At 57.5% G+C, this 461,373-nt stretch carries 418 protein-coding genes, 12 tRNA genes, 7 rRNA genes, 1 other RNA gene, 9 pseudogenes and 3 riboswitches (2 of these 450 running past the window's edge); of the genes and pseudogenes, 174 read left to right on the top strand and 273 right to left on the bottom strand.

All coding sequences use genetic code 11. From position 1 onward, the window contains the following. The 3 genes from ftsP to parC all read right to left on the bottom strand — a co-directional run. On the bottom strand, positions 1-1,155 hold the 5' portion of the coding sequence (gene ftsP / locus ABVR31_RS03020) for a cell division protein FtsP (protein WP_104093788.1). The gene continues 273 nt to the left of window position 1, outside the view; 1,155 of the gene's 1,428 nt are visible here — the first part of the coding sequence; its start codon is at positions 1,153-1,155; the stop codon falls past the left edge of the window. 305 nt (positions 1,156-1,460) lie between these two features. Further along, positions 1,461-2,198, bottom strand: coding sequence for a 1-acylglycerol-3-phosphate O-acyltransferase (locus ABVR31_RS03015; protein WP_372771792.1), 738 nt, complete (start codon positions 2,196-2,198; stop codon positions 1,461-1,463). Positions 2,199-2,236: 38 nt separating this feature from the next. Continuing rightward, positions 2,237-4,510 (bottom strand): DNA topoisomerase IV subunit A, encoded by a 2,274-nt coding sequence (gene parC, locus ABVR31_RS03010; RefSeq protein WP_372771791.1) that lies wholly within the window; start codon positions 4,508-4,510, stop codon positions 2,237-2,239. A 408-nt stretch (positions 4,511-4,918) separates the two neighbouring features. Between parC and ABVR31_RS03005 the strand changes: the two genes are divergently transcribed. From ABVR31_RS03005 to ABVR31_RS02980, 6 genes are all read left to right on the top strand, one after another. After that, positions 4,919-6,478: a transcription antiterminator gene (locus ABVR31_RS03005; protein ID WP_058776535.1), complete on the top strand. Its 1,560-nt coding sequence runs from the start codon at positions 4,919-4,921 to the stop codon at positions 6,476-6,478. Between the two features lie 17 nt (positions 6,479-6,495). Further along, the gene (locus ABVR31_RS03000) at positions 6,496-6,966 is read left to right on the top strand and encodes a PTS sugar transporter subunit IIA (protein ID WP_010618474.1); all 471 of its coding nucleotides are present in this window, start codon (positions 6,496-6,498) and stop codon (positions 6,964-6,966) included. A 23-nt stretch (positions 6,967-6,989) separates the two neighbouring features. Then, positions 6,990-7,304, top strand: a complete 315-nt coding sequence (locus tag ABVR31_RS02995) for a PTS fructose transporter subunit IIB (protein WP_021313325.1) — start codon at positions 6,990-6,992, stop codon at positions 7,302-7,304. 11 nt (positions 7,305-7,315) lie between these two features. Next, a complete protein-coding gene (locus tag ABVR31_RS02990; protein WP_021509598.1) occupies positions 7,316-8,407 on the top strand; it encodes a PTS fructose transporter subunit IIC in 1,092 nt (363 codons plus the stop codon). Between the two features lie 9 nt (positions 8,408-8,416). Then, positions 8,417-9,268 (top strand): class II fructose-bisphosphate aldolase, encoded by an 852-nt coding sequence (locus ABVR31_RS02985; RefSeq protein WP_325924733.1) that lies wholly within the window; start codon positions 8,417-8,419, stop codon positions 9,266-9,268. Positions 9,269-9,368: 100 nt separating this feature from the next. Next, positions 9,369-10,232 (top strand): ketose-bisphosphate aldolase, encoded by an 864-nt coding sequence (locus ABVR31_RS02980; protein WP_372771790.1) that lies wholly within the window; start codon positions 9,369-9,371, stop codon positions 10,230-10,232. A 169-nt stretch (positions 10,233-10,401) separates the two neighbouring features. Here ABVR31_RS02980 and ABVR31_RS02975 read toward each other — a convergent pair whose 3' ends face one another. Then, complete coding sequence (locus tag ABVR31_RS02975) at positions 10,402-11,166, bottom strand: transporter substrate-binding domain-containing protein (protein ID WP_372771789.1); 765 nt, start codon at positions 11,164-11,166, stop codon at positions 10,402-10,404. A gap of 162 nt (positions 11,167-11,328) precedes the next feature. Here ABVR31_RS02975 and ABVR31_RS02970 point away from each other — a divergent pair, with 162 nt between their 5' ends. Further along, the gene (locus ABVR31_RS02970; protein WP_010618479.1) at positions 11,329-11,910 is read left to right on the top strand and encodes an NAD(P)H-dependent oxidoreductase; all 582 of its coding nucleotides are present in this window, start codon (positions 11,329-11,331) and stop codon (positions 11,908-11,910) included. Between the two features lie 36 nt (positions 11,911-11,946). After that, positions 11,947-12,255 carry a putative quinol monooxygenase gene (locus ABVR31_RS02965; protein WP_058759782.1) on the top strand — a complete coding sequence of 103 codons (309 nt, stop codon included), beginning with the start codon at positions 11,947-11,949 and terminating at the stop codon, positions 12,253-12,255. A 71-nt stretch (positions 12,256-12,326) separates the two neighbouring features. Here the strand turns inward: ABVR31_RS02965 and ABVR31_RS02960 are convergent, their stop codons facing one another. From ABVR31_RS02960 to nudF, 9 genes are all read right to left on the bottom strand, one after another. Then, positions 12,327-15,452, bottom strand: a complete 3,126-nt coding sequence (locus ABVR31_RS02960; protein WP_372771788.1) for an Ig-like domain-containing protein — start codon at positions 15,450-15,452, stop codon at positions 12,327-12,329. A 205-nt stretch (positions 15,453-15,657) separates the two neighbouring features. Further along, complete coding sequence (locus tag ABVR31_RS02955; RefSeq protein WP_150059420.1) at positions 15,658-16,536, bottom strand: OmpA family protein; 879 nt, start codon at positions 16,534-16,536, stop codon at positions 15,658-15,660. Positions 16,537-16,583: 47 nt separating this feature from the next. After that, the gene (locus ABVR31_RS02950; RefSeq protein ID WP_372771787.1) at positions 16,584-18,707 is read right to left on the bottom strand and encodes an Ig-like domain-containing protein; all 2,124 of its coding nucleotides are present in this window, start codon (positions 18,705-18,707) and stop codon (positions 16,584-16,586) included. A 258-nt stretch (positions 18,708-18,965) separates the two neighbouring features. After that, positions 18,966-19,865 carry a LysR substrate-binding domain-containing protein gene (locus tag ABVR31_RS02945; protein ID WP_058759778.1) on the bottom strand — a complete coding sequence of 300 codons (900 nt, stop codon included), beginning with the start codon at positions 19,863-19,865 and terminating at the stop codon, positions 18,966-18,968. Positions 19,866-20,137: 272 nt separating this feature from the next. Further along, on the bottom strand, positions 20,138-22,033 hold the full coding sequence (parE, locus tag ABVR31_RS02940) for a DNA topoisomerase IV subunit B (protein ID WP_021509608.1): 1,896 nt from the start codon (positions 22,031-22,033) through the stop codon (positions 20,138-20,140). A 46-nt stretch (positions 22,034-22,079) separates the two neighbouring features. Beyond that, positions 22,080-22,661, bottom strand: coding sequence for an esterase YqiA (yqiA, locus tag ABVR31_RS02935; protein WP_058771368.1), 582 nt, complete (start codon positions 22,659-22,661; stop codon positions 22,080-22,082). 3 nt (positions 22,662-22,664) lie between these two features. Then, entirely contained in the window at positions 22,665-23,492 is an 828-nt protein-coding gene (gene cpdA, locus ABVR31_RS02930; protein ID WP_031280131.1) for a 3',5'-cyclic-AMP phosphodiesterase, read from the bottom strand. 64 nt (positions 23,493-23,556) lie between these two features. Next, a complete protein-coding gene (locus tag ABVR31_RS02925; protein WP_021509611.1) occupies positions 23,557-23,982 on the bottom strand; it encodes a DUF1249 family protein in 426 nt (141 codons plus the stop codon). Continuing rightward, positions 23,979-24,614 (bottom strand): ADP-ribose diphosphatase, encoded by a 636-nt coding sequence (gene nudF / locus ABVR31_RS02920; RefSeq protein WP_021509612.1) that lies wholly within the window; start codon positions 24,612-24,614, stop codon positions 23,979-23,981. Before nudF ends, ABVR31_RS02925 begins: the two co-directional genes overlap by 4 nt. Before the next feature lie 213 nt (positions 24,615-24,827). On the opposite strand from nudF, the gene tolC reads away from it, so the two are divergent. The 3 genes from tolC to ABVR31_RS02905 all read left to right on the top strand — a co-directional run bounded on the left by tolC (position 24,828) and on the right by ABVR31_RS02905 (position 28,288). Next, a complete protein-coding gene (gene tolC / locus ABVR31_RS02915) occupies positions 24,828-26,300 on the top strand; it encodes an outer membrane channel protein TolC (protein WP_021509613.1) in 1,473 nt (490 codons plus the stop codon). Positions 26,301-26,441: 141 nt separating this feature from the next. Further along, positions 26,442-27,116 (top strand): DUF1190 family protein, encoded by a 675-nt coding sequence (locus ABVR31_RS02910; protein WP_372771786.1) that lies wholly within the window; start codon positions 26,442-26,444, stop codon positions 27,114-27,116. 8 nt (positions 27,117-27,124) lie between these two features. Next, complete coding sequence (locus tag ABVR31_RS02905) at positions 27,125-28,288, top strand: glutathionylspermidine synthase family protein (protein ID WP_372771785.1); 1,164 nt, start codon at positions 27,125-27,127, stop codon at positions 28,286-28,288. Between the two features lie 35 nt (positions 28,289-28,323). Here the strand turns inward: ABVR31_RS02905 and ygiD are convergent, their stop codons facing one another. Beyond that, positions 28,324-29,103 carry a 4,5-DOPA dioxygenase extradiol gene (gene ygiD, locus ABVR31_RS02900; RefSeq protein WP_372771784.1) on the bottom strand — a complete coding sequence of 260 codons (780 nt, stop codon included), beginning with the start codon at positions 29,101-29,103 and terminating at the stop codon, positions 28,324-28,326. Between the two features lie 201 nt (positions 29,104-29,304). Here ygiD and zupT point away from each other — a divergent pair, with 201 nt between their 5' ends. Both zupT and ABVR31_RS02890 read left to right on the top strand, forming a co-directional pair. Then, positions 29,305-30,072, top strand: a complete 768-nt coding sequence (gene zupT / locus ABVR31_RS02895; protein WP_372771783.1) for a zinc transporter ZupT — start codon at positions 29,305-29,307, stop codon at positions 30,070-30,072. Positions 30,073-30,216: 144 nt separating this feature from the next. Beyond that, positions 30,217-30,600, top strand: coding sequence for a cell wall hydrolase (locus ABVR31_RS02890; RefSeq protein ID WP_021509619.1), 384 nt, complete (start codon positions 30,217-30,219; stop codon positions 30,598-30,600). A gap of 53 nt (positions 30,601-30,653) precedes the next feature. On the opposite strand, the gene ribB is transcribed toward ABVR31_RS02890, so the two are convergent. After that, positions 30,654-31,310 (bottom strand): 3,4-dihydroxy-2-butanone-4-phosphate synthase, encoded by a 657-nt coding sequence (ribB, locus tag ABVR31_RS02885; RefSeq protein WP_010618704.1) that lies wholly within the window; start codon positions 31,308-31,310, stop codon positions 30,654-30,656. Between the two features lie 109 nt (positions 31,311-31,419). Continuing rightward, positions 31,420-31,569: riboswitch (FMN riboswitch) on the bottom strand. A gap of 171 nt (positions 31,570-31,740) precedes the next feature. Here ribB and ABVR31_RS02880 point away from each other — a divergent pair. Further along, positions 31,741-32,046 carry an accessory factor UbiK family protein gene (locus ABVR31_RS02880; RefSeq protein ID WP_010618705.1) on the top strand — a complete coding sequence of 102 codons (306 nt, stop codon included), beginning with the start codon at positions 31,741-31,743 and terminating at the stop codon, positions 32,044-32,046. Positions 32,047-32,085: 39 nt separating this feature from the next. Here ABVR31_RS02880 and hldE read toward each other — a convergent pair whose 3' ends face one another. From hldE to ABVR31_RS02865, 3 genes are all read right to left on the bottom strand, one after another. Then, positions 32,086-33,510: a bifunctional D-glycero-beta-D-manno-heptose-7-phosphate kinase/D-glycero-beta-D-manno-heptose 1-phosphate adenylyltransferase HldE gene (gene hldE, locus ABVR31_RS02875; RefSeq protein ID WP_021509620.1), complete on the bottom strand. Its 1,425-nt coding sequence runs from the start codon at positions 33,508-33,510 to the stop codon at positions 32,086-32,088. Between the two features lie 67 nt (positions 33,511-33,577). Continuing rightward, on the bottom strand, positions 33,578-36,436 hold the full coding sequence (gene glnE, locus ABVR31_RS02870) for a bifunctional [glutamate--ammonia ligase]-adenylyl-L-tyrosine phosphorylase/[glutamate--ammonia-ligase] adenylyltransferase (RefSeq protein WP_141496445.1): 2,859 nt from the start codon (positions 36,434-36,436) through the stop codon (positions 33,578-33,580). Positions 36,437-36,469: 33 nt separating this feature from the next. Then, positions 36,470-37,780: an inorganic triphosphatase gene (locus tag ABVR31_RS02865; protein ID WP_372771782.1), complete on the bottom strand. Its 1,311-nt coding sequence runs from the start codon at positions 37,778-37,780 to the stop codon at positions 36,470-36,472. Positions 37,781-37,985: 205 nt separating this feature from the next. Between ABVR31_RS02865 and ABVR31_RS02860 the strand changes: the two genes are divergently transcribed. Continuing rightward, positions 37,986-38,609, top strand: coding sequence for a TIGR04211 family SH3 domain-containing protein (locus tag ABVR31_RS02860; RefSeq protein WP_010618709.1), 624 nt, complete (start codon positions 37,986-37,988; stop codon positions 38,607-38,609). 141 nt (positions 38,610-38,750) lie between these two features. Beyond that, complete coding sequence (locus ABVR31_RS02855) at positions 38,751-39,983, top strand: multifunctional CCA addition/repair protein (RefSeq protein WP_058759771.1); 1,233 nt, start codon at positions 38,751-38,753, stop codon at positions 39,981-39,983. A gap of 18 nt (positions 39,984-40,001) precedes the next feature. On the opposite strand, the gene bacA is transcribed toward ABVR31_RS02855, so the two are convergent. Both bacA and folB read right to left on the bottom strand, forming a co-directional pair. Beyond that, the gene (gene bacA, locus ABVR31_RS02850) at positions 40,002-40,820 is read right to left on the bottom strand and encodes an undecaprenyl-diphosphate phosphatase (protein WP_031280132.1); all 819 of its coding nucleotides are present in this window, start codon (positions 40,818-40,820) and stop codon (positions 40,002-40,004) included. Between the two features lie 191 nt (positions 40,821-41,011). Beyond that, positions 41,012-41,371, bottom strand: a complete 360-nt coding sequence (gene folB / locus ABVR31_RS02845; RefSeq protein WP_021509625.1) for a bifunctional dihydroneopterin aldolase/7,8-dihydroneopterin epimerase — start codon at positions 41,369-41,371, stop codon at positions 41,012-41,014. 107 nt (positions 41,372-41,478) lie between these two features. Between folB and plsY the strand changes: the two genes are divergently transcribed. After that, a complete protein-coding gene (gene plsY / locus ABVR31_RS02840; protein ID WP_021509626.1) occupies positions 41,479-42,078 on the top strand; it encodes a glycerol-3-phosphate 1-O-acyltransferase PlsY in 600 nt (199 codons plus the stop codon). Between the two features lie 30 nt (positions 42,079-42,108). Here the strand turns inward: plsY and tsaD are convergent, their stop codons facing one another. Then, the gene (gene tsaD, locus ABVR31_RS02835) at positions 42,109-43,122 is read right to left on the bottom strand and encodes a tRNA (adenosine(37)-N6)-threonylcarbamoyltransferase complex transferase subunit TsaD (protein ID WP_031280133.1); all 1,014 of its coding nucleotides are present in this window, start codon (positions 43,120-43,122) and stop codon (positions 42,109-42,111) included. 281 nt (positions 43,123-43,403) lie between these two features. Here tsaD and rpsU point away from each other — a divergent pair, with 281 nt between their 5' ends. The 3 genes from rpsU (at position 43,404) to rpoD (ending at position 47,707) form a co-directional block, all read left to right on the top strand. After that, positions 43,404-43,619 carry a 30S ribosomal protein S21 gene (rpsU, locus tag ABVR31_RS02830; RefSeq protein ID WP_001144069.1) on the top strand — a complete coding sequence of 72 codons (216 nt, stop codon included), beginning with the start codon at positions 43,404-43,406 and terminating at the stop codon, positions 43,617-43,619. A gap of 119 nt (positions 43,620-43,738) precedes the next feature. Continuing rightward, positions 43,739-45,484 carry a DNA primase gene (dnaG, locus tag ABVR31_RS02825; protein WP_021509629.1) on the top strand — a complete coding sequence of 582 codons (1,746 nt, stop codon included), beginning with the start codon at positions 43,739-43,741 and terminating at the stop codon, positions 45,482-45,484. A gap of 378 nt (positions 45,485-45,862) precedes the next feature. After that, positions 45,863-47,707: an RNA polymerase sigma factor RpoD gene (rpoD, locus tag ABVR31_RS02820; RefSeq protein WP_021509630.1), complete on the top strand. Its 1,845-nt coding sequence runs from the start codon at positions 45,863-45,865 to the stop codon at positions 47,705-47,707. Positions 47,708-47,755: 48 nt separating this feature from the next. Here rpoD and ABVR31_RS02815 read toward each other — a convergent pair whose 3' ends face one another. The 3 genes from ABVR31_RS02815 to ABVR31_RS02805 form a co-directional block, all read right to left on the bottom strand. Next, entirely contained in the window at positions 47,756-48,517 is a 762-nt protein-coding gene (locus ABVR31_RS02815) for a substrate-binding domain-containing protein (RefSeq protein ID WP_058759768.1), read from the bottom strand. Positions 48,518-48,605: 88 nt separating this feature from the next. Beyond that, a complete protein-coding gene (gene mug, locus ABVR31_RS02810; RefSeq protein WP_372771781.1) occupies positions 48,606-49,121 on the bottom strand; it encodes a G/U mismatch-specific DNA glycosylase in 516 nt (171 codons plus the stop codon). Continuing rightward, a complete protein-coding gene (locus tag ABVR31_RS02805; protein ID WP_264250501.1) occupies positions 49,118-49,705 on the bottom strand; it encodes a TetR/AcrR family transcriptional regulator in 588 nt (195 codons plus the stop codon). Before ABVR31_RS02805 ends, mug begins: the two co-directional genes overlap by 4 nt. A 136-nt stretch (positions 49,706-49,841) precedes the next feature. On the opposite strand from ABVR31_RS02805, the gene ABVR31_RS02800 reads away from it, so the two are divergent. From ABVR31_RS02800 to ABVR31_RS02790, 3 genes are all read left to right on the top strand, one after another. Next, entirely contained in the window at positions 49,842-50,624 is a 783-nt protein-coding gene (locus ABVR31_RS02800) for an SDR family NAD(P)-dependent oxidoreductase (RefSeq protein ID WP_372771780.1), read from the top strand. Between the two features lie 199 nt (positions 50,625-50,823). Continuing rightward, positions 50,824-50,899, top strand: a tRNA-Ile gene (locus ABVR31_RS02795). Between the two features lie 297 nt (positions 50,900-51,196). Further along, entirely contained in the window at positions 51,197-52,111 is a 915-nt protein-coding gene (locus tag ABVR31_RS02790; protein ID WP_372771779.1) for a hypothetical protein, read from the top strand. A gap of 111 nt (positions 52,112-52,222) precedes the next feature. Here the strand turns inward: ABVR31_RS02790 and ABVR31_RS02785 are convergent, their stop codons facing one another. From ABVR31_RS02785 to ABVR31_RS02775, 3 genes and pseudogenes are all read right to left on the bottom strand, one after another. Continuing rightward, positions 52,223-52,441 (bottom strand): ogr/Delta-like zinc finger family protein, encoded by a 219-nt coding sequence (locus ABVR31_RS02785; protein WP_013510553.1) that lies wholly within the window; start codon positions 52,439-52,441, stop codon positions 52,223-52,225. 62 nt (positions 52,442-52,503) lie between these two features. Beyond that, positions 52,504-52,866 (bottom strand): annotated as a pseudogene (locus ABVR31_RS02780) (phage late control D family protein); the annotation flags it as partial. Beyond that, the gene (locus ABVR31_RS02775; RefSeq protein ID WP_372774094.1) at positions 52,814-53,005 is read right to left on the bottom strand and encodes a hypothetical protein; all 192 of its coding nucleotides are present in this window, start codon (positions 53,003-53,005) and stop codon (positions 52,814-52,816) included. The gene ABVR31_RS02775 and the pseudogene ABVR31_RS02780, both read right to left, overlap by 53 nt. On the opposite strand from ABVR31_RS02775, the gene ABVR31_RS02770 reads away from it, so the two are divergent. After that, positions 52,995-53,879 (top strand): phage portal protein, encoded by an 885-nt coding sequence (locus tag ABVR31_RS02770; protein ID WP_372771778.1) that lies wholly within the window; start codon positions 52,995-52,997, stop codon positions 53,877-53,879. The two genes, ABVR31_RS02775 and ABVR31_RS02770, sit on opposite strands and share 11 nt — an antisense overlap. Positions 53,880-53,924: 45 nt before the next feature. On the opposite strand, the gene ABVR31_RS02765 is transcribed toward ABVR31_RS02770, so the two are convergent. The 4 genes and pseudogenes from ABVR31_RS02765 to ABVR31_RS02750 all read right to left on the bottom strand — a co-directional run bounded on the left by ABVR31_RS02765 (position 53,925) and on the right by ABVR31_RS02750 (position 55,972). Next, the gene (locus ABVR31_RS02765; RefSeq protein ID WP_372771777.1) at positions 53,925-54,905 is read right to left on the bottom strand and encodes a hypothetical protein; all 981 of its coding nucleotides are present in this window, start codon (positions 54,903-54,905) and stop codon (positions 53,925-53,927) included. Continuing rightward, complete coding sequence (locus ABVR31_RS02760) at positions 54,902-55,456, bottom strand: hypothetical protein (protein WP_372771776.1); 555 nt, start codon at positions 55,454-55,456, stop codon at positions 54,902-54,904. The genes ABVR31_RS02765 and ABVR31_RS02760 overlap by 4 nt, the downstream gene beginning before the upstream one ends. A 90-nt stretch (positions 55,457-55,546) precedes the next feature. After that, positions 55,547-55,737, bottom strand: a pseudogene (locus ABVR31_RS02755) (hypothetical protein). 47 nt (positions 55,738-55,784) lie between these two features. Next, positions 55,785-55,972 (bottom strand): annotated as a pseudogene (locus tag ABVR31_RS02750) (hypothetical protein). A 252-nt stretch (positions 55,973-56,224) separates the two neighbouring features. Here ABVR31_RS02750 and ABVR31_RS02745 point away from each other — a divergent pair. Beyond that, positions 56,225-57,230 (top strand): annotated as a pseudogene (locus ABVR31_RS02745) (tyrosine-type recombinase/integrase). A gap of 25 nt (positions 57,231-57,255) precedes the next feature. On the opposite strand, the gene ABVR31_RS02740 reads toward ABVR31_RS02745, so the two are convergent. Continuing rightward, positions 57,256-57,573: a hypothetical protein gene (locus tag ABVR31_RS02740; RefSeq protein WP_372771775.1), complete on the bottom strand. Its 318-nt coding sequence runs from the start codon at positions 57,571-57,573 to the stop codon at positions 57,256-57,258. A gap of 15 nt (positions 57,574-57,588) precedes the next feature. Then, on the bottom strand, positions 57,589-59,523 hold the full coding sequence (locus ABVR31_RS02735) for a hypothetical protein (protein ID WP_372771774.1): 1,935 nt from the start codon (positions 59,521-59,523) through the stop codon (positions 57,589-57,591). A gap of 389 nt (positions 59,524-59,912) precedes the next feature. Between ABVR31_RS02735 and ABVR31_RS02730 the strand changes: the two genes are divergently transcribed. The 7 genes and pseudogenes from ABVR31_RS02730 to ABVR31_RS02700 all read left to right on the top strand — a co-directional run bounded on the left by ABVR31_RS02730 (position 59,913) and on the right by ABVR31_RS02700 (position 64,798). After that, positions 59,913-60,015, top strand: a tRNA-Met gene (locus ABVR31_RS02730). 916 nt (positions 60,016-60,931) lie between these two features. Then, positions 60,932-61,270: pseudogene (locus ABVR31_RS02725) on the top strand (tyrosine-type recombinase/integrase); the annotation flags it as partial. Positions 61,271-61,296: 26 nt separating this feature from the next. Further along, on the top strand, positions 61,297-61,884 hold the full coding sequence (locus tag ABVR31_RS02720; protein WP_372771773.1) for a hypothetical protein: 588 nt from the start codon (positions 61,297-61,299) through the stop codon (positions 61,882-61,884). Between the two features lie 4 nt (positions 61,885-61,888). Then, positions 61,889-62,335, top strand: a complete 447-nt coding sequence (locus ABVR31_RS02715; RefSeq protein ID WP_372771772.1) for a hypothetical protein — start codon at positions 61,889-61,891, stop codon at positions 62,333-62,335. 177 nt (positions 62,336-62,512) lie between these two features. Then, positions 62,513-62,995, top strand: a complete 483-nt coding sequence (locus ABVR31_RS02710) for a HipA domain-containing protein (RefSeq protein ID WP_372771771.1) — start codon at positions 62,513-62,515, stop codon at positions 62,993-62,995. Positions 62,996-63,122: 127 nt separating this feature from the next. Further along, positions 63,123-63,656 carry a TetR/AcrR family transcriptional regulator gene (locus ABVR31_RS02705; protein ID WP_372771770.1) on the top strand — a complete coding sequence of 178 codons (534 nt, stop codon included), beginning with the start codon at positions 63,123-63,125 and terminating at the stop codon, positions 63,654-63,656. Continuing rightward, positions 63,653-64,798 (top strand): MFS transporter, encoded by a 1,146-nt coding sequence (locus ABVR31_RS02700; protein ID WP_372771769.1) that lies wholly within the window; start codon positions 63,653-63,655, stop codon positions 64,796-64,798. Before ABVR31_RS02705 ends, ABVR31_RS02700 begins: the two co-directional genes overlap by 4 nt. Here ABVR31_RS02700 and ABVR31_RS02695 read toward each other — a convergent pair. Genes ABVR31_RS02695 through ABVR31_RS02685 form a run of 3 tightly spaced genes read right to left on the bottom strand, consistent with a single transcriptional unit; the run spans position 64,795 to position 70,222 of the window. Next, positions 64,795-66,666: a TolC family protein gene (locus ABVR31_RS02695; RefSeq protein WP_372771768.1), complete on the bottom strand. Its 1,872-nt coding sequence runs from the start codon at positions 66,664-66,666 to the stop codon at positions 64,795-64,797. The genes ABVR31_RS02700 and ABVR31_RS02695 overlap by 4 nt on opposite strands. A gap of 5 nt (positions 66,667-66,671) precedes the next feature. Then, the gene (locus tag ABVR31_RS02690; protein ID WP_021509681.1) at positions 66,672-67,913 is read right to left on the bottom strand and encodes an HlyD family type I secretion periplasmic adaptor subunit; all 1,242 of its coding nucleotides are present in this window, start codon (positions 67,911-67,913) and stop codon (positions 66,672-66,674) included. Next, complete coding sequence (locus ABVR31_RS02685; RefSeq protein WP_372771767.1) at positions 67,910-70,222, bottom strand: type I secretion system permease/ATPase; 2,313 nt, start codon at positions 70,220-70,222, stop codon at positions 67,910-67,912. The genes ABVR31_RS02690 and ABVR31_RS02685 overlap by 4 nt, the downstream gene beginning before the upstream one ends. Before the next feature lie 269 nt (positions 70,223-70,491). Between ABVR31_RS02685 and ddlA the strand changes: the two genes are divergently transcribed. Then, positions 70,492-71,586: a D-alanine--D-alanine ligase gene (gene ddlA, locus ABVR31_RS02680; protein WP_150059461.1), complete on the top strand. Its 1,095-nt coding sequence runs from the start codon at positions 70,492-70,494 to the stop codon at positions 71,584-71,586. Positions 71,587-71,602: 16 nt separating this feature from the next. Here the strand turns inward: ddlA and ABVR31_RS02675 are convergent, their stop codons facing one another. From ABVR31_RS02675 to ABVR31_RS02660, 4 genes are all read right to left on the bottom strand, one after another. Continuing rightward, on the bottom strand, positions 71,603-73,027 hold the full coding sequence (locus ABVR31_RS02675) for a sensor domain-containing diguanylate cyclase (RefSeq protein ID WP_288420999.1): 1,425 nt from the start codon (positions 73,025-73,027) through the stop codon (positions 71,603-71,605). Positions 73,028-73,318: 291 nt separating this feature from the next. Beyond that, complete coding sequence (locus tag ABVR31_RS02670) at positions 73,319-74,788, bottom strand: SulP family inorganic anion transporter (RefSeq protein WP_136545726.1); 1,470 nt, start codon at positions 74,786-74,788, stop codon at positions 73,319-73,321. Between the two features lie 2 nt (positions 74,789-74,790). Beyond that, positions 74,791-75,432 (bottom strand): carbonic anhydrase, encoded by a 642-nt coding sequence (locus ABVR31_RS02665; RefSeq protein ID WP_058771348.1) that lies wholly within the window; start codon positions 75,430-75,432, stop codon positions 74,791-74,793. A gap of 580 nt (positions 75,433-76,012) precedes the next feature. Next, positions 76,013-76,822: a 5'-nucleotidase, lipoprotein e(P4) family gene (locus ABVR31_RS02660; protein WP_372773956.1), complete on the bottom strand. Its 810-nt coding sequence runs from the start codon at positions 76,820-76,822 to the stop codon at positions 76,013-76,015. 109 nt (positions 76,823-76,931) lie between these two features. Here ABVR31_RS02660 and ABVR31_RS02655 point away from each other — a divergent pair, with 109 nt between their 5' ends. Beyond that, on the top strand, positions 76,932-77,642 hold the full coding sequence (locus tag ABVR31_RS02655; protein WP_372771766.1) for a polyphenol oxidase family protein: 711 nt from the start codon (positions 76,932-76,934) through the stop codon (positions 77,640-77,642). Positions 77,643-77,673: 31 nt separating this feature from the next. On the opposite strand, the gene ABVR31_RS02650 is transcribed toward ABVR31_RS02655, so the two are convergent. From ABVR31_RS02650 to ABVR31_RS02635, 4 genes are all read right to left on the bottom strand, one after another. Beyond that, complete coding sequence (locus tag ABVR31_RS02650; protein ID WP_058771315.1) at positions 77,674-78,993, bottom strand: gluconate:H+ symporter; 1,320 nt, start codon at positions 78,991-78,993, stop codon at positions 77,674-77,676. 78 nt (positions 78,994-79,071) lie between these two features. Further along, complete coding sequence (gene idnO / locus ABVR31_RS02645; RefSeq protein ID WP_058759836.1) at positions 79,072-79,836, bottom strand: gluconate 5-dehydrogenase; 765 nt, start codon at positions 79,834-79,836, stop codon at positions 79,072-79,074. A 9-nt stretch (positions 79,837-79,845) separates the two neighbouring features. Further along, complete coding sequence (idnD, locus tag ABVR31_RS02640) at positions 79,846-80,877, bottom strand: L-idonate 5-dehydrogenase (protein WP_058759837.1); 1,032 nt, start codon at positions 80,875-80,877, stop codon at positions 79,846-79,848. A gap of 169 nt (positions 80,878-81,046) precedes the next feature. Then, complete coding sequence (locus tag ABVR31_RS02635; protein ID WP_058759838.1) at positions 81,047-81,748, bottom strand: response regulator transcription factor; 702 nt, start codon at positions 81,746-81,748, stop codon at positions 81,047-81,049. 500 nt (positions 81,749-82,248) lie between these two features. Between ABVR31_RS02635 and ABVR31_RS02630 the strand changes: the two genes are divergently transcribed. From ABVR31_RS02630 to ABVR31_RS02620, 3 genes are all read left to right on the top strand, one after another. Further along, positions 82,249-85,926 carry an ATP-binding protein gene (locus ABVR31_RS02630; RefSeq protein WP_372771765.1) on the top strand — a complete coding sequence of 1,226 codons (3,678 nt, stop codon included), beginning with the start codon at positions 82,249-82,251 and terminating at the stop codon, positions 85,924-85,926. A 99-nt stretch (positions 85,927-86,025) separates the two neighbouring features. Further along, a complete protein-coding gene (locus ABVR31_RS02625; RefSeq protein ID WP_021509694.1) occupies positions 86,026-86,649 on the top strand; it encodes a response regulator transcription factor in 624 nt (207 codons plus the stop codon). Between the two features lie 318 nt (positions 86,650-86,967). Continuing rightward, positions 86,968-88,974 (top strand): FAD-dependent oxidoreductase, encoded by a 2,007-nt coding sequence (locus tag ABVR31_RS02620; protein WP_372771764.1) that lies wholly within the window; start codon positions 86,968-86,970, stop codon positions 88,972-88,974. Here ABVR31_RS02620 and rlmG read toward each other — a convergent pair whose 3' ends face one another. Then, positions 88,975-90,093 (bottom strand): 23S rRNA (guanine(1835)-N(2))-methyltransferase RlmG, encoded by a 1,119-nt coding sequence (rlmG, locus tag ABVR31_RS02615; RefSeq protein WP_150059466.1) that lies wholly within the window; start codon positions 90,091-90,093, stop codon positions 88,975-88,977. A gap of 81 nt (positions 90,094-90,174) precedes the next feature. Between rlmG and ABVR31_RS02610 the strand changes: the two genes are divergently transcribed. Further along, positions 90,175-90,675 carry a M48 family metallopeptidase gene (locus ABVR31_RS02610; RefSeq protein ID WP_021509697.1) on the top strand — a complete coding sequence of 167 codons (501 nt, stop codon included), beginning with the start codon at positions 90,175-90,177 and terminating at the stop codon, positions 90,673-90,675. On the opposite strand, the gene ABVR31_RS02605 is transcribed toward ABVR31_RS02610, so the two are convergent. Further along, on the bottom strand, positions 90,672-92,360 hold the full coding sequence (locus ABVR31_RS02605; RefSeq protein ID WP_215481603.1) for a chloride channel protein: 1,689 nt from the start codon (positions 92,358-92,360) through the stop codon (positions 90,672-90,674). The two genes, ABVR31_RS02610 and ABVR31_RS02605, sit on opposite strands and share 4 nt — an antisense overlap. 137 nt (positions 92,361-92,497) lie before the next feature. Between ABVR31_RS02605 and ABVR31_RS02600 the strand changes: the two genes are divergently transcribed. From ABVR31_RS02600 to sstT, 3 genes are all read left to right on the top strand, one after another. Next, positions 92,498-93,484, top strand: a complete 987-nt coding sequence (locus tag ABVR31_RS02600; protein WP_372771763.1) for a Gfo/Idh/MocA family protein — start codon at positions 92,498-92,500, stop codon at positions 93,482-93,484. A 254-nt stretch (positions 93,485-93,738) separates the two neighbouring features. After that, positions 93,739-94,710 (top strand): TerC family protein, encoded by a 972-nt coding sequence (locus ABVR31_RS02595; protein WP_325924634.1) that lies wholly within the window; start codon positions 93,739-93,741, stop codon positions 94,708-94,710. Positions 94,711-94,938: 228 nt separating this feature from the next. After that, positions 94,939-96,174 carry a serine/threonine transporter SstT gene (sstT, locus tag ABVR31_RS02590; protein WP_031280144.1) on the top strand — a complete coding sequence of 412 codons (1,236 nt, stop codon included), beginning with the start codon at positions 94,939-94,941 and terminating at the stop codon, positions 96,172-96,174. Between the two features lie 46 nt (positions 96,175-96,220). On the opposite strand, the gene ABVR31_RS02585 is transcribed toward sstT, so the two are convergent. Together ABVR31_RS02585 and ABVR31_RS02580 are read right to left on the bottom strand one after the other, a co-directional pair. After that, positions 96,221-97,711, bottom strand: coding sequence for a UxaA family hydrolase (locus ABVR31_RS02585; RefSeq protein WP_152390411.1), 1,491 nt, complete (start codon positions 97,709-97,711; stop codon positions 96,221-96,223). A gap of 4 nt (positions 97,712-97,715) precedes the next feature. Next, entirely contained in the window at positions 97,716-99,164 is a 1,449-nt protein-coding gene (locus ABVR31_RS02580) for a tagaturonate reductase (protein WP_372771762.1), read from the bottom strand. A gap of 298 nt (positions 99,165-99,462) precedes the next feature. Between ABVR31_RS02580 and exuR the strand changes: the two genes are divergently transcribed. The 9 genes from exuR (at position 99,463) to ABVR31_RS02535 (ending at position 104,832) form a co-directional block, all read left to right on the top strand. Continuing rightward, positions 99,463-100,215, top strand: a complete 753-nt coding sequence (gene exuR / locus ABVR31_RS02575; protein WP_058759846.1) for a transcriptional regulator ExuR — start codon at positions 99,463-99,465, stop codon at positions 100,213-100,215. A 335-nt stretch (positions 100,216-100,550) separates the two neighbouring features. Beyond that, a complete protein-coding gene (locus ABVR31_RS02570; RefSeq protein ID WP_021509705.1) occupies positions 100,551-101,225 on the top strand; it encodes a DedA family protein in 675 nt (224 codons plus the stop codon). Next, positions 101,225-101,593 carry an EnvZ/OmpR regulon moderator MzrA gene (gene mzrA, locus ABVR31_RS02565; protein ID WP_031280145.1) on the top strand — a complete coding sequence of 123 codons (369 nt, stop codon included), beginning with the start codon at positions 101,225-101,227 and terminating at the stop codon, positions 101,591-101,593. Before ABVR31_RS02570 ends, mzrA begins: the two co-directional genes overlap by 1 nt. A gap of 173 nt (positions 101,594-101,766) precedes the next feature. Continuing rightward, the gene (locus ABVR31_RS02560) at positions 101,767-102,141 is read left to right on the top strand and encodes a DUF1090 domain-containing protein (RefSeq protein WP_031280146.1); all 375 of its coding nucleotides are present in this window, start codon (positions 101,767-101,769) and stop codon (positions 102,139-102,141) included. Between the two features lie 34 nt (positions 102,142-102,175). After that, entirely contained in the window at positions 102,176-102,481 is a 306-nt protein-coding gene (locus ABVR31_RS02555; RefSeq protein ID WP_021509708.1) for a YqjD family protein, read from the top strand. Position 102,482: 1 nt separating this feature from the next. Then, complete coding sequence (locus ABVR31_RS02550) at positions 102,483-102,878, top strand: phage holin family protein (protein WP_021312955.1); 396 nt, start codon at positions 102,483-102,485, stop codon at positions 102,876-102,878. Further along, the gene (locus ABVR31_RS02545) at positions 102,875-103,159 is read left to right on the top strand and encodes a YqjK-like family protein (RefSeq protein ID WP_010618800.1); all 285 of its coding nucleotides are present in this window, start codon (positions 102,875-102,877) and stop codon (positions 103,157-103,159) included. The genes ABVR31_RS02550 and ABVR31_RS02545 overlap by 4 nt, the downstream gene beginning before the upstream one ends. Before the next feature lie 206 nt (positions 103,160-103,365). Further along, positions 103,366-103,776, top strand: a complete 411-nt coding sequence (locus ABVR31_RS02540) for a DoxX family protein (RefSeq protein WP_141497050.1) — start codon at positions 103,366-103,368, stop codon at positions 103,774-103,776. A gap of 81 nt (positions 103,777-103,857) precedes the next feature. Beyond that, positions 103,858-104,832: a glutathione S-transferase family protein gene (locus tag ABVR31_RS02535; protein ID WP_372771761.1), complete on the top strand. Its 975-nt coding sequence runs from the start codon at positions 103,858-103,860 to the stop codon at positions 104,830-104,832. Between the two features lie 70 nt (positions 104,833-104,902). Here the strand turns inward: ABVR31_RS02535 and mdtI are convergent, their stop codons facing one another. The 4 genes from mdtI to rsmI form a co-directional block, all read right to left on the bottom strand. Continuing rightward, complete coding sequence (gene mdtI / locus ABVR31_RS02530) at positions 104,903-105,232, bottom strand: multidrug/spermidine efflux SMR transporter subunit MdtI (RefSeq protein WP_021509711.1); 330 nt, start codon at positions 105,230-105,232, stop codon at positions 104,903-104,905. Further along, complete coding sequence (gene mdtJ, locus ABVR31_RS02525) at positions 105,219-105,569, bottom strand: multidrug/spermidine efflux SMR transporter subunit MdtJ (protein ID WP_372771760.1); 351 nt, start codon at positions 105,567-105,569, stop codon at positions 105,219-105,221. The genes mdtI and mdtJ overlap by 14 nt, the downstream gene beginning before the upstream one ends. Positions 105,570-106,127: 558 nt before the next feature. Next, an RNA gene (gene rnpB, locus ABVR31_RS02520) (RNase P RNA component class A) lies at positions 106,128-106,504 on the bottom strand. 33 nt (positions 106,505-106,537) lie between these two features. Further along, on the bottom strand, positions 106,538-107,401 hold the full coding sequence (rsmI, locus tag ABVR31_RS02515; protein WP_058759850.1) for a 16S rRNA (cytidine(1402)-2'-O)-methyltransferase: 864 nt from the start codon (positions 107,399-107,401) through the stop codon (positions 106,538-106,540). Between the two features lie 62 nt (positions 107,402-107,463). Between rsmI and ABVR31_RS02510 the strand changes: the two genes are divergently transcribed. The 4 genes from ABVR31_RS02510 to dolP are packed head-to-tail and all read left to right on the top strand — an operon-like array spanning position 107,464 to position 111,051. Next, positions 107,464-109,509, top strand: coding sequence for a penicillin-binding protein activator (locus ABVR31_RS02510; protein ID WP_349844151.1), 2,046 nt, complete (start codon positions 107,464-107,466; stop codon positions 109,507-109,509). Then, the gene (locus ABVR31_RS02505) at positions 109,467-109,862 is read left to right on the top strand and encodes a YraN family protein (protein ID WP_372771759.1); all 396 of its coding nucleotides are present in this window, start codon (positions 109,467-109,469) and stop codon (positions 109,860-109,862) included. Before ABVR31_RS02510 ends, ABVR31_RS02505 begins: the two co-directional genes overlap by 43 nt. A 14-nt stretch (positions 109,863-109,876) precedes the next feature. Beyond that, complete coding sequence (diaA, locus tag ABVR31_RS02500) at positions 109,877-110,464, top strand: DnaA initiator-associating protein DiaA (RefSeq protein WP_021509716.1); 588 nt, start codon at positions 109,877-109,879, stop codon at positions 110,462-110,464. 14 nt (positions 110,465-110,478) lie between these two features. Further along, positions 110,479-111,051 (top strand): division/outer membrane stress-associated lipid-binding lipoprotein, encoded by a 573-nt coding sequence (gene dolP / locus ABVR31_RS02495; RefSeq protein WP_021509717.1) that lies wholly within the window; start codon positions 110,479-110,481, stop codon positions 111,049-111,051. Positions 111,052-111,081: 30 nt separating this feature from the next. Here dolP and ABVR31_RS02490 read toward each other — a convergent pair whose 3' ends face one another. Next, positions 111,082-111,783 carry a pirin family protein gene (locus ABVR31_RS02490; protein ID WP_031280148.1) on the bottom strand — a complete coding sequence of 234 codons (702 nt, stop codon included), beginning with the start codon at positions 111,781-111,783 and terminating at the stop codon, positions 111,082-111,084. Positions 111,784-111,912: 129 nt separating this feature from the next. Here ABVR31_RS02490 and ABVR31_RS02485 point away from each other — a divergent pair, with 129 nt between their 5' ends. After that, positions 111,913-112,812, top strand: a complete 900-nt coding sequence (locus ABVR31_RS02485) for a LysR family transcriptional regulator (protein WP_021509719.1) — start codon at positions 111,913-111,915, stop codon at positions 112,810-112,812. Between the two features lie 205 nt (positions 112,813-113,017). Here ABVR31_RS02485 and ABVR31_RS02480 read toward each other — a convergent pair whose 3' ends face one another. From ABVR31_RS02480 to pmbA, 11 genes are all read right to left on the bottom strand, one after another. Continuing rightward, entirely contained in the window at positions 113,018-114,928 is a 1,911-nt protein-coding gene (locus tag ABVR31_RS02480) for a transcription antiterminator (protein WP_021509720.1), read from the bottom strand. A 24-nt stretch (positions 114,929-114,952) separates the two neighbouring features. After that, positions 114,953-115,690 (bottom strand): KDGP aldolase family protein, encoded by a 738-nt coding sequence (locus ABVR31_RS02475; RefSeq protein ID WP_372771758.1) that lies wholly within the window; start codon positions 115,688-115,690, stop codon positions 114,953-114,955. Next, complete coding sequence (locus ABVR31_RS02470; protein ID WP_058759854.1) at positions 115,687-116,808, bottom strand: DgaE family pyridoxal phosphate-dependent ammonia lyase; 1,122 nt, start codon at positions 116,806-116,808, stop codon at positions 115,687-115,689. Before ABVR31_RS02470 ends, ABVR31_RS02475 begins: the two co-directional genes overlap by 4 nt. After that, complete coding sequence (locus tag ABVR31_RS02465) at positions 116,792-117,925, bottom strand: amidohydrolase/deacetylase family metallohydrolase (protein WP_021509723.1); 1,134 nt, start codon at positions 117,923-117,925, stop codon at positions 116,792-116,794. Before ABVR31_RS02465 ends, ABVR31_RS02470 begins: the two co-directional genes overlap by 17 nt. Before the next feature lie 92 nt (positions 117,926-118,017). Next, complete coding sequence (locus ABVR31_RS02460; RefSeq protein WP_021509724.1) at positions 118,018-118,665, bottom strand: DUF4310 family protein; 648 nt, start codon at positions 118,663-118,665, stop codon at positions 118,018-118,020. Between the two features lie 12 nt (positions 118,666-118,677). Next, the gene (locus tag ABVR31_RS02455) at positions 118,678-119,454 is read right to left on the bottom strand and encodes a DUF4311 domain-containing protein (RefSeq protein ID WP_021509725.1); all 777 of its coding nucleotides are present in this window, start codon (positions 119,452-119,454) and stop codon (positions 118,678-118,680) included. A gap of 25 nt (positions 119,455-119,479) precedes the next feature. Further along, positions 119,480-119,776 carry a DUF4312 family protein gene (locus ABVR31_RS02450; RefSeq protein WP_021509726.1) on the bottom strand — a complete coding sequence of 99 codons (297 nt, stop codon included), beginning with the start codon at positions 119,774-119,776 and terminating at the stop codon, positions 119,480-119,482. 2 nt (positions 119,777-119,778) lie between these two features. After that, positions 119,779-120,135, bottom strand: a complete 357-nt coding sequence (locus ABVR31_RS02445; protein ID WP_021509727.1) for an SFCGS family glycine-rich protein — start codon at positions 120,133-120,135, stop codon at positions 119,779-119,781. Positions 120,136-120,154: 19 nt separating this feature from the next. Continuing rightward, positions 120,155-120,493: a glycine dehydrogenase gene (locus ABVR31_RS02440; protein ID WP_010617110.1), complete on the bottom strand. Its 339-nt coding sequence runs from the start codon at positions 120,491-120,493 to the stop codon at positions 120,155-120,157. A 263-nt stretch (positions 120,494-120,756) separates the two neighbouring features. Continuing rightward, entirely contained in the window at positions 120,757-121,143 is a 387-nt protein-coding gene (cybC, locus tag ABVR31_RS02435; protein WP_021509728.1) for a cytochrome b562, read from the bottom strand. A gap of 72 nt (positions 121,144-121,215) precedes the next feature. Beyond that, positions 121,216-122,556, bottom strand: a complete 1,341-nt coding sequence (pmbA, locus tag ABVR31_RS02430; protein WP_372771757.1) for a metalloprotease PmbA — start codon at positions 122,554-122,556, stop codon at positions 121,216-121,218. 115 nt (positions 122,557-122,671) lie between these two features. Here pmbA and yjgA point away from each other — a divergent pair, with 115 nt between their 5' ends. Beyond that, a complete protein-coding gene (gene yjgA, locus ABVR31_RS02425; RefSeq protein WP_058759857.1) occupies positions 122,672-123,214 on the top strand; it encodes a ribosome biogenesis factor YjgA in 543 nt (180 codons plus the stop codon). Positions 123,215-123,462: 248 nt separating this feature from the next. On the opposite strand, the gene mpl is transcribed toward yjgA, so the two are convergent. Beyond that, positions 123,463-124,818, bottom strand: a complete 1,356-nt coding sequence (mpl, locus tag ABVR31_RS02420; RefSeq protein WP_372771756.1) for a UDP-N-acetylmuramate:L-alanyl-gamma-D-glutamyl-meso-diaminopimelate ligase — start codon at positions 124,816-124,818, stop codon at positions 123,463-123,465. 168 nt (positions 124,819-124,986) lie between these two features. On the opposite strand from mpl, the gene fbp reads away from it, so the two are divergent. Next, positions 124,987-125,994 carry a class 1 fructose-bisphosphatase gene (gene fbp, locus ABVR31_RS02415; protein ID WP_021509731.1) on the top strand — a complete coding sequence of 336 codons (1,008 nt, stop codon included), beginning with the start codon at positions 124,987-124,989 and terminating at the stop codon, positions 125,992-125,994. Between the two features lie 210 nt (positions 125,995-126,204). Here fbp and ABVR31_RS02410 read toward each other — a convergent pair whose 3' ends face one another. After that, a complete protein-coding gene (locus tag ABVR31_RS02410; RefSeq protein ID WP_372773954.1) occupies positions 126,205-127,764 on the bottom strand; it encodes a methyl-accepting chemotaxis protein in 1,560 nt (519 codons plus the stop codon). Between the two features lie 172 nt (positions 127,765-127,936). Between ABVR31_RS02410 and ABVR31_RS02405 the strand changes: the two genes are divergently transcribed. The 3 genes from ABVR31_RS02405 to ppa all read left to right on the top strand — a co-directional run bounded on the left by ABVR31_RS02405 (position 127,937) and on the right by ppa (position 129,498). Further along, entirely contained in the window at positions 127,937-128,350 is a 414-nt protein-coding gene (locus ABVR31_RS02405) for a lysozyme inhibitor LprI family protein (protein WP_021509735.1), read from the top strand. A gap of 67 nt (positions 128,351-128,417) precedes the next feature. Further along, positions 128,418-128,867: a DUF441 domain-containing protein gene (locus ABVR31_RS02400; RefSeq protein WP_021509736.1), complete on the top strand. Its 450-nt coding sequence runs from the start codon at positions 128,418-128,420 to the stop codon at positions 128,865-128,867. 100 nt (positions 128,868-128,967) lie between these two features. Next, on the top strand, positions 128,968-129,498 hold the full coding sequence (gene ppa / locus ABVR31_RS02395; RefSeq protein WP_021509737.1) for an inorganic diphosphatase: 531 nt from the start codon (positions 128,968-128,970) through the stop codon (positions 129,496-129,498). A gap of 80 nt (positions 129,499-129,578) precedes the next feature. Here ppa and ABVR31_RS02390 read toward each other — a convergent pair whose 3' ends face one another. From ABVR31_RS02390 to ABVR31_RS02380, 3 genes are read right to left on the bottom strand one after another with little or no spacing between them, the layout of a single operon-like run. Further along, complete coding sequence (locus ABVR31_RS02390) at positions 129,579-129,932, bottom strand: gamma-glutamylcyclotransferase (RefSeq protein WP_031280151.1); 354 nt, start codon at positions 129,930-129,932, stop codon at positions 129,579-129,581. Positions 129,933-129,934: 2 nt separating this feature from the next. Beyond that, positions 129,935-133,705 carry a translocation/assembly module TamB domain-containing protein gene (locus ABVR31_RS02385; RefSeq protein WP_372771755.1) on the bottom strand — a complete coding sequence of 1,257 codons (3,771 nt, stop codon included), beginning with the start codon at positions 133,703-133,705 and terminating at the stop codon, positions 129,935-129,937. After that, on the bottom strand, positions 133,702-135,441 hold the full coding sequence (locus ABVR31_RS02380) for an autotransporter assembly complex family protein (protein WP_031280152.1): 1,740 nt from the start codon (positions 135,439-135,441) through the stop codon (positions 133,702-133,704). The genes ABVR31_RS02385 and ABVR31_RS02380 overlap by 4 nt, the downstream gene beginning before the upstream one ends. A 454-nt stretch (positions 135,442-135,895) precedes the next feature. On the opposite strand from ABVR31_RS02380, the gene ABVR31_RS02375 reads away from it, so the two are divergent. Continuing rightward, the gene (locus tag ABVR31_RS02375) at positions 135,896-137,239 is read left to right on the top strand and encodes a hemolysin family protein (protein WP_021509741.1); all 1,344 of its coding nucleotides are present in this window, start codon (positions 135,896-135,898) and stop codon (positions 137,237-137,239) included. A gap of 56 nt (positions 137,240-137,295) precedes the next feature. Here ABVR31_RS02375 and ABVR31_RS02370 read toward each other — a convergent pair whose 3' ends face one another. After that, on the bottom strand, positions 137,296-137,502 hold the full coding sequence (locus ABVR31_RS02370) for a DUF1107 domain-containing protein (protein ID WP_031280153.1): 207 nt from the start codon (positions 137,500-137,502) through the stop codon (positions 137,296-137,298). A gap of 313 nt (positions 137,503-137,815) precedes the next feature. On the opposite strand from ABVR31_RS02370, the gene ABVR31_RS02365 reads away from it, so the two are divergent. After that, complete coding sequence (locus tag ABVR31_RS02365; protein WP_166712154.1) at positions 137,816-138,373, top strand: YtfJ family protein; 558 nt, start codon at positions 137,816-137,818, stop codon at positions 138,371-138,373. Positions 138,374-138,404: 31 nt separating this feature from the next. Here the strand turns inward: ABVR31_RS02365 and cysQ are convergent, their stop codons facing one another. Further along, positions 138,405-139,151, bottom strand: a complete 747-nt coding sequence (cysQ, locus tag ABVR31_RS02360) for a 3'(2'),5'-bisphosphate nucleotidase CysQ (RefSeq protein ID WP_021509744.1) — start codon at positions 139,149-139,151, stop codon at positions 138,405-138,407. A gap of 281 nt (positions 139,152-139,432) precedes the next feature. On the opposite strand from cysQ, the gene ABVR31_RS02355 reads away from it, so the two are divergent. Then, positions 139,433-141,391, top strand: coding sequence for a bifunctional 2',3'-cyclic-nucleotide 2'-phosphodiesterase/3'-nucleotidase (locus ABVR31_RS02355; protein WP_372771754.1), 1,959 nt, complete (start codon positions 139,433-139,435; stop codon positions 141,389-141,391). A gap of 34 nt (positions 141,392-141,425) precedes the next feature. Here the strand turns inward: ABVR31_RS02355 and fklB are convergent, their stop codons facing one another. After that, positions 141,426-142,046: an FKBP-type peptidyl-prolyl cis-trans isomerase gene (gene fklB, locus ABVR31_RS02350; protein WP_021509746.1), complete on the bottom strand. Its 621-nt coding sequence runs from the start codon at positions 142,044-142,046 to the stop codon at positions 141,426-141,428. A 184-nt stretch (positions 142,047-142,230) separates the two neighbouring features. Between fklB and ABVR31_RS02345 the strand changes: the two genes are divergently transcribed. Further along, positions 142,231-142,890, top strand: coding sequence for an OapA family protein (locus ABVR31_RS02345; RefSeq protein ID WP_150059483.1), 660 nt, complete (start codon positions 142,231-142,233; stop codon positions 142,888-142,890). A 55-nt stretch (positions 142,891-142,945) separates the two neighbouring features. Here ABVR31_RS02345 and rplI read toward each other — a convergent pair. From rplI to rpsF, 4 genes and pseudogenes are all read right to left on the bottom strand, one after another. Beyond that, positions 142,946-143,396: pseudogene (gene rplI / locus ABVR31_RS02340) on the bottom strand (50S ribosomal protein L9). 39 nt (positions 143,397-143,435) lie between these two features. Continuing rightward, a complete protein-coding gene (gene rpsR, locus ABVR31_RS02335; RefSeq protein WP_000135199.1) occupies positions 143,436-143,663 on the bottom strand; it encodes a 30S ribosomal protein S18 in 228 nt (75 codons plus the stop codon). A gap of 4 nt (positions 143,664-143,667) precedes the next feature. Continuing rightward, positions 143,668-143,985: a primosomal replication protein N gene (gene priB / locus ABVR31_RS02330; protein ID WP_031280155.1), complete on the bottom strand. Its 318-nt coding sequence runs from the start codon at positions 143,983-143,985 to the stop codon at positions 143,668-143,670. A 6-nt stretch (positions 143,986-143,991) separates the two neighbouring features. Further along, entirely contained in the window at positions 143,992-144,387 is a 396-nt protein-coding gene (rpsF, locus tag ABVR31_RS02325; protein ID WP_021509750.1) for a 30S ribosomal protein S6, read from the bottom strand. 386 nt (positions 144,388-144,773) lie between these two features. Between rpsF and ABVR31_RS02320 the strand changes: the two genes are divergently transcribed. Next, positions 144,774-144,980, top strand: a complete 207-nt coding sequence (locus ABVR31_RS02320) for a hypothetical protein (protein ID WP_021509751.1) — start codon at positions 144,774-144,776, stop codon at positions 144,978-144,980. A 51-nt stretch (positions 144,981-145,031) separates the two neighbouring features. On the opposite strand, the gene yjfP is transcribed toward ABVR31_RS02320, so the two are convergent. Then, entirely contained in the window at positions 145,032-145,781 is a 750-nt protein-coding gene (gene yjfP / locus ABVR31_RS02315) for an esterase (RefSeq protein WP_021509752.1), read from the bottom strand. 159 nt (positions 145,782-145,940) lie between these two features. Between yjfP and ABVR31_RS02310 the strand changes: the two genes are divergently transcribed. Both ABVR31_RS02310 and bsmA read left to right on the top strand, forming a co-directional pair. Further along, entirely contained in the window at positions 145,941-147,872 is a 1,932-nt protein-coding gene (locus ABVR31_RS02310) for a methyl-accepting chemotaxis protein (protein ID WP_104093863.1), read from the top strand. Positions 147,873-147,927: 55 nt separating this feature from the next. Further along, on the top strand, positions 147,928-148,242 hold the full coding sequence (gene bsmA, locus ABVR31_RS02305; protein ID WP_372771753.1) for a biofilm peroxide resistance protein BsmA: 315 nt from the start codon (positions 147,928-147,930) through the stop codon (positions 148,240-148,242). Here bsmA and ABVR31_RS02300 read toward each other — a convergent pair. The 15 genes from ABVR31_RS02300 to nnr all read right to left on the bottom strand — a co-directional run bounded on the left by ABVR31_RS02300 (position 148,229) and on the right by nnr (position 166,248). Further along, entirely contained in the window at positions 148,229-149,857 is a 1,629-nt protein-coding gene (locus tag ABVR31_RS02300; RefSeq protein WP_372771752.1) for an isovaleryl-CoA dehydrogenase, read from the bottom strand. The genes bsmA and ABVR31_RS02300 overlap by 14 nt on opposite strands. Before the next feature lie 95 nt (positions 149,858-149,952). Further along, a complete protein-coding gene (gene rlmB, locus ABVR31_RS02295; RefSeq protein WP_372771751.1) occupies positions 149,953-150,687 on the bottom strand; it encodes a 23S rRNA (guanosine(2251)-2'-O)-methyltransferase RlmB in 735 nt (244 codons plus the stop codon). A gap of 137 nt (positions 150,688-150,824) precedes the next feature. Then, the gene (gene rnr / locus ABVR31_RS02290) at positions 150,825-153,263 is read right to left on the bottom strand and encodes a ribonuclease R (RefSeq protein WP_372771750.1); all 2,439 of its coding nucleotides are present in this window, start codon (positions 153,261-153,263) and stop codon (positions 150,825-150,827) included. A 16-nt stretch (positions 153,264-153,279) separates the two neighbouring features. After that, complete coding sequence (gene nsrR, locus ABVR31_RS02285) at positions 153,280-153,723, bottom strand: nitric oxide-sensing transcriptional repressor NsrR (protein ID WP_372771749.1); 444 nt, start codon at positions 153,721-153,723, stop codon at positions 153,280-153,282. Between the two features lie 195 nt (positions 153,724-153,918). Beyond that, the gene (locus ABVR31_RS02280; protein ID WP_058759868.1) at positions 153,919-155,217 is read right to left on the bottom strand and encodes an adenylosuccinate synthase; all 1,299 of its coding nucleotides are present in this window, start codon (positions 155,215-155,217) and stop codon (positions 153,919-153,921) included. A 175-nt stretch (positions 155,218-155,392) separates the two neighbouring features. Continuing rightward, positions 155,393-155,593 carry a DUF2065 family protein gene (locus tag ABVR31_RS02275; protein WP_031280157.1) on the bottom strand — a complete coding sequence of 67 codons (201 nt, stop codon included), beginning with the start codon at positions 155,591-155,593 and terminating at the stop codon, positions 155,393-155,395. A 57-nt stretch (positions 155,594-155,650) separates the two neighbouring features. Then, the gene (gene hflC / locus ABVR31_RS02270) at positions 155,651-156,655 is read right to left on the bottom strand and encodes a protease modulator HflC (protein ID WP_315657814.1); all 1,005 of its coding nucleotides are present in this window, start codon (positions 156,653-156,655) and stop codon (positions 155,651-155,653) included. A 3-nt stretch (positions 156,656-156,658) separates the two neighbouring features. Next, positions 156,659-157,894, bottom strand: a complete 1,236-nt coding sequence (hflK, locus tag ABVR31_RS02265; RefSeq protein ID WP_021509762.1) for an FtsH protease activity modulator HflK — start codon at positions 157,892-157,894, stop codon at positions 156,659-156,661. Between the two features lie 79 nt (positions 157,895-157,973). Next, positions 157,974-159,254 (bottom strand): ribosome rescue GTPase HflX, encoded by a 1,281-nt coding sequence (gene hflX, locus ABVR31_RS02260; protein WP_021509763.1) that lies wholly within the window; start codon positions 159,252-159,254, stop codon positions 157,974-157,976. Between the two features lie 80 nt (positions 159,255-159,334). Next, positions 159,335-159,649 (bottom strand): RNA chaperone Hfq, encoded by a 315-nt coding sequence (hfq, locus tag ABVR31_RS02255; RefSeq protein ID WP_010618006.1) that lies wholly within the window; start codon positions 159,647-159,649, stop codon positions 159,335-159,337. A 110-nt stretch (positions 159,650-159,759) separates the two neighbouring features. Then, a complete protein-coding gene (gene miaA / locus ABVR31_RS02250) occupies positions 159,760-160,701 on the bottom strand; it encodes a tRNA (adenosine(37)-N6)-dimethylallyltransferase MiaA (protein ID WP_031280158.1) in 942 nt (313 codons plus the stop codon). After that, positions 160,694-162,553, bottom strand: coding sequence for a DNA mismatch repair endonuclease MutL (gene mutL / locus ABVR31_RS02245; RefSeq protein ID WP_372771748.1), 1,860 nt, complete (start codon positions 162,551-162,553; stop codon positions 160,694-160,696). The genes miaA and mutL overlap by 8 nt, the downstream gene beginning before the upstream one ends. 42 nt (positions 162,554-162,595) lie before the next feature. After that, complete coding sequence (gene amiB, locus ABVR31_RS02240) at positions 162,596-164,251, bottom strand: N-acetylmuramoyl-L-alanine amidase AmiB (RefSeq protein WP_371824683.1); 1,656 nt, start codon at positions 164,249-164,251, stop codon at positions 162,596-162,598. Further along, positions 164,251-164,727: a tRNA (adenosine(37)-N6)-threonylcarbamoyltransferase complex ATPase subunit type 1 TsaE gene (gene tsaE, locus ABVR31_RS02235; RefSeq protein WP_241798580.1), complete on the bottom strand. Its 477-nt coding sequence runs from the start codon at positions 164,725-164,727 to the stop codon at positions 164,251-164,253. The genes amiB and tsaE overlap by 1 nt, the downstream gene beginning before the upstream one ends. A gap of 3 nt (positions 164,728-164,730) precedes the next feature. Further along, the gene (gene nnr / locus ABVR31_RS02230; RefSeq protein WP_372771747.1) at positions 164,731-166,248 is read right to left on the bottom strand and encodes a bifunctional ADP-dependent NAD(P)H-hydrate dehydratase/NAD(P)H-hydrate epimerase; all 1,518 of its coding nucleotides are present in this window, start codon (positions 166,246-166,248) and stop codon (positions 164,731-164,733) included. Here nnr and queG point away from each other — a divergent pair. Next, a complete protein-coding gene (queG, locus tag ABVR31_RS02225; RefSeq protein WP_058759893.1) occupies positions 166,247-167,386 on the top strand; it encodes a tRNA epoxyqueuosine(34) reductase QueG in 1,140 nt (379 codons plus the stop codon). The genes nnr and queG overlap by 2 nt on opposite strands. Positions 167,387-167,817: 431 nt before the next feature. Here queG and ABVR31_RS02220 read toward each other — a convergent pair. From ABVR31_RS02220 to orn, 4 genes are all read right to left on the bottom strand, one after another. Further along, positions 167,818-167,893: transfer RNA gene (locus tag ABVR31_RS02220), tRNA-Gly, on the bottom strand. A gap of 199 nt (positions 167,894-168,092) precedes the next feature. Next, positions 168,093-168,168: transfer RNA gene (locus ABVR31_RS02215), tRNA-Gly, on the bottom strand. Between the two features lie 91 nt (positions 168,169-168,259). After that, positions 168,260-168,335, bottom strand: a tRNA-Gly gene (locus ABVR31_RS02210). Positions 168,336-168,571: 236 nt separating this feature from the next. After that, on the bottom strand, positions 168,572-169,120 hold the full coding sequence (gene orn / locus ABVR31_RS02205; protein WP_058759872.1) for an oligoribonuclease: 549 nt from the start codon (positions 169,118-169,120) through the stop codon (positions 168,572-168,574). A 102-nt stretch (positions 169,121-169,222) separates the two neighbouring features. On the opposite strand from orn, the gene rsgA reads away from it, so the two are divergent. From rsgA to mscM, 3 genes are all read left to right on the top strand, one after another. Further along, entirely contained in the window at positions 169,223-170,272 is a 1,050-nt protein-coding gene (gene rsgA, locus ABVR31_RS02200) for a small ribosomal subunit biogenesis GTPase RsgA (RefSeq protein WP_031279822.1), read from the top strand. Positions 170,273-170,365: 93 nt separating this feature from the next. Next, positions 170,366-171,262, top strand: coding sequence for an archaetidylserine decarboxylase (gene asd / locus ABVR31_RS02195; protein ID WP_021508134.1), 897 nt, complete (start codon positions 170,366-170,368; stop codon positions 171,260-171,262). Positions 171,263-171,279: 17 nt separating this feature from the next. Further along, the gene (gene mscM, locus ABVR31_RS02190; protein WP_372771746.1) at positions 171,280-174,615 is read left to right on the top strand and encodes a miniconductance mechanosensitive channel MscM; all 3,336 of its coding nucleotides are present in this window, start codon (positions 171,280-171,282) and stop codon (positions 174,613-174,615) included. 46 nt (positions 174,616-174,661) lie between these two features. On the opposite strand, the gene mdh is transcribed toward mscM, so the two are convergent. Beyond that, a complete protein-coding gene (gene mdh / locus ABVR31_RS02185; protein WP_021508136.1) occupies positions 174,662-175,597 on the bottom strand; it encodes a malate dehydrogenase in 936 nt (311 codons plus the stop codon). A 420-nt stretch (positions 175,598-176,017) separates the two neighbouring features. Between mdh and argR the strand changes: the two genes are divergently transcribed. The 4 genes from argR (at position 176,018) to yhcN (ABVR31_RS02165) (ending at position 177,971) form a co-directional block, all read left to right on the top strand. After that, positions 176,018-176,488 carry a transcriptional regulator ArgR gene (gene argR / locus ABVR31_RS02180; protein WP_058771465.1) on the top strand — a complete coding sequence of 157 codons (471 nt, stop codon included), beginning with the start codon at positions 176,018-176,020 and terminating at the stop codon, positions 176,486-176,488. A gap of 492 nt (positions 176,489-176,980) precedes the next feature. Beyond that, on the top strand, positions 176,981-177,244 hold the full coding sequence (gene yhcN, locus ABVR31_RS02175) for a peroxide/acid stress response protein YhcN (protein ID WP_372771745.1): 264 nt from the start codon (positions 176,981-176,983) through the stop codon (positions 177,242-177,244). Between the two features lie 90 nt (positions 177,245-177,334). Further along, entirely contained in the window at positions 177,335-177,601 is a 267-nt protein-coding gene (locus tag ABVR31_RS02170; protein ID WP_021508139.1) for a YdgH/BhsA/McbA-like domain containing protein, read from the top strand. Between the two features lie 103 nt (positions 177,602-177,704). Next, a complete protein-coding gene (gene yhcN / locus ABVR31_RS02165) occupies positions 177,705-177,971 on the top strand; it encodes a peroxide/acid stress response protein YhcN (protein ID WP_021508140.1) in 267 nt (88 codons plus the stop codon). Positions 177,972-178,030: 59 nt separating this feature from the next. On the opposite strand, the gene ABVR31_RS02160 is transcribed toward yhcN (ABVR31_RS02165), so the two are convergent. The 5 genes from ABVR31_RS02160 to aaeX all read right to left on the bottom strand — a co-directional run bounded on the left by ABVR31_RS02160 (position 178,031) and on the right by aaeX (position 182,987). After that, a complete protein-coding gene (locus ABVR31_RS02160; protein WP_372771744.1) occupies positions 178,031-178,300 on the bottom strand; it encodes a hypothetical protein in 270 nt (89 codons plus the stop codon). A gap of 15 nt (positions 178,301-178,315) precedes the next feature. After that, positions 178,316-179,770, bottom strand: a complete 1,455-nt coding sequence (locus ABVR31_RS02155) for an NAD-dependent succinate-semialdehyde dehydrogenase (RefSeq protein WP_125310643.1) — start codon at positions 179,768-179,770, stop codon at positions 178,316-178,318. Positions 179,771-179,881: 111 nt separating this feature from the next. Then, positions 179,882-181,834 carry a p-hydroxybenzoic acid efflux pump subunit AaeB gene (aaeB, locus tag ABVR31_RS02150; RefSeq protein WP_021508143.1) on the bottom strand — a complete coding sequence of 651 codons (1,953 nt, stop codon included), beginning with the start codon at positions 181,832-181,834 and terminating at the stop codon, positions 179,882-179,884. 11 nt (positions 181,835-181,845) lie between these two features. Further along, positions 181,846-182,775, bottom strand: coding sequence for a p-hydroxybenzoic acid efflux pump subunit AaeA (gene aaeA / locus ABVR31_RS02145; protein WP_058759877.1), 930 nt, complete (start codon positions 182,773-182,775; stop codon positions 181,846-181,848). Between the two features lie 8 nt (positions 182,776-182,783). Then, positions 182,784-182,987, bottom strand: a complete 204-nt coding sequence (gene aaeX, locus ABVR31_RS02140) for a p-hydroxybenzoic acid efflux pump operon protein AaeX (protein WP_021508145.1) — start codon at positions 182,985-182,987, stop codon at positions 182,784-182,786. 258 nt (positions 182,988-183,245) lie between these two features. Here aaeX and aaeR point away from each other — a divergent pair, with 258 nt between their 5' ends. After that, positions 183,246-184,163 (top strand): HTH-type transcriptional activator AaeR, encoded by a 918-nt coding sequence (aaeR, locus tag ABVR31_RS02135; RefSeq protein ID WP_372771743.1) that lies wholly within the window; start codon positions 183,246-183,248, stop codon positions 184,161-184,163. Between the two features lie 326 nt (positions 184,164-184,489). On the opposite strand, the gene tldD is transcribed toward aaeR, so the two are convergent. The 8 genes and pseudogenes from tldD to csrD all read right to left on the bottom strand — a co-directional run bounded on the left by tldD (position 184,490) and on the right by csrD (position 197,017). Then, entirely contained in the window at positions 184,490-185,935 is a 1,446-nt protein-coding gene (tldD, locus tag ABVR31_RS02130) for a metalloprotease TldD (RefSeq protein ID WP_372771742.1), read from the bottom strand. A 64-nt stretch (positions 185,936-185,999) separates the two neighbouring features. Further along, on the bottom strand, positions 186,000-189,818 hold the full coding sequence (yhdP, locus tag ABVR31_RS02125; RefSeq protein WP_372771741.1) for an AsmA2 domain-containing protein YhdP: 3,819 nt from the start codon (positions 189,816-189,818) through the stop codon (positions 186,000-186,002). A gap of 47 nt (positions 189,819-189,865) precedes the next feature. Then, a complete protein-coding gene (gene rng / locus ABVR31_RS02120; RefSeq protein ID WP_372771740.1) occupies positions 189,866-191,335 on the bottom strand; it encodes a ribonuclease G in 1,470 nt (489 codons plus the stop codon). After that, positions 191,325-191,918: a nucleoside triphosphate pyrophosphatase gene (locus tag ABVR31_RS02115; RefSeq protein WP_372771739.1), complete on the bottom strand. Its 594-nt coding sequence runs from the start codon at positions 191,916-191,918 to the stop codon at positions 191,325-191,327. Before ABVR31_RS02115 ends, rng begins: the two co-directional genes overlap by 11 nt. Before the next feature lie 8 nt (positions 191,919-191,926). Further along, positions 191,927-192,415 carry a rod shape-determining protein MreD gene (gene mreD, locus ABVR31_RS02110; RefSeq protein ID WP_031279826.1) on the bottom strand — a complete coding sequence of 163 codons (489 nt, stop codon included), beginning with the start codon at positions 192,413-192,415 and terminating at the stop codon, positions 191,927-191,929. After that, positions 192,412-193,447: pseudogene (mreC, locus tag ABVR31_RS02105) on the bottom strand (rod shape-determining protein MreC). Before mreC ends, mreD begins: the two are co-directional and overlap by 4 nt. A 268-nt stretch (positions 193,448-193,715) precedes the next feature. Continuing rightward, the gene (mreB, locus tag ABVR31_RS02100) at positions 193,716-194,759 is read right to left on the bottom strand and encodes a rod shape-determining protein MreB (protein WP_003855260.1); all 1,044 of its coding nucleotides are present in this window, start codon (positions 194,757-194,759) and stop codon (positions 193,716-193,718) included. A gap of 311 nt (positions 194,760-195,070) precedes the next feature. Next, on the bottom strand, positions 195,071-197,017 hold the full coding sequence (gene csrD / locus ABVR31_RS02095) for an RNase E specificity factor CsrD (protein ID WP_058759881.1): 1,947 nt from the start codon (positions 197,015-197,017) through the stop codon (positions 195,071-195,073). A 306-nt stretch (positions 197,018-197,323) separates the two neighbouring features. Here csrD and msrP point away from each other — a divergent pair, with 306 nt between their 5' ends. From msrP to ABVR31_RS02020, 15 genes are all read left to right on the top strand, one after another. Beyond that, positions 197,324-198,328: a protein-methionine-sulfoxide reductase catalytic subunit MsrP gene (gene msrP / locus ABVR31_RS02090; protein ID WP_021508154.1), complete on the top strand. Its 1,005-nt coding sequence runs from the start codon at positions 197,324-197,326 to the stop codon at positions 198,326-198,328. Further along, the gene (msrQ, locus tag ABVR31_RS02085; RefSeq protein WP_021508155.1) at positions 198,329-198,931 is read left to right on the top strand and encodes a protein-methionine-sulfoxide reductase heme-binding subunit MsrQ; all 603 of its coding nucleotides are present in this window, start codon (positions 198,329-198,331) and stop codon (positions 198,929-198,931) included. It begins immediately after the preceding gene. 232 nt (positions 198,932-199,163) lie between these two features. Beyond that, entirely contained in the window at positions 199,164-199,616 is a 453-nt protein-coding gene (gene aroQ / locus ABVR31_RS02080; RefSeq protein ID WP_021508156.1) for a type II 3-dehydroquinate dehydratase, read from the top strand. A gap of 21 nt (positions 199,617-199,637) precedes the next feature. Beyond that, positions 199,638-200,105 (top strand): acetyl-CoA carboxylase biotin carboxyl carrier protein, encoded by a 468-nt coding sequence (gene accB / locus ABVR31_RS02075; protein ID WP_058759883.1) that lies wholly within the window; start codon positions 199,638-199,640, stop codon positions 200,103-200,105. Between the two features lie 11 nt (positions 200,106-200,116). Beyond that, positions 200,117-201,466, top strand: a complete 1,350-nt coding sequence (gene accC, locus ABVR31_RS02070) for an acetyl-CoA carboxylase biotin carboxylase subunit (protein WP_021508158.1) — start codon at positions 200,117-200,119, stop codon at positions 201,464-201,466. A 71-nt stretch (positions 201,467-201,537) separates the two neighbouring features. Beyond that, positions 201,538-201,780: a YhdT family protein gene (locus ABVR31_RS02065; RefSeq protein ID WP_372773952.1), complete on the top strand. Its 243-nt coding sequence runs from the start codon at positions 201,538-201,540 to the stop codon at positions 201,778-201,780. Continuing rightward, the gene (gene panF / locus ABVR31_RS02060) at positions 201,770-203,215 is read left to right on the top strand and encodes a sodium/pantothenate symporter (RefSeq protein WP_104093876.1); all 1,446 of its coding nucleotides are present in this window, start codon (positions 201,770-201,772) and stop codon (positions 203,213-203,215) included. Before ABVR31_RS02065 ends, panF begins: the two co-directional genes overlap by 11 nt. Positions 203,216-203,227: 12 nt before the next feature. Then, on the top strand, positions 203,228-204,109 hold the full coding sequence (gene prmA, locus ABVR31_RS02055; RefSeq protein WP_372771738.1) for a 50S ribosomal protein L11 methyltransferase: 882 nt from the start codon (positions 203,228-203,230) through the stop codon (positions 204,107-204,109). Between the two features lie 195 nt (positions 204,110-204,304). Next, positions 204,305-205,033, top strand: a complete 729-nt coding sequence (locus tag ABVR31_RS02050) for a carbonic anhydrase (protein WP_031279827.1) — start codon at positions 204,305-204,307, stop codon at positions 205,031-205,033. 308 nt (positions 205,034-205,341) lie between these two features. Beyond that, entirely contained in the window at positions 205,342-206,307 is a 966-nt protein-coding gene (dusB, locus tag ABVR31_RS02045) for a tRNA dihydrouridine synthase DusB (protein WP_040679767.1), read from the top strand. A gap of 24 nt (positions 206,308-206,331) precedes the next feature. Then, positions 206,332-206,628, top strand: coding sequence for a DNA-binding transcriptional regulator Fis (gene fis / locus ABVR31_RS02040; RefSeq protein WP_003855228.1), 297 nt, complete (start codon positions 206,332-206,334; stop codon positions 206,626-206,628). 537 nt (positions 206,629-207,165) lie between these two features. After that, a complete protein-coding gene (locus ABVR31_RS02035; RefSeq protein ID WP_058759887.1) occupies positions 207,166-208,191 on the top strand; it encodes an amino acid ABC transporter substrate-binding protein in 1,026 nt (341 codons plus the stop codon). 66 nt (positions 208,192-208,257) lie between these two features. Further along, on the top strand, positions 208,258-209,436 hold the full coding sequence (locus ABVR31_RS02030) for an amino acid ABC transporter permease (RefSeq protein ID WP_021508165.1): 1,179 nt from the start codon (positions 208,258-208,260) through the stop codon (positions 209,434-209,436). Between the two features lie 15 nt (positions 209,437-209,451). Then, positions 209,452-210,552, top strand: a complete 1,101-nt coding sequence (locus tag ABVR31_RS02025) for an amino acid ABC transporter permease (RefSeq protein WP_372771737.1) — start codon at positions 209,452-209,454, stop codon at positions 210,550-210,552. Between the two features lie 8 nt (positions 210,553-210,560). Then, positions 210,561-211,322, top strand: a complete 762-nt coding sequence (locus ABVR31_RS02020; protein ID WP_058759889.1) for an amino acid ABC transporter ATP-binding protein — start codon at positions 210,561-210,563, stop codon at positions 211,320-211,322. A 151-nt stretch (positions 211,323-211,473) separates the two neighbouring features. Here ABVR31_RS02020 and rrf (ABVR31_RS02015) read toward each other — a convergent pair. The 7 genes from rrf (ABVR31_RS02015) to ABVR31_RS01985 form a co-directional block, all read right to left on the bottom strand. Next, positions 211,474-211,589: ribosomal RNA gene (rrf, locus tag ABVR31_RS02015) — 5S ribosomal RNA — on the bottom strand. A 32-nt stretch (positions 211,590-211,621) separates the two neighbouring features. Next, positions 211,622-211,697 (bottom strand) — tRNA-Thr (locus ABVR31_RS02010). Positions 211,698-211,711: 14 nt separating this feature from the next. Continuing rightward, positions 211,712-211,827 (bottom strand): 5S ribosomal RNA (rrf, locus tag ABVR31_RS02005). Positions 211,828-212,031: 204 nt separating this feature from the next. Continuing rightward, positions 212,032-214,936: ribosomal RNA gene (locus ABVR31_RS02000) — 23S ribosomal RNA — on the bottom strand. 202 nt (positions 214,937-215,138) lie between these two features. Further along, positions 215,139-215,214 (bottom strand) — tRNA-Ala (locus ABVR31_RS01995). A 116-nt stretch (positions 215,215-215,330) separates the two neighbouring features. Further along, a tRNA-Ile gene (locus tag ABVR31_RS01990) sits at positions 215,331-215,407 on the bottom strand. Between the two features lie 73 nt (positions 215,408-215,480). After that, positions 215,481-217,022: ribosomal RNA gene (locus tag ABVR31_RS01985) — 16S ribosomal RNA — on the bottom strand. The 16S, 23S and 5S rRNA genes sit together here with 3 tRNA genes alongside, the layout of an rRNA operon. 491 nt (positions 217,023-217,513) lie before the next feature. Here ABVR31_RS01985 and ABVR31_RS01980 point away from each other — a divergent pair. Next, a complete protein-coding gene (locus ABVR31_RS01980; protein WP_058759903.1) occupies positions 217,514-218,068 on the top strand; it encodes a gamma carbonic anhydrase family protein in 555 nt (184 codons plus the stop codon). Here ABVR31_RS01980 and ABVR31_RS01975 read toward each other — a convergent pair. Genes ABVR31_RS01975 through dprA form a run of 6 tightly spaced genes read right to left on the bottom strand, consistent with a single transcriptional unit; the run spans position 218,044 to position 221,830 of the window. Further along, positions 218,044-218,292, bottom strand: a complete 249-nt coding sequence (locus tag ABVR31_RS01975) for a DUF1488 domain-containing protein (protein ID WP_058759902.1) — start codon at positions 218,290-218,292, stop codon at positions 218,044-218,046. The genes ABVR31_RS01980 and ABVR31_RS01975 overlap by 25 nt on opposite strands. After that, positions 218,289-219,107: a shikimate dehydrogenase gene (gene aroE / locus ABVR31_RS01970; protein ID WP_059011755.1), complete on the bottom strand. Its 819-nt coding sequence runs from the start codon at positions 219,105-219,107 to the stop codon at positions 218,289-218,291. The genes ABVR31_RS01975 and aroE overlap by 4 nt, the downstream gene beginning before the upstream one ends. A 2-nt stretch (positions 219,108-219,109) precedes the next feature. Next, complete coding sequence (gene tsaC / locus ABVR31_RS01965; RefSeq protein ID WP_031279838.1) at positions 219,110-219,685, bottom strand: L-threonylcarbamoyladenylate synthase type 1 TsaC; 576 nt, start codon at positions 219,683-219,685, stop codon at positions 219,110-219,112. Between the two features lie 2 nt (positions 219,686-219,687). Next, positions 219,688-220,236 carry a type I DNA topoisomerase gene (locus ABVR31_RS01960; protein WP_031279837.1) on the bottom strand — a complete coding sequence of 183 codons (549 nt, stop codon included), beginning with the start codon at positions 220,234-220,236 and terminating at the stop codon, positions 219,688-219,690. Positions 220,237-220,260: 24 nt separating this feature from the next. Further along, entirely contained in the window at positions 220,261-220,734 is a 474-nt protein-coding gene (gene smg / locus ABVR31_RS01955; RefSeq protein WP_031279836.1) for a DUF494 family protein Smg, read from the bottom strand. Next, positions 220,706-221,830 carry a DNA-protecting protein DprA gene (gene dprA, locus ABVR31_RS01950; protein WP_150360729.1) on the bottom strand — a complete coding sequence of 375 codons (1,125 nt, stop codon included), beginning with the start codon at positions 221,828-221,830 and terminating at the stop codon, positions 220,706-220,708. Before dprA ends, smg begins: the two co-directional genes overlap by 29 nt. A gap of 115 nt (positions 221,831-221,945) precedes the next feature. On the opposite strand from dprA, the gene def reads away from it, so the two are divergent. The 5 genes from def to mscL all read left to right on the top strand — a co-directional run bounded on the left by def (position 221,946) and on the right by mscL (position 226,683). Next, positions 221,946-222,458: a peptide deformylase gene (gene def, locus ABVR31_RS01945; protein WP_021508231.1), complete on the top strand. Its 513-nt coding sequence runs from the start codon at positions 221,946-221,948 to the stop codon at positions 222,456-222,458. 21 nt (positions 222,459-222,479) lie between these two features. After that, positions 222,480-223,424: a methionyl-tRNA formyltransferase gene (gene fmt / locus ABVR31_RS01940; RefSeq protein WP_372771736.1), complete on the top strand. Its 945-nt coding sequence runs from the start codon at positions 222,480-222,482 to the stop codon at positions 223,422-223,424. 45 nt (positions 223,425-223,469) lie between these two features. Next, positions 223,470-224,756 carry a 16S rRNA (cytosine(967)-C(5))-methyltransferase RsmB gene (gene rsmB, locus ABVR31_RS01935; protein WP_297204134.1) on the top strand — a complete coding sequence of 429 codons (1,287 nt, stop codon included), beginning with the start codon at positions 223,470-223,472 and terminating at the stop codon, positions 224,754-224,756. Between the two features lie 31 nt (positions 224,757-224,787). After that, positions 224,788-226,164, top strand: coding sequence for a Trk system potassium transporter TrkA (gene trkA, locus ABVR31_RS01930; RefSeq protein ID WP_021508228.1), 1,377 nt, complete (start codon positions 224,788-224,790; stop codon positions 226,162-226,164). 108 nt (positions 226,165-226,272) lie between these two features. After that, entirely contained in the window at positions 226,273-226,683 is a 411-nt protein-coding gene (gene mscL, locus ABVR31_RS01925) for a large-conductance mechanosensitive channel protein MscL (protein WP_021508227.1), read from the top strand. A gap of 19 nt (positions 226,684-226,702) precedes the next feature. On the opposite strand, the gene ABVR31_RS01920 is transcribed toward mscL, so the two are convergent. The 42 genes and pseudogenes from ABVR31_RS01920 to fkpA all read right to left on the bottom strand — a co-directional run bounded on the left by ABVR31_RS01920 (position 226,703) and on the right by fkpA (position 250,118). Beyond that, positions 226,703-226,921, bottom strand: coding sequence for an alternative ribosome-rescue factor A (locus tag ABVR31_RS01920; RefSeq protein ID WP_021508226.1), 219 nt, complete (start codon positions 226,919-226,921; stop codon positions 226,703-226,705). A gap of 50 nt (positions 226,922-226,971) precedes the next feature. After that, positions 226,972-227,409 (bottom strand): Zn(2+)-responsive transcriptional regulator, encoded by a 438-nt coding sequence (gene zntR, locus ABVR31_RS01915; protein WP_021508225.1) that lies wholly within the window; start codon positions 227,407-227,409, stop codon positions 226,972-226,974. A 1-nt stretch (position 227,410) separates the two neighbouring features. Next, positions 227,411-227,782, bottom strand: coding sequence for a DUF1992 domain-containing protein (locus ABVR31_RS01910; protein WP_058759896.1), 372 nt, complete (start codon positions 227,780-227,782; stop codon positions 227,411-227,413). A 111-nt stretch (positions 227,783-227,893) separates the two neighbouring features. Further along, on the bottom strand, positions 227,894-228,280 hold the full coding sequence (gene rplQ, locus ABVR31_RS01905; protein WP_372771735.1) for a 50S ribosomal protein L17: 387 nt from the start codon (positions 228,278-228,280) through the stop codon (positions 227,894-227,896). Positions 228,281-228,320: 40 nt separating this feature from the next. Beyond that, the gene (rpoA, locus tag ABVR31_RS01900) at positions 228,321-229,310 is read right to left on the bottom strand and encodes a DNA-directed RNA polymerase subunit alpha (RefSeq protein ID WP_007891688.1); all 990 of its coding nucleotides are present in this window, start codon (positions 229,308-229,310) and stop codon (positions 228,321-228,323) included. Between the two features lie 25 nt (positions 229,311-229,335). Continuing rightward, positions 229,336-229,956: a 30S ribosomal protein S4 gene (gene rpsD / locus ABVR31_RS01895; protein ID WP_010618555.1), complete on the bottom strand. Its 621-nt coding sequence runs from the start codon at positions 229,954-229,956 to the stop codon at positions 229,336-229,338. Positions 229,957-229,989: 33 nt separating this feature from the next. Then, positions 229,990-230,379 (bottom strand): 30S ribosomal protein S11, encoded by a 390-nt coding sequence (gene rpsK, locus ABVR31_RS01890; RefSeq protein ID WP_004160563.1) that lies wholly within the window; start codon positions 230,377-230,379, stop codon positions 229,990-229,992. A 16-nt stretch (positions 230,380-230,395) separates the two neighbouring features. Then, complete coding sequence (gene rpsM / locus ABVR31_RS01885) at positions 230,396-230,752, bottom strand: 30S ribosomal protein S13 (RefSeq protein ID WP_021508223.1); 357 nt, start codon at positions 230,750-230,752, stop codon at positions 230,396-230,398. A 146-nt stretch (positions 230,753-230,898) separates the two neighbouring features. Further along, positions 230,899-231,015 carry a 50S ribosomal protein L36 gene (rpmJ, locus tag ABVR31_RS01880; protein WP_071813610.1) on the bottom strand — a complete coding sequence of 39 codons (117 nt, stop codon included), beginning with the start codon at positions 231,013-231,015 and terminating at the stop codon, positions 230,899-230,901. A 32-nt stretch (positions 231,016-231,047) separates the two neighbouring features. Continuing rightward, positions 231,048-232,379, bottom strand: coding sequence for a preprotein translocase subunit SecY (gene secY, locus ABVR31_RS01875; RefSeq protein WP_021508222.1), 1,332 nt, complete (start codon positions 232,377-232,379; stop codon positions 231,048-231,050). Positions 232,380-232,386: 7 nt separating this feature from the next. Further along, positions 232,387-232,821: a 50S ribosomal protein L15 gene (gene rplO, locus ABVR31_RS01870; protein ID WP_021508221.1), complete on the bottom strand. Its 435-nt coding sequence runs from the start codon at positions 232,819-232,821 to the stop codon at positions 232,387-232,389. 3 nt (positions 232,822-232,824) lie between these two features. Then, positions 232,825-233,004 carry a 50S ribosomal protein L30 gene (rpmD, locus tag ABVR31_RS01865; protein ID WP_013510758.1) on the bottom strand — a complete coding sequence of 60 codons (180 nt, stop codon included), beginning with the start codon at positions 233,002-233,004 and terminating at the stop codon, positions 232,825-232,827. 5 nt (positions 233,005-233,009) lie between these two features. Beyond that, positions 233,010-233,510, bottom strand: coding sequence for a 30S ribosomal protein S5 (rpsE, locus tag ABVR31_RS01860; RefSeq protein WP_010618560.1), 501 nt, complete (start codon positions 233,508-233,510; stop codon positions 233,010-233,012). Positions 233,511-233,524: 14 nt separating this feature from the next. Next, complete coding sequence (gene rplR / locus ABVR31_RS01855) at positions 233,525-233,878, bottom strand: 50S ribosomal protein L18 (RefSeq protein ID WP_013510760.1); 354 nt, start codon at positions 233,876-233,878, stop codon at positions 233,525-233,527. 9 nt (positions 233,879-233,887) lie between these two features. Then, positions 233,888-234,421, bottom strand: coding sequence for a 50S ribosomal protein L6 (rplF, locus tag ABVR31_RS01850; protein ID WP_007891676.1), 534 nt, complete (start codon positions 234,419-234,421; stop codon positions 233,888-233,890). Positions 234,422-234,433: 12 nt separating this feature from the next. Further along, on the bottom strand, positions 234,434-234,826 hold the full coding sequence (gene rpsH, locus ABVR31_RS01845; protein ID WP_021508220.1) for a 30S ribosomal protein S8: 393 nt from the start codon (positions 234,824-234,826) through the stop codon (positions 234,434-234,436). A gap of 32 nt (positions 234,827-234,858) precedes the next feature. After that, complete coding sequence (rpsN, locus tag ABVR31_RS01840) at positions 234,859-235,164, bottom strand: 30S ribosomal protein S14 (RefSeq protein WP_010618564.1); 306 nt, start codon at positions 235,162-235,164, stop codon at positions 234,859-234,861. A 14-nt stretch (positions 235,165-235,178) separates the two neighbouring features. Beyond that, entirely contained in the window at positions 235,179-235,718 is a 540-nt protein-coding gene (gene rplE / locus ABVR31_RS01835; protein ID WP_013510763.1) for a 50S ribosomal protein L5, read from the bottom strand. Between the two features lie 14 nt (positions 235,719-235,732). After that, positions 235,733-236,047: a 50S ribosomal protein L24 gene (gene rplX / locus ABVR31_RS01830; protein ID WP_021508218.1), complete on the bottom strand. Its 315-nt coding sequence runs from the start codon at positions 236,045-236,047 to the stop codon at positions 235,733-235,735. A 10-nt stretch (positions 236,048-236,057) separates the two neighbouring features. Continuing rightward, positions 236,058-236,429 carry a 50S ribosomal protein L14 gene (rplN, locus tag ABVR31_RS01825; protein WP_006120590.1) on the bottom strand — a complete coding sequence of 124 codons (372 nt, stop codon included), beginning with the start codon at positions 236,427-236,429 and terminating at the stop codon, positions 236,058-236,060. 168 nt (positions 236,430-236,597) lie between these two features. Further along, the gene (gene rpsQ, locus ABVR31_RS01820) at positions 236,598-236,852 is read right to left on the bottom strand and encodes a 30S ribosomal protein S17 (protein WP_010618568.1); all 255 of its coding nucleotides are present in this window, start codon (positions 236,850-236,852) and stop codon (positions 236,598-236,600) included. Further along, positions 236,852-237,040, bottom strand: a complete 189-nt coding sequence (gene rpmC / locus ABVR31_RS01815) for a 50S ribosomal protein L29 (RefSeq protein ID WP_021508217.1) — start codon at positions 237,038-237,040, stop codon at positions 236,852-236,854. Before rpmC ends, rpsQ begins: the two co-directional genes overlap by 1 nt. Continuing rightward, positions 237,040-237,450, bottom strand: coding sequence for a 50S ribosomal protein L16 (gene rplP, locus ABVR31_RS01810; protein ID WP_002438716.1), 411 nt, complete (start codon positions 237,448-237,450; stop codon positions 237,040-237,042). The genes rpmC and rplP overlap by 1 nt, the downstream gene beginning before the upstream one ends. Before the next feature lie 12 nt (positions 237,451-237,462). Further along, positions 237,463-238,161, bottom strand: coding sequence for a 30S ribosomal protein S3 (rpsC, locus tag ABVR31_RS01805; RefSeq protein WP_021508216.1), 699 nt, complete (start codon positions 238,159-238,161; stop codon positions 237,463-237,465). Positions 238,162-238,178: 17 nt separating this feature from the next. Then, the gene (gene rplV, locus ABVR31_RS01800; protein ID WP_007891659.1) at positions 238,179-238,511 is read right to left on the bottom strand and encodes a 50S ribosomal protein L22; all 333 of its coding nucleotides are present in this window, start codon (positions 238,509-238,511) and stop codon (positions 238,179-238,181) included. A gap of 13 nt (positions 238,512-238,524) precedes the next feature. Continuing rightward, positions 238,525-238,803, bottom strand: coding sequence for a 30S ribosomal protein S19 (gene rpsS, locus ABVR31_RS01795; RefSeq protein WP_001138115.1), 279 nt, complete (start codon positions 238,801-238,803; stop codon positions 238,525-238,527). A gap of 16 nt (positions 238,804-238,819) precedes the next feature. Continuing rightward, positions 238,820-239,641 (bottom strand): 50S ribosomal protein L2, encoded by an 822-nt coding sequence (rplB, locus tag ABVR31_RS01790; RefSeq protein ID WP_010618573.1) that lies wholly within the window; start codon positions 239,639-239,641, stop codon positions 238,820-238,822. A 17-nt stretch (positions 239,642-239,658) separates the two neighbouring features. Further along, positions 239,659-239,961, bottom strand: a complete 303-nt coding sequence (rplW, locus tag ABVR31_RS01785; RefSeq protein ID WP_010618574.1) for a 50S ribosomal protein L23 — start codon at positions 239,959-239,961, stop codon at positions 239,659-239,661. Continuing rightward, positions 239,958-240,563, bottom strand: coding sequence for a 50S ribosomal protein L4 (gene rplD / locus ABVR31_RS01780; protein ID WP_021508215.1), 606 nt, complete (start codon positions 240,561-240,563; stop codon positions 239,958-239,960). Before rplD ends, rplW begins: the two co-directional genes overlap by 4 nt. A 10-nt stretch (positions 240,564-240,573) precedes the next feature. Next, positions 240,574-241,200: a 50S ribosomal protein L3 gene (gene rplC / locus ABVR31_RS01775; protein ID WP_021508214.1), complete on the bottom strand. Its 627-nt coding sequence runs from the start codon at positions 241,198-241,200 to the stop codon at positions 240,574-240,576. 32 nt (positions 241,201-241,232) lie between these two features. Then, positions 241,233-241,545, bottom strand: a pseudogene (rpsJ, locus tag ABVR31_RS01770) (30S ribosomal protein S10). A 306-nt stretch (positions 241,546-241,851) separates the two neighbouring features. Then, positions 241,852-242,334 (bottom strand): bacterioferritin, encoded by a 483-nt coding sequence (gene bfr, locus ABVR31_RS01765; protein WP_021508213.1) that lies wholly within the window; start codon positions 242,332-242,334, stop codon positions 241,852-241,854. Positions 242,335-242,437: 103 nt separating this feature from the next. Then, the gene (gene bfd / locus ABVR31_RS01760; RefSeq protein ID WP_372771734.1) at positions 242,438-242,632 is read right to left on the bottom strand and encodes a bacterioferritin-associated ferredoxin; all 195 of its coding nucleotides are present in this window, start codon (positions 242,630-242,632) and stop codon (positions 242,438-242,440) included. 176 nt (positions 242,633-242,808) lie between these two features. Continuing rightward, positions 242,809-243,993, bottom strand: coding sequence for an elongation factor Tu (gene tuf, locus ABVR31_RS01755; RefSeq protein ID WP_136545556.1), 1,185 nt, complete (start codon positions 243,991-243,993; stop codon positions 242,809-242,811). A gap of 69 nt (positions 243,994-244,062) precedes the next feature. Beyond that, entirely contained in the window at positions 244,063-246,177 is a 2,115-nt protein-coding gene (fusA, locus tag ABVR31_RS01750; protein WP_021507461.1) for an elongation factor G, read from the bottom strand. Positions 246,178-246,270: 93 nt separating this feature from the next. Then, positions 246,271-246,741: a 30S ribosomal protein S7 gene (rpsG, locus tag ABVR31_RS01745; RefSeq protein WP_007886246.1), complete on the bottom strand. Its 471-nt coding sequence runs from the start codon at positions 246,739-246,741 to the stop codon at positions 246,271-246,273. Between the two features lie 96 nt (positions 246,742-246,837). After that, positions 246,838-247,212: a 30S ribosomal protein S12 gene (rpsL, locus tag ABVR31_RS01740; protein ID WP_010616440.1), complete on the bottom strand. Its 375-nt coding sequence runs from the start codon at positions 247,210-247,212 to the stop codon at positions 246,838-246,840. 124 nt (positions 247,213-247,336) lie between these two features. After that, positions 247,337-247,624 carry a sulfurtransferase complex subunit TusB gene (tusB, locus tag ABVR31_RS01735; RefSeq protein WP_021507460.1) on the bottom strand — a complete coding sequence of 96 codons (288 nt, stop codon included), beginning with the start codon at positions 247,622-247,624 and terminating at the stop codon, positions 247,337-247,339. A 9-nt stretch (positions 247,625-247,633) separates the two neighbouring features. After that, positions 247,634-247,993: a sulfurtransferase complex subunit TusC gene (gene tusC, locus ABVR31_RS01730; RefSeq protein WP_215480627.1), complete on the bottom strand. Its 360-nt coding sequence runs from the start codon at positions 247,991-247,993 to the stop codon at positions 247,634-247,636. Continuing rightward, on the bottom strand, positions 247,993-248,379 hold the full coding sequence (tusD, locus tag ABVR31_RS01725; protein ID WP_215480628.1) for a sulfurtransferase complex subunit TusD: 387 nt from the start codon (positions 248,377-248,379) through the stop codon (positions 247,993-247,995). Before tusD ends, tusC begins: the two co-directional genes overlap by 1 nt. Beyond that, entirely contained in the window at positions 248,379-249,101 is a 723-nt protein-coding gene (locus tag ABVR31_RS01720) for a transcriptional regulator (RefSeq protein WP_021507457.1), read from the bottom strand. The genes tusD and ABVR31_RS01720 overlap by 1 nt, the downstream gene beginning before the upstream one ends. A gap of 186 nt (positions 249,102-249,287) precedes the next feature. Next, positions 249,288-250,118: an FKBP-type peptidyl-prolyl cis-trans isomerase gene (gene fkpA / locus ABVR31_RS01715; protein ID WP_021507456.1), complete on the bottom strand. Its 831-nt coding sequence runs from the start codon at positions 250,116-250,118 to the stop codon at positions 249,288-249,290. A gap of 280 nt (positions 250,119-250,398) precedes the next feature. Here fkpA and ABVR31_RS01710 point away from each other — a divergent pair, with 280 nt between their 5' ends. Continuing rightward, positions 250,399-250,617: a SlyX family protein gene (locus tag ABVR31_RS01710; protein ID WP_010616434.1), complete on the top strand. Its 219-nt coding sequence runs from the start codon at positions 250,399-250,401 to the stop codon at positions 250,615-250,617. A 55-nt stretch (positions 250,618-250,672) separates the two neighbouring features. On the opposite strand, the gene slyD is transcribed toward ABVR31_RS01710, so the two are convergent. From slyD to kefG, 4 genes are all read right to left on the bottom strand, one after another. Then, complete coding sequence (slyD, locus tag ABVR31_RS01705) at positions 250,673-251,236, bottom strand: peptidylprolyl isomerase (RefSeq protein WP_021507454.1); 564 nt, start codon at positions 251,234-251,236, stop codon at positions 250,673-250,675. Positions 251,237-251,431: 195 nt separating this feature from the next. After that, a complete protein-coding gene (locus ABVR31_RS01700; protein ID WP_021507453.1) occupies positions 251,432-251,626 on the bottom strand; it encodes a YheV family putative zinc ribbon protein in 195 nt (64 codons plus the stop codon). Positions 251,627-251,670: 44 nt separating this feature from the next. Next, positions 251,671-253,473, bottom strand: coding sequence for a glutathione-regulated potassium-efflux system protein KefB (gene kefB / locus ABVR31_RS01695; protein WP_021507452.1), 1,803 nt, complete (start codon positions 253,471-253,473; stop codon positions 251,671-251,673). Beyond that, complete coding sequence (gene kefG, locus ABVR31_RS01690; protein WP_021507451.1) at positions 253,473-254,024, bottom strand: glutathione-regulated potassium-efflux system ancillary protein KefG; 552 nt, start codon at positions 254,022-254,024, stop codon at positions 253,473-253,475. Before kefG ends, kefB begins: the two co-directional genes overlap by 1 nt. 114 nt (positions 254,025-254,138) lie before the next feature. Between kefG and ABVR31_RS01685 the strand changes: the two genes are divergently transcribed. After that, entirely contained in the window at positions 254,139-256,043 is a 1,905-nt protein-coding gene (locus ABVR31_RS01685) for an ABC transporter ATP-binding protein (RefSeq protein WP_104189617.1), read from the top strand. Between the two features lie 189 nt (positions 256,044-256,232). Here ABVR31_RS01685 and tauD read toward each other — a convergent pair whose 3' ends face one another. Genes tauD through tauA form a run of 4 tightly spaced genes read right to left on the bottom strand, consistent with a single transcriptional unit; the run spans position 256,233 to position 259,654 of the window. Then, positions 256,233-257,072, bottom strand: coding sequence for a taurine dioxygenase (tauD, locus tag ABVR31_RS01680; protein ID WP_336701023.1), 840 nt, complete (start codon positions 257,070-257,072; stop codon positions 256,233-256,235). Continuing rightward, positions 257,069-257,899 (bottom strand): taurine ABC transporter permease TauC, encoded by an 831-nt coding sequence (gene tauC / locus ABVR31_RS01675; RefSeq protein ID WP_021507448.1) that lies wholly within the window; start codon positions 257,897-257,899, stop codon positions 257,069-257,071. The genes tauD and tauC overlap by 4 nt, the downstream gene beginning before the upstream one ends. Further along, positions 257,896-258,663 carry a taurine ABC transporter ATP-binding subunit gene (gene tauB / locus ABVR31_RS01670; protein ID WP_021507447.1) on the bottom strand — a complete coding sequence of 256 codons (768 nt, stop codon included), beginning with the start codon at positions 258,661-258,663 and terminating at the stop codon, positions 257,896-257,898. The genes tauC and tauB overlap by 4 nt, the downstream gene beginning before the upstream one ends. Before the next feature lie 10 nt (positions 258,664-258,673). Continuing rightward, positions 258,674-259,654, bottom strand: coding sequence for a taurine ABC transporter substrate-binding protein (tauA, locus tag ABVR31_RS01665; protein WP_040679688.1), 981 nt, complete (start codon positions 259,652-259,654; stop codon positions 258,674-258,676). Between the two features lie 235 nt (positions 259,655-259,889). Between tauA and ABVR31_RS01660 the strand changes: the two genes are divergently transcribed. Next, positions 259,890-260,870, top strand: coding sequence for a LacI family DNA-binding transcriptional regulator (locus ABVR31_RS01660; RefSeq protein ID WP_021507445.1), 981 nt, complete (start codon positions 259,890-259,892; stop codon positions 260,868-260,870). 1 nt (position 260,871) lies between these two features. On the opposite strand, the gene ABVR31_RS01655 is transcribed toward ABVR31_RS01660, so the two are convergent. Beyond that, positions 260,872-261,474, bottom strand: coding sequence for a LysE family translocator (locus ABVR31_RS01655; RefSeq protein ID WP_031279689.1), 603 nt, complete (start codon positions 261,472-261,474; stop codon positions 260,872-260,874). A gap of 60 nt (positions 261,475-261,534) precedes the next feature. Here ABVR31_RS01655 and ABVR31_RS01650 point away from each other — a divergent pair, with 60 nt between their 5' ends. From ABVR31_RS01650 to ABVR31_RS01640, 3 genes are all read left to right on the top strand, one after another. After that, a complete protein-coding gene (locus ABVR31_RS01650; RefSeq protein WP_058759291.1) occupies positions 261,535-262,551 on the top strand; it encodes a hydrolase in 1,017 nt (338 codons plus the stop codon). A gap of 2 nt (positions 262,552-262,553) precedes the next feature. Then, positions 262,554-262,772: a YheU family protein gene (locus ABVR31_RS01645; protein WP_021507442.1), complete on the top strand. Its 219-nt coding sequence runs from the start codon at positions 262,554-262,556 to the stop codon at positions 262,770-262,772. Between the two features lie 61 nt (positions 262,773-262,833). Next, positions 262,834-263,703 carry a phosphoribulokinase gene (locus ABVR31_RS01640; protein ID WP_021507441.1) on the top strand — a complete coding sequence of 290 codons (870 nt, stop codon included), beginning with the start codon at positions 262,834-262,836 and terminating at the stop codon, positions 263,701-263,703. A gap of 70 nt (positions 263,704-263,773) precedes the next feature. Here ABVR31_RS01640 and ABVR31_RS01635 read toward each other — a convergent pair whose 3' ends face one another. Beyond that, on the bottom strand, positions 263,774-264,178 hold the full coding sequence (locus ABVR31_RS01635; protein ID WP_021507440.1) for an OsmC family protein: 405 nt from the start codon (positions 264,176-264,178) through the stop codon (positions 263,774-263,776). Positions 264,179-264,482: 304 nt separating this feature from the next. Here ABVR31_RS01635 and crp point away from each other — a divergent pair, with 304 nt between their 5' ends. Further along, complete coding sequence (gene crp, locus ABVR31_RS01630) at positions 264,483-265,115, top strand: cAMP-activated global transcriptional regulator CRP (RefSeq protein WP_000242755.1); 633 nt, start codon at positions 264,483-264,485, stop codon at positions 265,113-265,115. Positions 265,116-265,173: 58 nt separating this feature from the next. Then, positions 265,174-267,249: a YccS/YhfK family putative transporter gene (locus ABVR31_RS01625; RefSeq protein ID WP_021507439.1), complete on the top strand. Its 2,076-nt coding sequence runs from the start codon at positions 265,174-265,176 to the stop codon at positions 267,247-267,249. Here ABVR31_RS01625 and ABVR31_RS01620 read toward each other — a convergent pair. Both ABVR31_RS01620 and ABVR31_RS01615 read right to left on the bottom strand, forming a co-directional pair. Next, positions 267,246-268,463, bottom strand: coding sequence for an aspartate aminotransferase family protein (locus ABVR31_RS01620; protein ID WP_058759292.1), 1,218 nt, complete (start codon positions 268,461-268,463; stop codon positions 267,246-267,248). The two genes, ABVR31_RS01625 and ABVR31_RS01620, sit on opposite strands and share 4 nt — an antisense overlap. A gap of 87 nt (positions 268,464-268,550) precedes the next feature. Then, positions 268,551-269,126: an aminodeoxychorismate synthase component II gene (locus tag ABVR31_RS01615; protein ID WP_222951543.1), complete on the bottom strand. Its 576-nt coding sequence runs from the start codon at positions 269,124-269,126 to the stop codon at positions 268,551-268,553. Positions 269,127-269,280: 154 nt separating this feature from the next. On the opposite strand from ABVR31_RS01615, the gene ABVR31_RS01610 reads away from it, so the two are divergent. Beyond that, positions 269,281-269,607, top strand: coding sequence for a DNA-binding transcriptional regulator (locus ABVR31_RS01610; RefSeq protein WP_222951542.1), 327 nt, complete (start codon positions 269,281-269,283; stop codon positions 269,605-269,607). On the opposite strand, the gene ABVR31_RS01605 is transcribed toward ABVR31_RS01610, so the two are convergent. The 3 genes from ABVR31_RS01605 to ppiA form a co-directional block, all read right to left on the bottom strand. Then, positions 269,599-270,201 (bottom strand): putative adenosine monophosphate-protein transferase Fic, encoded by a 603-nt coding sequence (locus tag ABVR31_RS01605; protein ID WP_222951541.1) that lies wholly within the window; start codon positions 270,199-270,201, stop codon positions 269,599-269,601. The genes ABVR31_RS01610 and ABVR31_RS01605 overlap by 9 nt on opposite strands. Further along, positions 270,191-270,361 (bottom strand): YhfG family protein, encoded by a 171-nt coding sequence (locus tag ABVR31_RS01600; RefSeq protein ID WP_021507436.1) that lies wholly within the window; start codon positions 270,359-270,361, stop codon positions 270,191-270,193. The genes ABVR31_RS01605 and ABVR31_RS01600 overlap by 11 nt, the downstream gene beginning before the upstream one ends. A 100-nt stretch (positions 270,362-270,461) precedes the next feature. Continuing rightward, on the bottom strand, positions 270,462-271,034 hold the full coding sequence (ppiA, locus tag ABVR31_RS01595; protein WP_021507435.1) for a peptidylprolyl isomerase A: 573 nt from the start codon (positions 271,032-271,034) through the stop codon (positions 270,462-270,464). Positions 271,035-271,295: 261 nt separating this feature from the next. On the opposite strand from ppiA, the gene tsgA reads away from it, so the two are divergent. Next, entirely contained in the window at positions 271,296-272,474 is a 1,179-nt protein-coding gene (tsgA, locus tag ABVR31_RS01590) for an MFS transporter TsgA (RefSeq protein WP_021507434.1), read from the top strand. 48 nt (positions 272,475-272,522) lie between these two features. Here tsgA and ABVR31_RS01585 read toward each other — a convergent pair whose 3' ends face one another. After that, positions 272,523-273,806, bottom strand: a complete 1,284-nt coding sequence (locus ABVR31_RS01585) for a cytosine deaminase (RefSeq protein WP_058759296.1) — start codon at positions 273,804-273,806, stop codon at positions 272,523-272,525. A gap of 235 nt (positions 273,807-274,041) precedes the next feature. On the opposite strand from ABVR31_RS01585, the gene nirB reads away from it, so the two are divergent. From nirB to ABVR31_RS01560, 5 genes are all read left to right on the top strand, one after another. Beyond that, positions 274,042-276,582, top strand: a complete 2,541-nt coding sequence (nirB, locus tag ABVR31_RS01580; RefSeq protein ID WP_372771733.1) for a nitrite reductase large subunit NirB — start codon at positions 274,042-274,044, stop codon at positions 276,580-276,582. After that, a complete protein-coding gene (gene nirD, locus ABVR31_RS01575; protein WP_372771732.1) occupies positions 276,579-276,905 on the top strand; it encodes a nitrite reductase small subunit NirD in 327 nt (108 codons plus the stop codon). Before nirB ends, nirD begins: the two co-directional genes overlap by 4 nt. A 30-nt stretch (positions 276,906-276,935) precedes the next feature. Beyond that, complete coding sequence (gene nirC / locus ABVR31_RS01570; RefSeq protein ID WP_058780172.1) at positions 276,936-277,739, top strand: nitrite transporter NirC; 804 nt, start codon at positions 276,936-276,938, stop codon at positions 277,737-277,739. A gap of 46 nt (positions 277,740-277,785) precedes the next feature. Next, a complete protein-coding gene (cysG, locus tag ABVR31_RS01565; RefSeq protein WP_222951539.1) occupies positions 277,786-279,150 on the top strand; it encodes a siroheme synthase CysG in 1,365 nt (454 codons plus the stop codon). Positions 279,151-279,222: 72 nt separating this feature from the next. Then, a complete protein-coding gene (locus ABVR31_RS01560) occupies positions 279,223-279,669 on the top strand; it encodes a hypothetical protein (protein WP_058759299.1) in 447 nt (148 codons plus the stop codon). Between the two features lie 40 nt (positions 279,670-279,709). Here ABVR31_RS01560 and trpS read toward each other — a convergent pair whose 3' ends face one another. From trpS to pilM, 12 genes are all read right to left on the bottom strand, one after another. Next, positions 279,710-280,714 (bottom strand): tryptophan--tRNA ligase, encoded by a 1,005-nt coding sequence (gene trpS, locus ABVR31_RS01555; RefSeq protein WP_058770971.1) that lies wholly within the window; start codon positions 280,712-280,714, stop codon positions 279,710-279,712. A gap of 15 nt (positions 280,715-280,729) precedes the next feature. Further along, on the bottom strand, positions 280,730-281,407 hold the full coding sequence (locus ABVR31_RS01550) for a phosphoglycolate phosphatase (RefSeq protein WP_021507426.1): 678 nt from the start codon (positions 281,405-281,407) through the stop codon (positions 280,730-280,732). Next, on the bottom strand, positions 281,391-282,074 hold the full coding sequence (rpe, locus tag ABVR31_RS01545; RefSeq protein WP_021507425.1) for a ribulose-phosphate 3-epimerase: 684 nt from the start codon (positions 282,072-282,074) through the stop codon (positions 281,391-281,393). Before rpe ends, ABVR31_RS01550 begins: the two co-directional genes overlap by 17 nt. Before the next feature lie 65 nt (positions 282,075-282,139). Next, on the bottom strand, positions 282,140-282,952 hold the full coding sequence (gene dam, locus ABVR31_RS01540; protein ID WP_021507424.1) for an adenine-specific DNA-methyltransferase: 813 nt from the start codon (positions 282,950-282,952) through the stop codon (positions 282,140-282,142). A 96-nt stretch (positions 282,953-283,048) separates the two neighbouring features. After that, the gene (locus ABVR31_RS01535) at positions 283,049-284,077 is read right to left on the bottom strand and encodes an SPOR domain-containing protein (RefSeq protein ID WP_371221911.1); all 1,029 of its coding nucleotides are present in this window, start codon (positions 284,075-284,077) and stop codon (positions 283,049-283,051) included. Positions 284,078-284,171: 94 nt separating this feature from the next. After that, positions 284,172-285,260, bottom strand: a complete 1,089-nt coding sequence (gene aroB, locus ABVR31_RS01530; protein ID WP_021507422.1) for a 3-dehydroquinate synthase — start codon at positions 285,258-285,260, stop codon at positions 284,172-284,174. 39 nt (positions 285,261-285,299) lie between these two features. Next, a complete protein-coding gene (gene aroK / locus ABVR31_RS01525) occupies positions 285,300-285,821 on the bottom strand; it encodes a shikimate kinase AroK (RefSeq protein WP_010617392.1) in 522 nt (173 codons plus the stop codon). A 481-nt stretch (positions 285,822-286,302) separates the two neighbouring features. After that, entirely contained in the window at positions 286,303-287,562 is a 1,260-nt protein-coding gene (gene hofQ / locus ABVR31_RS01520; protein ID WP_372771731.1) for a DNA uptake porin HofQ, read from the bottom strand. Further along, positions 287,504-287,884: a HofP DNA utilization family protein gene (locus ABVR31_RS01515; protein WP_104094151.1), complete on the bottom strand. Its 381-nt coding sequence runs from the start codon at positions 287,882-287,884 to the stop codon at positions 287,504-287,506. Before ABVR31_RS01515 ends, hofQ begins: the two co-directional genes overlap by 59 nt. Further along, on the bottom strand, positions 287,874-288,362 hold the full coding sequence (locus ABVR31_RS01510) for a hypothetical protein (protein WP_372771730.1): 489 nt from the start codon (positions 288,360-288,362) through the stop codon (positions 287,874-287,876). Before ABVR31_RS01510 ends, ABVR31_RS01515 begins: the two co-directional genes overlap by 11 nt. Continuing rightward, positions 288,355-288,897: a PilN domain-containing protein gene (locus ABVR31_RS01505; protein WP_372771729.1), complete on the bottom strand. Its 543-nt coding sequence runs from the start codon at positions 288,895-288,897 to the stop codon at positions 288,355-288,357. Before ABVR31_RS01505 ends, ABVR31_RS01510 begins: the two co-directional genes overlap by 8 nt. Next, complete coding sequence (pilM, locus tag ABVR31_RS01500; protein ID WP_058780181.1) at positions 288,897-289,706, bottom strand: type IV pilus biogenesis protein PilM; 810 nt, start codon at positions 289,704-289,706, stop codon at positions 288,897-288,899. The genes ABVR31_RS01505 and pilM overlap by 1 nt, the downstream gene beginning before the upstream one ends. A 148-nt stretch (positions 289,707-289,854) precedes the next feature. Between pilM and mrcA the strand changes: the two genes are divergently transcribed. Next, entirely contained in the window at positions 289,855-292,404 is a 2,550-nt protein-coding gene (gene mrcA, locus ABVR31_RS01495) for a peptidoglycan glycosyltransferase/peptidoglycan DD-transpeptidase MrcA (RefSeq protein WP_058759309.1), read from the top strand. Positions 292,405-292,487: 83 nt separating this feature from the next. Here mrcA and nudE read toward each other — a convergent pair whose 3' ends face one another. Further along, positions 292,488-293,054 (bottom strand): ADP compounds hydrolase NudE, encoded by a 567-nt coding sequence (gene nudE / locus ABVR31_RS01490; RefSeq protein WP_372771728.1) that lies wholly within the window; start codon positions 293,052-293,054, stop codon positions 292,488-292,490. Positions 293,055-293,452: 398 nt separating this feature from the next. Here nudE and ABVR31_RS01485 point away from each other — a divergent pair, with 398 nt between their 5' ends. The 4 genes from ABVR31_RS01485 (at position 293,453) to pckA (ending at position 299,023) form a co-directional block, all read left to right on the top strand. Continuing rightward, entirely contained in the window at positions 293,453-295,594 is a 2,142-nt protein-coding gene (locus ABVR31_RS01485) for an intracellular growth attenuator family protein (RefSeq protein ID WP_021507414.1), read from the top strand. Positions 295,595-295,833: 239 nt separating this feature from the next. Continuing rightward, on the top strand, positions 295,834-296,235 hold the full coding sequence (hslR, locus tag ABVR31_RS01480) for a ribosome-associated heat shock protein Hsp15 (RefSeq protein WP_021507413.1): 402 nt from the start codon (positions 295,834-295,836) through the stop codon (positions 296,233-296,235). A 25-nt stretch (positions 296,236-296,260) separates the two neighbouring features. Then, entirely contained in the window at positions 296,261-297,133 is an 873-nt protein-coding gene (gene hslO / locus ABVR31_RS01475) for an Hsp33 family molecular chaperone HslO (protein WP_125309867.1), read from the top strand. 270 nt (positions 297,134-297,403) lie between these two features. Continuing rightward, positions 297,404-299,023 (top strand): phosphoenolpyruvate carboxykinase (ATP), encoded by a 1,620-nt coding sequence (pckA, locus tag ABVR31_RS01470; protein WP_021507411.1) that lies wholly within the window; start codon positions 297,404-297,406, stop codon positions 299,021-299,023. Positions 299,024-299,156: 133 nt separating this feature from the next. Here the strand turns inward: pckA and envZ are convergent, their stop codons facing one another. Next, positions 299,157-300,515 carry a two-component system sensor histidine kinase EnvZ gene (gene envZ / locus ABVR31_RS01465; protein WP_031279686.1) on the bottom strand — a complete coding sequence of 453 codons (1,359 nt, stop codon included), beginning with the start codon at positions 300,513-300,515 and terminating at the stop codon, positions 299,157-299,159. Next, positions 300,512-301,231 (bottom strand): two-component system response regulator OmpR, encoded by a 720-nt coding sequence (gene ompR / locus ABVR31_RS01460; RefSeq protein ID WP_001157751.1) that lies wholly within the window; start codon positions 301,229-301,231, stop codon positions 300,512-300,514. Before ompR ends, envZ begins: the two co-directional genes overlap by 4 nt. 510 nt (positions 301,232-301,741) lie before the next feature. Here ompR and yjbE point away from each other — a divergent pair. Next, positions 301,742-301,984 carry an exopolysaccharide production protein YjbE gene (yjbE, locus tag ABVR31_RS01455; protein WP_021507409.1) on the top strand — a complete coding sequence of 81 codons (243 nt, stop codon included), beginning with the start codon at positions 301,742-301,744 and terminating at the stop codon, positions 301,982-301,984. A gap of 103 nt (positions 301,985-302,087) precedes the next feature. Here yjbE and greB read toward each other — a convergent pair whose 3' ends face one another. Both greB and ABVR31_RS01445 read right to left on the bottom strand, forming a co-directional pair. Then, positions 302,088-302,594 carry a transcription elongation factor GreB gene (gene greB, locus ABVR31_RS01450; protein ID WP_058780186.1) on the bottom strand — a complete coding sequence of 169 codons (507 nt, stop codon included), beginning with the start codon at positions 302,592-302,594 and terminating at the stop codon, positions 302,088-302,090. Positions 302,595-302,647: 53 nt separating this feature from the next. Then, positions 302,648-303,910, bottom strand: a complete 1,263-nt coding sequence (locus ABVR31_RS01445) for a hypothetical protein (RefSeq protein WP_215800575.1) — start codon at positions 303,908-303,910, stop codon at positions 302,648-302,650. 236 nt (positions 303,911-304,146) lie between these two features. Here ABVR31_RS01445 and ABVR31_RS01440 point away from each other — a divergent pair, with 236 nt between their 5' ends. Both ABVR31_RS01440 and ABVR31_RS01435 read left to right on the top strand, forming a co-directional pair. Continuing rightward, positions 304,147-306,477 (top strand): Tex family protein, encoded by a 2,331-nt coding sequence (locus ABVR31_RS01440; RefSeq protein WP_125309889.1) that lies wholly within the window; start codon positions 304,147-304,149, stop codon positions 306,475-306,477. A 96-nt stretch (positions 306,478-306,573) separates the two neighbouring features. Further along, the gene (locus tag ABVR31_RS01435; RefSeq protein WP_372771718.1) at positions 306,574-308,262 is read left to right on the top strand and encodes an alpha-amylase family glycosyl hydrolase; all 1,689 of its coding nucleotides are present in this window, start codon (positions 306,574-306,576) and stop codon (positions 308,260-308,262) included. Here the strand turns inward: ABVR31_RS01435 and bioH are convergent. Next, positions 308,243-309,016 (bottom strand): pimeloyl-ACP methyl ester esterase BioH, encoded by a 774-nt coding sequence (bioH, locus tag ABVR31_RS01430; protein ID WP_262256883.1) that lies wholly within the window; start codon positions 309,014-309,016, stop codon positions 308,243-308,245. The genes ABVR31_RS01435 and bioH overlap by 20 nt on opposite strands. Positions 309,017-309,051: 35 nt before the next feature. Here bioH and gntX point away from each other — a divergent pair, with 35 nt between their 5' ends. Further along, complete coding sequence (gene gntX, locus ABVR31_RS01425; RefSeq protein ID WP_059011196.1) at positions 309,052-309,729, top strand: DNA utilization protein GntX; 678 nt, start codon at positions 309,052-309,054, stop codon at positions 309,727-309,729. Positions 309,730-309,787: 58 nt separating this feature from the next. Beyond that, a complete protein-coding gene (gene nfuA / locus ABVR31_RS01420) occupies positions 309,788-310,363 on the top strand; it encodes a Fe-S biogenesis protein NfuA (RefSeq protein ID WP_021507402.1) in 576 nt (191 codons plus the stop codon). Positions 310,364-310,399: 36 nt separating this feature from the next. Here the strand turns inward: nfuA and malQ are convergent. The 5 genes and pseudogenes from malQ to glpE form a co-directional block, all read right to left on the bottom strand. Further along, positions 310,400-312,458, bottom strand: a pseudogene (gene malQ, locus ABVR31_RS01415) (4-alpha-glucanotransferase). A 56-nt stretch (positions 312,459-312,514) separates the two neighbouring features. Further along, a complete protein-coding gene (gene malP, locus ABVR31_RS01410) occupies positions 312,515-314,920 on the bottom strand; it encodes a maltodextrin phosphorylase (RefSeq protein ID WP_372771717.1) in 2,406 nt (801 codons plus the stop codon). A gap of 212 nt (positions 314,921-315,132) precedes the next feature. Continuing rightward, a complete protein-coding gene (locus ABVR31_RS01405) occupies positions 315,133-315,891 on the bottom strand; it encodes a DeoR/GlpR family transcriptional regulator (protein ID WP_058759319.1) in 759 nt (252 codons plus the stop codon). Between the two features lie 43 nt (positions 315,892-315,934). Beyond that, on the bottom strand, positions 315,935-316,759 hold the full coding sequence (gene glpG, locus ABVR31_RS01400; RefSeq protein WP_058759383.1) for a rhomboid family intramembrane serine protease GlpG: 825 nt from the start codon (positions 316,757-316,759) through the stop codon (positions 315,935-315,937). Positions 316,760-316,791: 32 nt separating this feature from the next. Continuing rightward, positions 316,792-317,118 (bottom strand): thiosulfate sulfurtransferase GlpE, encoded by a 327-nt coding sequence (glpE, locus tag ABVR31_RS01395; RefSeq protein WP_021313438.1) that lies wholly within the window; start codon positions 317,116-317,118, stop codon positions 316,792-316,794. A gap of 227 nt (positions 317,119-317,345) precedes the next feature. On the opposite strand from glpE, the gene glpD reads away from it, so the two are divergent. The 3 genes from glpD to ABVR31_RS01380 all read left to right on the top strand — a co-directional run bounded on the left by glpD (position 317,346) and on the right by ABVR31_RS01380 (position 320,332). Continuing rightward, positions 317,346-318,854 carry a glycerol-3-phosphate dehydrogenase gene (gene glpD, locus ABVR31_RS01390; protein ID WP_021507397.1) on the top strand — a complete coding sequence of 503 codons (1,509 nt, stop codon included), beginning with the start codon at positions 317,346-317,348 and terminating at the stop codon, positions 318,852-318,854. Between the two features lie 180 nt (positions 318,855-319,034). Further along, positions 319,035-319,874, top strand: a complete 840-nt coding sequence (locus tag ABVR31_RS01385) for a DUF3289 family protein (protein ID WP_372771716.1) — start codon at positions 319,035-319,037, stop codon at positions 319,872-319,874. Further along, positions 319,874-320,332: a DUF943 family protein gene (locus tag ABVR31_RS01380; RefSeq protein WP_372771715.1), complete on the top strand. Its 459-nt coding sequence runs from the start codon at positions 319,874-319,876 to the stop codon at positions 320,330-320,332. Before ABVR31_RS01385 ends, ABVR31_RS01380 begins: the two co-directional genes overlap by 1 nt. A 110-nt stretch (positions 320,333-320,442) precedes the next feature. Here the strand turns inward: ABVR31_RS01380 and iolE are convergent, their stop codons facing one another. The 3 genes from iolE to iolD form a co-directional block, all read right to left on the bottom strand. Continuing rightward, positions 320,443-321,339 (bottom strand): myo-inosose-2 dehydratase, encoded by an 897-nt coding sequence (gene iolE / locus ABVR31_RS01375; protein WP_058770955.1) that lies wholly within the window; start codon positions 321,337-321,339, stop codon positions 320,443-320,445. 69 nt (positions 321,340-321,408) lie between these two features. After that, positions 321,409-322,422, bottom strand: coding sequence for a Gfo/Idh/MocA family protein (locus ABVR31_RS01370; protein WP_021507394.1), 1,014 nt, complete (start codon positions 322,420-322,422; stop codon positions 321,409-321,411). Between the two features lie 63 nt (positions 322,423-322,485). Further along, the gene (gene iolD, locus ABVR31_RS01365; protein WP_021507393.1) at positions 322,486-324,420 is read right to left on the bottom strand and encodes a 3D-(3,5/4)-trihydroxycyclohexane-1,2-dione acylhydrolase (decyclizing); all 1,935 of its coding nucleotides are present in this window, start codon (positions 324,418-324,420) and stop codon (positions 322,486-322,488) included. Between the two features lie 545 nt (positions 324,421-324,965). On the opposite strand from iolD, the gene iolC reads away from it, so the two are divergent. Both iolC and ABVR31_RS01355 read left to right on the top strand, forming a co-directional pair. Next, positions 324,966-326,879: a 5-dehydro-2-deoxygluconokinase gene (iolC, locus tag ABVR31_RS01360; protein WP_372771714.1), complete on the top strand. Its 1,914-nt coding sequence runs from the start codon at positions 324,966-324,968 to the stop codon at positions 326,877-326,879. 521 nt (positions 326,880-327,400) lie between these two features. Continuing rightward, complete coding sequence (locus ABVR31_RS01355) at positions 327,401-328,243, top strand: MurR/RpiR family transcriptional regulator (RefSeq protein WP_031279682.1); 843 nt, start codon at positions 327,401-327,403, stop codon at positions 328,241-328,243. A 120-nt stretch (positions 328,244-328,363) separates the two neighbouring features. On the opposite strand, the gene iolB is transcribed toward ABVR31_RS01355, so the two are convergent. The 3 genes from iolB to ABVR31_RS01340 all read right to left on the bottom strand — a co-directional run bounded on the left by iolB (position 328,364) and on the right by ABVR31_RS01340 (position 332,485). Beyond that, entirely contained in the window at positions 328,364-329,179 is an 816-nt protein-coding gene (iolB, locus tag ABVR31_RS01350; RefSeq protein ID WP_058759327.1) for a 5-deoxy-glucuronate isomerase, read from the bottom strand. A 23-nt stretch (positions 329,180-329,202) separates the two neighbouring features. Beyond that, on the bottom strand, positions 329,203-330,708 hold the full coding sequence (locus tag ABVR31_RS01345) for a CoA-acylating methylmalonate-semialdehyde dehydrogenase (protein ID WP_372771713.1): 1,506 nt from the start codon (positions 330,706-330,708) through the stop codon (positions 329,203-329,205). A 553-nt stretch (positions 330,709-331,261) separates the two neighbouring features. Further along, positions 331,262-332,485, bottom strand: coding sequence for an MFS transporter (locus ABVR31_RS01340; RefSeq protein WP_058770953.1), 1,224 nt, complete (start codon positions 332,483-332,485; stop codon positions 331,262-331,264). A gap of 208 nt (positions 332,486-332,693) precedes the next feature. Between ABVR31_RS01340 and ABVR31_RS01335 the strand changes: the two genes are divergently transcribed. From ABVR31_RS01335 to ABVR31_RS01325, 3 genes are all read left to right on the top strand, one after another. Then, positions 332,694-333,770: an AI-2E family transporter gene (locus tag ABVR31_RS01335; protein ID WP_372771712.1), complete on the top strand. Its 1,077-nt coding sequence runs from the start codon at positions 332,694-332,696 to the stop codon at positions 333,768-333,770. 338 nt (positions 333,771-334,108) lie between these two features. Then, positions 334,109-335,713, top strand: a complete 1,605-nt coding sequence (locus tag ABVR31_RS01330) for an EAL domain-containing protein (protein WP_372771711.1) — start codon at positions 334,109-334,111, stop codon at positions 335,711-335,713. Further along, the gene (locus ABVR31_RS01325) at positions 335,688-336,647 is read left to right on the top strand and encodes a D-2-hydroxyacid dehydrogenase family protein (protein WP_288424440.1); all 960 of its coding nucleotides are present in this window, start codon (positions 335,688-335,690) and stop codon (positions 336,645-336,647) included. Before ABVR31_RS01330 ends, ABVR31_RS01325 begins: the two co-directional genes overlap by 26 nt. A 27-nt stretch (positions 336,648-336,674) precedes the next feature. Here the strand turns inward: ABVR31_RS01325 and ABVR31_RS01320 are convergent, their stop codons facing one another. Together ABVR31_RS01320 and ABVR31_RS01315 are read right to left on the bottom strand one after the other, a co-directional pair. After that, positions 336,675-337,145, bottom strand: a complete 471-nt coding sequence (locus tag ABVR31_RS01320; protein ID WP_021508122.1) for a hypothetical protein — start codon at positions 337,143-337,145, stop codon at positions 336,675-336,677. Next, positions 337,138-337,929: a hypothetical protein gene (locus ABVR31_RS01315; protein ID WP_215800563.1), complete on the bottom strand. Its 792-nt coding sequence runs from the start codon at positions 337,927-337,929 to the stop codon at positions 337,138-337,140. The genes ABVR31_RS01320 and ABVR31_RS01315 overlap by 8 nt, the downstream gene beginning before the upstream one ends. 358 nt (positions 337,930-338,287) lie before the next feature. Here ABVR31_RS01315 and proP point away from each other — a divergent pair, with 358 nt between their 5' ends. The 3 genes from proP to ABVR31_RS01300 all read left to right on the top strand — a co-directional run bounded on the left by proP (position 338,288) and on the right by ABVR31_RS01300 (position 342,206). Beyond that, positions 338,288-339,793, top strand: a complete 1,506-nt coding sequence (proP, locus tag ABVR31_RS01310) for a glycine betaine/L-proline transporter ProP (protein ID WP_058759333.1) — start codon at positions 338,288-338,290, stop codon at positions 339,791-339,793. 344 nt (positions 339,794-340,137) lie between these two features. Beyond that, complete coding sequence (gene hemB / locus ABVR31_RS01305; RefSeq protein WP_031279816.1) at positions 340,138-341,115, top strand: porphobilinogen synthase; 978 nt, start codon at positions 340,138-340,140, stop codon at positions 341,113-341,115. Between the two features lie 116 nt (positions 341,116-341,231). After that, positions 341,232-342,206, top strand: coding sequence for a diguanylate cyclase domain-containing protein (locus ABVR31_RS01300; protein WP_372771710.1), 975 nt, complete (start codon positions 341,232-341,234; stop codon positions 342,204-342,206). A gap of 7 nt (positions 342,207-342,213) precedes the next feature. On the opposite strand, the gene ABVR31_RS01295 is transcribed toward ABVR31_RS01300, so the two are convergent. Next, complete coding sequence (locus ABVR31_RS01295; RefSeq protein ID WP_370515581.1) at positions 342,214-343,182, bottom strand: alpha/beta fold hydrolase; 969 nt, start codon at positions 343,180-343,182, stop codon at positions 342,214-342,216. Between the two features lie 373 nt (positions 343,183-343,555). Here ABVR31_RS01295 and ABVR31_RS01290 point away from each other — a divergent pair, with 373 nt between their 5' ends. Further along, a complete protein-coding gene (locus tag ABVR31_RS01290; protein WP_058759336.1) occupies positions 343,556-344,050 on the top strand; it encodes a helix-turn-helix domain-containing protein in 495 nt (164 codons plus the stop codon). A 414-nt stretch (positions 344,051-344,464) separates the two neighbouring features. Here the strand turns inward: ABVR31_RS01290 and ABVR31_RS01285 are convergent, their stop codons facing one another. Beyond that, the gene (locus tag ABVR31_RS01285; RefSeq protein WP_141496757.1) at positions 344,465-344,812 is read right to left on the bottom strand and encodes a hypothetical protein; all 348 of its coding nucleotides are present in this window, start codon (positions 344,810-344,812) and stop codon (positions 344,465-344,467) included. A 178-nt stretch (positions 344,813-344,990) separates the two neighbouring features. Here ABVR31_RS01285 and ABVR31_RS01280 point away from each other — a divergent pair, with 178 nt between their 5' ends. Then, the gene (locus ABVR31_RS01280) at positions 344,991-348,653 is read left to right on the top strand and encodes a S6 family peptidase (protein ID WP_372771709.1); all 3,663 of its coding nucleotides are present in this window, start codon (positions 344,991-344,993) and stop codon (positions 348,651-348,653) included. Positions 348,654-348,801: 148 nt separating this feature from the next. After that, positions 348,802-350,208: an autotransporter outer membrane beta-barrel domain-containing protein gene (locus ABVR31_RS01275; RefSeq protein WP_372771708.1), complete on the top strand. Its 1,407-nt coding sequence runs from the start codon at positions 348,802-348,804 to the stop codon at positions 350,206-350,208. Positions 350,209-350,530: 322 nt separating this feature from the next. Here ABVR31_RS01275 and ABVR31_RS01270 read toward each other — a convergent pair whose 3' ends face one another. Then, positions 350,531-354,151, bottom strand: a complete 3,621-nt coding sequence (locus ABVR31_RS01270; RefSeq protein WP_288424418.1) for a response regulator — start codon at positions 354,149-354,151, stop codon at positions 350,531-350,533. 2 nt (positions 354,152-354,153) lie between these two features. After that, positions 354,154-354,780, bottom strand: a complete 627-nt coding sequence (locus tag ABVR31_RS01265; protein ID WP_288424415.1) for a response regulator — start codon at positions 354,778-354,780, stop codon at positions 354,154-354,156. A 248-nt stretch (positions 354,781-355,028) separates the two neighbouring features. On the opposite strand from ABVR31_RS01265, the gene ABVR31_RS01260 reads away from it, so the two are divergent. The 7 genes from ABVR31_RS01260 (at position 355,029) to ABVR31_RS01230 (ending at position 365,147) form a co-directional block, all read left to right on the top strand. After that, positions 355,029-355,631 (top strand): hypothetical protein, encoded by a 603-nt coding sequence (locus ABVR31_RS01260; protein WP_372771707.1) that lies wholly within the window; start codon positions 355,029-355,031, stop codon positions 355,629-355,631. A 1,202-nt stretch (positions 355,632-356,833) separates the two neighbouring features. Continuing rightward, complete coding sequence (locus tag ABVR31_RS01255; protein WP_288424409.1) at positions 356,834-357,526, top strand: DUF1120 domain-containing protein; 693 nt, start codon at positions 356,834-356,836, stop codon at positions 357,524-357,526. Between the two features lie 81 nt (positions 357,527-357,607). Further along, positions 357,608-358,300: a DUF1120 domain-containing protein gene (locus ABVR31_RS01250; RefSeq protein WP_288424406.1), complete on the top strand. Its 693-nt coding sequence runs from the start codon at positions 357,608-357,610 to the stop codon at positions 358,298-358,300. 65 nt (positions 358,301-358,365) lie between these two features. Then, positions 358,366-359,067, top strand: a complete 702-nt coding sequence (locus ABVR31_RS01245; RefSeq protein WP_288424403.1) for a fimbria/pilus chaperone family protein — start codon at positions 358,366-358,368, stop codon at positions 359,065-359,067. 11 nt (positions 359,068-359,078) lie between these two features. Then, positions 359,079-361,487, top strand: coding sequence for a fimbria/pilus outer membrane usher protein (locus tag ABVR31_RS01240; protein ID WP_288424400.1), 2,409 nt, complete (start codon positions 359,079-359,081; stop codon positions 361,485-361,487). Between the two features lie 14 nt (positions 361,488-361,501). Further along, positions 361,502-362,059 (top strand): hypothetical protein, encoded by a 558-nt coding sequence (locus ABVR31_RS01235; RefSeq protein ID WP_288424397.1) that lies wholly within the window; start codon positions 361,502-361,504, stop codon positions 362,057-362,059. Between the two features lie 82 nt (positions 362,060-362,141). Next, the gene (locus ABVR31_RS01230) at positions 362,142-365,147 is read left to right on the top strand and encodes an autotransporter outer membrane beta-barrel domain-containing protein (protein ID WP_288424394.1); all 3,006 of its coding nucleotides are present in this window, start codon (positions 362,142-362,144) and stop codon (positions 365,145-365,147) included. 73 nt (positions 365,148-365,220) lie between these two features. On the opposite strand, the gene ABVR31_RS01225 is transcribed toward ABVR31_RS01230, so the two are convergent. Beyond that, the gene (locus tag ABVR31_RS01225) at positions 365,221-365,586 is read right to left on the bottom strand and encodes a hypothetical protein (protein WP_372771706.1); all 366 of its coding nucleotides are present in this window, start codon (positions 365,584-365,586) and stop codon (positions 365,221-365,223) included. A 361-nt stretch (positions 365,587-365,947) separates the two neighbouring features. Further along, positions 365,948-367,132, bottom strand: coding sequence for an NAD(P)/FAD-dependent oxidoreductase (locus ABVR31_RS01220; RefSeq protein WP_141496761.1), 1,185 nt, complete (start codon positions 367,130-367,132; stop codon positions 365,948-365,950). A gap of 240 nt (positions 367,133-367,372) precedes the next feature. On the opposite strand from ABVR31_RS01220, the gene pitA reads away from it, so the two are divergent. Further along, on the top strand, positions 367,373-368,872 hold the full coding sequence (pitA, locus tag ABVR31_RS01215; RefSeq protein WP_021508108.1) for an inorganic phosphate transporter PitA: 1,500 nt from the start codon (positions 367,373-367,375) through the stop codon (positions 368,870-368,872). A 78-nt stretch (positions 368,873-368,950) separates the two neighbouring features. On the opposite strand, the gene uspB is transcribed toward pitA, so the two are convergent. Then, positions 368,951-369,286, bottom strand: coding sequence for a universal stress protein UspB (uspB, locus tag ABVR31_RS01210; protein ID WP_010618665.1), 336 nt, complete (start codon positions 369,284-369,286; stop codon positions 368,951-368,953). A 422-nt stretch (positions 369,287-369,708) separates the two neighbouring features. On the opposite strand from uspB, the gene uspA reads away from it, so the two are divergent. Beyond that, entirely contained in the window at positions 369,709-370,146 is a 438-nt protein-coding gene (uspA, locus tag ABVR31_RS01205) for a universal stress protein UspA (protein WP_021508107.1), read from the top strand. A 115-nt stretch (positions 370,147-370,261) separates the two neighbouring features. Here uspA and rsmJ read toward each other — a convergent pair whose 3' ends face one another. The 4 genes from rsmJ to ABVR31_RS01185 all read right to left on the bottom strand — a co-directional run bounded on the left by rsmJ (position 370,262) and on the right by ABVR31_RS01185 (position 375,964). Further along, a complete protein-coding gene (rsmJ, locus tag ABVR31_RS01200; protein WP_058759341.1) occupies positions 370,262-371,011 on the bottom strand; it encodes a 16S rRNA (guanine(1516)-N(2))-methyltransferase RsmJ in 750 nt (249 codons plus the stop codon). An 8-nt stretch (positions 371,012-371,019) separates the two neighbouring features. Then, positions 371,020-373,062, bottom strand: a complete 2,043-nt coding sequence (gene prlC / locus ABVR31_RS01195; protein ID WP_371221890.1) for an oligopeptidase A — start codon at positions 373,060-373,062, stop codon at positions 371,020-371,022. A gap of 216 nt (positions 373,063-373,278) precedes the next feature. Beyond that, positions 373,279-375,381, bottom strand: a complete 2,103-nt coding sequence (locus ABVR31_RS01190; RefSeq protein ID WP_371221889.1) for a hypothetical protein — start codon at positions 375,379-375,381, stop codon at positions 373,279-373,281. Positions 375,382-375,514: 133 nt separating this feature from the next. Next, the gene (locus ABVR31_RS01185; protein WP_021508101.1) at positions 375,515-375,964 is read right to left on the bottom strand and encodes a hypothetical protein; all 450 of its coding nucleotides are present in this window, start codon (positions 375,962-375,964) and stop codon (positions 375,515-375,517) included. A 336-nt stretch (positions 375,965-376,300) separates the two neighbouring features. On the opposite strand from ABVR31_RS01185, the gene ABVR31_RS01180 reads away from it, so the two are divergent. Then, positions 376,301-377,143, top strand: coding sequence for a 23S rRNA (adenine(2030)-N(6))-methyltransferase RlmJ (locus ABVR31_RS01180; protein WP_021508100.1), 843 nt, complete (start codon positions 376,301-376,303; stop codon positions 377,141-377,143). 3 nt (positions 377,144-377,146) lie between these two features. Here the strand turns inward: ABVR31_RS01180 and rnz are convergent, their stop codons facing one another. Beyond that, positions 377,147-378,058 (bottom strand): ribonuclease Z, encoded by a 912-nt coding sequence (gene rnz, locus ABVR31_RS01175; RefSeq protein WP_059012345.1) that lies wholly within the window; start codon positions 378,056-378,058, stop codon positions 377,147-377,149. Positions 378,059-378,188: 130 nt separating this feature from the next. On the opposite strand from rnz, the gene gorA reads away from it, so the two are divergent. Together gorA and ABVR31_RS01165 are read left to right on the top strand one after the other, a co-directional pair. Further along, on the top strand, positions 378,189-379,541 hold the full coding sequence (gorA, locus tag ABVR31_RS01170; RefSeq protein WP_058770933.1) for a glutathione-disulfide reductase: 1,353 nt from the start codon (positions 378,189-378,191) through the stop codon (positions 379,539-379,541). Positions 379,542-379,682: 141 nt separating this feature from the next. Next, complete coding sequence (locus ABVR31_RS01165) at positions 379,683-380,615, top strand: nucleoside recognition domain-containing protein (protein WP_166720056.1); 933 nt, start codon at positions 379,683-379,685, stop codon at positions 380,613-380,615. Between the two features lie 39 nt (positions 380,616-380,654). Here the strand turns inward: ABVR31_RS01165 and ABVR31_RS01160 are convergent, their stop codons facing one another. Continuing rightward, on the bottom strand, positions 380,655-381,476 hold the full coding sequence (locus ABVR31_RS01160) for an SDR family oxidoreductase (protein ID WP_372771705.1): 822 nt from the start codon (positions 381,474-381,476) through the stop codon (positions 380,655-380,657). A gap of 95 nt (positions 381,477-381,571) precedes the next feature. On the opposite strand from ABVR31_RS01160, the gene ABVR31_RS01155 reads away from it, so the two are divergent. Beyond that, positions 381,572-382,474 (top strand): LysR family transcriptional regulator, encoded by a 903-nt coding sequence (locus ABVR31_RS01155; RefSeq protein ID WP_125310614.1) that lies wholly within the window; start codon positions 381,572-381,574, stop codon positions 382,472-382,474. 1 nt (position 382,475) lies between these two features. Here ABVR31_RS01155 and ABVR31_RS01150 read toward each other — a convergent pair whose 3' ends face one another. Then, the gene (locus ABVR31_RS01150) at positions 382,476-383,117 is read right to left on the bottom strand and encodes a hydrolase (protein ID WP_021508093.1); all 642 of its coding nucleotides are present in this window, start codon (positions 383,115-383,117) and stop codon (positions 382,476-382,478) included. A 253-nt stretch (positions 383,118-383,370) separates the two neighbouring features. Here ABVR31_RS01150 and ABVR31_RS01145 point away from each other — a divergent pair, with 253 nt between their 5' ends. Further along, positions 383,371-384,288 carry a bestrophin family protein gene (locus ABVR31_RS01145; RefSeq protein ID WP_372771704.1) on the top strand — a complete coding sequence of 306 codons (918 nt, stop codon included), beginning with the start codon at positions 383,371-383,373 and terminating at the stop codon, positions 384,286-384,288. A gap of 494 nt (positions 384,289-384,782) precedes the next feature. Here ABVR31_RS01145 and ABVR31_RS01140 read toward each other — a convergent pair whose 3' ends face one another. The 4 genes from ABVR31_RS01140 to ABVR31_RS01125 all read right to left on the bottom strand — a co-directional run bounded on the left by ABVR31_RS01140 (position 384,783) and on the right by ABVR31_RS01125 (position 388,826). After that, positions 384,783-385,679 carry an alpha/beta hydrolase gene (locus tag ABVR31_RS01140; RefSeq protein WP_058759350.1) on the bottom strand — a complete coding sequence of 299 codons (897 nt, stop codon included), beginning with the start codon at positions 385,677-385,679 and terminating at the stop codon, positions 384,783-384,785. A 161-nt stretch (positions 385,680-385,840) separates the two neighbouring features. After that, positions 385,841-386,188 carry a hypothetical protein gene (locus ABVR31_RS01135; protein WP_021507870.1) on the bottom strand — a complete coding sequence of 116 codons (348 nt, stop codon included), beginning with the start codon at positions 386,186-386,188 and terminating at the stop codon, positions 385,841-385,843. Between the two features lie 26 nt (positions 386,189-386,214). Beyond that, the gene (locus tag ABVR31_RS01130; protein ID WP_150059621.1) at positions 386,215-387,564 is read right to left on the bottom strand and encodes a sodium:proton antiporter; all 1,350 of its coding nucleotides are present in this window, start codon (positions 387,562-387,564) and stop codon (positions 386,215-386,217) included. 53 nt (positions 387,565-387,617) lie between these two features. Continuing rightward, positions 387,618-388,826 (bottom strand): MFS transporter, encoded by a 1,209-nt coding sequence (locus ABVR31_RS01125; protein WP_031279767.1) that lies wholly within the window; start codon positions 388,824-388,826, stop codon positions 387,618-387,620. Positions 388,827-388,919: 93 nt separating this feature from the next. Between ABVR31_RS01125 and ABVR31_RS01120 the strand changes: the two genes are divergently transcribed. Next, positions 388,920-389,849: a LysR family transcriptional regulator gene (locus ABVR31_RS01120; protein ID WP_141496766.1), complete on the top strand. Its 930-nt coding sequence runs from the start codon at positions 388,920-388,922 to the stop codon at positions 389,847-389,849. 182 nt (positions 389,850-390,031) lie between these two features. Here the strand turns inward: ABVR31_RS01120 and ABVR31_RS01115 are convergent, their stop codons facing one another. From ABVR31_RS01115 to ABVR31_RS01070, 10 genes are all read right to left on the bottom strand, one after another. Beyond that, a complete protein-coding gene (locus tag ABVR31_RS01115) occupies positions 390,032-390,532 on the bottom strand; it encodes a TIGR00645 family protein (RefSeq protein ID WP_021507874.1) in 501 nt (166 codons plus the stop codon). A 54-nt stretch (positions 390,533-390,586) separates the two neighbouring features. Beyond that, positions 390,587-393,262 (bottom strand): two-component system sensor histidine kinase KdpD, encoded by a 2,676-nt coding sequence (gene kdpD, locus ABVR31_RS01110; protein WP_371221887.1) that lies wholly within the window; start codon positions 393,260-393,262, stop codon positions 390,587-390,589. Positions 393,263-393,370: 108 nt separating this feature from the next. After that, complete coding sequence (gene kdpC / locus ABVR31_RS01105; RefSeq protein WP_150059619.1) at positions 393,371-393,943, bottom strand: potassium-transporting ATPase subunit KdpC; 573 nt, start codon at positions 393,941-393,943, stop codon at positions 393,371-393,373. Between the two features lie 11 nt (positions 393,944-393,954). Continuing rightward, the gene (gene kdpB, locus ABVR31_RS01100) at positions 393,955-396,003 is read right to left on the bottom strand and encodes a potassium-transporting ATPase subunit KdpB (protein WP_058759354.1); all 2,049 of its coding nucleotides are present in this window, start codon (positions 396,001-396,003) and stop codon (positions 393,955-393,957) included. Between the two features lie 7 nt (positions 396,004-396,010). Next, positions 396,011-397,690: a potassium-transporting ATPase subunit KdpA gene (gene kdpA, locus ABVR31_RS01095; protein WP_088516523.1), complete on the bottom strand. Its 1,680-nt coding sequence runs from the start codon at positions 397,688-397,690 to the stop codon at positions 396,011-396,013. Beyond that, positions 397,690-397,779 (bottom strand): K(+)-transporting ATPase subunit F, encoded by a 90-nt coding sequence (gene kdpF, locus ABVR31_RS01090; protein WP_021507879.1) that lies wholly within the window; start codon positions 397,777-397,779, stop codon positions 397,690-397,692. Before kdpF ends, kdpA begins: the two co-directional genes overlap by 1 nt. A gap of 108 nt (positions 397,780-397,887) precedes the next feature. Then, complete coding sequence (locus ABVR31_RS01085) at positions 397,888-399,051, bottom strand: HD-GYP domain-containing protein (protein WP_288424337.1); 1,164 nt, start codon at positions 399,049-399,051, stop codon at positions 397,888-397,890. A gap of 91 nt (positions 399,052-399,142) precedes the next feature. Next, entirely contained in the window at positions 399,143-399,475 is a 333-nt protein-coding gene (locus ABVR31_RS01080) for a HigA family addiction module antitoxin (RefSeq protein ID WP_058775157.1), read from the bottom strand. 48 nt (positions 399,476-399,523) lie between these two features. Next, positions 399,524-399,823 (bottom strand): type II toxin-antitoxin system RelE/ParE family toxin, encoded by a 300-nt coding sequence (locus ABVR31_RS01075; protein WP_059013049.1) that lies wholly within the window; start codon positions 399,821-399,823, stop codon positions 399,524-399,526. A 59-nt stretch (positions 399,824-399,882) separates the two neighbouring features. Continuing rightward, complete coding sequence (locus tag ABVR31_RS01070) at positions 399,883-401,277, bottom strand: MFS transporter (RefSeq protein ID WP_058775155.1); 1,395 nt, start codon at positions 401,275-401,277, stop codon at positions 399,883-399,885. A 435-nt stretch (positions 401,278-401,712) separates the two neighbouring features. Here ABVR31_RS01070 and ABVR31_RS01065 point away from each other — a divergent pair, with 435 nt between their 5' ends. Beyond that, positions 401,713-402,627, top strand: a complete 915-nt coding sequence (locus ABVR31_RS01065; protein ID WP_021507882.1) for a sugar ABC transporter substrate-binding protein — start codon at positions 401,713-401,715, stop codon at positions 402,625-402,627. A gap of 141 nt (positions 402,628-402,768) precedes the next feature. Here ABVR31_RS01065 and ABVR31_RS01060 read toward each other — a convergent pair whose 3' ends face one another. The 3 genes from ABVR31_RS01060 to ABVR31_RS01050 all read right to left on the bottom strand — a co-directional run bounded on the left by ABVR31_RS01060 (position 402,769) and on the right by ABVR31_RS01050 (position 404,525). Further along, positions 402,769-403,092: a contact-dependent growth inhibition system immunity protein gene (locus ABVR31_RS01060; RefSeq protein ID WP_058759357.1), complete on the bottom strand. Its 324-nt coding sequence runs from the start codon at positions 403,090-403,092 to the stop codon at positions 402,769-402,771. 1 nt (position 403,093) lies between these two features. Beyond that, positions 403,094-403,924 (bottom strand): RNase A-like domain-containing protein, encoded by an 831-nt coding sequence (locus tag ABVR31_RS01055; protein ID WP_288424544.1) that lies wholly within the window; start codon positions 403,922-403,924, stop codon positions 403,094-403,096. A 106-nt stretch (positions 403,925-404,030) separates the two neighbouring features. After that, positions 404,031-404,525: a GNAT family N-acetyltransferase gene (locus ABVR31_RS01050; protein ID WP_058775154.1), complete on the bottom strand. Its 495-nt coding sequence runs from the start codon at positions 404,523-404,525 to the stop codon at positions 404,031-404,033. Positions 404,526-404,588: 63 nt separating this feature from the next. On the opposite strand from ABVR31_RS01050, the gene ABVR31_RS01045 reads away from it, so the two are divergent. Continuing rightward, positions 404,589-406,421, top strand: a complete 1,833-nt coding sequence (locus ABVR31_RS01045; RefSeq protein ID WP_288424323.1) for an ABC transporter ATP-binding protein — start codon at positions 404,589-404,591, stop codon at positions 406,419-406,421. Here ABVR31_RS01045 and ABVR31_RS01040 read toward each other — a convergent pair. After that, a complete protein-coding gene (locus ABVR31_RS01040) occupies positions 406,418-407,542 on the bottom strand; it encodes a GNAT family N-acetyltransferase (protein WP_288424320.1) in 1,125 nt (374 codons plus the stop codon). The genes ABVR31_RS01045 and ABVR31_RS01040 overlap by 4 nt on opposite strands. A 185-nt stretch (positions 407,543-407,727) precedes the next feature. Here ABVR31_RS01040 and ABVR31_RS01035 point away from each other — a divergent pair, with 185 nt between their 5' ends. The 3 genes from ABVR31_RS01035 to ABVR31_RS01025 all read left to right on the top strand — a co-directional run bounded on the left by ABVR31_RS01035 (position 407,728) and on the right by ABVR31_RS01025 (position 410,284). Beyond that, on the top strand, positions 407,728-408,627 hold the full coding sequence (locus tag ABVR31_RS01035) for a LysR family transcriptional regulator (RefSeq protein ID WP_372771703.1): 900 nt from the start codon (positions 407,728-407,730) through the stop codon (positions 408,625-408,627). A gap of 98 nt (positions 408,628-408,725) precedes the next feature. Continuing rightward, complete coding sequence (locus ABVR31_RS01030) at positions 408,726-409,667, top strand: glutathione S-transferase family protein (RefSeq protein WP_058770919.1); 942 nt, start codon at positions 408,726-408,728, stop codon at positions 409,665-409,667. 11 nt (positions 409,668-409,678) lie between these two features. After that, a complete protein-coding gene (locus ABVR31_RS01025; RefSeq protein WP_058770918.1) occupies positions 409,679-410,284 on the top strand; it encodes an alpha/beta hydrolase in 606 nt (201 codons plus the stop codon). Here ABVR31_RS01025 and ABVR31_RS01020 read toward each other — a convergent pair. Next, positions 410,281-411,078, bottom strand: coding sequence for a sugar phosphate isomerase/epimerase (locus tag ABVR31_RS01020; protein ID WP_058775150.1), 798 nt, complete (start codon positions 411,076-411,078; stop codon positions 410,281-410,283). The genes ABVR31_RS01025 and ABVR31_RS01020 overlap by 4 nt on opposite strands. Before the next feature lie 106 nt (positions 411,079-411,184). After that, complete coding sequence (crcB, locus tag ABVR31_RS01015; protein WP_021507890.1) at positions 411,185-411,562, bottom strand: fluoride efflux transporter CrcB; 378 nt, start codon at positions 411,560-411,562, stop codon at positions 411,185-411,187. Positions 411,563-411,653: 91 nt separating this feature from the next. Continuing rightward, positions 411,654-411,728, bottom strand: a riboswitch (Fluoride riboswitch). A gap of 107 nt (positions 411,729-411,835) precedes the next feature. On the opposite strand from crcB, the gene ABVR31_RS01010 reads away from it, so the two are divergent. After that, positions 411,836-412,753 (top strand): nucleoside hydrolase, encoded by a 918-nt coding sequence (locus ABVR31_RS01010; protein WP_336700912.1) that lies wholly within the window; start codon positions 411,836-411,838, stop codon positions 412,751-412,753. Positions 412,754-412,761: 8 nt separating this feature from the next. Here ABVR31_RS01010 and ABVR31_RS01005 read toward each other — a convergent pair whose 3' ends face one another. After that, positions 412,762-413,790: a zinc-binding alcohol dehydrogenase family protein gene (locus tag ABVR31_RS01005; protein WP_125310450.1), complete on the bottom strand. Its 1,029-nt coding sequence runs from the start codon at positions 413,788-413,790 to the stop codon at positions 412,762-412,764. A gap of 135 nt (positions 413,791-413,925) precedes the next feature. Between ABVR31_RS01005 and ABVR31_RS01000 the strand changes: the two genes are divergently transcribed. The 6 genes from ABVR31_RS01000 to ABVR31_RS00975 all read left to right on the top strand — a co-directional run bounded on the left by ABVR31_RS01000 (position 413,926) and on the right by ABVR31_RS00975 (position 421,654). Beyond that, entirely contained in the window at positions 413,926-414,828 is a 903-nt protein-coding gene (locus ABVR31_RS01000; RefSeq protein ID WP_371221885.1) for an FCD domain-containing protein, read from the top strand. A gap of 171 nt (positions 414,829-414,999) precedes the next feature. Next, positions 415,000-416,352, top strand: a complete 1,353-nt coding sequence (locus ABVR31_RS00995; protein WP_021507894.1) for an MFS transporter — start codon at positions 415,000-415,002, stop codon at positions 416,350-416,352. A gap of 400 nt (positions 416,353-416,752) precedes the next feature. Further along, positions 416,753-418,126: a glycosyl transferase family 2 gene (locus ABVR31_RS00990; RefSeq protein WP_222951500.1), complete on the top strand. Its 1,374-nt coding sequence runs from the start codon at positions 416,753-416,755 to the stop codon at positions 418,124-418,126. A gap of 13 nt (positions 418,127-418,139) precedes the next feature. Further along, the gene (locus tag ABVR31_RS00985; RefSeq protein WP_372771702.1) at positions 418,140-419,414 is read left to right on the top strand and encodes a glycosyltransferase family 2 protein; all 1,275 of its coding nucleotides are present in this window, start codon (positions 418,140-418,142) and stop codon (positions 419,412-419,414) included. Then, a complete protein-coding gene (locus ABVR31_RS00980) occupies positions 419,414-420,820 on the top strand; it encodes a radical SAM protein (protein ID WP_372771701.1) in 1,407 nt (468 codons plus the stop codon). Before ABVR31_RS00985 ends, ABVR31_RS00980 begins: the two co-directional genes overlap by 1 nt. A 48-nt stretch (positions 420,821-420,868) precedes the next feature. Then, complete coding sequence (locus tag ABVR31_RS00975; protein WP_021507898.1) at positions 420,869-421,654, top strand: hypothetical protein; 786 nt, start codon at positions 420,869-420,871, stop codon at positions 421,652-421,654. Between the two features lie 52 nt (positions 421,655-421,706). Here the strand turns inward: ABVR31_RS00975 and treC are convergent, their stop codons facing one another. From treC to mntP, 5 genes are all read right to left on the bottom strand, one after another. Beyond that, on the bottom strand, positions 421,707-423,371 hold the full coding sequence (gene treC / locus ABVR31_RS00970) for an alpha,alpha-phosphotrehalase (RefSeq protein ID WP_371221881.1): 1,665 nt from the start codon (positions 423,369-423,371) through the stop codon (positions 421,707-421,709). Beyond that, positions 423,355-424,797 (bottom strand): PTS trehalose transporter subunit IIBC, encoded by a 1,443-nt coding sequence (gene treB / locus ABVR31_RS00965; protein ID WP_150361662.1) that lies wholly within the window; start codon positions 424,795-424,797, stop codon positions 423,355-423,357. The genes treC and treB overlap by 17 nt, the downstream gene beginning before the upstream one ends. A gap of 270 nt (positions 424,798-425,067) precedes the next feature. Then, entirely contained in the window at positions 425,068-425,904 is an 837-nt protein-coding gene (locus tag ABVR31_RS00960) for a fumarylacetoacetate hydrolase family protein (RefSeq protein WP_088516510.1), read from the bottom strand. 190 nt (positions 425,905-426,094) lie between these two features. Beyond that, positions 426,095-426,172 carry a stress response protein AzuC gene (azuC, locus tag ABVR31_RS00955; protein ID WP_125310475.1) on the bottom strand — a complete coding sequence of 26 codons (78 nt, stop codon included), beginning with the start codon at positions 426,170-426,172 and terminating at the stop codon, positions 426,095-426,097. 105 nt (positions 426,173-426,277) lie between these two features. Continuing rightward, on the bottom strand, positions 426,278-426,850 hold the full coding sequence (mntP, locus tag ABVR31_RS00950) for a manganese efflux pump MntP (RefSeq protein WP_372771700.1): 573 nt from the start codon (positions 426,848-426,850) through the stop codon (positions 426,278-426,280). Positions 426,851-427,136: 286 nt separating this feature from the next. On the opposite strand from mntP, the gene ABVR31_RS00945 reads away from it, so the two are divergent. Next, the gene (locus ABVR31_RS00945; RefSeq protein WP_010615729.1) at positions 427,137-427,382 is read left to right on the top strand and encodes a DUF1158 domain-containing protein; all 246 of its coding nucleotides are present in this window, start codon (positions 427,137-427,139) and stop codon (positions 427,380-427,382) included. A gap of 526 nt (positions 427,383-427,908) precedes the next feature. Further along, entirely contained in the window at positions 427,909-429,519 is a 1,611-nt protein-coding gene (gene mqo, locus ABVR31_RS00940) for a malate dehydrogenase (quinone) (protein WP_021507903.1), read from the top strand. A 276-nt stretch (positions 429,520-429,795) separates the two neighbouring features. Here mqo and ABVR31_RS00935 read toward each other — a convergent pair whose 3' ends face one another. Next, positions 429,796-430,383: a LysE family translocator gene (locus ABVR31_RS00935; RefSeq protein ID WP_058759374.1), complete on the bottom strand. Its 588-nt coding sequence runs from the start codon at positions 430,381-430,383 to the stop codon at positions 429,796-429,798. A gap of 135 nt (positions 430,384-430,518) precedes the next feature. Between ABVR31_RS00935 and ABVR31_RS00930 the strand changes: the two genes are divergently transcribed. Continuing rightward, on the top strand, positions 430,519-432,009 hold the full coding sequence (locus tag ABVR31_RS00930) for a PLP-dependent aminotransferase family protein (RefSeq protein ID WP_058775178.1): 1,491 nt from the start codon (positions 430,519-430,521) through the stop codon (positions 432,007-432,009). Here ABVR31_RS00930 and ABVR31_RS00925 read toward each other — a convergent pair. Next, complete coding sequence (locus ABVR31_RS00925; protein ID WP_371221880.1) at positions 431,976-432,599, bottom strand: glutathione S-transferase family protein; 624 nt, start codon at positions 432,597-432,599, stop codon at positions 431,976-431,978. The genes ABVR31_RS00930 and ABVR31_RS00925 overlap by 34 nt on opposite strands. Before the next feature lie 114 nt (positions 432,600-432,713). Here ABVR31_RS00925 and ABVR31_RS00920 point away from each other — a divergent pair, with 114 nt between their 5' ends. Beyond that, entirely contained in the window at positions 432,714-433,562 is an 849-nt protein-coding gene (locus ABVR31_RS00920) for a PhzF family phenazine biosynthesis protein (protein ID WP_371221879.1), read from the top strand. A gap of 50 nt (positions 433,563-433,612) precedes the next feature. Here the strand turns inward: ABVR31_RS00920 and ABVR31_RS00915 are convergent, their stop codons facing one another. Further along, positions 433,613-434,371 carry an SDR family NAD(P)-dependent oxidoreductase gene (locus ABVR31_RS00915; protein WP_222951492.1) on the bottom strand — a complete coding sequence of 253 codons (759 nt, stop codon included), beginning with the start codon at positions 434,369-434,371 and terminating at the stop codon, positions 433,613-433,615. 115 nt (positions 434,372-434,486) lie between these two features. On the opposite strand from ABVR31_RS00915, the gene ABVR31_RS00910 reads away from it, so the two are divergent. The 3 genes from ABVR31_RS00910 (at position 434,487) to ABVR31_RS00900 (ending at position 438,062) form a co-directional block, all read left to right on the top strand. Then, on the top strand, positions 434,487-435,386 hold the full coding sequence (locus tag ABVR31_RS00910; RefSeq protein WP_031279769.1) for a LysR family transcriptional regulator: 900 nt from the start codon (positions 434,487-434,489) through the stop codon (positions 435,384-435,386). A 50-nt stretch (positions 435,387-435,436) separates the two neighbouring features. Continuing rightward, entirely contained in the window at positions 435,437-436,438 is a 1,002-nt protein-coding gene (yhjD, locus tag ABVR31_RS00905; protein ID WP_058759376.1) for an inner membrane protein YhjD, read from the top strand. 289 nt (positions 436,439-436,727) lie between these two features. Continuing rightward, positions 436,728-438,062 carry an MFS transporter gene (locus ABVR31_RS00900; protein WP_152390324.1) on the top strand — a complete coding sequence of 445 codons (1,335 nt, stop codon included), beginning with the start codon at positions 436,728-436,730 and terminating at the stop codon, positions 438,060-438,062. 383 nt (positions 438,063-438,445) lie between these two features. On the opposite strand, the gene ilvC is transcribed toward ABVR31_RS00900, so the two are convergent. Continuing rightward, a complete protein-coding gene (gene ilvC / locus ABVR31_RS00895; protein WP_021507912.1) occupies positions 438,446-439,921 on the bottom strand; it encodes a ketol-acid reductoisomerase in 1,476 nt (491 codons plus the stop codon). Between the two features lie 162 nt (positions 439,922-440,083). On the opposite strand from ilvC, the gene ilvY reads away from it, so the two are divergent. Continuing rightward, positions 440,084-440,965 (top strand): HTH-type transcriptional activator IlvY, encoded by an 882-nt coding sequence (ilvY, locus tag ABVR31_RS00890; RefSeq protein WP_058759908.1) that lies wholly within the window; start codon positions 440,084-440,086, stop codon positions 440,963-440,965. A gap of 1 nt (position 440,966) precedes the next feature. Here the strand turns inward: ilvY and ilvA are convergent, their stop codons facing one another. From ilvA to ilvL, 6 genes are all read right to left on the bottom strand, one after another. Continuing rightward, entirely contained in the window at positions 440,967-442,511 is a 1,545-nt protein-coding gene (gene ilvA / locus ABVR31_RS00885; RefSeq protein ID WP_058759907.1) for a threonine ammonia-lyase, biosynthetic, read from the bottom strand. Between the two features lie 6 nt (positions 442,512-442,517). Beyond that, complete coding sequence (ilvD, locus tag ABVR31_RS00880; protein WP_021507915.1) at positions 442,518-444,368, bottom strand: dihydroxy-acid dehydratase; 1,851 nt, start codon at positions 444,366-444,368, stop codon at positions 442,518-442,520. Between the two features lie 61 nt (positions 444,369-444,429). Then, positions 444,430-445,359, bottom strand: coding sequence for a branched-chain amino acid transaminase (locus tag ABVR31_RS00875; RefSeq protein ID WP_021507916.1), 930 nt, complete (start codon positions 445,357-445,359; stop codon positions 444,430-444,432). Between the two features lie 18 nt (positions 445,360-445,377). Further along, positions 445,378-445,635, bottom strand: coding sequence for an acetolactate synthase 2 small subunit (ilvM, locus tag ABVR31_RS00870; protein WP_008106624.1), 258 nt, complete (start codon positions 445,633-445,635; stop codon positions 445,378-445,380). Then, positions 445,632-447,278, bottom strand: coding sequence for an acetolactate synthase 2 catalytic subunit (ilvG, locus tag ABVR31_RS00865; RefSeq protein WP_222951490.1), 1,647 nt, complete (start codon positions 447,276-447,278; stop codon positions 445,632-445,634). Before ilvG ends, ilvM begins: the two co-directional genes overlap by 4 nt. 149 nt (positions 447,279-447,427) lie before the next feature. Beyond that, complete coding sequence (ilvL, locus tag ABVR31_RS00860) at positions 447,428-447,526, bottom strand: ilv operon leader peptide (RefSeq protein WP_071813600.1); 99 nt, start codon at positions 447,524-447,526, stop codon at positions 447,428-447,430. Positions 447,527-447,854: 328 nt separating this feature from the next. Here ilvL and ABVR31_RS00855 point away from each other — a divergent pair, with 328 nt between their 5' ends. Further along, the gene (locus tag ABVR31_RS00855; RefSeq protein WP_058759906.1) at positions 447,855-449,375 is read left to right on the top strand and encodes a YifB family Mg chelatase-like AAA ATPase; all 1,521 of its coding nucleotides are present in this window, start codon (positions 447,855-447,857) and stop codon (positions 449,373-449,375) included. A gap of 28 nt (positions 449,376-449,403) precedes the next feature. On the opposite strand, the gene ABVR31_RS00850 is transcribed toward ABVR31_RS00855, so the two are convergent. Next, complete coding sequence (locus ABVR31_RS00850; protein WP_021507919.1) at positions 449,404-449,742, bottom strand: DUF413 domain-containing protein; 339 nt, start codon at positions 449,740-449,742, stop codon at positions 449,404-449,406. Positions 449,743-449,863: 121 nt separating this feature from the next. Between ABVR31_RS00850 and hdfR the strand changes: the two genes are divergently transcribed. Beyond that, positions 449,864-450,685 carry an HTH-type transcriptional regulator HdfR gene (hdfR, locus tag ABVR31_RS00845; RefSeq protein ID WP_031279770.1) on the top strand — a complete coding sequence of 274 codons (822 nt, stop codon included), beginning with the start codon at positions 449,864-449,866 and terminating at the stop codon, positions 450,683-450,685. A 105-nt stretch (positions 450,686-450,790) separates the two neighbouring features. Here the strand turns inward: hdfR and ABVR31_RS00840 are convergent. The 9 genes from ABVR31_RS00840 to btuB all read right to left on the bottom strand — a co-directional run bounded on the left by ABVR31_RS00840 (position 450,791) and on the right by btuB (position 459,618). Beyond that, a tRNA-Trp gene (locus ABVR31_RS00840) sits at positions 450,791-450,866 on the bottom strand. 8 nt (positions 450,867-450,874) lie between these two features. Further along, positions 450,875-450,951: transfer RNA gene (locus tag ABVR31_RS00835), tRNA-Asp, on the bottom strand. A 100-nt stretch (positions 450,952-451,051) separates the two neighbouring features. Beyond that, a 5S ribosomal RNA gene (gene rrf, locus ABVR31_RS00830) occupies positions 451,052-451,167 on the bottom strand. Positions 451,168-451,390: 223 nt separating this feature from the next. Next, a 23S ribosomal RNA gene (locus ABVR31_RS00825) occupies positions 451,391-454,294 on the bottom strand. 334 nt (positions 454,295-454,628) lie between these two features. Next, positions 454,629-454,704 (bottom strand) — tRNA-Ala (locus ABVR31_RS00820). 149 nt (positions 454,705-454,853) lie between these two features. After that, a tRNA-Ile gene (locus tag ABVR31_RS00815) sits at positions 454,854-454,930 on the bottom strand. A gap of 74 nt (positions 454,931-455,004) precedes the next feature. After that, positions 455,005-456,546: ribosomal RNA gene (locus ABVR31_RS00810) — 16S ribosomal RNA — on the bottom strand. Between the two features lie 395 nt (positions 456,547-456,941). Continuing rightward, positions 456,942-457,793 (bottom strand): glutamate racemase, encoded by an 852-nt coding sequence (gene murI, locus ABVR31_RS00805; RefSeq protein WP_040679621.1) that lies wholly within the window; start codon positions 457,791-457,793, stop codon positions 456,942-456,944. Next, positions 457,738-459,618, bottom strand: coding sequence for a TonB-dependent vitamin B12 receptor BtuB (gene btuB, locus ABVR31_RS00800; RefSeq protein ID WP_136547368.1), 1,881 nt, complete (start codon positions 459,616-459,618; stop codon positions 457,738-457,740). Before btuB ends, murI begins: the two co-directional genes overlap by 56 nt. Before the next feature lie 68 nt (positions 459,619-459,686). Next, positions 459,687-459,868: riboswitch (cobalamin riboswitch) on the bottom strand. Between the two features lie 112 nt (positions 459,869-459,980). Here btuB and trmA point away from each other — a divergent pair. Next, the gene (trmA, locus tag ABVR31_RS00795; protein ID WP_058758135.1) at positions 459,981-461,084 is read left to right on the top strand and encodes a tRNA (uridine(54)-C5)-methyltransferase TrmA; all 1,104 of its coding nucleotides are present in this window, start codon (positions 459,981-459,983) and stop codon (positions 461,082-461,084) included. 34 nt (positions 461,085-461,118) lie between these two features. On the opposite strand, the gene ABVR31_RS00790 is transcribed toward trmA, so the two are convergent. Next, on the bottom strand, positions 461,119-461,373 hold the 3' portion of the coding sequence (locus ABVR31_RS00790) for a YijD family membrane protein (RefSeq protein ID WP_021506823.1). It continues 102 nt past the right edge of the window; the window shows 255 of its 357 coding nt (coding positions 103-357); its start codon lies off the right edge, out of view — the gene reads right to left on this strand; it ends in the stop codon at positions 461,119-461,121.

Genomic DNA, 461,373 nt, shown 5'->3' with positions numbered 1-461,373 from the left:
CTGCTGCACCGTCGTATCGATGCGATTCATGTCCCACAGCACACCGTTAATGCCCGGCGTGCTGTCGCCGAGGCGGAATTCACGCGTGCGCACCGCCACGCCATCAAGAATCTGATCCGCCAGCAGGCGCATCGGCAGGTTGTCGGTCACCAGCGGCAGCAGGCCGGTTGGACGCAGCGTCAGCACCAGCGTATTGGTCAGAATCGATGACGGCTCAAACAGCCCGCGCAGACGATCCATAATGCCTGCCGCCGTGCCTGCGGTGATCGACACTTCATCGCCCTGCGACATGTCCACCAGCACTTCGCGACGTTCACCCGGCGCGAGCGACAGCGTTTGCACCGCTACCGGCGCGGGCAGAAAGCCCTGATCGCTGGCAATCACCGTAAACGGCCGGTTGTCGCTAAAGCTGAGATCGAAACGGCGCGCATTGGCCGCATTCAGCAGGCGCAAACGCACCCAGCCGCGCGACACTTCGACATACGGGTTTTGCACGCCGTTAACCAGCAGCGTATCGCCGAGGAACCCGCCGTCCGACGGTGGGTTATAAACCGGCGTGGCAAAGTTATCGAGGCGCTTGTCCTGAATAATCAGCGGGAAATCATCGACGCCGTAATGCTTCGGCAGCGGCAGCGCTTTGCTGATGTCATCTTCGATCAGCCACATGCCTGCCAGGCCGTTATAGACGTGCGGCGCCATGCGATTTGGCGTGTTGGCGTGATACCACAGCGTGGCTGCGCCCTGACGAATCGGCAGCACCGGCGCCCAGTCTACGCCGGCGGACATCATGCGCGGCGCACCGCCCATCAACGCGCCCGGCACCTGCAAACCGCTGACGGTCATCGCCACCGGTTCATTGAGGCGGTTGCTGTAAATCAGTTTGACATCGTCGCCGCTGTAAACGCGCACCGTCGGGCCAAGGTACAGGCCGTTAATGCCCCATACCGGCACTTTGTTGCTGTTGCCGTTGAAGGACCAGTGGCTGCGCTGCAGCGTAAGGAACAGCGGCTGACCGCGGCGTGATTCGATCAGCGGCGGCACCGGCAAAGGCACATCGCCCAATGGCGCGGCGGCGCGGGCGGCGTAAGGCATAACGCTGGAAGCCAGCGCCATACCGGCAGAAAGCTGAATAAACTGACGTCTGCTGCAAGACATAAAACTTCAGACCTTTTGAGCGTGGCGTGAAGACGCCGTGTCCATGTTGTTATTTTTAATCGTGTTGTGAAGCGCCCGAAAGGCGCGGCTGTGTGTCCGGGTCAGGTCAGTGCGCATCCGGGACGCGGTGCGCATGAATGCGCACCCTACAAACGGCGAGACCTGCTGCATATCAATGCGCACCCTACAAATGGCGGGATCCGCAACAAATCAATGCGTACCCGACAAACGGCGGGACACGGCGCGCATCAATGCACCCGACAGCTCGAGCCATAGCGCGCTGCGGGTGAGCCATTTTTTGCCGGCTAGATTTTACCGTTTTTTTCGCGTTCGGCGACTTCAGCGTTCAACTCTTCCAGCTTAGCAGACATTAATTCACGGCAGTGGGTCGCCAGTTTGCGTACCGACGTGGTTTCAAACTGCGTGGTATCCACTGGCGGCAGCATTTCCACAATTACTAAGCCATTGTTCCAGCGATTCAGTTTGATTTTGCCGTGGGTGTTAGAGACCACCACCGGAATGATCGGCACGCCCGCCGCCACCGCCGCATGGAACGCACCGGTCTTGAACGGCAGCAGACCGCGTCCGCGGCTGCGCGTCCCTTCCGGGAACATCCAGAAGGAAATTTTCTTCTTTTTAAACTGCGCCACCAGCTCGCCGATGGTGCCGTGCGCTTTGGCGCGGTTATCGCGGTCAATCAGCAGGTTACCGGTCAGCCAGTAGAGCTGGCCGAAGAGCGGGATCCACAGCAGGCTTTTCTTGCCCACCGTGACCGTGGTCGGCTGTACGATATTGGCAGCGGTGATCATGTCGTAGTTGTTCTGATGGTTAGCGATGTAAATCGCGTTGCCGTAGCTTTCGGCATCCGCCGGTTTACGCAGTTCGACTTTGACGCCAAACACCGTCGACAGACGACCAAACATGTGACCAAAGGTCGCCACGTGGCGCGGATTACGCGGTGAAAACAGACACCAGATGCTGCCAAACACACAAACCAGAATCGAATAAATCACAACGATCAACGTGCGTAAAATTAGTAACATAGCTTCCTCAAATGTGGCAGTCCTTCGCCTTTTCAGTCTTACTCTTCGCTATTCGCGTCACTTTTTGGCCGCGCTGGCGCATTCACTTCCACGCTATCGATCCGCTGCAGTCCGCGCGATACGCTACCGCGACGGCCGCGCTCAGCACGCACTTTCTGCAGATCTTCATCACGCATGATCAGCTTACGCTTGCCGACATAGATAGTGATGGAACTGCCCGGCGGCAGAATCAGCAGCCACTGCAGCTTGTCCACGCCCGCGGCGGCGTCCGCGGACGGAATCGAGATAATCTTGTTGCCCTTGCCTTTCGACATCTGCGGCAGATCGGCCACCGGGAACATCAGCATCCGCCCCGCCTGGGTGATGGCCAGCAGCATGTCGTCGCCAGAGTGCACCGCCAGCGGCGTCATCACTTTGGCGTTTTCCGGCAGCGTCAGCAGCGCTTTACCGGCGCGGTTGCGCGACACCAGATCGGCAAAGGTACAGATGAAGCCGTAGCCGGCATCGGAGGCCATCAGCAGCTTCTGATCGTCCGCTTCCATCAGCACCTGCTCAATCACCGCGCCCGGCGGTGGCGTCAGCTTGCCGGTGAGCGGCTCGCCCTGCCCGCGCGCCGACGGCAGCGAGGTCGGATCCAGCGTATAGCTGCGGCCGGTGGAGTCAATAAACGCCACCGGCTGGTTGCTCTTGCCGCGCGCGGCGGCACGGTAGCTGTCGCCCGCTTTGTAGCTTAATCCTGCCGGATCGATATCGTGACCTTTGGCGCTGCGCACCCAGCCCATCTGCGACAGCACAATGGTGACCGGCTCAGCGCTCACCAGTTCGTTCTCGCTCAGCGCTTTCGCTTCTTCACGTTCTTGCAGCGGTGAACGGCGATCGTCGCCGTAGGTCTGGCTGTCGGCCAGCAGTTCTTTCTTCAACAGGTTACTCATTTTGCGATCAGAGGCGAGGATCGCCTGCAGCTGATCGCGCTCTTTTTCCAGCTCGGCCTGTTCACCGCGAATCTTCATCTCTTCCAGTTTGGCGAGATGGCGCAGTTTCAGTTCCAGAATCGCTTCGGCCTGGGTTTCGCTGATGTCAAAGCGCGACATCAGCACCGGCTTCGGCTCATCCTCGCTGCGGATGATGTGAATCACCTCATCAATATTAAGGAACGCCACCAGCAAACCTTCGAGGATATGCAGACGACGCAGCACGCGTTCCAGGCGATGATTGAGACGGCGTGTCACGGTATCGCGGCGGTACACCAGCCATTCCGAGAGGATCTCCAGCAGGTTTTTCACCGCCGGACGGTTATCCAGCCCGATCATGTTGAGGTTAACGCGGTAGCTCTTCTCCAGATCGGTGGTGGCAAACAGGTGGTTCATCACCTGATCGAGATCCACCCGGTTGGAGCGCGGCACAATCACCAGCCGCGTCGGGTTTTCGTGATCCGATTCATCGCGCAGATCCTCCACCATCGGCAGCTTTTTATTGCGCATCTGGCTGGCGATCTGCTCCAGCACGCGCGCGCCCGACACCTGGTGCGGCAGCGCGGTGATCACCACTTCGCCGTCCTCTTTTTTCCACACCGCACGCTGGCGGATTGAACCACGGCCGTTCTGGTAGATCTTGCGGATCTCGTCGCGCGGCGTGATGATCTCAGCTTCGGTCGGGAAGTCCGGCCCCTGCACGATCTCCAGCAGCTCATCCAGCGTGGTGTTGGGCTTGTCGATCAGGCGCACGGCGGCTTCGGCCACTTCGCGCAGGTTGTGCGGCGGAATATCGGTCGCCATACCCACGGCGATGCCAGTGGTGCCGTTGAGCAGGATGTTCGGCAGGCGCGCCGGCAGCATTTTCGGCTCCTGCAGCGTGCCGTCGAAGTTCGGGATGTAATCCACCGTGCCCTGCCCCAGTTCGCTGAGCAGCACTTCGGCATATTTCGACAGGCGCGATTCGGTGTAACGCATCGCCGCAAAGGATTTTGGATCGTCCGGCGCACCCCAGTTGCCCTGGCCATCCACCAGCGGATAACGGTAGGAGAACGGCTGCGCCATCAGCACCATGGCTTCGTAGCAGGCGCTGTCGCCGTGCGGATGGTATTTACCCAGCACGTCACCCACGGTACGCGCCGATTTCTTGAATTTTGCGCTGGCGTTAAGCCCCAGCTCGGACATGGCATAAACAATGCGGCGCTGCACCGGCTTGAGACCGTCACCGATGTACGGCAGCGCACGGTCCATGATCACGTACATGGAGTAGTTCAGGTACGCGTTTTCAGTAAACTTGTGCAGGGCAAGACGCTCTGCGCCATCCTGTGTCATTTCACTCATTAAGCTGGCATCCTCACTTCGTGGCCCGCAACGGCGGGTCATCCGGCGGTCATTTGGCGAGGATAGTACCTTATTCGCGGGATTTAGTCACAGGGAAGCCGTTGAGGACAGAAAGAATCTCCCGGCTTTAAATAACGTGACGCCGGTTGAAAAAATAAAAAGGATTGGGAGCATCATCACACTTATTTAGCGCATTATTGTGTGAGCAGACTCGCATTTAATTTCCCGTCAACGCGGTGTATTAATGCTGTCCGCCTGACGGGACAACATTTAGTATTGTTGCTGCCGCCATCCTTTTCTAAATTCATACTCCATACGACACACCTTTTTCGCGACGGCTTGCTGGCAATGAAATAAATGCCACAAGGAAAAATCCCATTAGGTTTTACCAAAATAAAGGGTGACCGAATGCAAATACTGACTTCGCGACAACACCGGTTAGTGAAATTGCTGTTGCAACAGGCGGCGCCGCAGCCGATTGGTCAGCTGGCGTTACAGCTCGGCGTCTCCGGGAAGACCATTCAGCGCGACCTGCAGTGGCTGGAGAGCTGGCTCAGCAACTGGGCGCTGACGCTGGAGAAAACCCCTGGCCGCGGCGTGCGGCTGCGGGTTGAGGATATGCAGCAGCGTTTGCAGCTGGAGCAGCAGCTGAACGGCGATGAGGCCGGCGACGCGCTCAGCCATAACAGCCGGCGGATAAAAATCGCCTCCCAGCTCCTGAGCGATGCGCCGCGCGCCACGTCAATCAGCAAGCTGTCCGAGCGCTACTTTATCAGCCACGCCTCGATTGTGAACGACCTGAAGGTGATTGAAGAGTGGTTGCAGCCGCTGGGATTAACGCTGCAGCGCGGCCCGGGCGGTACGCATATAGAGGGCCATGAGCAGGCGCTGCGTCAGGCGATGGTGTCGCTGATCAACGATGTGATGCAGCAACAGGTCGCCGGTACGCCGCTGCTGCCGCGGCTCGATCCCGGCAGCCAGCAGGCGCTGGTGCACTATTTTGGCGAAGAGGATGTGGCCTTTGTGCAGACGCTGCTGCAACAGATGGAGCAGCAGCTGAGTTATCCGCTGGGCGATGCCTGGTATCTCAATCTGTGCACGCACATCCTGATCATGATGCACCGCATGGCGCAGGGCAACGCGCTGGCGCTGGACATTCTCACCACCGCGCACGATCTGGATCAGTCGATTCTCACCATTGCCCGGCAGATGGTGGCGCGCATTGAGCAGCGCATCGGCTGTGCATTGCCGGCCGATGAAGTCGGTTTTATTTATCAATATATCGTCTCCTCCGGCATTGTGGTGGAAGAGCGTGGCGATCAGGTGACGCTGCATAATCAATTTTCCACTGCCGAGTCGGTTAAAATAACCTGCGAATTAATTGATCGTTTCTCGGCGTTTATTCAGCAGGATTTATCTCAGGACCGTTTATTATTTGACGGTTTACTGGTGCATATAAAGCCATTATTAAACCGGCTTAAATATCACATTCATATTCGCAATCCGCTGCTGGATGATATTAAACAGGAAATGAAAGAGATATTTTCTCTGACCCAGCAGGCAATGCAGCTGACCGCGCGCACCTTCGCCCTGTCGCCGGTGGCTGAGGATGAAATTGGTTATCTGTGCGTCCATTTCCAGGCGGCACTGGAGCGGCAGATCGCCCACAAACGCATCCTGGTGGTGTGCTCCAGCGGCGTGGGCACCTCGCACCTGCTGAAGAGCCGCATATTACGCGCCTTTCCGGACTGGGAAATTGCTGGCGTGGTGTCAGCCAGCAATCAGGCGGCGTTTTGTCAGCACCACGCGGTGGATTTGGTGATCACCACCATCCACCTCGACGCCGGTGCCATTCCGGCCGTGTATGTCAGCGCTTTTTTTAATGATGACGATATCCGGCGGGTCACTGACGCCATGATTGGCAGCCAGCTGCCCAACGGCACGCCCTGCGCGTTGGCCGCACACTGATTGAATGAGGAGCAACCATGGACATTTCCCGCATTCTGACGCCGCGCCGCGTTAACCTGGCGCTCAGCGCCACCAGTAAAGAAGAGGCGATCAACGAACTCACCGATCTGCTGGTGAGCGACGGCGCCATCAGCGATCGCGCCGCGTTTATTGCCGATGTCTGGCTGCGTGAAGCGGAAGGCTCGACCGGCTTCGAAAACCATATCGCGATTCCGCACGGCAAATCGTCGGCGGTTAAACAAACTACGCTCGCCATCGGCCGCACCCAGCAGGACATTCCGTGGGAAACGCTGGATGGCAGCCAGGTGCGCTGCATCATCCTGTTCGCCGTGCGGCTGGAAGATCAGAACACCACCCATATTCGCCTGTTGTCGCAGGTGGCCAGCGCGCTGGCCGATGATGAGGTGATAGCCCGACTGCTGGCGGAGAATGACCCCGGCAATATCATCCGGCTGTTTAGTCAGTACGCCGAAACCGACCTCTGTTAACACCCAACACCTTGAGGTGCCACATGAATATCGTCTGTGTAGCGGCCTGCACCGCAGGCATCGCGCATACCTACATTGCGCGCGAAAAACTGATTAAGGGGGCTCACGCGCTGGGCCACACCATCCACGTCGAAACCCAGGGCACCATCGGCACTGAAACGCCGCTGACGCGTGAGCAGATTGACGCCGCTGACGTGGTGATCCTCGCGGTTGACGTCAAGATCAACGGCGAAGAGCGCTTTCAGGGCAAACCCATCGTGCGAGTGAAAACCGAAGTGGTGATCAAGTCACCGGTGAAATTCCTCGAAAAAGTGGCGGATTCACTGGCGCGCGCCTGAGGAGATCGATCATGAGCGATCACAAACGTCAGTACGGCCAGGAGATCAAAGGCCACCTGCTTACCGGCATCTCATGGATGATCCCGCTGATCGTCGCCGCCGGCATCTGCATTGCGCTCGGCCAGGTGATTGGCGGGCCGGACGTCGGCAAGCAGACCGGCAGCATTGCGTGGATGCTGAACCAGATCGGCGGCTGGGGCATGGGGCTGATTGTGCCGCTGATCAGCGCCGCCATCGCCTACTCAATTGCCGATCGTCCCGGCTTTGCGCCTGGCCTGATCGTCGGCTTTATCTGTGGCCAGATCGGCACCGGCTTTATCGGCGGGATTCTGGGCGGTTTCCTCGTCGGCTATATCGTGCTGCTGCTACGCCGGGTGATCAGGCTGCCGCAGTCGATGCAGGGGCTAATGCCGATCATGGTACTGCCGCTGCTCAGCACCATCATCGCCGGGCTGCTGATGATGACCTTTATCGGCCAGCCGATCGTCTGGCTGCAAAAGACGCTGATTCATCTGCTGGAGTCCATGCAGGGCGGCTCCAAATTCGTGATGGGCGCCATCCTCGGCGCGATGGCCACCTTCGACTTTGGCGGGCCGATCAATAAAACCATGTCGCTGTTCGCCGACGGCATGCTGGTCGACGGCATTTACGGTCCGGAAGCGGTGAAATTTGTCGGCTCCATCATTCCGCCGTTCGGCATCACCCTCTCTTATCTGCTGACGCGCCACAAATACACCAAAGCAGAGAAAGAGGCGCTGAAAGCCGCCTTCCCGATGGGCATCTGCATGATTACCGAAGGTGTGATTCCGATTGCGGCACGCGACCTGCTGCGCGTGGTGGCCAGCTGCGTGGTGGCCTCAGCGCTGGCCGGCGGACTGATTATGGTGTGGGGCGTGGAAGCGCCGGTGCCGCACGGTGGCATGTTCGTGGTGCCGCTGTTCACCAAACCGTGGCTGTTCTGCCTGGCGCTCGGCATTGGCACCGTGGTGTGCGGCGTGATGCTGTCGGTGATGAAAAAACCGGTCACGCAGCAGGATGAAGAGTTCGATGACGTGGAAGCACCCGGCGTCCGCGATGAAGAGATCAAATTCACTCTGGAATAAGGAGCCCGCATGTTTGCCATGATGAATGACCTGATTCAGGACGCCTACCAGCACAAGTACGCGGTGCTGGCGATCAACTGCTTCAACCTCGAAACCGCCCGCGCGGCGATTCAGGCGGCGGAACAGCAGCGCGCGCCGCTGATCCTCAACTTGTATCAGGGACACAGCGCGCATTTTCCGCCGGCGGTGGCGGCGCCGCTGGTACAGGCGCTGGCCGCTCAGGCCGCAGTGCCGGTAGCGCTGGCGCTCGACCACGGCAAAGCTTTTCCGCTGATTGGTCAGGCGTTTCGCGCCGGCTTTACCGGGCTGATGATTGACGCATCGGCCGAACCGCTGGCGGACAATATTCGTCAGACCGCAGCGGTAGTAAAGATGGCGCATACCGCTGGCGTGTGCGTTGAAGGCGAGCTGGGGCATATCGCCGATGCGCCCACATATGAACTGGCCGATGCCGCCGTGAAGATGACGCGGGTAGAAGACGTGCTGCCGTTTATTGAGCAGACCGGCATCGATCTGCTGGCGATTTCGGTCGGTACCGCGCACGGACTTTATCCGCCGGGCGTAAAGCCGAAGATCGACTTCGAGCGACTGCAGCAGCTGGACGCGGTGACGACGCGGCCGCTGGCGCTGCACGGCGGCTCGGGCACCCCGGCGGAGGATATACGCCGCGTCAGCGCCTGTGGCGTCGCCAAGATCAACGTCGGCGCTGCGGTGTTCGACGCCGGTAAGCACGCGGTGCAGCAGGCGCTGCGCCAGCACCCGCAGGCTGAGCTGGCTGATGTGCTGGCGCTGATGGAGTCCGCCTGTCGCGAAGTGGTTATTGAATATCTGAGCTGGTCAGGGTCGGCAAACCGCTACTGACGCCCCGATCGCGGCGCAATTTCCAACTGTTTCTTTTTATCCCTCATCGGGTCGGCGCGTGCGCCGGCTCTGGTAAAACTCACGCTAAGGAAACATAAACATGTTGATTTCAATGAAAGAGATGCTGGCCCCGACCCGTGAACATCGCTTCGCCATCGGCGCATTTAACGTCGCTGACAGCTGCTTTATCCGGGCCGTGGTGGAAGAAGCCGAAGCCACCAATACGTCCGCCATTATTTCTATCCATCCGAGCGAACTGGAATTTGTCACCGATGAATTTTTTGGCTACGTGCGCGAACGCACCTTAAAAAGCCGCGTGCCGTTTACTATTCACCTCGATCACGGCGCTTCAATTGCGCAGGTGCTGCGCGCAATTCAGTGCGGCTTTACCTCGGTAATGATTGACGGCTCGCTGCTGCCGTACGAAGAGAACGTGGCGCTGACCAAAGAGGTGGTGAAGCTGGCGCACGCGGTGGGCGTGTCGGTGGAAGGCGAACTCGGTACCATCGGCGATACCGGCACTACGGTGGAAGGTGGCGTGAGCAAGGTGATCTACACCGAACCGGCGCAGGCGGAAGATTTTGTGCAGCGCACCGGCGTCGATACGCTGGCTGTGGCAATTGGCACCGCGCACGGCATCTATCCCAAAGATATGAAACCGGAGCTGCAGATGCACATTCTGAAGGATATCTCGCAGCGCGTAGATATTCCGCTGGTGCTGCACGGCGGTTCGGCCAATCCGGACGCGGAGATTGCCGAGGCGGTGACGCTGGGCGTAGGCAAGATCAATATCTCCAGCGACATGAAGTTCGCCTATTTCGCCCGACTGCGCGAGATCCTCGCGCGGGAGAGCTGGTGGGATCCGAATGTGATTTATCCGGACGCCATCGCCGCCGCGAAAGCGGTGATCCGCTACAAGATGAATCTGTTTGGCGGGCTGGGTAAAGCCGGGTTGTATCGTTGATTCCAAAACAGTAAATAGGGCCGCTACGGAAGTGCAGGATGACAATTGCATATACCGTAGCGGCGTGATTTATCGCGCGCATTCACCCGCCGCACTGCTGCTGATTGCGCAATAAATTGCGCCGCTACGGGACGGTAACGCCTGTCGCGATACTCTTTATCGCTAACGATTACTTCACCACGCCCAGCCACTGTCTGGCGATCTGCGCATATCCGCCGGTGGCGGTGCTGAGGTGCAGCCACTGATCGACATACAGCTTCCAGCTCATATCATCACGCGGAATCATGTAAGCCTTCTCGCCATACTGCATCGGCTGCTGCGGATTGATGGCGCACAGCGACGGATAGTGCTGCTGCTGGAACAGCGCTTCGGAAGCATCGGTAATCATTACGTCGGCTTTGTTATCCACCAGCTGCTGGAAAATGCCGGTGTTCTCCGCCAGTTGCAGGCTGGCCTGCGGCAGATGACGGTGCACAAATGCTTCGTTGGTGCCACCAGCCGGCTCGATTACCCGCACCTGCGGCTGGTTGATCTGCTCAACCGTCTGGTACTTCGCTTTATCCGCGCAGCGCACCAGCGGAATCTTGCCATCGACGCCCAGCGGCTGGGCGAACCAGGCGATCTGCTGACGTTTAAGCGTCACGGAGACGCCGCCCAGCGCGATATCACACTGTTTCGCCACAAAATCTTCGCTCAGGGTTTTCCACGTGGTTGGCACCCACTTTACTTTTGCGCCGAGGCTGGCGGCCAGCGACTGCGCCATGCTGATGTCCAGCCCTTCATACTGGCCGTCGCTGCGCAGAAAGGTGTAAGGCTTGTAATCGCCGGTGGTGCAGACCTTCAGGGTTTTGCTCTGGCGAATGTCATCAAGGTGGGATTGCGCCTGAGCCGTGCCGGCCACCAGAAGTAAGGCACTCAGTATCACAGTTTTCATGGTGTGTTCTTTTTAAGTGGATGTTGGTTAGCGTGCGGATTGTTGCATAAGTAACGGCATTATTGCTTTGAGAGCAAAAGTCTTGTGATCAATCACGCATTTTTTTGCCCCGCGCGCGCGCGTAGAGTGGGCGGCATCTATGAGAAACGGAGCGAATTATCCATGAGCAAGATTTTGATTATCGACGGCGGCAAGACCTTTGCCCATTCCAAAGGCGAACTGAACCATACCCTGACCGAAGTGGCGGCCAGCCAGCTACGCGATCTGGGCCATGAGGTTCAGGTGACCGTTGCCGATAGCGACTACAACGTGGCGGACGAAGTGCAGAAATACCTCGACAGCGACGTGGTGATTTATCAGATGCCGGGCTGGTGGATGGGCGAGCCGTGGACGGTGAAAAAGTACATCGATGAGGTGTTTACTCTGGGCCACGGCGCGCTGTACGCCAGCGATGGCCGTTCGCGCAGCGATGCCAGCAAAAAATACGGTTCCGGCGGCCTGATTCAGGGCAAAAAATACATGCTGTCGCTGACCTGGAACGCGCCGCTGGAAGCCTTTACCGATCCCGACCAGTTCTTTGAAGGCGTCGGCGTGGACGGTCTGTACCTGCACTTCCATAAAGCCAATCAGTTCCTCGGTATGGAAAGTCTGCCGACCTTTATCTGTAACGACGTGATTAAACAGCCGGACGTGCCGCGCGATATCGCACGTTATCGGACTCATCTCAGCCAGATCTTTGCTTAACTGTAAGCACACCGGGAAAAAACAGAAGGAAGCGTTATGTTAACTGTGGTTGCAGAAATTTGCGTTAAGCCGGGCCGCCGTCAGGAGGTGCTGGAGGCGATTAATAAACTGATCCCTGTCGTGCTGGAAGAAGAGGGTTGCCATCAGTACGATGCGCTGGTCGATCACCAGGCGCAGGTGCCGTGGAAGCAGAACTCGCCAGACTCGATCTTTATGCTCGAGCAGTGGGAATCGCTGCGCCATCTGGAGCAGCATCAGCAGATGCCGCACATGGATGCGCATCGCGCCACCATCAAAGATGACGTGGTAGACGTGAAAATTCTGGTGCTGGAACCGACCGCCTGATTTTTCCGCTGCATGCATAAAAAAAGCCCCGGTTTTGCGACCGGGGCTTTTGTTTAGCAGCTAATCAACGATCAGTGCTGTTCATTGTGCAGGTTCTGCACCAGCAGTTCCGCATCACCGTTGCTGTAGACGTTGTACTCGTTGCCACCGACGGTGACGGTACCGGTGGCCTGCTGCCAGGAGCTGGCATCTTCACCGGCTGGCAGGATGTCTTCCAGCGTCAGCGCCTCGCCCTGTTTAGCATTCACCACCAGCTGTGACTTGCCGTTGTCGATGAACAGAGAGTCCTGGCCCTGCGCCATGATGTCGTTGAGCGACATGCTCATCAGTCCTTCTACATCAGTGGCACCCGCAGCGAAGATCGAGTTGATCTCTGGCGGCGGCGGCGGGGTAACGTCGACGTTGGTCTTAACGGTATGGTCAATGACCAGCTCGTTACCGGCCGCATCGCGTATCGTGACGTTAAAGGCATAATCGCCTTCTGCCAGTTTGTCAGACTCATAGCGCCACACGCCGTTTTGCACCACGGTAGAGCCGATCAGATTCTCACGCGCTTCGTCGGCCCAAATCATCACGATAGAACCGTTTTCTGACCCCTTACCTTTGAAAATCAGGGTGTCATCGTTGGTGTCCGGACGCACCGGGATTTCAATGCCGGTTTTATCCGCAAACACGCCTTCGAAGTTAGCCTTAGGGCCACCTTCTACTGGCTCCGGCTTGGTAGTATCCACGTCAAAGTTGATGGCGGCTTCTTTGTCGCCTTTCACACCGGACTGGCTCACCGGCTGTACTTCAACTTTATGGTTGCCCTCGCCCAGTTCTGGCAGCTCATAGCTCCACTTGCCGTCAATAACGTCAACTACAATCGGCTCCAGATCGTCGATGTAAATGATCACCTGCGACAGATCTGGTGAGGTACCCTTCAGGGTTGGCTGTTTATCATCGGTAACCATGCCATTTTCGATGTTACCCTGAATAGGACCGACGTTATCCTCCAGTACGTATGAGCCTTCCATCGAGCCTGGCTTTTTGGTGTCGATGATCAGATCGATAGGATCGGAGGGCTGCGATTCGTTGCCAGCCGGATCGGTGATCCCGATGATAACCTGATAGTTACCGTCATCGATTGGGTTCTCCGGTTTCACTTCCCACTTGCCGTCTTCGCCGACAATGCCGGTGCCGATCACCACTTTATTACCGGTACCGTCTTCGATAATGACTTCCACTTTGTCGCCCGGGTTGCCGCCGTCGCCGCCGAAGCCAGGACGGTTGTCATCAATGGGCTGACCTGGCTCAACCGGACCGTTTTTATCACCTTCGTTATCGATGATCGTCGGTGGTTTTGGCTGATCCGGTGGCGTAATATCGATAATCACGTTGATTGGATCAGAGGTCGGTGACTCTTTGCCGGTGGCCGGATCTTTGGCGATCAGTTCAATATCGTGTGAACCCTCTGCCAGTTCTGGCAATTCAATTTCCCACTTGCCATCTTTAACGATTACGCTTGCCACCGGCTCGCCATCAACGATCACGGAAATGACGTCGCCATTGTTGCCTTCACCGCGCAGCACTGGCGTGGTGTCGTTGGTGGAATCGCCTGGCTGCAGTACGCGCTCTTCATCACCGTTGTTGGCGACCATCTCATCCACCACCGGGGCCGGCAGAATGTTGCTGTCGACAACCAGTTTGAACGGATCGGTTTTCTCAGAGACGGTGCCACCTTTGCTGATGGAGTCCACAACCAGCGAGTGCTCGCCCTCACCCAGTTCAACCTCCAGTTTCCACTCACCGCGATTGTTCGCTACAGTAGAACCGATCAGTTTGTCGCCGTCCCACACGCGCACGATTACGCCCGCATCCGCCACGCCCGACAGGGTTGGAGTTTTGTCATCGGTGATGTCACCTGACTTCAGCGGACCGGTAACGCGACCTTCGTCATCGAACACCTCATTCAGTGATGGCGCGTCCGGCACTTTGGTATCCAGCGTCAGCGCGAAGTTGTCAGAGCGCGGGCTCTCGACGCCGAAGCGATCGGTGTAGCTGGCGCTGAACACGTGGGTGCCGTCGGTGGTCAGTTCCGGCGTGAAGCTCCAGCGACCATCGGCACCGGCTTTCACGCTGCCAATCGCTTTGGAGTAAATATCGTAGATTTTAACCAGGCTGTCCGGCTGAGCAACACCGTACAGGGTTGGGGTTTTGTCATTGGTGTAGTTGCCCGGCGTCAGATAGGTATCTGCGCTGCCTTCGTTATCGATCACACGCATAATCTGCGGCGCTTCCGGTGCGGAAGTGTCGATGTTGTAGATTAGCGGAGTTGATGGTCCCCAGTTGCCCGCACGGTCCAGATAACGAATGCCCGCAACGTGTAAACCCTCTTTCAGCTCCGGCGAATCAAACTGCCATTTGCCGCTGGCATCAGCACGGGTAGTGTAAACTGTATCATCAATTACTATCTGTACTAATGCATTGGGTTCCGCGTTTGTACCGCCGATCGTAATTACTTTTGTGTTGATGGTTTTAACGGGTTTACCAGTTAACGCAGCCGCGTCCACAGAGGCTGATTCTGCTGGCGTTTCAGATACCGCTTCGTTCACTGCCTGAGTGACCACACCGTCGGCAATCGTCAGGTTGAAAGCATCAGAAATCGGGCTTTCATGGCCAACCTTATCTTTCGCCATCACGGTCAGTTTGTGCTCGCCGTCTGCCAGCTCCGGCGTGATGCTCCATGCACCCATTTTGTCTGCTACCACCGAACCGATCTCTTTACCGTTATCGTACAGGGTAACAATCGTGCCAGGCTCGGCCACACCGGACAGCGCCGGCGTTTTATCGCTGGTGGCGTCACCCGGCGTCAGGTAGCGATCTTCCGCCGCAGCGTCATCAATCACGCGCCAGATTTCCGGTTTCGCCGGAGGCGTAGTATCCATATCAAGAATGAAGATAGTCGGATTACTCGGGTTAGTCGCTTTATCAATTGATACCAGCTGAATGACATGGGTGCCGTCTAACCAGCTGGTTTTCGGGTCGAATGACCATTTGCCGTCCTCGCTGATATCAACAATGTGCGCTGTACCATCGATTGTGATCTCCAGCTTGCCGCCGTTGGCATTTTTTACTTCCTTATCGATCCATTGATAAAACTGATCTTTGGTCGAGATAACGCGGGCGTTCTCTAATTTACCTTGAATATTAGCCATGATGTGCATTCCTTTTACGTTAAATAATGTTTCGGGATTTCCAGCCGAATACAGGTTTAATTTCGCTTTTTATGTCTGCAGACAATACGAGAAACGTCTTAATTGATTAAGTTATATGAACCATTAATAACTTTATCGAGGCACAGTGCCTCACACCTCATCAATATGAGATGTGAGAATGTGCTACTAAAATAATTAAATCAGATCACTTATTTTCAACGCTGATAATAACCCGGCGCTCGCTGGCATAGCATGCTTTCTGCTCCTGCAGGTTGCCTGAACAGTTAGTATTAACCTGAGATTCCCCCATGCTTTGCGCGGTGATATTGGCCGCCTTCATTCCCTGGGCGATCAGCAGTGCTTTCACCGCCTCGGCGCGACGCTGGCCGAGCGCCATATTACTGCTGTCGCTACCAATAGGATCGGTAAAGCCGGTGACGATGATGTGGCGTTGAGCGGCATTTTCCTTTTTCAGCATGCCGGCAAAACTGCTGAGTGCTTCGCGCCCCTGTGCGGAGATGTCGTTGCTGTTGGCGCTGCCAAAGCGGAACAGCAGGTCAGATGAAAATGCATAGTTATCATAAGCTTCAGTCGTTCCTTCCTGACAGCGCTTTACCGACGAGGCGCGCGACAGCAGATGAGCCTGCCGTTTGGTGCTCAGCAATTCCTGCTGCGCCTGCTGCTGGCTGACCACCAGCGGACGACCGCTGTCATCGAGGTTAGCGCGAATGTAGTAGGTTTTACCGGCAGCCAGTTTATCACTCCACGATTGCGCGCGTTTACCCTGATAATCTGGCGCATCGTTGACATAACTGCCCAGCGAATGCGTGCCCGGCGCGACACAAAACACCGTATAGCCACCGGCCAGTAATGACGTCTGAAATTCACCGTCGACATAAATATTCGCCGGTTTTTCTCCGGTTAATGAAGCCGGACGATAATAAACCACCCGCGCCTGCTCTGCCGATACTGGCGATAAACTGCGCCATGCGGCACCAAATGAATTTTGCGCCTGGGTTGAAAAAGTCGTTAATACTGGCGCACACACCAGTGAAGCTAAAAGTAATTTTTTTGCAATTTTCATTTAAGTTTCACAGGTGCAATAAATTGCACCTGTATGCTCCAGATAAATTAGAATTGTTCGATTTCGTTCTGTAAGAACAGCGCATCTGATTGGGAATTATTTTCAGCCATTACACCACTCTGGCTTTCCTGATTATTCCAGTCATTAAACGCATCGTTATTAAGCTGCACTAATTCCGCATTAATCGGCTGCTGCTGCTCGTCGGCCTCATTGAACAGTTCATGATTGTCCAGCGAAAGCAGAGCCGAAAGATCGAGACCGGCCAGCTCAAGCGCATTAATTTCTGGCGGCGGCGGTGGAATGGTGTCGACTTCCACTTCATAAATGTCCGTTTTGCCGGTCACTTCGCCATCGCTGGAGAACACGCCGCGTAGCTGATAGATATCGTCTGCCAGATCCGTCGTCGTCAGCTCCCATTTGCCGTCAGCCCCAATCGTGGTAGTGAAGCTGTAGCTGTTCTCCAGACCGACAATGTAGATGGTAACCAGCTCGCCCGGCACGCCCTTACCGGCCACGATGATGCTCGGATCGTTCATCGCGCCGCCGTTTTCGATTGGCGTACGCACGCCGGCGTCGTTATTGTCTTTAAAGATATGCTCAATCACGCCGGAAACCGGAACGTCCGGATCGGGCAGGCCATCGACAGGTTCAGGATCGACCGGCACTTGCGTGTCGCCTTCAAACCCAATCGTGACCTTGTCAGAGGCCGGCGATTCGTTACCGGCCGGATCGCGCACTACGATCTCCAGCTCGTGCTCACCCGGTTGCAGATTGTTTTCTGGCGTGAAGGTCCACTTGCCGTCTTCCACAATCACCGAACCAATGGGCTTGCCGTTGTCGATAATCACCACGATATCGCCGTCGTTGCCGCTGCCTTCCAGCGTCGGACGCAGATCTTTTGTGGTGGAACCGTCTTCCAGCGGATTACCTTCGCTGTCTTTAATCACGCCGATGCCCGGATTTTCCGGCGCCACGGTGTCCACATCAACGATGAACGGATCGGATGGCAGTGATTTATTACCCACCTGATCGACCACCACGATGCTCAGCTCGTGTCGCCCATCCTGCAGTGCCGGAGCCGTAAAGGTCCAGTTGCCTTCGGCGTCTACCCTGGCGGTGCCCAGCTTCACGCCATCGTTCCAGATTTCTACCGTCGAGCCCGCTTCAGCTTTACCGGTCAGCGTCGGCGTATTGTCTTTCGTCACGCCACCTTTTTCGATCAGCACCGGCGGATCCTGCATATCGTCCATCACGCTGCCAATGGTGCCTTTGGCTGGCGCCGTCAGATCGATGATGAATTCCCACGGATCGCTCTCTTCACCCACCACGCCTTCGGCGTTACGCTCGGCGGTAACGATGCTGTGATTGCCTGCCGCCAGCGGTTTTTCCGGCGTAAAGGTCCAGTTACCCTCGTCATCCACCAGCACTTCACCCAGCAGCGTCTCACCATCCCATATTTCAATGGTGTTGCCCGGCGTGCCGGTGCCGTTGAAGGTGGGCATGGTGTCATCGGTGCGGCCGCCGTTCGCTACCGAACCGGTTACGTCGCCGATATCATCAATCACATCGCTGATGGTGGGCTTGCTGATATCGCCGCCGCCGCCGCCACCGCCGCCTTCACCTTTGCCGCTGTGGCTGCCGTCGTTATTGTCGTAATGGTGTTTCGCCGCGACATAGCCAAGACCCGCCGCTGCCGCGATAGCCGCCAGACCGCCGAGCGCAATCAGCGCCGGCGACCATTCAAAGCCGCTGGCCAGTGCGTAACCGGAATTATCATCAACGCTGCCTTCACCCAGCGCCAGCGCGGTAGTTTCGCCGTCGGCCAGCGCGGCCGCTTCGTGGTCGGCATTGCCGTCCGTCGCGACGTAAGCGTGCATTTCGCCGTCTTCCGCTTTACCCACTAAGGTGCCGGATTTAGCGAAGAAATCTTCGATAATCAGATCCGGTTTGCTGGCGTCTGAGCCTTCCAGCATCACCAGCAGGTTTTTCCCCACGCGTTTAACGGTGATGTTTTCAGGCGCGGTGCCGTCCTGATTCTGCGTCAGCAGATATTTACCGTTGGTAATTGCCTGAATCTTCACTACTTTTCCATCTTTACCGGCGCGCAGCACTTCCGCTTTTGTTATGGTTTTCTTATCGATAACCGCCACACTTACGGGTGAAACGTTCATGATTCTTCCTTCCGTCGATTAATTTTGACTGCGCGTTTGCAGGCAAGCGCCGCAATCTCCCTGGCTCTGCCCTTGGGTGGGCTCAAAGTTGCGACATAATCCGGAAAGAGATAAATCCGAGACATAAGAAATGTCCCGTTAGGAAAAAATTCTTAAATGGGCGACCGAAAGATAGCTAAATCATTAACCGATTGAATTAAAGCGTTTTTATCAGTGAAGGCAGAACATAACAGGAAAGGTTATTCAAACAGAACCGGACTATAACAGATGATTTTCCTGAATTTTTTCCCGTAAAAAATCCAGAAAACAGGTGATGCGGGAACTGAGCGACTGGTTGCGATAGTACACTGCGTGAATGGGCAGGCGCAGTTCGCGCGTGTCATTTTCCAGCACCTGTACCAGCCGGCCGCTGGCGCGATCCTCGCGGCTGACAAAATCCGATAGCCGCACAATGCCCTGGCCGGCCAGCGCCAGCTGGCGCAGGGTTTCGCCGCTCGACGCGCAAAGCGTGGGTTTGATGCGCAAAAACTCGCCTTCGCGCTGCCACACCGGCCAGACATTGTGCGCGTCCAGCTGGCTGAATCCCAGCAGCTGGTGCGTCAGCAGCTCTTCCACGCTCTGCGGCGCGCCGGCTTTTTCCAGATAGGCCGGACTGGCCAGCAGGCGAATCGCGCTGCTACCCAGCACGCGGGCGCGCAGCGTGGAGTCGCGCAGTTCGCCAATGCGAATAGCGATATCGGTTTGCTGCTCAAGCAGGTCGATGACAATGTCATCGGTGTTCAGCTCCAGCTGAATTTGCGGATAGCGCGCGCAAAATTCGGCAACCAGCGGCACGATAACATGCAGGGTAAACGGCGTATTGGCGTTGACGCGCAGCCGTCCGGAGGGAATGTCGCGCCGCTGCGCGATATGCTCTTCGGCCTGCTCCACCGAGGCAAGGATCTGCCGCGCGTGATCGAGAAAAATCAGCCCCTCTTCGGTCAGCGCCAGGCGACGCGTGGTGCGGTGCAGCAGCGTGGTTTGCAGTTTGCTTTCGAGGCGGCTCAGCGCCCGGCTGATGCCGGAGCTGGTTTGATCCAGCTGTTCCGCTGCAGCGGTAATCGAACCGGTGTCCACCACCGCGACCCAGGCGCGTAACTCTTCCAGTGTGATTTTCACTCTTCCTACCTCAGCGCATTGCTACTTCGAGACCGGTCTTAGCCTCGTTCTCACGGCTGCTGAGGTAGATTGCTCCACGTTCAGCAGCGGCAGGATACCACAATGCAGCAAAACGCAGGGATTATCGCTGACCCGGGTCAGCAGGCGGCATATGGGTGCCGCGCACAGGGCAGTTTTTATTCACGGGCATGCGGCGATGGGACAGATCGGGACGGGCAGCGATGACACGCCTTGCCGGCATAAAAAAGGGACGCCGCAGCGTCCCGTTTGCATCACACTTCGAGGTCGGCGAGGTCGCCTTTTTCCTGCAGCCAGTTGCGGCGGTCTTCCGAGCGTTTCTTCGCCAGCAGCATGTCCATCATCCGTAACGTCTGCTCGACGTCTTCTTCGTCGACCGTCAGTTGCACCAGACGACGGGTGTTAGGATCGAGCGTGGTTTCGCGCAGCTGCAGCGGGTTCATCTCACCCAGACCTTTAAAGCGCTGCACGTTCGGCTTGCCTTTTTTCCGCTTCAGTTGCTCCAGCACGCCCTCTTTTTCGTCTTCATCGAGCGCGTAATACACCTCTTTACCGAGGTCGATGCGGTAAAGCGGCGGCATCGCCACATAGACGTGGCCCTGCTGCACCAGCGAGCGGAAGTGCCTCACAAACAGCGCGCACAGCAGCGTGGCAATGTGCAGGCCGTCGGAGTCCGCATCGGCGAGGATACAGATTTTGCCGTAGCGCAACTGGCTGAGATCTTCACTGTCCGGATCGATACCGATCGCCACCGAAATATCATGCACTTCCTGCGACGCCAGCACTTCGTCCGACGACACTTCCCAGGTGTTGAGGATCTTGCCTTTCAGCGGCATTATCGCCTGATATTCACGGTCGCGCGCCTGCTTGGCGGAGCCGCCCGCAGAATCCCCTTCCACCAGGAACAGTTCGGTTTTATTCAGATCCTGCGCGGTACAGTCGGCCAGCTTGCCCGGCAGCGCCGGTCCGCTGGTCAGCTTTTTACGCACCACCTTTTTCGCCGCGCGCATACGGCGCTGTGCGCTGGAGATCGCCAGCTCGGCCAGCATTTCGGCGGCCTGCACGTTCTGGTTGAGCCACAGGCTGAAGGCATCTTTCACTACCGCCGAGACAAACGCCGCGCACTGGCGTGAGGAGAGACGCTCTTTAGTCTGTCCGGCAAACTGCGGATCCTGCATTTTGACCGACAGCACGTAGGCGCAGCGATCCCAGATATCCTCCGCCGACAGCTTCACGCCGCGCGGCAGAATATTGCGGTATTCACAGAATTCGCGCATCGCGTCGAGCAAGCCCTGACGCAGGCCGTTAACGTGCGTTCCGCCCTGCATGGTCGGGATCAGGTTGACGTAGCTTTCGGTCAGCAGCTCGCCGCCCTCCGGCAGCCACAGCAGCGCCCAGTCGACTGCCTCCACATCACCGGCAAAGCTGCCGACAAACGGTTTTTCCGGCAGCGTTGGCAGGCCGTTCACCGCTTCGCTCAGGTAATCCGTCAGGCCATCCTGATACAGCCAGGTTTGCTCGGTATCGTTCACCTTGTCTTTAAAGACAATTTCAACGCCCGGGCACAGCACCGCTTTGGCTTTCAGCAGATGCTTGAGGCGGGAGACCGAGAAGCGCGGGCTGTCAAAGAAGCTTTCGTCTGGCCAGAAGTGAACGCTGGTGCCGGTGTTACGTTTGCCTACCGTACCAATCACCGCCAGATCCTGCACTTTATCGCCGTTTTCGAAGGCGATCTGGTAAATCTCACCGTTGCGGCGCACCGTGACTTCCACACGCTTCGACAGGGCGTTGACCACCGAAATCCCTACGCCGTGCAGGCCGCCGGAGAACTGGTAGTTTTTGTTGGAGAATTTACCGCCGGCGTGCAGGCGACAGAGAATCAGTTCGACCGCTGGCACGCCCTCTTCCGGGTGGATATCGACGGGCATACCACGGCCATCATCGATCACTTCCAGCGACTGATCGGCGTGCAGGATGACTTCCACGCGTTTGGCGTGACCGGCCAGCGCCTCATCGACGCTGTTATCGATCACTTCCTGGCCCAGATGGTTAGGGCGTGTGGTATCGGTGTACATGCCCGGACGGCGACGTACCGGTTCGAGGCCGGTTAAAACCTCAATGGCGTCAGCATTATAGCTAGATTGGCTCATCGTAACAGTCTGATTAGCAATAGGAAAATGGGCCCATCCCGCAGCATCAGGGAGTATTCAGTCCCAGAAAATCAATCATCTGCGCAAAATGGCGTTCGAATCCGATATAGGCATGATTGCCGCCCTCTTCTACCGTCTGACGGCACGCGCTGTAGTAATCCAGCGCCTGGCGATAGTCGAGCACTTCATCGCCGGTTTGTTGCAGCAGCCAGAGTAGATCGGGCGCTTCCAGAGGGTCAATCTGCATCACTTTCAGATCGTAAATGTGGCGAGACTCTAACACATATTGCTGGCCGGTGTAGGGATTCCGGTTTTCACCCAGATAATCCACCAGCAGTTCAAACGGCCGCACCGCCGGATTCACCACCACCGCCGGCAGCATGAAACACTGCGACAGCCAGGTGGCAAAATAACCACCGAGCGATGACCCCACCAGCCCGAGCGGTTCCCCGGCATACTGCATCACCAGCTCTTCCAGCAGCGCGGCAGCCTCAGCGGGAAAAGTCGGCAGCTGCGGCACCAGCACCTCAATGTGCGGATGCTGCGCCTGACACCACTGCTGTAACTGCGTCGCTTTAGCCGACTGCGGTGAGCTGTTGAATCCGTGCAGATAAATCAGCGCCGCCATGGTTTAGTAGCCCTCGGAATCCAGATCCGGACGGAACAGATCGCTCTGCAGACGATTCACTTCGGTGTGCAGCGTGCCATCCGCCTGCAGCGTCAGCCAGCGCCAGCCGGGCGCCACGGTATCAATAGTGAAGTTGGTGCAGTGCGGTTTGAACTGGACGCAGGTCGAAGGCGACGCCAGTACGCGGCGGCCGTGCCAGTCGAGATCCAGCTCCTGATGAATGTGGCCGCACACCAGGTGGCGCGCCAGCGGGAAGTTTTGCAGCACCGCATCCAGCTGATGCGGATTGCGCAGGCTGTGCTGGTCAAGCCAGGTACAGCCAGAGGCCAGCGGATGATGGTGCAGCAGCACCAGCGTGTAGCGATCGGGGAACTGACGCAGCGTGCGGTCCAGCCACTCCAGCTGATAGTCGCTCAGCATGCCGTGCGGCACGCCAAAAACCTGGCTGTCCAGCAGCACCAGCTGCCAGTGCTCGCCGAGCAGCACATGCTTGTCCGCGGCGATGCCAGCCTGCGCCAGTGTATCCACCATCGCCGGCTGAAAATCGTGATTGCCCGGCAGCCAGACGCACGGCTTCGGCAGACGCGCAATGCCCGCAACAAAATGCTGATAAGCTTCGACGGTGTGATCCTGGGCGAGATCGCCGGTGGCGATAATCAGATCGTAATCGCGCTGTTGCGCCGCGATGGCGTCCAGCACCGCATCAAAACTCGACCAGGTATTCACTCCAAGCAGCGATTGATGTTTTCCCGCGAAAAGATGGGTATCCGTAATTTGTAAAATCCTGATATCGGACCCATTTGCCGCAGGAAGAGTTAGCAGGCTATCCAAAGCGTTTCCTTTCTCTCCACGCTATCGTTGCGTTATATACCCGTGCGGATTCAGGGTATCGCTATCAGCACACCGGCACGGCCATCGCGCCGTGCGCCAGGCAGTACCGCAACCAGTCGGCAAGGAACTGGTTAATCTGATGTTTTTCATCGCGCTGATGCAATTTTTTATTAGGATAATCATAGCGCGCTTTGAAGCGATAGATCTGCTGAGTGGAACACACTTCAGCCACCATCGCATCGTGGTAGAGCCGCACCGACATGGACGGCAGGCTCCAGTAGCTCACTGCGGGTGCCACCTGGCGGATCTCCACCAGCGTGGTGTAGCGCGTCGACTCTTCTATAGTCAGCTGATAACTGGCGCCGTTCACCTGATACATCACCGACGCACCTGCCTCGTCACTGCGCGGCAGCAGGCGGCGCAGCTGAGCGAAATTGGTTTCGCACAGACGCATCATTTCGGGGAAATCAGGGGTATAGCGCTGTTTCATGTTGGCTTCCACTCTTCTCTTAGTTTCTCATGGTGCAACGCCAGCCATTGCAGAGCGATGACGGATGCCGCGTTATCAATAATCCCCTCTTCCACCCAGCGGTAAGCCTGTTCGCGGCTTACCACATGCACAAGAATATCCTCATTCTCTTCCTCCAGCCCGTGATTTCCCTCTGCCTGGCTGGCATCCACTTCGCCCACCAGCACCGACAAACGCTCAGAGGTTCCGCCGGGGCTGGCTAAGTAATTCACTATCGGTTTGACCCGGCCAACCTTGAGGCCAGCCTCTTCGACCGCTTCGCGACGCACCACATCTTCCGGCGTTTCACCCGGTTCAATAATGCCGGCCACCATCTCCAGCAGCCAGGGCGTGGCGCTGGAGTCATAGGCCGGAATGCGGATCTGTTCGATCAGCACTACTTCGTCGCGCAGGGGATCATAGGGTAGCAGCACGGCAGCGTGTCCGCGCTCAAAAACTTCGCGCACCACTTCACCGCTCATGTCGCCATTGAAACGGCGGTGGCGGAAGCGGTAACTGACGATGGAAAAAAAACCATCGTAGCGAGTATCGCGTGCAATAATTTCTACATCGTTTTTTGTGAAAGTCACAGGGGATTTTTTTTCACCCGCCATCATCTGGTTCCTTATGCAGATTGGGATGGAGCGAAGAAAAGCCAACCCTTGTGCTCCGTCCGAGTGGTTCTTTCTGAATTATTTACGTAAATTAGGGGGAGAAGGCACGTTCAGCCAACTTATCTCTGACGCCGCCTCTGTAGAATCGGCGATTATTTTTTGGCTTACCTGCAGCACACTCTCTGTGCATTTGCTGCAACACAAGGAATGCAAATGAAAAAACTGCTCCCACTTTTTATTGGACTGAGCCTGGGCGGTTTCAGCCTTGCCAGCCAGGCAGAAAACCTGTTGCAGGTCTACCAGCAGGCGCGCCTCAGCAACCCGGATCTGCGTGCTTCAGCCGCCGATCGCGACGCTGCTTTTGAGAAAATTAACGAAGCGCGTAGCCCGTTGCTGCCGCAGCTGGGTCTGGGTGCAGATTATACCTATAACAGCGGCTATCGCGACAACAGCGGTCTCCATTCCAACACGACCAGCGCCTCGCTGCAATTAACGCAGACGATTTTCGACATGTCGAAATGGCGTGCGCTGACGCTGCAGGAAAAAACGGCCGGCATTCAGGACGTTACTTATCAGGTAGCGCAGCAGGATCTGATCCTGAACACCGCAACCGCCTATTTCAACGTGCTGAAGGCCATTGATACGCTTTCTTACACTGAAGCGCAGAAACAGTCGATCTACCGCGAACTGGATCAGACCACCCAGCGTTTTAACGTCGGTCTGGTGGCCATCACCGATGTGCAGAACGCCCGTGCTCAATACGACAGCGTGCTGGCCAACGAAGTGACCGCGCGTAACGACCTGGATAACGCGGTGGAATCGCTGCGTCAGATCACCGGCATGGATTATCTGTCGCTGGCGTCACTGAATATCGATCGTTTTAAAACGGCGCGTCCGGAAGCGGTGTCCAATTTGCTGAAACAGGCTGAGAGCCGTAACCTCAACCTGCTGTCTGCCCGTCTGAGCCAGGATCTGGCGCGTGAGCAGATTCGCTCCGCCGAGTCCGGCCACATGCCGACGCTGGATCTGACCGCTTCTACCGGTCTGTCGAACAGCAAATACGGCGGCAGCCGCGCTAATCAGAGCGCCGGTACCACTGACTCGATCACCGGCTCCAACCAGGTTGGCCTGAGCTTCTCACTGCCTCTGTACAGCGGCGGTTCAGTGACCTCGCAGGTGAAACAGGCGCAGTATAACTTCGTCGCCGCCAGCGAGCAGCTTGAAGGCGCGCACCGTAGCGCGATTCAGACCGTCCGTTCTTCGTTCAACAACGTGAACGCTTCGATCAGCAGCATCGACGCTTACAAACAGTCGGTAATCTCGGCGCAGAGCTCATTAGATGCTTCGGAAGCCGGTTATCAGGTGGGTACGCGTACCATCGTTGATGTGTTAGACGCGACCACCACGCTGTTTAACGCTAAACAGCAGCTGTCGAATGCGCGTTACAGCTACCTGATCAACCAGCTGAACATCAAATATGCGCTGGGCACGCTGAACGAGCAGGATCTGCAACAGCTGAACAGCACGCTGGGCAAAGAAGTGACGACCTCGCCAGAAGTGGTCGCGCCGGAAAACAGCCAGCAGGCCGCGCGCGTGGATAACGGCCCGAAAGCGACCTCCGCTTCCGCCGCCGCTCAGGCCCGTCCGGCCGCGGCACGTAATAGCGCCAATCCTTTCGCTAATTAAGCCTTCAAGGGGCCGCTTGCGGCCCCTTTCGCATTCAAACGTATAACAACGTAAAGATCCCCTTGCCACCCGGCTTCCCGCTTCATTTTCCACCACTCATCACCTATCCTAAGCCCCACCTTTGGGCACAGGATGAAGATAATGAAACGGACAAAAAATATTCGTCATGCCGCTTTCCGTAAAAGCTGGCAGGCACGCCATTTAACGCCGGTCGCACTGGCGGTCACCGCCGTGTTTATGCTGGCAGGCTGCGAACAGAGCGATGAAACGGTTTCGATGTACCAGAACGCCGATGATTGTGCGAAAGCCAATCCGGGCCAGAGCGCTCAGTGCACCACCGCTTACAACAACGCGCTGAAAGAGGCTGAGCGCACCGCGCCAAAATACGCCACGCGTGAAGATTGCGTCGCGGAATTCGGCGAAAACCAGTGTCAGCAAACTCCGGCACAGGCGGGCGTCGGTACCACGGCGAACAACGCTGAAGCGCAGCAGAGCGGCAGCTTCTGGATGCCTCTGATGGCCGGCTACATGATGGGTCGTCTGATGGGCGGCGGTGCCAGCTTTGCGCAGCAGCCACTGTTCTCGCCAAAAACCCCTAACAGCCCGGCTAACGGCCAGTTTGTTGATGCTTCCGGTAAGAACTACGGTGCGGCCACCTCCGGTCGGACGGTCAACGTGCCGAAAACCGCGCTGGCGCCAAAACCAGCCACTACGTCCACCATCACCCGTGGCGGCTTTGGTGAGACGGTAGCCAAACAGAACACCATGCAGCGCAGCAGTGCCACCAGCACCGGCAGCCGCTCGCTGGGAGGCTAAGCCCGCGCATGCAACGTATTGCTATCAGCGAACGTCCGAACTGGCGCGAAAAGGCGACCGAGTACGGCTTTCAGTTTCACACCATGTATGGCGAACCCTACTGGTGCGAAGACGCTTATTACCAGTTTACGCTGGCGCAAATTGAACAGCTGGAAGCGGCCACCGCTGAACTGCACCAGATGTGCCTGCAGGCGGTAGAAAAAGTGGTGAACAGCGAAGCGCTGCTCACCCGTTTCTGCATTCCGAAACACACCTGGGATTTTGTGCGCGAATCCTGGCAGCAGCGTCAGCCGTCGCTCTATTCACGCCTCGATCTGGCGTGGGATGGCACAGGCGAGATCAAGCTGCTGGAGAACAACGCCGATACGCCAACCTCGCTGTACGAAGCGGCGTTTTTCCAGTGGATCTGGCTGGAGGATCAGCTCAACGCCGGCAACCTGCTGCAGGGCAGCGATCAATTCAACAGCCTGCAGGAGCAGCTGATTGAGCGCTTCGCCACGCTGCACCAGCAGCACGGTTTTAACTGGCTGCACTTTGCCTGCTGTCGCGATACGGAAGAAGATCGCGCCACGGTACAGTATCTGCAGGATTGCGCCACTGAAGCCGGTCTGCCGAGTGAATTTCTTTACATTGATGAGATCGGGCTGGGCGAAAAAGGTCAGTTTACCGATCAGCACGATCAGGTGATCAGCAACCTGTTCAAGCTCTATCCGTGGGAATTCATGCTGCGCGAGATGTTCTCGACCAAGCTGGCCGATGCCGGCGTGCGCTGGCTGGAGCCGGCGTGGAAAAGCATTCTCTCCAACAAAGCGCTGCTACCGCTGCTGTGGGAGATGTTCCCCAACCATCCTAACCTGCTGCCCGCCTGGTTTGCCGACGATGCCAGCGCGCCGCAGATGGACAAATATGTGGTGAAACCGCTGTTTTCCCGCGAAGGTGCCAACATCACCATCGTGGAAAACGGTCAGGAAATCGCGCGTGCCGACGGCCCTTATGGCGAAGAGGGCATGATCGTCCAGCAGTTCTGGCCGCTGCCGAAATTTGGCGACAGCTACACGCTGATTGGCAGCTGGCTGATTGACGATCAGCCTGCCGGTATCGGTCTGCGGGAAGATCGTGCGCTGATCACCCAGGATCTGTCACGTTTCTATCCGCACACCTTTATTGAGTAACGCACGTGCCGCCCGGTCTGCTGTCGGCATAGGTGTCAGCCAACCTGCACCGACAGCATACTGATCGAACCCATATCCATGCCTTCCACCGGGATGCTCACCGCCTCACCTTCAGCTCGCGCGCCGAGAATATACAGCAGCGGCAGATAGTGCTCCGGCGTCGGGTTAGCCAGCTGCGCGCCTTCATGCTGCTGATAATTCACCAGCGGATGCTGCGCCGCCTCGCCTTCGTAGCCCAGATTATCGCGCACGAACTGGTTGAAGCTCTCCGCCCACGGATAAGCGCTTTCCGCACCCTGCCAGCGAATCATCCGCAGGTTATGCACCACGTTGCCGCTGGCCACTAGCATCACGCCTTCGTCACGCAGCGCCGCCAGTTTACGTCCCAGCGCAAAATGCCACGCCGCCGGCTGGGTGCCATCAATACTGAGCTGAATCAGCGGAATGTCAGCCTGTGGATACATCTTCGCCAGCACGCCCCACGAGCCGTGATCAAAGCCCCACTGCTGATCGGCCTGCACTGCTACCGGCGCCAGCAGATCGATAACGCGCTGTGCCAGCGATGGCGAACCCGGCGCCGGATAGCGCACGTCGAACAGCGCCTGCGGGAAGCCACCAAAATCATGGATGGTGCGCGGATTGCTCATCGCCGTCACCGCCGTGCCGCGCGTGTACCAGTGCGCCGAGATGGCGAGAATAGCGCGCGGACGCGGCAGGGTTTCGCCCAGCTGTTGCCATACGCGGGTATAACGGTTGTCTTCTAATACGTTCATCGGGCTGCCGTGGCCGAGAAACAGAGCGGGCATGCGGGTCATTATTCATCCTCTGGCGTCGGGATCGCGTTAATGACTGTCACGATACGCGCTTTCGCCAGGGGAAAAACGCTGATAAGCATGATGATGTTTATCAGCAAATTTGAACAAGATTTTGCCGACATAACTTTACGCTAAATAACTCGATATTTTATGGGGTTAACTATATTGTAACTGGTAATCATTATCATTAAGGAGCCCATCATGTCAGTACCTTTGCTGCTAACCATCCTGGCTGGCGGTGCCACCTTCGTCGGCGCGATTTTTGGCGTGCTCGGTCAGAAGCCGTCGAACCGCGCACTGGCCTTTGCGCTCGGCTTTGCCGCCGGCATCATGTTGCTGATTTCCCTGATGGAGATGCTGCCCGCCGCGCTGCATGCGGAAGGCATGTCACCGGTGCTTGGCTACGGCATGTTCATGCTCGGTCTGCTGGGTTATTTCGCCATGGATCGCCTGCTGCCGCACCAGCATCCGCAGGATCTGATGGCGGTCAATCGCCGCCCCACTAACCTGAAACGTACCGCGATCCTGCTGACGCTCGGTATCAGCCTGCATAACTTTCCCGAAGGCATTGCCACCTTTGTCACCGCCAGCAGCGATATGGAACTGGGGCTGGGCATCGCGCTGGCCGTCGCGATTCATAATATTCCGGAAGGGCTGGCGGTGGCCGGACCGATGTACGCCGCCACCGGCTCGAAAGCCAAAGCGCTGTTCTGGGCCTGCCTGTCCGGCATGGCGGAGATTCTTGGTGGCATCATCGCCTTTCTGCTGCTGGGGCCGGCGGTCTCACCGGTGATGATTGCGGCCATCATGGCGGCGGTGGCGGGCATTATGGTGGCGCTGTCCGTGGATGAACTGATGCCGCTGGCGCGCGAAATCGATCCGCATAACAATCCCAGCTACGGCGTTCTGTGCGGCATGACGGTGATGGGCCTGAGCCTGACGTTGCTGCAAACCAGCGGGGTAGGCTGACGCGAGATTCGTCTCATTCACCACCACTTCGGCCTTAACTCTCAACGACTTAGGCTTGTTAAGGCGTAGTCGAGACGGGTCTTGTTAACACCCGACTGCGGGCTCATTACACTCCACGCGACTCTTAGAAAGCAGTGGAGTGTTATGTTAATTCAGGGAGCCATTTTATGCCTGGCGATGAATATCTATCATGAAGCGCGCGGCGAACCGGTAAAGGGGCAGATTGCCGTCGGCACTGTCACCATGAATCGGGCTAACTGGGACGTCAAAGAGATCTGTCCGGTGGTGTACGCACCCAAACAGTTCTCCTGGACGTCTCTGCACAAACATCCCCATCGCCATCCGCCGCAGCATGACAAAAGCTGGCAGCGCGCGCAGCGCCTGGCCCAGCGGATTGTCGAGGGTAAGCTGGCGGATGTGACAAAGGGCGCGACCTTCTTTCATGCGCACAGCGCCAGACCCGCGTGGCGCCACGCCTTCCAGCGTACCGTGGTGATAGGCAATCACGTTTTTTACGCCAGCCGTTAATCATAAAAAAAGGCCGGATGCATCACATCCGGCCTTATTTATTTCACGTCGGCTTAGCTGGCCTGACGGGTTTCATGCTGGCGGCGCCAGGCCACCAGGTCTTCAATGGTCACCACCGGCATGGCGTGCTGCTTCGCAAACGCAATCACTTCCGGCGCGTGCGCCATGCTGCCGTCATCATTGGTCAGTTCGCACAGCACACCCGCAGGTTTGAAGCCCGCCAGCGTCACCAGATCGAGCGTCGCTTCGGTGTGGCCGCCGCGCGCCAGCACGCCGCCGTCGCGCGCGCGCAGCGGGAATACGTGGCCGGGACGATTCAGATCGGACGGTTTAGCGTCATCGGCAATCGCCGCGCGGATGGTGGTAATACGGTCGGAGGCCGATACGCCGGTCGTCACGCCGCTGGCCGCTTCAATAGTCACGGTAAAACCGGTGCCGTAAGAGCTGGTGTTGTTCTCAACCATCATCGGCAGATCCAGTTGCTGGCGGCGCGCTTCGTTAATGCACAGGCAGACAATGCCGCTGCCGTGACGAATGCTCAGCGCCATCTGTTCCACGGTCATGGTTTCGGCGGCGAAGATCATATCGCCTTCGTTTTCGCGATTTTCATCGTCCAGCACCATCACGCCGCGCCCGTTGCGCAGCGCATCGATGGCGCGTTCTACACGCTGTTCCGGCGTGCCAAATTCAGAAAGAAGCGTCTGATTCATGGTAAAAAAACCTTATTAATAAAATATGAGTTACCAGAACCAGGGCGAGCTTAGGAGTGCGTAGAAAACACATGGCAATAACGTGACGCGGGCGCAGCCCGGCTGATGTCGTTACCCTCTCCCATCCGGACTTTAACCGTCGGCCCCGGAATTACACCGGATCTGCTGACCTTTCACTGAACAGCGAAAGCGCTCGCGGGCTTTCAGCCGAAGCTGATTTACCGCCGGTGGGGAATTTCGCCCCGCCCTGAGAATAAGCGAAATTACTATAGCGCCAATCACCTGGTCGGGCAATCAACAAAAGTGCAAATGCTTTTGCACTTCATGCGTTGCGGATTTCGGGTTTAACCTTTTCGTTTCTGGCATTACACTTAATGTTTGATGAGTCGGAACACGCGCTGTTATCAGCCACCGTAACCAGGAAACAACCATGATCGACACGAAAAAAATTGAACAACTGGCGCGCCAGGTGCACGAAGCGATGCCAAAAGGTATTCGCGACTTTGGCGACGATGTGGAAAAGAAAATTCGTCAGGTATTGCAGGCGCAGTTAACCCGCATGGATCTGGTTAATCGTGAAGAGTTTGACGTGCAGACCCAGGTGCTGCTGCGCACGCGTGAAAAACTGGCGGCGCTGGAGCAGCGTCTGGCGAAGCTGGAGAGTGAAAGTCCGGCGGCCCCGGCTCCGGCGGTGATCACGCCAGATCCGGCAGGCAAAATCGATACGCCTCAGTAAGGTTTACGCGGCGGGAGTTCGCTCCCGCCGGCTACGTGTTTACTGATTGCGAATGGTTTTGATGATGTTGGTGGTGGAGATACCGTCTTCAAAGTTGAGCACGCGCACGTCACCGCCGTTGGCCCACACCTCTTTACTGCCCGCGATATCTTCCGGCTTATAATCACCGCCTTTCACCAGCAGATCCGGCAGCACTTCGGCAATCAGCCGCTGTGGCGTATCCTCTTCAAACAGCACCACCCAGTCTACGGCTTCCAGCGCACCCAGCACGATCATGCGGTTTTCCTGCGGGTTCACCGGGCGGGTTTCGCCCTTAAGACGTTTGGTGGAAGCATCGCTGTTGACCGCCACGATCAGGCGATCGCCCAGTTTGCGCGCGTTGGCCAGATAAGAGACATGGCCGGCGTGCAGAATGTCGAACACGCCGTTGGTCATCACCACTTTCTCACCGCGCTGGCGCGCCTGCGCCACCGCCACTTTCAGCTCGGCTTCGGTCATCACGCCAAAGCCGCTGTCCGGCCGCGCGTGAATCGCATTCTCCAGCTCCACGGTACTGACGGTTGAAGTCCCGAGCTTGCCGACCACCACGCCAGCCGCAGCGTTGGCGAGGAAGCAGGCATCTTCCAGACTTTCACCGGCAGCCAGCACTGCAGCCAGCACACCGATCACCGTATCGCCAGCACCGGTCACGTCATACACTTCCTGCGCCTGAGTGGGCAAATGCAGCGGCGCTTTGCCCGGCTGCAGCAGGGTCATTCCGTTTTCCGAACGCGTCACCAGCAGCGCGGAGAGATCGTAATCGGCGATCAGCTGCATACCGCGGCTGACAATCTCCTCTTCGCTTTTGCATTTACCCACCACCGCTTCGAACTCGGACAGATTGGGCGTCAGCAGCGTCGCGCCGCGATAACGTTCAAAATCGGTACCTTTCGGGTCGATCAGTACCGGCACCTGCGCCGCACGCGCCAGCTGAATCATGGTCTGCACGCTGCTCAGCGCGCCTTTGGCATAGTCAGACAGCACCAGCGCGCCCGCCTGTGCCAGCGACTGACGCAGGCGATCGTGAATCGGCTGCGGATCAACCTGCTCAAAGCCCTCTTCAAAGTCGAGGCGAATCAGCTGCTGGTTGCGCGACAGCACGCGCAGTTTGGTGATGGTCGGATGGCTATCGAGGGCGACGAAATCGCACTCAACTTTCACCTGCGCCAGCGTTTCGCGCAGCACGCGCGCAGCGTCATCTGCACCGGTCAGGCCGATAAGGCGCGAGTCCGCACCGAGTGCAGCGATATTCATCGCCACGTTGGCCGCGCCGCCCGGCCGCTCTTCAATGGTATCCACTTTAACCACCGGCACCGGGGCTTCCGGTGAGATCCGGCTGGTCGGGCCGTACCAGTAGCGGTCTAACATCACATCGCCGACAACCAGCACAGCGGCCTTGCCAAACGCGGGCAGTGTTACTTTCATGCAGAGACTCCAGACTTCAACGTTCAGTCAAAATAATGCGCGGATAATAGCATAGAAGCCGCCAGGCTCACTGCTCCGTGTCATCCGCGTCGCTCGCGGCCAGCCAGCGCTGCCAGCTGGCGTGCACCACGGCGCGTTCGTCAGCGAACGATGCCGGATCGACATGACCCGGCAGTTCCTGTAGCGCCAGATGGTGCAGCGCATCGCGCAGCGTGACGTAAGCGTGCGTCAGCGCCTGCGCTTCCTCATCAGCCATGATGCCGTGGCGCGCCATCAGTTCGAAAATGCGCACGTTATCCGACCAGCGCGTCAGCGCCGGCTGGCTGGCGGCGTAACCTAAGACCAGATACTGCGCGATGAATTCAATATCGGTGATACCGCCCTCATCGGTTTTAATCTCCCAGCGGCCTTTGTGCTTGTTACTGAGGTGCGCGCGCATTTTCTCACGCATCTCACGCACTTCGGTTTGCAGCTTCGCGCCTTCACGCGGCAGGCAGAGAATACCGCGCCGGATCGCATCGAAGCGCTCACACAGCGCCGGTTCGCCAAACACGATGCGCGCGCGCACCAGCGCCTGATGTTCCCACGTCCAGGCTTCATGGCGCTGATAGTCGTCAAAGGCGGCAAAGGTGCTGACCAGCATGCCGGCCGCGCCAGAGGGGCGCAGGCGCGCGTCCACCTCATACAAAATGCCGGACGAGGTGCGGGTGCTGAACAGATGCATGACGCGCTGGGCGAGACGCAGGTAAAACTGACGCCCGTCGATAACGCGTTCACCGTCGGTTTCGGCATCGTCCGGACAGTCATGCAGAAACACCAGATCGAGATCCGAGCTGTAACCCAGTTCCCAGCCGCCCAGTTTGCCGTAGCCGACCACGGCAAAGCCGCGCTCGCTGTCGCTGGTGAGATGCGAAGGGCGACCATAGCGTTGCACCATCATCTGCCACGCCTGCTGCACCACCGATTCAATGATCGCTTCCGCCAGCCACGTTAAGTGATCGCTCACTTTCATCACCGGCAGGGTTCCGGCGATGTCGGCGGCGGCGATACGCAGATGCTGTGCCTGCTTGAACTGGCGCAGCGCTTCCAGTTGCTGCTCTTCATCATCGGTGGGAATGCGCAGCAGATACTGGCGCAGTTCATCACGATAGGCATCGGTGGCAGTGGGCTGATACAACGTGGCCGGATCGAGCAGTTCATCCAGCAGCAGCGGATAGCGCGCCAGCTGGCTGGCAATCATCGGCGAAGCGCCACACAGGCGAATCAGATGACGCAGCGCGCCGTGATACTCGGTCAATAACTCGAGATAGGTGCTGCGCGTTAATACGCCAAGCAGCAGCGGTGTCAGGCGCGCCAGCACCACATCGGCATCGTCACGCGCGCACACTTCGCTTAGCAGGCGCGGCATTAATTGATCGAGCGCCAGCCGGCCGCGCGGGCCGATGGTGCGGCGACTGACATCCTGACGGAAATCATTCAGCGCCCGATACAGCGCATGGCGCTGTTCCGCCTGCAGCTGCGGTACCACCGGCAGCAAATCGCTCTCTTCCAGCGCGTCCTGCCACAGGCTGGCGAACTCCGCCAGCTGCGGCTGATCGTCGATATCCGGCGCATCATCGCCTATCAGCTCGTCGAAAATGTGGCGCACGCCGGCCATGTGCTGTTCCAGCTGTGCCAGCAGCGTCGCCCAGTCCGCCATGCCCATCGCCCAGGCCAGGCGCTGGCGATCGAGCGGATTTTCCGGCAGCGTCTGCGTCTGCTCATCGTTGATGCTCTGCAGCAGATTCTCCAGCCGGCGTAAAAACAGGTAGGCGTCACGCAGATGGTCAACCTGCTCCGGCATTAACAGTGCCAGCTCACCGATGGCCTGCAGCGTCGGCAGCAGCGAACGCAGCTGAAGTGAGCGCTCACGTCCACCTCGAATCAGCTGAAACACCTGGACAATGAATTCGGTTTCGCGAATGCCGCCGGCGCCGAGTTTGATGTTGTCCTTCAGGCCGCGCCGCCGTACTTCGCGGGCAATCATGCCTTTCATGTTACGCAGCGACTGGATCACGCTGAAATCGATGTAGCGGCGATAGACGAACGGGCGCAACATCTGCTGCAGCTCCTGGCTCCAGTGGCCGCCATCGTCGCCCATCAGGCGCGCTTTCACCATCGCGTAGCGCTCCCAGTCACGGCCCTGCTCCTGGTAGTAATCTTCCAGCGCGGCAAAGCTTAGCACCAGCGGGCCGCTGTCGCCGAACGGGCGCAGGCGCATATCCACTCGATAAACAAAGCCATCGACGGTAGGTTGATCCAGCACCTTAATCAGCCGCTGCCCCATGCGGGTAAAGAACTGCGCGTTGTCGAGCTCGCGCCGGCCGCCGTGGGTGACGCCGTTTTCCGGCCAGGCAAAGATCAGGTCAATATCGGAAGAGAAGTTGAGTTCACCGCCGCCCAGCTTGCCCATGCCCAGAATCAGCATCGGCTGGGCTTCGCCGGCGGCGTTGCACGGCGTGCCGAAATCGCGGCAGCAATCCTGCCACACCCAGTCGCGCGCGGCGGTAATCAGCACTTCCGCCAGCGTGCTGAGCTGCGTCAGGCTCTGCCCGGTGCTGGCCTGCTCCAGCGCCTGCATCCACGCGATGCGCACCAGCATATGGCGGCGGAACAGGCGCAGTTCGCGCATCAGGGAGGCTTCGTTATCTACCGGCTGCAGCGCCGCTGCCAGCCAGGTCGCATAGTGCTGCCACTCTTCGGGCTGCGGCGGTTGCTGCTGCAGCTGTTGCCACCACGCCGGATGCTGCTGCAGGTTGTCCACGATAAAGTCACTAAAGGTCAGTGCGCCAGCCTGCTGCGGTGTGATCGCCGTCAGCGGCAGGCCCAGACGTTCTGCCACGCTGGCGAGCTGCGCCTGCATCAGCGTCGGTAACGGTAACGACATCTTCCCTCCCTGATGATTGATGGTGCCGTAGCCTTAGCGTTTCGCACCGTTATTCAGCCAGAACGGCGGTTGACGGATCGCCAGATTGACCAGCTGAATCAGACCGCGCTCCTGTTTTTCACGAATGGCGTGCTGCAACTCCTGCCAGCCCGCCAGCCACTGGCTGACTTCTTCAGCCGGATACGCCCCCGCCAGCAGATGCACCGCCAGCAACTGGCGGTTCAGGCGCGTAGCTTTGTCCTGAAATTCATTGAACAGCTGCACGTCGACGAAGGTTTCACGCAGATCCGCGCCGATGCGCCCCAGCATGATGTCGCTGAAGCGTTTAAACGAGCCCTGTAGCTTGCTTTTGTTCTTCTCGTCCAGCCACGGCTGCCACTGCGACTCCACCAGCCAGTGAGTAAGTGCTAACTGAGCTTCGACCGAGGTCGGTGAGAAGCAGACGGTTTCTGCGCTGGCCTCGCTGTCCGCCAGCAGCTCTTCCAGCCGGGTCAGCTTCTGACGCAGTTCGCTATTGGCCTTGCGCGGCACCAGCGTGCCAAACAGGGAAAACGCCTGACGCAGCGTTTCCAGCGCTTCAATTACCCGTGCCCGGGCGTCTTCGTTACCGCGCAGCCAGACTTCTTCATGGTACTGCCAGTGGCCGAGCGCCGCGCTCATGGCGTGAACCATGCCCTGCTCCACCGTGGCTTTAGGGGCAATTTTCTGCAGCGGCAGCGCGCGCAATGGTCGCGGCGCGTTGCCCTGCGCCAGCTGATAACCGCGTGCCGCTTTGCTCAGGCTGCCGAGGCGCAGGCCGCCCGTGGCGATCAGCGCACTGGCGAAGGTCAGCATATCGCTGCGCGCTCCACGCTTAAGCTCCAGCTCCACTTCATACAGCGGCTCGCTCAGCTCCCCTGCGGCAACGCTGCCGCAATCGAACGCTACTTCAATTTCGCTGTCGCCAACGCTCACCAGCCAGGTTTCACGCTGGAAATGGGTGCTGAACAGCGGCTGCAAATGCGGCTGCAGCGCGGCGACATCGGTCCCCTGCGGCCAGATCTCTGCCGGCAGGCGGGCAATGTCCAGCTGCGGCTCGCTGAGGTCGACGTTGTATTCCGGACGCTGATGCAGGCCGCCCAGCGTTTTGCCGGCGGTTTTCAGCGTCATTTCATAGCGCTGATCCACGCCGCGAATCCGCAGGCCCATATCCCAGCGGCGCAGCTGGTTGTCATCGGTTTCGTAATAGATGTTGGTCAACTCACGCGCGGCGTGGTGCTGATGTGGCCAGGCGGCAAGCGTCTGCGCCAGTTTTTCGGCGGCTTGCGGGGTGGCAATGAACTTTAATTCGATTTCGATGGTCATAATTTTTTATTCAATACGCTGCTGGCACTTACGAGTTTAATCTGGCGAAGAGTAATGCACCGCAAGCCTGCTGTCTCTGCTTTCTTGTGCTTTTACGACCCTTTTCGCACCGCATTGAGACCAGGATAGTTCTCATTCAGATTTATGCGAAGCGACTCCAGACTGTGCCGGTAAATTTACGCCCATCATGAAAAAACGATATCGAATGAAAAAAATCACACTTGCCGCCCTCTCTTTGCTGGCTTTCAGCGCCATCGCACCGGCCCACGCGGCCGATGAAAAACGTTACATCTCCGACGAATTATCCACCTGGGTACGCAGCGGCCCTGGCGATCAGTATCGCCTGGTTGGCAAGCTGAATGCCGGGGAGGAAGTCACGCTGCTGCAAACCAATAATGACTCGCAGTACGCGCAAATCCGCGATGCAGAAGGCAAAACTAACTGGATCCCGCTGTCGCAGCTCAGCGCCTCTCCCAGCCTGCGCACCCGCGTGCCGCAGCTGGAGCAGCAGGTCAAAGAGCTGACCGACAAACTGGCGAACATTGATAACAGCTGGAATCAGCGTACGTCAGAGATGCAGAACAAGGTGGCCAACAGTGACGGCACCATCAACGGCCTGAAAGAAGAGAATCAGAAGCTGCGCAACGAGCTGATTGTCGCGCAGAAGAAGGTCAGCGCCGCTAACGTTCAGCTGGATGACAAACAGCGCACCATCATCATGCAGTGGTTTATGTATGGCGGCGGCGTGCTCGGCGTGGGTCTGCTGCTTGGCCTGCTGCTGCCGCACATGGTGCCGCGCCGCAAGAAAAACGATCGCTGGATGAATTAAAGCCGCCACGCCATTTGTGGTTTGCCTGAAGGGGATCGTAAGATGCCCCTTTTGGCATGCCCGCTTTTTCGCCAAAGTATGCAACAATAACGTAACAAGCGTGCGCGGCACGCAAAAGTGGATTGCCTCTGGAGTGGTTGAGTGAAGACGTTTCTGGTCGGTGGCGCAGTGCGTGATGCCTTACTGCGTTTGCCGGTAAAAGATAGAGATTGGGTGGTGGTGGGCGCAACGCCCGACAGCATGCTGGCGCAGGGCTATCAGCAGGTGGGCCGGGATTTTCCGGTTTTTTTACACCCTGATAGCCGCGAAGAGTATGCGCTGGCGCGCACCGAGCGCAAAAGCGGCAACGGTTATACCGGCTTCGTGACCCAGTTCGCGCCGGACGTGACGCTGGAGCAGGATTTACAGCGTCGCGATCTGACCATCAATGCCATCGCGCAGGCTGCTGATGGCACGCTGATCGACCCTTATCACGGCCAGCAGGATTTGCAGCAGCGCACCCTGCGTCACGTGTCGGCAGCCTTTAATGAAGATCCGCTGCGCGTGCTGCGCGTGGCGCGTTTTGCTGCCCGTTTCGCCCATCTCAATTTCCGCGTGGCACCTGAAACCCAGGCGCTGATGCGCGAGATGGCGCACAGCGGTGAACTGGCGCACCTCACCGCAGAGCGGGTGTGGAAAGAGACGGAAAAAGCGCTGCTGACGCGCAATCCACAGGTCTATTTCCAGCTGCTGCGCGACTGCGATGCATTGCAGGTGCTGTTCCCGGAAATCGACAACCTGTACGGCATTCCGGCCCCCGTTAAGTGGCATCCGGAGATCGATACCGGCGTCCACGCGCTGATGACGCTGACCATGGCCGCAGCGCTCTCCGACCAGCTTGACGTGCGTTTCGCCACGCTGTTCCACGATGTGGGTAAAGCGCTGACGCCACCAGAGAAGTGGCCGAGCCATCATGGCCACGGCCCGGCCGGTGTACCGATTGTTGAAGCGCTGTGCCAGCGGCTGCGCGTGCCGAACCAGGTGCGCGATTTGGCCCTGGTGGTGACGGAGTTTCACGATGTGGTGCACACCATTGAACGCCAGCCGGCTGACGCGCTGGTGGCGCTGTTTGACCGCATCGACGCCTGGCGCAAGCCCGATCGCGTGGAAAAGATGGCATTGACCAGCGAAGCCGATGCACGCGGGCGCACGACGCTGGAGAGCATGGCTTATCCGCAGGGCGATTATCTGCGGCGCGCGTTTGCGCTGGCGCAGGCGGTGCCCACCAAAGCGGTGGTCGAGGCCGGTTTCACAGGCGCGGCGGTGCGGGAAGAGTTGACGCGTCGGCGCGTGCTGGCGTTGCAGGAAGGGTTAATCGACGCGCGGCCAGCGTAACCGGCCGCGCCTCGCGTATTACATAAAGATGGCGTAAACCGCTGCCGCGACGATAAAGCGGTAGATGGCAAACGACACAAACGAGATACGTTTGATCAGCTCAAGGAACACTTTGATCGCCAGCAGCGCGACAATAAAGGCGGTCACGAAGCCCACGGCAAACATCGGGAAATCCTGCATCGTCAGGAAGCCCATGCTCTTGTAGAGATCGAGTCCGGTAGCACCGATCATCATCGGTACCGCGAGGATGAAGGAAAACTCGGACGCCGCATAGCGGCTGACGCCCATCAGCATACCGCCGGAGATGGTGGCGCCGGAACGCGAGAAGCCCGGCCACAGCGCCAGACACTGGAAGCAGCCAATCATAAACGCCTGGCGATAGGTGATGTCATCAATGCCCACCGCCTTCGGCTGCTTTGGCTTGAGATATTCCGCCGCCAGCAGCAGCACGCCGCCCACCACCAGCGCGTACATCACGTTGATCGGGTTAAACAGGGTTTTAATCTGGTCATGCAGCACCAGGCCAATCACCACCGCCGGCACCATACCCAGCAGAATGTGAATCAGCGTCAGTTTTCCGCTGCCGACGCCTTCGTGACGCTCCTGGCCGAAGTGAATGCCGATCAGGCCAAACAGCCGGCGCCAGAACATCACGACTACGGCGAGGATGGAGCCCAGCTGGATCACCACTTCAAAGGTTTCCGCCTTCTCACCCTCGAACCCCAGCAAATGGCCAACAATAATCATGTGGCCTGTGGATGAGACCGGCAGGAACTCCGTAAGGCCTTCCACAACCCCCAGGATTGCAGCTACCCATAGCTGATGAATGTCTGCCATCAAATTTTACCCTCTATCCGTTTTAAACAGTAAAAAGGCGGTCGCGCACCGCTACCGCCTGAAATTATGCCTGCACCTTGCTGAAGGAAACCTTAAGGATTTCGGTCACTTCCCCTTCATCAGCGCAGCGGCCTCCACTGAGACACACCATAATTTGGTTTGGTTTCATTGTGATGGCAATCACGCAGGATTTATTTAGGAATAGTCCCGCGCTCAATTCTCACGCCCACGCTCGCCGCCTGGGCGACAGCCCCCGGTTTACCTACCTTCACGCGCACGCCGGGCGTTTTGAAACGATTCATCAACAGATCGGCGATTTCTTCTGCCACCCGTTCGACCAGCGCAAAACGCTGCCCCTGCAGATGACTGAGGATCGCTTCGGTGACATCGGCGTAGCTCAGACAGTGGTTCACATCGTCGCTCACCGCCGCCTGACGGTTGTCCCACGCCATTTCGACATCGAGCACCAGCTTCTGCTGCATGCCCTGTTCCCAGTCGTAAACGCCAATAGTGGTGAACACGGTGAGTTGTTCTATAAATACGATATCCATGATGTCACTCTCTGTTTTTGGCTTAGCCGGATACCACTTCCGGCGGATTATGCGTATTATCCACGCTTATCGAGAACAAAACGACCCAAAAGGAACGGTACGAAGCTATGAGTGCTATCGCGCTTGGTATGATTATTTTCGCGTATCTTTGCGGCTCGATTTCCAGTGCGATCCTGGTTTGTAAACTCGCTGGTTTACCCGATCCCCGCAGCGCAGGCTCTGGCAATCCAGGCGCCACCAACGTGTTACGTATTGGCGGTAAAGCCGCCGCTGCCGCGGTACTGATTTTCGACGTGGCAAAGGGAATGGTGCCGGTGTGGATCGCCTGGTGGCTGCACGTCACGCCGATGTATCTTGGCCTCACGGCCATCGCCGCCTGCCTCGGCCACATCTATCCGGTGTTTTTCCGCTTTCGTGGCGGCAAAGGTGTGGCCACCGCGTTTGGGGCCATCGCGCCGATTGGCTGGGACCTGACCGGCCTGATGACCGGCACCTGGCTACTGACAGTGCTGCTCAGCGGTTACTCATCGCTGGGCGCGATCGTCAGCGCGTTAATTGCCCCGTTTTATGTCTGGTGGTTTAAGCCGCAGTTCACCTTTCCGGTGTCGATGCTGTCATGCCTGATTTTGCTGCGCCATCACGACAATATTCAGCGCCTGTGGCGCGGTCAGGAAAACCGCGTGTGGAAGCGTAAAAAGAAGAAATAAAAAAACCGGCGCGCAGCCGGTTTTTTATTATCAGATGGCCGGTAATTCCGCCAGCGGCCAGCGTGGCCGCACGCTGACACCCAGCTCACCGCGCGTGCCGCCTTTCAGCCGCACCATGCCGGCATAGGCAATCATCGCGCCGTTATCGGTGCAGAACTCCGGACGGGCATAAAATACCTCGCCGCCGCGCGCGCTCATCATAGTTGCCATGCGTTCACGCAGCGTGCGGTTGGCGCTCACGCCGCCGGCAATCACCAGTCGTTTAAAGCCGGTCTGCTCCAGCGCACGCTTGCATTTGATCATCAGCGTGTCCACTACCGCATCTTCAAAGGCGCGGGCGATATCGGCGCGCGCCTGTTCGTCACCGTCATGTTCGCGAATGGTATTCGCTGCGAAGGTTTTCAGGCCGGAGAAGCTGAAGTCCAGTCCCGGACGATCGGTCATCGGACGCGGGAACTTAAAGCGATCCGGCGTGCCTTGCTGCGCCATGCGCGACAGCATCGGGCCGCCCGGATAATCCAGCCCCAGCAGCTTGGCGGTTTTATCGAACGCTTCCCCGGCGGCATCGTCAATCGATTCGCCCAGCAGCGTATATTCACCAATGCCGGTGACGCTGATCAGCTGCGTGTGGCCGCCGGAGACCAGCAGTGCCACGAACGGGAATGCCGGTGGGTTGTCTTCCAGCATCGGCGCCAGCAGATGGCCTTCCATGTGATGCACCGGCACTGCCGGCACGTTCCAGGCGAACGCCAGCGCGCGGCCAATGGTGGCGCCAACCAGCAGCGCACCGACCAGGCCGGGACCGGCGGTGTACGCCACGGCGTCAATCTCTCCGGCCTGCAAGCCCGCCTGTTTCAGCGCGGCCTGGATCAGCGGCACGGTTTTCCGCACGTGATCGCGCGAGGCCAGTTCCGGCACCACGCCGCCGTAATCGGCATGTAATTTCACCTGGCTATATAATTGATTCGCCAGCAGACCGGACGCATCGTCATAAATCGCGATGCCGGTTTCATCGCAGGACGTTTCAATACCCAGAACTCGCATAGCTTTATCACCCTCTTCTTGCGGCGCGCAGTGTAGCACAGGCCGGCTGACGCCTGCGCCCTTCCGCACACGAAAAAGTGTTTTTCTGTCGCGCAAAGAGTGCGCTATACTCCATGGCCTGAAAAAACCGGCAGCCGCACAGGCAAACGCTCCTGTTGGTTCTAAATTGTCCATGGTGCTTTACAAGCCAGCCGCGCCTGGAGTAAAATGCTGCACCATTTTGAAAAGTGCTGGCGCCGCAGTCAGCAGCAAAAACCGAATTTTATCGAGGTGAGAGTTACATGCCGGTAATTAAAGTACGTGAAAACGAGCCATTCGACGTAGCACTGCGTCGCTTCAAGCGTTCCTGCGAGAAAGCAGGCGTTCTGGCTGAAGTTCGTCGTCGTGAGTTCTATGAAAAACCAACGACTGAACGTAAGCGCGCTAAAGCGTCTGCTGTTAAGCGTCACGCCAAGAAACTGGCTCGCGAAAACGCACGCCGCACTCGTCTGTACTAATTTCTTTTCGGAAGTTCGCTTCCGCCGCGTGTTAAACGCAGACAGAGTCAAGTAAGAGGCCGTGCTTTCCGAAAGGAAGCGCGGCTTGTTGCCGTTTATGAGCTGAAAAACCGGGGCTTATGGCTGGACGAATTCCACGCGTATTTATCAATGATTTACTTGCCCGCACGGACATCGTGGATCTTATCGATGCCCGCGTTAAGCTGAAAAAGCAGGGTAAGAACTATCACGCGTGCTGTCCTTTCCATAACGAAAAAACCCCCTCTTTCACCGTAAGTGGTGAGAAGCAGTTCTACTACTGCTTTGGCTGTGGTGCCAAAGGCAACGCCATCGACTTCCTGATGAATCACGATCGTCTGGATTTCGTCGAGAGCGTAGAGGAACTTGCCACGCAGCACGGCTTAGAAGTGCCGTACGAAGCGGGCAACGGTCCGAGCCCGATGGAGCGCCATCAGCGCCAGAGCCTGTATCAGCTGCTGGAAGGTTTAGACAGCTTTTATCAGCAGAGCCTGCGCAATCCGCAGGCGAAATCAGCACAACAGTATCTTGCCACACGCGGGCTGAGCCAGCAGGTGATCGATCACTTTGCCATTGGTTATGCGCCAGCCGGCTGGGACAACGTACTGAAGCGTTTCGGTCAGCAGAAAGAAGATCGTGAATCGCTGATGGAAGCGGGCATGCTGGTCAGTAATGACAGCGGCCGCACCTACGATCGTTTCCGCGATCGCGTGATGTTTCCGATTCGCGACAAACGCGGACGCGTGATTGGTTTTGGTGGCCGCGTGCTGGGCAACGATACGCCCAAGTACCTTAACTCACCGGAAACACCAATTTTCCATAAAGGCCGCCAGCTGTACGGCCTGTATGAAGCGCAAAAAAATCATCCGCAACCGGCGCGTCTGCTGGTGGTGGAAGGCTATATGGACGTGGTTGCGCTGGCGCAGTTCGGCATTGATTATGCTGTCGCCTCGCTGGGCACCTCGACCACAGCGGAACATATCCAGCTTTTGTTCCGCTCGACCGATAACGTGATCTGCTGCTACGACGGCGACCGCGCCGGTCGTGAAGCTGCATGGCGTGCGCTGGAAACCGCATTGCCTTACATGAATGACGGTCGTCAGCTACGCTTTATGTTTTTGCCCGACGGCGAAGACCCGGATACCCTGGTGCGTAAAGAGGGCAAAGCAGCGTTCGAAGCGCGGATGGAGCAGGCTATGCCGCTCTCCACGTTTCTGTTCGACAGCCTGATGCCGCAGGTGGATTTGAGTACGCGCGACGGCCGTACCAAGCTGGCGACGCTGGCGCTGCCGCTGATTAGCCAGATTCCGGGCGAAACGCTGCGGATTTATATGCGTCAGACGCTGGGTAATAAACTCGGCATTCTGGACGATAACCAGTTAGACAAGCTGATGCCGAAGCAGGCGGAAAGCGGTACCGCGCCGGTGGCGCCACCGATGAAACGCACCACCATGCGCGTGCTGATTGCGTTGCTGGTGCAGAATCCGCAATTTGCCGCCATCGTGCCTGCGCTGGACGGGCTGGAGCAGTCTAAATTAGCGGGATTGCCACTGTTTGTGGAGTTAGTCCGCCGTTGTACTGAGAATCCTGGCCTGACCACCGGACAGCTACTAGAGTTATATCGCGGGACAGAATTTAGCCAGCCCCTTGAAACACTGGCCACCTGGAACCACATGATCGTAGATGACGAAGCGGAAGAAGTGTTCCAGGACTCGCTGGCAAGCATCTATGATGCTGCGCTGGAGCAGCGCCTCGAAGCACTGATTGCGCGCGACCGGACGGAAGGCCTGAGCGCCGCCGAACGCCGTGAATTCTGGGCATTAAGCCAGGCATTAGCCAAAAAATAAGATTTTACCGGGTCAGAATGATGAAGGCTGATAACGCCGCCGTTCTTGCCTGATGTTTCTGGTTTATGGACGCTGTAAGCGAAGCCGGAAGCAATGCATACATACCATAGGCGTTAACGTCGCTGTCAGTTTCAAGGCTGCCAGCGCGCAGCAACCGGAGCGTACTGGCGTACGTGAGGATTGGAAGCACTGCCAGCATTGAAAATGGCAAGTGAGTTAGCGCCGGACAGAATATTAAGCGGCTTAAGTGCCGATTTACGATGGGCCAAAGCCCTGGCCGCGTTGAAGGCAGCGGCAAAAATACAACGCCTTCACTGTTATAGTTGGCTCGCTGCCGACCGACACCAATCTAATTAACAGAAGTGTGGATACCGTCTTATGGAGCAAAACCCGCAGTCACAGCTTAAGCTGCTTGTCACCCGTGGTAAGGAGCAGGGCTATCTGACCTATGCTGAGGTCAATGACCATCTGCCGGAAGATATCGTCGACTCCGATCAGATCGAAGACATCATCCAAATGATCAACGATATGGGTATTCAGGTGGTGGAAGAAGCCCCGGATGCCGATGATCTGATGCTGAATGAAAACAGCACCGATACTGACGAAGATGCCGCGGAAGCTGCCGCTCAGGTATTATCCAGCGTTGAATCTGAAATTGGCCGTACCACCGACCCGGTACGCATGTACATGCGTGAAATGGGTACCGTTGAGCTGCTGACGCGTGAAGGCGAAATCGACATCGCCAAGCGTATCGAAGACGGTATCAACCAGGTGCAATGCTCTGTCGCCGAATACCCGGAAGCAATCACCTACCTGCTCGATCAGTACGATCGCGTTGAAGCGGGCGAGTCACGCCTGTCTGACCTGATCACCGGTTTCGTCGATCCGAACGCCGAGGAAGATCTGGCACCGACCGCAACCCACGTTGGTTCTGAGCTGTCAGAAGAAGACCGCGACGACGACGAAGAGGAAGACGAAGAGAGCGACGACGACAGCTCCGACGACGATAACTCTATCGATCCGGAACTGGCGCGCGAGAAGTTTAACGACCTGCGCACGCAGTACGAAACCACGCGCACCGTGATCAAAGCCAAAGGCCGCAGCCATGCGGACGCCGTGGCCGAGATTAATAATCTCTCTGAAGTGTTTAAACAGTTCCGCCTGGTACCGAAGCAGTTCGACTACCTGGTGAACAACATGCGTGAAATGATGGAGCGCGTGCGCACGCAAGAGCGCCTGATCATGAAGCTGTGTGTTGAACTGTGCAAAATGCCGAAGAAAAACTTCATCACCCTGTTTACCGGTAATGAAACCAGTGAGAGCTGGTTCAAAGCGGCACTGGCCATGAACAAACCGTGGTCGGAAAAACTGCAGGAAGTGGAAGAAGACGTCATGCGTTCGCTGCAGAAACTGCTGCAGATCGAAGAAGAGACCGGCCTGACCATTGAGCAGGTGAAAGACATCAACCGTCGTATGTCGATCGGCGAAGCCAAAGCGCGTCGTGCGAAGAAAGAGATGGTTGAGGCTAACCTGCGTCTGGTGATCTCCATCGCCAAGAAGTACACCAACCGTGGCCTGCAGTTCCTCGATCTGATTCAGGAAGGCAACATCGGTCTGATGAAAGCGGTGGATAAGTTTGAATATCGCCGTGGCTATAAGTTCTCAACTTACGCCACCTGGTGGATCCGTCAGGCTATCACCCGTTCCATCGCCGACCAGGCGCGTACCATCCGTATTCCGGTGCATATGATTGAGACCATTAACAAACTCAACCGTATTTCGCGCCAGATGCTGCAGGAGATGGGCCGCGAGCCAACGCCGGAAGAGCTGGCTGAGCGCATGCTGATGCCGGAAGATAAAATCCGTAAGGTGCTGAAAATCGCTAAAGAGCCGATCTCCATGGAGACGCCGATTGGTGATGATGAAGATTCGCATCTGGGCGACTTTATCGAAGACACCACGCTGGAGCTGCCGCTGGATTCCGCGACCTCGGAAAGCCTGCGTTCTGCCACCCACGACGTGCTGGCTGGCCTGACCGCGCGTGAAGCCAAAGTCCTGCGTATGCGTTTCGGTATCGATATGAATACCGACCACACGCTGGAAGAGGTGGGCAAACAGTTTGACGTAACGCGTGAGCGTATCCGTCAGATTGAAGCCAAAGCGCTGCGTAAACTGCGCCACCCGAGCCGCTCGGAAGTGCTGCGTAGCTTCCTCGACGATTAATCGTCCTGGTCAGTAAAAACCCCGGCTAGCCGGGGTTTTTTATTGTCTTCAGTATGGCGTCAGCCCTTTCTCCTGCATCACGCTGCGCGCCTTGTCGCTCTGCAGGTATTTCACGAACTTCGCCGCGGCCTGCTGCTGCTGGCTGCTGCGCGTGATGACCGCACCGTACAGCGTATCCTGCTGTGCCGCCGGCGGAATCAGTCCCACGATAGTAATGCCTTTCACCGCCTTCAGCTCGCTGTTCTGCTGGAAGCCCAGCTCGGCTTTGCCCTGCGCGACCGCCTCCCCCACCGGCGTGGCCGGAATCACAGTAATCTTCGCCGCCGTTTTCGGGCCCAGCTGCAGCTTATCCAGCATCTTGCTCTGAATATATTTGCCGCTGGCGCTGTCAGACACGGCGATACTTGAGGCGGAGGTCAGCACCTGTTTGAACTTCGCGACGGTACTGATATCCGGCGGCGTGGTGCCCTGCTTCACCGCCATGGCAATGTACGAGTGCGCCAGCACCTGATGGCTGGCGCTATCCACCCATTTGGCCTGCTCCAGCGGCTTGATGGCGTAATCCACCATCACCAGCACGTCGGCGCTTTCATGGCGTTTGAGGCGATTCGGAATCGCCTGCGGCGTGTCACCCATCGACGGCGCCGCTTCCAGCTCAATGCTGTCACCGCTCTGCTGCTGATAATCCTGCTTCAGGCTTTCAATCACCGGGTACATACCGCCGGAACTGAATACCTTCAGCGTTGCGGCCTGGACGCCCGGTTGCGCCGCCAGCAGCAGTGCCGCCAGAACCATGGTGCGTTGCTTCATCTCCCTGCTCCTTTTTTTGCGTGGAGCATTCGGTGTAGCCAGAAACAAAACGATGAACAACGTTATTACCTGATGAAACAGAGCCAGCTCACGCCTTATTCTGTAACCAATCATGAAGCTGGCGATAAGCGGCGACCATCTCCTCCAGCGAAGCGCGGTTTAATCCGCTGGGATTGGGCAGCACCCATAAATGGGTTTCGCCCAGCAACTGCGGCTGCTCGCCCCATGCCACGTTGCGCTGACGAAACGCCTTCTGAAACGCATCCTTACCCAGCACCGCCAGCGCGCGCGGCTGAAAGCGCAGCACCTTTTCCTGCAGACGCGCGCCGCCGTCACGCAGCTCCGCGCCCGCCAGCTCGCTGGCCTGAATGGTGGGGCGCTCTACCAGCATGGTGATGCCGCAGCCGGTCTCCAGCAGCCGCTGTTCCTGCTCCGGCAGCAGCTGTTCGCGGGTAAATCCGGCCTGATGGATGACCTTCCAGAAGCGGTTGCCGGGATGCGCAAAGTGAAAGCCGGTATGCGCCGAGGATTTGCCCGGATTGATGCCGCAAAACAGCACCTGCAAATCGGGCGCGATAATGTCGCGGATGTCGTGATCGCTCATGCTGTCACCAGCCCGGCGCGCAGTTTGACTGCCTGACGCGTCACCTCCAGCATCCGGCGCGCTTCCGCCTCGTCAGTGCAGGCGCGCGCCAGCGCCAGCGCACCGACCATTTCGGCCTGCATGCTGCTGGCGATGCTCTCCGCCTGCGCATGCCCCAGCTGCTGCAGCGCCTGCACCAGCTGGCGCCGCACCGCTTCGCGCTTCGTTGAAAACAGCGCCCGCGCATCCGGCGGTAAATGCGCCACTTCGCTGACCAGCGCCGGTATCGGACAGCCCTCGCCCGGCGCGCCACAGTGCTGGTCCGACAGATAGCGGTCGATCCACTGGTTCAGCCGTTCAGCCGGATCCTCAATCGCCAGCACGGCGGCAAAACGCTGCGCCGAGTCGGCAAACATCTCGCTAATCACCGCTTCGACCAGCGCTTCACGCGAGGCAAAGTGTGCATAAAACCCACCGTGCGTCAGGCCAACGCGCTTCATCAGCGCTGCCACGCCAATGCCTTCGGTGCCGCATTCGCGCATCACCACCGCCGCTTCTTCCAGAATGCGCTGCCGCGTGCGCGCCTTATGGCTTAGCTTTTCCATCGGTTGTTACCCTGCTCATCGTTAATGGCAATCAGTGTAATTATTACGATCGTCATATTCCAGCTTGACGATACATATGATGGTCGTCATATTATCAGCACACAAATATGACGACCATCATAAAGAGGGCTTTTCCATGTCACACCAACTGGCTTTAATCACCGGCGCTTCCAGCGGTATCGGCGCAACTTACGCTAAACAGCTGGCCGCACGCGGCAACGACCTGATTCTGGTGGCGCGCGATGCTGCACGTCTGAGTGCACTGGCGCAGTCGCTGCGTGAGGCGCACGGCGTGGAAGTCAGCGTGCTGGCCGCGGACCTGACGCGCCATGAGGATCTGGTGCGTATTGATAGCGAGCTGCGGAACAATACGCGTATTACCACGCTGATCAACAATGCGGGCATGACGGTGGAAGGCGAGTTTATCGACGCCAGCATCGACCAGACGCAAACCATGCTGGCACTGAACGTGGTGGCGCTGACGCAGCTCTCTCACACGGCCGCGCAGGTTTTCCGCAGCCGCAATGCGGGCACCATCGTGAACGTGGCGTCGGTACTGGCGCTGGTCAACGAGCAGGCAAACGGGGCTTACAATGCGACGAAAGCTTTTGTGCTCTCGCTGACGCGTAACATGCAGCGTGAGCTGGCGGGCCACAACGTACGCGTGCAGGCGCTGCTGCCGGGCCTGACGCGCACCGAGATTTTCCAGCGCACCGGGCGCTCGGTGGATGACCTGCCGGCAGAGATGGTGATGGAGGTCGATGACTTAGTCGCCGCTGCGCTGCGCGGTCTGGATGACGGCGAAGCGATCACTATCCCTTCGGTGGAAGATATGGGCCTGTGGCACAGCTTTGAGCAGGCGCGCGGCGCCATCCTGCCGTTTATCTCGCTGAATAAGCCCGCCACGCGCTATCGCTGAACCTGGGCATCCTGAGACAAGGCAGCAGCAAGCCTTGTCTCAAAAATGCGACAACGCTGGGCGCTTATTGCGCGCTTCTGCCGGGGATCGGGAATTTTTTGCTGTGAGATCAAGGACTCAGTGATTGCGGGAATTTTCACCAACCGATTGAGCAACGCTGGATCGTCCCACCGAGATACTTTATAATCCCCGCTCCGCTGGCCCCTTAGCTCAGTGGTTAGAGCAGGCGACTCATAATCGCTTGGTCGCTGGTTCAAACCCAGCAGGGGCCACCAAATTTAGTGATTAAAATCATGCAGTTAAGCCACCTTTCATGGTGGCTTTTTTGTATCTGCTTTCTTACAATGGCAGCAAAGTGGCAGCAGATTATCAACTACCTTCTTTTATGATTCGCATTTATGAAGCATAAAGGGCCCACTCAGCTAGTTTAAAAACAAGCATGTTAAAGGAATGCATCATCGCCAATCGGCAGAATGATAATAAATCGACAAAAGAATATCTGTTATTTACATTCTTATTCACCCAGATAAAATGCATGTTCAATGGGAAGCTCTAGCCTTGGAGAATATATAATGGCATTTAATAATTTTAGTCATGAAGACTTTGAAGGATTTGCTTATTTAGACTACAACAATCTTGCTGTATCATGGAATATAGCAAGAGGATCTTTTCTTTCCCCATCAGAATTACCATCAAGTGAATATAATCAAAGTTTCCTATCCGTAGCTATGGCTGGAATGCTATCTAACACCACCCCTGAAAGACTCTATAGCGAATTAGCCATAGATAAAGTTAGAGAGACTTTTTTTCCTAAGTGCGTATCGAGATTAAGAGGTTTTTTCGTATTTGATGAAATAGAGTCCATTTCTAGATTTTGGAACTGTAATACGTGGGGAGGACATTTTTCGGATAATTATTTATCTGATGTGGGAGTAGCAGCAACTAGATCTACTAGGGTTGACTCCAATTGGATATCACAGATAGTTGACATAGATGGTAGATTAAAACATGATTGGTTCGAAAATACTCTTAAATATTGGAAAGGTGATGAATTTCCAAGTTCAGACCCTATATGGGAAAGAATCGTTGAAGGTTATCTTACCGTCTGGAGTCCTGATATAAGAAAAAATGCGGTACTAGAGATAAATGCTGTATGGCCACAATCAATGAAATTATTGGCATATTCTTGTTTGTGCGCTGCTTATGGCTCTCCCGATGGGATGATTTTTCCATATTTGATGCGAGATAATAACAACAACCCTCAATTAACCTATATCTCTAGAATGGTTCAAGCTAATGACAAGAGCTTTATTGAGGCAATCATCGAAAACGCAAAAAAAATGCCATTCCTTGAAGTGAATTTAAAAGGTGCAATGGTTGACGATGAAGATGTTCGAACGCCTGATTTAACGTTCCTGAATGTCTCGCTAACATCTGAAGATAAACATGCCTTTGCAGATTTTGTAAATAGCATAAAAAAACAATAATTAAATTTCACAAATAATTTATTTCGCCCAAGATGAAAAATATTGAAGTTATCTAAAGTGAACTTTTGATATAAAACCTGCAAAGCGCGGGCGATTTTCACAAAATAGTGGTCACAACCACAACGGTTGCTGCTGATTTCTTCCCGGATGCGGCGGCACAGGTTTAACGCTACCCGGTTTCATAATGATCTCAGAAACCGTTTCATGAGATTTGAAGGTACAGCTGCAATTGATGTTCTGGCACTGGTTATAACGTTCTTTAGTTGTTGCTGATACCTGAAAGCTGCTGCGGGTATGTGCGGCGTTCCCGCACAAAGGGCAATTCATCATAATGTTGTCTCCAAAACCCAATTGAGATAAATACTACTCAATTTAACCATTTTGAGATAGCGTTATTCCATTTCAAGTGAATTTATTTTCACTTCAAGCTCAATGCTGGTCGTATAACCGTTGTCAGCGCTCAGGCTATGCGCCAGCGTCGTGATAATCCATTCCCCCGCATCAATCTGCTGTTTGAACCCGCTCACCTTCACAGGCATTTCGGTGTATAGATCCGCACGGCCACGCGCCAGCTGGATTGAGAACGTCACCACCCCGCGCTGTAGCCGCTCCCATTGCATTTTGGCAGCGCGCTCGACGTTGGCCCGATTGGCATAGGTGTGGCTCAGCACCAGCACGTTTTCATCTGTGCCAATCAGGTAATCACCCTGCTTTGCTTACGGCTCCCTCTTCTTCGCGGCAGTCTTGCGGCGTTTGCCAGACGGCGCTCACTTTGCTGCTGACGCTGTCCCATAATGTCGCCAGTTTTGGCCCCAGCGTTTCCCAGTTCTGCCAAATGTAGAGGGCTCCTGCCGCTATCAGGCCAATCACCGCCAGAATCGGGTTGGCCATCATCAATCGCCCCAGCCACAGCACACCGTTAGCGCGCACGTTCCGTGCCGCCGTGCATCACAGCTCGCCGATCAACGTGAAGCGCAACATCCTGACCAGCACCTTCATTCCTCATCCGCTGCTGAGCCAGCAGGCGTTTAGTCGTTTTGTGCAGGACTATCTGGTGTTCGGCAACGCCTATCTGGAGAAGCGCACCAACAGGCTCGGCGGTGTGCTGGCGCTTGAGCCGGCACTGGCAAAATTCACCCGACGCGGTACCGATTTGGACACCTACTGGTTTGTGCAGTACGGCATGAACACGCAGCCCTATGAGTTCACCAAAGGCAGTGTGTTTCACCTGATGAAGCCGGATTTAAATCAGGAGGTTTACGGCCTGCCGGAATACCTTTCGGCGATCCCGTCCCCCCTGCTAAACGAGTCAGCAACGCTGTTCCGTCGCAAATACTACCTGAACGGCAGCCACGCCAGTTTCATCATGTATATGACCGACGCGGCGCAGAATCAGGGAGACGTTAACAATATCCGCCAGGCAATGAAAAGCGCCAAGGGGCCGGGCAACTTCCGCAAGCTGTTTATGTACTCACCGAACGGGAAGAAAGACGGGAGTCAGATCATCCCGCTTTCTGAGGTCGCAGCTAAATATGAGTTTCTGAATATCAAGAACGTGAGCCGTGACGACATGCTTGCCGCGCACCGTGTGCCCCCGCAGATGATGGGGATCATGCCGAATAATGTTGGGGGGTTTAGGGATGTGGAGAAGGCAAGCAGGGTATTTGTGCGAAATGAGCTTATACCTTTGCAGAAACAATTTGAAGAGCTGAATAAATGGGCAGGGGAAGAAATAATTAGATTCAATCCTTACTCATTTGAAGAATAGATAATCATGTTCAAGGGCTATTTCTATAGCCCTTTAAAAAAAGAATCATTTTAGGAACTTATCATCAAGAGTGAAGATGATATTTCCATGAACATCGTTAGGATTGACTTGCTGCTCAAAAATTTCAACCAAATAATCTTTGAACTCAGACGCTGAATTTATACCGCTAATTATCGCTATTCTTACCGCAGCAAGTGACCTTGACACACCGTACATCATTATATGTTGGAATAACTCCATATCAGCATTATCAAACTCACTCAACCTAAAGCCATGATGAACTGAGTTATTTCTAAAAATCCTCATATCTTCGAAAATATCTTTCAACCTCCTATTCCAATACAGATATCGTTCATTGCAATTAATCTTTGACATAATGATAGACGATACATACTGGCTCTCTTTACCGTTTGGAAACCCCATAAACCATCTAATGAATCCGCCAATATTATCACCCTCTCTCTCTTTAAATAAAGCTTCGGCGGCAAAGTAATCAAAAAGAATGCTTAGTTGTGTATTAGTCTCATTTTTACTGTTACGCCGCCAGTGTAGTGCTCGCAGATACCTTTCAGATAATTCATTATCATTATTTAAAATGTGGTTGTTTTCATCATATTTTTGCAGTCTCCCATGATGCATAAAAAATGACGTACTGAATTTATACTTATCATTAATTATTGCTGATAATGTTCCATTTCCTAAATCTTTAGTAAATCCCACATCGGACAATGTAAAGCTAGACAATGGTACATCAGCAGAAAGTAAATCAAGAACAATAGCAAACTCTCCGTCTGCACTGACTATCGCTTGCTCCCGACTATTAGATTTAACTGTTGTTGCAATACGTGGACAAATTTTGAAATGTTCAAAATCAACATTAGCTTTTTTTGCTGAAGATGCAAGAACATCCAGCTCTTTAGTTGTATCAGAAACAGGAGGTCGTAACTCAACACCTCCATAATATAGAGCATGCGGGAAATAAGCTCCCTGAGCATTTAATAATCTAACGACCAGGTAATCTTTCATTTATTCACCAAGCGCAATGTATCAACAAAACTTTCAATCATCATTGATTTACATTTTAAGTTTAATTGTTCACTAGGAGTCAACTTCATTCTTTTCAGATATGAATACAAAGATGGAATCACCTTCTTAGCATTCAGAGAAATGGTACATTCGACTAAAGAGTTCAACTCATCAACATTTAAACGATAATCTTTTAGCAGAGAACATGCAACGCCAGCAAAGTCATTTAAGTTACTTGTAATGTAATAATAATCGAGCCTTAAGAGAAAAATAATCTTAGGGTCACATTTTGTACTAACCAAGTAATTATCAAATTTCTGCATAGCACGATAATCGAACTTTCTGATAGCTAAACTATATCCTAACACTACAGTTTCTTTATTATCCTTTTTCATTTCATAAAGAACATCATAATAATATGAAGCCTCTGAAATTCGGCCTCGCTCCATTAATGACCTAATATACTTACTTATTCTTTTTATAAATTTTCCATGTTTCTTATCAGTTTTAAAAAAATCGTTTTCAATTACCTCATGATCATTAATCATCATAAAATCCCTTTACTTTAAAGTTTGACATCACATTCAGCGGTGTAAACATTTAATTTATCTCAATGCACTCTAAGTAAATATATCACAGAGCTAATATAGCCTCACACTTGGAGATTTAGAATGACTTCTGAGTTGATACAATATCCTACCGCGCGCTCGTACCCCCGCCACGCCTGCCCGCTTTGCGCAGTGGTTTTCATGCACTGCATAACATAAGCAAAAGCCCGCCAGAACAGGCGGGCCGAGAGGAATGTGATCCTTTTTGGATCATGCGAATTCATGCAGCATAGACATGCACGCTCGCAATGGCTATCAGGACCACGAATTCCTACTCTAATTGATGCATTGACCGACTGTATTCGTGATTACGTAACCGCGCCATAAGCTCATCAGTTAGTTCTGCGATCCACTCAATTGCCACGCTCTTTTCCAACTCTGTGCAGTCACTCACAGCAACAAGTTTCAAAACAAATCAATGCGCTGGAGCTTCACCGACGCCAAAAGAAAATCCTGCATGTTGCCTCCCATTCAACAATTAACTGTATATAAATACAGTATATAAAACTCACATTGATGTGAAACTCTTTTTTATCTTTCAATGGGATTGCTCCAGATTGTCATCGGTCCAATTCAGCCTCCTGAAGCCTTCCGTTCTGATAAAAAAGCCGTCGCCTCGCCCCCGCATTTAGGCTGCATCCTCTGGAAAGGAGGCTAATTTCTTCCTCGTGCCCCTCAAAACCACGGGCTTTTAGTTCCAGCTATAACCGTTTGCGCTCCGGCCCCTTACAGTTATTGACAGAATTCCCAAACGGCCGTGACGGCAACAAGGATTCGCCGCCAGTTTGCGACGAAGGGCGAAGCACAATCCTGTGAGAAGTTCGTAAAAGAACAGGCTCAAGATAAGCCCTGGCTGGGAGAGAAAGCAGATAAGCGGCGGGTAATTGAGCTAATTGAATTATGGTTCAACACGCATGGCATTACGTTGGCGGATGGTGAAAAGCGGCGAACCACAATGGCTTTCGCCTGCGAGGCGATGGGAAACCCACTCGCAATCGAGTTTAACGCGAAAATTTTTGCGTCTTATCGCGAGCAGCGGTTAAACGGAAAGCTCACACGCTCCACTCGAGTGAAGACAGTTACGCCTCGCACGGTAAATTTAGAGCTGGCGTATTTCAGGGCGATGTTTAATGAGTTACGCCGGTTAGATGAATGGACCGCACCGAATCCGTTAGAAAACGTGCGCGAGTTTAAAATCAGTGAGTTTGAGATGGCGTATCTCACCATTAAGGAAATTAGAACCCTCCTCGCCGAGTGTGAGAACAGCCGATCTAAAGATCTGACGACTATTGTGAAAATCTGCCTGGCAACTGGCGCACGGTGGAGTGAAGCCGAAGGCTTGAAGGGCAACCAAATCCGCGCCGGTCAGATCATCTACGTGGAAACTAAAGGCAAGAAAAACCGAGCGGTGCCGATAACTGAAAAATTACAGGCTGTTCTGCCATCCAGCAGGAAAGCGGAGGTGCTCTTTAAACCATGCTATTCAGCCTTCAGAAAAGCCATGCAACGCGCCGGTATCGAAACACCTGCTGGGCAACTTACGCATGTTTTGCGCCACACCTTCGCGTCTCACTTCATGATGAACGGGGGTAATATTCTTGTACTTCAGCGGATATTGGGGCACACAGATATCAAGGTGACTATGCGTTATGCTCACTTTGCACCGGACCACTTGGCCGAAGCTATGTTACTAAATCCACTTAATTTGCTGGATTAAGAATTAGCAAAGTACTTTGACTCTTTTAAGGGATTGTAGAAACGATTAACCAATCCCCTAGTTCAGCATCGGTGTCATTTAATGTTGAATAATTTCCTTTTAATCCCTCAACTGCTGTTGGAAAGTAAAAACCTTTTAATATTATAAGGCTCTTACCTGAATCTGAATTAATGTTGACGAAATTAGTGCCATTTACTGACATCCATCCGCCTGAGGTAGCATTAAGCCAACCACCTTGTGGAGATTCCCATCTGTGATTTTCGAAAATAATTATAGATTCTGATTCCCCACTGTCATTCCTTACTAATTTCAAAACTCTGTTACTGATACTTTTAATCAACATTATATTCACCTTTATTTAAATAGGAGGCGGCCTTCTTGGTGGTCGTTCAATTGGCGGCCGAGAAGGCCTTCTTTTTTCCGTCGATACAGAGACAGGACTCTTGATGTAAGAAAAACCACTAGCTGAAGTCATATACATATTATTCAAATCAGGTAAAAAGTATGCTAACTCAACTGCATTAGCACAAAAAGGATGTTGGAGAGATATATCACAAAATGATTTTGAAAATGGTGCAAGAACAATATTCAAAACCCACTCCCTTACTACATTCTTTGCCTTTTCACGTTCAGAATCAATACTCAATATATTTTCAAAATCAAAATCACATTCGGCATTTGCATGGATGCTTTTGCAATATGCTTTTGCAAGATCCAATGTATCACCATTGGATAACTTCTCATTCCCATCTATAAAAACTGTGTTTCTCAGCAATGGTGACCGCGCCAACATTTTATAATATATAGCGAAAGGACTGATCAACATAGTTGATCTTTTTAATTTCTCACCCTCTTTATCCTCAGAATTGTAATCGCTAAATTTTAGCTTTCGTTCTTCGTTAACATTCGAAGGTTTTCGAGGTACAGAAATCATAGCTGTATCATATTCCTTAAGTTCTTTAGATAAATCCTCATTTTTCGATTTTTTATTCAGAAGTGCTTCATGGAAATCCTTCATTACATTTTCACTTAAAAAAACATTTGAATTTAGCACTAATGAGACTGATGCATCTTTGTAATAATTTTTATTCTCAGAGTAAGGATCAGATAATTCACAATTTTCCCTTACCAAATTAACAAAACTAGCATCATCAATAGTTCCCGGGCATAATTTATTGTTAACACTACAATTATCAAGGATCACTTTCATACAAAACGTTGCTCTTTTTAGCAGCAACATATCATCTATCAATCGAGTCTTTTGGGTGACAGTTTGTGCCGTAACATTATTCTCTCCAGGGTCTTGCTCCTGTTTTTTTGTTGATACTTCGTTATCTGGTTGAAATGGAGTGTAGTACTTTGAAGGTATCAACAATGCATCATTATAAACATTATAAAGTTGAATTAATCTTTGATATGCAACTTCATAGCTGGATATGACCTTCCTTTTTTCAAGCCTCTGGTAAAAAAGTTTACTGTATGGAGTAATTATAATCTGATAAGGCACTGCTTTCTCGATTGGCAAATTTGGGAAATTTTTTATTTTTTCTTTGACCTGTGCAACATCAAGAGGTATGGACTGATCCCCCGCCTGTTGAATATTAGTTACAGTAGTTTTCTCATTAGTTATTTTATTAAACATACTTTCATTAAATGAAAGGTTTAAACTAGCACCATAGCCTGATGCGCCTGCATTGATTTGTAAAACCTTAGAGATATCCTGAAGATTACTGTTAACTTCAAAAATTACAGAAAGATTCCCCCCTTTTTTTATTGCGGAAACATATCCATCACCGCAGTCTTCAACTCTCGATTTACTGAGAGTTGTAGATAACTTTGTCTCCGAATCCCCAACCAAGAACTCACCTCCTTTGTCAGATAATATTTGAGAAAAAATATATGTTCTTGAGCGATCATTGAAGTTCTTATCAGACAATGCAGTATTTAAATAGGCTGAATATCCAAATCCACCGTATGATGCGCTTGCTGAAATATTCCTCTCATATCTAACTTGTTCAGCATCAAAGACAAGTTTATAAATTGAGTAGGATGAATCAGATTTTATCGTGGAATGTTTACCAACAACACAAACATTATTTGTTTTAACACCATGAACAATATCCCATCCTTGCCCTAACTCAACACCATCTTCGGGGTATGAGGTAATAACATTTCTATAATTAACTGATTCTAATTGAATAGAATTATCAGTTTTAGGTGTAACTGCTGATGCAGAGGCAGCAGAAAACAATAGAGCTAAAGAAAACATTCTAAATATAAATGAAAAAATCATATGCTGCCCCCAAATTCATAGGAACAAGAGATAGCTACGTGTTGAAGAGCGTTGATTTATTACTCTATATTAATTTAGTTTGACTTACTGTAAACTTCAAGTAGCATTAAAAAAATAAATTAATCGTTAGCATGCAAAGGAATCAATCTAGAAATTAACATTTTGAATATATTAAATTAAATACAAGCACACACAATATTGTGTGATGCAGATCAAACTATCTTCAGAAAATATAAACTGACATTTTCAGATTATCTTCAATATGAGAAACATTTACCTTAGTACAAAAATAAGGTTTTATTTCTTGTTAGGCAGAAACAACCTCACATATTAATGGCAGCAAAGTGGCAGCAGAGCTCAACGCTATGTGCCACTTTTCATCACTATTCGGCCTAAAGAAAAGATAAAAATCAGTAAGTTACTGATTTCACTCACTTCAAGTTGGGACTCATAATCGCTTGGTCGCTGGTTCAAACCCAGCAGGGGCCACCAAATCTTCATAAAATTATGTATTTAAATCACTTTTCTGGTGATTTTTCCGTCCTCATTCTGGATGGTGCCGCTTTAAATATTTGTCACTGCAAAACCTGACCAGACTAATCGCTTTAAATGATTGAATGGTGATTGGTAAGCTTATGAAAGGACTTAACAAAAGGAATCGTTATGTCTTACAGCTGCTATCTGTTATTGAACCGCCGTAAACATCCTACAGGACCACTCGGTCTGCGTTAGGATTGTATTACTCTTACTCATCCTATCCAGTTTCTGTGTATGTGCGATATGTTCCTGCGCGCTGGTCCCACTCTTAATATTCCAGGTGGTCAATTGAAAGTCTATGAAACGTTATAGGTGTACTGATAATACGTATTATTTTACTCTTTTTTACATTTATCATCTGTTGCGTGGCAATCTCTAAAGCCATCGCGTTATTAGTTCCTGCATCAATATTTTATTCAATTGCCAATGCACTGCAGATCTATGGTGATGAATCGGTTATTGATTTTATATTAATAGTCAATATTTCTATATCGATTCTGCTTTCTTTAATACTGGCAGTCCTTCTAAAGCATGAAAAATGAAGATAAGAAGATTAACAGCCAATTTTCATCAACTGAGAGCCGGTTTAATACCTTTGTAAAGGTGCTATCTTTGCTATAATTAATGACTGTGTAACTGCGATTAACCCAGCTGTATGAAATATAATCTCGTTGAGATTTCTTTCATTAACTTAGTCGTAAAGAACTAATTTTTTGTGATTTTTAAGCACCTCAACGAAAGCTCGATATTACTTTTATAAATAATTCTCTTGAGGTCACATGCCTATTTTTTGGCGAAGATTATATTTTTTTCGAGATAACTTTTGAATTCTAGATGCCTATTCGAACATAAACGGGGTTTTATGTTGATTGAGATCCGATCGGGTCAGGTTTTCTGCACAAAAACTGAGCTAAAGGTAAGCCAGACGGTGCCGATAACTGTAAAATTACAGGCTTAACTGCCAACCAGTAGGAAAGCGCAGGTGCTCTTTAAACCTTGTTACTCTGCCTTTAGAAAGGCCATGCAACGTGCCGGTATCGAAACACCTGCTGGGCAGGTTACACATGTTTTGCGCCACATCTTTGCATCTTACTTCATGATGAACGGCGTCAATCTTCTTGTGATTCAGCGGATATTGAGGCAAGCAGATAGTAAGGTAACGGTGCAACATGCATACTATGCACCAGATAATTTGTCTAAAGCGATGTAGTTAAACACTTTGAATATAAGGGAGTTATGATGGAAATGGATATCCGAAATGATGAACTGAGCTTAAAAGAGCTGCTGTGCCTAAAAGTGTTCAGTGAGACAATTGAAGTAATTCGCCTGGATGATTTCACTAAAGCAATAACAGATTGGGCAGAAAGAGAGATTTTAGCAGGAGAAGAATCAGACACGCTTCTTATTCTGGCATCATTGAATCTTGAACCTATACCAGACCGCTATGATGTAGAAAAATACCTGCGCATTTATCAACGTGAGAAAAACATTCAGAACCCAACCCCTAATTACAGTGCATTAGTTTGGCTCAGGATAAAGATAGGATATTTAATAACAGCCTCATCATCGAACGAGATTAATAAAAGGCTGGCATTTTTTACTCATTACTTCATGTATTATTCTCCAAGAGCCTTCGCCAGAATAGCGAGACTACTATCAAATTTATATTGGGTTCTTTATGATGAGGACATACCTATATTCAATTCACGAGCTTCAGGCATGAGTGATGATGAATTAACCATGTATGTACAGCAATGGTGCGAACCTTACTATCGAATACTCATTAACGAAGACTGGCTATCTATATTAGCTAAGGGGGAATAAAAATATGGGCGTAGAGTTTCATATCACGCGAGCAGATTATTGGGCTGAAAACAATGATAATATAATTAGTTCAGATGAATGGTTAGAAATCATCAATAACGATTCCGAACTTAGTCTTTACACAAAGCATGGCGATTTTCATGCTGTATGGAACGGCGAAGGGGCAGAAGAAGGCGATTGGCTTGAATGGTCTGCCGGAAACATCGAAACCAAATGGCCCAGTACCGCTCTGTATAGAAAAATGCTCCAGATATCTGAGAAACTAAAAGCTAAGGTTATGGATGATGAAGGCACGCTATATGAAACTTTAGATGCCTGGCAGTACGATCCAAAAAGCAAAGTTTACCCGATCTCAAACAGCAATACAGTTGACAGAAAAGTGGCAGAAGAACACAACGCCATTCAACGTTTACTATTCCGACTTGGTATAAAAAAACATAAAAACGAGTAAGTTAATTGTTTGAATATACTCGAAATGAGGCCTTTGAATATGTAATTCAGCCTTTTAGAAAGGCCATATAACGCTTCAGTATCGGAACACCTGCTGAGCAGCTTACCCATGCTCTGCGCCATACCCCTGCTTCCTGCCTCTTACAAACACCCACACCTGTAAGATCAGGTGGGCAAAATGGGCCGTATCGGCGTGTTTTCGCTGCGGGCACTTGATGCGGAGTTCGTCGGCAATGCCAGTGCAAGCTGGCCGGTCCTCGTCAACCAGCTTGTGGCGGAAAAGTGTGTTCAGCCGGAGGCCGCCAGCAGCACGGCCCGGCTTTGGGCATTCGGCATGCTGATCGGCAATACCGACATGCACGCCGGCAACCTGTCATTCATCAGTCGCCATGGCCGTCCTTATCACCTCGCGCCGGCTTATGACATTCTGCCGATGGGCTTCGCGCCCAGAGCGGGCGGCGCCATCGTGAATACGCTGCGGCCTGCGTCACTGCCAGAAGTGGTTAGCAGCGATATATGGCGGGAAGCGCTGGCTCTGGCGGAGGAATTTTTGTCTATGACGAACAGTTGCGATGGCTTCTCAGATCGTTTTGCGCCCTGCCTCGCCGCGTTACAACAGCATCTGGATGAGGCCCGAGCGCGCATCGCCCGACTCGGCTAAGCGCCTTTCCTGATTGATAATTCCTTCAAAGCTGCGTCCTCGAAACAGGCGGTGATTAACCGCCTCGCACCCGATTTTTACCTTTGCAACTTTGCAAAAGTAAAACGATCGGTTTACTTTTTAAGGTATGCGTAAAAAACAACACATCCTGAACGCTGCCGAGCGGCTGTTCTACAGTAACGGTTTTCATGCCACCAGCACCGATTACATTTGCCGTGAGGCGAAGGTCTCCACGCGTACGCTCTATCAGCACTTTCCGTCGCGCGAGCGGTTAACTGCCGCGGTGATGACCGCGCGCCGGCAGCGCTTTGCCGATTTATTGTCACAGCCAGACGATCCGGCAGCCATCAGCCAGCTGTTTTCAGTGCTGGAACAGTGGATGCGGGCGGAAGGATCGCTGGGCTGCTTTTTTGCCAAAGCGTACGGTGAGTATGCGGAGCAGGATGCTGAGCTGGCGGCGCAGGCGCTGGATTATCGCTACTGGCAGCGCGGCTATATCCGTGCCTGCCTGGCGCACTCGCACAAAAATTCGCCGTCAGCGCTGGCCGATGCCATCTGGATACTGTTTGAAGGGGCGATTATGGCCGGCTTGATTGACGGTCCGCAGGCCGCGGTCAGTGCGCGTCTGGCGGCTGAGCAACTGATGGCGAATACGCCATGAAAGCCTCACTCCGCCTGACGCTGAGCGGCTTTATGCTGATCGCCGTGACCTACGGACTGGCGCGTTTTGCGTGGGGAATGATGATGCCGCAGGTGGCGCAGCAGATCAGCTTCAGCCCGCGCGCATCGGGCATGCTGGCCGCCTGCGGCTATCTGGCTTACTGCCTGGCCACGCCCGGCGCCACGCTGCTGCTGGCGCGCTGGGGCGTGCGCAGCACCGCCATGCTGGCAGCGCTGACGGCCATGCTCGGCTTACTGCTGCTGGCCGCTGCCAGCAGCACACGGCTGATTGCCGGTGGGCTGTTTATCGCTGGTCTCGGTGCCGGACTGGCTTCCCCGGCGCTCGCCAGTGCTGTGAGCCAGCAACTTGACGCGTCGCGGCAAACCGCCGCTAACACGCTCATTAACGCTGGCACCGGCGCGGGCATCATTGTGTCAGTGCCCATTTTTATGCTGATGCCCGGCGGCTGGCGCGCGGCCTGCTGCTGTTTTGCCGCGCTGGCGTTGATCAGCCTGCTGCTGGCACGCTATTGCCTGCCCGCCGGTCGTGCCGATCTACCGGGATCGCCGGTTGGCTGGCGCGATCGGTTGCACAATCGCGCGCTGCAGCGGGTGATCATCATCGCTTTTCTTAGCGGTGTCGCCAGCGCGGCGTGGTGGTGTTTTGGACCGGATGTGTTACGCCAGCACAGCCACCTGAACGAAGGCCAGGCCAGTATGCTGTGGCTGGTCAGCGGCGCGGCCGGCATTCTCGGCGCGCTGACCGGCCCGCTGGCACGCTGCATCGGTATACGTCAGGTGTACTGGCTGGCGCAGCTGTCGATGGCCGCACCACTGCTGTTGCTGGCGGCGCTCACCCACTTTAGCTACTGGCTGGTACCGGCGGCGGCACTGTGCGGCGCGGGATACGTCACGCTGTCGGGTATTCTGCTGGTCGCGGGTGCCGCTGCCACGCCACAGAATGCGGCCTCCGGCGTGGCGGCGGCGTTTCTGACGCTGGCGATTGGGCAAATTGGCGGGGCGATACTCTTTGCGCAGATCTACAGCAGCAGCGCCGCCACAGCCCTGCTGCTGTTCGCTGCCATCCCGGTTGCGCTGCTGTTTCTGGTACCGGCTAACCCGCCGCAGCGGGCTGACGCTTAACGTCCGGTGGTGAGCCAGCGGCTGAGGATGCCGGCGCTGGAGTAGCCGCGAATGATCGCCGCGTAGCTGTCAAAGCGATTGCTCACTTCGCTCACCTGGTTGTTATACAGATCGCTCTCGGCGCTCAGGACATCCAGCAGCGAGCGGCGTCCGAGGTGATACCACTGATCGAAAAAGTCTTTGCGGATGCGGTCAGACTCGACAATCAGACTCTTATACAGCGCGGCGCGATCGGCCATGGAGTGCGCATCCTGGCTGGCGGCGCGCACGCGATTCTCCAGATCGCGCCGCTGCTCCTGCACCTGCTGACGACTGGCTTCGGCGCGTTTAATCGCCGCAATCTCCTGCGCGTTGGTTGAACCACCGCGGAACAAGCCCCAGCTAACGTTGATGCCGGTTTGCCACGCCTGCTGGCGACCGAGCTGATCCTCACGCGTACTTTTGCTTACCGTCCAGTTGAGCTTTGGCAGGCCGGAAGCTTTGATCGCCTCCGCTTCTTTAAACGCCGCTCGCGTTTCCGCATTGGCGCGCAGGATCAGTGGATGATAATCCAGGCTGGCCAGCTGACGATTGAGATCGCCAAAATTCATCGCCCAGCGATCGCTGGCTGGCAGCGTCACGCGACTATTGCCCATCAGGCGGTTCAGCGTGATTTCGACATCGCGCGCGCGCGACTCGGCATTCTCCAGATAACTCTGCGCCTGCAGCAATCGGCCTTTGGCCTGCGTCAGCTCGCTGCGACGGCCGGTATCCGACTGCACAATGCCGCTCAGCATGGTGGTCAGTTCGGTCATGCGCGCCACGTACTGCTGGCTGATGGCAATGATCCGCTGCTGCTTGTTCCACTCAATCAGCGCGTTGCTGACCTGCATCGCCAGCTCTTCACGCTGCGCCTGCGCCGCCTGCTGCGCCGAGGTCACGCGCTCTTCGCGGCTCTCGATGGTGCGGCTGGTCTGACCGAAATCAATCAGGTTGGTCGCCATCGACACGCCGAGCGCCGGCACGTTGCTCTGACTACCGTCGCTTTTTACCCCGCCACCAAACTCTTTGGTCGCCGAGCTGGCGCTGACATCCAGCTGCGGCCAGCGCTGCCCTTTCGCCTCATCCACGCTGGCGGCGGCGGCATCGGTCTGCGCCACGGACGATTTCAGCGCCGGGCTGATGCGCCAGGTGATACGTGCGGCCGAGAGGAATTTCTGCCGCAGCTCGGATTCAGCCACGGTTTCATCCACCGCGCCGCTCAGGCTGACCGGTGAACGCGCCACGGCGGCATCGGCGGCGGTGGTTCTGGTTTCCGCTACCGGCGGGCTGACAAAGCTGAACTCGCTCTGCGCTTTTACTTCTGCTTCATTCACCGGCACCGGCGCAGGCTGCTGCGGGTTGAAAGTGCGTACCGATTTCAGCAGCGGATTCGTCTGCTTTGGTTCCGGCTGGCGCTGCTCCTCCGTCAGAAAACCGCCGCCCTGTACCGGCTGCACCGGCGGCGGGGCAATCGGCGCTGCTGGCGCTGGCGCTGGTGCCGGTGAAGGTGCCGGTGAAGGTGCCGGTGCTGGTGCCGGCTGAGCGCGTGGCGTGGCCACCGGTGGCGCAACCGGCACGGCCTGAGGTTGCGTAAACATCGGTTGCGGTGCCGGCGCGGTTGCAAAGCGCTGGGCTGGCGCAACGGGCACGCGCTGCACCGGCGCGCTGCGTACCGGTGCCGCAGCGGGGGCGGCCGGGCGATGTCCGCTCATCTCGGCAAACATCATCAGTTCACTGGTCGAATCGGCCATTACGCTGATGGCCGGAGCCATCATGACCGTAATGCAACCGGCAAGCAAAGAGAGGCGCCGCGCCGCTGCGCGACGGTGCATATTATTATTTTTCATGGTTATTAACGCTCGCGGAAGGCTTCTTTCGCCTTAAGTACCGGCTTCAGCAGGTAATCAAGGATGGTTTTCTCGCCGGTGCGGATTTCCACCGTGGCCACCATGCCGGGAATGATCGGCAGATCTTTGTTGCCTGCGTGCAGCGTGCTTTTATCGGTGAGGATCAACACGCGGTAATAGGTGTCATCCGGGCGGCCGGAAGCGGCTTTCTGATCGTCTTTCAGCGTATCCGGACTGATGTATTCCACATGGCCATCCAGTCCGCCGTAGATGGCGAAGTCGTAGGCGGTGATTTTCACTTTGGCCGGCAGCCCCGGACGCAGGAAGGCGACATCAGAAGGACGGATTTTGCCCTCCACCAGCAGTTGCTCTTCCAGCGGCACGATTTCCAGGATGTGCTCACCGGGCTGAATCACGCCGCCGATGGTGTTGACGCGCACGTTTTTCACCGTGCCGCGCACCGGTGCGGTAATGGTGGTGCGCTCGACCACGTCCGCGCGGCCAATCAGATTTTCGCTTACCTGGCTGAGTTCCAGCTCCAGTCGTGCCAGTTCGGTGTTGGCATCAGACTGGTAACGGTTACGCCGCTCGACAATCTGCGCCTGGATGTCGTTCGCCTGGCGCTGCATGCGCAGCAGCTCGACCTCAGACAGCAATCCTTTCGCCGCCAGCGGCTCCGCCAGACGAATTTCACGCATCGACAGGGCATAGCTGCGCTGCAGTGAGTTAATGCTGTCATTCAGCGCGCGCTTGCGTGATTCATAGGCCTTGGTCTCCTGCGCAACCACGGCGGGATCGCTCTGCACCTGCTCGTCAAACGTCAATGGCTGCGCGTAGGCTTCGGCACGCAGACGCGCAATGCTGCCCTTCAGGCCAATCACCTTGCTCAGCGCCTCACGATAGCTTGATTGCGCACGCGTCGGATCGATTTTCAGCAGGACGTCGCCCCGGTTGACCACCGTGCCTTCACGCACATTCATTTCGGCGAGAATGCCGCCTTCCAGACTCTGAATCACCTGCTCGCGGCTGCGGGAAATCACTTTTCCGTCGCCTTTGGTGATCTCCTCCACCCGCGCATAGTTTGCCCAGGTGAGACCGATGCCAATCACTGCGATGATGATCCACATCACCAGTTTCGATCCCGGCGTGGTTTGCGACAGCAGTGACGCCTGCACGTCATTCATGAATTCGGCATCCGCAGCGGAGAGATTTTTGCTGCGGCTGCGCCATGGCATTAACTTGATCATACTGCGGCCTCCTCTGCCGCGGCGACGGCGGGCTCTGACGTTGCCGAAGCATCGTTAGCCGGCGCAGGTGCGCGCACCGCCTGCTCTACCGCCTGACGCGGCGGCTGGCGGGTTTTACCTTTACCTTCCAGCGCGGCCAGCACCTGCTCTTTCGGGCCATCCGCGACAATTTTTCCTTCCTCAACCACGATGATGCGGTCGACCAGCGCCAGAATTGACGGACGATGCGTCACGACGATCAGCGTGTGGCCTTCACTGGCGCGACGCAGATGGGCGAGGAACTGGCTTTCGGTCATGCTGTCCATGGCGCTGGTCGGTTCATCCATCAGCAGCACTTTGGGCCGCGTCAGCAGAGTTCGCGCCAGCGACACTAACTGACGCTGACCGCCCGACAGCCCTTCACCGCCCTCGCCGACCGACAGGTTGATGCCGCTCGGATGGCGCGCCGCCACGTGATCGAGACCGGTCAAATTCAGCACACGCAGCAGTTCATTCGCGGTGGCATCCGGCCGGCCAATCATCACGTTCTCGCGCAGCGTGCCGTAGAACAGGCGCGCATCCTGGCTGACGAAGCCCACTGCTTTGCGCCAGTCGGCCGGATCGATCTGGTTAACATCGAGTCCGTCAGCGGAGATCTGGCCTTTCACCGGCTGATACAGACGCGCCATCACGCGTAACAGCGTTGATTTACCGCTGCCGATGCGGCCAAGAATCGCCACGCGCTCACCGGCCTTGATAGTCAGCGAGATGTCTTTGAGAATTTCCGGATTGGGCTTCATCGGCGGTGCCGGATAAGAGAAGCTGACGTTGCTCAGCGAGATCTCGCCGGTCAGCGGCGGATCGGTCAGGTAGGTTTTACTGCTGTCGCGATCGACCGGCATCTCCATCAGCTTATTCAGCGAGGTCAGCGCCGCTTTGGCCTGCTGATAACGCACCGCCAGACCAATCACCTGACCCAGCGGGCCGGTGGCGCGGCTGGCCAGCATCACGGTGGCGATCATCGCACCCATGGTGAAGGTGCCGGCGTTGATCAGATAAACCCCGGCCACCACCAGCATCACGGTCTGAAACTGCTGCAGAAAGGTCACCACGCCGGTTGCCAGCGTCGAATAGCGTTTTGACTTCATTGAGTTAGCCGACTGCAGCGCGCTGAAGTTCTCCCAGCGGCGCTGCATATGCGCTTCACCGCCCACGGCTTTCAGCGTTTCCATGCCTTCAACCGACTCAATCAGCACGCCCTGTTTCAGCGACGCATCGCGCAGGTTCTCCTTCATGATACGCGCCAGCGGCCACTGGATCGCGGCGCTGACGATGATGATCAGCGGGATCATCATCAACGGGATAATGGCCAGCGGACCGCTGATAAAGAAGATCACGCCGACGAACATCAGGATAAACGGCAGATCCGAAATCGCCGCCAGCGTCGCCGAAGCAACAAAATCGCGCACCGATTCATATTCACGGATCTGGTTGGCGAAAGTACCTGATGAGGCCGGCTTGTGCTCCATCTGGATTGACAACGCCTGACGGAACAGCATGCTGCCCAGCACCAGGTCGGCCTTTTTGCCCGCCATGTCCAGCAGATGCGCCCGCACAAAGCGGGTAATGGCTTCGAAGATCATGGCGATGGTGACGCCAATCGCCAGCGACCACAGCGTAACAAAGGCCTGATTCGGCACCACGCGATCGTAGACGTTCATGGTGAAGAAGATGCTGGAGAGTGCCAGCACGTTGATCAGCACGGCGGCAATGGCGGCGCTGCGGTAGTAACGCCGGTAGCGCCACAGGGTGCTGAACAGCCAGTGACCTTTGACCTCCGGCAGCATTTCACTGGCGCGCTCATCCAGTACCGCCGCCGGTTTCGCCATCACCGCAAAGCCGGCGTAAATCTCGTTGAGCTCCGCCAGGCTCATCTCCACCGCTTTATCACTCACCTCCGGCATGATCAGCTGGAAACGCAGCTCGCGTTGATTCTCCTCATTGGTGTGAATGCGCCGCGACAGCACAATGCAGCCGCCGCCGTTCTGCCGCAGCAGTATCATCGGCATCAGCTGCTCCGGCAGATCCTGCAGGCGGCGTTCAACCATGCCGCCGGTAATGCCAGCGTTCTCCAGAGCGGTCATCGCCTGCGACGGCGACAGCAGCGTCGCTTTTGGCAGGCCGGCGACCAGCGCCTCTTCACTCTTCTCGCGTTTATAGTGTTTGCAAATCCACGCCACGCTTTTTAACAGCGTGTCATCCACGGTGGTTTCGATACGAGCAACAGAACGCGCATCCTGCTCCACGGCATTCTGCTTCTGGTCCATCATTTCCCGACTCCTGTAAACCTGACAAAAAACGGTGGACGCATCGTCCACCGCAGACTTTTCTTTGAATTGGGAAAATTCTGACAGAAGGCAGCTTTCAGGCCGTCCAGGACTTGTCTCAAACGGTGGAGAATATTTGTGAATAAAGCGGAGAAAGCCCGATTGAATGCGGTCTGGCGACCGATCAACTGCAGAATAATCGCGGCGCTGTTGAGCGCTGTCCTGGGCGTGTTATCTTAGCTGCTCGCTTTACTGCAACCGGACAAAGAGCAATGGCAAAACAGCGGGTAGGTATCGTATTTGGCGGCAAGTCGGCCGAACATGAAGTGTCGTTACAGTCGGCCAAAAATATTCTTGAGGCGATCGATAAAAACAAATACGACGTGGTTCTGCTGGGGATCGACAAACAGGGCGAGTGGCATCTCAATGACGCTTCAGGCTTTCTGCTCAACGCCGACAATCCGGCGCTGATTGCCCTGAACCGCTCCGGTGAAAACGTGGCGCTGGTGCCCGGCAGCCGCGCGGAGCAGCTGATTACGCGGCAGCAGGCGCAGCCGCTGTCGCAGCTGGATGTCATCTTCCCGATTGTACACGGCACGCTGGGCGAAGATGGCTCGCTGCAGGGACTGCTGCGCATGGCCAATCTGCCGTTTGTCGGGTCGGATGTGCTGGGTTCCGCGGTCAGCATGGACAAAGATTTCACCAAACGCCTGCTGCGCGATGCCGGCCTGAAAGTGGCGCCGTGGCTAAGCGTCACCCAGACGCAGCGCGCGGCGCTGGATGTGCAGGCGGTGATCGCGCGCTTTGGCCTGCCGCTGTTTATCAAGCCAGCCAATCAGGGATCATCCGTTGGGGTGAGCAAAGTGACGCAGCCGGACGAATTCGACGCGGCGCTGGATCTGGCGTTCCGCTTTGACCGCAAGGTGCTGATTGAACAGGGCATCAGCGGCCGTGAGATTGAGTGTGCGGTGCTGGGTAACGAGGCGCCAGAAGCCAGCCCGTGCGGTGAAATTGTGGTGCACGACGCCTTCTACTCGTATGACACCAAATATATCAGCGAGAGCGGCGCGCAGGTGGTGGTACCGGCTGACATCAGTGCGGAAGCCAGCGAGGCCATTCGGGCTGTAGCTCTTAACGCGTTTCAGGCGCTGGAGTGCTTTGGCATGGCGCGCGTCGATGTGTTCCTCACCGAAACGGGCGACATTATTGTCAACGAAGTGAATACTTTACCCGGCTTCACCAACATCAGCATGTATCCCAAACTGTGGCAGGCGGCCGGCCTGAGCTACAGCGATCTGATTACCCGCCTGATTGAGCTGGCGCAGCAGCGTCATCAGCAATCCAGCCAGCTGAAAAGCAGCGTGTAACCTGCGATGGCGTGGCTCAGGCCACGTCATGCGCCATGCTGCGCGGCGCGATTGCCGGTGAGGTCTGATTGCGGCCGTTGCGCTTGGCAACGTAAAGGTGTTTATCCGCCGCTGACACCAGCCGGTTGATTACCCCCGGCCATTCACGTTCGTTAACCGCACCGCCGCGCGCCAGGCCGAGGCTGACCGTCACGGTCACGGTGTTGCCCTGAATCCAGAACTTCTCTTTCACCATTGCCTGACGAATCACTTCGGCCAGCTGAAACAGCTGGCTGTGGGTGTAATCAAATACCACCACCACGAACTCTTCGCCGCCAAAGCGGCACACCAGGCCGCGACTGCCGACCACGTGCTGAATACGGCGCGCAATTTCCTCCAGCACGCCATCGCCGGCATCATGGCCGAAATTGTCATTAATGGCTTTGAAGTAGTCGACATCCAGCATAATCACGCCGGCTTCACGCTGCAGGGAAAACGGCTGCTGGCGCAGGTTTTCATACAGGCCGGAGCGCGACAGTAGCTGGGTAAGGAAATCGTAATTGGCGCGCAATGCCAGGCGATGGTTAAGCTGGCGAATGGCGTCCATGCTCACCGCCACTAGCAGCGGGCTGAGCGCCACGGTGGCCACGCCGAGCCGTGCAGATGTGAGATGGCTGATGGGCAGCAGCGAATCATCGCCCTGAATATTCATCACGCCGTGCGAGACCAGCACGATCTCGGTGATGCCGGTGAACAGAATCACCAGGCTGGTGATCGGAATCGGCAGAACAATGGCACACCAGATCAGCGCCGGCACCGGGAAGGTCAGACTGCCCGCGCCACCAATCAGCGCCCCCACCGTGAGCGACAGCGCCACGGCGAGCAGCGGCAGCAGCCTGGCCGGATGAATCAGCGTCCGCAGCGGCACGCTGCGCAACGGACGCGTCAGCATCACCGGCAGCAGCATCAGCGAGGTGGAGAACTGCTCGCTGAACCAGTCGGCCCACGCCACCACAAAGCGCGCGTTGAAATCGATATCCTGCGCCCATGCGCCCCAGGTGGCGCAGGCTGCTGCGCCGAGCAGGCACGCCGGAAAAATGCGCATGGCGTTGAACACCTGGCTGTTTGCGGTTGGCGATTGCAGATGCTTAATCAGCATGCTGACTGACACCAGAATAAACAGGATATTGGCAAAATTAATCGTCACCGCTGGCAGTGCCCAGCCGGAAAAAACCGTATCGTTGAAAATCATGGCGGCAAAACACACCAGATAACTGGAGGTGGTGTGTAAAAACGGGTTGCGCACCATCAAACCGGCGATGAGGGCATTCACCGGCCAGAACAGGGAAAACTCTTCGGGAATACGCAGGTGGCTGCCAACAAAGCAGAAGAACAGCGTAATAAGACACAGCGAAAGAGCATTCTTTTTAACATTATTCTCTTCAAACAGCTTAACGCGCATACGTCTGAACCCTGTAACCTGAAATCGCTGCCATCCGTCGCTGGCATCAGCAATCATTTAACCTGAAAAATCCGTGCGATAATTCGCTAATTAACCCGGTATTCGTCGCCCTGCTCTGCGACTGAGCGGCGCTCACTCTGCCATGAAAGCCAGAGACGAGCTACCAGCCCCGCCGACAGCATGTGAAACAGGCAGGCGCAGTGAGCGGCAATTATGCCGTATAAATAAAAAAATCGGATATCCGGGATATCCGATTCTGGCGAAAAAACTGCATGACTGTGCGCGGGAACGTTATTTCACCGCCACCGGCCACTGGCTCAGCCGGATGCCGCGCTCACCGGCGCTATCCCCGAAATCCTGCAGCACCGCTTTCACGTCCGGATCCATATACTCGGCGTTATCGTGATCGACAATCACCACGCTATTTTCCGGGATCTCCGCCAGCAGCCCCTGCAACTTCGGGTTGTGCATAAAGGTCAGGTTTTGCTGAAAGCGCAGCACGTAATGGTCGTCATAGCGGGTAAGCTGCAGCGCGTTGCGGTGGCTTTGGTAGATGCTGCACAGAATCTGCGTCGCGATACCGATACCAATCCCGGCCAGCATGCCAAACACAATGATGCCGCCGATGGTGGCAAGAAACGGCACGTACTGCTGCGCGCCCATGCGAATCTGTTCGACGAACAGGCGCGGCGTTGCCAGCTTATAGCCGGTATACAGCAGCACCGCCGCCAGGCTGGCGAGCGGAATCGCGTTAAGCAGGGCGCTGAACCACAAGCCACAAATCAGCAGCAGCACGCCGTGCAGCAGAATCGACAGTTTGGTTTGGGCACCAACGCTGACGTTGACCGAGCTGCGCACAATCACCGCGGTAATGGGCATCGCACCGAGCAAGCCGGCAGTCAGGTTACCGATGCCCTGCGCGAACATCTCTTTATTCGGTGACGGCGCCGGATGCTGCGGACGCAGTTTTTTCAGCGCCTCCTGGCTGAGCAGCGTTTCAAGGCTGGCCACCAGCGCCAGCGTAATCGCTACCACCCACACCGACGGATTCTGCCACGCCAGCCAGTCAGGGGTTTCCAGCTCCGCCACCAGCGCCGACATACTGTCGAACGCCGGCAGTACGATACGCGGCAGGCCTTCGCCGAGGCTGGGAAACAGGCGATCGCCCAACACCGTGGCGAGGCAGCCAAACAGCACCGCCACCAGCGGGCCGGGGATCCAGCTCAGCGCTTTAACCGCTTTGATCGCGGGCGTGGTCCACAGCCACAGAATCAGCAGCCCGCTACCGGCCACCAGCATCGCGCTGAGCGAAAACGAAAACTCACCGCTGACCAGCGACTGCAGACCGGCATCGCTCGCTGCGCCCAGCGCCACCGGAATCTGCTGCATAATCAACAGCAGGCCAATGGCCGCCAGCATCCCTTTGATGACGCTGCCCGGCACCAGCGAGATAAAACGGCCGGCGCGCAGCAGGCCGAGCATGCACTGCAGTACGCCAGCCAGAATCAGCGCGGTGAGAAAAGCGGAAAAGCTGCCGAGCGTCTGGATTGACGCCACAACAATAGTCACCAGCCCCGCCGCCGGGCCGCTCACGGCAAAGCGCGAGGGACTGAGCGCGGTAACCAGCAGACCGCCGATCACCCCGGTGAGCAGACCGGCAAAGGGCGGCAGACCGCTGGCCTGCGCGATGCCCAGACACAGTGGCAGCGCCACCAGAAACACCACCAGACCAGCAGGAATATCCTGACGAAGCGTTTGCAGATTCATGATGAGGGTTCCTCTGACGATTGCTGGATTAACTCTTTCAGATGGCCGGACTGCAGGTCATACACGCAGCCAAATACATCCAGCTGCTGTCCGGCCTGCCAGGCCTGTTGCACCGGCTCGCAGCGCACCAGCTGGCTAAACTGGGCGATAACATTGGCTTCAACCAGCCGGTTAAGCTTGCTGCTCTCCTCTTCCTGCGCGGGACTGGCGTGATACGCCACTAATCCCTGCTGCAACGCGCGGCGCAGCGCGGCAATGCGCCTGGCGAGCGCCGAATCCTCCTGTGCTAACGGGCTGGCAGGCAGACCCAGCGCCGCCTGCACGCCGCCGCAGCCGTAGTGACCGCACAGCACAATGCGCTCGACGCCGAGATAAAAAATCGCGTACTGCAGCACGCTGAGAAAGTTGTCATCATCGGGTAGTACCATATTGGCGATATTGCGGTGCACGAATAGCTCGCCCGGATGTGAGCCGGTCAGCACTTCTGCCGGTACGCGACTGTCGGAACAGCCGATCCACAGGGAGTGGGGTTTCTGCTGATGCAGATATTGTTCAAAGTAATCTGGATTACGCTCGCGGCGCTGGAGTGCCCAACTGCGATTTTTCGCTAATAAGGGTTTAAGGGTCGTCACAATTATCTTCTCTCTGTATCCGCAAATAGCGCTTCCGGGCAAATAAATGCATGGCGCAGCACGGTTTTAGCGTTCTGAGGCAGGTGAATACGGCGCTTTCTCACAGAAATTGGTTATAGACGCTTATGAATTGATTTGCACCAGGAATATTTCAACCAGGCAGAAGAAGCGACCTTATGTAAAATAAGTGTCAGCAAATGTCATGGCAAAGTAAGTTAATGCAAGTGACGCAAAAAGAGAGCCCCTTATTAAAAACCAATATAATCAGCTTATTAAAATTAGTTTTTAAACCGCCTTTCGGATGCGCTGACAAATATATACACGTAAAACTTTTGCGCCTTTACGCTGGTATGGTGGATTACGCTCTGCTCGCTGAGAAAAATCCTAATTACTAAATTTATGAATAGTGTTATCAGCTGGTTTTAACGTTATTTGCGGTGATATTTCACTGAAGGCGGCGGAAAGATTAAGTAAGAGATCGGGAAAATGATAAGCAGAATAATAATTACAAAGAAACGTAAATATCACTGGCGCTGACTGCCTGCGATAAGCGCCCGCCAGGGCAGGCGCTATTTCGCTTGACGAATTATTTACCGTTCCAGGCTTTCATGCGGGATTCACGCACCTGCAGCTGCTGTTCCGGGGTTAACTTATTGTAGTTTTCAGCCATGCCGCTCTCCCAGTCGCCGTACAGTGGATTTGGCAGCACAATGAACTGGGTGCCAAAACGCTGATGGTTGAGCGTGACAAACTGCTGGCGCTGCGCGTTGCCCTGATGCCAGGTGGCACCGCCGAAGTCATTCAGGTTATCGCCAATATACAGCACCACGTTGTAGCCGGCATTTTTAATTGCGTCGAAACGCGCCTGTTTATTGGAGTTACCGGTGCTGAGACGCACGGTTTTGTCGCTTACGCCGCTGAAGCCCAGCTTGTTGAGATTATCGACCGTAGCCGCGTAGTCTTTCTGATCGCGGTTCGAGACGTAGAACATGGTGCCGCCGTGGCTATTCACGTAGTTGGCAAATTCGACGGCACCGGGCACTGCGGTCGCCTGGCGCGCCTGCGTCCACGCTGACCAGGTTTTCCCGGAGAACGGCTGGCCATTTTTTGCCTGCCACGCGCTGTAGGCGCTGTTATCGATCATGGTTTCATCCAGATCAACAATCACCGCTTTGGGTTTGCCGGTGAGCGAAGGAGCGTTATCAAACGCCATGCGTGCCGTGTTGAACGCCTGCCAGCTCAGCGCCTGATACTCGCCAGACTGCTGGAACCAGTTGACTGCCAGCACCGACTGCTGACCAAGTTGCTGCTGAGCCAGCTGTTTTTGCGGTTGGGCACAGCCGGTGAGCGTCAGGGCAATCAGGCCCGCCGCGGCCAGCCAGGAGGTGTTTTTCATCATGTCGTCCTTAAGTGATTATGGTCAGTTTTTGTAAAGCTTTAAAAATGTAGCAGTTAACGTAAGCTGTGGGCAGAGGAAAACCGGGGTCAGGTCACAGGAGACACTTATGGATAATCGCGGGCCGCGCTCGGCGCTGCTGGAGAGTCAACGCTGGCTGGAGTATGCCTTTCAGCCTGCCGGTCAGCCGGCACCGGCCGCTGCGGCGTACGGACAGCAGCGGCACAGCGCAAAAGTGGTGCTGGCCGGGCAGAACCGGCCGCCGAAAAGTTGTGAATCCGATGGGGTGATCAGTGACGATCATCAGCCGGTTGCGGTTTACACCGCTGACTGTCTGCCGGTGCTGTTTGCCGATGTGAAAACGCATCAGGTGGCGGCGGTGCATGCCGGCTTGCAGGGTACGCTCGGCGGCGTGCTGAGCAGTGCCCTCGATCGGCTGCTGGCGGGTGGCGCGACGCCGGCATCCCTGCTGGTGGCGATCGGTCCGGCGATCGGCCCGTGCTGCTACGAGCTGGGCGTTGATCGCATCGCACAGATGCAGCAGCGCCCGGACCTGCCGGCGCTACGCTGGTCACAGCAACAGCCGCATAATCCGCAGGCGATCCGACCTCAGGCACAGGCGCATCATCAGGGAGTATGGTTTGATTTGCCTCAGCTGGCGCAGAGCCTGCTGTTACAGCGCGGCATCCCGGCGGCGCAGATTGATCGCGTGGCGGTGTGTACTTATTGCATGGCGGAGGCGGGTTCGAGCTATCGCTATAACACCCATTTTGACAGCGGCTATCAGTCACGTTTCTCGTGGATTCGCCGCCGCGCGTAAGCACGCTTCACCTCCCTGTGAAGCGCAGGCCTTAGTGAATGATGGCGTTAAGCGCCAGCACACCGGCGAGGCCGAGGATGGAGATCAGCGTTTCCATTACCGTCCAGGTTTTCAGGGTTTCAACCACGCTCAGGTTGAAATAGCCTTTGAACAGCCAGAAACCCGGATCGTTCACGTGCGAAGCGATCACGCTGCCTGAACCAACCGCCAGCACCATCAGCGCCGGATCGGTATGGGTAGCGGCAATGATCGGCGTCACGATGCCGGCGGTGGTGATCGCCGCGACCGTGGCCGATCCCAGCGCGATGCGCAGCATTGCCGCCACCGTCCAGCACATCAGCAGCGGTGACAGCGACGATCCTTTCATCAGATCGGCGATGTAATTACCGACACCGCTATCCACCAGCACCTGCTTAAAGGCGCCGCCGCCGGCAATGATAAAGACGATCATGGCGATGGCGGCAATCGAATCGCCACACATATCCATCACCTGCTCCATTTTGCGCCCGTTACGCAGACCGAGGGTGAACACTGCAATTACCACGGCGATAAACAGCGCCACCGCCGGGTTGCCGATAAATTCAAAGAACTGGCGCAGCGCATTCTCTTTCGGCATCGTCAGTTCGCAGACTGCCGCAATCGCCATCAGCACCACCGGAATCACCGCGGCAAAGATGCTGATAAAGAAGCCCGGCATCTCCTCTTCAGTGAAGATTTTAGGGTTATACAGCCCTTCCGGCGGCGACTTTTCGAAGCTTTTGAGAAATTTTGAAAAAATCGGGCCAGCAATGATCACCGTCGGGATGGTAATGATCAAGCCGTACAGCAGCGTGGTGCCGAGATTGGCACCAAAGATGGTGGCAATGGCGGTTGGGCCGGGATGCGGCGGCAGGAAGCAGTGCGTCACCGACAGAGCTGCCACCATTGGCACGCCGACGTACAGCAGCGGCAGTCCGGCTGCCGCAACGATGGTGAACACCAGCGGGAGCAACAGTACAAAACCGACTTCATAGAACATCGCCAGACCGACGATCAGTCCGGTGACCACCAGCGCCCACTGCAGCCGCTGTTTACCGAACGCGGCAATCAGCGTGGTGGCCACCCGCTGGGCAGCGCCGGTATCGGACACCAGCCGCCCGAGCATGGCACCAAAGCCGAGGATCATCGCCAGGCCGCCGAGCGTGGAACCAATGCCTTTCTGAATCGAGGCCATCACATTGAGCGGCGTCATGCCTTCGGCGATACCTACCACCGCCGAGACAAACACCAACGCAATGAAGCCGTTGACCTTGAAGACAATCATCAGAACCAGCAGCAGTATCACACCCAGCACAATTATGGTTATTGGCATTTTTTATTATCCTTAGGAAGACAGAGGGGTGTTTAAGGTTTAGGCGCGCGCCGGCAATTACGCCAGCCGCGCACGGCATTACACGGCGACGCGCATACCGCCATCAACAAACAGCAGATGGCCATTGACGAAATCAGATGCGCCCGATGCCAGGAACACCGCCGCGCCAATCAGCTCTTCCGGCTTGCCCCAGCGCGCAGCCGGCGTACGTTTGGTCAGCCAGCCGGTGAAGGCCGGATCGTCAGCCAGCGTCTGGGTCATCTCGGTGACGAAATAGCCCGGCGCAATGGCGTTAACCTGAATATTGTGGCGCGCCAGCTCCACGCACATGCCGCGCGTCAGCATGGTGACCGCGCCCTTGGAGGCGGCATACGGCGTGATGGTGTCGCGGCCCAGTTCGCTCTGCATCGAGCCGATGTTGATGATTTTTCCGCGCTGACGCTGCACCATTCTTTTCGCCACGGTTTGTGACACCAGAAACACCGCTGTCTGGTTGACGGCAATCACGTCGTTCCAGTCCTGCTCAGGAAACTCGAGAAACGGCCGGCGGCGCTGAATGCCGGCATTGTTCACCAGGATATCAATCGCGCCCCACTGACTTTCAATCTCCTCCACCGCCTGCTGAACCTGCGCCGACTGCGTGACGTCAAAGGCCTTCGCCCGTGCGTGATAACCCAGCTCGCGCAGCTTCGCCGCGCCCTGCTCTGCGCCGCCCTCGGTAGTGGCGTTGATGATCACTTCCGCACCCGCCTCCGCCAGACCGCGCGCCAGCAGAAAACCGATGCCGCGCGCCGAACCGGTGAGCAGCACACGCTTGCCCGCCAGGGAAAATAGCTGACTCATACTGACTCCTTAAAACGTTAACTGGACTTTCGCCGCCCGGGTTTTATCTCCGGCAAACTGCAGCGCCGCGTCGATATCCTGTAAGTCATATTCTCCGCTGAACAGCGGCAGCGGATTGACCACGCCGCGTGCCAGCCAGTCAACCGCCGTGTTGAATTCGTGGGTGAAACGGAAAGAACCGACCAGATTGATCTCTTTGGCGATCAGCGTCATCAGCGGGAAATCCGGAATCGTGCCGCCCATGCCAACCTGTACCAGCGTGCCTTTGGCGCATACCACGTCGAGACAGCGCTGCAGCGAAGACGGATGGCCGGAAGCCTCGAAAGCGACATCGAAGAAGCCTTTATCTGCAAGGTAAGGCGTGAAATCACCGTCAGCAGCGTGGATCACCCCGGTCGCGCCCATCTGCTGCGCCAGGCTGAGCGAGCGTTCGCTGATATCGCTGCAAATAATCTCCGCGGCTCCGCGGGCTTTGGCAGCGGCGGCAATCAGACAGCCAATCGGCCCGACGCCGGAAATGAACACGGTTTTGCCGCTCAGATCGCCCGCCTGCTGCGTGGCGTGGATGCACACAGCCAGCGGTTCAGCAAACACCATTACGCTGTCATCGGCCTCCTGCGGAAACGGCACGCACTGCGCGCTATCGACCACCTTGTATTGCGTGAAGCCGCCATCCACGTGCGGCAGATACATGGCGCTGCCGAAAAAGCGCATTGAGGTGCACTGATTTTGCTGCTCGCGCAGGCAGTATTTACAGCTGCCGCACGGCTTTGAGGGATTGACCGCCACTTTTTGATTGGGCTGGAGCTGCGGATCGTCGCTCTCCACCACGTAGCCGATCACTTCATGACCGAGGATCATCGGCATCTTCACTTCGAAGCTGCCGACTTTACCTTCCTGATAGTAATGCAGATCGGACCCGCAGATGCCGCCGCGCGTGATGCGCACCAGCGTGCCGGTGCCGTCCCACTGCACCTGCTGCTGTGCGACGCTGACCTGTTTTTTGCCGGTAATGACGCAGGATTGCGTTTCAATGTTCATCGTAGCCCCTTCAGTGCTGTAGCAATGGGGGCTATCACAGCGGGATACGGCCGGCGAAACTGTGACGAACATCACTCAAAGCGATGTTACAAAACGGCTGTTACCGGGAACGTGATGCAGAGAGTCGGAAAAGCAGACGGCGGCCATCCCTGACCGCCTTAAACAGGGATTAGCTGCCCGACATCAGGTCGTGGCTGTATTTGAACAATTCCGAATCTGAGCGCAGGCCGAGCTTTTTCAGCGCCGACTGCTTTTGTCCGCTGACGGTTTTGCGGCTGCGTTTAAACTTCACGGCAATTTGCGACACGCTGAGCCCATCCAGAAAACAGCGCACCACTTCTACTTCGCGCGGGCTGAGGGTTTTGACCTTCTCATACATATTGCCTTTGCTGGAGAGATCGAGGTTTTCGTTGATGGCGTCTTCATTCATCACGTAGAGGTTTTCCACCTCGTACGCCACTTCCTGCGACAGGAATAGCCGCCCCTGCGCCACCTGACGAATTGCCTGGACGATCTCCTGCATATTGTGGCTCTTTCCAATAAAGCCTTTAACGCCGGCGCTCAGCACCATTTTGACAATCGCCGGACTCTCCATGGACGATGAGATCAAAATCTTTTGCTGCGGATAGTGATTTCGCAGCTGTTTCACCAGGGCCAGGCCATCCAGTTCACGCTCGCCCAGCAAAAAGTCCAGCACCAGCACATCCACCGTGGTGCTGCGCAGCTGACTAAACAGTTCATTACTTGAAGACCAGGTCCCGACCAGATGAATATCGGGTTCGTGTTTCAGGCATAACTCGAAAACGGTACGAACCATCGGGTGATCATCAAGGACAGCGACACGCACCTGTTTATTATGTGCATATACCATTCTTTTATTCCTTTATTACAGTCTCAATTTTGTCCAGTACTGATAACCACACCAGTGAAAATGACCTGAAAGTATGCGCTGACCGCTGCCGGGAAAATCGCCTGCAACGGTTTAAACCAAACGTCACCAGGTTAACAAAAATTAGAATTTTGCTTACGCGTTTAACTTATTACCGCTAATTAAAAGGTAGTTTTACCGGATGAATGGACAGCAGCGGTTAGCGGCCCCGGAAAAACTGCGAAAATTCTGACGTAACTCTGCGAATGGACCACATAAGAATTGTCTTGAAAGGTCATTTTATGGATAAACCGTTGAAATTTTTGAAATCAAAGTAAAAGCAATATCTAAAAAAAACCGAGAATGTTAATAATAAGTTAAACATTCGAGAATGGTCGCAAAATATCCTTAATGCGGCATTAGATCAGGCAGGCGGGAAAAATCTCTTTATACTCCTTTTCCCTTATCGGCATTAATGACTTTATTTTCTTCAGGAACGCACGGTGTTTAATCCTGTTAATTTCATCCGTCTGGCGGGCGTGGTCCTGTTTATTTTTTTTTGCGGCGCGCTGCAGGCGCAGGTCAAACCTTTGCAGCTTTTAGCGCGTTACGATACCGCACAGCCCGCTCTGCAGCTGGCTGAGCCCATCTCTTCTGCCTTTCGAAATAAAGTGATTAAAGTCGCAGTGGCCGGTAAATCACAGCCACCGATATATATGGATACCGATACGCGCCGCTTCGAAGGCCTGAGCGCCGACTACCTGTCGCTGATTCAAAGCATGCTGGAGACCAGCATTGAGCTTTATCACTTCCCCAGTCATAGCGCCGCGCAGCAGGCGGTACTGCAAGGCGAAATGCATATGCTGGCGATTTACGTCGCCCAGCCGTCGTCACAGTCGCAGCCGCTGCTGGCCAGCGCCCCGTGGATGCTGGATTACAGCGTGATGGGACTAAAGACCGACAGCGACCTTTTTCTCAATAACGGCATGCCCGAGCAAATCGCCTGGTCAGGCACGCCGCTGCAGCGCCAGTATCTGGAAGAGACATACGAAAACGCGCAGCTGGTGCGTTTCCCGGGCTACTATGATGCCGTCGCCGCCACCGTTTATGGTCAGACGGCGCGCGTCTGGGGAAATGCGGCGACGCTGACGCACCTCAACCGCTATCTGTTTGCCAACGCGCTCACTATTCTGGCCGATGAGCATACGATTCCGCTCAACGTCGGTTTCGGCATCAGTCCGCTGTATCCTGCGCTGGCCGACGCCATCAACCAGGCGCTGCCGCAGATTCCGCTTTCTATCCGCATGCAGATTGCCAAACGCTGGCAACTCGATCCCCATCATGTACTGCAACGTAATCCGCTGGCGCTGACCGCCGACGAAGAGCAGTGGCTGCAAAACAACATTCACATCGAGACCACCTTGCCGCTGGCACAGGCACCGCTCAGCAGCCGGACGCCAGCAGAACAGTTTCGCGGTATGGCGCCGGACGTGCTGGAGCTGATCACCAGCCAGACCGGCCTGAATTTTGTAGCGCACGCCAGCCATGAACACCCCGGCGGACGTCCTTTGCCAAAGCTGTTTCCGCTGGAAATTCTGGAGCCACAGTTCGAAGCACAACCGGCTCTGATTACGCGTCCGTGGCTGGTATCGCATTGGGTGATCATTCGCAATCAGCAGCCGGGAAACATTATGGCGCGCGACACCTTTCCGTTTGGTTCGGCGCTGATGCTAAAAAATTCGCTAATGAAAAGCTGGCTGCAGGAGCACTATCCGCACCTGTCGGTCAGCGATACCGATCGTCCGCTGGATGCGCTGCGCCAGCTGCTGGCGCGCAAGGTCGATGCGGTGATCGTGCCGAAAATTTTTGCCGACTACCATCTGCGCAACCATTTTGGCAGCGGGCTGATCGTCGAGGGTACACTGGGCGCCGATCCCGCGCGCTTTGTGATGCGCGTTGAGCCCGGCAATGAGACGCTGATCAGTATTCTCGATAAAGCGCTGCTGGCCATCCCACCGGAAACCCTGTTTAAGCTGATGGCGCAGTGGCGTCAGGCGGAACCGCCGTTTCTCAGCGGCTCGTGGCAGAACTATAAGCAAACGATTCTGCTGATTGTTTCGGTATCGCTGGGATTGATTCTGCTGATCCTGCTGTGGAACCACCATCTGCGCAAAGTGATTCAGCAGCGTATGCAGGCTGAGAATGCGCTGAAAAATCAGCTCAATTTTACCCACACGCTGTTTAATGACTCGCCGGTGGCGATGTACATTCGCGATAAGCAAACGCGGCTGGTGGATTGTAATAATGCCTATCTGCGCTTTTTGCACATCAAACGCGACGAGGTAATTGGCAAACGACTGTCGGACGTGTTCAACACCAATAACGCCAGCATTCACACTATCGAAGATGGTTACCAGCAGACGCTGCTGGATGGTGAAGCGGTAATGCGCGACGTCCAGCTGATGTTTGGCCAGCAGGCCTTCCATCTGTACCACTGGACGCTGCCGTTTCGCGATCGGCTGGGGGAAGTTGCCGGGGTGATCGGCGGCTGGGTCGATGTTACCGAGCGTAACGCGCTGCTGCAGGAGCTGCAGCTGGCCAAGGACACCGCAGACAAAGCCAACCGCTCCAAAAGTGAGTTTCTCGCCAGCATGAGTCATGAGATCCGCACGCCGCTGCACGCCATCATTGGTCTGCTGGAGCTGGAAACCCGCTCGCAGCCGTGTGAGACGCTGTCCGAAAATATTCGCGTCGCCTACAGCTCGGCGCGCGCGCTGCTGTCGCTGATCGGCGATATCCTCGATCTGTCGAAGATCGAATCTGGCCAGTATCAACCCACGCCGGAAACCGTTTACCTGCCGGATGTGATCGATCAGGCGGTGACGCTGTTTCGCAACAAGGCCGAAAGCAAAGGGATCGATCTGCGCGTAGAGATGGACATCGCGGCCTACTGGGTACAGACCGATCCGCTGATGATCAACCAGATCCTGTCTAACCTGTTGAGTAACGCCATTAAATTTACCGATCGCGGCAGCGTAACCGTGGTGCTGATGCAGGGGATTGGCCAGGAAGAGGAAGGTTGTGAGTTCGTCATTGAAGTGAGCGATGACGGCTGCGGCATGACCGAGGAGCAGCAGCAGGCGATCTTTGAGCCATTTGTCCAGGTCGGTGAACGTCAGCAGCAGCAGATTGGCACCGGTCTTGGCCTGAGCATCTGCCGCAATCTGGCAGAGCTGCTGGATGGCGAACTGATTGTGGAGAGTACGCCAGGTGAAGGATCGGTGTTCTCCTTCTACTTCCGCGCGCCGGCCGGCGAACCGCGCGATCAAACCCAACCGCATCTGTCACAGCCGCTGGTCACCGACAAGCTGTCGGTGCTGGTGATTGATGATCATGCGCCTAATCGCCTGCTGCTGGGTAAACAGCTGGAGCTGGCGGGCCATCAGGTGGTGGTGAGCGAAAGCGCCGTCGAAGCGCTGAAGCTGTGGCAGCAGGATCCGCTGCGTTTTGACCTGATCATTACCGACTGCAATATGCCCGGCATGAACGGATTTGAATTTGCCCAGGCGCTGCGCCAGCATGAACGCCACCATCATCTGCCGCCGATCACGCTATACGGCCTGACCGCCTCCGCCGAGCAGCACATCATGCAGCGCTGCCTGCAGGCTGGCATGAACGACTGTCTGTTTAAGCCGCTGAATCTGGATACGCTGCTGGCACAAATCACCCACTGTCCGCGCCGCACGCCAAACGCGCCTGACAGCGAGGCTGCCGCCGGCGTGACCGGGCAACCTGCTGCTGACATCCCCGCTGCCGCGCTGCCGGCCCCTGTGGCGGTTCCGACTTTTGCGCCGCTGCTGATGCAACTGGCTGAGCGCGATCCTGCCAGCTGCATCACCCTGCTGGAAAGTATTCGCACCAGCCACGATGAATTGCTGGCGGCGCTGCAGCAAACCACTGATGCTCACGCGCTGTCACAGCTTGGCCATAAGCTGAAAGGCGGTGCCAGCATTCTTAATGCCAGCGCGCTGATGGAGCTGGGGCGCAAGCTGGAGAAACACCAGCAGGAAGGGCACGATGTCGCGCGACTGATTGCCGCCATCGCGTGCGAGATAAATACCGTCAATGAAACATTAATTATCTTTGAACAATATCGGCTGAAAAATCAGCAGGTTTTATAAAAACATAATCTTATCAAGACATTTCTCGGTTCGCCGGGATAAGCCGCCAGACATAATGTCCGCCAGCGCCATCATATCGGTGTCGTAAAAGGGAGATCTATGTTTAATGCAAAAATTCTCATCGTTGATGAGCATCGCCTTGTTGCGGCTGGGGTGCAGGCTTTATTATTAATGAATGGCTTTAATTGTGTCACTACAGCAAACACAATTAATGATGGTATTGACGATGTTATTCATCAGCACATCGACATCCTGATTTTAGATCCTGATTTCAAAGAAAAAAATGGCATCGCCTTTTTACGCGATATCGTAAAATCTAAAACCTGGATGAAAGTCATTCTGCTCAGTCAGAGCAGTAACAATCACCTGCTTATACAATCGCTTAGTCAGGGCGCTAACGGTTTCGTGTCGAAATACGATCCGATTCAGACGCTGATCGCCGCCATTGGCTGCGTATTTAACAATGTAAATTATCTGCCCGGCGATATTCTTGACCGGCGCCAGCGCTATGTTAATGAACAGGATATGCTGTCGCGCCTGACCGAGCGGGAAACGCTTATTTTACGTCAGCTGGCGCAGGGAAAATCCAATAAAATCATTGCCTGTGAATTAGGATTAAATAACAAAACCATCAGTACTTATAAAACTAAAATTTTTCAAAAGCTCGAATCAAAGAATCTGGTCGATATTATCGAACTGGCACGGCGAAACGGTGCCTGCTGAAGCCAAAATCAAGACCAGTCTTGCGGATTAATTCGACTGAGGCATGGCATCATCACCTCGTCCTCACCCGGGATTGTTATAGAGATTGAGTCATACAGGAATTTATAACCACAGAGCTAATTTATTAGCCCAATCTTCATGCCATTACAGGGCGCGCAGGTTTCTTCCCGTGCCTGGCGAAAGTGGTCCGATACTTTCGTCTGCGACTTGCCGCCCTGCTTTTTTTTGATGTTTCTCACAGGCTGAGCGCCGCAAATTTCCAGCCCGCACTTTTCCCGCTAGAGTTCACTCATCCGACCACTCACTGAGTAAGTGATCATGACTGAGCGTTATCCGCATCTGTTTGCCCCGCTGGATCTGGGCTTTACGCAACTGAAAAACCGTTTCCTGATGGGCTCAATGCACACCGGTCTGGAAGAGCATGCCGATGGCGCTCAGCGCCTCGCTGCCTTCTACGCCGAGCGCGCCCGGGAAGGCGTTGCGCTGATTGTGACCGGCGGCATCGCGCCCAATGCGCAGGGTGTGGTGGCGCAGGGCGGAGCCATGCTCACAGACGAAACCCAGTGCGGCTGGCACCGCCAGATAACCGATGCGGTACATGCTCAGGGGGGCAAAATTGCGCTGCAGATCCTGCACGCCGGACGTTACAGCTATCAGCGCGATCTGGTGGCGCCCTCGGCGTTACAGGCGCCCATCAACCCGTTTACACCGCAGGCACTGAGCGAAGCGCAGATTGAACAAATCATCGCGGATTTCGCGCGCTGCGCCCGGCTGGCGCAGCTGGCCGGTTACGACGGCGTCGAAATCATGGGTTCGGAAGGCTACCTGATTAATCAGTTCCTGGTCGCCCATACCAATCAGCGCGACGACGGCTGGGGCGGTGATGTGGCGCGGCGGCAGCGCTTTGCACTGGAAGTGACGCAGGCGGTGCGCGCCGCCGTCGGTGATGCCTTTATTATTATTTTTCGCCTGTCGATGCTCGACCTGGTGAATAACGGCAGCTCGCTGCAGGAGACGCTGCAGCTTGCCACGGCGCTGGAGCAGCGCGGCGTGACGCTGTTCAACAGCGGCATTGGCTGGCATGAAGCACGCATTCCCACCATTGCCACCTGCGTGCCGCGTGCCGGTTTCGCCTGGGTCACGCAGCATCTGCGCCAGCACGTCAGCGTACCGGTTATCGCCACCAACCGTATCAATCATCCTCAGGTAGCGGAGGAGATTGTGCGCGACGGTATTGCCGACATGGTGTCGATGGCGCGGCCATTTCTTGCCGATGCCGCGTTTGTCAGCAAAGCGCAGGCGGGCCAGCCCGACGCCATCAATACCTGCATCGCCTGTAATCAGGCCTGTCTCGATCAAATCTTTGCCGGCAAGGTCACTTCCTGCCTGGTCAATCCGCGCGCCTGTCATGAAACGCTGATGCCGGTCATCGCCGCCGCGCAGCCAAAACGGCTGGCGGTGGTGGGTGCCGGTCCGGCCGGTATGGCGTTCGCGCTGCAGGCGGCGCAGCGCGGCCATCGCGTCACCCTGTACGAAGCCGATGCGCAGATAGGCGGCCAGTTCAATATTGCCCGCCAGATCCCCGGCAAGGCGGAGTTCAGCGAAACGCTGCGCTATTTCCGTCATCAGCTGGCAGCCGCAGGCGTTGAGCTGTGCCTGAATCATCGCGTCAGCGCCGACGAACTGGAACAGGCGGATGAAGTTATCATCGCGACAGGCATCACACCGCGCCAGCTGGCGATTCCGGGCATCGATCACCCCAGCGTGCTGAGCTATCTCGAGGTGATACGCGACAAAAAACCGGTTGGCCAGCGCGTGGCGATTATCGGTGCCGGCGGCATTGGTTTTGACACCGCGGAGTTTCTGCTGCAGCACGCCGCTCGCGAGGAAGACTTCTATCAAAGCTGGGGCATCGATCGCAGCCTGCAGGCGCGCGGCGGTTTAGTGCGTCCACAGCCGGCTCCTGCCGACCGCCAGATCTGGCTGCTGCAGCGTAAATCCGGCAAACCGGGCGCCGGACTGGCGAAAACCACCGGCTGGATCCATCGCGCCAGCCTGCAGGCGCACGGCGTGCAGATGTGGGGCGATGTGGAGTATCTGAAGATTGATGATGACGGGCTGCACCTGCGCCATCAGGGGGAAGCGCTGACGCTGGCGGTAGATAACATCGTGGTTTGCGCCGGTCAGGAACCGCTGCGTACGCTGGCGCAGGCGCTGGCCGCACGCGGCAAAGCCGTGCGGCTGATCGGCGGTGCCGACGTCGCGCAGGAGCTGGATGCACGGCGCGCCATTGCTCAGGCCACTGAGCTGGCGCTCAGCCTGTGATTAACGCAGCTTGACCGAACGCAGCACCACAAATTTGGCGTTAGAGGCCACCAGCTCGCAGTTGCCAAACAGCTTCTTCATTTTCTGATGATAGCCAAGGTGGCGGTTGCCGACGATGCGCAGCTCGCCGCCATACTGCAGGCAGCGTTTGGCGTCACGTAGCATCTGCCATGCCAGGTGGTCGGTCACCGCGTGCTGCTGATGGAACGGCGGATTGCACAGCACCGCATGCAGCCGGTCCGACGGAAAACCGCTCAGCACGTTGTTAACCCGAAACTGGCAGCGTGCCAGATCCTGTGGCCGGTTCAGCTCAACGTTAAGCTGGCTGGAAGCCACCGCCATGTAAGATTCATCGACGAACAGCACCTCGGCCTGCGGATTCTGTTCCAGCGCCTGCAGGCCGATCACGCCGTTTCCGCAGCCGAGATCGACGATTTCGCCTTCAATATTGTGCGGCAGATGTTGCAGAAAGAAGCGCGCGCCAATATCCAGCGCCGCGCGGGCGAACACATTGGCGTGATTGTGGATGTGATACGGCGTCTCGTCGAGCGGCCACACGGTGGTCGCCGGCACGTCCGCCAGTGCCGGAGCGCTGAAATGGCTGTAAATCAGACGCGCTTTTTTCCACGCCAGCGAGGTTTTGCTCTCACCGAGAATGCGTTCAAACAGCTGCAGCGTGGAATTATGGATATCTTTGGCTTTGCCGGCCGCCAGAATCAGGGTATCCGGCGTGACGACCGTCCGCAGCGCGCGCAGCTGGTGCTCAAGCAGCGCCAGCGCTTTAGGCAGCTTAATCAGTACCGCCGCCGGGGCAGCCGGCAACGGTGCCAGGCTATCAAGAAAGTGTACCGATGCTTCATCCAGACCGTTGAGACGCAGATTCTGCCGGGCGGCCTGCTGGCTGAGCCACGAGTCGCTGACGTGCCAGATTTCCCGATCGTTCAGCCCGCAGGTCAGCGCGCCAAAGCTGTCATTGAATACCAGCACCGGGCCTGCCGGCAGCGCCTGCTGCAGCAAATATTCATCTGCGGCGTCCCACGCCTGTAGCGGGCTCTCTTCGCGCATCGGCGGGAAGCGCTGAAGCGTCAGCGTGCGATCGGTCAGTTCAAGTTGGCTCATGGAATCTCCGGCGTGGTACACTTTGCGCGATTTTCGCCCTGAAAAGGGGGCGCAGTATACTGTCTTTCGTCGGGAATCCCAATGTCATTAATCTATCTGCAGGGTTACCCTGAAAACATCCTCGAACAGGTGCAAGTGCTGATTGATAATCAGCGATTAGCCGCCTTTTTGCAGCAGCGTTATCCCGATACGCACGACGTCGTCAGCGACCGCGCGCTTTATGACTACACGCAGGCGCTGAAAAACCGCTATATGCGCAGCGCGCCGCCGGTCAGCAAGGTCATCTGGGATAATAAAATCAAAGTGATGAAGCATGCACTTGGCCTGCATACCGCCATTTCCCGCGTACAGGGCGGTAACCTGAAAGCCAAGGCCGAAATTCGCATCTCGACCTTTTTCCGCCTCGCGCCGGAACCCTTTCTGCGCATGATCGTGGTGCACGAACTGGCGCACCTGAAAGAGAAAGATCACAGCAAAGCCTTTTATCAGCTGTGCTGCCACATGGAACCGGACTACCACCAGCTGGAGTTCGACGCGCGCCTGTGGATGACCGAACAGGCGCTGCGCGGCAACGCGGCCTAAAGAAACTCCTGCGCTTTCTGAATCAGACTGGTTTTGGTCAATGCGCCGAGGAAGCGACGCTCCTGCGCATTATTCAGCACCGGTAAACGCTCCAGCGTCACGCGCGCGAACGCCTCCCAGCCTTCACGCATGCTCTGGTGCTGGTAAATGCAGGGGAAATTATCATCCATCACGCTGCTGACCGGCGAATCCAGCGTGATCTCCTGTGCCAGCACTTTGCGCGAAATGTCATGAATTGATACTACGCCGAGAAACTGCCCGGCCTGATTAATGACGTAGACGTAGCGCTCGCGCTTGAGTGAACTCACCGCCAGCGCCTGCCCGACCGATTCCGCCGGCTGCAGCGCCGCGCCGGGGATGATCAGTTGATCAACCCGCATATTATCAAAATCATATTTCGCTTCTGAACGATTAAGGTGATGGCTTACCACCGGATAGGTGCTGGCGGACTGCAGCCGGTAGACCAGCATTGACGCCAGCACCGAGGCGATCATCAGTGGGAACAGCAGGCTGCTGTTGAGCGTCATCTCCAGTACCATCAGCATCGCCATCAGCGGCGCCTGACTGACCGCCGCCAGCACCGCCGCCATGCCCACCGCCGCATACAGCAGCGTATTGCCCACCGGCAGATGCAGCAGCACGCCAGTCTGCGCCAGCGCCACGCCGAGCAGCGCACCAATCAATAATGAGGGCGTGAACAGGCCGCCTACCGCGTTGGAGCCGACCGAGAGCGTGGTCGCCAGCATTTTCAGCACCAGCAGGCCGAGCAGACCGGCCAGCAGATAATTTCCTTCAATGATTTTCACGATCACTTCATAGCCGTTACCGAGGATATCGGTGGAGATCAGCGCCAGTAAGCCAACCGCAAAGCCGCCTGCGCCCAGCCTGAGCGGCAGCGAGCGCACGTGGCTAAACAACGCTTTGCTGCGCGCAATCAGCTTGATTAACAGCCAGCCCGCCACGCCCGCAGCAAACCCAATGATTACCGTCATCAGCAGGCTGGTGAGATCCATTTGAAACAGCGTGTCGGAGAGCGGATAGAGTGCGCTGCGAAAGCCCAGTGACCACATGGTCATTACCGCCACAGCCGAGGCGATAATCAGCGGAATCAGCCGCTGTAGCGCAGAGATACCAAACGCAATTTCCGCGACAAAAATCGCCGACGCCAGCGGGGCGTGATACACCGACGACAGACCGGCGGCGGCCGCCATCGCGACGATGTCACTGTTGCGCATATTGAGGGACGCTGGCAGCCAGCGCCCCAGCAGGCTGCCGCTCAGTGCCGACAGCTGCACCATCGGCCCCTCTTTACCAATCGACGCCCCGCTGCCGATACTGGCAATCGACGACAGCGCGCGAAACAGCGAGGTTTTGGTGGGCACCGCATCCAGCCGCGCGTTAATCACTTCAAGGTAATCGGTTTTCACCGTCTCCTGCTGCTCAATCGCCACCGCGTAGCGCAGGAACCAGCCGGCCAGCAGCCCGCCCGCCCCCACCAGCAGCGGCCAGAAGATCCACGGCCAGACGTGCATCGCGACCGTGATTTCGCTGTCGCTATGAAACAGCAGATGATTGATGAGATCGATGATGCCGCGAAACGCCAGCGTGACCAGCGAGGCCACCAGGCCCACCGGAATGGCGATCAGCAGTGTGGTCCAGTTCAGTGCGTGTTTGCTTCCGCTCACCCGGCGTCCCCGCATGTCGGTTAAAAAAGGGTTTGGCATCATCATATTGGAATGCGGATCGCAGGATCAAATTTCGCCTGCCTGCGCCGCCAGGGAACATGCTACTCTGCCGCTTTCAGAGTGCAGGAGAGCCAGCCGTGATACATTTTGCCATTGTGGGAACCAACTGGATCACCCGCCAGTTTATCGACGCCGCGCATGAGAGCGGCAAAATGAAACTGAGCGCCGTCTATTCACGCAGCCAGCAGCAGGCCGACGCCTTTGTCGCGGATTATCCCTGTCCGCTGACCTTTACCTCACTGGAGGCGCTGGCGGCAAGTCCGGAAATCGACGCGGTGTATATCGCCAGCCCCAATGCGCTGCACTGTGAGCAGGCGCTGCTGTTCATGTCGCACGGCAAACACGTCATCTGCGAAAAACCGCTGGCCTCTAACCTGCGTGAAGCTGAGGCGATGATTGCCTGTGCGCGTCAGCATCAGGTGGTGCTGTTTGAGGCGTTCAAAACCGCCAGTCTGCCGACGTTCCTGCGCCTGCAACAGGCATTGCCGCAGTTGGGCACGCTGCGCAAAGCGCTGTTCAACTACTGTCAGTACTCGTCACGCTATCAGCGCTATCTCGACGGTGAGAACCCGAATACCTTTAACCCGCGCTGGTCCAACGGTTCGATCATGGATATTGGCTACTACTGCCTCGCGGCTGCCGTTACCCTGTGGGGTGCGCCGCAGCAGGTGAAAGCTGAGGCCTCGCTGCTGGCAAGTGGCGTCGATGCGCACGGCGTGGTAGTGCTGGACTACGGCGATTTCGACGTCACGCTGCTGCACTCAAAAGTCAGTGATTCCCTGATTCCCAGCGAAATCCAGGGCGAAGCCGGCTCGCTGGTGATAGAGAAAATTTCCGAGTGCCAGCAGCTGCGCCTGATTCCGCGCGGCGGCGAGAGCCAGAACCTGACGCAGCCACAGCACATCAATACTATGCTGTATGAAGCAGAGACCTTTGCCCGGCTGGTGGAAACACGTCAGGTGGAGCACCCTGCGCTGGAGGTGTCACGCATTACCGCCCGGTTGCTGACAGAGATTCGTCGCCAGACCGGCGTGGTGTTTCCGGCGGATCGGAAAGAAGTGTAAATATTGCAAAATATTACAGCTCCCCCATTGAATCTGCTCGCGCTTGCACGTATGTTGGCGGCAGCAAAGGGGAGTAACTTGTAAGCTGACCGATCGTCATTACGATGCGTAGCGCATCCGGTCGTCAGGCAACCCGGAATTGATTCTGTGTTGTAAGTGAGACCTTGCCGGAAGGCGAGGTTTGCTTGCAGCTCTATAAAGCGGCTGACGTCTTCTGACTCAGCCGTTTTTCATTTTCAGGACAGGATACGACTATGCACTCTGTAGGCACACCGTTACTCTGGGGCAGCTTCGCTGTCGTCGTGCTCATCATGCTGGCGATCGATCTCTTCTTACAGGGACGACGCGGCGCACAAACCATGTCATTCAAACAGGCTGCCGTCTGGTCGCTGGTGTGGATCTCCGTTTCTCTGCTGTTTGCCGCCGCGTTCTGGTGGTATCTCGACGGCAGCGCCGGGCGCGAAGTCGCAACCGCGCAAACCCTGGCTTTCCTGACGGGTTACGTACTGGAAAAAGCGCTGGCGGTCGATAACGTCTTCGTCTGGCTGATGCTGTTCAGCTACTTCGCCATTCCGTCTAATCTTCAGCGCCGCGTGCTGATTTACGGCGTGCTGGGCGCGATTGTGCTGCGTACCATCATGATCTTTGCCGGCAGCTGGCTGGTCACACAGTTCAGCTGGATCCTCTACATCTTCGGCGCTTTTCTGCTGTTTACCGGCATCAAAATGGCCTTCGCTAAAGAGGGCGATGATGCTGCCGTCGGCGATAAGCCGGTGGTGCGCTGGCTGCGTAAGCATCTGCGCATGACCGATGAACTGCATGGCGAAAAGTTCTTCATCCGCAAAAACGGCGTGCTGTTTGCCACACCGCTGCTGCTGGTGCTGATTATGGTGGAGCTGAGCGATGTTATTTTCGCTGTCGACAGTATTCCGGCTATTTTTGCCGTCACTACCGACCCGTTCATCGTGCTGACCTCTAACCTGTTCGCCATCCTTGGCCTGCGCGCTATGTATTTCCTGCTGGCCAACGTGGCAGAGCGCTTCTCGATGCTGAAGTACGGTCTGGCGATCGTACTGGTGTTTATCGGTATCAAGATGCTGATCGTCGAGTTCTACCACATTCCGGTGGCGATCTCGCTGACGGTGGTCGGCGTGATTCTCGGCGGTACGCTGCTGATTAACGCCTGGGTAAACCACAGAAACGACCAGAAAGGCATCTCACGATAATCTTCTGCAGGGGCGCTAATCGCCCCTGCTTTGTTTCGCCAGCGCCAACCTTCGCGTTTCATATCTCTGTCACACTTCCTGTCATCAGCAGATCAAAAAACCGATCTGGCGCGCACCGGCAGAATTATCTCTTTTCTCGTCAGCTCTTTTCCTTATACTCCGCCGGGCAAACCGTTTGGCGCGGAGCAACCGCGCACAACACTCATACCGCGATAAAAAGACCGTAATATGCTAAATAATCTTCTTCGACCGCTGGGTGCGCTGTTCTCAGGAAGCCTGGTAAAACAAATCATGATCGGCCTGATTGCCGGCGTGGCGCTGGCGTGGCTTTCACGCGATGCCGCGCTGGCCGTCGGCCTGCTGGGTGAACTGTTCGTGCGCGCGCTGAAAGCCGTGGCACCGCTGCTGGTACTGGTGCTGGTGATCTCCTCGATTGCCAACCATCAGCAGGGGCAAAAAACCAATATTCGCCCGATCATTATGCTGTACCTGCTCAGTACCTTCTTCGCGGCGGTGGTCGCGGTGATTTTCAGCCATTTGTTCCCGCAGACGCTGTCGATGGACGTCGGCGCGACCGAAATTACCCCGCCGTCCGGCATCACCGAAGTGCTGCACGGCCTGCTGATGAGCATGGTCGCTAATCCGATTGAAGCGCTGATGAACGCCAATTACATTGGCATTCTGGTGTGGGCGATTGGTCTTGGCCTGGCGTTTCGTCATGCCAGCCCGAGCAGCAAAGCCTTCCTGAATGACGCGTCGAATGCTGCGACCTGGGTGGTGCGCTGTGTGATTCGCTGCGCGCCGCTGGGCATTTTTGGCCTGGTGGCATCGATTCTGGCCTCCACCGGCTTCGGTGCGCTGTGGCAATATGCCCACCTGCTGACGTTGCTGATTGGCTGCATGCTGATTATGGCGCTGGTGGTCAACCCGATGCTGGTGTTTCAGAAAATCCGCCGCAATCCTTATCCGCTGGTGTTTACCTGCCTGCGCGAAAGCGGCGTAACGGCGTTCTTTACCCGCAGCTCGGCGGCGAATATTCCGGTCAACATGGCGCTGGCCAAACGCCTGAATCTGGATGAAGATACTTATTCGGTCTCGATTCCGCTGGGCGCGACCATCAGCATGGCGGGCGCGTCAATCACCATTACCGTACTGACGCTGGCCGCGGTGCACACGCTGGGCATTGCCGTGGACGTGCCCACCGCTATTCTGCTGAGCCTTGTCGCCTCGCTGTGTGCCTGTGGCGCGTCCGGTGTGGCGGGCGGTTCGCTGCTGCTGATTCCGGTTGCCTGCAACATGTTTGGCATTCCTAACGATCTGGCGATGCAGGTGGTTGCGGTCGGTTTTATCATCGGCGTACTGCAGGATTCCGCCGAGACCGCACTCAACTCCTCAACCGACATTCTGTTTACCGCCGCCGTATGTCAGGCAGAAGCGGAACGTCAGCCGCGTACCGCCGGTTAACCCGTGTCGCGGCACCCACCGGTGCCGCGCTTTAACCGCTGCCGCTTTAAAGCGTCACGCCACTCTTGAAGATCGCCAGCTCGCGGAAATCATTGACTTCATTGCGCACCGGCTGGCCGTTCGCAATCGCCACAATAGTCTCAACAAACTCCGCCAGCAGCGTCTCCATGCTGGTGCCCTCCAGCAGTCGTCCGGCATTGAAATCAATCCAGTGCGGCTTTTTCTCCGCCAGCGGCGTGTTGGTGGCGATTTTCACGGTGGGCACGAAGCCGCCGTACGGCGTGCCGCGTCCGGTGGTAAACAGCACCATATGGCAGCCGGCTCCGGCCAGCGCGCTGGTGGCGACCGCATCGTTACCGGGCGCGCTGAGTAAATTGAGCCCCGGCGTGCGCAGCCGCTCACCGTATTTCAGCACATCCACCACCTGACTCTGCCCGGCTTTTTGCGTACAGCCCAGCGACTTCTCCTCCAGCGTGGTAATGCCGCCCGCCTTGTTGCCCGGCGATGGATTTTCATAAATCGGCTGCTGATGATCGATAAAGTAGCGCTTGAAGTCGTTAATCATCGCCACCGTTTTGTCGAAAATCGCCGCATCACGGCAGCGGCTCATCAGGATGCGCTCGGCACCAAACATCTCCGGCACTTCGGTCAGCACCGTGGTGCCGCCGTTGGCGATCATCTGGTCAGAGAAACAGCCGAGCAGCGGATTGGCGGTGATGCCGGAAAAGCCGTCCGAGCCACCGCATTCGAGACCAAACTTCAGCTCGCTCAGTTTGCCCGGCTGGCGGCGGTCGTGACGCATCACGTTGTAAAGCGCATGCAACCGCTGCAGGCCCGCTTCCACTTCATCATCCTGCTGCTGACACTCCATAAACTGCACACGTTCGCTGTCGAAGCCGCCCAGCGTGTCGCGAAAGATATCGACCTGATTGTTTTCGCAGCCGAGTCCAATCACCAGCACCGCGCCGGCATTGGGATGACGCACCATATTTTGCAGCATGGTGCGGGTATTTTCGTGATCCTGCCCCAGCTGTGAACAGCCGAAAGGATGGCTGAACAGGTGCACGCCGTCGATACCGGCCGCGTCGTCACTCTCCCGGAGAAAGCGTGACACAATCTGCCGGGCGATGCCGTTTACGCAGCCGACGGTCGGCAAAATCCACAGCTCGTTACGAATGCCAACCTCACCCGTGGCGCGACGATAGATCTGTACCTCACGATCCGCCGCCTGCGGTGGCAGCGTGAGGTGTTCCGGCTGGTATACGTACTCGTCGACATCGCTCAGATTGGTGCGCGCGTTGCTGGAGTGAATCAGCTCGCCGACGGCGATCGGCTGAGTGGCATGGGCAATCGGCAACCCATATTTAATCACCTGCTCGCCACTGTTGAGCGGTTGCAGCGCAAACTTGTGGCCGCGCCCGATATCCTGCTGCAGCGTAATCCGCTGTTCTGCGACGATAAGCTGGGTGCCGGCCGCCAGATCCTGCAGCGCGACGGCGACGTTGTCGCGTGAATGTATTTTGATTGCCTGTTGCATCGCGTTATCTCAGTTGGCTAAGGGCCGTCCGCATGCCGTGGACGAGAATGTTGTGCAGCTGCTGGCTGACCGCCGTAACCAGACCGGGCCGCTGGGTTAAATCTTCGCCCCAGTGCTGCGCGTCGCTCAGTACGTCGCTCACCAGCTGCTGCGGGGTGAGTTGATCGGTGAGGACCGCCGGCCACAGCCGGGCAAAACGCTGCAGCCAGTGCGCGTCATCCTGCAGCGGCCACTGCCGGTCATCCTGCTGGCCGCGATAAAACGCCAGCAGCGCGGCAAAGGCAAAGATGAGGCGCGGCGGCCAGTCGCCACCCTGCTGCTGCGCCTGCAACAGCGCCGGCAGCAGGCGCGTGCGGAATTTGGTCATGCCGTTGAGCGCAATCGCCAGCAGCGCATGGTGAATAAACGGATTGCGAAAGCGGCGCTGCACCGCATCGGCAAAGGCGTGCAGCTCGGCGCGCGGCAAATCCAGCGTCGGAATCACCTCTTCGCGCAGTAGCGCATCGACAAAAGCGGCCAGCTGCGCATCGTTCATGGCCTCACCCACGCTCGCCAGCCCGGCCTGAAACGCCACCGGCACCAGCGCAGTGTGCGCCCCGTTAAGGATCGCCACCTTCTGCGCTTTGTACGGCGTGATGTCATCCACCCGCCTGACGGCAGGCGCCAGCGCCGTCAGCTGCAGCTCATGCATCAGCGCATCCGGTCCCTGAAGCACCAGCTGGTAATAGCGCTCCCCGGCCACCAGATAGCGGTCGTCATAGCCCAGTTGGGCTGCAATCTGTGCGCCATCCGGCGGATAGCCGCTGACAATGCGATCCACCAGCGTGTTGTAAAAGGCGCAGTGCTGCGTCACCCACTGCGCAAAGGCCGCTGGCAGCTGCCACTGCTGGCAGTAACGCAGCACTAACGCGCGCAGCGTGTTGCCGTTATGGTCGATCAGCTCACACGGCACGATCAGCCAGCCTTTATCGGCGGCACCGGCAAAGTGCTGATAACGCGCCCACAAAAGCTGCGTCAGTTTGCCGGGAAACGACGACGCAGGTTGATCCTCCAGCCGATCCTGTTCGGCAAACACGATGCCGGCCTCGGTAGTATTGGAGAACACAAAACGCATCTGCGGTGCGTGTGCCAGAGCCAGGAATTCTTCGAACTGCTGATAAGGCTGGATTTCACGATTAAGGCTGCGGATCAGCCGGGTTTCACTGAGCGGTTGCCCCGCTTCATTCAGGCCGCGCAGCAGCGTGGTGTAGAGGCCATCCTGCTGATTGAGCGTCTCCGTCTGCATCCGGTTGCGCGGTCGCACCACCACCACGCCGGCATCGGTGCCCTGATGTTCATTGAGCCAGTCGAGCTGCCAGTCGATAAAGGCACGCAAAAAGTTGCCTTCGCCGAACTGGATCACGCGTTCGCTATAGCGTGCGCCGGGGAAATCGCGGCGGTTGAGTCGCAACATGTCGCTTCCTTGAAGATGAAATCGGTCAGCTAATGCGCAAAAGTTATCATACCAATTTCAGCGGCAGGGAGATTTGTTTGCCAACTGCGTCACATTATCCATCATTGCCATACGGCGAAAGCCGGCGTGCCGCTTATTTCCATCAACTTAAATATAAGTATATTCTATTAATTAAAGATAAAACCTGAGCAGGCGCGCAGGTTCTTAACTTACCAGATGGTATAACAGCTTCAGCGCTTTGCGACATCGCAGGGTAAGTGGTATAACAACTTACCGTCTTTCACAGAACCGAAAAATCATGGACCTGAACGAATCCCGCCGCCTCTACCAGCAACTCGCCAGCGAACTCAAGCAGCGCATCGAAGCGGGCAGTTATGCCGTGGGGGCAAAGTTACCGGCAGAGCGGATGATTGCGGAGGCGCACCAGGTGAGCCGCACCGTGGTGCGGGAAGCGATCATCATGCTGGAGGTGGAAGGCTACGTCGAGGTGCGCAAAGGGTCGGGCATTCATGTGATCAGCGACCAGCCACAACCGCGCGACAGCGCCGCCGATCAGCTGGAGTTTGCCAGCTATGGCCCCTTTGAACTGCTGCAGGCGCGCCAGCTGATTGAGAGCAATGTCGCCGAATTTGCCGCCACGCAGATCCGTCCACAGGACATCGTGGCGCTACTGGCAATTCAGGAAAAAGCCCGGCAGGAAGATCATGCGCGCGATTCGACATGGGATATGGAGTTTCACGTGCGCATTGCCCAGGCCACCCAAAACAGCGCGCTGGCTGCTATCGTAGAGAAAATGTGGCGGCACCGGCTGCATAATCCTTACTGGCTCAAGCTGCACGAGCACATTGACGCACGCCATATCACCAGCTGGTGCGACGATCACGATCAGATCTTAAAAGCGCTGATGCGCAAAGATCCCGCCGCCAGCAAACTGGCGATGTGGCAGCATCTGGAAAATACTAAACAGATGCTGTTCGACGCCACCGCCGATGATTTCGAGTTCAACGTTGACCGCTACATGTTTGCAGAAAATCCGGTGATCCTGCCCTGAAGCCGCAATGGCAGAAACGCTGCATTTTCAGGCTAAAAAGTCAGTTAATCTGCAATAGTGTCAGCTCGTGTAAAGCTCCTTTTGACCATCTGCGTCAAAAGGTAAAACTCCTGTGCGACCGCGACTTTAGACTGTCTGAATCCCGCGATTTTTGTTACAGTTATCGCCCTTTTCTTACCCTTTGCGACAGGGCTATAAAAAGTCGCTGATTTAACAATCAATTCTGGATGGATCCGGAAATCCTGCTCAGGTGGCATACCTAAAATGTATAACTTAACCCGCCTGCGCCTAAGCCCCTCACGGGCACGTTTAACAATGATGTTCAGGAATGATTGATGGATATTTTGCAAGCATTGCTGCATGCCCTGTGGCAGCAGGATTACGAAATGCTCTCCGACCCCACGCTGGTGTGGGCGATTTATGGCGTGTTGTTCATGATTCTGTTTCTCGAAAATGGCCTGCTGCCCGCCGCGTTTCTGCCTGGTGATAGTCTGCTGATTCTGGTCGGCGTGCTGATCGCGAAAGGCACCATGAGCTTCCCGCTGACCCTGCTGGTGCTGACCACCGGTGCCAGCCTCGGCTGCTGGGTCAGTTACATTCAGGGCCGCTGGCTTGGCAATACGCCGACGGTGCAGAAATGGCTCTCCCATCTGCCCGCGCAGTATCATCAGCGCGCCCACAGTCTGTTCCATCGCCACGGCTTGTCTGCGCTGCTGATTGGCCGCTTTATCGCCTTTGTCCGTACCCTGCTGCCGACCATTGCCGGCCTCTCTGGCCTGAGCAATGCCCGCTTCCAGTTCTTTAACTGGATGAGCGGCTTCCTGTGGGTGCTGATTCTTACCGTGCTCGGCTTTGCGCTGGGGAAAACCCCCATTTTCCGCCGCTATGAAGATGAGCTGATGTTCTGCCTGATGCTGCTGCCGCTGGTGCTGCTGGTCATCGGTCTGGTGGGTTCACTGGTAGTGCTATGGCGTAAACGTCAGGCGGGTCAGAACGGGAAGTCACAGTAATGACAGGGTTGCGTAATTTCCCCAGGCGTTTACTCCCCTGGCTGTGCGCTGGCGTGCTGGCGCTGCTGGCTATCGGCATTGTGCCCAAACTGATGCAGCATGAAACGGTGGTGAAGATCCGCGTGGCACACAGTGGCACCAATCTGCCGGACGGCTTTTATCTCTACCAGCAGCTTTCGGCGCAGGGCGTGCGGATTAAAAGTATTACCTCAGCAGGCGATGCGCTGGTCATTCATTTTGAGAATGAAGAGCAGAGCCTGGCCGCGCAGAAAGTACTGCGCCGCCTGCTGCCACAGGGCTTTGTCGTGGCGGCGGGTCCGCAGGCGTCACAGCAGGTGGTGGACGCTAATCGCCCCACCTATAGCTGATCCCCGCCGTCGGGTTCACCGCCCGGCGGCACCTCAATCCTCGCTATCCCCGCGTGTTTTTTGAATTTTTTCGTCTGCTGTCTATTCTTAAGTAAGCGCGAGCAGACGACAAGCTGGGATGCCCCTCCTGTCCGGTTTGCGACAGGTCGTCAACAATGGAAGGTAAAAACCTGATGAAACAACAACTACTGCTGGGTGCGATTCTTTTCTCTCTCTCGGGTTCACTGCTGGCAGCGGAATCGCTGTGTCAGCAAAAACAGCAGGATATTCAGCGCGAAATTGAGATGGCGAAACAGCACGACAACCAGCGCCGGGTCACCGGACTGGAACGCGCGCTGACTGAAGTCCGCGCTAACTGCACTGACGAGAAACTGAAATCCGCCCACGCTGAACGCATTGAAGCCCAGCAGCATAAAGTGGCTGAGCGCGAGCACGAACTGCAGCAGGATCGCCAGGAAGGCAAAGACCAGGAGAAGATTGGTAAGCGCGAACGGAAGCTGGAAGAGGCACGCCAGGAGCTGAAAAAGCTGCAGGCCGAGCCTTATTAATCGGACTTAAATAAATGATGTAATGGAGAACACCATGGCTAAAGACACCACATCTGAACATCTGCGTGCGGAACTGAAAAACCTTGCCGACACCCTGGAAGAAGTGCTGAGCAGCTCGGCTGATAAGTCGAAAAGCGAGCTGGATAAACTGCGTCATAAAGCACGCGGTGCCATTGAGAGTTCACGCGAGCGGCTGGGCGAATCCGGCGAACGCATCGCGCAGACCACGCGTGAAGCGGCGGAGAAAGCGGACGTCTACGTGCGTGAAAATCCGTGGCACGGCGTGGGTATCGGCGCAGCAGTCGGCGTGCTGATCGGCATCCTGATTTCACGCCGTTGATATGAGCGAGAATCAGAGCCACGGCCCAGGCAAAGGGGTCTTCAATGTAGGTCAGCGCGTGGTGACAACGCTGGTTGGCATGGTCGAGACACGCGTGCGGCTGGCCGTTGCCGAGCTGGAAGAGGAAAAGGCCAATCTGATCCAGATGCTGATCATGATAGGCCTGACCATGCTGTTTACCGCTTTCGGATTGATGAGCCTGATGGTGCTGATTATCTGGGCGGTGGATGCGCAGTACCGGCTGATGGCGATTGCCATCACCACCGGCGTGCTATTCGCGCTGGCGCTGATTTTTGGTTTATGGACGTTGCGTAAATCCCGGCAGTCCACGCTGTTGCGCCATACGCGCAAAGAGCTGGACACCGATCGCACCTTACTCGAGGAGCATCGCTCATGAGTCAGCGTGAACGTGAAGCACGCATTCATGAATTGCTTAATCAGGTACAGCAGCAGCGGCTGGATCTCAGCGCTGCCCGCCGCGACTGGCTGGAAAGCACCGCGCAGTACGATCGCGGCTGGCTGACGTTTCTCAGCCTGCGCCGCTATCTGGCGATTGGCAGCAGCGCGCTCGCCATCTGGTCGATCCGCAGCCCCAACCGCATCATGCGCTGGGCCAAACGCGGACTCGGTCTGTGGAGCACCTGGCGCATGATCAAATCGGCGATGCCGCCACGCTAACTTCCCCACCTTAAACCGGATCGAAAAGGTTCGGTTTTCCTCCTTCAGAATTCCTGAATAACATCGACAGTTTATCTCGCTTACAACTATTGCTGCGCGCGACTATCATCTCCCTCCATCAGCCCGACGAACTGTTTAACGCGGTTTAGCGGGAAAATAACCCGGCAGGCCAACAACCTGCGCCAAAAACCTTGTTGGAGTAAATGATGAAAAAATTCGAAGACTCAGGCCTGCTGCTGGCACGCGTATTAATGACCATCCTGTTTATTACTGCCGGCTGGGGCAAAATCACCGCCTATGCGGGCACCGCACAGTACATGCAGGCGATGGGCGTGCCCGGCTTCCTGCTGCCGCTGGTGATTCTGCTGGAACTGGGCGGCGGCCTGGCGATTCTGTTCGGTTTCCTGACGCGCTTCACCGCGCTGTTCACCGCCGGCTTCACGCTGCTGACCGCGTTCCTGTTCCACAGTAACTTTGCGGAAGGCGTTAACCAGCTGATGTTCATGAAAAACCTGTCCATCGCCGGTGGTTTCCTGGTGCTGGGTCTGGTGGGTCCGGGCGCCTACAGCGTTGACCGCCTGATTCGTCAGCGCTTTATGCCAGCAACAGCACGCTAAGCACACAAGCCGTGCAACAGCACATATACTGAATAGCAGGGGCGGGGATTTTCCTCGCCCCGTTTTTTTTATGGAGGGCTTATGGGACAACTGATTGACGGTGTCTGGCATGACACCTGGTACGATACGAAGTCAACCGGTGGCCGCTTCAAACGCACAGAAGCAGACTGGCGTAACTGGATCACGGCAGACGGCAGCGCCGGGCCAACCGGGAAAGCCGGCTTTGCCGCCGAGCGCGATCGTTATCATTTATACGTTTCGCTGGCCTGCCCGTGGGCGCATCGCACCCTGCTGATGCGTCAGCTGAAGGGGTTAGAAGAGATGATTTCGGTGTCAGTGGTGCACCCGCTGATGCTGGAGAACGGCTGGACCTTCGACGATGACTTCCCCGCCGCGACCGGCGATTCGCTGTATCAGAACGAATTCCTCTATCAGCTCTATCTGCATGCCGATCCGCAGTACAGCGGGCGCGTGACCGTGCCAGTGTTGTGGGATAAAAAGCAGCACACTATCGTCAGTAATGAATCCGCCGATATCATCCGTATGTTCAACAGCGCCTTCGACGCGCAGGGCGCGCGCGCCGGCGATTACTACCCGCCCGAGCTGCGTGACAAGATCGACGAACTCAACGGCTGGATTTATGACACCGTCAATAACGGCGTCTACAAAAGCGGATTTGCCACGTCACAGTCGGCCTATGATGAAGCCGTAACCGCGCTGTTCCATTCGCTGGCACGGCTGGAGCAGATTCTCGGTCAGCATCGCTATCTGACCGGCGATCGCCTCACCGAAGCCGATCTGCGCCTGTGGACCACGCTGGTGCGCTTTGACCCGGTCTACGTGACCCACTTTAAGTGCGATCGTCATCGCATCAGTGATTACCGTAACCTGAACGGCTTCCTGCGCGATATTTATCAGATGCCGGGCATTGCCGATACGGTAAACCTGCCGCACATCCGCCATCACTACTACTGCAGCCACAAGACCATCAATCCGAACGGCGTTATTTCGCTGGGACCGGCTTTTGACTGGGATGAGCCGCACGGCCGCGGTTAACGACTGGCTTACGCATGCCTGCCCTTCTCTCCCGCCATTGGAAAAGGAAGGCAGGCAGTATCGCGCTGCCTCAGGCAAATTTGATCAACACCATCCCGGCCAGCAGCAGTGCCACGCCCAGCCAGCCGCGGGTGTTCAGGCGTTGTCCAAACAGGATCCAGCCTGCCGCTACGGTCGCCACCAGACCGAAACCGCCCCACAAGGCATAGGCCACCGAGAGATCGATCCCCTTCACTGCCTGCGACAGGGCACTGAATGCCGCCAGGACAGCCACCAGCGATACCACGCCATACAGCGGACGGCGGAAGCCGTTGGCGTATTTCAGCGCGATGTTCGCCACAATTTCCAGCACGATGGCCAGCGCCAGCCAGGCAAGATGCACGACGTTAAGCGTGGTCATGACGCAGCTCCTTACGGCTGAATGTCCCCGCTTTGATCAGCGCGATACCCGCGATCAGCGTGATCAAAACCGCCGCCTTCATCACCGACAGCGCCTCGTCAAACAGCATCACGCTGAACAGGGTGATAAACAGAATACCCACGCCTTCCCACATGGCATAAGCCACGCCAAGGGCAATACGTTTAACGGCAAAAGTGAGGAAGATGTATGACAGGGCGATCATCAACAGCATAAAAATATAGCCGGCGCTGCCGCCATTAACGCTGGCCCATTTCATTGACACGGTGCCCGTAATTTCGGCAGCAATCGCTAACGCTAGTAAAATCCAGTACAGCATGATTTCTCTCCTGTGAGAAATAAACGCCATCCACGCGCAAACCGCAGCGTGATAGCTGAAAAAGATAAAAAGTTAAGAAGGAGAGAAAAAACTACAGCGCGAAGCGCCAGTGCCGATCGCTTAGTGAGCAGGAGAAAACGCAGGTGGGTGAAGAGGTTAATACGTAAAGTGTAACGAAATGGTTATCCATAATTTTACAACTTATCCACGTTGTTGCTTTTCCCGGTGTGGATGAAAAATTGTCCTCAGTAGTTGAACACGCGCCTATTCTGGCACAGGGAAAAGAATATTTTTGCGGATTTGCGTTTCTTTACGCAGGGAAATGGGAGTTTTGTGTGGTTTTCTGGCTTCGTGCGGTTTTCTGCCCTCACCCTAACCCTCTCCCGCGGGGAGAGGGAATAGTTAAGTGCGGTCTGGCAGGGCGAGTACTCAACTCGCCACACGCACAATCGGTCCCTTCTCCCGCCTGCGGGAGAAGGTTAGGATGAGGGACAGCACGCACCACACCCCCAAAAACAAAACGCCCGCAGATTTTCACCTGCGGGCGCTCATTAAAAAAGTCGAAACTGACCGATAAGCCGGGTTCTGTCGTGGACAGTCATTCATCTAGGCCAGCAATCGCTCACTGGCTCAAGCAGCCTACCCGGGTTCAGTACGGGCCGTACCATGTGAACCCCTATTTGGCCTTGCTCCGGGTGGAGTTTACCGTGCCACGGACTGTTGCCAGCCGCGCGGTGCGCTCTTACCGCACCCTTTCACCCTTACCTGATCCCATTACTGGGCCATCGGCGGTTTGCTCTCTGTTGCACTGGTCGTAGGCTTGCGCCCCCCAGGCGTTACCTGGCACCCTGCCCTATGGAGCCCGGACTTTCCTCCCCTCTGCCCGTCTCCCCCGAAAGGGACGACGACAAAGCGGCGACTGTCTGGTCAGCTTCGGCGCGGGATAATAGGCGATCCGCCCGCGTTTGTCACGCCTCTTGCTGCTCCAGCGCATACTTGTACAGGGCGTTTTTCTTAACTCCATGAATTTCCGCCGTCAGCGCCGCCGCCTTTTTCAGCGGCAGCTCAGCCTGCAGCAGCGCCAGCGTGCGCAGCGCCTCTGCCGGCAGCGTCTCTTCATCCGCTTTATGGCCCTCGACAATCAGCACCATCTCGCCCTTGCGACGATTCTCATCCGCCTGCACCCACGCCAGCAATTCCCCCACCGGCGCACCGTACAATGACTCCCAGGTTTTGGTCAGCTCTCGTGCCAGCACCACGTAGCGCGCCGCGCCCCATACGCTGACCATATCCTGTAGCGTATCCAGCACGCGATGGGTCGATTCGTAGAAAATCAGCGTGCGCGGCTCGTCACTCAGTGCACGCAGCGCATCGCAACGTCCTTTACTTTTGGCCGGCAGAAACCCTTCGTAACAGAAACGATCGGACGGTAATCCCGCCGCGCTCAATGCTGTGATCGCCGCACAGGCACCGGGCAACGGCACCACGCGCACCCCGGCTTCGCGGCAACGACGCACCAGATGGTAGCCCGGATCGTTGATTAACGGCGTGCCCGCATCGGAAACCAGCGCAATGCTCTGGCCCTCCTGCAGCTTCGCTAACAGCACGTCGGCTTTCTGCTGTTCGTTATGGTCGTGAAGTGCGAACAGTCGCGCATTGATGGCGAAATGTTGTAGCAACAGCCCGGTATGACGTGTATCTTCCGCAGCGACCAGATCGACGCTCGCAAGCACCGTCAGCGCACGCTGCGTGATATCACCCAGGTTACCGATCGGGGTAGGAACGATATAGAGCGTGCTGGCAGAAATCTCTGCCCGATCGAGTTGTTTCATTGTTTCATCCGAATTGCCGATTTAATATTGAGCATCTTGAAAAAAACATCACTGGATACAGTATGCTTCCTTCGAAAGTCGTACGTCATAAAGCAGGACGCCTGGTCCCTGTTTTGCTCGCGGGCCTGATTCTGGCCGCCTGTAGCGGCCAGGGACCGCAGCAAACCTCAAGCGTAAACGTGCAGGGTCCTGCCACGGGCCGCTCTGACTATTATCTGCAGCAGGTGCAGCAAAGCAGCGATGATAGCAAGACCGACTGGCAATTACTTGCCATCCGTGCCCTGCTGAAGGAAGGAAAGTATCCGCAGGCGCAAAATCAGCTCGGTCAGCTGCCACAGCAGCTCTCTGATGTACAACAGCAGGAACTGCTGCTGCTGCGCGCCCAGCTGCAAATTGCCCAGCAGGATTTCAACGGTGCTCAGCAGCTGCTGGGACAGATAAAAGCCGCTGACCTGTCGCAGGATCAGCAGGTGCGCTACTACGCGCTGCAGATTGCCGCTGCGCAAAATCGTCCGTCGCTCGCGCTGCTGCGCGCCTATATTGCTCAGGAACCGCTGCTGAAAGGCGCCGATCACCAGAGCAATATTGACGCCACCTGGCAGGCGCTGACCCAGCTTACCCAGGATCAGCTCAACAGCGTGGTGATCAATGCCGACGAAAATACGCTGCAGGGCTGGCTCGACCTGCTGAATACCTGGCATGCCAACAGTCAGGATGCCCAGATGCTGAAAGCCGCCATTAGCGACTGGCAGACGCGCTATCCGCAAAACCCCGGCGCGAAAACCCTGCCGACCCAGCTCAGCCAGGTGCAGAACTTTACTAAAGCCTCGACCAGCACAATCGCGCTGCTGCTGCCGCTTAATGGTCAGGCGCAGGTGTTCGCCAGTGCCATCCAGAAAGGCTTTAACGATGCGAAAAACGGTGTGCTGACTGCGCCGGCGGCACCTGCCGCACCGGCCAGCAGCGATGCCAGCGCCTCCACGCAGCAGCCCGCCAGCACGGCAACGCCTGCCAATGGCGATGCCAACGCGGTAGTCAGTCCGGCGGCCGCGGCCATCACGCCGTCAGACAGCGCACAGCCGCAGCAGCCCGCCGCACAGCCAGCCGTCGCGCAGCCTGCCAGCAGCGCCCAGGTGAAAGTGTATGACACCAGCAGCCAGCCGATTGCTCAGGTGATGCAGCAGGCGCAGCAGGATGGTGCCACCCTGGTGGTCGGTCCGCTGCTGAAAAATAACGTGGAACAGGTCGCCAACAGCCAGACACCGCTGAACGTGCTGGCGCTCAACGAGCCAGAGCAGATCCAGAACCATCCGAATATTTGCTATTTTGCGCTTTCTCCTGAAGACGAAGCGCGCGATGCCGCGCACCATATCTGGGATCAGGGCAAACGCCAGCCGTTGCTGCTGATGCCGCGCAGCAGCTATGGAGACCGCGTGGGCAAAGCGTTTGCGCAGGAGTGGCAGAAGCTGGGCGGCGCAACCGTGTTGCAGCAGCGTTTCGGCGGCGTGGGCGAGCTGAAACAGGGCATCAACAGCGGCGCCGGTATTGCACTGAGCGGCACGCCGCTGACGGTACAGCCGGACCAGCCGCAGGGCGTGGCGGTCGCCGGTCTGACGATTCCGGCACCGCAGACCAGCGCTCCGGCACCTGAGAGCGCCAGCAGCAGCGGCAGCGTTGATGCGGTTTACATTATTGCCACTCAGGACGAACTGCAGCTGATCAAGCCGATGATTGCCATGCGCACCAGCAGCCGCAATAACATCGCCCTGTATGCCAGCTCGCGCAGTGCGCAGGCCGGTGCCGGTCCGGACTTCCGGCTGGAGATGGATGGCCTGCAGTTCAGCGATATTCCGCTGCTGTCCGGTGCCAATCCAGGCCTGATGCAGCAGGCGGCGCGCAGTTTCAACAACGACTATTCGCTGGTACGCCTCTATGCGATGGGCATTGATGCCTGGACGCTGGCGAACCAGTTTAACCAGATGCGCCAGGTGCCGGGCTTCGCCATTGATGGCAACACCGGCAAGCTGAGCGCCGACACGGATTGCGTGATCAACAGGAAGTTGGCATGGAACCAGTATCGTCAGGGACAAATCGTTCCGGTGCAGTAAACCGCCAGCGCCTCGGCGCTGAGCAGGAGCAGCAGGCGCGTCGCTACCTTGAGCGCGCCGGACTGCAGTGGGAAGCCAGCAATGTGCGCTGCCGCAGCGGGGAAATCGACCTGATTATGCGCGACGCGGATTGCTGGGTGTTTGTTGAAGTGCGCTATCGGCGCGATGCACGTTTTGGCGGCGCGGCTGCCAGCGTGACGCGCCAGAAACAACGAAAGCTGCTGCGTACCGCTGCGCTGTGGTTGCTGGCACGCGGCGGCAGTTTTGATACGGTGAATTGCCGTTTTGACATCATCGCCATCACCGGACGCGAACTGGTGTGGCTGGCCGATGCCTTTCGTGCGGATGGATAGAACCAGGTGGTCTTGTGCAGGACAGAATTAAAGCGTGTTTTACCGAAAGTATTCAGACGCAAATCGCCGCAGCCGAAGCGCTGCCAGATGCGATTTCCCGCGCCGCGATGACGCTGGTGCAGTCACTGCTGAACGGCAACAAAATCCTCAGCTGCGGTAACGGCGCCTCGGCGGCTAACGCCCAGCATTTTGCCGCCAGCATGATTAACCGTTTTGAGACTGAGCGTCCCAGCCTGCCGGCGCTGGCGCTGAGTGCGGACAATGTGATGCTGACGGCAATCGGTAACGACCGTCTGCACGACGAAATTTATGCCAAGCAGGTTCGTGCGCTTGGACAGGCCGGCGATGTTCTGCTGGCCATCTCCACCCGTGGCAACACCCGCGATATTGTTAAAGCGGTGGAAGCTGCGGTTACCCGCGATATGACTATCGTCGCGCTGACCGGCCATGACGGCGGTGAGCTGGCGGGCCTGCTCGGTCCGCACGATGTGGAAATTCGCATTCCGTCACATCGCAGCGCACGCATTCAGGAGATGCATATGCTGACGCTGAACTGCCTGTGCGATTTGATTGATAACACCTTGTTCCCACACCAGGAATGACTGAAGGAGCTCAAATGAAAGCATTGAACGCTATCGCCATTCTGTTAACCGCCATGCTGCTGCAGGGCTGCGTGGCGGTTGTCGCCGGCGGCGCTGCGGTCGCCACCAAAACCGCCACCGACCCGCGTACCGTGGGCACGCAGGTTGATGACGGCACGCTGGAGCTGCGCGTCACTAACGCGCTGGCAAAAGATGAGCAGATCAAAAATCAGGCGCGCGTGGTCGTGACCGCGTATCAGGGCAAAGTACTGCTGACCGGTCAGGCACCGTCAGCCGATCTCGCCAGCCGGGCGAAACAGATCGCCATGGGCGTTGATGGCGCGACTGAGGTGTATAACGAGATTCGCACCGGGCAGAAAGTGAGCCTCGGCACGTCTTCATCAGATACGTGGATCACCACCAAAATCCGCTCGCAGCTGCTGGGCAGCGATCAGGTGAAATCGTCCAACGTGAAAGTCACCACTGAGAACGGGGAAGTGTTCCTGCTGGGTCTGGTAACGCAGGAAGAAGCGAAGGCAGCAGCGGATATCGCCAGCCGTGTCAGCGGTGTGAAGCACGTCACCACCGCCTTTACCATTCTGAAATAATGCCACAGGCGGCCAGCAGGGCCGCCTTTTTTACACCGGAATATCAATCACCAGCGCACGCAGCGGCGTTTCCGCCTGCAGCGTAATCTGCGCCTCTTCACTGACAAACGCCCCATCGCCACAGCGCAGCTGCTCCTGATGCGCACTGCTGGCCCGTACCTCAAGCGCACCGTGAATCGACTGCAAATAGGCGCGCGGTCCATGCAGCGCCAGACTGTACTGCTCGCCCGGTGCCAGCGTGACCTGATGTACCCACACCTGCTGGCGCAGCTGCAAACTGCCGTCCGCGCCATCCGGTGACGCAATCAGCACATGGGTTTGCTGCGGCAGCGCGCGTTTTTGCAGCAGCGGATTTTCCCGTTCCGGACAGGCGGCCAGCCATAGCTGCATGCGCGTCAGTGGGCGATCCTTGCTGATATTGTGTTCGCTGTAATTGACGCCCTGGCGGGCCGACAGCAGCATCGCTTCGCCCTCGCGCGCCACCAGGTGATTGCCTTCGCTGTCGCGGTATTCGGCTTCACCCTGCAGCACCAGGTTGAGCACATCCACCTGCGGATAGGTGCGCGGCTGAAATGCCGCACCGGGTGCCAGCACTTCCTGATTCAGCACGCGCAGCGAGGCGTAGCCCATCAGCTGGGGATCAAAATAGTGGCCAAATGAGAAGCTATAGCGCGCCTGCAACCAACCGAAATCGGCCTGGCCACATGCGGACGCGCAGCGGGTTGTCATCATGCTTTACCTCCGACGCACTGCGGTGAGAATCCACCACAGGCTTTATACGTCAATGGTAAAAGGCTGGACGCCGGATTGTTAGCCAGTTAATCTGCCTGGCATATTCAAATTTACTGACAGAGAGTCGGCATGGCTAAAGAGCGCGCGTTAACCCTGGAAGCTTTACGTGTGATGGATGCTATTGACCGTCGCGGCAGCTTCGCCGCGGCGGCCGACGAGCTGGGACGCGTGCCATCGGCGCTGAGCTACACCATGCAGAAGCTGGAAGAGGAGCTGGATGTGGTGCTGTTTGACCGCTCCGGCCATCGCACCAAATTCACCAACGTCGGGCGAATGCTGCTGGAACGCGGCCGCGTGCTGCTGGAAGCCGCCGATAAACTCACCACCGATGCCGAAGCGCTGGCGCGCGGCTGGGAAACCCATCTGACCATCGTGGCCGAAGCGCTGATCCCGACCGAGCTGCTGTTCCCGCTGGTAGAGAAGCTGGCCGAGAAAGCCAATACGCAGATTTCGCTGGTCACTGAAGTGCTGGCGGGCGCGTGGGAGCGACTGGAGCAGGGCCGCGCCGACATCGTGATCGCGCCGGATTTGCATTTTCGCGCCTCCACCGAAATCAACACGCGCAAGCTGTACAGCATTATGAGCGTGTATGTTGCCAGTCCGGATCACCCGATTCATCAGGAAGCGGAGCCGCTGTCCGAGGTCACGCGCGTTAAGTATCGCGGCATCGCTGTGGCGGACACCGCGCGCGAACGTCCGGTATTGACGGTGCAGCTGCTGGACAAACAGCAGCGCCTGACGGTAAGCAGCATGGATGATAAACGCCGCGCGCTGCTGGCCGGTCTGGGCGTAGCGACCATGCCCTATCCGATGGTAGAGAAAGATATCGCCGAAGGCCGCCTGCGCGTCGTCAGCGCCGAGTACACCCGTGAGGTGGATATTATTATGGCGTGGCGCCGCGATAGCATGGGTGAAGCCAAAGCCTGGTGCCTGCGTGAGATTCCGAAACTGCTGGCGAAACGCGGCTGATTTCGGGGCTGGCGGCCTTTCGCCCTCACCCCAGCCCTCTCCCGCACGCGGGAGAGGGAGCCGTCCGGCATGGTTTGAGGGCCAGAATTCAGTCAATCCACCGGGCGCTGAGGATCAGCGCCTGAACTTACTCACCGCTGGATCGGTCCCCTCGCCCGCTTGCGGGAGAGGGTTAGGGTGAGGGACAAACCGCACCCATCCCCCATCACAACCGGCTCAGACAATCCATCGCCACCGCTTTAAAGCTGACGAAATCAGCGCAGTCGCGCAGTCTTGTCACCGCTCTTTCGCGCAGGAAGGTGACAAACAGATCGTAAATCGCCATCGCCTCCTCGTATTCACTCTTACTGATCGCCAGCAGAAAAATTACCGAAGCCGTCTCATCGCCCCAGCTCACGCCGTGCGGTGCCAGCACGGTATAAACCACGGTTTTTTTAGCCAGTAATCCCAGCGAGTGTGGCAGCGCAATCCCTTCGCCCAGCATGGTACTGACAATCGCTTCACGCTCTTCAACCGAAGGATAAAAATCAGCATCGACATAGCCCTCCGCCTCAAGCCGATCGCACAGCAGGCGGAACAGCGCCGACTGGCTCATTGGCCGGTCGAGCACCATGAAATGCTGCGCGTCGAAGTACTTCTCCAGCATGTAAGGCCGGGTGCGGTCCACCAGCACCAGCTTGCCGAGCTGTTCCAGCTGAAACTCCGTAGGGAACGGCGACATCATCACTACCGGCTTGTTCTTCTCGCTGAGCCGCGCGGTTGAAATAACAAAATCTTCATCAATGTGTGCACGCACTTCGTAATCGCGCTGCGACAGCCGCGCCGTCACCACCAGCTGCGGGTATTTGCGCAGCAGCAGCGCCTCGATCATGCGCAGCGTGGAGTTGCCGCTGTCGCAAACCAGCAACACCTGCGGGTGTCGCTGATAGCCGACATCGTAATGTCGCTCCAGCCCGACGCCGATGTGCAGCACCAGAAAGCCAATCTCGTTTTCGCTGATGGTATACGGCGTGTATTTGCCCCAGCTGGTGACGGCCGCCAGCGTTACATCGTAGGCCATCGGATAGTGCTGCTTGATGTTACTCAGCAGCGGATTGGGGATGTGGATCTGATAGCGCACGCGGGTGATCATGGTTTTGATGTGCGTGAGCAGATCGGCGCGCAGCTGCTCATCCTGCTGCAGCCGGTAGTTGTAATGGGTGTTGATGTAGTTAAGCAGGTAATCCACCAGCGCATCCGCGTCATCGGCGTTGATGGTGCTGGGGGCCAGCGCCTGAATCTGCCGCGCCGCAATATTAACGCGCAGCCAGTTCTCTTCGGCCTGCGAGATGCCTTTGCCCACCAGCGGACGCATCAGATTAACCAGATCGTGCGCCGCCTCGCGTATCTCCTCGCCGACATCCTCCGCGCCGGGATCGCTGAGCGGGAAGCCTTCGCTGATGCGACGCACCGCCACCGCGCAGTAAATCAGCAGATAGCGCTCGCCTTCATCGCTCAGCCGGATGGCATGCTGCGTGAAACACTGCGCCAGCAGCGGCTGCAGCTGCGCCAGCATGCCGCTGTGCAGCGCCTCGACCGTCAGCAGCGGGCTGTCCGGCGTCTGCTGGTCGATTTGCCACAGCAGATCGGTCAGGCAGGTGCGAATCGCCGCCTCGCTGCCAAACAGTTTCATACCGTAGCGCGGCTTGGTTTCGATGTTGAGATGATAGCGGCCCAGCCACTCGCGCACTTCCGCCATGTCGCTCTGCAGCGTGGCGCGGCTGACGAACCACTCTTCCGACAGATCTTCCAGCTTGAGCGAATACGCGGCGGTGAGAAAGCGGCTCAGCAAATAGCGCACCCGATCCTGCGAGGTGCGCGGCACCCGCAGCGGTGCCGCACTCTCCTGCTGCAGGCGGCCGAAGCGCACCGCGTCGTCGATTTTTAGCTGATAGCCCGCGCCGCGCGCCAGCACGAACTGAGCGCCGTGCTGTTCCAGCAGCGCATTGAGCGCGGTGATGTCGGTGCGCACCGTGCGCGTTGAAACGGAAAAACGCCGCGCCAGCTCATCCTGTGGCAGCGTTTCGCTTTGCAGCGCCGCGAAGAGTTGAGCTAAACGCTGATTGGGAAATCTCACGGAGCCTCACCTGTTACTCATTTGTTACAGCAGTTTCTTGCACGTTGCCAGAAGCTGACGCACATCGTCAATGCGCGTGTCGCCGCTGGCGCTATCAATAATCGAGCTGTAAACGTGCGGGATGACTTTACTGACCCCGGCCTCCAGAGCAATCCGCACAATCTCTTCGAAATTACTGAGATCGATACCGCCGGTCGGCTCCAGCCAGAAATCATGGCGCGCACAGGCGTCCGCCACCGCGCGATACTCCTCCACCGCTTTCAGGCCGCCCATCGGGAAATACTTCACCGAACTGCCGCCCATATCCTGCAGCATGGCAATCGCCGTGGCGATCGGCACAATACCGTCCGCCGCCTGCGAACTGCGCGGACCGGTGGAGATTTTCACCTTGCCCGGCGTGCCGGTTGGTGAAACCAGACCGTTCACGATAGTGTGTGACTGTCCGAGCAGCGCGCGGCTGGTGGCCACGCCGGTAAAGACCTGATTAACGTGCTGCGGCTGCAGTTCTGCCGAGATTTCACTGACCATCGCCGACTGATTCGGGTCGCCCGCGCCCAGCCCGACCGACAGCGCATTATCAATCAGCGCCGCGTACTCGCGCATATCGGCAATCGCGGCCTCATTCGAGGCGTAGTTTTTCGACAAAACGCCGACCAGCACATGCCCTTCTGCCGCCTGCCAGATCGCCTGCGCATTCTGCTTTGAACCGGCCAGCACGTTGAGGCACAGACGGTCCTGATAGAAATTGGGGTTGAGATTCATGCGCGTTTTCCTCCGCTGAGCAGCGCCTGGATGCGGCTAAAGATGATGTGCAGCTGTTCCGCGCTGACGCTGCGCACATCCGCTTCGATAATGCCTTCGTTGGCTTTATAGCCGCGGAAATAGATGGCGATGTCGCCGTTTTTCAGCGCCTGCACCAGCTCGCCGGTCGGCCAGCCCGTCACCGCTTCATCAAATTTGATCTCAGCGCGGGCGATATCACGACCAGCGGCATCCCACACCACGCGCGCGCTGACGCCGTTCAGCGTGTTGAGGTTATCGATAAAGGGCGTCATCTTCGCCACCATGTCAGCGCCGCTGGTTTTGCTCTGCAGCAGGTAGTTTTCAATCGCCTGAGTCAGACCGAGAATGCCCTCTTTGCCGACTTTCATCGCGCGGCCAATGCCGTTGCTCTGGCGTTTCACCCACTCGACGTACTGGCTGCGGCCAATCACCAGGCCGCTGGTTGGCCCTTCGATGGCTTTGGCACCGCTGTAGATCACCAGGTCGGCCCCCATCTGGTAATAGCACTGCAAATCCTCTTCGGCCGCCGCATCGACAATCAGCGGAATACCGTGTTTGCGCGCGACCACCGCCGCCTGTTCGACGCTGAGATGGCTTTTCTGCACACAGTGATGCGACTTGACGTACAGCAGCGCCGCGGTGGTCGGCGTGATGGCCGCCGCCAGCTGTTCTGGCGAGCACTCATTACTGTAGCCGGCCTCAATCAGGCGTCCGCCGCCCAGCGCCACCATGCTGCCCACTGGCGCGCCGTAGTTCACGTTATGGCCTTTCGGCACCACGATGTCGTGCGGCACGCTGAGCGGCGCGGCGTGCAGGTTATCCAGCAGCCAGTCGTTATCTTTGACGATCACCGCCGCTACGCACTGGGCAATACCGGCCGAGGCGCAGGACACCACCACCGCGTTTTCGACTTCCAGCAGGCGCGCGATGTAAGCACCGGTTTTGTTGACCAGATCTTTGATCTCAAAGTAGTGATTGAGGCCGTAGCTGACGGTATCCACCACGTCGGCGGACGGCGTCGACACGCCGAGAATGGTCATACGGCCGGAGGCGTTGATCACCTGTTTCAGGTCATATTTCTCATAAATCGAAGACATGATGCGCTTTCCCTTCCTCAGTCAGATGCCACTGGCCCGCGATCACCACGGCCAGCGGCAGCAAATGTTGCTCACCCGTGACCCGTTCGCCTTCAGCATCGACGAACGGGCGGGCTTCCTCTTTGACGGTAAAAATGGTCAGATCGGCGTCATAACCGGCGGTCAGATGACCTTTACCGGCCAGACGCAGACCCGCTGCGGCATTAACGGTGACGCAGGCGATCACCTGCGGCAGCGTCATGCCGATGGAGAAAAATTTCGACATCACGTGCGCCAGGCTGTGCACCGGGCCGTTGATGCGGTTGCGACAATAGATATCGGAGCTGATGGTGTCCGGCAGAATGCCCTGGGCAATCGCCTCGCGCGCCACCGCAAAACTGAAGCTGGCGCTGCCGTGGCCGATATCCAGCTTCACGCCGCGCGCGATCGCCTGCTTAACCGCCGCTTTCAGCTCGCCCTGCGGTGACAGAATGCGGTTCGGCTTGCCGTTGAAGCAGTGAGTGATAATGTCGCCGGAAGTGAGCAGCGCGGCGATCTCTTCCAGCACCGGCGGGTTGTTACCGATGTGCACCATCAGCGGCAGATTGCCCGCCGCCTGCTGAATGGCTTTGGCGCGCACCAGCGGCTGAATGCCGTTGTCGCCGACCACGCTGCTGCTCATGCGTGCCTTCAGGCCGACAATAAAGTCCGGGCGACGCTGTACCGCCTGCACCACCGCTTCGCCGTCGATCTGCGCCATATCGGCCAGTTCGTTCTGCGTGACGATGCCGGTGCGCGAGATGTTGATCAGCGCGCGCACTTCGGTCTTCGCGCTGCGCGTCAGCTGATAAAAGTCGTCGATGTGATCGGCACCGGTGCTGCCCGCATCCACCACGGTGGTGACCCCCTGCGCCACGCCAATCGCGTCGGCTTCGTCGTGGTAAATCGGTGATTTGGGATAGCAGTGTACGTGGCTGTCAATCCAGCCCGCGCTGACGTAGTAGCGGCCGCCGAGATCGCGCTCCTGTTGCGCTGCGCCGTCCACCTTACCGACCGCCGCGATTTTGCCGGCGCGAATCGCGATATCCACCAGCTGTTCATCACACAGACGCGCGCGGCGCAGAATCAGATCAAACATAAAACCCCCATTTACAGAGCGCACATGCCGTAGCGGCGCAATTTATTGCGCGATAAATCGCGCCGCTACGGGATTGTGCAGCCATTTAGCGCTTACAGCGAAACCGGGAAGATAGCGCCAAGCACCATGGCACCGAGAATGGCGCCGCCGGTAATCGGCTTGTTCCACAGGTAAAACAGCAGCGCACCGACCAGCGAACCGAGGCCGATCGGAATCGACGCCGCCATGGCAGACAGAATAATCAGTGGACCAAGGAAGCGACCCGAGGCATTACCGGCTCCCATCATTACGTCCGCGCCGTAGGTGGAATCGCTCTGGTTGATGGTGAATTTGCGCGCGAGGATAATCACGTAGCCAATCGCCACGCCAATCACCAGCCCGGTTGCCAGCGAGGCGGCAAAGTTCGCCACCGGAAACACGATACCGGCTCCCAGCAGCAGCGCTGGCACACCGAGGCCGACGCCGGTCTGAATCGCGCCGCCGATATCCAGAATCCCTACCAGCGAGCCTTCAATGATGCGCGCAAACAGGAAGCTGGCACCAAACGCCGCCACCGCGCCGTACACGCCGGTTTCCATGCCGGAGCGCAGCATCGAAACGAATGCCACTTCGTTAAAAGCACCGATGCCGTACAGGTAGTACATGTGCGTCCCGGCGAATACGCCGGAGGAGAGCAGGCCGACAAACAGCGGGAAAGACCAGTCGGCGTACCAGAACCCTTTGTTTTCGTTCTCGTTCATGCTGAAGGCTCCTTATTTGCCGCTCAGGCTGTTGTGGATCATGTCGAGCCAGCCAGGGATGCCGAGCTGGAAGGATTGCAGCAGTTTCACATCGAAGCCACGGAAGAAGCCGCTCAGCACAAACAGCAGGACAATCGCAGCCATCATCACTTTGGTGACTTTGTTCCAGCCGCTCTCTTCCACGCCTTTACCGATCAGAATGCCCAGCACCAGACCCGGCACGGCGTTACCCATGATCAACTGCGCCAGACCACCAAAAATGGTTGCCCAGAAGCCCGATTTCTTACCGGCATCTATCGCCGCCAGCCAGAAGATCACCGGCATCACCGTGTTCACCAGCAGATTCGCCGCCGGCACCAGCACTTTTACCGCAGTCACCTGCAGCGCAGCCGGTACGGCAGAAGCGGTACTGTTCAGGAAGGCCACCACGATCATGCCGATGATGCCGCAGGCAATCGCCATGCGTTTCGGGTTATGCAGCGTTTCCGCGACGTTGCGGTTCTTTACCATCAGTGCGGCCGCGCCCCAGTTCGGCAGAATGCGGTGATCCACATCCTGCGTGAAGGAGCCCGCGGCAACGGAGGATGCCCAGGCGTTAAAGAAGAAGCCGAGACCAAAGGAGAAGTGCGAAGCCGGATCGCCCTCGCAGGAGTTGAGCTCGCCCAGCGTACGGAAGGCACCCATGCCCTGCGTGACAGGCGCGTGGAACATGCGCGCCGCGCCCGCTCCAACGCCCACGCCGACTAATCCACCTATGATCAACGACTTAAACAAAATGATTAAAAACATAATGTTACCCTTGTTGTCGTTATTCTTACGTTGCTGTGAAGGTCACGCTCTCGGTGTCGATCACAGTGACGCTGACGGTAATTTCCAGCTCCACGCTGTAATTCCGCCGTTCACGCGCGAGGAAGAAGAACAGAAATTTCTCCTTCCGCACGCTCTCCTGCGCGCGCAGCACCCGCACATCGAGCGGTTCAATGCGCAACAGAATTTTCTGGCTGGTGCGCAGCACCTGCTGCTGCACCTTGCTGAGCGCATCGGCGAAGGCTTTTGCTTTGCTGTCGCCTTTGCCCTGCACCGTGACCTGCGTCTCATACTGTTGTTTCATGCTTAGCTGCCGTGTTTTTTATTCCAGGCCTGAACCAGACGCTCACCCAGCTCTTCTTTATCCATGAAGCCAAAACCGAGCACGGTGGCGCCTTCGTTGATGGCGGTTACCCCTTCGTCAACCGAACGCATGCCGTGTTTGGCTTTGTAGCCGTACTTGTTCTGCGCGGTGATGGCACCGGCGCCGCCGCTGCCGCAGAAGGAGATGCCGAAATCAGCGTTTTCCGCTTTCATCACGTCGCCCAGTTTCATATCCGCCGCCACGCCCGGCACCACTACTGCCCGGCCGCCGGCTTTTTCCACGCCAGCTGCCACTTTCTGCCCTTTACCCAGACGATCGCCAATCACTACCGTTACCATATTCCGTTCCTCTCTCAATTCATGCTTCGTTCGATTTCGCCACTTCGATATGCACCGACAGCAGCCAGGCTTCTTCGACAGGCAAATTGCCAAACAGATCCACCACCTGCTGCGCCAGCGCCATGGTCTCAGGCGAGATGTCCTCAAACAGTTCGGCTTCGACGTCCGGTAGCGCCTCTCCGGTGAGAGAGCGAGCCGCCATGGCGCGGACATGTGAGGCCAGCATTTGCTGTTGCACCGCATTGGCTGCAATGTGGTGCGCGGCATACAGCGCCGCGATTTGATTCATCACCTTATCCGCCAGCGCCTGGATTGCCTCCGGCGTGCTCGGTTTCAGCGGGACAGCATCACTCCTCACCTTGTTACTCCTGTTTACAGCGGACAATGTCAGATAATTCGCGTTGAGAAGAAATTACGCTGTCCGCCTGGCGGTGTGGAGACGCAACATTTCCACCTCAAAGTGGAAATCCCACGGGCGACTGTGCGCCAGATCGCACGATGCACGAACTATGCGAGATTGCTCACGAAATGCGTGAAATGAGGTAAAAAGCGGGATAAAAACGGTGGAATGACGCGAAGCCGCGGCAGGAATAAGGCCAGCCTGCAGGCTGGCCCGGTTTATCAGCGGAATTTCTTATGGTTGGCGTTACGGATATCTTCCAGTTTCTTCGCTTCGGTTTTCGCCTCGTCCAGCTTGTTGGCCTGCGCCAGCTGGTCGACAACGTCGATCTGGGCAATCAGTGAGTCCAGACCGGCGTGGTAATCCTTAATCTGTGCGCTGTCAGCGCCCTGACCTTCCAGTTTTTCCGGCGTGGATTTTTTTGCATCCTGCGCAGCGGCACGCATCTTGCCCAGTGCAGCGTGCATTTCCTGCGCGTCAGAGGTTTTCTTAACGACACTCAGCCCGTCTTTCAGGGTATCCATATCCTGCTCCAGGTCAGCCGCGAACAGGCTGGCTGAAGAGAACAGCAACGACAAAGACAACATAGCAATCACATGCTTACGCATAACGTTTTCCTTTAATTATTATCAGGCGAAAAAAAAGCAGCCGCTGTGGGCTGCTTTCATCAAGCGATGTCTTTATTGTCCGGCGATTTTCATCTCCGGCAGCAGCACCGATCCGCATTGTATATTGCTGCGCGTTTCAATGTCGTTACCGACCGTTACCATATTGAGCCACATATCTTTGAGGTTACCCGCAATTGTGATCTCGCTCACAGGGTATTGAATTTCACCGTTTTCAACCCAGAAGCCAGCCGCACCGCGTGAGTAGTCGCCGGTCATGGCGCTGACGCTGGAACCCATCATCTCGGTAACGATCAAACCGCGCCCCATCTGCTTCACCAGATCGTCAAAGCTGTGGCCCTGACCGGCGATGCGCCAGTTATGAATGCCGCCCGCGTGGCCGGTGCTTTGCAGGCCAAGCTTACGCGCCGAATAGCTGGTCAGCAGCCAGTTCTGCAGCACGCCATCTTTCACGATTTCGCGCGCTTCGGTGCGTACGCCTTCGCTGTCGAACGGCGTCGACGCCAGCCCTTTCAGCAGGTGCGGCTTCTCTTCAATCGTCAGCCACGACGGCAGAATCTGCTGGCCCAGCGCGTCGAGCAGGAAGGTGGATTTACGGTAAACGCTGCTGCCGCTGATCATGCCCACCAGATGGCCGAACAGGCCGGTGGCCACTTCCGGCGCAAACAGCACCGGCGCTTTCATGGTCGGCAGCTTACGTGGCGAAAGACGTGCCAGCACGCGGCGCGCGCACTCCGCGCCCACCCAGTCGGCGCTTTGCAGATCGCCCATCGCGCGGCCAATGGTGTAGGCGTAGTCGCGCTCCATGTCACCATTGTGCTCGGCAATGACGCAGCTCGACAGCGAATGCCGGCTCGAGCAGTAGCTCTGCAGCATGCCGTGGCTGTTACCAAAGACTTTGATGCCGACGTGGCTGTTAAAGCTGCCACCCTCGGTATTGGTGATGCGTTTATCAGCCTGCAGCGCGGCCTGCTCGGCCTGCGCGGCCAGCTCAATGGCGCGATCGGCGTCGATCTCCCACGGGTGATAGAGATCGAGATCCGGCGCCTCAAACGCCAGCAGATCGCGCTCGGCCGGCGCAGCACAGGGATCGGGCGAGGTGTAGCGCGCGATATCGATCGCCGCCTGCACGGTGCGTTTAATCGCTTCCGGGCTGAGATCGGTCGAGGAAGCACTGCCTTTGCGGTTTTGGTGATAGACGGTGATGCCAAGCGCGCCATCGCTGTTGAATTCGACGTTTTCCACTTCGCCGTAGCGGGTACTGACACCGATTCCGGTGGTTTTGGTGACCGCCACTTCTGCTCCGTCGGTGCTGGCTTGCGCCAGTTCCAGCGCCTGCGCGACAGCCTGTTCCAACACTTTACGTTGTTCTGCAACCTGAGTAGATACGTTCATCGACCTGCCGTCTAATCTTAAGTATGAATTTATTGAGTCTATCAGACTCAGAGAACAATTTCGCAGTCGCCCGATAAACTGGTAGGATTAGCCTCTTTTTTTAGGGAGCCAACAGATGACGAAGCAGCCCGAAGACTGGCTCGACGATGTGCCGGATAATCAGGAAGAAGAAGACGAAGAGATTATCTGGGTCAGTAAAAGTGAAATTAAACGCGACGCCGAGGAGCTGAAACGCCTGGGCGCCGAGTTAGTGGATTTAGGGAAAAACTCCCTGGATAAGATCCCGCTTGATGAACAGCTGCGTGACGCCATTGAACTGGCGCAGCGCATTAAGAAGGAAGGCCGCCGCCGCCAGCTGCAGCTGATTGGTAAAATGCTGCGTCAGCGCGACGAAGAACCAATCCGCCTGGCACTGGATAAGCTGAAGAACCGCCACAACCAGCAGGTTGCACTTTTCCATAAGCTGGAGCAGCTGCGCGATCGGCTGATCGAGCAGGGTGATGACGCGGTGGCGGAAGTGCTGAATCTCTATCCGCACGCTGACCGTCAGCAGCTGCGCAGTATGATCCGCAACGCGCAGAAAGAGAAAGCCGCCAGTAAGCCGCCAAAAGCCGCCCGCCAGATTTTCCAGTACCTGCGCGAGCTGGCTGAAGCGTAAGTCCACTGCGGACGGTTGCCCCGCCCTCACCCTAACCCTCTCCCGCAAGCGGGAGAGGGGATATAAAGCGCAGTGCTGAGGTAGTTGAAGCGCAGTGTTGGGGTAGCTAAAGCATTGTGCTGAGGTAGCGGAGGACGAGCGCTGAATGTGACGTCCGAACCGGACGGCCCCTTCTCCCGCTTGCGGGAGAAGGCTGGGATGAGGGCAGATCGCCTCTCGGACCAGGGCCGGCCTGAACCGGCCACGCATTACTTACCTAACCGCTCCAGCAGTTTCTGATGAATCCCGCCAAAGCCGCCGTTGCTCATCACCAGAATCGAATCACCCGGCTGCGCCGCTTTAGCCACCATCTCCACCAGCGTATCAATGTCCGCGCTCCAGTGCGCCGGCTGAATGCAGGCTTCCGCAACGTCGGCGACCTGCCACGGAATGTGGTGCGGCTGGAACAGGAATACCTCATCGGCACGCCCTAACGAAGGGGCCAGTTCGTTCTTGCTCACGCCCATCTTCATGGTATTAGAGCGCGGCTCAAGCACCGCCAGAATGCGTGCGGTGCCGCCGACTTTACTGCGCAGCGCCGCCAGCGTAGCGAGAATCGCCGTTGGGTGATGGGCAAAATCGTCATACACCTTAATCGCGTTCACTTCGCCGCGTAGCTCAAGGCGACGACGCGCGTTAATGAAGCTGTTCAGCGCCTCACCGGCATCGCACGGCTTCACGCCAACATGACGTGCGGCGGCAATCGCCATCAGGCCGTTGTGCATGTTGTGTTCGCCGACCAGCGCCCAGTTCACTTCCGCCACTCTCTCACCGTCGAGCCACGCTTCCCAGCGCGAGGCATCCGGCACCAGCTTCTTCGCCTGCCAGCGACCGTTATCGCCCACGCTCTCCTGCTCGCTCCAGCAGCCCATCGCCATCACCTGCTTAATGTTGTGATCGTGTTCCGGCAGCAGGATCTTGCCCTGACCCGGCACGATGCGCACCAGATGGTGGAACTGCTTCTGGATCGCCCGCAGATCGTCGAAGATGTCGGCATGATCGAACTCAAGATTGTTGAGGATCAGGGTGCGCGGGCAGTAATGTACAAACTTGGAACGCTTGTCGAAAAACGCGCAGTCGTACTCATCCGCCTCAATGACGAAGAATGGACTTTTTCCTAATTTTGCCGATACGTCGAAGTTACCCGGCACCCCACCAATAATAAAGCCCGGTTCCAGGCCGCAGGCCTCGAGAATCCACGCTGCCATGCCGGCTGTAGTGGTTTTGCCATGGGTACCGGCCACCGCCAGCACCCAGCGATCGCGCAGCACGAACTCGTGCAGCCATTGCGGTCCGGAGAGGTAAGGAATGTTGCGTTCCAGCACCGCTTCCACACACGGGTTGCCGCGCGTCATGGCGTTGCCGATGATCACCAGGTCCGGTGCCGGGTCCAGCTGCGAGGCGTCGTAACCTTCTGTTAATTCAATGCCTTGCTGTTGCAGCAGCGTGCTCATCGGCGGATAGACATTGGCATCTGAACCGGTCACTTCGTGTCCGAGCGAGCGGGCCAGCATCGCCAGTCCGCCCATAAAAGTGCCACAAATCCCAAGGATGTGAATGCGCATAAAAAGATCCATTACTCAAAAGTTCGGCGCACAGTGTAACGCCGAGTCCGGAGGGAAGAAACGGATTAGGACTATGGTTTTTGAAGTTCAATCGGCTAAACTGCGTACGCATACGTTGGTAGCTTGTTACAGCTGCTGCCACTCCATCGTAGATTCAGGGAATGTGTTATGAAAACGTTAGGCGAATTCATCGTCGAGAAGCAACACGACTTTCCTCACGCCACAGGTGAACTGACGGCGCTGATTTCCTCCATCAAGCTGGGCGCAAAAATCATCCACCGCGACATCAACAAAGCGGGTCTGGTGGATATTCTTGGTGCCAGCGGCGTAGAGAACGTGCAGGGTGAGCAGCAGATGAAGCTGGATCTGTTCGCTAACGAAAAGCTGAAAGCGGCACTGAAGGCGCGCGGTGTGGTCGCGGGGATTGCTTCCGAAGAAGAAGATGAGTTTGTCATCTTTGAAGGTTCGGAGAACGGTAAGTACGTAGTATTGATGGACCCGCTGGATGGTTCCTCGAACATCGACGTTAACGTTTCCGTCGGCACCATTTTCTCGATTTATCATCGTATTAGTGAGCCAGGCACGCCAATCACTGAAGCCGATTTCATGCAACCGGGCCACAAGCAGGTTGCCGCAGGTTACGTGGTGTACGGTTCCTCAACCATGATGGTGTACACCACCGGCGTGGGCGTTCATGCCTTCACTTACGATCCGTCGCTCGGTGTGTTCTGCCTGAGCCACGAACGCATGACCTTCCCGGAAAAAGGCTACACCTACTCAATCAACGAAGGGAACTACATCCGCTTCCCGCAGGGCGTGAAAAAGTATCTGAAGTTCTGCCAGGAAGAAGATGTTTCAACGAAGCGCCCTTACACCTCGCGCTACATCGGTTCGCTGGTGGCGGATTTCCACCGTAACCTGCTGAAAGGCGGCATTTATCTCTATCCCAGCACCGCCAGCCACCCGAAAGGCAAGCTGCGCCTGCTGTATGAGTGCAACCCGATGGCCTTCCTCGCCGAACAGGCAGGCGGTAAAGCCAGCGACGGTAAAAACCGTATCCTCGATATTCAGCCGGAAACGCTGCACCAGCGCTGCCCGTTCTTCTGCGGTAATGATGCGATGGTCGACGACGTTGAACGCTTTATGCGTGAGTTCCCGGACGAACATCAGGCGTAAGTAAGCGGGCATTTAAAATGCCTGCATGTGATGCCTGCCAGTAAATGATTTTCGGTCGCCATTAATGGCGACCCTACAGGTTGATGGCACGGTTTATGTTGGGTGCGCATTTATGCGCACCGCGTAAATTACCGCGTTATCTTCTCCCGCGTCGCCATCCATCAGGGCGAACGCAGGCAACGTTACCGGTCATCCCTGACCCCGCCCTGATTATGCTGTCGCCACGCGGAACTGTGCCATAGATGCCTGCAACTGCTGCGACTGCGCTTCCAGCGACTGCGTAGCGGCACTGGCCTGCTCCACCAGCGCGGCGTTTTGCTGCGCGGCTTCATCCATCTGCGTCACCGCCTGATTGACCTGCTCAATGCCGCGGCTCTGCTCTTCCGAGGCGATGGAGATCTCTTTCATTAGCGCGGTCACCCGCATCACTTCACTGGAGATCTCATCCATGGTTTCGCCGGCGCGCGTGGCCATGTCGCTGCCCTCTTTGACCCGCGTCTGTGATTCGCTGATCAACTCACGAATCTCTTTGGCGGCGCTGGCGCTGCGCCCGGCCAGGGTGCGCACTTCGTTGGCAACCACGGCAAAACCGCGCCCCTGCTCACCGGCACGCGCCGCTTCCACCGAGGCGTTGAGCGCCAGGATGTTGGTCTGGAACGCAATGCCGTCGATCACGCTGAGAATATCGGCGATTCGATCGGAACTGTGGGTGATCTCACGCATCTTCTCCATCACGTAGCACACCACTTCCGCGCCGCGGTCGGCGGTATCGGACACGCTACTGGCCAGCTGATTGGCCTGCTGCGCGTTACTGGCGTTAAGCCGGACGGTAGCCGTGAGCTGCTCCATGCTGGCGGCAGTCTGCTCCAGCGAGGCCGCCGACTCTTCCGTGCGCTGCGACAGATGCACCGTGCCCGCGGACAGCTCGCGGCTGCCGACGTCAATCTGCAGGCTGGCTTCACGCACCTGGCTGACCGAGTTGCGCAGCGCCAGCTGCATTCCCGTCAGCGCCTGGTTCAGACGGCCGATTTCGTTATTGGCCGCTGCCGGCAGCGGCTGCGACAGATCGCCGGCTGCAATCTGCTCCAGATGCTGGATCGCCCCGTCCAGCGGACGCAATAGCGCGCGGCGCAGCAGCAGCCAGGCCAGTGCAATCAGCAACAGAGTCAGCGCGACGGCGACGCCAATCATGATCTTCATCTGCAGTTCATTTTGCGCCGCTGCCGCCAGACGTGCGGCAGAGACCTCGTCGGCATACAGGCTGAAGTCGTTCACTGCCTTGGAATAGTTAGCCGCCAGCTGCGACAGGTTGCCCTCCAGCACCTGGTAATACTCATCGGTATACTGCTTTTGCAGCGCATCCATCATGGGTGCCATGGCACCTTTCTGATACGCGCTGAACGCGGCCGCGACCGCATCAGCGAGGCTTTTGCCCTGCGCGGTGACGGTACCGGCATCAATAAACGCGGCCAGATGGCGTTGCGAGCTGGCGACATCCGCCTGCGCCTGTTTGGTAACGGTCGCGCCCTCGTCCAGCAGGCCGATTTCGATTTTGCGTACCGCCAGCGCGGCGCTGGCGCGGGCACGCATCAGATCGGCGTTGCTCTGATACAGGCTGTTAAGTTCAATGCCCTGAATACGGTTGATGGCGTCAAGTGACTGGTTGCCGGAATTGATGGCGTAGATGCCCATACCGCTCACTGCCAGCAGCAGCAGCGTCATAAAGGCCAGAAGAGAGAGTAAAGCCGTGCGTATAGATAGCTGTGTGATCATGATAATTCCCGTGCGCTTTAAAAAAGGGAGAATCCAGTAGCCCTAAAACGGAGAGATTATCGGCAGTGACCGGGGGAAACTTTATCCTTCATTGATGGTCAACCTGATTACGATCATCTACGCTTCAGATTTCCTGAAGTTCGTAGCGCTAAAAGCAAGGAATGTAACGATGAAAAAATGGCTTCCGCTCGCCTGTCTGTTCGCGTCCAGCGTAGCAATGGCACAGCAAAACCCTATCGATCAGCAGCTCAATCAATGCCTGAATAAAGAGTCCAGCACCGCCGGCATGTCGCAGTGCTACAGCACGGCCAATAAGGCGTGGGACAAAGAGATGAATGCGCAATATAGCCAGCTGATGAAGAAATTAACCGGTGAGCCCAAAGACAAACTGCGCAATGCGCAGCGCGCCTGGCTGGCCTACCGTGATAGCTGGACCGATGCCAGCCGTAGCTATTTCCTCAGCAGTCAGGGCTCCATGGCGGCGCTGTCAGTGGGCGCGCAGGGCGTCAGTCTGGTGCGCAACCAGGCGCTGATGCTGCAATCAATCAACAAAGGCAGTTGCGCCAATCCCGATGATTGTTGATAAATGGGGGCGTTAAACACGCTTAGCGCTGGCCACGGTCAGCGCGCCCATTATTCACGGAGAAACCATGGCTGCCTACGCCTCGACCCTCATTCTTATCTGCCTCGCCATCCTGAGCTACTTCGTCCACAACAGCGCCGTTACCATTTCGATTCTCATCCTGCTGGTGATTAAGCTCACGCCGCTGGCACAGTTCTTTCCCTACGTCGAAAAGCAAGGCATCCAGATTGGTATCATTATTCTCACCGTGGCCGTCATGGCACCGCTGGCAAGCGGCACGCTGCCGGCCTCGTCGCTGCTGAAATCCTTTGCTAACTGGCAATCCATTGTGGCGATTATCGTTGGCGTGTTTGTTGCCTGGCTCGGCGGTCGCGGCGTCAGTTTAATGAGCGTGCAGCCGTCGGTGATTGGCGGGTTGCTGATTGGCACGGTGATTGGTGTGGCGTTCTTTCGCGGCGTGCCGGTCGGGCCGCTAATCGCCGCAGGGATTGTGTCGCTGTTTGTCACCACGAAGTAGCCTGCTGGACCATTCCGAAACGCCAAAAAGGGGGCATACTTTCAGAGTCAGTTGGCTATAATAGCCGTCACTCAACTTACGACTAATGAAGGAAAGCCAGATGAGTTTGAACCAGGTGCCTGCAGGTAAAGATCTGCCAGAAGATATCTATGTCGTCATCGAGATCCCGGCCAACGCCGATCCGATCAAATATGAAGTGGACAAAGAGTCTGGCGCCCTGTTTGTAGACCGTTTCATGTCTACCGCCATGTTCTATCCGTGCAACTACGGTTACATCAACCACACGCTGTCTCTGGATGGTGACCCGGTTGACGTGCTGGTGCCAACCCCGTATCCGCTGCAGCCAGGTTCAGTGATCCGCTGCCGTCCGGTGGGCGTGCTGAAGATGACCGACGAATCAGGTGAAGATGCCAAACTGGTAGCGGTTCCGCACACCAAGCTGAGCAAAGAGTACGATCACATTAAAGATGTGAACGACCTGCCAGAACTGCTGAAAGCGCAGATCACCCACTTCTTCGAGCACTACAAAGATCTGGAAAAAGGCAAATGGGTGAAGGTTGACGGCTGGGACAACGCGGAAGCGGCTAAAGCTGAAATCATCTCCTCTTTCGAGCGCGCACAGAAGAAATAAGTTTTCTGTCAGCGCTGCCGCATCGCTATATACGGCGATCGGCAGATAAAAAAACACCGCCCACTGGGCGGTGTTTTTATTTACGCTTCTGCGGCGTCATCGCGCCGTAACCAGTCGCCACTCGCGATGCGGGTGCGACCGGCAATCGAACGCTGATACACGTACAGCCAGGCGCTGCCGTAGGGCGTCTGGATCAGCTGGCGCTTATACTCGCCGTTCTTGCTGCGCAAGGCATCCAGCTCGCCGAGGGTACTGGCGTCGATGCGATACACTTCGCAGTACACCGTGCCGTCCCCCTCAACCACGCCCGGATAGTGACCGAGATTGTAGAGCGCAAACCCTTCAATCTGATGGTCGCCGAGCCATTGCGCATTGGTCATCCAATGACTATTTCCCTGTTTGCGCCGTAAACTGCCGTAGACAATTATTCGCATTGCTAAAACTCAAACTGATAGAGCAAATCCAGTGCCTGATCGAGACCCGACACGGCTTCCAAATAGAGTTTGGGCATCAGGCGATAACGCAAAGTGAGCGTCGCCAGTGAATCAAATATGCCAACACCGTATTTTACCTGCAGACCCGGCAGCACATAACCACTCACCTGCACCTGCTGGCTGTCGCCGACACCGGTGGTATCAAGCGCAAGGTTACTGACGCCGAAGGTCTCGCCGATTTTACCCATAACCTGACCACTTTGTGCAACCCCCAGTCCAACCAGCGCCGAGGTTAAGGCATTGCTGTCGCCATCACTGCTGAGTCCCTGACCGCGTAACAGGTAAGACAGCGCCTCCTGCTGCGACATTGCCGGGTCGGAGAAGACCTCCACCTTCGGCTCGTCGGCCAGTCCGGTGACGCGCAGACCGGCTGTCACATCATCCTCGGTGGCTTCCGGGTTACGAATCGCCTCCAGGTTGACGTACGGCTGATCCGGCGGACCGGCGAACTGCAGCTCGCCTTTACGCACAATCAGATCCTGACCATACGCGTGGAAACGGCCGGAAGGAATATTGATTTGTCCGTTTAAGCCCAGGCCGGTTTTATCCTGCACCAGTTTGAGATCGCCGTTGAGTCGCGCTTTCAGGCCAAAGGCCGAGAGGCGCACATCGTTGCCGACGTGGATCACCAGATTGCTGTTGATCGGGATCGCGGCGGTTTTCGGCTGAATCGGCTTGAGGTTCTCATCCAGCATCACCTCATCCGACGACACGCCGGTAGCGCTCTCCGGCACTTCCTGCACCGTGATGCGCGCCCACGGAATATCAACCTTGCCGTCAAGGTTGAACGCCGCCGGTGTGGCTTCAAACGCCAGGTCCGGCGAAACGTCCATCCGCACCATCGGCGGAACGGTAACGCGAATACGGCTGCCCTGCGCAGTAACGCGCGCGCGCCAGTTATCCAGCTGGCTCCAGTCCGCGTTGCCGCCCAGATTGAGGTTACCCTGCTGCGTCTGGATCAGGCCGTTGAGCGTGGAACTCATGCCGTTAAACACCAGGTTGAGATTAGCCGAGGTGAGATCGACCGGCATAAAGCTGCCATCCACATCAACATCACTCAGCCCCAGCTGACCAAAGATCTGCGGCTGCTGCAGCGTGCCGCCGAGACGCAGATTGCTGTTGAGGTTGCCTTTAATCTTCTCGCCCTGCATCAGCGCCGGGTTGAGCATCGCCAGCGAAATGTTGCTGATGCCGATGTTGCCTGACAGCTGGCGGCGATTCTCCGGATCGGCGATTTGCACGTTGCCGCTCAGCTGACCGTTATTCACGATGTGAATCAGCCAGTCGAGCTGCGCGCGTCCATTACGCAGCGCCGCATTCAGGTTGAGCGTGTCGAAGGCGATCGGCAGGTTATTCCCCTGCACATCCTGCACCACTTTTACGCCGTTTCCTTTAAGCGACACCGTGCCGGTCGGCAGCGCGCCGTCGGCGGTCCAGTTCACGCGCGCATCACCGCTGAACACGCCGTTCAGCTGGGTGGCATCGGTGAGGAACGGCTTAACCATCGCCAGATCGAAGCGGTTCAGCACCACGTGCGCATGGCCGCTGGCTCCGGCCTCGATCGGCTCCGGCACGCACAGCTGCGCGTTGGGGTTTTGCCAGCAGTGCGGCCCGATGGTGGCGCTCTGTTTGCTCTTCAGGTAGTCAATCGTCATCGCGCGCGTCAGGCGCCATTCGCCCACCGGCGTGTCAAAACGCGTATTGTTGAGATTACCCTGCCAGCGCTGCGTCTGGCGGTCAAAGCTGCCGTTGAGCGCCAGCTGGCCGGAGACCGGCTCGCCCTGCACGTTGAGTTTCAGCTGATGCTGCTTCTCGTTACCGTCGGCGTTGAGCGTTAGCAGGCCGATCTTAAGCGCGTCCTGCTGTAGCTGCTCCACGCGCAGCTGCAGTTTACCGGCGACCTGATCGCTGGATTTCACATCGCTCTGCAGCGTGACACGGCGGATCTGCAACTGCTGCCAGCGCAGGCCGCTGGCGGTTAGATCGGCCAGCAGCTGGGGCGCCTGCAGCGTACCGCGCGCCTTGATGGTGCCTTTGGCTACGCCGCCGAGGCCCGGCAGCGCGTTATCCAGATGCGGTGCATCGACACTGGCATCCAGATTTAGCGCGTCGCCCAGTTCGCCCTTCACGTCGAGATGGTTGCGCCCCAGCGCGATGTCAATGCCGGGGATTTTCCACTGATTGTAACTGTTGCCGGTCAGCGAGCCTTCGGCGCTCACCGCGTTCTGTTTCACATTGCCCTTCAGCGCCAGCTGCGGCACGCTGAGCTGCCAGCTACCGCCGTACAGGCTACCTCGCGTGGTGATTTTACCGTCGAGCTTCGCCGGCCAGTCAGGATACTGTTTAGCGGTATTGATGCCCGCCAGCGTCAGTTCGCTGCGCCAGCTGATGGCTTTGCTCCAGTCCACCAGCGCGCTAAGGTCAATGTTGCCCTGCAGCGCCGCCACACGCAGTTTATCCAGACTGAACTGCTGCACGTTGCCTTTACCGTCCAGCGTAATGGTGGCCGGCGGCACCGCTTCGCCCTTCACCGCAGTGCGCAGCGACATCACGTAGTCGGTGGCTTTGCCGCTGAACTGGTAGTCGAGATTATCCGCCTGATACTGCACCGGACCGGTCAGCGGCCAGCGCAGCTGCGGGCTGGTGAGTTTGAGCGACAGCGGCAGACCGGCGACCGCCGGCTGTGCGGCGGCGTCCAGCTGGGCACGCACCGGCCCCGAGAGATTCAGGCCCAGCTTCAGCTCGTCGCGCATTGCCCCGGCGAGGTTCAGTTTGATCTTCTCGCCTTTAATCGGATCGAGATTCAGCGAGCCGTTGAGCACAAAATTGACCGGCCAGTTATCCGCCAGCCGGGCATCGCCGCTGGCGTTGATCTGTCCCTGCGGCGAGTCGACGTTAAAGGTCTCCAGCTGCACATGCCGGTCGGTAGTTTTGGCCTTCAGCAGCAGACGCGTAATCGCCACATCCGTATCGCCGGTGATGCGCAACTGCTCACCCAACAGCTGCTGCACGTTGATGTCGAGCGGCAGCTGGAAATCCGGCAGTGCCGGCAGCAGCGGCTCGGCAAACATCGCCTGCAGCGTTTCGCCCAGCGGTTTTTCATCCGGCTGCGGCTGCTGTACTTTAGGCTGCACCACCTGTTCGTCCGCCACTTTCGCCGCCTTCGGCAGCGCGATTAGCAGGCTCTGGATATGGGTGGGATTGAGCGTCAGCGCGCGATCCTGCCACTGCAGGCCGCTGGTGAAATCGAGCAGCGAAATGGCGGTGTCATCGACTTTAACGTTGATGTTATGCAGGCTGACCCGGCTCAGGGTAATCGGGTATGGCGTGCTGAGATTGCTGCTGCCGCTCTCCTCTTCCGGCGGCGGCGCACTGGCGGGCGTCATTTTTTTGCTGTCGACCACCACGCTGACATCCTGCAGCGCGATATCGTTCACGCACACCGAGGAGTGCAGCAGGCAGTTGAGGTTGAGCGCCAGATGGAAGCGCCCGGCATCCACGCTGACGCCCGGCATCTGGTACTTCACGCCGCTCAGCGTCAGATCGCGCCAGCCGCCTTCCACCTTGTTAATCGACAGGCCCGGCACCCAGCGATCGGCACCTTTAAACAACAGATGCAATCCGGGCGTGGTGCCCACCAGAAACGCCACGCTGGCCAACAGCACCAGCAGGAAAATACCAATACCGATCAGGACCTTTTTCCACAGCTTCATAGTTCAGGCCCCAGTCCTACATAAAATTGCAATCCATGCTCCTTGTCGTCACCAATCGGGCGCGCGATATCAAACTTGATCGGCCCTACCGGAGAAGACCAGCGCACGCCGAAGCCTGCACCGGTTTTAACGTTACTCTGCTTGATGTCGTTGACCGCTTCACCGGAGTCGACGAATACCGCACCCCACCATTTGCCGGAGACGTTGTACTGATACTCAAGCGAGCCGGTGGCCAGCTTTGAGGCACCGGTGAGTTTGCCTTCGTCGTCGCGCGGCGAGATATCTTTGTATTTGTAACCGCGAATGCTGCGGTCACCGCCGGCGAAGAAGCGCAGATCGGGCGGCACTTTTTCAAAGTCGTTGGTTTCAATCCAGCCAAGGTTACCGCGCGCCACAAAGCGATGCTTCTCGCCCAGCGTGCGGATCCACACGTTCTGCGCCTGCAGGATCAGGAAGTCGACGTCCGAGCCCCAGGTGGTGTCCGACACGTCTACCGAGTAGCGCTGTGAATCGCCCCAGGTCGGCATCAGGCCGCCGCGCGAACGGGTGCGGTTCAGGCTGACGCCCGGATAGAGCAGCATGGTGGTGTTGGTGACGCTGCCCTGAGTAAAGTGGTCGAGACTCCAGCGCAGGTTAACCGCGCGCTGCCAGCCGGAGCTGCTGTCCCAGTTACGCGACATCGCCAGCGTGGTGGTGTCCGATTTGGTGTCGTTGAGATCGGTGCGTTTCAGGCCGCCGGAGAAGGTGTAGTACTGCTCCAGCGGACTTTTCAGCAGCGGCACTTTATAGCTAAGATCAAGCTGCTGCTCCGGCGCGGAGATATAGGCGCTGGAGGTCAGGCTGTGGCCGCTGTCATTGATCCACGGCTTTTTCCACGTGCCTTTCAGCCGCGGTCCGACGTCCGTCGAGTAACCGACACCGGCTTCGATGGTGTTCTCCACGCGCGGCGACACGGCGGCGCTGAGCGGCAGCACTTTGGTCTGGCGCCCTTTATCGAACTCCGGTGCCACGACGACAGAATTAAACCAGCCGGTGGCGGAGAGGCGCCGATTGAGTTCGGCCAAATCGCGTGAGCTATAGGGATCGCCCTTTTTGAACGGCACCAGGTTGCGCAGATAGGCTTCATTGATTTGCGAGCCTTCAAAGCTGACATCGCCGAAGCGATAGCGCGGGCCGCTGTCGTAGTCGATATCCCAGAACGCTAAGCGCCGTTCTACCGAGACACCAAGCTGGCTCTGCTTAAAGTCACCGTCGAAGTAACCATTACGCAGCGCCAGGCTGGAGAAGCCGTTTTTGAATTTATCGTAGTCGCCGTGATTGAGCTGGCTGCCGACTTTCGGCCTGCCCTGCTTCACCCACGCCTGATAGTCAGGATCGTCTTTTGCGGCACCTTCCACCACAATGGTGCTGCCGCCAATCTTCACCGGCTCACCGGCGGTGACGCGGGCAATCAGCACTGGACGGCCACCCTGCGGCGGTGCCGGGCGTGATTCAAAGTCGATCTGCGGCTCGTAATAGCCCAGCGCACGCAAACCTTCTTTGATCGCGGCAGCCACGCGCGCCTGGAAACGGCCATCGTTCGACACCTCGTCACTGCCGATAGTGGACAAGCGCGCCCTGACGTTTTTCTGTAACTCCCCGGTCAGGCCTTCCAGCTGCAGTCGCACTTTGGCTGCCTCAACAGCAGGTGCGGCAAGCAGCAGGCTGGCCAAGCAATAAGCATGAAATCGCGGCACGCGTACTCCTGTTAATAATGCCTGCCCCTATTCCGCAGGGGCGTTAACTCTGGTGGAAAGGGTATCACCACACCTTGCATACCCATCAGCATAGCCGCTCTTTTTTGCGAGCGGCTGCGTAAAAACGGCCGCTAAGCCAAATCGACTGCTATTGTCGGTAAATGTGTGGACCGATACAACAACGAAGCCGCGCTTCTGCGCACCGCCAGCCGCCACTCGGATTAATCCGAGCCGGCCAATCACGCCGCTGGCGGCAGCAATAGCGCTGCTGCTATAATCAGCGACCAGCAGGCCTCGCCTGCACGCATTTCTGCCCCGACGTTAACGTGACTTTGTCGAACTGGCGCAGACATTTTTGGCACGGATAGCCCTGTTTGACGGGTAAGTACCGGATGTACGCCTCTTCGCGCTGCCCAGGCCAAAAATGACAAGTGATTAACCCAACGGATCTTTTATGCTTGATAGCCTGCTTGTCATTCTTTTACTGATCGTAATCAGTTCATTTTTTTCTCTGTCGGAGATCTCGCTGGCGGCTGCCCGCAAGATCAAACTGAAACTGCTGGCCGATGAAGGCAACATCAACGCGCAGCGCGTGCTGAAGATGCAGGAACAGCCTGGCATGTTCTTCACCGTGGTACAGATTGGCCTCAACGCCGTCGCGATTCTCGGCGGTATCGTCGGCGATGCGGCGTTTTCGCCCGCCTTCAGCAGCCTGTTCAACCGCTTTATGGAGCCGGAACTGGCGGATCAGCTCAGCTTTATCTGCTCCTTCACCATCGTCACCAGCCTGTTTATTCTGTTTGCCGACCTGACGCCAAAACGTGTCGGCATGATCGCGCCGGAAGCCATCGCGCTGCGCATCATCAATCCGATGCGCTTCTGCCTGCTGGTTTTCCGCCCGCTGGTATGGCTGTTCAATGGCCTGGCCAACGTGTTCTTTCGCATCTTTAAGCTGCCGATGGTGCGTAAAGATGACATCACCTCGGATGACATTTACGCGGTGGTAGAAGCGGGCGCGCTGGCCGGCGTGCTGCGCAAGCAGGAGCACGAGCTGATCGAGAACGTGTTTGAGCTGGAATCACGCACCGTGCCTTCGTCCATGACCTCGCGTGAAAACATCGTGTGGTTCGATCTGCACGAAGACGAAACCAGCCTGAAAACCAAAATCGCGCAACACCCGCATTCGAAGTTTCTGGTGTGCGACGGCGATATCGACCATATCGTTGGTTACGTTGATTCCAAAGAGCTGCTGCTGCGCGTGCTGGGCAACCAGAGCATGACGCTCAACAGCGGCGTGCAGATTCGTTCGGCGCTGATTGTGCCGGATACGCTGACGCTGTCAGAGGCGCTGGAGAGCTTTAAAACCGCCGGCGAAGACTTCGCGGTGATCATGAACGAATATGCGCTGGTGGTCGGGATTATCACGCTTAACGACGTGATGACCACGCTGATGGGCGATCTGGTCGGTCAGGGGCTGGAAGAGCAGATTGTGGCGCGTGATGAGAATTCCTGGCTGGTGGAAGGCGGTACGCCGATTGATGACGTGATGCGCGTGCTGGATATCGACGAGTTCCCGCAGTCCGGCAACTACGAGACCATCGGCGGCTTCATGATGTATATGCTGCGTAAGATCCCCAAACGCACCGATTTCGTCAAATTCTCCGGCTACAAATTTGAGGTGGTGGATATCGACAGCTACCGCATCGACCAGCTGCTGGTGACGCGCATTGACGATCGCCCGCCGGTGCTGAATGTGTCGAAGAGTACGCTGGATGAGTCTGAAGGGCCTGCCGCGTAGCAGTGATTGTGCGGTTACAGAAAGATTCAGGGCGCCAGCGGCGCCCTTTCTTTTGCTTAGTTGTACTCGGCTTGCAGCCGCAGCACCTGGCGGTTGATTTCTGACATCACGCTAAGGTGCTGTTTATCCTTGACGCGCGGCAACATGACTTTGCCTTTGTCGAACTCAAACGCGCCAACATCCTTGATGTACAACCTTCCTTTAAATAGCGTCTTTACATATTTCGCAATTTGCAGCGGATTATAGCGCTGGAAGATCTTCATGCTGTTTAACTCCTGAACAGATGTAATACGCTTCGCCGTTGCCAAATTCGGTACGAGCCCTTGAAGCGCAAATGAGGCATAACTATAGAACATGATTCCTTGCCGATGTTCCGAAAAAATGGATTTTTTACTGAATTGACACATCATTACAGAGAACTCTGTCATAACGATCACAAAATCCAGTATAAACCTTCATTGGTTAAGGAATTGTGGCATGGGTTACAAAGCTGCTATCTCATCGCGACAGGCGCATCATCCACGCCTAATATTGCAAAAACATGAATAACTGGTCGGATCACTAAGGAGCATTACCATGCGTTTGGCACATTCCATGATAGCCCTGGCGCTGCTGCTGCCCAGCCTTGCCTCAGCCCACGCGTTTAAGGTTGGCGAGCGCGTACCGGCAGTCGGCGTTAACGACAAAGGAGAACTGCTGTATCAGCAGGAGAAGTTTCGCTACCAGCCATGGAATAGCGCCCAGCTGAGTGGCAAAGTGCGGGTCATCCTGCACATTGCCGGACGCTCGTCAGCCAAAGAACAGAACGCCGCGCTGATTGAAGCCATCAAAGCCGCCCAGCTGCCGCACGACCGCTATCAAACCACCACGGTGGTTAATACCGATGATGCCATTCCCGGCACCGGGATGTTTGTGCGCAGCAGCATTGAGAGCAATAAACAGCAGTATCCGTGGTCGCAGTTTATTGTCGACAGCAACGGCAACGCGCGCAAGGCGTGGCAGCTGGAGAAAGGCGGTTCGGCAATTGTGATTCTGGATAAGACCGGCCATGTGCGTTACGCCAAAGACGGTCCGCTGACGCAGGATGAAGTGCAGCAGGCGATGAAACTGATCCATCAGCTGCTGCAGGCGTGATCGCGCCACAGCGGGTGGCGCGCATAGCGTATCAGAACAGCGAGACGCGGAAGCCCGGATTCAGGAACGACTCGCGCGGCGCGTAGTCGAGGGTTTTGCCCTGCCAGTCATGCACGTGTGCGCCAGCGGCAATCGCCACCGCATGGCCGGCACCGGTATCCCATATATTGGTCGGCCCGAAGCGCGGATAGAGCTGCGCCTTGCCCTCTGCCACCAGGCAGAACTTGAGCGAGGAGCCGATAGCGGTGGTCTGGTGCTCGCCCAGCTGGGTCAGATACTCTTTCAGCTCTTCGTCTTTATCGGCGTGCGAACGGCTCACCACCACCAGCAGCGGTCGCGCTTCACGTACGTGGATCTGCGTGGTGTGGCCGCCCTCTTCTTTCCACGCTTTGCCTTCGGCCGCAGAATACATCACCCCCAGCGCCGGCGCGTACACCACGCCCAGCACCGGTTTGCCGTGCTCAATCAGCGCGATATTGACCGTGAACTCGCCGTTACGCTTGATGAACTCTTTGGTGCCGTCGAGCGGATCGACCAGCCAGTATTGCTGCCAGTGCTGACGCACATCCCAGCCGGGTGGATCCTCTTCCGACAGCACCGGCACGTCAGGCGTCAGCGCTGCTAAGCCCTGCACGATAACCTGATGTGCCGCCAGATCGGCCGCCGTGACCGGTGAATCATCCGATTTACGCGTCACGTCCAGCGGTTGTGCGCCATCGTAGACCTGCATAATGGCATCGCCTGCGCTGCGCGCCAGCTGGCAAATTTTATCTAACATTGTTCACCTCATTTCGGCTGATGCTGCCGCTGAAACCCCGGCAGCCCGTCTCCAGATATTTTAGCAGCTGCGCTGTGACAGCCGCAGCTAAGCGTATTCGCTTTTATTATCAATATCATAGTTCGGTCGTGGCGGCTATGGCGCAATGCTGAAGGGCAGGCACTCCGTCAGCTTGCGCAGGAAAGAGGCAAAATCCCGAGCCCCATCACAAATTGAAATGATAATTCGTCATGGTTTTACATTATTTTGAGAGGCCCATTAAAGCGAACAAGGAGCAAGCCATGTTCAAAGCGAGCATGTCGTTACTGGCACTGTGCGTTGCAGCCGCCACGGTGCAGGCTGCCACGGTGGATTTACGCATTCTGGAAACCACCGATCTGCACAGCAACATGATGGATTTCGATTATTACAAAGATACGCCGACCGAAAAGTTTGGTCTGGTACGCACCTCTACGCTCATCCAGCAGGCGCGCGGCGAAGTAGCAAACAGCGTGCTGGTGGATAACGGCGACATTATTCAGGGCAGCCCGCTGGGTGATTACATGGCGGCCAAAGGCCTGCAGCCGGGAGAAATCCATCCGGTGTATAAAGCCCTTAATACGCTGGATTACGCGGTGGGCAATCTGGGTAACCACGAATTTAACTACGGCCTGCCCTATCTGCAGCAGGCAATTGCCGGGGCACGTTTTCCCTACATCAACGCCAACGTTATCGATGAAACCAGTGGCAAACCGCTGTTTACCCCCTATTTAATTAAAGAAACCATGGTACAAGACCGCGACGGCAAGCCGCACACGCTGAAAATCGGCTATATCGGCTTCGTACCACCGCAGATTATGGTGTGGGATCGCAACAATCTGCAGGGTAAAGTGCGCGTTGATGACATCACCGAGACAGCGAAGCGCTATGTGCCGGAAATGCGCGCAAAAGGTGCTGAAATAATCATCGCTATTCCGCACTCCGGTCTGAGCAGTGAGCCCTACCATGCCATGGCGGAAAACTCGGTGTATTACCTCAGTCAGGTGCCAGGTATCAATGCCATCATGTTCGGCCATGCGCACGCGGTGTTTCCCGGCAAAGAGTTTGCGGCGATTAAAGGCGCGGATATCGCTCAGGGCACGCTTAACGGCGTACCGGCGGTGATGCCCGGCATGTGGGGCGATCATCTCGGCGTGGTTGACCTGGTGCTGAAAAATGACGGCGGCGGCTGGCAGGTGACCCAGGGTAAAGCCGAAGCGCGGCCAGTTTACGATGCGGTGGCGAAAAAATCGCTGGCGGCGGAAGATGCCGATCTGGTGAAAGTGCTGGCCGACGATCATCGCGCCACGCGTGAATTTGTAGCAAAACCGATCGGCAAGTCGGCGGATGTGATGTACAGCTACCTGTCGCTGGTGCAGGACGATCCCACCGTGCAGATCGTCAATAATGCGCAGCGTGCTTACGTCGAACGCTTCATTCAGGGTGATCCCGATCTGGGCCGCTTACCGGTGCTCTCGGCAGCGGCACCGTTTAAAGCCGGCGGCCGTAAGAACGATCCGGCCAGCTACGTTGAAGTGGAAAAAGGCGATCTCACCTTCCGTAATGCCGCCGATCTCTATCTCTACCCGAATACGCTGGTGGTGATGAAAGTCAGCGGCGCGCAGGTGAAAGAGTGGCTGGAGTGCTCGGCAGCGCAGTTTAATCAGATCGACGTGCATCGTCGTCAGCCGCAGTCGCTGATCAACTGGGATTTCCGCACCTACAATTTTGATGTGATCGACGGCGTGCAGTATCAGATCGATGTGACGCAACCGGCGCGCTACGACGCCGAGTGCCAGCTGATTAACCCGGCGGCATCACGTATTCGGGATCTGCGCTGGCAGGGCAAACCGATCGACCCCAAAGCGACCTTCCTCGTTGCCACCAATAATTACCGTGCCTGGGGTGGCAAATTTGCCGGTACCGGCGAGCAGTATGTCGCGTTTGCTTCGCCGGATGAGAACCGCTCGGTGGTGGCCGCCTACATCAGCAGCGAAACCCGCACCCACGGCGCGGTGCAGCCACAGGCCGATCACAACTGGCGGCTGGCACCGATCACCAGCGCAACGCCACTGGATATTCGCTTTGAGACCGCGCCGGGCGCAAAAGCCACGCAGTTTATTGAGAAGTATGCTGATTATCCGATGAAAGCCGTCGGCAGTGATGAAACGGGCTTTGCAATCTGGCAGGTGGATTTACAGAAGCAGGCAGAGAAGAAGTAGTGACAGGGGCGCCAGACACGGCGCCCGCTGTTTATTACAGGATTTCCAGCAGCTCGACTTCGAAAATCAGGGTGCTGAATGGTGGGATAGAGGCACCCGCGCCGCGCTCGCCGTAAGCGAGATTGTGCGGAATGGCCAGCTCCCACTTCGAGCCTACCGGCATCAGGGTCAGCGCTTCAATCCAGCCAGCAATCACGCCGCTGACCGGGAATTCAGCCGGTTCGCCACGGGCAACGGAGCTATCAAACACGGTGCCGTCAATCAGCTTACCGGTGTAGTGCACGCGTACGCGATCCTGACGTGATGGGATCGGACCATCGCCCTGGGTGATGACGCTAAACTGCAGGCCAGATTCGGTGCTGCTCACGCCTTCACGCTGTGCATTCTGCTCGAGGAACTGCTGACCTTCGGCCGCCATGGCTTCGACGCGCTCACGACGTACGCCTTCGGCACGCTCGTGGACTTCACGCAGCGCACGGTGTACCACGTCAACCGGAACTGCCGGTGAGTTCCCTTCCAGCGCGTCGCGCAGGCCCGCAAGCAGCGCTTCTGGCTGCAGACCCTGCAGTCCAGACTCTTGCAGCTGCTGACCAACCTGTAAACCGATACCGTAACTTGCTTGTGATTCGACGCTGTCAAATGAAGGGGTCGTCATCTTGTTTCCTTAATCCCGGAGAAAATAGAACCGGCAGCATAACAGCGCAGGCGGCTGGCGTAAAATCTCGCGCGCCGCGGATGACATTTCCCGGGGAAAGAGAAACAATATGCAGGTCAAATTTTTCAATGCTGGCAGGCACTTCGCGCCCGCTTTGCCCATACTATAGAACAAGAGAGCATCCATGGGCCAAATCGCCCCACGACGTCGCAGGACGCGCGCACCGCGTACCTTATTTTCCCGGTTGCAACGCTGGCTGCCTGACAGGCGCGTCACGACCGCCAGCGAGGAGGAGGAAAGAATGGCTTCTGAAACCCCGTCGCGTATACCCGCTGTGCTGCAGCGCATCTGGCATCTGCTGGATAACGTACGCTGGATGGATCCGCTGCCGCCGCTGCACCGACGCGGTATCGTTATTGCCCTGCTGGTGATGCTGCTGGCGTTTCTCTGGCCTGCCAGTACGCCGCAGTATCCGGTGGAACGTCCGGCAGAGAGCAGTGGCAAAGAGGTGCCGATGCAGGCGGAAATCTACGATAACAATACGCAGCCGCCGCAGAATACGACGCCAAAGAGTGATGCCCAGGGCGAATGGCACAGCTATACCGTGGCCTCGGGCCAGACGCTGGCACAGCTGTTCCGTGACAACAATCTGCCAGTCAATGATGTGTTTGCCATGGCGCGGGTGGAAGGCGATGGGCAGCCGCTGAGCGCGCTGCAGAGTGGTCAGCAGGTGAAGATTCGTCAGAACGCGCAGGGCGTGGTGACCGGCTTAACGGTCGAGAGCAGTAACGGTCCGGTGTTGTTTACCCGCCAGCCGGACGGCAGCTTTATCCGCGCACAGTAAGCGACAGAAACAAAAACGCCGGCACAAGGCCGGCGCTTTCAAACTAAGTAAAAAATTACTCAGCTACTACATTCACAACCAGTTTCGCGAATACTTCGCTGTGAACCTGGAAGTCAACTTCGTGCTCACCGGTGGTGCGCAGAACGCCGTTTGGCAGGCGAACTTCGCTCTTCGCCACTTCAACGCCAGCTGCAGTAACTGCATCAGCGATGTCGCGGGTACCGATGGAACCGAACAGTTTACCTTCGTCGCCTGCTTTAGACGCGAGAGTAACGGTGCCCAGTGCATTGATTTTCTCTGCACGTGCGTTAGCAGCAGCCAGAAGCGTCAGCCAGTTTGGCTTCCAGTTCAGCGCGACGCGCTTCGAAGAACTCAACGTTTTTCTTGGTAGCAGGAACAGCTTTACCCTGTGGAACCAGGAAGTTACGAGCGTAGCCCGCTTTAACGTTAACCTGATCACCCAGGCTGCCCAGGTTTGCTACTTTATCAAGCAGAATAACTTGCATTACCTTATCCTCTTAAAGTCGTTAATGGACAGTTGCCGATTACTGATGACGATCAGTGTACGGCAGCAGAGACAGGTAACGCGCGCGCTTGATAGCACGAGCCAGCTGACGCTGGTATTTTGCACGAGTACCGGTGATACGGCTTGGAACAATCTTGCCGCTTTCAGTGATGTAGTTTTTCAGCGTTGCGATATCTTTATAATCGATCTCTTGAACGCCTTCCGCGGTGAAACGGCAGAACTTGCGACGACGGAAATAACGTGCCATTTGGCTAGTCTCCAGAATCTATCAATTCAATCTGCTCGGCATGTAACACAAGTTTGCTCTGGCCATTGCGTGCCTGATGGCAGCTAATAAAACCTTCGAGTGTGAGTTGCGTGCCGACCGTTATATGTTGAGTAATCGCCTGATGGGCGCTGCCGCTGATAATCACCGGCATCTGACACCAGGCTTGCCGGTGAAACCCGGCTTCCTCCTGCACAGAACGATGCTCAAGCACGAACTGGCAGTGAGGAATCCCTGACGGACTGACTTTTCGAACTGGCGTCTTGCACACGGTGCCAGACAGGCGCAGCCGATTGGCCGTCATCGTGGATTACTCTTCAGAATCCCCAGCATCTGAGTCTTCTGCCGATTCGTTAGCGAAGTCTTCGCGGCGCTCACGACGCTCGTCTTTCGCTTTAACCATCGGAGAAGCTTCAGTTACCGCGTGCTTAACGCGCATAACCATGCTGCGGATAACGGCGTCGTTGAAGCGGAAGTTAGTTTCCAGCTCGTCGATCACTTCCTGCGGTGCTTCTACGTTCAGCAGAACGTAGTGTGCTTTGTGCAGTTTGTTGATCGGGTAAGCCAGCTGACGGCGACCCCAGTCTTCCAGACGGTGGATCGTGCCCTGTGCACCAGTGATAGCACCAGTGTAACGCTCGATCATGCCCGGAACCTGCTCGCTCTGGTCAGGATGGACCATAAATACGATTTCGTAATGACGCATCGATAGCTCCTTACGGATTATTCAGCCTCCTGTCAGGGTCAGCTGCGGCCCACGGAAGCAAGGAACGTTATAGGTTGCGAATCACCCAAAAGATGAAACACACCTCTGAATGCAGCTGAAAAATTGACGCGTAATCATACTGACCTCGCCGGGGAAACTCAAGCGCACAATTCATCAAATTGTCGCTGTCGTGCCAGGCGGGGACACCTTTTGTGCTAAGGATTGAGATTCAGCAGGTTAGTCAGAGATTGTTCAAAATCCCTGAACGAGGCGTTCAGCACGACGATCTGGCGTCGTACTGGTGAAGAACTAAACTTTCTACAGGCGCAACGGTTTGGCTTAATCAGCGCGCCTGAGAGTGAAATCCCTGGAGTGAGGAGTCGATTATGAAAGCTGTCATTATCGCCACTTTACTGGGTCTCTTCCTGTCTACCCCCGCTCTTGCCAGCTCCGCTGACCAGGCGCTGCAGATGAGAAGTAACAGCAGCAAAGCGGCTTCAGGCTATGTCTACGTTAACCGGCTGGATGCGCCAGGCGGTAACCCGGTCAGCGCGAACACCAGCGCCGCCGACCGCTTGTCGTCACAACTGTAGTCCGGCCTGTTATCCCGGGCTGGCGTGCTTCGCGCCGCCAGCCCGTTCCGTTTACAAATGATGTTTAAAGAAACTGACCAGCGCGGTGAGCGCTGGCGGCGTGATTTTGTGCCCGATCTGCTTTTCAGCCAGAAAGGTGAGCCGGCTGTCGAGCTGCGCCTCGCGCAACGCCTTTTCCAGCCGTACCGTTTCGGCAAACGGTACGACTTCATCCGCTTCACCGTGCCATAACAGCAGCGGACGGTTAGCCAGCTGCGCCAGCTGCTGACAGGGATCGTAGGCCGCCAGCGGGGCCAGCCGCGCCTGTAACGCCGCTTTTTGCTCTGGCGTGTGCGCTACCAGCGGCGGGAACAGCGTCTGACTGAGCTGCATGAAGTAGCCGGAGCCCATCAGACAGGCAACGCTGTGCAGATGTGGATAGCGCGCCATCGCGCCCAGCGCGGTCATGCCGCCCATTGAGGCGCCGGCAATGGCGAAACGCTCATCTGCCACCCAATCGTTGTCGCGCAGCGCCGCTTCCAGCAGCGGCACTTCATCGATGTTCTGGCGCAAAATCTCCCAGAAGTGCGTCATGCGCGCGTCGGTATCACCGTTGTAGCGTGCGCCGTGCATCTCTGCATCCGGCATCACCACACGGAAACCGGCCTGCGCCAGCGCCACGGCAAAGTAGCTGTACACCTCTTTCGACGAGGTAAATCCGTGATAAAACAGGATGGTGGGTAAGCGCGCCAGCCGCTGTCCGGCCGGTGCCGCGTGAATACACTCAATGCCCGCCAGGTTCTCCGTTGCCAACTCAATCATACCGTCTCCGTTGAGAATGATTATCACTGGTCTCAGTGTACGTGCTGCCGGCCAAAACGCGAGCCACATCACATTTATTTCGATTAATTTCTGCCCTAAACATTTACCGCATTTTGCCGTTGATCCTGTACCCCTCCAGTTATTTATTAAAGGTACTTTATGAAGCGTCTCTCTCTCAGCGCCATGAGTCTCGGAATTAAGCTGTCTGTATTGACGTCTTTCAGTGTGGCAATCGTGCTGTTTGCCCTGACGTTAACGCTCAGCCATAACGCCGCGCGCCAGCTGGAGCAGTTGGCTGTCGACGATATGCAAAACCAGGTGCTCGGCATTAATGAAATGGCCACGATGTTTAACGCGACCTTATCGGAAGAAGTGGCGAACTATACCCGGCTGTTTCAGAGCTTTTTACCTAAGCGATTCAGCCGTGACGACAGCTCACGCATTCAGGTGGGATCGTTCAGCACGCCGACGCTGCGTGCCGGGCTGAAAACCCTCAACCTCGATCAGATCGCCGTGGACGATTTTCTCGATCGTACCGGTGCAGTCTCCACCATTTTTGTGCGCGACGGCGAGGATTACATTCGCATCGCGACCTCACTGAAGAAAGAGGATGGCAGCCGCGCGGTGGGCACCCAGCTTGATCGCAGCAGCGCGGCGTGGCGCAGCGTGAATAAGGGCGAAGTGTATCGCGGCCTGGCGACGCTGTTCGGCCATCGCTATATCACCCAATACCAGCCGGTGCAGGACGACAGCGGCGCAGTCATCGCCATTCTGTTTGTTGGCGTGCAGATTGATAAACAGTACGCGCTGATGCGGGACAAAGTGCTGGCGCGACGTCTCGGCGACAGCGGCAGCTTCTTCGTGCTGAACGGCACGCCGGGCAGCGCACAGGGCCAGTATCTGTTTGCCCGTCAGTCAGAAGGCAAGCTGCCGGACTGGGATCGCAGCGTACAGCAGCAGATCCTGACGCAGCCGCACGGCCTGCTGGAGATCGCGCATCAGGGCGAAACCCGCCTGCTGGCGTGGCAGCAACTGCCGGGCTGGAACTGGATTATCGCCGGTGAAGTCAGCCGTGCCAGCCTGCTGGCACCGATCACTCACAGCCGCAATCTGTTCATGCTGATTGGCCTGGCGCTGGTGCTCGCCTTTGCCATTGGCTTTGTGCTGTATAGCCGGCGCGCCATTACCCGGCCGCTGCAGCAGGTGATCCATCTGGCCGAGCAATATGCGGCGGGTAATCTGCAGGCGCACCTCGACTCAGCGCGCCGCGACGAGATCGGCCAGCTGGTGAGCGCGATTAACGGCATTGGCGACGGCCTGGAGAAAGTGGTAGGCCAGGTACGCGCCGCCGCGCGTGAGATCAGCGACGGCACCGACACCATTGCGGCCAGCAGTTCCAGCATCAGCGAGCAGATTGGCCGCCAGGCGAGCAGCGTCGAAGAGACCTCGGCCAGCATGGAGCAGTTTGGCGCAACCGTGGCGCAAACCGCCGCTAACGTGCGTCAGGCGATGGCGCTGGTCGGTGAAGCCGCCAGCACCGTCAGCCAGGGCGGCAGCACCGTGGCGCGCTCGGTAGAGACCATGGCGGAGATTCGCATTGCCTCACAGAGCATCGCCGACATTACCCACGTGATCGAGTCGATTGCCTTCCAGACCAATATTCTGGCGCTCAACGCTGCGGTTGAGGCGGCGCGCGCCGGTGAACACGGCAAAGGCTTCGCGGTCGTCGCTGCGGAAGTGCGTGCACTGGCGCAGCGCAGCGCCAATGCGGCGAAGGAGATCGACGGGCTGATTGCCAGTTCGATCGACAAAGTGGCCGCCGGCCATGCGCTCTCGGAACAAACGCGTGACGCCATGAGCCATATTGTCAGCCATATCGAACAGGTGAAAACCCTGATGGGGGAAATCAATATCGCTGCCCAGGAGCAGGCTGCTGGCATTGGTCAGGTCAATCTGGCGATGAACCACATCAGCCATGCGACCCATCAGAGCAGCGACATGATTAACCAGTCCGAGCACACGGCGCAGCACCTGAGTCAGAAAGGCCATCATCTGACCCAGCTGGTGAGTATTTTCCGCCTCAACGACTGATGAGCCGGGGCAGATGGCTTACACTTGAGTCATCTGCCTGTTTTCCGGAGCCACCATGCGTACGCTTATTCTGCTGCTGGGCCTGCTGCTGAGCGGCTGTGCCGCACTGCACACCACGCCACAACCCCCGCCAGCGCCCACCACTCAGGCGCAGGAGATCACCCGCGCGCAAAGCTATGGCCTGCCGAAGCTTGGCACCGTCAGCGCCCATTCACGCGGCTCGCCGGATGATGTGCAGCGTGCGATCGCTGCACGCGCCAATCAGAGCGGTGCGGTTTACTATCAGATCCTGATGGTCGATGAGACCACCATGCCTGGCTTCTGGTATGCCACCGCCATTCTGTACGGTGCCGCCCTCAGGCGGCAGTAGCACGCTGCAGTAAGCGTGCGTTCAGATCATCACTCAGCGCCTGCGCCGGGCGCGATGAGAGATAACGCGCGCACCAGCTGTCTGCCAGCGGCGGTTCTGCCGCTTTTAACAGCACCGCGGCACTCGCCAGCCGGATCAGCATGTCGCTGACCTGCCGTCCCTGCTCTTCGCGCAGATTGCCGAGCTGTAGCCGCAGTTGACGCCAGCAGCGATCGAAGTGGCGATTGCTGCCCTTTACCGCATCAAACTCATCCTGCAGCATACTAAGCACCTCCGCATGCCGTCCCAATACACGCAGCACATCCAGGCACATCACGTTACCCGAGCCCTCCCAGATGCTGTTCACCGGCATCTCGCGATACAGGCGCGGCAGTTCACTCTCTTCGCAGTAGCCAATGCCGCCCAGCACCTCCATGGCTTCAGCCACAAATGGCATGCCGGCTTTGCAGATCACGAACTTGGCCGCCGGGGTGAACAGGCGTGCATACAGCCGTTCATGCGCGCTGGCCGGCGTTGACCAGGCGCGCGCCAGACGCAGCAGCAGCGCGGTTTGTCCCTCCAGCTGCAGTGCCTGTTGCGCCAGCACCGCGCGCATCAGCGGCTGATCGCTGAGGTTTTTGCCCATCACCTGGCGCTGACCGGCGTGATGCAGCGCAATCGCCAGCGCGCGTCGCATCTGGCCATGGCTGCCGAGCGCGCAGTCAAAGCGCGTCATACCGCCCATTTTCAGGATCAGCCGCACGCCATCGCCCTCCTCACCCAGCAACCAGCCGAAGGCATCCTGAAACTCCACTTCGGCACTGGCATTGGCGCGGTTGCCCAGCTTGTCTTTCAGGCGTTCAAGGCGAATGGCGTTGCGCGTGCCGTCCGGCAGCAGGCGCGGCAGAAAGAAGCAGCTCAGCCCGGCGGCGGTCTGCGCCAGAATCAGGTGCGCGTCGCTTTGCGGCACCGAGAAGAACCACTTGTGACCGGTGATGCGCCAGGGTTCGCCCGGCGCACGCGTGCCAGGCGGTTCGGCGCGTGTGGTGTTGCTCAGCACATCGGTGCCGCCCTGCTTCTCCGTCATGCCCATGCCAATCAGCAGGCCGCGCTTCTGGCTGCCGGGCAGATGATGCGCATCATACCGGTCGCTCAGCAGTCGATCGTGCCAGTCGGCGTAGGGAGCGGGCAGATGAGTTTGCAACAGCGGGATCGCGGCGTGAGTCATGGTTACCGGGCAGAGCGAACCGGCTTCCACCTGCGCATGCAGAATGAAACGCGCCGCGCGCGCCACCATGGCGCTGCCCTGCACGTCGGGCTGCCAGCTCAGGTTATGTAACCGGCTGGCGCACACGCCCTGCATCAGCAGATGCCAGGCAGGATGAAAGCGCACCTCGTCGAGCCGCTCACCGCGCGCGTCGTAACGCAGCAGCTCCGGCGGCTGTGCATTGGCCAGGCGACCTAATTCCAGTGACTCCGCGCTGCCGAGCTGCAGGCCGACGGACGCCAGCCATTCGCGGTCCCAACCGGCCCCTTCACGCACCACCGCCTCGCACAGCGCGCTATCGCCGGTGAAGAGATTGCTGTTGCTGAGCGGAGATGGTTGATTGAATACGCTGTGAGTGGTCCAGGCCATGGCACTCTCCTCTCCTGTTGCCCGTACTGATGTGGCTATAAGTATGGAGAGGATGTGCAGTTATGCCTGGTACAGCTGAGGTTTTGCGGCGGCGATCACGCCTGGCGCTGACGCACCGCTTCGAACAGACAAACGCCGGTGGCCACCGAAACGTTGAGGGAAGAGACGCTGCCGGCCATCGGGATGCTGATCAGCTCATCGCAGTGTTCGCGCGTCAGGCGGCGCATGCCTTCTCCTTCCGCACCCATCACCAGCGCCATCGCGCCGGTCATTTTGCTCTGATACAGCGTGTGGTCTGCTTCACCGGCCGTGCCGACGATCCAGACGTTGTACTCCTGCAGCAGACGCATGGTGCGCGCCAGATTGGTGACGCGAATCAGCGGCACGTTTTCCGCCGCCCCGCTGGCGACTTTTTTCGCCGTGGCGTTGAGCGGTGCCGAACGGTCTTTCGGCACGATCACCGCATGCACACCGGCCGCATCGGCGCTGCGCAGGCAGGCGCCCAGGTTATGCGGATCGGTGACGCCATCCAGAATCAGCAGGAACGGCTTATCCAGTGAAGCCAGCAGATCCGGCAGATCGCCTTCCTGATAGTTTTTACCCGGCTTAACGCGCGCCACGATACCCTGGTGCACGCCGCCTTCGACCTGGCCGTCGAGCCACTGGCGGTTGGCCAGCTGAATCACAATTCCCTGAGCTTCCAGTGCGGCGATCAGCGGCTGCAGGCGGCGGTCATCGCGGCCTTTAAGGATAAAGACTTCCTGAAAACGCTGGGGATCACGCTCCAGCAGCGCCTGCACGGCGTGAATGCCAAAAATTATTTCACTCATTACTTTGCTCAAGGTTGGATGTATATCGTTGAATACAGAACATTAATCAGGCTGCGCGTTGGGGCGCAGCCTGCGAAACAGGTTGAGCAAGGTGCGTCAGCGCTGACGCACCTGGCCGCTGGCGGGTGAAGAGGCCATCAGGCTTCGCTGGCCTTCTTCTTCACTGCGCGCTTCGCCTTGGTTGCGGCGGCGATTTTACGGGTTTTTTCGGAGACTTTTTTGCTTTTTTTCTCGCTTTTATTCGCCGTAGGCGGCTGCTTCTCACCGCGGAAAGCGGCGTCCGGCTCAAAGTTGCCCTTGCGACCCGCGTCGCGACGCCGCTTCGCCGGTGGCTTGCCGCCACGCTTCTCACGCTCGCGCGCGGTTTTCCCTTCACCGCGCGGTACGCGTTTGCTGGAGATCAGCGCGAAATCGATCTTGCGCTCATCCATGTGCACCGCGTCAACGCGCACTTCCACCGCATCACCCAGACGGTAAGTGCGACCGCCGGATTCGCCAATCAGACGCTGGCCCACCGGATCGAAGCGGTAGTAATCATTGTCCAGCGTGGAGACGTGCACCAGACCATCAATGAACAGATCGTTGAGGCGAACAAAGAAGCCAAAGCCGGTCACGCTGGAGATCACGCCGTTGAATACGTTACCCACCTGATCCTGCATAAAGTCACACTTCAGCCAGTCGGCCACATCGCGCGTCGCTTCGTCGGCACGGCGTTCGGTCATCGAACAGTGCTGACCCAGCTGCAGCATCTGCTGCATATCGTAGTGATAACCACCAGTTGGCGTGGTGTTGCCTTTTACCGTGCCCTGCTCTTTGGCCAGCAGATACTTGATGGCACGGTGCAGCAGCAGATCCGGATAGCGACGGATCGGCGAGGTAAAGTGCGCATACGACGCCAGCGCCAGGCCAAAGTGACCGCGGTTTTCCGGATCGTACACCGCCTGCTTCATCGAACGCAGCAGCATGGTTTGCAGCATTTCAGCATCCGGACGGTCGGCAATCTGCGTCAGCAGATCGGCATAATCGATCGGCTGCGGTTTCGACCCACCCGGCAGGCTGAGACCCAGCTCGCCCAGCACGGTACGGAAGCTGGTGATGCTGTCTTCGCTCGGGCGATCGTGATCGCGGAACAGCGCCGGCTCCTGATGTTTCTCAACGAAACGCGCGGAGGCGATGTTGGCCAGAATCATGCACTCTTCAATCAGCTTGTGCGCATCGTTACGTACGGTGCGCTCCACGCGCTCAATGCGACGCTCAGCGTTGAAGATGAATTTGGCTTCGTCGGTTTCAAACGAGATGCCACCGCGCTGTTCACGGGCGGTTTCCAGCACCTCATACATGCGGTGCAGCTCTTCGAGGTGCTTCACCTGCGCCGCATACTGTTCACGCAGCTCCGGGTTGCCCTGCAGAATGCTCCACACTTTGTTGTAGGTCAGACGCGCATGTGAGTTCATCACCGCTTCGTAATGTTTGAAGCCGGTAAGTTTACCGCTGGCCGAGATGGTCATCTCGCACACCATGCACAGGCGATCCACCTGCGGATTGAGCGAGCACAGGCCGTTCGAGAGGGTCTCCGGCAGCATCGGTATCACCTGCGACGGGAAGTAGACCGAGGTGCCGCGCTGCTGCGCTTCGTTATCCAGCGCGGTGCCGGGACGCACGTAATAGCTGACGTCGGCAATTGCCACCCACAGGCGCCAGCCGCCGCCGCGTTTTTTCTCGCAGTAAACGGCGTCATCGAAGTCACGCGCGTCTTCACCGTCGATGGTCACCAGCGGCAGTTCACGCAGGTCGACGCGGCCTTTTTTCGCCGATTCCGGTACCTGCTCTTTCAGTCTGGAAATCTCTTTCTCGACTTCTTCCGGCCATGAGTGGGGAATTTCATGGGTGCGCAGCGCCATATCCACGGCCAGACCAGTGCCCATGTTGTCGCCGAGAATTTCTGTAATTTTGCCAATGGCTTTGCTGCGGCGCGTCGCGCGCTGCACGATTTCCACCACAACCACCGATCCCATACGCGCATTCAGCGTCTCTTCCGCCGGGATCAGAATGTCAAAACTCAGACGGCTGTCGTCCGGTACCACGAAGCCGGTGCCGGCATCGGTGAAGTAGCGGCCAACAATCTGGCTGTTGCGCGGTTCCAGCACGCGGACCACGCGCGCTTCACGCCGCCCTTTGCGGTCGGAGCCGCCCGGCTGGGCGAGGATAACATCACCGTGCAGGCAGAACTTCATCTGCTCCGCCGAGAGGTAGAAGTCATCTTTCTGACCATCAACGCGCAGGAAGCCGTAGCCATCGCGATGGCCAATCACTTTGCCGCGCAGTAAATCCAGACGCTCCGGCAGGGCGTAGCACTGGCGACGGGTGAACACCAGCTGACCGTCACGCTCCATGGCGCGCAGGCGGCGACGCAGCGCTTCAAGCTGATCTTCGCTGGTGATGTTTAACTCTTCGGCGATCTCTTCGCGACTCGCCGGCTTTTCACGCTTTTCTAATAGCGCGAGGATAAATTCCCGACTGGGAATAGGATTTTCGTACTTTTCAGCTTCTCTATCCTGAAAGGGATCTTTTGACATTACGGTTCCTCCGATGTCATTTATGTGGAATTGCCACCGGCGGTTCGGACAATAAGATGTGGTAAAGCGAATCGTTGTTTTGCACCAGGTCGGCGAGCGTATATTTATCCAGTTCCTGCAGGAACAGCTGGACCGCATTATTCAGCGCGCTACGCAGGCGACAGGCGGGATTTATCGCACACTCTTTACAGTTTACCAGCTGCAAAGGCTCCATTTTTCTCACGACATCGCCAATGACGATTTTTTCCGGGTCCATGCCTAAACGAATTCCGCCGTTTTTACCGCGTGTCGCGGTAACAAAGCCGGCCCGGCTCAGTTGATTGATGATTTTAACCATATGGTTACGCGATACCCCGTAGGTATCGGTGACTTCGGTAATGTTGGTCTGCTGACCTTGCGGCAATGTCGCCATGTAAATCAGGGCGCGCAGACCGAAATCGGTAAAACTTGTTAGCTGCACATGTACCTCAGTGAATCATCGATATTGTTGTTATAACGCCCGTGAGCGCTTCGATTAACATTGATGATAAACCAGTGTGGAAAACCCGGAGCGCTTTTTTCCTGCAACTCCCGAAACCAGCAGGAAAAAATGAAGTGAGCGGAGTCAAAGAGCAGATAAACGAAGGCCGGACAGTGTCCGGCCTGCAAAACGTGATTAAGCGTCGAACGGATCGCGCAGAATCATGGTCTCACTACGGTCGGGACCGGTTGAAATAATATCAATCGGCACGCCAGTCACTTCTTCAACACGTTTGATGTAATCACGTGCTGCCTGCGGCAGGCCTTCCAGTGTTTTAACACCAAAGGTGTTTTCACTCCAGCCCGGCAGAGTTTCATAAATCGGCTCGATGCCTTCCCAGCCTTCAGCGGCCAGCGGCGTGGTGGTCATCTCGCGGCCATCCGGCATACGGTAACCGACGCAGATTTTCACCTCTTTCAGGCCATCCAGCACGTCCAGTTTGGTCATGCAGAAGCCGGACAGGGAGTTGATCTGCACCGCACGGCGCACTGCAACCGCATCCAGCCAGCCGGTACGACGACGACGGCCGGTGGTGGCACCGAACTCATTACCTTTCTCACACAGGAACTCGCCAGTTTCATCAAACAGTTCGGTCGGGAATGGACCGGCACCAACGCGGGTGGAGTAAGCTTTGACGATGCCCAGCACGTAATCCACGTAGCGTGGACCGATACCTGAACCGGTCGCCACGCCACCGGCAGTGGTGTTGGACGAAGTCACGTACGGATACGTACCGTGGTCGATATCCAGCAGCGTACCCTGTGCGCCTTCGAACATGATCAGGTCGCCACGCTTACGCGCGCCGTCCAGCAGTTCAGACACGTCGACGACCATGCCGGTCAGGATGTCGGCCACCGCCAGTACATCGCTCAGCACTTTATCGTAGTCTACTGCATCTTCTTTGTAGTAGTTCACCAGCTGGAAGTTGTAGAAATCAACGATCTCTTTCAGCTTCACGGCGAAGGTTTCTTTGTTGAACAGGTCGCTGACGCGCAGACCGCGACGGGCAACTTTATCTTCATAGGCTGGGCCGATACCACGACCGGTGGTACCGATAGCTTTGGCACCGCGCGCTTTTTCACGCGCCAGGTCCATCGCCACATGGTATTGCAGAATCAGCGGACAAGCTTCAGAGATCAGCAGACGTTCACGTACCGGCACACCGCGCGCTTCCAGACCGTTCATCTCTTTCATCAGGGCTTCAGGCGACAGCACAACACCATTACCAATGATGCTGGTGACGTTTTCACGCAGGATGCCAGAGGGAATTAAGTGGAGGACGGTTTTCTCACCGTTGATGACAAGTGTATGGCCTGCATTGTGGCCACCCTGGTAACGCACAACATATTTCGCGCGTTCAGTCAGAAGGTCTACGATCTTACCTTTACCTTCATCACCCCATTGGGTGCCCAGTACGACGACGTTCTTACCCATTTTCTAAAATCACCGATTGCTTAAAAATGGATTCTACCATCGGATTTTCACTCTTTCAGCACTTTTAGCATACGATTGCGCTGTTTTTTGCCTGAGTTTTGATCACTACAACATGTTGGGGGCAATGCTCTGCAGCAGACACAATTTAGCCGGGCGGCAGCGCGCAGATTTTTGCTCAGCCATTCGCGTGCGTGCTCAGCATGGCGTAAATCACCACGCCCGCCACCACCAGCCCGCCGCCAAAACGGTGCAGTATACGGTCCGGTAACTGCGTCATCGCCAGAATCATGCGACGCCACAGGCGCGGCAACAGCATCGGTCCTAATCCCTCCAGCACCAGCACCAAAGCCAGCGCCATCCAGACGGTTGTGTTCATTCTGTTTTCCCAAAAAAAAGGCCGACATCAGTGTCGGCCTCAAGGTTATAACAGTTATTAACGCGAGACGTTAGTTGGCGCCTTCATATAGCGGAAGAAATCGCTATCCGGGCTCAGCACCATCACGTCCTGGTTGTCCGAGAAGCTGTTCTCATAGGCACGCAGGCTGCGGATAAAGGCATAGAAATCAGGATCCTGGCTGAAGGCGTCGGCGAACAGCTTGGCAGCTTCACCATCCCCTTCACCACGGCTGATCAGCGCCTGACGCTGCGCTTCTGCCAGCGTACGGGTTACCTGATAATCGGCCTGGGCGCGCAGTTTTTCTGCCTCTTCCTGACCCTGTGAACGCTGGCTACGTGCTACTGCTTCACGCTCGGCGCGCATACGATTGTAGATCGCGTCCGACACTTCGGTCGGCAGGTTGATCTGCTTGATGCGCACGTCGACCACCTGAATACCCAGCGCCGCCATACTGTTCGGGTTTGGCGCCGGCTCATTGCTGTTGGTCTCGCGCTCAACGCGGGCAGCCGCGCTGGCAATCGCATCGTCAGCGGCTGGCGTCTGCACTTCGTCGTCATTGCCGGCACTGCCGGTGTTCAGCGCATCGCGCACGTCGGTGGTCAGACGGCCACGCGAGTCGGTGACGATGTCTTTCACATCAAGACGGCCCATTTCTGAACGCAGACGGTCGCTGAACTTACGTTTCAGCAGCACTTCCGCCTGAGACACATCGCCACCGCCGGTCGCGAGGTAGTAACGGCTGAAATCGCTGATGCGCCACTTGATGTAAGAGTCAACAATCAGGTCTTTCTTCTCTTTGGTGACGAAACGATCGGCCTGGTTATCCATGGTCTGGATGCGCGCATCCAGCGACTTCACGGTTTCGATAAACGGAATCTTGAAGTGCAGACCCGGTGCGTACACCTGCGGCTTGTTCTCATCATCACGCAGTACTTTACCAAAGCGCAGCACGATACCGCGCTGGCCTTCCTGCACCACGAACAGTGAGGCGTACAGCACCACCAGAACAACAATAATTACGGCGATGATTGGCTTACGCATCGATTACTCCCTCCCTTCGCGCTGGGTATCGTTACGCAGCGCATTGGCGCGACGCTGATCCATGATGCTGTCCGGACTGTAGGATGAAGTGTCGCCACGGCCGGCATTGCTGCCCGGTGACGACGGTAACTTCATCAGATTGGCATTGTTCTGACCGCTCTGGCCGCCTGCCTGGCCGCCGCGCATCAGCTGATCCAGCGGCAGCACCATCAGGCTGTTGCCACGGTCGTTAACCAGCACTTTGCGGGTATGGCTGAGCACGCGCTCCATGCTTTCAATGTAGAGACGTTCTTTGGTGATCTGCGGTGCGGCTTTGTACTCCGGCAGCAGACGCGCGAACCGCGCCACTTCACCCTGCGCTTCCAGCACAGTACGCTCTTTGTAGGCTCGCGCCTCTTCAAGAATACGCTGCGCCTGGCCGTTAGCACGCGGCTGCACTTCGTTGGCGTACGCTTCAGCTTCACGCACGTACTGCTCGCGGTTTTCGCGGGCGGCAATCGCATCGTCAAACGCGGCTTTGACCTCTTCCGGTGGACGCGCCGCCTGGAAGTTGACGTCAAGCAGCGTAATACCCATGTTGTAAGGACGAATGGTTTCGTCGATTTCACGCTGGGTATCGCTACGCACGACGGTACGGCCTTCGGTGAGGATACGGTCCATGGTCGAGCGGCCAATCACGCCGCGCAGCGCGCTGTCAGTGGCCTGACGCAGGCTGTCATCGGCACTGGTCACCGCATACAGGTAGCGCTCCGGATCGGTCACGCGGTACTGCACGTTCATCTCCACGCGCACCACGTTCTCGTCCGAAGTCAGCATCACGCCAGACGCTGCCAGCTCACGCACCGCTTCGACGTTGACGGCCCGCACCTGATCGATAAAGGTCGGTTTCCAGTTGAGGCCAGGCTCAACCAGATGGCTGAATTTGCCGAAACGCGTCACGACGCCGCGCTCCGCTTCTTTGATGGTGTAGAAACCACTGGCTGCCCAGATGACCACTGCCGCCACGGCGACAATGCCAACCAGTTTGCCACCGCTGCCGCCGCTGCGCTGGCCGTTATCGCTCTGTTTGCCACCGCCCAGTCCGCCGAGTTTTTTACTCAGCTTACGGAAGATATCATCCAGATCAGGAGGTCCCTGATCGCGACCTCCTTTATTTCCCCCAGAGTTGCCGCCTTGGTTATTGCTGCTTCCCCACGGGTCGCGGTCCTGTCCGTTATTTCCGGGCTGATTCCACGCCATGTCTCTACTCCATTTATTGTATATAAGTTTACCCTGCCACGTGCCGGGCACGTCTTGGGGTAAATGAGTTGGGCAACGGTCAAACAATATAACTGGCGAGCTGCGGTTCCTGCTTGCACAAGCGGCGCCAGTCAACAATCGGCATTCGCACCTGCAAACCTACGCAGCCATCTTCTTCATTCCACTCTTTTTCAATCGCCTGCAGCTGATAGAAGCGGCTGCGCAGGCGGCCCGCTTCCGGCGGCAGACGTAAATCATACTGCGCCACTTCACCGGCTAAGCGCTCGGACAGCGCCTGCCACAGCAGCGGCAAACCGGCACCGCTCTGCGCCGACAGCCATACGCGCGTCGGCCGGTTCTCTTCGTCGCGATCGATACGCGGCTCAAAGCCATCCAGCATATCGATCTTGTTCATCACCAGCAGCACCGGAATCTCATCGGCTTCAATCTCTGCCAGCACTTCGTTTACGGCGTCGATGTTGTCATTGACGCGCAAATCCGCGGCGTCAATCACGTGCAGCAGCAGCGACGCCTGACGGGTTTCCTGCAGGGTGGCTTTAAACGCCGCCACTAAGTCATGCGGCAGGTGACGGATAAAGCCTACCGTATCCGCCAGCACCACTTCGCCGACATCGGCCACATTCAGGCGGCGCAGCGTCGGGTCCAGCGTGGCGAACAGCTGGTCGGCAGCATATACGTTGGCTGAAGTGATGGCGTTGAACAGGGTGGATTTGCCGGCGTTGGTGTAGCCCACCAGGGAGACGGTCGGCACATCGGCTTTCGCACGCGCCTGACGTCCCTGCTCACGCTGTTTTTCCACGCGTTCAAGGCGGGACAGAATCTGGCTGATGCGGCCGCGCAGTAAGCGACGGTCGGTTTCCAGCTGGGTTTCACCCGGTCCACGCAGGCCGATACCGCCTTTCTGCCGCTCAAGGTGAGTCCATCCGCGCACCAGACGGGTGGCAAGATGGCGTAACTGTGCCAGCTCGACCTGCAATTTCCCTTCATGGGTGCGGGCGCGCTGGGCAAAAATATCGAGAATTAAGCCGGTGCGATCGATTACGCGACATTCGCACAGCCGCTCAAGATTACGTTCCTGAGCAGGGGATAAGGCATGATCGAATAAAACGACCGATGCTCCACTCGCTTTCACCGCATCGGCAATTTCAACTGCCTTTCCTTCACCGACAAAATATTTGGGATGTGGCGCTTTACGGCTGCCGGTAATCACTTGCAGCGCATCGACGCCCGCAGAAGAGACAAGAGTTTCAAACTCCTGCAAATCTTCCAGCTCTTTGTCTTGGGAGAACCAGATGTGTACCAGTACGGCCTGCTCACCGGCATCATAACGGTCAAACAAGCTATAACCTCGCTAAAATAAAATAACCAGGACGGGAAAACGCACTCGCTCCCCAGCCCTGGCTTTACGGCCGTGCAGAATTACTCTGCGTTATCGCCGTCTTGTTGTGGCTGCGACTGAGCGCCCTGGTTGCTTCCGCCATGGTGGTAGTTACTGCCACCGCTGCCGCCCGCGTTGTTGCTATGGTGCGAAACCGGACGAGAAGGAACCACTGTAGAGATGGCGTGCTTATACACCATCTGGCTTACCGTGTTTTTCAACAGAATGACGAACTGATCAAAGGATTCAATTTGTCCCTGCAGCTTAATACCATTCACCAAATAGATCGAAACCGGTACACGTTCACGACGCAATGCGTTCAAAAACGGGTCTTGTAATGATTGCCCCTTAGCCATTCTATCTTTTCCTTATATGCTTGTTGTTTGTTACTTTGTGAACCGTGGTTCAGAAAAACTGCGTAAAAATTTGCGCACGATAACGGACCAATTGTACACAATCATCCCTGCTACGCACTAACAACCTGAAGCACCGCATTACGCGCTAATTCTGGCGCGTCACTGTCTAACCAGTGGACGTCGGGCCAGCCACGTAACCAGGTCATCTGGCGTTTAGCGAGCTGCCGGGTGGCGCAAATTCCCCGATAAACCATTTCGTCGTAATCGATTTCGCCAGACAGATAAGACCACATCTGACGGTAACCAACACAGCGAATGGAAGGCATGTCCGTATGCAAATCACCTCGTGCAAACAGTGCCCGAGCCTCCGCTTCAAAACCTGACGCTAACATCTGGTCGTAACGCAACGCGATGCGCTGGTGTAACAGTTCGCGGCTCGCCGGAGCGATAGCAAACTGGTACACATCGTAGGGTAACGCTTCACCGGCCGTTTTTGTCAGTTCCGTTAAAGTTTTACCCGAAATAAAAAAAACTTCCAGTGCTCGCGAAAGTCTCTGCGGATCATTCGGATGAATACGACTACCGGCGACCGGATCGATTTCACACAGCTGGCGGTGCAGGGCTTCCCAGCCTTTTTCCGCCGCCATTTGCTCTATTCGCTGACGCACTTCCGGATCCGCCGAGGGCAGCGGCGACAATCCTTCCAGCAACGCTTTGAAGTAAAGCATGGTTCCACCAACAAGCAGCGGAATCTTACCTTTTTGGGTAATCTCCGCCATTTCTGCCAGCGCATCGCGACGAAACTCAGCAGCGGAATAGCTCTCCGCCGGGTCGCGAATGTCCAGCAAGCGATGGGGTGCCTGCGCCAACTCCTGTGCCGACGGTTTCGCCGTGCCAATATCCATCCCGCGATAGATTAAGGCAGAGTCAACGCTAATAAGTTCCACCGGAAGTTGCTGACGCAGCGCAATGGCTAATGCCGTCTTACCGGAGGCGGTCGGCCCCATCAAAAAAATTGCCTTTGGCCGGCTAGCCTGGTTCAGTTCACTCATGCTTCAACGCGTTTAGCGCGCTCTCAATCTCAAGGGTCTGTAACAGACCTGAAGGCGGCGATTTCAGCAGATGCGGACAGAGCCGTTCGAGCTCTGCCAGCAGCGTGATCGCCTGCGAGTGATTCCAGTGAGGTTCTGCCGCATCGTCGCGTCGCGCCAGCCACTGGGCCAGTGCGGAAGCAGAAACCTCTTGCTGCCGGGCGAGATAGCCTAACAGGTCTGGAATCAAGATTTGTAAATTTTGTGTTCGTAACGGTAAAGGGACAGCGCGCAGCGTCACATGCTGTCCTTCCCGTTGTAAATCAATGCCCATCTGGCTTAACAGCGCCGCCTGGGCATCAATCACGCTTAACTCTTCGTGAGCGATTTTCAGCCGTACCGGGATCAGCAGCGGCTGCGGTTTGAGCCCCTCATCGCCGGGTTGCAGCTGGGCCTGTTTGAGCCAGCGCGCCGCCACGCTTAATGACAGCAGCTGCAACGTCTCCCCGCGCTCCAGCAGCGCATAGCGCTCGCGCACCACGCTGAGCACCCGGCCAAAACTTTGCGTATGGGCGGCCAGCGGCGCTTCACGCGCGGGTGCCGGTCGTGGCGCGGGCGCGGGTTCAGCGGCCGGTGCGCGTGGCGTCTCCGCCGCCGGTGTTTTTATCAGCTGCTGATAAACCGCCCCTTCACGCGTGCGATAGCCCGGCTCTTTGTGCTGCCACTGGCCGCCCGTGCCGCCGGATGCCGCACTGCCACCGCTGCGCGCGCCGGTTGCCGGCTGGGCAAAGTGATTCGCTCCGGCGGCCTGGCGGTTCTCAGGCTGCCACTGCGGCGGTGGCTCTTCGGCATGGGCCAGCGGCAATTCGGCGCTGCGACTGGCCTGCAGCACGCTCATCACGCCCTGCCAGATAAAGTCATGCACCAGACGCGACTGATGAAAACGCACCTCATGCTTCGCGGGATGCACGTTGACATCCACCTGGTGCGGGTCAATCTCCAGATACAGCACGTAGGCTGGCTGCTGATCTTCACCGAGCTGGGTTTGATAGGCCTGGCGGATGGCGTGATTAATCAGCTTATCGCGCATCATGCGACCGTTAACGTAGCAGTACTGCAGGTCGGTAACCTGACGCGACCCCGCCGGATCGGCCACCCAGCCGCGCAGCGCCAGATCGTCGTGCTGCCAGTCAATGCGCAGCGCATGCTGCATGAAAGGTGTCCCGCAGATGGCGCCCAGACGCCGCTCGCGCTGCGCCTCCTGCGTCACGCCGCGATACTGACGCACCAGCTTGCCGTTGTGCGTCAGCGAAATGGCAACGTCGAAACGCGCCAGCGCAATGCGGCGAATCACCTCATCAATATGGGTGAACTCGGTCTTTTCGGTGCGCATGAATTTACGGCGGGCAGGCGTGTTGTAGAACAGATCGAGCACTTCCAGCGAGGTTCCCACCGGGTGGGCGGCGGGTTTGACCGTCACCGCCATATCGCGCCCTTCGGCATAGGCCTGCCAGGCTTCCTGCTGATCGGCGGTGCGCGACGTCAGCGTCAGGCGCGACACCGAGCTGATACTCGCCAGCGCTTCGCCGCGAAAGCCGAGGCTGACAATCGCCTCCAGATCATCCAGCGAGGCGATCTTGCTGGTGGCGTGGCGGGCCAGCGCCATCGCCAGTTCATCTCTGGCGATGCCGCAGCCGTTGTCGCGGATGCGGATCAGCTTTGCACCGCCTTTCTCAATATCAACCTCAATGCGCGTCGCTCCGGCATCAAGGCTGTTTTCCACCAGCTCTTTTACGACCGAGGCCGGGCGCTCAACCACTTCGCCAGCGGCAATCTGGTTCGCCAGCTGAGGCGGTAAAATCTGTATTGGCATGGTGGTGATCCTTATCAGGTATGGGCTGCGCGCAGCCCCTCATCAGGATTGTGGAATCTTTAAATTTTGCCCCAGCATCACGTTGCTCGACTTCATGTTATTCGCCTGCATGATGGCTTTCGGGCTGACGCCGTACTTCGCGGCAATCGCCGTCAGCGAATCACCGCGCACCACTTTGTGCCGCGCCGGACGGCTGGCCGCGCTGCTGACGCCGGAACCGGCCGGCACTTTCAGCCGCTGGCCGACCCAAACCACATCGCGCTTCAGGTTATTCAGCTCGCGCAGCGTCGCCATGCTGACCCCGTATCGCGCGGCAATGCCGGACAGCGTCTCGCCGCGCGTCACGGTATGGCGCTGGGTAGCACCGGTGTATTGCACGGTGCCGGTGGCCGGGTTGCTGGCGACGCTAACCGCTGGTGCGCGATCCAGCGGCCGGTTTTCCTCCTTTGGGACCGATTGCAGCGGATGCGCGAGGAAATAGTTACGCAGTCCTTTGTAAATCGACTGGGCAATCTTTTCCTGATACGCGCTGCTGCCTAGCAGCCGCTCCTCCCCGGCGTTACTGATAAAGCCGGTTTCAACCAGTAAAGAAGGGATGTCCGGCGAACGCAGCACGCCGAGGCTGGCATGTTCCGGCAGACGCTTGTGCAACGGCGTTACGCCGCGCAGCTGCTGCAGCACTTTGACCGCCACGTCATAGCCGACGCGCTGTGAATGGCCAAACTGCAGATCCAGCACCGCCTGGCTCAGGTAGGGATCGGCCTGGCTGTTCGCCAGCAGATCGCCCGCACCGCCCAGCAGCTCAGACTGTTTCTCTTTCTGCTCCAGCCAGTTAGCCATTTCGCTGTTGGCGCGACGGTTGGACAGCACCCAAACCGAAGCCCCGGTGGCAGAGTGATTCGGTGCGGCGTCGGCGTGAATCGATACCAGCAGGTTAGCGTTCTCTTTACGCGCCACCTCGGAACGGCCCATCACCGAAATAAAGTAGTCGCCGTTACGCGTCAGCACCGGTTTAAACATCGGGTCCTGATCCATCAGCGCTTTGAGCTTCCGCGCGATGGCGATGGTGACATTCTTTTCATGTAAGCCGTGCTGGCCCGACGCGCCAGGATCCTGACCGCCGTGTCCGGCATCAATCGCCACGATCACCGCATCATTACGGCTGACAGCACCGCCCGGACGCACCGTGGTGTTGCTGCTGGTCACCGCCGTCACCGGATTGGCGTTGAACGGATTACCCTGGCTGGTCGTAGCGCTGTCGCTCTGGCGCGCACGCGTCACCGGTGCCGCCGCGGTGCTGCGTCTGGCCGGCTGGGTGCCGCTGATGGTGAAGACCACGCGGTACTGATTGCCGTCGCGCTGCGTACTGGCGCGCGTTTTTGCCGCCTGAGTCAGCTCAAACACCAGCCGGATGCTCTGCTTATCCTTCGGCTGGCTATTACGAATCCGTTTAACGATGTTTTCGCCGCTAAAGTTGAGCGGCAGCCCCTGAATATTGCCGCTCTGGCGAATATCCAGCACCACCCGGTTCGGGTTGTGTAGCGGAAAGAAGCCATACACCGGCTGGCCGTTGAAGCTCAGGGTCACCGTCGCCTGGCTGTCGCCGTTATCGACTTTGATATCCGATAGTGTCGCGGCCAGCGCCGACGAGGAGAACAGACACAGCAGGGCGAGCATCATCCCGGTAACGCGTGACATCATGCCGGTTCCCTGCCCTGCTGAAACTGCTGCAGCAGCGTGTTGCCGAGCGGCGAATGCGCGCGGATTTCCGCTGCGCGCGCGCTGGCGACGTAGCTTAGCGTCAGTGCCAGATCCGGCTCTGGCAGCACACCCGCGCCCTGCTGCGGCCACTCAACCAGGCACAGCGCGTCGCCGCTGAAGTAGTCACGGATGCCCATAAACTCCAGCTCTTCCGGGTCGGCGAGGCGATAGAGATCGAAATGGTACAGGCTGCGGTCGCCCAGCTGATAGGGCTCAACCAGCGTATAGGTTGGACTTTTGACGTTGCCCTGGTGGCCAAGCGCCTGCAAAAAGCCGCGGCTGAAGGTGGTTTTACCGGCACCCAGATCGCCATACAGATAGATCACCACCGCGCTGCTGCAAACGCGGGCCAGTTGCGCACCCAGATTCAGGGTTGCCGCCTCATCGGGCAAAGGAATAACACAGGTCTTCATGCTTTATTGTTGGATCATCTCTGGATTAACAAACTGCCACAGCAGTGCGAACAAATCAGTGGCTAACATGCCGCGCGTCCCGCGCTGTCGCGCTACCGCATCCGCCGCGGCACCGTGCGCGACACAGCCCGCACAGGCGGCGTCAAACAGGGTGGCCTGCTGGCCCAGCAGGGCGGCGATCATACCGCTCAGCACATCGCCCATACCGCCGGACGCCATGCCCGCATTGCCGACATCCGCAATCGCCATGTCGCCCGTCGCGCTGGCAATTACCGTACCGGCACCTTTCAGCACCACCACGCCGCCGTAGCGGTTTGCCAGGGTCTGCGCGGCGTGTAAGCGGTCACTCTCAATCTCAGCGGTTTTCACCCCGAGCAGGCGTGCTGCCTCGCCGGGATGCGGCGTAATGATGCGATTCTGACGGTTATCTGCATTGATTGCCAGCAGGTTAAGCGCATCAGCATCCCAAAGCATCGGCTTTTCACTCAGTGCCACCTTTTTCAGTGCCTTCTGAGCCCATTCACGCTGGCCAAGACCGGGGCCGATGGCGATGACATCCGCCCACGCCAGCGCGTCGTCCAGCCGCGCGTCGCTCAGGGCATCCACCATCAGCTCCGGTCGTGCGCTGAGAATCGGACCAATATTATCTTCATGCGTTAACACCCGCACAAGCCCGGCACCGCTGCGCAGCGCCGCTTCGCCGGTCATGCGGATCGCGCCGGCCGTGCCGCTGTCGCCACCGACCACCAGCAAACGGCCGTGATCGCCCTTATGCGAGGTGGCTTTGCGCGGCTTCAGCCAGCGCGGTAAATCCGCTGCAGCGTAGCGATGAATCGGTGCCTGCTCGCCAGCCAGAAACGCGTCCAGGCCAAGCGTCGCGCAATGCAGCACGCCGACGTGGTCACGCGCTTTGCAGGTGAGCTGACCAGGCTTCAGCGCAATCATACTTAACGTGCAGTCCGCCACGACCGCCGCCCCTGGCGTGGTGCCGGTCGCGGCCACCAGCCCGGAAGGGATATCGACGGCAAACACCGGCGCGGCGTGCGCATTGATCTGTTCGATCAGCGACTGATAAGGCGCGGCAGGCGCGCGATTCAGCCCGGTGCCCAGCAGCGCATCAACAATCACGTCGATGTGTTCCGGCCAGGCAGCGTCGGCGGCATGAATCACGCCGCCCGCCGCCAGCCAGCCGTCGCGCGCCTGCTGTGCTTCTTCCGGCAGCGGACGTTGGCTGTCACAGGCCAGCAGCGTCACGCTCAGCCCGGCGGCCTGCGCCAGCCGCGCCACCACGTAGCCATCGCCGCCGTTATTACCGTGGCCGCATAAAATCAGCCAGTGCTGCGCCTGCGGCCACTGCTGGCGAATCCGTTCATAGCTGGCCTGCCCGGCGCGCTGCATCAGTTCATACAGCGTCAGGCCCAGGCTATCGGCGGCGTCGCACTCCAGTTGCGGCATGGCCTGCGCAGGCCAGACAGAGTGTGGTAAACTGCGTGCGTTTGCTTCAATTGCCTGGTCTCTCATGTCATACCCTCTCGATCTTCAACAGCTCGCTCAACAGATTAAACAGTGGGGGCGCGAACTCGGCTTTCAGCAGGTGGGTATTTGCGATACCGACCTGAGCGCCGAAGAGCCGAAACTGCAGCAGTGGCTGGAGAAACAGTATCACGGCGAGATGGACTGGATGGCGCGTCACGGCATGATGCGCGCCCGCCCGCATGAACTGCTGCCCGGCACGCTGCGCGTGATCAGCGTGCGCATGAACTATCTTCCGGCCAAAGCCGCGTTTGCCAGCACGCTAAAAAACCCGCAGCTGGGTTATGTCAGCCGCTACGCGCTGGGCCGCGATTACCACAAAGTATTGCGCAATCGACTGAAAAAGCTCGGAGAAAAAATCCAGGCCCACTGCGGCGAACTCAATTTTCGTCCGTTTGTCGACTCCGCGCCAATTCTGGAGCGGCCGATTGCCGTCAAAGCCGGACTCGGCTGGACCGGCAAACATTCGCTGGTGCTGAATCGCGAAGCCGGTTCGTGGTTTTTCCTCGGCGAGCTGCTGATTGATCTACCGCTGCCGGTGGATGAGCCGCAGCAAGAGCAGTGCGGCCGCTGCGTCGCCTGTATGACCATCTGCCCGACCGGCGCCATCGTCGAACCTTATGTCGTCGATGCGCGCCGCTGCATCTCCTATCTCACCATTGAACTGGAAGGCGCCATTCCCGAAGCGCTGCGTCCGCTGATCGGCAACCGCATTTACGGCTGTGACGACTGCCAGCTGATCTGTCCGTGGAACCGCTATGGTCAGCTGACCGATGAGGAGGATTTTTCGCCGCGCGCGGTGCTGCACGCGCCGCAGCTGGTCGAACTGTTCGGCTGGGATGAAGCCCGTTTTCTGCGCGTCACGGAAGGCTCTGCCATTCGCCGCATCGGCCATCTGCGCTGGCTGCGTAACGTAGCGGTGGCGCTGGGTAATGCGCCCTGGGCACCCGAGAATCTTACGGTATTAGAACAGCGGCGCGGTGAACATCCGCTGCTGGATGAGCACATTGACTGGGCGATAGCGCAGCAGCGGCAAAAGCGCGCGGCGCAGGCGATAGAGGTGCAATCGGCACAGCAGCAGCGGCTGGTGCGCGCCGTCGAGAAAGGGTTACCGCGTGATGCATGATTGAGCAATCGCGCAGGATATTATGCTTTTCCACATGCTGTGAATAAAATTATTTCCCCGAATAGTGACGTGGATCGTTATTTCGTCTAAAAGGGGCATTCACAGTCTGAAATATCATTTACCCAATAAAAAACATATAGTTAGATAATTACTGTAAACATTTACGTCGGGTTTTGCGCGCAGGGGCTTGTCCAGAGCTTGTGGATAACTCTGTTCAAAACGGTTTTGCAGATAGGGTAAAACGCCGTCAGCACGTTGCGGGCGCATTGTGGATAACCTGTAAGATTACTGCAACAGACGCAGACATCTTCGGCACTCACGCAGCGTGCAAAATTTCCAGATAACAAACGGAACCGCACAGGTAAAACGACTGCAGCAGTTGTATGTCTGATTGCGCCCGGGGGCAAATAACTTTAGTGAATATGAAAATCTGGAGCGGGAAACGAGACTCGAACTCGCGACCCCGACCTTGGCAAGGTCGTGCTCTACCAACTGAGCTATTCCCGCATAATCTTCGTATTTTAGTCTGCCACGGCGTTGGCTGCCTTCACTCACCCAGGTCACTTACTCGTGTAAGCTCCCAGGGATTCGCTCAGTTGCCGCCTTGTTGCAAACTCAAATACTCGATTATGTACCGGCATTCTTAAGTCACAACAACCGCAAAAAGACTAAATCCGTGATTTGGATGGCGTACTGCAACAGAGACTGGAGCGGGAAACGAGACTCGAACTCGCGACCCCGACCTTGGCAAGGTCGTGCTCTACCAACTGAGCTATTCCCGCATAATCGTCGTCTTTCATTGCGCTGCGGCGTTAACGGCCTGGACGCAGTTGAAATCCTTGATTCTGATGCATTACTTTTTACTGCATGTTCTGGAGCGGGAAACGAGACTCGAACTCGCGACCCCGACCTTGGCAAGGTCGTGCTCTACCAACTGAGCTATTCCCGCATCATTGTCTTTCAATCTGCTGCGGCGTTGACCGCCTTAGCGCAACTGAACTACCTGATTCAGAACATTTGTTACTTTTACTGCTCCGTACCTGTTGTAAATTCTTCACCGGTACGGGGTGCGCATTATACGAGAAATCCTTCCCGCCGCAAGCGTTGCAAAGCAAAATTTTGCGCTTTGCGCGCGTTTGCTGTTTTAATCGGCAAACTGCTGCTTTCCTGCGCACCCGCGTTGATTTACAGCTGCAGGAAGTGCTCGCGGTAGTAGGCCAGCTCGGCAATGGACTCACGAATGTCGTCCAGCGCCTGATGCGTACCGGCCTTTTTAAAGCCTGGCAGAATCTCTGGCTTCCAGCGGCGCGCCAGCTCTTTCAGCGTGCTGACATCCAGATAGCGGTAGTGGAAATAGGCTTCCAGCGCCGGCATGTACTTAAACAGGAAGCGGCGATCCTGGCCAATGCTGTTGCCGCAAATCGGCGAGGTGTTGGCCGGAACCCACTGTTGCAGAAACGCAATCGTCGCCTGCTCCGCTGCGCGATCGTCATGCTGGCTGGCCTTTACGCGCGCAACCAGCCCGCTATTGGTGTGGGTGCGCACGTTCCAGTCATCCATCAGCGCCAGCTGCGCATCGGACTGATGCACCGCCAGCACCGGCCCTTCGGCCAGAATGTTGAGGTTGGCGTCCGTTACAATGGTGGCGATCTCAATAATGCGATCGCGCTCCGGATCCAGTCCGGTCATTTCCAGGTCGATCCAAATCAGATTGTTTTCATTTCCCGCTGTCATGCATTTCCCGCCTGTTGCCAAAGTCGTCATTAGCCTGAATTAAGGTGTATCATAGACGTTTTGCCCAGCGGGGCGAAGCCTGGCGAAAGCGTGAGAGGATGCGTGAGCAAAAATAAATTGTCGAAGGGTCAACAACGTCGCGTCAGCGCCAACCATCAGCGTCGTCTGCAGCAACGGAACGAAAAGCCGGAACCGGACGATAGCCTGTTTGGTGAAGCCTCTGAGGGCGTAGTGATCAGCCGCTTTGGCATGCACGCGGATGTGGAAGACAGCGCCGGCGAGGTGCATCGCTGTAATATTCGCCGCACCATTCGCTCGCTGGTCACCGGTGACCGCGTGGTGTGGCGCGCCGCCGGCGAAAACGGCGGCAAAGGTATTGTTGAAGCCGTACACCCGCGCCAGACGGTGCTGACGCGCCCGGACTTCTATGACGGCGTAAAACCGATCGCCGCTAACATTGATCAGATCATTATTGTGTCGGCGATCCTGCCGGAGCTGTCGCTGAACATTATCGATCGCTATCTGGTGGCCAGCGAAACGCTCGGCGTGGAGCCGCTGCTGGTATTGAATAAAACCGATCTGCTGGATGACGACGCGCGGGCGTTTGTCGATGAGCAGATGGATATCTATCGCCACATTGGCTATCGCGTACTGATGGTGTCGAGCCGCGCCAAAGATGGACTGAAGGATCTGGAAGCGGCGCTCACCGGCCGGGTCAGCATTTTTGCCGGTCAGTCGGGCGTGGGTAAATCCAGCCTGCTGAACAACCTGCTCGGCCTCGACCTGGCAGGCGATGAGATCCTGACCAATGATGTGTCGGATGTGTCCGGCCTCGGCCAGCACACCACCACCGCCTCACGGCTGTATCACTTCCCGCACGGCGGCGATGTCATCGATTCGCCTGGCGTGCGCGAGTTCGGTTTGTGGCATCTGGAGCCGGAACAAATTACCCAGGGATTTGTCGAATTCCGTGAATTTCTAGGCGGTTGCAAGTTCCGTGACTGCAAGCACGACAACGACCCTGGCTGCGCCATCCGCGAAGCGGTGGAGAACGGGATCATCGACATTTCTCGCTTCGATAATTACCACCGTATTCTGGAGAGCATGGCGCAGGTAAAAACGCGTAAAAACTTTTCCGCCAGCGAAGATTAACGGGTACAACGGCACATTCGCCAACTGACCGGGGCGCTGCTACAATCCGCCCCCTTTTGTGTAAACCAAACGTTATTAAGCCAGGAGGCAACGGTGTTTGATCGTTTTAAACTCGGCCTGAATCACATTCTGCCTAAAAAAGCGCTGACCGAACTCGCCGGTTGGGGCGCCAGCCGCCGCGCTGGCTGGCTGACCAAAGCGGTCATCGACATTTTTGTCTGGTTCTACAAAGTGGATATGGCGGAAGCCAGTAAGCCGCACACCGGCAGCTACCGCACCTTTAATGACTTCTTTGTACGCCCGTTAAAAGAGGGTGCGCGCCCTATCGATCCGGACGCTTCGCTGCTGGCCTTGCCAGCCGATGGCGCCATCAGCCAGCTGGGCCGTATTGCTGGCGATCAGATCTTCCAGGCCAAAGGCCACACCTACTCGCTGCAGGCGCTGCTGGCCGGCAATGACGATCTGGCGGAAAAATTTGTCGACGGTGAGTTCGTTACCACTTACCTTGCGCCGCGCGACTACCACCGCGTGCACATGCCGTGTAACGGCATCCTGCGCGAAATGATCTACGTGCCGGGCGATCTCTACTCGGTTAACCCGCTGACCGCGCGCAACATCCCGAACCTGTTTGCCCGTAACGAACGCGTGATCTGCGTATTCGATACCGATCATGGCCCGATGGTGCAGATCCTCGTGGGCGCCACCATTGTCGGCAGCATCGAAACCGTCTGGGCCGGCACCGTGACGCCGCCGCGCGAAGGGGTGATCAAACGCTGGCGCTACCCATCGGCCGATCATGATGGCGCGGTCGTGCTGCTGAAAGGTCAGGAGATGGGCCGCTTTAAGCTGGGCTCGACGGTGATCAACCTGTTTGCGCCGAACCGCGTTAAGCTGGCTGAAAGCCTTGAAGCCGAAAGCAAAACCCGCCTGGGTCAGCCGCTGGCTATCGCCCTGCCGCAGCCCGGCGACAGCGCTCCGCTCATCGACTAATTCCGGGAAACACCGCCGTGCGCGCCTCTCTTTTTCTGCTGCTGAGCCTGGTGCTCAGCAGCACCGTCTTTGCCGCCACCGTTCCACCCGCCAGCCAGCTCAAACAGGATCTGGAAACGGCGAAATCCGCGAAAAGCTCGCCCAGCCAGGCCGAACAGGTGCAGGCGCTGGAAGCAGCAATTAACTTCCTGTCCGAACGCGACGACTCGCTGGAACGGGCGAAACAGTATCAGCAGGTAATCGATGATTTCCCGCGGCTGGCCCGCGAGCTGCGTCAGCAAATCGCCACGCTGACCGACAGCAGCAAGCCAGTGCGCAGCAACATGAGCAATGCCGAGCTGGATCAGGAGATCCTGCAGGTTAGCAGCCAGCTGCTGGAAGAGAGCCGCCAGGCGCAGCAAGAGCAGGATCGCGCCCGCGAAATCAGCGATTCTCTGTCGCAGCTGCCGCAGCAGCAGACCGATGCGCGGCGCGCCATGACCGAAAGCGAACGGCGCGCACAGGGCGTGGCGGCTGCCGCTAGCCCGCTGGCACAGGCGCAGATTTATGCGCGTCAGACCGAGAGCGCTGCCAGTAAAGCGCGGGTAGATGAGCTGGAGCTGGCGCAGCTGTCCGCCAATAACCGTCAGGAGCTGGCGCGTATGCGCGCGGAAGTGCATCAGCGCAAAGCCACCCAGCTGGATAACTATCTGCAGGCGCTGCGCAATCAGCTCAACAACCAGCGTCAGCGCGAAGCCGAACTGGCGCTGGAGCGCACCGAACAGCTGGCGGAAAACAGCGGCGATCTGCCGGCCTCCATCAGCGATCAGTTCCGCGTTAACCGCGAGCTCTCCGCCGATCTGAATCAGCAGGCGCAGCGTATGGATCTGGTGGCCTCGCAGCAGCGTCTCGCCACCAATCAGACATTGCAGGTGCGCCAGGCGCTGAGCACGCTGCGCGAGCAGTCACAGTGGCTGGGCGTGTCGAATCTGTTGGGTGAAGCGCTGCGCGCGCAGGTGGCGCGCCTGCCGGAGATGCCGAAATCCCAGCAGATCGACAGTGAAATGGGCCAGCTGCGCGTGCAGCGGCTGCATTATGAAGACCTGCTGGAGCGCCAGCAGGCGCTGCGCAAAGAGAAACAGGCGGACGGCACGCCGTTCACCAGTGAACAGACGCGCATTCTGGATGCCCAGCTGAAAACCCAGCGTGAACTGCTGAACTCACTGATTTCCGGCTGCGACACGCTGATTCTGGAAATCACCAAGCTGAAGGTTTCCAATACGCAGCTGCAGGACGCGCTGAGTGAAGTCAAAGAGGCGACGCACCGCTATCTGTTCTGGACCGCCGACGTCAGCCCGGTTGGCCTGAAATATCCGCTGGACGTGGCCACCGATCTGACGCGCCTGCTGTCGCTGGACACGCTGGGCCAGTTGGGCAAAGCGCTGGCGATGATGTTCACTAACCGCGAAACGGTGCTGCCGATCATCGGCGCCATTCTGCTGGTGGGCTTTAGCATCAGCACGCGTCGTCACTACAACGCCTTTATGGCGCGCGCGGCCAGCCGCGTGGGGAAAGTAACGCAGGACCGCTTCAGCCTGACGCTGCGCACCGTCTTCTGGTCGATTCTGGTCGCGGTGCCGCTGCCGGTACTGTGGGCCGCGCTCGGCTTTGGCCTGCAGCACGCCTGGCCTTACCCGTTTGCCGTAGCGATTGGCGATGGCATCACTGCCACCCTGCCGCTGCTGTGGGCGTTCATGATCAGCGCGGCGTTTGCCCGTCCTGACGGCCTGTTTGTCGTGCACTTCCGCTGGCCGCAGGCGCGGGTCGCGCGCGCCATGCGTTATTACTCGCTGACGGTCGGCCTGATCGTACCGCTGATTATGCTGCTGATTGCTTTCGCCAACCTCGACGATCCGCAGTTCTCCGCCACGCTGGGGCGCCTGTGCTTTATTCTGATCTGCGGGGCGCTGAGCATTGTCACCGTCAGTCTGAAACGCGCCGGTATCCCGCTCTATTTGGATAAAGAGGGCAACGGCGACAACTTCGTTAACCGGATTCTGTGGAACCTGATGATCGCCATTCCGCTGGTGGCGGCGCTGGCCTCCTGCATTGGCTATCTGGCCACCGCGCAGGCGCTGCTGGCGCGTCTGGAAACCTCGGTCGGCATCTGGTTCTTCCTGCTGGTGATTTACCACATCATTCGCCGCTGGATGCTGATTCAGCGCCGCCGCATCGCCTTTGACCGCGCGCGCCAGCGTCGTGCCGATATGCTGGCCAACCGCGCGCGCAGCGAAGAGGAAAAAGAGCAGCAGTCTGCCGTCAGCACCGATACCGTGGAAGTCGAAGAGCCGATTATCGATCTGGATGCGATCAGCGCGCAGTCGCTGCGGCTGGTCCGCTCGATTCTGACGCTGATTGCGCTGGTGTCGGTGATTGTGCTGTGGTCTGAGATTCACTCCGCGTTCAGCTTCCTCGACAACATTCCGCTGTGGGATGCCAGCACCACGGTGCAGGGCGTCGAGAGCGTACAGCCCATTACGCTGGGTGCCGTGCTGATCGCCATCCTGATCTTTATCATTACCACCCAGCTGGTGCGCAATATGCCGGCGCTGCTGGAGCTGGCGCTGCTGCAACACCTCAGCCTGTCGCCCGGCACCGGTTACGCCATTACCACCCTGACCAAATACGCGCTGATGCTGGTCGGCGGTCTGATTGGCTTTTCGATTATTGGCGTGGAGTGGTCAAAACTGCAGTGGCTGGTAGCGGCGCTGGGTCTGGGGCTGGGCTTCGGGATGCAGGAGATCTTTGCCAACTTTATCTCCGGTCTGATCATCCTGTTTGAGAAACCCATTCGTATCGGCGATACCGTGACCATTCGCGATTTGACCGGCAGCATCACCCGCATCAATACGCGCGCCACCACCATTACCGACTGGGACCGCAAAGAGATTATTGTGCCGAACAAGGCCTTTATCACCGAGCAGTTCGTCAACTGGTCGCTGTCGGATTCGGTGACGCGCGTGGTGCTGACCATTCCGGCACCGGCCCACGTTAACAGCGAAGAGGTGACGACCATCCTGAAGCAGGCGGCCGATCGCTGCACCTACGTGCTGGATATGCCGGCGCCGGATGTGTTCCTGGTGGACTTGCAGCAGGGCATTCAGCTGTTTGAGCTGCGCGTGCACGCGGCGGAGATGGGCCATCGTATGCCGCTGCGTCATGAGCTGCATCAGCTTATTCTGCGCGGCTTTGAAGAGCATGGCATTGAGATGCCGTTCCCGCCGTTCCAGGTACGGATGGAAACGCTGGGGCGCAAAACGCCGGCCAGCAACGGTTCGGCTGCCAGCCGGACTTTCAAATCCGGTGGCCTGTAAAACAAAACGCCCGGCATGCGCCGGGCGTTTTTTCTTTACGCGCGGGTTACTTCACAAACTCTTCGCCCTGCGCGATATCTTTTTTCAGCGTCTCCAGCATGCCGTTGAGCGCCTGCTGTTCGAAATCACTGAGCGGCCCGAGCGGACGGCGTTCGGCGATACCGTTTTTGCCCAGCAGCAGCGGCTGCGAGAAGAAGCGCGCGTACTCGCCGTCGCCTTCCACATAGGCGCACTCTACGACATTGGCTTCGCCCTGCAGTGCACGAATCAGCGACAGACCAAAGCGCGCAGCCGCCTGGCCCATCGACAGCGTCGCCGAGCCGCCACCGGCTTTGGCTTCCACCACTTCGGTACCGGCATTCTGAATACGTTTCGTCAGGTCGGCGATCTCCTGCTCGCTGAAGCTGACGCCTTTAACCTGCGACAGCAACGGCAGAATGGTCACGCCTGAATGCCCGCCGACCACCGGCACTTCAATCTCCGTAGGCTGTTTGCCCTTCAGGGCAGCGACAAAGGTGTTGGCGCGAATCACATCCAGCGTTGAGACGCCAAACAGCCGGTTTTTATCGTACACCCCGGCTTTTTTCAGCACTTCGGCGGCAATCGCCACCGTGGTATTTACCGGGTTAGTGATGACGCCAATCAGCGCTTTTGGCGCGGTGGTCGCCACCTGTTCAATCAGGTTACGCACGATACCGGCGTTGACGTTAAACAGATCGGCGCGGTCCATGCCAGGTTTGCGTGCCACACCGGCCGAGATCAGCACCACATCGGCGCCGTGCAGAGCCGGCGTGGCATCTTCGCCACTGAACCCTTCGACTTTCACGGCAGTAGGAATGTGGCTGAGATCAACCGCGACGCCTGGTGTCACCGGGGCAATGTCATACAGTGAGAGGGCTGAACCTGCGGGTAATTGGGTCTTGAGCAGCAGAGCGAGTGCCTGGCCAATACCACCAGCTGCACCGAGAACGGCAACTTTCATCCTGAACTCCTTATTAAGGTGGGGCAGAGATATGCCGGAAATCCATCAGGTTACGAGTTTAATCAACTTCTCAGGCGATAGCGACACACCTGTCGCGCAATAACATTACGCCGCAATCGGCTCCCGAGACATCTCCACTTCAGAAGTCGCCTGAATGATCCAGTCGCAGCCAGAAGACTATGGACGGCAATGATCATCGTTTTGTTGTTACCACTTCAATAATATAACAACTTTGCAACCTTCGCTTTGCGCGCCAGCGCGCGATTTTGGTGCAGGATAAAACTCTGTTATCATGCCCGCCCCACACGCGCATGCCGTGAATTCACGCATCCGCTTATTGCATAAAAATTCATCTAAATGCATAATAATTTATCTGCGACGGGCCTGTTGCCTGCTGCAACCCTCTTTTATTGGTAGCTTATGCGAAACCCATCTAAACAAGACGATCTGATAAAGGCGTTTAAAGCCTTACTGAAAGAAGAAAAGTTCAGCTCTCAGGGCGAAATTGTCCAGGCGCTGCAGGAAGACGGCTTCGGCAACATCAACCAGTCAAAAGTTTCTCGTATGCTGACCAAGTTTGGTGCGGTGCGCACGCGTAACGCCAAAATGGAGATGGTGTACTGCCTGCCAGCCGAACTGGGCGTGCCCACCACCACCAGTCCGCTGAAGAATCTGGTGCTGGATATTGACTATAACGATGCGCTGGTAGTGATTCATACCAGCCCGGGCGCGGCCCAGCTGATCGCCCGCCTGCTCGACTCCCTCGGCAAAGCCGAAGGCATTCTCGGCACCATCGCCGGTGACGACACCATCTTTATTACGCCAGCGCGTGCCTTTACGGTGAAACAGCTGCATGACGCCGTGCTGGTGTTATTCGAACAGGAACTATAAAACCCTGTCTGTTACCGGCGGTTCACCTGCCGGTAACCTTGCCTGCCCGCCCGCGTTTCTCCCGCTGTTTAAGCGCCAACACCTTACAAAATAACCGCTTAACCATATTCCGCCGGGTTCTCAATGCGGGGAACTATTGGTACGACCTTTTCGCCTGCTTAACCCTTTGCGCTATTTTACGCTGCTTTACAATTAGTGCTTAGCGGTTATCTCTTGCTTTTAGCGCACAGCCAGCTTGATCAACCACATTGTTTCGCACAAAAAGATAATTTGATGCAGATCATTGTTTTTGCATGGAAATACACCCTCCTGGTTAAGATCCAGGCGGTTTTAATAACTTTGCGTTATAAAAATGTGCCATAAGGATAAAGAATTACAACCAATCATTATTAGCGGGATATTAATTTCATGGGTGATTAGATCTATACTTCTTTTCGTGATGCAAATCACACGAAATCAAAAAGAGAAAAACAGAAGACGAGGAAAAATACCATGAACGTTAAAACTACTATCGCCACCCTGAGTGTTCTATCTGCCCTGTCATTTGGTGTTTTCGCCGCAGATTCTATCAACGCCGAACAGGCAGCGAACCTGCAGCCGGTCGGCACCATTAGCGTCAGCGGCATTGGCGGCTCCCCGATGGATATCCATCAGCAGCTGAACGCCAAAGCTGAAGCGCAAGGTGCTAAAGCCTATCGCGTTGTTGAGGCTTATAACGACAACAGCTACCACGCAACCGCGGAACTTTATAAATAAGTTTGCCGGAACAAGATGCAGTGTGAACGGCGACCCGTTTGAGAGGCGTTTGCCTCTCAGGTTGCCCACCCCATTTCAGGAGAGTGAATCATGAAAACCAAATTATCTATTGCTGTACTGAGTCTGGCTTCCGTTCTGTCTTTTGGCGCCAGTGCTGCCACCCTGGTAACCAACACCCAGGCTGAAAATCTGCAGCCGCTGAATCAGACCATTAGCGTGAGCGGCGTCGACGGCGACCAGACCAATATCCGTCAGGAACTGTCCCAGAAAGCCGATGCTCAGGGTGCCAGCCATTACCGCATCATTGAGAACAATCAGGACAACACCTTCCACGTGACGGCTGAACTGTACAAATAAACTTTAACTATCGATCCGGCGTTATGCAGTCGCCGGGAGAAGATCGACGACCCGCTTACCCTCTTCGTGCCGCAGGTTGTTGATTCTAATGAGGAGACGAATTATGAAAATCAAAACAACCATCGCAACCGCTACGCTGCTTTCTCTGTTTGCTTTTGGCGCTTCGGCTGCCCAACTGGTAACGGATGAATCCGCGCAGAATCTGCAATCTACCGGCCAGACCATTACCGTTAGCGGAACAGGCGGCTCACCTATGGATTACCGCGCTCAGCTTTCTCAGAAAGCCGATGAGCAGGGTGCCAGCGCGTATAAAGTGATTGAAGCGCGCACCGGTGACAGCTATCACCTGACTGCAGAGCTGTACAAATAATTCCTCGTCAATTCTGACGAACCCTTTGGCCCCGCCTGCCGGGGCCCTTTTTGGTTGTGCTACTGAACATTAAAGCGGAGCTGGCCTTCCAGCTCCTCTTCTGCCTCATCGAATAGCAATATCAGCGCACCATAGCGGCGTTTCTGCCCTTTCCCCAGATTGATGAACGCAATTTCCAGCGGCAACGGGATCTGCTCGCCGAGGATCATGTCCCACAGATCGTCCAGATCGTGAATGGTGCGATCCGCCAGCGCGAAACGTTCGCAAAACTGACGGTAGAAATGAGCCTGATCGACGATTTCATTGAAGTCGAAACGCTCGGTTCTCATGGTGACATCCTCTCGCTACGCCAGACCGCCGAGGTGCAGCGCTTTGACTTCCAGATACTCTTCCATGCCCAGCACCGATCCTTCGCGTCCCAGCCCGGACTCTTTCACGCCGCCAAACGGCGCCAGCTCGGTCGAGACCGCGCACTCGTTGATCCCAATCATGCCGGCTTCCAGCGCCGCCGAAACGCGAAACACGCGCTGCAGATTCTGCGTATAGAAGTAAGCCGCCAGACCGTATTCGGTGTTGTTGGCGCGCGCGATTACCTCAGCTTCATCGTCAAAGCGGAAGCAGGCGGCCACCGGACCGAAGGTCTCTTCCTGCGCCAGCTGCATCTCTTCATGCGCATCGGCAATCACCGTCGGCTGCCAGAAGTTGCCGCCCAGCGGATGGCGCTCGCCGCCCACCAGCAGTTTCCCGCCTTTGCTCAGCGCATCTTTGACATGCTCCGCCACTTTCTCCACCGCAGACGGCTCAATCAGCGGCCCGACCACCACGCCCGGCTCCACGCCATTGCCCACTTTTAGTTTGCCCACCGCCTCAGCCAACTGATGCACAAAGCGGTCGTATATTGCGTTGTGGATATAGAAGCGGTTAACGCTGACGCACACCTGGCCGGCGTTGCGGAATTTGTTGGCGATAGCCCCCTGCACCGCCGCGTCGATATCGGCATCGTCAAATACGATATAGGGCGCGTTGCCGCCCAGCTCCATCGAGACTTTCTTCATGGTTTCGGCCGCGTTCCGCATCAGCGTTTTCCCCACTGCGGTGGAACCGGTAAAAGAGATTTTACGCACCGCGCGGGAAGCCATAATGGCGTCGCTGATGGCGTGCGTGTCGCCAGCTACCGCGTTCAGCACGCCGTCCGGCACGCCCGCTTTTTGTGCCAGCGCCACCAGCGCAAAGGCGCTGAGCGGGGTGTTATTGGCCGGCTTGATGATGCCGGTGCAGCCGGCCGCCAGCGCCGGGCCGAGTTTGCGCGTCAGCATCGCCATCGGGAAATTCCACGGCGTGATGGCAGCGACGACGCCAATCGGCTCGCGCGTCGCCAGAATGCGTGAACCGGCTTTGGCCGGCGGGATAATTTCGCCGTTGGCGCGCTTCGCCTGCTCGGCAAACCATTGAATAAAGCTGGCGGCGTACTCTACTTCACCCTCGGCTTCCTGCAGCGGTTTGCCCTGCTCGGCGGTCATCAGCTGGCCCAGCCAGCTTTTGTGTTCAATGATCAGCTGGTACCAGCGATAAAGGATTTCGCTGCGCTGTTTGGCGGTTTTGTCGCGCCACGCCGGAAAGGCGCGCTGCGCGGCGGCAATCGCCTGTTCGGTTTCAGCCTTGCCGGCTTTCGCCACCTGCGCCAGTACCTCGCCGGTGGCCGGATTGGTGACATCAAAGGTGCTGCTGGCGGTGTGCCACTGGCCGTCAGCGAAGTAGCCAGTGTTGAACAGTTCGTGTTGTTGCAGGGAAGTGGACATCGTTATTCTCCTGTCAGTGAGCATCCTGTCAGGAAAGTATAGATGGCAATAATCGGGCAATGAGGGTCAGCGTGGCATCAGGCCAGCCGCTGCGCCAGGCAGCGGCCAGTTTCAGATTTGGATGAGGGTGTTCTGGTACTTATCCAGCATCATCGACAGCCGTTTCACCGGTTCCGTCACGCTGGCCGGGGCGGCATAGTGCTGCAGCTTCTGCTGATAAACGTCCAGCTCCTGCAGCAGGCGCTCAAAGTAGTAGCGCCGTTTATCATCGCTGCTGGCCGCAATAATGCGGTCGGCGGTGGCGCGCAGCTGGCGGTGATACGCCGACAGGTCGGCATTGACCGGCACCTCTGCGTTGCGCAGGCGCTGATGACCAATAATCAGCGTGAGCGCAATCCGGTATTTGTCGATATCGCCCGGGAACAGGTTAAGCAGCAGGAACAGCTGCTGATAAAGCGCCGGTAAATGGTTTTCCCGCCGGCGCGCCTGATTGGTGGTCAGCGCGGCCACCGCAGCATACATAAAGCGATTCAGCAGCTTGCGTCCGGTGCGGGCTTTGGATTTGTCACGAATCAGCAAAATCACCATCATCGCCACAAAGCTGCCAATCCACTGGCCGAGCGCGTTGTCGAGAAACACGTTGAATTCAAACTTCATCGGGTTATCCAGCACCAGCACGTTGATGGTGCCGATCAGCGCGCCCAGCGTACCAATCTGCCGCCGCTGTACAAAGATGCCGCCGATAAAGCCAAGTGCGCCAATCGCGATACACAACAGCAAGGCACTTTGCTGAGTGCCCGGCAATACCCAGATGAAGTAGAGCATGCCCAGCGGCACCGCAAAGGCCATGCCGTAGAAGAAATCTTTCGCCATCATCAGCGGATTCGGCATACGCATCGCCAGCGCGGTAATCACCGCCAGCATCACCATGCAGCCGCTGCCGGAAGTCCAGCCGGTATACAGCCAGAACAGCGAACCGAGCGCGGTGGCGACAAAGGTGCGCACGCCATTGATCATCGCATGATGCGTCTCCGCTGAACGCGCCTGGATCACCACTTCACGCTGCAGAATGCTCTCCTCCAGCGTGGTGATACGGCTGTTACTTTTGACGCCATTGATCAGCAGCAGATATTCGGTCGCCGCGCCGACCCAGCTGGCCAGGGTAAACGGCACGCTTTTACTGCTGACGCCAATAACGCGGCGCATCAGCTTCATGCGCTTATGCACGTCGCTGACGCTGGTTACCTCTTTTTCAATCAGCAGGCGATACTGCGGCGGGATGTAATCCGGGCGCGAATTCTGAATCAGGAAGGTCTCAGCGGCCTGAGTAATCAGCGTCAGCGATAGCGTGTTGAGCATTTGCAGCCGGCGGCTGGTGTTGCTCCAGCGCGACGACTCCATCAGCAGCTGGCTACGCATGCCGTTGAGCGCGGTCGTGCGGCGCACCAGCGCGCTCCAGGCTTTGTCGACTTCCTCTTTATCCTCGTGCGCCACGCACAGCTGCAGCAGGCGGTAGTGCGCTACCAGCAGCGCATCCACTTCCGCATCAATCACTTTCTTGATCGAGCGCGGAGAGAACAGCATGTCGGCGAGAATGGCGCACAGAATACCGAGCACAATTTCGCTGCAGCGCTCCACGGCGAACTGCGGCGCCAGCGTCAGGCCGCCGCTGGCATCCGCGGTCACCACGATGATCAGCGCGGTGTAGCCGGCGAGGCCCAGCGCGTAGGAGTTTTCGACTTTAATCAGCGATGAGAGCCAGACGCACATGCCGGCCCACAGGCAGCACAGCAGCAGCATCACCACCGGCGCGCGCACCGTCGCAATCATGATGGTGAGTGCAGCGATACAGCCGATAAAGGTGCCGATAATACGCAGAACGCCACGGTAGCGCAGCGCGCCAGAGTAGGGATCGCCGCCCGCGGCAAAGGCGGTGCCGCCAGCCACGATGCCGGCGGTCATCACCGCCCAGCGCGGCGTTTCCAGATTGAAGTGAAAGCCAATCATCAGCGCCGCCACCAACGCGAAGGTCAGCTTTACCGGGAAACGCAAAAACTCAATCATAACGCCCCCGCTTAACCAAACTCACGCAGGCGGTTGAACAGCTGCGCCATCGGCGACACTTTGGTCTGGCGGTCTTTATCACCGGTGATCACCACGGTGGCGGTGGTCCCCGCCGGGAAGCGGTTGCCGGGTTGATCGTCAAGGCGAATACGCACCGGTACGCGCTGCGCCAGACGCACCCACTCGAGGTTGGAGTCCACGGTGGCCATGCCTTTACTGTCAACGCTGCTGCTGCTGTTGGTCACGCCAGCCGCGATGCTGTCAACCGTGCCGCGCAGCACCGTGTTGCTGCCCAGCGGAGTAATTTCCGCGCGGAAGCCGGGACGCACGCCATCCAGCTTGGTCTCTTCCATGTAGGCCAGCACGTAGAACGAGTGCTGCTGCACCAGCGCCACGGCCACCGAGCCGCGCGTGATGAATTCACCCTGATAGACGTTGAGGTTGGTGACCCAGCCGTCGGACGGCGCTTTGATGGTGGTGCGATCGAGGTCGATCACCGCCAGATCGCGCGTCGCCACCGCTTTGGCCAGCTGATGTTCACTGGTCTGCAGGTCGCTATTCGACTGCTCAATGGCTTCACGCGACATCGCGCTGGTACCGAGCTGGTTACGGCGCGCCGCTTCACGGCGTTTTTCACTAACCAGCGCCTGGTAATATTCGACATCCGCCTGCGCCTCATCCAGCGCTTTCTGGTAGCGCGGACGGTCGACGATAAACAGCGTATCGCCTTTTTTCACCAGCTGGTTGTCGTGTACCGGGACGTCGGTGATCAGTCCGGTCACGTCCGGGGAGATCGCCACCACGTCGGCGGAGAATTTGGCGTCACGCGTCCACGGCGACTCGGTATAGAACACCCAGGCGCGGAAGATGATAACAACAGCGATGATAACCAGCAGGAGCGTAATGGCGTAACGCGCGATTTTTCTTATAAGCGCTTTCACTTAAAACCTCAGACGAATAGACGGGATACAAGGTAAAACACACAGCAATACAGCGCTGTGTTAAAAAGTGCCGGATGCCACACCAGATCGTAAATCCCGCTGGGCGTCAGCACGCGTTTCACCAGCCAGAACAGCGCCAGCGAAACCAGTAGTTCAATGAAGATGGGCGGAAAAGACAGCCCGAATACGACAAATACCGGAAGCACACTCATTTCGGTTCCTTAGTTCGACCTTGCCGGATTGCACCGATACCTGCCCTCATGCCCTCTGGCACGTCGGGTTGATGATAGTGGGATGACGGATAATCTGATGACAACATTCAGGCCGCGTTGAGCTAATCATAGCGTATCATCGGGTAAACACTGCCGTGTTCAGGTGCGGTGAAGAGACCCAGCGTGCGTATAGTAACGCGCTTGACTATACGTTTTCTACATATTGTGAGCTAAATCACTTTTTAGCCAGAGTAAACAATGGAACGACTCAAAGGCATGTCCATTTTCGCCAAAGTGGTTGAATTGGGCTCATTTACCGCCGCCGCACGCCAGCTGCAGCTTAGCGTCTCGTCCATCAGCCAGATTGTTGCCAGACTGGAAGATGAGCTGCAGGTGAAACTGCTTAACCGCAGCACCCGCAGTCTGGGCCTGACCGAAGCCGGTAAGATTTATTATCAGGGCTGCCGCCGCATGCTGGCTGAGGCCTCGCAGGTGCACGAACAGCTGTACGCCTTCAACAACACGCCGATCGGGATTTTACGCATCGGCTGCTCAACCACCATGGCGCAAAATGTCCTCTCCGCCATGACCAGCGAGATGCTGCACGAATACCCGGGACTGAGCGTCAACCTGATGACCGGCATACCGGCGCCGGACCTGATTGCTAACGGGCTGGATGTGGTGATACGCGTCGGTGAGCTGCAGGATTCCAACCTGTTCTCGCGCCGGCTGGGTGCCATGCCGATGGTGGTATGCGCGGCGAAGAGCTACCTGGCCCAGCACGGCACGCCGGAAAAGCCGGCTGAAATCGACAACTTTTCCTGGCTGGAGTACAGCGTGCGCCCGGATAACACCTTCGAGCTGGTGGCGCCAGAAGGCCAGGTGACGCGCCTGACGCCGCAGGGACGTTTTGTCACCAATGATTCTCAGACGCTGATTCGCTGGCTGAAAGCGGGCTGCGGTATCGCCTATGTGCCGCTGATGTGGGTGATTGATGAGATTAACGCCGGTGAGATCGATATTTTGTTCCCGCAGTATCACTCGGAGCCGCGCCCGGTGTATGCCGTCTATACCGAGAAGGATAAGCTGCCGCTCAAGGTGCAGGTGTGTATCAATTATCTGACCGAGTATTTCAGGCAGGTGTCAAGGCAGTATCAGCAGCACCGCAAAAGTTAGCCGCCGTCTGGCGCTGGTGTGGCCGGCCTGAAGGGCGCACACGGGAAAATGCGGGGCAGTTATGCATGCCAGGTCACCCTGAAAGGTGACCTGGCAAAACAATTGCGTAATGCCGATCAGTTAAGTACCAAATTCAATTACCGCAGATTTCGTAGCGGCGCGATTAATCGCGCGTACTACTAGCAGCACCGTTCCCATCCATGCTTCGCGCAATAAATTGCGCCGCTACCAAAGTGTGCGTGCTGTTTACTCATAACTGACAAGCATTGTACAAACCCATTGCGCGGTTTTGACAGGGTGCGCACTGATGCGCACCAGCATGAACCTTAAGCCGTTCCGCCCACGGTAATTTTATCCAGCTTCAGCGTGGGCTGACCTACGCCGACCGGCACGCTCTGGCCCTCTTTACCGCACACGCCGACGCCCTTATCCAGCGCCAGATCGTTACCGACCATGGAAATCTGCTGCATCGCCTCAATGCCGGAGCCGATCAGCGTCGCGCCTTTCACCGGTTTAGTGACTTTGCCGTTCTCGATCAGATAAGCCTCGGAGGTCGAGAACACAAACTTGCCGGAGGTGATATCGACCTGGCCGCCGCCAAAGTTAGGGGCATACAGACCATACTCCACACTCTCAATGATCTCCTGCGGCGTCGATTTGCCCGCCAGCATATAGGTGTTGGTCATGCGCGGCATCGGCAGGTGCGCATAGGATTCACGACGACCGTTACCGGTAGGCGGCACGCCCATCAGACGCGCATTGAGCTTGTCCTGCATATAGCCTTTCAGCACGCCGTTCTCGATCAGCACGTTGTACTGTCCCGGCACGCCTTCATCATCCACCGCCAGCGAACCACGCAGCCCCTGCAGGGTACCGTCGTCAACCACGGTGCAGAGTTCGGACGCCACCAGCTGGCCCATCTTACCGCTGAAGACGGAAGTCTCGCGGCGGTTGAAATCCCCTTCCAGACCGTGGCCCACCGCTTCGTGCAGCAGCACGCCTGGCCAGCCCGCCCCCAGCACCACCGAAAGCGTACCGGCTGGCGCCGCGACGGCGGACAGGTTAACCAGCGCCATGCGCACCGCTTCGCGCGCCCAGACATCGGCCCGTACGTCGCCGCTCTCATCGGCGAGGAAAAATTCGTAGCCGGTACGCGCACCGCCGCCGCTGGCGCCGCGCTCGCGTTTACCCTGATCTTCCACCTGAACGCTAATGGACAGGCGCACCAGCGGACGAATATCCGCCGCCAGCGTACCGTCAGTGGCGGCGACCAGCACCTGCTCGTAGACGCCGCTCAGGCTGGCATTCACTTCCTGCACGCGCGGATCGGCGGCGCGTGCCACTTTATCAACCCGGTGCAGCAGCGCGATTTTGTCTTCGCGCGTCAGGCTGTCCAGCGGATTGACCGGCGCGTACAGCGAACGGTTAAGCACCGCGGAGAGCGCGTGCGCTTTGCCATTGCCCTGCTCGCGCACGATACTGCGCGCCGCTTCGGACGACTGGCGCAGGGCATTGAGGCTGATTTGATCGGCATAGGCAAAACCGGTTTTCTCCCCGCTTACCGCGCGGACGCCCACGCCCTGGTCGATATGATAAGAGCCATCTTTAATGATTTTGTCTTCCAGCACCCAGGATTCATGGAAGCTGGACTGAAAATAGAGATCGGCATAGTCCAGACGACGTTCTGAAAGCTGCCCTAACAGGGAAAAAAGGTCCTGCTGATTAATGCTGTTCGCAGCTAGTAACTGCTCACTTACCAGATTCAGAGTCATCGTTTCTCACTCATTATGTGCTCGGATAGTCATAGCCTGCGGCAATTCCCCGACGGCGTCAAATTCACTTCTTATCGGCTTCGCGCGGTTTGCGCAGCACTTCATTGATCTCCGGCTTATCCAGCGGTCCGCTGATGTGATAGCGCAGCAGCGAAATCTTATTCCACAACGGTGCCAGCACCTTGCTGGCGGCAAAAACCGCCGCGCCGACCACCGGGTTAATTACAAACGCGGTGGCCACGCCAACCGAGGCGCCGATCTCCGGTGCCACCACCGCTTCCATGTCGATTTGCCGCTGCACCAGATCTACTTTGCCCTGCATGGCGATATCCGCTTCGAGGCCATCCACCAGCAGGTTATCGGTGCGCATCACGCCGTTTTCAATCCACGCCGTGCCGTTGATCGAATCAAACCAGAAACCTTCATTAAAGGTATCGCTAAAATCGAAGCGCAGCTTACGCAGCAGGGCATCGAAGCTCACCAGCCGCAACAACTGTCCGGCACGACCGGTGTTCACATCCGCAATCTGCCCTTTGCCGAAATGGGTTTTCAGCGTGCCGCTCAGCGTCTTTTCTGAAGGCTGCCACGGTGCGGAGCGCCAGTGCAGGTCATAATCAATTTTAAACGGCGCATCGCGCAGCGGCGTGTTCATGCCAAACCAGTTGGTGGCATCATTGATATTTTTGCCGCTCAGGCTGCCTTTTAGCGAGGTGCGCTGCTCGCCCGCTTTGTTCACCCATTCACCCGCGACATTGAGCTTCGAGCTGCCGGTGTCGACGCTGCCGTTAGTGAGTGCTAACGTCTCTCCCTGCGGCTGGAGCCTGGCCTGAATGTGGCCGAACTTCTGGCCGCGCAGCCAGCACTCAGCGCAGTTGAGCTGCAGCGCTGGCCAGCTGCGGAAATCAATGCCACTGTCCCCGCTGAACGGCGAGGAGGCCTTGCCCGCTTCACCGTCACTCCATTGCGGATTGTAATAAAGATAGCTCAGGTCGATTTGCCACGGCGCGCGTTGTGCGGTTCGCAGGCTGCCGCGCGCTTCGCGGCTCTCCAGCTGCAGCTGCGTGCTGCCGCCCGCGCCCTGGGTCACCGTGGCATTAACATCGTGCCACTGCTGGCCGCCGAGCGTCAGGGCCGGGGTACGCAACGTCACATCGCCCGGCAGCAGTGCGCCGCCGATGTCCGTTTCGCCCTGCGCATTGCGTGAACCCGTCGTGCCGGTCATCAGCCCCAGCCAGGCTTCGCCGTCCAGCGCCGGCAGATTAAGCACCATCCCGCGCCGCTCCGGTAGCGCCGGCGTGCTTTTGGCATCATTCAGCCAGATACCGCGATCGACGCGCAGCTGCGGCTCCAGCAGCCAGCGGCTGTTAAAGCGATGGTGCTCACGCACGCTGCCGCTGAGGTTAAAACTGTGCAAATCGCCGCTGGCATTAATGGCGATAGGCAGTGCCTCACCGGCCTCTTTATCCAGTGGTGGGGGTAAGTGACTGCTCACTGTCTTGCCGTCACCGTTGATATCAACCTTGTAGCGCGCCCCACCCTGATGTGGCAGCGTGATGTCGACATTGCCCTGCCACGCCAGACTGCCGCCCAGCTTACTGCTTACGCTGGCAGGCAGCATGGCCAGTTTTGCCGGCTGCCAGTCACCCAGCAGTTTGACGTTAACGCCAAAATCATCGGGATTTTCCGTGGTGCTGAAACGCACGCCGGTGGGCTGACCGAACCAGTTGGCCTGCAGCTCTTCACTCTTCAGGTTCCCGTTGTTGTAGCGGAAACGTCCGGTCAGGTTTTTCAGCGTGGTGTTAAGCGGCTTAATGTGCAGGCTGTTGTTATTCAGCACCACGTTACCGCTGGCGTGCACCAGTTCCCCATCCAGCGGGATATCCAGGTTGAGCGAACCACGCACGTTGCCGCCAATCTGCAGCTGCTCCAGCGCTGCACCCAGCGTGGATTTGAGTGGCGTGCGGGCGAAATAGTCGGCGATATCTTTACCTTCGCCGCTCAAATCACCGTCAATGATCAGCTTCTCTTTCAGGTAATCCGGGATTACCGCACTGACGTTGCGCGCGTCCACCGCGCCCAGCCGGGTTTGCGCCGCCTTCATCCACAGACCATCGTTGATAAAATCGAGGTCGATATCGAGGTTTTGCAGCGCCGGCCAGCCTGGCTGGAACTGGAAGGTAGCATTGCGCACCGGCACGGCCACTTCAAACATGCCGTCGTGGTGTTTGAACGGGAACAGACGCGGATCGCCGGCAAACAGCAGCGTGGCATTCTCCACCTGGCCGCCTTTGACCGCTTCGCTGAGATACTGCGTCAGATCGTGGCCCATCAGCGGCTCAGGGAAGTAGCGCCAGGCATCACCGGCGTCGGTGACGCGAATCCCGGCAAGAATGTCGAGGCGCGACGCTTTACCGACATTTTGCTGATAGCGGAAATCGCCGCGCGCCCATAGCGAACGTGCCTGCACGTCCAGCTGCTGGCCATCCAGCGTCAGGCCGTTGCCATCGCGCAGCCAGTTAATCCTGCCGGTGACCTGCTGAATCTGTAACGGCGCCTGGAACATATCGCCGTACGGCACTTCCGCCTGGCCCATCTGCACATCCAGCTGGCCGTGGTTCAGACTGCCGCTGGCGCTGCCGCTCAGATTGCTGATGCCCGGCAAAAGCTGCCAGTGCTGCCACGCCAGATCGCGCCAGCGCGCCTGCAAACGCGTCTGCTCCGGCTGCGCCAGCGGAATATCCAGCGCCAGCGCGTCGATATAGCCGCGCGGCTGCAGCGCCCGCCAGTTGTCCAGCAGCGTAGGCGAGAGCGGCGCAAACAGCGGCACCAGCGGTGCCAGACGCTGCAGATCGAGCCGGGTGGCGCGCACCCGCACTTCCGCTGCACTGTTCGCGCCGATCATCTGTTTATCTTCCGGCTTCCACAGCAGGGCGATATGGCCGGCATCCCAGGCCACGCCGTCAGTCATCAGCCGGGTTTGCGGCACCGTCAGGCTCCAGCCATTCTGGTAGCGCGCCAGATGCGCGGTCAGGCCATCCACCTGCAGCTGGTGATCACCCTGCTCGCCGCGCCAGCGTGCGCCGCCTTTGCTCAGCAGCAGATCGCCTGCGTACACCTCACCGTCGCGCAGGTTGACCCACGCAGCCAGGCTGAAACGCGCGCTTTGCAGGCTGGTATTATCTCGCAGCCAGCGGCCAATCCACGGGCGCACGTCCACGTCATCGGCCTGCATCCAGATGCGGCCGTCGTTAAGTAACCCATTGGTATCGTTAAGATCGAGCCGTACCTGCACCACGCCGTGCTGGCCGGTGAAGCTGGACAGGCTCACTTCGCCTTCGGCGCGATGGCGGTTGTCCTCGTTCAGCCAGGTAAGGCGGGGAATCGCCAGTTCGGCATGCTGGCCGGAAGGCGTGAGAAAACGGATGCTGCTGTCGCGCAGATCGAAATGGTCAAACTGGCGTAAGAACAGATCGTTGATTTGGGCCGGTTTGAAGCTGTTTTTTTGCTCGTCGCTGGTGAGCAACGGACGGTTGGTTGCCAGCCGCAGCTGCCAGAAGGTGAGATCGCGAAACTGCCAGCGCCAGTGCAGCAGCGACTGCCACACATTGAGCGCCAGCGTAACGCGGCCAATCTGCAGCTCGCCATCTTTATCCATGTCGATACGCAGATCGCGCACCTGCAGGGTCGGGCCAAAATTCTCCCATTTTCCCTGAATTTCACTGGCATCGATGGTGACGCCGCTGACGCGCGAAAGGGTGTGCAGCACCTCGCCGCGATAGCTGTTGAGATGCGGCATCACAAGGCGCAGCCCGCTGACCAGCAGCGCCACAATGACGATGATTGCGGCGAGCAGCAGTAACAAAATCCCCGGCAACCGCCTCACACACCTCTCCTTGCTTTCCGTTGGGTTACGGCGTTCAACCTCACGACTTACATCATGACGACGTCAAACTGCTCCTGCGTGTAGAGCGGTTCAACCTGTACTTTGACCTGCTTGCCGACAAAAATTTCCACTTCGGCCAGCGCGTGCGACTCATCGCTTTTCAGCGCTTCACCCACTGCGGGCGACACGTACACCAGGAAGCTGTCGGAGTCGTAAGCGTGATGGACGCGGACGATTTCACGCATGATTTCATAGCACACGGTTTCTACCGTCTTCAGCGAACCGCGTCCCTGGCACACCGGGCAATCGGCACACAGCACATGCTCAATGCTTTCGCGCGTGCGTTTGCGCGTCATCTCGACCAGCCCCAGCGCGGAGAAGCCGTTGATGCTGGTTTTAACGCGATCTTTGCTCAGCGCGCTCTCCAGCGAGTGCAGCACGCGCCGGCGATGATCGTCATTATTCATGTCGATAAAGTCGATGATGATAATGCCGCCGAGATTACGCAGCCGCAGCTGGCGCGCAATCGCCTGCGTGGCTTCGATATTAGTATTAAAAATGGTTTCGTCGAGGTTACGGTGGCCGACAAACGCACCGGTGTTAATGTCCACCGTGGTCATCGCTTCGGTCTGGTCGATAATCAGGTAACCGCCAGATTTCAGTTCAACCTTGCGCTCGAGCGAGCGCTGAATCTCGTTCTCCACATCATAGAGATCGAAAATCGGCTGCTTGCCGTTGTACAGCTCCAGCTTGCTGGCCATCTCCGGAATATATTCGCTGGTAAATTCCACCAGCAGATCGTAGGTCAGGCGCGAATCGACACGAATGCGATCCAGCGCTGCGCCGGCGAAATCGCGCAGCACGCGCTGCGCCAGCGCCAGCTCGCCGTAAAGCAGGCAGCGCGTCTGGTTGCGCTTCTTACGCTCGCTGACTTTGGTCCACAGGCGCTTTAAAAATGCCGCGTCCTGCGCCAGCTCTTCTGCGCCAATGCCTTCTGCGGCGGTACGAATAATAAAGCCGCCGAGATCGTCACAGTAAGCGGCAACCACCGCTTTCAGCCGCTCACGTTCGGCTTCGCTTTCAATGCGCTGTGAGACGCCCACGTGCGAAGCCCCCGGCATAAAGACCAGGTAGCGCGACGGCAGCGTAATATCGGTGGTGAGGCGGGCGCCTTTGGTGCCGAGCGGATCTTTCACCACCTGCACCATTAAATCCTGTCCCTGACGCACCAGCTCGGCGATATCGCGCACGATAAAGTTCTTCTTCTCATCACCCGCCACGCATTCGGTGTGCGGCATGATGTCCGAGGCGTGCAGAAAGGCCGCTTTGTCCATCCCAATATCGACAAATGCCGCCTGCATGCCCGGCAGTACCCGGCTGACGCGCCCTTTGTAGATATTGCCGACAATACCGCGCCGCGCTTCGCGCTCAATATGGATTTCCTGCAGAATGCCGCCGTCAATATAGGCAACACGGGTTTCAGAAGGTGTCACATTTACCAGCAGTTCAGCCGTCATCTTGTCCCCTTAACGCACGCAGCGACTGAAAATGGCTCAGCAGTTCGCTGGTTTCCACCAGCGGCAATCCCACTACGGCGTGATAACTTCCATTGATGCGGCGCACAAAGTTGCCGCCCAGGCCCTGAATACCGTACGCGCCGGCTTTATCCATCGGCTCGCCGCTGGCGATATAGTGCGAAATTTCCTCTGCCGTGATAGTGCGGAATGTCACGTCTGTGGTCACCAGGCAATCCAGCTCGCCCTGCGCATCGGCCAGCGCCACGGCCGTCATGACCTGATGGGTTTGCCCGGCCAGTTTACCCAGCATCTGCGCGGCATGCGCCGTATCGCGCGGTTTCTCCAGCACTTCGCCATTCAGCACCACGATGGTGTCAGCGCCCAGCACCGGCAGATCCTGTGGTGCTATCCGCACGCCGGCTCGCGCCTTATCGCTGGCCAGACGCCGCACATAAGACTCCGCCGCTTCGCCCGGCTGACGCTGTTCTTCAACATCGGTAATCAGGCGCTCAAACTGCAGGCCAAGCTGCGTTAACAGCTCGCGCCGACGCGGTGAGCCGGAAGCCAGGTAGAGGGTTATCATTGTATTCCTTATTGCACAGCAAACTGACGGCGAATCTTTCTCATCAGTAAGAATAGCCAGGGCCACAGGATACCGTCGACCACGCTACTCCAGAAGATTTCCGGGCGGAAGGAGACGTTGATGACCAGAAATTCTGCCCAGAAAACAATCACATCAACCGCCAGCGACAGCACCATAACCATTAATGCCTGCTGCCACAACGCCAGATTGCGGAATAGCTGAAATTTAAAGGCCACCAGATAGGCGATAATGCTGAACGCCAGCGCACGCACGCCCAGCGTTGAGCCGGCGACCAAATCCATAATGGCGCCAAGGAAAAAGCCGGTGCCCACGTTGACCCGGTGCGGCAGCGCCAGCACCCAGTAGATCAGGATCAGCAACAGCCACGATGGCCGGAACATGTAAATCTGATCCGGCCACGGCATAATTTGCAGGATAAGCGCAACAAGGAAGGACAGCCAGATCACCCAACGCCCCTGGCTGCGATATCGACTCAAGGCTGGCCTCCGCGCGAGTTCGCCGGATTACCCTGCGAACGGCTGCTGGCGGCGGGCTGTGGCGGCCCCATCTGCTGATTTTGCTGCATCATGGCGGGTGCCGGCGGCCCCATTTCGCCCGCGGGCGGCAGCACCTGCGGCATCATCTGCATCAGGCGTTCGTTGGCCACGCGATGTACTTCGTCCGGTGCCATCGGCATGTCGCCCGTTCTTATCCGCACCCCACAGCAGCAGCAGGTAGCGCAGACGCTGCAGACCGGCGGTCGGACGCGCCTGAATCACGGTATAGGCACGCTGCGTATCCACTTTCACTGACGACACCACGCCGACCGGATACCCTTCCGGGAAGCGTCCGCCCAGGCCTGACGTCACCAGCACATCACCGACGCGAATATCCGTATTGCCCGGCAGATGCTCCAGTTGCAGATCTTCGCTGCAGCCGTTACCGGCGGCGATGACGCGAATATCGTTACGCAGCACCTGAATCGGCAGGGCGTGCGAGGCATCGCAGATCAGCAGCACGCGGCTGGTCATCTGCCCTACCGCCACCACCTGGCCGACCACGCCTTTATCGCTGATCACCGGCTGGCCTTCATACACGCCGTTGACGCTGCCTTTATCGATGATCACCTGATCGGTGTAAGGATCGGTGCCGGTGGAGATCACCTGGGTCACCATTTTGTGCTCATCCTGACGCAGCGGCGAGCCGAGCAGCTCGCGCAGACGCGCGTTTTCCTGCTTGTATTGCCCCAGCATCAGCAGGTCACTGTTTTTCAGGAAGAGCTCACGGCGCAGCGCTTTGTTTTCCAGCTCCAGCTGCTGGCGCGAGGCCAGCGTTTCGGAAACGCCGTCAAGAAGCTGTCGTGGCCCGTTGGCCAGGAAGTAAAATGGACTGACCGACGTGTCCAGGTAGTTGCGGATCTGGGAGAACGTGCTGATCCGGCTATCGGCGACAATAATCGCGATAGCCACAATCACGGCCAGAAACAGGCGCAACTGCAGGGAAGGTCCCCTGCTAAAAATCGGCTTCATAAATTCTGCGAATTCCTCGACATCAGGGAAGAAGCGTGAGTGTCAGCACTCACGCCTCCAGGGCTGGACGCTATACGCCGTCGTGCGCAGCGTCGCCAGTTACCCCGCATCCTGCAAACCGCAGTGACGACGTTGTGCCGCTGCTGCCCGGTGCCTGCTGCTGAGGCTGCCGTGCGGCATGCGATGGCCATCGTCCTGCCGTTGTGCTGATTTTGGGTATCGTCGCTATTCCCTGCGCAATTTGACCACGGTCTCAGCCGGAGAGGAATTACTCCTCGCTGAACAAATCGCCGCCATGCATGTCGATCATTTCCAGTGCTTTACCGCCGCCGCGCGCTACGCAGGTCAGCGGATCTTCTGCGACTACCACCGGAATACCGGTCTCTTCCATCAGCAGACGATCAAGGTTACGCAGCAGCGCGCCGCCACCGGTCAGCACCATACCGCGCTCGGAGATGTCAGACGCCAGCTCCGGCGGGCACTGCTCCAGCGCGACCATCACGGCACTGACGATACCGGTCAGTGGCTCCTGCAGCGCTTCCAGGATTTCATTCGAGTTCAGCGTAAAGCCACGCGGCACGCCCTCAGCCAGGTTACGGCCGCGCACTTCGATCTCGCGCACTTCGTCACCCGGATAAGCAGAACCGATCTCATGCTTGATACGCTCTGCGGTGGCTTCACCAATCAGCGAGCCGTAATTACGGCGCACGTAGTTAATGATAGCTTCATCGAAGCGATCGCCACCAATACGCACAGAAGAAGAGTAAACCACGCCGTTCAGGGAGATAACCGCGACTTCGGTCGTACCGCCACCGATATCCACCACCATCGAGCCGGTCGCTTCTGACACTGGCAGACCCGCGCCGATCGCCGCGGCCATGGGTTCTTCAATCAGGAACACTTCACGGGCACCGGCGCCCTGCGCCGATTCGCGGATGGCACGGCGCTCAACCTGGGTCGCACCGACCGGCACGCACACCAGCACGCGTGGGCTGGGGCGCATAAAGCTGTTGCTGTGCACTTGCTTGATGAAGTGCTGGAGCATTTTTTCAGTCACGAAGAAGTCGGCGATAACGCCATCTTTCATCGGACGGATAGCTGCGATGTTACCCGGCGTACGGCCAAGCATCTGCTTTGCATCATGACCAACAGCCGCTACGCTCTTTGGGGAGCCGGCGCGATCCTGACGAATGGCAACCACAGAAGGCTCGTTCAGCACGATGCCTTGTCCTTTTACGTAAATCAGGGTATTCGCGGTACCCAGGTCAATGGACAAGTCATTGGAAAACATGCCACGAAATTTTTTAAACATACTAAGGGATAATCCTGCAAGCTGGGGGCGGAAAATAAAATCCGCCTACTTTACCAACCACGCGAAGCCGCTACAAGGCGCAAAAACGTTCTGCTTCGGTGAAAAACCAGGCTGAATAATTTTTCGCGGCGGTGCTGCCGTCCGACACCGGCGTTAAACGGCGCTAAGCAGCCGCTCTAAACGCAAATTCACCCGCCGGTCGCGGGTGAATTCCGACATAAAATCTAACATTTCCCGCCGCCGATCGCGCTGGCTGCGCACGGCATAAAGGCGAAAAATAGCCGCCTGCTGCCGTATCTGTGGCTGACGCGCTAAATCCGGTAACGTTGCGAGTGTTTCTTCACGTTACTGTTCACCGGCAGCGAAGGGGCAAAAAAGTCGCCCTGGCCGCCCGCGACGCCCAGCCCGGCCAGCGTTTGCCACTCCGCGCGCGTGCGTACACCGGCGGCAAAGACTTTGGTGGGCGTGGATTTACACACTTCCAGCAAACTTTGCACGAACAGCTGATTTTCTGTACGGCGCTCAATGTTGCGAATCAGGCCCGGGTCGAGCTTAATCAGCTCAATCGGGAACTGCTTGATGTAAGCGCTACTCACCACCGTTAATCCGGCCTGATCTACCGCAATCCGACAGCCAAACGCGGTCAGCATACGGAAAACCGGCACTAAACGATTGATGTGTTGACAAACATCCGCCTCAGCAAGTTCAAATAAAAATCGTTTTCTTTGCGATTTACTGCACTGCAGCAGCAATTTTTGCAGCCAGCGCTGGAACGGCCGTTGCAGCAGTGAATCGATATTCACCGGCAGCGCCAGCGTTTCATCCGGCCAGACCTCCGACAGCGCCGCAATACGCATGACCAGTTGGCGATCCCAGCTGTCGGCCATGCCGAGCTGCAGCACCAGCGGCATGAACTCTGCCGACACCACCTCTTTATCGCCGTCGAACACGCGCGCCAGCATTTCACGGTGATGCACTTTGCCGTCCAGCAGCACCGCAGGTTTCTGGTACAGACGCGGGCCGCCGCGGTTTACGGTGTTTTCCAGCAGGGTGCGCCAGCGCACGCTGCCGCGCCCCATCTCCAGCGTATTGCCCTCGCCCACCGACCAGTTGTTGCCGCCCTGCAGCGCCGCCCGGCGCGTGGCCAGTTCGACGTTCTCCATCACCTGCGACACCGACTCGCCGCTGCGCCAGGCGCTGATGCCAATGTGGATCAGATCATCACGATCCACCATGCGCATCGGCGGCAGCGAATCCACTGCATTTATCAGCTGGTCAGCAATGCTGTTGGCCTCTTTCAAAGTGCGGTGCGGCAGCAGTACGGCAAAGTCGCTGCGGAAATAGCGCGCCAGCAGCGCACCCGGATAGCGCAGCACGAAGGTGGAGAGCATATTCACCAGGTCGAACAGGTATTCATCGACCAGCGTCGGCCCGAGGGTTTCATGTAGCGTGTCGAGGTCCGGCAGCCGCACCATCATCACCACACCGTGCGTACCAACGTCTTCCTGGTCTTCCAGCAACGTGGCCAGTTGGTTATCGAAAAACAGGCGATTATTCAGGCCGGTACGCGAATCCTGCGCGGCAAAAGTGCGGATTAAGGTGTCGATACGCAGACGCTGCTCGCCGGCTTCCTGTAAATCCCCCAGCAGCAGATCAATAGCGCGGCTGGCTTTCGGCGGCCATTCGGCGATGGTATCGCTGCGCGGCGCGCGCTCGCCAGCCAGAATACGCTCCGCGCGCGCCTCCAGCCGCTCCATATGCTGCCAGCGGCGGTTAAGCCAGCGGTGCGTCATCACCAGCAGTGCCGACATGATCGCCACCACCGTCAGCAGGATAATCAGCGTGTAGGCACCGGTGAACGAGCGGAACCAGGTTTTGGCGGGATCGAGCACCACCACGCGCAGCGCCATGCCCGGCGCGTGCACCAGCGGCACATCCAGTTGAATGAAACGATTGGGCTCGTCTTCCAGCATCGGATTTTCATGGCGCGCGAGGCGGAACAGCACGGTATCATCGTGATGCAGTTCCAGCTGTTCGGCATTGATGACGGGCATCAGGCGCGTCAGCCACTGCGTCAGTTCCTGCGGTGACTGGCTGGCCAGCGCTTTATCGACTTCCGTCGCCAGCGTCTGCACACGGTTCTCTACGCGCTGCTGCGACAGCCAGATAAAACTAAAAGCGCAGCCTACCAGCATCAGTAACATCGCCAGTAAGCTTAATAAGGTAATAAACGCAGAAAACTTGGTTGTTAATCGCATCCCTGTGCCTGTATCACTGCGGTTTATGAACGCCAGCCCACGGTTCGCGCCAGCCGCGCTGGTGCAAACCTGAGCAAATTATCACAATTACCGATCCAAATCAGCGCCCGCCCGGCGGCGGGTTTCGCCACCCTGCGGCGCGAGTATAACGTCAAAGTGTGCAGCGCTGCCTTCCGGGGCGGCTTTTTCGGCCTATTCTCAACAGAACGCACCGGCCAGGAAATTTCACATTTTGCCAGCGAAAGTGGCGCGCCGGGCAGCGTTTGATCATGCTAGCTGCAGTTAATCGATTTGCCGGAGAAAGCCATGAAGCGCACGCACATCCTTACCGAAGCCGATGTTACGCCGGAAAGCATTTTTAATCTGCGCCGCCGCCAGGTGCTGAAAGCGCTGGGGCTAGGCGCTGCCGCGGCCAGTCTGCCCGGCGGCGCACAGGCCGATGTGCTGAGCTGGTTTAAGGGCAATGACAGGCCGCCGGCGCCTGCCGGACGCGATCTGCAGTTCAGTAAACCCGCCCAGTGGCAGGCGGACCTGCCGCTGACGCCGTTTGATAAAGTCGCTGGCTACAACAACTTCTACGAATTTGGTCTCGACAAAGCCGATCCTGCCGCCAATGCCGGCACGCTGAAAACCGACCCGTGGCAATTGCGCATTGAGGGCGAAGTGGCGAAGCCGATGACGCTGGATATGGACGACATCTTCAAACGTTTCGCCATGGAGCAGCGTATCTATCGCATGCGCTGCGTTGAGGCCTGGTCGATGGTGATTCCCTGGGTAGGCTTCGAACTCAACAAGCTGCTGAAGCTGGCTGAACCCACCAGCAATGCCCGCTATGTCGCTTTCCAGACGTTATACGCGCCCGATCAGATGCCGGGACAAAAGGACCGCTTTATCGGCGGCGGGCTGGATTATCCCTATGTTGAAGGCTTGCGGCTGGACGAAGCGATGCATCCGCTGACGCTGCTCAGCACCGGCGTTTACGGCAAAGCGCTGCCGCCGCAAAACGGCGCGCCGATTCGCCTGACGGTGCCGTGGAAATATGGCTTTAAAGGGATTAAGTCGATCGTCAAAATTACCCTGACGCACGATCGTCCGCCTACCACCTGGAGCCAGATCGCCGCTAACGAGTATGGCTTCTACGCTAACGTGAATCCGCACGTCAACCACCCGCGCTGGTCGCAGGCCACTGAGCGCTTTATCGGTGCGGGCGGCATTCTCAAGGTGGAACGCCAGCCGACGCTGCTGTTCAACGGTTATGCTAAAGAGGTGGCCTCGCTGTATCGCGGTCTCGATTTACGGGAGAACTACTGAGTGCGCCTGACATTACGCCACGTTACGCTGCTGAAAGTGGTGCTGCATCTGGCGGCGTTTCTGCCGCTGGTGTACCTGTTTCTGGCGGCAAATCAGGGCTGGCTGAGCGCCGATCCGGCGAAAGATATCCAGCATTTTACCGGCCGCATGGCGCTGAAGCTGCTGCTGGCGACGCTGCTGGTAAGCCCGCTGACGCGTTATCTGAAGCAGCCGCTGCTGATTCGTACCCGCCGGCTGCTCGGCCTGTGGTGCTTTGCCTGGGCCTGTCTGCATCTCACCAGCTACTATCTGCTGGAACTGGGTTACGATCATCTGCGATTACTCGGCAGTGAGATTGTCTCGCGCCCCTATTTGTTACTGGGCATGATCAGCTGGATTATTCTGTTTGCTCTCGCCATCACCTCTTTTCAGCGCGCCCAGCGCAAACTGGGACGCCGCTGGCAAACGCTGCACAACGGCATCTATCTGGTCGCGATCCTCGCGCCTGTCCACTATCTTTGGTCAGTGAAAGTGCTGTCACCGCAGCCGTGGATTTATGCACTACTGGCGCTGGCGCTGTTAGGCTGGCGTTACAATAAGTTGCGTAAACTTCTGCGCCGATAATCCCCGCAAGGTTGTTTTCCTGCTGCGAGATCTGTTAAAAGGTGTGGCCTTCGGGCCTCGCCGGATCAACTTCGCAGATAAGACCAGTATTTTGCTGCGAATTGCCTCGAAACGGATATAATGCCCGGCTTTATTGCAAGCGAAGTCTTCTTTTTCACTCTGAAGAGTGACAAATGAAGGATGTCGCGGTATTTTACGCGATGCCTCACTGATTGCAGGAGATAGCCGCAAGATGGCGCATAAATTTCACATACTGCTGTTAAACGGACCCAACCTGAACCTGTTGGGAACGCGCGAGCCTGACAAGTATGGTCACACGACGCTGGCGCAGATTGTCAGCGATCTGACGCAACAGGCCGACCAGCACCATGTGAAATTGAGTCATCTGCAATCGAATGCGGAATACCAGCTGATTGATCGTATTCACGAAGCCCGCGGCAACGTCGATTACATCATCATTAACCCGGCTGCGTTTACGCACACCAGCGTTGCCCTGCGCGATGCGCTGTTGGCGGTTAGCATTCCTTTTATTGAGGTGCATCTCTCTAATGTGCATGCACGCGAACCGTTCCGACACCACTCCTATCTTTCCGATGTATCTGCCGGCGTCATCTGTGGACTGGGCGCCGATGGCTACTCGTGGGCTTTACAAACGGCCGTAAAACGCCTGTCACATTCCAATTAAACAGAGTACGGAACCACACTCATGGATATTCGTAAAATTAAGAAACTGATCGAACTGGTTGAAGAGTCCGGCATCGCTGAGCTGGAAATCTCTGAAGGCGAAGAGTCAGTTCGCATCAGCCGTTCACCTGCCAATGTCGGTTACCCTATGATGCAGCAGGCTTATGCTGTTCCGGCTCCACAGCCTGCGCTGGCTGCTGCGGTTGCACCTGCTGCTGCGCCTGTCGCTGCAGAAGCGGCTAAACCTGAAGTCAGCGGCCACATCGTGCGTTCGCCGATGGTCGGTACCTTCTATCGCACCCCAAGCCCGGACGCCAAAGCGTTTGTGGAAGTGGGTCAGAAAGTGAACGCTGGCGACACCCTGTGCATCGTTGAAGCGATGAAAATGATGAACCAGATCGAAGCCGATAAATCCGGCGTTGTGAAGGCGATCCTGGTGGAAAGCGGCCAGCCGGTTGAATTCGACGAGCCGCTGGTCGTCATCGAATAACGAGGCGAAGCATGCTGGATAAAATTGTCATTGCTAACCGTGGTGAGATTGCGCTGCGCATTCTGCGTGCCTGTAAAGAACTGGGCATCAAGACTGTGGCGGTTCACTCCACGGCAGACCGCGATCTGAAGCACGTGCTGCTGGCGGACGAAACCGTCTGCATCGGCCCGGCGCAGTCGGTCAAAAGTTATCTTAATATCCCGGCGCTGATCTCCGCCGCCGAAATCACCGGCGCGGTTGCGATCCACCCGGGCTACGGCTTCCTTTCTGAGAACGCCGATTTCGCCGAGCAGGTTGAGCGCTCTGGCTTTATCTTCATCGGTCCGAAAGCCGACACCATTCGCCTGATGGGCGACAAAGTGTCAGCAATCAACGCGATGAAAAAAGCCGGCGTACCGACCGTACCAGGCTCTGACGGTTCGCTGACCGACGACATGGAGAAAAACCGTGCCATCGCTAAGCGCATCGGCTATCCGGTGATCATCAAAGCCTCTGGCGGCGGCGGCGGTCGCGGTATGCGCGTTGTGCGCAGCGACAAGGATCTTGAGCAGTCCATCAACATGACGAAAGCGGAAGCCAAAGCGGCTTTCAACAACGACATGGTGTACATGGAGAAATTCCTCGAGAATCCACGCCACATCGAGATTCAGGTTCTGGCCGATGGTCAGGGCAACGCCATCTATCTGGCCGAGCGTGACTGCTCCATGCAGCGTCGCCACCAGAAAGTGGTCGAAGAAGCACCAGCACCGGGCATCACGCCGGAACTGCGTCGCTACATCGGCGAGCGCTGCTCTAACGCCTGTGTGGAAATCGGCTATCGCGGTGCCGGTACGTTCGAGTTCCTGTATGAAAACGGTGAGTTCTACTTCATCGAGATGAACACCCGTATTCAGGTGGAACATCCGGTCACCGAGATGATCACCGGCGTCGACCTGATCAAAGAGCAGCTGCGTATTGCTGCCGGTCAGCCGCTGTCAATCAAACAGGAAGATGTGGTGGTGCGCGGTCATGCGGTCGAGTGCCGTATCAACGCCGAAGACCCGAACACCTTCCTGCCGAGCCCGGGCAAGATCACCCGTTTCCACGCGCCAGGCGGTTTTGGCGTGCGCTGGGAATCGCACATCTATGCCGGCTACAGCGTGCCGCCGTATTACGACTCAATGATTGGTAAGCTGATCACCTACGGCGAAAACCGTGACGTGGCTATCGCGCGCATGAAAAATGCGCTGGCGGAACTGATCATCGACGGCATCAAGACTAACGTCGATCTGCAGATGCGCATCATGACCGACGAAAACTTCCAGCAGGGTGGTACTAACATCCACTATCTGGAGAAGAAACTCGGCCTGCACGAGAAGTAAGCGCAGCGCAGAGCAATGCAGAGGCCGGTTAAACCGGCCTTTTTCATTTTTGTTGCCTTTGAGGTTGCATGATGGATGGGCGTTTTTTGCAAGCTAATAAAGAGGCGCGCTGGTCGCTGTACCTGACGCTGGCGTACCTCGCCCTCTGGGGCGTGTCCGCGTGGCTCGGCGGCACACAAAGCGGTTTCACCGGTTTACCGCGCTGGTTTGAGCTCTCCTGCGTGTTCGCGCCCGTGCTGTTCATTGGCCTGTGCTGGCTGATGGTGCGCGTGGTGTTCCGCGATATGTCTCTGGAGGACCACGATGGAAACTGAAATCATTCTGCCACTGCTGGCCTATCTGGTGCTGATTGCCGGGCTGTCGGTGTTTGCCATGCGCAAACAGCGCCACGGCAACTTCCTGAGTGAGTATTTCCTCGGCAGTCGCTCGATGGGCGGTTTTGTGCTGGCGATGACCATCACCACTACTTACATCAGCGCCAGCTCATTTATTGGCGGGCCAGGCGCGGCGTATAAATACGGGCTGGGCTGGGTACTGCTGGCGATGATCCAGGTGCCGGCGGTCTGGCTGTCACTCGGCGTGCTGGGCAAAAAATTCGCGATTCTGGCACGACGCTACAACGCGGTGACGCTCAATGACATGCTGTACGGTCGCTACCGCAGCCCGCTGCTCATCTGGCTGGCCAGTATCAGCCTGCTGGTGGCGTTTATTGGTGCCATGACGGTACAGTTCATCGGCGGCGCGCGCCTGCTGGAGACGGCCGCCGGTATTCCTTATGACACCGGACTGCTGATTTTTGGCGGCACCATCGCGCTGTATACCGCGTTCGGCGGCTTTCGCGCCAGCGTGCTCAACGATGCCATGCAAGGGCTGGTGATGCTGATTGGCACCTTCCTGCTGCTGTTTGCCGTCATCCACCAGGCGGGCGGTCTGGCAACGGCGGTCACCAAACTGCGTAGCATCGATCCGCAGCTGGTGTCACCGGAAGGCGTCGGCAACGTCATCAATCCAACCTTCCTCAGTTCGTTTGCCGTACTGGTGTGCTTTGGCGTGATTGGGCTGCCGCATACCGCCGTGCGCTGCATCTCCTACAAAGACAGCAAAGCGATGCATCGCGGTATCATCCTCGGCACCATCGTGGTGGTGATACTGATGCTCGGTATGCATCTGGCCGGCGCACTCGGTCGCGCGGTACTGCCGGATCTGGCGATTCCGGATCGCGTGATCCCGACGCTGATGATCACCGTGCTGCCACCGATGGCGGCTGGCGTGTTCCTCGCGGCGCCAATGGCGGCGATCATGTCGACGATTAACGCGCAGCTGCTGCAATCGTCCGCTACGCTGATCAAAGATCTTTACCTGCGCATTGCGCCGCAGCACAGCGAGAACGAGGCGCGTTTGCGGCTGCTCTCCGGCACCATCACCTTTGTGCTCGGCCTGCTGCTGCTGCTGGCGGCCTGGAATCCGCCAGATATGATTATCTGGCTCAACCTGCTGGCGTTCGGTGGCCTTGAAGCGGTCTTTCTGTGGCCGCTGGTGCTGGGACTGTACTGGGAGCGCGCCAATGCGGCGGGCGCCATCAGTGGCATGGTGGTGGGAGCCGGATGCTATACGCTGCTTGCCAGCCTGAAAATCGAACTGTGGGGCTTTCACCCTATCGTGCCATCGTTGACATTAAGCCTGCTGGCCTTCCTGGTGGGTAATCTGTTCGGCAGCGCGCCTGACGCACGCGATGCTGCCCTGGAATAAAAGAGAAACGCTATGCCATGGATTCAAATCAAAATTAACAGCACCGGCGAGCACGCCGAAACCCTCAGCGACGTGCTGATGGACGCCGGTGCGGTGTCGGTCACCTTTCAGGACACGCACGACAACCCGGTGTATGAGCCGCTGCCAGGTGAAACCCGGCTGTGGGGCGATACCGATGTGACTGGCCTGTTCGACGCGGAAACCGCCATGGACGATGTGGTGGCCGAACTGAGCCAGCATCCGCTGCTGGGATCGGGTTTCCGCCATAAGATCGAACAGATCGAGGATAAAGACTGGGAGCGCGAATGGATGGATAACTTCCATCCCATGCGTTTCGGTGAACGCCTGTGGATCTGCCCCAGCTGGCGCGACGTGCCGGATCCGGATGCAGTCAACGTGATGCTTGATCCCGGTCTGGCCTTTGGTACCGGCACCCATCCCACCACGTCGCTGTGCCTGAGCTGGCTGGATGGTCTCGATCTGCAGGGCAAAACGGTGATCGATTTCGGCTGTGGCTCCGGCATTCTGGCCATCGCCGCGCTGAAACTCGGTGCAGACCGGGCGATCGGCATTGATATCGATCCGCAGGCGATCCAGGCCAGCCGCGATAACGCCGAGCGCAACGGCGTTGCCGACCGCCTGTCGCTGTATCTGCCGCACCAGCAGCCGGAAAACCTGCAGGCGGATGTGGTGGTCGCCAATATCCTCGCCGGTCCGCTGCGCGAACTGGCGCCGCTGATTAGCGTGCTGCCGAAAGCCGGCGGCCATCTTGGTCTGTCCGGCGTGCTGGCCAGCCAGGCGGAAAGCGTGTGTGAAGCCTATGCGGAGCGTTTTGCACTGGACGCCGTGGCGGAAAAAGAGGAGTGGTGCCGCATCACTGGCGTGCGCCGCTAACCGACGCATGGGCCAGCGACTGCTGGCCCGATTTCCCCCGCCTGAGACCTGTCTCAAATCCCCGCCAGCCCCGTTTTCCTGCCGTTTCTTTACATTGAAATCAGTAGACTGCTGCACCAGGCGATAGCGCTATCCCTGTTAACCGTGCCGTGCGCGGCACATAACATTGATATATCGCTTAGTGAATAAATGATGATGAAAAGCAAACACACATTGATCGCTCTGCTGCTGGCAGCAGCGCCTTTTGCTCACGTTCAGGCTGCCGCCTGGGATTATGCTCAGCCACAGCAGTGGGGCGACCTGTCCCCTGATTTTCACGTCTGCAAGCAGGGCGTGAATCAGTCGCCGATTGATATTCGCCAGGCGCTGCATGCCAGTCTGCCGGCGCTGACGCTGGAACTGCAGGCGCGCCAGGCCGCCATTGTTAACAACGGCCACACCGTGCAGATCAACCTGCAGCAGGGTGATACGCTGACGCTGGACGGCGAGACCTTCACACTGAAGCAGTTTCACTTCCATACCCCGAGCGAAAACCTGATCGACGGCAAACGCTATCCGCTTGAGGGCCACTTTGTATTCAGTGACGAGCAGCAGCAGCTGGCGGTGATCGGGGTGATGTTCGAAGCCGGTGCGGCAAATCCGGTACTGACGACGCTGCTGGATACGCTGCCGGCGCAGGTCAATCAGCCAGCTACGCTGCAGCAGGATGTCGATATTACGCCACTGCTGCCCGCCGATCGCCGTTACTACCGCTTCAGCGGTTCACTCACCACGCCTCCGTGCAGTGAAGGCGTGCGCTGGCTGGTGATGAAGCAACCGGTAACGGCTTCCGCACAGCAGCTGCAGGCCTTCAGCGCGGTGCTGGGTGAACACGGTAACAGCCGCCCGGTGCAGCCGCTCAATGGCCGGCTGGTGGTTGAGTAACGAAATACTCACTAAACGTAAATAAAGCGTTCACTTTTCAATCAAATCACCGCCATTTCTCTTGCCGATTCGCGGAAGTGGCGGTTTTTATGTTGTGATTCAGCGCATATTTTTGGAAAAACTTTTGCTCACAATTTCAGCGTATTTTTGTAATGCACTGAATTTAAACAAGTAATGATGAATACCCCGCTGCTAAGCCCCATTTCCCTGATCTTAAACGGCGAATTGTTCAAAGTTTGGCCTTTCATCTTTCGGAAAAAATGCGTAATATACGCCGCCTTGCGAACAGTTAGGGTCACTTCTTTTTCATGCGCATTGGACATCACCAGCTACGTAATCGACTCATCGCTGCGCCTATGGCCGGAGTATCCGACAAGCCATTTCGCACCCTGTGTTATGACAACGGCGCCGGTATGACTGTCTCCGAGATGCTGTCATCGAACCCGGAAGTCTGGGCCAGTGACAAATCGCGTTTGCGTATGGTGCATAGTGACGAGCCCGGTATTCGCGCCGTGCAAATTGCGGGTTGCGATCCCGATGAGATGGCCGCCGCCGCGCGCATTAATGTTGCGTCCGGTGCACAGGTTATCGACATCAACATGGGCTGCCCGGCTAAAAAAGTGAATCGTAAGATGGCAGGTTCAGCGCTGCTGCAGCATCCGCAGCTGGTGGAGTCAATCCTCCGTGCGGTGGTGAACGCAGTCGATGTACCGGTTACGCTGAAGATTCGCACCGGCTGGGACAAAGAAAATCGTAATTGTGTAGAGATTGCCCAATTGGCTGAACGCTGTGGTATTCAGGCCCTGACCATTCATGGCCGCACGCGCGCCTGTTTGTTTGAAGGGCAAGCTGAATACGACAGCATTCGGACAGTTAAGCAGAGCGTCGCTATTCCGATTATCGCGAATGGTGACATTACTGACCCGCACAAAGCCAGGGCAGTGCTCGACTACACCGGAGCCGATGCTCTGATGGTGGGACGCGCTGCTCAGGGAAGACCGTGGATCTTCCGGGAAATCCAGCATTATCTGGACACAGGGGAGCTGCTGGCACCGAAGCCGCTGGCTGAAGTGAAGCATATGCTGATTGGACACATACGGGAGCTGCACGACTTTTACGGTCAGCGCAAGGGATACCGTATTGCCCGAAAACACGTTTCCTGGTATTTGCAGGAAAGTGCCCCTGACGACCAGTTTCGGCGCACATTCAACGCCATAGAGGATGCCAGCGAACAGCTGGAGGCGTTGGAGGCATACTTCGAAAATCTTGCGTAAACGAAATAAAGAGCTGAAAGAACTATGTTCGAACAACGCGTAAATTCTGACGTACTGACCGTTTCTACCGTTAACTCACAGGATCAGGTGACGCAAAAGCCTCTGCGTGATTCGGTTAAACAGGCACTGAAGAACTATTTTGCTCAACTGAACGGTCAGGATGTAAGTGACCTGTATGAGCTGGTACTGGCTGAAGTCGAGCAGCCTCTGTTGGACATGGTGATGCAGTATACCCGTGGCAACCAGACCCGCGCTGCCCTGATGATGGGCATCAACCGCGGTACGCTGCGTAAGAAGCTGAAAAAATACGGCATGAACTAAGCGTTCTGGTTCCTTGCTGCGATAACGCCAGCCTTTGGGCTGGCGTTTTTGTTTGTATTTCCCGCCTGTTAACACCGCGTGAAACGATTATCGTCAAAATGGTAACGATAGTTGCAATCGCCGGCGTGATAGCTCATCTCTCTCAGGGCCGTTGCCCTGCCCTGTTTTTGCGCAGGAAAAGTCCTCCTGATCGCCCCTCAGCCCGCTTTGTTTGTGATCCTGAACCGCTTCAGCGGTAATTCCACTTTGCCGTACACCTGTTCATGAGCGTTAGCTCACACTGCTTCCATATAGTGAAACTTTTTGCACTATTTGTGATCGTGGCGACTCGTCATGCTGCCTTTTGGTGCGCGATAGTAGCGACAACTTTCCGGATACGTCCGTTTATTAAAAGATCTTTCCAGTGAATTCAGGATTCTGCAAACCTGGCATCAGCTTTGCAGTGTCGTGGATGGCTGAACGCCACAGAAAGAAATAAGCGCACAGTAAAGTGCGCGCAAACATAACAACACACGATCTCGCCACACAGGATGCTTTATGAAAAAGATGATGCTTTCCACCCTGATTGCTGCCGCCTCGCTGTTCGCCGTGACCCAGCAGGCGCACGCAGGCACCACGCTGGACGCCATTAAGAAGAAAGGGTTTATACAGTGCGGTATCAGCGATGGTCTGCCAGGGTTCTCTTACGCTGACGCCAGCGGCAAATTCACCGGTATCGATGTTGACGTGTGCCGCGCCGCTGCTGCTGCGGTCTTTGGCGATGCCAGCAAAGTAAAATACACCCCGCTGACCGCCAAAGAGCGCTTCACCGCGCTGCAGTCAGGCGAGGTGGATATCCTGTCGCGTAACACCACCTGGACCTCATCACGCGATGGCGGCATGGGCTTCCTGTTCGCCGGCGTAAACTACTATGACGGCATCGGCTTCCTGACCCATAAGAAAGCCGGTCTGAAAAGCGCCAAAGAGCTGGATGGTGCCACCGTGTGTATCCAGGCCGGGACCGATACCGAGCTGAACGTGGCCGACTACTTTAAAGCCAACAAAATGCAGTACACGCCGGTCACCTTCGACCGCTCTGATGAGTCCGCTAAAGCGCTGGATAGCGGCCGCTGCGATACCCTCTCTTCTGACCAGTCACAGCTGTATGCGCTGCGCATCAAGCTGGGCAAGCCGGATGACTTTATCGTACTGCCAGAAGTGATTTCGAAAGAGCCGCTGGGCCCGGTCGTGCGTCGCGGTGATGATGACTGGTTCACCATCGTGAAATGGTCGCTGTTCGCCATGCTGAATGCGGAAGAGATGGGCATTAGCTCGAAGAACGTTGATGAGATGGCGGCGAAGCCAACCACGCCAGATATGGCACACCTGCTGGGCGCAGAGGGTGATTTCGGTAAAGACCTGAAGCTCGACAACAAGTGGGCGTACAACATCATCAAGCAGGTTGGCAACTATCAGGAAGTGTTCGATCGTAACGTTGGTAAAGACAGCGCGCTGAAAATTGCACGTGGCCAGAATGCGCTCTGGAACCAGGGCGGCATCCAGTACGCTCCACCAGTGCGTTAATTGTCTCCTGCCAGTCGGGCACCGCATCCTGCGGTGCCCACGCGTATTCTTCACTGAGGTTTTAACATGTCGCAACGCCCAACCGTGAAAAGGGATTTTTCGTTCGGTAATCCTACGGTTCGCGCCTGGCTTTACCAGATTGTCGCGATTGTGGCGGTGTTTGCTGTGGTGGGTTATCTGATCCACAACACGGTGATCAACCTTGCCAATCGCGGTATTACCTCCGGCTTTGGCTTTCTTGAGCGCAACGCCGGTTTCGGCATCGTCCAGCATCTGATCGATTACAGCGAAGGCGATACCTACGCGCGTGTGTTTATGGTCGGGTTAACCAACACCCTGCTGGTCTCCGCGCTCTGTATTGTCTTCGCCTCGATCCTCGGCTTCGCCATCGGTCTGGCGCGCCTGTCGGATAACTGGCTGCTGCGCAAGCTGTCGACCATTTATATCGAGACGTTCCGTAATATCCCGCCGCTGCTGCAAATCTTCTTCTGGTACTTTGCCGTGCTGCGCAATCTGCCGGGCCCGCGTCAGGCGCTGAACGCGTTCGATCTGGCTTTTGTCAGCAACCGCGGTTTGTATATACCGTGGCCGGAGTATGCACCCGGCACCTGGCCATTCCTGATCGCGCTGGCGATTGCCATCGCCGCCAGCGCCGCGCTGTTCCGCTTTAACCGCAAGCATCAGCTGAAAACCGGTCAGCTGCGCCGCACCTGGCCCGCTGCGGCCGGTTTAATTGTGCTGCTGCCGCTGATCGCCCATACGCTGTTTGGTGCCGCCACGCACTGGGATGTGCCCGAGCTGCGCGGCTTCAACTTCCGCGGTGGCTTTGCCATGATTCCGGAACTGGCAGCGCTGACGCTGGCACTGTCGATCTACACCTCTTCCTTTATTGCTGAGGTGATTCGCGCCGGGATTCAGTCAGTACCGCATGGCCAGAGCGAAGCGGCACGTTCGCTCGGGCTGCCCAACCCGGTTACGCTGCGTCAGGTGATCATTCCGCAGGCGATGCGCGTGATTATCCCGCCGCTCACCAGCCAGTACCTTAACATCGTAAAAAACTCCTCGCTGGCGGCCGCGATCGGCTATCCGGATATGGTGTCGCTGTTTGCCGGCACCGTACTGAATCAGACAGGCCAGGCAATTGAAACCATTGCCATCACCATGGCGGTTTATCTGATTATCAGTCTGCTCATTTCGCTGCTGATGAACCTCTATAACCGCAAAATTGCGCTGGTTGAGCGTTAAGAGAACGGAACCATTATGTCTGTGACCACACACGAAACGCCGCCGGTGTCGGGCAATCCACTGGGTAAAGCCTGGCTCTGGGCGCGTAAAAACCTGTTCTCCAGCTGGCTGAATACGCTGCTCACGTTACTCAGCCTGTGGATTATCTGGAGCGTTATCCCGCCGGCGCTGAACTGGTTGATCTTCCAGGCTAACTGGATTGGCGAAACCCGTGCGGACTGTACGAAAGCGGGCGCCTGCTGGGTCTTTATCCACGCGCGCTTTGGCCAGTTCATGTACGGGCTCTATCCGCATGAGCTGCGCTGGCGCATCAATCTGACGCTGGTGATTGGCCTGCTGTCGATTGTGCCGATGTTTATCAAATCCATGCCGCGCCGCGGCCGCTATATCGCCTGCTGGGCGGTGATCTATCCGGTCGTCGTCTGGCTGCTGCTGTATGGCGGCTATTTCGGGCTGGATCGCGTGGAAACGCGCCAGTGGGGCGGCCTGACGCTGACGCTGATTATCGCATCTGTCGGCATTGCCGGGGCGCTGCCGCTCGGCATTCTGCTGGCGCTGGGCCGTCGCTCTAAAATGCCGGTGGTGCGCACCCTGTCAGTGATTTTCATTGAGTTCTGGCGTGGCGTACCGCTGATTACCGTGCTGTTCATGTCTTCAGTGATGCTGCCGCTGTTTATGGCGGAAGGCACCACGATAGACAAACTGGTGCGTGCGCTGGTTGGCGTGATCCTGTTCCAGTCGGCGTATGTCGCCGAAGTGGTACGTGGCGGGCTGCAGGCCCTGCCTAAAGGCCAGTACGAAGCGGCAGAGTCGCTGGCGCTCGGCTACTGGAAAACCCAGGCGCTGGTGATTTTACCGCAGGCGCTCAAGCTGACCATTCCCGGTCTGGTGAACACCATCATCGCGCTGTTTAAAGATACCAGCCTGGTGATCATTATCGGCCTGTTCGATCTGTTCAGTAGCGTGCAGCAGGCAACCGTCGACCCTACATGGCTGGGTATGTCGACCGAAGGCTATGTCTTCGCTGCACTGGTTTACTGGATTTTCTGTTTTAGCATGTCGCGCTATAGCCAGTATCTGGAAAAGCGCTTCCACACCGGGCGTAAATCGCACTGAGGTTTTACATGACACAAACAATGACAACGGCGGCTAACGCCATGATGATTACGCTCGAAAACGTGAACAAATGGTACGGGCAATTCCACGTGCTGAAAGATATCAACCTGCAGGTGAAACCGCGCGAGCGTATCGTGCTGTGCGGTCCTTCGGGTTCCGGTAAATCCACCACCATTCGCTGCATCAACCATCTGGAAGAGCATCAGCAGGGACGGATTGTCGTAGACGGCATCCACCTGAATGATGATGTACGCAATATTGAACGCGTGCGCACCGAAGTCGGCATGGTATTTCAGCACTTCAATCTTTTCCCGCATCTGACCGTTCTGCAGAACTGCACGCTGGCACCGATGTGGGTACGCAAGATGCCAAAGAAAGAGGCCGAAGAACTGGCGATGCACTATCTGCAGCGCGTGCGCATTGCTGAGCATGCCCATAAGTTTCCCGGGCAGCTCTCTGGCGGACAGCAGCAGCGCGTGGCCATCGCCCGTTCGCTGTGTATGAAGCCGAAGATTATGTTATTCGATGAACCCACCTCCGCGCTCGATCCTGAGATGGTTAAAGAGGTGCTGGATACCATGATCGGCCTGGCGGAAGACGGGATGACGATGCTGTGTGTGACGCATGAGATGGGCTTTGCGCGTACGGTTGCCGATCGGGTGATCTTTATGGATCGCGGTGAAATCGTGGAGATGGCGCCGCCGGAAGAGTTCTTTGCGAATCCGAAATCCGAGCGGACCCGGGCGTTTCTGTCGCAGGTTATCCACTAAACGAACCCGATTCGCCGCATCATTCAGCCCTTGCCAGCATGGCAGGGGCTTTTTTATGTCTGTGGATTTTATTGAGGGTTTTTATTGCGATAAAGGTCACCACGAAAAACAAAAAAGCCCTGAACAGATGTTCAGGGCTTTCGTGTTTGATGCCTGGCAGTTCCCTACTCTCGCATGGGGAGGCCCCACACTACCATCGGCGCTACGGCGTTTCACTTCTGAGTTCGGCATGGGGTCAGGTGGGACCACCGCGCTGTTGCCGCCAGGCAAATTCTTTTAAACCGAACTCATGCCATAACTGGTGCTGATACCCAGAGTCGAACTGGGGACCTCACCCTTACCAAGGGTGCGCTCTACCAACTGAGCCATATCAGCACACTAAATTTGATGCCTGGCAGTTCCCTACTCTCGCATGGGGAGGCCCCACACTACCATCGGCGCTACGGCGTTTCACTTCTGAGTTCGGCATGGGGTCAGGTGGGACCACCGCGCTGTTGCCGCCAGGCAAATTCTTTGTGCACGAAACGAATCTTTTTCACTGATGCCGCGTTGCCCGTCCTCGCGCTACTCAGTCACATACTTCTGTATGCTCCCTCGTACCGTCTCGTCCGGCGCCTCGCCTCAGCGCAAAATCTTTCGTTTCCGCTAATTTTTCCGTCACAAGCTGAAAATTCTCCGGTCTCTCAGACCAAAACGCCTCTGGCGTTGTAAGGTTAAGCCTCACGGGTCATTAGTACCGGTTAGCTCAACGCATCGCTGCGCTTACACACCCGGCCTATCAACGTCGTCGTCTTCAACGTCCCTTCAGGACCCTTAAAGGGTCAGGGAGAACTCATCTCGGGGCAAGTTTCGTGCTTAGATGCTTTCAGCACTTATCTCTTCCGCACTTAGCTACCGGGCAGTGCCATTGGCATGACAACCCGAACACCAGCGGTGCGTTCACTCCGGTCCTCTCGTACTAGGAGCAACCCCCCTCAATTCTCCAGCGCCCACGGCAGATAGGGACCGAACTGTCTCACGACGTTCTAAACCCAGCTCGCGTACCACTTTAAACGGCGAACAGCCGTACCCTTGGGACCTACTTCAGCCCCAGGATGTGATGAGCCGACATCGAGGTGCCAAACACCGCCGTCGATATGAACTCTTGGGCGGTATCAGCCTGTTATCCCCGGAGTACCTTTTATCCGTTGAGCGATGGCCCTTCCATTCAGAACCACCGGATCACTATGACCTGCTTTCGCACCTGCTCGAGCCGTCACTCTCGCAGTCAAGCTGGCTTATGCCATTGCACTAACCTCCTGATGTCCGACCAGGATTAGCCAACCTTCGTGCTCCTCCGTTACGCTTTGGGAGGAGACCGCCCCAGTCAAACTACCCACCAGACACTGTCCGCAGCCCGGATTACGGGCCTACGTTAGAACATCAAACATTAAAGGGTGGTATTTCAAGGTTGGCTCCACGCAGACTGGCGTCCACGCTTCAAAGCCTCCCACCTATCCTACACATCAAGGCTCAATGTTCAGTGTCAAGCTATAGTAAAGGTTCACGGGGTCTTTCCGTCTTGCCGCGGGTACACTGCATCTTCACAGCGATTTCAATTTCACTGAGTCTCGGGTGGAGACAGCCTGGCCATCATTACGCCATTCGTGCAGGTCGGAACTTACCCGACAAGGAATTTCGCTACCTTAGGACCGTTATAGTTACGGCCGCCGTTTACCGGGGCTTCGATCAAGAGCTTCTCCTTGCGGATAACCCCATCAATTAACCTTCCGGCACCGGGCAGGCGTCACACCGTATACGTCCACTTTCGTGTTTGCACAGTGCTGTGTTTTTAATAAACAGTTGCAGCCAGCTGGTATCTTCGACTGGCCTCGGCTCCGGGAGCAAGTCCCTTCACCTACGCGCCAGCGTGCCTTCTCCCGAAGTTACGGCACCATTTTGCCTAGTTCCTTCACCCGAGTTCTCTCAAGCGCCTTGGTATTCTCTACCTGACCACCTGTGTCGGTTTGGGGTACGATTTCGTGTTACCTGGAGCTTAGAGGCTTTTCCTGGAAGCAGGGCATCAGTTACTTCACCGCCGTAGCGGCTCGTCATCACGCCTCAGTGTTAAAGAAGACCGGATTTGCCTGGTCTTCACACCTGCACGCTTAAACCGGGACAACCGTCGCCCGGATAACCTAGCCTTCTCCGTCCCCCCTTCGCAGTAACACCAAGTACAGGAATATTAACCTGTTTCCCATCGACTACGCTTTTCAGCCTCGCCTTAGGGGTCGACTCACCCTGCCCCGATTAACGTTGGACAGGAACCCTTGGTCTTCCGGCGAGCGGGCTTTTCACCCGCTTTATCGTTACTTATGTCAGCATTCGCACTTCTGATACCTCCAGCGTGCCTCACAGCACACCTTCAGCGGCTTACAGAACGCTCCCCTACCCAACAACACATAGTGTCGCTGCCGCAGCTTCGGTGCATGGTTTAGCCCCGTTACATCTTCCGCGCAGGCCGACTCGACCAGTGAGCTATTACGCTTTCTTTAAATGATGGCTGCTTCTAAGCCAACATCCTGGCTGTCTGTGCCTTCCCACATCGTTTCCCACTTAACCATGACTTTGGGACCTTAGCTGGCGGTCTGGGTTGTTTCCCTCTTCACGACGGACGTTAGCACCCGCCGTGTGTCTCCCGTGATAACATTCTCCGGTATTCGCAGTTTGCATCGGGTTGGTAAGCCGGGATGGCCCCCTAGCCGAAACAGTGCTCTACCCCCGGAGATGAATTCACGAGGCGCTACCTAAATAGCTTTCGGGGAGAACCAGCTATCTCCCGGTTTGATTGGCCTTTCACCCCCAGCCACAAGTCATCCGCTAATTTTTCAACATTAGTCGGTTCGGTCCTCCAGTTAGTGTTACCCAACCTTCAACCTGCCCATGGCTAGATCACCGGGTTTCGGGTCTATACCCTGCAACTTAACGCCCAATTAAGACTCGGTTTCCCTTCGGCTCCCCTATGCGGTTAACCTTGCTACAGAATATAAGTCGCTGACCCATTATACAAAAGGTACGCAGTCACCTAACAAGTAGGCTCCCACTGCTTGTACGTACACGGTTTCAGGTTCTGTTTCACTCCCCTCGCCGGGGTTCTTTTCGCCTTTCCCTCACGGTACTGGTTCACTATCGGTCAGTCAGGAGTATTTAGCCTTGGAGGATGGTCCCCCCATATTCAGACAGGATACCACGTGTCCCGCCCTACTCGTCGGACTCACAACTCATGCATCTTCGTGTACGGGGCTGTCACCCGGTATCGCGCGACTTTCCAGACGCTTCCACTGATGCACAAGCTGATTCAGGTCCTGGGCTGCTCCCCGTTCGCTCGCCGCTACTGGGGGAATCTCGGTTGATTTCTTTTCCTCGGGGTACTTAGATGTTTCAGTTCCCCCGGTTCGCCTCGTTAACCTATGTATTCAGTTAACGATGATGCACAGAGTGCACCGGGTTTCCCCATTCGGACATCGACGGCTGTAGCGGTTCATATCACCTTACCGTCGCTTTTCGCAGATTAGCACGTCCTTCATCGCCTCTGACTGCCAGGGCATCCACCGTGTACGCTTAGTCGCTTAACCTCACAACCCACAGGCGTTTTGCAACGCTGCAGACTGCAAGCATTTGAGAGACCCGAACACATCGTAAATTTCATTCTTATTACGGAGAATGAACACGACGTGTCGTTTCAATTTTCAGCTTGTTCCGGATTGTTAAAGAGCAATAACTTCGCAATGCATTCAGTAAATGCATTCTGAAGTTGTATCAACGCGGGTTCGTTGATGGTGGAGCTAAGCGGGATCGAACCGCTGACCTCCTGCGTGCAAGGCAGGCGCTCTCCCAGCTGAGCTATAGCCCCGATGAGTGTTGTAAAACGCATGAGTACCAAGGAGAATCATTTTTCAGGCAAGGCGCAGTGTCGCGACGCATAGTCTTCTATGCGAGCGGCGCTGTAACGCAGCATGAGAAATGATTTGGTAGGCCTGAGTGGACTTGAACCACCGACCTCACCCTTATCAGGGGTGCGCTCTAACCACCTGAGCTACAAGCCTGCAGGCGTTTTACGCTCTTCTCTAAGTTCATCAGACAATCTGTGTGAGCACTTCGCGGGAAGGTATCTTCAGGTAAGGAGGTGATCCAACCGCAGGTTCCCCTACGGTTACCTTGTTACGACTTCACCCCAGTCATGAATCACAAAGTGGTAAGCGCCCTCCCGAAGGTTAAGCTACCTACTTCTTTTGCAACCCACTCCCATGGTGTGACGGGCGGTGTGTACAAGGCCCGGGAACGTATTCACCGTAGCATTCTGATCTACGATTACTAGCGATTCCGACTTCATGGAGTCGAGTTGCAGACTCCAATCCGGACTACGACGCACTTTATGAGGTCCGCTTGCTCTCGCGAGGTCGCTTCTCTTTGTATGCGCCATTGTAGCACGTGTGTAGCCCTGGCCGTAAGGGCCATGATGACTTGACGTCATCCCCACCTTCCTCCGGTTTATCACCGGCAGTCTCCTTTGAGTTCCCGGCCGAACCGCTGGCAACAAAGGATAAGGGTTGCGCTCGTTGCGGGACTTAACCCAACATTTCACAACACGAGCTGACGACAGCCATGCAGCACCTGTCTCAGAGTTCCCGAAGGCACCAAAGCATCTCTGCTAAGTTCTCTGGATGTCAAGGCCAGGTAAGGTTCTTCGCGTTGCATCGAATTAAACCACATGCTCCACCGCTTGTGCGGGCCCCCGTCAATTCATTTGAGTTTTAACCTTGCGGCCGTACTCCCCAGGCGGTCGACTTAACGCGTTAGCTCCGGAAGCCACGCCTCAAGGGCACAACCTCCAAGTCGACATCGTTTACGGCGTGGACTACCAGGGTATCTAATCCTGTTTGCTCCCCACGCTTTCGCACCTGAGCGTCAGTCTTCGTCCAGGGGGCCGCCTTCGCCACCGGTATTCCTCCAGATCTCTACGCATTTCACCGCTACACCTGGAATTCTACCCCCCTCTACGAGACTCAAGCCTGCCAGTTTCAAATGCAGTTCCCAGGTTAAGCCCGGGGATTTCACATCTGACTTAACAGACCGCCTGCGTGCGCTTTACGCCCAGTAATTCCGATTAACGCTTGCACCCTCCGTATTACCGCGGCTGCTGGCACGGAGTTAGCCGGTGCTTCTTCTGCGGGTAACGTCAATCGGCAAGGTTATTAACCTCACCGCCTTCCTCCCCGCTGAAAGTACTTTACAACCCGAAGGCCTTCTTCATACACGCGGCATGGCTGCATCAGGCTTGCGCCCATTGTGCAATATTCCCCACTGCTGCCTCCCGTAGGAGTCTGGACCGTGTCTCAGTTCCAGTGTGGCTGGTCATCCTCTCAGACCAGCTAGGGATCGTCGCCTAGGTGAGCCATTACCCCACCTACTAGCTAATCCCATCTGGGCACATCCGATGGTGTGAGGCCCGAAGGTCCCCCACTTTGGTCTTGCGACGTTATGCGGTATTAGCTACCGTTTCCAGTAGTTATCCCCCTCCATCGGGCAGTTTCCCAGACATTACTCACCCGTCCGCCACTCGCCACCCAAAGAGCAAGCTCTTCTGTGCTGCCGTTCGACTTGCATGTGTTAGGCCTGCCGCCAGCGTTCAATCTGAGCCATGATCAAACTCTTCAATTTAAGTTTGATTTGCTGCAACGAGTGCAGCGATGCTCTGTGAATTAAACTTCGTAATGAATTACGTGTTCACTCAGCAAAGACTTGATATTTTTTACGTCCGGAGACGCTGATATCAATCCTGCGAGTGCCCACACAGATTGTCTGATAAATTGTTAAAGAGCGGTGCGACGCGGCGTTCGGCCTGCTGTCGCGAGGTGGCGTATATTACGCTTTCCTCCTTCAGAGTCAAACACTTTTTTCAGCGTTTTTCTCCGGCGGGGTGAATCGCTTCACGCCCTGCTGAGCCGCCTGCGTTGCCGCTTTGCCGTCTCAGTGGTGGCGCATTATAGGGATCCGGATTTTTTGCACAACCCCTTTTTTCGATCTTTTTTATCGACTGGCGAGTTTTCACTCTTTTCGCTGCGATCGCGAGCGATCCGCGCAAAAATCAGCTTGTTTACCCGCACCGGAAGCCGCAGGCTAGCGGGAAACATCAGAAAAGGAGAAATAGAATGTCTGTAGCCCTGCGCCCTTATAAGCAACATATTCCCCACACCGGTGAGCGCGTGATGGTGGATAGCAGCAGCGTGGTCGTTGGCGAAGTCGAGCTGGCTGATGATGTCAGCATCTGGCCACTGGTAGCAATTCGCGGTGACGTGAATAAAGTGGTGATTGGTAAACGCAGCAATATCCAGGATGGCAGCGTGCTGCACGTTACGCATAAATCCAGCAGTAATCCCGATGGCTTTCCATTGATCATCGGTGAAGACGTAACGGTGGGCCATAAAGCAATGCTGCATGGCTGCACCATTGGCAACCGCGTACTGGTGGGTATGGGCTCGATCCTGCTGGATGGTGCGATCGTCGAAGATGAGGTGATGATTGGCGCCGGCAGCCTGGTGCCACCCGGTAAACGCCTGCAAAGCGGCTATCTCTATTTAGGCAGCCCGGTGAAGCAGATCAGACCACTAAGCGAAGCGGAAATAGCCGGACTGCTTTACTCCGCCAGCAATTATGTCGGCTGGAAAGATGAATATCTGGCTCAGGGCAGCCACAGCCAGCCCTGATCGTCGGCCTGTTCCGCCCGGAGCAACTGCTCGGCCTCTTCCTCCAGATCCCAGCGATGCGCGCTAAACAGCGCCATCGCCTCTCCGGCACCAAAACGCTGCTGCAGCGCCGGCAGCGATATTGCGCAGGTCAGTCCCATACCATTCACTAATACCGGGAACAGCACCGCCTGCCGGACTGCGTCCCAGCTTTCCCGATCGGGAAACTGGATAGCCTGGTTCATGCCTGCATCGCCTGTTTAAGTTGATCGATGACCGGCGCGATCTCCGGCATAACACCATGCCACAGCTGAAACGCATGCGCCGCCTGGCCCACCAGCATGCCAAGTCCATCCGCCAGCTGCTGTGTGCCGTGCTGCTGGCACCACGCCAGAAATGGCGTCAGCCCCTGCTGATAAAACATGTCGTAACAGCGCACCTGCGCATCAATCAGCGTAACCGGCAGCGGCGGCACGTCGCCCGCTACGCCGCTGGAGGTGGCATTGATGATCAGATCAAAACGTTCGCCGGCCAGTTGATCAAAACTCATCGCCTGGATCGCCCCACTGTGCTGGAAAAGCTCAGCCAGCTGTTGCGCGCGTTCTGCCGTGCGGTTAACTACCACCAGCGCGCAGCCCGTCGAGAGCAGCGGCAGGATCACCCCACGCGCCGCTCCGCCCGCACCCACCAGCAGAATGCGATCGCCCGGCCGGATCAGCAGCAGCCGTTGCAGATCGCTCAGCAGGCCGATGCCGTCCGTGTTATCACCCAGAATCGAACCATCGGCTCTCTTCTTTAAGGTATTTACCGCGCCGGATAATGCCGCGCGCTCGCTGAGCTCATCCGCGAATTCCCATGCCTGCTGTTTAAACGGCAGCGTAACATTGGCGCCTTTGCCACCGGCCGCAAAAAACGCCTCTATCGCCTGCGGGAACCCTTCCAGCGGTGCGCAGATGCGTCCGTAAGGATGTTCAATACCGGTCTGCTCAGCAAAAGCGGCGTGAATAAACGGAGATTTGCTGTGGGCGATGGGATGACCAAAAACGGCAAACTTTTCCATAATCAGCCCTGACGAATGAGTTCACCGCTGATGGCATCGCGGATTTCAGAAGGATTCAGGCGACCGCCGGTGGCCGCCTGCAATACCGGAAACTGCGAGCCAAACTGCTCTGCCACTTCGGCGGCGCTGCGGCACGGCGGCTGACCGGTTAAATTCGCGCTGGTCGAGACCAGCGGCTTGCCAAATCCGCGACACAGCGCCTGAACCTGCGGATGATCGCTGACGCGAATCGCCAGCGAATCAAAGCGGCCGGTTAACCAGCGCGGCGTATGCGGCGAAGCAGGCACCACATAGGTGACCGGACCCGGCCAGCTGGCAAACATACGTTCGCGCTGCAGCACGGTGAGTTCGCGATCGGCAATATAAGGCTCGAGCTGCGCATAATCAGCGGCGATCAGGATCAGACCCTTTTCTACCGGGCGCTGTTTCAGTGCCAGCAGGGCCATCACCGCGCTTTCGCTGTCCGGATCGCAGCCAAGGCCGAATACGGCTTCGGTAGGGTAAGCAATCACTTGCTGTTGCTGAAGTTGTTCGATGCAGAAGTCGAGGCTTCCGGGTGCATGCTGGCTCTGGTTCATGATCACTCTTCATCCTGGGCGATGGGCTTGCCGCAGCGTTTGCTGGCGCAGAAGCGCTTCATGCCCTGTGCGGTTTTCTTTTCTATTAATAACGGGAACTGGCAATGGGGGCAGACACCTTCCAGCGGCGTGGCGTTGATCGCGAACTGGCAGTCGGGATAACGATCGCAGGCATGGAAGGTTTTGCCATAGCGTGAACGGCGCTGCACCAGCTTGCCGCTGGCGCACTGCGGGCAGGCAATTGCGGTTTCGTCCGGCTTATCGATGGTTTCCGTGTAATCACACTCCGGATAGTGGCTACAGCCGACAAACATGCCGAATCGCCCCTGGCGCAGCACTTTGTCCGCACCACACTGCGGGCAGGCATGGCCTTCCAGCACTTTGACAATATGGCCATCACCCTGACTTTTCAGCGGGCGGATATAGTCGCAGGTTGGATAATTCACACAGCCGAGAAAAGGCCCGTGTTTGCCGGCACGTATCACTAATTCTGCCCCGCAGGCGGGGCAGGGATCGTGTTTACGCACGGTAAATAGTGCTGGTTTACTCATATTACCGAATGCATTAATCGCAAATTAATGCAGCATACCTTCATTGACGTCGAATAACAGTTCTTCCATCTGCTGATAGGCATTTTCACAGCCGGGGATGTTAAATAGCACCATCAGCACCACCCATTTGAGATCTTCCAGATCGAATTCCAGCGTATCAAGCGCCATAACCCGTTCGATGACCATTTCGCGCGTTTCCATATTCAGCACCTGGATTTGCTCCAGGAACAGAATAAAACCACGACACTCGGCATCTAAACGCTGGCTCTCTTCTTCCGTGTAGATTCGCATGGAGAGCGGATCGTTAGCCAGCAACACTGGCGCGACCAGGCCATCCTGATAATCCGCTAACCGCTCAAGCCAATTCAACGCATTATAGATATCTTCGCGATGAAAACCGGCATCGGTTAAGTCATCGGTCAATTTATCCTGGTCAACGCGCATTTCAGCCTCGTTGTGGATATACGTCTCAAACAAGTACATAAGTACGTCGAACATGGCATGCCCTCCTCAATCGGACATAGCCGCCGGGTACAGCTGCGATCCATCCTGCTAACTCCAGCTCCAGCAATTGCGCTGCGATAACTGGCACAGGTTGGCCGGCACGTTCAGCGACGACGTCAACAGGTGTAACCTCATCACCTACGTTAGCCAACACGCTGGGAAATGGCAATGGCACATCATCACTGAGTTGTGAATATATTGTTTCTGAGATGCTGGCCGGCAACCATTGCAGGGCAGAATGCAAATCCTCAAGGATATTGTTGGGATGCGCCACCAGCAGCGCCCCCTGCTGAATCAGCCAGTGCGTGCCTTCACAGCCAGGGTTACCCAGTGCGCCAGGCAGCGCATACACGTTACGGTTTTGTTCCAGCGCATAGCGCGCCGTTACCAGCGAGCCACTCTTCAGCGACGCTTCAACCACCAGCACGCCATGACTCAGGCCGCTGATAATACGATTACGCCGCGGGAAATTTACCGCATGGGGCGCCATCGACAGCGGCAATTCTGAAACCAGCGCGCCGCCGCTGGCGATGATCTCCTGTGCCAGCGGCTGATGGCTTTTCGGATAGAGATGATTCAGCCCGCTGCCCAGCACGGCCAGAGTTTTGCCCTGCACTTCCAGCGCGGCACGATGCGCCACGCCATCAATACCGCGCGCCAGCCCGCTGGTGATGGTCAAACCGCTTAGCGCCAGCTGCTGGGTAAACCAGCTGCCCCATTCTCTGCCATACGGCGAACAGTGACGACTGCCGACCACCGCCAGTTGCGGTGTCGCGAGTGCAGAGAGGTCACCCGCTATATAAAGGGCAGCCGGATAGCGGCTGATTTCCCGCAAACGGGCGGGATAATGTGCATCGGTGCAGGCAATCAGATGATGTTGCGCCTGTTGCAGCCAGCGCTGCGTTTTTTCCAGCTGGCGTGGACAGAGGGCGAGAAACTGCTGCCGCTGCGTGTCGTCCAGCCCGTGCTGCTGCAGCCACGCGTCGTCAATGTGGCTGGCGGCCAGAAGCGCCATGATGAACTGACGGGCGCGCTCACCGCTTAAACCCCAGACGTAAGTCAGCCTGATAATCCTTTCACTGCGTTCCATGCTGCGCTCCCTGTCAGCCGTGCTCTGATGCGGCACAATGCTGTCAATCAGGCCCCAAAAAGTCTACAATATGAGGCAGTAATCTTTTCTTTAACGCATACAGATCTGGATATTTATGTCAGTTTTGCAGGTATTACATTTCCCTGACGATCGCCTTCGCAAAATTGCTGCACCCGTTGCGGCTGTGAATGCTGACGTTCAGCGTATTGTCGACGATATGTTTGAGACCATGTACGCCGAAGAAGGCATTGGTCTGGCGGCGACGCAGGTGGATATTCACCAGCGCATCATCGTGATTGATGTTTCTGAAAGCCGCGAAGAGCGCCTGGTGCTGATTAACCCGGAGCTGCTGGAAAAAAGCGGCGAAACCGGTATCGAAGAGGGTTGCCTGTCGATCCCGGAACAGCGGGCGTTTGTGCCGCGTGCCGAGCGGGTCAAAGTGCGCGCGCTGGATCGCGACGGTAACAGCTTCGAGCTGGAAACCGACGGTCTGCTGGCGATCTGCATTCAGCATGAGATCGACCATCTCGACGGTAAACTGTTTATTGATTATCTGTCGCCGCTGAAGCGTCAGCGTATTAAACAGAAACTGGAAAAACTGGCCCGCCAGAATGCGCGCGCATCCTGATAGCGAACAGAAGGTTGAACTGTGTCTGCACCGTTAAAAATCATCTTTGCCGGTACTCCTGACTTCGCAGCGCGTCATCTCGACGCGCTGCTTGCTTCTGAGCATCAGGTGGTTGGCGTCTTTACTCAGCCCGACCGCCCTGCCGGACGTGGCAATAAACTCACGCCGGGCCCGGTAAAAGTGCTGGCTCAGGCGCATGATATCCCCGTGTTTCAGCCAAAGTCCCTGAAGCCGGAAGAGAATCAGCAGCTGGTTGCCGGACTGCAGGCTGATGTGATGGTGGTCGTCGCTTATGGTCTGATCCTGCCTCAGGCGGTGCTGACGATGCCGCGCCTTGGCTGCATCAACGTACACGGCTCGCTGCTGCCGCGCTGGCGCGGTGCGGCGCCGATTCAGCGCTCACTGTGGGCCGGCGATAACGAAACCGGTGTGACCATCATGCAGATGGACGTGGGTCTGGATACCGGCGATATGCTGCACAAAATAACCTGCCCGATTAATGCCGACGATACCAGCGCATCGCTGTACGACAAGCTGGCGCAGCTGGGCCCGCAGGGGATGCTGACCACGCTCAGTCTGCTGGCCGCCGGCAGCGCGCAGTCCGAAGTGCAGGATGAGACCCTGGTAACTTACGCGGAAAAGCTCAGCAAAGAAGAGGCACGTCTTGACTGGTCGCTCTCCGCTGTTCAGCTGGAACGGTGCATTCGCGCCTTCAATCCGTGGCCGGTGAGTTATTTCCTCATTGACGATCAGCCGGTCAAAGTCTGGCAGGCCAGCGTATTACCGCACCGCACCGCCCAGCCGGGAGAAATCCTGCAGGCTGACAAACACGGCATCCAGATTGCTACCGTCGACGGCGTGCTGAATCTGCTCTCACTGCAGCCTGCCGGCAAAAAAGCCATGGCGGCGCAGGATCTGCTCAATTCGCGTCGTGAATGGTTTACACCCGGCACCGTTCTGGCCTGATTCTCCAGCCCGGTCTCCGCCGGGCTTTTTGTTTGATGAATGAATATGAAAAAAGCGACCAACCTGCGCAGCTTTGCCGCGCAACTAATTGAACGCGTGGTGGATAAAGGGGAATCGCTGAGCGCGATTCTGCCCGCTGCGCAAAAAACGCTGGCAAACAACGATGGCGCGCTGCTGCAGGAGTTGTGTTTTGGCGTGACGCGCACGCTGCCGCAGCTGGAAGCGTTGATTAATAAGCTGATGGCGCGGCCGTTAACCGGCAAACAGCGCGTGCTGCACTATCTGATCATGGTGGGCCTGTATCAGCTGCTGTATACCCGCGTTCCGCCGCACGCCGCGCTGGCCGAAACCGTAGCCGGGGCTGAAGCACTGAAGCGGGCAAATCTGAAAGGCTTGCTTAACGGCGTGCTGCGTCAGTTCCAGCGCCAGCAGGACGCACTGCTGGCGGAGGTCAATCAGGGCCCGCAGCGCTACTGGCATCCGGGCTGGCTGCTGAAACGGCTGCAGACCGCGTGGCCGGAGCAGTGGCAGCAGATTGTGGAAGCCAACAATCAGCGACCGCCAATGTGGCTGCGCGTGAATCGTCAGCATCACAGCCGTGACGCCTGGCTGGCGCTATTAACCCAGCAGAATCAAAATGCGTTTAGTGCTGACGCGCCGGATGCGCTGCGTCTTGAAGCACCGGCTCCGGTCAGTCAGCTGCCAGGCTTTGAGCAGGGCTGGGTGACGGTGCAGGATCTCTCTGCTCAGCGTTGTGCCCTGCTGCTGGCGCCGGAAAACGGCGAAACCATTCTCGACCTGTGCGCTGCGCCCGGCGGCAAAACCACCCATATTCTCGAAATTGCGCCGCAGGCCCGCGTGATGGCGGTGGATATCGATGCGCAGCGCCTGTCGCGCGTGACGGAAAACCTGCAGCGTCTGGGGATGCAGGCTGACGTGCGTCAGGGCGATGGCCGCACGCCAGCGGCCTGGTGCGGCGAGCAGCAATTCGACCGCATCCTGCTGGATGCGCCCTGCTCGGCCACCGGCGTTATTCGACGCCATCCGGATATCAAATGGCTACGCCGCGATCGCGATATCGACGAACTCGCCGCGCTACAGCGTGAGATTCTGGCGGCCATCTGGCCACGCCTGAAATCGGGCGGTACGCTGCTTTATGCCACCTGCTCAGTGCTGCCGCAGGAGAACCAGCAGCAGATCGATGCTTTCCTCGCGACGCATGACGATGCGGTGCCGCAGGCACTGCCACAGGGGCAACTTAACGGCTGGCAGGTTTTCCCTGCCATCGATGGCGGCGACGGTTTCTTCTACGCTAAGCTGATGAAAAAATAGTGCAGCGCACAGTGACAAGAGCAACGTATCCATGAAAATTATTATCCTCGGCGCCGGCCAGGTGGGCGGCACGCTCGCCGAAAACCTGGTGGGCGAAAACAATGACATCACCGTGGTTGATAGCGATCCCTCACGCTTACGCGTGCTGCAGGATAAGTTTGACCTGCGCGTGGTGCAGGGCCATGGTTCGCACCCGCGCGTGTTGCGTGAAGCCGGCGCCGAAGATGCGGATATGCTGGTGGCGGTCACCAGTTCTGACGAAACCAACATGATTGCCTGTCAGATTGCTTACTCGCTGTTTAACACGCCAAACCGCATTGCCCGTATCCGCGCCGCCGATTATCTGCGCGATGCGGAAAAGCTGTTTGTGCCGGAAGCGGTGCCCATCGACCATTTGATCTCGCCCGAGCAGCTGGTGATCGACAACATCTATCGGCTGATTCAGTACCCTGGCGCGCTGCAGGTGGTGAATTTTGCCGAGGGCAAAGTCAGCCTGGCAGTGGTCAAAGCCTATTACGGTGGACCGCTGGTGGGCAATCCACTGTCGATCCTGCGTGAACACATGCCGCATATCGATACCCGCGTAGCCGCCATTTTCCGTCAGGATCGCCCGATCCGCCCGCAGGGATCGACGATCGTCGAAGCTGGCGATGAAGTGTTTTTTATTGCCGCCAGTCAGCATATTCGTGCGGTGATGAGCGAGATGCAGCGGCTCGAAAAGCCCTATAAACGCATTATGCTGGTCGGCGGCGGTAATATCGGCTTTGGCCTGGCGCAGCGGCTTGAGAAGCAGTACAGCGTTAAACTGATTGAACGTAATCAGCAGCGCGCAGCTGAACTGGCTGAACATCTGCAGGATACCATCGTGTTCTATGGCGATGCCTCGGATCAGGAATTGCTGGCAGAAGAGCATGTCGATCAGGTCGATCTGTTTATCGCCGTCACCAACGACGATGAAGCCAATATCATGTCAGCGATGCTGGCCAAAAAGATGGGCGCGAAAAAGGTAATGGTGCTGATCCAGCGTCGCGCCTATGTCGATCTGGTGCAGGGCAGCGTGATCGATATTGCTATCTCACCGCAGCAGGCCACGATTTCTGCGCTGCTTGGCCACGTGCGCAAAGCCGATATTGTCGGCGTCTCTTCACTGCGCCGCGGTATTGCAGAAGCCATCGAGGCCATTGCCCACGGTGATGAAACCACTTCGCGCGTGGTCGGCCGCCTGATTGAAGATATTAAACTGCCGCCGGGCACCATTATCGGCGCGGTGGTGCGTGGTGATGACGTGATCATCGCCAATGATAATGTGCGTATTGAGCAAGGCGACCACGTGATCATGTTCCTCACCGACAAAAAGTTTGTGCCGGACGTTGAGCGTCTGTTCCAGCCGAGCCCGTTCTTCCTGTAACGCGTTGTGATTGGGCTGCAGTGAGAGTGGTGTTTAATCCATTGTTATAATGGCAATTACACGAAGGTTTGTTAGACTTTAGCCATTGGCCAAGGCAAGGAGATAACAATGAGTTTATTCAAAGAGTTTCGTGATTTTGCGATGCGTGGCAACGTGGTGGACCTGGCGGTCGGTGTGATCATCGGTGCTGCGTTCGGTAAGATCGTATCGTCACTGGTTGCGAACATCATTATGCCACCGCTCGGTTTACTGATTGGCGGCGTCGACTTTAAGCAGTTTAAATGGGTACTCAAGCCAGCAGAAGGCGATATCCCCGCGGTGGTGATGGAATACGGTAACTTTATTCAGACGGTATTTGATTTCATCATCGTGGCGTTTGCTATCTTCATTGCCATCAAAGTAATGAATAAACTGTATAAAAAGAAAGAAGTGGAAAAACCAGCGCCTAAACCGACCAATGAAGAAGTGCTGCTGACCGAGATTCGCGACCTGCTTAAGCAACAAAATAATAAAGTGTGATAAATAAAAGCCGCCCGTTTCAGGCGGCTTTTTTGTCACTAAAGCAGAAGGCCAGAGGTAAACACTGTTGCTTACCGCTGGCCTCCTGATTCGCTCCCTTCGCGTGTTTATCTTTACGCCGGTAGCTGCCTTTCCCCTTCTGATTGCGCTCAACTCGCTGGCGATACAGCGGATCGTGTAACAGGGCTTCCAGGGCGTTATCGTTAATTTTGCCTTTTCGATGCTGATAGTGACTCATATCGTCCTCCGGTTAGTGATGGCGCAACTATAGTCCCTGTGCGCCAGAATTCAATCCTTGCTACAACAAATTTCAGGATGCGGATCTTCACCGGTTTCCAGTGCCTCGAGGATCGAACAGCAGGCGCTACTGTGGCGGTCGCCACAGCAGGTTTCCGCCAGCCGTTGCAGTGAGCGCTGAATGGTTTGCAGTTCGCCAATCATACTGTTCACCTCATCCAGCCGTTTCGCCACGATCGCTTTTGACTCTTCACAGGTATGATGCTCTGGATCGATGCGGATCGACAGCAGGTCGCGGATCGATTCCAGGCTGAAACCAAGCTGCCGGCCGTAACGGATAAAACGCAGGCGCTGCAGATCGTTATCGCTGTACAGGCGGAAGCCGCCCTCGGTGCGTACCTCATGATCCATCATCTGCTGCTTTTCATAAAAGCGGATGGTGTCCGGCGTCACGTCCGCCAGTTTTGCCAGCTGGCCAATGCGATACATACTATTTCTCCTGCTGTAGCCGCTGACCGATCGCCGGGCGGTATTCGCCACGCAGAAAATCGGTGCTCATGCCAGCCTGCTGCAGCTTCATCTCCAGCAGCGTCAGGCGTTTGGCCAGTTCGCGCGCCTCGCAGTCATCAGGATCGAGTTCGCGAAGCAGATCGCTCAGTGCCAGCGCGTCACGGCGCATCTCCAGTTCCGGAGGGAGATAGCCGGCGTTTTTCAGCAGTCGCCAGGCACTGCGCAATTCCGCCGGCACACCACTGTCATCGTCCAGCGTGAGCGGCGCACCTTCACCAGGCAGATTGCTCAGCTCGCCCTTTTCCTGAGCGGCGCGGATGTGTTGCTCAGCCAGCTGATCGATAAGCCACATAGAAACCTCCTGCAGGCATGTCTGCCAACAGCATAGCGAATGGAGGGGAAATGGGAAGAAATGACAGGCAATAAAAAACCCGCCGAAGCGGGTTTTTTACGTTACTGCAAATTACTCTGCAGCAGCTTCTGCTTGAGCTTCTGGACGATCAACCAGCTCGATGTATGCCATCGGAGCGTTGTCACCAGCACGGAAGCCACACTTCAGAATGCGAGTGTAACCACCGGCACGGCTCGCGAAACGCGGGCCCAGCTCGTTAAACAGTTTTGCCACGATCTCGTTATCACGAGTACGGGCGAATGCCAGACGACGATTAGCTACGCTGTCGGTCTTGGCAAGAGTAATCAGCGGCTCAACTACGCGACGCAGCTCTTTGGCTTTCGGCAGAGTCGTCTTAATGATCTCATGACGAACCAGAGAATCAGCCATGTTGCGGAACATAGCCTGACGATGGCTGCTGTTGCGGTTCAGTTGACGACCACTCTTACGATGGCGCATGACCTTATCCTTCTCAGTGAAACCTTAACCTGCGATCCGGTTATTCATCAGCAATGCTTGCCGGTGGCCAGTTTTCCAGGCGCATGCCCAGAGACAGACCACGTGATGCGAGCACGTCTTTAATCTCGGTAAGAGATTTTTTACCCAGGTTAGGCGTTTTAAGCAGCTCAACCTCGGTACGCTGTACCAGATCACCGATGTAGTGGATAGCTTCTGCCTTGAGGCAGTTAGCAGAGCGGACAGTCAATTCCAGATCGTCAACAGGGCGCAGCAGGATCGGATCGAATTCTGGTTTCTCTTCTTTGACTTCCGGCTGACGTACATCACGTAAGTCAACGAAAGCTTCCAGTTGTTCTGCCAGGATGGTAGCCGCACGACGAATCGCCTCTTCAGGATCGATTGTGCCGTTGGTTTCCATTTCGATGACCAGCTTGTCCAGGTCGGTGCGCTGTTCTACACGCGCTGCTTCAACATTGTAGGCGATACGGTCTACAGGGCTGTAGCAAGCGTCAACCAACAGACGGCCGATTGGGCGCTCATCTTCTTCCGAATGAATTCGGGCAGAAGCCGGCACATAACCACGACCACGCTGAACTTTGATACGCATGCTAATAGACGCGTTCTCATCGGTCAGATGGCAGATCACATGCTGCGGCTTGACGATTTCGACATCACCGTCGTGGGTAATGTCGGCTGCAGTCACAGGGCCAATGCCAGATTTATTCAGAGTGAGGATGACTTCATCTTTACCCTGAACTCTTACCGCCAGCCCTTTCAGATTGAGCAGGATTTCCAGGATATCTTCCTGTACGCCCTCTTTGGTGGAGTACTCGTGCAGCACGCCATCAATCTCAACCTCGGTCACCGCGCAACCCGGCATGGAAGAAAGCAGAATACGGCGCAGTGCGTTACCAAGAGTATGGCCAAAGCCACGCTCTAACGGCTCAAGGGTCACCTTGGCGTGCGTCGAACTCACTTGCTCGATATCTACCAGGCGCGGTTTTAGAAACTCTGTCACAGAACCCTGCATTGTGTCCTCTCTTTGGTACTAAGCTTTACTTAGAGTAAAGCTCGACGATCAGGTGTTCGTTAATGTCCGCAGACAGATCGGTACGCTCAGGAATACGCTTGAACACACCTTCCATCTTAGTCGCATCAACTTCCAGCCAGGTTGGCTTTTCACGCTGCTCAGCCAGCTCCAGAGCGGCCTTCACGCGAGATTGCTTTTTGGCTTTCTCACGGATGCTTACGACATCATTCGGAGATACCTGATAAGAAGCGATGTTAACAACGCGACCGTTTACCATTACAGATTTGTGGCTAACCAGCTGACGTGCTTCTGCACGAGTGGCACCAAAGCCCATACGGTAAACTACGTTATCCAGACGACCTTCCAGCAGAGCTAACAGGTTTTCACCGGTGTTGCCTTTCAGACGCGCTGCTTCTTTATAGTAGTTACGGAACTGACGCTCCAGCACGCCGTAGATACGACGAACTTTTTGCTTTTCACGTAACTGGCCGCCGTAATCAGACAGACGCGGTTTACGCGCACCATGCTGACCAGGGGCTTGTTCAATTTTGCACTTGGAATCAATCGCGCGAACGCCAGACTTAAGGAATAAGTCGGTGCCCTCACGACGGCTCAGCTTGAGCTTAGGACCCAAATATCTTGCCATTTTCTTTCTCCAACTAACCTAAAAAACGGAACGTTAAACGCGACGTTTTTTCGGCGGACGACAACCGTTGTGAGGGATCGGAGTCACATCAGTAATATTAGTGATGCGGAAACCAGCGGCGTTCAGAGCACGAATAGTAGATTCGCGGCCTGGACCCGGACCCTTAACCATAACTTCCAGGTTCTTAATACCGTAATCTTTCACGGCTTCTGCACAGCGCTCTGCAGCGACCTGAGCAGCAAACGGAGTAGATTTACGTGAACCGCGGAAACCGGAACCACCGGCGGTTGCCCAACCCAGTGCGTTACCCTGACGATCAGTAATAGTAACGATGGTGTTGTTAAAAGACGCATGGACATGAGCCACGCCATCTGAGACTTGTTTTCTTACACGCTTACGTGCACGAACTGGTGCCTTTGCCATTATTTACTCACCCCGATTATTTCTTGATCGGTTTACGCGGACCCTTACGGGTACGTGCGTTGGTCTTAGTACGCTGACCGCGCACCGGCAGACCACGACGATGACGTAAACCACGGTAGCAACCAAGGTCCATCAGACGCTTGATGCTCAGGGTGATTTCACGGCGCAGATCACCTTCAACAACGAATTTACCAACTGCTTCACGCAGCTGATCAATTTGTTCTTCAGACAGCTCACTGATCTTAACATTTTCAGCGATGCCCGTTTCAGCACAGATGGCTTTAGAACGGGTTTTGCCGATACCGAAGATCGAAGTTAATGCGATAACGGTATGTTTTTGATCAGGAATGTTAATGCCTGCTATACGGGCCACTATGCACTCCTATAATTAAATAAATGCGTACCATGCTGAAAAGCCCGTTTTCAGGATACTCAAATGGAAACGCATCGACATACAAAAGATTGGCTGGCTAATCTAGCCAGCTCAACCCGACTTTGCAAGAAAAATATGTGACTTAATCAGCCCTGGCGCTGTTTATGCTTAGGCTCGGAGCTGCAGATCACACGTACGACACCGTCGCGACGAATGATTTTGCAGTTACGACATAATTTCTTGACGGAAGCACGAACTTTCATTTTTACTCTCCGTAACTTCTCAAGCTACTGAATTAACGGCCATAGCCTTTCAGGTTAGCTTTCTTCAATGCAGACTCGTACTGACTGGACATCATCAGAGTTTGCACTTGAGCCATAAAGTCCATGATGACAACCACTACAATCAGCAGCGAGGTGCCGCCAAAGTAGAAGGGAACCTTCATGGCATCACGCATGAACTCCGGGATCAGGCAGATAAAAGTAATATACAGTGCGCCGATTAAGGTCAGACGTGTCATTACTTTATCGATGTACTTCGCCGTTTGCTCTCCCGGACGAATTCCCGGTACGAATGCACCAGACTTCTTCAGGTTATCTGCTGTTTCACGCGGGTTGAAAACCAACGCCGTGTAGAAGAAACAGAAGAAGATGATTGCAGTCGCATAGAGTAGCACATAAAGCGGCTGTCCTGGCTGCAAATACAGCGAAATTGTTGTCAGCCAGTTCCAACCGGTACCGCCCCCGAACCAGGATGCTATCGTCGCCGGGAACAGGATAATGCTGGAAGCAAAGATGGCTGGGATTACGCCCGCCATGTTCACTTTCAACGGTAAATGTGTGCTCTGTGCAGCATATACACGACGACCTTGCTGACGTTTAGCGTAGTTGACCACAATGCGGCGCTGGCCACGCTCAACGAAAATAACAAAGAACGTCACTGCAAATACAAGAACTGCAACCAACAGCAACAGAAGGAAGTGCAGGTCGCCTTGCCGCGCTTGCTCGATGGTATGGCCAATGGCCGGCGGTAAACCCGCAACAATACCCGCGAAGATAATGATTGAAATACCGTTACCGATACCTCGTTCAGTAATCTGTTCGCCCAGCCACATCAGGAACATGGTTCCGGTGACCAGACTTACAACAGCGGTAAAGTAGAAAGCAAAGCCTGGATTTAATACCAGGCCCTGCATTCCAGGCATATTCGGCAGACCGGTAGCAATACCGATCGACTGGAATATAGCCAGAACCAGTGTGCCGTAGCGAGTGTACTGGCTGATCTTACGACGACCAGCTTCACCCTCTTTCTTAATCTCGGCCAACGCGGGATGAACCACCGTCAGCAGCTGGATAATAATAGAGGCCGAAATATACGGCATAATACCCAGCGCGAAGATTGAGGCACGACTGAGAGCACCACCAGAGAACATGTTAAACATTTCAATGATGGTGCCACGCTGTTGCTCAAGCAGTTTGGCAAGTACAGTGGCATCGATACCGGGGATTGGAATAAAAGAGCCAATACGGAAGACAATCAGTGCACCGATTACAAACAACAGTCTGCGCTTCAGTTCACCAAAGCCACCTTTGGCACTTTGAAAATCTAATCCCGGTTGCTTTGCCATCTGCTACTTATTCCTCGATTTTACCGCCAGCAGCTTCGATTGCAGCACGAGCACCTTTGGTGACACGCAGACCACGAATCGTAACAGGTGCAGATACTTCACCAGACAGGATCACTTTCGCGAACTCAATCTGTACACCGATGATGTTAGCTGCTTTCAGCGTGTTCAGGTCGACGATACCGCCTTCCACTTTCGCCAGATCAGACAGACGCACTTCTGCAGTCACGAATGATTTGCGCGAGGTGAAGCCGAACTTCGGCAGACGACGGTACAGAGGCATCTGACCACCCTCGAAACCACGACGTACGCCACCGCCAGAACGAGACTTCTGACCTTTGTGACCACGACCGCCGGTTTTACCGAGGCCAGAACCGATACCACGGCCCAGACGCTTGGAAGCGTGTTTAGACCCTTCGGCCGGAGACAGAGTGTTTAAACGCATCTCTTACTCCTCCACTTTCAGCATGTAAGAAATCGCGTTGATCATACCGCGTACAGCTGGCGTGTCTTCACGCTCAACGGTGTGACCAATACGACGCAGACCCAGACCAACCAGAGTGGCTTTGTGCTTAGGCAGGCGGCCGATTGAGCTACGGGTTTGTGTAATTTTGATTGTCTTAGCCATCGTGATTACCCCAGAATTTCTTCAACGGATTTACCACGCTTGGCAGCAACCATATCCGGAGACTTCATATTGCCCAGGCCGTCGATAGTTGCACGAACCACGTTGATCGGGTTGGTGGAACCATAGGCTTTAGCCAGAACGTTATGAACTCCAGCGACTTCCAGAACGGCGCGCATTGCACCGCCGGCGATGATACCGGTACCTTCAGAAGCCGGCTGCATGAACACACGAGAACCCGTGTGCGCACCTTTAACCGGGTGCTGCAGGGTGCCGTGAGTCAGCGCGACATTAACCATATTGCGACGAGCTTTTTCCATCGCTTTCTGGATCGCTGCTGGAACTTCACGCGCTTTACCGTAACCAAAACCAACGCGGCCGTTACCATCACCCACTACAGTCAGAGCGGTGAAGGAGAAAATACGACCACCTTTCACAGTTTTAGAGACACGGTTTACCGCGATCAGTTTTTCCTGCAGGTCGCCAGCTTGTTTCTCGATGTGTGCCATCTTAGACCTCTACCTTAGAACTGAAGGCCAGCTTCACGAGCAGCATCTGCAAGTGCCTGGACGCGACCATGATATTGGAAACCGGAACGGTCGAAAGAAACATCTTTGATGCCTTTTTCGATAGCGCGCTCAGCCAGAGCTTTACCTACAGCTGCAGCGGCGTCTTTGTTACCGGTATACTTCAGTTGTTCAGCGATAGCTTTTTCTACAGTAGAAGCAGCAACCAGAACTTCGGAACCGTTCGGGGCGATTACCTGTGCGTAAATGTGACGCGGGGTACGATGTACCACCAGGCGAGTAGCACCCAGCTCTTTGAGCTTGCGACGTGCACGGGTCGCACGACGGATACGAGCAGATTTCTTATCCATAGTGTTACCTTACTTCTTCTTAGCCTCTTTGGTACGCACGACTTCGTCGGCGTAACGAACACCCTTGCCTTTGTAAGGCTCAGGACGACGGTAGGCGCGCAGATCAGCTGCAACCTGACCAATCAGCTGTTTATCAGCGCCTTTCAGCACGATCTCAGTCTGAGTTGGACATTCAGCAGTGATGCCGGCCGGCAGTGCATGGTCAACCGGGTGAGAGAAGCCCAGGGCCAGACTCACAGAGTTGCCTTTAACAGCTGCACGATAACCAACACCAACCAGTTGCAGCTTCTTGGTGAAGCCTTCGGTAACACCGATAACCATGCCGTTCAGCAGCGCACGGGCAGTACCTGCCTGTGCCCAACCATCCGCATAACCTTCGCGTGGAGCGAAAGTCAGGGCGTTGTCTGCATGCTTAACTTCTACAGCACTGTTGATAGTACGAGTCAGCTCGCCGTTTTTGCCTTTGATCGAAACTTCCTGACCGTTGAGTTTTACCTCTACGCCGGCAGGAACAACGACAGGTGCTTTTGCAACACGAGACATTTTATCCTCCGATTACGCTACGTAGCAGATAATTTCGCCACCAAGACCAGCCTGGCGCGCTGCACGATCAGTCATGACACCTTTAGAGGTAGAAATTACAGCAATGCCCAGACCGGCCATAACTTTTGGCAGCTCATCTTTTTTCTTATAGATGCGCAGACCTGGACGGCTAACACGCTGAATGCTTTCTACAACAGCTTTACCCTGGAAGTACTTAAGAGTCAGTTCCAGTTCCGGCTTGATGTCGCCTTCGATTTTAAAATCTTGAATATAGCCTTCTTCCTTCAGCACGTTGGCAATTGCCACTTTCAGCTTGGAGGAAGGCATAGAGACCGCAACTTTGTTCGCGGCCTGACCGTTACGGATACGGGTCAGCATATCCGCGATCGGATCTTGCATGCTCATCTGTGTTACTCCCGTGATTCAAATGGTGACAATTACCAGCTAGCCTTTTTCAGACCCGGGATTTCACCGCGCATAGCGGCTTCACGGACCTTGATACGGCTCAACCCAAACTTCCGCAGGAAACCGTGCGGACGACCTGTCTGACGGCAGCGGTTACGCTGACGTGAAGGGCTGGAATCACGCGGCAGACTCTGCAGCTTGAGAACGGCGTTCCAACGGTCTTCGTCGGATGCGTTCACATCAGAAATGATCGCTTTCAGTTCAGCGCGTTTTGCGAAGAACTTGTCTGCTAATTTCACACGCTTAACTTCGCGTGCTTTCATAGATTGCTTAGCCATTAAGTAACCCTACCTTACTTGCGGAACGGGAAGTCAAAGGCAGCCAGCAGAGCACGGCCTTCATCATCAGATTTCGCAGTAGTGGTAATGGTGATATCCAAACCACGAACGCGATCGACTTTGTCGTAGTCGATTTCTGGGAAGATGATCTGCTCACGAACGCCCATGCTGTAGTTACCACGACCGTCGAAAGACTTCGCGGACAGACCACGGAAGTCACGGATACGCGGTACAGCAATAGTGATCAGACGCTCAAAGAACTCCCACATGCGCTCGCCACGCAGAGTTACTTTACAGCCGATCGGATAGCCCTGACGGATTTTGAAGCCTGCAACTGATTTGCGTGCTTTGGTGATCAGCGGTTTTTGACCGGAGATTGCTGCCAGGTCAGCTGCTGCGTTATCCAGCAGTTTCTTGTCAGCGATCGCTTCACCAACACCCATGTTCAGGGTGATCTTCTCGACCCGAGGGACTTGCATGACAGAATTGTAGCCAAACTCTGTCATGAGTTTCTGGACTACTTCGTCTTTGTAGTAATCATGCAGTTTCGCCATCGTACTACTCCAAATTACTTGATAGTTTCGCTGTTAGACTTGAAGAAACGGACTTTTTTACCGTCTTCGAATCTAAAGCCTACACGGTCAGCCTTGCCGGTTGCCGCATTGAAGATTGCAACGTTAGAAACCTGAATAGCAGCTTCTTTTTCAACGATGCCGCCTGGTTGGTTCAGAGCCGGAACCGGCTTCTGGTGTTTCTTAACCAGGTTGATACCTTCAACGATGACCTTACCAGAAGTCAGGACATTCTTTACTTTACCGCGTTTACCTTTGTCTTTACCGGTAAGCACGATAACTTCGTCGTTACGACGGATTTTCGCTGCCATTGTTCGCTCCTTAGAGTACTTCTGGTGCCAGAGAGATAATTTTCATGAACTTTTCAGTACGAAGTTCACGAGTTACCGGCCCAAAAATACGCGTTCCGATAGGCTGCTCGCTGTTATTGTTCAGAATAACGCATGCATTACCATCGAAGCGAATGACAGAACCGTCCGGGCGACGAACACCCTTCCTGGTGCGCACCACTACCGCTTTCAGGACATCACCTTTTTTCACCTTGCCACGCGGAATTGCTTCCTTGATGGTCACTTTGATGATATCGCCGACGCCTGCGTAGCGACGGTGCGAGCCACCCAGAACCTTGATACACATTACGCGACGTGCACCGGAGTTGTCGGCGACGTTCAGCATAGTCTGTTCTTGGATCATTTTAGTGCTCCGCTAATGTCAACTACTACTTCGGGACCCAAACCTCAGGTCGTTAAAAAGCCCCATAATTGAGGGCGCGGCATTATAACACCGGTTCTCGCAGATGGGTAGAAAAAATGAACGGCTCCATAGAGCCGTTCATTTTGTTTTTAGAGGAAGCGGATTCTATTACAGAATCGCTTTCTCTACAACGCGAACCAGAGTCCAGGACTTAGTCTTGGACAGTGGACGGGTTTCGCGGATTTCAACCACGTCACCAATTCCACACTCGTTGTTCTCGTCATGGATGTGCAGCTTAGTCGTACGCTTAATGAATTTACCGTAGATCGGGTGCTTCACGAAACGCTCGATAGCAACAACAGCAGATTTCTGCATTTTGTCACTAACAACACGACCCTGCAGAGTACGGATTTTATCGGTCATTACGCCGCCTTCTCAGTCAGTAAAGTCTTAACGCGTGCAACATCACGGCGAACTTGCTTCAGCAGATGGGTCTGCTGCAGCTGGCCAGATGCTGCCTGCATGCGCAGGTTAAACTGCTCGCGCAGGAGGTTAAGCAGCTCAGTGTTCAGCTCTTCAACGCTTTTTTCACGCAGCTCAGTTGCTTTCATTACATCACCGTCTTAGTTACAAAGGTGGTTTTGATAGGCAGTTTTGCTGCTGCCAGCTTGAATGCTTCACGGGCCAGCTCTTCCGGTACACCGTCCATTTCATACAGGACTTTACCAGGCTGGATCAGGGCAACCCAATACTCCACGTTACCCTTACCTTTACCCATACGCACTTCCAGCGGCTTCTCGGTGATTGGTTTGTCCGGGAATACACGGATCCAAATCTTACCTTGACGCTTAACTGCACGGGTCATAGCACGACGTGCTGCTTCGATCTGACGAGCAGTCAGACGACCACGGCCAACAGCTTTCAGACCGAAAGTACCGAAGCTAACATCCGTACCCTGCGCCAGACCGCGGTTACGGCCTTTGTGCACTTTACGGAATTTCGTACGCTTTGGTTGTAACATCAGCGACTCTCCTTACTTACGGCCTTTACGCTGCTGCTTTTTAGGTTGAGCAGCCGGTTCCGGTTGTTCAACAGCAGCCATACCACCCAGGATCTCACCTTTGAAGATCCATACCTTAACGCCGATTACACCATAAGTGGTGTGCGCTTCAGAGGTGTTGTAGTCAATGTCAGCACGCAGAGTGTGCAGCGGTACACGACCTTCACGGTACCATTCGGTACGTGCGATCTCAGCACCGCCCAGACGGCCGCTAACTTCAACTTTGATACCTTTAGCGCCCAGACGCATTGCGTTCTGTACAGCACGCTTCATCGCACGACGGAACATCACACGACGCTCCAGCTGTGAAGTGATGCTGTCAGCAACCAGTTTTGCGTCCAGTTCCGGTTTACGGACTTCGGCGATATTGATCTGTGCAGGAACGCCAGCGATGTTCGCTACGACCGTGCGCAGTTTTTCAACGTCTTCACCTTTTTTACCGATAACGATACCCGGGCGAGCGGTGTGAATGGTCACACGGATGCTCTTAGCCGGACGCTCGATAACGATGCGAGATACAGACGCTTTTGCCAGTTCTTTGTTCAGGAACTGACGTACTTTAAAGTCGCTGTCCAGGTTGTCAGCGAATTCTTTGGTGTTCGCAAACCAGGTAGAGTTCCATGGTTTTACAATACCCAGGCGAATACCATTAGGATGTACTTTCTGACCCATTGCTAGTCTCCAGAGTCTCAGCGATCGGACACAACCACAGTAATGTGGCTGGTGCGCTTCAGGATGCGATCTGCACGACCTTTAGCACGCGGCATAATGCGCTTCATGCTAGGGCCTTCATCTACGAAAATTTTCGCAACTTTCAGATCGTCGATATCAGCGCCATCGTTGTGTTCGGCGTTAGCAATGGCAGATTCCAGGACTTTCTTAACCAGTACAGCCGCTTTCTTGTTGGTGTAAGTCAGAATATCCAGAGCCTGCGACACTTTCTTACCGCGAATCAGGTCAGCAACAAGGCGAACCTTCTGAGCAGAAGAACGAGCATGGCGATGTTGAGCAATAGTTTCCATCTCTTCCTCCTACTTATTTCTTCTTGGCTTTCTTATCAGCAGCGTGGCCGCGATAAGTACGTGTCGGTGCAAATTCACCCAGCTTGTGGCCGACCATTTCGTCGGAAACAAAGACAGGAACGTGCTGACGACCATTATGGACAGCGATGGTCAAACCGATCATGTTAGGGAAGATCGTTGAACGACGGGACCAAGTGCGCAGGGGCTTCTTGTCACCGCTTTCCACCGCTTTCTCTACCTTCTTCAGCAAGTGCAGGTCAATAAAAGGACCTTTCTTGAGAGAACGTGGCATGGCTTATCCTCTAAAATTATTTGCTACGGCGACGTACGATAAATTTATCAGTACGCTTGTTGCTACGGGTCTTCTTACCTTTGGTCTGAACGCCCCACGGAGTTACCGGGTGCTTACCAAAGTTACGACCTTCACCACCACCGTGCGGGTGATCGACTGGGTTCATCGCAGTACCGCGAACGGTAGGACGAACACCACGCCAACGGGTTGCACCGGCTTTACCCAGAACGCGCAGCATGTGCTCAGCGTTACCGACTTCGCCCAGGGTTGCGCGGCAGTCAGCTTCGACTTTACGCATTTCGCCTGAACGCAGACGCAGGGTAACGTAGGAACCTTCACGCGCAACGATCTGCACGTAAGCACCAGCAGAACGGGCAATCTGACCGCCTTTACCTGGTTTCATTTCTACGTTGTGCACGGTTGAACCAACCGGGATGTTACGCATCGGCAGGGTGTTACCTGCTTTGATCGCAGCATCAACGCCAGACTGAATCTGGTCGCCAGCTTTCAGGCCTTTAGGGGCCAGGATGTAACGGCGCTCGCCATCTTTGTACAGAACCAGTGCGATGTTCGCAGAACGGTTCGGATCGTACTCAAGACGCTCAACAACTGCCGGGATACCATCTTTGTTGCGTTTGAAGTCAACAATACGGTAAGCCTGCTTGTGACCACCACCGATATGACGGGTAGTGATACGACCATTGTTGTTACGACCACCGGATTTGCTGTTTTTTTCAACCAGCGCGGCAAAAGGCTTGCCTTTGTGCAGCTCAGGGTTCACCACTTTAACAACGTGACGACGACCCGGAGATGTCGGTTTACATTTAACAACTGCCATTGTCTTTCTCCTCCGACTTACTCAGCGCCGCCGACGAAGTCCAGGTTCTGGCCTTCTTTCAGGGTGACGTAAGCTTTTTTCCAGTCGCTACGACGACCGATACGCTGTCCGTGACGCTTAACTTTACCCTTAACAACCAGGGTGTTTACGTCTTTCACTTCTACTTCGAACAGTTTCTCAACAGCAGCAACGATCTCTGCTTTGGTCGCGTCTTTGGCAACTTTGAGAACGATGGTATTGGTTTTTTCCATCGCGGTTGATGCTTTTTCAGATACGTGCGGCGCGCGCAGTACTTTCAGCAGACGTTCTTCACGGATCATGCCAGCATCTCCTCAACTTGCTTAACTGCTTCTGCAGTCATAACGACTTTGTCGAAGGCGATCAGGCTAACTGGGTCGATACCCGCTGCATCACGCACGTCAACCTTGTACAGGTTACGCGCAGCCAGGAACAGATTCTCATCCAGTTCACCGGTGATGATCAGCACGTCTTCCAGCGCCATGTCTTTCAGTTTCTGTACCAGCAGCTTAGTTTTAGGCGCTTCAACAGAGAACGACTCGACAACGATCAGACGGTCCTGACGTACCAGCTCGGACAGGATGCTTTTCAGCGCGCCGCGGTACATCTTTTTGTTAACTTTTTGACTGTGGTCCTGTGGACGCGCAGCGAAGGTCACGCCACCTGAACGCCAGATCGGGCTCTTGATAGAACCTGAACGCGCACGGCCGGTGCCTTTCTGACGCCATGGCTTTTTGCCTGAACCAGTTACTTCAGCACGAGTTTTCTGCGCGCGAGTACCCTGACGAGCACCTGCAGCGTAAGCAACAACAACCTGGTGAACCAGCGCTTCGTTGAAATCACGACCGAAGGTAGTTTCGGAAACAGTCAGCGCGCTCTGCGCGTCTTTCAGTACTAATTCCATTGCTATCCCCTTACGCCTTCACAGCTGGTTTAACAATCAGGTCGCTGCCGGTTGCACCCGGGACAGCACCTTTGACCAGCAGCAGGTTGCGCTCAGCGTCAACACGTACTACTTCCAGGCTCTGAACGGTTACGCGCTCATTACCCAGCTGACCAGCCATTTTCTTGCCTTTGAACACTTTGCCCGGAGTCTGGTTCTGACCGATTGAACCCGGAACGCGGTGAGACAAGGAGTTACCGTGTGTAGCGTCCTGGGTACGGAAGTTCCAGCGCTTAACGGTACCAGCGAAACCTTTACCTTTAGAGGTACCGGTAACGTCTACTTTTTTAACGTCAGCGAAAATTTCAACACTGATGCTCTGGCCAACAGAGTATTCTTCACCTTCGGTGCGGAATTCCCACAGACCACGGCCAGCTTCAACGCCAGCTTTAGCAAAATGACCTGCTTCCGGCTTACCAACACGGTTTGCTTTTTTCGCACCGGTGGTAACCTGGATCGCCTGGTAACCATCGTTTTCCAGACCTTTGACCTGGGTAACGCGGTTTGCTTCAACTTCGATTACGGTTACTGGGATTGAAACGCCTTCTTCAGTGAAGATGCGCGTCATGCCCACTTTTTTACCGACTAAACCAATCATTGTATCAACCTCTCAATCGCTCGATGACCTGATTAACCCAGGCTGATCTGCACGTCAACACCGGCAGCCAGATCCAGACGCATCAGAGCATCAACGGTTTTTTCAGTTGGCTCAACGATGTCTACCAGACGCTTGTGAGTGCGGATTTCGTACTGATCACGCGCATCTTTGTTAACGTGCGGAGAGATCAGAACGGGTGAAGCGCTCTTTGCGAGTCGGCAGCGGGATCGGACCACGTACCTGCGCACCAGTGCGCTTGGCAGTCTCGACGATTTCCGCGGTTGATTGATCGATCAGGCGATGATCAAACGCTTTAAGACGGATACGGATTCTTTGGTTCGACATGAGACCAAGGCTCCAAACATTTTATAAACGAAAAAAATTACTACCCGCACCCATTACGATTGATGGGGGAGTGTAATCGTTCAGCATATAACTCCCCAATCGGGAGTATTGTCAGGCGATACACTAATCGCTATCGCCTGCGATTCTGCTCGAATCGCGCCACACCAATATCGGCAGGCCCGCGCATTATACGCAAATCTGTTCAGGAAGCAACCCATGCTGCGTTTTTAACCGCAAAAGCGCGCACCAGTAAAAAAGCCCGCACGGGGCGGGCTGCAATCAACAGGTGGAACGGCACGGCAAACGCTACTTATCGCCCTCTTCTTTCAGCTGGGCCTGCAGATAGTTTTGCAGACCCAATTTCTGAATCAGGTCGAGCTCAGTTTCCAGCCAGTCGATATGGTGCTCTTCATCTGCCAGAATCTCGATCATCATGTCGCGGCTGACGTAATCATGAACTTTATCGGCGTACGCAATCGCCTCGCGTAAGTCTTTCGCCCCTTCCAGTTCGAGCGTCAGGTCCGACTGCAGCATTTCCGGTACGTCTTCACCAATGCGCAGCCGGCCGAGATCCTGCAGATTAGGAATGCCTTCGAGAAACAAAATGCGCTCGATGTACTTATCCGCATGTTTCATTTCATCAATGGATTCATGGTATTCGACATCGTTGAGGCGTATCAGGCCCCAGTTTTTGAACATGCGCGCATGTAGAAAGTACTGATTGATTGCAACCAGTTCATTTCCCAGCAATTTATTGAGGTGAGTAATGATTTTGCCGTCGCCCTTCATTTTGCTTCCTCCGCTTGCAGATAAATAGAGCGTAGATGCGGATAAAAAGAAGTCAAAAAAACGCGACAGTTTTTGGGGTTATTCAGGCGAAGCGGATGCGTAGTTACGCTATCTCTTTGTAAAGCGGCACGTTTTGCATTTCATCATTCATAATCTCGCGCGCCACGCGAATACACTTGCCGCACTGCTTGCCGACAGGCACCAGCTGGCGCAGTTGCTGAATCGATTTGGGTTGATAACGGCGGACAACTTCACGCAGGGTTCGATCGCTTACGGCATTACACAGACAGACGTACATTTACAGCCCACTCCAGTACAATTTCTGATCAAAGTGTAAATGAGAATGGTTTTTATTTCAACGTAGCTTTTGTGTGGGATTAGGCGTGCCGGTCAATGCAAAGCAAAAAAAAGAGCACCGAAGTGCTCTTTTTCATGCTGCGGTGGCAACCGGAGTTACCACCGTTATTAACGCAATTAAGCGAGAACTTCAGCAACAACGCCCGCGCCAACGGTACGGCCGCCTTCGCGGATTGCGAAACGCAGACCCTGGTCCATCGCGATTGGGTGGATCAGCTCAACGGTCATTTTAATGTTGTCGCCTGGCATTACCATCTCAACGCCTTCTGGCAGTTCGATATTGCCGGTCACATCAGTAGTACGGAAGTAGAACTGTGGACGGTAGCCTTTGAAGAACGGAGTATGACGGCCGCCTTCGTCTTTAGACAGTACGTACACTTCTGATACGAACTTGGTGTGTGGCTTGATGGTGCCTGGCTTAGCCAGAACCTGACCACGCTGGATCTCTTCACGCTTGATACCGCGCAGCAGAACACCACAGTTCTCGCCTGCCTGACCCTGGTCCAGCAGTTTGCGGAACATTTCAACACCGGTACAGGTAGACTTGGCAGTCGCTTTGATACCAACGATTTCTACTTCGTCGCCCACTTTCACGATGCCGCGCTCAACACGACCGGTAACAACGGTACCACGGCCAGAGATTGAGAATACGTCTTCGATTGGCAGCAGGAACGGCAGATCGATAGCACGTACTGGATCTGGAATGTAAGTATCCAGGTGACCAGCCAGCTCAACGACTTTCGCTTCCCACTCAGCGTCGCCTTCCAGCGCTTTCAGCGCAGAACCGCGTACGATTGGGGTATCGTCGCCTGGGAAGTCGTACTGAGACAGCAGATCGCGAACTTCCATCTCAACCAGTTCCAGCAGCTCTTCGTCATCAACCATGTCACACTTGTTCAGGAACACGATGATGTAAGGAACGCCAACCTGACGGCCCAGCAGGATGTGCTCACGGGTCTGAGGCATTGGGCCATCAGTCGCAGCAACAACCAGGATCGCGCCGTCCATCTGCGCAGCACCGGTGATCATGTTTTTCACATAGTCGGCGTGGCCTGGGCAGTCAACGTGTGCGTAGTGACGGGACGGGGTTTCATATTCAACGTGAGAGGTGTTGATGGTGATACCACGAGCCTTCTCTTCTGGCGCGTTATCGATCTGATCGAATGCACGAGCCTGGCCGCCGTAGGTTTTAGCCAGAACGGTGGTGATGGCTGCAGTCAGGGTGGTTTTACCGTGGTCAACGTGACCGATGGTGCCCACGTTTACGTGCAGTTTGTTACGTTGAAATTGCTCTTTCGCCATGGCGATAATCCTTACGTTATGCCTTCATCAGTGATGAAGGCATCAGTTCACAATTTTTAAACCGTAGCCTTATTTGCTACGAGCTTCAATAACGGCCTGAGCGACGTTGTTCGGCGCATCATCGTACTTCAGGAACTCCATGGAGTAAGAAGCACGGCCTTTGGTCAGAGAACGCAACTGAGTCGCGTATCCGAACATTTCAGACAGCGGAACTTCAGCGTGAATCTGAACGCCAGTCGCGTTAGATTCCTGACCTTTCAGCATACCACGACGGCGGCTCAGGTCACCGATAACGTCACCGGTGTTCTCTTCTGGTGTTTCTACTTCAACCTTCATGATTGGCTCAAGCAGAACCGGCTGTGCTTTCTTAAAGCCATCTTTGAAGGCGATAGAAGCGGCCAGTTTAAACGCCAGCTCAGAGGAGTCAACGTCATGGTAAGAACCGAAGTGCAGTCGCACGCCCAGGTCAACTACCGGGTAACCGGCCAGTGGACCAGACTTCAGCTGCTCCTGGATACCTTTATCAACCGCAGGGATGTATTCACCAGGAATCACACCACCTTTGATATCGTTGACAAATTCGTAGCCTTTCGGATTCGAACCCGGCTCCAGTGGGTACATGTCGATAACAACATGACCGTACTGACCACGACCACCAGACTGCTTGGCGTGTTTACCTTCGATATCGGTAACTTTAGAGCGAATCGCTTCGCGGTAAGCAACCTGAGGTTTACCGACGTTCGCTTCAACGTTGAATTCACGCTTCATGCGGTCAACGATGATGTCGAGGTGCAGCTCACCCATACCAGCGATGATGGTCTGGTTAGACTCTTCGTCAGTCCATACGCGGAATGACGGGTCTTCTTTCGCCAGACGACCCAGAGCCAGACCCATTTTTTCCTGGTCAGCTTTGGTTTTCGGCTCAACGGCGATAGAAATTACCGGCTCAGGGAATTCCATACGCTCCAGAATGATCGGGTTAGATGGATCACACAGGGTATCACCGGTGATCACGTCTTTCAGACCGATTGCTGCAGCGATGTCACCTGCGCGAACTTCGCTGATCTCTTCACGTTTGTTGGCGTGCATCTGAACGATACGACCGAAACGCTCACGTGCAGATTTCACGGAGTTCAGTACGGTATCGCCCGAGTTAACCACACCCGAGTAAACGCGGAAGAAGGTCAGGTTACCTACGAACGGGTCGTTGGCAATTTTGAACGCCAGCGCAGAGAACGGCTCGTCGTCAGTTGCGTGACGCTCAGCCGGGGTATCTTTACCGTCGTCCAGGATACCGTTGATCGCCGGAACGTCAGTTGGTGCTGGCAGATATTCAACCACTGCATCCAGCATCGCCTGAACACCTTTGTTCTTAAATGCAGAACCACAGGTCACGAGGATGATCTCGTTGTTCAGTACGCGCTTACGCAGAGCAGATTTGATCTCTTCTTCAGACAGTTCTTCACCGCTAAAGAATTTCTCCATCAGCTCTTCAGAAGCTTCAGCAGCTGCTTCAATCAGCTTGCCACGCCACTCTTCAGCCAGTTCCTGCAACTCAGCACGGATATCTTCGTAAACGAAGGTAGTACCCTGATCGGCGTCGTTCCAGTTGATCTCTTTCATCTTGATCAGGTCAACAACACCGGTGAAGTTCTCTTCTGCGCCGATAGCCAGCTGCAGTGGAACCGGAGTCGCGCCCAGACGTGATTCGATCTGACCAACAACTTTCAGGAAGTTCGCACCCATACGGTCCATTTTGTTAACGAACGCGATACGTGGAACTTTATATTTGTTTGCCTGACGCCATACGGTTTCAGACTGCGGCTGCACGCCACCTACTGCACAGTAAACCATTACTGCGCCGTCGAGCACACGCATAGAACGTTCTACTTCGATGGTGAAGTCAACGTGTCCCGGGGTGTCGATGATGTTGATGCGGTGCGGCTCAAACTGCTTCGCCATACCTGACCAGAACGCAGTGGTCGCTGCAGAGGTGATGGTAATACCACGCTCCTGCTCCTGCGCCATCCAGTCCATGGTTGCAGCGCCATCGTGCACTTCACCGATTTTGTGGTTAACACCGGTGTAGAACAGGATACGCTCGGTGGTAGTGGTTTTACCGGCGTCAATGTGTGCGCTGATACCGATGTTACGGTAGCGCGCAATGGGTGTTGTACGAGCCATTTGATTCCTCTGATTCTCGGACGTTCAATGTAAGTCGACCCCAGCGGGTTGGCTGAATGAGCGCCCGCTGGTTTAACAACAACTACGTGGCGATTACCAGCGGTAGTGTGCGAACGCCTTGTTGGCTTCAGCCATACGGTGAACGTCTTCACGTTTCTTCACTGCAGTACCTTTGTTTTCTGCAGCGTCAGAAAGTTCGTTCGCCAGGCGGAGAGCCATCGATTTATCACCGCGTTTACGAGCAGCTTCTACGATCCAACGCATTGCCAGGGCATTACGACGAACCGGACGGACTTCAACTGGAACCTGGTAGGTTGAACCACCAACGCGACGTGACTTAACTTCGACAGTCGGACGTACGTTTTCGAGTGCAACTTCGAAAGCTTCCAGACCATCTTTACCAGCACGTTGAGCCAGGGTATCAAGTGCGGTATAGACGATTGATTCAGCAGTAGATTTTTTACCATCTACCATCAGGATATTTACAAATTTAGCCAGCAGCTCTGATCCGAACTTAGGATCCGGCAGAATTTTACGCTGACCAATGACGCGACGACGTGGCATGGAAATACTCCGTTGTTAATTCAGGATTGTCCAAAACTCTACGAGTTTATTTTGACATTAAAGTTAAAACGTTTGGCCTTACTTAACGGAGAACCATTAAGCCTTTGGCTTCTTCACGCCGTACTTGGAGCGAGCCTGCTTACGGTCTTTAACACCTGAGCAGTCCAGCGCGCCACGAACGGTGTGGTAACGCACACCTGGCAGGTCTTTTACACGACCGCCACGGATCAGGATCACGGAGTGCTCCTGCAGGTTATGACCTTCACCGCCGATGTAGGAGGTGACTTCAAAACCGTTAGTCAAACGCACACGGCAGACTTTACGCAGTGCGGAGTTTGGTTTTTTCGGGGTAGTGGTGTAAACACGAGTACAAACACCACGTTTTTGCGGGCAAGCTTCCAGCGCCGGCACGTTGCTTTTAGCAACCTGACGAACGCGTGGTTTGCGAACCAGCTGGTTAACTGTTGCCATTAAATAGCTCCTGGATTTAGCTTTTGCTTCGTAAACACGTAATAAATCGCCTCGTATTACTACGAGGAGGCAGAATTTTAGGGCTGTGCCCATAGGGTGTCAAGAAATAACCAGGTTTTACCCTTCACCAGGCCACTTGTTGTGGGTGCTTCGTCGTCAGCGTAACGAAACCAGTATAGTTCAGACGCGACACATTGGTCGAAATTTGCGCAGTCAGCCCGCGCGCCATCACGTCTTCTTCTAATACCCACAGCGTGGCGGGCGACGCCAGCAGCTGCTGCAGCTTCTGACTGCCTGCCAGCGCGGCCGTCACACCATCCTGTAACAGCAGCACGTCATCGCCCTCCTGCAACAGCAGCAGCAGGCTATCGAAATCGCATTGCCAGGGAGAGTGCAGCAGGGTGTAGAGCATGGTCAGTTCTCAGAAACGGAGGATACGGTCATAAGTTGCCAGCGTCTGGCGCAGCGCGGCAGGTTCCAGCAGCTGCGCATCCAGCACGCGCGCTGCCGTGAGACTCTGGCCACGTGCCAGCAGAGACGCCTGACAGATATAGCAGCGATCGATGTCGTATAGCGCCAGCACGCCAAAGGTCGCAATATAGTCACGCGCCAGAATCAGCGCCGGCTGCTGATCGCGGTTGAGCTGCAGCACGCCGTCGCCAATAAAGAACAGGCCGATGTCCTCGCTCAGCGCGCCGGTCGCCAGCACGGCATCCAGCCCTTCCCGGCCAGCACTGCTGCCGTGCGGAGCCTGCGTAAACAGAAACGCCACGCGGTTCATCAGAACTGCACCAGGCGATCGCAGCTCAGCGCGGCTTCCGCCAGCGCGCCCAGGCCGCTAAGAGTAAATCCGGGCTGCAGATTGCTGCCCGCCAGCTGCAGGCGTGCCGCCTCCTGCGCATCGGTCACGCCGCGCCGCAACGCGGCTGCCACACAGATATTCAGCGCCGCGCCACTGTTGTCGCGCAGCTGCTGCCAGGCGCGCACCATGTCCACTTCATCGCTGGCCGGCGCGCTGAGCTGGTTAGCATTCAGCACGCCTTCGCGGTAAAAGAACACGCTTTCCAGCTGATGTCCCTGCGCCAGCAGCGCACGGGCAAACAGCAGCGCGCTACTGGCGTGCTGTGTGCCGTAAGCCGGCCCGGTCACCAGCAGCGTGTAGCGCATTAGCGATCCTGCCCCTGCAGATCGCCACTCTTAAACTGGCGGATATACAGATACACGGTGTGCTTAGAAATATTGAGGCGATCGGCCACCTGGTTAATGGCGTCCTTGATATCGAAAATGCCCTTCTCGTACAGATTGAGGACGATCTGGCGATTCTTGGCGTTATTCGACACGTTGCGATCGGCGCTCACCTCTTCAATAGTGAACTCCAGCGTCTGGGTGACCAGATCCTCTACCGAGCTGGCAAAGTTGACGTTGGAATCCACCTGCTGCGTCTCCGGCGGCATGAACGTCGACATAATCTGCGAAAACGGTACGTCCAGGTTCATATTGATGCACAGCAGGCCAATCACCCGCTGCTGCCGGTTACGAATCGCAATGGTTACCGACTTCATCAGCACGCCACTTTTGGCCCGCGTGAAGTAGGCGCGCGACACATTGCTCTCCGCGCCGTGCATATCATGCAGCATGCGCAGCGCCAGATCGGTAATCGGGGAACCCACTTTGCGGCCGGTATGTTCGCCGTTGGCGATACGCACGGCGGAGCATTTAAGATCTTCCAGAGAGTGCAGCACGATTTCGCAGTGCGAGCCAATCAGCATCGCCAGACCGTCGACCACCGCTTCGTAGGATTTAAGAATATCGTAGTCTGCTTGTTCGAACGGACGCTGCTCCAGTAAATCGAAGTCAGTCAGTTCGCCGGGATTGAATGGATTAGACATCGAAGACATTACCCTAAATGGCTGGAGCCTGTCTCGACAGCATTGGGGCAGACTCATCTTATGATCATTGTGCAGGCGCTAGTCTGGCAAATGTCGCCGTTTTTAGCCAGAGCTTTACTCATCGCGCCGCAAATTCAGGATGAGCGAAAACAAAACCGCCGCCCGAAGGCGGCGGTGCAAGTCAGCTTACTGCGCTTTCTTGTCAGCGGCGGCCGGAGCCTGCGCTTTCTCATCGGCTTTCGGCGCCGGCTTGATGTCGAGCAGCTCAACATCGAACACCAGCGTGGAGTTGGCCGGAATACCCGGCACGCCGTTTTTGCCGTAAGCCAGGTTCGGTGGGATCACCAGCTTGATCTTACCGCCTTTCTTCACGTGCTTCAGACCTTCGGTCCAGCCCGGGATTACGCCGTCCAGACGGAACGACAGCGGCTCGCCGCGCGTGTAAGAGTTGTCGAACTCGGTGCCGTCAATCAGCGTACCTTTGTAGTTAACCACTACGGTATCGCTGTCTTTCGGGGTCTCACCGCTGCCCTCTTTCTCTACCTGATACAGCAGGCCAGATTCGGTTTTCTTCACGCCCTTCTCTTTGGCGAACTTGTCCGCGTAAGCGGTGCCTTTGTCGGCATTCTCTTTCGCGTCTTTTTCCATCTTCGCCTGAGCGGCCCCTTTCACGCGGCCTTCAAACGCCTGCAGCGTCTGCTCAATTTCTTCGTCAGACAGCTTGCTCTTGCCGCCAAACGCATCCTGAACACCGGCAATCAGCTGGTCTTTGTCCAGTTTGATACCCAGTTTCTCCTGCTCCTTCAGAGAGTTGTCCATGTAGCGACCCAGGGAGGCGCCCAGCGCATAGGCTGACTGCTGGTCTTCGTTTTTGAAGGCAGCATTTTTCGGCGCCTGTGGCGCAGCCTGCGCTGCGTCAGCCGGTGCCGCAGTGGTTTCTGCTGCCATTGCCAGCGGTGCATTCAGCGCGACGGCCATGGTGGTAGCTAACAATGTGACTTTAAACAGTGATTTCATCCTTTCTCCAAAACCGAAGCTTCAAAACCTCGGGAATCATTGCGGACAGTGGCCCACACTATAACTTTACGTGGCAGTGGCGAACACTCCCACAGTGTAATTACCCGGTCAACCTCCGACCTTTTTTGCTTCAGGAAGTTTCATCAGAGATATAGGCGCAACGCGGGAATTCAATGCATACGCCAGACCGAAGGTGAAATATCAGGTGATTCTGACACGAAAGACCGTAGAATCACGCCCGACAAGATCAACGCGCAGCACCGTGACAGGAGGAGTGATGATGCAACAACCAGAATGGGATCAACGCCTTGAGGCGCTGGAGAGCAAACTGGCTTTCCAGGAACATACCATTGAGCAGCTCAATCAGACGGTGGTTCAGCACGAGCTGGAAATGAGTAAACTGCGTGAGCAGGTGCGTCTGCTGGTGGATAAAGTGAAGGCCGCCGCCCCGTCCATGGTCGCTTCGCAAGCGGAAGAGACCCCGCCGCCGCACTATTAACATCGCGTGCTTTGCTGCCCAATAAAAAGGCCACCCGCAGGTGGCCTTTTTACGCTTAGTGGTTGCAGCCACAACCACCGTGGCCGCCGCAGCCGCCGTGACCGTGCTCATGATCGTGACCATGGTCGTGGTCATGATCGTGATGATGGCCGTCAGCGCCATGAACGTGGCCGTGAGCGATCTCTTCTTCCGTGGCTTCACGGATAGCAACCACTTCTACATTGAAGTTCAGGTTCTGACCCGCCAGCATGTGGTTACCGTCAACCACCACGTGCTCATCTTCCACTTCGGTGATCTCGACCGGCACCGGGCCCTGGTCGGTTTCTGCCAGGAAGCGCATGCCAACCTGCAGCTCGTCAACGCCCATGAACACGTCTTTCGGTACACGCTGCACCAGGTTGTCATCGTACTGGCCGTACGCATCGTTTGCCGGGATATGCACGTCAAACTTGTCGCCGACCGCGTGATTTTCCAGCGCTTTTTCCAGACCAGAAATCAGGGAACCATGACCGTGCAGATAATCCAACGGCGCACTCACCGGTGACTCGTCAACCAACACACCGTCTTCGGTACGAACCTGATACGCCAGGCTCACCACCAGGTCTTTTGCTACTTTCATGATATCTCCTAACCGTTGAGAACAAAGAATCCCGTCTCATTGGTCTATTCTCGCGTGCAATAACCAACCAGAAAGGTTCAGTACTGAGGATGCCAACAGTGCTGTTGGACCATACTGCTCAGCGTTAATGGCGCCGATTGTAGCGGAATTCAATACCGCTGTAAGGCTAAGCTTAAAAAAAGCTGCGCCATCGCGCTACTCCGGATGAAAAATGCCAATCACTTGCTCAGTGCTGCGAACCTGATCGCGCGCCTGCTTGTCCGCCTCACGCATCTGGTGGCCGCACTTCACGCACTCCACCACATCGACATTGTTTTCACGCCACATCGCCAGCGTGTCTTTCTCCTGACAGTGCGGACAAACCGCACCGGCAATAAAACGTTTACGCATAGTCTTTCCTGCCCGTTATCAGAACGGATACGTTAAGTGTAGCCTTACTCATCATCCCAGCCGTCAAACTGCCGTTTTTCATGCTGCATTTCACGCTGGAAAATGTCCTCCAGCTCGCGTCGCGCCTCACGCACGCGTGAAACCTGCACGCTGTCGTCGTGGCTCGGCACCAGCTCACGCAGCATGCGCATATCCAGCCGGCGGAAGTGCTGCTGCGCGCGCTGCGCCTGATGCGGATGCATACCCAGCGATATCAGCGCTTTGCGGCCTAACTCCAGCGCACTGGAGAAGGTTTCACGCGAGAACAGCGTGACGCCCGCCTGCAGCAGCTCATGCGCCTCGACACGACCGCGCGCCCGCGCCAGAATCTCCAGCTGCGGGAAGTGCTGCTGGCACAAGTGCACGATGGTCATCGAATCTTCCGGATCGTTACAGGTAATGACAATCGACTGCGCATTCTCCGCGCCGGCGGCACGCAGCAGCTCGAGCTCGGTGGCATCGCCATAGTAAACCTTGTAGCCATATTTGCGCATCAGGCTGACCGCCGAGATATCGCGCTCCAGCACGGTGATGCGCTTGTTGTTGGCCATCAGCAAACGCCCGACCACCTGACCAAAACGGCCAAAGCCCACCACAATCACCTGGGGCTGATCGTCCTCGACAAACGGCTTTTCGCCGTCCTCTTCCGGTTCGTTGAAGCGGCGCGCCAGAATCTTATCCACGCCCTGCATCAGCAGCGGCGTGGTCATCATCGACAGCGTCACCGTGACCAGCAGCAGCGGCAGCTGATCGCCGCTGAACAGTTTTGCCGACGACGCCGCCGAAAACAGCACGAAGGCGAATTCACCGCCCTGACTCAGCACGCCGGCAAACTGCAGACGCTCCGAACTGCGCAGACCATAAATGCGCGCCAGCACATAGAGCACCAGCGTTTTCACCGCCACCAGCAGTACCACGCCGATCAGAATTTCGAGGATGTGGGTATAAAGCACGCCGAGGTTGAGCGCCATGCCCACCGAAATAAAGAACAGCCCGAGCAGCAACCCTTTAAACGGTTCAATGGCCACTTCCAGTTCGTGGCGATACTCACTCTCTGCCAGCAGAATACCGGCGATGAACGTCCCCAGCGCCATCGACAGGCCCAGCGCATCCATAAACAGCGCGGAACCGAGCACCAGCAGCAGCGAGGCGGCGGTAAACACTTCCCGCACGCCGGACGCGGCAATGAAACGGAAAATCGGCCGCAGCAAATAGCGTCCGCCCACCAGCATACCGGCGAACGCCAGCACCTTCATGCCCACCTTGAGCCAGTCAACGTGGCCACTGTCGCTGCCGGCCAGCAGCGGCACCAGCGCCAGCGCCGGAATCACCGCCAGGTCCTGGAACAGCAGCACTGAGAAGCCCAGCTGCCCCGCTTCGCTGCGGTTCATGCCTTTGTCGCGCATCAGCTGCAGCGCCATGGCGGTCGAGGACATCGCCAGGCCAATACCGCCAATCACCGCGGCCTGCCAGCTGAAGTCGGTCAGCCACAGCAGCACGCCGAGAATCGCTGCCGAAACCAGCACCTGCGCGGCACCGACGCCAAAAATAGAGCGCCGCAGCGCCCACAGCTTGGCCGGGTTCAGCTCCAGCCCGATGATGAACATCAGGAACACCACGCCAAGCTCCGAGAAGTGCAGAATCTCGTCCACATCGCTGATGAAGCCCAGTCCCCACGGACCGATGGCGATACCGGCCAGCAGATAGCCCAGCACCGCACCAATGCCGAGCCGGGCGGCAATCGGCACCACCAGCACCGCCGCCACCAGATAAATCACGCCGGCGGTGAGTAACGTTTCGCCTTGCATCACACTCCTCCGTTCGGCAGCGGTGACGCCAGCCAGTCGCCATAGGCGCGCGCAAAGTTGCGCAGCACCTCGGGTGTCTGACGACGCGCCCAGTAAATTACCATCGGCGTCAGCCAGTGCATGCGACACATCTGCGCCGTCAGCTCAAACGGTCGCATAATGTCGCTCATCGGGTAGCGATTGAGGCCGCTGTGGTGATACGCCGTCTCCGGCTCACCGGTGGTCACCACGCTGCGCCAGTATTTGCCTTCCAGCGCATTACCGTCCTGCCCACTGGCAAAGCCGCGCGACAGCACGCGATCCAGCCACTCTTTCAGCAGTGCCGGACAGCTATAGGTATAAAGTGGATGCTGAAACACCACGATTTGATGGTCGCGCAGCAGTTGCTGCTCGTAATGAATATCAATAAAGAAATCCGGATAGTGGGCGTATAAATCGTGCACCGTGACGTGGTCCAGTTCCATAGCCGACTGCAGCAAAACCCGATTAGCAATCGAATCCTGTGATTCCGGATGGGCATAAAGCAGCAATATTTTGGGCGGCTGCGACATCGTTCCCCTCCAAAGCGTCGTCACCGCGGCGGAATTCCGCTACCATGCTCGACGCAACAAACATTATCGAATTATGTTGCCGATAAATTAACATATTCTGACGATACGGCGCTTATGATTGTCTTTTCCGCATTACAAATCCGTCGCGGCACTAATGTGCTGCTGGATAACGCAACGGCCACCATTAACCCGGGGCAAAAAGTCGGCCTGGTGGGTAAAAACGGCTGCGGTAAATCCACGCTGCTGTCACTGCTGAAGGGTGAAATCAGCAGCGATGCCGGCAACGTCACCTTTCCCGGCAACTGGGCGCTGGCGTGGGTGAATCAGGAAACCCCGGCGCTGAGTAAAGCCGCGCTGGAATATGTTATCGACGGCGACCGCGAATATCGTCAGCTCGAATCCGAATTAGCGGCAGCCAATGCGCGCGACGATGGCAACGCCATTGCGCTGCTGCACGGCAAGCTGGACGCTATACAGGCGTGGAGCATACACGCACGCGCCGCCAGTCTGCTGCACGGATTGGGCTTCAGCCAGGAACAATTAATGCGGCCGGTGAGCGATTTCTCCGGCGGCTGGCGTATGCGTCTCAACCTTGCTCAGGCGCTGGTATGCCGTTCCGACCTGCTGCTGCTCGATGAACCGACTAACCACCTCGATCTCGACGCGGTGATCTGGCTGGAGCGCTGGCTGAAGAGCTATACCGGCACGCTGATCCTGATCTCGCACGACCGCGACTTCCTCGACCCGGTGGTGGACAAAATCATCCATATCGAACAGCAGACGATGTTCGAATACACCGGCAACTACAGCTCGTTCGAGCGTCAGCGCGTAGCCAAACTGGCGCAGCAGCAGGCGCTGTACCAGAGCCAGCAGGAAAAAGTCACCCACCTGCAAAAGTACATCGATCGCTTCCGCGCGCAGGCCACCAAAGCCAAACAGGCGCAGAGCCGCATCAAGATGCTGGAGCGCATGGAGCTGATTGCCCCAGCGCACGTCGATAACCCGTTCAGCTTCAGCTTCCGCGCGCCGGAGAGTCTGCCTAACCCAATCCTGAAAATGGAGCAGGTTTCGGCGGGGTACGGTGAGCGGGTGATTCTGGATGCCATCAAACTCAACCTGGTGCCGGGCTCACGCATCGGCCTGCTGGGGCGTAACGGCGCCGGTAAGTCCACGCTGATCAAACTGCTGGCGGGCGAGCTGGAGCCGCTGGCGGGCAAGGTGGGTCTGGCGAAAGGGATCAAGCTGGGTTACTTCGCGCAGCATCAGCTTGAGTATCTGCGCGCCGATGAGTCGCCGCTGCAGCATCTGGCGCGCATCGCCCCGAAAACGCTGGAGCAGCAGCTGCGTGACTACCTGGGCGGCTTTGGTTTCCAGGGCGATAAAGTCAGCGAAGCCACCGAGCGTTTTTCCGGTGGCGAGAAAGCGCGGCTGGTGCTGGCGCTGATCGTCTGGCAGCGGCCGAATCTGCTGCTGCTCGACGAACCGACCAACCACCTCGATTTGGATATGCGCCAGGCGCTGACCGAAGCGCTGATCGACTTTGAAGGCGCACTGGTGGTGGTGTCGCACGATCGTCATCTTCTGCGTTCGACCACCGACGATCTTTACCTGGTGCACGACCGCAAAGTGGACGTGTTCGAGGGCGATCTGGACGATTATCAGCAGTGGCTGAGCGACCTGCAGAAGCAGGAAACGCAGCAGGATGCCGCGCCGAAGCAGGACAACGCCAACAGCGCGCAGTCCCGCAAAGATCAGAAGCGCCGCGACGCCGAGCTGCGCGCGCAGACGCAGCCGCTGCGCAAAGAGATCGAAAAGCTGGAGAAGCAGATGGCCAAATGGCAGACACAGCTCAGCGAAGCCGAAGCACAGCTGGCCGACAGCGCCATTTACGAGCAGAGCCGTAAGGCCGATTTAACCGCCGCCCTGCAGCGCCAGGCGGAGAGCAAATCGGCGCTGGAAGAGGTCGAAATGGCGTGGCTGGAGGCGCAGGAGCAGCTGGAGCAGATGCTCGCGGGGTAAGGTGCGCGATGATGCCCTCACCCTGACCCTCTCCCATAGGGAGAGGGAATAAACCTTACTCCCGCGCTGGAACAGCCTCCTCCCCCGGGAGAGGGAACAAACCTTAATCCGCCTTACCGGCTACGCATGGTCGGCCCCCTCTCCCGCTGGCGGGAGAGGGTTGGGGTGAGGGCAATCCACGCTCCGAAATCACACCGGCATATCCCCTAACACCGTCGCGCGATGCATCACGCGCCGCGCCGGATAATAATCCGCGTTGGCATAATGCTGCGTCACGCGGTTATCCCAGATTGCCACGTCGTTCGGCTGCCAGCGCCAGCGCACCTGAAACTCCGGTTTGGTGGCGTGCGCAAACAGATAGCCCAGCAGCGCCTCACTCTCCTTCTCGCTTACGCCCAGCAGCCTGGTGGTAAAACCTTCATTAACAAACAGCGCCTTGCGTCCGCTCACCGGATGGGTGCGGATCACCGGATGCTGCACCGGCGGATGCTTCGCCACGGCCTGCTGCCAGCGCTGATGCTCCTCTTCCGTCTTACGGTACTTATACTCCTGGAACGATTTCTTAAAGTCGTGCTCCGCCTGCAGGCCACTCAGCAGCTGTTTGAACGGCTCTGACAGCGCCTCGTAAGCGGCAATCCCGCTGGTCCACAGCGTATCGCCACCGCTCTCCGGCAGCAGCTTTGAGGCCAGAATAGCGATCGCCGGCGGCGTCTGAATAAAGGTGACGTCGGTATGCCAGTTATCATTGTCCGGCGGATTATCCTGATGCGTATCCAGCACGATAATCTCTTCAACGCCTTCGGCATGCGGATAAACCGGATGAATGTGCAGATCGCCGAAGCGGATCGCCAGCGCGCGCTGCTGCTCCGGCGTAATGCGCTGATCGCGCAGAAACAGCACCTGATGACGCAGCAGACCGTGGTAAAGCTGCTCAAACTGCGCGTCACTCAGCGGACGGCTGAGATCGACATCGCTGACCTGCGCCCCGATATACGGACCCAGCGCGGTAAAATTCACTCGTTCGTTCATTGCTGTTCTCCATTCCAGGGGGTCAGTCGGCGCTGTAGCGCACGTAAACCCAGTTCTAAACTAAAGGCAATCAGGGCGATCACCGCGATGCCCGCCAGCACCACATCGGTGGCGAGAAACTCCCCAGCCGACTGCACCATAAAGCCCAGTCCGCGCGTCGCGGCAATCAGTTCAGCCGCCACCAGCGTGGACCAGCCCACACCAAGACCGATGCGCAGACCGGTGAGAATCTCCGGCAACGCTCCGGGCAGAATGACAAAACGCAGCAGCTGCCCGCGCGTCGCCCCCAGCGCCTGAGCCGCACGGATCCGCACCTGCTGCGTATTCTTCACGCCGGCCAGGGTAGACAAAGTCACCGGCGCGAAAATTGCCAGATAAATCAGTAAAATCTTTGAAGTTTCGCCAATGCCAAACCAAATCACCATCAGCGGCAAATAGGCCAGCGGCGGCACCGGTCGATAGAGTTCAATAAGCGGATCGAGCAGCCCGCGCACCGCCGGGCTAAGCCCCATAGCAATGCCCACCGGAATGCCGATCAGTGCGGCAAAGAACAGCGCCACCAGCATGCGCGTCAGGCTGGCACCAAGGTGCTGCCATAGCGTGGCATCCATAAAACCCTGCGGACCAGCAATAACCAGCAGCTTATGCAGCACCTGCTGCGGCGGCGGCAGAAACAAGGGCGCAATCAGCCCCAGCGCGGTCACCCCCCACCACAGCAGCAGCAGCACGGCCACGCTCAGCAGGCTCAGCGACAGCTGGCGGGAAAAGGGCCAGCGCAGGCGACGAACGCGGGACGTCCGGCGCTTGTCATCAATAACGGCACTCATACAAACGCCTCCCGCTGCGCGAACACCTGGTTCAGGACATACTCACGTCGTTCGATAAATGCCGGATCGGATTTGATGCTGCGGCACGGCTCGCCTGCGGCGAAGCGCTGGCCAAAGTCGAGCTTCAGGCGTTCCACTACGCGACCCGGACCCGGCGACAGCAGCACCAGTTCGCTGGCGAGAAAGACGGCTTCTTCGATGTCATGGGTGATCAGCAGAATCTGCTTGCCGGTATCGCGCCATAACGTCAGCAGCAGCGTCTGCATCTGCTCGCGCGTGAAGGCATCCAGCGCACCGAACGGCTCATCTAACAGCAGCAGCTGCGGATCAGCGGCCAGCGCACGGGCAATCCCCACGCGCTGACGCTGACCCCCAGAGAGCTGCCAGATAAAACGCTTCTCTGCGCCCTCGAGCCCGACCTTACGGATCAGACGGCGGGCGATCGCGTGCCGTTCAGCTTTTGCCATGCCCGCCAGCTGCAGGCCGAACGCCACGTTATCGATAACGTTACGCCACGGCAGTAGCCCTTCGTTCTGAAAGACCACGCCGCGCTCTGCGCCCGGTCCGCGTACCGGCTTGCCATCCAGCGTGATACTGCCGGACTCCAGCGGCAGAAAGCCGGCGATCAAGTTCAGCAGCGTGGTTTTGCCACAGCCGGACGGCCCCAGCACCACCAGCAATTCGCGGCTGGCCAGCTGCAGATTGATATCCTGCAGCGCCGGTTGTCCGGCGTAACGTGCGTTGAGATGGGTGATGCTGAGCATAAGGCCTCCGTTATTTGGCTAAGGGGGCAACAAAGCGCGTGGTGACAAAGCTGCTGTAGTCACTGGCGGCATCCGGCACTTTGCCCTGCTCTTTCAGAAACTGTGCGGTATCGACAATCGCCTTGTTGACCGGTTTGCCCAGCTGTTCCACCTGCTGCTGCGCCGTCAGGTAGGTATTGCCTTTCACCAGTCCGGGGACGTCACTTTCCGGCACGCCGCTCAGGCGCGACAGCTTACTGAGGTTATCCGGTTGCTGCAGCCACTGTTCCGGGTTGGCGATATAAGCCTGCTGCGCGGCAATCGCGCTACGGGCGAAAGCGGTGACTACTTCAGGATGCTGCCGGGCAAAATCCTTGCGCACCACCCAGACGTCGAGCGTCGGTGAGCCCCACTGCCCGACCTGCGACGAGTCGGTCAGCACCTTGCCGTCTTTCTCCAGTTCATTGACGGCGGGCGCCCAGACATAGGCGCCGTCGATATCACCGCGCTGCCAGGCAGCAATGATCGCCGGCGGCTGCAGATTAACCAGTTGCACCTGGGTCGGTTTGATGCCCCAGTGTTTCAGCGCGGCCAGCAGGCTGTAATGGGTGGTGGAGATGAAGGGAACGGCAATGCGTTTGCCGATCAAATCTTTGGGCGAGCTGATGCCTTTTTTCACCACCAGCGCTTCAGAATTGCCCAGCTGTGAAGCCAGCAGGAAAGCTTCAATCGGCAGCTGCTGCGTGGCGGCCACCGCCAGCGGGCTGGAACCAATGTTGCCAATTTGCACATCGCCCGAGGCTAACGCACGCAGGACGCTGGCGCCGCTGTCGAATTTGCGCCAGTCAACCGTGGCACCGCTCTCTTTGGCAAAGGTATTGTCAGCCTGCGCCACTTTGGCCGGTTCCGCCGACGTCTGATAAGCCACGGTCACATTGACCGCCTGCGCCTGAAAAGTCATCAGCGCTAACGCGGCTGCTACCGCGCTTATTGTTTTGGTTACTGCCATCATCATGCACCCCAATGTTGAGTCGTGACGGCAGTGTCGCCAGCAGCAATGATTTCATAAAGGAATTAAAAATTATCCCTAATAAAAATCGGTTCTTAGATCAACATCGGGTAACGCTATGCAAAAAGTGCAAATACAAAACCGCTGGTGTGGAAGAAATATGTCAGGCGCTCACATGCCGACTGTGGTATTGATCTCGTCTTGATTTTTTCCCCCTTTTACAGCGGTACTGGCCTCCATGTCGATTGAGAAAGTTGCGCGCCTCGCGGGCGTGTCGAAAGCCACGGTTTCACGGGTGTTAAACCAGCATCCTGGCGTCCGGCCAGATACGCGTAAACGGGTGCTGGCCGCCATTAATGTGTGCGAATACCAGCCCAACCTGCTGGCGCGCCAGCTGCGTACCGCGCAAAGCAACATGTTGCTGGTGCTGATTTCCGATATCACCAATCCGTTCTGTTCACGGGTGGTGCAGGGCATCGAGGCGGAGGCCGAAGCGCACGGCTATCACATCCTGTTATGTAATTCCGCCTCACAGCTGCGGCGGGAAACCGCCTATCTGGCGCTGCTGGCCGGCAAAGTGGTGGATGGGGTGATCACCATGGACGCCGCGGCCTGCTTGCAGGGACTGAAAGAGTTAATTGGTGATGCGCCGTGGGTGCAGTGTGCGGAGTACGATCCCTCGGTGAACGCCTCCAGCGTCACCATCGATAACCGTCAGGCGGCCTATGACACGGTGCATTATCTGGCTGGCAAAGGGCGTCAGCGCATTGCGCTGGTCAACTGTGATATGCGCTATCTCTATTCGCACCAGCGAGAAAGCGGCTATCGCGATGCCATCACGCAGCTGGGGCTTGACTGGCACGGCGTCGCTTACGCCAGCGACATCTCCTGCGAAGCGGGCAGCGCGGCGCTGCGCGAACTGCTAACACAGCCAGAGCGGCCGGACGCGGTGTTTGCGGTATCAGACGTGCTGGCGGTTGGCGTGATTCACGCTGCTCTGGAGGCCGGACTGCGCGTGCCAGAGGATCTGGCGGTGGTCGGCTTTGACGGCATTCCGTTCACCAGTAGCATCAACCCGCCGCTGACCACCATTGCCCAGCCGATGAACCAGATGGGTGCGCGCAGCGTGCAGCTGCTGCTGGCGCGCATCCGTCAGCGCCAGGCGGCAGTGGTGCATGAAGTGCTGCCGTGGACGCGCATTGAGCGCGCCTCCAGCTGACTCAATGCCAGATCAACAGCACGCAGGCTGCGGTCAGCGCACCCATGGCGAGGTTGAAGATTTTCCACGCGCGCGGGCTGCGCAGCAGGCGGCCAATCAGCGAGCCAAAACCCATCCAGATCACGCCGGAAACCACGTTCACCAGCGCCATGCCGATGCTGATCGCCACCACGGAATGCAGATAGGCGCTGCCGGCAAGGCTGAAGCTGGCGACCGCACCCAGCGCCATCAGCCAGGCTTTCGGGTTGATCAGTTGCAGTAACCCGCCCTGCCAGAAAGGCATCTGCTTCACGCTGGCATCGTCGGTTTCCAGCGTTTCGTATTCGGCGGTGGCAATTTTCCACGCCAGCCACAGCAGATAGAGGCTACCGGCCACTTTCAGTACCAGATGCAGTGAGGGATAGAGCAGAATCAGGCTGCCGATGCCAAACGCCACCATCAGCAACATCACCTGCATGCCAATCATGATACCAATCAGCAGTGGAAAGGTGCGCAGGAAGCCAAAATTAGCACCTGAGGCGGTAAGTAACATATTATTGGGCCCTGGCGTGATGGCCGCGACCCAGAGAAAGCCCAGCATTGATAAAAAAAGACTCAGTTCCATGTATATTCGGGTGCTCCTCACCCAGAAAAGCGAACAACCCATCGAAGCTATCAGCGAGTTATGCATCAGACAAGTACTATCCCAGGCTATTTTGATCGCCCGAGCGGCGAGCGCTTTACCCCGCTGCGCGGCTTCGGCAATGCGCATCTGCAAACGCTGCTGCCGCGCCTGCTGCGCCGGCGCGTCACGCTGCGCCCGCACTGGCAGCGCCTCGATCTGCCGGACGGCGACTTCGTCGATCTGGCGTGGAGCGAAGATCCGGCACAGGCACGTCACAAGCCGCGCATGGTGCTGTTCCACGGGCTGGAAGGCAGTTTCCGCAGCCCGTATGCCCATGGGCTGATGCAGGCGTGTCAGGCGCGCGGCTGGCTGGCGGTGATCATGCACTTCCGCGGCTGCAGCGGCGAGCCTAACCGTCTGCAGCGCATCTATCACTCCGGTGAAACTGAAGATGCGACCTATTTTCTGCACTGGCTGCAGCGCGAATGGGGCACGGTGCCGACGGCGGCGGTCGGCGTTTCGCTTGGCGGCAATATGCTGGCCTGTCTGCTGGGGCTGCAGGGTACGTCGGCCCCGCTGGATGCCGCGGTCGCCATCTCCGCGCCGCTGGCGCTGGAGCCATGCAGCCAGAAGCTGGACGTGGGCTTTTCACGCTTTTATCAACACTACCTGCTGACCCAGCTGAAGAAAAACGCCACGCGCAAACTGCGCGCCTGGCCGGGCACGCTGCCGGTCGATCTGACGCAGCTGCGCGCCTTCCGCCGGCTGCGTGAGTTTGATGATGCGATTACCGCCCGCGCCCACGGTTTTATTGATGCGCGCGACTATTATCAGCGCGCCAGCGCCATGCCATTGCTGACCGGCGTGCGCAAGCCGCTGCTGATCATCCATGCCAAAGACGATCCCTTCATGACCGATGCGGTGATCCCGCAGCCGCAGCAGTTGTCTGCCACAATTGAGTATCAGCTGACGCAGCAAGGCGGTCACGTCGGCTTCGTGGGCGGCAGCCTGCTGCGACCCAAAATGTGGCTGGAGCAGCGCGTGCCGGACTGGCTCTCAACTTATCTGGATATGTAATTGTGATTATTCCCTGGCAAGAACTCGACCCGACAACGCTGGAAAACCTGATAGAAAGTTTTGTGCTGCGTGAAGGCACCGATTATGGCGAGCAGGAGCGCAGCCTGACGCAGAAAGTGGCCGACGTGCGCCGCCAGCTCGAGCAGGGCGAGGTGGTACTGGTGTGGTCAGAATTGCATGAATCGGTCAATATTATGCCGCGGCGTGAATTTCGCGGCTAATGCGTCAGGCGACAATTCGTGGTAACAATGCTCATCGCCGGACTTCACAGGGAGCGCTGTTATGTCAGCCAGGCATCCAGTCATAGCCGTTACCGGTTCCAGCGGCGCCGGAACCACCACCACCAGTCTCGCCTTCCGTAAAATTTTCCAGCAGCTGGATCTGCACGCGGCGGAAGTAGAAGGCGACAGTTTCCATCGCTATACCCGTCCGGAAATGGACATGGCGATTCGTAAGGCGCGCGACCTCGGGCGTCACATCAGCTACTTTGGTCCGGAAGCCAACGACTTCGGCCTGCTGGAGCAGACTTTCCGCGACTATGGTCAGAGCGGACTCGGCCAGTCGCGCAAATATCTGCACACCTACGATGAAGCGGTGCCGTGGAATCAGGTGCCGGGCACCTTTACGCCCTGGCAGCCTCTGCCGGAAAACACCGATGTGCTGTTCTATGAAGGCCTGCACGGCGGCGTGGTGACGCAGCAGCATAACGTGGCGGAACATGTCGATCTGCTGGTTGGCGTGGTACCGATTGTTAATCTGGAGTGGATTCAGAAACTGGTGCGCGACACCAGCGAGCGCGGCCATTCGCGCGAAGCGGTGATGGATTCGGTGGTGCGTTCGATGGAAGACTACATCAACTACATCACGCCGCAGTTTTCCCGCACGCACCTCAACTTCCAGCGCGTGCCGACCGTGGATACCTCGAACCCGTTTGCCGCGCGTGAGATCCCGTCGCTGGATGAGAGCTTTGTGGTGATCCATTTTCGCGGCCTGGAGGGCATCGCTTTTCCTTATTTACTGGCGATGATCCAGGGCTCGTTTATTTCCCACATGAATACGCTGGTGGTGCCGGGCGGCAAGATGGGACTGGCGATGGAGTTGATCATGACGCCGCTGGTGCAGCGGTTGATTGAAGGAAAACGCATTGAATAGCGCAGGCTAACGCGCCAGTGTCGGCGGGAGGAGCTGAGATCGGGAGCGCAGGCCCGCGCTCCCGGCTGGATTACAGCTCCACCACTTCGTAGCTGTGCGTTATCTCGACGCCCTTGCCCAGCATGATCGCCACCGAACAGTACTTCTCCGCGGACAGATCCACCGCGCGCGCCACCGCTTTATCGCTCAGCGCTTTGCCGCTGACAATAAAATGCAGATTGATATGCGTAAAAATGCGTGGCGCTTCTTCGCGGCGTTCCGAGGTCAGTTTGACTTCACAATCGGCGACATCGTTGCGCCCCTTTTGCAGAATCGACACCACGTCAATCGCGCTGCAGCCGCCCGCAGCCATCAACACCATCTCCATCGGGCTGGGCGCTTTATCACCGGAATTGCCGTCCATTAATACCTGATGACCGGATGAGGATTCTCCGAGAAAGGTCAGCCCTTCCACCCATTTCACTCGTGCCTGCATTATTCTTTCTCCTGAAGCGGCGGTTTTGCCGCCAGAGTACGCTTTCACCTGACAAACAGCAATGCAGACGCATCCCCCACCTGCTGAAGCGAGACAACAGGAGACAGGTTGCAAAAGCTATGCTACAAACAGTGCTGAAAATATTTTCGTCACGAAAGACGAAAGCGGGACGAATCAAAAGCATCGCTTACGAATCCACCCCCGAATAACTGTCCCTCACGGGAAACGCTGGACGATTTCACCGCCTGACAGGGAAAACTGCCCCCTGTATTTTGGGCACGATTACAACAGAGGATAATAGCGAATGGTTCTCGGCAAACCGCAAACAGACCCTACACTCGAATGGTTCCTGTCCCATTGCCATATTCACAAATATCCATCCAAAAGCACCCTCATCCATCAGGGTGAGAAAGCGGAAACGCTGTACTACATCGTGAAAGGTTCCGTCGCGGTACTGATTAAAGATGAAGAAGGCAAAGAGATGATTCTCTCCTACCTCAATCAGGGGGATTTCATCGGTGAGCTCGGCCTGTTTGAAGAGGGCCAGGAGCGTAGCGCCTGGGTACGTGCGAAAACCGCCTGCGAAGTGGCTGAAATTTCCTACAAAAAATTCCGTCAGCTGATTCAGGTCAATCCGGATATTTTAATGCGCCTGTCGGCGCAGATGGCGCGTCGCCTGCAGGTAACATCTGAAAAAGTCGGCAACCTTGCCTTCCTCGATGTGACCGGCCGTATCGCGCAAACGCTGCTCAACCTGGCGAAACAGCCTGATGCCATGACCCACCCGGACGGTATGCAGATTAAAATCACCCGTCAGGAGATTGGTCAGATCGTGGGCTGCTCACGCGAAACCGTGGGTCGTATCCTGAAAATGCTGGAAGATCAGAACCTGATCTCCGCACACGGCAAAACCATCGTCGTTTACGGCACCCGCTGATTTCTTCTCACCCACGGCGTGATGGCAACATCGCGCCGTTTCTGTTTACGATGAGCTGATGTGGCGTCGAATCATCTATCATCCGGAAGTTAACTATGCGCTGCGGCAAACGCTGGTGCTGTGCCTGCCTGTGGCGCTCGGCTGGCTGTTTGGCGATCTGCAAAAAGGGCTGCTGTTCTCCCTGGTGCCGGCCTGCTGCAACATCGCCGGTCTGGATACGCCACACAAGCGGTTCTTCAAACGGCTGATTGTCGGCGGCGCACTGTTCGCCAGCGGCAGTTTTCTGATTCAGTACCTCACGGCTTACGCTGTGCCGCTGCCGCTGATTCTGCTGGTGTTGCCGCTGCTGGTGGGCGTGACCGGTGAAATCAGCCCGCTGCATGGTCGTTTACTGCCCGGCACGCTGATCGCCGCCATCTTTACCTTAAGCCTCGTCGGCCGTATGCCAATGTGGGTCCCGCCGCTGCTGTATATCGGCGGGACGCTGTGGTACGGGCTGTTTAACTGGTTCTGGTTCTGGCTGTGGAAAGAGCAGCCGATGCGCGAGACCCTCAGCCTGCTGTACCGCGAGCTGGCCGATTACTGCGACGCCAAATACACCTTGCTGACGCAGCTGACCGATCCGGAAAAAGCGCTGCCACCATTACTGGCGCGTCAGCAGAAAGCGGTCGATCTGATCACCACCTGTTATCAGCAGATGCATATGCTGTCCGCCAGCCGTGATAACAGTCATAAACGACTGACGCGCGCTTTCCAGGTCGCGCTCGATCTGCAGGAGCATATCTCGGTCAGCCTGCACCAGCCGGAAGAGGTGCAAAAGCTGGTGGAGCAAAGCCATGCCGAGGCGGTGATCCGCTGGAACGCGAAAATCATTTCGGCACGGCTGCGCGTGCTGGCCGATGCCATTCTCTATCACCAGCTGCCGGAACGCTTCCACATGGAGAAGCCGCTCGGCGCGCTGGAGAAAATTGCCCGGCAGCACCCGGATAATCCGGTCGGTAATTTCTGCCTCTACCATTTCAGCCGCATTGCGCGCGTGCTGCGCACGCAGAAGCCGCTGTATACCCGCGACCTGATGGCCGATCGCCAGCGCCGCCTGCCGCTGTTGCCGGCGCTGCGCAGCTACCTGTCGCTAAAATCTGCCGCGCTGCGGACGGCGGCGCGCTTCGCCGTGATGCTGATGTTCGGCAGCGCGCTGGCGCTGTTCTTCAATATTCCCAAGCCCTACTGGATTCTGATGACCATCATGTTTGTCAGCCAGAACGGCTACAGCGCCACGCGCGTGCGCATTCAGCACCGCGCGCTCGGCACCTTCGCCGGCTTGCTGATCGCCGCGGCGTCGCTGCGCTTTGCTGTTCCGGAGTCGATTGCCCTGCTGACCATGCTGGTCATCACGCTCGCCAGCTATCTGATCACGCGTAAATATTATGGCTGGTCGATGATTGGCTTTACCGTAACGGCGGTGTATTCGCTGCAGCTGCTGTCGCTGAACGGCGCGCAGTTTCTGCTGCCGCGCATGATGGATACGCTGATGGGCTGCCTGATTGCCTTCGCCGGCATGATCTGGCTATGGCCGCAATGGCAGAGCGGGCTGCTGCGCAATAACGCGCACGACGCGCTGGAAGCGTATCAGGAGGCGCTGCGCCTGCTGCTCGGTCCGGAGCAGGCGCCGGAGAAGCTGGCGTATCAGCGCGTCAAGGTTAACCAGGCGCACAACGCGCTGTTTAACTCGCTCAACCAGGCGTCCACCGAGCCGGGCTTTAACTTCCAGTATCTGAAAGATATGCGCCTGTGGGTGACTCACAGCCAGTTTATCGTCGAGCACATCAACGCCATGACCATTCTGGCGCGCGAGCACACCATGCTGACGCCAAAGCTGGCGGAGCGCTATTTGCAGTCCTGTGAAATCGCGCTGCAGCGCTGTCAGCAGCGGCTGGCTTACGACGGGCCGGGCAACGACAGCAATATTCTGGAAGCGCCGGAGAATCTGAATGAGGGGCCGGTGACGATTGTCGAACAGCATGTGAAGCGCATTCTGCAGCACCTCAATGTGATGCACACCATTTCTTCACTGGCGTGGAGCCAGCGCCCGCATCACGGCCGCTGGCTCAGCGTGCTGAAGCCGAAAGGTTAGTTCAGGACTTTCGCGATCGCCCGGGCGAAGCGCGCCATGCCTTCTGCGATATCGGTTGGCTCAATCACCAGCGACGGCACAAAGCGAATCACATCGCTGCCGGCGGTCAGTACCATCAGACCTTCAGCGGCGGAAGCGTTGAGGATATCGCGCGCTTTGCTGGCGTGCTGCGCGTTGAGTACGGCACCCAGCAGCAGCCCTTTGCCCCGAATTTCACTGAAGATATCGAACTGCTGATTGATCTTCTGCAGCGCCGAGACAAACTGCTCACGACGCGCGTCGACACCATTCAGTACCTCGGGCGTATTGATGATATCCAGCGCGGTTTCGGCAATCGCACAGGCCAGCGGGTTGCCGCCGTAGGTGGTGCCGTGCACGCCCGGCGCCATCACCGAGGCGATTTCATGAGTGGTCAGCATCGCGCTCACCGGGAAACCGCCGCCCAGCGCTTTAGCGGTGGTGATGATATCTGGCTTGATACCATAGTGTTCGTAAGCAAACAGCTTACCGCTGCGGCCCATGCCGCTCTGCACTTCATCCAGCACCAGCAGCGCGTTGTGCTGATCGCACAGCGCACGCAATCCCTGCATGAATTCCGGCGTTGCCGGCATCACGCCGCCTTCCCCCTGAATCGGCTCCACCACAATCGCGCAGGTGTGGTCGTCAATTACCGCCTTCACCGCGGCCAGATCGTTAAACGGCACATGGACGATATCCGCCGGCTTCGGGCCAAAGCCATCGGAGTATTTTGGCTGACCGCCCACCGAGACGGTGAACAGCGTGCGGCCGTGGAAGGCGTTGTGGAAAGCGATAATTTTGCTTTTGAACGGGCTGTGCTTTTTGCAGGCGTAGTAGCGCGCCAGTTTGAACGCCGCTTCGTTCGCTTCGGCACCGGAGTTACCGAAGAATACCCGCTCGGCGAAGGTCGCCGCGATCAGTTTACTGGCGAGGCGCAGCGCCGGCTCATTGGTGAACACGTTACTGGTGTGCCACAGGGTTTCGCCCTGGCTTTTCAGCGTTTCCACCAGCGCCGGATGACAATGGCCAAGCGCAGTGACCGCGATACCACCGGAGAAGTCGATATACTCTTTGCCCTGCTGATCCCATACGCGGCTGCCTTTGCCTTTGACCGGCACAAACTGCGCAGGTGCATAAACAGGCAAAATAACGTTATCGAACGTTTCCCGGCTTACCGCTAGATTTTCCGCTGCCATTGATGACCTCATCGGGTTATTTGTTGAGCTGATGTGAAATTATAATCACAAAATATGCATAAAAAATCATGCAATGGCAAACGGAAGTTACGTATTGAGGAAATTCGCCAGCAGCTGATGCCCCTGCTCGCTGAGAATGCTCTCCGGATGGAACTGCACGCCCTCGAGCGGCAGCGTACGATGGCGGAAGCCCATGATCTCATCGGCAACGCCGTCGCGCAGGCTCCAGGCGGTGACTTCAAACTCAGGCGGCAGCGTGTCGCGCGCCACAATCAGCGAGTGATAGCGCGTGACGGTTAGCGGATTATTCAGGTTGCGGAACACGCCCTGGCCGGTGTGCTGCACCGCAGAGGTTTTGCCATGCATCACCTTGCGCGCGCGCACCACCTGCGCACCGTAGGCCTGGGCGATGGCCTGATGGCCCAGGCATACCCCGAGAACCGGCAACCGTCCGGCAAAGTGGCGAATGGCTTCGAGCGAAATGCCGGACTGATCCGGCGTGCAGGGGCCCGGCGAGATCACCAGATGACTCAGCGGCAGCGCCGTCATCTCTTCCAGCGTCATCGCATCGTTGCGCACCACGCGCACCTGCGCGCCCAGTTCACAGAAGTACTGGTAGATATTCCAGGTAAAGGAGTCGTAGTTATCAATTAGCAGCAGCATACATTACAGATGAATTGAGTGGGTGCTGTCGGTGGGCGACAAGCAAGAAAGGTCGCAAAAAAGCAATGTTACCACCTTCGACCTCAATCCCCGCTAGCTGTCAAAAAAGAATCTGATTACTCTCGCACCAGGTGCTAGATCTAACGGAGCTGTGATGACAATACACATGCAAAAAATAAAAAGCCCAGCCCTGGAGGCAATTCACAGTGCAGCAACAGGCCTGTTTGAAGCCGGAGCCCTGAATAAACAGAGCATGCGGGATTTTGACCAATGCTGTCTGGAAGAGGTTAAAGCGCTGGAGGCCGGAGATATCAAAGCGCTGCGCGAAAACCTTAACGTGAGTCAGCCCGTTTTTGCCCGCTACCTCAACACCAGCGTTTCCACGGTGCAGAAATGGGAGAGCGGAGTAAAACGCCCGGGCGGCATTTCACTCAAATTGCTCCACATCGTGCAAAAGCACGGGCTGGAAATATTACTTTAGCGGTGAGGCCGGCCTCACCACTTTCGCAAACTGCGCATTGAGCGGCGCGAGATCGCCGCCGACGCCGGCGACGATGGCCTGGTGCCAGCTTTCAGGCTCCAGCGTATCCCAGTTCAGCAGATAGCCCGCGTGCAGCGCCAGCTGTTCGAAAAAGATGCGCTGTGCCCGCCCGTTACCGGCACGGAACGGATGCAGGACGTAGATTTCACAGTAGTAATGCGCGATGCGTGCCACGAAGGTCTGCGGGTCGAGGTCGCACAGTCCCTCTTCCTCCTCCAGTGCGCTCATCAGCGCATTGCCCTCGTTCTCGATGTACTCACAGTGGCAATAGGGCGTGTCGTCGCGCCAGATGTCGATGGTACGCAGTTCACCGGCCCAGCTGTAGATATCCTGAAACAGCGTGCGGTGAATATGACGCAGGTGCGGCAGGCCAGGCGTGGCCGGTCCGAGCGCCAGCGTGGCCAGCCGCGCCGCGCTGAATGCCAGCTCGGCTTTACGCAATTGCGCCACGTCGTGAATTTCCAGCAGGTTTTTCAGCACGTCATCGTTGTGCCACAAATAGGGATCGCGCACCGCCAGGCTGTTATCCGCCATATTGCCTCCTCAGCGATGCCAGACGATCATCCGCCTGGGCGCTCTCGACGGCAGGTTCATTCAGCGTGTAACCGGCCAGTTTGCAGCTGGCCTGATAATTGGCCGCACGGGTTTGCTGCCACAACGTGATTTTCTGTTTTTCGGTGAGTTTGCTGCTCATAGCGCCTCCGGCAAGCAGGATGTGCCCTAAGTATAAGAGCAAATTTCAGCTTTGCCGGAGCGCGGCAGACGGCGCCACCCAGAGGTGGCGCGCAGAGGGATTACGGCAGGACTTTCGCGGAAGTGATAACAATCGGTTTTGACGGCACATTCTGGTATGGCCCGACATCTTTGGTCGGCACCTGGGCGATCTTGTCGATCACATCCATGCCTTTCACCACTTTACCAAACACCGCATAGCCGAAGTCGCGCTGGCCATGGTCAAGAAAAGCGTTGTCCGCCACGTTCAGGAAGAACTGGCTGGTCGCACTGTCTTTCTCAGCGGTACGCGCCATGGAAATGGTGCCACGCAGGTTGCGCAGGCCGTTATCCGCTTCGTTTTTGATCGGCGCGTTGGTCTGCTTCTGCTGCATATCCGCCGTGAAGCCGCCGCCCTGAATCATGAAACCCGGGATCACACGATGGAAAATGGTGTTGTTGTAGAAGCCGTTATTCACGTAATCCACAAAGTTTTTTACTGAAACCGGGGCTTTCTGATTATCCAGTTCAAGTTCGATATTGCCCGCAGAGGTGGTGAGCAGCACGTGCGTATCCCCTTTCGCCGCCAGAGCCGAAGCAGATACAGAAGAGAGCGCTAACAGGGCAACCGCCGCTGTCAAAGTACGTTTAAGCATGAAAGATTCCTTACCTTGGAGAGCAAGCTCAAAAACGAGATTGATTGTAAAGAGCATGTAATACAAGAGCCAGCGTTTTACCTATATTTACGCTGATGTTGCTATCGTCATACTTTTCCCATCGCGCAATCATTTGCGTGACGAAAATCACACTATTAATGAAATATTTCTCGCACGTTTCACTGCTTGTTTATTACGATCACAGATCCATTTACAATTCATGACACTTTTTGCCACGTCGGCGCATCACAGGTTCAGAACATGACAAACCGTAATCGCATTGGCCTTACCTGGATCAGCTTTTTCTCCTATGCGCTCACCGGCGCACTGGTGATCGTTACCGGTATGGTGCTGGATAATATTGCCCAGTATTTCCAGCTGCCCATCTCCGAGATGAGCAACACCTTCACTTTCCTTAACGCTGGTATTCTGGCGGCGGTGTTCCTGAACGCCTGGCTGATGGTGATTGTGCCACTCAAGCGCCAGCTGATCTTTGGCTTTGTGCTGATGATCCTCGCCGTGGCCGGGCTGATGACCAGCCATAACCTCACGGTGTTCTCGCTGTGCATGTTCGTGCTCGGCGTGGTCAGCGGTATCACCATGTCGATCGGCACCTTCCTGATTACCCATCTGTACGATGGTCGCCAGCGCGGTTCCCGTCTGCTATTTACCGACTCGTTCTTTAGCATGGCGGGCACCATCTTCCCGATTATCGCGGGCATTCTGCTGGCGCGCGCGCTGCCGTGGTACTGGGTTTACGCCTGCATTGGCGTGATCTACGTGGCGATCTTCATCCTGACGCTGATGGTCGAGTTCCCGGTACTGAAGAGCGAAGCCGCGGTGCAGGGCGGCGAAAAAGAGAAGTGGGGCATCGGCGTGCTGTTCCTGTCGATCGCGGCACTGTGCTACATCCTCGGCCAGCTCGGCTTCATCTCCTGGGTGCCGGAATACGCCACCAAATCAATGGGCATGGATATCGCCGCCGCCGGTCAGCTGGTCGGTAACTTCTGGACCGCCTATATGGTCGGCATGTGGGCGTTCAGCTTCCTGCTGCGCTTCTTCGACCTGCAACGCATTCTGGTGGTGCTGGCGCTGCTGGCCACCGGCCTGATGTTCTGGTTCGTGAAAACCACCGATGCCAGCATGCTGCACTGGATCATTATGTCGCTTGGCTTCTTCTCCAGCGCCATTTACACCACCATCATCACGCTGGGCTCGCTGCAGACCAAAGCGTCATCGCCGAAGCTGGTGAACTTCATCCTCACCTGCGGCACCGTCGGCACCATGCTGACCTTCGTGGTCACCGGCCCGATCGTGGCGAAAGGCGGTGCCCACGCGGCGCTGTCCACCGCGAACGCGCTGTACGCGGTGGTGTTCGTGATGTGTGTGCTGCTCGGCTTTGTCACCAAACATCGCCAGCACGCTCACCAGACCGCCTGATCCCCGAGCGGCGCGAAGCCTCGCGCCGCTATTCCCCTTCCCGCTCCCTTAACGCCGGAACGTCACCGCTTCGGTAGCGCCGAGATAAATTTCACTGCTTGCCGGCTGTGTGGCCGCCACCAGCACGCCCTTACGCAGCGAATAGCGCACCGGCACCTGACGGCGCAGCGCATCGAACCCGTTATCAGCAGGCAAAATAATCAGGCTGGCCGCGTTGCCCACCTGCACGCCATAATCCGCCAGCTGCATGGTTTTGGCACTGTTGTGCGTGATGAGTTGCAGACCGCTGTCGATCTGCTCATAGCCCATCAACTGACAGACGTGCAGCCCCATGTGCAGCACCTGCAGCATGCTGGCGGTGCCGAGCGGATACCAGGGATCGAACACATCATCATGGCCGAAGCAGACGTTGATACCCGCCTCCAGCAGCTCTTTCACCCGCGTCACGCCGCGCCGTTTCGGGTAGCTGTCAAAGCGTCCCTGCAGATGAATATTCACCAGCGGATTGGCGACAAAGTTAATCTGCGACAGCTTCAGCAGGCGGAACAGCCGCGAGGTATAGGCGTTATTGTACGAATGCATCGCCGTGGTGTGGCTGGCGGTGACGCGCGCGCCCATGCCCTCGCGGTGCGCCAGCGCCGCCACGGTTTCGACAAAGCGTGACTGCTCATCATCAATCTCGTCACAGTGCACGTCCACCAGCCGGTCATAGCGCTGCGCCAGCGCAAACGCCTTGTGCAGCGATTCGACGCCATATTCGCGGGTAAATTCATAATGCGGGATCGCGCCCACCACGTCAGCACCGAGGCGCAGCGCCTCTTCCAGCAGCGCTTCGCCGTTGGGATAAGAGAGAATGCCCTCCTGCGGAAAGGCCACGATCTGGATATCGATCCACGGCGCCATCTCCGCTTTCACCTCCAGCATCGCGGTTAAGGCGGTCAGCGTGGGATCGGACACATCCACGTGGGTACGCACGTGCTGAATGCCGTTGGCAATTTGCCACTTCAGCGTCTGCCGCGCGCGCTGCTTCACATCCTCATGGCTGAGCAGTGCCTTGCGTTCAGCCCAGCGCTCAATGCCTTCAAACAGCGTGCCGGACTGATTCCACGCCGGTTCGCCAGCGGTTTGCGTGGTGTCGAGATGAATATGCGGCTCGATAAACGGCGCGCTCGCCAGGCCACCGGCGGCATCCAGCGCATCCGGCTGGGCGGCCGCGTGCGGCGGCTGCGGAATAATGGCGCTGATGTTGCCGTGGCGAATTTCGATCTGCCATAAACCCGGTTGGCCTGCCAGGCGCAGGTTGTTTATCCACTTAAACGCTTGCTGGGTCATATCCTTCTCCGCTGAAAACGCAACATCTTAAGCTAGCACGAAAAACGGCCGCGCCGCTGGCAACTTTTCTGCCGCCATTGGGTAATTTTCAACCAAATAAAAGACTTAGATAAAAACGCGTAAAATCAGCAACATACCTCTAAATGGGTATATAAAGCCGCAGTTGATGTACGTCAATAAGCGCCAGAAACAGCGCGCTAAGGTAGGCGCAGATCCCGCAAATTTTGAGGCAAGCATGAGCAAGCACAGTGTCGTTATTATTGGCAACGGCATGGTTGGCCACCGCTTTATCGAAGAACTGATCGACAAAGCCGCCCCTGAGCAGTTCGCGATAACCGTTTTCTGTGAAGAGCCCCGCGTCGCCTATGACCGCGTCCATCTCTCCGCCTATTTTTCCCACCACACCGCCGAAGAACTCTCACTGGTGCGCGAAGGCTACTACGAAAAGCATCAGGTCAATCTGCTGCTCGGCGAGCGCGCCATTACCCTCAACCGTGAGGAAAAGCTGATTCACTCCAACACCGGTCGTGCGGTGCATTACGACACGCTGATTCTGGCCACCGGTTCTTATCCGTGGATCCCGCCGATCGCCGGCGCGGAGGGCAGCGACTGCTTTGTCTATCGCACCATCGAAGATCTCAACGCCATTGAAGCCTGCGCGCGCCGCAGCAAACGCGGTGCGGTGATTGGCGGCGGTCTGCTCGGACTGGAAGCGGCGGGCGCGCTGAAAAATCTCGGCATTGAAACGCACGTGATTGAATATGCGCCGGTGCTGATGGCGGAACAGCTGGATACACAGGGCGGCGAACAGCTGCGGCGTAAGATCGAACAGATGGGCGTGCAGGTCCATACCGGCAAAAATACCCGGCAGATTGTGCATCACGCTAAAGGCGGTAAAACGCTGGCGTTCGCCGATGGCAGCGCGCTCGACGTCGACTTTATCGTGTTCTCCACCGGCATTCGCCCGCAGGATAAGCTGGCGCAACAGTGCGGCCTGGCGCTCGGCCAGCGCGGTGGCGTTGCCATCAACGATCGCTGCCAGACCAGCGATGCGGCGATCTACGCGATTGGGGAATGCGCCGCCTGGCAGGATCGGATTTACGGTCTGGTGGCGCCGGGCTACAAAATGGCGCAGGTCGCCAGCGATGCGCTGGTCGGGCGTGACAGCGTCTTTGCCGGAGCCGATATGAGCGCCAAACTCAAGCTGCTGGGCGTGGATGTCGGCGGCATTGGCGATGCACATGGCCGCACGCCGGGCGCGCGCAGTTACATCTGGCTCGATGAACAGCAGCACGTGTATAAGCGCCTGATCGTCAGCGAAGACAACAAAACTCTGCTCGGCGCGGTGCTGGTGGGCGACACCAGCGACTACGGCAATCTGCTGCAGCTGGCGCTCAATCACATCGCCTTACCGGAAAACCCGGCGCTGCTGATTCTGCCGGCGGGCAGCGGCGAAAAACCGGCGCTGGGCGTCGATTCGCTGCCGGACAGCGCGCAGATCTGCTCCTGCTTTGACGTCAGCAAAGGCGATATCGTTAACGCGGTGCAGGCGGGTTGCCACACCGTGGCGGCGCTGAAAGCCGAAACCCGCGCCGGTACCGGCTGCGGCGGCTGTATCCCGTTGATTACGCAAGTGCTGAACGCTGAGCTGAGCCGTCAGGGCATCGAAGTCAATCATCACCTGTGCGAGCATTTCGCCTATTCGCGCCAGGAGCTGTATCACCTGATCCGCGTGGAGGAGATCAAGTCGTTTGACGCGCTGCTGGCGAAGTATGGCCAGGGTTACGGCTGTGAAGTGTGTAAACCGACCGTCGGATCGCTGCTGGCCTCCTGCTGGAACGAATACATCCTCAAGCCGCAGCATACGCCGCTGCAAGACAGCAACGATCTCTATCTCGGCAACATCCAGAAAGATGGCACCTACTCGGTGATTCCGCGCACCGCCGGCGGTGAAATCACGCCGCAGGGGCTGATGACGCTGGGCGAAGTGGCGCGGCAATACAATCTTTACACCAAAATCACCGGCTCACAGCGCATCGGCCTGTTCGGGGCGCAGCGCGACGACCTGCCGGCGATCTGGTCACAGCTGATTGCCGCCGGCTTTGAAACCGGACAGGCTTATGCCAAAGCGCTGCGCATGGCGAAAACCTGCGTCGGCAGCAGCTGGTGCCGCTATGGCGTTGGCGACAGCCTCGGCTTCGGCATTGAGCTGGAAAATCGCTACAAAGGCATCCGCACGCCGCACAAGATGAAGTTTGGCGTCTCTGGCTGTACCCGTGAATGCGCCGAAGCGCAGGGCAAAGATGTCGGCGTCATCGCCACCGAAAAAGGCTGGAACCTGTACGTGTGCGGCAACGGCGGCATGAAACCGCGCCACGCCGATCTGCTGGCGGCTGACCTCGACCGCGACACGCTGCTGCAGTATCTCGACCGCTTCATGATGTTTTACATCCGCACCGGCGACCGCCTGCAGCGCACTTCGCTGTGGCTGGAGAGCATGGACGGCGGCATCGACTATCTGCGCAGCGTGATTATCGACGATCGGCTCGGCCTTAACGCGCAGCTGGAGCAGGAGCTGACGCGTCTGCGCGCTGACGTCCGCTGTGAATGGACCGCCACGGTTAACGACCCGCAGCAGCAGGCGCACTTCGCCACGTTTATTAACAGCCCGCAGCGCGACCCGCTGGTGCAGCACGTCAGTGAACGCGAGCAGCATCGCCCGGCGCGTCCGGCGGAGCGCATCGCGATTACCCTGATCGAGGAGGCTGACGCATGAGCCAGTGGTACACCGTATGTGAACTCACACAAATCCTGCCCGCTACCGGCGTGTGCGCGCTGGTTAACGGCCAGCAGATCGCCATCTTTCGCCTGCGCGACGATGCGCAGCTGTACGCCCTGAGCAACATCGACCCGTTTGCTGAGGCCAGCGTGTTATCGCGCGGCCTGATCGCCGAACACCAGCACACGCTGTGGGTCGCCAGCCCGCTGAAAAAACAGCGTTTTCGCCTGAGCGATGGCGTTTGTCTGGAAGATGAAAGCCGCTCGGTGGCGAGCTATGCGGTGCGCGTCAGCAACGGCCAGGTCGAAGTCTGCGCCTGACAGAATTCCTACACTTTATGAGACGTCACTATGTTTTCTGACACCCTGAACACCTGCGCCGCCAATGCGGCGCGCATTGTACGCACCGCGCAGCACAGCCCGCTGGCCTTCTGGATCGGATCGGCGATGGCCGGCGCTTACGTTGGCCTGGCGATCATCCTGATCTTCACCCTCGGTAACCTGGCGGACCCGGCATATCGTCCACTGCTGATGGGCGCCACCTTCGGTATTGCCCTGACGCTGGTGATCATCGCCGGTTCCGAGCTGTTTACCGGTCATACCATGTTCCTCACCGTGGGCGTCAAAGCCGGCACCATCAGCCACGGCCAGATGTGGTGCGTGCTGCCGCAAACCTGGCTGGGTAACCTGATCGGCTCAGTGTTTGTCGCCCTGCTCTACTACTACGCCGCTGGTGCGCTGCTGCCGAACGCCGGCTCGCTGATCCACAGCGTAGCGCTGGCAAAAACCACGCAGACGGCGATGGCGCTGTTCTTTAAAGGCGCGCTGTGCAACTGGCTGGTGTGTCTGGCGATCTGGATGGCGGTGCGCAGCGAAGGGGCCGCGAAGTTCATCGCTATCTGGTGGTGCCTGCTGGCGTTTATCGCCTCCGGTTACGAGCACTCCATCGCCAACATGACGGTATTTGCGCTGTCGTGGTTTGGTCAGCACAGCGCCGACCTGACGCTGAGCGGCATCGGCCACAACCTGCTGTGGGTGACGCTCGGCAATATGTTCTCCGGCATGGTGCTGATGGGCCTGGGCTACTGGTATGCCACGCCGCAGGCGCAGCGCCCGCAGACGCAAGCCCAGGCTTCGCCGCTGAAATCGGTATAATCCCTTCCACAGCCCGCACCGTGCGGGCTTTTTTTCAGGATTCGCTATGGATTACTTTCCGCTGTTTTGTCGGCTGCAAGGCAAGCGTTGTTTACTGGTTGGCGCAGGCGATGTGGCTGAACGTAAAGCGCGTTTGCTGCTGGAGGCCGGCGCAGAGCTGTACGTCGGCGCGCGGGATTTTTCCCCGGCGTTTCAGCTGTGGGCTCAACAGGGAAAAGTGACGTTACTGCACGGCGCATTCACCGATGACTGGCTGAATGAATGCTGGCTGGCGATTGCGGCCACCAGCGATGATGCCGTCAATCAGCAGGTGGCTGACGCCGCCGAACAGCGCCGCCTCTTCTGTAACCTGGTGGATGCGCCGCAGCAGGCCAGCGCCATTATGCCGTCGATCGTCGACCGCTCGCCGCTGATGATCGCCGTCTCTTCCGGTGGTCGCGCGCCGGTGCTGGCGCGTCTGCTGCGCGAGAAGCTGGAGGCGATGCTGCCCCAGCATCTCGGCGAACTGGCTGCGCTGGCGGGCTCACTGCGCGAGCGCGTGAAGCAGCATTTTAGCGCCATGGCGCCACGCCGCGCCTTCTGGGAGCGCTTCTTTACCAGCGATCGGCTGGCCCAAACGCTGGCCAACGGCGATCGGGCACGCGCGGCCGCACAGGTCGATGCCTTGTTTGCGGCGCCGCTGACGCAGCAGGGCGAAGTCGTGCTGGTGGGTGCCGGGCCGGGTGATGCCGGTCTGCTGACGCTGAAAGGGTTGCAGGCTATCCAGCAGGCTGATGTGGTGGTGTATGACCGGCTGGTATCGGAGCCGATTCTTAATCTGGTGCGGCGCGATGCCGAACGCCTCTTCGTGGGTAAACAGGCGGGCCATCACTGCGTGCCGCAGGAACAAATCAACCAGCTGCTGCTGGAGCAGGCGCAGCGCGGCAAGCGTGTGGTGCGCCTCAAAGGCGGCGATCCCTTTATTTTTGGCCGCGGCGGCGAAGAGCTGGAGGTGCTGGCGCAGCATAACATCCCATTCAGCGTGGTGCCGGGCATCACCGCCGCCTCCGGCTGTGCCGCCTACAGCGGTATTCCCCTCACCCACCGCGACCATGCCCAGAGCGTGCGCTTCGTCACCGGCCATCTGCAGCAGCACGGCGAAATGGAGTGGGGCAAACTGGCGGCGGAACAGCAGACGCTGGTGTTTTATATGGGCCTCAGCCAGGCGGCCGACATTCAGCAGCAGCTGTTACGGCACGGGATGGACGCAGCGATGCCGGTGGCTATCGTGCAGCACGGCACCACGCCGCAGCAGCGCGTCGCCTGCGCCACGCTGCAGGAGCTGGCGACGCTGGCACAGCAGTTTGCCAGTCCGGCGCTGATCATTGTGGGCCGCGTGGTCAGCCTGCGCACGCAGCTGCGCTGGTTCTGATGCGGTAAAACACTGTACAGCGCTGCGCTTTGCCGCCAGACTGAGCAGCCAAATCAATCACAAGGAGTTTCCATGCGCATTATTTCTCTGGCCGCGGCGCTGCTGATGCCGCTGAGCGTGGCGGTGAGTGCCGCCCCGGTGACGTGGTCAACGGTCACGGGCGAATGGCAGGTGGTTGCCGTGACGCCGAAAAAGGAGAACGGCCAGATTTACATCAAAAACGATCCGCAGTTTATGGGCGCGCGCGTGGCGTTTAAACCCAATGCGATTAGCTGGACGCGCGGTACTGCCGAACGCGGCATCAATCCGGCGACCGACAATTGCCAGGGCAAACCGCGCCTGAGTGCCGCCAGCGGGGCCGGACAGGATCGTGATTTCAGCTTTCGCTATGGCTTCAACGTGCACTGTGGCAATCAGGCGTGGGGACCGGCACCGGGCGCGGTACTGAGCGTGCTGGCCGACGGCAACGCGCGGCTATTCTGGGATGGCGCAGAGCTGACGCTGCATCGGGTGAAGTAAAGCCTGCGGGGCGCGTTGTGCTGCGCCCCGGCAAACCGGCTTATGGCTGCGCCACGAAGCCTACGGCGTCATACACTTTCTTCAGCGTTTCCTGGGCATGCGCACGGGCTTTCGCTGCGCCATCGCGCATTACCTGGTTGAGGAACGCTTCGTCATTGCGGAAACGATGATAACGCTCCTGCAGCTCAGTCAGCATCTCAGACACAGCATCTGCCACCGCGCCTTTCAGGTGACCATACATTTTGCCTTCGAACTCCTGCTCCAGCTGCGCAATCGACTTACCGGTCACGCCTGACAGGATATCCAGCAGGTTAGACACGCCCGCTTTCTCTTTGATGTCGTAACGCACCACCGGCGGCTCTTCCGAGTCGGTCACTGCACGCTTAATCTTCTTCACCACCGATTTGGTGTCTTCCAGCAGACCAATCACGTTGTTGCGGTTGTCATCGGATTTCGACATCTTCTTCGTCGGCTCCAGCAGTGACATCACGCGCGCGCCGGACTTCGGAATAAACGGTTCAGGAATTTTAAACACGTCGCCATACAGCGCATTGAAGCGCGCGGCGATATCGCGGCTCAGCTCAAGGTGCTGCTTCTGGTCTTCGCCGACCGGCACCTGGTTAGTCTGATACAGCAGAATATCGGCCGCCATCAGCACCGGATAATCGAACAGGCCGGCGTTGATGTTCTCTTCGTAACGTGCCGATTTGTCCTTGAACTGCGTCATGCGGCTCAGCTCGCCGAAGTAGGCGTAGCAGTTCAGCACCCAGCTCAGCTGGGCGTGCTCCGGTACGTGCGACTGCACGAAGATGGTGCTTTTTTCCGGATCGATACCGCAGGCAAGGTACAGCGCCAGCGTATCCAGCGTGGCTTTGCGCAGCGCGGCCGGGTCCTGACGAACGGTGATGGCGTGCAGATCGACGATGCAGTAAATGCAGTGGAAATCATCCTGCATCTGCACCCACTGACGCAGCGCACCCATGTAGTTGCCAATGGTCAGTTCACCGGAAGGCTGGGCGCCGCTGAAAACGATGGGTTTGCTCATGTTATGTCCTGATAATCACAGCCCGAGAACGGGCAAAAGTTCGCTAAAAGTATCGAGTGTTAAATCGGGCTGGCTGGTGGCAATCGGCTCACCGTAGTTGTAGCCGAAGGTCATCGCAACGTTTGGCACGCCCGCCGCCTGGGCAGCGAGAATATCATTGCGCGAATCACCGACAAACAGCAATTGTCCTGGAAGCACGCCGAAACGGCCGAGAACGAGGAAAATCGCCGCCGGATGTGGTTTTTTCACCACAACATCGTCGCCGCCGATGATCAGAGAAAAGTAGTCGGCAATGCCGAGCGACTGCAGCAGCGGAGCAACAAACGGTGTGGGTTTGTTGGTGACGATGGCCAGCGGCAGACCGCTGGCATGCAGCGCAGCCAGCGTCTCCTGCACCTGTGGAAACAGCGTACTGCCGGCTTCCACCGTTGCGGCGTAATGCTTGTCGAACAGCGCACGCGCGTCGCGCTGCTCGTCGGCCTGCGGCTCACGGCCCAGCGCCCAGCTGAGCGCCCGCGCCATCATGATGTCCGCACCGTTGCCAATCCAGGTTGAGACGCGCTCAACGCCCGCGGGCGGCAGCTGCAAATCGGCCAGCGCCAGATCGATCGCCTGTGCCAGGCCTGGCGCGCTGTGCACCAGCGTGCCATCGAGATCGAACGCCAGCGCGCGGATATCAGTGAAATGAGCCATTAACTTTCTCCAGTTCGCTGCGCATCTCATCGATCACCTTCTTGTAATCCGGATGACCGAAGATCGCCGAGCCGGCAACAAACATATCGGCACCGGCCGCCGCGATCTGACCGATGTTATCGATCTTCACGCCGCCATCCACTTCCAGACGGATTTGATAACCGCTCTGGTCAATGCGACGACGCGCTTCGCGCAGTTTATCCAGCGTGCCCGGAATAAAGGACTGGCCGCCGAAACCTGGGTTGACCGACATCAGCAGAATGATGTCGAGCTTATCCATCACGTAATCGAGATAGCTGAGCGGCGTTGCCGGATTGAACACCAGACCGGCTTTACAGCCGTGCTCTTTGATCAGCTGCAGCGTACGGTCAACGTGCTCGCTGGCTTCGGGATGGAAAGTAATGAAGCTGGCACCCGCTTTGGCGAATTCCGGGATCAGCGCATCGACCGGTTTGACCATCAGATGCACATCGATGGGCGCGGTGATGCCGTAATCGCGCAGCGCTTTCAGCACCATTGGCCCCATGGTCAGATTGGGAACATAGTGGTTATCCATCACATCGAAATGCACCACGTCGCCACCGGCTTCCAGCGCTTTAGCGGTATCTTCGCCCAGGCGGGCAAAATCAGCGGCAAGGATTGATGGGGCCAGTAAAAATTGTTTCATCCGAATCTCCCAATTTTGTGCGCCAGCCGGAGCTGGCGTGATGCGTTGGTCGCGGACGAAACAGGCTAGCGGAAAAGCGCCAGCAGTTCGTCAACCTGAGTGCGACCACTTATGCTTCGGCTGATGGAACGCCGGGCTTTAACTACGTGTAAATCCGCATGCTGATACCACTCGCGCGTCAGCAGGGTATCGTGGTTTGAAATCAGTACCGGGATGCGGCTCTCCTGCGCCAGCTTACTGGCCAGTTCCGCCAGATGCTGCTGCTCGCGCAGGCTAAAGCTGTTGGTGTGGTAAGCGGTAAAATTAGCCGTCGCCGACAGCGGCGCGTACGGCGGATCGCAATAAACCACTGAGCCTGCAGGGGCGTTGCCCAGAGTAACATCGTACGATTCACAGACAAAGGTGGCTTTTTGCGCGCGCTCGGCGAACCATAACAGTTCGGCTTCCGGGAAGTACGGCTTACGATAGCGACCAAAGGGCACATTAAATTCACCGCGCAGATTGTAACGGCACAGGCCGTTGTAACCGTGGCGGTTAAGATAAAGAAACAGCACGGCGCGCTGATAGGTATCCGTGCTGGCGTTGAACGCCGTACGCTGGGCGTAATAGGTTTCCGCCGTATTGCCGCTGGCGCTGAACAGCTGGCGCGCGTCTTCAATAAACGAGGCGGTGCGCGTTTTGACGATATTGTAGAGATTGATCAGATCACCGTTGATGTCCGCCAGGTGATAACGGTCATAATCGGTGTTGAGGAATACGGAACCGGCGCCGACAAAAGGTTCGATTAAACAATCACCTTGTGGCAGATGACGACGGATATCGTCAAGCAGCGGGTATTTCCCTCCGGCCCATTTCAGGAAAGCGCGATTTTTCTTCATGCTGTCGTGGCTATTACATCTTAATTATTGGCTGTGGCGAAACCGACAGCAGATCTGCGCTTAGAACGGGGCCGCAGCAACGCGACCCCACATCACTTACTGGCTCTCTTTCTTCACCTGGCTGAGCGGTTTAACCCACGGGTTCGCCGCACGCACTTCCGCCGGCAGTGAAGCTACCGCACGTTTGGCTTCGGCAGGTGTGGCATAAGTGCCGCTCACCAGCACGTACCACGGCTGGCCGTTACGCGTGGTTTTATACACGTGATAACCGCTCAGATTCTGTTTCTTCGCCCAGGCGTTCAGGCTCGCTTCTTTCGACGCCCCGCTCAGCTGCAGCGTGTAGTTGCCGCCCGATGGCAGCGACTTGCTGGCACCGCCACTGCTGGCCGGTGCGCTGTTGTGCGCGGTGGTGGTGTGCGTTTTGTTCTCTTTCACTGCGGCCGGTTTGCTGGCAGCCGGGGTTTTGTGGCTGCTGCCGCTGCTGGCACCAGGGCTGCGCGGTGGCGTCTCAGCGCGTACCGCCGGCGGCGTGACCGCTTTGCCGGCGCTGCCGCTGACCGTTGCCGGTGCGGTAGGCAGCGAACTGTTGCCCTGTGCGCCCTGCGCCGCGGCATCAACGGAACCCTGCTGATTATTCAGCGCGGTATTGAGATCGCCCGGCAGCGTTACGCGCTGCTGGTTGGCCGGTGTGTCAACCGGTGCTGCCTGAGTCGGCGTGGAGGAGACAGACGGCATGGAGATTGACTGACCGTCACTGCTGGCGGGTGCGGCGTTACCAGCGGTATTCTGCGGCGCACTGCCCTCAGCCGACGGCGTGGCATTCTGCTGGCCGCTCATGGCGGTTGAACCTGACAGGTCGATATTCTTTTCACTGCCGCCGCCAGCCGGTGCCGCGCTACCGGTGCTGGCGCTGTTGCTGGCCGGTTTTTTCTCGTCCGGGCCGGTCAGCGCGGAGCCAATGCCCAGCACCAGAATCAGCAGCACCAGAATGCCGATGCCCATCATCATATGCTGACGGGAAACCGGTACTTTCGCTTTCGGCGCAGAAGACGATTTGCGAGGCCGCGTGGGACGGCGGTCACTGGCGTCAGGTTTTAACTCGTCTTCCGGTTTGAACTCATCCATTTAGCCTCCTCCGTAAAACGGCACGCTTCCCACGTGCCGCATCACTGCTCACTGTTCCCCCGCCGGACAGCAGCCCGACGTAGTCCGGGGATAATCAAGATACTTTGCAATCGTTAATCGCAGCCAGCACCATATCATGCGCCACGCCGCCACGCACTTCGGAGCGGCCAATAGCGAGAGGCAGCACCAGACGCAGCTCGCCGCCGAGCACTTTTTTATCGCGCATCATGTGCGGCAGATAAGCTTCTGCCGTCATGCTGGCCGGGCCGTTAACCGGCAGGCCAGCACGCTGCAGCAGCGCAATAATGCGGTCAGTATCGGCAGCGCTGAACTGACCCAGACGCTCAGCAGTGCGCGCCGCCATTACCATGCCCGCCGCAACCGCTTCACCGTGCAACCAGTTGCCGTAACCCATATGCGCTTCAATCGCATGGCCAAAAGTATGACCGAGATTGAGCAGCGCACGCAGGCCGGTTTCACGCTCATCGGCCGCCACCACGTCGGCTTTCAGCTCGCAGCAGCGGCGAATGCAGTAAGCCATGGCGGTGTTATCCAGCGCCAGCAGCGCATCAAGATTCTGCTCCAGCCACTGGAAAAATTCACCGTCGAGAATGATGCCGTATTTGATCACTTCCGCCAGACCGGAGGCCAGCTCGCGCGGCGGCAGCGTAGTGAGGCAGTCGGTATCCACGATCACCGAAGCCGGCTGGTAGAAAGCACCGATCATGTTTTTACCGAGGGGATGGTTCACCGCGGTTTTGCCCCCGACCGAGGAGTCAACCTGCGACAGCAAGGTGGTCGGCACCTGAATAAAGCGTACGCCGCGCTGGTAGCTGGCGGCAGCAAAACCGGTCAGATCGCCAATCACGCCACCGCCCAGCGCAATCAGCGTGGTGTCACGGCCGTGCGGCTTCTGCAGTAGCGCGGTGAAAACCTCGTCCATCACCGCCAGCGTTTTGTACTGCTCACCGTCGGGCAGAATCACCTGATCCACTTTCACCCCGGCGTTGCTCAGCAGCGTCGCGAGTTTGTCCAGATAGATCGGTGCCAGCGTCTGATTCGTCACCAGCATGGCATTGTCGCCGGCTTTCAGCGGCCAAAAAGAAGCCGGATCGTTAAACAGTCCGGCAGCGATGGTGATGGGGTAACTGCGATCCCCCAGTGAGACAGTGATCTTCTCCATGATGACCGATACCTATTGCTGAGCCCTCAGGGTGCTGGATTAATTTTTTTCCAGCATGTTGATGATCTGATTGGCGACAACTTTTGCACTTTGATCGTCAGTGCGAATGGTGACGTCAGCGATCTCTTCATAAAGCGGATTACGTTCGCCAGCCAGCGCTTCCAGTACTTCGCGCGGCGGTTCGTCAACCTGCAGCAGCGGACGCTTTTTATCACGCTGAGTGCGGGCAAGTTGCTTTTCGATGGTGGTTTCGAGGTAGACGACCACACCGCGGGCGGAGAGACGATTACGGGTTTCACGGGATTTGACGGAGCCGCCACCGGTCGCCAGGACAATGCCCTGTTTCTCGGTCAGCTCGTTGATGATTTTCTCTTCACGATCGCGAAAACCGGCTTCGCCTTCCACATCAAATACCCAGCCTACATCCGCTCCGGTACGTCGCTCAATTTCCTGATCGGAATCGAAAAATTCCATATTGAGTTGCTGAGCTAACTGACGACCAATAGTGCTTTTGCCGGCACCCATCGGCCCAACCAGAAAGATATTGCGTTTCTCTGCCATTTTGTCGGTATTACTAAGAATTCGTTGATGATACCCCGCGTTCAGCACATTGCTGGCGGGACAGGAACTGAGACCTCATGAGCGTTAGCAAGAGTCAGACGGAAAATTATCTCAACACTCATGGCCGTTTGGCAACCGAATAAATTGCCCCCGGCGACCTTCAAACAGGACCGGTCTGTGGTTCGCGAGACGGTAACGCTCTTCCTTTTTTGCCATCCTTGTGCGCGCTACAGGTGCGCTGGCTGGGCCTGTCGCTCCCGACAGCTTACCTGCGTAAACTGTGGAATAGGTGCCGTTGCTGACGTCCTGTACCACCCAAAATTCGGGCATATTTCTTTCGATGTCAGTATCGCTTGTCACTGACACCCGCCGGAAGGTTATCCTGCCGCGTTCCGTTACACCGTTTTAAAATCGCTAAACCTTGTATGCTAATTCCTGCCCTGCGTCAACGCAGTTGGTCATATGGAGCGAATTTTCCGCTTTATCCGGCGGTAAGCGCTGCTTCCCTGACCAGTCGCGGCGTGATGAAGATCACCAGCTCACGTTTTTTGCGCTCGTCGGTCTGCTGACGAAACAGACTGCCGAGCAGCGGCACCTCGCCCAGCCACGGCACGCGCTTTTCGCCCTGAGTGCGCTGCTGCTGGAAAATACCGCCCAGCGCCAGCGTTTCACCGTCGCGCAGCGTCACCTGAGTGGCGATTTCCTGCTTATCGATGCTCAGCACCTGACTTTCCCCCATCGTCAGGCTGCGACCCGGCATATTCTGGCTCAGCCGCAGCGTGAGCTGAATGCGCCCGTTGCCCAATACTACTGGCGTCACCTCCATGCCCAGCACCGCCTCTTTGAACTCAATCGCCGTCGCACCGCTGTTACCGGATTTCACCTCGTAGGGAATTTCGGTGCCCTGCTTGATGGTGGCGGTCTGCTGGTGTGAGGTAAACAGTCGCGGGCTGGCGATGATTTCGATCTGGTTCTCCTGCTCCAGCGCACTCAGCTCCAGATTAAGCAGTTCGCCGTTCATCGGTCCGAGCGTGACGCCGGCGCGTATCGCCGGATTGCTCACCGCCAGCGGCACCAGCAGCTGCGGATTGCGCAGCGCCCCGGTGACGACATCGCCGGGTGCGGTGCTCCAGCTGACGCCGAGCTCGCGCAGATGCTCTTCATTGATGGTAACAATGTGCGCTGACAGCTCCACCTGCTCCAGCGGCAGATCCAGCGCCTGCAGCCAGCGCTCGGTATCGCGCAGCGCCTGCGCGCTGTCCCGCAGCAACAGGCTGTTGGTACGGCTATCCACCGTCACGCTGCCGCGCGGCGTCATCAGCGAGCGTTCCGCCTGCAGGCTGCGGTAGACATCGCTGGCGCTGGCGTAGTGCAGCGTGACGGTGCGCTGCTCAAGCGGCGCCTGCAGCTGCTTCTCTTCACGCTCCGCCTGTGCCTGCTGTGCCTGTCGCTGCTGCCAGCTCTCCGGATAGACCAGCAGCACGCCCTCCTCCTGGATCACGGTGAGTTTCGCCAGCCGCGTGACCAGCGCCAGTGCGCGCTCCCAGCCGACGTCATCGAGTCGCAGCGACAGCCGCCCCTCCACGCCCGGCGCGATCAGCAGATTAGTTTGCTGATAGTCAGCCAGCGCCTGCAGAATGCGCTCGACCGGCGCATCATCAAATACCAGGCTCAGGGGCTGATCAGCGGCGTGCAGCGGACTGCTCAGCGCCAGCCACAGCAGCAGCGTCATCCTTTTCATAAAATCCTCCTTTTATTACCCATGTGATGTGCTGCGGCGGACAGCTCTGCGTGGCGCTCAGTACCAGCGTATGTGCACTGAGCTGGGTCACCTGCCACGGTGCCACCGGAAAAGCAGCCGGTGCGCTCAGCCGCTGACGTTTGCCCTGCGGTGAAACCAGCCAGGCCACAAAGTGCGGCGCGCGACCAATGATGCCCTGTAATCGCCAGCCGTGCGGTACGGCAGCGGGCGCCTGACACTGGCTGGCAGCCAGCGGCTGGAACGGATCGCGCGCCAGCGCCCAGCTGCTGCACAGCAGTAATACCAGTGCGCTACTCCGCATCGTCACTCTCCAGCCAGAACTCGCTGTGTAACACGCCCTGCTCCGCCTGCAGCTGAAAACGCTGTGGCACCGCTAACGCCGTCGCAGCCAGCCCGCTGAACAGCGGCAGAAACTGCGGCCAGCTCAGACGCAGCGCCAGCTGCTGTGGCTGGCTGTCCGGATGCCAGGCCTCGAGCTGATTGCCGCGCGCCGCCACCAGTTGCTCTAACGATACGGACGCCGCCGTTGCCGCTGGCTGCAGCGTTGCGATCTCCGCCTGGAGCTGTCCGATGGCCGGTCGCGCGTCCAGCTGCTGCTGACGTTGCTGGTGCTGCTGCGCCAGTTGTGACAGCTGCTGTTGCAGCGTGATGAATTGCTGCTGTTGCGGACGCAGCAGCAGTAGCCACGCCAGCCCGAGTAACAGCAGCGCCAGCAGTTGCAGGCTGGCTATTCGCCACGTCAGTGCCAGCTGCAGCCAGCGCTGGATGAGCTCATTCATCGGTCGCCTCCTGCAGCCAGGCACGCAGCGCGAAGCGGTAATCTCCCTGCGCCTGACGCTGTACGCTGCCCTGCTTCACCGCCGCAAATAGCGGTTGCGTCTGCAGTTGATGGCGGAACGCACTGACATCAGCCAGGCTTTGCGCCAGGCCGTCCAGCACCAGTTGCCCCTGTCGCCGCTCCACGCGACTCAGCCACAGCGTCTCCGGCATCAGCGCGGGCAGTTGCTGCCAGAACTGCTGCCAGCGTTGATGCTGCAGCAGCCGCTGTTGCTGCGCCTGCTGCCTGCGTAACAGATCATCCCGCTGCGCCATCAGCGTTTGCTGTTGCGTCAGCCGCTGCTGTATCTGCTGGAGCTGCATGGTCATATCGGTGTGCTGCCGGGCTGCCTGCTGGAGCCGCTGTTCAGCGCGCCACCACAGCAGCAGCGTGAGTAACAGCGTTACCAGCAGCACGACAACCAGCAACGCCACACTGTGCTGGCGGCGTAGCAGCAACTGCTGTGCCCGCCACGGGAGCAAATTGACCGCCAGCATCAGTAATCCTCCGGACGCAGTGCCAGGCCAAGCGCAATCGCCAGCGCGCCCGCCTCTGCCGGTAGCGGCGGTTGCAGATAGTGCAGCAGCGCCAGCGGCTTGCAGCGCTGCACTTCCGCCTCCGGCAACGCCTGCGGTGAGGTGCAGAACACCGTTTGTGCCTGGGGAAAGGTGTCACGCAGATGAGCGAGCGTCAGGGGTTCGGTCGCCGCGCCGCAGGCGCTATTTTCGCCGGCCAGCGTCCACAGCCAGTGGTCGCAGAGCGGATGGATCAGCAGCTGATGCGGGCGCAGCGGAACGCGCATGGCGATCTGCGTCAGCGCCAGACTGCTCAGCTCAAACACGTCGGGGCGCAGTCCGGCCTGCTGCAGCGGCGCCAGCCACTGGGCGATGACGTCGCGGCGCGCGGCGGTGACGTGCAGCTGGCTGGCGCTGCCACCCAGCCGGTAATCCAGCGACAGCGAGGCGGCTTCGACCGGGAACAGGCGTGATGCGGACGCGTTAACGTAGCGGCTGAGCGCCGGCTCGCGTAATGAGGTCTCTGGCAACGGCAGCGTACGCTGCAGCACCAGCTGCGGCGGCAGGCCAACGCGCAGTGAGTAGCGCCTGGGTAAATGACGCTGCCAGCGCACCAACATCTCCTGTAACACTGGCGAGGTTTGCAACACGCCGTTGCGTAACGTATCGTGCGGCAGCGGCTGCTGCCACCAGTGTCGCAGCTGCCATCCGTGACGGCGTCGTTCAATGCCAAGGGCGCAGAGTTGCCCGTTCTGGATGTCCAGTCCAATTTGCCAGCGCTGAAAAGCCATGCGCGCGATCTCCTTATCGTTACAGGAAAAAGGATGATTACCCGCATTGCATGAAGAATGACGGGTATATCAAAGCGTCAGGCTTGCCTTTATACTACCGCGCGATTGTTTATAAACTGCCCAAACGCCAACAGATGGGAATTCTCAGGTGAAGTTCGTAAAGTATTTATTGATCCTTGCAGTGTGTTGCATTTTGCTGGGAGCCGGCACGGTTTATGGTTTGTACAAATACATAGAGCCGCAGCTGCCTGATGTGAACACATTGAAAGATGTGCGCCTGCAAACCCCGATGCAGGTTTACAGCGCGGATGGCGAGCTGATCGCCCAGTACGGTGAAAAGCGCCGTATCCCGCTCACCCTGCAACAGATGCCGCCTGAGCTAATCAAAGCGTTTATCGCCACCGAAGACAGCCGCTTTTATGAGCATCACGGCGTCGACCCGGTGGGGATTTTCCGCGCCGCCAGCATCGCGCTGGTCTCCGGCCACGCCTCGCAGGGCGCCAGTACCATTACGCAGCAGCTGGCGCGTAACTTCTTCCTCAGCCCTGAACGCACGCTGATGCGTAAAATCAAGGAAGCCTTCCTGGCGATTCGCATCGAGCAGTTGCTGAGTAAGGATGAAATCCTTGAGCTGTATCTGAATAAAATCTATCTCGGCTATCGCGCTTACGGCGTCGGTGCGGCGGCGCAGGTGTACTTCGGTAAACCGGTCGATCAGCTGTCGCTGAGTGAGATGGCGATGATCGCCGGCCTGCCGAAAGCGCCGTCGACCTTTAACCCGCTCTATTCACACGCCCGTGCGCTGGCGCGCCGTAATGTGGTGCTGGCTCGCATGCTGGATCAGAACTACATCACGCAGCAGCAGTATAATGACGCGCGCAACACGCCGCTGACCGCCAGCTACCACGGCCCGGAAATTGCCTTCTCTGCACCGTATCTCACCGAGCTCGTGCGTCAGGAGATGGTGAAACGCTACGGCGACAGCGCCTATGACGATGGCTACAAGGTGTATACCACCGTGACCCGCCATCTGCAGGAAGCCGCACAGCAGGCGGTGCGTAACAACGTGATGGCGTACGATATGCGTCACGGCTATCGCGGTCCGACCAACGTGCTGTGGAAAGTGGGCGAAGCCAGCTGGGATCACACCCGCATCGTCAACGCGCTGAAAGATCTGCCGGTCTACGGTCCGCTGAATGCCGCCGTGGTCACCAGCGCCAGCGCCGACGAAGCCACCGCCATGCTGAAAGATGGCAGCAGCGTTTCGCTGACCTTAGCCGGCGTGCGCTGGGCGCGTCCGTATAAATCCGACACCCTGCAGGGCCCGACGCCGCGCAGCGTCACTCAGGTGCTGCAGGCTGGCCAGCAGATTTGGGTACGTAAAGTCGGGGATGCATGGTGGCTGGGACAGGTGCCGCTGGTGAACTCGGCGCTGGTGTCGCTTAATCCGGAAGACGGTGCGGTACGCGCGCTGGTCGGTGGTTTTGACTTCAACCAGAGTATGTTCAACCGCGCCACCCAGGCGCTGCGTCAGGTCGGCTCGAACATCAAGCCGTTCCTGTATACCGCCGCCATGGACCGCGGCCTGACGCTGGCCTCCATCCTCAACGACGTGCCGATTTCACGCTGGGATGCCGGCGCCGGCGCAGACTGGCGACCCAAGAACTCGCCGCCGACTTATGCGGGTCCGATTCGTTTACGCCAGGGGCTGGGTGAGTCGAAAAACGTGGTGATGGTGCGCGCGATGCGTGCCATGGGCGTTGATTACGCCGCTGAGTATCTGCAGCGCTTTGGCTTCCCGGCGCAGAACATTATCCATACCGAGTCGCTGGCACTGGGCGCCGCATCCTTCACGCCAATGCAGGTGGCGCGCGGCTATGCGGTGATGGCTAACGGTGGCTTCCTGGTCGATCCTTACTTCATCGCCAAGATTGAGAATGAACAGGGCGGCGTGATTTTCCAGGCGCAGCCGAAGATCGCCTGCCCGCAGTGCAATCTGCCGGTGATCTATGGCGACACCAAAAAGTCGGTGGCGCTGAATGAAGAGAGCGTGGAAAACGTCGCCACCTCGAATCAGCAGCAGAATCAGACCGTGCCGCAGCCCGAGCTCGAACAGGTACCGGCGCAGCCGCAGCCGGCCGGCGATCAGCAGTACGCGCCGCACGTGATCAACACGCCGCTGGCGTTCCTGATTAAGAGCGCGCTGAACTCCAACATCTTCGGTGAACCGGGCTGGATGGGAACCGGCTGGCGTGCCGGTCGCGATCTGAAGCGTAACGATATCGGCGGCAAAACCGGTACCACCAACAGTTCCAAAGACGCCTGGTTCTCCGGTTATGGTCCGGGCGTGGTGACGTCGGTGTGGATTGGCTTCGATGATTCGCGCGCGCTGGGTCGCACCACGGTATCGGGTGCAATTCCGGATCAGATCTCCGGCTACGAAGGCGGCGCGAAGAGTGCGCAGCCGGCATGGGATGATTACATGAAAGTGGCGCTGGATGGTGTGCCGGTGCAGCCGCTGACACCGCCGGACGGCGTGGTGACGGTGACCATTGACCGCAGCACCGGCAAGCTGGCCAACGGTGGCGGCAACACCCGTCAGGAGTACTTCATCAACGGCACCCAGCCGACCGAATATTCGGTGCATGATGTGGGCACCACCATCATGGACAACGGTGAAAGCCACGAACTGTTTTGATCAAAAAAGCCGGGGGAAATCCCCGGCTTATTGTTTTTGCCCCGTGCGACTGTCCGCGCCTTTTATTGCGCCGCCAGGTGTCCTCAATAACTCAACCGCCCCTGCTTCACCAGCCACTCACGCACCATAAAAAGCGCGCTGACGTTACGCGCCTCGCGAAAATCCGGCTCTTCCAGCAGCGCCAGCAGATTGCTGAGCGGCCAGCGGCGTACAATCAGCGGCTCCGGCTCATCCCCTTCCAGCTTCTCTTCGTACAACCCTTCAGCTACCACGATATTCATCTTGCTGGAGAAATAGGATGGCGCCATGGTGAGTTTGCCCAGCGCTTCCAGCAGGTGCGCGCCAAAGCCCACTTCTTCTTTCAGCTCACGGTTGGCGGCTTCAAAAACGCTTTCACCCGGATCGATTAAACCTTTCGGGAAGCCCAGCTCATAGGTTTCCAGTCCGACGGCGTACTCCTGGATCAGGATCACGTCATCGCCAATGATCGGCACAATCATCACCGCTTCACGATCGGAGGGCTTCATGCGCTCATAGACGCGACGCGCACCGTTGCTGAAGGCGAGATCAACCGCTTCGATGGTAAACAGGCGGGAGCGGGCCACCGCTTCCACGTTGAGGATGTCAGGTTTTTTCAGGGGAGTGGTCATATCAGCCTCAAACTTAGCACAGCCTTGTGAAACGCGATGACGTCAGCATACCGAAGCCCGCGGCATTGTGCGACACGCAGCGCGGGTCAATCATGGTGACATACATTTGTCCGCTGCCGCTAACAACTTCTTGTTATCTGCACAGTAAGATTTTCACAATAAGTCAACGGGGTAGCAGCAAATTCGGATAATACCGATGTTTAATTGAGGGGCTTGTGAGTACCATCCCGTTAAGGAATAATCTAACAAATTTATAATACAATGATTTTGCGCGGTATTTTGTTTCATTTGCCTCTTGTCAGAATGACTTCTGCTCGCCAAAATTGACTCGTATTGCAGGTTTTACCGGGAGCACATCGTAAACGTGACGGCAGTTTTTTGGCTGGATTGAGCAAAGCATGAGCACTCTTATCGTCATTCTGGCTGTCATGCTGGCCTGTTCGTTAGTGGCCGGAATCGGCTACTGGTACGCTATGCGGCATCGTCCGCCGTTGGCGAAACCACTGCCGTTTATCAGTCCGCCCTGCCGTAAACTCACCGATGAAGAACGCGCTGCCGTTGAGAAGTATATTGCGTCGCTGGGTAAAGCGCGTCAGCACAGCAGCGGGCGATCGACCCGATCGTCACGGGAACCCGAAGCGCTGGCGCTGACCGCACAGAGCAATAATGTTTATCCCGTTACCCGCTCCATCACCCGTTACGGCCTTTCCACTGACGATCCCCACAAATGGCGCTACTACCTGGATGAAGTCGAGGTGCATCTGCCGCCGCTGTGGGAGCAGTACATCGCTGAAGAAAACTACGTCGAGCTGATCCGCACCCAGACCCTGCCGCTGGTGATCTCGCTCAACGGCCACTCGCTGGTGAACTATGCGGTAGAACAACCGGCGCTACCGCCGCTGGTGCGGCCGATGTCGACCAACGCTTCGATTCGTAAAGAGGAGAGCGAAAACGTTGAGCTGCTGCAGGTGCGCAAAGAGTCGCCGGAAGAGTATCAGCTGTCGCGCGCCGACGGCACGCGTGAAGCCAGCGCTATTTGCTGCGCCTTCCTGCTGTTTTTCCTCAGCCTGGTGCTGCCCGGCAGCCTGATGCTGTGGATTGCGCTGCCCGCCGGCGCGATCGTCGCTGTCAGCCTGTGGTTTATGTACCGATTCCCCGGTGAAAAAGGGCTGCGCGATGTGCACTGTCTGCGCGGCGCACCGAAGCGCTGGGGCCTGTTTGGCGAATCCAATCAGGAGCAGAGCAACATTTCGCTCGGCATCATCGACTTAATCTATCCGGCACACTGGCAGCCTTATGTGGCACACGACCTGGGCCAGGTGACAGATGTGGATATCTACCTGAATCGTCAGGTGGTACGCCAGGGGCGCTTCCTGTCGCTGCAGGATGAAGTCCGCAACTTCCCGGTACAGCGCTGGCGTAAAAACCTGGTGCTGGCGTGCGGTTCGCTGCTGGTGCTGGTGATGCTGGTGAGCTGGATTCCGCTCAGCATGCCGATCAAACTCAGCCTCGCCTGGCTGAAAGGCACCGAAAGTGTGGAAGTGAACAGCGTCGATAAACTCACTGCCCTGCCGCTGCACATTGGCGATAGCCTGAAAGTGAGCGGCACCGGCATGTGCTCGGTTCCGGGCAATTACCAGAGCAACCGCAGCTACGGCTACATGCCGTTCGACTGCTCGGCGATTTACTGGAACAACGCTGCGCCGCTGCCGCTGCCGCAGTCCGACATCATCGACAAAGCCGCCGCGCTGCTGGAGACCACCACGCAGCAGCTGCATCCGGAAACCAACACCGACCCGAAACTGAACCCGCAGCTGGCGTCCGCGATTCAGAAATCAGGCATGATTCTGCTGGATGATTTCTCCGATCTGGTGCTGAAAACCCAGCAGCTGTGCAGCCAGCAGCAGGACTGCGTGCGCCTGAAAAATGCGCTGGTCAACCTCGGTAACGCCAAAGACTGGGATACGCTGATTCACCGTGCGGATTCCGGCAAGCTCAACGGCATGAATGTGCTGCTGCGCCCGGTAAGCGCCGAAGCGCTGGAGAATCTGGTGAACACCGCCACCTCAACCTTCTTCTCGCGGGAGACGCGTCGCGCGGCGGAAACCCTGAACAGCCCGCCGCCGGGCGGATTCCTGATCATTAGCGACGAAGGCCGGCAGATGGTGAACCAGCCGCAGCCGTCGGTGGCGCTGTTCGATCTCGACGCCCCTTCACAATGGCACGAACTGCAGCGCCTGTCCGGCATGCTGCTGCACACGCCGTTTGCCGCCAGCGGTATCATTACCAGCATTACCACCGATGCCAACGGCACGCGCCATATCGCCCTGCACAACGAGCCCGATGCCATGGCGCAGTGGCGCTATCTGGGCACCGCGCTGCTGATGCTGGTGCTGATTGTCAGCGCCGTCAGCAACGGCCTGCTGGCGCTGCGCCGTATCCACCGCAACCGCCTGCGTATGGCGCAGATTCAGCAGTATTACGACAAGTGCTTTAACCACAACCTCAGCACTATGCAGAGCGTGCGCTCGCTGTTCTGACCCTCCGCCTTCTGTGCTACCCTGTCGCCCTGTTTTTCAGGGCGGAAAACAAAATGCCGATTACGCTTAAGGGATTGGCGATGGATCGGCAGCCCGCAACGGCACCTCGCCCTTGATTTATCACGTTGTACCCATACCTTTGGGTATCCGGCACCGGCCCGGTCCATCTTTCCGGCGTCATGCGACCATGTGCGACCGATCGCCACACGGCGCGACGCAGCGTAACAGCAGGAGCCGCAATGAAAGAGAAAACCAGTGAAGGCGTCCGCCTTGATAAATGGCTGTGGGCCGCGCGCTTCTATAAAACCCGCGCGCTGGCTCGCGACATGATTGAAGGCGGCAAAGTGCATTACAACGGTCAGCGCAGCAAACCGGGCAAAGTGGTCGAACTGCAGGCCGAGCTGACGCTGCGTCAGGGCAACGATGAGCGCACGGTGATCATCACCGCCATCGGCGACCAGCGGCGTCCGGCCAGCGAAGCGCAGCAGATGTACGCGGAGACGGCCGCCAGCATCGAAAAGCGCGAAAAGAACGCGCTGGCGCGCAAAATGAATGCCCTGACCATGCCGCATCCCGATCGCCGCCCGGATAAAAAGGAGCGCCGCGATCTGCTGAAATTTAAATTGTCGGGCGATGAATAACTCGCGCCCCAACGAGAGAAACCTTATGTCTGTTCAAGATCAACTGCATCGTTACCTGTTTGAAAACGTCGCCGTGCGCGGCGAGCTGGTCAACGCATCTCAAACCTGGCGCGACATCGTGCAGAACCACGACTACGCCGAGCCGGTCAAAACGCTGCTGGGCGAACTGCTGGTTGCCACCAGCCTGCTCACCGCTACGCTGAAATTTGACGGCGACATCACCGTGCAGCTGCAGGGCGATGGCCCGCTGAGCATGGCGGTGATCAACGGGAATAATCGCCAGGAGCTGCGCGGCGTGGCGCGGCTGAAAGAGGATGCGGAGATCGCCGCCGGCAGCAGCCTGAAGCAGATGGTGGGTAACGGTTATCTGGTGATCACCATTTCGCCTGAGAAAGGCGAGCGCTATCAGGGCGTGGTTGGCCTGGAAGCCGATACGCTGGCGGGCTGTCTGGAAGATTACTTCATGCGTTCCGAGCAGCTGCCAACCCGCCTGTTCATTCGCACCAGCGAGAAAGGCGCAGCCGGTATTCTGCTGCAGGTGCTGCCCGCGCAGGAGCCCAACCTGGATGACTTCAACCATCTGGCCACGTTAACCGAAACCGTGAAGAGCGAAGAGCTGATTGAGCTGCCCGCGACTGACGTACTGTGGCGTCTCTATCATCAGGAAGAAGCCACGGTTTACGATCCGGCGCCGGTCAGCTTCAAATGCACCTGCTCGCGCGAACGCTGCGGTGAAGTGCTGAAAACGCTGCCGCCAGAGGAAGTGGATGAGATTCTGGCCGAAGACGGCAAAATCGATATGCACTGCGACTACTGCGGCACACACTACGTGTACGACGCCGTGGATATTGCTGCTATCCGTAACGCTCCCTCCGGCAATAGCGATCAACTGCATTAATCAGCAAACGGGCGGTGACGCCGCCCGTATTTTCCGCCGGCGTAGCGCTATGATTTTTCACGGAAATTAACTAATTTACGCTAACTTTAGTTTCATAAGTGGCAGATTTCTCTACTTGTCACGTTCCAGCTCGCATTTTTAACTCTCTTCACTTTTCCACCTCGCTCAGACGTGTACACTGCGCGCGATCTGCCCTGTGCGGCTATGCGCAGCAGGACGCAGAAACCCTCATAAAAAATGCCATGAAGTACCGATTTAAGGAGCAGTCACATGCGCGTTAACGGCCTGACATCGCAAGACCTCGAAACGCTCGGAATTAGCGGCACCACCGAGGTGGTGTACAACCCTGATTACGCCACGTTATTTCAGGAAGAAACCCGCCCGGAGCTGGAAGGTTACGCGCGCGGCACCCTGACGCAGAGCGGTGCCATTGCCGTGGATACCGGCATCTTCACCGGACGTTCGCCGAAAGATAAATACATCGTGCGGGATGACACCACGCGTGACACGCTGTGGTGGAACGATGTTGGCAACGGCAAGAACGACAACCAGCCGCTGTCACAGGAAACCTGGCAGGCGCTCAAAGATCGCTGCACGCAACAGCTTTCCGGCAAGCGTCTGTTTGTGATTGACGCCTTCTGCGGCGCCAACCCGGACACCCGCCTCAGCGTGCGTTTCGTGATGGAAGTGGCGTGGCAGGCGCATTTCGTCAAAAACATGTTTATCCGTCCGACTGAGGCCGAACTGGCTGAGTTTACGCCGGATTTCGTGGTGATGAACGCAGCGCAGTGCACCAATCCGGACTGGCAGGCGCAGGGACTACATTCCGAGAATTTTGTCGCCTTTAACCTGACCGAACGCATGCAGCTGATCGGCGGTACCTGGTACGGCGGCGAGATGAAAAAAGGCCTGTTCGCCATCATGAACTATCTGCTGCCGCTGAAGGGTATCGCCTCAATGCACTGCTCGGCCAACGTCGGCAAAGCGGGCGACGTGGCGGTGTTCTTTGGCCTGTCCGGTACCGGTAAAACCACGCTCTCTACCGATCCGGATCGTCAGCTGATCGGCGATGATGAGCACGGCTGGGACGACGACGGCGTCTTTAACTTCGAAGGCGGCTGCTACGCCAAAACCATCAATCTGTCAGAGCAGGCCGAGCCGGAGATTTACCGCGCGATTCGCCGCGATGCGCTGCTGGAGAACGTGGTGGTGCGCGCCGACGGCACGGTCGATTACGCCGACGCCAGCAAGACGGAAAACACCCGCGTGTCTTACCCGATCGAGCACATCGAAAACATCGTGCAGCCGGTGTCGAAAGCGGGCCACGCGAAGAAGGTCATCTTCCTGACCGCCGATGCCTTTGGCGTACTGCCACCGGTTTCGCGTCTGACGCCAGAGCAAACCCAGTACCACTTCCTGTCCGGCTTTACCGCCAAGCTGGCCGGCACCGAGCGCGGTGTGACGCAGCCCACCCCAACCTTCTCCGCCTGTTTTGGCGCGGCGTTCCTGACGCTGCATCCAACGCAGTACTCGGATGTGCTGGTGAAACGTATGCAGGCGTCCGGCGCGCAGGCCTATCTGGTGAATACCGGCTGGAACGGCAGCGGCAAGCGCATTTCGCTGAAAGACACGCGCGCTATCATCAACGCGATTCTGGCCGGTGAGCTGGATGAAGCGGAGACCGTGACGCTGCCGGTGTTTAATCTGCAGGTGCCAACCACGCTGGCACAGGTAGACGATGCCATTCTCGATCCGCGCCGCAGCTGGCCTGACGCCGCCGCCTGGCAGCAGGCTGCCGAAGCGCTGGCGCAGCGCTTTATCACCAATTTCGAGAAGTACACCGACAACGATGCCGGCAAAGCGCTGGTGCAGGCCGGCCCGCAGCTGTGAAGTAGCCCAGCCGCCACAACGGCGGCTTAGCTAAGGCACATTTCGTCGCGGCGCGATTTATCGCGCATGCCTGCAGCGGCAATATCGCTGATGGATGCGCAATAGATTGCGCCGCGACGGTTGGTGCGGAAATTTAACTAACGTTACTGCTAACTGCCGTCGTGGCGCTGTTTTCCGGAATCGGTAACCACGCACGGATACGTAATCCGCCGCGTTCACTGTCGCCAATCTCCAGCGATCCGTCATGCGCATCGATAATACGCTGCACAATCGCCAGGCCCAGACCGGTGCCGCTAGTGCTGCGCGCGCTATCGCCACGCACAAACGGCTGGAACAGATGCTGTAACTGATCCGGCTTAATACCCGGACCATCATCCTCCACCTGGAACCACGCGCGATTCAATTCCTGACCGCTGCTGACCTTGATCCAGCCGTTCCCGTAGCGCGCCGCGTTAACTACCAGATTCGCTACCGCGCGTTTAATCGACAGCGGATTAATATCCAGCATCAGCTCCGCGTCCATCACCGCATTCTCAATCTCGCGCTCGTAGCCGCTCTCCGCCGCCACCACTTCGCCCAGCACGCTATTCAGATCGGCGCGCTCGGTTTGCATCTCCTGCCCGGTGCGCAGGTAATCGATGAACTGCTCGATGATGGCGTTACACTCTTCGATGTCTTTGTTGATCGACTCGGCCAGGTAGCCATCTTCCTCGCCCATCATCTCGGTGGCGAGACGGATGCGCGTCAGAGGCGTGCGTAGATCATGGCTGACGCCGGCCATCAGCAGCGTACGGTCATCGGCCAGTTGCTTCACGCCCGCCGCCATCTGGTTGAAAGCACGCGTCACCGAACGCACTTCCGAAGCACCGTATTCGCGCAGCGGTGGCGGAATAATGCCTTTCCCCACCTGCAACGCAGCGTGTTCAAGATCGACTAAGGGTCGGTTTTGTATACGGATAAACAGCCAGGCGCCGCCAATCGCCAGCAGCATAATCGCCAGGGTATAGCGGAACAGCGGCGAGAAGTCGCCCTGATGGATTTCGGTCAGCGGTACGCGCACCCAGATATCCGGCGACAGCCAGGTTTTCAGCCAGACCACCGGCGAGTTTTTGTTAACCTCAACCCGCACGTCGGTCGGCCCGCCCAGCTGCTGCGCCATCTGTTCACTGAGGAATTCATAATGCTGCGCCCAGCGCAGCCCGCTCTCTTCCGCCGCCGCGTTGGTGTACAACGAGATGCCCAGCTCACGATAAATTTCGCGCCGGAAGGCCGGCGGCACTTCCAGCTGCGTACCATCCTCCAGCTGCAGCCGATCGGTCATCAGCATACGCACTTCGTAGGCGAGGACTTTGTTGAACTGCTGCAGGCTGGGAAGAATGGCGAAATTGAGCACCACCAGGTAGGTCGTTACCAGGCTGACGAACAGCAAGGTAACGATCAACAACAGGGTGCGGGCAAACGAACTGCGGGGTGAGAAGCGCAATCGCCTCATGCTTTACTGCCGTCCGGAACGAACACGTAGCCAAGGCCCCAGACGGTCTGGATGTAGCGCGGATGCGCCGGATCTTCTTCGACCATGCGGCGCAGACGAGAGATCTGCACGTCGATAGAACGCTCCATCGCACTGTACTCACGCCCGCGCGCCAGGTTCATCAGCTTATCGCGCGACAGCGGCTCACGCGGATGGCTCACCAGCGCTTTCAGCACGGCGAACTCTCCGCTGGTCAGCGGCATCGGCTCATCTTCACGGAACATTTCACGCGTGCCGAGGTTCAGTTTGAACTTACCGAAGGCGATGACCGCTTCTTCCTGCGACGGCGCGCCCGGCAGCTCATTGGCCTGACGACGCAGCACAGCACGAATTCGCGCCAGCAGCTCACGCGGGTTGAACGGTTTTGGAATGTAGTCATCGGCGCCGATTTCCAGCCCCACGATACGATCGACCTCTTCACCTTTCGCGGTGACCATAATGATCGGCATCGGGTTACTCTGGCTACGCAGACGACGGCAAATTGACAGGCCATCTTCGCCCGGCAGCATTAAATCGAGCACCATTAAATGGAATGATTCGCGGGTCAGCAGACGATCCATCTGTTCGGCGTTGGCGACGCTGCGCACCTGAAAGCCCTGTTCGGTGAGATAGCGTTCGAGCAGTGCGCGCAGACGCATATCATCATCGACGACCAGAATTTTGTAGTTCTCTTGCATGTTCAACTCCCAAAGGCGCCATTGCCTGAGCCGATATTGTGTAAAAAAGATGCCTGTCTGTGACAGTCATTAATGGTTTATATTCTAGCCGAAATTGTTACAAAGCATATTAAACAGCAGCTTATCTTTAATTTTAACCGCGAACTGCGGCTCCGCTCGCGCTTTTCTGACTGATTTTGACGCCGTTTAGCGCTTGTCTGAAAATCAGCGGCGTTTTCTGCCGGCGAGTGGTCCAGCCAGGCCGTCCCGCTTCCGCCGTCAGGCGGGGCGCGCCATTTGGCTTAAGTTTCGCCTGCAGGATAAGCCAGCGGCCACGCTCAGCAGCATAAAATATCGCGTTTTCGCCGCTGACTGCGTATCCGCGCTCGGAACAGTGCCAGTGCGCGCGCAAAATAAGGCCAGCGTTAAATAAAGTGATTTAAATCAGTCAGTAAACTCCCCTTTCCTCTGCGCAAATGATCTCCGACACTGCATCGGTACCTGCTTACTGAGTTCATGTGGAGAAGAAAGATGAAAAAAACCGTTGTTCTGCTGAGCGCTCTGGTACTCACCAGCCTCACACAGGTTCAGGCCGCTACGCCAGCGGGCGAAGCCGCCGGCGCTCAGGCGTCGACCACGGCCAAAGGTAATTCCGATGCTATCGGCATCGGTGCGGTGGGTGCCCTGCTCGGCGTCGCGCTGGCCACCATGGGCGGCGGCGATCACGGCGGCAGCAGTACCTCAACGACCACGGCGACCACGCCGGGCAAATAACGCTTATCTGGCGCGGCAAGGCTGCGGCGCTTCCCCCCTCTTATACTGCCAGCCCTTTCGCCAGCGGAGAATAAGTTGCGCCCCGGCTTGTTTCACCAGGCCATTACTCTCCGCCTCTTTTTTCCTCACTTTCCGTGACGTACTCAATGCGGTTCACAAACCACACCTTCTGTCCTTCCGGCGTGTTTACCGTCACCTCGTCATCCACCTCTTTTTTGATCAGCGCGCGCGCCATCGGCGAGTCGATGGAGATGTAATCTTTCACCGTATCGCCATAGATCTCGTCCGGTCCGACGATGCGAAAACGCTTCACGTCGCCCTGCTCATTCTCTACTTCCACCCAGGCACCGAAGAACACTTTGCCCTCCTGCTGCGGCGCATAATCAACAATTTTCAGCTCGGCGAGGCATTTACGCAGATAGCGCACGCGGCGATCAATCTGGCGCAGCAGGCGCTTGTTATAGGTGTAATCGGCGTTTTCAGAGCGATCGCCCAGGCTGGCGGCCCAGGAGACAATGCGGGTGATTTCCGGCCGCTTCTCATTCCACAGATGGTCGTGCTCAGCACGCAGCTTGTTATAGCCTTCGCGGGTAATCAGTTGGGTTTTCATCGCTTCACTCGTGGTTACAGCCCTGTTCACTGCACAGAGGCTATCACAAAGCCTTACCTGCCCGGACAGGCACCCAGCGTCTTTTTCATCAGGCGCACATAATCGGCGACCAGGCCGGGCGTCCAGGTCATGATTTCTGCCCGTTCGCGCAGCACGCAGGCGCCCCAGAATGCCGGCTGCAACAGCAGCGCAAACACCTGCTGCAGCCGCTGGCCGTAATAGCCTTCAAACGCCACGTCCAGCGCATCCACCACGGTGGTCGAACAGTTTTTTGCCGTCAGATTATACAGGCTGTCACCACGGTTGGCCTGCCAGTAGCTGGCGAGCGCCTGCCCGTTGTAGTGCTGAAAACTGAAGGTTAAATCCGGGCTGCGCCAGTCGGCAATCTCTGCCGCCAGCGAGGGGAGAAACCGGCCGGGGCGATCGTTAATCTGTCCGGCCAGCAGCAGACGCGGCAGCTCGTGCGGTTGCGGATCGATCTCCTGCTGCGGATAAAGGCTGATGTAGCCGCGCTCGCCAAAGCTCAGTGCCGCGTGGCCGGTACAAAAGTGCCCTTCACCGTTAATCACGCCGATGTAACGGTCAATCACATAGCGCTTCGGCTGTTGACTGGCTTCAGACTGCGCCTGCCAGACGTGGACACAGAGAGGAAATGCCGCAGCGTCCGGCGGAAAGCGGGCCTGCTGCCACGGCCGGAGCCGCGCGATATGACGATGGCCGCGACAAAACCACGGCAGCAGCGTAACGGACTGACCCGCCGGCAGGCGCTGCCACTGGCGCCAGACGCGCCATACCGTCAGGCTGAACGACAGCAGCAACAGTACCAGCCAGCTGCCCAGCAACACGCAGGTATGCAGGTTGTCATTGAAAAACAGCACCACGCTCAGCACCATCTCGCCGCAGCCCAGCATAAAATGTCGCACCCAGCGCTGACGCTGAATCAGCGCCGCGCTCAGGCAGCGAAACAGGCCGTTAAACAACAGGCAGATTTCCATCACCGTCAGCAGCAGTTTCTTCAGCTGCCTTTCGTCCCCGTGCCACAGCGCGCCGGCCAGCAGCGTGCCGACAAAAATCAGGGAAAACAGCAGATTGAGCCAGCGCTGCAGCGACACCTCGCCGCTCAGCAGGTTAAACAGCAGCGACAGCGACAGTAAGAGCGCCAGCACCTGTAGCGACAGATTGATATGCCCATCGACCAGCACGTCCGCCACGATCATGCCGGCCAGCAGCACGCCGCACAGCGCCAGGCCATAAATCAGCAGACGATAACGCACCAGCAGCTCGCGTCCGGCCAGCAGCAGCAGTAATTTGATCATTGCTTCACCCTCCTTCCGTGGTTTGCCGCGGATTATAGGGCAGAGGCGGGGCGAGCCTGGCAGCAACCGGCACGCCATTGCGCTGGGGTTTAACACATAGGTGGCTAAGTTTCTCTGAGTTGCGCGCTGCATTCAGAAAAAGACGGATTCACCGGTCAGCGGCTGGCAATTTGCGGCCTCAGTCCGTATAACTGTCCCCTATTTCTAACCCTGTGTAAGCAAGACCGTTACTGATGATGAAAGATTCGCTGAGCCAGATTATCGCAGGTGAGCTGAAGGCACGCGCCGACCAGGTTGACGCCGCCATTCGCTTGCTGGATGAAGGGAACACAGTGCCGTTTATCGCACGTTACCGTAAGGAAGTGACCGGCGGGCTGGATGATACCCAGCTGCGTACGCTGGAGAGCCGTCTCGGCTATCTGCGTGAGCTGGAGGAACGCCGCCAGTCGATTCTGAAATCCATTGATGACCAGGGCAAACTGACACCGGAATTAGCCACTGCCATCAACGGCACGCTGAACAAAACCGAGCTGGAAGATCTCTATCTGCCTTATAAGCAGAAGCGCCGCACGCGCGGGCAGATCGCTATCGAAGCCGGGCTGGAACCGCTGGCTGAGACGCTGTGGAACGATGCGTCTCAGGACCCCGAGCAGCTGGCAGCGCGTTATGTCGACGCGGACAAAGGCGTCGCCGATGTGCGTGCCGCGCTGGATGGCGCACGCTATATCCTGATGGAGCGCTTCGCCGAAGACGCCACGCTGCTGGCGAAAGTGCGTGATTACCTGTGGAAGAACGCCCATCTGGTTGCGCGCGTGGTGGAAGGCAAAGAGGAAGAAGGCGCTAAATTCCGCGACTACTTCGATCATCACGAAGCGCTGAGCAGCGTGCCGTCGCACCGCGCGCTGGCCATGTTCCGTGGCCGTAACGAAGGCATTTTACAGCTGTCGCTCAACGCCGATCCGCAGTTTGATGAAGCGCCGCGCGAAAGCTACGGTGAAACGCTGATCGCCGACCACCTTGGTCTGCGCCTGAACAACGCACCGGCCGACAGCTGGCGCAAAGCCGTGGTCAGCTGGACCTGGCGCATCAAGGTCCTGCTGCACCTCGAAACCGAACTGATGGGCACCATCCGCGAACGGGCGGAAGACGAAGCGATCAACGTGTTTGCCCGTAATCTGCACGATCTGCTGATGGCGGCCCCGGCCGGCATGCGCGCCACCATGGGCCTCGATCCTGGCCTGCGCACCGGGGTCAAAGTGGCGGTGGTCGATGCCACCGGCAAGCTGGTCGCGACCGATACCATCTATCCGCATACCGGCCAGGCGGCCAAAGCCGCGACCTCGGTGGCGGCACTGTGCGCGAAACATCAGGTTGAACTGGTGGCGATCGGCAACGGCACCGCTTCACGTGAAACCGAGCGTTTCTTCCTCGACGTACAGAAGCAGTTCCCGCAAATCAAAGCGCAAAAAGTGATTGTCAGTGAGGCCGGAGCATCGGTCTATTCCGCTTCCGAACTGGCGGCGCAGGAGTTCCCCGATCTCGACGTTTCGCTGCGCGGTGCGGTGTCTATCGCCCGTCGTCTGCAGGATCCGCTGGCAGAGCTGGTCAAAATTGACCCGAAATCGATTGGCGTTGGCCAGTATCAGCACGATGTCAGCCAGAGCCAGCTGGCGAAAAAACTCGATGCGGTGGTGGAAGATTGTGTGAACGCCGTGGGCGTCGATCTGAATACCGCTTCGGTGGCGCTGCTGACGCGCGTCGCCGGCCTGACGCGCATGATGGCGCAGAACATTGTCAGCTGGCGTGACGAAAACGGCCGTTTCCAGAACCGCCAGCAGTTGCTGAAGGTGAGCCGCCTTGGGCCGAAAGCCTTTGAACAGTGCGCCGGCTTCCTGCGCATCAACCACGGCGATAATCCGCTGGATGCCTCAACGGTGCATCCGGAAGCCTATCCGCTGGTGGAGCGCATTCTCGCCGCTACGGAACAGGCGCTGAATGAACTGATGGGCAATCCGGGTAGCCTGCGCGACCTGAATGCGCGCGACTTCACCGATGAGCGTTTCGGGCTGCCGACCGTCACCGATATCATCAAAGAGCTGGAGAAACCGGGCCGCGATCCGCGTCCGGAGTTCAAAACCGCGCAGTTTGCCGAAGGCGTGGAGACGCTCAACGACCTGCTGCCGGGCATGGTGCTGGAAGGTGCGGTGACCAACGTGACCAACTTCGGCGCGTTTGTCGATATCGGCGTGCATCAGGACGGCCTGGTGCACATCTCTTCGCTGTCGGACAAATTCGTAGACGATCCGCATCAGGTGGTGAAAGCCGGCGATATCGTCAAAGTGAAGGTGATGGAAGTCGATCTGCAGCGTAAGCGTATCGCGCTGACCATGCGTCTGGATGAGCAGCCGGGTGAGAGCAACGCGCGCAGCGGCGGCAACCGTGGCGCAGGCAAAGAGGCCGCGCGGCCAGCCGCCGGTGCCAAAGGCCGCGGCAAACCTGCCAGCGCCAGCGTCGGTAACAGTGCGATGGGCGATGCGCTGGCGGCCGCGTTTGGGAAGAAACGCTAAGCAGCGCACGAGTACAGGAGGTTGATAAATTGTCCTGGCGGACTACGCTGAAAAAACCGTGTGAAAAAATGGCCTTCCGCGTAATCCGGCGATCCGATGGACATTATCAACTTCCTGCTCGATGAGATTTATGAAGGTAGCTTCCCCGTCGCGGCGCGCGAGCGCCTGCTTTCGCACATCCGCGCGGCGCGCGACACGGTAAAGCTGCCGCGTAAAGCGCACTGGGATGAAAAAGACGTGGTGCTGATCAGTTACGCCGACCAGTTCCGCGAACCCGAGCAGCCCACGCTCGCCAGCTTTACGCGCTTTTATCAGCAGCATCTGCAGTCCACCTTCAGCCTGGTGCATCTGCTGCCATTTTTCCCCTACTCGTCCGACGATGGCTTCTCGGTTATCGATTACCACAAAGTGAACCCGATCTGCGGTGACTGGCAGCACATTACGGCGCTGCACAGCGAAACCCGGCTGATGTTCGATTTCGTCTGTAACCACATGTCGGCGCACAGCGCGTGGTTTCGCCACTTTCTGGCGCAGGATGCCGGCTGGGACGACTTCTTTATCAGCATGCCGCCTGCCACCGATCTCAGTGCCGTGACGCGCCCGCGCACCTCACCGCTGCTGACGCCGTTTACCCTCGCTAACGGCGACACGCGCTTTATCTGGACCACCTTCAGCGCCGACCAAATCGATCTCAACTTCGCCAATCCGCAGGTGCTGATCCGCATGGTGGGCGTGCTGCTGGATTATCTCAACAAAGGCGCGGATTACGTGCGGCTGGACGCGGTGGGCTACATGTGGAAAACGCCGGGCACACGCTGTATCCATCTGACCAAAACCCATCAGCTGGTGAAGCTGTTTCGCGCCATCGCCAACGAAGTCGCGCCAGGTACGGTGATCGTGACCGAAACCAACGTGCCGCATCAGGATAACATCAGCTATTTCGGCAACGGCCACGACGAAGCGCAGATGGTCTACCAGTTTTCGCTGCCGCCGCTGGTGCTGCACGCCATTCACTCCGGCTCGGCGCGCGCGCTGCGCCAGTGGGCCAGCACGCTTGAGCCCGGGAATGGCGGCACCACCTTCTTTAATTTTCTCGCCTCGCACGACGGCATTGGCCTCAATCCGGCACGCGGCATTTTGTCGGAAGTGGAGATTGTGGCGCTGGTGCGTGAACTGGCGCTGGAGGGCGCGCTGGTGTCCTATAAAAACAACCCGGACGGCAGCACCAGCCCGTATGAAATCAACGTAACGTATCTGGATGCGCTCAATCACCAGACCGACGATGACGACACGCGCCTGCGTCGCTTCCTGCTGGCGCACGCGATTCTGCTGGCCTTTCCCGGCGTGCCCGCCATCTATATTCAAAGTATTCTCGGCTCGCGCAATGACAACGAGGGCGTGCGCGCTGCCGGACACAACCGCGCCATCAACCGTGAGAAGTACAGCCTGCGCGATATCGAACAGCAAATCAGCGGCGGCAACCCGCTGCGTCAGCAGGTGTTTGAGCGGCTTAGCGCGCTGATTCAGCTGCGCACCCGGCAGCCGGCGTTCCATCCGGACAATCGGATGACGCTACTGGAGAGCGACAACGCGGTGCTGCTGCTGCGCCGTCACGCGGCGGACAGCGACGAAGGGTTACTGTGCGTGTTCAATCTCAGCAGCCGCGAAATCAGCACCACGCTGCCGCAGGCGCGCCCTTTTCAGGATGTGATCAGCGGGCAGCGCGTGGATGGCAGCCAGCCGCTGGTGCTGGCCGCCTGGCAGTTTATGTGGCTGCGTGGATGAACTGCTGCACCTGCTGGCAGAACGCCTCCGGGTGCGAAATAAACGGCGCGTGCGCGGCCTTCGCGATGACAACCGACTGCGAATGCGGCCAGCGCGCATCCAGCTGCGGCGCAATGCGGCGCGGCACCAGGCCATCCAGCGCGCCATAGATACGCAGGAACGGCAGCGTCAGCCCATCCAGTGCGCTGCGCAAATCATCGTGGCGCAGAATGTTCAATCCCCCTTCCAGTACCGCTACCGACGGCATCGGCTGCGACAGCACTACCTCTTTCAGCTGGCGCGCATCCTGACGCGCATTTTCCGTCCCCATAGTTTGCAGCGCGAGAAAACGCTCCACGGTGCGCTGGAAATCGCTGCTCAATTGCTGCTGGAACGTCGCCAGCGTCTCAGGCTGGATGCCCGGCCATTCATCCCGGGCGGTAAAGCACGGCGACGACGCCACGCTAATCAATGCCGCCACGCGATCGGACTGGCTCAGCGCCAGCTGGCTGGCCACTAAGCCGCCCAGCGACCAGCCGAGCAGCACGGCGCGCGCTGGCAACTGCGGTAATAGCTGCTGCGCCATCTGCGCCAGGCTCAGCGGCCCAAATCCCTGGCTGCGGCCAAATCCCGGCAGGTCCACCAGGTGCAGACGAAAATGCGGGCTGAGTCGCGGAACAATGTGTTGCCACACTTCGGCGTTCAATCCCCAGCCGTGCAGCAGCACAAGATCGCGATCGCCTGTGCCTGTGGTGTGCCAGTAAAGCGAACTCATCGGTTACACTCCCGAAAAGTGAAAAGGAGGTCGCTATGCTAGCAATCCCGGCCCTGTGTTGGCTATGCCGTCTGCCGCTGCGTATCGCCCGGCACGGCCTGTGCAGCGTATGCCTGCGTCAGCTACCGGCACTGCCGGCGCTCTGTCCCTGCTGCGGACTGCCGGCCAGCGGCGATCAGCCGTGCGGACGCTGTCTGCGCCGGCCGCCGCCGTGGCACGCTCTCACTTGCGTGAGTGATTATGTGCCGCCGCTGAGCGAATGGGTGCAGCAGCTCAAATTCTCGCGCGCAACCGCACTCAGGGTGATGCTGGCGCGGCTGCTTTTGTTAAAATTATTAACAAAGCGCCGCCAGCAGCCGTTGCCGCGTATCGATTTGGTGCTGAGCGTGCCGCTGCATCGCCGCCGCGCGTGGCAGCGCGGTTATAATCAGGCCGCGCTGCTGGCTAAACCGCTGGCGCGCTGGCTCGGCTGTGAATACCGCGAAGGGCTGCGCCGGGTGCGTCACGGTGCGGTGCAGCATGCGCTCAGCGCCCGCGCCCGGAAAAGCAACCTGCGTGGCGCGTTTCGCCTTGAAATGGCGGTGCGCGGACGCCACATCCTGCTTATCGATGATGTGGTGACCACCGGCAGCACGGTGGGGGAAATCAGCCGCTTATTACTGGCGCAGGGCGCGGCCAGCGTACACATAGGATGCCTGTGCCGTACCTTGTAGAGCGTCGGCGTTGGGCGTATTATAACCAGGTATTTTAGTCAACTATTGAGCAATCGCCATGATCCGTATTACTGATACTGCGCAAGAGCACTTCGCAAAACTGCTGTCAAAACAGGAAGATGGCACCCAGATTCGCGTATTCGTTATTAACCCGGGTACGCCAACCGCCGAGTGCGGCGTCTCCTACTGCCCGCCGGACGCGGTCGAAGCCACCGATACCGAACTGAAGTTCGACAAGCTGTCTGCGTATGTCGATGAGCTGAGCGCGCCGTACCTCGAAGATGCGGAGATCGACTTCGTGACTGATAACCTCGGTTCACAGCTGACGCTGAAAGCGCCGAACGCCAAGATGCGTAAAGTGTCGGACGATGCACCGATGGTTGAGCGCGTGGAGTATCTGCTGCAGGCGCAGATCAACCCGCAGCTGGCCAGCCACGGCGGGCGCGTCTCGCTGATGGAGATCACCGACGAGGGCTATGCCATTCTGCAGTTCGGCGGCGGCTGTAACGGTTGCTCGATGATTGACGTGACGCTGAAAGACGGCATCGAGAAAGAGCTGCTGGCCGCCTTCCCGGAACTGAAAGGCGTGCGCGATCTCACCGAGCATCAGCGCGGCGAGCACTCCTACTACTGATAGAAGATGCGGCAGCCACCCCGGCTGCCGCGTGTTTTACTGCTTCTTACGCCCTTCATTGACGATCGCCAGCAGCCGCTGCACTTTCCGGTAACTAAACAACTTCTCCAATGGTACGCGCAGTTTGCGCCGCCAGTTGGGGTATTCGGCTACCGTGCCCGGCACGTTGACCGGCGTCTCCATTCCCAGCCAGTCCTCCGGCTGCAGCCCCAGCAGGGCGCTGTCGGTAAATGCCAGAAAGCGGTGCACGCCCTGATTCAGCGCGGGCGTCAGCCGCTGACCCGCACTGTTTTTGCTGCGTGCGTCAATCGCCTGCGCCTCGCTCATCGCCTTCAGCAGCGCTTTTCTCTGCCCATCGCGTTCGGCGATGGCCGCGTTCAGCATGCTGCGTCTGGCGAACAATCCCAGCTGATTGCGCAATTGCAGATCGGCGGCATGCCAGAATCCGCTCAGCGTCGGTAAATCATGGGTACTGGCACTGGCAATCGACTGGCGCGGATAGGCTGCCGGTGGCCGGAACTGCCCCTCCTCCCCGCATTCGAACATCAGCACCTTCCACGAAAAAATGCCGCGGTCGCGCAGCAGGCTGACGATCTCCTGCGGTACGGTACCGAGATCTTCACCGATCACCATACATCGCTGGCGCTGACTCTCCAGCGCAAGGATCGCCAGCAGGTCGTGCACCGGATAGGCAACATACGCGCCTTTGTCGGCACCTTCGCCATAGGGAATCCACCACAAACGCAGTAGCGCCATAACGTGATCGATGCGCAGCGCCCCGCAATCGCGCATATTGGCGCGCAGCAGATCGATAAACGGCTGATAGCCCCGCGCGCGCAGCACATGTGGATCGAGCGGCGGCAGCGCCCAGTTCTGCCCGAGCGGGCCAAGCGGATCCGGCGGTGCCCCCACCGATGCGCCCAGCTTATACAGCTGCGGATCCTGCCAGGTTTCCGCGCTGTGCTGTGCCACGCCAACCGCCAAATCGCGATATAAACCGACCGCCATCCCCAGCTGCTGGCTACGCTGCCAGCAGGCGGCAAACTGCTGCTGCGCCAGCCACTGCAGCCAGCTCCAGAACAGGATGTCGTCCTCATGCTGCGCGCACCACTGCTGCACCTCCGGCTGCTGCGCCTGCTGCCAGCCTGACGGCCACTTTTCCCAGCCCCACTCATCGGGATGCTGCTGGCTGCGCGCCGCTACGATGGCGTCAAACGCCGCCTGATAGCGCAGCGCATCGCCGCCTTCAGCCAGAAACTGCTGAAACGCCGGCTGCCGGGTCAGCTGCGGCTGTGCGTGCTGCCAGACAAAACGCAGCGCAGTCAGCTTGAGCGTCGTCACCGCGCGATAATCGACAAACGCTGCGCTGCGCGCCTGTTTTAGCGCTTTGCGCGTTGGCGCGCTGTGCCACCAGCGCTGGGCGGCGTCACTGTGGGTGAATTCGTCGATTTGATTGATGTCGATGTACAGCACGTTGAGCCAGCGGCGCGAACTCGGGCTGTACGGGCTGACGTGCTCCGGCTGCGCCGGATAGAGCGCATGCAGCGGGTTGAGACCGATGAAATCGCCGCCGTGAGCGGCGACCTGCTCCAGCATCTGCATCAGATCGCCAAAGTCGCCGATGCCCCAGTTACGCGCCGAGCGCAGCGTGTAGAGCTGCACCAGCGCGCCCCAGCGCTTCTCCCCCTGCGCCAGCGCTGGCGGCAGATAACAGCGCGCCGGTGCGATGATAATGCGCGTCTGCCACTGCTGGCGTGAAGTGCTCAGCGTGAGCTGATGGTAGCCCTCGGGCAGATTCTGCCGGCAGCGCCAGGCTTTCTCCCGCGCTCAGCGTGCCGTCGTAGTGCTGCCCCTGCTCGCTCACCAGCTGCCAGCGGTAGTCGTCGCTGCCCTGCGGCGTCAGTTCAGGCTGCCCGGGCGGCGTGAACACCAGCACCGACGGCAGCGGTGGCGCGTTGCCCGTCGGGGCGTCCATCAGCGCCAGCAGCGCGCGTTTGGTGTCGTCGCTGATGGTCTGTGACTCACCTTTATTGTTGATAAAACTCAGTGCGATACCGGCATCCCGTGCAGCCTGATCCAGTTTCTTCATGGCCATGTTGTCTCCTTCGTTGCCGTGCGCACATTACGCATGCAGCGTCATTTTCCGGCGGCTCAGCGCGCCGCCTGCCAGATACGCTGTTGATAATCGCGAATCGAACGATCGGCACTGAAGCGGCCGGTATGCGCCGTGTTGAGAATCGCCGCTTTGGTCCACGCTTCCGGATCGCGCCACAGCGCTTCGACGCGCTGCTGTGCCGCGATGTAAGCGGCGAAATCGGCCAGTACCAGCCACGGATCGCCCTGTTTGCTCAGGCTCTCCAGCAGCGGCGCAAATACCTGCCGGTCGCCGTCGCTGAATTTGCCCTTTTCCAGCTCCTTCAGCAAACCGTCGAGATAGCGATCGTGCTTACGCAGTTTCTTCGGACTGTAACCGTCGGCCTTCAGTGCTTTCACCTCATCCACCGTGTTGCCAAAGATAAAGATATTTTTCTCACCGACTGCCTCGGCAATCTCCACGTTAGCCCCGTCCAGCGTGCCAATCGTCAGCGCGCCGTTGAGCGCCAGCTTCATGTTGCCGGTACCGGAGGCTTCGTAACCGGCCGTGGAGATCTGCTCCGAGAGATCGGCTGCCGGAATCATCAGCTCGGCGGCGGTAATCCGGTAATCCGGCACAAACACCACCTTCAGGCGATCGCCCACCAGCGGGTCGTTGTTGATCACCTCCGCGACTTTATTGATGGCACAGATAATGTTTTTTGCCAGCAAATAGCCGGGCGCCGCCTTGGCGCCAAACAGAAAGACGCGCGGCACGAAGTCGGGATTGTCCGGGTTATCGCGCAGCTGGCGATAGCAGTGCAGGATGTGCAGCAGACTGAGATGCTGGCGTTTGTATTCGTGCAGGCGCTTGATCTGCACATCAAATAGCGCGTCCGGATTGATATCGATGCCGGTCACGCGTTTGATGTACACCGTCAGCCGCAGTTTGTTTTGCTGCTTGATGGTGCGGAACTGCTGGCGAAAGCTTTTCTTCTTCGCCAGCGGCGCCAGCCATTCCAGCGCGTCGAGATCGTTGGCCCACTCCACCTGCAGGCTGTCGTCAATCAGTGCGGACAGCAGGGGGTTGCACTGCTTCAGCCAGCGGCGCGGCGTAATGCCGTTGGTGACGTTATGAAACTTGTGTGGCCACAGCTGGTGATATTCCGGGAACAGATCGTTAACCACCAGCTGCGAGTGCAGCGCTGCCACACCGTTGACGGCGAAACAGCTCACCACGCACAGATTGGCCATGCGCACTTCGCCTTCGCTCACCACCGCCAGCTTGTGCCAGAGGGCACTGTCGTTCGGCCAGCGCTGTTTGACCTGCTGCTTCAGCTGGCGATTGATCTGTTTGATGATTTGCAGATGGCGCGGCAGCAGTTCGCGCAGCAGGCTCGCCGGCCAGCGCTCCAGCGCCTCCGGCATCAGCGTATGGTTGGTATACGCAAAGGTGCGGCTGGTAATGTGCCAGGCGTCGTCCCAGCTCAGGCCATGCTCATCCAGCAGCAGACGCAGCAGCTCCGGAATAGCGATGGTGGGATGGGTATCGTTGAGCTGAATCACTTCGAAATCCGGCAGCGTATGCAGCGCACGGCCCGCCAGCCGGTGACGACGCAGTATGTCGCTCACCGCGCAGGCGCACTGGAAATACTGCTGCATCAGCCGGAGACGTTTACCTGGCGCATGGTTGTCATTGGGATAGAGCACTTTGGTCAGCTTGTCGGCTTCAATGCCCGGCTGCTCCGCCTGCAGGAATTTCCCGGCGTTAAACAGCGTCAGGTCAAACGGCTGCGCACTGGTGGCTTGCCACAGGCGCAGCGGCAGCGTGATGTCGTTGCGATAGCCGATTACCGGCAGATCCCAGGCCTGGCCGATCAGCTGCTGTGCCGGACGCCACTCGACGCTGCCGTCGTCGCGCTTTTTGACCTTACCGCCCAGCCCCACCGGCACATCCAGCGCCGCGTTGTGGCGGAACCACGGATAGCGATCGCGCTGCCAGTCATCCGGCGCTTCGTGCTGCTGTCCGGCCACGAACGACTGACGAAACAGGCCGTACTGATAGTTGAGGCCGTGCCCCATCGCCGGCTGGCCGACCGTCGCCATCGCATCCATGTAGCAGGCCGCGAGCCGTCCCAGTCCGCCGTTGCCCAGCGCCGGATCGACCTCCTCCTCCAGCAGTTCATTCAGCTCAACCTCGTGCTCTGCCAGCGCGGCAGCCACCTCGTTATACCAGCCGAGATTGAGCAGGTTATTGCCGGTCAGCCGGCCGGGCAGAAACTCCATCGAGAGATAATTAACGTGGCGCTGAGCGCTTTTCGGCGGCACGGGTGGCTGTGCGGCGAGCAGTTCCATCAGCGCCCGGCTGAGCGCCTGCCACCATTGATGCGGCGTCATCTGCCGGGCGGAAGTCAGTCCGAGCTGCTGCCACTGGCGGGTCAGCGCGGCGTCAAAGCGGGTTTTATTGAATTTTAGCGGCGACATAGTGCATCCCTTTGCATCCGAAACGGTAAACACGGGCAAGCGCAAATCTGAAAGAGTAAGTTAAGCCGGGGACGCTGAAAAAAGCGACAGGGAAATGAAGATGCAGTGAAAAAAGGCGTGCCGCTGCGGCCTGGTCGCCATCAATGGCGACCCTACAATAAGCGCGATGACCTGGTGCCTCACAGGGTGCGCATTGATGCGCACCTGGGAAATCAGCACAGCTCCAGATGCACTTCGTGCTGTTCAATCACCTTCAGTACGCTTAACGGCGGGGTTTGATCGGTATACAGGTAATCAATCAGGCTCATGTTGCCAAGGTTAACCATGGCGTTACGGCCAAACTTCGAGTGATCCACCACCAGCATCACGCAGCGCGAGTTCTCGATAATGGCGCGTTTGGTGCGCACTTCGTGATAGTCGAACTCCAGCAGCGAACCGTCCATATCAATACCGCTGATGCCGAGAATGCCGTAATCGAGCCGGAACTGAGAGATAAAATCGAGCGTGGCTTCCCCCATGATACCGCCGTCGCGCGTGCGCACTTCACCGCCGGCAATAATCACGCGGAAATCCGGCTTGCCCATCAGCAAAATCGCCACGTTGAGGTTGTTGGTGACGATACGCAGATTGTTGTGGTTGAGCAGCGCATGCGCCACCGCTTCCGGCGTGGTGCCGATATCAATAAACAGCGTTGCGCCGTCCGGGATCTGGCTCGCCACGCGCTCGGCGATGCGTGCCTTTTCCGCCGACCACATCATTTTGCGATCCTGCCACGCGGTGTTTTCCGAGCTGGAAGGCAGCGCTGCGCCGCCGTGATGACGCTGAATTTTGTTTTGATCGGCCAGATCGTTCAGATCGCGCCGGATAGTCTGCGGGCTGACCTCAAAGTGATCCACCAGCTCTTCCGTACTGACATACCCCTGACGCCGGACCAGATCGATAATGGCGTCATGACGTTGCGTCTGCTTCACATCTCTCTCCTCGGCTCAAGGCCGTGTTCTTTTTATCCTGCTGCTAGCGACGTGCGCGTTTGCGCGTATCAACGAACGCCATTGCCAGCCCCACCAGCAAACCGGTGACGTGCGCAGCGTTCGCGATCGACAGGCCAAAGGCGCCGTACCAGCCAATCACCAGCCATACAATAGCGAAGCCAATCAGGCCGCGCTCGAGATAAATGCCACTTTCGGGATCGCGCTCGCCGCGCAGCCAGCAGTAGCCCATCAGCGCATAGACCACGCCGGACAGCCCGCCAAACAGCACGCCGCTGAATTTCGCCTGCATCCAGCCGCTCAGCAGCGCTGAAATCAGCATGATAACGAACAGCTTGCCGCTGCCGAGACGCTTCTCTACCGCACCGCCGAGATACCACCACCACATCAGGTTGAACAGAATGTGCAGCAGCGAGAAGTGCAGCAGCGCGTGGCTGAACCAGCGCCACACCTGAAAATACTGGGAGGAATCCGCCGGCCAGGCCAGCCAGCCGAGTACCACATCGTCGCCGACAATCTGCATCAGGATAAACACCGCCACGCAGGCGATCATGATGGTCAGTGTGAGCGGACCTGCGCGTTCGCGAATGTTTGCCCAGATATTGCCACGCTCATAACGCAGACCGCTGTCGGTGGTACCGCTGTGCCAGCTCGCCGCCTGATAGCGTGGATGGTTGGGATCGCGCACGAACTGCGCGAGTTCGTTTTCGACCATCTCCAGCTTGCTGTCGTCATCCAGCACAATGACACAGTGACTTTCGCGCTCAATGCGCAGCGTGACGCCACGCGTCGCCATGTAATCCACAAACGCCTGCGCCATGCGCGGCTGGTTAAACTGGGTGATGCGCATCATGCGGTGCTCTCCTTCCTTTAATCGGTCAATCAGAGGCTGCCGGTGGCGACCTGCGTCGGAAACGCCGCGCGCCAGGCATCAAAACCGCCGTCGATGCTGTAGACGTCGCTAAAGCCCTGGCTTAACAGGAACTGCGCCGCGCCTTTACTGCTGTTACCGTGATAGCACATCACCAGCACCGGCTGGTCGTGCCGGGCGCCGGCGATAAACGTCGCCAGGTTGTCATTGGTCAGATGTTGGGCACCGGTGGCATGGCCCATGGCGAAGCTTTGCGGATCGCGGATATCTACCAGTTGCGCTCCCTGTGCCAGATGCTCGTTAGCCTGCAGGACGTTAATACACTCGAAGGTTTCCATGGGTCTCTCATTACCTCGTCATCAATTGGCGTTAGTTTACCCTGATAAGCCGCCGCCATAACCTGACAAATCCTGTGGATATGTGATTTTTTTCCTGCCGAAATGTTAGCTATATCACGCAAGAATGTTTTTATTGAGTTAAGCGCTGGCGTCAATGTTGGTTTCCGATTATTATTACGCTCGAAAACGAACATTTTAGAACTATTCCGAACATCGGAGGAGATGACGTGGAAACCAAAGACCTGATCGTGATCGGCGGCGGCATCAACGGTGCCGGCATTGCAGTGGATGCTGCAGGACGCGGCCTGTCAGTGCTAATGCTGGAGGCGCGGGATTTGGCCTGTGCAACCTCCTCTGCCAGTTCCAAGCTGATTCACGGTGGCCTGCGCTATCTGGAACATTACGAATTCCGTTTGGTGGGCGAAGCGCTGGCCGAACGTGAAGTGCTGCTGAAAATGGCGCCGCACATCGCCTTCCCGATGCGTTTCCGTCTGCCACACCGCCCGCATCTGCGTCCGGCGTGGATGATCCGCATGGGCCTGTTTATGTACGATCGCCTCGGTAAGCGCACTACGCTGCCAGGCAGTAAAGGTCTGCGTTTTGGCGCGGAATCGGCCCTGAAGCCTGAAATTACGCGCGGTTTCGAATATTCCGACTGCTGGGTAGACGATGCGCGCATGGTGGTGCTTAACGCGCAGGAAGTGGTGAAACAGGGCGGCGAAGTACGCACCCGCACCCGCGTTACCCGCGCCTGGCGTGAAGCCGGCCTGTGGATGGTGGAAGCGGAAGACGTCGATACCGGCAAAACCTACACCTGGCGCGCCAAAGGGCTGGTTAACGCCGCCGGTCCGTGGGTGAAACAGTTCTTTGACGATGGCCTGAAGCTGAAATCGCCGTACGGTATTCGCCTGATCAAAGGCAGCCATATCGTGGTGCCGCGCGTGCACACCGAAAAGCAGGCTTACATTCTGCAGAACGAAGATAACCGTATCGTGTTTGTGATTCCGTGGATGGATGAGTTTTCAATCATCGGTACCACCGACGTCGAATACCAAGGCGATCCGAAAAATGTCAAAATCGATGACAATGAAATCAGCTACCTGCTGAAGGTGTATAACGCGCACTTTAAAAAGCAACTGACCAGTGACGACATCGTCTGGACCTACTCCGGCGTGCGTCCGCTGTGCGATGATGAATCCGATTCACCGCAGGCGATCACCCGTGATTACACGCTGGACGTGCACGACGACAATGGCCAGGCACCGCTGCTTTCCGTGTTCGGCGGCAAGCTGACCACCTATCGCAAGCTGGCGGAGCATGCGCTGGAGAAACTGGCGAAATACTACCCTGATGCCGGTCCGGCGTGGACCAAAAACGCCGTGCTGCCAGGCGGTGATTTCTCCGGTACGCGTGAAGATTACGCTGCCAGCCTGCGCCGTCGCTATCCGTTCATCAGCGAAGGCATGGCGCGTCACTTTGCCCGCACCTACGGCAGCCGTACTGAAGTGCTGCTGGAAGGCGCGAAGAGCCGTGAAGATCTGGGTGAAAACTTTGGCCACGAATTCTATGAAGCCGAACTGCGTTACCTGGTGAAACACGAGTGGGTGCGCGAGCTGGACGACGCCATCTGGCGCCGTACCAAGCAGGGTATGTGGCTGAGCGAAGCCGAACAGGCGCGCATCCGCGACTGGCTGGCGGAAAACGGCCAGAAACCGGCGCTGTCGCTGGCTTCGTAATCGCCTTAAGCATTGTCCTCAACCCCGCCACCGCGCGGGGTTTTTATTTTTTCTCTTTTTGTGTCGGCGAGAGGTTATTCACACAAGGCACTGCACCAGATCAATTCTAACCGCTCCGCTTACTGACTAAATAATCCGCGACTGGATTAACGGACTCGTCAGTGACAGGGAGTATCACGCATGGATTTAGCCACTTTTCCGCTCAATATCTTCACCACACAGCGCATGTTTAATGACTATGGCGCTGACGATATGCGCTACGGCGATATCTGTGAACGCCGGATGAAAAACGAATTCGGCCTCACCCACATTTCCAATGTGATCGACCCGTGGAACATGACGCGGCTGCATCCCTTCCATAATCCCCAGTCGCGCTTTGCTGGTGCTTATGCGAAACCTGGCGAAAAGCTTTCACCGCTGGAGTGCGCCAGGCTGCTGTTTGCTGAGATGCAAACCACGTCATTACCTTTCGCGCTTGTTGGCCCGCAACGTTTCCTGATAAATAAGATGCTGGAGCATTTTATGCGCTCCAGCGGCCTGCCGTTTCGGGATTTGTCGCTGGATATGGCATATCGGGACAAAATTATGAACGACAGAAGCATAAACAGCACACACAAAGCCATAATCGACACCCTCAATGTTAATATTGATTTTGGTATCAAAGGCCTGCCATTGAAAAATATAGGTGATATTAATTCTGCCATTAATAACTCAATCCTGCCTAAGTTCGATTCATTAATCATGGATAAAATAAATGGTTTAGGCATTACTGTTCATGATGTTTATGCTACCAAAATTGACATATTGAGTCTTGACGTTAATGGTGCGCGCTGGAGGGCAAAAATGCGCTTCAGCGGACAGGATCATTTCGGTCTGGATACGCATGATATTCACAAGCATAAATTCAGACAGTTTCAGTTTTTTAAGATATGGTTCACCTTACAACGTTATGATAAATTTGGCTTTCGTCCTTTTCTGACGAACATGGATGCTGTGATAGATATTGAAGGCGGCCGTTAATGAACAGGAAGACATGGGCAGGATTAATTCTGCTTGTTGCATTAGCCAGTGGCATATATTGCTACCTGAACTTCAGGGAAGTTAACGTCATTGACGTTCACCAGGATTACTATTCTGCATCAATTATCGTCGATCACCTGCCTTACTCTGACGATAAAAAAATAAGGTGGTGGTTGAGTCACCAGCAGCAAATAACATTAAAATACAATATTAAAGCCTTTAATCAAAATGGCCCCATCACCTACTATTTTTATGCATCAGGTGTAGGATATCAGCCATTGGAAAAAGAAGACCGTATTTGTTTTAAGCAAATGCAGCCTCCTGCTAATTGTCTGGATAAAAATTTACTGATGAAAATTCAGCGGACGCAGGATGGTGGCGTGATGTTCTCACTGGATTCAGGAGATTACACAGTGAATAAAGAAAATGAAATGAGTCGATTGCAGAAGAGCAATTGATACATAGCGCGATAAATCGCGCCGCTACAGTGTGTGCGGTCGATAATGACGAAAGTCACTGCCGAATTTACCGTAGCGGCGCAATTCATTGCGCTAATTAACACGCAAACTTACAGCCCGGCATTGTCACGAATATATTTACGGGCTTTCACTGCATATTCGAATGGGTTAGCGATGGCCGGATCCTGCTCCGCTTCGACGACCATCCAGCCTTTGTAGCCGTAATCATCGAGGATTTTGAATACCGGTTTGAAATCGATCACGCCATCGCCTGGTACGGTGAAGGTGCCTTTCTTCACTCCGTCGAGGAACGACAGCGAGTTTGCGCGCACCTCTGCCACCACGCTGTCACGCACATCCTTCAGATGCACGTGGAAAATACGCGGCAGATGCTGGGTCAGCACATCCAGCATCACCTGCTGTGATCCTTCGGAGTAGTAAATGTGGCCGGTGTCGTACAGCAGACCGACGTTATCGTTGGTCATTGCCATAAAACGGTCGATCTCGGCTGGCGTCTGAATGCCGGTGCCCATGTGATGATGCAGCGTCACGCGCATCCCTTTCTGCGCTGCGATCGCCGCCAGTTCGTTGTAACCTTCTGCCGTCAGGCGCCACTCTTCGTCCGTGAAAACCGGCTTCTGCTCCAGCACCGGCAGCGACGTGCCCTGAATGCTTTTGCTCTGTTCCGAGCAGCCAATCACGCGCGCGCCCATGGCGTGCAGGAAATTCATGTGATTGATGAACTGATCGATGGTTTTCGCTTTGTCACCGTTGGCAAAAAAGGTACTAAACCAGGCGTTACAAATCTGCATACCGCGGATATCCAGCATCGGCTTCAGCACCGCCGGATCGCGCGGATACTTGCTGCCCACTTCGCTACCGGTGAAACCCGCCAGCGCCATCTCGCTGACCGTTTGCTGGAAAGTATTTTCGCTGCCGAGTTCCGGCATGTCGTCGTTGGTCCAGCCAATCGGCGCAATCGCCAGTTTGACGTTCTCTTGGTTCATTTTCAGCTCCCTGATACAGAGAGGCAGCGGTAATCCGCTGCCGTGGATAGGTTTAGCGCACGCGCCTGATTATTTCTGGTAAAACGCCGGACGCGGCGGCATGGCAACGGGCTCAATCGCGCCGCTTGTTTGCGCCTTCAGGCAGGCATCGGCAGCCACCGAGGCGGCAAAGCCATCCCAGGCGGAAGGCCCGCTCAGCTGGCCTGCTTTCACATCATTGATAAACGCCTGCAGCTCAACGTCGTAGGCGTCGATAAAGCGATCTTTCCAGTCGGTCAGCAGCGCGTTGCCAAGGCGGGCATCTTTGCGCATCTGAATGGCCGATGGCTCCGGCAGTCTGGCGATGCCCTCTTCGCCCACCACTTCACACTGAATGTCATAGCCGTACGCGCAGTTCACAAAGATCTCCACATCGATGCGGATGCCCTTCTGCGTTTCAAACAGCACGATCTGCGGATCTTTCAGCTTCGCGTGTGACTTTGAGGTCGTGCGCGGGAACACCACCTGCACGCTCTTGTAATCGTCCTCGGTCAGCCAGCGCAGGACATCCAGCTCGTGAATCAGGGTGTTGGTGATGGCCATGTCGGTGGTGTAATTCTCGCCGACGCTCTGATTACGGTGCGCGCAGTGCAGCATCAGCGGCTCGCCGATGTCACCGTCGGTGATCACCTTTTTCAGCGCGCGATAGCCGGCATCATACGGGCGCATAAACCCTACCTGCACCAGACGTTTGCCGTGCGCGATCTCGGCGTCGACAATGCGACGGCAGCCCTCCGCGCTCAGCGCCAGCGGCTTCTCGCAGAACACCGGTTTCCCGGCGGCAATCGCGGCCAGCGTGAACTCTTCATGCGTCGGGTCCCACGAGGTCACCAGCACGGCATCCACTTCCGGCGAGTTAATCACCTGATGACCATCCTGATACACTTCGGCCTGGATATTCAGCCGCTGCAGCGCCGCGCGTGCACCTTCCACATTGATGTCTGAAACCGCCACCACTTTTGCGCCCTGCAGCACGTTGTTGCAGCGACGAATATGTTCCTGACCAATTGCGCCGGTACCGATTACACCGAGTTTGAGCGTCATAATTACACCTGTAGAGTCGGATAAGTAGGGTAAAACGGCCGGGCAGCGCCGGCCTGAAAAGGGTTAGTACTTACGCGCCTGTTGAATATGCTGATTGAGCTTGTCGGCCACCTGCTGCGTCCGCTCTGAGGTGGAAGCCTGCGCCACGCCGACGTGCCACCAGCTGAAGTATTTGTGCACCATGGTTTTTGGCAGCACTTTGATGTCAATCAGGGTCGAAACCGTCTGCTGCTGCGCATCTTCCAGCGCCGCCTTCAGCTGCTCCAGCGTGGTGACACGGTAGGTTTTACAGCCGTAGCCGGCGGCTATCGCCGCGAAATCAACCGGCACGAAGCCGCCATCCAGCTTGCCGCCCTGCGGATTACGGAAGCGGAACTCGGTGTTGAAACTGTCCATGCCGTGTTCCATCTGCAGGTTGTTGATGCAGCCATTGGTCATGTTATCCAGCAGGATGACGTTGATTTTCGCCCCTTCCTGAATCGAGGTGACCAGCTCGGAGTGCAGCATCATGAACGAGCCGTCACCCACCATGGCGTAGACTTCGCGCTGCGGCTGTGCCAGCTTCACGCCCAGCGCGGCATTCACTTCGTAACCCATGCACGAGTAGCCGTACTCAACGTGATACGCGTTGTAATCTTTGGTGCGCCATACGCGCTGCAGGTCACCCGGCAGACTGCCGGCGGCGGCGACAATAACCGCATCCTTTGGCAGCTGTTCGTTTAAGGTGCCCAGCACGCTGCTCTGCGTCAGCACCGACTTTGTCAAACGCTCAAACTCGGCGAACAGCGCGGTGCGATCGATGTGGTCAGCGATTTCCGGAATAAAGTCGTCGGTGTTGAAAGTGGCGGCGTACACGCGCTGCGTCTCTTTCAGCAGCTTGCTCTGCGCCTGTTCAATCTGACCACCCCAGTGATTCTCAAAGCCGTTCAGTCCGGCTTCCAGCGCGGTTAATCCTTCGCGTGCATCCGCCAGCAGCTGCACGCCATCCAGCTTGTAGCTGTCGAAGTTGTTGACGTTAATGTTGAGGTAGCTGATTTCCGGATGCTGGAAGATCCATTTTGAAGCCGTAGTGAAATCGGTATAGCGCGTACCAATACCGATCACTAGATCGGCCTCTTTAGCCAGCAGGTTCGCCGCCAGACAGCCGGTTTCACCCACGCCGCCCACGTTCAGCGGATGGTCGGAAACGATGGTGCCTTTGCCGGCCTGCGTTTCGGCAAATGGAATATTGAAACGCTCGGCAAAGCTCAGCAGCGCCTGACCGGCATCGGAGTATTTCACGCCGCCACCCACTACAATCAGCGGCTTGTGCTTACGCGCAATCAATGCCAGCGCCGCGTCCAGCTGGGCCGCCGTCGGCAGACGCCGGTCAAGCAAATGCACGCGTTTCTGGAAGAAGTATTCCGGGAAATCCCAGGCTTCGCCCTGCACATCCTGCGGCAGCGCCAGCGTTACCGCCCCGGTTTCCGCCGGATCGGTCAGCACGCGCAGCGCATTGATACAGGCGGTCATCAGCTGTTCCGGACGGCTCACGCGGTCCCAGTATTTACTCACTGCGCGGAAGGCATCGTTGGTGCTGATGCTGAGATCGTGACTCTGCTCGATCTGCTGCAGCACCGGGTCCGGCTGGCGCGTGGCGAACACATCGCCCGGCAGCAGCAGCAGTGGAATCCGGTTGGCTGTTGCCGTGGCTGCCGCGGTAATCATGTTGGCGGCACCCGGTCCGACGGAAGAGGTACAGGCAATGATTTGACGGCGCAGCGACTGCCGGGCAAAACCGATGGCAGCGTGCGCCATACCCTGCTCGTTACGGCCCTGATACACCTGTAAATCGCCGCTGTCCTGCTCCAGCGCCTGGCCGAGGCCGAGCACATTGCCGTGGCCGAAAATAGCAAAGATGCCGTGCACGAATTTGGTTTCAACGCCGTCAACGTTCAGGTACTGGTTATCCAGAAATTTCACCAGCGCCTGTGCGGTAGTCAGTCTGATAGTGCCCATATGCTTCTTCCTTTACATGTGGTACCCGCTCAGGGGGTACGACGCAGTTCGGGTCGGCGGTGAAAACGCGCCCGACGCTAAGTGAAACGTGTGGCGATTATAAACAAATGTTTTTTCCATTAAACCTGATTACAGAAGAAACATTTCATTTTGCGATGAAGATCAAATTCGGCGCTGAAACGCGGGCGATGACGGGACGGGATGACAGCAAAGTGAAACAGCCTGCTGTGCCTCAGCCATCATAACGAAATTTCATTTCACGTCAGCAGCTTCCTCTCATCCGTCATCATTTCCTGCGAGCTGGCTCACAAGCCAGAGCAACCGCGAGACGGGCAAGCCGTAAAGGGCGGGAAAGGTAGCGACACAAGAGTTTTACCTGGCTCACAAAATCGCGATGGATGTTTCATTTCATATTGTTTTTGGAATTTTTATTCCTCATACTGCCCACATAGCCAGTCAGGCACCCTGAGACCCCGGAAGCATTGCGCTTGATAGTGGGCGGCAGCGCCCGCCGTGTCTGCTTATCACAGAAGGAAACCATCAGTATGAGTACACAACAGAAGCGGCTTGATGTGATTTGTATTGGACGCATCGCCGTCGATCTTTACGGCCAGCAAATTGGCTCGCGCCTGGAAGATATGAACAGCTTTAACAAATACCTCGGCGGCTCTTCCGGCAACGTAGCCTATGGCACCGCGATTCAGGGGCTGAAGTCGGCGATGCTGGCACGCGTCGGTGACGAACATAATGGCCGCTTCCTGCGTGAAGAGCTGCAGCGCGTGGGCTGCAATACTGACGGGCTGATCACCGATAAGCAGCGCCTGACCGGGCTGGTGATTCTCGGCATCAAAGACGAAGAGACCTTTCCGCTGATTTTCTATCGCGACAACTGTGCGGATATGGGGCTGGTTCCCGAGGACATTCGCGAAGAGTTCATTACCTCGTCCCGCGCCGTGGCGGTAACCGGCACCCACCTGTCGCATCCGGACACGCGGGCGGCGGTGCTGAAAGCGCTGGATATCGCCCGGCGCAACGGCCTGCGCACCGCGCTGGATATCGATTATCGCCCGGTGCTATGGGGTCTTACGTCACTGGGTGACGGTGAAACGCGTTTCATCGAATCCGGCCAGGTGACGCAGCAGCTGCAGGAAGTAGTGCACTATTTCGATCTGATCGTCGGAACGGAAGAAGAGTTCCATATCGCCGGTGGCAGTACCGATACGCTGACCGCGCTGAAAAATGTACGTAAGGCCAGCAGCGCCACGCTGGTCTGCAAACGCGGGCCGCTGGGTTGTGTGGTGTTTGAGGGCGAGATTCCCGATAGCTGGGAACAGACGCGCCTGCACAGCGGCGTGCGCGTTGAGGTGCTCAACGTGCTGGGCGCCGGCGATGCGTTTATGTCGGGCCTGCTGCGCGGCTGGCTCAACGATGAGAGCTGGGAGCAGGCGTGCCGCTACGCCAACGCCTGTGGCGCGCTGGTGGTATCCCGTCACGGCTGTGCGCCGGCGATGCCAACGAAAGAAGAGCTGGACGATTTCCTCAGCCGCGATAACGCGGTGAAACGCCCGGATCTGGACGCGCGCCTCAATCATCTGCATCGCGTTACCACGCGTAAGCAGCAGTGGCCGGAGCTGAATGTGTTCGCCTTTGACCACCGTAAACAGCTGGCCGATATGGCGCGCGAAGCGGGTGTCAGCGAGGAGCGCATTCCGCAACTGAAACTGCTGCTGCTGCAGGCGGCACAGGAGGCGGCTAACGAAGCCGGTCTCAATGAGAAGAGTGGCATCCTGGCGGATACCACGTACGGCCAGAAAGCGCTCAACGCCATCACCGGCAAGCACTGGTGGATTGGGCGGCCCATCGAGCTGCCGAGCTCACGACCACTGCGTCTTGAGCACGGCAATATTGGCTCTCAGCTGGTGGACTGGCCGGCCGAACACGTCGTCAAGTGCCTGGTGTTTTATCATCCCCATGACAGTGCTGAACTGCGTAAAGAGCAGGACGAGCTGGTTCTTGACGTGTGGCGCAGCTGTAACAAAAGCGGGCACGAGCTGCTGCTGGAAGTGATTCTGCCGGAGAGCAACCCGGACCGTAACGAGTCCTACTATTACGACATGCTGAGCCACTTCTATAGCCTGGGCGTGCAGCCGGACTGGTGGAAGCTACCACCGCTGACGGCGGAGAGCTGGCAGGCGATCGGCGAGCTGATTGAGCAGCAGGATCCGCACTGTCGCGGCATTCTGTTACTCGGCCTTGATGCGCCGGAAGAGAAGCTGAAAGCCGGCTTCGCCGCCGCCGCGCAGGCGACGTGGGTGAAAGGTTTTGCCGTGGGTCGCACCATTTTTGGCCAGCCGTCACGCCAGTGGCTGAACGGTGAGCTGGATGATAAGGGGCTGATTGAGACCGTGAAAGGCAATTATCTGCGCCTGATTGGCTACTGGCGCGCCGCGCGCGGCTGACGGATTTGAAGAGGATGTACTGAGAAGCGGCCTGACGGGCCGCTTTTTAGTGTGTTGCGAGCGGATGCCCTCACCCCCGCCCTCTCCCACCGGGAGAGGGAGCCGTTCAGGCAGGTCGTTAAGCATTGTGCCAGTCCTGTCAGACCGGTCAGACCGCTCCGGACTGTCCCCTCTCTCACTGAATGAAGAAGCAAAACCTTGCGACCTGTCTCATAAACCGCTCCGGACTGTTCCCTCTCCCGCCTGCGGGAGAGGGTTAGGGTGAGGGAGCCGTTCAGGCAGGTCGTTAAGCATTGTACCAGCCCTGTCAGACCGATCAGACCGCTCCGGACTGTCCCCTCTCCCGCCTGCGGGAGAGGGTTAGGGTGAGGGAAAGCCCTCAACCCCCTGAGTTTTGTGAGGCAATTCATAAACCGATGAAATAGCCTTCACGATAGCGTCAAACAAATGAAATTTTCCATCCATCTGGTACTATAGCGCTCATTATCCAGCCATATTTCCTTTTCTGACGGGCCGAAGTAATGACCAATAACCCAACGCAATTAACCTTGTTACAGGACGATATCCGTCGTCGCTACGAGACGCTGAGTAAACGCCTGAAGCAGGTGGCTCGTTATATCCTTGATAACAGCAACAGCATCGCGTTTGATACCGTCGCCTCTATCGCCCAGCAGGCGGATGTTCCGCCCTCCACGCTGATCCGCTTCGCCAACGCATTCGGCTTTAGCGGCTTCAACGAAATGAAACAGGTCTTTCGTCAGCACCTGATGGAAGAGACCGTGAACTATACCGAACGGGCGCGCCTGTTCCGCCAGACGGCCACCGACGACAGCGCCAGCTCACCGGAGAGCCCGGTGGAGATCCTCAACGTCTTTACTATGGTCAATAGCCAGGCGCTGCAGCAGCTGGCGATGCAGGTGAATCCCGACCAGCTGAATAAAGCGGTGAAAATGCTCAACGAGGCGGAGAACATCTACATCATCGGTCTGCGCCGCTCGTTCAGCGTGGCCTCGTATCTGGTGTATGCGCTGCGCCATCTGGAGCGTCGCGCTTTTCTGATTGATGGCCTGGGCGGCATGTTCACTGAACAGCTCAGCATGGTGAATCCGAAAGACGTGGTCATCGCTATCAGCTACTCGCCGTATGCGCGTGAAGCGGTGGAACTGGTGGAGCTGGGCGCTAAACGTGGCGCGCATCAGATCGCCATCACCGACAGCCAGGTGAGTCCGCTGGCGGCGTTCAGCGATGTCTGTTTTGTAGTGCGCGAAGCGCAGGTGGATGGCTTCCGCTCGCAGGTGGCCTCGCTGTGCCTGGCGCAAACCCTGGCGGTGTCGCTGGCACTGAATAACAGCAGCAGCGAATAAACCCCGGGTACCGAATGGAACAAAGGCAGCCATCTGGCTGCCTTTTTTATCTGTGCGCATCAGTGATTGCGTGCGCCGTTTAACCTGGTGCGCATTTCCGGCGACCGCGCGGAGACCCGATTAACGGCGTGGATACTGCTCGCTGTTCACCCAGGCGTGATCCTTCTCCCAGGTAAATTTCCACAGCCGCACCGGCCCGGCCATCACGTTCAGATAATAGTTATCGTAACCGGCCAGCGTCGCCACCGGATGATACCCGCGCGGCACCGTCACCACATCGCGGTTATACGGGGCCATACACTCGTCGAGCGAACGGTCGTCGGTATAGACGCGCTGCATGGCGAAACCGGGCTCGGGATCGAAACGGTGATAATAGGTCTCTTCCAGATAGGTTTCGTCCGGGCTGTCCTTCTCATCATGCTTGTGGCTGGGATACGAACTGGTCGCGCCCTCGTCGGTATACACCTCGACCACCAGCAGGCTGTCGGCCGGTTGATTATCCGGCAGAATGTTATGCACCAGGCGCTGGTTGCGCCCTTTGCCACGGTGCTCCACGCCAACATCCTGCGGTGCAATCAGCCGCGCCGGCAGGTTGCCACTGCCCGGCGCACTGCATACCGCCAGCTCCAGATCGCTGTCGGCAGTGACTTCAACCTCATCATGATGCGGCACGTAAACCGAGTAAGGCGGCGTGCGCTCAAACGGCGACAGGCGCTTACCGATGCCAGGGAATTCTGCGTCGCGGGTTTTCACCGACGCCAGACCGGCCACCAGCACCAGGCACAGCTCTCTCTCGCCGCTGCTTAACCGCAGCGTCTGGCCCTTTTTCAGCAGATAAGCGTCAAAGCCCACATATTCCCAGCCGGCGCTCTCGGGCGTCACGTGCTGGATACGCCCGTGGCTGTCCGGCTGCTGCACTTTTGAAATCAGTGACATCCTGTTTCTCCTGTTGCGCGACATTAACCCAGCGTTGGCATGCTGAATTCAGAAACGGTCTGCTGACCGCTCGGCCAGCGCACGGTTGCCGTTTTCATGCGGGTGTAGAAACGCACTCCGTCCGGACCGTGCACGTTGAGCGCACCAAACACCGAACGCTTCCAGCCGCCAAAGCTGTGGAACGCCATCGGCACGGGCACCGGCACATTGACGCCCACCATGCCCGCTTCCACGTTATGCACAAACTCACGGGCGGTGTGGCCGTTGCTGGTAAAGATGGCGCTGCCGTTACCAAATTCGTGGCTATTTACCAGCTGCAGCGCGCTGTCGAAGTCGCTGGCGCGCATGATGCTCAGCACCGGTCCGAAAATCTCTTCGCGCCAAATCACCATCTTCGGCGTGACGTTATCGAACAACGTACCGCCAACGTAGTAGCCCTCTTCATGGCCCGCGACTTTCACGCCGCGTCCGTCAACCACCAGCGTCGCGCCTTCCTGCTCACCTTTGTCGATGTAGCCCAGCACTTTCTTCTGGTGCGCAGCGGATACCACTGGCCCCATTTCATTCTCTTCGGCACCCTGCTGCATGCCCGGCCCCACGCGCAGCGCTTTGATCAGCGGCGTCAGGCGCGAAATCAGTTTATCGGCTGTATCGTCGCCAACCGCCACCACCACCGGCAGCGCCATGCAGCGTTCCCCGGCAGAACCGAAAGCACCGCCCATGATGGCGTTCACAGTGGCATCCAGATCGGCATCCGGCATCACAATGGCGTGGTTTTTCGCGGCGCCGAAGGCCTGCACGCGTTTGCCATGCGCGCTGGCGGTTTTGTAGATGTGCTCGGCCACGCCGGACGAACCAACGAAGCTGACCGCCGCGATGCGCGGATCTTTATACAGCTGCTCGGCGTCTTCGTTTGAGGAGTGCACCACGTTGAACACACCATCCGGCAGCCCCGCTTCTTTCAGCAGTTCAGCCATGCGTACCGAGGCAGAAGGATCGAGCGCCGGCGGCTTCAGCACAAAGGTATTACCGCACGCCAGCGCGATGGGGAACATCCACAGCGGCACCATCGCCGGGAAGTTGAACGGCGTAATGCCCGCGACCACGCCCACCGGCTGCATCAGCGAATAGCTGTCAACGCCGGAACCGACGTTCGGTGAGTTTTCCCCTTTGATCAGGTGCGGAATGCCGCAGGCAAATTCGATCACTTCGATGCCGCGCGTCAGCTCACCCAGCGCATCGGACCAGACTTTACCGTGCTCAGAAACAATCAGCGCCGCCAGTTCATCGCGATGTTTTTCCATCAGCGCTTTGAAGTTGAACATGACGCGGGCACGACGCAGCGGCGCCGTTTTCGACCATTCCGGAAACGCCGCATGGGCGACCTCAATGGCCTGCGCCACTTCTGCCGCCGTGCTTTGCGTCAGTTCGCGGATCACTTTGCCGGTCGCCGGATCGTAGACCGGAATGGTTTCGTTGCTGGCGCTGTGCGTGATTTTGCCGCCGATAAAGTTTCCTACGATAGTCATGTCGTTGCCTCTTTGATGTGTAAGGTCCCTGCAGGCCGCGGGTCAGTCTGGGTCGCGCCCGATCAGGCAATACGGAAAGCGTGCTATGAAGCTATTACAGTGAAATAAATTTTTCAAATAGTTCTTTTTGGAAAATTTACTTTTAGCGGCCTGGATCGCATTTTTCCGCCAGCGTTAGCGGACTGGCGCAAAGTGCGGGCCTGATGACAATACCGATGCGGCCTGCGCCCGTAATCAGCAGCAGGGAGATTAGCAGGACGATCCGTCAGCGAGAGGGTCAGCGCCGGAGCGTGGCTGGATGAAACGAAATATGAAATTTTTGCGAGGCAGATCCAATATCCATTATTTCATAATTCAATTAAAACGAAATAAATGTTTTCTTTGCAGCATCTGCAGACAATGCGATGTGAAACGAACCCTTATCTGTGTCTTAGCGACACGCTTTTGTTAGTGTTGGCCTCGGTCGGAGGCCTTTTTTTCACCTGTTACCCACCCCATGCGTGATTACCCGGTGCGCATCAATGCGCGCTCTGTCATGCTGTAGGGGCGCCATTTATGGCGACCTGGACGCAGCATCCTCGGCTGGCATCCCAGCCTGACGCTTGATCATCCGCAGGGTACAAAGCAGCGCAAATCCCACCAGCAGCGCAGTCAGCAGGTAGACCAGCTGTACACCGGCGAAGCTCATGATAAAGCCCGCGATCGGACCGGTGATGCCGAGCGACAGATCCATAAACGCGGTGTAGGTGGCCAGCGCGCTGCCCTGGTTCTGCTGCGGCACCACTTTAACTGCGACCACGCCAATCGCCGGGAACACCAGCGAGAAACCGGCGCCAGTGAGAAAAGCGCCGAACTTCGCCATCCACGGATCGAACGCGCCCGCCACCAGCAGCAGGCCAATCGCCTCGACGGCAAAACACAGGCTGGCGACGCGCAGTCCGCCGAGCTTATTAATGGCGTTGGGAAACAGCAGGCGCATGCCAACGAACGCAGCGCTGAACAGCGTCAGCGCGAAGGCGGCACCGTCCCAGCCCTGCTCCTGATAAAACAGGGTGATAAAGGTGGCGATCACGCCAAAGCCCGCCGAGCCCATCGCCAGCAGCAGGCCAAAACCGTACACCTTACCGAGCACCGCACGGAACGGCAGCGGTTTGGCCTTGCTACCTTTCACCGGCGCACGGGGCAGCGCCAGCACTATCGCCAGCACGCTGATGGCGATAATCACGCTGGAGAGCAGCAGCAGGCCGCCGCTGCGAAAGATCATCACCCCAAGCGGTGCGCCAATCGCCATTGCGCCATAGGTGACAATGCCGTTCCAGGAGATCACCCGACCAATATGCAGCGAGCCGACTTTCGCCACGCCCCACAGCGAGGTGCCGGTGCCGCAGAAACTCTGCCCGACGCCCAGCAGCACGCGCCCGAGGCACAGCAGCGCGAGGCTGAGCACCTCCTGCTCCTCTATCAGCGCCGACAGCAAAATACACAGCCCGCTCACCAGGCTGCCAAACAGCCCAAGCACCACCACCTTTTTGGGTCCCCAGCTGTCGGCATAGCGACCGGCATGCGGCCGGCTCAGCAGCGTGGCGACATATTGCAGGCTGATCACCACGCCGGCCCAGAAGGCGCTGTAGCCCAGGCCGTCATGGACAAAGCCCGGCAGCACCGCCAGCGGCAAGCCAATGGTGAGATAGGTGGCGAAGTTGAACTTCACGATGGAGAGAATCTGTAAATTCAGACGAAAGCGGCTGTATTCGGCCGCGGCGGGCTGGTCAGGCATGAGTGATTGCGCTCGTGTTTGACGGAATTTTTATAGCTGAAGCTTCACTATACGCCTTTTCTCGCCGTGCGCACCGTCGATTCGCGGCGGGCCGATGGCGGTATCTCCGGCGGTGCTTATCGGGTTCGCTTCGCTTACTCCTAAACAAACAATTACTTACTGGCGTTCAACTACACTTTCCACAGCGAACCACCATTCAGGAGAGGGAATGAACGAAAAGCCACAGGAGAAAATTGGCCAGAACATCCTGGTCAAGCTGGCGATGTTAGTGATTATTCTGGCGGGCATTCGTGCCGCGTCGGATATTCTGGTGCCCTTCTTACTCGCCAGTTTCCTGGCGATTGTGCTTAATCCGCTGGTGACCCTGCTGATGCGCCGGGGTCTGCGGCGCGGCGTGGCGATCTCGCTGGTTATCACGGTGATCTTCATTGTGATGCTGCTGCTGGTCGGGGTGCTGGCCAGTTCGGTAAGTGAGTTCAGCGATACCTATCCGCAAATCCGCAGCCTGCTGGAACAGAAGCTGACGGTGCTGCAGCATTTCGCCGCACAGTTTCATATCAATATCTCCACCAGCGCACTGGCAGCACGGCTCGATCCCAATGTGATTATGAACATGGCCACCACGCTGCTGGCGCAGTTCTCCGGTGCCATGACCAATGTGGTGCTGTTGATTCTGACCGTGGTGTTCATGCTGTTTGAGGTGCACCATCTGCCGTACAAATTGCGCAATGCGATGATGAATCCGCAGATCCGCATCGCCGGATTGCACAAGGCGCTGAAGGGCGTCACGCACTATCTGGCACTGAAAACGCTGGTCAGCCTGATTACCGGGCTGGCGGTGTGGCTGGTGCTGATGCTGCTGGACGTCAAATTTGCGCTGTTCTGGGGTGTTGTCGCCTTTATCCTCAATTTTATCCCCAATATCGGCCCGATTATCGCCGGTGTGCCGCCGTTTATTCAGGCGCTGGTGCTGAATGATGTGTATGACGCCGTGCTGGTGGCGGTGCTGTTCAGTGCCATTCACATGGTGTTTGGCAATATGCTGGAACCGCGCCTGATGGGACGTGGGCTGGGACTGTCAACGCTGGTGGTGTTTCTGTCGCTGATTTTCTGGGGCTGGCTGCTCGGTCCGGTCGGGATGCTGCTGTCGGTGCCGCTGACCAGCGTTACCAAAATCCTGATGGAAACCACGCCGGGCGGCAGCCGGCTGGCGATAATGCTGGGTAATGGCCGCCCCAAACCGCGCCTGCGCGTCAAAAATAACCGGCCCGCGCCGCGCCCGTAACGTCTTACCACGCCACGATGCCAGACGATGCGTATTTGCCGATCGTCTGGCAACTTCCCTGCGCAGTGACGCTGCCGCCGTATGGCGTCAGCGCGCATCGCCATACCTGATGAGTCTGGCGCAACACTCTTACTCATCTCGTGCCACAGGCTTTTCCTGCCGGGAAATGCCAGTAACGGCAAAACATTGTCAATAAACGCAAAGCGCAAACCATAATTGACTTGTATCAGATTGGTGGAAAATCAAAACGCTAACATGCACGGCCGCGGGAAAGTGTTATGCTGCTGACGCCGTAACGCGCTTCCTGAATGCTGCTTAAACCGACCGAGGAAAGTCTGGTGCCTCTGCAAAAACGACAACGCGATTTTGGCTGGCTGTTGATTGTCTGTGCCGGGTTATTACCGCTGGTGCTGGGCATATTTTGCACAGCCATTGAGGCGCGCCATACGGTCAGCCAGCAGCAAATTGCCACCGCCAATGCCCTGCTGACGCAGGCAGAAAAGATGAGCGACAGCGCCTGGGATATGGTGACCCGCCTGCGTCAGTACCAGAATCGTCGCTGCGCCGATATTGATGAAGATTTGCAGCGCGCCGGCACCCTTAATGCCTATTTCCGCTCGATTGGCACCCTGCAGGGCAGCGAAATCACCTGCTCGTCGGCTTACGGGCTGCAGCACGACACGCTGGCCGGGATGATGATGCAGTCACCGCCGGTGACCGGCAAAGCCTGGTGGAGCCTGTCGATTCGCGGCACCTCCGGCGTACCGGATCGCCCGGCGGTGATTTTCGTGCGTCACCTGCCGGACAGCAGCGGTTTCTGGGCGGTGATTGATGGCCAGTATCTGATGGACTTCATGCGCGCCATCGGTGAGTCGAACCGTTATCAGATGAGCCTGCGCTTCAACGGCGGCAGCCCCATCGCCAGCGGTCCGGACGACCAGCCAGAGCTGCTGTACCTCAGCAGCGCCAACTATCAGGCGGAGTCCAGCCGCTATCCGATCAGCGTCAGCGTGACGGTACCCGCTGCCGAGCTGATCAAAGCCTGGCGTCAGGCGCTGCTTATTTTCCTGCCGATGGCCGCCATCTTTTCGATATTGCTGATGGTGCTGACCGCCAACTGGCTGCGCCGCCGCCTCTCATGGGCGGATGAAATTCGCCGGGCGATACGCAACCGTGAGTTCACGGTGCACTATCAGCCGGTGTACAGCACCGGGATTCAGCGCTGCACCGGTGCGGAAGCGCTGATGCGCTGGCAGCGGCCCAACGGCGAAATGATCCGCCCGGATATCTTCATCAGCCATGCCGAAGCGGAAGGCATGATCGTGCCGCTGACCCAGCATTTGCTGGCGATGATGGCGGAAGATATCAAGAGCTGGCAGGTTGAACCGGGCTTCCACATTGGCTTTAACCTCGCGGCTGAGCATCTGCAACACCCCGATTTTGTGCAGGACATGATGCGTTTTGCCCGCAACATTCGTGACAAACAGATGCTGATCACGCTGGAGCTTACCGAGCGCAGCCTGATCGAGGACGGCGACGCGGTGTCGCGCAAGCTGCGCTATTTGCAGTCGCACGGCATGAAGGTGGCGATTGACGACTTCGGCACCGGCCACTGCGCGCTCTCCTATCTGATGACCTTCCCGCTCGATTACCTGAAGATTGACCGCGGCTTTATCAACGCCATTGAAGGACTGGAGATCGAAACCCCGGTGCTGGATGCCATCATCAATCTGTGCCACAAGCTGCAGCTCGAGGTACTGGGTGAAGGGGTAGAAACCGCGTTACAATTTCAGTATCTGCAGCAGCGTGGCGTGGTGTTTATTCAGGGCTATTATTACGCCCGTCCGATGGACAATAACCAGCTTCGCGCCTGGCTTAATCAGCAGGGGCGCCAACCGCTTCCCGTTGAGGACCACCATGAGCCTGAACTGCATCATTCTTGATGATTATCAAAATGTTGCCCTGTCGCTGGCCGACTGGGCATCGCTGCAACCGCAGGTACAAACTACCGCGCTGCACCGCCACTACGCCAACGAAGATGAACTGGTCGCTCACATCGCGCACGCCGACATTCTGGTGGTGATGCGCGAACGCACGCCGCTCAGCGCCCGGCTGATAGGCCGCCTGCCCAATCTGAAGCTGATTGTCACCTCCGGTATGCGCAATGCCTCAATTGATCTGCACGCCTGTGCCGAACGGCTGATTGCGGTGTGCGGCACCGCCAGTAGCAGCGCGGCGCCGCTGGAACTGAGCTGGGGGCTGCTGCTCGGTCTGGCACGCCACATCCCGGCGGAGAGCCAGGCGTTGCGCAGCAACGGTGCGTGGCAGCATACGCTGGGCATGGCGCTGCACGGCAAAACCCTCGGCCTGCTTGGGCTGGGCAAGATTGGCGGTGAGATGGCTAACGTGGCGCGCGCTTTTGGCATGCGCGTGTGCGCCTGGAGCCAGAACCTGAGCGAAGCACGCGCAGCGGCGTGCGGCGCAGAGAAGATGGCTTCGCTGCCGGCGCTGCTCGGGGCGAGCGATGTGGTATCGATTCATCTGGTGCTGAGTGAGCGCACCCGTCATCTGCTGGACGGCGCGGCACTGGCGCACATGAAGCCAGGCGCGCTGCTGATTAACACCTCGCGCGCCGGGATTGTCGATCAGCAGGCAATGATCAGCGCACTGCAGTCTGGTCAGCTGGCGGGCGCCGGGCTGGATGTCTTTGAACAGGAGCCGCTCCCTGCCGATCATCCGCTGCGTCAGCTGCCGAACGTGCTGGCGACGCCGCATCTGGGCTATGTCGCCGACACCAATTACCGCACCTACTTCAGCGAGGCGGTGGAAGATATTGCTGGCTGGCTGCACGGCGCGCCGCTGCGCTCGCTGCTTTAAGCCCCCGGCGCGTCGACAGCACCGGGGTTAGCTGTGGCAGTACAGGCGCGGCAGCCCGGCATAATTAATCATCTGGTCGCCATTGGGCAGCTGGTACATCTGGTAATAATCGTTATTGCCCTCGCGCGCTGGCGAAAACACGATCTGCGCCGCCAGTGCGGGCGGTACGGTGTCGTCTGCCAGGATACGTACGTTGCGCGTGGTGCTAAGCATGAAATCGCCCTGGCGGCGCCAGGTGGTATCGGATACGCGATGCAGGCGATAGTGGCGATCGCGTACCGTGACGGTGCCGGTCAGCGTTGAGCTGCCGCTGCCGTCCGCCTTAAAGCGCGTGCGAATGGTGGCATCAATCGCGCCAGCCGGCGCGCCTTCATGATCAATACGATACGGTACTTCACACCACTCCGGCACCGGTTCTGCCGGCCGCAGCAGCAGCGCCAGCGCCCACGGCAGCACAAAGGCCAGCACCACTGCCGTGGTGATTATCGCTTTACGCATCGGGTATCTCCTGCGCTGACACCATCCATGAAATACATTCGTTGTCCTTCTGCGCGATCGGTTTGGCGCACAGAAAGGTGCTGGAAAAGAGTCGGGTGCGCACCGGGTTGATGTACACCATCGGCGGCGCAGAGCCATCCGGCAGGCGCGGCTGCCACTGCCGATAACGCCGCAGCGCGTCCTGCACCACCCACGAATCGGCTTTCAGGTGGCTGGGGATAAACACCTGGCTGTTATGAATGCGCAGCAGCGGTCGGAAATCCAGCGCATCGTGCTGCACCGGCGCAAACATCTGACGTGCCAGCAGCGCCAGCGCGACATTCACCAGCAGCAGCGCAACGATCGCCCAGCGCAGCACAGGCCGCTTCTTCTTTACGCTGGCCGGCGCGGGCGCGGGTAGCGGACTGACCACCGCTGCCGCTGGCGCAGCCACCGGCTCATCGCTCAGCGGCGCCACATCGACCTGATCGGCCAGCACGCAGCCAATCAGCGGCACCTGATGCACCAGCGGCCCCGGCGCGTGTGCCAGCTGCGCCTGCTGATTGATGGCGGCAATGGTGGCCGTCAGACGTTCGGCGAACGGTGTGTCGCTGGGGACGCGCTGGAACAGCGCATGCAGGGTCTGGTTGCGCACCAGTTTGCCATCCGCATCAATCACGCGCCGCAGAATGGCGGTTTGCAGCGGCGTCAGTGCCACGCGGTGCGCGGGCGACTGCACCGGAAAGAGGACCTGCTGGTCAACGTCAAAACAGAGACTTTTTGCAAATAAAACAAAGCGTGCCATGCGGCGCCCGATCTCCGGCAGAGAAACTGGCGCAAGTATAGATATTTTCGCTCGCCCGCGCATCTGCGCTGCGGCCTGCGTCGCGATTCAGACAATTTTTTTGCCGCGATTGCGGACCAAAACGGCCATAGTTTTAGCCAAAAAATAGCCAGTTATTGGCGGAAACATGACAAATATCACATTTAAACGGTATACTCTGTCGCGGGATGCAATAATTACCTGAGTAATAATTGCTTTGGCAGGCCAGGGAAAAAACCACTTTCACGGCTATGCTTTAATTTTCTCAACGCCGCGGACTGAACGCTCCACCGAGTCCGCAGCGTTGAGGACTTTTTGAATTCCAATACAGGGTAACCTCATGAAATTACGTAGGAAGCGTGTAAAACCTATTGGGCTGGATGACGTCACGATTATCGATGACGCTCGTTTACGTAAGGCCATTACCGCCGCGTCACTCGGTAACGCGATGGAATGGTTCGATTTCGGTGTTTATGGCTTTGTGGCCTACGCGCTGGGTAAAGTGTTCTTCCCGGACGCCTCGCCTGGCGTGCAGATGATTGCCGCACTCGGGACCTTCTCGGTACCGTTCCTGATCCGTCCGCTGGGCGGCCTGTTCTTCGGCATGCTGGGCGATAAATACGGTCGCCAGAAAATCCTGTCGATCACCATTGTCATCATGTCGATCAGTACCTTCTGTATCGGCCTGATACCGTCTTACGCCTCGATTGGCATCTGGGCACCGATACTGCTGCTGCTGGCGAAAATGGCGCAGGGCTTCTCGGTGGGCGGGGAATATACCGGTGCGTCAATCTTCGTCGCCGAATATTCGCCGGACCGTAAGCGCGGCTTCATGGGAAGCTGGCTGGACTTCGGTTCGATTGCCGGCTTCGTGCTGGGCGCGGGCGTAGTGGTGCTGATCTCAACGGTGATTGGCGAGCAGAAATTCCTCGACTGGGGCTGGCGTATTCCGTTCTTCCTCGCGCTGCCGCTGGGCATTATCGGCCTGTATCTGCGTCACGCACTGGAAGAGACGCCAGCGTTCCAGCAGCATGTCGATAAGCTGGAGCAAGGCGACCGCGAAGGTCTGCGCGACGGCCCGAAAGTGTCGTTTAAAGAGATTGCCAGCAAACACTGGAAAAGCCTGCTGGCCTGTATCGGTCTGGTACTTGCCACCAACGTGACCTATTACATGCTGCTGACCTACATGCCGAGCTATCTGTCGCATAACCTGCACTACTCGGAAGATCACGGCGTGCTGATTATCATCGCCATCATGATGGGGATGCTGTTTGTGCAGCCAGTGATGGGCATGCTGAGCGACCGCTTCGGCCGCCGTCCGTTCGTGATCGTCGGCAGTATCGCCCTGTTCTTCTGTGCGATTCCGGCCTTTATGCTGATCAACAGTAACGTGCTGGGGCTGATTTTTGCCGGTCTGCTGCTGCTGGCGGTGATCCTCAACGCCTTCACCGGCGTGATGGCCTCGTCGCTGCCGGCGATGTTCCCGACGCACATTCGTTACAGTGCGCTGGCCAGCGCCTTTAACATCTCGATTCTGATTGCCGGTCTGACGCCAACCGTGACCGCCTGGGCGGTGGAGGCCAGCAACAATCTGTATATGCCGGCTTACTACCTGATGGTGGTGGCGGTGGTCGGTCTGGTGACCGGTCTGTACATGAAAGAGACCGCCAACAAACCGCTGCGCGGCGCGACACCGGCGGCATCGGACCTCGAAGAAGCGCGCGAGATCCTGCAGGAGCATCACGACAATATCGAGCAGAAGATTGAAGATATTGATGAAGAGATCGCCCGCCTTGAGGCGAAGCGCAAAAACCTGGTGCAGCAGCACCCGGACATCAACGAGTAGTCTGCCCTTTCACTCCCGCCACCTGGCGGGAGTTTTGTTTCTGCGGTTGCCTGGTGCGTGAGAATGTGTGTGCTACGGTGATGCTTCCAGGTGCGCATGAATGCGCACCCTACGAGTGTGCTGCGGGTTGTGATTCTGCGGTTGCCTGGTGCGCATCAATGCGCACCCTGCGGGTAACGGCGGGTTGGGATTCGGCGGTTGCCGGGTGCGCTGTAGGGTCGGCATTCGACCGGCAACAACGCCCGGCAACAACGCCCGGCCCGCACCGCACACAATCCTTCATGCTACCCGGCGAAAAGGGGTAAACTGTCGCCACTTTTTTCACCAGCATAAGTTAACCGAGCATGTCTGATTTCAATCTCATTCAGCGCCCAAGAAGACTGCGCAAAAGCGCGTCGATGCGCGAACTGTTCCAGGAATCCCACCTCAGCCTGAACGATCTGGCCCTGCCGATCTTCGTTGAAGAAGGCGTGGATGATTACGTGCCAATCAACGCCATGCCGGGCGTGATGCGCATTCCGGAAAAACGTCTGGCGTACGAAATCGAACGCATCGCCAAAGCCGGTATCCGTTCGGTCATGACCTTTGGTATCTCGCACCACACCGATGCCACCGGCAGCGATGCGTGGAACGAAAACGGCCTCGTGGCGCGCATGTCGCGCATCTGCAAAGACACGGTGCCGGAAATGATTGTCATGTCCGATACCTGCTTCTGTGAATACACCAGCCACGGCCACTGCGGCGTGCTGTGCGATCACGGCGTCGACAACGACCAGACGCTGATTAACCTCGGCAAACAGGCGGTGGTTGCTGCGCAGGCCGGTGCCGACTTCATCGCGCCGTCAGCAGCAATGGATGGCCAGGTGAAAGCGATTCGCCAGGCGCTGGACGCGGCCGGTTTTACCGATACCGCTATCATGTCCTACTCCACCAAATTCGCCTCGTCGTTCTACGGTCCGTTCCGTGAAGCGGCGGGCACCGCGCTGAAAGGTGACCGCAAAACCTATCAGATGAACCCGATGAACCGTCGTGAAGCGATTCGCGAGTCGCTGATTGATGAAGCGGAAGGTGCAGATTCGCTGATGGTCAAACCGGCAGGCGCTTACCTCGATATCCTGCGTGATATCCGCGAGCGCACCACGCTGCCGCTGGCGGCTTACCAGGTGAGCGGTGAGTACGCGATGATCAAATTTGCCGCCCAGGCGGGTGCCATTGATGAACGCAACGTAGTGCTGGAGAGTTTAGGTGCCATAAAACGTGCCGGTGCCGATCTCATTTTCAGCTATTTCGCCCTTGATCTTGCCGAGCAAAAAGTGCTCTGATCCTCTCGTTACGCTAAACAATCGCGGATTGCCGCGGTTGTTTAGTGCTCTCTGCCCTTGCGCGGGCACGACATCCGGTTTGCTGTAACACATCCATCATTAACAAGAGTTACGCGATGAAAGCACCTGCACTGCCTGAGGACGAATCACAGCGTCTGACCCAGTTACGTGCGCTCAACATTCTGCATACACCCACAGAAGAGCGTTTTGATCGTTTAACCCGCCTTGCCCGACGTCTGTTTGACGTTCCGGTCGCGATGGTCAGTCTGCTGGAGAATGACTATCAATGGTTTAAATCCAGCGACGGTTTTGATCGGCCAACCACCGCGCGTAACATCTCTTTTTGCGGTCATACCATCCTGCAGGATGAGGTGATGGTGGTTGAGGACGCGCTGGCCGACACGCGCTTCAGCGATAATCCGCTGGTTACCGATGCAGACAATCCGGTGCGTTTCTACGCGGGCTATCCGCTGCGCACGCCGTCCGGCGCCAAAGTCGGTACGCTGTGCATCATCGATAATCATGCGCGCCAGTTCAACGCGGAGGATCTGCACGCGCTGCGCGATCTGGCGGCCATGGCCGAAGCCGAGCTGGTAGCGTTTCAGACCGCGACGTCCGATGAGCTGACGCAAATCACCAACCGGCGCGGCTTTATGACGCTGGGACAGATGGCGCTGAATGAGTGCCAGCTAAAACAGCTGCCCGCCAGCCTGACGTTTCTCGATCTCGACGGCTTCAAGGCCATCAACGACCGGCATGGCCACCGCGAGGGCGACCGCGCGCTGATGGACTTTGCCGATGCCATGAAGGTGAGTTTTCGCCATGCCGATATCTTTGCCCGGCTCGGCGGCGATGAGTTTGTGGTGCTGCTGAACGGCATTTGTCAGGACGAAGCGGAAGCGACGCTGGCGCGCTTCGCCCACTATCTGCATAAACAGATGCAGGATCTGGAGCGGCGCTACACGCTGCAGTTTTCATCGGGCATTGTGGAATTCGATCCGCAGCAGCCGCAATCGCTGGAGCAGCTGCTGGAAAGCAGCGACGCACGCATGTACGCCGCCAAGTACCAGAAAAGGCAGCCGCGCAGATAGCCGCTCCTTAATGCGCCAGATCGTCAATCAGCGTCTGATTAAACTTCGCTGGCGCTTCCATCTGCGGCGCGTGCCCCATGCCGGGGAACTCAATCAGTCGCGCGCCGGGAATCAGCTGTGCCACTTGTTTGCCCAGCACATTGTAATGGCCGAGCTGCGCTTTCACCGCCGGTGAAGCGATATCGCTGCCAATCGCTGTGGTATCGGCCGTGCCGATCATCAGCGTGGTCGGCACCTTCAGGTCTTTAAACTCGTAATAGACCGGCTGGGTGAAAATCATGTCGTAGATCAGCGCCGAGTTCCACGCCACTTTCTCATGCCCCGGTCCTTTATTCAGCCCGGCCAGCATCTGCACCCATTTGTCATATTCCGGCTTCCACTGGCCGCTGTAATAGGTGTGCTGCTCATATTTCTTAATGCCCGCCGCGTCGAGCTTCAGCTCGCGCTGATACCACTGATCCACCGAGCGCCACGGCGCGCCCTTCGCCTTCCAGTCCTCAAGGCCAATCGGATTGACCAGCACCAGCTTCTGCGTCTGCTGCGGATACATTAGTGCGTAACGCGTCGCCAGCATACCGCCGGTCGAATGACCAACGATCACCGCTTTCTCAACGCCGAGCTGCGCTAACAGCTGATGGGTGTTTTGCGCCAGCTGCTGGAAGCTGTACTGATAGCGGGCGGGTTTGGTGGAGGTGCAGAAACCAATCTGATCCGGCGCAATCACGCGATAGCCCTGCTGGCTCAGCGCGTTGATGGTGTCTTCCCAGGTGGCAGCGCAGAAGTTTTTACCGTGCATCAGCACCACTGTCTGACCATTGGCCTGCTGCGCCGGCTTCACGTCCATATAGCCCATGCTGAGCGACTGCTGCTGGGAGGAGAAGGCAAAATGCTGCAGCGGATGCGGATAGTGAAATCCCTCCAGCTGCTCGCCATACACGGCCTCAGCGGCCTGCGCACTGAGCGTGCCGCACAGCATCGCTGACGCCAGCGCTACGCTCAGTAACGGTTTTAATCGAAAACGAAACGTCATGTGACCTCTTCTGTACAGGGGAAAAACCCTCAGTCTGGCACGAAAACCGCCGGTGGATATTGATGCGCCGTGCCGCCGCCCGTCACACCTTTGACTGTTAAGCCGCGCAAAGCGATAACCCATTTGCGTTAATAATAACGGCCGTAATTACGGTAACTATTCAACATCATCACAACATGTCGGTGATTAATTTCACGATAAACAAGACCAGTCTTGATGACAATTAATAAAAAAGCCATTTCCTGATAAAACTTTACGTTACGACAGTGCTTAAAAAGTTTAATTTAATTACACTGTGTCGAGTTATTGGAGGACCATAATGATGCAGCAAAAATACAACCAAGGGGTGATTGATTCGGTGACCGAATGGATTATGGCCAACCTGGATCAACGTTTGAGCATTGATGATATTGCACTGAAATCTGGCTATTCCAAATGGTATTTACAGAAACTGTTTGCCCGTTACCATAACGAAACGCTGGCGCGTTATATTCGCAAAAAGAAACTGATTTGTTGCGTGAATGAGCTGAAATTCAGCCGCACACCGATTATTAGTCTGGCGGTTAAATACCATTTCGAAAGTCAGCAATCCTTTACCCGCTCGTTTAAACAGGTGATGGGCTGCACGCCGCTGTTCTGCCGCAAACGCCAGCTGAGCGATGCTGCTGAAGCCCTGTTGCGCAGCAGTGACGATCCCTGCGCGCTGTGTCGCAAAGTCGGGTTTAATCGCAGCGAGCAGGAAAAACAGGTTGTTAATCCGGTAAGCGAAAATAATGGGAAGTTTCCAGCGCGTATTAGCTGCGCGGTGCGTTAATCACGTCTGATATGTCGGGAAAATATTTATAACCGCGTGAGTAGAAGCGGCGCGATTTATTGCGCTGATGTTCAGGTGCACCGCGCCCATCCGGGCGGTGCGCATAAATGCGCACCCTACAAAACCGTGCAATTACCTTTTTACGGTGCGCATAAATTCGCACCCTACAAACAGTGCAATTATCCTGGCGCGGTGCGGATAAATGCGCACCCGACAACCGTGCAATTATCCTGTCGCGGTGCGGATAAATGCGCACCCTACAAACCGTGCAATTATCCTGTCGCGGTGCGGATAAATGCGCACCCGACAAAACCGTGCAACGATCTTGTAGGGTCGCCATTTATGGCGACCTTTCGGCATTGCAAACAGAAACACCCGCCGATTATTTGCCGGCCGGTGAAACCCTGTTATTTCTCAGCGCACCGGCTGGCCCGGCAGCAGCTTATCTGACATCAACTGGCGACAAACAAACGCGTCCTGCCGTGCCTGCTGCTGCTGTTGCGGCGACAAATCCTGCCACACCGTCTGCAGATGCTCTGCCAGCCCGGACTGGAAATGAATCTTCTGCAGCGCGTAATCCGAATTACCGCCTTCAATAATCTGCTGCATCGCCTGCGCGCTGTTATCACGCCCGTCATGGGTCAGCGTACAAAAGGTCGCGATGTAATAAGCCTTGTCCTCATCGCTGTAATGCGGCATCAGCCACCAGACCAGCGCACTGACAACCAGCAACAGCGGCAGCAGGAATTTGATTTTTAACATGGGTTTATTGACCAGCTGAAAAAGAAAACGCCGCGATCTTAACAGATTCGCCGCGCCATGCCGCACGCCATTTTCAGGCTTTTCTCCGGCAGATTGAGACGAGGCTTAACCGTGAATAACGCCGATGCGCTTATAAAGTAGCCCACTTCATTTGCTTCATTATTCAGGGAAGAAAATCATGAGAAAAAGCCAGCTGGCACTGCTGATGGGTGCCTTGTGCCTTAGCAGTTCGCCTTATGCCGGGATCCTGCGCTATGACATTGACGTGCAGGAATACCGCGATTTTGCCGAGAACCGGGGTAAATATGCTGTCGGCGCCACCGACATTCCCATCTACCGCAAAGATGGCACCTTTGAAGGCTATTTAATGAATGTCCCCATGCCGGACTTCAGTATGGTCAGTGATAAGGGTTTCAGCTCATTTATCTCGCCCTCGTTTGTCACAGGCGTCAAACATATGCAGTCCCACAGATTGGTGAACTTAGGGAATAAGGCAAAATTTTCGCCAACTTACCGTAGTATTGCCATAAATAATGATCCCTCGCGCGATTTTAACTTACCGCGCATGCACAAGGTGATTGTCGAAAGCGCGCCTACGCCTTACATCGGCGGTGAAGAGTTTAATGCTAACCCCAGTCGCTATACTGCATTTGCCCGCGTGGGGGCGGGTTATCAGCAAATTGACGATCCCGAAAGCGGTAAATTGATACCCATCGAGGGTGCCTATGTCTATAACACAGGTGGGACATTCAAGCCCGAAGCTATCACGAATATATTTTCTAAATTCATAAAATGGAGAATTTTTGCTCCTAATCATCCGGCATTCTCTCTGTTAAGCATTGGCACTCGTGGAGGTGATAGCGCTAGTCCGCTCTTCGCCTGGGATAATATCGAGAAACGCTGGGTACAGTTCGCAGTTCACTCTGGCGGCTATGGCGGCGGCACCACCTACAACTATCACTTTGCCAGTGAATTAATTAATGGAACATATGTTCAGGAGATGCTGGATTCCGCCAGGGATGCCGATGTTGAGGACAGTGGCGCCGGCACCCTCGAATGGCGCGGTGATAGCATTATGCAGGATGGCAAAAGCTGGCAATGGCACGGGCTTAATCAGGCTCAGTCTGAAACCGCACCCGCCAAAGCCAGCAACGAACAGCTCAATGCCACCAAAGATCTGCGCTTTAACGGCGACGGCGGCATCATCGAGCTGGCGCAGTCGGTCAACCTCGGCGCGGGCTTGCTGCGTTTCTCGAACGACTACACCCTGCGCGCCGCAGGCGACGGCAACTTCAGCTGGGTCGGCGGCGGCGTCGAGGTCGATCAAGACAAAACTGTGCTGTGGCAGGTTAACGGCCTGCAGGACGATGCGTTGCACAAAATCGGCGCCGGCACGCTGCACGTTAACGCCAGCGGCATCAATCCCGGCGCGCTTAACGTCGGCGACGGCACGGTAATCCTCGACCAGCAGGCCGACGTGCAGGGACGCAAACAGGCGTTCTCCACCGTCACCCTGTTCAGCGGCCGCCCGACCGTGGTGCTCAACAGCGCCGATCAGTTAAGCACCGACAACATCCGCTTCGGCTACCGCGGCGGTACGCTGGACGTTAACGGCCACGATTTGACCTTCGACAATATCCTGCACAACGACAGCGGCGCGCGCATCGTTAACCGTAGCCAGACGCTGGCGCATCTCGATCTCACCGGCGATAACCGCCTGTTCCTCGGCGAGCTGGGCGAAGCGGACTCACGCGATAACCTCAACGTGACCACCCATCAGCGCTGGCAGCTGGCCGGCGGCGCGCAGCTTAATCAGCTGGCGGTGGCCGACGGTGTACTGACGCTGAGCGGCGAACAGGTTGAGCATGCCGGGAAAGTGTTCTTTGCCAATGACTGGCAGGACAAAACGTATCATATCAATCAGTTGCAGGTGGCGCCGGACGCCGCGCTAACCGTTGCTGAGCACGCCCACGTTACCGGCGATATCACGTTGGCCGACGAGGCCACGCTTAACGTACTGGGCCGATCCACGCTGGCCGGCGACATCAACCTGAGCGGCACCGCTTCCAGCCTGATTGCCGATATCGCGCAGTACGTCAGCACGCTGGGCGAGCTGGCTTCCACCATCAGCGCCAATATCAGTGGCCAGGGCAGCGTGATTAAAAGCGGTGACGGGCGGCTGACGCTGAGCGGTGACGTCAGCAACCAGCAAGGCGTTGAGGTGCAGCAGGGCGAGCTGGAAGTGAGCGGCCGGCTGCACACGCCGCTGAACATGGCCGCCGGCACGCTGCTCTCCGGCGGCGGTGTCATCAATCACGCCAGCCTCGCCGACAACGTCACGCTGGCACCGGGCTGGAACAATGCGCCGGACAGCTGGTCAGTCATGCGCCTTGGCGATCTGCGCCACGGGCGTGATACGGCGCTGGTGCTGAACTCCGCGTTCCGCCACGACGCCAGCGATCGCCTGCTGATCGATGGCGATCTGCAACAGCCGGACGATGCGCCGCTGTGGCTGACGGTAAAACCCCAGGCCAGCTGGATCGATAGCGATCGCAACCACAACGGCGCAGCGGATAACAATGAAGGTGTGTCGCTGGTGCAGGTCGGCGGCCAGGCGCACGCCGACAGCGTTCAGCTGGCTGGCAGCTATGTGGCGCGCGGCGCCTGGGCTTACGGTCTGTACGCCTTCGCACCGGGCCGCGCCAGTGGCGATGAGCGTCTGGTGGCGGGCGAAGGGGACCAGTTCTGGGATTACCGCCTGCAAAACATTCTGCTGGCGGAAGGGGATAACCGCGAACCTTATCTGCCGGAGCCGGAGCCGGAGCCTGAACCGCAACCCGATCCAGAACCACAGCCGGAACCGGAAAATCCGCAGGTGCCGCAGCCAGAGCCAAAACCGGAGCCGGGCAAGGTGCGCGCGGCGGTGATTCCGCAGGTGCCGGCCTACATCTCGCTGCCTGCAGCCTTCCACAGCGTGACGCATAACCTGCAAGCACTGTTCAGCAGCAGCGCGCAGCAGGCGGGCGCAGAGGGGCGTCCGGATCTGTTTGTGTCCGGCTACACCGGCGACGACCGCTATCACAGCGCGGGCGGCTTTATGGATTACGGCTACGATTTCCACAGCCGTTATCAGGGCTGGATGATTGGCAGCCGCTTCCCGCTGCAGTCCGCGCTGGCGCTGAGCGTCGGCGTCAATAAAGGCAACCTGAGCATCACGCCGGAAGCGCGCGACGGCAACAGTCACGCCCGCATTGATACGCTGGGCGCCAGTGCGCTACTGAGCTGGCAGCCGGATCAGGGCCTGCAGCTGGCCGTGCCAGCAGGCGTGATGCAGTATCGCGGCAGCGTCAGCACTGACCTGCGCGGTAACGTGACGCAGCTGAAAGCGCGCGGCGCGAACCTCGGGCTCGACAGCGGCTGGCGCTGGCAGTCCGGCGCGCATGCGCTAACGCCGGTGGCCGGCGTGAATGCGCAGTGGCTCGATATCAATGATTTCACCGACAGCGATGGCGCACAGGTCAGCTACCGGAATCCGCTGCAGTGGCAGCTCTCCGGCGGCGTAAAATACGACTTCCGCCTCAACGAGAAGCTGAAGCTGGGCGCGGAAACGCGCTACGTGCAGCGCATCAGCCAGCGCGATCGGGTAGCGATTGGTGACGGCCAGCAGGCGGCGTACTTTGCTACCGGACGCGGCGGCAACAGCCTGCAGTACAGCGGTTACGCCGGCTGGCAGGTGCTGGATAATCTGGAGCTCAACACCCAGCTTCAGGGCCAGCAGCGCCTGACGCAGGAAGGCATCAGCGACTGGAATCTGCAGGCCGGTGTGAAAATCAGTTTTTAATCACGGCTCTCATCACGCATCAGCCCGGGACATGTCTTACCGGGCTTTTTTATGCTTTTCTGAAAAAAAACCAGACAAAACTTAATTGCCACGTTAGTCGGTCGCTTTAGGTTTGCGATTCTCGCTATTTTCATCCATGGAAGAGAATATGAAACTTACCCCGCTGACGCTGGTGATCAGTACGTTCTGTTATAGCCTTCCTGCATTCGCTGATGAGCGCTACCCTGCATTTTCACCATTACAAAAAAATAACGTTAACGCTGCGAATATTCCGTTTCTGCCAGAGCCTTCGTCTGGCCAGACAACCCAGGAAATCCCTGAGCTGCCGCTGCTTGCCCAGGTCAGCCGCCAGACTGGCGAAGGGATTAAACAGCTTGGGAAAATGATCGCCCGCGGCTCATGGTTTGATGAGATCAATCCGGCAACCTCAGGCCTGGTGCGATCCAATGTGCTGGCCGGCAATAACAGCCATCATTTGTGGTATTACCGGTTACAGACCATGGTCCTGACCGGGGAGAAAGATGAAGGATTGCCGAATATTAATAATCCTGGCATCGTGGCTCCGATACCCGACCCCGGTAAAGGCGAAGCTGTCATATTGCCGCCGCCACCCCCGCCTGAGCCGGAACCGCCACAGCTCACACCTGCGCCACAAATCCCGACCTACCTCGCCCTGCCCAACATGCTGTATGCCCTCAACGACGCCATGCAAACCCGCTTCCACTTCGCTGCCCAACAGATGAGCATGGATGATCATCACAACCTGTTTGTGTATGGCTATAGCGGCGGCGAGCGTTATCGCAGTGCGCAGGGCGATAGCGATGCCACCAGCCGCTATCAGGGCTGGATGCTGGGTGCGCGCTGGACGCCTGAAGCGGAACAGAGCCCGCTGGCCTTCAGTGCGGGCGTGCACAAAGGCGTAGCGACTATGCTGTCGAATACGGCGGCCGGGCGCAGCCAGCTGCGTATGCAAACCCAGGGTATTAATGCGCTGATCGGCATTCAGCCGCCTGAGGGTTGGCAGCTGGAGATACCGCTGGGGCTGACGCATTATCGCGGCACCTTACGCCATGAAACCCAGGGTGAAGTGGCGCGGATCAGTGCCGTTAGCGGCAATATCGGCGCAGAAGCGGGCTGGCGCTGGCTGCAGGATGCGCATAGCCTGATGCCGCTGGCCGCAGCCGGTGTGCAGTGGCTGCATGTTGCGGATTTCACCGAGCAGCAGGGTGCGCAGGTGAACTATCAGCTGGCGCCGCAGTTCAGCCTGGCTGGCGGGGTTAAGTATGATTATCAGCCGCTGTCGTCAGTGAAGATTGGGCTGGAGGCGCGTTATGTCTGGCACAGCGGCAGGCAGAATACGCTGGATGCCGGCGATATGCGCGGCTTGCCGATTGAGCGCGCCCGCCACAGCGCCCAGCTGGGCGGTTACGTCCGCTGGCAGCTGCATGAGAAGCGTCGAGATCGGCACGCAGTTGCAGGTGCAGCAGCGGCTGGATCGCCCCGGCGTGAGCGACTGGAATGTGCTGAGCGGAGTGAAAGTGGCGTTTTAAATTAATAATAAGGGAAGCGGTGGTGAATGGCTGGCGATGGATGGTTTGGTCGCCATAAATGGCGCCCCTACAACGATGCGGGACAGGTTTTGTCGTCAGGCGCATTCATGCGCATCTGTGGCAAGGTTGCACAGCATCGTAGGGTGCGCATTCATGCGCACCGGCATGAAAATGTTTTCTTAGATAAACGTCATTGCGCAATAAATTGCGCCGCTACCATCCGTGCGGTTATCAGCGGCAACACATGGAAGGGATATCTGCATTATCCAGTCGCACAAACCGTAGCGGCGCGATTTATCGTGCAATTTCAATTACCGCACCGCGCCATTACGACGCCTGCAAATAATGCACTACCGACTGGTTCAGCGTATCCAGCTTCTCTTCCAGCAGGAGAAGCCCTTCGCGGATGACCTCCTGATCTTCAGCGCTTTGGCAGGCGCGCTCGATCTGCCCGCACAGATCATCGATCTCGCCGGCATAAATGATCTGCGCCGATCCGCCCAGCCGATGCAGCGATGAGGCCAGCGCCGGCCAGTCCTGCGCATCAAAATAACGCCAGCACTGCTGCATATCGTTGCGGCTCTCCTCGCCGACCTTCTCCAGCATCTTCGCCACCATCGCATCGTCGTGATACACCATGGCGCGCAGCGATTCGAGCGACAGCAGCGCATCCAGCGCCGGCACTTCGGCGGCCGGCTCGTTGCTGCTCAGCAGCTCAGCCAGCTTGTCAATTTTCAGCGGCTTAAACAGGCAGGCGTTCATGCCCGCTTCAAGACAGCGCACGCGCACGTCCGACTGCGCATTCGCCGTCAGGCCAAAAATTTTCACCGCGTTGCCGCTGCGGCGCAGGGTCTGCGTCAGTTCGATGCCGCTCATGCCCGGCATATTGCAGTCGGTAATAATCAGATCGAACGCCTGATGCGCCAGCAGCGCCAGCGCCTCTTCGCCGCTGCTGGCTTCGCTGATCTGCTGGCCCAGCTCGCTGAGCTGGCTTCGCAGCAGCAGGCGGTTGGCCGGATGATCGTCGACCACCAGAATATTCAGCTGTGGCAGCGCACGGCTGCGCGCCACGCGGGTTTTCTCCAGCAGCTTGCGCGCCCGGCGTGCCGGCATCATTACATTAAGCTGAATCAGCGTGCCGCGTCCCGGCTGGCTGTTGAGGTTCATGGTGCCCTGCATCTTCTCCAGCAGCTGGGCGCTGATCACCAGGCCAAGGCCGGTGCCGGTCTGCTTGCGTCCCTCTTCGGTCTGGGCAAACGGCTGAAACAGTTTGGCCTGATCGGCAGCGCTGATGCCCACGCCGCTGTCTTCGATCTCAATTTCCAGCTCCAGCGAACCGTCTTCCCACTCATGGCCGATCACCCGCACTTCCACGCCGCCTTCGTGGGTAAACTTGATGGCGTTATTGATGTAATTGGCGATCACCTGGCGGAAGCGCGCGGCATCAATAAACACTTCCAGCCCCGGCGGCGTGTCGCTGTGATAGTGCAGCGTCAGATTTTTGCCGCTGGCCATGCCGTCAAATAACCGCACCACCGGCAGCACCAGCTGCTCGGTGCTGACCCACTCCGGCATCAGCTCCAGCTGACCGCTCTCAATCTTGGCCATGTCGAGGATATCGCCAATCAGCCCCAGCAGCGTGTTGGCCGACTCGTAGGCGATTTGAATGGCTTCGTTATCGCGCTGTTTGCGACCTTCCAGCTCCAGCAGCCCGATGATGGCGCTGATCGGCGTGCGGATCTCGTGGCTCATGGTGGCGAGAAACGAACTCTTGGCGCGGTTGGCTTCATCCGCCACCTTTTTCTCCGCCTGCAGCGCCAGCATCAGCAGTTCGTAGGCGGTAACATCCTGCCAGCCGCAGATCAGCCCGGTGATATTGCCCTGCGCATCGCGCTGCTCCTGCGCCCAGTGGTGCACCATGCGCGCTTCGCTGCCGTTCTCGATCTCAATTTCCAGATCCTGGGCGGTATCGCCCCACAGACTGTTGTGCGCCAGCGCCACCAGTTCCGGATCGTTGACCGCTTCCGGGCTCATCAGCGGATAGAGTTTGCTGATGAGCGGCGACAGCGGATGACGCTGATCGTAAAGCGAAAAGCTCAGGCGCTGCGCGTCGACGCCGGCAAAAAAGCGCTGAAACGCACCGTTAGCACTGACCACGTTCCAGTTGCGATCCAGCACATAGACCGGTGTTGGCAGGCCATTCAGCAGCGCATCGCGAAAGCGCAGTTCGGCCTGCAGGTCAGCTTCTGCGCGACGGCGATGCTTCACCTCTTTGCCGCGATAGTAAACCCACGCCAGACAGGCGATTAGCAGCAGCGCGGTCAGCAGAGTGATGGCGTAAAACTGCGCGCGGTACAGCTGCCAGGTGGTGCGCGTGGTCTGTGGTGTGCCCTGCCAGCGGCTGGCAATCAGCGAGATTTCGCTCGGCTGAATGTCGGCCAGCGCCTTATCAATAATGCTCAGCAGCTCCGGCTGATCGCGGCTGACGGCAAAGCTCAGCTCCACCGGCGGCAGCGACAGGCGCGACACGATCTTCAGCGGCTGCTGCGCGTAGCGCGCCAGTAACGTGTTCACGCTCAGCTGGTTATCGATCAGCCCGGCAACCTTGCCCTCCTGCAACAGTTGCAGCGCCAGGCTGGCGTTATCCACTTCAGACAGCTGCAGCGTGGGGAAGCGATCCAGCAGCGCCCGACGCGCCGGATTGCCTTTGACGATACTGAGCTTCATGCCGGGATAGAGCGCCTGCGGCGCATCGGGCTGGTCCGGCACCAGCAGCACCAGCGGCACCTTCAGGTAAGGTCGGGTAAAGCGCACCGCCTCCTGATGGCCGCCATCCTGCGCCACCGCCGCCAGCATCGCTACCTGATGTTGCTCCAGCTGCTGTAGGCCGTCATGCCACGAATACGCCGGCACCGGGGTGAAAAACAGCCCGGTGCGCAGCTGGATCAGATGCAGCAGATCGGCGCTGATCCCCTGAAATTCACCCTGCTCATCCAGCAGCGCCAGCGGTGCGGAGAACGGATTGAACGCCACCTTCACCTGCGCATGCTGCAGCCACTGCTGCTCGCGCGGCGTCAGACTGAGCGGATCCTGCAGTCGCCAGACGTCCGGCCGCTGCGACCACTGTCGCGAAATCAGCCGATGCTGTTCGCCGGGAATGGCGGCGATGGCGGCATTCAGCGCTTGCAACAGCGGCTGATTATCGGCTTTCACCACCAGACGGCTGCCGTATAGTGCGTCTTCCGGCAAAATCGCGGCCAGCGCCAGCTGATTGACATAGCTGCGCTCAATCAAAAACGTCGCCGCCTGCAGGCTGCCGAGCGCATAGTCCGCTTCACCACTCGCTACCGCCGCCAGCGCCGCCTGGCTGGAGGGATAACGCACGATGGTGGCGTCAGGGAAATGCTGTTTGATTTGAGCATCGGTAAGAAAGCCTTCACGCATGGCGAGGCGCAGCGGCGCATCGTACGGCACCGGCTGTGAGGCCTGCTTCTCCGCGGCGATCACCACCGGACGGTTGATGAGAAAACTGTCTGTTGCCCTGAAGGCCGCCGCATCGTGCAGTTCGCGGCCCGGCGAGCTAAACAGCGCATCCGCCGCGCCGCTTTTTACCGCCGCCTGCGCCGCCGCCTGGCTGGGATAACGCACCATCACCGCCTGCACGCCAAGATTACGCGCCAGCAGTTGCAGATAATCGGTGTAGATGCCTTCCACGCTGTTGCCGCTGCCCGCAGCTTCCTGATAGATCAGGTAAGGCGGCAGCTCCGGTGTCCACACCGCGATGCGCAGCTCATGTTTAATGCGCAGCCAGCGCCACTCATCACCGCTCAACTCAATATGCAGGGGTGCCAGCTTTTCACGGCTGAACAACTGAAATATCTCGGGCTGCGGCTGGGCGGCCAGCAGCGGGCTCAACAGCAGCAGAAGCAGAGTGACCAGGCGCAGCATCGCTACTCCATATGATTACGATTGGCGAAGGCAAAGAGATCGCGCAGGCTTTTGCACTGCAATTTCTCCAGCAGACGGCCTTTGTAAGTTGAAACGGTTTTATTGCTGAGATTCATGCGGTTAGCAATGCGCATGTTATCCAGCCCCTTCAACAGATAAGTGAAGACCTGAAATTCCTGCGGCGACAGCGATTCCAGCAGCTGCTTGTCAGAGTGGATGTGATTCTCTTCCGCCGGCACATTAATACCGGCCAGCGGGAAGTAGCCATAGCCACTTTGCGCTGCACGGATTGCGGTGATGATTTCCGGCAAATTGTCTTTTTTACTGATAAAACCATTCGCTCCGCAGCGCACACTCTGTACCGCATAAAAGTTCTGATTCTTACCTGAGACGATAATAATAATACCCGGAAAACTCTTAGCACGCAGCGCTTTAACCACTTCGATGCCGTTCAGCGAGTGAATATCAATATCCATCACCACGATATCCGGATAATGCTGATCGATAAGCTGCAGCGCTTCATAACCATCATCGGTTTCGGCGACCATACTATGCCCTTCTTTTTCAAGAAGAAAGCTTACCGCCATGCGGGCCATAGGATGATCGTCGACGACAATAAATTTCGCCATGTTTTATTTCCTGACGTGACCTTAAAGAGAAAAGTTAATTACCTGACTATTAGACTAATAAATTCAACCCTGAATCAACCACAATCAAATAACAAAACGTAGGTCGCGTCCTACACGTCACCGATGAACATTCCCATATCCCTGTGCGGAATTTAATCGTAAGATCTCACTATCGCGAATTAATTACTCTGCGAACAATATGAGTTGTATTTAAATGTAAGGGCGTAAATATGGGAAAGGAGATTCCAGTGAAAGCAGGCAGTGATAATAAGCCGAAGAGAATCATTATTGCGCTCAGCTGCCATTTTGCACTGACCGGTTTACGTGCGTTGTGCCAGCCGCTGAAGGATTGCAGCGTACAAACGCTGCAGATTGCGCCGGAAACGGTAGCGGAAGAGCTGATGTTCAACCACGCCGATTTACTGATTACCGAACTGCCGCGTGACGCCGCCGGCCTGGCCGAGCTGCTGCTGATTCCCGAGTGGTTTAAAGGCCATACGCTGATTCTGCTGGATGAAGAGACCGAGCCGATGCGTCAGACGCTGGTGGCCGCCGGGTTCTCTGCGGTGATGAGCAAAAACGATCGGGCTGAGGTACTGCAGCGCAGCATTGGCCAGCAGCTGCAGCGTAAACCGTCGCGCTACGATTACGCCGCACCGGGCCGCAATGCGCTGGCACGCGAAAAACGCGTAATGTGCGCCCTGCTGCGCGGCATGAAGCCAGCACGCATTGCGCGTGAAATGGGCCTGCACCCGCGTGAGATTAGCCGCAGCAAGGTCAACAGCCTGGCGCGCAGCGGGTTTCCCTCGCTGAGCGCGATGCTGGCCTGTACCGGCCGCCGCCCGATTTAATTGTGGGAAAGCGCACGTCGCAAAAGCGTATATAAATCCTTAGGGTGCGCATTCATGCGCACCTGGATAGCGCAGTAATAAAACCGTGCACCAACCGTAGCGGCGTAATTTATTGCGCAATCTACTGCGGTGCGGCTGGCGGACTCGCGCGATAAATCGCGCCGCTACGGCACCTGCGGTCTGGAAACCGGGCAGCTGAATGGCGCAGCCATAACACCGCTACAACCGCTGCGACTGAACAATCTGCCATCCGGACGGTGCAGCAATAACTCTTTGCACCAACCGTAGCGGCGCAACTCATTGCGCAATCTACCGCGGTGCGGCTGGCGGATTCGCGCGATAAATCGCGCCGCTACGACACCTGCGGTCTGTAAACCAGGCACCTGAATGGCGCAGCCATATCATCGCTGCAACCGGTGCGACTGAACACTCTGCCACCCGGACGGCACAGCAATAACAACACGCACCAACCGTAGCGGCGCAATTTATTGCGCAATCTACCGCGTTGCGGCTGGCGGACTCGCGCGATAAATCGCGCCGCTACGACACCTGCGGTCTGGAAACCGGGCACATGAATGGCGCAGCCATAAACCGCTGCAACCGGCGCGACTGCACACTCTGCCACCCGGACGGCACAGCAATAACAACACGCACCAACCGTAGCGGCGCAATTTATTGCGCAATTGACAGCGGTGCGACAGCCAGATTCACGCAATAAACCGCACGTCGCAAAGCGGTTATAAATCCGTAGGGTGCGCATTCATGCGCACCTGGACAGCGCAGTAATAACACCGCGCACCAAACAGCGCGGCAAAATAATTACACAATCATTAATTCGCAGGATAATAAAAATTACAGACCGGTCTTAATTGACACGTAACCTTTAAAATATTAACCACTGTCTCAGACATTTTTTAATTTAATTCTTAAGACAGGGACTACAGAACACCGATGAACATTCGCATAGTGACACAGGAACTTTCGCTCTATTATAACTTCATCGCTTAGCAGCAACACCGCTAAAAGATAATAAAGCAATAATCTGATTACCTGCGCTGTTATCACTAATAGCCTGTAAGAGAAGACAGCCACATTATTTTTAAAGGACATTAACCCAGCACACTATCGGGATAATGCCCATCGCCTTCTCCGTTTTATTTATCAGGGAAGAAGGTTATTAAACACAACGAAGGAAATAAACCATGATGAACAAAATGATGAAAACCGCCTGCGCCCTCGCTGTGCTGGCGGCCTCGGCCAACGTAATGGCTGAAAGCATAGAGCTGAAAGTAATCGGAACGATTACTCCGCCAGCGTGTAAGCCGATGCTTGCCGGTAGCGGTACGGTTGATTTTGGTACTATCGCGCCAGCGTCTCTCAGTAAAGACAATTATACCGTCCTAGCGGATAAAGAGACCACGCTGAATATCGTGTGTGATGCACCTGCAAAAGTGGCGATTAAAGCGGTTAGCGGACGTAAAAATACCACTTTATCAGATGGTGCCGAAGGCACTAACGGCGCAGCGAAACCGCTGGTGAATCTGGGTCAGTCAGCCGACTTCGGCGTGGCCGGTTTGGGCATGGACGGCGAGAAAAAAATTGGTGCCTACGGCGTGGTAGTGAGCGATGTAGTAGTAGACGGTGTCAACGGTCGGCCAATTAAATCCGAAGATAAGCAGACCTGGTCCGACAGCAATGCAAACGGCCTTTATCAGGCTAGTGGCAATGACAATTTCATCACATGGAGTAACGGTACTGACGTCGCGCCACTTTCTTTTGAAAATATGAATGCCAAGCTGACGGTGAAAACTTATCTGAATAAGTCTTCAGAGCTCGATCTTACCAAACCAGTAAATCTTGATGGTTTGACGACAATCGAACTGGTTTACCTGTAACTTTATAAGTTATCAGCTAGCTGCATTAAGAAACAACAACTCAAATAATCACAATCAAAATAATCAATAAGGAAATAAACCATGAAAAAGATGATAAAAAATGCCTGCGCAGTAGCAGTTATGGCTGCCTCATTCGCGACTATGGCGGAAAGTACCGACATGCGTGTTATTGGTGCAATATCTCCTGCAGCGTGTACACCTAACTTAAGCGGCAATGGAACGGTAGACTATGGCACAATCGCTGCCAATGGCTTATCTGCTGATAATTATAATGCTCTGCCAGCTAAAGAAATTAGCCTAACGATTGCATGTACTGCACCAGCAAAAGTTGCCTTGAGCGCAATCAGTGGCCGCAAGGGTTCAGCATTAGTATATTATAATGCAGAGGGCGCAGCGGGCTCAGGCAATGGTTTTATCAAGCCTGGATCTCCTTCTTATGCTGGTTTTGTAGGATTCGGTCTCGACGGTGAAAAACGTATCGGTGCTTATGCTTTAACTTATAGTAACGTTACACTAGATGGTGTAGTTGCTAATGTATCTTCAAGTTTTGATAAAACAGCATGGTCTAAAAGCACTAACAATTCAATTTATGATAACCAAGGAAGAATTAAATTTGATACCTGGTACACCGGTGAAGAAGCGATCCCATCTTCATTTGAAACCATGAGTGCAACTATTAATGTATATTCATATTTAAACAAATCCTCTGAACTTGATATTTCCAAACCAATCAAGCTGGATGGATTAACCACTCTGGAAATGGTTTACCTCTAAAAGTAAAGGCCGGAAAACCTCCGGCCATTTTTAATGTTTTATTCATTTTTAGCCGGGAGAAAATTATGTCTAACTCAACTTTACGTTATTGGCTGCTCATTGCTGCTTTACTAATCCCATACTCTTCCACATTTGCCACCGGTATGGTGCCAGATAGCTCAGTAGTAATTGTTGAACAAAGCGATGGTGAAGGGGCGATTAATATTAAAAATACGGATGCTACCCCCGTTTTGCTACTGACCACGCTGCAGGACACGCCAGACGATAAAGAACCGCTGCTGACCGTGACGCCGCCGGCGGCGCGCGTCGAGCCGGGCAAATCGCAGCGCGTACGTTTTATTCTTACCACCAAAGAGCCGCTGAAAACCGAACGCCTGAAGCGCGTGGTGGTGGAAGGCGTGCCGCCGCAGAAAAAAGACTCCAGCGAAGTGCGCATGACGGTGCGGCAGAACCTGCCGGTGATCATCCGTCCGGCCGGTCTGGCCAAAGAGATGGCACCGTGGAAACGCCTGAACTGGAAAATGCAGGGCGACCAGCTGACCGTCAGCAATGACTCACCGTACGTGGTGCGCCTGAACCAGGCGGTGCAGACGCTGCCCAACCGCAACGTCTACATGCTGCCGAACAGCTACGTGCTGCCGGGCCAGACATTTACCCTGACGGCGCAGGACGGCAAAAAAGCCGGAAATGCACAACAGGTACGCATCTCTCCGGCCACCACCTGGGGTTACAGCGTCGACACCTACGACGCGCCGCTCGCGCGCTAATGGAGTGAGCCGTGCCTGGAATTAACACGACACGACGTCTGCTGCCGCGCCCGCGCCTGCTGTGCGCGGTACTGTTCCCGGCGCTCTGCTGCTTCTCCGCTTACGGTGCTGAGGAGCTGGAGTTTGATAGCGCCGCGCTGGCCGCGCGCGGTATCGACCCGAAACTTGCGGCGCTGTTTAAAAATGCGCCGCGCTTCCTGCCCGGCGCGACCACGGTGGCACTGCGCGTCAACGGCGCTGAACGCGGTCGGGTGCGAGTCACCTTCGATGAGCAGGGCGAGCCTTGTATCGATCGCACCTTCCTGAAAGCCGCCGGCCTGCTGGTGCCGCGCGGCGTCAGCGACGACGGCTGTTTTGATCTGAAAAGCGCCTGGCAGCAGGCGGAAATCAGCGCTGATCCTGGCGAAGAGCGGCTGTCGCTGCTGGTGCCACAACAGGCGCTGGCCGCGCCGGATCAGCATGATAGCTGGCAGCACGGCGGTGCCGCCGGCATGCTGAGCTACGACGCGCAATACCTCGATTCGATTGGCAAAAACGCCGGGCTCAACTTCATGCAGGTTGGGCTGGAAGGCGGATTTAACGTCAGCGACTGGATTGTGCGCAGCCGTCAGACGGTATCGCGCTTCAACGGTGAAGTCTCACTCAACCATCAGGGTGCCTATGCCCAGCGTAGTTTTACCCAGACTAAACAGGTGCTGCAGGTGGGCCAGATCAACCTGCAAAACTCGCTGTTCGGCACCGGCCAGGTGCTGGGGGTGCAGCTTTTTCCTGAGCTCGGTCTGGAGAAGCGCGGCGGCGCCGGGCTGGTGGAAGGCATCGCGAACAGCGCGTCGGTGGTCGAAGTACGCCAGGCGGGCGTGCTGGTGTACAGCACCAGCGTGCCGGCCGGTCCGTTCAAACTGCAGGGTTTCTCCCTGCTCAATACCCGCAACGATTTGCAGGTAACGCTCACGGATACCCAAGGCAATAAGCAGGAGTTCGTGGTGCCGGCTGCGTCGCTGCCAATGAGCAGCGGCAGCGCACCGGGCCTGTCGATTGGCGTGGGTAAAATGACGCAGCTGGCGAGCAACGCCGGTTCGCCGTGGGTGGCCACGCTGTCGCGCGGCTGGGAACTGAACGCGCGCAATATTTTCACCGCCGGTCTGATGACCACCGCGCAGTGGCGCGCCGCCGCCATCAGCCTCAACAGCCAGCCGTTCAACCGTACGCAAACCCAGCTGCAAATCACCGCCAGCCAGGATGCGCGCCACGGCGATCGCGGCGTGTCGGTGTATAGCGCAGTGAGCCAGAAAGTCAGCGAGCGCATCAGCCTGAGTCTCAACGCCGCCACCCAAAGCAAGGGTTACAGCGATATGGGCGATGCGCAGCAGAATGAGCGTCGTCAGCGTGATTACAGCAGCCGCGACCAGATTGGCGCTGGCATCAGCTGGGCCGGTGGCGATGTCGGTACTTTCTCACTCGGCTGGGCACGCAGCCGCACGTTTAACGGCGACAGCATCTCGTATCTGCGCGGCGGCTGGAGCAAATCGTTTGACCGCGCTTACCTCAGCCTCAACGTCGAACGCAGCGGTGGTGGACGCAACAACACGCCAGAGCAGCGCGTTTATATGGCGCTCAATGTGCCATTTGGTGATTCAAAAACCGTCAGCAGCTACCTCAACCACAGCGATAAAAATGGTGCCCGTGCCGGTGCGCGTTACAACGACCGGCTGTCGCAGGATCGCAGCTGGAGCCTGTCGGCCGAGCGCGACTTCCGCCAGCAGCGCGACAGCCTGAGCGCCGGTATGGATATGGTGACGCCGGTCAGCCAGCTGAGCGGCAGCCTGAGCCGTTACGCGGAAGACAGCACCAGCTGGTCGCTGCGTGCCAGCGGTGGCGCAGTGGTGCACGGCGGTGGCGTCACGCTGTCGCCGTATCGCATCGGCGATACCTTCGGCATTGCCAAAGTTGGCGACGAGCGCGGCGTGCGGCTGGATACGCCAGGCGGCCCAACCTGGACGGACGGACGCGGCTATGCGGTCATTCCATCACTCAGTAGCTATCGCCGTTCTCAGGTGCAGATTGATGCACGCAGCCTGAAGAAGAACGTTGATATCGCCAACGGCGTACAGGAAACCAGCGCCGCACGCGGGTCAGTGAGTTATCTGGCGTTCGATATCGTACGCAGCCGCCGCGTACTGGTCGACGTGAAGGATAACGTCGGCAAAGTCCTGCCGTATGGCGCCAGCGTGTTCGACGCCAAAGATAACTTCGTGACGGCAGTGGGCAGCGACGGCAGCATCTTTATTTCCGATGCCGGTGACGGTGGCCGCATGGAAGTGCAGCTGGGCGGCAAAACTATTTGCAGCTTCGATCTGAAGTTGCCCGCAAAGCCGCAGGACGCCGGACTGTTTGAAAACGCCAGCGCGCAGTGCAGCTAACAGGAGAGAAGAAGATGAAGCATCTGTTTTACCCGCTCGGGCTGACACTGCTGCTGTGCCAGAACGCACTGGCCAGCCTGCCTACACTGCCCCAGGTGGCGCAGGATACGCCCTGCTCGCTGTCGCTCGGCACGCAGGAAGTAAACTATGGTCGCCAGACGCGCTATCAGCTGACGGACGCTGGCGGCGGTCAGCTTTCGCCCGGCAAACGCGAGCTGCTGCTCGGCGTGGTGTGTCCGTATAGCCAGCCGATGAAACTGGCACTGCGTGGCGATCGCGCGCTGGATGGCGCACTGCGCTGGGGTGAGCACGGCAGCGTGCGGCTGCGGCTGTACGACGCGCGGCTCGACGGCCAGCCGGTCGCGCTGCTTCAGGAGCAAAGTGGCCAGAGCAGCGAAAGCCTGCTGCTGCGTCCCGGCGAGCCGTTCAGCGCGGTGCAGAACGGCAATGTGGTGGAAGGGAAAGCCTTTACCGCGCAGCTGGAAATTGTGCCACTGCTGCCGGAGAGCGCATCACGCGTGGCGCTGCAAACCGACAACGAAGCACGACTGACCCTGGAGCTGCTGCGCTAACTCCGCGCTGCACCGCTCCGCCATTCCCGCAACGGGCGCACTGATGCGCCCGTTTTTTTACGCCATAAAAAGGAGAACAGACATGGCACACTTCCGACTTTCCCCTCTCTCTTACAGCTGCGCGCTGGCGCTGCTGGTTGCCAGCGGTGCGCAGGCGGCCTCGGCGTGGCAGGCGCTCGACGGTGCCAAAGTCGCGGCGACCAGCGGCTACGAATCACGCAGCGCGCGTGACTATCCGCTGCTGGCCAGCGGCGCCAGCAGTCTGCTCACCACCGCCGTGCCCGGCCTGAACTTCGTCACCACCGGTAGCCTGCTGTATGCGGCGCAGGCACTGAACGGCGGACGCATCGAACTGGATGGTGCCCATCTCGCCACTGACGGCGTGATGGCGCACGGCGCGAACCTCAGCGACGGACAATTAGTGATGCGCGGCGGCAGCATCAGCACGCTGGGCGACAGCAGCGCCGGCGTGATGGCCAGCGGCGACAGCGAGGTCACCCTGACGGATGTCACGCTCAGCAGCCGCGGGCGCGATGCCACCGGCGTTACCCTCAGCCAGGGCCAGCTGACGCTGCGCGACAGCCGCATCAGCGCCAGCGGTGAAAATGGCGGCGGATTAGCGCTGGGCGGGGGCGGACGCGGCAATGCGCGCGCGGCGCTCAGCGATGTGACCATTGAACTGAGCGGTGCCGGCACGCGTGCGGCAATCGAGCTGGGCAACGGTACGCTGAACGGCAGTCAGGTAGCGATCAACGTCAGTGACCGTCATCGCGGCATTGAGATCTATAACCCGCAGGGCAGCAGCGGACGCGGCAGCGTGACGCTGAGTGACAGCCAGATCGTGACTGACGCCGGTGACGGCGTTTACACGCTGGGCGGCGATGTGCTGCTCAATAACGTTACGGTCGACACGCAAAGCGGTATGGCGGTCAACGTCAACAATCGCTCGACCGCCACGCTACTCGGCGGCAGCTTTAACACGCACGCCGATAACGCGCACACGCTGTGGATCGCCTCGGAGAGCGCCTCCGCCCACGCGCAGGACAGTCGCTTTAGCAGCGAGGGCAACAACGCACACGCATTTCACGCGCAGTTTGGCAACGCCACGCTGGAAAATGTCGCGCTCAGCACGCAGGGAGCTGGCAGCTATGGTCTGTACAGCGAAGCGCAGGTTGATGCGCTGCATCTGACGGTGGAAACCCACGGCTCCGGCGCCATCGGCGTGTTTGCCGCGCGCGGCGGCAACATCAATCTGGCCAATACTCAGGTGCGCACCGCCGGTGATTCCGCCACCGGCCTGCTGGCCTATCCGGGCTCGGCGATCAGCGGTAAGCAGGTGGATGTCAAAACAGAAGGCGCTGGCGCGCACGGCGCCTGGGTGCGCTCTGGCAGTATGCAGCTGCAGCACAGCACGTTCAGCACCGCAGGCCAGCAGGCAGCGGGTTTGCTGGTGAACGCCAACAGCAACGGCGACAGCAGCACGGTAACGCTCGACAGTACGCACATCGTCAGCCAGCAGGGTGCGGCCATCAAAGTGACCAACAGCAGCGCTGACATTACGCTGACCAACGGCAGCCAGCTGCAGGGCGGCGACGCGCTGCTGGACGTGGCGAGCGGCACGCTGCCGTCAGAAGTCATGCTGAACGCGGATAACCATGTACGGCTGCAAGGCGACGTGCGCGCCGACGCCGCCAGCCGGGTGGCGCTGGCGCTAAGCAACGCCTCACAGCTGAGCGGCAGCGTTCAGGGTGCCGATAGTCTGACGCTCGACGCCAGCAGCCAGTGGCAGCTCAGCGCCAGCTCAACGCTTAATACGCTGCACAGCGACGGTAACGTGAGCTTTGCCCCGCAGGCCAGCGGCTTCAGCACGCTGGATGTGCAAACGCTGAGCGGCAACGGCAGCTATCACCTGAACACCGATCTGGCAGCATTGCAGGGCGATCTGATTCGTGTTGTGGGCGCTGCCAGCGGCGATCATCGGCTGGGGATTAGTAACAGCGGGCGCGAACCGCAGCAGAGCGACGCGGCGCTGACGGTGGTGACTACCGGCGGCGGCGATGCCCACTTTGCGCTGGAGCACGGCGTGGTGGATGCCGGCGCGTGGCAGTATCAGCTGGAGCAGCGCGGCCAGGACTGGGTGCTGGCGCAGAAGCACGATGAGGACAAGCAGCCGTTACCAACGCCTTCCGCCGCCACAGTCACCGCACTGTTTAACGCCGCGCCGATCGCCTGGTACAGCGAGCTAACTAATCTGCGTACCCGTCTTGGCGAAGTGCGCAACAGCGCAGCGCAGGGCGGCGCCTGGACGCGCGTCATCGGCAATGACTGGCGTATCAATGCGCGCAGCGGCGTGGCGTGGCGCCAGCAGATGCAGGGCGTAGCGATGGGCGTCGATAGCGCCAAAACCACCGGTTATGGCCAGCGCCTGCTCGGCGTGTTCAGCGGCATCAGCAAAAGCCGGCTGGCCCTCAGCGGCGGCAGCCAGGGCACCATCAACAGTTTCTATATTGGTGGCTATCACACCTGGCTGTTGAATGACGGCTGGTTCGCCGATGCGGTAGTGAAAGCCAACAACTTCAGCAACCGCGCCGACGCGCGTATGTCCGATGGCAGCAAGGCCAGCGGCAGCTATCAGACCGCCGGATTTGGCGCCTCGCTGGAGCTGGGCCGCAAGTTTAACTATCAGAACGGCTGGTTCGCCGAGCCATCACTGCAGTTCTCCTCGCTGAGGGTGCAGGGCAAAGCATATCGCCTGAGTAACGATCTGGCGGCGAAGGCGGCGTCTGGCGGATCGCGTCTGGCAACGCTGAACCTGACCGGTGGACGCGAGCTGGCGCTGGAGAACGGCGGCAAAGTGCAGCCGTGGCTGCGTGCCGCGCTGGCGCAGGAGCTGGTGCGCGATAATGCCGTCAGCGTTAACGATCAACGCATGAACAGCAATCTGGCGGGCCAACGACTGGAGCTGGGCGCGGGCGTTAACGTCTCACTGACGCGCGATGTTGCGCTGTATGCGGACGCCAGCTGGAGCCACGGCGATAAGCTGACATCACCGTGGAGCGGCAGCGCGGGCCTGCGCTGGCAGTTCTGATCCTCATCTGGCACGCATTCAGCGTGCCTTTTGCTGCGGCACCACTGTCTGGCTGACAGGGTGCCGCAGCGCGTTAAGCGACACGCCCTACGCGTCCACCGCCCTGCGGCTGAAACAGAAAGAACAGCCCGGCGCCGGGACTGATCACCAGCAGACGTCCTCCCTTTTGCGGCTGCAGTTCCGCCAGCGCCAGCGTGCGCGCGTCATTGAAATCCGTCACCAGCGCCGGAAAATGCGCCATGCCGTTAATCTGCGCGCGATACTCGCGCATCATGCCGCGTCGCAGGTGCTGCACATCGTTATTGAGCCAGCGCGGCAGGCTGTTCGCCAGCTGATGCGCGGCCACCGGCCCGCCGGTATAAGCCAGCAAACGCACGCGCGCCTGGCGCGGCGGCTGAATAAAGTGGTGAATAAACCAATCCATGTATGCGTCTTTCATCCCTGCGCTTCCCCTGTGCTGACCGGCTGGCCTCAGGCTATTTTAAGGACTGGCAGGTTTAAGGTTAATGAGACCAGGCCTACGCGCCGGTCAGTGCAGTCTGACAAATGGGGGAGATTCTTAGTCGTTTGGGTTTGGGTTTGCCCTCACCCCGGCCCTCTCCCGCAAGCGGGCGAGGGAGTTGTCCGCTGCGGGTGGGGAATGCAGTGCATCACATGAGTTAACCAGGAAGGCGCAGCGGGTGGAAAGTGTGAAAGGTATGCACCGCCCAGCTCCCTTTCCTCAACCGGCACTGGCCAGTTCCCTCTCCCGCTTGCGGGAGAGGGTTAGGGTGAGGGAAAAACCACTCGACTATAAAAAATTAAACCGCCTGCGCGCACGCCCACGCCGAGCTCCACGCCCACTGGAAATTGTAGCCGCCGAGCCAGCCCGTCACGTCCACCACTTCGCCAATGAAATAGAGCCCCGGCACATCACGTGCTTCCATGGTCTTAGACGACAGCTGCGTGGTATCCACGCCGCCCAGCGTCACTTCGGCGGTACGATAGCCTTCGGTGCCGTTTGGCTGCACGCGCCACTGGTGCAGCGTAGTCACCAGCTCGCTCTGCTGCTTGCTGTTAAGCTGCTTCAGCGTTACGTCCGGAATCTGCTGCAGCTCCTGCAGCACTTCCACCAGCCGCTTCGGCAGGATCTTCGCCAGGCTGTTTTTCAGGCTGAGGTTGGGATGCGCCGCGCGCTGCACGTCGATAAAATCGTCCAGCGGCGTCTCCGGCGACAGGTTGACGGTGACAAACTCGCCCGGCTGCCAGTAGCTGGAGATCTGCAGCACCGCCGGACCGGACAGGCCGCGGTGGGTAAACAGCATCGCCTCTTTAAACAGCGTGCCGTCCTGAGCGGTGATGGTGGTCGGCAGCGCCACGCCGGAAAGTGTGTTCAGCTGCTCCAGCAGCGGCTTATGCAGCGTAAATGGCACCAGCGCGGCGCGCGTCGGATGGACGCGCAGGCCAAACTGTTCCGCCACCTTATATCCGAACGGCGTTGCCCCCAGTCCCGGCATTGACAGACCACCGCTGGCGATCACCAACTTTTTCGCCTGCACCGCCGAGCCATTCAGCTGCAGCGTGTAACCGTCGTCGTCGCGCGCCACGCTCAGCACTTCGCTGCGCAGTCGCAGCGTCACCTGGCCGGCTTCACACTCCTTCAGCAGCAGATCAACAATCTGCTGCGCCGAATCATCGCAGAACAGCTGGCCGAGAGTTTTCTCGTGCCAGGCGATGCCGTGACGATTAACCAGATCGATAAAATCCCACTGGGTGTAGCGCGCCAGCGCCGATTTGCAGAAGTGCGGATTATGCGACAGATACGCCGCCGGTTCGGTGTACAGATTAGTGAAGTTGCAGCGGCCGCCGCCGGACATCAGAATTTTGCGCCCTGCCTTCTTGCCGTTATCCAGCAGCAGCACGCGACGGCCTAATTGCCCGGCCTGCGCCGCGCAGAACATGCCGGCCGCGCCTGCACCAATAATGATAACGTCAAACTTTTCCACTGCCTTAACCCACCTGATTGAAAGGCGCTGATTGTAGAGATCTGCGGCTTTTCGCGCCAGCGACAAAAAATTGCCGTAAATGTGTCATATTGTAACTTGCTCATTTTGCGGTCTTTTTGCCATTAATTACCTGCCGGATGACAAATTTAAGACAAAAAAGAGCTATATTTTTCTTTCCCATAGCGCACGTTGTCGCAGATAATGCGCCGCGTTCATGTCCTCCAAAATGGCGTAACGTTTATGCTACATCTGTTTGCTGGTCTTGACCTAAGCACCGGCCTGTTATTGGTTCTTGCTCTGCTGTTTGTGTTGTTTTACGAAGCAATCAACGGCTTTCACGACACTGCCAACGCGGTCGCTACAGTCATTTACACCCGTGCGATGCGGGCGCAACTGGCGGTTGTGATGGCCGGTGTGTTCAACTTCTTAGGTGTGCTACTCGGCGGTTTGAGCGTGGCCTATGCCATCGTGCATATGCTGCCAACCGATTTGCTGTTGAATGTCGGTTCGGCGCATGGGCTCGCCATGGTGTTCTCCATGCTGCTGGCGGCGATTATCTGGAACCTCGGTACCTGGTATCTCGGCTTACCGGCGTCCAGTTCGCACACGCTGATCGGCGCCATCATCGGTATTGGTCTCACCAATGCGCTGATGACCGGCACATCGGTGGTGGATGCGCTGAATCTGCCGAAAGTCATCAATATTTTCCTCTCCCTGATTCTGTCGCCGATTGTTGGTCTGATCATTGCGGGTGGCCTGATTTTCCTGCTGCGTCGCTACTGGAGCAGCACCAAAAAACGGGCTCGCATCCACATGACGCCTGCTGACCGCGAGAAGATCGACGGCAAGAAAAAGCCGCCGTTCTGGACGCGTATCGCGCTGATTGTCTCCGCCATTGGCGTGAGCTATTCGCACGGTGCCAACGACGGTCAGAAAGGCATCGGCCTGATCATGCTGGTGCTGATTGGCGTCGCGCCGGCGGGCTTTGTGGTGAATATGAATGCCTCCGGTTATGACATCACCCGTACGCGCGATGCGGTGAATCATCTTGAGCAGTATTACCAGCAGCACGGCCAGTCGCTGACGCACATCGTGCAGATGGCACCACCGGCGGTGCCGACGCCGGAAGAGTCGCTCGGCGGCCCGCAGGAGTTCCATTGTGATAGCTCCCGTGCGCTCGATGCGATTAACCGTGCGCAGGGTCTGCTGGGTAATCTGCAGAGCTACAGCGATCTCACGCCTGACCAGCGCGGTCAGATGCGTCGTCTGCTGCTGTGCATCTCCGACACCGCGGACAAAGCCGCTAAGCTGCCGGAGACCAGCGCGGACGATAAGCGCTTCCTCAATAAGCTGAAAGGTGATCTGCTCGGCACCATCGAGTATGCGCCGGTATGGATTATCGTGGCGGTCGCGCTGGCGCTCGGCATCGGTACCATGATTGGCTGGCGCCGCGTGGCGACCACCATCGGCGAGAAGATCGGTAAAAAAGGCATGACGTATGCGCAGGGCATGTCGGCCCAGGTAACGGCTGCGGTGTCGATTGGTATCGCCAGCTACACCGGGATGCCGGTTTCGACCACGCACATTCTGTCATCGTCGGTTGCCGGTACCATGCTGGTGGATGGCGGCGGTCTGCAAAGCCGCACCATCAAAAATATCGCAATGGCCTGGGTATTCACCCTGCCAGTGTGTATTTTGCTGTCTGGCTCGCTGTACTGGATTGCGCTGAAGCTGATTTAACGCTTCAGCGTTGCAGGGTTCTGTAGTGGTGCGTTGCGAATACAACACAGCGCGCCGCGACAGAACCCGCTCCCCCTCTCAGTGCCAAATCGCTAAAGCGATCAGGCTCACCACCACCAGAAAACACAGCCCGCTGGTCAGAACAAACTGACCGCGCACCCGCTCGCAGCGACGAATGAATTCATCGTCGTGATGATCGCGATAGCGTTTCTCCCAGATATAGCGCACCAGCCGCACCTGCTTGCTCGGCTGACCGTGGGATGTAAAGAAACCGGCACCATCAACATACTGATACAGCAACGGATCGCACCCGCGCAGCACCGCCAGCAGTGAGCGCAACGATGAGAAGTAACGCGCCATATTCACCAGACAAACCACACACAGAGCCCAAAAAAGCGCGATAGTGCTGATCATGTTCCCCTCCCGGCTGGAGCCGCAATGACGTTACCTGCAGCGGGGAAAAGCTGCAGACGCCCCACGGGAAATAAGCCAGCCACAGATGAATCGAATTGCATTGTTGTTATGCGGACCTGAGCGCGCTACCCGGACGGGAGTGGCCCTCATTTTCAGTGTAGGAGATCTGTTTAAATTTTTTCCAGCGATGATTTTCGTTCAGCGCGAGCGAAAAAAGCGATAACCCATGATCTGACTCACAGCCGGGCTTCGGTTTGCAGCATTTGCTACCCACTCTGGCTATACTCGGGATATAACAATTATTCGCCTGCGTGGCTGACATTGTGGTTGGTGGCGCTTCATCGCCGTTACGCGCAAAGGATTACGCCAGCCGAACGGCAGAAATTCGGGTTGCCCCAGAATCTTGAGAAAGGAGTTTTATCATGGCTTATAAACACATCCTGATTGCAGTAGACCTTTCCCCGGAAAGCCAGTTACTGGTTGATAAAGCGGTATCACTGGCCCGTCCTTATGATGCAAAAATCTCGCTGATTCACGTTGATGTGAACTATTCAGATCTCTACACCGGGCTGATTGACGTCAACCTCGGCGATATGCAGAAGCGTATTTCGGAAGAGACACACACCGCGCTGCGCGAGCTTTCCACCAACGCCGGTTATCCGATTAGCGAAACCCTGAGCGGCAGCGGCGATCTCGGCCAGGTGCTGGTGGACGCGATTAAAAAATACGATGTCGATTTGGTGGTGTGCGGCCATCATCAGGATTTCTGGAGCAAGCTGATGTCGTCAGCGCGCCAGCTGATCAATACCGTGCATATCGATATGCTGATTGTGCCGCTGCGCGACGAGGAAGAGGAATAATCACGAGGCGTGGGGTCGCCGGGACCGGATTCGGTCGCCCTCAATGGCGCCCCTGCAATGAACATAAACGCTGTAGGGTCGGCATTGATGCCGACCTGTTTTATTGCCGCACCGCCTAAACCAACGGCGGATAAATATCGAAACGGTGGCTTTTGGTCACCACCGCCGATTGGGTGGCGACGCCGGCCAGCGGCGGTGCGTAATCCGGGCGCTTCACCACGATGCGCTTCTTCGCCAGACGGCGCGCCGGTTCGAGCAACGCATCGGCATCCTCGTCCGGCCCCACCAGCGACTGAAACACCCGCATCTCCTTCTTCACCAGCGCGCTTTTCTGCCGGTGCGGATACATCGGATCGAGATACACTACGTCCGGTGCCGGCGTGATATCACTCAGCGCCTGCTGACTGACCACATGCAGCAGCGTCAGGCGCTCGCGCAGCCAGCCGCCGATCTCCGCATCTTCATAGCCACGCCGCAAACCATCTTCCAGCAGCGCCGCGACCACCGGATGGCGCTCCAGCATGCGCACGCGACAGCCCAGCGCGGCCAGCACAAAGGCATCACGCCCCAGTCCTGCCGTTGCATCCACCACGTCGGGCAGGTAATCCCCTTTGATGCCCACCGCTTTCGCCACCGCTTCGCCGCGTCCGCCGCCAAATTTGCGCCGGTGCGCCATCGCGCCGGAAACGAAATCGACAAAGATGCCGCCAAGCTTTGGCTCGTCCACTTTACGCAGCTCCAGATGCTGCGCTGTCAGCACCAGCGCCAGCGTGGCGCTGTCGTCCTGCTCCAGCCCCCAGCGCTGCGCCAAATGTAATAAGGCGCCGTCTCCGGCGCCTGTTTCATCCACTAAACCGATCTTCACAAGCAGGCTTATCCCTGAATTCCGTAGTGTTCCAGCATCGCATCCAGCTGCGGTTCACGGCCGCGGAAGCGTTTGAACAGCTCCATCGGCTCTTCAGAACCGCCGCGCGTCAGGATGTTGTCGAGGAACGACTGACCGGTCTGACGGTTGAAGATGCCCTCTTCTTCGAAGCGCGAATAGGCATCGGCAGCCAGCACGTCGGCCCACAGATAGCTGTAGTAACCCGCCGCGTAGCCACCGGCAAACACGTGGCTGAAGGCGTGCGGGAAGCGGCCCCACTCCGGACTCGGCACCACGGCAACCTGTTTTTTCACTTCGCGCAGGGTTTCGAGGATTTGCGCGCCCTGCGCCGGATCAAACTCGGTATGCAGACGGAAATCGAACAGGCCGAACTCCAGCTGACGCAGAATGAACAGCGCCGCCTGATAGTTCTTCGCCGCCAGCATTTTATCCAGCAGCGCTTTCGGCAGCGGCTCACCGGTTTCGTAATGGCCAGAGATAAACGCCAGCGCTTCCGGCTCCCAGCACCAGTTTTCCATAAACTGGCTCGGCAACTCGACCGCATCCCACGGCACGCCGTTGATGCCGGACACGCCCGGCGCTTCGATGCGCGTCAGCATGTGGTGCAGACCGTGGCCGAACTCATGGAACAGCGTGGTCACTTCATCGTGAGTGAACAGCGCCGGTTTGCCCTGGACCGGACGGTTGAAGTTACAGGTCAGGTACGCCACCGGCTTCTGCAGGCTGCCGTCGGCTTTACGCATCTGCCCGACGCAGTCATCCATCCACGCGCCGCCGCGCTTGTGCTCGCGCGCGTAAAGGTCGAGGTAGAAGCTGCCACGCAGCTCGCCGCTTTCGTCGAACAGGTCGAAGAAACGCACGTCCGGATGGTAAACATCCACATCGGTACGCTCTTTGGCGGTGATGCCATAAATACGCTTCACCACTTCAAACAGACCGTTCACCGCGCGTGATTCCGGGAAGTACGGACGCAGCTGTTCGTCGCTGATGGTGTACAGATGCTGCTTCTGCTTCTCGCCGTAATAGGTGAGATCCCACGGATTCATGTCATCCACGCCAAACTCTTTTTTGGCAAAGGCACGCAGCTGCGCCAGCTCTTTTTCACCCTGCGGACGCGCGCGTTTAGCGAGATCGTTCAGGAAGTCGATCACCTGAGACGGGCTTTCCGCCATTTTGGTCGCCAGCGATTTGTCGGCGAACGAGTCAAAGCCCAGCAGCTCGGCCAGCTCGTGGCGCAGTGCCAGCTCTTCCGCCATGATTGGGCCATTGTCCCATTTACCGGCGTTCGGGCCCTGATCGGAGGCACGGGTGGAATAGGCGCGATACATCTCTTCACGCAGCGCGGCGTTGTCACAGTAGGTCATCACCGGCAGATAGCTCGGGATATCCAGCGTCAGCAGCCAGCCTTCCTGCTGTTTGGCTTCCGCCTGCGCTTTGGCTGCGGCCAGTGCGCTCTCCGGCATGCCCGCCAGCTCGGCTTCGTCGGTGATCAGTTTGCTCCAGCCCATGGTGGCGTCCAGCACGTTGTTGCTGTAAGCCGATCCCAGTTCGGAGAGGCGCGCGGCGATGTCGCCATAGCGTTTCTGTTTCTGTTTATCGAGGCCGATACCGGACAGCTCAAAGTCGCGCAGGCTGTTATCCACCGCTTTCTTCTGCGCGGTATCCAGCTGTGCGTAGCTCTCGCCCTCACGCAGGTTGCGATACGCCTGATACAGGCCTTCGTGCTGGCCCACCCAGGTGCTGTATTCGGACAGCAGCGGCAGCGTCTGCTCATAGGCTTCGCGCAGTTCCGGGCTGTTTTTTACCGAGTTGAGGTGGCTGACCGGCGAGAAGATGCGGCCCAGGCGATCGTCCACTTCTGCCAGCGGCTGGACTAAATTTTCCCAGGTGTAAGGCGCGCCCTGCGCCACTACGCGCTCCACCGCCGCGCGACAGTCGTTCAGCGCTTCAGTTACAGCGGGAACCACGTGCTCAGGTTTGATGGCGGAAAAAGGCGGTAGCGTAAAAGGCGTGAGTAACGGATTGGTCATAAGCGCAGTCCTTTCATCATGGAGTGGGGCCGCGCGCAGGGGCGCGACGCAATTTTACTAACATGCGGCCAGACGAGGGGAAAATCAATGCCACCCGCAAGGGCAGAGAGAAAAACGCGCGATGAATCGCGCCGCTACAATAAGTGCACGTATCGGTAGCGGCGCGATTTATTGCGCAATGTTGAAAAAAAAGCCCGCCAGACGGCGGGCCAGAGGTTATTTGATGGTCAGCTGATAATGGATCACATCATACGGCGCGACCCACGGTGGCAGCGGCTCGCGCTCGTAAATATCTTTCGCCAGCGCCCAGCCTTCCACTGCGCCGCCTTTACCGGTCAGCGACATGCCTTCCTGCAACAGTGGCGGCAGGCTGTCGTTGAACGGCACCTGATCGTGCGAAAAATCATTGATTACCTTGCCGCTCAGGGTGGTGACGCGGACGCTGACCGCCGCCTGCTGGTCCGGCAGCAGTTTGCCTTTCACGCTTTTCACCGCAAACCACTGCATGCCGAGATCTTTCTTCAGCGCTTTACGCTTCGCCACTTTCTTGTCCAGCTGCGCGTAACCTTTTTCAATCAGTGCGTTCAGTCCTTTGCCAATGGAGGCCTGCATGGTGGCGTAACGGCGCGCCATCTCTTCGCCATCAAGCAGCGAATCACCGCTTTGCAGCTGGGTGGTTAAGCCGGCAATCAGCTGATCCATACTGATGCTGAGGCCGATGTCTTTGACCATCTGCAACTGCACCACCGCATTGCTGGCGATGAACTGACCCAGCGTGTAACCATCGCGTTCAGCATCGCTTTTCGGGGCAGAAAGTTTTGGTGCGGCGGCCGGTTGCTGCTTCGCCGCCTCCAGTTCCCGCGTCAGCTGCGCCAGGTTGTGCGCCTGCTGCTGTTTTTCGCTATCCAGCGCGGCGAGTTGTTTTTCACGCTCGGCCTGCTGCGTCTGCAGCGCGGTGAGCTTCTTCTCGCTTTCCGTCTGCTGAGACTGTAACGCTTTCAGCTGTTTGTCGCTTGCAGTCTGCTGCGCGGCCAGTTTTTGGGCGCTCTCAGCCTGCTGTGCGCTGAGCTGCTGTTTGCTTTCAGCCTGTAATGCCGCCAGTTTTTTATCGCTTTCCGCCTGCTGAGCACTGAGCTGCTTTTTACTCTCAGACTGCAGCGCCGCCAGCGCCTTGTCGTTTTCTGCCTGTAAGGCCGCCAGCTTTTTGTCACTTGCCGCCTGCTGGGCGCTGAGCTGCTTTTTGCTCTCAGCCTGCAACGCCGCCAGCGCCTTGTCGTTTTCCGTTTTCAGCGTCTTCAGCGCATCGGCGCTCTGGGTGGCCGCCGCGCGCGCGTCGCTGAGCTGTTTCGTCAGCTGGGCGCTGCCGGTGCTTTGCTGCTGCTGAGCCTCTTTCAGCGCCTGCTGCAGCGTGGCAATGTTTTTCTCCTGCTGCTGCTTCTCCGCGCTGAGCGCTGCCAGCTTTTTGTCGTTCCCGGCCTGCTGGGCGCTGAGCTGCTTTTTGCTCTCTGCCTGCAGCGCCGCCAGTGCCTTGTCGTTTTCCGCTTTCAGCGCTTTCAGCGCGTCGGCGCTCTGGGTGGCGGCCGTGCGCGCGTCACTGAGCTGTTTCGTCAGCTGGGCGCTGCCGGAGCTTTGCTGCTGCTGTGCCTCTTTCAGCGCCTGCTGCAGCGTGGCGATGTTTTTCTCCTGCTGCTGCTTCTCCGCGCTGAGCGCCGCCAGCTTTTTGTCGCTTGCCGCCTGCTGGGCGCTGAGCTGCTTTTTGCTCTCTGCCTGCAGCGCCGCCAGCGCCTTGTCGTTTTCCGCTTTCAGCGCCTTCAGCGCGTCGGCGCTCTGGGTGGCCGCCGCGCGCGCGTCGTTGAGCTGCTTCATCAGTTGGGCGCTGCCGGTGCTTTGCTGCTGCTGTGCCTCTTTCAGCGCCTGCTGCAGCGTGGCAATGTTTTTCTCCTGCAGCTGCTTCTCCGCGCTGAGCGCTGCCAGTTTTTTGTCGCTGGCGGCCAGCTGCGCCTTTAACACATCATCCGCTTTCACCGCAGGTGCCGCAGACAGCTTTTCGAGTTCCGCCACGCGGGCGCGCAGACGCGTCAGTTCCGCACTGTGATCGGGCGCTGTTGCGGCTTTTTTCTCTGCCTTGCTGACGGTTTTCGCCGCCGGTTTAGCGGCCGGTTTTGCAGGTGGCTGTGGTTTTGCTGCCGGTGCCGGCGGCAGGGTGCGCGCTGCTTCGCTAAACGCGCGCAGCATGTCATCATCAGCCGCTGACGCGGCCTGTCCGGGTAGCAGTAAGGCCGCACTAATCAGCACCGCCAGCAGATGACGCTGTGTCATCAAAACCTCCAGTCGCGGCTCCTTGCCGCTAAGAAAACAAAAGGCCTCATCTCAATATGTTAATTGAGATGAAGCCATCCACCGCGCGAGGTTGTCGCGCTGTTAAAAAAGGGGTCGGCTTACGCCGTTATTGTTAACCGGCCTGGCGAATAATCAGCTGTGACAGACGGGTTTTAATGCGGAAGCACAGTTCACGGATCTGGAACTGATAGCGCGGCATGACTAAATCGTTAATATCCGCGCCGATCGAATCTTTAATCTGCAGATATTTGTTGGTCTGCGCGCCAATTTTCTGGAATTCCGCCTGGTAGCTGTCGTAAGACGCCTGGCTGTAGAGACGCATCGCATCCAGCTCTTTACGGCACTGCTGAATGTTGCTGGCGCGATCGTCAGCGAACGAGGCAGCGGCCGGCTGGGCTGGCGCTTCGGTTACAAACGGCTGGCCGTCAGGCCGTGCAGCGGATTCAGCCATCGGCTGAGCGTCGGCGGCGGGCGGCGTTACCAGGCTATGAACAGGCTGTTGTTTCGCGCAGCCGGCCAGTGCCAGCAGGCTTGCCACCGCGATACCAGTCATTTTTTTCATTATTGTCACCAGGAGTTATTAAGGATGCTTGAAGCAAAAAATTATACGGCCATGGCCGAAAAGTTTCCTTGCCAGAGACGCATTCCTGGCATTTCGCTCGCGACCGCTTCGTTTTCGGCTACTAACTTACTTAATCTGCGGTAAAATTTCGAGAGTCGAATTATCCCTAAGTGAAATTAGTTCTCTACCAGACCGGTCGCATTCCGCTAAAGCGACCCGGGCGCTGAAAACTTAAGCGGATGGTAAAACGTCAGCAATTTTTATGCGGCGCGGCTATAATCGCGCCACACACGATCTATTCGACTTCATTGATCCAACCGCGGACCCCTCTTTTTTATGCTGAGTTATCGCCACAGTTTTCATGCCGGCAACCACGCCGACGTGCTGAAACACACCGTTGAAAGCCTGATCCTCACCGCCCTGATGGAGAAGGAGAAACCTTTCCTCTATCTGGACACCCACGCCGGTGCCGGACGTTACCAGCTGAGCGGTGAGCACGCCGAACGTACCGGCGAATATCTGGAAGGCATTGCGCGTATCTGGCAACAGCCGGACGCACCGGCGCTGCTGAAGCCCTATCTGGCGGCGATTCGCAACCTCAACCCAACCGGTACGCTGCGCTATTACCCTGGCTCGCCGCTGATCGCCCGCCATCTGCTGCGCGACGAGGATAAGCTGCAGCTCACCGAACTGCATCCGACCGATTACCCGCTGCTGCGCAGTGAGTTCAGTAAAGATGCGCGCGCCCGCGTTGAACGCGCGGATGGTTATCAGCAGCTGAAGGCCAAACTGCCGCCACCGACCCGTCGCGGCCTGATCCTTATCGACCCGCCGTACGAAATGAAAAGCGATTATCAGGATGTGGTGAAAGGCATTCAGGAAGGTCACAAACGTTTCGCCACCGGTGTCTATGCGCTGTGGTATCCGGTGGTGTTGCGCCAGCAGATCAAGCACATGCTGAAGGATCTGGAAGCCACCGGCATCCGCAATATTCTGCAGATCGAGCTGGCAGTACGTCCGGACAGCGATCAGCGCGGCATGACCGCGTCCGGGATGATTGTCATCAACCCGCCGTGGAAGCTGAAAGCGCAGATGGAAGAGCTGCTGCCGTGGCTGCACCAGAAGCTGGTGCCCGCCGGCACCGGTCACTACAGCGTGACGCAAATCGTGCCGGAATAAGCGCTACACCTCAAATATCGCAAAATCATGGGCCAGTTCGGTGGCCGGAAACACCGACTGGCACTCAGCCAGCAGCCTTTCCCGATCCTGTGACAAATAGCGCGAGCTAAAGTGCGTAGCGATCATGCGTTTTGCGCCAGCGCGCTGTGCCACGCTGGCCGCCTGCACTGTCGTGGAGTGGCCGCGCCCGTTGGCTTTTTCCGCCATCGCCGCTTCCAGCGTGGTTTCATGCACCATCACATCGGCGTTCGCCGCCAGCTGCAACGCCACCTCGGTAGGGCCGGTATCGCCGAAGATCGCCAGCACTTTGCCTTTGGTGGCCGGGCCAAGATAGTCGGCGCCGTTGATCTCGCGGCCATCTTCCAGCGTGATGCGTTTGCCCTGTTTCAGATCCTGATACCACGGGCCGCGCGGCACGCCTTCCGCCTTCAGGCGCGGTGCGTCAAGGAAGCCTGGCTTATCATGCTGTTCGATGCGGTAGCCATAGCACTCGACCACGTGGTTCAGCGCATAAGCAGTGACGCGAAACTCACCGTTATCCAGCACCGGACCGGCTTCGATCTCGACAATCTCCAGTGGATAGCCGGTATAAGAGCCACTCAGGCTGAGCGCGGTGTCGACAAACTGGCGCAATCCTTTCGGACCGTACAGCGTCATCGGCTCGGTCAGGCCCGCCATCGAACGGCTGGTGAGCAGACCCGGCAGGCCAAAGATGTGATCGCCATGCAAATGGGTAATAAAGATTTTTTCCAGCTTGCCGGGCTTAAGCGCCGATCGCATAAACTGATGCTGCGTCGCTTCGCCACAGTCGAACAGCCAGGTCTCACCGCGTTTCGACAGCGTCAGCGCAATGGCGGTGACGTTGCGCTGCAGGCTGGGCGCGCCCGCGCCGGTACCAAGAAATGTCAGGTGCATGATAAGTTCCTTTAAGCCAACCCCTTGCCGGCATTCAACCCTATTACATACATAGGTGCAAACTTTGCGCCGGTAACTGAAGCGGCGTTACACTCTATGCCAGTTTTCCTCCAACAGATGGACACAACGGATGACCAGACATTTTGATTACCTCGCCATTGGCGGCGGCAGCGGCGGTATCGCCTCCATTAACCGTGCGGCGATGTATGGCCAGAAGTGCGCGCTGATCGAAGCGAAAGAGCTGGGCGGCACCTGCGTCAACGTCGGCTGTGTACCGAAGAAAGTGATGTGGCATGCGGCGCAAATCGCCGAAGCAATTCACCTGTACGGTCCGGATTACGGCTTTGATACCACCGTTAATCGCTTTGACTGGTCAACGCTGGTGAAAAATCGCAGCGCCTACATCGACCGTATCCACACCTCGTACGACAACGTGCTGGGTAAAAACCAGGTGGAAGTGATCAAAGGGTTCGCGCGCTTTGTCGATGCCCACACGGTGGAAGTGAACGGCGAGACCATTACCGCCGACCATATCCTGATCGCCACCGGCGGGCGTCCCAGCCATCCACAGGTGCCGGGCGCAGAGTACGGCATCGATTCCGACGGCTTCTTTGAGCTGGAGGCGCTGCCAAAACGCGTTGCGGTAGTCGGCGCAGGCTACATTGCGGTAGAGCTGGCCGGCGTGGTGAATGCGCTGGGCGCAGAAACTCACCTGTTTGTGCGTCAGCATGCGCCGCTGCGCAGCTTCGACCCGCTGATTGTTGAGACACTGGTAGAAGTGATGCAGGCGGAAGGTCCGACGCTGCACACCGAATCGATCCCGAAAGCGGTGATCAGGAATGCTGACGGCAGCCTGACGCTGCAGCTGGAAAACGGCCAGCAGCAGACGGTGGATTGCCTGGTATGGGCAATTGGCCGCGAGCCCGCTACCGATAATCTCAACCTGGCGGTGACCGGTGTGGCGCTGAATGACAAAGGCTACATTCAGGTCGACAAGTTCCAGAACACTAACGTCAAAGGCATCTATGCGGTAGGTGATAACACCGGTGCGGTCGAGCTGACGCCGGTGGCCGTGGCGGCAGGCCGTCGCCTGTCCGAACGCCTGTTTAATAACAAGCCGGACGAGCATCTCGACTACAGCAACGTTCCCACCGTGGTGTTCAGCCATCCGCCGATTGGCACCGTCGGTCTGACCGAGCCGCAGGCGCGTGAGCAGTATGGCGACGATCAGGTGAAAGTGTACAAATCGTCGTTCACCGCCATGTATACCGCCGTGACCCAGCACCGTCAGCCGTGCCGCATGAAGCTGGTATGCGTGGGGCCGGAAGAGAAGATTGTGGGTATTCACGGTATCGGCAACGGCATGGATGAGATGCTGCAGGGCTTTGCGGTGGCGCTGAAGATGGGCGCCACCAAAAAAGACTTCGACAACACCGTGGCGATTCATCCGACGGCGGCAGAAGAGTTCGTCACCATGCGCTAACACCGCTTCAGCGCCATCATCGCAGCCCCCGCCTGGGGGCTTTTTTGTTTGCTGACTACTCAACAGCGCGCATACCCGCTATGATTTTTGCTTTGCTGGCCCGACGGCCAGCGTTTTGCGGTAACGGGACGACGTCAGCACGTGAATATCATCAGCATAATTATGGAGTCGGGCAAAGCCGCGGTCGACGTCGCGCTTTACACCCTGATTCCCATCATGGTGGTGATGCTATTCATCATGAAATACCTCGAAGTGAAAGGCGTGCTGGATTTTGTCGTACGCCACGCCACGCCGTTATTGAAGCCGCTGGGGATTACCGGCCTGGCACTGTTCGCACTCATCCAGTTAAATTTTGTCAGCTTTGCCGCACCGCTCGCCGCGCTGGCGATCATGGAGAAGCGCGGCACGTCAGACCGCCACATGGCAGCCACGCTGGCGATGCTGTTTGCGATGGGCCAGGCCAACGCCTTTTATCCGCTGATTCCTGACGGGCTCAACTGGAGCGCCGCGCTGCTGTTCTCCATCAGCGGCGGCGTGCTGGCGGCCGCCTCAACCTATCATTTTTTTGCCCGCAAACTTTCCGACGTCGCGCTGCGCGATGAAGACCAGGGAGTGGAGAACAGCGACACGAAGCCGGGGCTGATCGCCATCATCAACACCTCGGGTGCCGACGCCATTCGCCTCGCGCTCGGTTCGCTGCCGATGCTGATCCTTTCGCTGTCGGTGGTGGGCATCCTGAAGAGTGCCGGCGCCATTGAGCTGCTGACGCAGCTGCTGGCACCGCTGTTAAACAAACTGCATATCGCCGAGGTGTATGTGCTGCCCGCGCTGACCAAATGCCTGGCCGGCGGCACCGCCTATTACGGCGTGGTTGCCGGTCTGGTCGAACAGGGGCAGTACAGTGCGCACAACATCAACGCCTCCGCAGGCCTGCTGATTCAGACCTTCGACCTGCCCGGCATCGGCATTTTCCTCGGTCTCTCCAGCCGTTTTCCGCGCCTGTTCCGCTTCGCCGTGCCCGGCATTTTGCTCGGCATTGCGTTGCGCGCCACGGCGCACAGCCTGCTGTTCTGATGCCGGTTTACCGGTCAGGATTTTGCCGCAGCAACAGACTTACGCATCCGCGCCAAACGCCAGCGCTTTCTGCGCGCGCAGCTCTGCCAGCCGGGCTTCCAGCGCGGCTTCGATGTGCTGATAGGCCGTGCTGCCCAGCGCCAGCCGCAGCGGCATCGTTTCCTGATCCAGCGTCGCCAGCGTGGCCGCCACGCATTTTCCGGCATCACCCAATATAGCAAAGTCACCCGCTTCAATCGCCCGACGCAACTGACCGGATGCGTTGTCACGATAGGCATCGAGCGGCGCGGCGATATCCAGCCCGCTGGCGAAGTTGGTGACGGTCGGGCCCGGCTCCACCAGCAGCAGCTCAATACCAAAGCTGGCCACTTCCTGGCGCACCGCTTCGACAAAACCTTCAATGCCCCATTTGCTGGCGTGATACAGGCTGAAATTGGGATACGCCACCTGACCGCCCTCGGACGAGATCTGCGCAATGCGGCCCCCGCCCTGCTGGCGCAAATGCGGGATGACGGCGCGAATCAGCTGGATCGATCCGGTGAGATTGGTGGCGATCTGGCGTGCAATCTGCGCATCGCTGAGCTCTTCCGCCGCGCCAAACAGACCGTAAGCGGCGTTGCTTACCACCACATCAATACGCCCGACGCGGGCAAAGGCGGTGGCGATGGCCGGTGCGATACTGGCCGTTTCGGCCAGATCCAGCCGCATCACCAGCAGCCGATCGCTATATTGCTGCTGCAAATCGGCCAGCGCCTGCTCGCGGCGCACCGTTGCCACCACGCGATCGCCGCGCTCAAGTAAACGTTCACTCATCAGTCGGCCCAGTCCGCTGCTGGCACCGGTAATTAACCAGGTTTTCATTTTGCGCTCCTCATGTTGAAAACCTGATGATAGATCGCTTTACTGGTGGTCATAATCTCCCCAATCGCACATGACCTGGTGAGGAAATACCACCAATGAAACGCCCTTCCTGGCACGAACTGCAGGCGATCAAAACGCTGGGCGAGCAGCGCAGCTTCCGGCGCGCCGCCGAGCTGCTTGGCCTGAAGCGCTCTTCGCTCAGCCACCTGGTGAAAACGCTGGAGCACAACCTCGGCGTGCAGCTGTTTCAGCGCACCACACGCAGCGTGTCGCTGACCGACGCTGGTGAGCAGCTATTACAGCGCCTCGCGCCGCTGCTCAATCAGATGGATGAGGTGCTGCACGACGTCAGCCTGAGCCGCCAGCAGCAGTACGGTACGCTGCGCATCAGCGCCAGCGATGTGGTGATTGGCCTGCTGCTGGATCAGGTGGTGCCCGAGTTCAGCGCGCGCTATCCCGGTATTCAGCTTGATTTCTCCGCCCAGGGCGCGCTGGTGGATATCACCGCCGCCGGGTTTGATGCCGGCATCCGGCTGATTGAAGATGTGCCGCAGGATATGGTGGCGATTGCGCTCGGCGGCCCGCTGACCTTCGTTACCGTGGCCTCGCCCGACTATCTGGCGGCGCACGCGCCGGTGCGTCAGCCGCAGGATTTACTGCAGCAGCAGTGTATTCGTCATCGCCTGCCCGGGGGCAAACGCTATCGCTGGGAGTATCAGCGAGCGGAAGAAAGCCTGGAGATTGACGTGCCGGGTACGCTGACGTTAGACAATAACGCGCTGATGGCGCGCGCGGCCATCAACGGTTCAGGGATTGCGTTCGTGCCTTCGCTGTACGTTAGCGAGGCACTGCAGCAGGGGAAATTAGTGGAGCTGCTGGCCGACTGGCGCATTCAGTCGGCGGGAATCGCGCTGTGGTTCCCGCCGAACCGGCATCAGTCGATGGCGCTGCGGCTGTTTATCGACGCATTGAAAGCCCGCCTGCCGCACCACCGCTGAATCAGCCCTGACGCTGCGGCGCTTTGTGCACCATGGTGTAGGCGTAGTCGACGCCCATGCCGTAGGCACCGCTGTGCTCACGCACCAGATCCATCACCGCATCGTAGGTCTCTTTGCGTGACCAGTCGCGCTGGTACTCCAGCAGCACCTGCTGCCAGGTCACCGGCACCGCACCCGCCTGCACCATGCGCTGCACGGAACGTTCGTGCGCATCAACACTGGTGCCGCCGGAGGTATCGGTCACCACATACACTTCATAACCGGCTTTCAGCGCCATCAGGGCCGGGAAAGTCAGGCACACTTCGGTCCACAGCGCCGAGATGATCAGTTTTTTACGACCGGTTTTCTCTACCGCCTCGACAAATTTCGCGTCTTCCCAGGAGTTCATGGAGGTACGCTCAATCGGCTTCGATTCCGGGTGCACCGCCAGCAGTTCTGGCCAGATGTAGCCGCTGAAGCTTTCCGTTTCTACCGAGGTGTAAATCACCGGCACGTCGAAAATTTTCCCCGCTTTCGCCAGGGCGACGGTGTTATTTTTGAGCTGCTGGCGGTCAATATTGGCGACACCAAACGCCATCTGTGGCTGATGGTCGATGAAGATCAGGGTTGAGTTCTGTGGGTCAAGCAGGTCGAGTTTAGACATGATAGTTTCCTCTAAAGTGGTTTTAAATTTGTGTGTTGTGCTGCTGGAATAAACTTTAGAGAAAGCGCGGACAAAGAGATAACGCAAAGAATTTTACAACTTGTTCAAAGCGTTTTTAGAAGATTGATTTAAATAGATTAATTAGCCAAAGCGCAGCGTTTTTGATGGTAAAACAGCGGCTCACCGGCGTTGATTCTGCGCCTGCGACGGGCGTAATCTGTGGCGACAAAATCATAAAAAACACCATCGCAAAATGATCGTACGTCCTCATCAACACTGGTTTCTCCGGTTGTTTGACTGGCACGGCTCAGTGCTGTCTCGCATTGCGTTCCGCCTGTCGCTTAACCTGCTGATGTCAGTGATCGCCATTCTGGGTTATCCCTGGTATTCCACGCTCGGCATTCACCTGACCACCGCACCGTTCAGCCTGATTGGCGTGTCGATCGCCATCTTTCTTGGCTTTCGCAATAACGCCAGCTACGCGCGCTTTATCGAGGCGCGCACGCTGTGGGGCAATATGCACATCACTCAGCGCTCGCTGCTGCGCCTGGTGAAAACGCTGCGCGGACTGCGTGCGGAACAGGTGCAGGAGTTTATCGGGCTGCAGCTGGCGTTTAGCTGGAGCCTGAAACACCGGCTGCGTAAAACCGATGCCCAGGCCGATCTGCAGCGGCTGCTGCCGCCCGCGTGGCACGCCGCGGTGCTCGGCCATCCGATGCCGACCTCACAAATCATGTTATGCATGGGCGAATGGCTGGCGCAGCGGCGTGATGAGGGATTAGTGACGGATATCGTCTGGCAGAGTATTGATGACAACCTCAACCATCTGTCGGCGTATCTGGGTGGCTGCGACCGGCTGGCCAGCACACCGATTCCCTTCGCCTACAGCCTGATTCTGCACCGCACGGTGTATCTGTTCTGCACCCTGCTACCGTTCGCGCTGGTGGCGGATTTGCACCTGATGACGCCGCTGGTGTCGGTGTTTATTTCGTATACCTTTTTGTCGCTGGAGTCGCTGGCGGAGGAGCTGGAAGATCCGTTCGGCACCGCGCCCAATCATCTGCCGCTGGACGCGCTGTGCGTGAATATCGAACGCAATCTGAAAGCGATGAACAACGATTTCCCGCTGCCGGCAGCGAGCCAGCCGGACCGGTATTTTAATCTGACGTGACGGCACGGGCTGATTCAATCGCCATGCTCGCTAAGCGCACCACATCGTAGCGGCGCGATTTATCGCGCTAATCCGACCGCTGCACTGCTGTTTTTTGCGCAATAAATTGCGCCGCTACGGTTTGTGCGGAAGGTTATTGCAGCGCCATTGCAAGCGCTCCTCGATTGGGACCGGTATTTTAATCTGACGTGGCAGCACGAACTGATTCAATCGCCATGCCCGCTGAGCGCACCGCATTGTAGCGGCGCGATTTATCGCGCTAATCCGACCGCTGCACTGCTGTTTTTTGCGCAATAAATTGCGCCGCTACGATTCGTGCGGCATTTTATTTCTGCACCATCATCCTGCACACATTGTAGCGGCGCGATTTATCGCGCTAATTCGACCGCTGCGCCGCTGTTTTTTTGCGCAATAAATTGCGCCGCTACGGTTCGTGCGGAGGGTTACTGCAGCGCCGTTGCAAGCACTCCTGGATTGATGCGCCAGTAAAGAAGTTAACCCAGCTTATCCAGCCAGCGGACATACGCCTGGTCCCACAGCGCGGCGGGGGTGCCGGCTTTACCGAGGCCAAAGCCGTGGCCGCCGCTGCTCAGTTCAATCAGCTCAACCGGCACGCGCATACGGCGGCAGGCGTCGCGCATCAGCTCGGTGTTGTGGGGGTTGGACGTATGATCGTCCTCCGCCTGCGCCAGGAAGGTTGGCGGATAGGCGCGGGTAACGTAATTTTGCACTGACCAGTTGGCTTCCTGGGTCGGCGTGGCGTCATTGCCCACGATCATCTGGTGAGTACGGGTGTGCTGATACGGCGCTTCAAGGGTGATAACCGGGTAAATCAGCCCGACGCTGTCTGCGGTTGGCCGGATGTCATCCAGCGAATCCTGCGGTGAATAGGTGACGAAGTCAGGCCGCGCTGCCGCCATGCCGAGCAGATGGCCGCCAGCCGAAAAGCCCAGCAGGTGCACCTTGTTTTCCATCGCGCGCACCATGCGGATCGCGCGCTGCGCATCCTGCAGCGGCGCCAGTCTGCCGGCCTGCCACTTTTCACCCGGCAGTCGGTAGCTCAGTACATAGGCGGTATACCCGTTGGCATTAAGCCAGCGCGCGACCGGCCAGGCTTCGCGCCCCATGCCGATAAAACGGTAGCCACCACCAGCCGCAACGATCACCGCTTCGCCGTTGGGATTCTCCGGACGAAAGCGCTGAATGGCTGGAGAAACGATATTGGTCCATGAACCGTTAGCGCTGACTTTCAGCAAGCCAGACGGACCGCCGCCACCCGGTGGGTCGTCCGGCCAGAGCGGAATAATGTCATCCCGGGCAAACAGTTTGCCCGCCGTCATGGAGAGTACGGTTGCTCCGCTAGCCAACAGAAAACGACGCCGTGTAATCATCTTGCCCAGTAGCCGGTATGGAAAATGCGCCAGCCCGGAGGCGGCGTCTCATTATGTGATGCAGGTCCTGTTTCAATCTGGCGATAATGTACGCATTTCGTACAAAAAAGCCATAAAAAAACGCGCCAGAAAAGGCGCGTATTCACGAAGAGAAGGGAAAATTAATCCTGCTGCTGGAATTGAGTCATCACCGTCTGCTCACACTGCTGCTGATCGTGACGCAGCTTCGCCCGCTCTTCTTCGCCCAGCTCCAGCCAGCCGTTGACCACTTCCTGCGCGGTTTCCTCGTTAAAGGAGGGTTTGTTCATGGCCGACGGTGACTGGCTGGCCGCCAGCTGTGACTTCATTTTCTCAGTGTAACTCTGCATGTCACCGGTTTTCTGCTCCCCGCTAACAATGTGGCACAGCTGGCTGGCGTAGATATTCTCCTGCGCGTCGGCATCCGTATCATCCGCCAGCGCGCTGGCAGACAGCGACAGCCCTACCAGGGCGATAAGCAATGCTTTCATAATAAGCTCCCGTTATTTCCAGAAAATCACGTTTCGTCTTGCTGCGCGCGTGCCGCCTGCCGGGCAGCACGCCAGTTCAGTAGCGGCGTCACCGTGATGCCGTGCAGCACAATGCTGCACACCACCAGCGTCAGCGCCATGTCCATCATCTGTTCCGCCTGCGGGCCCTGCAGGCCGTGCACCCAGGCATAAGCAATATAATTGATACTGCCGATGCCGCGAATCCCCAGCCAGCCAATCAGCATCCGCCGCATAAACGGCATCTCGCAGCGCCAGGTGGTCAGCCATACCGCCAGCGGTCGCACCACCACAAACAGCAGCAGCGCCAGGCCGATGCCGGTGAGATTCCAGTGATGCGCCAGCGTGATGCCCAGCACCACCATCATCGCTGCCGCCAGCAGGCGTTCGATAGTATCACCAAACGACAGCGCATCGCCGACCACCAGGCCGACCGATTTTACCGGGCTGCCGCCCCCCTGTTTCAGGCGCTGGTTAGGATTGACCAGCACCTCTGCCGGCAGGTAGCGCTTCTCTTCCGGTAAATCTTCCAGTGGAAAGCGTTTAGTCACGCGCAGCTCGGCGCGGCGTAAGCCGACGCCTGCCGCAAAGGTGGCTAGGAAGCCAGACGCATCCACCGACTGCGCCGCCGCGTAGCTCAGGGCGATCAGCGCCAGCGCGAGGAAATCATTGGGCGCCACGTCGTGATGCGCGCTGCGCAGATGGGTCGCCAGCTGGCCGATCAGCCGTCCGAGCAGGTAACCAATCGCCAGCCCGCCGCCAATCGCCCACACCACATCGCGCGCCGCCCAGCCGCCCAGCAGCTGCAGACTGAAGGCGCCCGGATGCATCAGCAGCAGCGCCAGCATCAGCAGCGGCAGCGCTGAACCGTCGTTCATGCCGGCCTCGCTGGAGAGCGCCACGCGCAGCGCATCGTCATCGCGCGCATCGTTAACGGAGATCAGGCTGGCAAGCACCGGGTCGGTCGGGGCAACAATGGCACCAAACGCCAGCGACAGCGGCCAGCCAAAGCCGGTAATCCAGTGAATCAGGCAGGCCATGCCGCCGACGGTCAGCAGCATCGCCGGAAAAGCCAGCCGCAGCCCGACGCGCCACGCGTGCGCGCTCATCGGCAGACGCAGCTTGAGCCCGGTGATAAACAGCGAGGCGGCCATGGTGATTTCGGTGATATGGGCGGCGAGCTCGGCGTGGCCGATAATGTCGATTTGCAGCAGATTAAGCATCCACGGGCCGCACAGAATGCCCGCGATCAGGTAGAGACCAAACGACGTCACCGGCCCCCGGTGAATCCAGCCGGAAGCCAGTGACATCAAAAGTAGCAGACCGCCAGTAAGGGCGGTCCAGGCCAGGAAGTTCATAACGCTCCGTTTTTAAATAACATTCTCCTTTAAGCCTGGCACAGGATCGTGAATTAGTTTTGCAGATGGCGACTGGCGAGACGAATCAGCAGCGCAAGCACAGCGGCAGCCGTCGCAAGGCTGACCACGCCATTCCAGCCGAAATGGGCCAGCGCCAGGCTGCCGAGCGCCGCGCCGGTCGCCATACCGATAAACACCACGGTGAACATCAGCGCATTGAGGCGGCTGCGCGCTTCCGGCGCCAGGCTGTAGACCAGCGTCTGATGCGCCACCAGCGTGGCCTGCACGCCAAGGTCAAAGCCGATGGTGCTGAGGATAATCAGGCCGAGCTGCGCCGGCACCGGCAGTACCGGCAGCAGGAACATCAGGGCAAACGACACCATCACCAGCGTGGCGCCATACTGGGTGACACGCGCCGGGCCGATGCGGTCGGCAAAACTGCCCGCCAGTGGCGCGGCCAGCGCACCGGCGGCACCGGCCAGACCGAAGGCCCCTGCCACGGCGCTGTCGAGATGGAAGCGATCGCTCAGCATCAGCGCCAGGGTAGACCAGAAGGCGCTGAAACTTACCGACAGCAGGCCCTGCGCCAGCGCCGCACGGCGCAGCGTCTGGTGATGCTGCCACAGATGCGCCAGCGACAGCAGCAGACGCGGATAGCTCACCGTGGTGCCCGGCGTAAAGCGTGGCAGCGCGCGCCACAGCGCCAGACTGCTCAGCAGCACCGCCGCCGCCGCCATCATGTACATGGTGCGCCAGCCCAGATACTCCGCCACCACGCCGCTCACCACGCGCGACAGCAGAATGCCGACCAGCAGCCCGGTCATCACCGTGCCGACGGTTTTGCCACGGCTGCGCTCCGGTGCCAGCGCCGCCGACGCTGGCACAATGTCCTGCGCCACGGTAGCGGTTAATCCGGTAACAAAGCTGGCGATCAGCAACGCATTGATGCCGCCGGAAAAGCCGCACAGCAGCAGCGCGGCGACCAGCAGCAAGCCTTTAACCAGAATGATGGTGCGGCGATCGTGGCGGTCACCGAGCGGGGCCAGCAGCAGAATCCCCAGCGCGTAACCGGCCTGGGTCAGCATCGGTACCATACCAACGCTGCCAATGCCCACATTGAACTGTTTACTGATGATATCCAGCATCGGCTGGCTGTAGTAAATCGATGCCACGCTGAGACCGGCACCGGCCGCCAGCGTAAACACCAACGGTGCCGGCAGCTTTTCAGCAGGCATGGCAGAAGATTGAGACATGGCAGACATAGTGGTTTTCCCCCGTGATAATGCGCTTATTAAAGCGCGTTGCGGCCATACGCGGTAGACTGCTATGACACAGAACTGTTATGCATGGTACGTATGAGCACACTCACCAGCGTTGACCGCATCGAACTGATGCAGACGTTTATCCGCATTGTTGAAAGCGGTTCGCTGTCGGCGGCCGCGGCGCAGCTCGGCACCACCCAACCCACCGTGAGTCGCCGTCTGCAGGCGCTGGAGCAGCGGCTCGGCCTGAAACTGATTTTACGCACCACCCATGCGCTGAAACTCACCGACGACGGAGAGCGCTGCTATGCCCAGGCACGGCAGCTGGTGGCCACCTGGCACGCGCTGGAAGATGAGTTAACCGGCGCGAATGACGACCCGATCGGCACCCTGCGTGTGCGTGCGCCGCATGCGTTTGGTCAGGATCAGTTGATTGCGCCGCTGATGGATTATCTGCAGCGCTATCCGCGCCTGGCAGTGGAGTGGATGCTCAACGACCGCACGCCGGACTTTGTCAGTGAAAACGTTGACTGCGCCATTCAGGTCGGCGCGCCCACCGATCCGTCGGTGGTGGCGGTGCTGCTGGCAGAAGTGCCGCGCTTTGTCGTCGCGGCACCGGCGCTGCTGGCAGCTCATGCGCCGGTGCAAGAGGTTACCCAACTGACGCAGTTGCCGTGGCTGGCGCTGACCAGTTTTTATCGTAATGAAATTGCGCTGCAGCGTCTCAGCGACGGCCAGCCAATCAACCTGGCGATTGCCCCGCGCCTCGCCAGCGATAGCCTGTACGCGGTGCGCAAAGCCGCGCTGGCGGGCATGGGCGCCGCGATTGTGTCGTCATGGGTGGTGCAGGAGGATTTAGCCAGCGGCGCGCTGGTACAGCTGGTGCCCGACTGGCAGGCGCCGCCGCTGCCGGTGTGGCTGACCTACCCGTGGGCCAGTTATTATCCGGCCCGCCTGCAGCATTTTTTCGCGATGATCAGGGACGTGATGCCGCAGCTGACCGGCACGCAGCCGGTGCGGTGATGGGCCAAGTCGCCATGAATGGCGACCCTACGGGACACTGCGGTTTTTTACAGGGTGCGCATTCATGTGCACAGGGTACGACTGGCCAGGTCGCCATGAATGGCGACCCTACGGGCATTGCGGTTTTTACAGGGTGCGCATTGATGCGCACCTGATGTAATCGGTCAGCTCGTGCGTAAAGGTCACGATTTCTTTTCAACCTTCGACATATTATCCAGCCAGCCCATCACAAAGGCCGACAGCACGAAGGTCAGGTGGATGATCACGTACCACATCAGCTTTTCGTTGGCGACGTTACGCGCGTCCATAAAAATACGCAGCAGGTGAATCGATGAGATCGCCACAATCGAAGCTGCCACTTTGTTTTTCAGCGAGCCGGAATCCATCTTGCCGAGCCAGCTCAGCTTCTCTTTGCTTTCATCGATATCCAGCTTGGAGACAAAGTTCTCATAGCCGGACAGCATCACCATGACCAGCAGGCCACCGACCAGCGTCATGTCCACCAGCGACAGCAGCAGCAGAATCAGATCGTTTTCCGCGATGCTGAGAATGTTGGGCAACAGGTGAAAAATTTCCTGAAAAAATTTAACCGTCAGCGCCAGCAGCCCCAGCGAAAGTCCAATGTAAACCGGTGCCAGCAGCCAGCGCGATGCATACATCAGGTTTTCGGTAAAACGTTCCATAAGTTCCCATTTATCAACAGACAAGCCATCGAGTATAACCGAACTTATGTGAAGTTATTTCAGTGCTTCTTCAGAAATTTCAGGCGCGGCCGGCAGCGGCAGCGACAGGCGAAACACCGCCCCGCCCTGCGGCCGGTTTTCCGCCCAGATGCGTCCGCGATGCGACTCAATAATGGTTTTGCTGATGGCCAGCCCCAGCCCGACGCCCGGCACGGCCGACTCCTTGTCGCCGCGGGCAAACTTGTCAAAAATGCGCGTCAGATTCTCTGGCGCAATGCCCGGTCCGTTATCCCAGACGGCGATCTCCAGCCGCGCTTTATCGCGCCAGGCGCGAATGCCGTGCTGCGCGGCATTGCCGGCATACTTCAGGCTGTTTTCGATCAGGTTAGTAAACACCCGCTCCAGCATCGCGCTGTCGCCTTTGATCAGCACCAGCTCCGGCGGTAAATCCAGCGTAAAGTCGTGCCCTTTCAGCGACGGTCCCATGCTGCTTAGCGCGCCGCCAATCACCTCGTCCAGCGCCACCCACTCTTCGCGCAGGTTGAGCCCGCCGGACTGAATGCGCGCCATATCCAGCATGTTACTCACCAGCCGGATGGTGCTCAGCGTCTGTTCGCGGATCTGATTGGCCTGGCCGACGTATTTCGACTGCTCGCTGGCGAGGTCCAGCATCAGCATCTCTGCCTGGCCAAACAGCACCGTCAGCGGCGTGCGCAGATCGTGGGACAGCGCCGACAGCAGCGCATTACGCAGCTGCTCGCGCTCGGCGGCCAGCCGTGACGCGGCTTCGCTGTGCGACAGCGCCATGCGTTCCAGCGCGTTGGCAATCAGCACCGTAAAGGTCTCCACCAGCCGCTGCTGTTCGGGAATCATCAGCTGGCGCAGGTTGTCCGGCTCAACCACCAGCAGGCCGCGGCAGTGCGCCCCGCTTTTCAGTGGCAGAATCTGGTACGGCACCGCCGGTAACGTATCGGTGCCGGCACCGGCAGGTTGCCCTTTGCTGTAGCTCCATTTAGCAATGCCGAGGTCGGGCGGCGTCCCGATGGTGCTTTCACCCGCCGACTGCAGCTCACCCTGTTCGTCGGGCAGCAGCAGCTGGCTGCGCGCCTGCAGCGTCACCTCAATAACGCGCTGGCTGGTAGCAGCGATATCCTGCGGCGTCAGCGCGCTGCCGAGCGATTTCGCCATCTCATACAGATGACGCGCGCGCTGTTCACGGTAGCGCGCCACCCGCGCCTGATAGCGCACGCCGGCGGTGAGATTGCCGACAATTACCCCGACCGCCAGCATCACCGCAAAGGTCACCAGATATTGCAGATCCGATACCGCCACCGTGCCGGTAGGAGCCACAAACACCAGATCGAAGGCCAGAATATTGATTACCGTGGCGAACACCGACGGCCAGCGGCCAAAGCGCAGCGCCACCAGCACCACCGCCAGCAGATAGATCATCACCGCGTTGGCGGTATCAAACTCCACCAGCCACCAGCGACCAATCAGCGTCACCAGCACGCACAGCGCGATCGCCATCAGACACCCGCGCAGGTGCAGCCGCCATTTCTCGCCGCTGGCACGCTGGCCGCTCAGGGCCGCTGGCACATCGCGCACCGGCTCATCCAGCGCCACCACCAGCAGGTCGAGGTCCGGCCCCAGCTCGCCGAGACGCTGGGCAAAGCTGTCGCGTCGCCAGCGCCGCTGCGGCTGCCGGCCGGTAACAATTTTGCCGAGATTGTGCTCGCGCGCATAGCGCAGCACTGCGCGCGCCTCGTCCGGATCGGACAGCGTGGCGGTCTCCGCGCCCAGCTCCTGCGCCAGCTGCAGCGTGCGCAGAATGGCGCGCCTCTGCGCTTCCGGCAGTCGGTTGAGGCGCGGCGTTTCCACATACACCGCATGCCACTCGCTGCCGAGCCGGGCAGCAAGACGGGCGGCGGTGCGTACCAGCTTTTCACTGCCGGTGTCGTCACCGATGCACAGCAGAATCGCGTCGCGCGTGTGCCACACTTTGTCGCGCCCCTGCTGATCGCGCCAGGCGCGCATCTGATCGTCTACCCGGTCGGCCGTGCGACGCAGCGCCAGTTCACGCAGCGCGAACAGGTTGCCTTTGCGGAAGAAATTTTCGATGGCGCGCTCGGCGCGGTCGCCGACGTACACTTTGCCCTCTTTCAGCCGCTGACGCAGATCGTCCGGCGGCAGATCCACCAGCACCACTTCGTCGGCGCTGTCGAAAAAGGGATCGGGTACGGTTTCGCGCACCTGAATGCCGGTGACGCCGCCCACCACGTCATTCAGGCTCTCCAGATGCTGCACGTTGACGGTGGTAATCACGTCGATACCGGCATCCAGCAGCTCTTCAATGTCCTGCCAGCGCTTGGGATGGCGCGAGCCCTGTACGTTGGTGTGCGCCAGTTCATCCATCAGGATCACCGCCGGATGGCGCGCCAGCGCGGCGTCGAGGTCGAATTCCGCATGGCGCGACCGACCAGTGGCGCGCCGCGCCAGCACCGCCAGTCCCTGCAGCAGCGCGGCGGTCTCTTCACGGCCGTGGGTTTCGACCACGCCAGCCAGCACGTCCAGCCCCTGCGCACGCAGGCGCTGCGCCTCCTGCAGCATGGCGTAGGTTTTCCCTACGCCCGCGCAGGCGCCGAAGTAGATTTTCAGTTTACCGCGATGGCTGTCGCTGTGATTGAGCAGCAGGGCATCGGGATCGGGGCGCGGTAATTCGTCGTTCATGCGAGGTCCATTTTTATCGCGTGCACCAATGTGGCATTGCGCAATAAATTGCGCCGCTACGGTATGTGCACATTTTTGTAGCGGCACGATTCTTCGCGCGGTTTGAAACTATCCCTGCAAATCATCCAGCGCCATATTCAGCCGCAGCACGTTCACCGTTTCTTCGCCGATAAACGGCAGCAGCGGGCGCTCGGTGTTGCGCGCAATCAGCGCCTCAACGTCTTTCAGCGTCATGTTGCGCGCTGCCGCAACGCGCGGTGCCTGCCACAGCGCCGCTTCAGGGGAGATATCCGGATCCAGGCCGCTGCCTGAAGCGGTTACCAGCTCCACCGGCACCGCTGCCGGCGCCTGCGGGTTGGCAGCGCGCAGCGCAGCGACCCGCTCCGCCACCGCTTTATCCAGCGCCGGATTACTGGCGGCAAGGTTGCTGCCGCCTGACGCCTGCGCGTTGTACGGCACGTCGCTGGTGGCCGATGGACGGCCCCAGAAGTGCCCCGGCTGGCTGAACGCCTGACCGATCTGCTCTGAGCCGCGCACCGCGCCGTCGCGCTCAATCAGCGAACCGTTGGCCTGCGACGGAAACCACCACTGCGCCAGGCCGGTGGTCAGCAGCGGATAGACCGCGCCGGTCAGCAGGGTAAGCAGGATTAACAATACTATAGCCGGACGTAACTGACTCATTTCTCTTCTCCTTACACCAGGCCCGACAGCGTCAGCAGCAGGTCGATCGCTTTAATGCCAATAAACGGCACCACTAAACCGCCTGCGCCATAAATCCACAGATTGCGGCGCAGCAGCGCTGCCGCGCTCATCGGCCGATAGCTCACGCCTTTCAGCGCCAGCGGAATCAAAAACACAATTACCAGCGCGTTAAAGATCACCGCCGACAGAATCGCCGAGGCCGGTGAATGCAACGCCATCACGTTCAGCATATTGAGCTGCGGATAGGTCACGGCAAACGCCGCCGGGATGATGGCGAAGTATTTCGCCACATCGTTGGCGATACTGAAGGTGGTAAGCGAACCGCGCGTCATCAGCATCTGTTTGCCGATGTGCACCACTTCCAGCAGTTTGGTCGGGTTGGAGTCAAGATCGACCATGTTGCCCGCCTCTTTCGCCGCCTGGGTGCCGGAGTTCATCGCCACCGCCACGTCAGCCTGCGCCAGTGCGGGCGCATCGTTGGTGCCGTCGCCGGTCATCGCCACCAGGCGCCCTTCCGCCTGATACTGGCGAATCAGCGCCAGCTTGGCTTCCGGCGTCGCTTCCGACAGGAAGTCATCGACACCGGCTTCCGCCGCAATCGCCGCGGCGGTTAACGGGTTATCACCGGTGATCATCACCGTTTTGATGCCCATCTTGCGCAGCTCGGCGAAACGCTCCTTAATGCCGCCTTTAACGATGTCCTTTAACGCCACCACGCCCAGCACCTGCGCGCCTTCAGCCACCACCAGCGGCGTACCGCCGGCGCGCGCCACCTCTTCCACCCGGGCATTGACCTCAGCCGGGAAGCTGCCGTGGCTGGCTTCGATATGACGGCGTACCGCATCCACCGCGCCTTTGCGGATCAGGCGATCCTGCACGTTGACGCCGCTCATGCGCGTCTGCGCGGAGAACGGGATAAAGCTGGCGCCCATGCTGCTGAGATCGCGTTCGCGCAGGTTAAATTTCTGCTTCGCCAGTACCACGATGCTGCGCCCTTCCGGCGTTTCATCGGCCAGCGATGCCAGCTGCGCCGCATCGGCCAGCTGCTGCTCGCTGACGCCCGGCGCAGGCAGGAACTGCGTTGCCTGGCGGTTACCGAGCGTGATGGTGCCGGTTTTGTCCAGCATCAGCACATCCACGTCACCGGCGGCCTCCACGGCGCGCCCGCTGGTGGCAATCACGTTGGCTCCCAGCATGCGGCTCATGCCCGCCACGCCAATCGCCGACAGCAGTCCGCCGATGGTGGTGGGAATCAGGCACACCAGCAGCGCCACCAGCACCGTCACGCTAACCGGCGTGCCGCCCCAGGCGGAAAACGGCCACAGCGTGGCGGTCGCCAGCAGGAACACAATGGTCAGCGACACCAGCAGGATGGTCAGGGCGATTTCGTTGGGCGTTTTGCGGCGTTTCGCGCCTTCCACCATGGCGATCATGCGGTCGAGAAAGGTTTCGCCCGGATTGACGCTGCACTGAATCACCAGCCAGTCCGACAGGATGCGCGTCCCGCCGGTTACCGAGGCAAAATCCCCGCCGGATTCACGAATCACCGGTGCCGATTCGCCGGTAATGGCGCTCTCATCGACCGATGCGCCGCCCTCCAGCACTTCACCGTCGCACGGGATGATGTCCCCGGCTTCCACCAGCACCACATCGCCTTTGCGCAGCGTATCGGCCGCCACCGGCCGCCACTGCGCACCGTGAAACGGTTCCGCCAGTTTCTTCGCATCGCTGTGCTTGTTCACCCCTTTCAGGCTGTTGGCCTGCGCCTTGCTGCGCCCTTCCGCCAGTGCTTCGGCGAAGTTAGCGAACAGCACGGTAAACCACAGCCAGATAGCGACCGCCGCGGTAAAGCCGGCGCTGCCGTTCAGCTGCCCCGCCGCCATACCGATGGCCAGCAGTGAGGTGAGCACGCTGCCGATCCACACCAGAAACATCACCGGGTTGCGAAACTGTACGCGCGGATCGAGTTTTTTCACCGCATCCAGCATCGCGGTGCGCGTCAGCGCCGCATCAAACAGCGCCAGTTGTTGACGACTCATGATTCCGTTATCCCTGAATAAGTTGCAGATGTTCCGCCACCGGGCCAAGCGCCAGCGCGGGAACGAAGGTCAGCGCACCCACCAGCAGCACGGTGCCCACCAGCAGTGCGATAAACAGCGGGCCGTGAGTCGGCAGCGTGCCGTTGCCGACCGGCTGAATTTTCTTCGCCGCCAGCGAACCGGCAATGGCCAGCACCGGAATGATGATGCCGAAGCGGCCGACCAGCATGCAGAAGCCCAGCAGCAGGTTCCAGAACGGGGTGTTGGCGCTGAGACCGGCGAAGGCGCTACCGTTGTTGTTGGCCGCCGACGACACCGCATACAGCACCTCACTGAAGCCGTGAATGCCAGGGTTAGCCATACCGGCGCGTCCGGCTTCGGTCATCATCGCCAGCGCAGTACCCAGCAGCACCAGCGTCGGCGTCACCAGAATCGCCAGCGCGGTCATTTTCATCTCCCACACGTCGATCTTTTTGCCCATGTACTCCGGCGTACGGCCAATCATCAGACCGGCGATAAACACCCCGAGCAGCACGAACAGCAGCATGCCGTACAAGCCGGCACCGACGCCGCCAAACACCACTTCGCCCAGCTGCATCAGCCACATCGGCACCATGCCGCCCAGCGCAGTGAAGGAGTCATGCATGGCATTTACCGCGCCGCACGACGCCGCAGTGGTGATCACCGCAAACAGGCTGGAGTTGAGAATGCCGAAGCGTGTCTCCTTGCCTTCCATGTTGATCGCGCTATCGGCGCCCAGGGTCAGAAAGTGCGGATTGCCGCGCAGCTCAGCCCACATCACCGCGACCACCGCCAGCACAAACATGATGCTCATGGCCCACAGCAGCATATGGCCCTGACGGCGATCGCCCAGCTGCTGACCAAAGGCAAAACACAGCGCGGCCGGGATCAGGAAGATGCTCAGCATCTGCACAAAGTTGGTCAGTGCCGTCGGGTTTTCAAACGGATGCGCCGAGTTGGCGTTGAAGAAACCGCCGCCGTTGGTGCCGAGCATTTTGATCGCTTCCTGCGAAGCCACCGGCCCGAGCGGCAGCGTTTGCTGCGCGCCTTCCAGCGTGGTGAAGGCATGATAGGGTTCAAAGTTCTGAATGCTGCCCTGGCTGACAAAAAACAGTGCCATCAGCAGGCTAATCGGCAGCAGCACGTAGACGGTGATGCGCGTCAGGTCGCGCCAGGCATTGCCGAGCGTTTCCAGCGAACGGTTGGCAAAACCGCGCATCAGTGCAAACGCCACCGCAATACCGGTTGCCGCCGAAAGGAAGTTTTGCACCGTTAAGCCCGCCATCTGGCTGAAGTAACTCAGCGTGCTCTCGCCCGCGTACGCCTGCCAGTTGGTGTTGGTGACAAAGCTGATCGCCGTATTGAGCGCCAGATCCCAGCTCAGGCCAGGCAGATGCTGAGGATTGAGCGGCAGCGCGCCTTGCCCCATCAGCATCGCCAGCAGCAGCACAAAGCCGAGCGCGTTAAACAGCAGGATGGCCAGCAGATAGTGCGGCCAGCGCATCGCCGCGCCGTCAACGCCGGCCAGACGCCACAGCACGCGTTCGCTGCGCGCCAGCAGGGGTTTATCCGCCACCATCAGCGCCAGCAAGCGGCCCAGCGGCTGCGCCAGCACCATCAACACCAGCAGATAGCACGCAATCAGTAAAAACGCATTCGCCGCCATCAGAATGCCTCCGCATTAAGCAGGGCATAAATCAGGTAGCCCAGTAATAAAAATACCAGCACGATGCCGGCTATCACGCCCACACTCACAGCAACCTCCAGAGGATTTGGTAGTGCAGCAAGCATGCGCGGCGCGGCATAAAGAAGGGGTAAAAAGGCGCAGAGCGGGCGTAAAGAAAGTATAAAAACGCGGGCAGATCAGGCGCTTTCCAGCGCCCAGATGCGATTCAGGTCAACGTTGTGCCACAAGCCGCTGTCCTCAGCGCCGGTGATGGTATCGGTGCAGAAGCTGTCGCCGAGGTCCAGCGCTTCCGGTTTGACCTCGCGCTGCGAATGCAGCGACCAGAACACATGCACTTTGGGTTTCAGCAGCGATTTTTCCCCGGCCTGCACCACCAGCGCCACGCGCCCGGAGGCCAGTCGCACCAGCGAGCCCACCGGATAAATACCGATGGTACGCACAAACGTGTGCAGCAGCGCACTGTCAAAGTGGCCGCGCCAGCTCAGCATATTGTGCATCGCCTCCGACGGCGTCCAGCCTTTGCGATACGGGCGATCGGAGGTCACCGCGTCGTAAACGTCACACACCGCCGCCATGCGTGCGTAGAGCGAGATCTCTTCGCCCTGCAGCCGATGCGGATAGCCGCTGCCATCGAATTTTTCATGGTGATGCAGCGCAATATCCAGCAAATCTTCATCCGCATGGGCTTCCATCAGCATTTGCGCACCGACGATTGGATGCTGGCGCATAATCGTAAACTCTTCGTCGGTGAGCTTATCCGGCTTGTTGAGGATGGTCAGCGGCACCGCGGCTTTACCGACGTCATGCAGCAATCCGCCCATGCCCACGCGCCGCAGCTGCTGCTCATCCAGCCCCATTTTCTTGCCCAGCGAAATCATCAGACCGCACACCGCCATGGAGTGCAGGTAAGTGTAATCGTCATGATTTTTCAGCCGCGCCACGCTGAGCAGCGCGGTTGGCTCGCGGGTAATCGATCCGGCAATTTCATCGACCAGCTCAAGGGTAAAGGCAAGATCGAGGCCCTGCCCCATGCGCGCTTCGTTGAACATCGCCAGCACCTGCGGCTTGCCCTGGTTGAAGATGCACTGCGCCTGATCCATCTCGCGGAAAAACGGCGTCTGCGGAATGTCTTTTTTCGGCTGCGGCGTGGCAGGCGCGCGCACCGACCGCTCGGGATCGATCCATACCTGCTGGATCCCCTCGTTACGGATCAGGGCGATCTGACGCTTATCGGTGATCAGCATCTGGTTGCGAATGCGTTTGTCCTTGATCCACCAGACCTCAAGCTTGTGGATAAACATGCCTGGCCGCAGCTCGTCAACGGTAATCAGCTTTATCACGATATCGCTCCTTAATATCAGTGGATGGTAAGGAGTGATATCGGCAGCTGAGCAAAAAATCTTCAGGGCGGCGTGACTGGTCGGGACAGGTTCAGGCAACCTGCGTGCCGCGCTGGGCTAAAAAGGCACTCAGCGTCATGACACGGCTTAACTCCTCCTGCGTTCTGGCGTCATTTTCCACTTCCCACTGATCGAGATGACGCTGCAGGTTAAGCCAGAATTCAATCGAGGTGGCGAAAACCCGTGCCAGCCGGTAGGCCATCTCAGTGCTGAGTTTACGGTTGTTATTCACCAGCGCGCTGACGGTGTTGCGATGCACATTCAGCATCTCCGCCAGATCATTCACTTTGAGGTTGAGCGGTTCGAGAAATTCATACTGCAGGACGTCCCCCACGCTGGTGGGTTTGCGCATTGCTTGTTTCATAAGGTGCTCTCTTTGGTACGGGTAGCGGGCCAGAAGGGATCGTTAGCGCTATTTTTTGTAGCGGTGCGGATCCAGATACAGATCCCAGGCTTCGCCTTTTGCCCACTGGAAAATTAGCCGATACTGCGCGTTAACCCGAATCGAATAATAACCCAGCAGCGGCGGCTTTAACGCTTCAAAACGGTTACCCGGCGGCGAACGCAAATCCTGATGCGAAGTGGCGGCATGAATGATATCCAGCTTACGCGCCAGCGCTGATTCAATCGCACGCGGAATCTGCGCATGCGGTGTCCCATGGGTATAAAATTGTGCCAGCCAGGCCTGACGAAACGCCCTGATTGAACCCATCCTGCTTCCCTGCCTGTCTTACGAACCAGCAGGTAAAATAGTGCACTTACGCACAGTGCTCAAGTGCACTTTTTAACATCATAGTTTATTTCCGATCGGGATTCCAGATCGGCAACCTCAGACCGATCGCCTACGCGCTCAATCGGGCCCATCACCAGCAGGAACAGCAGTGCCGCGACGACACAGTGCGCACCGACGAACACCAGGCCAATGCTGTAGCTGCCGGTCAGGCCAACGATCACGCCAAACAACAGCGGCGTGATAAAACCCGCCATGTTACCGATGCCGTTGAAGATCGCGCCGGCGAGGCCAACCGCCTCTTTGGGTGCCGTATCGCTAACCACGGTCCAGGTGCCTGCGCCCGCCGCCACGCCTTTGCCGAAGAAGGCAAACGACATGATGGCGATAATGCCGGCGTTGGAAGGGATCACCGCCGCCAGAATCAGCGAGGCGGCCATCAGCATGCCAACGATGTACGGCGTTTTGCGCGCCCACGACAGGCTCCAGCCGCGCGCCAGCAGCTTATCTGAGATGTAGCCACCGCTGATGCCGCCCAGAAAGCCAAACAGCGCCGGTGCAATGGTGGCGAAACCGGCATCCAGAATGTTCATGCCGCGCGCCTGCACCAGATAGATCGGGAACCAGGTAATGAAGAAGTAGCTAAGCGCGATGGTGCAATACTGGCCGAGGTAGGCGCACCACAGCATGCGGTTGGTAAGCAATGTTTTGAACATCGCTTTGCTGACCGGTGGCCGTGCGCGCAGCGTTTGCGCAGCGTCGATATCCACCAGCGCGCCCCCCTGTTCAATGTAATGCAACTCGCTGGCGGAAACGTGCGGATGCTGACGCGGGCTGCGCATATAGCCCGCCCAGACAAACACCGCCAGCACGCCGATGCCGCCAAGCACAAAGAATGGCCATTCCCAGCCATAACGCGACACCAGCCAGCCGGAGAGCGGTGAGAATATCGCCACGGCAAAGTATTGTGCCGAGGCAAACAGCGACGATGCGCGTCCGCGCTCTGCGCCCGGGAACCACATAATGACTGCGCGCGCGTTGGCGGGAAAGCTCGGCGCCTCAATCAGGCCCAGCGCGAAGCGCAGCGCAAACATCAGCGTCAGCGCCATGGTCATGCCACTGGAAAACTCACCGACAAATCCCATCAGCAGGGTCGAAACCGACCACAGCGCCAGCGTCACGCCGTAGACCTTTTTGGTGCCGAAGCGATCGAGAATCAATCCGCCGGGGATCTGACCGATAACATACGCCCAGCTGAAGGCCGAAAGGATCAGGCCGAGCTGGATCGCCGACAGGCCAAACTCCTGTTTGATCGCTGAGCCGGAGATCGACAGGATCGAGCGATCGGCATAAGCGACCACTGACAGGAACAGAATCAGGCAAAGGATCCAGATACGCACATGGCTGTTCTGGCTGCGGTTTTTGCGTTGCAACATAGGCTGAATTCCTTGATGGAGGAGCATCCTGCCCCGAAGCGATGATGGTCAGGAATACCGCGCAGATTTCCCTGTTCAGCAACTATAGGAAGCCAGTGTTGCTCTGGTCATTGTGCGAATGAAGGAATCCGCGCGGCGAAACGGCGCGGGTTTTGGTCGCTGACACAAAGCCGGGTGCGGTAGCGCACAAAATCTTTAATCCGTGCTGGCTTTCGCCGCGGAATGTGCGCCAGCGCTGAGAAAAGAGTTTGCGCGATCACTATGAGCAGGCAAAGCATCCATGCGCGTCGGGCAAATTGTGCGCTGCACAGCAAATTACCACGCAGCAGATTGCCAGCTCTGCTGCCGGCTCGTAGGCTGAAAATGATTTCATTGAGCCATTTTCAACACCAATGAAAAATTTATTCTAATAAACAGCTTACTCTGGAGTCTGCGATGAAAACCCTCAAGGCGATACTGTTACTTGGCCTGCTGACCAGTTCGGCCTCCGCGCTGGCGGAGAAGATCGGCGTGTCGATGGCCTATTTTGACCAGAACTTCCTTACCATTATTCGTCATGCCATTGATAAAGAAGCTAAAGCGCGCGGGCTGGATGCCCAGTTTGAAGATGCGCGCGGCGACGTCGGCCGCCAGACCGACCAGGTGCAGAGTTTTATCAGCGCCGGCGTGGATGCCATCATCGTCGATCCAGTGGATTCCGCCAGCACACCGCAGCTGACCAGACTGGCGCAGCAGGCGAAAATTCCGCTGGTGTACGTCAACCGCACGCCAGGCGATAAAACCCTGCCACCCGGCGTAGTGTTTGTCGGTTCGGACGAACGCGAATCCGGCACGCTGCAAATGGAGGCGCTGGCTAAGCTGGCGAATTATAAAGGTAACGTGGCGATCATGATCGGCAACCTGACCGATGCCGGCGCGCTGCAGCGCACCAAAGATGTCGAGCAGGTGGTGGCGAAATACCCGGGCATGAAAGTGGTACAGAAGCAGCCAGCAAACTATGCGCGCAACGAAGGCATGGACCTGATGCTCAACTGGATTGGCAACGGTGAAGCGATCGATATCGTCGCGGCCAATAACGATGAGATGGCGATTGGTGCGGCAATGGCGCTGGCAAAGAGCAATAAAAAGATTCTGGTGGGCGGCATCGACGCCACGCCGGACGGCCTGAAGGCTCTGGCGCAGGATAAGATGCAGGTGACGGTGTTTCAGGACGCCATCGGTCAGGGCAAAACCTCGGTAGACGTGGCGCAGAAGCTGATTAAAGGCGAAAAAGTGGCTTCACACGTGTGGATCCCGTTCGAGCTGGTGACCAAAGAGAATATGCAAAAGTACGTCGAGCGCAGCCAGTAGCCGACAGACTCTGCCGGGGCGCGATTGTGGCGAGCTGAGTTGCCTGGTGCGCATCAATGCGCACCCTACGGGCTACCTGTAGGGTCGCCATTTATGGCGACCTTATTCGTAGTTCAGATGGTGGGGCCACTTCCAGCAGTCTTAGCTGAGCTGATCGGATTGTTCAGCCAGCGCTTTGCGTAGGTTTGTGCGTACCCTATGCAGAAAATCGACAGCAGTGGTGCCCCATAAATGAGGATCAAACTCGTCCTGAAAATACGCTTCGAATGTCGTTTCTGGATCCGAACTTTCACTCAAAAAAAGATCAATATCCGCCGCTAGCCCCTGCCAACTGGCGGGATGCTCGTTGCGTAAAAACGCATCAATTTTTGGCTCGATTTCATCACTATCATCTATAAGGTCATAGTCCTGACCAAAATATATCGTAATGAAACAGCCTAGCTCATTGAAATTTGAACGGTTCATGTCAGGCCTTAGGAAACGCAGTAAGAATAAAATAGGGTTTTCCATGCCACTGCTCAAAACGAAGCACCAGCCGAACCCTATAGCAGCGAATAACGTCCGGGGAACCACGACGAATCATGATACCTGTCTGAGTGGCAAAAATTCTCTCCAGCTCCATTTTGGCATTCATTCCGGGAGGGAGATGTTTTACCCACATTTCTATCTGGTGGCTATTGTCCCTGATTACCTGACTAATTAGCTGCTCCGCCTCATTCACTGTCCTGAAGCTACTGGTCGCGTAAAGAGAGGGCCTGCGTTCCAGCCTGGCAACTAACTCTTCAGCTGTTTTACCAATATGGCGTTCAAGCGTGTGTCCGCCAGTGCTGCCCGCTAGCGCTTCATGAACCGCCAGGTTGATGCGACCAGAGCGAACAGCAGCAACGCGCACGGCTCCTGCCGCAAACGCGAAACTCATGGGAATCGCAACATCCACCGTCATGCCTACATGTAGGGCGGTTTGGCTATCCGCCCCTAAGGTTTCTGCGAGCTTCACGGCTGAATGATACGTATCAGTGCTGACATTGCGACCTGTCCAGACCTGTCGTAATGAGGCCTGTATGGTATCAAGTCCATGTGTACCGACAACAATACAACCAGCTTTGGTCAACATCGTGGGTTCTGGAACCACGCACATAGCACCAGCACCGAACATTTCTGCCACACCACCGATAAGTCCCAGTCCACCAAAAAGACGATTGCTGAGTGTTTCTCCTTCGCTGATATTTTTGTCTGATAGCACAGCCGCCATGTGCACAGGCGATACAGCAATTTTCAATCCATCATTTTCATCCATAAAACGCATCTCCGTTTGAAAAAATTCCATTTTGGCCAATCAGTAGTGCGACAGCATCACGATGTTTACTCTTTGATTCATTACAGTGGGTTTACGACCGCAACCATCACTCGCGCAGTATCGCCATGACGATAATGTCGTGGTACTCGCCCTCGCGCAGGCAGGCTTTGCGCTTCACGCCTTCCTGCTCAAAGCCCAGGCGCTGATACAGACGCAGCGCGCGCTGGTTGTCGTGAAACACTTCCAGCTCAACGCGTATTACGCCCAGCCAGTTAAAGGCATAGTCGATACCGGTGCGGATCAGCCGCTCACCGATGCCGCGACCGCTAAACGCCGGATCGACGCCAATACCAAAGCTGATGCTGTGGCGCGTACGCGGCCGCTGTTCGGTAAACAGCGTCAGCTCGCCCACCATCTGCCCGTCGATTTCCGCCACAAAGCCGATATGGCCTTCGCTGTTCATCGGCTCGAATTTTTTCTGCCAGGTGGCGACGCTGGGAAACGGCAGCTGCGTGGTCCAGCGATACACCTCGGGATGACTGTATAAACGTTGATAGGCGGCGGCATCGCCCGGTTCACGTCCGCGAATCTGCAAATCCATGTCGATAATCCCTGTTCAGTTGCACTAAGCTGTTAACTCTCACCGATCGGAAAGAGTGGCCTTATGTTGTATCGTCGTTTTGAACGTTTTATCAATATTTTTCAGGATGCCCCCACCGATTCCCCACCCGCCAGCGTGTGGCCGTTTTACCTCTATTATCTGCGTCAGGTGTGGCCAGGTTTTGTCGCGCTGCTGATTGTCGGACTGGCGCAGGCGCTGATCGAAGTGGCGCTGTTTAGCTATCTCAGCCGTATTATCGATCTGGTCAATCACACCACGCCCGCCACGCTGTTCAGCGATAACTGGCCGATTCTGCTGTGGATGGCGGCAGTGGCACTGATTCTGCGGCCGGTAGTAATCGCGCTGCACGATATGCTGGTACATCAAAGCATTAACCCCAGCATGACCAGCATGATTCGCTGGCAGCATCACAACTATGTGCTGCGGCAGAGCCTCAATTTCTTCCAGAACGATTTTGCCGGCCGTATCGCCCAGCGCATCATGCAAACCGGTAACTCGCTGCGTGACTCGGCGGTTCAGCTGGTGGATGCCATCTGGCACGTGGTGATTTACGCCGTGACCTCACTGGTGCTGTTCGCGGAAGCCGACTGGCGCCTGATGATTCCGCTGATCATCTGGATTGTGGCGTACAGTTTGTCGCTGCGCTTCTTTGTGCCGCGCGTCAAGCAGCGCTCGGTGGTGTCATCCGAGGCGCGCTCGAAGCTGATGGGCACTATCGTTGACGGTTACACCAACATCGCTACCCTGAAACTGTTTGCCCATAACGATCTGGAAAAACGCTACGCGCGCGACGCCATTCAGGAACAGACCGACAAAACCCAGCACGCCAGCCGCATGGTGACCAGCATGGATATCACGCTGTCGACACTCAATGGCCTGCTGATTGTCAGCACCTCCGGCCTCGCGCTGTGGCTGTGGAGCCAGTCGCTGATCAGCGTAGGTGCCATCGCGCTGGCCACCGGGCTGGTGATTCGCCTGGTGAACATGTCCGGCTGGATCATGTGGGTGGTGAACGGCATCTTCGAAAACATCGGCATGGTGCAGGATGGCCTGAACACCATTGCACAACCGCTCAGCGTGCAGGATGCGCCGCAGGCGAAAAAGCTGCAGGTGACGCGCGGCCAGATCCGCTTTGAGGATGTGCGTTTTGACTACGGCGGCGGCCGCCAGGTGATTAACCGCCTGAATCTCAATATCAAGCCTGGCGAGAAAATCGGTCTGATTGGCCCCTCCGGCGCCGGTAAATCGACCCTCGTGAACCTGCTGCTGCGGCTGTATGACATCAACGGCGGGCGCATCCTGATTGACGATCAGGACATCGCGCAGGTCACGCAGGCGAGCCTGCGCAGTCAGATTGGCATGATCACCCAGGATACGTCGCTGCTGCACCGCTCGATTCGCGAAAACCTGCTGTACGGTCGCCCGGATGCCAGCGAAGCCGAACTGCAGGCGGCGATTGTGCGCGCCCGCGCCGACGAGTTTATCCCGCTGCTCTCCGATCCGCAGGGCCGTACCGGGCTGGATGCGCACGTCGGCGAGCGCGGCGTCAAACTCTCTGGCGGCCAGCGCCAGCGTATTGCCATCGCCCGCGTGCTGCTGAAAGATGCGCCGGTTCTGATCATGGATGAAGCCACGTCGGCGCTCGACTCGGAAGTGGAAGCGGCGATTCAGGAGAGCCTGGAGACGCTGATGCAGGGCAAAACGGTGATCGCCATCGCCCATCGCCTGTCGACCATCGCGAAAATGGACCGGCTGGTGGTGCTGGAGAACGGCGGCATTGTTGAGATGGGTAACCATCGCGAACTGCTGGCGCACGGCGGGCTGTACGCGCGCCTGTGGCAGCATCAGACCGGCGGATTTGTCGGCGTCGATTAATCGCCGCGCCGGTAAGGCAGGGCGTCGCGCGCTTCCTGTGCCCAGGCGCGTACCCCTGCCCGCTCCTGCTGCAGAAAATCCCCGACCGCATCACGCAGCCCCGGATGGCACAGATAGTGCCAGGAATGGGTGAGTTGCGGTTCAAAGCCGCGCACCAGCTTGTGCTCGCCCTGCGCACCGGCATCAAAGCGCTGCAGCCCTTCGGCGATGGCGAAATCCATGCCCTGGTAGAAACAGGTCTCGAAGTGCAGCCGGTCAAACTCTGCCAGACAGCCCCAGTAGCGGCCATACAGCGTGTCGTCATCCACCAGACAGAAGGCCATGGCCGCGGGCTGCTGCTGTAGCGTGGCGATCACCACGCGAATCGCCTGCGGCATCCGCTCCGCCAGCAGGCTGAAGAAGGAGCGCGTCAGATAGGGATGCTGGCCGCGCACCGCGTAGGTGTTGGCGTAGCAGGTATACACAAAATCCCACTGATCTTCACGCAGCTCATCGCCGCGATACCAGTTAAACGCAAAGCCGCTGCTGGCCACCTGTTCGCGCTCTTTGCGCAGCTGCTTGCGTTTGCGCGACATCAGCGTGTCGAGAAAGTCGTGAAAATCGCGGTAGCCGCGATTGTGCCAGTGATACTGCACGCCGAGGCGCGCCAGCCAGTCCGGCTGGGTTGCCAGCAGCGCGTTGGCGTGCGGCGTGGTGAAATTGATATGTGCCCCACTTAAGCCGTGCCGCTGCAACGCATCGGGCAGCGCTTCCAGCATCGGAATAATGGCCGTCTCGTCACCCAGCAGCCGCGCACCGGTCACCGGGCTGAACGGAATGGCGCCGAGCCATTTGGGGTAATAAGGAATACCAGCACGCTGGCAGGCATCGGCCCACGCGTGATCGAACACATATTCGCCCCACGAGTTGCGTTTACGGTAGCCCGGCAGCGCTGCCCGCAGCCTGCCGTCTTGGCGCCACAGCAGATGATCCGGCTGCCAGCCGTTTTCCGCGCGCACGCTGCCACTCTCTTCCAGCGCGAGCAGGAAGGCGTGACGCAAAAAAGGTTGATTGTCAGGTAACAGCGCATCCCATTCGGCAGCGGTGATCTCCGCCAGCGATGACAGGTGAAGCAAAGGCATTGGTGGCTCCCGGCCAGCTTAAGGCGAACGCCTAGTTCAGCAGGTTTTGCCGCCGTGCGAAAGGTGCGGCGCACTGAATGTAAAGCGGATCGTTGCGCCATGCTGCGCACATTGCTGCCGCGGCCCGTGCCACGATTTTTCACTTCGCCTGTGTATACTCACCCTTTTCCCTTGCAGGAAATGCCATGGATCGTCTTGATTGTGATCGCATGTTTGTCGCCGTACTCGAAGTCGGCAGCTTTGCCGGTGCCGCTGCCCGGCTGGGCACCAGCAGCGGCCAGGCATCAAAGCTGGTGTCGCGTCTGGAGCAGCAGCTTGGCGTGCAGCTGTTCAAGCGCAGCACACGGGCGCTGTCGCCCACCGAGATCGGCCGCGCCTATTACGAGCGGGTGAAAACCCTGCTGGAGGCGTTCGACGCGCTGGATGCCACGGTGCAGGAAAATGCCCGCTCACCCACCGGTCGCCTGAAGATCAGCGCACCCGGCACCTTCGGCACCGCGGTGCTGGCCAGCGTGCTGGTGGCGTTCGCGCGTCACTATCCGCTGATTGAGCTGGACGTCAACTTCTCCGACCGCACCGTGAATATCGTCGATGAAGGCTTCGATGTGGCGATCCGCATCGGCAAGCTGGACGACAGCAGCCTGATTGCGCGCCGTCTGGGCGAGGTGCCGATTCGCCTCGCCGCCGCGCCCGGCTATCTGCTGCAGCACGGCACGCCGCAGCACTGGCGCGATCTGGCGACGCATCAGTGCATCAGCGACACCAACTTTCGCGATCCGTGGCACTGGCCGTTCGTCACGCCGTGCGGCGACAGCGTCAGCATGCCGATTCGCGGCCGCCTGTGCTTCTCCAATACCGAAGCCTGCCTGCAGGCGGCGCTGGCCGGCCTCGGCATTGCGCGTCTGCCCGGTTTTATCGCTGCACCGGCGCTGCAGCAGGGCGAAATCGTCACGCTGCTGGAGGACTTTGCGCCGCCAGCCATGGGCCTGTTTGCCCTGTATCCGCCCGCGCGCCATCTGGCGCAGAAAACCCGCCTGCTGATCGACTTTCTGGCCGAGCACTTCCGCCTGCATCCGCCCGGCTGATTCCTTCCATTATGGAAACAATCAAAGCCGTTTTGCCCGGATTATCAGCATAACGGCAGCACGGTAAGCTGCTGACATCACTTCAGAGGAGCAGAGCGATGTTGGTAAACGGTAAGTGGAGCGCAGAGTGGCATCCGGTTCAGGCCACCGATAAACAGGGCGGCTTTGTACGCCAGACTTCCAGCTTTCGTCACTGGATTAGCGCCGATGGCAGCAGCGAATTTGCCGCCGAGCCGGATCGCTATCATCTGTACGTCGCGCTGATCTGCCCGTGGGCCTCGCGCACGCTCATTGCACGCAGCCTGAAAGGGCTGGAGCAGATTGTCAGCGTGTCGGTGGTTGAGCCGCAGCTTGGCGCGCAGGGCTGGCGCTTCGGCGATTATCCCGGTGCCGATCGCGACCCGCTGAACAACGCTGAGTATCTCCACCAGCTGTATACCCGCGCCGACGCCGACTTCACCGGGCGCGCCACCGTGCCGGTGCTGTGGGATAAAAAAACCCAGACCATCGTTAACAATGAGTCGGCGGATATTCTGCGCATGTTCAACAGCGGCTTTGGCGATCTGGCAGACAACCGGCTCGATCTCTACCCTGAGGATCTGCGCCAGGAGATCGACGCGCTGAACGCAACGATCTATCCGCGTCTCAATAACGGCGTTTATCGCACCGGTTTCGCCACCACCCAGGTGAGCTATCAGCAGGCGTTTAATGAGGTGTTTGAGCAGCTGGATGAGCTGGAGCAACGGCTGAAAGATGGCCGCACTTTTCTGCTGGGTGAACGACTGACCGAAGCCGATATCCGCCTGTTCGTGACCCTGATACGCTTTGACGTCGCCTATCACGGCCTGTTCAAATGCAACCTGCGCCGCCTGCGCGATTACCCGCTGCTCGATCGTTATCTGAAGAGTGTGCTGGCGGTCTCCGGCGTGCGGCAAACGGTGAACATCGACCACATCAAACAGGGCTATTATTCGATTAAAGCGCTGAATCCCAACGGCATCGTGCCAGCGGGACCGGATATGGCGGACTACGGTTTTTAAGGAGCAGGGCAATGGCAAAAGCGTTAGTGGTGTTTTTACATGGCGTCGGCAGTAATGGCGCGGATTTGGCGGTGCTGGGGCAACACTGGTCAGCGCTGCTGCCCGACGTGGCATTTGCCGCGCCCGATGCGCCCTTTCCCTTTGAACACGCCATGGGCTATCAGTGGTTCAGCCTGACCGGCATCACGCCGGAAAACCGTCCGGCACGCGTACGGGCTGCGCGCGACGCCTTTGACGCCACGCTGCAGCAGCTGATGGCGCAGCACGCGATGGCCGGCGCGTGGCAAAAGGTGATTCTGGTGGGATTCTCGCAGGGCTCGATCATGGCGCTGGATGCGCTGGCCTCCGGACGCTATCCGCTGGCTGGTGTGGTGGCCTTCTCCGGTCGCCTGGCCTTTGACGAGGCGCTCACGCCGCCGCCGCATGCCTCCGCGCTGCTAATTCACGGTAAAGCCGATGAGGTGATTCCGTTCAGCGAAACTGTCTCCGCCGCGCAGCGCCTGCAGAGCGCGGGCGTCGCGGTCACCGCACAGTATGAACCCGCCACCGGTCACACCATTTCCAGCCACGGCGCGATGCAGGCAGCGGCCTACATCGCCCAGTGCCTGCAGGATTAAGGCCAGTAGCGCTGCAGCGCCTGCCACGCCTGACGCGCGGCCGCTTCCGGCGGCTGTGCTTTGAGGCGATCATTAAACACTTCGATGCCCACCGGACCGCGATAGCCTGCACTTTTCAGCTTATCGACAAAGCGTTCCACTTCAATGATGCCGTCGCCGGGCAGTAAGCGCTGATGGCGCGCATAGTCGCTCAGCGCCTGCTTTTCCTGCGGTGGCATCTGCGCCATATCGCACAGCTGCACTTCATAAATGCGGTCGGCCGGAATGCCGTCGAGCTGAGAGGCATCGCCACCGCGTGCGCAGATGTGGAACAGATCGACCACCAGCCCGATATTGGGCTGATCCAGCCGCTGCAAACGCTGCCACGCCAGCGGCAGCGTATTGTCGACGCTGCACCACGCCATCGGTTCATACATGATGCGCATGTTATAGCGCGCGGCTTCCGAGGCCAGCCAGCGCAGATCTTCATCAATGCGCTCCGCAACGCAGTCTTCGCGCGTGGTCGCCGGCGCCTGAATGGTATCGCAGCCCAGCGATTGCGCGACGCGAATGAAATCACGCAGTTCGGCGCGCTTTTGCAGCCGTTCGCTGTCCGGCGCGCCGGTAAAGTCACGCAGCACCTGCAGATTGGTAAAGCCCAGGTTTAGCTGCGCGGCCAGCGCCGCCGTGTGCTCAGTAACCTCTTCCCGCCACATTTCAACCTGATCGAACCCGGCGGCACGCGCCGCCTGCAGCTTATGCGCCGATTCACCGTTTAACAGCACCAGGTTAAGGAATTTCGGGTTTGCAGACATCAACAGCTCCTTAATCGTCCGGATAAAGCGGTGACAGAGGCTGTGCGCCACCCGCACAGCATCCTGATCAGTATCCCCCTCTTAAGGGTGATTTCAAGCGTGTCGTTTAGCCCAGCAGGTTCACCACGGCAAAACCGGCAAAGGTCATCAGCAATGAACCGATGACATGCACCATCACGCTCGACATTGCCCACAGGTATTTTCCTGATTGTAGCAACACCACGATCTCGGCCGAGAAGGTCGAAAACGTCGTCAGCCCGCCGCACAGGCCGGTGACGATCAGCAGTTTCCATACGGGATCGATGTGCGGATTGCGCACAAACCACGCCATCGCCGCGCCAATAATAAAGCCACCGACCAGATTAACGATCAGCGTCCCTGGCGGCAGGTTGGGGAATAACGTATTGAAACGTAAAGAGATAAGCCAGCGCAGCGTGCAACCGATGGCACCACCGATCATGACCGCGAACAGCGACTTCAGCATAGTCTGGAGCTCCTGAATTGAGATACGCGCAGGGCCGCGGCAGGACAGAAACTACACCTGACACACCGCCGTCTCCCGCGCAGGGATAAGCAAGTTGTCAGGCGTCATCAGCCGTCTGTAACCAGAGGGCGGTTGGGTAAGGTGGCACGCCATCACCTTAGAGGCACGATAATACGCTGGCGCGGCGGAGGTGACAATATTCACCTGCCGTCAGCGTATCGTCGGGGACGATTATGTTTTACCGTGGCAGACATCATCAGCAAGGAGATTCCGATGCGTACCCTGATTTTTGATACTGATATCGGCGTGGATGACGCCTTTGCGCTGGCGTATGCGGCGCGCACGCAGCGGCTGCTGGGCATCACCACGGTGTTTGGCAATGTCGCGGTTGGCCAGGCGGTAAAAAACGCCCGGCTGTTCTGTGCAAAGATGAACATCAGCGCGCCGGTGTATCGCGGCTGTTCGCGTCCGCTGGCGCTGGCCCCTTCCGCACCGGCCACCCTGCACGGCGCAGACGGTCTCGGCGATGCCTTCGATAACCCGTATAGCGATGCCGCCGACAGCGCGGTGCAGTTCATCATTGATAGCGTACGCGCGCAGCCGCACGCGATTACCCTGGTAGCAATCGGGCCGCTGACCAACATCGCCTGCGCCATCAACCAGGCGCCAGACATCATTCCGCTGGTGAAAGAGCTGGTGATCATGGGCGGTGCGTTTGGCACCGACGGCCACGCCGGCAACGTGACGCCGTTCGCCGAGTTCAATATCTGGAAAGATCCGCATGCCGCCGATCAGGTACTGGCCTCGGCGCTGCCGGTGGTGATGCTGCCGCTGGATGTGACGCACAAGGTGCTGATCAGTGGAGAGGAAGTGCGCCAGCTGAATCAGCCGGTGTTGAGTGCCATCTGCCGGCCTTATCTGGCTTATAGCCTGCAAAAAGAAGGATTTGATGGCATGGCGCTGCACGATACCCTGACGCTGTCGTGGCTGGCGCTGCCGCAGGCGTTCAGCGTGACGACAGCGCCGGTGCGCGTGGTGACCGAAGGCATCAGCCGCGGCCAGACGCTGCAGCGCGTGAGCACTCTCGCCTCGCGCGACGATCCGTTCGCCGGCCTGCGCGCCCAGCGGTTGTGTCTGGGCGTCGACGCCGAGGCGGTACGGCAACATTTTTTTGCCACGCTGCGCGCCTGACACGCTCTCTAGCGGGCGAAATGGATGACGCCTTTGATCAGCTCAGGGTTGTTGATCACCCCGGGCTCAAAAGTCTCGGCCAGCGTCGAGAAGTCGTAATGGCGGTTGAGCATCATATCGGCCCGCAGCTGACCGCTGGCCATCAGGGCGCGCACCTTGTCGAAGTCTTCCCGCGTGGCGTTGCGGCTGCCCAGCAGCGTGGTCTCCTTTTTGTGAAACTCGGTGTCGGGGATCACCAGATCGCCTTTGTGCAGGCCAACAAACACGATGGTGCCGCCGTGACGAATCAGCTGCACGGCGCTGTTCATCGCCGCCGGACTGCCGGTGGCGTCAATCACTTTCGCGGCCAGCCGCCCGCCAAACTCTGCACGCAGCGCGGCGATAAAATCATCGGCCAGCGGATCGATCGTCGCCAGCTGCAACTGCTGCGCAACGTGCGCGCGCCGCTGAGCGCTGGTATCGGCCACCACCACCTGTGCACCGGCTGCGGCGGCAATCGCCGCGACGCCCAGGCCAATCGGTCCGGCTCCGACCACCAGCACCTGCTCATCGGCGACCAGCGCCGCGCGTCGCACCGCATGGGCGCTGATGGCAAAGGGCTCGATCAGCGCCGCTGCTTCGGGCGCCACATCGTCAACCGCCAGCAAATTAGTGTCCGGCACGCTGAGAAACTCGCAAAAACCCCCGTCCTGATGCACGCCAATCACTGAAATCTGTTCACAGCAGTTGGTTTTGCCGCTTAAGCAGGCGTCGCAACGCTGACAGGCCACGTAAGGAATCAGCGCCACGCGCTGCCCTGGCTGAAATCCCTGCGCCGCCGCGCCCAGCGCCACCACTTCACCGCACAGCTCATGGCCGAGTACGCGCGGATAGGAGAAAAACGGCTGATTGCCGGCCCAGGCGTGAATATCGGTGCCGCAAATGCCGGCGGCAATTGGTTTAATCAGGACTTCGTGCGCGGCAGGCGTCGGTACGCTGCGCTGCTGCCACACCATGCTGCGCGGTTCGGCGACCACCAGCGTTTTCATGTTCGTCATCGTTTCCTCCTGGGCTGTTCACGCAGTTATGGCGAAAATCGACCGCGGCGGGAGGTTGCGCTGTACGAAGTGTGAGTCAGCGCGATTTTTTTGGGCTTTGTGTGGTTTTTAATGCATAAAAAACCGGAGGGCCGTATGAGCCGAAGCCAGAATCTGCGCCAGAACGTCATCAATCAAATGCTGGAAGCCATTACCCGCCGCCATGTGCGCTCGCCGCTGCCCCCGCAGGCAGCGCTGGCCGAGATGTTTAATATCAGCCGCACCACGGTGCGGCACACGCTGCAGCATCTGCATCAGCGCGGCGTGCTGGAAAAAGTGGCTGAGACCTACGTGATCGTGCGCGATCCCTGCGAGGAGGATGGGTTTAGCGTACTCAGCCCACCGATCGACCAACAGGCGGTGCACTTTGAGCAGGCGTTTTTTAACCTGATTAACCAGCGCTTGCTGATGCCAGGCGACAGTTTCACCGAGCTGCAGCTGGCGCAGCAGGTGCGGGTCAGCCCGGTGGTGGTGCGCGAGTTCCTGCTGCGCTTTATGCGCTATAACCTGCTGGAACCGGTTAAACGCGGCCACTGGCGAATGAAGAAATTCGATCAGGAGTACGCCGAAAAGCTGTTTGAACTGCGCGAAATGCTGGAGACGCACGCGCTGACCCGCTTTCTTAACCTCGCCGCCGGTGATGAACGCTGGGTGCAGGCGCGCGATCTGCTGGATCGTCATCGCGCGCTGCGCGACACCATCGCCAGCAACTACCGCCAGTTTGCCGCGCTGGATAAAGAGATGCATACGCTGATTCTCTCCGCCGCCAACAACCCGTTTTTCAATCAGTCACTGGAAATTATCTCTGTGATTTTTCACTCGCATTATCAATGGGATGAAAGCGACCTGAAACAACGCAACATTGTCGCGCTGGAGGAGCATATGGCGATTCTTACCGCGCTCATCAGCCGCCAGGATGTGGACGCGCTGTGTGCGCTGCATGCGCATCTCAGAACCGCCAAACACTCAATGATCCGCTCTATCCGGCAGTACAATTAAAAACCGATTAAAAACCACAAAGCATAAGCGCCCGCACGAATCAGAAACATGTTTGCAACATCTCCCGCGGTTTACTTCTAGTCTCGAAGGCAGCCCCTTAGGGCAGCCCGTTTCGCTGCCGCAGGAACCCCAAGACTGATAACGATAAGTACCCGAACCTGGGAGGTTGCAATGGAAAATACATCAACGCGCGGCGGCACCACCGCGCCAGCACCCGAGCACGCCGGGCAGGATTATGTGCCAGCGCGCGCCGATGTGGTGCGCTCTCCGCGCATCCGTAAGATTCAAATCACCGCCATGCTGTTGCTGCTGTTCGCCGCCATCATCAACTACCTTGACCGCAGCTCGCTGTCGGTGGCCAACATGACCATCCGCGAGGAGCTGGGCTTATCGGCCACCGAGATTGGCGTGCTGCTGTCGGCGTTTTCGCTGGCCTACGGTTTAGCCCAGCTGCCGTGCGGCGCGCTGCTCGATCGCAAAGGCCCGCGCATTATGCTGGCCATCGGCATGTTTTTCTGGTCACTGTTCCAGGCGGCGGCCGGGCTGGTGCATAACTTCACGCAGTTTGTGCTGGTGCGCATCGGGCTGGGCATTGGCGAAGCGCCGATGAACCCGTGCGGCGTGAAGGTAATCAACGACTGGTTCAACATCAAAGATCGCGGTATGCCGATGGGGATGTTTAACGCGGCGTCGATGATTGGTCTCTCGGTGGCACCGCCGATTCTGGCGGCGATGATGCTGGTGATGGGCTGGCGCGGCATGTTTGTCACCATCGGCGTGCTGGGTATGTTTCTCGCCATTGGCTGGTATCTCACCTATCGCGACCGGGATAACAACAAACTGAGCGGCGAAGAGATTCACTATCTGCAGGCGGGCAGCGTGGCATCACGCAAAGAGCCGCTGAGTTTCGCCGAGTGGCGTGGGCTGTTTAAGCAGCGCACCATGTGGGGCATGATGATTGGCTTCAGCGGCATCAACTATACCGCGTGGCTGTACATCGCCTGGCTGCCGGGCTATCTGCAGTCGACCTATCATCTGGACCTGAAAAGCACCGGCCTGCTGGCCGCCATTCCTTTCCTGTTCGGCGCGGCGGGCATGCTGCTCAACGGTTACGTGGTGGATGCGCTGGTGCGTCGCGGTTTCGACGCGGTGAAAGTACGTAAAGTGTCGATTGTCAGCGGCATGCTGCTCTCTGCGGCCTTTACCACCTTTGTGACGCGCGCCACCGACACCACCAGCGCGGTAACGCTGATTGGTATGGCGCTGTTCTGCATTCACTTTGCCGGTACCTCATGCTGGGGCCTGATCCATGCTAACGTCACGGCGCGCATGACGGCGTCAGTGGGCAGTATCCAGAACTTTGCCAGCTTCGTTTTCGCCTCTTTTGCGCCAGTAATTACCGGCTGGGTGCTGGATACCACCAAATCGTTCAGCCTCGCGCTGATGATATGTGCGGGCGTCACGGTGGTCGGCGCGCTGGCTTACCTGCTGCTGGTCAGAAAACCGATCACCGATGGGGTGTAACACCAGGGTTTCTGCTTAATTCTCTTCTCCGGGTGCGCAGGTTATGCGCACCCTTGCTTCATCCGCCCGCCACACCTATTCCAGCCGCCGCGTTATCGCCTGAGTCCGGGTCTGATCAGATAAATTAAACTGCATGATGGCAATCACTATCCAGCACTATTAAGCCCGAAATAAGGAAAATATACCGCTAAACACGTCGGTAATAGTTATTATTTTAAGACAAAACTCAAAGACGAATATTATGTATCACCATCCTCAGTGCATTATTATCCATTAATGCATTAACGAAGGTGAATTAATTAGCTACAGTAAACTTTTGTGGATTGGATCAAAGTTTGACCGGATAATTTAACTTACCGTTCAGTCACTATTAATGTTCAGGTATGAGCGTGGTGACCAAATGGATTTACAACGCAAGGCCCTTTTTATCTCTTTTGATGCCGTGGCATTATCGGGTATTACAGTAGAAGCCACTAAAATTGCCGTTCGTTTACGCGAGCAGGGAATCACCTCCTTTCTTGATATCGGCTACGACATAAAAATTGATAAGGGAAACTTCGGACGTCCCTATTCCGAAAATGAGATTAATTCGCTGAAGCATCATTTTACATTAGTCCGGCACGATGAAATTCGTCAGGTGGAAGGTTATAACCCGGCCTTTCTGCAATATATTCATGACGTACTGATTAATCATAGCCAGACGCTGGATGCCGCCGCAGAGAAAATCCTGGTGCAGCAGACGGAAAAGATGGCACAGGCGGTGGCAAACGCGCTGTGCGCAAAATGGCAGGCGCTGGATATCAATTATTTAATCATTGAGAACGGGACGCTGCCGGATAATATTATTTTTACCCGCGCGCTCTATCTGGCGATAGCGCAATACGGAGCCGCAAAACAGCTCGGCCGGTTTGTGTTGTGGCGCGACCATGACCTGATGTGGAACAGCGAATCCACTTCATCGCGTTACGGCAGCGCGCCCTGGCCACATGCCGTCAGGCCGCAGCCCTCGCCGCATATTACCTACGTCACGCTGAACCAGGCGCTAGCCTCACAGCTGGCGGCCTGGTGCGAACATCAGGTCGAAATTGAGGTGATGCGTAATACCTATCCTTTTGACCCGAGCCATCCGCGCAAAGATTTACGCCGCCAGTTTGGGTTGCTGGCGCAGGACAAGGTGATTGCCCGCACCACGCGAATTATTCCGGCTAAGCGACTCGATCGGGATATTCACCTGTTGCATGCGCTGAACAGTGAACTTATCGCACAGCATCAGCCACAGCGCGTTTATTTAATGGTCGCCGGCGATCCGCTGGAAGACAGCGTGCATTATCACGCATTAAAGCAATTAATTAGCCGGTTCCAGCTGGAGCGTTACGTCATCTTTTTTGGCGCGTTAAATCACGACTTTATGGAGCGTAATCCACAGGCCACCACCATTCAGGATCTTTATCACGCCTGCGATGTGGTGTCGTTTTTAACCGCATGGGATTACGACAGCTACGGTAATCCGATTGGCGAGGCGATCAGCCATCAGCGCTGTTATATCGCCACCCGCTATGAATATTATCACGAGGTGTATGGCCAGTACGGTTTTGAAGGCGAACTGATGGCGATTTCCGCCAGCCATGATGGCCTGCCGGATGCCGATTTTATTCAGCGCGTCAGTGCTTTATTACGGGATGACGCGCGCCGTGACGCCATCGCCACGCGCAATTATCAGAAAGGAAAATCCCTGCTGTCGGATCACATCTTCCGGCAGATATTTAATGTGTAGTTAAGGAGTGACTATGGATAACCGTTGTTTTATTTCTGTCGTGCTGCCGGTTTATAACGAGGCAGCACGTATTAACGCGGTGCTGGAATCAATATTGCAGCAGCGTTCACCCGGCGGATTGTTTAATTTTGATAATCTGGAAGTGATCATGGTGGATAATAATTCCACAGATAACTCGGTCGCGCTGATTGAAGCCTTTGCCGCGCAGCATCCGCAGCTGACAATTCATCAGCTGCAGGAGACGGTGCAGGGCGTCTCTTCGGCGCGGAAAAAAGGCATGGATTTCGCCTCACAGCGCGCCGGTCTGCGCGACGAGGCCAGCGGCTTTCAGCGCAAGCACTACATCCTTTCGGCCGATGCGGACTGCACCGTTGATGCACTGTGGATCGACGAACTGGTCGGCACCATGATTGCGCAAAACGGCGATCTGGGCACCTGTAACTACTACTACGAAACCGCGGATTTCCACGAGCGCCCGCGGCTGTATGCGGAGATTGATAAAACGCTGCGCTGCCGCCACGCTTCCTTCTCCCTGTTTGGCGGCTTTCCGGACGGCAAAGGCTTTGGCGTCGAAAAGCAGCTGTACGACGAAGTGGGCGGCATCGAGATTTTTTACCAGCTGAAAAACGGTGAGTTTGTTGAACATCTGTCAGACGACTGGGATTTTGGCATCAAGGTGATCGCCGCTGGCGGCAAACCGGTGTATGCGCCCAATTCCCGCGTGCAGATCAACAGCCGCCGGGTGGATAACCTGCTGCACGAAGTGATTGAAGGCGTGGCCTACGGCCATAACGGCACCATCATCATGAAGGATGTGCGACCCACGCTCACCGCGCTGACGCCGTTCACCGATGTCAGCGCAGAGCAGGCGCAGCAGGCGTGGCACTACTCGATTAAAGATTACGTGCCAAAAAATCTGGTGCTGCCGGTGTTGCTGAATCCGTCGCTGCTGCGCGACGATGCCGCGGTGATTGATTTCTTCACGCCAGAGGTGGCTGAACGCCTGTTCGACCGCATTCACAGCATAATGCTGGAGATGAGCGTGACCGATTTCCTGCCGATTCACAGCTACAAAACCCCGGCGTTTCGCCTCTATTTTGAATTCTGCCATGAGCTGTTTGCCGCGCTGCGTCGTGCCGTCGGCGCAGAGATTGGCGAGCCACCGCCGCTGCCGGCCTGCTTTGCCCGGGTGACGGAAAATGATTTCGCCCGCTTTGTCTGGTATTACTGCGAAGATCGCGAATCCGGTGAGGCGCATAACTACTTTGCAAACGGCGGGGTGTTCTGATGCGTGCTGCCTGGCTGCAATCCCTGCAGGATATCGATCGTCACTATCCTCGCCCGGCCATATGCGAGGTGCTTAGCCGGCCGGAAAACGCCGATTTGCTGGAATACGTGGTGCATGATCCTTTTGGCTGCCATGTGTTTCCCGGTGATATCGACGATTTTCCGCTGCCGAATTTTTTCCGCGCCATGCAGCACAGCCTGAGCCATGCGCCGCAAATTCATCTGTGGGCGTATATCCCTACCTGCCGCTACAAGTGCCATTTCTGCCAGTTTCCTACGGTGATTGTAAATCCGCAGTCGCCGCGCGCGCCTGAGCTGTTCCGCGATATCGTCGATCGCAACATTCAGGAGGCGAAACTGTGGCTGGCGCAGCTGCCGGCACTGGGTGAAGTGCCGGTGGGTGAGTTCAACCTGTTCGGCGGCACGCCATCGCTGCTGCCACCGGATGAGCTGCGGCGCTTAATGGATTTTTACCGCAACCATTTCAACTTCCGCGAGGCCACGCTGCGCTTCGAAGGTGAGCCCGGCACGCTGACGCGCGAATTCCTCGCGCAGCTGCGCGAACTGGGCTTCAGCAAACTGTCGTTTGGCGCGCAGTCATTCTCGGACCGCCTGATCAAAGGCTGTGGTCGCCTGCACAGCGCGGATGCCTGCTACAAGGTGATTCGTGATGCGCGCGAGCTGGGCTTCGCCCTGGTCAGCGTCGACCTGATGTATGGCCTGCTGGGACAAACGGTGGACGACGTGCGTGACGATCTGCAGCAGGCGCGCGCGCTTGACCTGTCGCATCTGGTGTTCACCAAGCTGCACATGAAGCCGTTCGCCGAGAGCCGCACCGGCGTGTCGGCGGAGGGAGAAAATGCCTGGCAGCGTAAGAATGCGGCGATGCCCAGTCTGGGTCAGCAGTATCAGATGCGCGCGCTGGCCGAGCAGTGGCTGGATGGCGATTACCTTGAACATCCCACCATGTATTTCCACCATCGCAACGCACCGCCGGAGAAGTGGAAAGCGATCATTACCGATCTCGACCAGCAGGCGCCGGAAGTAGCGATTGGCCTTGGCGGCAGCTCCAAATGTGCCGGCGCGGAGCTGATTAACCTGACCGACTACGCCGATTATCAGCGCGCACTGGATAACGGTGAGCTGCCGATTGCCTCGGTGCGCGGTATGTCGCCGGATCAGCAGGCCATCAACGGCTGCAAGATGGCGCTGTCAACGCTGATTCCGCTCGACGATGTGCTGTTTCAGCAGAAGTTTGGCGTCAGCCTGTTTGCCCAGCCGACCATCGCCCGTGCGCTGCGTGAGTTGCAGCAGCGCGAGTTAGTACACAGCGATGGCCGCTACGTCACGCTAACCCCCACCGGCCGCGTGCTGGTAGAAGCCATCATCAACACCCAGTTCGACTAAACCGCCCTTACCTCTCAACGGCACGCGACGGCGTGCCTGGAGCCTGTTATGTCCCAGTCTGTTTATAGCTTTTTTTATATCGCCATCGACACCGAAGCGGGCGTCACCGCTGAACAGTTTGAAACCTTCGTGCGCGAAAAAGGCGTGCATCTCCCCTGCTATCCCGGCTGGCGCTGGACGCTGTTTCGCGGTCTGCGCGGCGAGCGCGTCGATCAATACCTTATGCTGTTTGAAATGAAAGATGCGGCACAGCGCGCGCGCTTTATGCAGGATGACGGTGAACTTACCGCCGAGGCAGAGCACTTCTGGCATCTGCATCCCGACGCGGACGCGCTGCTCAGCGAGTGGCGCCAGCTGGCAACCTTCGCGCGGCGCCCGACAATTTTCACCCATTTCGATCTGCTGGCAGAGAATCCTCACAGTACGCTGCCGGGTGGCCCGCGCTTTGATGCCCGCAGCGGCACCGCGCGCATTCTCGGTACTCACTATCTGGCGCTGCGACCGGGCGTGCAGCCGCAGGAATTTGAGCAATTCATCGCGCAGAATGCCGCGCGTATCGTTGATTATCCCGGCTGGAAGTTTCATCTGCTGAAAGGCCACAGCGGCAACCGGCTGGACGGCTATGTGGTGATGATGGAGATTGAGAGTGAAGCGGCGCTGAATGTGTTTTATCCGCAGCCTGATATCGCCACCGCCAGCGCGGCTGACTTTGCGCGCACGCACCGGGATACCAAACAGATGTATGAAGAGTGGAAGCAGCTGGCGTCCTTTTCCGGTTCGCCGCAGCTGTATACCGATTATCTCGCCGTGGCGGAATGTGGCATGCTGAAGTGAGTGCTGGCGGCGCGTTCTGCTTACGGCTGTAACGCGCCGCCGGTTTTCTCCGTTACGACTGGTAGTAATACACCGCTTCAAAAGGCCGCAGGTGCGTCAATGCCCCAGGCGGCGATGCCTCACTGTAATTACTCATCAGCACCTGCCAGTTGCCTTCAACTTCCGGCAGCAGCAGTGGCTGCGCGCTGTGACTCAGGTTCGCCACCACCAGCAGGCTTTCACGCGACGAATTGCGACGATAACACCAGATGTGTGACGCTTCCGGTGCCAGATCCTGATAATCGCCCTCGGTGAAGATAGCGTAACGCTTACGCAGCCGAATCAGCGTTTGGTAGCCATAGAACACCGAGTTGCTGTCGAGCAGCGCATTAGCCGCGTTGATCAGCGTAGAGTTATCCGCCACGCCTATCCACGGCTCACCCCGCGTGAAGCCGGCATTGGCGCTGCTGTCCCACAGCATCGGCGAGCGGCTGTTATCGCGCGATTTACTGGCCAGAATCGCCAGGATTGCCGCCTCCGGCTTGCCCTGCGCCAGCCATGCAGTGTGGATGTTATGGCTCTCGATGTCCTGATACTGCTCAATGCGAGTGAAATGGGGGTTGGTCATTCCCAGCTCTTCGCCCTGATAGATATAGGGCGTGCCCTGCATGCCGTGCAGCAACATCGCAAAGCATTTTGCCGAGGCGATGCGCAGCGCGCCTTCATCACCGAAGCGCGTGACGATACGCGGCTGATCGTGGTTACACCAGAACAGCGCATTCCACGCCACGTCGTGCATCCCGCGCTGCCACTCCGCAAAAATTGCCTTGAGCTGAACGAAGTCCGGTGCCGCCAGCGTCCATTTGTCGCCCTGGGGATAATCCACCTTGAGATGGTGGAAGTTAAAGGTCATCGACAGCTCGTTTTGCGCCAGCGAAGCATAGCGCTGGCAGTTGGCCAGCGTGGTCGAGGACATTTCCCCCACCGTCATCAGCCCGCGCGGTGTGAACACATCGCGGTTGAACTCCTGCAGGTAGTCATGGATGCGCGGGCCATCGGTGTAGAAGCGCCGCCCGTCATGGCCGGGTAGATCGTCGCTAAAATCCTGGTGCTTCGACACCAGGTTGATCACATCAAGCCGCAATCCATCGACGCCTCGATCCGCCCAGAAGTGGCACACCTGCTTTAACGCCTCGCGCACCGCCGGATTTTCCCAGTTGAGATCGGCCTGCTCCGGCGCGTACAGGTGCAGATAGTATTGCTGACGCCGTTCGTTCCACGCCCAGGCGCTGCCGCCAAACTTAGACTGCCAGTTGTTGGGTGGCGTACCGGGCACCCCGTCGCGCCAGATATAGAAATCGACGTACGGCTGTTCACCGGCTTCGGCACGCTTAAACCAGTCGTGCTCGGTCGAGGTGTGGTTAAACACCATATCCAGCACCATGCACATACCGCGCCGGTGCGTCTCCGCCAGCAGGTGGTCAAAGTCGGCCATGGTGCCATAGGCGGGATCGATGGCGGTGTAATCCGCCACGTCGTAACCGTTATCGATCTGCGGCGACACATAGATCGGCGTCAGCCACAGCGCATCGACGCCCAGCTGCTGCAGATAATCCAGCCGCTGAATCACACCGTTGAGATCGCCGGTGCCGCGCGCCCCGCTGTCCTGAAAACTTTTGGGATAGATTTGGTAGATCACCGCCTGGCGCCACCAGGGATATTCAGCGTGCCTGTTCATGTTGCACCTCTGCCTGGCTGATGATGGCGGTTGCCGCTTTACGTTTGGTGATGATGATGGTCAGCAGCAGCGGAACCAGAATCGCCACCAGAATCGCCAGCGAGTAAACCGTCCAGTACTGTGGCTGAATCGAGAGGATGCCCGGCAAGCCACCTACGCCGATGCCGTTGGCCATCACGCCGTTGAGGCCGCACAGCAGCGCCGCCAGTGCAGAGCCAATCATGGCGCACAGCATGGGGTAGCGGTACTTGAGGTTGACGCCGTACATCGCCGGCTCCGTTACGCCGAGCCACGCTGAAATGGCGGCCGGCACGGTGAGGTCGCGTTCAGCACGATCTTTGTTAGCGATAATGATGCCGACCACCGCAGCACCCTGTGCAATATTGGACAGCGCAATCAGCGGCCACACCGGCGTGCCGCCCATGCTCTGAATCATCTGCAGATCAACCGCCAGCGTGGTCTGATGCACGCCGGTGATCACCATCGGCGCATACAGGAAGCCAAACAGCGCGGCACCAATCGGCGCGAAGCTGCCGGTCATCAGGTGACGCACCGCAAAAGCGATGCCGTCGCCAATCAGACGGCCAAACGGGCCAATCAGACTGTGGGCGAGGAAAACCGACAGCAGCAGCGCACACACCGGCACCACCACCAGCGTCAGATAGGCGGGCACGATACGTTTTAGCGCCAGTTCGATTTTCGCCAGCGCCAGCCCGGCCAGCAACGCCGGGATCACCTGCGCCTGATAGCCGACCCGATCAATACTGAACCAGCCGAAGTTCCACACTTCCGGCACCTGGCTGCCAATCAGATACGCATTCATCAGCTGCGGTGAAACCAGCGTAATGCCCAGCACAATCCCCAGGATTGGCGTACCACCCAGCTTGCGCACCACCGACCAGCAAATCCCCACCGGCAAATAGAAGAAGATCGCTTCGCCAATCAGCCAGAGGAAATCGTACAGCCCTTTCACACCGGGATAGAGCTGCACCAGGGTTTTATCATCCGCCACGGCAATATCGCCGAGCACGTTACGGAAACCGAGAATTAAACCGCCGCTAATTAACGCCGGTAATAACGGGAAAAATATCTCAGCAAAATGGGATAATAATGCCTCGTGCCATTTCATCTGGCTGCGCGCCGCAGATTTAATCTGCTCCTTAGAGGTCTCACTAATATTTAGTGCTTCAACTAACGCTTTATAATAAGTGTCAACTTCGGTTCCAATAATTACCTGAAACTGTCCGGCAGCGTTAAAGCATCCTTTAACGCCGGGCGTGGCGCGGATGGCCGCCGGATCGGCTTTGTCGACATCCTGCAGCACAAAGCGCAGGCGGGTAATACAGTGCGAAAGTGACAGAATATTTTCCCGACCGCCCACGCGGTCAATGAGATCGTTAATGATCTCGCGACTGATGGTTTTCATTATCATCCCTTATTTCCATGCCGGAATCGGCAGTGGACGATAATACGCCGCTACTTTTAATTTTAACCATAGCAAAACGAGGGAATTAGTTGGCGATCACAAAAATATTTACGCAATACATCGCAGGAAAATTAACTTAACAATAATTATTTAACCTGATAACTAAATTTGCGCCATTTAAATATAAATTCGGGACATTTCGTATTGTTGAATATTTATTTAAACGGTAGCGCGGTGGCAGTGCAAATTTCGCCACCGCGCAATAATGCGTCAGACGATGCGGTGGCGCAGACGACCAATCTTCTCAATTTCCACTTCGATCTCATCGCCAGGGAACATAAACAGCGGTGGCGTACGCTTTTTCCCCACGCCGCCTGGTGAGCCGGTGATGATGACATCGCCCGGTGACAGCGGACTAAACGCCGAGATGTATTCAATGATCTTCGCCACCGGATGCACCATGCTGGCCGTGGTATCGTTCTGCACTTCGCGCTGATTCAGCCAGGTTTTGATCGCCAGCTGCTGCGGGTCCGGGATGTCGTCGGCGGTGGTCATCCACGGGCCAAAGCCGCCGGTTTGCTGCCAGTTTTTGCCTGCGGTAAACCAGGTGAACTGCATGTCGCGCACCGTGGCATCCATAAAGCAGCTGTAGCCCGCTACATGCTGTAGCGCATCGGCGGCTTTTACCTGATAAGCCGCCTTGCCGATGATCACCGCCAGCTCGCCTTCGTAATCAAATTCAGCCGTGGTCGCCGGTTTCAGCAGGGGCTGCTCGTGTGCTGCCAGCGAATCGGCAAAGCGCACGAACAGCGTCGGCGCGTCGAGCGTGGCGGCAAACTCCTGACGCTTGTCGGCATAGTTCATGCCAACGCAGAAGACTTTGCCTGGGTTTTCCACCACCGGCAGGAAGCGAATCGCGCTGAAGGCATAGTCCACCGGCTCGCTCAGGTACCCCTGCAGGTCACTCAGGCCACCGCGCTGCAGCAGGGTTTTCAAATCCGGACAGCTGTCGCCCAGCCGCGTACCGAGATCGATCACGCCGTCGGGTTGCACGATGCCATAACTTTTTCTTGCCTGGTCAATAAGAGAAAAACTGCACAGCTGCATGATGGCCTCAATGTTATAGAGAATTTGCGCGCAGGTTATCAAAAGCCAGACGGAAAAGCGGTATGACCTGAGGGTAAAGTAATTAATGTTTGTGAGTTTTGGTGACAGAGGTGCGCAGAGGGGAACGGCGCCGGGTGATAACCACAGGTCGATCCCTGACCGCGATTATCGAGGGTTTCTGGCGGAGCGCTTAGTTTAAGGCGCCCGGCGGTACGTGTTTGAAGGTCTCAACATAAGAGCGAAACACGGAGCGGAAAAAACGTTTCATGGTGCACCTGATACAAAAATTGTTGAAGAATTACGCGAAAATTATAACGCCCGCGCATTTTTCACGCAATTATTTTTGAACCAGATCACAAAATCGTGCCAGACGTTAACGGAACAGCCCTAAGTGCTCAATCAGGATGGTGCAGCCAATGCTGATCAGTACCACGCCGCCCAGCACTTCCGCCCATTTGCCCATTACCGGACCGATAAAGCGGCCGACCAGCACACCGGTGGTCGCCATGATGGTGGTAGCCGCACCAATGATGAGCGCGGTGAGCACAATGTTAACCTGCAGGAACGCGAGGCCAACGCCCACCGCCAGCGCATCAAGGCTGGTCGCTACCGCCGTCAGCGCCAGTACCATAAAGCCGTGGCGCTGCGGCGCTTCGCACGGCTCGTCGGCCGTCTGACGGAAACCTTCCATGATCATCCGCCCGCCAAGAATGCCCAGCAGACCAAATGCCACCCAGTGATCCCACGCCATAATGTAGTGGCTGGCAGCCAACCCGATGGCCCACCCCACCAGCGGCGTCAGCATTTCAATGACGCCAAAAATCAGCCCTGTGCGTAATGCTTCTTTGAAGCCCGGACGATACAGCGACGCGCCTTTGCCCAGTGCTGCAGCGAAAGCGTCCATCGACATACCAAAGGCCAGAATCAGGGTTGCGATAAATGTCATGGTTTTCAGTCAATGCGGTGAAATAAGACGATTAAGCCTGCACTTTGTCCGCATATCGGGTTCAGTAATGAAAAAGTGCGCGCAGTCTAGCACGCCAATCCGCCAAAAAAAAGACAACAAAATCATGGGTTTAAGTATAGCAAAGGCTATAACTCTTAACTGCCGCTATTTCTGCAGCTAAGTAGATGGAATAGAAGAAATTTCTTAGCGTACGCTGCTGCGGGGATTGCACCGCGCCGCGGTTTTATGCGCTAATGCCCGCGCTAACTGATTTTGGAATGATGCGATGAAAAACCCATTTGAAACGCTGATCATCCCGGGCGGCATTCTGCTGCTGGGCTTTCTTTCGGCGCTACTGCTGCCCGCCCCTTCGTTTGGCGTGGCGCTGGCAAAACAGCTGCAGCAGGCTCTGCATCTGCAGGATGTGAATCAGCTGTACACCATGGTGTTCTGCGTCTGGTTTTTGCTGCTGGGTACCGTTGAGTTTTTCATTATCCGCTTCGTCTGGCGCCGCTGGTTCCAGCTGCGCTGAACGGTGTACGTGATGCATTTTTCTTCTGACGGGCGCCTGACACGGTGCCCAAATTAAAAGTCACACAAATGTAACATTATTTTTACACGATCTGGCGAAACATCAGGCAACATAAAATCCGCATAAAAAATCAATTTCGCTAAAACCTATTGTTTTCAATGCGTTAATTTGTGATCCAGCTCACCGTGTGAAATCAACCCTCTCCATTTCCCTCACACTGCCGCAACAACTACGTTACTATAACTGCCTGATTAGGGGATAAAAATCCCTTATGACAGCGCCGTCGGGCTGATTAATTCTTATGCTGAATCATTTCTGCATTTAAAAAATAAACAAACGTTTAATTCCGATACGAGAATGTTATATTCGAATGCATATGCATAACGTGCAGTTAACCGTTATCACACCTATGGCTTAAACCTGAGTCTTAACCTTTGAGAAATAGCGCAACGCGCTTGCAAAAAGCGTGGCTGTTTCGCCTGCGAACCTGTTGAGCTTCAGGGCAACAGAGAGGAGATGTCGCCTCATGAGCAACACTGCGGTAAATCTGGCGCTAGCCGCCGCTGGCATGGAAAGCACACACCTTCAGGAACGAAAAGACGTAGATGTCCTGCTGATCGGCGCAGGCGTGATGAGTGCTACCTTAGGCACCTGGCTGCAGGATCTCGAGCCAGACTGGTCGATTGAGATGGTCGAGCGGCTGGATGATGTCGCGGTCGAATCCTCTAACGGCTGGAACAATGCCGGCACCGGCCACGCGGCGCTGGCCGAGCTGAACTATACGCCCGAAAGAGCGGATGGCAGCATCGACATTGCCAAAGCGGTGGCGATTAACGAATCCTTCCAGATTTCCCGCCAGTTCTGGGCGTATCACGTACAGAAAGGCAACCTGAGTAATCCACAAAGCTTTATTCACAGCACGCCGCACATGAGTTTTGTCTGGGGCGAGGCCAACGTCGCTTTCCTGCGTAAGCGCTTCCAGGCGCTGCAGAAAAGCACCCTGTTCCGCGGCATGAACTATTCCGAAGATCGTGACCAAATCGCTGAGTGGATTCCGCTGGTGATGAATGGACGCGACCGCAAGCAGAAAGTGGCGGCCACCTGGACCGACATGGGCACCGACGTTAACTTCGGTGAAGTGACGCGCCAGCTGATTGCCGCGCTGGAGAAGAAAGAGAATTTCCGCCTGCGTCTGCGTCAGGAAGTGCGCGATATCAAGCGCCTGAGCGATGGGCGCTGGCAGGTAAGCCTGCACAACCTCGCCAGCGGTGAGTCGCGGGTGCTGACTGCGCGCCAGCTGTTTATCGGTGCCGGCGGTGCCGCGCTGCCGCTGCTGCAAAAAACCGGCATCCCGGAAGTAAAAGGCTACGCCGGTTTCCCGGTGGGCGGCTCGTTCCTCGTCACGGAAAACCCGGACGTGGTGGCGCAGCACATGGCGAAGGTGTACGGCAAAGCCAGCGTGGGCGCACCACCGATGTCGGTACCGCACGTTGATACCCGCGTGCTGGATGGCAAGCAGGTGCTGCTGTTTGGCCCGTTTGCGACCTTCTCCACCAAATTCCTCAAGCAGGGCTCGCTGCTGGATATGTTCGGCGCGATGAACAGCAGTAACCTGCTGCCGATGATGCAGGTTGGGCTGAAAAGCTTCGATCTGGTGAAATATCTGGTCGATCAGGTGCTGCAGAGCGATGACGATCGTATGGAGGCGCTACGCGCTTATGTGCCGCAGGCAAAACAGGAAGACTGGAAGCTGGTCACGGCCGGTCAGCGCGTGCAAATCATCAAAAATGATGAGAAAGAGGGCGGCGTGCTGCGTCTCGGTACCGAAGTGGTCACCTCGGCCGACGGCTCGATCTCTGCGCTGCTGGGCGCGTCACCGGGCGCCTCCACCGCAGCACCGATTATGCTGGAGCTGATGGCGAAAGTGTTTCCGGAGCAGATGCGCTCGCCAGAGTGGCAAACCAAAATCCGCGCGGTAATCCCGTCGTGGGGCCGCAAGCTGAACGGCGACGTGGCGCTGACCGAGAAGGTGCTGGCCGAAACCAGTCGCGTGCTGCAGCTGGATTACGCACCGGTCATCACGCCGGAAGCTGCCAACGACGAAGGCCGTGAAACCGCCCATGTGGTGGGCAAGTAAGCGGCGACGCCTGTCCCTTCACCGGCAAATACAGACCTGACTGAGGCCGCAATCGCGGCCTCTTTTTTTGATTACGGTGTCGCCCTTTGGATGACGCAATCTCTGACGGTTCAGCCTGGGATTTATTCACCAGGAAGCGCGCGTTTGTTAGCGGCACAATACATTGCACATTGCGCGATAAATCGCGCCGCTACATCAGGGTGCGTCGTACGGCTTCGTTAACTGACCAGCCCCCATATTGTGCCCCTGCTTACCGCGCCATCCAACGTCATGGCATCAGCTCAATAGCAGCGCGTCATACAGCATCCAGCCGGTGGTCGCCACCAGCGACAGCGCCATTAGCGTGTTGAACGCCTGACGTTTCCACGCAATCTGCAGGTGATGGCGCAGCCGGTCGCCCAGCGCTGCCCAGATTAAAATACACGGCAGGTTGAGGGCGGCAAAGCCGAGCAGCACCGCCAGCACACCGTTACTGTTGGCGTACATCAGCGCCACGTTGGTGACCATCAGCCAGGCTTTGGGATTCACCGCCTGGAAACACACGCCGCCCAGCAGGGTCATCGGACGCGGACGCTCGCGCAGCTGCGGCGCACCGGCGCGGAAGATTTTCCACGACAGCCACAGCAGATAGCTGCATCCCACCACCGTCAGCGGCAACCGCACCGACGCCATCCAGTGCAATAGCAGCTCCAGCGCCACGCTCGCCAGCAGCATCTGTAACGCACAGCCGAGCAGGATGCCAAACAGCATCGGCAGCGTGCGCCGGAAGCCAAAATTAACGCCGGACGTTGCCAGTAACAAGTTGTTCGGACCCGGTGTAATCGACATCACCGTAACGTAGCTAAAGAAGGATGGATCGAGCATGGTGCGTTTCCCTGAGAATCAACGAAGCACCATGCTAATGCGCAAATTACAATGGCAACAGAGACACAAAATCACTATTGTGATGGATACAGTTAAGGCAATTTTAAATTGTACCTATTACGCGCGGAGGCTTTTGTGTCCCTTCCTCTCTCATCCGGCCAGACGCTGTACCAGCAGCTGGCGGACAGTTTTGCCGAATCTATCCATCAGGGCACGCTGAAGCCGGGTAAGCGCCTGCCGGCCATCCGGCGCGTGGCACAGTCGCACCAGGTCAGCATCAATACGGTGCTAAGTGCCTGGCATATTCTTGAAGATCGCGGCCTGATAGAAGCCCGTCCGCAGTCGGGCTACTACGTGCGTGGCGTGCTGCCCGCGGTAACGCGACCGCTCAGGCCGATGAGCGCCAGCGTCAATGACCCCAGCACGCAAAAACTGGAACTGATCGAGCAGGTGTTCGCCGCGCAGAATCACCCCGACTACACCAATATTTCGCTGGCCTGCCCGCAGGATAGCGAACTGTTTCCGGCGGCGAAACTGGGACGCATTACCGCCTCCCTTATTCGCCGCGATAACGACATCATTGGTCGTTATGCGCTTCCGCCGGGTAGTGAGCGCTTACGGGAGGAGATTGCGCGCCGTAGCCTGCACACCGGCCTGAATCTCACTGTCGCGGACATCACCCTGACCCACGGCTGCATGGAAGCGCTGCAGCTGGCGCTGCGTGCGGTGACGAAGCCGGGCGACTGCGTCGGGCTGGAATCGCCGACCTACTTCTTTTTGTTCCCGCTGCTGGCCTCACTCGGGCTGAAGGCGCTGGAAATCCCCACCGATCCGCAAAACGGCCTGTCGCTGGACGCCCTAGAGATGCTGCTGCAGGAGCAGCGCATTCAGGCGCTGATCGCCATGCCGGGCGCGCAGAATCCGCTGGGCTACGTGATGCCGCTGGAGAATAAAAAGCGTCTCGCGAAGTTAGTGAATACTTACCACGTTCCGCTGCTGGAAGATGGGCTGTATGACGAATTGCAGTTTGACTGGCCGCTGTCGCCACCGGTCAAAGCCTTTGACCGCGACGGCTGGGTGATTTACTGCACCAGCTTCACCAAAACCGTCGCGCCCGATTTTCGCGTGGGCTGGACGGCTGCTGGCCGCTTCCACCCGGCGATTGCGCGGCTGAAAGCGGTATCGTCGATGACCGAATCAAAACTGCTGAGCGAAACGCTGGCCGAATTCCTTGCCAGCGGCGGTTATGATCACCATCTGCGTTCGCTGCGGCGTCGCTATGCCGCCAATCTGGATGCGGCGCGCGGCATCATTGCCCGTCACTTCCCGCAGGGCACGCGCGCTACCCTGCCGCGCGGCGGCTTTGTGTTTTGGGTCGAGCTGCCGGGCAAAGTTGACACGGTGGAGATGTTCCATCGCCTGTTGCAGGAGCAGATTTGCGTCACGCCGGGCGCGCTCTATTCGCTGAGCGATCGCTATCGCCATGCGCTGCGTCTCTCCTGCTGCTATCCGTTTGATGAGCGTTACACCTGGGCACTGAAACGCACCGGCGCGCTGGCCTGTGAAATCACCGGTATCGCGCCGGGTCAGGATCAGGGCTTACCGTTGCGGCCCCAGGTAGTGTAACCCTCGCGTTCGGTCAGCCGCTCATAATAGGTTTGCACGGCAGGAAAGTCCGGATGGTCGAGCGGGGTTTCAAACCAGCGGTTCACCGCCAGGCCAACCGGAATATCGGCCAGGGTAAAGTTACGGCCCGCGACGTAGCGCCCTGTTTTTTCCAGCTGCTGATTAAGAATACCCATGGTGTGGCTCCAGCCTTTGATGGCGGCAGCCAGCAGGCGCGGATCCTGATGGGCTGGCGAATTGCGCACCAGCGACATAAAAGCATAGCGCCATGAGGTGTTGAGCTCGGTGGCCTGCCAGTCCATCCACTGATCGACCGGCGCACGCGCGCGCGGATTATCCGGGTAGAGCCATTCACCGCCGTTGCTGTTGGCGAGATAGCGCAGAATCGCGTTGGACTCCCACATCACGAAGTCATCTTCGATGATCACCGGCACCATAGCGTTGGGATTGAGCGCCATAAACTGCGATGAGTGCAACGACTGCGGGTCTTCGCCCCACGGCTCGTGCTCCCAGGCAATATCCAGCTCTGAACAGAGCCACAGCACTTTACGAACGTTGATTGACGAGTTACGGCCCAGAATTTTTAACATAGCGGACTCCGCTGGCAGAATTGTTAATCTATTCATAGTCCTGTTAGACGCCTTAAGCAATCAGCAGGATGTAAATCCGGATTTCAGACAACCTCAATGAGGAAAGGAGCGAACATGCAGGTGGCGTTTAAACAAGTGGATGTGTTCTCCACAGGCGCGTTCAGCGGCAATCCGCTGGCGGTGATCATGGATGCCCGGGGTCTGAGTGACGCACAGCTGGCGGCCATCGCACGCTGGACCAATCTGTCGGAAACCACCTTCGTGCTGCCACCACAGGATGCCACAGCCGACTATCGTGTGCGCATTTTTACGCCCGGCGGCGAGCTGCCGTTTGCCGGACATCCCACGCTTGGCACCGCGCATGCCTTGCTGGAAGCTGGCTGGCCCCTGAAAACAGCGGGTAAGATTGTGCAGGAGTGCGGCGTGGGCCTGGTTGAGGTACAGATTGGCGCTGACGGTACGCTGGCCTTTGCCGCGCCGGACGCCAGCCTGACGCCGTTCAGTGATGCACTCATGAGCAGCGCACTGCACAGTGACGCGTTCGATCTCAGCCAGACGCCAGCCGTGGCGGATATGGGGATTCGCTGGCTGTTAATTCCGATGAGCAGCGCGCAGGCGGTGCTGGAGGTGGTCACCCAGGCGGACGATTTACTGCGGCTGCAGCAGCATGCGGGCGTGAACGGCATCGCCCTGTTTGGCCCGCTGCCGCAGGATGCAGAGGCGCAGTACGAGGTGCGCGCGCTGCTGGTCGAGAACGGTAGCCTGGCCGAAGATCCGGTCACCGGCAGCGCCAACGCCTGTCTGGCACGCTATCTGGCGGCGCAGGGCCAGCGGCAGGATTACTGCGCGCGTCAAGGCAGCGCCATCCAGCGTGCCGGTCGCATTGTGGTGCGTTTTGCCGGTGAGACAATCTGGATCGGCGGGCAAACCGTCACCCTGATTGATGGCACGATTGAGGTGTAAAACGGGCGCTGCTCCGTTCGTTTACACGATCCGGTCGCAGCGCGATGTTTTTACAGTGCCTGACCGCCGGAGGCCTCGATACGCTGGGCGGTAATCCAGCCGGTTTCGTCGCTCAGGATCGCGCTAATGGCATCACCGATATCATCCGGCAGACCAACGCGGCCCAGCGCGGTCACTGAAGCGATATGCGCGTTCAGATCTTTCGTGTCGCGCACGCGACCGCCGCCAAAGTCGGTTTCAATCGCCCCCGGCGCCAGAATGTTGACGCGAATGCGGCGCTCGCCCAGCTCTTTCGCCTGATAGCGCGTCAGCACTTCCATCGCCCCTTTCATGGCGGCGTAAGTACCTGAACCCGGCAGCGTCATGCGCGTCAGACCGCTGGAAATGTTCAGGATGCGTCCACCATCGGCGATCAGCGGCAGCAGTTTCTGCGTCAGGAAATACGGCCCTTTAAAATGCACATTCACCAGCGCATCAAACTCATCTTCACTGGTTTCGGCCAGCAGCTTGTAATGACCGTGGCCAGCGTTGTTCACTAAATAATCAAAGCTGTCGCGCTGCCAGGTCTCGTTCAGCGTTGCTTTGACCCGCGCCGCAAAGTCATCGAACTGCTTACTGTCGCCCACATCCAGCTGCAGCGCCACCGCACGCGCGCCCAGCGCCTCTATCTCCTTTACTACCGCCTGCGCTTCTTCAGCATGACCGCGCCAGGTAAACAGAATATCGACGCCCTTAGCGGCCAGTTTTAGCGCGCCATTCTTGCCCAGACCGCGGTTACCGCCGGTAATCAATGCAATTTTATGAGACATGTTTCGCTCCGGTTGGAAAATTGAACACGGATTAAGGATATTCGCGAATAATTGATCTATAAACGCAGGGGAATACACAGCACTGTTTCACTAACAACAACAATCGGTGAACAACATGGATAAAATTCACGCTATGCAGGTGTTTGTGCGGGTGGCAGAAATGGGCAGTTTTACCCGCGCGGCTGAGAGTCTGGGTTTACCCAAGGGCAGCGTGTCCCGCCAGCTGCAGGCGCTGGAAAACCAGATGGGCACACGTTTGCTGCACCGTACCACGCGCCGTGTGCATCTCACCCAGGATGGGCTGGTGTATTACGATCGCTGCCTGGATTTGCTGTCGATGCTGGATGATATGGACAGCCTGTTCCAGCACGATCCTGCCACGCTGAGCGGCAAGCTGCGCGTCGATATGTCGGTGGCAATGGCGACCGGTTTTATCCTGCCGCGCCTGCCGGAGTTTTTGCAGCACTATCCGGGCGTGGAGATTGAACTGAGCAGCAGCGATCGCCAGGTTGATGTGATTCGCGAGGGCTTTGACTGCGTGTTGCGCGTTGGCGAACTGAAAGATTCCGGCCTGATTGCGCGAAAAATTGGCTCGCACGCCTTGATCAACTGCGCCAGCCCTGGCTACCTTTCCCGCTTCGGCATGCCGGTGCGGCTGGACGATCTCGGCCAGCACGCCATGGTGCACTATACCCAACAGCTGGGGCAGCCCTCGCCGGGCTTTGAGTACTTTGATGGCAAACAGTGCCACTACGTGCAGACCGGCGGCGTGGTGACGGTAAACAGCACCGAAACCTATCGCGCCGCCTGTATCGCCGGGCTGGGCATTATTCAGGTACCGGCGATTGGCGTGCAGCCGCTGCTGGAATCCGGCCAGCTGGTCGAAGTGCTGCACCACTTCCCGGCCAAACCGATGCCGATTTCCCTGCTCTATCCTCACCGTCGCAACGTGGCGCGCCGCGTGCGGGTGTTTATGGAGTGGCTGAGTCAGGTGCTGCAGGAATACGTGACCTGAACGGGCAGGCTATAATTTTATTTTCGCTGTGAACAGGATGCAGAAGGTCTATGACGGACAAAACCACAAAAGCCTCAGCGGCTGAAGCTAAGCCGCTGATTGATATCAAAACCGGGAACAAAACGGTGGATGGCTCGATCAGGCGCGTCTCACGCTTTGCCGCCTGGTTTCAGGCGATCCCGGCAGTGGCGCACTTTTTGCGCGCGCTGGAGCGCTTTAACGATCGCCTCGGCAGCCAGTTTGGTGCGGCGATCACCTATTTTTCATTTCTTTCGCTGATACCGATTTTGATGGTCTCCTTTGCGGCGGTCGGCTTTGTGCTGGCGTCCAATCAGGACCTGCTTTCTGAGTTGATCAACAAAATCGTTAACAGCATCAGCGACCCGACGCTGGCCACCACGCTGAAAAATACCGTGAATACCGCGATTCAGCAGCGCGCGACCGTGGGCCTGACCGGTTTGCTGCTGGCGCTCTACTCCGGCATTAACTGGATGGGTAACCTGCGCGAAGCGGTGCGCGCCCAGTCGCGTGACGTATGGGAGCGCACGCCCGATGACCAGGAAAAGTGGTGGAAGAAGTATCTGCGCGACCTGGTTTCGCTGCTGGGTCTGATGCTGGCGCTGGTGATTACGCTGTCGCTGACCTCGATTGCCGGCGCAGCGCAGGCGGCGATCGTGAATGCGCTGGGGCTGGGCGATATTGAGTGGCTGCGGCCGGCGATGACCATCATCGCGCTGTCGATCTCCATCTTCGCCAACTATCTGCTGTTCCTGTGGATTTTCTGGATCCTGCCGCGCCATAAGCCGCGCAAAAAAGCGCTGCTGCGCGGAACGCTGCTGGCGGCGATTGGGTTTGAGGTGATCAAGTTTGTTATGACGCTGACGCTGCCGAAGCTGGCGACGTCGCCCTCCGGTGCCGCCTTTGGATCGGTGCTGGGGCTGATGGCCTTCTTCTACTTTTTCGCGCGTCTGACGCTGTTCTGCGCCGCGTGGATCGCCACCGCAAAATACAAGGATGATCCCGAGATGTCGCAGCCGCATCACTCTGCCTAACGCGACAATTCAGTTACATTTGCCGCAACAGCAAAAAATGTTTCCTGCTGGCTACTAAAGCAGCAAAAACCAGCAGGAAACGCTAAAGGGTCACTTTTATTTGGCCCTTTTGCAGAGAATCACGCCAGAAAAGCCGCGCTTCCCCTTCCCATCCGCCGCCGATTGCCGTAACTCAGAAATTATCCTCTTTTTCGCCGCCAAAGCCCGGTGTGACGCGGTTTTTCGTCATTGAATGCGGCAAAACAGGTGCGTAAGATTCTTTGTTTACATTTACAATTAAGAAACAGTTATGCAAGCCTCCATCTCCGAAACACCCGACCAACCACACGACGGCACACCGGTTAACTCACGCAGTAAAGTGGTAGTTGCCTCGCTGGTCGGCACTGCGATCGAATTCTTCGATTTCTATATCTATGCCACCGCCGCGGTAATTGTTTTTCCGCATATCTTCTTCCCGCAGGGTGACGCTACGGTTGCCACACTGCAGTCGCTGGCCACCTTCGCTATCGCCTTTGTTGCGCGCCCTATTGGCTCCGCGCTGTTTGGTCACTTTGGTGACCGCGTGGGCCGTAAAGCGACGCTGGTTGCCTCGCTGCTGACCATGGGCGTCTCTACCGTACTGATCGGCCTGCTGCCGGGTTATCAGACCATTGGCGTGGCGGCACCGCTGCTGCTGGCGCTGGCGCGTTTTGGTCAGGGCCTGGGACTGGGTGGCGAATGGGGCGGCGCGGCGCTGCTGGCCACCGAGAACGCCCCGGCGAAGAAACGCGCGCTGTACGGCTCGTTCCCGCAGCTGGGCGCACCGATTGGCTTCTTCTTTGCCAACGGCACGTTCCTGCTGCTCTCGTGGCTGCTGACCGATGAGCAGTTCATGAACTGGGGCTGGCGCGTACCGTTTGTGCTTTCTGCGGTACTGGTGATTATCGGCCTGTATGTGCGCGTATCGCTGCATGAGAGCCCGGTGTTTGCCAAAGTGCAGAAAGAGAAGAAACAGGTGCGGATCCCTATCGGTACGCTGCTGAGCAAGCATATGACGGCGACCATCCTCGGCACGTTTATCATGCTGGCGACCTATACGCTGTTCTACATTATGACGGTGTATTCGATGAGCTACGGCACCGCGCCGGCGCCTGTTGGTCTCGGCTATTCGCGTAACAGCTTCCTGTGGATGCTGATGGTGGCGGTCATCGGTTTTGGCGTGATGGTGCCGATTGCCGGCCTGCTGGCGGACCGTTTTGGCCGTCGCAAAACGATGATCACCATTACGCTGATGATCATCGCCTTTGCGCTGATGTTCCCGCTGCTGCTCGGCTCCGGCTCGCAGATTCTGGTGATGGGCTTCCTGCTGATCGGCCTGAGTATTATGGGTCTGACATTCGGCCCGATGGGCGCGCTGCTGCCAGAACTGTTCCCGACCGAAGTTCGTTATACCGGTGCGTCGTTCTCTTACAACCTGTCGTCAATACTTGGTGCCTCGGTAGCGCCTTATATTGCGACCTGGCTGAATGCGAACTACGGCTTGCAGGCGGTGGGCTTCTATCTGGCCTCCATGGCAGTGCTGACGCTGATCGCGCTGATCGCCTGTAAAGAGACACGCCATCAGACGCTGTATGAAGCGGTGTGATTGATTGCGTGTTGACAGAACCCGGCTCCGGCCGGGTTTTTTATTGGCGGTGTGGGGATGGTACGGTGTTTCCCTCACCCTGGCCCTCACCCCGGCCCTCTCCCGTAAACGGGAGAGGGAGCGTCCGCGCGATGTTGATAGATAAGTGTAGAAACATCAGCCCGCACCAAACGGTTCCCTCTCCCGTTTACGGGAGAGGGAGTATCCGCGCGGTGTTGATGAATAAGTGCAGAAACATCAGCCCGCACCAAACGGTTCCCTCTCCCGCCAGCGGGAGAGGGCCAGGGTGAGGGTGAGAAAAACCCTTCTGCCCCAGACACAAGACATAAAAAAACCCCGGCAAGCCGGGGTTTGATTGGGCTGAAAACTGTGTCTCGCGTGCCTTAGCCCGCGACGGCGATGCGTTTCATGTCGGTCATATAGCCACGCAGTTTGCGGCCAACGGCTTCGATTGGATGCTGGCGGATCGCTTCGTTCACGTCGCGCAGCTGCGCGTTATCCACCTGCGTGCCTTCCACCGCTTTGCCCAGGTCGCCAGGCTGCAGCGTGGTCATGAACTCTTTCAGCAGCGGAACGGCTGCGAAGGAGAACAGGTAGTTACCGTATTCTGCGGTATCGGAAATTACCACGTTCATTTCATACAGACGCTTACGGGCGATGGTGTTGGCAATCAGCGGCAGCTCGTGCAGCGATTCATAGTAAGCCGACTCTTCGATGATGCCCGCGTCAACCATGGTTTCAAATGCCAGCTCAACGCCCGCTTTCACCATCGCGACCATGACCACGCCTTTGTCGTAGTACTCCTGCTCGTCGATTTTGCCTTCGAACTGCGGGGCATTTTCGAACGCGGTTTTACCGGTCTCTTCACGCCAGGTCAGCAGGTTTTTGTCGTCGTTCGCCCAGTCAGCCATCATACCGGAAGAGAATTCACCCGAGATGATGTCATCCATGTGCTTCTGGAACAGCGGGGCCATGATGGTTTTCAGCTGCTCAGACAGCGCGTAAGCGCGGATTTTTGCCGGATTAGACAGACGATCCATCATCAGCGTGATGCCGCCAAACTTCAGCGATTCGGTGATGGTTTCCCAGCCGAACTGAATCAGTTTTTCGGTGTAAGCCGCGTCGTGACCTTCAGCCACCAGCTTGTCGAAGCACAGCAGTGAACCGGCCTGCAGCATACCGCACAGAATGGTCTGCTCGCCCATCAGGTCTGATTTGACTTCTGCCACGAAGGACGATTCCAGCACGCCTGCACGGTCGCCGCCGGTGGCTGCAGCCCAGGCTTTGGCAATCGCCATGCCTTCGCCTTTTGGATCGTTTTCCGGGTGAACAGCGATCAGCGTTGGAACGCCGAAGCCACGTTTGTACTCTTCACGCACTTCGGTACCCGGGCACTTCGGTGCCACCATCACCACGGTGATGTCTTTACGGATGGTCTCGCCCACTTCGACGATGTTGAAACCGTGAGAGTAACCCAGCGCGGCACCGTCTTTCATCAGCGGCTGAACGGCCTGCACAACGGCAGAGTGCTGCTTGTCCGGCGTCAGGTTAACTACCAGATCCGCCTGCGGGATCAGCTCTTCGTAAGTACCCACTTTAAAACCGTTTTCGGTGGCTTTACGGAACGACGCACGCTTCTCAGCGATGGCTTCAGCGCGCAGTGCGTAAGACACATCAAGGCCAGAGTCACGCATGTTCAGACCCTGGTTCAGGCCCTGCGCGCCGCAGCCGACGATGACCACTTTCTTACCTTTCAGGAAGCTAGCGCCATCCGCGAATTCATCGCGCGACATGAAGCGACATTTGCCTAACTGCGCTAACTGATTGCGCAGATTCAATGTGTTGAAGTAGTTAGCCATGGGTACTCCGCTCAGATGTTGTGTTTGCTTTTGTTCAGTAACGGCGCCGGATTTAGCGCCGCGAATGACCCCATCATATGACAGGAAATCTGTTGCTTAAATTGATATATTAACAACGTCACATTGCAGAATTTGCAACATCACGCTGAGGGCAAAACGCGCATGGATTTACGAGACCTGAAACTGTTTCTTCACCTGGCGGAAAGCTGCCACTTTGGCCGCACCGCGCGCGCCATGCACGTCAGCCCGTCGACATTATCACGCCAGATTCAGCGGCTGGAAGAGGATGTCGGACACGCGCTGTTCCTGCGCGACAACCGCACCGTGACGCTGACCGAAGCCGGCGAGCGGCTGCGTCAGTTCGCCCAGCAGACCCTGCTGCAGTATCAGCAGCTGCGCCATGTCATGGACCTGAACGGTCCGTCGCTGAGCGGCGAGCTGCGCCTGTTCTGCTCGGTAACCGCCGCCTACAGCCATCTGCCGCCGATTCTCGACCGCTTTCGCGCGGAGCATCCGCAGGTGGAAATTAAACTCACCACCGGCGACGCCGCCGATGCCATTGAAATGGTGCAGTCCGGTGAAGCGGATCTGGCCATCGCCGGCCGGCCGGAGTCGCTGCCCGCCAGTATCGATTTTACACCGCTGGGTTTGATCCCGCTGGTGCTGATCGCCCCGGCGCTGCCCTGCCCGGTGCGCAGCCAGGCAACGCAGGAACAGCCGGACTGGTCGCAGATTCCCTTTATCCTGCCGGATCAGGGGCCGGCGCGGCGCGGTATTGATGTATGGTTTCGCCGCCATCGCATTGCCAACCCGCAGATTTACGCCACGGTGTCAGGCCATGAGGCGATTGTGTCGATGGTGGCGCTCGGCTGCGGCATCGCGCTGCTGCCGGATGTGGTGCTGGAAAACAGTCCGGAACCGGTGCGCAATCGCGTGCTGACGCTGGAGAATGTCGAGTCGGTGGCGCCGCTGGAGCTCGGCGTATGCGTACAAAAAAAGCGGCTCGGGGAGCCGCTGATTAATGCTTTCTGGCACCTGCTGTAATTCAGCCGGCGAGGAAGAAGCGAAACGCCGGATTGCTGGCCTCGTCGTGCCACTCATAGCCGAGCGCGTTGAGGTGAGTGTCGAAATCCGGCTCTTTGTCGTTGATCTCGAACGCCGCCAGCACGCGACCAAAATCGGTGCCGTGGCTGCGATAGTGGAACAGCGAAATGTTCCAGTGCGCGCCCAGCGTCTGCAGGAACTTCAGCAGCGCGCCCGGCGCTTCCGGGAATTCGAAGCTGAACAGCCGCTCGCGCAGCGGTTTTGACGGGCGTCCGCCCACCATGTAGCGCACGTGCAGCTTCGCCATCTCATCGTCCGACAAATCCACCACCTGATAGCCGCCTTCAGCCAGCTGGCTGATGATTTCGCTGCGCTCCTCAAGGCCGCGCGTTAAACGCACGCCAACAAAGATGCAGGCGTTGTCGGCATCGGCATAACGGTAGTTGAACTCGGTTACCGCGCGGCCGCCCAGCGTCTGGCAGAAACGCAGGAAGCTGCCCTGCTGCTCAGGAATGGTCACCGCCAGCAGCGCTTCACGCTGCTCACCCAGTTCACAGCGCTCGGAGACATAGCGCAGACCGTGGAAGTTAACGTTGGCGCCCGACAGCACGTGCGCCAGCCGCTCGCCTTTGATGTCGTGCTGCTGGATGTACTTCTTCATGCCCGCCAGCGCCAGCGCGCCGGAAGGCTCCGCCACCGCACGCACATCCTCGAACAGATCCTTCATCGCTGCGCAGATGGCATCGCTGTCCACGGTGATGATGTCGTCGAGGTATTCTTTGCACAGGCGGAAGGTTTCGCTGCCGATACGCTTGACCGCCACGCCTTCGGCAAACAGCCCGACGCGCGGCAAATCCACCGGCTCGCCGGCATCAAGCGCCGCCTTCAGGCAGGCAGAGTCCTGCGACTCGACCGCGATAACCTTGATTTGCGGCATCAGCTGTTTAATCAGTACCGCCACACCCGCCGCTAAGCCGCCGCCGCCTACCGGCACAAACACGCGATCGAGATGCGCATCCTGCTGCAACAGCTCCATCGCCAGCGTGCCCTGTCCGGCAATCACCGCCGGATGATCAAACGGCGGCACGAAGGTGTAACCCTGCTGCTCCGCCAGTTCAATCGCTTTGGCTTTTGCCTCGTCAAAATTGGCGCCAAACAGGTAAGCCTCACCGCCAAACGCGCGCACTGCATCAACCTTGATGTCCGCCGTCGCCACTGGCATCACAATCAGTGACTTGATGCCGAGCGTGCTGGCCGAGAGCGCCACGCCCTGCGCGTGGTTGCCCGCCGAAGCAGTAACCACGCCGCGCGCTTTCTGCTCTTCCGTCAGGCCGGCGATCATGGCGTAAGCACCGCGCAGCTTGAAGCTGTGCACCGGCTGGCGATCTTCGCGCTTCACCAGAATGGTGTTGCCAAGACGCGACGAAATTTTTTCCATTTTTTGCAGCGGCGTCACCTGGGCAATTTCGTACACAGGCGCACGCAGCACCGCGCGCAGATACTCCGCGCCATTGGGCGACGCGGAAAGCGGTTGAGACTCAGCCATCAGAGATTAGCCTCCCAGCTTAGACTTATCGCGCACCGCGCCCTTGTCAGCGCTGGTGGCGAGCGATGCATAAGCACGCAGTGCGAAGGAGACCTGACGCACACGACCGTGCGGCGTATAAGCCGCTTCGCCACGCGCTTCCTCTTCTTCACGGCGGGCATGCAGTTCGTTATCCGGTACCGCCAGCTTAATGCCGCGATTCGGGATATCGATTTCAATGATGTCGCCATCTTTGACCAGCGCGATGGTGCCGCCGTTCGCCGCTTCCGGCGATGCGTGGCCAATGGAGAGACCCGAGGTGCCACCCGAGAAGCGTCCGTCAGTGATCAGCGCACAGCTTTTGCCAAGGCCCATCGATTTCAGATAAGTGGTCGGATAGAGCATTTCCTGCATGCCCGGACCGCCTTTCGGCCCTTCGTAGCGGATCACCACCACGTCACCGGCGACCACTTTGCCGCCGAGAATCGCTTCCACCGCATCGTCCTGGCTTTCATACACTTTTGCCGGACCTTTAAAGGTGAGGATCTCTTTGTCGACGCCGGCGGTTTTCACGATGCAGCCATCTTCCGCCATGTTGCCGTACAGCACTGCCAGACCGCCATCCTGAGAGAACGCGTGTTCGCGCGTACGGATACAGCCCTCCTGGCGATCGTCATCCAGCGTGTCCCAGCGGCAATCCTGTGAGAACGCCTGGGTAGTACGGATGCCCGCCGGGCCGGCGCGGAACATCTTCTTCACCGCTTCGTCTTTGGTCAGCATGATGTCGTACTGATCGAGGGTTTCGCGCAGATTGAGACCCAGCACGTTGCGTACGTCGGTGTGCAGCAGGCCGGCACGATCCAGCTCGCCAAGAATACCGATTACCCCGCCCGCGCGGTGCACATCTTCCATATGATATTTCTGTGTGCTCGGCGCCACTTTGCACAGGTGCGGCACTTTACGTGACAGGCGATCGATGTCGGAAATGTTGAAATCGATCTCGCCTTCCTGCGCGGCGGCCAGCAGGTGCAGCACGGTATTGGTGGAACCGCCCATGGCGATATCCAGTGTCATGGCGTTTTCGAACGCAGCTTTGCTGGCGATGTTACGCGGCAGCACGCGCGCATCATCCTGCTCGTAGTACTGTTTGGTCAGGTTAACGATGCGCTTGCCGGCGTTGATGAACAGGTCTTTACGATCGGCGTGGGTTGCCAGCAGCGAGCCGTTGCCCGGCTGCGACAGGCCCAGCGCTTCGGTCAGACAGTTCATGGAGTTGGCGGTGAACATGCCAGAGCACGAGCCGCAGGTCGGGCAGGCGGAACGTTCAATCTGTTCGCTGTCGGCATCGCTGACGTTCGGGTTCGCCCCCTGAATCATCGCGTCCACCAGATCCAGCTTGATGATTTTGTCTGACAGCTTGGTTTTACCGGCTTCCATCGGACCGCCGGAGACAAAGATCACCGGAATGTTGAGGCGCAGCGAGGCCATCAGCATGCCGGGGGTGATTTTGTCGCAGTTGGAGATACACACCATGGCGTCGGCGCAGTGGGCGTTCACCATATATTCCACGGAGTCGGCAATCAGCTCGCGTGAAGGCAGTGAATACAGCATGCCGCCATGACCCATGGCGATACCGTCATCCACCGCGATGGTGTTGAACTCTTTGGCTACACCACCCGCGGCTTCGATTTGCTCAGCGACCAGTTTGCCAAGATCGCGCAGGTGCACGTGGCCCGGTACGAATTGGGTGAAGGAGTTAACCACGGCGATAATCGGCTTACCGAAATCGTCGTCGGTCATTCCGGTGGCGCGCCACAGGGCACGGGCACCCGCCATGTTACGACCATGGGTGGTGGTGGCGGAACGGTACTTAGGCATGCTCTATTTACTCCAGTCTGAAAAATGACGCGGGCGCTGCTGCACCCGCGTTACTGTCTTGTTATGGATTCACCTGATCCAGCCAGCCGTACTTATCTTCGGTTTCGCCGGTGAACAGGCCAAAGAACGCCTGCTGGATTTTGGTGGTCACCGGGCCACGTTTGCCCTCACCCACCTGGATGCCGTCCACGCTGCGTACCGGCGTGATCTCTGCGGCAGTACCGGACATGAACACTTCATCCGCCAGGTACAGTGATTCGCGAGACAGCACCTGCTCGCGCACTTCGATACCGAGATCCTTCGCCAGCTTGATGATGGCGTCGCGGGTGATGCCCGGCAGCGCTGAAGAGGTGAACGGCGGGGTGAACAGGATGCCGTCTTTCACTTCAAACAGGTTTTCGCCAGCACCTTCGGAGATATAACCCTGGGTATCCAGCGCGATACCTTCCTGATAACCGTGGCGGCGCGCTTCGCTGCCAACCAGCAGGGAAGAGAGATAGTTACCGCCTGCTTTCGCCGCGGTTGGCAGGGTATTTGGCGCCACGCGATTCCAGGAAGAAACCATGGCGTTGATGCCCTGCTCCAGCGCTTCGGCACCCAGATAAGCCCCCCACGGGAACGCAGCGATGATCACATCGGTGGTGAAGCCGTCTGGCGGGTTAACGCCGAGACCCACGTCGCCGACAAAGGCCAGCGGACGAATGTAGGCACTCTTCAGTTTATTGACGCGGATGACTTCGCGGCACGCTTCCATCAACTCATCCACGCTGGCTTTGATCGGGAAACGGTAAATTTTGGCGGAGTCGTGCAGACGCTGCATGTGTTCACGGTGACGGAACACCACCGGACCTTTGTGTGAGTCGTAGCAGCGAACGCCTTCGAACACAGAGGTGCCGTAATGCAGTGCGTGAGACATAACGCTAACCTTAGCGTCTTCCCACTTAACCATCTCTCCATTGAACCAGATAAAGTCTGCTTTCTTCGTACTCATTGTTATTTCCTTTGGCGACTAGGCGCGGATTTGTTGTGTTGTCTGTTGCTGGATCTCGACACAGGCGACATCCATAAGTTTGCTTAACTGCGAAGACAGTAAATCGACAGAGCGCTGGCTGGCAACGGTCATTTCGATATTAATGTTCTCCGCATTGACGGCGGACGCCATATTCATCGCGCAGACCTGGAAGCCACGGTGACGCACGACGCGCAAAATGCGCTCCAATATTTCAGGGCGAAAGCGGGCTTCGATAGACAATTGATGCTGGTTCATACGGTTTTCTCCATCATGTTTGCGTTGCTGGCACCCGGCGGTACCAGTGGCCAGACGTTTTCATGCTCATCAATCGCAACATGCAGGAAGTAAGGACCTTCACTGTTCAGCAGAGCATCAATCGCGGCGTCGACCTGATCTTTACGGCTAATGCGCTGGCCCGGAATATCAAAGGCGCTGGCCAGCGTGAGGAAATCGGGGTTATCGGTGAGGATGGTTTCGCTGTAGCGACCATCAAAGAACAGCTGCTGCCACTGGCGAACCATGCCAAGACGCTGGTTATCCAGCAGCAGGATTTTTACCGGCAGCTGCTTACGCTTGATGGTGCCCAGCTCCTGAATATTCATCATGATTGAGCCGTCACCGGACACGCAGATAACGGTGTCATCCGGACGGGCAACCTGCGCGCCTACCGCAGCCGGCAGCCCAAAGCCCATGGTGCCCAGACCGCTGGAGGTGATGAAGTTTTCCGGCGCGCTGAAGCGCATGTGCTGCGCCGCCCACATCTGGTGCTGGCCAACGTCGGTGGTTACCACCGCGCTGTCAGGTTTACGATCTGACAATTGCTTCAGCAGCAGCGGCGCGTAGATCGCCTCGCCGGGATGGTCGTAACGCCACGCGAACTCCGCGTTCATCGCTTTAACTTCAGTACGCCAGCCGTCGATCTGCAGCGGCATGCTCAGCGCCGGCAACACCTGGTTGAGATCGCCCTGCAGCGAAACGTGAGCGCGACGCAGTTTGTTCAATTCCGCCGGATCGATATCGATATGAATGACGCTGGCGTGCGGCGCGAAGGTATCCAGCTTACCGGTGACGCGGTCGTCGAAGCGCGCGCCGACGGCAATCAGCAAATCACAGGATTGCACCGCCAGGTTGGCCGCTTTGGTGCCATGCATGCCGAGCATACCGAGATAGAGATCGCTGCTGGCTTCGGCGCTGCCCAGCCCTTTCAGGGTAGAAACCATCGGGATGCCGGTCTCCTGCGCCATAGCCCGCAGCGCCGGGACGGCCTGCGCCATGCCGACACCGCCGCCGATATACAGCATCGGTTTTTGCGCCTGCGCCATCAGCGCGCGCGCTTCGGCAATGTGGTGCGGTGAGTGGCTCAGTGCCTCTTCAACCGGCAGCAGGTGCGGCGTCAGGTCACCGCTGGCAATCTGAATATCTTTGGGAATGTCGACCAGCACGGGTCCCGGACGGCCGGACTGCGCGATGGCGAAAGCTTCCGCCATCACCGAGGGTAAATCATCCAGCGATTCAACGAGGAAGCTGTGTTTAGTACAGGCTAATGACAGGCCAAGAACGTCGATTTCCTGAAAGGCGTCGGTACCGATAAACGCTGAAGAGACCTGTCCGGTGATGGCGACAACCGGAACGGAATCCATCATCGCATCGGCCAGCCCGGTGATCAGGTTGGTGGCGCCCGGTCCGGAAGTCGCAATGCAAACCCCGGTTTTGCCGGTCGCACGCGCATAACCGATCGCTGCCATCACTGCACCTTGTTCATGACGACACAGTAGATGTTCCACGCCGCCATCGTAGAGCGCATCGTACACTGGCATGATTGCTCCGCCAGGATAACCAAACACTGTGTCGACACCCTGCGCGCGTAAAGCCTGAACTACCCACTGTGCACCTGTCATGGTTATTCTCCTGTATTCCTGCTGGAACAACAGAATTTTATGCTACTGCTCATAATCTGTTCCTCGCTGATTCGCTGATATTTCGTCTGGTCGAAAAAAAACCCCCGGACCTTACGGTGCGGGGGTTTTTCGAATTCCAGGCTTGATTTTTAAGCCTTTCTTTCTCCAAGCGTAGCCCCGCACGGTGGGTTAATAATCACCACCACGCTAATCACAACTAGGCTAATCACTTGTAGAAGGGCTTTCATGTGTCGTCTGTTTTTTCGTTAGTTCGAAGTAATACCTACAGAGTTACCATAGTTAGCAGGGGATTTACAATAATTTTCATCGGAAAATTTTATGACGCGCGCAGCTGACGGGCGTTATCGCTTTGTAAGTAAAAGGTTATTCGCATTTGTGATAATTATTCATTACGCCCGCGACGCAACCGTTATTTTGCTTTTGCGATCTGGCTGCGAAAATTAATGAACAGGATGAAAAGCGCAGCGATTTTCATGAATACCGCTTCAGGATGATAGTTTCAGCGGTCGCCGTGTGGATTTTTTTTAGCAAGGATAAAGGCAACAAGGAGCGGTTATGTCTTTATCGAAAGTATTAACACGCGCGGCGCTCGGAGTGCAGGCTCCACTGGTGACGATTGAAGTGCATATCAGCAACGGTCTGCCAGCATTGACGCTGGTAGGTCTGCCGGAAACCACCGTCAAAGAAGCCCGCGAACGCGTGCGCAGCGCCATTATCAATAGCGGTTTCACCTTTCCGGCGAAGCGCGTCACCATTAACCTCGCGCCAGCTGATTTACCTAAAGAGGGTGGGCGCTACGACCTGCCGATCGCTATCGCCATTCTCGCGGCCTCAGAGCAGCTGCCAGGCGATAAGCTGGCCCATTATGAGTTCCTGGGTGAGCTGGCGCTAAACGGCGCGCTGTGTGGCGTTCAGGCCGCGATTCCTGCTGCCATGGCGGCGCTGCAGGCCGGACGTCAGATGGTCTTAGCGGAGCAGAATCAACAGGATGTCGGCCTGATACAACAGGGCGAAACGCTGGTGGGCAAGCATCTGGTGGAGATCTGCGCTTTCCTGCATAACCAGACGGCGCTGACGGTCGCCCACTACCAGCCTGAAACGGTGCCGCACGAGCAGCAGGACCTGAGCGATATTATTGGCCAGCAGCAGGGACGGCGCGCGCTGGAAATTACCGCCGCCGGTGGCCATAACCTGTTGCTGCTGGGCCCGCCCGGCACCGGTAAGACCATGCTGGCAACCCGATTGCCCGGCATTATGCCGCCGCTGGACGACCAGGAAGCGCTGGAGTGCGCCGCAATTGCCAGCCTGGTCAGCAGCGGTACGCTACATCATCAGTGGCGTAAACGGCCGTTCAGAGCGCCTCATCACAGCGCATCGTTGTATGCGCTGGTCGGCGGAGGATCACTACCGCGGCCGGGCGAAATTTCGCTGGCGCACAACGGGGTGCTGTTTCTTGATGAACTGCCCGAGTTTGAGCGCAAAGCACTGGATGCGTTACGCGAGCCGATTGAGTCCGGAGAAATCGCCATTTCCCGTTCCCGCGCCAAAGTCACTTTCCCTGCACGCTTTCAGCTGATTGGTGCAATGAATCCCAGCCCGACGGGCCATTATCAGGGGAATCATAATCGCTGCACGCCGCAGCAGGTGCTGCGCTATCTCAGCCGGCTGTCTGGCCCGTTTCTGGATCGCTTCGATCTGTCGCTGGAGATTCCGCTGCTACCGGGCGGCTCGCTCAGCCAGAAGCAGCAGCACAGCGAAACCAGCGCGCAGGTGCGCGCCCGCGTACTGGCCGCCCGGGCGATACAGATGGCACGCGCGGGCAAAGTGAATGCGCAGTTGTCGAATCCGGAGATCGCGCGTGATTGTGTGTTACAGCAGCAGGATGCGGAATGGCTGGAGGAGATCCTGAATGCACTGGGATTATCGGTGCGTGCGTGGCAGCGCATCTTAAAGGTGGCGAGAACCATCGCAGATTTAGCGGGTGAACGGCAGGTTACGCGTCAGCATCTGCAGGAGGCGGTGGGATATCGCAGTATCGATCGTTTACTGATTTACCTGCATAAAAGCCTGGAATGACAACGGGGCTGAAATCAGCCCCGTCATGTTAATCGTCGCTATCGCTGAAGTCTTCCACCGTGTCCATCTGCGGTTTACCGCCGGACAAGGTATGAAAACGTTTCGGACGCTTGATACGTGCAGTGTATTTTGACCAGACACGTTCAGCCTCAGTCTGCGGCTCACGCAGACCACGACAGACTTCAATAAACAGACGCTCTTCTTCGGTCTCCGGATCGCGCTTAGCGAGATCCAGTTCGTTGAAAGCGTATCCGTGGCGTTCCAGAAGCTGAGCTTCTTTAATGGTGAAGTCACCATGACGCGAAAAACCACGAGGGTAATGTTTGTTATCAAAGAAACGATTAGTTGTTGCGAAGCTGTCCGCCATCTTACACGCTCCTGATTCTCATATGGCCGTGCTATTTATGGCGCGGAGTATTAGATAGGCTTGACAGAGTGTAAAACAAAACATTTAAATCAGTACGACAAACATTTTTTGGGAGAATGCTGTGGATACGGAATTACTGAAAACTTTCCTCGAAGTGAGCAGAACGCGTCATTTCGGGCGTGCTGCTGAAGCGCTTTACCTCACGCAATCTGCCGTTAGTTTTCGCATCCGTCAGCTGGAAAATCAGCTGGGCGTTAATCTTTTTACCCGTCACCGCAATAATATCCGGCTGACTTCAGCAGGCGAGCGCTTATTGCCCTACGCTGAGAGCCTGATGAGTACCTGGCTGATGGCAAAGAAGGAGGTTTCGCATACCCAGCAGCACCATGAGCTATCAATCGGTGCCAGTGCATCGCTCTGGGAAGCGTATCTTACGCCCTGGCTGCAGACGCTATACGAGAACCGGGAGAGCCTGCATCTGGAAGCACGTATTGCTCAGCGCCATTTGCTGGTCAAGCAGTTACATGAGCGTCAGCTCGATTTGCTGATCACCACCGAAGCGCCAAAAATGGATGAACTCACCAGTCAGCAGATCGGTCATATTTCACTCGCGCTCTTTCGCGCACGCAAAACTGAAAAGCGTGAAAAATATGATTACATCAAACTCGAGTGGGGCGCGGATTTCCATCAGCATGAAAGTTATCTTTCCAGTGATGACGTACCGGTATTAACTACCACTTCTGCACATGTGACCCGCGAATTGCTGCATACCACGGGAGCCTGCGCTTTTTTACCTGATTTCTGGCATGGCATTTACAGTGATTTGATGGTTATTCCAGACACACCTGTCGCAGTGCGACCGTTATATGCGGTATGGCTGCAGAATAGCGATCAACAGGCACACATTCGTCAGCTGCTTAAATATCCGGTCCTGACTCACTGAAGCAATAATTGAGGGAGTTTGAGTGGAAGAAATGAAACTCAGGCTCTTGCCTGTGCCGAATTTCAGGCAAAAAAAAATCCTTTGCCGAAGCAAAGGATTATTTTCTGGCAGGGGCGGAGGGACTCGAACCCCCAACACCCGGTTTTGGAGACCGGTGCTCTACCAATTGAACTACGCCCCTAATTAGGGTGGCGGAACGGACGGGGCTCGAACCCGCGACCCCCTGCGTGACAGGCAGGTATTCTAACCAACTGAACTACCGCTCCACCGATTCTGTACTGATATCAGACCGTCGCTGATTTCAGGTGTTTCGCCCTTTCCGCGTCACCGGGAAGGTCACGACCCGATTAGGGGTCTTAAATTGATGCCTGGCAGTTCCCTACTCTCGCATGGGGAGGCCCCACACTACCATCGGCGCTACGGCGTTTCACTTCTGAGTTCGGCATGGGGTCAGGTGGGACCACCGCGCTGTTGCCGCCAGGCAAATTCTTTGTGCCCTGTCCTGCGTCTTTCGCGCTGATGCCGCGTTGGCCGCGCTCGCAAAGTCAGTCACATACTCGTGTATGCTCCTTCCTTTCCTTCGCTTGCCGCCTCGCCTCAGCGCAAAATCCTCCGGACTCGCGTCCGCAGAACAAAGCTGATTCTTTATCCGTCACAAGCTGAAAATTCTTTCTGTCTCTCAGACCAAAACGCCTCTGGCGTTGTAAGGTTAAGCCTCACGGGTCATTAGTACCGGTTAGCTCAACGCATCGCTGCGCTTACACACCCGGCCTATCAACGTCGTCGTCTTCAACGTCCCTTCAGGACCCTTAAAGGGTCAGGGAGAACTCATCTCGGGGCAAGTTTCGTGCTTAGATGCTTTCAGCACTTATCTCTTCCGCACTTAGCTACCGGGCAGTGCCATTGGCATGACAACCCGAACACCAGCGGTGCGTTCACTCCGGTCCTCTCGTACTAGGAGCAACCCCCCTCAATTCTCCAGCGCCCACGGCAGATAGGGACCGAACTGTCTCACGACGTTCTAAACCCAGCTCGCGTACCACTTTAAACGGCGAACAGCCGTACCCTTGGGACCTACTTCAGCCCCAGGATGTGATGAGCCGACATCGAGGTGCCAAACACCGCCGTCGATATGAACTCTTGGGCGGTATCAGCCTGTTATCCCCGGAGTACCTTTTATCCGTTGAGCGATGGCCCTTCCATTCAGAACCACCGGATCACTATGACCTGCTTTCGCACCTGCTCGAGCCGTCACTCTCGCAGTCAAGCTGGCTTATGCCATTGCACTAACCTCCTGATGTCCGACCAGGATTAGCCAACCTTCGTGCTCCTCCGTTACGCTTTGGGAGGAGACCGCCCCAGTCAAACTACCCACCAGACACTGTCCGCAGCCCGGATTACGGGCCTACGTTAGAACATCAAACATTAAAGGGTGGTATTTCAAGGTTGGCTCCACGCAGACTGGCGTCCACGCTTCAAAGCCTCCCACCTATCCTACACATCAAGGCTCAATGTTCAGTGTCAAGCTATAGTAAAGGTTCACGGGGTCTTTCCGTCTTGCCGCGGGTACACTGCATCTTCACAGCGATTTCAATTTCACTGAGTCTCGGGTGGAGACAGCCTGGCCATCATTACGCCATTCGTGCAGGTCGGAACTTACCCGACAAGGAATTTCGCTACCTTAGGACCGTTATAGTTACGGCCGCCGTTTACCGGGGCTTCGATCAAGAGCTTCTCCTTGCGGATAACCCCATCAATTAACCTTCCGGCACCGGGCAGGCGTCACACCGTATACGTCCACTTTCGTGTTTGCACAGTGCTGTGTTTTTAATAAACAGTTGCAGCCAGCTGGTATCTTCGACTGGCCTCGGCTCCGGGAGCAAGTCCCTTCACCTACGCGCCAGCGTGCCTTCTCCCGAAGTTACGGCACCATTTTGCCTAGTTCCTTCACCCGAGTTCTCTCAAGCGCCTTGGTATTCTCTACCTGACCACCTGTGTCGGTTTGGGGTACGATTTCGTGTTACCTGGAGCTTAGAGGCTTTTCCTGGAAGCAGGGCATCAGTTACTTCACCGCCGTAGCGGCTCGTCATCACGCCTCAGTGTTAAAGAAGACCGGATTTGCCTGGTCTTCACACCTGCACGCTTAAACCGGGACAACCGTCGCCCGGATAACCTAGCCTTCTCCGTCCCCCCTTCGCAGTAACACCAAGTACAGGAATATTAACCTGTTTCCCATCGACTACGCTTTTCAGCCTCGCCTTAGGGGTCGACTCACCCTGCCCCGATTAACGTTGGACAGGAACCCTTGGTCTTCCGGCGAGCGGGCTTTTCACCCGCTTTATCGTTACTTATGTCAGCATTCGCACTTCTGATACCTCCAGCATGCCTCACAGCACACCTTCAGCGGCTTACAGAACGCTCCCCTACCCAACAACACATAGTGTCGCTGCCGCAGCTTCGGTGCATGGTTTAGCCCCGTTACATCTTCCGCGCAGGCCGACTCGACCAGTGAGCTATTACGCTTTCTTTAAATGATGGCTGCTTCTAAGCCAACATCCTGGCTGTCTGTGCCTTCCCACATCGTTTCCCACTTAACCATGACTTTGGGACCTTAGCTGGCGGTCTGGGTTGTTTCCCTCTTCACGACGGACGTTAGCACCCGCCGTGTGTCTCCCGTGATAACATTCTCCGGTATTCGCAGTTTGCATCGGGTTGGTAAGCCGGGATGGCCCCCTAGCCGAAACAGTGCTCTACCCCCGGAGATGAGTTCACGAGGCGCTACCTAAATAGCTTTCGGGGAGAACCAGCTATCTCCCGGTTTGATTGGCCTTTCACCCCCAGCCACAAGTCATCCGCTAATTTTTCAACATTAGTCGGTTCGGTCCTCCAGTTAGTGTTACCCAACCTTCAACCTGCCCATGGCTAGATCACCGGGTTTCGGGTCTATACCCTGCAACTTAACGCCCAATTAAGACTCGGTTTCCCTTCGGCTCCCCTATGCGGTTAACCTTGCTACAGAATATAAGTCGCTGACCCATTATACAAAAGGTACGCAGTCACCTAACAAGTAGGCTCCCACTGCTTGTACGTACACGGTTTCAGGTTCTGTTTCACTCCCCTCGCCGGGGTTCTTTTCGCCTTTCCCTCACGGTACTGGTTCACTATCGGTCAGTCAGGAGTATTTAGCCTTGGAGGATGGTCCCCCCATGTTCAGACAGGATACCACGTGTCCCGCCCTACTCGTCGGACTCACAACTCATGCATCTTCGTGTACGGGGCTGTCACCCGGTATCGCGCGACTTTCCAGACGCTTCCACTGATGCACAAGCTGATTCAGGTCCTGGGCTGCTCCCCGTTCGCTCGCCGCTACTGGGGGAATCTCGGTTGATTTCTTTTCCTCGGGGTACTTAGATGTTTCAGTTCCCCCGGTTCGCCTCGTTAACCTATGTATTCAGTTAACGATAATGCACAAGTGCACTGGGTTTCCCCATTCGGACATCGACGGCTGTAGCGGTTCATATCACCTTACCGTCGCTTTTCGCAGATTAGCACGTCCTTCATCGCCTCTGACTGCCAGGGCATCCACCGTGTACGCTTAGTCGCTTAACCTCACAACCCACAGGCGTTTATCTGTCTGCCGTAACGGCTGCGCGTAAAGAATGCGTCGTTGCGCGGTGCTCGCCATGCTCACGTACTTCAGTACGCTCCGCTGGCTGTGCGCCGTCGCGCCTTGCCTTCTTTACTGCTCGCTCGCTACTGCATCACAGTTGCTTGTAAGCTGTAAGCTTTTGAGAGACTCGAACGCATCGTCATTTCATTCTTATTACGGAGAATGAATACGACACGTCGTTTCAAATTTTCAGCTTGTTCCGGATTGTTAAAGAGCAAATACTTCGCAGCACACCGTCGCCGGTATACTCTGAAGTAAGTTTCAGTACTGTAATGGTGGAGCTAAGCGGGATCGAACCGCTGACCTCCTGCGTGCAAGGCAGGCGCTCTCCCAGCTGAGCTATAGCCCCATACAGTCACTGCAGAGACCATCTACATCCACTCACCAGGAGTCACGTTTCTCACACGGGAAATGTGATTTCGTCTCAGGCAAGGCATGTTTTCGCGAAGCATAGTGAACTATGCGAGCCGGAAACATAACGCGGCATGAGAAGAAATCTGGTAGGCCTGAGTGGACTTGAACCACCGACCTCACCCTTATCAGGGGTGCGCTCTAACCACCTGAGCTACAAGCCTGTAGAGGTTTTTTCTGCTCGTTACTTTTCTATCAGACAATCTGTGTGAGCACTTCGCGGGAAGGTATCTTCAGGTAAGGAGGTGATCCAACCGCAGGTTCCCCTACGGTTACCTTGTTACGACTTCACCCCAGTCATGAATCACAAAGTGGTAAGCGCCCTCCCGAAGGTTAAGCTACCTACTTCTTTTGCAACCCACTCCCATGGTGTGACGGGCGGTGTGTACAAGGCCCGGGAACGTATTCACCGTAGCATTCTGATCTACGATTACTAGCGATTCCGACTTCATGGAGTCGAGTTGCAGACTCCAATCCGGACTACGACGCACTTTATGAGGTCCGCTTGCTCTCGCGAGGTCGCTTCTCTTTGTATGCGCCATTGTAGCACGTGTGTAGCCCTGGCCGTAAGGGCCATGATGACTTGACGTCATCCCCACCTTCCTCCGGTTTATCACCGGCAGTCTCCTTTGAGTTCCCGGCCGAACCGCTGGCAACAAAGGATAAGGGTTGCGCTCGTTGCGGGACTTAACCCAACATTTCACAACACGAGCTGACGACAGCCATGCAGCACCTGTCTCAGAGTTCCCGAAGGCACCAAAGCATCTCTGCTAAGTTCTCTGGATGTCAAGGCCAGGTAAGGTTCTTCGCGTTGCATCGAATTAAACCACATGCTCCACCGCTTGTGCGGGCCCCCGTCAATTCATTTGAGTTTTAACCTTGCGGCCGTACTCCCCAGGCGGTCGACTTAACGCGTTAGCTCCGGAAGCCACGCCTCAAGGGCACAACCTCCAAGTCGACATCGTTTACGGCGTGGACTACCAGGGTATCTAATCCTGTTTGCTCCCCACGCTTTCGCACCTGAGCGTCAGTCTTCGTCCAGGGGGCCGCCTTCGCCACCGGTATTCCTCCAGATCTCTACGCATTTCACCGCTACACCTGGAATTCTACCCCCCTCTACGAGACTCAAGCCTGCCAGTTTCAAATGCAGTTCCCAGGTTAAGCCCGGGGATTTCACATCTGACTTAACAGACCGCCTGCGTGCGCTTTACGCCCAGTAATTCCGATTAACGCTTGCACCCTCCGTATTACCGCGGCTGCTGGCACGGAGTTAGCCGGTGCTTCTTCTGCGGGTAACGTCAATCGGCAAGGTTATTAACCTCACCGCCTTCCTCCCCGCTGAAAGTACTTTACAACCCGAAGGCCTTCTTCATACACGCGGCATGGCTGCATCAGGCTTGCGCCCATTGTGCAATATTCCCCACTGCTGCCTCCCGTAGGAGTCTGGACCGTGTCTCAGTTCCAGTGTGGCTGGTCATCCTCTCAGACCAGCTAGGGATCGTCGCCTAGGTGAGCCATTACCCCACCTACTAGCTAATCCCATCTGGGCACATCCGATGGTGTGAGGCCCGAAGGTCCCCCACTTTGGTCTTGCGACGTTATGCGGTATTAGCTACCGTTTCCAGTAGTTATCCCCCTCCATCGGGCAGTTTCCCAGACATTACTCACCCGTCCGCCACTCGCCACCCAAAGAGCAAGCTCTTCTGTGCTGCCGTTCGACTTGCATGTGTTAGGCCTGCCGCCAGCGTTCAATCTGAGCCATGATCAAACTCTTCAATTTAAAGTTTGATTTGCTGCAACGAGTGCAGCGATGCTCTGTGAATTAAACTTCGTAATGAATTACGTGTTCACTCAGCAAAGACTTGATATTTTTTACGTCCGGAGACGCTGATATCAATCCTGCGAGTGCCCACACAGATTGTCTGATAAATTGTTAAAGAGCAGTGCCGCGATTTCTCAAGCGGCGCGGGATGCGTATATTACGCTTTCCGCTTTCTCAGTCAAGCATTTATTTTTGCTTTTCTGAAGGTTGCCGTTAAGGGCCACCTCACTAACAGGGCGCTTCGTAAGCCGTTGTGCCGTGTCAGTGGAGGCGCATTATAGGGAGTTCTTTCGGGCTGACAAGGGCTAAATGCAAATTAATTTTCGAGTGCTGTTTTTTTCGGCGAAAGCCCGTCAAATCGCCAGTTTTTCCAGCAGCGGGAAGCCATAACGCTGCAAAACCGGTGATAATTGCACCACTTCGTCATCCATACGCGTACAAAATGCCACATTCTGTCCGCTGGAACGCGCCTGAGGCGCTTCGTGCTCTAACAACCAGGCGGTGCGCCGTGCAATGGCTGCGCCCGAATCCACCAGCCGGGTGCCGTCAGGCAACACCTGCTGCAGCTCTTCACGTAACAGCGGGAAATGGGTACAACCCAGCACCACGGTATCCGGCGGTTCTTTCATACGCAGCCACGGTTGTACTGCACGACGCACATCGTCCAGCGACACCGTTTCTCCGTGCAGTTTGGCTTCGGCCAGTTCAACCAGTTCCGCCGAGCCCAGCATTTCGATTTTACATTCGCGCGCAAACTGCGCCACCAGCTCATGGGTGTAAGGCCGTTTCACCGTGCCGCGCGTGGCCAGCAGGCCGACCACGCCGTTACGCGTCAGACGGGCCGCAGGCTTAATCGCCGGCACGACGCCGACGACCGGGAACTCAAAGCGCTGACGCAACGCTGGCAGGGAGACGGTACTGGCGGAGTTACAGGCGATGACCACTAATGCCAGCGGCACGCGCTGTACGATAGCCTCCACCACCGCCACGACCCGCTCAACAATGTACTCTTCGCTTTTTTCACCGTAAGGGAAACCGGCATTATCGAAGGCATAGAGATAGTGCAGGCCCGGCAGCAGTTGCCGGACCTCATCATAGACGGAGAGCCCACCGACGCCGGAGTCAAACACCAGCACGGTGGGGCGCAGATCAGAAGCTGTAGCTGGCGCTGAGATAGTACTCCGTTCCTGGAGTTTGATAGCCATACACTGTCTCGTAGTCTTTATCGAACAGGTTGGCAATTCTACCACGAACGGTGAGCTGTGATGTGACCGGATACGAAACTGCCAGATCCCATAAACTTACACCGCCCAGTTTGACGCGTTGCGGGGTAAAGGCGTGGTTGTAATCCGTATCATAGCGATCGCCGAGATAATGATAGGTCAGTGACCAGTCAAACTCATAAATCGTCCAGTCGAGCTGGTATTTCACCTGCTGCTTCGCACGGCGCACCAGCGGTTGATCGGTTTCAGCATCGCGCGCATCAACATAATCGTAAGAAATCTGATGGCTAAGCGGACCGGTATCGAACGACGCCGTGGCTTCTACGCCCTTAATGCGCGCTTTATCGATGTTGTAATAGATATAGGTGGTGGGATCGCTATCAATCAGATTATCGATATCGTTACGATAACCGGATACGCGCCAGTTTACCGGCCCGGTCAGGCCAGAGAAGCCCGCTTCCCACTGTTTACTCTCTTCCGGCTTCAGGTCGCTGTTGCCATAAGAACCATACAACTGGCCGAGACGAGGCGCTTTATACGCCGTCGCGTAATTGGCAAACACGCTATAGCCATCAACAAACGCCCACGACGCCCCGCCCTGCCAGGTGCCGTGCCAGCCAAACTGGCTGTTGTCGTCCCCGCGTACCGCGCCTTCCAGCGTTACGCTGCCCAGCTGCTGCTGGGTGGTGGCATAAATGCCGGTGTTACGCAGTTCGGTGCTGTCAGCCACGTAAGCGGTGCCGGGTTCCGTGGTCTGTTTCTGCCAGTCCACGCCCGCGCTTACGCTGCCCTGCGCCACCTGCAACGTATTGCCCCACTGCACATTGTACTGCTTGCTGTCATCCAGCGTGGTCGACGGGCCGTAGCGGCCTGTACGCGGATCATAGTTATAGTCTTTGCTGCGGCTGTAACTGGCGATCAGCTGCGTCGAATAAATGTCGTTGCTGTAACGCAGGCCGCTGTCCCAGGTCTGGCTGTAGAGCTGACGGGTATCGTTTAATCCATTGATGTTGAAACTGTTATCGTAGCTGTAGGTGCCGTCGTAGGCCGTACGGTTGTCAAAACCGTAGCCGCGGACAAAGCCGCTCAACCCGTCACTGAACTGATGCTCCAGCGCGCCATACAGTGTCTTGTTCATGAAGCCATCGCGATCTTTCTGCGCCGGATCGCCATACACATCCGGCAGGTTCGCCACCACATCATAGCCGCGCGTATAGGTGTAGTTGCCCGCCATGGTCAGCGTCGTGGCTGCCCCCAGCTGCTGCTGGGTAGAACCTTCATAGTTTTGATAGCCTTTCGAGCCCACGCCCGCGCTCAGCGTCGTGCCCGGCTTATCACGACCGGTGATGATGTTCACCACGCCGCCAATTGCATCGGAGCCATACACCGCCGAGCGCGCACCGCGCACATATTCGATGCGCTGGACCAGAGAAAGCGGAATCTGGCTTAAATCGGACGATCCGGACACACCCGCCTGGTTTAGCCGGATACCGTCGATGAGTATAAGTACGTGGCTGGAGTTGGTACCGCGCACAAACAGCGAGCTCAACTGGCCGAGGCCACCGTTTTGCGCGATATCCACGCCAGGCAGGCGACGCATGACGTCCGTCAGGCTTTTCGCCTGCCAGCGATCGATATCGTCGCGGGTCACGACTGTCGTCGGCGCGAGAACGGAGGAGACCGGCTGCAAAAACCGGTTGGCGGTAACGATTTGCGTATCATCATTCTGCTGCGCGTAGCCAGATTGCGCCCAGAGCGACAACGCCGTTGCACTAAAGGCAAACAGCGAAGCGTGTGTTGTTTTCATTGTTATAGCATCCAAAAGACGAAGCAGGATGCCGCAGGTCCGGGATCGATAGCACGCGATGATCTCAGAAGTTGCGACGTCACACCGGCAGGTCTTCGGGCTGGGAATCATAAGTGGTGAAGACTTCCCATCCGCGAGGACAGTGTCTGCAATTGCAATCACCACGACATTCTTTTACCGCTGCGCGTCAGCTCCAGATTCACACTGGATTCCCTTTTAACTCAAGGAGGCCGGCAGCCGCAGTCTACGTTTAAGAAGGCCGGAAATCCAGACTGCCAGCCTTCCTGCACCGTCCGGGACTGGACATCAGCAGGTGAATGCCTACAATCGCCCGGCAGGCAGGCTTAACACCAGGATTGAAGATGACACCCGAACAACTCCCGATTGAACAATACGACGCGCAACTGGCGGAAAAAGTCAGCCGCTTACAGGCGATGATGGCCCCCTACGCAGCGCCCGACGTGGAGGTGTTCCGCTCGCCGGTCAGCCACTATCGTATGCGCGCCGAATTCCGCATCTGGCACGACGGTGACGATCTTTATCACATCATCTTCGATCAAGAGACTAAACAGCGTATCCGCGTCGATCAGTTTCCGGCGGCCAGCCAGTTGATCAACACGCTGATGCCAAAGTTGATCGCCGCGATCCGCGATAATCGCGCGCTGCGTTTCAAACTGTTCCAGATCGATTATCTCTCCACCCTCAGCAACCAGATCGTGATTTCACTGCTGTATCACCGCAAGCTGGAAGCCGACTGGACCGAAGCCGCGACTGCGCTGCGCGATAGTCTGCGTGCAGAAGGGTTTGATGTGCAGCTGATTGGCCGTGCCACGAAAACCAAAATCTGCCTCGATCGCGATTACGTCGATGAGCGCCTGCCGGTAGCCGGCCAGGAGATGATCTATCGTCAGGTGGAGAACAGCTTCACCCAGCCGAATGCGGCGATGAATATTCAGATGCTGGAGTGGGCGCTGGACGTGACGCAAGATTCGCGCGGCGATCTGCTGGAGCTGTACTGTGGTAATGGCAACTTTTCGCTGGCGCTGGCGCGTAACTTCCGTCGCGTACTGGCGACGGAAATCGCCAAACCGTCGGTGGCTTCGGCGCAGTACAACATCGCGGCCAACCACATCGACAACGTGCAAATTATCCGTATGGCGGCCGAAGAGTTTACCCAGGCGATGAACGGCGTGCGCAGCTTTAACCGTCTGGAAGGCATCGATCTCAACAGCTATCAGTGCGAGACCATCTTTGTCGATCCGCCGCGCAGCGGGCTGGATGACGAGACGGTGAAGATGGTGCAGGCCTATCCGCGTATTCTCTATATTTCCTGTAATCCGCAGACGCTGTGCGACAACCTCAGCGTACTGAGTGCCACGCATAACATCACGCGGCTGGCGCTGTTTGACCAGTTCCCTTACACCCACCATATGGAATGCGGTGTGTTACTGACGCGCAAAGCCTGAAAAAACGGGAACCCTGCGGTTCCCGTGATTGTTTTCAGTGCTTGTTCTTGCTGCGGCGGAAGCGCATGGCGATCCAGAACACCAGCGCCACCATCAGAATGGTCGGGATGAAGTTAGACCCGATATCCGGATATTCGGCACGCACCAGCGCGCTGTACACCAGAATCCCCAGCAGAAAAAATGCCGCCGCCAGCGAAGGCATGCCGTCCGGCATATTGCGGTTGAGATAGCGCTGATGCAGACACCACGCGGCAAGGCCAAGGGCGATCAGCGGGAAAATCGAAAAGGG

The sequence above is a fragment of the Pantoea sp. WEP genome (assembly GCF_041678305.1).
In the GTDB taxonomy this organism is placed as follows: domain Bacteria; phylum Pseudomonadota; class Gammaproteobacteria; order Enterobacterales; family Enterobacteriaceae; genus Pantoea; species Pantoea dispersa.
This window is presented reverse-complemented; position numbering and strand designations above follow the sequence as displayed.

Bases quoted from the DNA above. Each gene is read 5' to 3' on its own strand.
- ABVR31_RS03015 (WP_372771792.1), bottom strand. From the start codon at position 2,198: ATGTTACTAATTTTACGCACGTTGATCGTTGTGATTTATTCGATTCTG.
- parC (WP_372771791.1), bottom strand. From the start codon at position 4,510: ATGAGTGAAATGACACAGGATGGCGCAGAGCGTCTTGCCCTGCACAAG.
- ABVR31_RS03005 (WP_058776535.1), top strand. From the start codon at position 4,919: ATGCAAATACTGACTTCGCGACAACACCGGTTAGTGAAATTGCTGTTG.
- ABVR31_RS03000 (WP_010618474.1), top strand. From the start codon at position 6,496: ATGGACATTTCCCGCATTCTGACGCCGCGCCGCGTTAACCTGGCGCTC.
- ABVR31_RS02995 (WP_021313325.1), top strand. From the start codon at position 6,990: ATGAATATCGTCTGTGTAGCGGCCTGCACCGCAGGCATCGCGCATACC.
- ABVR31_RS02990 (WP_021509598.1), top strand. From the start codon at position 7,316: ATGAGCGATCACAAACGTCAGTACGGCCAGGAGATCAAAGGCCACCTG.
- ABVR31_RS02985 (WP_325924733.1), top strand. From the start codon at position 8,417: ATGTTTGCCATGATGAATGACCTGATTCAGGACGCCTACCAGCACAAG.
- ABVR31_RS02980 (WP_372771790.1), top strand. From the start codon at position 9,369: ATGTTGATTTCAATGAAAGAGATGCTGGCCCCGACCCGTGAACATCGC.
- ABVR31_RS02975 (WP_372771789.1), bottom strand. From the start codon at position 11,166: ATGAAAACTGTGATACTGAGTGCCTTACTTCTGGTGGCCGGCACGGCT.
- ABVR31_RS02970 (WP_010618479.1), top strand. From the start codon at position 11,329: ATGAGCAAGATTTTGATTATCGACGGCGGCAAGACCTTTGCCCATTCC.
- ABVR31_RS02965 (WP_058759782.1), top strand. From the start codon at position 11,947: ATGTTAACTGTGGTTGCAGAAATTTGCGTTAAGCCGGGCCGCCGTCAG.
- ABVR31_RS02960 (WP_372771788.1), bottom strand. From the start codon at position 15,452: ATGGCTAATATTCAAGGTAAATTAGAGAACGCCCGCGTTATCTCGACC.
- ABVR31_RS02955 (WP_150059420.1), bottom strand. From the start codon at position 16,536: ATGAAAATTGCAAAAAAATTACTTTTAGCTTCACTGGTGTGTGCGCCA.
- ABVR31_RS02950 (WP_372771787.1), bottom strand. From the start codon at position 18,707: ATGAACGTTTCACCCGTAAGTGTGGCGGTTATCGATAAGAAAACCATA.
- parE (WP_021509608.1), bottom strand. From the start codon at position 22,033: ATGAGCCAATCTAGCTATAATGCTGACGCCATTGAGGTTTTAACCGGC.
- yqiA (WP_058771368.1), bottom strand. From the start codon at position 22,661: ATGGCGGCGCTGATTTATCTGCACGGATTCAACAGCTCACCGCAGTCG.
- ABVR31_RS02925 (WP_021509611.1), bottom strand. From the start codon at position 23,982: ATGAAACAGCGCTATACCCCTGATTTCCCCGAAATGATGCGTCTGTGC.
- nudF (WP_021509612.1), bottom strand. From the start codon at position 24,614: ATGGCGGGTGAAAAAAAATCCCCTGTGACTTTCACAAAAAACGATGTA.
- tolC (WP_021509613.1), top strand. From the start codon at position 24,828: ATGAAAAAACTGCTCCCACTTTTTATTGGACTGAGCCTGGGCGGTTTC.
- ABVR31_RS02910 (WP_372771786.1), top strand. From the start codon at position 26,442: ATGAAACGGACAAAAAATATTCGTCATGCCGCTTTCCGTAAAAGCTGG.
- ABVR31_RS02905 (WP_372771785.1), top strand. From the start codon at position 27,125: ATGCAACGTATTGCTATCAGCGAACGTCCGAACTGGCGCGAAAAGGCG.
- ygiD (WP_372771784.1), bottom strand. From the start codon at position 29,103: ATGACCCGCATGCCCGCTCTGTTTCTCGGCCACGGCAGCCCGATGAAC.
- zupT (WP_372771783.1), top strand. From the start codon at position 29,305: ATGTCAGTACCTTTGCTGCTAACCATCCTGGCTGGCGGTGCCACCTTC.
- ABVR31_RS02890 (WP_021509619.1), top strand. From the start codon at position 30,217: ATGTTAATTCAGGGAGCCATTTTATGCCTGGCGATGAATATCTATCAT.
- ribB (WP_010618704.1), bottom strand. From the start codon at position 31,310: ATGAATCAGACGCTTCTTTCTGAATTTGGCACGCCGGAACAGCGTGTA.
- ABVR31_RS02880 (WP_010618705.1), top strand. From the start codon at position 31,741: ATGATCGACACGAAAAAAATTGAACAACTGGCGCGCCAGGTGCACGAA.
- hldE (WP_021509620.1), bottom strand. From the start codon at position 33,510: ATGAAAGTAACACTGCCCGCGTTTGGCAAGGCCGCTGTGCTGGTTGTC.
- glnE (WP_141496445.1), bottom strand. From the start codon at position 36,436: ATGTCGTTACCGTTACCGACGCTGATGCAGGCGCAGCTCGCCAGCGTG.
- ABVR31_RS02865 (WP_372771782.1), bottom strand. From the start codon at position 37,780: ATGACCATCGAAATCGAATTAAAGTTCATTGCCACCCCGCAAGCCGCC.
- ABVR31_RS02860 (WP_010618709.1), top strand. From the start codon at position 37,986: ATGAAAAAAATCACACTTGCCGCCCTCTCTTTGCTGGCTTTCAGCGCC.
- bacA (WP_031280132.1), bottom strand. From the start codon at position 40,820: ATGGCAGACATTCATCAGCTATGGGTAGCTGCAATCCTGGGGGTTGTG.
- folB (WP_021509625.1), bottom strand. From the start codon at position 41,371: ATGGATATCGTATTTATAGAACAACTCACCGTGTTCACCACTATTGGC.
- plsY (WP_021509626.1), top strand. From the start codon at position 41,479: ATGAGTGCTATCGCGCTTGGTATGATTATTTTCGCGTATCTTTGCGGC.
- tsaD (WP_031280133.1), bottom strand. From the start codon at position 43,122: ATGCGAGTTCTGGGTATTGAAACGTCCTGCGATGAAACCGGCATCGCG.
- rpsU (WP_001144069.1), top strand. From the start codon at position 43,404: ATGCCGGTAATTAAAGTACGTGAAAACGAGCCATTCGACGTAGCACTG.
- dnaG (WP_021509629.1), top strand. From the start codon at position 43,739: ATGGCTGGACGAATTCCACGCGTATTTATCAATGATTTACTTGCCCGC.
- rpoD (WP_021509630.1), top strand. From the start codon at position 45,863: ATGGAGCAAAACCCGCAGTCACAGCTTAAGCTGCTTGTCACCCGTGGT.
- ABVR31_RS02815 (WP_058759768.1), bottom strand. From the start codon at position 48,517: ATGAAGCAACGCACCATGGTTCTGGCGGCACTGCTGCTGGCGGCGCAA.
- mug (WP_372771781.1), bottom strand. From the start codon at position 49,121: ATGAGCGATCACGACATCCGCGACATTATCGCGCCCGATTTGCAGGTG.
- ABVR31_RS02805 (WP_264250501.1), bottom strand. From the start codon at position 49,705: ATGGAAAAGCTAAGCCATAAGGCGCGCACGCGGCAGCGCATTCTGGAA.
- ABVR31_RS02800 (WP_372771780.1), top strand. From the start codon at position 49,842: ATGTCACACCAACTGGCTTTAATCACCGGCGCTTCCAGCGGTATCGGC.
- ABVR31_RS02790 (WP_372771779.1), top strand. From the start codon at position 51,197: ATGGCATTTAATAATTTTAGTCATGAAGACTTTGAAGGATTTGCTTAT.
- ABVR31_RS02785 (WP_013510553.1), bottom strand. From the start codon at position 52,441: ATGATGAATTGCCCTTTGTGCGGGAACGCCGCACATACCCGCAGCAGC.
- ABVR31_RS02775 (WP_372774094.1), bottom strand. From the start codon at position 53,005: ATGATGGCCAACCCGATTCTGGCGGTGATTGGCCTGATAGCGGCAGGA.
- ABVR31_RS02765 (WP_372771777.1), bottom strand. From the start codon at position 54,905: ATGAAAGATTACCTGGTCGTTAGATTATTAAATGCTCAGGGAGCTTAT.
- ABVR31_RS02760 (WP_372771776.1), bottom strand. From the start codon at position 55,456: ATGATGATTAATGATCATGAGGTAATTGAAAACGATTTTTTTAAAACT.
- ABVR31_RS02740 (WP_372771775.1), bottom strand. From the start codon at position 57,573: ATGTTGATTAAAAGTATCAGTAACAGAGTTTTGAAATTAGTAAGGAAT.
- ABVR31_RS02735 (WP_372771774.1), bottom strand. From the start codon at position 59,523: ATGATTTTTTCATTTATATTTAGAATGTTTTCTTTAGCTCTATTGTTT.
- ABVR31_RS02720 (WP_372771773.1), top strand. From the start codon at position 61,297: ATGATGGAAATGGATATCCGAAATGATGAACTGAGCTTAAAAGAGCTG.
- ABVR31_RS02715 (WP_372771772.1), top strand. From the start codon at position 61,889: ATGGGCGTAGAGTTTCATATCACGCGAGCAGATTATTGGGCTGAAAAC.
- ABVR31_RS02710 (WP_372771771.1), top strand. From the start codon at position 62,513: ATGGGCCGTATCGGCGTGTTTTCGCTGCGGGCACTTGATGCGGAGTTC.
- ABVR31_RS02705 (WP_372771770.1), top strand. From the start codon at position 63,123: ATGCGTAAAAAACAACACATCCTGAACGCTGCCGAGCGGCTGTTCTAC.
- ABVR31_RS02700 (WP_372771769.1), top strand. From the start codon at position 63,653: ATGAAAGCCTCACTCCGCCTGACGCTGAGCGGCTTTATGCTGATCGCC.
- ABVR31_RS02695 (WP_372771768.1), bottom strand. From the start codon at position 66,666: ATGAAAAATAATAATATGCACCGTCGCGCAGCGGCGCGGCGCCTCTCT.
- ABVR31_RS02690 (WP_021509681.1), bottom strand. From the start codon at position 67,913: ATGATCAAGTTAATGCCATGGCGCAGCCGCAGCAAAAATCTCTCCGCT.
- ABVR31_RS02685 (WP_372771767.1), bottom strand. From the start codon at position 70,222: ATGATGGACCAGAAGCAGAATGCCGTGGAGCAGGATGCGCGTTCTGTT.
- ddlA (WP_150059461.1), top strand. From the start codon at position 70,492: ATGGCAAAACAGCGGGTAGGTATCGTATTTGGCGGCAAGTCGGCCGAA.
- ABVR31_RS02675 (WP_288420999.1), bottom strand. From the start codon at position 73,027: ATGCGCGTTAAGCTGTTTGAAGAGAATAATGTTAAAAAGAATGCTCTT.
- ABVR31_RS02660 (WP_372773956.1), bottom strand. From the start codon at position 76,822: ATGAAAAACACCTCCTGGCTGGCCGCGGCGGGCCTGATTGCCCTGACG.
- ABVR31_RS02655 (WP_372771766.1), top strand. From the start codon at position 76,932: ATGGATAATCGCGGGCCGCGCTCGGCGCTGCTGGAGAGTCAACGCTGG.
- ABVR31_RS02650 (WP_058771315.1), bottom strand. From the start codon at position 78,993: ATGCCAATAACCATAATTGTGCTGGGTGTGATACTGCTGCTGGTTCTG.
- idnO (WP_058759836.1), bottom strand. From the start codon at position 79,836: ATGAGTCAGCTATTTTCCCTGGCGGGCAAGCGTGTGCTGCTCACCGGT.
- idnD (WP_058759837.1), bottom strand. From the start codon at position 80,877: ATGAACATTGAAACGCAATCCTGCGTCATTACCGGCAAAAAACAGGTC.
- ABVR31_RS02635 (WP_058759838.1), bottom strand. From the start codon at position 81,748: ATGGTATATGCACATAATAAACAGGTGCGTGTCGCTGTCCTTGATGAT.
- ABVR31_RS02625 (WP_021509694.1), top strand. From the start codon at position 86,026: ATGTTTAATGCAAAAATTCTCATCGTTGATGAGCATCGCCTTGTTGCG.
- ABVR31_RS02620 (WP_372771764.1), top strand. From the start codon at position 86,968: ATGACTGAGCGTTATCCGCATCTGTTTGCCCCGCTGGATCTGGGCTTT.
- rlmG (WP_150059466.1), bottom strand. From the start codon at position 90,093: ATGAGCCAACTTGAACTGACCGATCGCACGCTGACGCTTCAGCGCTTC.
- ABVR31_RS02610 (WP_021509697.1), top strand. From the start codon at position 90,175: ATGTCATTAATCTATCTGCAGGGTTACCCTGAAAACATCCTCGAACAG.
- ABVR31_RS02595 (WP_325924634.1), top strand. From the start codon at position 93,739: ATGCACTCTGTAGGCACACCGTTACTCTGGGGCAGCTTCGCTGTCGTC.
- sstT (WP_031280144.1), top strand. From the start codon at position 94,939: ATGCTAAATAATCTTCTTCGACCGCTGGGTGCGCTGTTCTCAGGAAGC.
- ABVR31_RS02585 (WP_152390411.1), bottom strand. From the start codon at position 97,711: ATGCAACAGGCAATCAAAATACATTCACGCGACAACGTCGCCGTCGCG.
- ABVR31_RS02580 (WP_372771762.1), bottom strand. From the start codon at position 99,164: ATGTTGCGACTCAACCGCCGCGATTTCCCCGGCGCACGCTATAGCGAA.
- exuR (WP_058759846.1), top strand. From the start codon at position 99,463: ATGGACCTGAACGAATCCCGCCGCCTCTACCAGCAACTCGCCAGCGAA.
- ABVR31_RS02570 (WP_021509705.1), top strand. From the start codon at position 100,551: ATGGATATTTTGCAAGCATTGCTGCATGCCCTGTGGCAGCAGGATTAC.
- mzrA (WP_031280145.1), top strand. From the start codon at position 101,225: ATGACAGGGTTGCGTAATTTCCCCAGGCGTTTACTCCCCTGGCTGTGC.
- ABVR31_RS02560 (WP_031280146.1), top strand. From the start codon at position 101,767: ATGAAACAACAACTACTGCTGGGTGCGATTCTTTTCTCTCTCTCGGGT.
- ABVR31_RS02555 (WP_021509708.1), top strand. From the start codon at position 102,176: ATGGCTAAAGACACCACATCTGAACATCTGCGTGCGGAACTGAAAAAC.
- ABVR31_RS02550 (WP_021312955.1), top strand. From the start codon at position 102,483: ATGAGCGAGAATCAGAGCCACGGCCCAGGCAAAGGGGTCTTCAATGTA.
- ABVR31_RS02545 (WP_010618800.1), top strand. From the start codon at position 102,875: ATGAGTCAGCGTGAACGTGAAGCACGCATTCATGAATTGCTTAATCAG.
- ABVR31_RS02540 (WP_141497050.1), top strand. From the start codon at position 103,366: ATGAAAAAATTCGAAGACTCAGGCCTGCTGCTGGCACGCGTATTAATG.
- ABVR31_RS02535 (WP_372771761.1), top strand. From the start codon at position 103,858: ATGGGACAACTGATTGACGGTGTCTGGCATGACACCTGGTACGATACG.
- mdtI (WP_021509711.1), bottom strand. From the start codon at position 105,232: ATGACCACGCTTAACGTCGTGCATCTTGCCTGGCTGGCGCTGGCCATC.
- mdtJ (WP_372771760.1), bottom strand. From the start codon at position 105,569: ATGCTGTACTGGATTTTACTAGCGTTAGCGATTGCTGCCGAAATTACG.
- rsmI (WP_058759850.1), bottom strand. From the start codon at position 107,401: ATGAAACAACTCGATCGGGCAGAGATTTCTGCCAGCACGCTCTATATC.
- ABVR31_RS02510 (WP_349844151.1), top strand. From the start codon at position 107,464: ATGCTTCCTTCGAAAGTCGTACGTCATAAAGCAGGACGCCTGGTCCCT.
- ABVR31_RS02505 (WP_372771759.1), top strand. From the start codon at position 109,467: ATGGAACCAGTATCGTCAGGGACAAATCGTTCCGGTGCAGTAAACCGC.
- dolP (WP_021509717.1), top strand. From the start codon at position 110,479: ATGAAAGCATTGAACGCTATCGCCATTCTGTTAACCGCCATGCTGCTG.
- ABVR31_RS02490 (WP_031280148.1), bottom strand. From the start codon at position 111,783: ATGATGACAACCCGCTGCGCGTCCGCATGTGGCCAGGCCGATTTCGGT.
- ABVR31_RS02485 (WP_021509719.1), top strand. From the start codon at position 111,913: ATGGCTAAAGAGCGCGCGTTAACCCTGGAAGCTTTACGTGTGATGGAT.
- ABVR31_RS02475 (WP_372771758.1), bottom strand. From the start codon at position 115,690: ATGAATCTCAACCCCAATTTCTATCAGGACCGTCTGTGCCTCAACGTG.
- ABVR31_RS02470 (WP_058759854.1), bottom strand. From the start codon at position 116,808: ATGTCTTCGATTTATGAGAAATATGACCTGAAACAGGTGATCAACGCC.
- ABVR31_RS02465 (WP_021509723.1), bottom strand. From the start codon at position 117,925: ATGTTTGATCTGATTCTGCGCCGCGCGCGTCTGTGTGATGAACAGCTG.
- ABVR31_RS02460 (WP_021509724.1), bottom strand. From the start codon at position 118,665: ATGAACGAGAACGAAAACAAAGGGTTCTGGTACGCCGACTGGTCTTTC.
- ABVR31_RS02455 (WP_021509725.1), bottom strand. From the start codon at position 119,454: ATGTTTTTAATCATTTTGTTTAAGTCGTTGATCATAGGTGGATTAGTC.
- ABVR31_RS02450 (WP_021509726.1), bottom strand. From the start codon at position 119,776: ATGAAACAACAGTATGAGACGCAGGTCACGGTGCAGGGCAAAGGCGAC.
- ABVR31_RS02445 (WP_021509727.1), bottom strand. From the start codon at position 120,135: ATGGTAACGGTAGTGATTGGCGATCGTCTGGGTAAAGGGCAGAAAGTG.
- cybC (WP_021509728.1), bottom strand. From the start codon at position 121,143: ATGCGTAAGCATGTGATTGCTATGTTGTCTTTGTCGTTGCTGTTCTCT.
- pmbA (WP_372771757.1), bottom strand. From the start codon at position 122,556: ATGAACGTATCTACTCAGGTTGCAGAACAACGTAAAGTGTTGGAACAG.
- yjgA (WP_058759857.1), top strand. From the start codon at position 122,672: ATGACGAAGCAGCCCGAAGACTGGCTCGACGATGTGCCGGATAATCAG.
- mpl (WP_372771756.1), bottom strand. From the start codon at position 124,818: ATGCGCATTCACATCCTTGGGATTTGTGGCACTTTTATGGGCGGACTG.
- fbp (WP_021509731.1), top strand. From the start codon at position 124,987: ATGAAAACGTTAGGCGAATTCATCGTCGAGAAGCAACACGACTTTCCT.
- ABVR31_RS02405 (WP_021509735.1), top strand. From the start codon at position 127,937: ATGAAAAAATGGCTTCCGCTCGCCTGTCTGTTCGCGTCCAGCGTAGCA.
- ABVR31_RS02400 (WP_021509736.1), top strand. From the start codon at position 128,418: ATGGCTGCCTACGCCTCGACCCTCATTCTTATCTGCCTCGCCATCCTG.
- ppa (WP_021509737.1), top strand. From the start codon at position 128,968: ATGAGTTTGAACCAGGTGCCTGCAGGTAAAGATCTGCCAGAAGATATC.
- ABVR31_RS02390 (WP_031280151.1), bottom strand. From the start codon at position 129,932: ATGCGAATAATTGTCTACGGCAGTTTACGGCGCAAACAGGGAAATAGT.
- ABVR31_RS02385 (WP_372771755.1), bottom strand. From the start codon at position 133,705: ATGAAGCTGTGGAAAAAGGTCCTGATCGGTATTGGTATTTTCCTGCTG.
- ABVR31_RS02375 (WP_021509741.1), top strand. From the start codon at position 135,896: ATGCTTGATAGCCTGCTTGTCATTCTTTTACTGATCGTAATCAGTTCA.
- ABVR31_RS02370 (WP_031280153.1), bottom strand. From the start codon at position 137,502: ATGAAGATCTTCCAGCGCTATAATCCGCTGCAAATTGCGAAATATGTA.
- ABVR31_RS02365 (WP_166712154.1), top strand. From the start codon at position 137,816: ATGCGTTTGGCACATTCCATGATAGCCCTGGCGCTGCTGCTGCCCAGC.
- cysQ (WP_021509744.1), bottom strand. From the start codon at position 139,151: ATGTTAGATAAAATTTGCCAGCTGGCGCGCAGCGCAGGCGATGCCATT.
- ABVR31_RS02355 (WP_372771754.1), top strand. From the start codon at position 139,433: ATGTTCAAAGCGAGCATGTCGTTACTGGCACTGTGCGTTGCAGCCGCC.
- fklB (WP_021509746.1), bottom strand. From the start codon at position 142,046: ATGACGACCCCTTCATTTGACAGCGTCGAATCACAAGCAAGTTACGGT.
- ABVR31_RS02345 (WP_150059483.1), top strand. From the start codon at position 142,231: ATGGGCCAAATCGCCCCACGACGTCGCAGGACGCGCGCACCGCGTACC.
- rpsR (WP_000135199.1), bottom strand. From the start codon at position 143,663: ATGGCACGTTATTTCCGTCGTCGCAAGTTCTGCCGTTTCACCGCGGAA.
- priB (WP_031280155.1), bottom strand. From the start codon at position 143,985: ATGACGGCCAATCGGCTGCGCCTGTCTGGCACCGTGTGCAAGACGCCA.
- rpsF (WP_021509750.1), bottom strand. From the start codon at position 144,387: ATGCGTCATTACGAAATCGTATTTATGGTCCATCCTGACCAGAGCGAG.
- ABVR31_RS02320 (WP_021509751.1), top strand. From the start codon at position 144,774: ATGAAAGCTGTCATTATCGCCACTTTACTGGGTCTCTTCCTGTCTACC.
- yjfP (WP_021509752.1), bottom strand. From the start codon at position 145,781: ATGATTGAGTTGGCAACGGAGAACCTGGCGGGCATTGAGTGTATTCAC.
- ABVR31_RS02310 (WP_104093863.1), top strand. From the start codon at position 145,941: ATGAAGCGTCTCTCTCTCAGCGCCATGAGTCTCGGAATTAAGCTGTCT.
- bsmA (WP_372771753.1), top strand. From the start codon at position 147,928: ATGCGTACGCTTATTCTGCTGCTGGGCCTGCTGCTGAGCGGCTGTGCC.
- ABVR31_RS02300 (WP_372771752.1), bottom strand. From the start codon at position 149,857: ATGGCCTGGACCACTCACAGCGTATTCAATCAACCATCTCCGCTCAGC.
- rlmB (WP_372771751.1), bottom strand. From the start codon at position 150,687: ATGAGTGAAATAATTTTTGGCATTCACGCCGTGCAGGCGCTGCTGGAG.
- rnr (WP_372771750.1), bottom strand. From the start codon at position 153,263: ATGTCAAAAGATCCCTTTCAGGATAGAGAAGCTGAAAAGTACGAAAAT.
- ABVR31_RS02280 (WP_058759868.1), bottom strand. From the start codon at position 155,217: ATGGGTAAGAACGTCGTCGTACTGGGCACCCAATGGGGTGATGAAGGT.
- ABVR31_RS02275 (WP_031280157.1), bottom strand. From the start codon at position 155,593: ATGAACACAACCGTCTGGATGGCGCTGGCTTTGGTGCTGGTGCTGGAG.
- hflC (WP_315657814.1), bottom strand. From the start codon at position 156,655: ATGCGTAAGCCAATCATCGCCGTAATTATTGTTGTTCTGGTGGTGCTG.
- hflK (WP_021509762.1), bottom strand. From the start codon at position 157,894: ATGGCGTGGAATCAGCCCGGAAATAACGGACAGGACCGCGACCCGTGG.
- hfq (WP_010618006.1), bottom strand. From the start codon at position 159,649: ATGGCTAAGGGGCAATCATTACAAGACCCGTTTTTGAACGCATTGCGT.
- miaA (WP_031280158.1), bottom strand. From the start codon at position 160,701: ATGAGTGAACTGAACCAGGCTAGCCGGCCAAAGGCAATTTTTTTGATG.
- mutL (WP_372771748.1), bottom strand. From the start codon at position 162,553: ATGCCAATACAGATTTTACCGCCTCAGCTGGCGAACCAGATTGCCGCT.
- amiB (WP_371824683.1), bottom strand. From the start codon at position 164,251: ATGTCACGCGTTACCGGGATGATGCTCGCCCTGCTGTGTCTGTTCTCC.
- tsaE (WP_241798580.1), bottom strand. From the start codon at position 164,727: ATGAAGACCTGTGTTATTCCTTTGCCCGATGAGGCGGCAACCCTGAAT.
- queG (WP_058759893.1), top strand. From the start codon at position 166,247: ATGTCATACCCTCTCGATCTTCAACAGCTCGCTCAACAGATTAAACAG.
- nnr (WP_372771747.1), bottom strand. From the start codon at position 166,248: ATGAGAGACCAGGCAATTGAAGCAAACGCACGCAGTTTACCACACTCT.
- orn (WP_058759872.1), bottom strand. From the start codon at position 169,120: ATGACAGCGGGAAATGAAAACAATCTGATTTGGATCGACCTGGAAATG.
- mdh (WP_021508136.1), bottom strand. From the start codon at position 175,597: ATGAAAGTTGCCGTTCTCGGTGCAGCTGGTGGTATTGGCCAGGCACTC.
- argR (WP_058771465.1), top strand. From the start codon at position 176,018: ATGCGAAACCCATCTAAACAAGACGATCTGATAAAGGCGTTTAAAGCC.
- yhcN (WP_372771745.1), top strand. From the start codon at position 176,981: ATGAACGTTAAAACTACTATCGCCACCCTGAGTGTTCTATCTGCCCTG.
- ABVR31_RS02170 (WP_021508139.1), top strand. From the start codon at position 177,335: ATGAAAACCAAATTATCTATTGCTGTACTGAGTCTGGCTTCCGTTCTG.
- yhcN (WP_021508140.1), top strand. From the start codon at position 177,705: ATGAAAATCAAAACAACCATCGCAACCGCTACGCTGCTTTCTCTGTTT.
- ABVR31_RS02160 (WP_372771744.1), bottom strand. From the start codon at position 178,300: ATGAGAACCGAGCGTTTCGACTTCAATGAAATCGTCGATCAGGCTCAT.
- ABVR31_RS02155 (WP_125310643.1), bottom strand. From the start codon at position 179,770: ATGTCCACTTCCCTGCAACAACACGAACTGTTCAACACTGGCTACTTC.
- aaeB (WP_021508143.1), bottom strand. From the start codon at position 181,834: ATGATTGAGTTTTTGCGTTTCCCGGTAAAGCTGACCTTCGCGTTGGTG.
- aaeX (WP_021508145.1), bottom strand. From the start codon at position 182,987: ATGAGTGTGCTTCCGGTATTTGTCGTATTCGGGCTGTCTTTTCCGCCC.
- aaeR (WP_372771743.1), top strand. From the start codon at position 183,246: ATGGAACGACTCAAAGGCATGTCCATTTTCGCCAAAGTGGTTGAATTG.
- tldD (WP_372771742.1), bottom strand. From the start codon at position 185,935: ATGACTCTGAATCTGGTAAGTGAGCAGTTACTAGCTGCGAACAGCATT.
- rng (WP_372771740.1), bottom strand. From the start codon at position 191,335: ATGACGGCTGAACTGCTGGTAAATGTGACACCTTCTGAAACCCGTGTT.
- ABVR31_RS02115 (WP_372771739.1), bottom strand. From the start codon at position 191,918: ATGATAACCCTCTACCTGGCTTCCGGCTCACCGCGTCGGCGCGAGCTG.
- mreB (WP_003855260.1), bottom strand. From the start codon at position 194,759: ATGTTTAAAAAATTTCGTGGCATGTTTTCCAATGACTTGTCCATTGAC.
- csrD (WP_058759881.1), bottom strand. From the start codon at position 197,017: ATGCGATTAACAACCAAGTTTTCTGCGTTTATTACCTTATTAAGCTTA.
- msrP (WP_021508154.1), top strand. From the start codon at position 197,324: ATGAAGCGCACGCACATCCTTACCGAAGCCGATGTTACGCCGGAAAGC.
- aroQ (WP_021508156.1), top strand. From the start codon at position 199,164: ATGGCGCATAAATTTCACATACTGCTGTTAAACGGACCCAACCTGAAC.
- accB (WP_058759883.1), top strand. From the start codon at position 199,638: ATGGATATTCGTAAAATTAAGAAACTGATCGAACTGGTTGAAGAGTCC.
- accC (WP_021508158.1), top strand. From the start codon at position 200,117: ATGCTGGATAAAATTGTCATTGCTAACCGTGGTGAGATTGCGCTGCGC.
- ABVR31_RS02065 (WP_372773952.1), top strand. From the start codon at position 201,538: ATGGATGGGCGTTTTTTGCAAGCTAATAAAGAGGCGCGCTGGTCGCTG.
- panF (WP_104093876.1), top strand. From the start codon at position 201,770: ATGGAAACTGAAATCATTCTGCCACTGCTGGCCTATCTGGTGCTGATT.
- prmA (WP_372771738.1), top strand. From the start codon at position 203,228: ATGCCATGGATTCAAATCAAAATTAACAGCACCGGCGAGCACGCCGAA.
- ABVR31_RS02050 (WP_031279827.1), top strand. From the start codon at position 204,305: ATGAAAAGCAAACACACATTGATCGCTCTGCTGCTGGCAGCAGCGCCT.
- dusB (WP_040679767.1), top strand. From the start codon at position 205,342: ATGCGCATTGGACATCACCAGCTACGTAATCGACTCATCGCTGCGCCT.
- fis (WP_003855228.1), top strand. From the start codon at position 206,332: ATGTTCGAACAACGCGTAAATTCTGACGTACTGACCGTTTCTACCGTT.
- ABVR31_RS02035 (WP_058759887.1), top strand. From the start codon at position 207,166: ATGAAAAAGATGATGCTTTCCACCCTGATTGCTGCCGCCTCGCTGTTC.
- ABVR31_RS02030 (WP_021508165.1), top strand. From the start codon at position 208,258: ATGTCGCAACGCCCAACCGTGAAAAGGGATTTTTCGTTCGGTAATCCT.
- ABVR31_RS02025 (WP_372771737.1), top strand. From the start codon at position 209,452: ATGTCTGTGACCACACACGAAACGCCGCCGGTGTCGGGCAATCCACTG.
- ABVR31_RS02020 (WP_058759889.1), top strand. From the start codon at position 210,561: ATGACACAAACAATGACAACGGCGGCTAACGCCATGATGATTACGCTC.
- ABVR31_RS01980 (WP_058759903.1), top strand. From the start codon at position 217,514: ATGTCTGTAGCCCTGCGCCCTTATAAGCAACATATTCCCCACACCGGT.
- ABVR31_RS01975 (WP_058759902.1), bottom strand. From the start codon at position 218,292: ATGAACCAGGCTATCCAGTTTCCCGATCGGGAAAGCTGGGACGCAGTC.
- aroE (WP_059011755.1), bottom strand. From the start codon at position 219,107: ATGGAAAAGTTTGCCGTTTTTGGTCATCCCATCGCCCACAGCAAATCT.
- tsaC (WP_031279838.1), bottom strand. From the start codon at position 219,685: ATGAACCAGAGCCAGCATGCACCCGGAAGCCTCGACTTCTGCATCGAA.
- ABVR31_RS01960 (WP_031279837.1), bottom strand. From the start codon at position 220,236: ATGAGTAAACCAGCACTATTTACCGTGCGTAAACACGATCCCTGCCCC.
- smg (WP_031279836.1), bottom strand. From the start codon at position 220,734: ATGTTCGACGTACTTATGTACTTGTTTGAGACGTATATCCACAACGAG.
- dprA (WP_150360729.1), bottom strand. From the start codon at position 221,830: ATGGAACGCAGTGAAAGGATTATCAGGCTGACTTACGTCTGGGGTTTA.
- def (WP_021508231.1), top strand. From the start codon at position 221,946: ATGTCAGTTTTGCAGGTATTACATTTCCCTGACGATCGCCTTCGCAAA.
- rsmB (WP_297204134.1), top strand. From the start codon at position 223,470: ATGAAAAAAGCGACCAACCTGCGCAGCTTTGCCGCGCAACTAATTGAA.
- trkA (WP_021508228.1), top strand. From the start codon at position 224,788: ATGAAAATTATTATCCTCGGCGCCGGCCAGGTGGGCGGCACGCTCGCC.
- mscL (WP_021508227.1), top strand. From the start codon at position 226,273: ATGAGTTTATTCAAAGAGTTTCGTGATTTTGCGATGCGTGGCAACGTG.
- ABVR31_RS01920 (WP_021508226.1), bottom strand. From the start codon at position 226,921: ATGAGTCACTATCAGCATCGAAAAGGCAAAATTAACGATAACGCCCTG.
- zntR (WP_021508225.1), bottom strand. From the start codon at position 227,409: ATGTATCGCATTGGCCAGCTGGCAAAACTGGCGGACGTGACGCCGGAC.
- ABVR31_RS01910 (WP_058759896.1), bottom strand. From the start codon at position 227,782: ATGTGGCTTATCGATCAGCTGGCTGAGCAACACATCCGCGCCGCTCAG.
- rplQ (WP_372771735.1), bottom strand. From the start codon at position 228,280: ATGCGCCATCGTAAGAGTGGTCGTCAACTGAACCGCAACAGCAGCCAT.
- rpoA (WP_007891688.1), bottom strand. From the start codon at position 229,310: ATGCAGGGTTCTGTGACAGAGTTTCTAAAACCGCGCCTGGTAGATATC.
- rpsD (WP_010618555.1), bottom strand. From the start codon at position 229,956: ATGGCAAGATATTTGGGTCCTAAGCTCAAGCTGAGCCGTCGTGAGGGC.
- rpsK (WP_004160563.1), bottom strand. From the start codon at position 230,379: ATGGCAAAGGCACCAGTTCGTGCACGTAAGCGTGTAAGAAAACAAGTC.
- rpmJ (WP_071813610.1), bottom strand. From the start codon at position 231,015: ATGAAAGTTCGTGCTTCCGTCAAGAAATTATGTCGTAACTGCAAAATC.
- secY (WP_021508222.1), bottom strand. From the start codon at position 232,379: ATGGCAAAGCAACCGGGATTAGATTTTCAAAGTGCCAAAGGTGGCTTT.
- rplO (WP_021508221.1), bottom strand. From the start codon at position 232,821: ATGCGTTTAAACACTCTGTCTCCGGCCGAAGGGTCTAAACACGCTTCC.
- rpmD (WP_013510758.1), bottom strand. From the start codon at position 233,004: ATGGCTAAGACAATCAAAATTACACAAACCCGTAGCTCAATCGGCCGC.
- rpsE (WP_010618560.1), bottom strand. From the start codon at position 233,510: ATGGCACACATCGAGAAACAAGCTGGCGACCTGCAGGAAAAACTGATC.
- rplR (WP_013510760.1), bottom strand. From the start codon at position 233,878: ATGGATAAGAAATCTGCTCGTATCCGTCGTGCGACCCGTGCACGTCGC.
- rplF (WP_007891676.1), bottom strand. From the start codon at position 234,421: ATGTCTCGTGTTGCAAAAGCACCTGTCGTTGTTCCTGCCGGCGTAGAG.
- rpsH (WP_021508220.1), bottom strand. From the start codon at position 234,826: ATGAGCATGCAAGATCCGATCGCGGATATGCTGACCCGTATCCGTAAC.
- rpsN (WP_010618564.1), bottom strand. From the start codon at position 235,164: ATGGCTAAGCAATCTATGAAAGCACGCGAAGTTAAGCGTGTGAAATTA.
- rplE (WP_013510763.1), bottom strand. From the start codon at position 235,718: ATGGCGAAACTGCATGATTACTACAAAGACGAAGTAGTCCAGAAACTC.
- rplX (WP_021508218.1), bottom strand. From the start codon at position 236,047: ATGGCAGCGAAAATCCGTCGTAACGACGAAGTTATCGTGCTTACCGGT.
- rplN (WP_006120590.1), bottom strand. From the start codon at position 236,429: ATGATCCAAGAACAGACTATGCTGAACGTCGCCGACAACTCCGGTGCA.
- rpsQ (WP_010618568.1), bottom strand. From the start codon at position 236,852: ATGACCGATAAAATCCGTACTCTGCAGGGTCGTGTTGTTAGTGACAAA.
- rpmC (WP_021508217.1), bottom strand. From the start codon at position 237,040: ATGAAAGCAACTGAGCTGCGTGAAAAAAGCGTTGAAGAGCTGAACACT.
- rplP (WP_002438716.1), bottom strand. From the start codon at position 237,450: ATGTTACAACCAAAGCGTACGAAATTCCGTAAAGTGCACAAAGGCCGT.
- rpsC (WP_021508216.1), bottom strand. From the start codon at position 238,161: ATGGGTCAGAAAGTACATCCTAATGGTATTCGCCTGGGTATTGTAAAA.
- rplV (WP_007891659.1), bottom strand. From the start codon at position 238,511: ATGGAAACTATTGCTCAACATCGCCATGCTCGTTCTTCTGCTCAGAAG.
- rpsS (WP_001138115.1), bottom strand. From the start codon at position 238,803: ATGCCACGTTCTCTCAAGAAAGGTCCTTTTATTGACCTGCACTTGCTG.
- rplB (WP_010618573.1), bottom strand. From the start codon at position 239,641: ATGGCAGTTGTTAAATGTAAACCGACATCTCCGGGTCGTCGTCACGTT.
- rplW (WP_010618574.1), bottom strand. From the start codon at position 239,961: ATGATCCGTGAAGAACGTCTGCTGAAAGTACTGCGCGCGCCGCACGTA.
- rplD (WP_021508215.1), bottom strand. From the start codon at position 240,563: ATGGAATTAGTACTGAAAGACGCGCAGAGCGCGCTGACTGTTTCCGAA.
- rplC (WP_021508214.1), bottom strand. From the start codon at position 241,200: ATGATTGGTTTAGTCGGTAAAAAAGTGGGCATGACGCGCATCTTCACT.
- bfr (WP_021508213.1), bottom strand. From the start codon at position 242,334: ATGAAGGGCGACGGCAAAATCATTACTCACCTCAATAAATTGCTGGGA.
- bfd (WP_372771734.1), bottom strand. From the start codon at position 242,632: ATGTACGTCTGTCTGTGTAATGCCGTAAGCGATCGAACCCTGCGTGAA.
- tuf (WP_136545556.1), bottom strand. From the start codon at position 243,993: ATGGCGAAAGAGCAATTTCAACGTAACAAACTGCACGTAAACGTGGGC.
- fusA (WP_021507461.1), bottom strand. From the start codon at position 246,177: ATGGCTCGTACAACACCCATTGCGCGCTACCGTAACATCGGTATCAGC.
- rpsG (WP_007886246.1), bottom strand. From the start codon at position 246,741: ATGCCACGTCGTCGCGTCATTGGTCAGCGTAAAATTCTGCCGGATCCT.
- rpsL (WP_010616440.1), bottom strand. From the start codon at position 247,212: ATGGCAACAGTTAACCAGCTGGTTCGCAAACCACGCGTTCGTCAGGTT.
- tusB (WP_021507460.1), bottom strand. From the start codon at position 247,624: ATGCTCTACACCCTGCTGCACTCTCCCTGGCAATGCGATTTCGATAGC.
- tusC (WP_215480627.1), bottom strand. From the start codon at position 247,993: ATGAACCGCGTGGCGTTTCTGTTTACGCAGGCTCCGCACGGCAGCAGT.
- tusD (WP_215480628.1), bottom strand. From the start codon at position 248,379: ATGCGCTACACGCTGCTGGTGACCGGGCCGGCTTACGGCACACAGCAC.
- ABVR31_RS01720 (WP_021507457.1), bottom strand. From the start codon at position 249,101: ATGTCTAATCCATTCAATCCCGGCGAACTGACTGACTTCGATTTACTG.
- fkpA (WP_021507456.1), bottom strand. From the start codon at position 250,118: ATGAAATCACTGTTTAAAGTCACATTGTTAGCTACCACCATGGCCGTC.
- ABVR31_RS01710 (WP_010616434.1), top strand. From the start codon at position 250,399: ATGCAACAACCAGAATGGGATCAACGCCTTGAGGCGCTGGAGAGCAAA.
- slyD (WP_021507454.1), bottom strand. From the start codon at position 251,236: ATGAAAGTAGCAAAAGACCTGGTGGTGAGCCTGGCGTATCAGGTTCGT.
- ABVR31_RS01700 (WP_021507453.1), bottom strand. From the start codon at position 251,626: ATGCGTAAACGTTTTATTGCCGGTGCGGTTTGTCCGCACTGTCAGGAG.
- kefB (WP_021507452.1), bottom strand. From the start codon at position 253,473: ATGCAAGGCGAAACGTTACTCACCGCCGGCGTGATTTATCTGGTGGCG.
- kefG (WP_021507451.1), bottom strand. From the start codon at position 254,024: ATGTCGCAGCCGCCCAAAATATTGCTGCTTTATGCCCATCCGGAATCA.
- ABVR31_RS01685 (WP_104189617.1), top strand. From the start codon at position 254,139: ATGATTGTCTTTTCCGCATTACAAATCCGTCGCGGCACTAATGTGCTG.
- tauD (WP_336701023.1), bottom strand. From the start codon at position 257,072: ATGAACGAACGAGTGAATTTTACCGCGCTGGGTCCGTATATCGGGGCG.
- tauC (WP_021507448.1), bottom strand. From the start codon at position 257,899: ATGAGTGCCGTTATTGATGACAAGCGCCGGACGTCCCGCGTTCGTCGC.
- tauB (WP_021507447.1), bottom strand. From the start codon at position 258,663: ATGCTCAGCATCACCCATCTCAACGCACGTTACGCCGGACAACCGGCG.
- tauA (WP_040679688.1), bottom strand. From the start codon at position 259,654: ATGATGGCAGTAACCAAAACAATAAGCGCGGTAGCAGCCGCGTTAGCG.
- ABVR31_RS01660 (WP_021507445.1), top strand. From the start codon at position 259,890: ATGTCGATTGAGAAAGTTGCGCGCCTCGCGGGCGTGTCGAAAGCCACG.
- ABVR31_RS01655 (WP_031279689.1), bottom strand. From the start codon at position 261,474: ATGGAACTGAGTCTTTTTTTATCAATGCTGGGCTTTCTCTGGGTCGCG.
- ABVR31_RS01650 (WP_058759291.1), top strand. From the start codon at position 261,535: ATGCATCAGACAAGTACTATCCCAGGCTATTTTGATCGCCCGAGCGGC.
- ABVR31_RS01640 (WP_021507441.1), top strand. From the start codon at position 262,834: ATGTCAGCCAGGCATCCAGTCATAGCCGTTACCGGTTCCAGCGGCGCC.
- ABVR31_RS01635 (WP_021507440.1), bottom strand. From the start codon at position 264,178: ATGCAGGCACGAGTGAAATGGGTGGAAGGGCTGACCTTTCTCGGAGAA.
- crp (WP_000242755.1), top strand. From the start codon at position 264,483: ATGGTTCTCGGCAAACCGCAAACAGACCCTACACTCGAATGGTTCCTG.
- ABVR31_RS01625 (WP_021507439.1), top strand. From the start codon at position 265,174: ATGTGGCGTCGAATCATCTATCATCCGGAAGTTAACTATGCGCTGCGG.
- ABVR31_RS01620 (WP_058759292.1), bottom strand. From the start codon at position 268,463: ATGGCAGCGGAAAATCTAGCGGTAAGCCGGGAAACGTTCGATAACGTT.
- ABVR31_RS01615 (WP_222951543.1), bottom strand. From the start codon at position 269,126: ATGCTGCTGCTAATTGATAACTACGACTCCTTTACCTGGAATATCTAC.
- ABVR31_RS01610 (WP_222951542.1), top strand. From the start codon at position 269,281: ATGACAATACACATGCAAAAAATAAAAAGCCCAGCCCTGGAGGCAATT.
- ABVR31_RS01605 (WP_222951541.1), bottom strand. From the start codon at position 270,201: ATGGCGGATAACAGCCTGGCGGTGCGCGATCCCTATTTGTGGCACAAC.
- ABVR31_RS01600 (WP_021507436.1), bottom strand. From the start codon at position 270,361: ATGAGCAGCAAACTCACCGAAAAACAGAAAATCACGTTGTGGCAGCAA.
- ppiA (WP_021507435.1), bottom strand. From the start codon at position 271,034: ATGCTTAAACGTACTTTGACAGCGGCGGTTGCCCTGTTAGCGCTCTCT.
- tsgA (WP_021507434.1), top strand. From the start codon at position 271,296: ATGACAAACCGTAATCGCATTGGCCTTACCTGGATCAGCTTTTTCTCC.
- ABVR31_RS01585 (WP_058759296.1), bottom strand. From the start codon at position 273,806: ATGACCCAGCAAGCGTTTAAGTGGATAAACAACCTGCGCCTGGCAGGC.
- nirB (WP_372771733.1), top strand. From the start codon at position 274,042: ATGAGCAAGCACAGTGTCGTTATTATTGGCAACGGCATGGTTGGCCAC.
- nirD (WP_372771732.1), top strand. From the start codon at position 276,579: ATGAGCCAGTGGTACACCGTATGTGAACTCACACAAATCCTGCCCGCT.
- nirC (WP_058780172.1), top strand. From the start codon at position 276,936: ATGTTTTCTGACACCCTGAACACCTGCGCCGCCAATGCGGCGCGCATT.
- cysG (WP_222951539.1), top strand. From the start codon at position 277,786: ATGGATTACTTTCCGCTGTTTTGTCGGCTGCAAGGCAAGCGTTGTTTA.
- ABVR31_RS01560 (WP_058759299.1), top strand. From the start codon at position 279,223: ATGCGCATTATTTCTCTGGCCGCGGCGCTGCTGATGCCGCTGAGCGTG.
- trpS (WP_058770971.1), bottom strand. From the start codon at position 280,714: ATGAGCAAACCCATCGTTTTCAGCGGCGCCCAGCCTTCCGGTGAACTG.
- ABVR31_RS01550 (WP_021507426.1), bottom strand. From the start codon at position 281,407: ATGGCTCATTTCACTGATATCCGCGCGCTGGCGTTCGATCTCGATGGC.
- rpe (WP_021507425.1), bottom strand. From the start codon at position 282,074: ATGAAACAATTTTTACTGGCCCCATCAATCCTTGCCGCTGATTTTGCC.
- dam (WP_021507424.1), bottom strand. From the start codon at position 282,952: ATGAAGAAAAATCGCGCTTTCCTGAAATGGGCCGGAGGGAAATACCCG.
- ABVR31_RS01535 (WP_371221911.1), bottom strand. From the start codon at position 284,077: ATGGATGAGTTCAAACCGGAAGACGAGTTAAAACCTGACGCCAGTGAC.
- aroB (WP_021507422.1), bottom strand. From the start codon at position 285,260: ATGGAGAAGATCACTGTCTCACTGGGGGATCGCAGTTACCCCATCACC.
- aroK (WP_010617392.1), bottom strand. From the start codon at position 285,821: ATGGCAGAGAAACGCAATATCTTTCTGGTTGGGCCGATGGGTGCCGGC.
- hofQ (WP_372771731.1), bottom strand. From the start codon at position 287,562: ATGAAAAGGATGACGCTGCTGCTGTGGCTGGCGCTGAGCAGTCCGCTG.
- ABVR31_RS01515 (WP_104094151.1), bottom strand. From the start codon at position 287,884: ATGCGGAGTAGCGCACTGGTATTACTGCTGTGCAGCAGCTGGGCGCTG.
- ABVR31_RS01510 (WP_372771730.1), bottom strand. From the start codon at position 288,362: ATGAATGAGCTCATCCAGCGCTGGCTGCAGCTGGCACTGACGTGGCGA.
- ABVR31_RS01505 (WP_372771729.1), bottom strand. From the start codon at position 288,897: ATGCTGGCGGTCAATTTGCTCCCGTGGCGGGCACAGCAGTTGCTGCTA.
- pilM (WP_058780181.1), bottom strand. From the start codon at position 289,706: ATGGCTTTTCAGCGCTGGCAAATTGGACTGGACATCCAGAACGGGCAA.
- nudE (WP_372771728.1), bottom strand. From the start codon at position 293,054: ATGACCACTCCCCTGAAAAAACCTGACATCCTCAACGTGGAAGCGGTG.
- ABVR31_RS01485 (WP_021507414.1), top strand. From the start codon at position 293,453: ATGAGCACTCTTATCGTCATTCTGGCTGTCATGCTGGCCTGTTCGTTA.
- hslR (WP_021507413.1), top strand. From the start codon at position 295,834: ATGAAAGAGAAAACCAGTGAAGGCGTCCGCCTTGATAAATGGCTGTGG.
- hslO (WP_125309867.1), top strand. From the start codon at position 296,261: ATGTCTGTTCAAGATCAACTGCATCGTTACCTGTTTGAAAACGTCGCC.
- pckA (WP_021507411.1), top strand. From the start codon at position 297,404: ATGCGCGTTAACGGCCTGACATCGCAAGACCTCGAAACGCTCGGAATT.
- envZ (WP_031279686.1), bottom strand. From the start codon at position 300,515: ATGAGGCGATTGCGCTTCTCACCCCGCAGTTCGTTTGCCCGCACCCTG.
- ompR (WP_001157751.1), bottom strand. From the start codon at position 301,231: ATGCAAGAGAACTACAAAATTCTGGTCGTCGATGATGATATGCGTCTG.
- yjbE (WP_021507409.1), top strand. From the start codon at position 301,742: ATGAAAAAAACCGTTGTTCTGCTGAGCGCTCTGGTACTCACCAGCCTC.
- greB (WP_058780186.1), bottom strand. From the start codon at position 302,594: ATGAAAACCCAACTGATTACCCGCGAAGGCTATAACAAGCTGCGTGCT.
- ABVR31_RS01445 (WP_215800575.1), bottom strand. From the start codon at position 303,910: ATGATCAAATTACTGCTGCTGCTGGCCGGACGCGAGCTGCTGGTGCGT.
- ABVR31_RS01440 (WP_125309889.1), top strand. From the start codon at position 304,147: ATGAAAGATTCGCTGAGCCAGATTATCGCAGGTGAGCTGAAGGCACGC.
- ABVR31_RS01435 (WP_372771718.1), top strand. From the start codon at position 306,574: ATGGACATTATCAACTTCCTGCTCGATGAGATTTATGAAGGTAGCTTC.
- bioH (WP_262256883.1), bottom strand. From the start codon at position 309,016: ATGAGTTCGCTTTACTGGCACACCACAGGCACAGGCGATCGCGATCTT.
- gntX (WP_059011196.1), top strand. From the start codon at position 309,052: ATGCTAGCAATCCCGGCCCTGTGTTGGCTATGCCGTCTGCCGCTGCGT.
- nfuA (WP_021507402.1), top strand. From the start codon at position 309,788: ATGATCCGTATTACTGATACTGCGCAAGAGCACTTCGCAAAACTGCTG.
- malP (WP_372771717.1), bottom strand. From the start codon at position 314,920: ATGTCGCCGCTAAAATTCAATAAAACCCGCTTTGACGCCGCGCTGACC.
- glpG (WP_058759383.1), bottom strand. From the start codon at position 316,759: ATGCGCATCACCCAGTTTAACCAGCCGCGCATGGCGCAGGCGTTTGTG.
- glpE (WP_021313438.1), bottom strand. From the start codon at position 317,118: ATGGAAACCTTCGAGTGTATTAACGTCCTGCAGGCTAACGAGCATCTG.
- ABVR31_RS01385 (WP_372771716.1), top strand. From the start codon at position 319,035: ATGGATTTAGCCACTTTTCCGCTCAATATCTTCACCACACAGCGCATG.
- ABVR31_RS01380 (WP_372771715.1), top strand. From the start codon at position 319,874: ATGAACAGGAAGACATGGGCAGGATTAATTCTGCTTGTTGCATTAGCC.
- iolE (WP_058770955.1), bottom strand. From the start codon at position 321,339: ATGAACCAAGAGAACGTCAAACTGGCGATTGCGCCGATTGGCTGGACC.
- ABVR31_RS01370 (WP_021507394.1), bottom strand. From the start codon at position 322,422: ATGACGCTCAAACTCGGTGTAATCGGTACCGGCGCAATTGGTCAGGAA.
- iolD (WP_021507393.1), bottom strand. From the start codon at position 324,420: ATGGGCACTATCAGACTGACTACCGCACAGGCGCTGGTGAAATTTCTG.
- iolC (WP_372771714.1), top strand. From the start codon at position 324,966: ATGAGTACACAACAGAAGCGGCTTGATGTGATTTGTATTGGACGCATC.
- ABVR31_RS01355 (WP_031279682.1), top strand. From the start codon at position 327,401: ATGACCAATAACCCAACGCAATTAACCTTGTTACAGGACGATATCCGT.
- iolB (WP_058759327.1), bottom strand. From the start codon at position 329,179: ATGTCACTGATTTCAAAAGTGCAGCAGCCGGACAGCCACGGGCGTATC.
- ABVR31_RS01345 (WP_372771713.1), bottom strand. From the start codon at position 330,708: ATGACTATCGTAGGAAACTTTATCGGCGGCAAAATCACGCACAGCGCC.
- ABVR31_RS01340 (WP_058770953.1), bottom strand. From the start codon at position 332,485: ATGCCTGACCAGCCCGCCGCGGCCGAATACAGCCGCTTTCGTCTGAAT.
- ABVR31_RS01335 (WP_372771712.1), top strand. From the start codon at position 332,694: ATGAACGAAAAGCCACAGGAGAAAATTGGCCAGAACATCCTGGTCAAG.
- ABVR31_RS01325 (WP_288424440.1), top strand. From the start codon at position 335,688: ATGAGCCTGAACTGCATCATTCTTGATGATTATCAAAATGTTGCCCTG.
- ABVR31_RS01320 (WP_021508122.1), bottom strand. From the start codon at position 337,145: ATGCGTAAAGCGATAATCACCACGGCAGTGGTGCTGGCCTTTGTGCTG.
- ABVR31_RS01315 (WP_215800563.1), bottom strand. From the start codon at position 337,929: ATGGCACGCTTTGTTTTATTTGCAAAAAGTCTCTGTTTTGACGTTGAC.
- proP (WP_058759333.1), top strand. From the start codon at position 338,288: ATGAAATTACGTAGGAAGCGTGTAAAACCTATTGGGCTGGATGACGTC.
- hemB (WP_031279816.1), top strand. From the start codon at position 340,138: ATGTCTGATTTCAATCTCATTCAGCGCCCAAGAAGACTGCGCAAAAGC.
- ABVR31_RS01300 (WP_372771710.1), top strand. From the start codon at position 341,232: ATGAAAGCACCTGCACTGCCTGAGGACGAATCACAGCGTCTGACCCAG.
- ABVR31_RS01295 (WP_370515581.1), bottom strand. From the start codon at position 343,182: ATGCTGTGCGGCACGCTCAGTGCGCAGGCCGCTGAGGCCGTGTATGGC.
- ABVR31_RS01290 (WP_058759336.1), top strand. From the start codon at position 343,556: ATGATGCAGCAAAAATACAACCAAGGGGTGATTGATTCGGTGACCGAA.
- ABVR31_RS01285 (WP_141496757.1), bottom strand. From the start codon at position 344,812: ATGTTAAAAATCAAATTCCTGCTGCCGCTGTTGCTGGTTGTCAGTGCG.
- ABVR31_RS01280 (WP_372771709.1), top strand. From the start codon at position 344,991: ATGAGAAAAAGCCAGCTGGCACTGCTGATGGGTGCCTTGTGCCTTAGC.
- ABVR31_RS01275 (WP_372771708.1), top strand. From the start codon at position 348,802: ATGAAACTTACCCCGCTGACGCTGGTGATCAGTACGTTCTGTTATAGC.
- ABVR31_RS01270 (WP_288424418.1), bottom strand. From the start codon at position 354,151: ATGCTGCGCCTGGTCACTCTGCTTCTGCTGCTGTTGAGCCCGCTGCTG.
- ABVR31_RS01265 (WP_288424415.1), bottom strand. From the start codon at position 354,780: ATGGCGAAATTTATTGTCGTCGACGATCATCCTATGGCCCGCATGGCG.
- ABVR31_RS01255 (WP_288424409.1), top strand. From the start codon at position 356,834: ATGATGAACAAAATGATGAAAACCGCCTGCGCCCTCGCTGTGCTGGCG.
- ABVR31_RS01250 (WP_288424406.1), top strand. From the start codon at position 357,608: ATGAAAAAGATGATAAAAAATGCCTGCGCAGTAGCAGTTATGGCTGCC.
- ABVR31_RS01245 (WP_288424403.1), top strand. From the start codon at position 358,366: ATGTCTAACTCAACTTTACGTTATTGGCTGCTCATTGCTGCTTTACTA.
- ABVR31_RS01235 (WP_288424397.1), top strand. From the start codon at position 361,502: ATGAAGCATCTGTTTTACCCGCTCGGGCTGACACTGCTGCTGTGCCAG.
- ABVR31_RS01230 (WP_288424394.1), top strand. From the start codon at position 362,142: ATGGCACACTTCCGACTTTCCCCTCTCTCTTACAGCTGCGCGCTGGCG.
- ABVR31_RS01225 (WP_372771706.1), bottom strand. From the start codon at position 365,586: ATGAAAGACGCATACATGGATTGGTTTATTCACCACTTTATTCAGCCG.
- pitA (WP_021508108.1), top strand. From the start codon at position 367,373: ATGCTACATCTGTTTGCTGGTCTTGACCTAAGCACCGGCCTGTTATTG.
- uspB (WP_010618665.1), bottom strand. From the start codon at position 369,286: ATGATCAGCACTATCGCGCTTTTTTGGGCTCTGTGTGTGGTTTGTCTG.
- uspA (WP_021508107.1), top strand. From the start codon at position 369,709: ATGGCTTATAAACACATCCTGATTGCAGTAGACCTTTCCCCGGAAAGC.
- prlC (WP_371221890.1), bottom strand. From the start codon at position 373,062: ATGACCAATCCGTTACTCACGCCTTTTACGCTACCGCCTTTTTCCGCC.
- ABVR31_RS01190 (WP_371221889.1), bottom strand. From the start codon at position 375,381: ATGACACAGCGTCATCTGCTGGCGGTGCTGATTAGTGCGGCCTTACTG.
- ABVR31_RS01185 (WP_021508101.1), bottom strand. From the start codon at position 375,964: ATGAAAAAAATGACTGGTATCGCGGTGGCAAGCCTGCTGGCACTGGCC.
- ABVR31_RS01180 (WP_021508100.1), top strand. From the start codon at position 376,301: ATGCTGAGTTATCGCCACAGTTTTCATGCCGGCAACCACGCCGACGTG.
- rnz (WP_059012345.1), bottom strand. From the start codon at position 378,058: ATGCACCTGACATTTCTTGGTACCGGCGCGGGCGCGCCCAGCCTGCAG.
- gorA (WP_058770933.1), top strand. From the start codon at position 378,189: ATGACCAGACATTTTGATTACCTCGCCATTGGCGGCGGCAGCGGCGGT.
- ABVR31_RS01160 (WP_372771705.1), bottom strand. From the start codon at position 381,476: ATGAAAACCTGGTTAATTACCGGTGCCAGCAGCGGACTGGGCCGACTG.
- ABVR31_RS01155 (WP_125310614.1), top strand. From the start codon at position 381,572: ATGAAACGCCCTTCCTGGCACGAACTGCAGGCGATCAAAACGCTGGGC.
- ABVR31_RS01150 (WP_021508093.1), bottom strand. From the start codon at position 383,117: ATGTCTAAACTCGACCTGCTTGACCCACAGAACTCAACCCTGATCTTC.
- ABVR31_RS01145 (WP_372771704.1), top strand. From the start codon at position 383,371: ATGATCGTACGTCCTCATCAACACTGGTTTCTCCGGTTGTTTGACTGG.
- ABVR31_RS01140 (WP_058759350.1), bottom strand. From the start codon at position 385,679: ATGATTACACGGCGTCGTTTTCTGTTGGCTAGCGGAGCAACCGTACTC.
- ABVR31_RS01135 (WP_021507870.1), bottom strand. From the start codon at position 386,188: ATGAAAGCATTGCTTATCGCCCTGGTAGGGCTGTCGCTGTCTGCCAGC.
- ABVR31_RS01130 (WP_150059621.1), bottom strand. From the start codon at position 387,564: ATGAACTTCCTGGCCTGGACCGCCCTTACTGGCGGTCTGCTACTTTTG.
- ABVR31_RS01125 (WP_031279767.1), bottom strand. From the start codon at position 388,826: ATGTCTGCCATGTCTCAATCTTCTGCCATGCCTGCTGAAAAGCTGCCG.
- ABVR31_RS01120 (WP_141496766.1), top strand. From the start codon at position 388,920: ATGAGCACACTCACCAGCGTTGACCGCATCGAACTGATGCAGACGTTT.
- ABVR31_RS01115 (WP_021507874.1), bottom strand. From the start codon at position 390,532: ATGGAACGTTTTACCGAAAACCTGATGTATGCATCGCGCTGGCTGCTG.
- kdpD (WP_371221887.1), bottom strand. From the start codon at position 393,262: ATGAACGACGAATTACCGCGCCCCGATCCCGATGCCCTGCTGCTCAAT.
- kdpC (WP_150059619.1), bottom strand. From the start codon at position 393,943: ATGAGTCAGTTACGTCCGGCTATAGTATTGTTAATCCTGCTTACCCTG.
- kdpB (WP_058759354.1), bottom strand. From the start codon at position 396,003: ATGAGTCGTCAACAACTGGCGCTGTTTGATGCGGCGCTGACGCGCACC.
- kdpA (WP_088516523.1), bottom strand. From the start codon at position 397,690: ATGGCGGCGAATGCGTTTTTACTGATTGCGTGCTATCTGCTGGTGTTG.
- ABVR31_RS01080 (WP_058775157.1), bottom strand. From the start codon at position 399,475: ATGAAACAAGCAATGCGCAAACCCACCAGCGTGGGGGACGTCCTGCAG.
- ABVR31_RS01075 (WP_059013049.1), bottom strand. From the start codon at position 399,823: ATGGGTTCAATCAGGGCGTTTCGTCAGGCCTGGCTGGCACAATTTTAT.
- ABVR31_RS01070 (WP_058775155.1), bottom strand. From the start codon at position 401,277: ATGTTGCAACGCAAAAACCGCAGCCAGAACAGCCATGTGCGTATCTGG.
- ABVR31_RS01065 (WP_021507882.1), top strand. From the start codon at position 401,713: ATGAAAACCCTCAAGGCGATACTGTTACTTGGCCTGCTGACCAGTTCG.
- ABVR31_RS01060 (WP_058759357.1), bottom strand. From the start codon at position 403,092: ATGAACCGTTCAAATTTCAATGAGCTAGGCTGTTTCATTACGATATAT.
- ABVR31_RS01055 (WP_288424544.1), bottom strand. From the start codon at position 403,924: ATGGATGAAAATGATGGATTGAAAATTGCTGTATCGCCTGTGCACATG.
- ABVR31_RS01050 (WP_058775154.1), bottom strand. From the start codon at position 404,525: ATGGATTTGCAGATTCGCGGACGTGAACCGGGCGATGCCGCCGCCTAT.
- ABVR31_RS01045 (WP_288424323.1), top strand. From the start codon at position 404,589: ATGTTGTATCGTCGTTTTGAACGTTTTATCAATATTTTTCAGGATGCC.
- ABVR31_RS01040 (WP_288424320.1), bottom strand. From the start codon at position 407,542: ATGCCTTTGCTTCACCTGTCATCGCTGGCGGAGATCACCGCTGCCGAA.
- ABVR31_RS01035 (WP_372771703.1), top strand. From the start codon at position 407,728: ATGGATCGTCTTGATTGTGATCGCATGTTTGTCGCCGTACTCGAAGTC.
- ABVR31_RS01030 (WP_058770919.1), top strand. From the start codon at position 408,726: ATGTTGGTAAACGGTAAGTGGAGCGCAGAGTGGCATCCGGTTCAGGCC.
- ABVR31_RS01025 (WP_058770918.1), top strand. From the start codon at position 409,679: ATGGCAAAAGCGTTAGTGGTGTTTTTACATGGCGTCGGCAGTAATGGC.
- ABVR31_RS01020 (WP_058775150.1), bottom strand. From the start codon at position 411,078: ATGTCTGCAAACCCGAAATTCCTTAACCTGGTGCTGTTAAACGGTGAA.
- crcB (WP_021507890.1), bottom strand. From the start codon at position 411,562: ATGCTGAAGTCGCTGTTCGCGGTCATGATCGGTGGTGCCATCGGTTGC.
- ABVR31_RS01010 (WP_336700912.1), top strand. From the start codon at position 411,836: ATGCGTACCCTGATTTTTGATACTGATATCGGCGTGGATGACGCCTTT.
- ABVR31_RS01005 (WP_125310450.1), bottom strand. From the start codon at position 413,790: ATGACGAACATGAAAACGCTGGTGGTCGCCGAACCGCGCAGCATGGTG.
- ABVR31_RS01000 (WP_371221885.1), top strand. From the start codon at position 413,926: ATGAGCCGAAGCCAGAATCTGCGCCAGAACGTCATCAATCAAATGCTG.
- ABVR31_RS00995 (WP_021507894.1), top strand. From the start codon at position 415,000: ATGGAAAATACATCAACGCGCGGCGGCACCACCGCGCCAGCACCCGAG.
- ABVR31_RS00990 (WP_222951500.1), top strand. From the start codon at position 416,753: ATGGATTTACAACGCAAGGCCCTTTTTATCTCTTTTGATGCCGTGGCA.
- ABVR31_RS00985 (WP_372771702.1), top strand. From the start codon at position 418,140: ATGGATAACCGTTGTTTTATTTCTGTCGTGCTGCCGGTTTATAACGAG.
- ABVR31_RS00980 (WP_372771701.1), top strand. From the start codon at position 419,414: ATGCGTGCTGCCTGGCTGCAATCCCTGCAGGATATCGATCGTCACTAT.
- ABVR31_RS00975 (WP_021507898.1), top strand. From the start codon at position 420,869: ATGTCCCAGTCTGTTTATAGCTTTTTTTATATCGCCATCGACACCGAA.
- treC (WP_371221881.1), bottom strand. From the start codon at position 423,371: ATGAACAGGCACGCTGAATATCCCTGGTGGCGCCAGGCGGTGATCTAC.
- treB (WP_150361662.1), bottom strand. From the start codon at position 424,797: ATGAAAACCATCAGTCGCGAGATCATTAACGATCTCATTGACCGCGTG.
- ABVR31_RS00960 (WP_088516510.1), bottom strand. From the start codon at position 425,904: ATGCAGCTGTGCAGTTTTTCTCTTATTGACCAGGCAAGAAAAAGTTAT.
- azuC (WP_125310475.1), bottom strand. From the start codon at position 426,172: ATGAAACGTTTTTTCCGCTCCGTGTTTCGCTCTTATGTTGAGACCTTC.
- mntP (WP_372771700.1), bottom strand. From the start codon at position 426,850: ATGACATTTATCGCAACCCTGATTCTGGCCTTTGGTATGTCGATGGAC.
- ABVR31_RS00945 (WP_010615729.1), top strand. From the start codon at position 427,137: ATGAAAAACCCATTTGAAACGCTGATCATCCCGGGCGGCATTCTGCTG.
- mqo (WP_021507903.1), top strand. From the start codon at position 427,909: ATGAGCAACACTGCGGTAAATCTGGCGCTAGCCGCCGCTGGCATGGAA.
- ABVR31_RS00935 (WP_058759374.1), bottom strand. From the start codon at position 430,383: ATGCTCGATCCATCCTTCTTTAGCTACGTTACGGTGATGTCGATTACA.
- ABVR31_RS00925 (WP_371221880.1), bottom strand. From the start codon at position 432,599: ATGTTAAAAATTCTGGGCCGTAACTCGTCAATCAACGTTCGTAAAGTG.
- ABVR31_RS00920 (WP_371221879.1), top strand. From the start codon at position 432,714: ATGCAGGTGGCGTTTAAACAAGTGGATGTGTTCTCCACAGGCGCGTTC.
- ABVR31_RS00915 (WP_222951492.1), bottom strand. From the start codon at position 434,371: ATGTCTCATAAAATTGCATTGATTACCGGCGGTAACCGCGGTCTGGGC.
- ABVR31_RS00910 (WP_031279769.1), top strand. From the start codon at position 434,487: ATGGATAAAATTCACGCTATGCAGGTGTTTGTGCGGGTGGCAGAAATG.
- yhjD (WP_058759376.1), top strand. From the start codon at position 435,437: ATGACGGACAAAACCACAAAAGCCTCAGCGGCTGAAGCTAAGCCGCTG.
- ABVR31_RS00900 (WP_152390324.1), top strand. From the start codon at position 436,728: ATGCAAGCCTCCATCTCCGAAACACCCGACCAACCACACGACGGCACA.
- ilvC (WP_021507912.1), bottom strand. From the start codon at position 439,921: ATGGCTAACTACTTCAACACATTGAATCTGCGCAATCAGTTAGCGCAG.
- ilvY (WP_058759908.1), top strand. From the start codon at position 440,084: ATGGATTTACGAGACCTGAAACTGTTTCTTCACCTGGCGGAAAGCTGC.
- ilvA (WP_058759907.1), bottom strand. From the start codon at position 442,511: ATGGCTGAGTCTCAACCGCTTTCCGCGTCGCCCAATGGCGCGGAGTAT.
- ilvD (WP_021507915.1), bottom strand. From the start codon at position 444,368: ATGCCTAAGTACCGTTCCGCCACCACCACCCATGGTCGTAACATGGCG.
- ABVR31_RS00875 (WP_021507916.1), bottom strand. From the start codon at position 445,359: ATGAGTACGAAGAAAGCAGACTTTATCTGGTTCAATGGAGAGATGGTT.
- ilvM (WP_008106624.1), bottom strand. From the start codon at position 445,635: ATGAACCAGCATCAATTGTCTATCGAAGCCCGCTTTCGCCCTGAAATA.
- ilvG (WP_222951490.1), bottom strand. From the start codon at position 447,278: ATGACAGGTGCACAGTGGGTAGTTCAGGCTTTACGCGCGCAGGGTGTC.
- ilvL (WP_071813600.1), bottom strand. From the start codon at position 447,526: ATGAAAGCCCTTCTACAAGTGATTAGCCTAGTTGTGATTAGCGTGGTG.
- ABVR31_RS00855 (WP_058759906.1), top strand. From the start codon at position 447,855: ATGTCTTTATCGAAAGTATTAACACGCGCGGCGCTCGGAGTGCAGGCT.
- ABVR31_RS00850 (WP_021507919.1), bottom strand. From the start codon at position 449,742: ATGGCGGACAGCTTCGCAACAACTAATCGTTTCTTTGATAACAAACAT.
- murI (WP_040679621.1), bottom strand. From the start codon at position 457,793: ATGGCTATCAAACTCCAGGAACGGAGTACTATCTCAGCGCCAGCTACA.
- btuB (WP_136547368.1), bottom strand. From the start codon at position 459,618: ATGAAAACAACACACGCTTCGCTGTTTGCCTTTAGTGCAACGGCGTTG.
- trmA (WP_058758135.1), top strand. From the start codon at position 459,981: ATGACACCCGAACAACTCCCGATTGAACAATACGACGCGCAACTGGCG.